Below are 461373 nucleotides of genomic sequence, written 5' to 3'. Positions count from 1 at the left end.
ACCGATGAAGAGGCAAGGATCACTTTTTGTTGACGATCGCTTCCCGTACGTAGTCCATGCGGTGGCGACCCCGACGGCGGACCCGGCGGCGAGGCGGGGCAGGTGCCACCGTTGCGCAGGTGGGCCGGGGCGTACCGCCCTGACCTGCAAGGTCAGGATGAAAAGGGCTCAACGGATGAGCATGGGGTCGCAGAGCAGGCAACCAGGCGCACGCGTGTCGACGGTCGCCCAAGCCCCCGGGCAGCGCAGCCTTGGGCCGAATCTTTAGCTGTCAGGCGGTTCAGGATGGTCCGGGCCAGCGCGGCGAGCCGGGTTTTGCAGGTCGTCGTCGGCCCGCCCGCCGAGGTCGTCGTCGTGATGTGCGGCCAGGGCGGCGACCGTCGGGAGCAGGTCGTCCAGCGGGCTGCCCTCGTGTCCCACCACCTAGCACTCAAGCAGGAGATCGCTCGGTGGTCTGGTGCAGGCGCCGTGGTCACGCGGGTTCAAGCGAGATTAGTGCGGGTCGCGGGGTTGGCCGGGTAGTGGCCAGAGGACGTGGTACGCGTCCTCGGCGCCTGGAGCGCATCGTCGACTGATGTCGATAAACACCGGGCCATACGGCGATTCGACACACCAATGCTCGAACTGGTCCAACTCCTGGGCCGCGTAGCGTGCGAGCAGCCTGGCGAGTTGGTGAATCTCCGCGTCGGTCATGCGATCTGGGGTGGCGTCCTCGGCGGCCATCTCGTCATCTTGCTGCATCAGATGATGATGGTGGGCCCGTCAGGGTTCGGCGACGGCATCGTCGGCGGCCGGCCGGGCCGGCAATGGGCCCGTGACCTCGCCGACCGGGTGCTGCTGACGGCCACCTACTGGCGCACGAACCTGACGATGCGCCAGATCGGCTCACTGTTCGGGGTGTCGCACTCCGCAGCCCACCGGGTCATCGAGGGTCGCCATCGACGCCAGCACCCGCCTGGTCATCGCCGTCGGGCACCCGCAGCCCGGCAGACCGACGCCGCTCCGGCATCGCTAACCTCCACCACATCATCCTCGCCGGCTGACCACCGGCCCGATGCCGGGCAACGCCTTCACCAGTTACGAGACGTCCCTCAGACCGGGACGAAGGTGGCGGCCAACACCCGCCAGTTGCCGTCCTCACGCACCCAGAGTCGGGTGTAGCGCAACCGCGCGGACATGGCGGCACCGCCCTGAACGGCATCCACCGCAGCGACCATGCGAGTCACCCCGGTCTGACCGTCTTCCTGGACGTCGAGCGACTCCTCCACCAGGCTGGTGATTCGCAGTGCACCGGAGCGGTAGCCCTCCAAGTCGTCTTCCTTCGTGAAGACCGTGCCGTCCGGTCCGGCACCCACGACCTGCGGGTGCAGTAGCGCGTCGAGGGACTCGACGTCGGCGGCGCGCTGGGCGGCTTGGAGTTGCCGTTCCGCGGTGAGGAGATCCATCCACCGATCCTCCGCAGCGCGCCCCAGCAAGACAAGCGGGTTCGCTCGCGGCAGAACGGCGTCGTCAGCCTACCGCCGCCGAGCAGAGGGCGGCACCCATAGGGTCACGGTCGTCCGCCGAACGCCCACGCGTGGACCTCGATCTCGGCGTACCGGTCCGGGGTCAGCACGGCACGCGCCCCGTCCGGGTGCTCCGCACGGACCAGCGCCGCCGTGCCCAGCCACCTGACGCCGTCGTCCGACAGCAGCGGCCCGTACGCGGTCAACCCGTCCCGGTCCGCGCTCACGTCCAGGTCGGCGGCCTCCCCCGCCCCGAGGCCGAGCACCAGGAACCGGTCACCACCCGTCCGGCCGCCCGGGAAGTCCCACATGGTGCGCCCCAGCGTGTTGCGCCACCGGCGCAGCAGCACGTCCCGGTACGCGCCGGCCTGGCAGTTGGGCTCGTCGAAGGCGAACGCCCGGGCGGCGGCGGGATCGGGCAGGTCGACGATGTGCACGCTGCCGGTCGGCGTCTTCCCGTCAGTGGCGAACGTCGGTCCACGGGCGATCATCCGCTCCGCGTACCGGTCCATGTAGGACCAGTGCTCCTCGCGCAGCTCCTTGCGCAGAGCCAGGGAGTCGCGCCGGTCGCGGTGGTAGCAGAAGTACTCCATACCGCAGATCCTGACGCCGGTGCCGAGGACCGGGGCGGGTGGGGCCGCTTCCCGCGTGTGGCGCCCGTTCTGTCACCCGTCGGTCGTACGCTCGCCGGCATGACGACGATGGAGACCCACACCCTCGCCGCGCCCGGCGTCGACCTGGTCTACGACGTGCGCAGTCCACTGTCGGCCTCCGGCGGGCACCGCACGCTGCTCATGATCGGTCAACCGATGACGGCGGAGGGCTTCAACGCGCTCGCGACCCACTTCACCGACCGGACGGTCGTCACCTACGACCCGCGCGGCCTGGGCCGCAGCGTGCGCAGCGACGGGCGGTCGGACCACACGCCGCAGCAGCAGGCGGCCGACCTGCACCTGCTGATCGAGGCGCTCGGCGCGGCTCCGGTCGACATGTTCGCCAGCAGCGGCGGGGCGGTGACCGCGCTGGAGCTGGTCGCGTCCCACCCCGGCGACGTGGCGACGCTGGTGGCGCACGAGCCGCCGATCAACACCGTGCTGCCCGACGCCGCGGCGGCCGAGCGCGCCCAGGCCGCCGTCCACGAGGCGTACCAGGCGAAGGGCATGGGCGCGGGCATGGCCGCCTTCATGGCGTTGGTCTCCTGGCGGGGCGAGTTCACCGACGCCTACTTCGCCCAGCCCACGCCCGACCCGGCGGCGTTCGGCCTGCCGCCCGAGGACGACGGCTCCCGCGACGACCCGCTGCTGTCGAGAGCCTCGGGGACGGTCACCGACTACCGGCCCGACGTGGCGGCGCTCACGGCGGCGCCGACCCGGGTCGTGATCGCGGTCGGCGAGGAGACGGAAGGGACCTACACGGCGCGTACGGCCGTAGCCACCGCGGCGCTGCTCGGCCAGGAGGCCGTGGTGTTCCCGAGCCACCACGGCGGCTTCCTCGACGGCGAGTTCGGCTACGCGGGCAAGCCCGCCGAGTTCGCGGCCCGGCTGCGCGAGGTGCTGGACGCCGACTGACCACCGCCGACGGCGCGGGCGGGCCGGTCGCCGCCGGCAGCCGCCACCGCGCTGCCGGCGGCGAAGCGACGTCGGGCGCCGCTCAGAGCGCCACGATCGCCGCAGTCTCGGCCGGCAGCTCGATGCGGTCGCGCATCACCGTGACCCCCTCCCCCGTCGCGAGCAGCACCCGGCGCGCCACCCCCGGCAGCGTGATCCGCTGCGGCTTGGCGGCCAGGTTCGCCGCCACGAGGGTCCCGCCCCGGCGCATCACCAGGAACTGGTCGCCGGGGCGTACGTCCACGGCGTGCAGCCTCGGGTCGGACAGGTCGGGGCGGCTCTTGCGCAGCGCGATGAGCCGCTTGTGGAACTCGTACATCTCGCGGTGTTCGGGTTTGTCCAGCTCGGCCCAGTCGAGCCGGGAGCGGACGAAGGTCTGCGGGTCCTGCGGGTCCGGCACGTCGCCCTCCGGCCAGCCGTGCGCGGCGAACTCCCGCTTGCGCCCGGTGGCGACGGCGGTCGCCAGCTCCGGCTCGGGGTGGCTGGTGAAGAACTGCCACGGGGTGCTGGCGGCCCACTCCTCCCCCATGAACAGCATCGGGGTGAACGGGGCGGTGAACAGCAGCGTCGCGCCGACGCGCAGCAGTCCCGGGGAGAGGGTGGCGGAGATCCGGTCGCCGGTGGCCCGGTTGCCGATCTGGTCGTGGTTCTGCAGGTACGCGACGAAGCGGTGGCCGGGGGTGCGCTGCCGGTCCACCGGCCGGCCGTGGTGGCGGTTGCGGAAGCTGGACCAGGTGCCGGCGTGGAAGAAGCCGCCGGTGAGCACCTCGGTGAGGCATTCCAGCGAGCCGAAGTCGCCGTAGTAGCCCTGCCGCTCGCCGGTGAGCAGGGTGTGCAGGGCGTGGTGGGCGTCGTCGTTCCACTGGGCGTGCAGGCCGAAGCCGCCGGCCTCCCGGGGCGTGATCAGCCGGGGGTCGTTGAGGTCGGACTCGGCGATCAGCGACAGCGGCCGGCCGAGGTGGGTGGCGAGTGCCTCGACCTCGATCGCGACCTCCTCCAGCCATCCGGTGGCGCGGGAGTCGGGCATGGCGTGCACGGCGTCGAGCCGCAGGCCGTCGACGTGGTAGTCGCGCAGCCACATGAGGATGCTGTCGACGATGTAGCGGCGCACGCCGTCGGAGTGCGGTCCGTCGAGGTTGACGGTGCGGCCCCAGGTGTTGCTCTGCTCGGTGAGGTACGGCGCGAACATCGGCGCGTAGGCCCCGGAGGGCCCGAAATGGTTGTAGACGACGTCGAGGATCACCCCCAGGCCCTTGGCGTGGGCGGCGTCGACCAGCCGTTTCAGGCCGTCCGGCCCGCCGTAGGGCTGGTGCGGGGCATACCAGCAGACCCCGTCGTAGCCCCAGTTGTGCTCGCCGTTGAAGGCGTTGACGGGCAGCAGCTCGATCATGTCGACGCCGAGGTCGACGAGGTGGTCGAGGCGGCCGATGGCGGCGTCGAAGGTGCCCTCGGGGGTGAAGGTGCCGACGTGCAGCTCGTAGAGGACGGCGCCGGGGAGCTGCCGGCCGGTCCAGGCCTGGTCGGTCCACTCGAACGCCGCGTGGTCGTAGCGCCGGCTCGGCCCGTGCACGCCCTCCGGCTGCCAGGGCGAGCGGGGGTCGGGCAGCGCCCGCTCGTCGTCGTCGAGCAGGAAGGCGTAGTCGGTGCCGGGGCCGGCGGCGGGCACCTCGACCCGCCACCAGCCGTCCGGGCCGGAGCGCATCTCGTGGTCGGCGACGCCCGGCAGGCGCAGCCGGACGCGGGCGGCCTGCGGCGCCCACACCGTGAACTCGGTCATGAAGCCTCCACGGACTCGGTGGTGGGAGCCAGCAGCGCGACGGGGTAGGTGGCCAGCAGGTCGGCCAGCGGGGTCTGCCCGCCACTGTAGGACCGGCCCGTGAACAGGTCGGTCACCTCGTGAACGGGAAGTGACAGGGTCGTGTCGCCCCAGCCGCCGGCGCGTGCCAGCCCGAGCGGCAGGCGGGTGGCGACGGCGACGGCGCCGCCCCGGTCGAAGGCGAGCGCGTGCCGCCCGGCGCGTCCGTGGGCCGGCACCGGCCGGTAGCCGGTGAACAGCTCCGGGCGGTCGCGGCGCAGCCGCAGGGTCCGCGACACCACGAGCAGCTTCGCCGCGCCGCCGGCGTCCACCGGCGGGGGCGGGCCGGCGTCGAGGCGGGCCAGCAGCTCCCGGCGTACGGCGAAGTCGACCGGGCGGCGGTTGTCGGGGTCGACAAGCGAGTTGTCCCACAGCTCGGTGCCCTGGTAGGTGTCGGGCACCCCGGGCATGGCGAGCTGCACGAGCTTCTGCCCGAGCGAGTTGGACCAGCCGACGGGGGCGATCTCGTCGGCGAAGGCGGTCAGCTCGGCGTGCAGCTGCGCGTCGTCGTACATCGCGTCGACCACGTCGTGCATGGCCCGCTCGAAAACGGGGTCGGGGTCGGCCCAGCTCGTCGACGCCGACGCCTCCCGGGCGGCCTTCTCGACGTACGCGTGCAGCCGCTCCCGTTCGATCGGCCAGGCGCCGACGGCGGTCTGCCATAGCAGGTGCGCGAAGGCCGGGTCGGGCAGCGGCGCGCGGGCCGTCCACCGGGCGACGAGGTCGGCCCAGCGCCCCGGCAGCTCGCTGAGCACGGCGAGGCGGGCCCGGACGTCCTCGGAGCGCTTGGTGTCGTGGGTGGAGAGCGTGGTCATGCTCGCCGGCCAGCGCTCCTGCCGGGCGGCGGCGAAGCGGTGGAACTCGGCCGGCGGCACGCCGAAGTGCGCGGGGCTGCCGCCGACCTCGTTGAGCGCGACGAAGCGGCTCCACCGGTAGAAGGCGGTGTCCTCCACGCCCTTGGCCATGACCGCGCCGGTGAGCTGCGGGAAGCGCTTCGCCAGCTCGTCGTCGGGGTCGCGCAGCCGGCGGGTGAGCGCGTCCAGCACGGCGGTCAGGTCGGGGCGGCGGCGGCCGGCCTCGGCGCGGGCGGCGGCCAGGTGCCGGGCGCCGTGCGGCGGGTAGCCCCGGTAGACCGGGAACGCGGCGGCCAGCTCGGCCAGCGCCGTGCGGGCGGCGGCGGGCTCGACGTCGTCGGCGAGCGCCGCGAGGCGGGTCAGCTCGGCCGACAGCAGGCGGGTGGCCGCGGCGAGCTTGGTGTCGTGGGTGAGGTCCTGCCAGGAGGTGTGCCGGCCGACGAGGTGGGTGTCCAGGGCGGTGAAGTCGCCCTCCGCGTCGGGGTCGACGAAGAGCCCGCAGACGGCGGCGAGGGCGTCGTAGCCGGTGGTGCCCTCCACGGGCCAGTCCGGCAGCTCCTCGCCGTACTCCAGGATCTTCTCCACCACCAGCCACGCGTCGGGCGCGGCGGCGCGCAGCCGGGCCAGGTAGGCCGAGGGGTCGCGCAGCCCGTCCGGGTGGTCGACGCGGATGCCGTCGACCTCGCCGGCCGCCGCCCACCGCAGCACCAGCTCGTGGGTGGCGGCGAAGACCTCCGGGTCCTCCACCCGCAGCCCGGCCAGGTCCGAGACGGCGAAGAACCGGCGGTACGTCAGCTCGGTGTCGCCGCGCCGCCAGGAGACCAGCTCGTAGTGCTGCCGGTCGTGCACCTCGCGGGGGCTGCCGTCTGCGGTGCCGTCGGCGACCGGGAAGCGGTGCTCGTGGTAGCGCAGCTCCCCGTCGGCGAGCTTGAGGTCGTCGAGGGCGTCCGGGGTGTCGGCGAGCACCGGCAGCAGCAGCCGCCCCCGGTCCCAGTCGACGTCGAACCAACCGGCGTACGCCGAGTCGCGGCCCCGGCGCAGCACGTCCCACCAGGCGGGGTTCGCGGCGGGCACGGCCACGCCGGCATGGTTGGGCACGATGTCGACGACCATCCCGAGGCCGGCGGCGCGCAGTGCCCGCAGCAGCCGCTGCCGGGCCGCCTCGCCGCCCAGCTCGGGGTTGACGGCGCGGTGGTCGACCACGTCGTAGCCGTGCGCGGAGCCGGGGGTGGCGGTGAGCAGGGGCGCGCTGTAGAGGTGCGTGACGCCGAGGCCGGCCAGGTAGTCGGCCAGCTCGGCGGTGGCGTCCAGGTCGAAGCCGGGGCGGACCTGCACCCGGTAGGTGGTGCCCACCCGGGGCGCGTCGGGTCGAGGGGTGCTCGACATGTCAGGCCTTCCTCTCCAGCACCACCACGCACCGGTCGGGCACGCAGAGGGTGCCGCCCGCCTCGACGACCGTGGTCTTCTCCGGTTCCGGTTCCGCGGTGCTGATCACCACCTCCCAGCGCGGCCCGAACTCGGGGCCGGGCACGGTGAAGTCCAGCGGGGCGTCGTGGGCGTTGAAGCAGAGCAGGAAGGAGGCGTCCACGTGGCGCTGGCCGTACTGGCCGCGTTCGCGGATGCCCTCGCCGTTGACGAAGAGCGCCACCGAGCGGCCGAAGTCGTTGCCCCAGTCCTCGCCGGTCATCTCCCGCCCGTCGGGGGTGTACCAGGCCAGGTCCGGCAGGGGCTCGTCGACCAGCCGGGAACGCACCGGCAGGCCGGTGAAGAAGCGCCGCCGGCGGAACACCTGGTGGCGGCGGCGGAAGTCGACCAGCTTGCGGGTGAACTCCAGCAGGTCGGTGTCGGCGTCGTCCCAGTCGACCCAGGCCAGCTCGCTGTCCTGGCAGTAGGCGTTGTTGTTGCCCCGCTGGGTGCGGCCCAGCTCGTCGCCGTGGCCGATCATCGGCACGCCCTGCGACAGCACGAGGGTGGCCAGGAAGTTGCGCCGCTGGCGGGCCCGCAGGGCGCGTACCGCCTCGTCGTCGGTGTCGCCCTCGACGCCGCAGTTCCAGGACCGGTTGTGGCTCTCGCCGTCGCGGTTCTCCTCGCCGTTGGCCTCGTTGTGCTTGTCGTTGTACGACACCAGGTCGCGCAGCGTGAACCCGTCGTGGCAGGTGACGAAGTTGATGCTGTGGAACGGGCGGCGCCCGTCGTCCTGGTAGAGGTCGGCGGAGCCGGAGATGCGGGAGGCGAACTCGGCGAGGGTGGCCGGTTCGCCGCGCCAGAAGTCGCGCACGGTGTCGCGGTACTTGCCGTTCCACTCGGTCCACACCGGCGGGAAGTTGCCCACCTGGTAGCCACCCGGCCCGACGTCCCACGGCTCGGCGATGAGCTTGACCTGGCTGACCACGGGGTCCTGCTGCACCACCTCGAAGAAGGTGGAGAGGCGGTCGACCTCGTAGAACTCGCGGGCGAGGGTGGCGGCGAGGTCGAAGCGGAACCCGTCGACGTGCATCTCGGTCACCCAGTACCGCAGCGAGTCCATGATCAGCTGGAGCGAGTGCGGGCTGCGTACGTTGAGGCTGTTGCCGGTGCCGGTGTAGTCGACGTAGTAGCGGCGGTCCTCCTCGCTCAGCCGGTAGTAGCTGGGGTTGTCGACGCCCTTGAAGCTCAGCGTCGGGCCGAGGTGGTTGCCCTCGGCGGTGTGGTTGTAGACCACGTCGAGGATGACCTCGATGCCGGCGGCGTGCAGCGCCTTGACCATGCCCCGGAACTCCTGCACCTGCTGGCCGAGGTGCCCGAGCGCCGAGTAGCCGTGGTGCGGGGCGAAGAAGCCGATGGTGTTGTAGCCCCAGTAGTTGCGCAGCCCCATGTCGACCAGCCGGTGGTCGTGCACGAACTGGTGCACCGGCATCAGCTCGACGGCGGTCACGCCGAGCTTCGTCAGGTGCTCGATCATCGGCGGGGAGGCGAGGCCGGCGTACGTGCCGCGCAGCTCGTCGGGGATGTCCGGGTGGCGCATCGTCAGGCCGCGCACGTGGGCCTCGTAGATCACCGAGTGGTGGTACGGGATGCGGGGCGGGGAGTCGTTGCCCCAGTCGAAGTACGGGTTCACCACCACCGACTTCGGCATGAACGGCGCCGAGTCGCATGTGTTCATCCGCTCCGGGTCGCCGTGCTCGTAGTCGTAGACGGCCGGGTCCCACCGCACGTCGCCGTCGATCGCCTTGGCGTACGGATCGAGCAGCAGCTTGGCCGGGTTGCAGCGCAGCCCGTTCGCCGGGTCGTACGGGCCGTGCACGCGGTAGCCGTAGCGCTGCCCCGGCTCGATGCCGGGGATGTACGCGTGCCAGACGTACGCGTCGACCTCGCGCAGCTCGACCCGCCGCTCGGCCCCGGTGTCCCACTCGTCGAACAGGCACAGCTCGACCCGCTCGGCCACCTCGGAGAAGATGGCGAAGTTGGTGCCCATCCCGTCGTAGGTGGCCCCCAGGGGGTACCGCTCACCCGGCCAGACCTGCATGTCGCTCCCTTTGCGCAAGATCATGAGCGCGCACCGCACCATGAGCGCACCACACGACGGGGCCGGGTGGCGCGCGTGCGGGTATTGCCCCACGCGCTCCGCCGCCAATCCACCCGATCGGAGGATGACCGTAATGCACCCGGCTGGTAGCGGGTGGACGTTTCGACGCCCCGGGTCACCGTGGCCCGCTGTCGGTCCGGAACGGATCATGCTTGCGGTCACCATCTTGTGTCCGCACTGGTCAAGTCGATGATCATCGGACAGACTCGCAGGATCCGGCGGGGGACGAGGTCCGGGGGGTGTGCGTGCGGGTGCTCCTGGTCGAAGACGACCTACGCGTGGCGTCTGCCCTCGCCAAGGCGCTGCGCCGTCGGGGACACGAGGTGGTGTCGGCGCTGACGGCCGCCGAGGCGATCCGGGCCGACGCCGTCGACCTGGTCCTGCTGGACCTCAACCTGCCCGACCGCGACGGCCTGGAGGTCTGCCGGCGGCTGCGGCAGGTCGACGAGGATGTCGCGATCATCGCGGTCAGCGCCCGCGCCGAGGAGTACGACCGGGTGGCCGGCCTGCGTGCCGGCGCCGACGACTACGTCGTCAAGCCGTTCTCGATGGTGGAGTTGCAGGCCCGCATCGAGGCGGTCATGCGGCGCACCGCCCGCAGCACCCGGGGCACCCGCAGCACCGGCGAGTTGCGGGCCGGCAGGCTGCGCATCGACGTGCACGCCCGGCAGGTCTGGGTGGGCGACCGGGAGGTCAACCTCGCCCGCAAGGAGTTCGACCTGCTGGTGGCGCTCGCCCGGCAGGCCGGCACGGTGGTGCCCAGGGACCGGTTGCAGCTGGACGTCTGGCAGACCACCTGGGGCACCCGGCACAACCTCGACGTGCACGTCGCGGCCCTGCGGGGCAAGCTCGACGACGCCGGCATGGTCGAGACGGTGCGCGGCGTCGGCTACCGGCTGCGCACCGGATGAGGACCCTCGGTGACCTGAACCGCGACCCACGTCCCGGTTACCGCGTCGGGAATCTCAGGTGATCCTCAAGAATCGCAGGCCGCCCGCCACCGGTGGGCCGAGTACGGGTGTGCTGGGCGCACCCAGCCATCCCTCCTGTTTGGAGATCCTTTTGAGATACAGACGGACAACGGCCGGTGTGTTCTCCGCGCTGCTCGCCGCCGCCCTCGTGGCGACGGCGGTGCCCGCGCAGGCGCAGGGGCAGCCGAGCGCGGCCCTGCAGCAGGCGGAGCCGAACCAGGTGCAGGGCCTCACGGTCGTGCAGGGTGACGGGTACGCCACGCTGGCGTGGACCCGGGTGGAAGGGGCCACCGACTACCAGATCGAGCGGACCCCGCTCGCCGCGGACGGCACGCCCGGCACGCCGGTCATCGCCGGCGTGTGGCGCCCGAACCGGCAGGTCAACAACGACGAGCCGACCTTCGCCGACGCCGGCTTCGCCCCTGGAAACGGCTTCCAGTGGCGGGTACGGGCCCGCTTCGGCACCGAGGTCCAGCCCTACTCGGCGCCGGTCAGCGGCACCACCCGCGGCCACTGGGGCGACCCGGGCACCCCGGGTGAGAACCTGCGCACCCAGTGGGAGGAGACGCTGGGCGCGCAGTACACGAGCGACGTCAACGAGTACGCGTACACCGCCGCGCTCGACGGGGCCAGCGAGCGGGTCCGCGTCGTCGAGATCGGCCGTACCGTCCTGAACCGGCCGATCAACATGCTGGTCATCGGCTACCCCCGGCCGGCGGCGACGCCGGAGGCGGTGGCCGCGACCAACCCGCTGATGGTCAACTGCAACGTGCACGGCAACGAGCCGGGTGACCGTGAGGCCTGCCTGATCATGGCCCGGCAGCTCGCCTTCACCAAGGACGCCAAGACCCTCGACCTGCTGTCGAAGACCACCATGCTCATCGTGCCGACGCTCAACGGCGACGGGCGGGCGGCCAACTCCCGGGGCAACTCCACCGGCCAGGACCTCAACCGGGACCACTCGCTGATCCGCCAGCCGGAGACCCGCGCCCTCGCCGAGATGGTGCGCGACTACCGGCCGATCGCCGGCTACGACGGCCACGAGTACGGCAACACCAACACCGGTGACCTGCCGATGCTGCCGCCGCGGCACCAGAACGTGGCGCAGGGCATCTTCGACGAGTCGCAGAAGATGATCGAGGGCCACATGTACACCGAGGGCGCCCGGGACGGCTGGTGGGCCTGTCCGTACGGGTGCACCACCGGGGCCAACGTGGGGCTGAGCGAGGAGACCATCCTGCGCAACACCCTCGGCTTGAAGAACGTGGTCAACTCCCTGCTGGAGCTGCGCAGCTCCGGTGGCCCGACGCGGCCCGACGAGTCCAACACCGCGAACAACCGCCGGCGCAAGACCTACTCCGCGCTGTGGACGTTCAACCAGTTCCTCACGTACCACGGCGCCAGCGTCCAGGGCATCACCAAGGCCCGTGCCGAGGGGATCCTGTCGCAGTCCGCCAACGAGGGACGCATCGTGTTCCGGGGCTCCCGCAAGATCGAGGCGTACCCCGCCCCGCACCCGGGTGAGGCCCCGCCGCCCGCGGACGCCCCCACCCCGGAGCGGATCCTCGAGCAGGCGCCGTGCGCGTACCGGCTGACCGAGGAGCAGTACCACGGCGAGCGCACCGACGGCCCGGCCGGCCAGCGCACCACCGTGGCCCAGCGGCTCGCCGCCCACGGCTGGAAGGTGATCAAGGTCGGCGACAGCTACCTGGTTCCGCTGTCCCAGCCGCAGCGGGGCCTGATCCCGCTGCTGCTCGACGAGCAGGCAGTGGAGGGCCTGGTCGCCGGCGAGCGGGTCGCCCCCACCCTGACCGGCACCCGCAACGGCCCGCTGGTCGTCTCCGGCGTCGCCTGCCTCGACGGGGCCACCGTCCGGGGTCCGATCCAGGTGCGTCCCGGCGCGGTGCTGATCGTCAACGGCAGCTCGATCAACGGTCCCGTCGACGCCACGGGCGCCGCCGGGTTCGTCGTGACCGACAGCAAGGTCAACGGTCCGGTGCGCGCCACCGGCACCCAGGGCCCGGTCGTGGTGGTCGGCAACACGCTGACCGGCCCGGTCGGCGTGATCAATGGCAAGGACGTGGCCCCGCTGGTGGCCGGCAACACCGTCAACGGCCCCCTGGACTGCACCGGCAACTCCCCGGCACCGACGAACCTGGAGGTCGCCAACTCCGTGAGTGGTCCGAAGTTCGGCCAGTGCGCCCAGCTCTGACCTGCTGAGTCCCCGCCCGAGGTGCCGGCAGGTCGGCCCACCGCCGACCTGCCGGCACCTGCCGTACCGGTACTGGAGTGGAGAGACCGTGTCCGAGACCCACATCCCCGGCCCCGCGCCCCGGGCCGCCCGCCGTCGGCGGGCGGCGGCCGGGGTGGCCCTGGCCCTCCTGGTCGCGGTGACCGGATGCACCGGCTCGCAGGAGTCCCCCGCCGCGGCGGAGCGCACCGGCGACAGCACGCCGGTCGCGGTCACCGGACCGCTGTGCGACGCGCTGCCCTCGGGGACCGAGCCGGGTAGTCCGGGCTCGCTGGTGGACCGGTCCCCCGCCCAGGCCCTGACCTGGATTCCCGTGCTCACCATGTTCGAGGCGGCGGTGCGGGCCACCGGGATGACCGGGGAGCTGTCCGCCGCGGGCGGGCTGACCATCCTCGCCCCCACCGACGACGCCTTCCGGGCCAGGTTCTCCACCGCCAACCTGGACCACCTGCTGCTCAAGGACACCGCGACGCTGCGCGGGCTGCTGAGGGAGCACCTGGTCGCCGGGGCTCGCCCGGTGGCCGACCTGGCGTCCGCCGGCACCGTCACCACCCTGGCGGGCACCACCCTCGCCGTCGCCCCGGCCGGGTCGGGCGTCCGGCTGGCCGACCGGGCCGAGACGATCTGCGCCGACTACCGGGCCGGCGGCGCCCGGATCCACGTCATCGACAAGGTGCTCGGCAACCTGCCGGAGACCGCCCACGAGGAGGACCACGCCCACTGAGCGGTGCCGCCCGACGGACGGCCGCCGACCCCCTTGTGCGGGGTCGGCGGCCGTCGCCGTCCCCTGGGCGGTCGCCGCAGGTACCGCCGTCTCCTCACCCGCTCGGCCGACGACCGGAATCCACCCGACTGACACGAACCGGCACTTTCAGGTGTCCTCCGTCACCTTGGCCCCTTTCGAGATGCGGGATCGGTCGGGATGCCCTTTGCTTGTTCCCGGGGGCGCGCCCGCGCGTCCCGGCCCGGCCATTCGGCCATCCCCCAGCACCGTTCCGCCGCCACCGTTGCCGGCGCGTCCCACCATGCACGGACGGAGATCGATTGTGACGACCCTGCGGGTCGACGAGCAGCCCACCAGCACCCCGGGCCGGGTCCACCGGCCCACCCTCACCTCCCGGCCCCAGGTCCCGACGCAGGCCGGAACCACGGGCACGCCCCCGCAGAGCCGCCGCATCCTCATGCTCTCCTGGGAGTACCCGCCGGTCCTCGTCGGCGGGCTCGGCCGGCACGTGCACGCCCTCTCCGTCGCCCTGGCCGCCGCCGGCCACGAGGTCACCGTCGTCACCCGACACAGCGAAGGCGCACCCCTCGAGGAGTACGCCGACGGCGTCCGCATCGTCCGCGCCGCCGAAGACCCCGTCACCTTCCCCCTGGCCACCTCCTCCCTGCTCGCCTGGACCATGGCCTTCAACCACACCCTCACCCGCGCCGCCCTACGCGCCACCGAAGCCGGCACCTACGACGTCATCCACGCCCACGACTGGCTCGTCGCCCACACCGCCATGACCCTGCGCGAACACCTCGACATCCCCCTCGTCAGCACCATCCACGCCACCGAGGCCGGCCGACACCAGGGCTGGCTGCCCGAGGAGATGAACCGCACCATCCACGGCGTCGAGCACTGGCTGGCCGGCGAGTCGGGCCGGGTAATCGTCTGCTCCGGCTACATGCGCGACGAGGTGACCGGGCTGTTCGGCGTGCCCGCCGGCCGGGTCGACGTGGTGCCCAACGGCGTGGAGCCGCACCGCTGGCGCGTCCCGGCCGCCGCGGTGGCGCAGGCCCGCGCCCGCTTCGCCGGGGACGGGCCGCTTGTCACCTTCGCCGGCCGGCTGGTCTACGAGAAGGGCGTGCAGCACCTGATCGCCGGGCTGCCCCGGCTGCGCGAGCGGCACCCCGGGCTGCGCGCCGTCATCGTCGGCGACGGGCCGTACCGCGGCGAGTTGGAGGCCGAGGTGCACCGCCTGGGTCTCGGCGGCACGGTCAGCCTGCCGGGCTTCCTCGGCGGCACCGACCTGCCCGCCGTGATGGCCGCGTCGGACTGCTTCGCCGTGCCGAGCATCTACGAGCCGTTCGGCATGGTGGCCCTGGAGGGCGCCGCCGCCGGCGCGCCCCTGGCCGTCGCCGCGACCGGCGGGCTCGCCGAGATCGTCGAGCCCGGGGTGACCGGGATGACCTTCCGGCCGCACGACCCGGACGGGCTGACCGACGCGATCGACGCGCTGCTGTCGGACCGGGAGCGGGCCCGTCAGCTCGCCCGCCGGGCCCGCGTCATGGTGCACGAGCGCTACGGCTGGTCGGCCATCGCGCAGCGTACGGCCACCGCCTACGCGACCGCGATCGCCACCGCCGCGTCGTTCGCCGCCGAGCGGGTGACCCGGGGCCGCGCCGTGCCGTCGATCGCCGAGGGCAACCTGCTCGCCGCCGCCGGCCTCCGCTGACGGGGTAAGGAAGGGCACCTTCCTATCGTTCGGTGCCCTTCCTTACACCCCGTCGGGGGCGACGGCGGGAGTACGACACGACGAAGGCCGCCGACCCACAGCGGGTCGGCGGCCTTCGTCGTCGGTACGGCCGGAACTCAGCGCTCCGAGAACGGGGTGTACGCCCGCTCGGGGGCACCGGTGTAGATCTGCCGCGGGCGGCCGATCTTGGTCTCCGGGTCGTTGATCATCTCGCGCCACTGCGCGATCCAGCCGGGGAGCCGGCCCAGCGCGAAGAGCACCGTGAACATCTTGGTCGGGAAGCCCATGGCCTTGTAGATGAGGCCCGTGTAGAAGTCCACGTTCGGGTAGAGCTTGCGGGAGACGAAGAACTCGTCGGCGAGGGCGATCTCCTCCAGCTGCATGGCGATGTCCAGCAGCGGGTCGGGCTTGGCCATCCGGCCGAGCACGTCCTGGGCCGCCTTCTTCACGATCGCCGCGCGCGGGTCGTAGTTCTTGTAGACCCGGTGGCCGAAGCCCATGAGCTTCACGCCGTCCTGCTTGTCCTTCACCTTGCGTACGAAGGACTGGACGTCGCCGCCGTCGGCCTGGATCTTCTCCAGCATCTCCAGCACGGCCTGGTTGGCGCCGCCGTGCAGCGGACCGAAGAGCGCGTTCACGCCCGCCGAGACCGAGGCGAAGAGGTTGGCGTTGCTGGAGCCGACCAGGCGCACGGTCGAGGTGGAGCAGTTCTGCTCGTGGTCGGCGTGCAGGATGAACAGCATGTCCAGCACCTTGGCCATCACCGGGTCGACCTCGTACGGCTCCGCCGGCACGCCGAAGGTCATCCGCAGGAAGTTCTCCACGTAGCCCAGCGAGTTGTCCGGGTACAGCAGCGGCTGGCCGATCGACTTCTTGTACGCGTACGAGGCGATGGTGGGCACCTTCGCCATCAGCCGCACCGTGGACATCTCGACGTGCGAGGAGTCGAACGGGTCCAGGCTGTCCTGGTAGAAGGTGGAGATGGCGCTGACGGCCGACGAGAGCACGGCCATCGGGTGCGCGTCGCGCGGGAAGCCGTCGAAGAAGCGGCGCATCTCCTCGTGCAGCAGCGAGTGCCGGCGGATCCGCTCGGTGAACTCGGTCAACTGCTGCTGGGTCGGCAGCTCACCGTAGATCAGCAGGTAGGAGACCTCCAGGAAGGAGGACTTCTCCGCGAGCTGCTCGATCGGGTACCCACGGTAACGCAGGATCCCCGCGTCGCCGTCGATGTAGGTGATGTCGGACGAGCAGGCCGCGGTGTTGACGAAACCAGGGTCGTACGTCGTCATCCCGGTTTCCTTCAGCAGCTTGCCCACCCCGATGCCGGCGGGGCCCTCGACCGCGGATTGCACCGGCATCGAAAGCTGCCCACCGGGGTGATCGAGCTTGACTTCCGTCATGGTTCCCTCGCTTCGCCGGCAGATCTGCGTTGAATTGCCTTCGCTTTTACCGTAATCACGGTCGAGGAGATACCGCCCGTCGTGGTTCGACGGTGAGGCATGCGTCACCCGTTTCCCGACCAGCGACCCGGGAAACCCGCGCAATCCGGACGCACAACCGCCAACCAACCCCACCCCGCCCCAGACCACCACCGCGCCGTGCCGCTTCCTCCCACCCCCATCCCGCCCCGCGCCGCTTCCTCCCCACCCCCATCCCGCCCCGCGCCGCCGCCCTGCGCCGCCCCGTTCCGCTACGCCGCCCCGTCCCGTCCCACGCCACGCCGCCGCGCAGCCCCGCGCAGGTTGATCATGAGGTTGGCACCATCGGAAAGCGCGTTCCAGGGCGGTAACCTCATGATCAACCCCGGAGACGACACGCCGCCGCCGACCACGCCCCCGCCGTCGAGCGGCACGTTGTGTGGGGAGCGCGGGCAGGACCGGGCCTGGGCGGTGCCGGACCAGGCCGGATCTGGGCGGAGTGGGACGGGCCGGTGCCGGGTCTGTCGGGGCGGGGCAGGCCCGGGGCGGGGCGGCCGGGGGCGGGGCGAGGGAGTCAGGTGAGGGTGAGGGTGAGGAGGGTGTTGTCGGGGGCCACGCGGTAGACGGTGAGGCGGTTGGCGCCGGCGTGGAAGAGGCGGTCGTCGGCGAGCAGGGCGGCGAAGCGGCGGCCGCCCGCGTCGCGGGGTACCACGGGAACGACCGCGCCGATCCGACCGTTGACGGCTATCGCGAGGGGTGTGCCGTCGGGTACGTCGTCCGGCACGTCGCCCCAGACGGCGGCCGGCAGCCGTCCGGTGTCCGGGTCCACCGCGTCGAACGCGGCCAGGTCGGCGACCCGGGCGGAGCCGCCCGTCGGGCGGTCGCCGACAGCGGTGCCCACCAGCGGGTGGGGCGCGGGCGGCACGATCGGGGCCGGCACGCCGCCCACGACGGGGGTCGGTTGGCCGGGGCGGTCGTAGAAGACCTTGCCCGCCTCGGCGCGCGCGGTCTGCCGGGCGGACCGGCCGTCGACGGGCCCCGGGAGCCGGATGGCTGCCTCGTCGGCGATGGTGGGCAGCAGGTCGACGTGCTGCCAGTTCCGGTCGTCGATCCGGCCGGCGCGCTGGCCGGGGGTCTTGACGAACGTCGGCACCCAGGCGACCTCGTCGGGGGCGGTCCGGATGGCGCCCATGCCCCGGCCCTGGGCGCCGGGGGTGAAGCTGACGCCGTGGTCGGCGGTGACCACCAGCAGGGCCTGGTCGTAGAGGCCGGTGGAGCGCAGGGTACGCAGGGTCTCCCCGATCAGCCGGTCGGTGTAGCCGAGCTGCGCGAGGTGCCGACGGCGGGCCAGCTCCGCCCAGCCGTCGCCGTCGTTCGGCAGGTCCGGCGGGGCGTCGTAGCGCGCCCCCGACGGCAGGTACGCCCACGGCGAGTGGGGCATCAGCAGGTGCAGGAAGTGCAGGGTGGGCCGGGGAGCCGGCCGGAGCCCGGCGAGGAAGCTGGTGAAGCGGGCCGGCTGGTTGTCGTCGAGGCTGTCCCAGCGGAACTTCGGGTCCGCCGGCACCGGCTCGGCGGCGTCGAGGCCCGCCTCCGCGCGGGTCTGCTCGCGGTACGAGTCCTCCGGGTCGACGCGGCTGTCGACCGGGGCGGTGACCTGCCGCAGCAGCCCGCCGGCCTGCCGGATCAGCACGCCCATCCCCTGCTCCGGGCTGATCGGCTGCTCGCAGCGGCTGGGCGGGCAGAGCCGGGTGATGCTCTCCTCGGCGCGGACGTCGTACAGGCCGCCGAGGGCGGTGAAGAGATTGTCCGGGTACTGCGAGTAGTGCGGCGCCACCGCCCGCTGTGGGTAGCGGCCGGTGAGCATGGCCGGCAGCGCGTAGGGCGTCCAGCCGCTGACGCCGGTGGCGTTGCGGTACCAGGTGGAGCCGCCGGCCAGCTCCGCGAAGTGCGGGAACCGGGCGGCGTCGATCCGCCCGTCCGCGCCGAGCAGGGAGACCAGGGGCAGCTCGTCGAGGACCAGCACGACCACCGGCGGGTGGTTGCCGGGCCCGGCAACCCCGGCGGCGCCGCCCTCGCCCCGGGGCAGCACCACCGTGGAGGTGGGCGAGGCGAACACGAACAGCCCCACGAACAGCAGCGGCCCGGCCGCGGCCAGCCGCAGCATCCGCCCGGGCGCGCACCAGCGCCGGTGGGCGGCGGCCCCGGTGGCCCCGGCCACCGCGGCGAGCAGCAGCAGCGGTACGCCCCGCAGCGGCGTACCGTGCCGGCCGACCTGCACGGCCAGCGCGGCGAGCAGCAGGCCGACCAGCAGGGTGTGCGTGGCCGAGCGGGCGGTGCGTCCGGCCAGGCGGGACAGCGCGGCGGGCAGCGCGACGGCGGCGGTGGGCACCAGCGCGACCAACGCCACCAGCAGCATGATCTCCCCACGGTCGGCCCGGTGGAACAGGAAGAAGTCGGGGCTGCGCCCGAGGACGTCCAGCAGCGGCTGGGTGACCACGAGCCCGACGAGCCCCGCCACCTCGGCCAGCCGGCCCAGCTCCGTACGCCAGCCGCCCGCCCAACCACCGGAAACCTGGTCGCCCGACGGCCGCTCGCCCGACACCCGGTCGCCCGACGGCCCGGCACCCGACGGCCGGTGGCCGCACGTGCGGTCCGGCGGGGGCGCCGGCTCAGCCACCCACGACCGCCGCGTAGAGCGTCCGGGTGCCCGAGGGCAGGTCGAGCCGCCGCGCGATCCGGCAGCGCGCGGCGAGCAGCCGCTCGAACTCGGCCGGCCGGTAGTCGGGGAAGAGCCCCTCGGGCTTGTTGGCCAGCAGCCGCCGGGCCATCGGGTCCTCGGGATGGACGAACTCCACCACCACCCGGGCGCCCGGGGCGGCGAGCCCGACGAGCCAGTCCAGCACCTCGGGCAGCGGCACGTTGCGCCCGATCGCCAGGTGGTGCACCACGGCCAGGGCGAGGACCGCGTCCGCCTCCACCCGGTCCGCGAACGAGGCCCGCTCGACGCCGCGCCAACCGCCGCCGGGCGACGGGTCGGCGAGATCCATCACCAGGGGGAGGATCCGCCGCTCCCCCGCCGCGCGCAGGTCCCGGTAGAACTCGTCGACGACGCCCGGGTCCTGCTCGACCGCGACGACGTAGTCGGCGTGCCGGGCGGCGAGGCGGGCGTACCGGCCGTCGTTGGCGCCGAGGTCCAGCGCCAGGCGGGGCCGTGGTCCGTCGGCCAGCGCCTCGGCGACGAAGCGTTCCTTCGCGGCCCGGTCGTCGGCGGTGTACGCGCAGGTGCGCTGGTAGTCGACCCAGTGGCTGGCCGTGCGGCGGGGCTCCAGCCGCCGGACGAGCTTCTCGATGCCGCGTACGGTGGCCAGCGCCAACTCCCGCGAGTAGCCGGCGGCCCGCAGCTGCGACCGCACGTCGGCGGTGCTGGCCCGGGCGTTGCGCCGCTGCATGGCGCCGTGCAGGTGCACGTGGGTGGGCACGCCGGGCAGCAGCCGCCGGACGCCGCCAAACAGCCGGCGCATCTGCTCGGGCTCGATGCCGTCGACCCGGGCGCGCAGCCAGGGCTGGAAGTCCAGCCCGAGGTGGGCGCCGAGCAGCAGCGGGTAGAGCAGCGTCTGGCAGAACTGCCGGTAGCCGGCCCAGGGCTCGCCGTCGCGGGCCGGGGTGAACGAGCCGACGTCGATGAACATCGGTTCGGCGCCCCGCCACTGGAGGTTGTAGGCCGACCCGTCCTTCGTGGTGAACCCGGCCGGCAGGGCCGCCCGCAGGATCTCCAGGTGCAGCAGTGCCGCGTCGCGCAGCATGGTGAAGGACCACTCGTACGGGTGGGAGACGAACGGGATGCGCTCGTGGCGCAGGACGGCGGCCCACCGGTCGGCCGACGGCACGGCCGGCGACTCGACCGCCTCGGTGCCGCACACCTTGCCGGCGGCGAGCAGCGGCGGGAAGAACTCGCTGGCGGTCAGCGCGCGCCACTCCCCGGCGGCCTGCTCGTCCAGCCCGCGCAGCACGTCGCCGTCGAGGTGGAAGACCCGGTTGGCGGGGTCGCGGAAGGAGCCTGGCTCGGCGCGCAGGCCGGTGCGGGAGTTCGCCATCGGCCGGGGTCAGCGCTGGTCGGTGGGCTGGCGGCGGAACCGGTCGACCAGTCGCCGCCAGTAGAGCTTGGCCGCCACCGCGGCGCCGGCCACCCCGCCGACCACCGCCTGCACGATCAGGCTGCCGGACCCCGCGTCCAGGTAGGCCAGGTGTTCCACCGACCGCTCCTTTCCTCGCGTCTCGATGTCGGCGTACGCGGGCAGGATCCTTGAGGGATTTGCCCGTAAAGCCGGACTTGTCTGACACGCTACGCCGATCGTCCCGGTCGTGAAGGGCACACCCGACACTCCGCCCGGTTGTCCGTTTCGTTCAAGACGGGCGCCGGGAGCCTCCCTACGGTGGGAGCCATGGCACCCAGACTCGATCTCATCGGCATCGTCAGCAGCGACCTGTCCCGCTCCCTCGCCTTCTACCGGCGGCTCGGCCTCGACATCCCCGCCGACGCCGACACCGCGCCGCACGTGGAGGTCACCCTGCCCGGCGGCATCCGGCTGGCCTGGGACACCGCCGACACCGTCCGCGCGTTCGACCCCGACTGGAAGCCCGGGGGCGGCGGCGGGGCCAGCCTCGCCTTCCTGTGCGCCGACCCGGCGGAGGTGGACCGGCTCTACGCGGAGCTGGTGGCCGAGGGCCACGAGGGTCACCTGCCCCCGTGGGACGCCTACTGGGGCCAGCGGTACGCGGTGGTGCTCGACCCCGACGGCAACGGCGTGGACCTGTTCGCCCCGCTCGCCGCGAGCTGAACGCGGACCGGCCCCGCCGGACACCGGAACTCGACCCGTCGGGCCTCGTGGGCGATCGGAAACGCGCGGAGCGTCAGCGGTAGCCCGGCCGGGAAGATCGCCGAGGGTTCAGCGCAGCAGGGCGGTCGGCGGGACGCCGGCCAGGTCGCGCACGTCGCGGGTCAGGTGGGCCTGGTCGGCGTAGCCGCAGCGGGCCGCCACCTCGGCCAGCGGGGTGCCGGCGCGGGCCAGCGCCAGCGCGCGCCCCATCCGCAGGATCCGGGCCAGGGTCTTCGGGCCGTACCCGAAAAGGTGCTGGCAGCGGCGGTGCAGGGCGCGCGGATCGAGGCCGGTCCCGGCGGCGGTCGCGGTAACGCTGGCGCCGGCGGCCAACGCGGCGACGACCCGGGCACCGATCGGGTCGGGGCCGCCGGCCGCCCGCAGCCGCCGGACGGCGACCTCCGTCAGGACGTCGGCCGGGGCCGCCTCCGCCCGTTCGGCCAGCCGCGCGACGTCCCGGTCGCCCCACAGCTCCGCCAGGGGAACCCGCCGGTCGCGCAGCTCGACGGCCGGTACGCCGAGCACCGCCGGTCCGATGCCCGGCGGCAGCCGCAGCCCCACCCAGCGCTCCGGCGGCCCGCCGCCGCTCAGGTGCGCGGTGCGGTCCGGCCCGGCCACCGTCAGCCCGCAGCGGCTCGACCAGAGCAGGTCGAGGCAGCCGTCGGGGAGCACCCTGGTCGGTGCGGCGCCCGCCGTCGTGGCGCTGGTCCAGAGCACCGCGCCGGCGAACCCGGCCGGACGTTCCCGGTACATGCCGCCCAGCCTGCCACGGCCGGGCTAGCCTCCGGGTGTGCGATGGTCGGTGCTGGACGCTCCCCTCGACTCCTCCGGACGCGGCCGGGGCGAGCACCGGGCGCCCGCCGCACTGCGGTCCGCCGGGCTGCTGGGCCGGCTGGGCGCGGCCGACGCCGGCGCGGTCGACGCCCTGATCACCGACCCGGTACGGGACCCGGAGACCGGGGTGATCGGCGTCGACCAGGTGCGCCGCGCCGGCCGGGCGATCGCCGCCAGCACGACGACGCTGATCGGCTCGGGACGGCATCCGCTGGTGCTCGGCGGCGACTGCGCGATCCTGCCCGGCATCCTGGCGGGGCTGCCCGCCGGCTTCGACCTGTGGTTCCTCGACGCCCACCTCGACTTCGAGGACGGCCGCACCTCACCCACCGGTGAGGCGGCGGACATGGACCTGTCGATCGTCACCGACCACGGCCCGGCGGGGGTCCTCGACCGGGAGGGGCCGCTGGTCGACCCCGACCAGGTGCACCTGCTCGGCCACCGGCCGCTCGACCGGGCCGCCACGGACGGGAAGGAGGCCTCCCGGATCGACTCCGCCGTCCACCTGGTGCCGGCCACCCGGCTGCGGGGCGCCGACGCGGCGGCGGTGGGCCGGGATCTCGCCGTCGGTACGACGCCGGCCTGGCTGCACCTCGACCTCGACGTGCTCGACCCGCTGGTGCTCCCGGCGGTCAGCTATCCCGAGCCGGACGGGCTGGACTGGGCCGACCTCATCGCGCTGGCCCGACCACTGGTCCGCTCGGGTCGGCTGATCGGGATGAGCGTCAGCGACTTCAACGCCGACGAGGACCCCGACGGGCGGCACGCGGAGCGCGTCGGGCAGGCGCTCGCCGAACTGCTGGCCGACTGACCGTCGCCCGTCCGGCCCGCCCGAACGGTCACCGCGGCGCCGGCCCGTCGCGCGGCCCGCCCGACGGTCACCGCGGCACTGGCCGGTGGCGCGGCCCGGCACGGGTCACCCGCCGGAGCTGGCTCCCGGCAGCCGGACGGTGAACACCGTCCGGCCGGGCCGACCGTCCAGCTCGACCGTGCCGTGGTGGGCCTCCACCACGGCGGCCACGATCGCCAGGCCCAGGCCGGTGCTGCCGTGTGCCCGGGACCGGGAGCTGTCGCCCCGGGAGAAGCGTTCGAACACCTCGGCCCGCAGCGCCGGCGGCACGCCCGGCCCGTCGTCGGCGACGCCGAGCACGGCGACGTCGCCGTCGACCCGCAGGGTGGTGGTGACCGTGGTGCCGGGCGGGGTGTGCACCCGGGCGTTGGCCAGCAGGTTCGCCAGCACCTGGTGCAGCCGGGCCGGGTCGCCGGGGACGCGGACCACGGTGTCCGGCAGGTCGAGCCGCCACCGGTGCTCCGGCCCCGCCACGTGCGCGTCGCCGACCGCGTCCACCACCAGCGCGGACAGGTCCACCGCCTCGACCACGAGCGGCCGGCCCGAGTCGAGCCGGGCGAGCAGCAGCAGGTCGTCGACGAGGCGGGTCATCCGGGTGCTCTCGGACTCGACCCGGCGCAACGCGTGGGCCACGTCGGGCGGCACCTCGTCCCGGCCGCGCCGGGCGACCTCGGCGTACCCCCGGATGGCCGCGAGCGGCGTACGCAGCTCGTGGCTGGCGTCGGCGACGAACTGGCGTACCCGGGTCTCGCTGGCCTGGCGGGCGGCGAGCGCGGCGCCGACGTGCCCCAGCATCCGGTTCAGCGCCGCGCCCACCTGCCCCACCTCGGTGCGCGGGTCGGTGTCGGCGGCCGGCACCCGCACCGACAGCGCCACCTCGCCGCGGTCCAGGGGCAGCTCGCTGACCCGGCCGGCGGTGGTGGCGACCCGGCGCAGCGGGCGCAGGGTCGCCCGCACGATCAGGGCACCCGCCCCGCCGGCGACGAGCAGCCCCGCCGTCGCCACGCCGGCCTGCGCGGCGACCAGCCACCAGACGGTCTCCGACACGCCCGACAGCGGCAGGCCGAGCACCCGCACGGTCCCGCCCGGAAGCTGGCGCGCCACCACCCGGTAGGCACCGCGCTCGCCCAGCTCACGGGTGCGGGGCCGGCCGTCGGTAGGCAGGTCCGCCAGGCCGGCCAGGTCCCCGGCGGGGACGGCGCGTTCCTCCCGGTCGGCGAGGGTCCAGGCCCGGACCACCCGGCCGTCGGTTACCTCGGCGGCGACGGTACCCGGCGGGAGGCCCCGGGGAATCCGGGCGTCCGGCCCGAAGGGTGGCGCCTCGAAGGGCGACGGCACGCCCCGACCGGGACCGGCCCGCATCGGCGTCAACTGGTCGTCGACGCGGTCGATCAGGAACTGCCGCAGCGCGACCGTGGTGATCCCGCCGATGGCCACGCTGACCAGGGCCAGCAGGGCGACCAGGATGACCACCAGGCGCGTCCGCAGCGACACCCCGGCCAGCCGGTGGCGCAGCCGGCCGGCGGCCCGCTCACTCCGCCGGCCGGAGGACATACCCCGCGCCGCGCAGCGTGTGGATCATCGGCTTCCGGCCCGCGTCGATCTTCTTCCGCAGGTACGAGATGTACAGCTCCACCACGTTGGCCTGGCCGCCGAAGTCGTAGTTCCAGACCCGGTCGAGGATCTGCGCCTTGCTGAGCACCCGGCGCGGGTTGCGCATGAGGTAGCGCAGCAGCTCGAACTCGGTGGCGGTGAGCGTGACGGGGCAGCCGTCGCGGCGTACCTCGTGGCTGTCCTCGTCGAGGCTGAGGTCGCCGACGGTCAGCACCGCGTCCGGGCGGGCGGCGACGGCGAAGCCCGAGCGGCGCAGCAGCGCCCGCAGCCGGGCGATCACCTCCTCCAGGCTGAACGGCTTGGTCACGTAGTCGTCGCCACCGACGGTCAGCCCGGCGATCCGTTCCTCCACCGCGTCCCGCGCCGTCAGGAAGAGCACCGGCACCGTCGGGGCCTGCTCACGCAGCCGGCGCAGCACCTGGAAGCCGTCCAGGTCGGGCAGCATCACGTCGAGCACCACGGCGTCCGGCCGGAACTGCCGCGCCGCGTTCAGCGCCGACGCGCCGTCGCCCGCCGTACGCACCTGCCAGCCCTCGTAGCGCAACGCCATCGACAGCAGGTCCGCCAGGGTCGGCTCGTCGTCGACCACCAGCACCCGCACCGGCTCCCCGTCGGGGCGGCGCAGCTCGATCCGGCCCGCCCCGACCTGCCCGTCCGTCACCATGGCCCCCATCGTGCTCCGGGCCGCTGTGCCCGGCTTGTGCGCCACCTGTGCCCCCGCTGTGTGCCGGCCGCGCCGTCCGCCGCCGGGCAACCGGGCGACCGGGACGTGGCGGTGGTCGTCGTCGCCGTGGTGGCCCGGCCACGACCGCTGGCCGCCCCGCCCGACGGGCGACGGGCCAGCTCACTCGGTCATGCCCACCGGGTAGGTGTGCACGAAGCGCATCGTCCAGGTGCCGCCGCCGGTGGGCTGCTCGCGCTGGTAGAGGTGGTCCGGTCCGCCGGCCGTGGCCGGCCCGGCGCCGTCGGGGTGACGCAGGATCCAGTGCGCGGGCGGGGAGCCGTCCGGCTCGGCGGGCACCGCCCGGACCAGGTCGTGGGCCGGGCCGCCGACGAAGCGTACGGTCACCTCGCTCATCCGCGCGCCCGCCTTCCCGCAGTCCCGCCCCGGCAGCGGCCCTGGCTCGCAAGCTACCGCAGCGGTGGGTGGCCCCGCCCGGATCCGGCAGCGGTTTGCCCTGATCGGAGGTCGGGTACCGCTGCCCTGGGGACCTGTCGAGGGACGGGCCAGGAGAAGCAGGGAGCGGTCGATGAGAACGCTGGACGGGCGATACCGGCTCGAACAGCGCATCGGCATCGGCGGCATGTCGGAGGTCTGGCGGGCCCACGACGCGGTGCTGGACCGGCCGGTCGCGGTGAAGGTGATGTCCCCCGGGCAGGAGGGCCAGGACACCTCTGTGGAGCGCATCCGCGCGGAGGCCCGCTCCGCCGCCCGGCTGGTGCACCCGAACGTGGCCTCCGTGCACGACTTCGGCACCTGCGGGCCGGGCCCCGAGGGCCAGCTGCCCTACATCGTCATGGAACTCGCCGAGGGCGAGACGCTGGCCGCGCACCTGCGGGCCGGGCCGCTGGACTGGCGCATCGCCGTACGGGTCTGCGCCGAGGTGAGCGCCGCGCTGGCCGCGGCGCACGCGCACGGCATCGTGCACCGCGACGTCAAGCCGGCGAACGTGATCCTGACCCCGGCCGGCGTGAAGGTGCTCGACTTCGGCATCGCCACCCCGTCCGGCACGCCGGACCGGTCGCCGGAGGGGATGGTGGTCGGCACGCCCGCCTACCTCGCGCCGGAGCAGCTGGAACGGGCGCCCGTCACACCGGCCGCCGACATGTACGCCCTCGGCGTCCTGCTCTACTACTGCCTGACCGGGCGGCTGCCGTACCAGGCGGGCACCACGACCCCGACCCAGCTGCTCGGCGCGCGCCGTCGGCAACCGCCGCTGCCGCTGCCGGAGATCGAGGGGCTGCCGCCGGAGGTGGCCGACCTGTGCGCGAGCTGCCTGGCCGACGACCCGGCCGACCGGCCGTCCAGCCTGATGGCGGCCCTGCTGCTGGCGGAGGCGGTGGACGCCCGCGTGTACGTGCCGCTGGGGCAGCCCATGGCGCCACGACAGCGCGGCGGGTCGATCTCGCCGTGGACCGAGCGGGCGGCGGCCGAGGCGACCGAGGCGGCCCCCGTTCCCGACTGGTCCACCCAGGCCCGCTGAGCCTCCTCCCACGCTCCGGTCAGGCCGGCTGAGCCTCCTTCCACGGCCCGGCCAGGCCGACGTCGTGGGGGCCGCTTCCGTCCGGCGTCCTTCGGGCCGCCCACCTCCTCGCCCGCGTTTCACCGTCCGGGGGCCGGGTAGCCGGGCGGGTGAGCGACGGGAGGAACGCGATGCCGGAATCGAGCTCCTGGCTGAACGAGACGGCCACCGCGACCGCCGAGGGCGGCCACGTACGCACCGACGACGGGAGCCTGTCCACGGCCCTGGCGTCCCCACTGGCGCCGCACTGCTCGGGGCTGACCCCGGAGCAGCTGCTCGCCGCCGCCTTCGCGTCCTGCCTGCACCACGCGGCGGTGGAGGCGGCGGGCGAGATCACCGACGAGGCGCACACCGTGCAGGTACGCGCGGAGGCGAAGCTCGGGCGCGACGACGACGGCCGGTACCGGGCCGACGTGCACGCCTCCATCTCGTCGGCGGGGCTGAGCCGGCAACAGCTGGCCGAGCTGGTCGAGCACGCGGACCGGTTGTGGCCCTTCTCCAGCGGCGACGGCAGCCGGCACCGGCTCACCGTCACCCCGGCGGAGAACGGCCGACACTGACCCGGCCTGCCGGCAGTCCCTGCGACGCGCGGCAGCTCCACCACCACCGCCGGCAGCTCCAGCACTCACCGCCGCCGGTACGACCCGCACCACCGCCGCCGGTACGACCCGCACCGTCGTCTCAGGGCCGACGTGCGGTCGGGCGGGTGGCCCACGGTGGCCTCCACCGTTCGGTGGAGGCGCGGCGGCGGCCCGGCGCCCGAGCCCGCGATCGGCTCTCCGCCCGCTTAGCTATCCTTAATCGGATATATGCGAAAGAGGCGACAAGGGCGGTTGGCGGCATTGATGGCCTGCCGGGGGTAATCGGTCCGCAGATCGGCGCAAAATGTGGCGCATGCCACCAACCAGGCCGATGGCAAGACGCGCCCGCCTTTCTAGCCTCGGCGGGTGCACCCCGACGATCCCCTCGACCAGAAGCTGACCCAGGATCGCCCGGCCGCCCGCCCGGGCGATCCCGCCTCAACCGAACGGACGACCGGCCGTCATCGCGCCGCGCAACGGCAGCGTGGCGGCGGCCGGGCCCTGCTCTCCTCGACCCCCGTCCGGGTCGCGCTCGCCACCGGCGTGACCTGCTGCCTCGGCGTGGCCGCGTTCGCCGGCACGCGCGAGGACGCCGACGCCGCGCGGGAACCCGTGGCCGAGGCACTGGCCGAGCGGGCCGTCGACGACGACCGCGCCTCGCGGTCCCTGGACCGGGCCGTCTCGCCCTCGCCCTCCCCCACGCTCAGCCCCAGCCCGACGCCGAAGCCGACCCCCTCGGCCACCCGCAAGGCCCCGCGCAAGCCGGCCCCGCCACCCCGCCCACGCCCGGTCGCCGGGCTCACCCAGGCGCAGATGGACAACGCCAAGATCATCGTCGACGTGGGCGCCGAACTGAAGATGCCCCGCCGCGCCATGGTGGTGGCCGTGGCGACCGCCATGCAGGAGAGCCGGCTCTACAACCTCGCCAGCGACGTGCTTCCGGAGTCCAGCCGGTACCCGCACCAGGGCAGCGGCTCCGACCACGACTCCGTGGGCCTGTTCCAGCAGCGCCCGAGCAGCGGCTGGGGCACCGTACGCGAGCTGATGCGCCCGTCGTACGCCGCGCGGGCCTTCTACGAGGCGCTGCGGGACGTCCCGGGCTGGCAGCAGATGAGCGTGGCCGGCGCCGCCCAGGCCGTGCAGGTCTCGGCCTTCCCCGACGCGTACGCCCAGCACGAGGGCCTGGCCACCACGGTCGTCGCCGCGCTGACCTGACGGCGGCCGGCTGACCGCGCCGGTCCCGGGCCGGAGAGGGTCAGCGGATCCCGGCGCGGCCGCCCGGCGGCTCGCTGGACGCGTCCGCGCCGCCCCGGGCGATCCGGGTCGCCGGCACCCCGGCCGCGGCGGTCGGAGTGTCCGCCGGGACCGGCTCGACGGTCAGCCCGTCGAGGATCCGGTCCACCCGGGCCTCGCGCCTGCGCCGGGCGTACAGCGCCTCCTCGAAGTCCCGGCGGGCCTGCACGGCCTCGGCGTAGACGCGCTCGCGCACCTGCCGGGCCTCCTCCCGGGCCGCGTCGAGCTCGACCCGCGCCCGGGCCAGCAGGTCGACCGCCTCGCGATCGGCGTCGTACGCGCCGCGCCGGGCCCGGTCCGCGTCGCCGAGGTCCAGCCGTTCGAGCAGGCCGCGCAGTGCCGTCGCCTCGTCCCGGATCTCGTCCCACTCGCGACCGGCCCTCGCGGCGCCCTCCGTCCGGGCGGCGAGCCGGGCCAGCCGGACGCCGATCTCGTCCAGGCAGGAATCGACCTGCCGCTGGTCGTAGCCGGTCTCCACGACGCAGAACCTCATACTGTCGCCCCCCAGGCAGCCGGTGGTTTCCTTCCCCACCCTGGATCCTCGGCGCTGGGGGCGGCAGCGGAGGGGCTTCGGGAAAAATGTTCACCATGCGGACGCCCGCAAGGCCGGGCGCGCGGGGCACCGGCGCGCGACCCGGCGGGGACGATCCGCCCGGGGGCGCCTCAGGAGCGCTTCGGGAGCACGACCACCCGGCCGAAGAACTCGTCGATCCGGCGCACCACGTCGTTGAAGTCGTCCAGGTCGATCGGCTTGGTGACGTAGGCGTTGGCCTGGAGCGTGTAGCTGCCCACGATGTCCGTGTCGGCGTTGGAGGTGGTCAGCACGACGATCGGGATCGTGCGCAGGTCCTCGTCGCTCTTGACCTCGCCGAGCACCTGGCGCCCGTCCATCCGGGGCATGTTCAGGTCGAGCAGGATGACGTCCGGCCGCCGGGCGTCGGCGTGCCGCCCCTCGCGGCGCAGGAACTCCATCGCCTCCTGGCCGTCGCTGACGACGTCGATGACCTTGTCGACGTCGGAGTCCGCGAGGGCCTCCTCGATCATCAACACGTCGCCCGGGTCGTCGTCCACCACCAGGATGCGAACCGGACTCGGGGTGTCTGCACCCATCACTACCTGCTTCGGGTCGGTGGAACGGAGAATCGCGAGGCGCTCTGTGCCGGCGGGGAAATCTAGCCCATCAGCCGGCGGACCGCGCCGTCGGGTCGGCCCTGCCGGACTCGTGCCGCAGCACCTCGGCCAGCCCTGTCACCTGGAGCACGCGGTCGACCCGGCCGGTGGCGCCGGTGATTCGCAGCCACCCGCCGTCGGCGGCGACCCGGTTGTCGCCCCTGACGAAGGCGGCGATGCCGGTGGAGTCGCAGAAGGTCAGCTCCGTCAGGTCCACCAGCAGGCGGCGCTCGCCGGCGTCGACCAGCCGGTCGATGGCGGCGTTGAGCTCGGGCGCGGTGCTCAGGTCGAGTTCGCCGGCCAGTCGCAGGCGCGTCGTCCCGCCGTCGCGGTCGGCGTACGTGACCGTGAACGTCACCCCTGGACCCCCTCGCTCCACCGCAGGCGGATGCTTGCAGTGTGGCAAGTATAAGCAGGGGCGCCCGACACGGCCGCACCGGCGCTCATCGCGCCCCGGAGTCACCCGCCCTGGCCAGGGACGACCGCGCCGCCCCGAGGAACCGCGCGGCGCGGGGAAAGTCGCGCAGGACCCGCCCGTAGTGTTCCAGAGTCGACCCCAGGGCGGGGGCCGGCACACCCCGACTGGTGAGGATCTCGACCAGCCAGTCGACGAACTCGGTGAACAGCGAGCCGTCGTCGACGTAGAGCGCGGCGGCCAGGAAGTCCACGATGTAGCCCAGGTCGCTGACGGTGGAGTCCAGCTGACTGGGCGTGTAGTCACGCGTCCCCGGGTCGTGTTCCCGCAGGTCCGCCAGCGCGCCGTCGATCAGCTCGCCGCGCCGCTTGAGCAGGCTGGTGTACTCGTCGTCGGCCAGGTGGCTCAGCTCCGCCGGCGGGACGCGGCGCAGCGCGCGCTCGTCGGCGATCAGGTTCGCGGCGGTCGGGGCGTCGGGCGCCCAGGCCACACCGAGCCGCCGGGCCCAGCGACCGTCCGCGCCGAACCCCCGGCCCCCCACCACCACGGGGACGTCCACGCGCCGGCACGCCTCGATCATGCGGTGCGCGTGCGGCAGGCGCATCGGCAGCGCACAGGCGAGCGCGACCGCGTGGGCGTCGTGCCGGTGCAGGTACGACACCAGGTGCGGGGCGGGGACGCTCGCGCCGAGGAAGGTGACCTGCCAGCCCCGCAGCCGCAGCACCTCGGCGACCAGCCGGGGCGGCAGGGCGTGCCACTCGCCGTCCATGCAGGCCACCACCACCCGGCCCCGCGTCGGGCGCGGGTTCGCGTACGCGGCCACCGCCGCCACCACGCGCTCGCTGATGTGCGTCGCGGCGTGCTCCTGGGCGACGCTCCACTCGTTACGTGCCCACCGCTCCCCCACCTCCGCCTGCGCCGGGGCGACCAGGTCGAGCAGGACGCGCTCGGCGGGCACGCCGGCCTCGAGCAGGCCGGTGGCCACCTCGATGGCGGCGTACTCGTCCGCCTCCTGGAGGCAGTCCAGGTATCCGGGCCAGGCGCCTGCCGGGGTGGCGTCGGCGGTCGGGGCGGCGGTCACGGCCGGGCCTCCCTCGCCTCGGCGGCGCCGCTCGCGTCGGGCACCGCGTGCAGGTGCCTGGCCGTACGCCCACCCGGACCGGTCGCGCGCAGCGCGAGCACGGCGATGTCGTCGTGGTCGCCGTGGGCCAGCCAGTCGCAGGTCACCTGCTCGACGCGCTCGGCGAGGGCGGGCGCGGGCATCCGCTGGCAGCCGGTGACCGCGTGCACCAGCCGCTCCGTGCCGAACTGCTCGTTGCCGCGGCGGCCCCCGCGGGCCTCGGTCACCCCGTCGCTGTAGAGCAGGCAGGTCTCGCCCGGCTCCAGCCGGACGGTCACCTCCCCGATCCGGGGATCGGGGACCACGCCGACCAGCATGCCCGACAGCGGGACCGGCTCGACCTCGCCGGAGGCGCGCAGCACCAGCGGCGGCAGGTGCCCACCGCCGGCCAGGGTCAGGGTCAGGCCGCCCTCGCGGTGCGCGCGGACCACGCCCAGCACCATTGTCGCGAAACGCCCCTGCCCCTGCGCCTGGCTGGTCTCCAGCAGCGCGTCGTTGAGCAGCTTCAGCAGGCGCCCCGGCTGCGACTCGACCCGGTGCAGCGCCTGGAGGCACTGACGCAGCTGGCCGGTGAAGACCGCCGCCTCGACGCCCTTGCCGGAGACGTCGCCCAGGAAGAACACGGAGCCGCCGTCGGCCAGCCGGTGCGAGCCGTAGAAGTCGCCGCCGATGCGCAACCCGGCCTGGGCCGGCCGGTAGGCGGTGCCCCACTGCACCCCGGTCGCCTCGGCCGGCTCCACCGGCACCAGGCTCGCCTGGAGCGTGTCGGCGACCTCGGCCTGGTCGCGGTAGAGCAGCGCCGTGGTCAGCGCCGCCCCCGCCCGGGCCGCGAAGGCACGGGCCAGGTCCACGTCGGCCTCGTCGTACCAGCGCTCCACGCGCCGCGCGACCAGCAGCACGCCGGCCGGGGCGTCGCGACCGGGCAGCGGCACCACCCGTACGCAGGCCTCCGTCGCGGTCAGCCCGGGCAGCCAGCCGGCCTCCGCGGCCTGCTCCGCCAACCAGTCGAGGGTGTGCGGTTCCCCGCCGTCCAGCCCCTCGGTGATCGCCGCGGGCAGGTCGACGGCGGGCAGGATGCCACTGTCGACCACCGGGGCGTCGTCGTCGCTGCGGGCGGCCCGCCACCAGCGCGCCCGACCGGAACGGGGTGCCAGCACCAGCACCGCCACCTCGGCCAGCGTCGGCACGGCGAGACGGACCACCGCCGCCGCGGCCCGGTCCGGGTGCAGGGGATTGCCGAGCTTCTCGCCGACGACCGCCAGGAACGCCGAGCGGGCCCGCTCGGCGAGCAGGGCGTCGGCGCGGGTGACGCTCTCGGTGACGTCCTCGACGTACCAGCAGCAGCGGGCGGCGGACAGCGGCACCCGGCGCACGCGCAGCCGGCGGTCGCGGTGGGTGAACTCGCCGTCGGCGGTCAGCCCGGCAAGGTTGGCCGCCACGAGCAGCTCGCCCGGGGTGACCTCGGGCAGCAGCCGCTCGGCCACCGGGCTGACGTGCCGGACGACGCCGTGCGCGTCGCAGACGACGAGACCCTCGCGGAAGTGCTCGACGACCTCGGACCAGTCGGGCGCCGCGTGCTCCCGGTCGGCCGCCAGTGCGGGGAGCGCGGAGGCCGGGCGTGCCGGGGCGCCGCCGGACCACGCCGGGGCCCGTGCGGCACTCGGCGTGGAGACCCGCCCGTCGCCGGGATCTGAGTCCCGGACGTCCGCAGCAGTCACCGGCTGAGCCCCACTCCTTGTCGAAACCCGTACCACCGGGAGGCAGCACAGGTGGTCGGATCTCTCGCACCCACCCTACGCCCGTGTGCCGCGAACGCCACCCGACGCCCGTCCTGCGGTCGGCTGTCGCGTGCCGGGCGGGACCTGCCGGGGATTGTTACGATCCCCTCACCCCGTCCCTCGGCGGCCTGCGGAAAGGCGTGATCGTGCTGTCTCACCGGAGCCAACCCGAGTCGACTCCGCTGAGCATGGAAGTCGACCGGTCGGATCCGGCCGCACCACTCATCCGGGTGGGCGGCGACCTCGCCTACACCACCGCCGGGCCGCTGCGCGCCGAGGTCGACCGGATCCTCGTCGACGCGCCGCCGGCCCTCGTCCTCGACTTCGCCGGCCTGCTCTTCGTCGACAGCACCGGCCTGGGAGTGATCGTGCACGCGTGGCGCGAGGGGCAGCAGCGCGGCACCGCCCTCCGGCTGTGCGCCGTGCCCCGGTTCCTGGCGACGATCCTCGACATGACCGGCGTCACGGGCCTGCTCGCCCGGCCGCTCGGCGAGGGCCTGGCGGCGACGGAGGGCGCCGCTGGCACGGCCTGACGCGCTCCGCCCGGCCCCCCGGCTTTGCACCCGGGCCCGCGGCTGGGAACATGGGCGCATGGCCGCGCAGCTGTTGACCATCGAGGTGACCCGGCTCGACGCCGGGCGCGCCCGGCTCCGGCTGGCCGGTGAGCTGGACTTCGACACCGCCCCGGAGCTCGTCGCCGCCGCCGCCGAGCTGCGCCGGGACGGCTACCAGGAGCTCCTGTTCGACCTGAGCGCGGTCAGCCTGTGCGACTCGTCCGGGCTCAGCGCGTTCCTCACCGCCCATCACGACGGCACGGGCGCGGTCCGACTCACCGGGGTAAATCCCCAGCTCCAGCAGTTGCTCGACCGCACCGGCCTGACCGAGCTGCTGGCGGTGGAACGCGGCAGCGACGGCGCCGCCCGCCGGGCGGGCTGAGGCCGGCCGGGCTCCGCGCGGGCGAGGGGTGGCCCCCGACCCTGGGACCAGGGGCCGGGGGCCGGAGTGAGGATCAGGGTGCGGTGAGCGGTTGCAGCCGGGGCCCGGTGGTCCGCCGCTGCCCCGTCGTCGGCGGCTCGGCGTCCTCCGGCGGCCCGGAATCGGGCGTCTGGAAGAGATAGCGGACGAACACCCCACCCGCCTCGTTGTCGTCCGCCCCGGGCCACTGCCCGATGCAGTCCACTCCGACCACCTCACGACCCGAGCCGTCGCCCTCCTCCAGCAGCGCCCACAGGCTCACCGGGTAGCAGCGGGTGTCCTCGGGCGAGAGGCGCCAGCGGGCGTACCAGCCGGGTCTGGCGGGAACGATCTCGACGATCCTCTTCATCACGACCTGTCCTTCCGCGTGCTCGGAAGTTCTCCGGTCCGCTGCGATCGTCGGCTCCCGCCGGGTGACCGCCCCTCACCCCCGCCGGATGAAGCTGTTCCGCCGCCCATCCGGGCGTCACCGGCCAGGCCGTCGGCGTCCGTTTCGGTGCCGGCGCCGACGGGAAGGCGACCGGCGGAAGTGAGGGAACACCAGCGGAAGCGAGGTGTCACCATGCGCAAGCAGATGGAGGGCGACAACCAACGTCGCCGCGCGCTGGCCCGCCAGGCCCGTGAGCGCGGCATGCAGGCCAGCGAGACGGGGGCCAGCCTGAGTGCCTCCAAGCAGCTCACCCACCTGGAGCAGGGCAAGCGCGCCGGTCCGCCGCCGGCCGGCAGCCGCCACAAGCCGGACAGCACGCGCGGTGGGCCCGCGCCGCCACCGGCGGGCGTCCCGGAGTCCCCCCGCCCCCTGCCCGACCGGGGCTCGGGTGCGCCGGAGGGGACCCCGCTGGGCTACCACGCGCTGGTCGACGACGTCGTACGCCGTACCGGCACCGACTTCCGGACCGCCAAGGTGGGCGTCGAGTCGACCGTGCTGGTCCTGGCCTTCGCCCTCGGCGAGGCGGAACGCCGGCGGCTGCTGGCGGCGGTGCCGACGAAGCTGCACGACGTCCTGCCCGTGGACGGCATCAGGCGAAGCCCGGACCTGCCCGGCTTCCTGGCCGAGGTGGGCCGCATCAGCGGCCGTACCCCGGAACAGGCCCGCTACCAGGCGGAGGCGACCGTGGCGGCGCTGGCCGACCACGACGGCGACCTGATCGAGTCGCTGCACGTGCCGGACGGCCTGCGTGACCTGCTGGAGCCGCCGTCCGTCGGCGGCGGGGTGGTCGGCGCGGCCAGCGCGACGCCCCCGCTGAGCGACACCGACCTGCGGGAGGCGCTCAGCGCGCTGCCCTACTGGTCCGGCGACGGTGAGGCGCTGTCCCGCACGCTGGAACTGCCGGCGGACAACCTGGACCGGGTGCTGGACCGGATCGACCGGCTGCGCCGGGAGACCGGTCGCGGCCCGCGCATCGGCCGCCCCGACCCGGGCACCGCCGTGCTGACCGTACGGTCCCGGCAGGCCGGCGCGGTGACCGCGATGGACGTGGACCTCGCCCACGCCGTCGACGACGCGATCGACGAGGCGGGCGCCGGGATGGCGACCGGCTGACCGGCGTACGGGCCGGCGGACGTCCACCCGCCGGCCCGCCCCGGCTCGGCTAGCCTGCCGGGGTGGACCCCTCCGACGCGCCCCGGCTGGAGCTGGTCGTCGACCCGGCCCGCCCCACCGGGCGTACGCTCCTCGCCGCCGGCGTGGAGCAGTCCTACGTGGACGTGGCCGACCCCCGGCACCTGCACTTCGAGTACGTGCGGCGGATGGCCGCCGTGGCCGACCTGGCGGCGCCACCCGGCCGGCCGCTGGCCGTGCTGCACCTGGGCGGCGGCGCGCTGACCCTGCCCCGCTACATGGCCGCCACCCGGCCCGGCTCGCCGCAACTGGTCGTGGAACGCGATCCGGCCGTGGTCGACCTGGTGGCGCGGGAACTGCCCGCGCCGCCCGCCGGCGTCGACGTACGGGTGGCCGACGCCCGGGACGCGGTGACCCGGGCGCCCGCGGCCGGCTACGACCTGGTGCTCGCCGACATCTACCGGGCGGCGCGGATGCCCGCCCACGTGCGCAGCGTCGAGTTCGTCACCGAGGTGGCCCGGACGCTGCGCCCCGACGGCTTACTCCTGGTCAACGTGACCGACCTGCCGCCGCTGGTCTTCGCCCGGGTCCAGGCCGCCACCCTGCGGGCGGTCTTCGCCGACGTCTGCCTGGTCGCCGACCGCCGGATGCTGCGCGGGCGGCGGTACGGCAACCTGGTGTTCGCCGCCGCGCTGCGCCCCGGGCGGCTGCCGGTGGCCCGGTTGACCGCGCGGGCCGCACGGGATCCGGTGCCCGGCGGGGTGCTGCACGGGCCGACCCTGGACGCTTTCGTCGCGGGCGCCCGTCCCGCCACGGACGCCGCCCTCGCCCCGCGCTGAGACGCCCAGTGCGGGTCAGCGGGCGCGGACGGCCACCTCCGGCGAGGAGCTCTCCAGCGGCACGGCGTTGGCCGGGACCAGGCCGAGTTGCACGGCCGGGCGCGGCAGCGCGGCGTCGAGCATCCAGTCGGCGCTCACCCGGGCCCGGTTGCCCGGCATCGCCAGCAGGTGGTAGCCGCGGGTGACCGCCTTGGCGGGCAGCCCGGACAGCGACACCTTCAACGGGTTCGCCGCCGCGTCCTTGCCGCCCAGGTCGACCACCCAACCCAGGTCGTGGTGCTTGTACGGCCTGCGTCGCCCCTGCCCGTAGGAGGCGGCGATGTTGTGCGCGGCCAGCTTGCCCTGCCGCTGCGCGTGCTGCGCCGTCATGGTGCAGATCTGCCCCGGGCGGGCCAGGTCCGGCACGGCGGCCGCGTCGCCGCAGGCGTACACCTCGGGGAAGCCGGGAACGGTGAGGTACTCGTCGACGACCAGGCGGCCCCGCTCGGTGCGCAGTCCCAGCTCGGCGACGAACGGGTCGGGACGCACGCCGACGCACCAGACCAGGGTGCAGGTGGGCACGTAGTCGCCGTCGGTGAGCGTCACCCCGTCGGCGGTCGCCACGGCCACCGAGGTGCCCATCCGCACGTCCACGCCCCGGCGGCGCAGCACGCGGTCGGCGGTCTCCGACATCCGCTGGTCCAGCTCCGGCAGCACCCGGGGCGCGACGTCGAGCAGCATCCACTTCGGGCGGATCTTGAGGCGGGGGCGCTGGGAGACCAGCTCGTCGGTGAAGAGCTGGCCGTGCGCGGCCACCTCGGTCCCGGTGTAGCCGGCGCCGACGACCACGAAGGTGGCGCGCGCCTGCTGCTCGGCCGGGTCGTCGGTCTGCTCGGCCAGCTCGATCTGCCGGATCACGTGGTCGTGCAGGTAGAGGGCCTCGGGAAGGCCACGGAAGCCGTGGGCGTACTCGGTCACACCGGGGATCGGCAGCAGCTTGTTGACGCTGCCGACGGCCAGCACCAGCCGGTCGTACGCGATCCGGTTGCGGTCCCCCTCCGGCTGGGTGAAGCCGACCCAGCGGTTCTGCAGGTCCACGTGGTCGGCCTCGCCGATGAGCACCCGCACCCCGTCGAGCGTCCCGGTCAGCGGCACGGAGATCCGTCGGGGCTCGACCACGCCGGCGGCCACCTCGGGCAGCAGCGGCAGGTAGAGGAAGTAGTCGGTCGAGTTCAGCACCACGATCTCGGCCCGGCCCCGGGCCAGCCTGCTCAACGTCTTCGCCGCGTGGTAACCGGCGAACCCGGCCCCCACGATCACCACACGAGGTTTCGTCATTGCCGCCCCGTTCCCACCCCGGAGCGGGGCAAACGTGGCGGGTCGGACGATTCAGCACTCGGCCAGCCGGACGTGCCCGGTCTGACCGACCGCCTCCACCTCCCAGCAGCGCCCGAACGCCCGCACCCGCTCGGCGGCGATCCGCCCGATCTCGTGCGGGATGTCGGGGTCGAGGACCAACCGGCCGTCCACCGGGTTCAGGTTGAGCATCGCCCGGACCAGGGCCAGCGGCGTGCCGGCCGCCCACGCCTGCGGGCTGCACGCGGTCGGGTACGGGATCGCGAAGAGCAGCCGCTCCCGGGGAAATCCGCTCATCGCCTCCGGCAGCCGGTGGCCGAACTGCTCGGCCGCCTCGAGCAGGGCGAGGCTCACCCGGTTCGCCTCCGCCCGGTAGCCGTAGCGGGCCATGCCGAGCGCCGCCAGCGAGTTGTCGTGCGGCCAGACGGTGCCCAGGTGGTAGCCGAGGGCGTTGTAGAGCCGTTCGTCCCAGGAGAGGGTGCGAATCCCCCAACCGGAGAACATGTCGTCGGCCATCAGCTGGCGCACCACCGTGCCGGCCCGCTCCGGCGGCACGATCCCGCTCCACAGCAGGTGCCCCATGTTGGAGGTCTTCGAGTCGATCGGGTTCTTGTCGCCGTCCAGCCCGACCGCGTAGAAGCCGCCCCGGTCGTCGATCCAGAAGTCGCGGTTGAACCGCTCGTACAGCGCCTCGGCGTCGGCGGGCCAGGTCGGGCTCGGCGAGCGGGCCGTCGGCCAGCTCGGCCAGGCGCAGCTTCGCGTCGTAGGTGTAGCCCTGCAGGTCGCTGGTGGCGATCGGCAGCACCGGGATGCGGCCGTCGGCGAAGCAGACGCCGTCCGGGGAGTCGCGCCAGCACTGGTTGCCCAGCCCTTCCGGGGAGCGCGTCGCGTACTCGACGTAGCCGTCGTCGTCGCGGTCGCCGTACCGGTCGATCCAGTGCAGCGCGGCGAGGGCGTTGTCGCGCAGGAGCCGGACGGTCTCGTCGTCCCCGGTCCACCGCCAGTACTCCGACAGCAGGACCAGCCAGAGCTGGGTGGCGTCGGCGGAGCCGTAGTACGGCCCGTACGGCTTCAGCCCCGTGCGGGTCAGCTCGCCGCTGCGCACCTCGTGCAGGATCTTGCCGGGTTCCTCGTCGGTGAAGTCGTCGCACGTCTCGCCCTGCAACCGGGCCAGCGCGAGCAGCGCGCCCTTGGCCAGGGCCGGGCCCGCGACCAGCGTCTGGTACGCGGTGATCAAGGTGTCGCGACCAAAGACGGAGAGGAACCAGGGCAGGCCGGCACCAGGCAGCATGATCCGCTGCCCCTTGACCTCCAGGTCGAGGCGCAGCGCCGTCAGGTCGTCGCGGGACTTTCGGATCGTCCGTTCCAGGGCCTGGTTGTCGCTGTGCAGCACCGCCCGCCCGATGGCCCAGCGGCGCACCGGGTCGTCGGCGCGGCGGTGGAACACGTCGGCGATGTCGCCCCGGACCGGCTCCACCACCCCCATTCCCGGTGGCAGCGGCACGTGCAGGTCGACGTGCCACTCCTCCCGTCTGTGCAAAGTGATGTCCCAGACGAGGTCGTCGCCCTCGACCCGGTCCGCCGGCCGGGAGCAGCAGACCCGGGTCTCGGCGGCGAAGTCGCCCCGGGCGTACGTGAAGCACAGTTCCGAGCCGTCCTGCGCGTGGCTACGGGTGATCTCGGCGGAGCGGTCCCGGACCCCCGACTTGACCTCGAACAGGTCGGCGAAGTCGGCGCCCACGGCCAGCCGCAGCTCCAACCGGACCGGCTCCGGCCGGAAGGACACCATCTCCACCCGCTCGTGGAAGCCGTCGCCGACGTACCGCAGCCGCCGCATGCCCAGGCTGTCCGGCGGCAGATCGGACTGGGCCGGGTTGGTCAGCACGTACTGGGCCGAGTAGTGGTCGATGGTCTCGGCGCGCAGCACCAGCAACTGCTCGCCGTTGACGGTGAGCACCCAGCCGCTGAGCAGCCGGGTGTCCAGGTGCACCAGGCCGCCGATGCTGCCCGGCGGCACGTCCCCGCAAGGGTCGGAGTACATGAAGGTGGGGCCGCTGAGCACGGCGATGGAGTCCGGGCCCAGCTCGGGCGGCATGGCCCGCTGGTCGCCGCTCTGCCCGGCGGCGGCCCGCAGGCCGGGTGTGGGGTCGGCGGGGGTCGGACGGACGACAGCCATGCCTCCACCGTAGGAAGACCGTCGCTGTCCGTCATCACCCGCTCCGGGTGAAGCAGCCGTCCAGGCGACCGCAGCGGATCGGGCCGGGCCGGGTCACCCGGGGCGGGTGGGTTCGCCTCACCCGCCCCGGCGGCACGGTGGTGCTCCACCGCCACCCGAGCGACGGGAGGACAGCGCCATGAGCACACCGATGTCGAACGACCGGCGGCAGCCGATCTACCTGCGGCAGAGCGGTCGCCCGCAGCTCACGGCCCGGCAGCGCCGGCGCGTCGAGCACAAGCAGGGGCGGTTCGTACGCCTCGACGGCCAGCGACCTGAGGCACGCCGGCCCGGGCGCTGACCCGGTGGCCGGTGGCGGCCGTGACGTGCCGCCACCGGCCTATCCGCCCGCGGGACACGGGGCGGTGATCGCCCACCGTTCGTGATCGCGCCACGCCCCGTCGATGAACAGGTAGTCCGGCGAGTAACCCTCCAGCCGGAAACCGAGCTTGCGGGCCACCCGTCGGGACGGCTCGTTGCCCGGCTGGATGTTTGCCTCCAGTCGGTGCAGACCGAGCGTGTCGAAGGCGTGCCGGACCACCAGGCCGATGCCGGCGAAGGCGTGTCCGGTTCCGCTGTAGGGCAGGAAGGCGGCGTAACCGAGGTAGCCGCCGCGCAACGCGCCCATGAGGATCCCGCTGATGTTCACGTAACCGGCGATCGCCCCGCTGTCCCGGTCGCAGATCAGGTACCCGGCGTGGTCCCGACGGCGGATCTTGCGCAGGTACGCGGCGTACCGCGCCGGGTCGTCGGGGGCGGCGAGCCAGGGATGGTGCAGGTCACGGCTGCGCCGGGCCGCCGCGACGAACTCGGCCTCGTCGGCCGGCCGGGGCCGACGGATGGCGGCCGGACCCGATGTACGCAGATACCTCACGGCAGACCACTGTCGCCGTGCGCGCCGCCCTTGTCCAGCGGGTCGCGGGCACCCCGGCCCTCACGGACCGGCCGGCTGGTCCGCCCCGTCGTCGACCCGCTCCAGCGTGTAGTGGATGGTCTGGGCGACGATCCAGCCCTCTTCGATGAGGAACGAGTCCGCCCCGTCGCAGACCCGTACGCCCTCGATGCGCGCCGTCCACTCCAGGAACGCCATCCGGCCCTCGACCATCCGGTTCGTGTACACGTAGCGGGCGCCGGGCAGCTCCTCCTCCAGCAGGCGCGCCAGCTCCCCGACGCCCGCGTGCCCGCGGAACACGCCGCGCCGTTCCAGGACCACGCACGACGGCGACACGTTGCGCGCCAGGTCCTCGGCGAACCGGTGCTCGGCGGCCAGCCGCAGGTGGTCGTCGAACACCTCCGACGCCGACCGCGCCCGCAGGTCCTCGCCCACCGCGCCGCCCCCGTCCGACCCGGCCGTCACAGCGGACCCGGGTACGGCTGCTCCGGCGGCATCGGCACCCGCAGGAAGGTGGCCCCGCGCAGGTCCAGCCAGGCGTGCCCGGGCGAGCGGACCAGCCGCAGCATCACCTCGGCGCAGTTCGGGCAGCGGCCGACGAGGCCGGGAGCGTGCGGGTAGACCCGCAGGCCGGCCAGCGGGCCCTGCGTGCGGCAGTGCTCGCACCGCCCGGCGGCGGTGCTCAGGTCGACGGCGAACAGCTCCCGCAGCGGGCCGTCGAGCATGTTGCCGTCCAGGTACGACGTGTCGGTCATCGGGCGCTCCTTCTCGACGCTCAGCCGGTCGGGCCGAACCGTTCGGTCTTCACCCGCCGGCTCTGGTGGCCGAGCCCGACGAGCAGGTCCGCCACCTTCTCCACGAAGCCGGTCGGCCCGCAGACGTAGCAGAGCGGCTCCAGCTCGGGCGGCCAGCCGTGGCTGTTCACGTCGGCCAGCCCGATCCGGTGCGGCTCGCCCCGCCAGTCCTGCGGCGCCTCGCGGGTGTACACGTACGCGACGTCCAGGCCCAGGTCGTCGCGGACACGGCGGCGCAGCTCGTCGGCGTAGAACACGTCGGCCGGGGTGCGCACCGAGTAGAGCAGCCGGAACGGCACCCGGCTGCCGGCGGCGCGGCGGGCGCGCACCATCGCCATCAGCGGCACGACGCCCGACCCGCCGGCCACCAGCAGCACCGGCGGGGTGTCCTCCGGCCGCCAGACGAACCAGCCGCCGACCGGGCCGCGCACCTCCACCGGGTCGCCCTCGGCGTAGACGTCGATCAGGTACGGCGACACCTCGCCGTCGGGCACCCGCTGCACGGTCAGCGTGATCCGGTCGCCCTCGGCCGGGCCGGCCAGCGAGTACGACCGCGCCGCCTGGTAGCCGTCGGGGGCGGTCAGCCGCACGTCGACGTGCTGCCCGGGCAGGTGCCCCGGCCAGCCGGGCGCCTCGAGCACCAGCGTGTGCGCGGTGGGCGTCTCCACCCGGCGCTCGCGCAACCGGGCCACCCGCCAGCGCAGCGGGGCGGTCAATCGCCCTGGTACCGCTGCTCACGCCACGGATCCCCGTAGTCGTGGTAGCCGGCGGTCTCCCAGAATCCGGGCTGGTCGTCCGTGGTGAGCCGGATGCCGCGCACCCACTTGGCGGACTTCCAGAAGTAGAGGTGCGGCACGAGCAGCCGGGCCGGGCCGCCGTGTTCGGCCGGCAGCGCTGCGCCGTCGTAGCGGTGCGCGACCCAGGCCCGCCCGCCGCGCAGGTCGGCCAGCGGCAGGTTCGTGGTGTAGCCGCCGTACGAGTGGGCCTGCGCGTGGTGGGCGCCGGTGTCGACGCCCGCCAGCAGGGTGTCCAGGGAGACCCCCTGCCAGTCGGTGCCCCGCTTCGACCAGCGGGTGACGCAGTGGATGTCGACCGACGGGGTCTCCTGGGGCAGCGCCATCAGCTCGTCCCAGCTCCACCGGAACTCGGCGCCGGACTCGGTGGAGATGACGAACTCCCAGGTCTCCAGCGGCACCCTCGGCGTCGGGCCGGCGGAGAGCACCGGGAAGTCCTGCGTCAGGTACTGCCCCGGCGGCAGGGCCGGCTCCGCGGAGCGGGGCCGGCCCTGGAAGCCCGGTGACACGATTCCCACCCGTCAGTCGTACCACCCGGGGCGGGTGGCGAGGCGCGGTCGGCGGATCCGCACCGCGACGGGTGACGCCTCAGTTCCGCTCGACCACGACTTCCTTCTCGCCCCGGCCGGCCTTGCTGGTGGCCCGCAGGCTGGTGAGGGTGACGATCACCAGGACGCCGATGATGACGCCAAGGGAGGCGAGGGTCGGGATCTCCGGCACGCCCGGCCAGATGCCGTGCGCCCAGTGCAGGCCGAGCTTGACGCCGATGAACGCCAGGATGATCGCCAGGCCGTAGCTGAGGTGCACCAGCCGGCTGAGCGCGGCGTGCAGCACGAAGTAGAGCGCCCGCAGCCCCAGCAGGGCGAACGCGTTGGTGGCGAAGACCAGGTACGGGTCCTCGGTGATGCCGTAGACGGCGGGCACCGAGTCGACGGCGAAGACGATGTCCGTGGCGAGCAGCGCCGTCACCACGAGGGCGAACGGGGTGAGCGTACGCCGGCCGGAGAGGCGCACGACCATCTTCGGGCCGTGGTATTCCTCGGTGACCGGCATGAACTTGCGCAGCAGCCGCACCGAACGCATCTTGCTGATGTCGACTTCCTGCTCGTGCCCGGTGACGGCGTCGCGCAGCAGCTTCGCCGCCGTGAGCAGCAGGATGATCGCGAAGAGCAGGAACGCGAAGTCCAGGGTCTGCAGGGCCGCCGCGCCGATGGCGATGAACACCGCGCGCAGCAGGAGCGCGCCGGTGATGCCGTAGAGCAGGGCCCGCTGGGCCAGCTCGGCCGGCACCGCGAACGCGGCCAGCAGCAGCATGAAGACGAACAGGTTGTCGACCGAGAGGGACTTCTCCACCAGGTAGCCGGTGAGGTACTCGACGCCCTGTTGGGAGCCGAAGCGGGACCAGATCCAGGCGCCGAAGGCCAGCGGCAGGGCGATGTAGAAGGCGGACCAGCCCAGCGCCTCCCGCATCGAGACCTCGTGCGGCTTGCGGGTGACCAGGAAGTCCAGCACCAGCAGTGCGATCACGGCGGCGATGGTGACGCCCCACAGCGTGGGGGTGCCCACCGACTGGAGACCGGTGGCAGCAAGATATGGCAAATCGGACATGGAGCCTCCTCGAACACCCTGTCATGTTCGAGGTCTCCTTCACCCACTTTTCGTGGGCAGCCACCCGAGGCGTGCTCCGGGCACGCCGTACTGACCGGGATGGCTCGTGGGAAGTACTCCCCTCGTCGCGACAAGGTTAGGGCAGGCCCGTGGGCTCGGCAAACGGGGCACGCCAGATCACGCGCGCAAGGCGTGATCTGGGGCGTCGAGGGGCTTTCGTCCCAGCTCAACGGGCGGTGACGGCGGCGAGCACGGCCGCCACGTCGAGGTCGGCCATGCACGCCGGGCCGGCCGGGTCGAGCGGGCAGCGCGCCTCCCACCAGCAGGGCTGTTCGGTGATGGCGGTGGGACGCCGGTACCCGCAGCCGGGCAGGCCCTGCAGGTCGGTGCCGCCCATCCCGTACCGCCGGGCGTCGGTGGGGCCGAACAGCGCCACCGTCGCGGCGCCCGTCGCGGCGGCGAGACGCAGCGGCCCGGTGTCCGGCCCGACCACCACCCCGCCGCGCCGGCCCACGGCCGCGAGCTGCCCGGCGAGGGTGGGCAGGTCGGCTCGGGGCAGCGGCACCCCGACCGGCGCGGCGGGGTCGACCGGGCCGACGGTGAGCACCGGGTGTCCGCGCCGGGTCAGGGCGCGGGCCAGCCCCCGCCAGTGCCTCTGCGGCCAGCGCTTGACCGCCATCCCGGCGTCGGTGACGAGCACCACCGGCGGCGCGAGGGGCTCCCCCACCAGCCGGGCCACCGCCCGCTCCCCCGCGCGCCGGGCCTCGTCGCCCAGGTGGACCCGGGGCCGGGCGGCCCGGTCGGCCGCGCCGAGCAGCCCCTCGGCGCAGAGGATCTCCAGGTAGCGGTCGCCGACCGGCTGCTCCGGCGGCGGATCGCGCCACAGGTTCGTCACGGCCCGCCCGGCGCCGGCCTCGAGCAGGTCGGGGATGCCGTCGTAGCGGGTGGTGGCGACCGCCAGGTCCGGCCGGCAGGCCGCGAGCGCCTCGACGACCGCCTCCCGCTCGGCGCCCGGCCGGCCGTGCCGGGGGGTGCGCACCTCCGCGACGGCCGGGTCGGCGCGCACCAGGTCCGCCCCGGGATCGTGGGTGAGCACCCGCAGCCGCGCGCCGGGGTTGCGGCGGGCCAGGCCGTGCACCGCCGGCAGCAGCATCAGCAGGTCGCCGATCCCGCCGAGCAAATCGACCACCAGGATGTCCGCGTACCGGTCAGGCATCCGCGCGCCCCAGGGTCCGCGCGTAGAGGTCACGGTGCGCGGCGGCCACCCTCGGCCAGGAGTACGCGGCGGCGAAGGCCCGCCCCCGCTCGGCGAGCCGGCGGCGCAGCACCGGATCGGCGAGCAGCCTGCCGACGGTACGCGCGATCGCGGCGCTGTCCCGGCAGGCGCCGATCACCGCCACCGCGCCGCTGCGGTGCGGTCCGTCGTCGCCGGCGTCGGACTGCGTCACCGCGGTCGGCACGCCGTGCGCGAGCGCGGCGAGCAGGGCGCCGCTCTTCGTGCTCACCCCCGTGGTGAACGGCAGCACCGCCACGTCGGCGGCGTGCAGCGCGGCGGAGACCCGCTCGGCGGGCAGGTGTCCGGTGAACGTCACCGCGTCGGCCACCCCGCACCGGTGGGCCAGCCCGGTCAGCTCGGCGCGGAACGCGCGCGCCTCCCGCTCGGGCAGCGCCTGCGAGGTGAACCCGCCGACCACCAGCAGCCGCAGGTCCGGATGGTCGCGACGCAGCTCCGGCAGTGCCTCGATCAGGTACCGCAGTCCCTTCACCGGGTGCACGAAACCGAAGAAGGCCAGCAGCGGCGCGCCCTCCGGCAGGCCCAGCTCCGCCCGCAGCCGCGCCCCCGCGGTGGACGCGCCGACGCGGTCGACGACGTTCGGCGCGATCGGGATGTGCGTGGCCCGCCGGCCGGTACGCGCGTGGACCACGTCGCCGTGGCCGGGATTCGTGACGATCACGGCCGCGCTGGCCGGCACCAGCCGGCCGGACTCCCGGTCCCAGCAGCGGGCCCGCTCCAGCGCCGACCAGAGCCGGGTCGGCAGCCAGCCGGGGCAGGCCCACCAGCCGTACTCGTGCAGGGTGGTGACCAGCGGCACCCGCCGGGGCAGCCGCCACGGCAGCAGCCCGGGCTGCCCCGAGAACCGGTACGCCGACGGGGCGAACTGCACGTGCACCACGTCGGGGGCCAGCTCGCGGACCCGGCGGGCGGCCCGGGCGGTGGCGGCCCGCCAGCGTCCCCGGCCGGCGTCGGGGCGCACCGGCACCGGGGTCACCTCGACACCGACGCCGTCGAGCGCCTCGACCAGGTGCGCCACGTAGTCGCTGACGCCGTCGGCGTCGGGCCGACCGGGACCGTGCAGCATGGCCACCCTGATCCGGTCGTCGACCACGCCACCTCCCGCTTCTCGGTGGGCGGGTTCCCGGCCCCTTACGACGCAAACGCGCCTCGCCTATGGTGTGCCGATGACCGAGGACGTCCCGGCCGGCCCGCTGGCCGGCGTACGGGTGATCGAGCTGGCCGGCATCGGTCCCGGCCCGTTCGCCGCGATGATGCTGGCCGACCTGGGCGCGGACGTGGTCCGGGTGGACCGGGCCACGGACGTCGACCCGGACGCCTTCGGCACCCCGCACCCGGACCTGCTCAACCGGGGACGCCGCTCGATCGGGGTCGACCTGAAGTCCCCCGGCGGGCGGGAGGTGGTGCTGGCCCTGGTCGCCGACGCCGACGCGCTCATCGAGGGGTTCCGCCCGGGGGTGACCGAGCGCCTCGGGGTCGGCCCGGCGGACTGCCTCGCGGCGAACCCCCGGCTGGTCTACGGCCGGATGACCGGCTGGGGCCAGGACGGCCCGGCGGCGCCGTACGCGGGGCACGACATCGACTACCTCGCGTTGACGGGCGCGCTGCACGGGATCGGCCGGGCCGGCGAGCGCCCGGTGCCGCCGATGAACCTGCTCGGCGACTTCGGCGGCGGCGGGATGATGCTCGCCCTCGGCCTGGTCTCCGCCCTGTACGCGGTGCGCGGCGGCGCACGCGGCCAGGTGGTCGACGCGGCCATCGTCGACGGCGTGGCGGTGCTCAGCACCCAGATCCACGCGCTGCGCCGGCTCGGCATGTGGCAGGACGCGCGCGGGGTGAACCTGCTCGACGGCGGCGCTCCCTTCTACGACACCTACGAGTGCGCCGACGGCCGGCATCTGGCGGTCGGCGCGCTGGAGCCACGGTTCTACGACGAGCTCGTCCGGCGCTCCGGCTTCCCGCTGGCCCCGGACGAGGCGCTGGACCGCACCGACCCGGGGAACTGGCCGGCGCTGCGCCGGTCGTGGGCGCGGCTGTTCCGCACCCGGACCAGGGACGAGTGGACGGCGCTGCTGGGCTCCTCGGACGCCTGCGTGGCGCCGGTGCTGGACTGGCGGGAGGCGCCGGAGCACCCGCACCTGGCCGCGCGGGGCACCTTCGTCCAGCGGGACGGGGTCACCCAGCCGGCGCCGGCGCCCCGTTTCTCGGGCACTCCCACCGCGCTGCGCCGCCCCCCGCCCCAGCCGGGCGAGCACACCGACGAGCTGCTGGCGGGGGCGGGCTTCGCCCCGGAGCGGGTCGCCGCCCTGCGCGCCGCCGGCGCCGTCGCCTGAGGCGGCGCACCACCGCCCCCTCGTCCCGGCCGGCACCACCCCGGGCGGTCGGTCCGGCCGTCGTCGCCGGGTGGGCGTCCGGCCGGCGTCGCCGGGTGGGCGGCAGGGTCAGGAGCGGCGCAGGGTGGCACCCGGCGCCATAGCGGGCTCGACCATGTCCCGGAAGTCGCGCGGGAGCTGCATCACCACGTCGTCGAACTCGCCGCCGCTGATCGCCTCGCGCAGGGTGACGAAGACCGCCCGGGCGGCGTCGCGCGCCGCCGGCTCGGTCACCCCGGCCCGCACGGCGACGCGGGCGACGAACTCGGCCGCGCCGAACCGCTCCGCCGACTCGGTACCCGGGCTCGGCTTCAGCACGAGCTGCAACGGCTTGGGCAGCTGGGCCGCCAGGTCCAGCACCTCCCCGCCGGTCAGCCGCTCGGCGAGAGTCTCGAGCGTCGCCCGGGTCAGCGTCACCGCCTGCTCCGAGGAGGTACGGGTGCGCTGGGCGACCTGGTCGACGAAGGTGTCGTAGTTCATCCGGGCTCCTTCAGGCTGCGTCGGGGTCTGCGCGTACCCGCCGGCACGGCCGGGAAACGACGGGGATTTCCGCGCGGGACGGCGCGTGACGGCCCGCCGGGCGGGTAACCGCCGCCGGTCGTGACCGGATCGATGCCCCGGAGGAGTCGACACCATGGCGAGTTACGCCGACGTGCTGCACCTGTCGAGCCTGGACTACCCGGCCGAAAAGGACGACGTGGTACGCCAGGCCGAACGGGAGGGCGCCCCGCCGGACGTGCTGCGCGCGTTGCGGGCCCTTCCACCGGTCGACTACGCCAACGGCAACGAGGTGGCCCGTTCCGCGGGCATCGAGGCGGCCCCGGAGGTCGGCGCCGCGCAGCGGGCGGCGCAGGCCCGGGACAAGCGGCACCAGCGCGTGTCGCAGCACCTGCGCGGCATCTGACCCTTGCTGTCGCGGGCCGACGACGCGCCCGGGCGGGGCACGCCGGGCACGTCCAGCCCGGACACGCCGGGCACGTCCAGGCCGGACACGCCGGGCACGTCCAGGCCGGACACGTTCGGGCCGGAGCGTGGCGCCCGCGCCGGTGACGGATGACGACGCGCGGGCCGGTCGGGCACACCCCGGCCGCGGTCCAGCTCACCGTGATGGGCGCGATCGGCCTGGTGGCCGGCGGGCTCACCGCGCTGGCCGTCACGCCGGCGCTGGCGCCGCTGGCCGGCTGGGACGCGGCGGCGCTGAGCTGGCTGGTGCTGGTCTGGCACCGGCTGTGGCCGATGGACGCGCGGGGGACGGCCCGACTGGCGGTGTACGAGGACCCGAACCGGGCGGTACGTGACGCGCTGCTGCTCGCCGCCTGCCTGGCCAGCCTGCTGGCCGTCGGCATCGTGGTGATCAGCGCGCACGGGGCACCCGCCGCGCCCGCCCGCAACCTCTACGGCGGGCTGGCCGTGCTGAGCGTGCTGCTGTCCTGGCTGGTGGTGCACACCGTGTTCGCCGCCCGGTACGCGCGGATCTACTACACGGGGCCCGACGGTGGGATCGACTTCAACCAGTCGGAGCCGCCACGCTACTCGGACTTCGCCTACCTGGCGTTCACCGTCGGAATGACCTTCCAGGTCTCCGACACGGCGCTGAACAGCAACGAGATGCGCCGTACGGTCCTGCGACACGCGATGGTGTCGTACCTGTTCGGGGCGTTCATCATCGCGGTCACGGTGAACCTGCTGGCCGGCTTGGCAAGATGAGCCGGCATCCGCGTGGAGTGGGCCGACGCCTGCGGAGAGCGGGAGTTGCCGGACAGGCGGGCGCCCCCGTCGCGAACCGCGACCGGGGCGCCACACAGAACCTGTCCGGTGGCCGGTCGGGCCCGAACCGGGCCGCGACCACCAGGCGGTAAATGCCCACCCGAACCGGGCGGGCATCAGTGCCGCGACCATCATACGATGAAACATCACCCGTTCGGACGATTACGAGGGGAAGTGTGGGCCAGCCCACCACCAGGTCAGGCGGCCAACTCCGCGTACCGCTTCTCCAGGTCCACCCGGGCCAATGCCCCGACCAGCCACGCCAGGCGCTCGGACTCCCCGCTGCCGGCCAGGCCCGCCAGGTCGTCGGCGGAGCGGCCCAGCCCCAGCCGGCGGGCCGCGACGAGCGCCCTCCGGTCGGCCACCGGTGCCACCTCACGCCACAGCGCCTGGGCCTCGCGCAGGAACAGGTCCACCACCGTGGCGTCCACCCCGGGCAGCTCGGTGAGCAGTTCCCGCTCCCGGGCCGGGTCGTGGTGGGCCACCGCGCGCAGGCGGCGCAGGTCGCCCCGGTAGCGCTCCACCACGGCGCGCGCCAGGTCGCCGAGCGTGTCGGCGAGGGCGTCGACGTCACCACGCTGGCCGCTGTCGCAAAGCACGCGTACCCGGTCACCGTGCAGGGACCGGGCCAGCCGGGCGGCGCTGTCCCAGCCTGCTGCGGGCAGGGCGTGCGCGCTGTCCACGGCCCGCCGGAAGTCACCCCGGCGGGCCAGCAGCACGGCGAGACAGAGCACCTGGAACAGGCTCGACGGGTTGTTGACGACCCGGAAACCGTACTGCTCGGCGAAGCCGCGCCCACTGCCGGCGAGCCGGCGTACCAGGCGTTTCCTGTCCTCGACACGGGAAGTGGATGTGGTCGGCATGCCGGCGACTACCCGCGCCGCGCCCGGCCACGCCTGCCTGCCTCAGCCGTGCAGCCCGCCGCTGCGGTCGCGCGCCTTGAGGCGGGTGGTCGGCAGCGCCGGGGCGGGCAACGGCGGGGCGGGATCGTCGGCGACGACGCCGAAACGCCGCCCGGCCATCCAGTCCTCCCGCGCGGCGGCCACCTCCTCGTGCGAGCGGCCGACGAAGTTCCACCACATCACCAGCGGTTCCTCGAACGGAGCCCCGCCGAGCAGCAGCAGCCGGCTCCCCGGCGCGCCAGTCAGAGTGAGTTGCTCCCGACCGGTGCCCAGGTAGAGCAGCGCCCCCGGGGTCAACGGCACCCCGTCGACCTCAGCGGAGCCGGACATGGCCAGCAGCCCGTACTCGAAGTCGGGCCGCAGCGGCAGCGTGGCCGGCGCGGGTCCGCGCAGCTCCACCTGCGCGCCGAGCAGCGGCGTGTACGTCAAAGCCGGGGACCGCTCGCCCGCGAGCTCGCCCACCAGCAGGGTGACGTCCAGTTCACCGTCGCGCCAGCGCGGCAGGTCGGCGTGGTGGGCGAAGTCGGCGGCCCCGGCGCGGGCCGGGTCCGGCAGCGCCACCCAGAGCTGCACGCCGTGCATCAGCGGCGGATGCCGCTCGGGCGACCGCTCCGAATGCGCGATGCCGTGCCCCGAGGTCATCACGTTGAGCTGGCCGGGGCGGATCGGCTGGACGTTGCCCAGGCTGTCGCGGTGCAGGATCTCCCCGTCGAGCAGCCAGGTCACGGTCTGCAAGCCGGTGTGCGGATGCGGTGGCACCTCCATGCCGGGCCGCTCGGCAACGTCGTCCGGGCCGAAGTGGTCCACGAAGCACCAGGCCCCGACCATCCGCCGCTGCCGCTGCGGAAGCAGCCGACGCACGGTCGTGTAGCGACCCAGCGGCACGTCGTGGCCTGGCAGCAGGACGCTGCCGGGATCGGCGGTCGCCACGCCAGGTGGTCGGGTCTGCGCGGGCATCTTCTCGGTACGCTCCACCGCCCGACTGTACGCCCGGACAGGCCACGAACCCGTCGGCCTCCCCACCGCTCAGCCCACTCCGACGTCGGCGCGAACGGGGCACCTCCGGTTCGCGCCGCCCGCAACTCCGAGTTCCGGACATGCGTCTGGCCGGCACCCCGGACAGGGTGCCGGCCAGCGGCGATTCGGCTACTGCTGTCAGCTGTTCCAGTGCTCGGCCACCAGGTCGGCGGCCTGCTGCTCCCACTGGGCGTAGTGGTCCGGGTACGCCGACACCTGCACCGTCTGCGCGGCCTTCGTCAGCGGCATGTCCTGCCACCCGTCGACCTGCTTCAGACCCTTCAGGAACGCCGTCGTCGAGTACTCGGGATCGGTGATCTGCTCCACCGTCCCCCAACCCGAGGACGGACGCTGCTGGAACAGGCCCTGCGAGTCGTGGTCGTTGCGGTCACCCAGGTGACCCAGGTTCTCCAGCTTCGACTCCTGCAGTGCGGTCGCGATCGACACGACGGCGGCGCGCTCGTCCATGCCGGCCTTCTTCGTCGCCGCGATGATGGCCTTGACGTTGGCGACCTGCTCGTCGGACAGGTCGATACGCGACTGCGCGCCCTGCACACCGTGCGGGATCAGCTTGGCCTTGTCGGCCGACGGCTTGTCGGCCTGCACCGTCACTGCGACCGGGGTCGACTGCACCGACGGGGCCGCGTGCGCGGTCGCGGGACCGGCGAACACGCCACCGGCGAACGCGAGACCAGCAACACCGAGAACGCTCTTACGCATGATCGTGTTCATCAGAAACGCTCCATTCGGGGGTCGGCACCCACACACCGAAGGGGGATCGGCTCACGCGGATGCAAGCACCGTCGGCGCTCATGCGAACTCACGGAGGATCTCCAGCGAACCTGGAGAGGATCTCCGACATTCAGCCGGAGGAAAGATCAGATCGGCCATGCCGGCCGGATGACCCGTGCGGGCCGGAGGGAGGCCGGGCTGTCGTGCGGGGCGGGGGACGCCCTCGCGTCGGCCGGACCATGTGTAACCACCGCCGGCCCGCCATCATTCCGGGCGCCCCGGGCCCGCCATCTGTCGGGGCGGCGTGCCCTCGGCGGCGTGGTCTTGCTCGGCCGTACGCAGGATGTAACGACCCCGCCCCCGCCACGATTCCGCCCCCACCATGCCCCCGGTCACACCCACAAACCGCACATTCGGCACGCCACGCCACCCCGCTGACGACCCACTCACCCCGGACAGCCACACGAAACCGGACACCGGGCCACCGGTGGAGATCTTGGTAGAAAACGGCCCTTGGAGGGGCCGTTTTCTACCAAGATCTCCGGTAGGAGCCGGGCGGGCGGACGCGACAGTGGGCCTCGACGGGGTGTGGCCCGCAGTGCCCGACGCAGGGGGCAAACCCGCGGGTGGACTTCCGCGGCCCGGGGTCGATCGAGGTCGGGGCGGGGTGCCCGCGCCGCCTGTGCAGAGCGCCTCGGCGGCGGCGCGGAGCCCGAGGGCCACCACGACGGGGCCCGGCGGGCGTGGTAGCGCCCGCCGTGGCCGCGCCACCGGCTCAGCGGGACAGGTCGCGGTCTGGTGCCTGCCCGTCCGAGTACGCGCTGCGGTAGATCGTGCCCCGCCCCGTCGGGTCCGGCGCGTGGGGCAGCGGGGCAGGGTCGACGGGCGGGACGGGGTCGACAGCCTCCGGCGCGCCGCGCCGCGCCCGGATGATCCGGGAGACCACGAACCAGCCGGCGGCCGCCACGCTGGCGACGATGACCACCTTCTGCAGCACGCCGGCGTACCCCTCGACGAGGTGCCAGTTGTCGCCGAGCAGGTAGCCGGCCATCACGAAGGTGGTGTTCCAGATCAGGCTGCCGAGCGTCGTGTAGACCGCGAAGGTCAGCACCGGCATCCGCTCCACGCCGGCCGGGATGGAGATCAGGCTCCGGAAGATCGGGATCATCCGCCCGAAGAAGACGGCCTTCACCCCGTGCCGCAGGAACCACTCCTCGGTGCGGTCCACGTCGCTGAGCTTGATCAGCGGCAGCCGCTGCGCGATCGCCCGGATCCGCTCGCGGCCCAGCGCGGCGCCGATCCAGTACAGGGCGAGGGCCCCGAGCAGCGAGCCGAGGGTGGTCCAGAAGATCGCGCTGACCACGCTCATCCGACCCTGCCCGGCGACGAAGCCGGCCAGCGGCAGGATCACCTCGCTGGGGATCGGTGGGAAGAGGTTCTCCAGGGCCACGGCCAGACCCGCGCCGGGGCCACCGAGCCGCTCGACCAGGCCGATGACGAAGCCGACCAGCCCGTCCTCGGGCGGCGCGGCCTTTTCGGGGGCGGTGCCGGAGGCGAGCAGGGCGTGCGCGGTACGAATCATGGCCCACACGCTACGAACCGATCCTGGGAGTCCGCCAACGGGCCGGCCCTTGCGTCCGGCGGACGGCCTACAGCAGGGGTTCGCACTAGGGTGGCCCCGTGACGACGCGCACCACGACCGTCGGCGGGGCCCCGGTCCGGATCGCGGCGACCCGCGCCGGGGCGGCGGCAGGATGACCGGCCGGCTGGCGCAGCTGTGGCGTTACCCGGTGAAGTCGATGCTGGGTGAGCGGCTGCCCCACGCCGACGTCGGCCCGGCGGGGGTGGCGGGCGACCGGCGGCTGGCCCTGCGGCACCGGGACACCGGGCGGGTGGCCAGCGCGAAGCATCCCCGGCGCTGGCGCGACCTGCTCACGCTCCGCGCGGCCGGCGCCGCACCCGATGAGGTACGGATCACGCTGCCCGACGGGCGGGTCCTGTCCAGCGTGGACCCCGGCGTCGACGACGTGCTGTCCCGGGTGCTGGGCGTCCCGGTGACGCTGATCGACCGGCCGCCCGCCGGGGCGCTCCTGGAGCGGGCCGACCCGGACGCGGTGCTGGCGGCCGGTCTGGCCGCCGAGGTGCCGGTCGACGCCAACCCGCTCGGGGCGGCGGCGCCGGGCACCTTCTTCGACTTCGCCCCGGTGCACCTGGTCACGACGGCCACCCTGGCCCGGGTGGCCGCCGAGCTTCCGGGCGGCACCGTCGAGGCGGTCCGCTACCGGCCCAACCTCGTGCTCGACGTCGGCGTGGACGGCTTCGCCGAGAACGACTGGGTCGGCCGCGAGCTGCGGGTCGGCCCCGAGCTGGTGCTGCGGGTACTCGCCCCGACCCCGCGGTGCGCGGTGCCGACCCTGGCGCACGGGTCGCTGCCCCGGCAGGCCGAGGCGTTGCGCGTCCCGGCCCGCCTCAACCGGGTCGCGCCGCTGCCGCAGCTCGGCGCGCAGCCGTGCGTGGGCGCGTACGCGCAGGTGGTGCGGGGCGGCCGGGTGGAGCAGGGGTTCGCGGTCGAGGTCGGCTGAGCCGGTTCAGTCGTCGTCCTCGTCGTCGTCCGGCGCCGGCGTGTGGATCCGGTCGAGCAGGGCGTCGAGTCGGGCCGCCGTGTCGGGCGGGAGCTGCCCTTCCTCGGCCGCCTCGGCGAGGCGCTCCCGCAGCTTCTCGACCCGCTTGGCCCGGTCCTTTTCCCTGCCCCGGCTCAGGTCCGCGAGCTTGTCCCGCAGCCCCTCGACCGTCTTGCGGTCGATGTCGCCGCGGGCCTGCGCCCAGGCGAGCACCGCGGCGAACTCGGCGACGAACTGCGGCAGGCCGACGGGGTCGGGCCGCGCGGACACCGGCGGCGGGGCGGAGGTCCTGGCTGGCGGCGGCGTCGGCCTGGCCGAGGTCGGCTTGCCGGCCGGTGTGCCGGTGACGGGGGCCGCCGCCGGTGGCGGACTTCCGCCGTCGCCGATGACGAGCGCACCGACGAGCCCGACGAGCAGCGCGACCCCGACGGCGACCAGCGCGGTGACGGGCCTGTTGCGCGTGGTCCCCGCGCCGCCGGCCGGGGCGGGACGGCCGGTGCGGGCGACCACGGGATGGCGCCTGCCCGGCGGGGCGGGGTACGGCACCCCCGCGCGGCCGGTGGGGTTCGGGGACGGCGGTGAGCGGTCGATCAGGGTCGGCGGGTGCTCGGCGCCTGCCGGCGAGGGGGAGGTCGCAGACGAGGCGCCGGCGGACGGGGTCGGCAGGACGGCCGTGGGCGGGTGGGCCGGCGCCTCCGAAGCGAAGCGGGTGGCGAGCTGGGTCGCGCCCGGCCGCTGTGCCGGCTCGGTGGCCAGGCAGGCCAGGGTCAGCTCGGCGATGTCGGGCGGCAGCCCGGGGACCCGCGGGGGCGGCACCGGCGGGTGCCCGGCGTGCACCTCCAGCGCGTCCTCCCAGGTCTGCACGGGCAGGGGGGCCCGGCCGGTGAGGGTGCGGTAGAGCAGCGCGCCGAGGGCGTAGACGTCGCTGGCCGGGTTCGGCGGCCCGGGCCGCATCCGCTCCGGGGCGAAGTACGCGGGCGTGCCCATCAGCAGTTCGCCGGTCTGCCCCGCCCTGGGGTGGTGCGGCCCGGCGAGCGCGGCGATGCCGAAGTCGAGCACCTTGGCGCCGGTCTCGGTGAGCATCACGTTGCCGGGCTTGACGTCGCGGTGCACCACGCCGATGCGGTGGGCGGCGGCGAGCGCCGCAGCGATCTGGCCGGCCATCCGCACCGCCTCCGGCCAGGGCAGTGGCCCGTCGGCGAGCCGGTCGGCGAGGTTGCGCCCCTGCACCAGCTCCATCACCAGATACGGGACGACGATGCCGCCGTCCAGGGCCGCCTCGCCGTAGTCGTACACCTGGGTGACGTGCGGGTGGGTCAGCCGCGCGGCGGCGCGGGCCTCGCGCTGGATGGTGGCCCGCAGTTGCGGGTCGGTGGCGAACTGCCGGGTGAGGGCCTTGACGGCGACGGGCCGGTGCAGCACCTCGTCGTCGGCGCGCCACACCTCGGACATCCCGCCGAGGCCGATGCGCTCGCGCAGGACGTAGCGGTCGTGCAACCGCAGGGTGGGCGAGAACGGCGACATAGCCGTTCAGTCTGCCCTGCCGGCGGGGTCTGCCACCAGCGCGGTGCCCGGTTGCGGGCCGGTCGTCGCGGTTCGGACGGCGACGACCGGCCCGCGCCGACGGTCGAGAGCAGTGGGCTACCGGCCCCGCACGGGCGGTCAGGAGCAGCGGGCTACCGGCCCGCGCCGACGGTCAGGAGCAGCGCGGCGCGGCGGCGACCGGCGGCGGCTGGATGCGGTCGGCGAGCCGGCGCAGGACGGCGGCGGCGACCAGCCGGGTGGGGGCGAGTCGCGCGACGCGGGGCCGCTCCGGGCGGACGGGGGCGTCCGGCCGGGCGGAGTTGACGTGTCGGGTCACCGCGTCGACGGCGAGGACGAAGCCGGTGGACTGTTCCATGGTCAGCTCCCTGGGACGGGTCCGGTGGAGGACCGGACGACGAGTGCGGTGGGTAGCAGGACGTGGCCGGCCGCCGGGTCGGCGGGCGGGTCGAGCAGGAGTCGGGCGGCGATGCGCCCCTTCTCCTCGGCTGGTTGCCGCACGGTGGTCAGGCCGGCGGTGGCGGCCTCGGCGATGTCGTCGAAGCCGGTGACCGACACGGGCGGCCGACCTGCCTCGGCGAGCGCGTCGAGGACGCCGAGGGCGAGCACGTCCGCGCAGGCCAGGACCGCCGTGGGCGGTTCGGGGGCGGCGAGGGCGGCGGCGACGGCCGTGGCGCCCGCCGCCCGGCTGTTGTCGGTGGCGGCGAGCACGGTCAGCTCGGACCAGGTGACGCCGACCTCGGCGAAGGCGTCGGCGAACCCGGCCAGCCGCGCCCGGGTCGTCGGGTGGGCGACGTCTGCCACCTCGGCGAGGCGCAGTTCGCCCGGGGCCGCGCCGGGGCGCACGGCGTCGCCGAGCAGTGCGACCCGCCGGTGCCCCAGCCCCGCCACGTGGGCGGCGACGGCCCGGGCGGCGGCCCGCTCGTCGATGCCGACGTAGCGGTCGTCGGGGCCGGCGTCGTCGCGGGGGGCGGTCGTGACGACGGGCAGGCCGCGCTCGCGGAGCACGTCGACGACCCAGCCCTCGTCGCCGACGCAGTAGACGCAGAAGCCGTCGACGGCGGCGTTCTCCACCGCCCGCCGCGCGGCGGGCTCGTCGGCTGGCAGCGGCACGAGCAGCAGGCTGGTGCCGTGCCGCTCGGCCGCCTCGGCGACGCCGGCCAGGAAGCGGACCGCGAAGGGGTCGGTGAAGGCGTACGACAGCCGCGACTCGAAGAGCACTCCGATGGCGCCCACGTACCCGCGCCGCAGCGACCGGGCGGTGGGGTTGGGGCCGGGGTAGCCGAGCTGCCGGGCGGCGTCCAGGATCCGTTGGCGCAGGGCGGCGGAGAGCTGGTCGGGTCGGCTGTAGGCGTTGGAGACGGTGCTGCGGGACACGCCGACGGCGTCCGCGACGGCTTGCAGGGTCGGCTTCACCGCGGCCTCTCTGTATCGATTCAGACTGGATCGATACAGAGACTAGGCGGAGCGGGCCGCCCTCGTCAACGCCACAGGCGGCGAGCCGGCTCGGGACCGCACGCGACAGGAACACCGACGCGGCCCACCACGCCGCCCCGGCCACGGTGACGCCCAGCGCGGGGCCACGTCGAGTGCGGGGGCGACGTCGAGTGCGGGGGCGACGTCGAGAGCGACTCCACGCGGTAGCGCCGGGCGACGTCGAGGGTGACCCCGCGCAGCAGCGCCGGCCCGGACCGTGGTGGTCCGGGCCGGCGGGCGCGCAGGTGCGCGGTCAGCCCTTGCGGGCCACCCCGCCGTACATGCTGACCTCGGCCGCCGCCGGGCGGGGCTGCGGCGCGTCCTCGGCACGCCACTCGGCGACCGACGTGACGCCGGGCTCCAACAGCTCCAGCCCGTCGAAGAACCGGATGAACTCGGCCCGGGTGCGCAGGTTGATCAGGCCGTGCGGGCTGCCGCCCCGGGCCGCCGCCTTCGCCTCCTGCGCCACGTGCGGGGGGAGGTAGTCGTGGGTGGCGTGCGAGGCCGCCAGGTAGCTGCCCGGCGGCAGCGCGTCGAGCAGCCGCGTGACCACGGCGTACGGGTCGTCGTCGTCGCCGACGAAGTGCAGGATCGCGACCAGCATCAGGGCGACCGGCCGGGACAGGTCGATGGTGCGCAGCAGGTCGGGGTGGTGCAGGATCCGCTCCGGGTCGCGCAGGTCGGCGTCGATGTAGGCGGTGGCGCCCTCGGGCGAGCTGGTCAGCAGCGCCCGGGCGTGCGCGAGCACGATCGGGTCGTTGTCGACGTAGACCACCCGCGACTCGGGGGCGATCGCCTGCGCGACCTCGTGGGTGTTGTCGGCGGTCGGAATGCCGGTGCCGATGTCGAGGAACTGGCGGATGCCCTCCTCCCGGGCGAGGTGCCGCACGGCCCGCTGGAGGAAACGGCGGTTCTCCAGCGCGGCGGTGCGGATGGTCGGGAAGGACGCCGCCACCATGTCGCCGGAGTCCCGGTCGGCCTGGAAGTTGTCCTTGCCACCGAGCCAGTAGTTGTACCGGCGCGCGGGGTGGGCCACCGAGGTGTCGATGCGGTCGCTCGGGTGCGCGGGGCCGGTCGTCGTGCCCGGGGCATCGGTGGTCAAGGCAGCCTCCACGACTCTGCGCCACCCGCGACCGGGGGCGTCCGTCCACTGTCGCCGGTCGGCGACCATGGTAGCCGCACCGCCGTCGAGGCGAGACCCCGCCGGGGTCACCCCGGGTAGAGGTCGTCCAGGATCGCGCCGAGGATCTCCGGCGTACGCTCCGGCGGCTCGGCCTCCACGCAGAGCCGCTCCATCGCGACCGCGTAGTAGTCGAGGTCGTCGCGTTTGTCGAGGTAGAGCGCGCTGGTGAGCTGTTCGATGTAGACGATGTCGGGCAGTTCCCGGTCACCGAAGCGCAGGATGGTGAAGGCCCCACCCGCGGCGGCGTGCCCACCGGCGGCGAACGGGATGACCTGGAGCCGGATGTTCGGCGACTTGGTGGCCTCGATCAACGCCGCCACCTGCTCACGCATCACCCGCGGGCCGCCGATCGGCCGGCGCAGCGCGGCCTCGTCCACCACCGCCCAGAGCTGCGGCGGGTTCTCGCGGTGCAGCAACCGCTGGCGCTGCATACGCAGTGCGACCCGACGCTCGATCTCCGCCGGTGCGGCCCGGCCGTGCCCGAGCAGCACCACCGCCCGGGCGTACTCCCGGGTCTGAAGCAGGCCGGGGACGAACTGGACCTCGTAGCTGCGGATGAGCGCGGCGGCCGCCTCCAGTCCGAGGTACGACTGGAACCAGTTCGGCAGCACGTCGCCGTAGCGGTGCCACCAGCCCGGGCTGTTGGCGTCGCGGGCGAGCTTGAGCAGCGCCTCCCGTTCCTCGGACGCGGTGACGCCGTAGAGGGTGAGCAGGTCCGCGACGTCGCGTTCCTTGAAGCCGACCCGGCCCAGCTCCATCCGGCTGATCTTCGACTCGGAGGCGCGGATCTCCCAGCCGGCGCCCTCCCGGGTCACCCCGCTGGACTCGCGCAGCCGGCGCAGTTGGGCGCCGAGCAGCATGCGCAGCACGGTCGGGCCGGTCCCCGGACCGCCCTCGGCGGGACCCATCGTCACAGCCGACCTCCACATGCCGGTTCGTGCCGACCGGGTGCCCTCGCGCGGCCGACGTGTAAGCATGCCATGAACCGTGAGTGAGGTGAACTTCCTCGGTGCGGACAATTCGTCCCGGTCGGCGGGACGCGCTCAGGCGATCAGGTTGTCGAAGTCCCCGTCGCGCGCGCCGCGCACGAAGGCGGCGATCTCGTCCACCGTGTAGATCAACGCCGGCCCCTCCGGGTGCCGGGAATTGCGCAGGGCGATGCCGGCGCCGCCGGGCAGCTCGGCCAGCTCGACGCAGTTGCCGCTGGGATTGCTCCGGCGGCTCTTCTGCCAGGCGAGCGGGGGCAGCTGGGTGGTGGGAACGCCGTTCGGAGGCTGCTGCATGGACGTCTTTCTCTCGCGAGCCCCGCGATGCCGGGCAGCGGTGCCTGATGAGGGGGCACGATATCGACGAAGGGCTTCCTGCACGTGCATCTGCTATTGCATCTGCACCGGACAGCGAGCATGATAACGCACGTGGACAGTGCCCATCTGTTCACTCTGAGTGACCCGACCTGGGGCTGCCACCAGGCCGGACGGGGCCCGACACGCGGGCGCGGACCGCCGCGCGCGGGGCCGGCGGCGACGTGCTGATGGGAGGTCTCGTGCCGGATCCGTTGACCATCGCGTCCGGCATCTGTGCCGCCGGGGCACTCGTCACCTCCTGGCAGCTGCGGCGCCGCGCCATCCAGGCCGAGGTCGAGATCCGGCACCTCCAGGCCGAGCTCGCCGCCGAGCGGCACGCCGCCAGCCACGACCCCCTGACGGGCCTGCCCAACCGCCGCGCGTTCTACCGCCTGGCCGCCACGCTGCTCACCGACGCGGCCGGGCAGCCGCTGATCGCCGTGGTGCTCGACCTCGACGACTTCAAGCAGATCAACGACCGTTACGGCCACGCCGCCGGCGACCAGGTGCTGGTCAGCGTCGCCCAACGGCTCGCCGCCTTCGCCGGGGACAACCTGGTCGCCCGGCTCGGCGGCGACGAGTTCGCCGGCCTGCTGGCCAGCCCCACGATCGACCGGCGGTGGATCGAGCACGCCACCCGGCGGCTCTGCGACAGCCTCGCCGCGCCGATCCCGCTGGGCGGGCTCAGCGTCCGGGTGACCGCCTCCGTCGGGCTCGCCCCCGTCACCGGGCCCGCGCAGCTCACCGAGGCGCTCGACCGGGCCGACGCCGCCATGTACCGGGCCAAGAGCCTCGGAGTGGCCCGCCCGCCCCGGCAACTCGTCGACAGCGCCCACCTGGCGGAGTGCTGAGCGCGCAGGCCCACGCCAGCGGACCGCCGGTCGGGACACGACGCGTTTCGACGTGTCTCGCGCCGGTTGCCGGGTATGCCGGCAGGGTCAGCGCCGCACCGGCCGAGGGAGGAACACCGTGGCGAGCATCCGGGCCCTGGTCCTGAACTGCACCCTCAAGCGGTCCCCCGCCCCGTCGAGCGCCGAGGTGCTCGGGCGCGAGGTGCTCGACGCCCTCGCCGACCAGGGCGTGCCGGGCGACCTGATCCGGGTCGTCGACCACGACGTGCGCTTCGGCGTCTCCACCGACGAGGGCGACGGCGACGGCTGGCCGGTCATCCGGTCCAGGCTGATGGCCGCGCAGATCCTCGTCATCGCCACGCCGATCTGGCTCGGTCAGCCGTCCGCCGTGTGCAAGATGGTCCTCGAACGGCTCGACGCCGAGCTCTCCGAGACCGACGCCGAGGGCCGGCTGCTCACCTACGGCAAGGTGGGCGGGGTCGCGGTCGTCGGCAACGAGGACGGCGCGCACCACACCATCGGCGAGGTCCAGCAGGCCCTCAACGAGGTCGGCTTCACCTGCCCCGCGGCGGGCGCCACCTACTGGGTCGGCGAGGCGCTGCACAAGGTCGACTACATCGACGCCCGGCCCAAGCCCGACACCACGGGACGCACCACAAAGGCGTTGGCGCTCAACAGCGCGCACCTGGCCCGGCTGCTGGCCGAGCAGCCGTACCCGCCGCCGGACACCCGCGACGCCGGGATCGGCCCGAGCCGCGAGCCGGCCTGACGGGTCAGCGCCAGCCGTAGCCGGCGCGCAGGGCCCGGGCGACCCGGTCGAAACGGGCCCGGTCCAGCACCGCGCCCTCCCGGCGGATGCCGTCCTCCCGCATGGTCAGCACCCGGTCCAGCCGCACCCAGCTCGGCCGGTTGTCCCGGTCCCACTCGCCCGGGCCGAGCGCCAGCCAGTGCCGCTGCCCGTCGCGCTCGCTCTGACTGGACAGCATCAGCCCGAACAGCGTCCGGCTGTGCCGGCCCACCACCAGCACGGGGCGGTCCTTGCCCTGGCGCGGGTCGTCCTCGTACTGCACCCAGGTCCAGACGATCTCGCCCGGATCGGCGTGCCCGTCGAGCTCCGGCGCGTACGCCAACTGCCGGCGCTGCAACGCCGCGACCTGGCGGGGGCGGGCGACCCGCGCCGGGCCCGGCCCGGGCCGGCGCGGCGACGGGATCACCCCGCCGATACGGGCCGCCACACTCCTGAGAAGACCTGCCACGACCGGCAGCCTATCCCCCACCGGGGCCGCCGGCCCGGGCGGGACAATCCGATGGACCGGGCCCGGACGATCGGTCAGGATCGGCGCCATGCAGGTCCCCGCCCACCAGGTCCGCGCCCGCTTCACCGCCGACACCGTGACCGTGTACCAGGCGTACCCGCCGGAGATCGCCCGCCCGGCGCTGGCCGCCGGCCGCTTCGTGCCGCCGTTCAAGCGGGAACGGATGACCTGGATCAAGCCGTCGTTCCGCTGGATGATGTACCGCTGCGGCTGGGGCACGAAGCCCGGGCAGGAGCGGGTGCTGGCCGTCGAGATCACCCGCGCCGGCTTCGAGTGGGCGCTCACCAACTCGTGCCTGAGCAGCTTCGAGCGCGACCGCCACCAGGACCGGGAGGACTGGTCGCGACGGCTGCGGGCCAGCCCGGTGCGGGTGCAGTGGGACCCGGAACGGTCGCTGCGCCTGGCCCCGCTGCCGCACCGGTCCCTACAGGTGGGGCTCTCCGGTGAGGCGGTGCGCCGGTACGTCGACGAGTGGCTGGTCGGTCTCACCGACGTGACCCCGACCGCCCACGCGGTGCGCGCGGCGCTCGACGCCGGCGACGACACCGCCGCCGGGGCGCTGCTGCCCCCGGAGCGCCCGTACCCGCTGCCGCCCGACGTGGCCGCCGTGATCGGCGCGTCCGCACCGTGACCGGACCCCGTGCCCCCGGCGGGCGCGCCGTCCGGTCCCGGTCCGCCTCCACCCGCCGTTCGCCACGGCTCCAGCCGGTGCTCGAGGTGGATCGCCTCGACGACTTCCCGCTCTGGCCGGTGGCCGACGTCGGCCCGTGGCTGGCTCTCTCCGGCGCGCTGACCGCCGCCGAGGTGGGTGCCGCCGTGGCCCGGATCGCGGCGTACAACCACCTCGACGATCGCACGGTGTGGCCCGGGGACGACGATCCGCTGACCGCCGTGCTGCCGGTGGTGGCGGCCGGCCCGGGGCCCGGCTCCCTGGTGGTGCCCGGCGGTCTGCGCCTCACCGACCCGGTGACGGGGGCGCGGGTCGATCCGGGCTGTTGCAGTGGCCTGGAGGACTGGCGCGAGTGGTACGAGATCCCGGCCGGCCGCTCACCGGACCTCGGCCACGACCCCGACCCCTGGGTGGAGCGGCGCCCCGGCGGCACGGTCCGGGTGTGGGCGGACGAGGAGGGCAGTTCCTGGGTGGACATCCACGTCGAGGAGCTGACGGGGCTCGTCGACGGCGTCCGGGCGGACCTGGCCGGGTTCCTGCGGGCGCTGCGGGGCTGGGCCGACGACGTCGTTCCCGCCTGCGCGGACGAGCTGGTCGCGAACCTGGACCGGCATCTGCGGGTGTCGGAGCCGGACGCCCCGACGAGGCCGTGAGCCGACCGGCGGCGCGGTGGTCGGGCGGCGCCGTATCCCATGGCACGTGCTTCACTGGGGGTGTCGGTGCCGGCACGGACGGAGGCGGTGGCGGGTGGTCTTCGAGACACGGACGCGAAGCCTGGCCGCGCCGCCGACGGCGGTCCGTCCGGGCCTCGTAGCGGTCGGGGTGCCGGGCGAGGTCGTCGGCCTGGGCCGCGCCCGCCCCCGGCGGCGGGTCGCGGGCGCCACGGCCGTCGCCCTGCTCCTGCTGGCCGGCGCGACCGGTTGCACCGGCAGCGGGCGTCCGCAGCCGCCGCCGGCCGGCGCGTCCGCCACCGCCTCGACGGGTCCTTCCCCCACGCCGAACGCGCCGGCGGTCGAGGTCCGCGACGACCTGGCCGGCCTGTTCCGGCAGGCCGGCCTCCGGGGCACCTTCGTCATGTACGACGTGACGGCCGGCCGCGTCGTCATGGTCGACCGGGCGCGGGCCGAGCGTCGGTTCGTCCCCGCCTCGACGTTCAAGATCGCGCACAGCCTGATCGCGCTGGAGACCGGCGTGGTGCGCGACGATCGGGAGAAGGTCCCCTACGGCGGTCGGCCGCAGCGCGTCGCCGCCTGGGAGCGGGACATGGGGCTGCGCGACGCGGTCCGGGTCTCCAACGTGCCGGTGTTCCAGGAGCTGGCCCGCCGCATCGGGCCGGACCGGGAGCGGGAGTGGCTGCACCGGCTCGGCTACGGCAACGGCGAGGTCGGGCCGGCCGTGGACCGGTTCTGGTTGGACGGGCCGCTGGAGATCTCGGCCGACGAGCAGGCGCGGTGGCTGGCCCGGCTGGCCCGGGGCGAGCTGCCAGCCGACCGGGGGCACCCGGCCACTGTCCGGGACATCCTGCGCCTGGAGCGCACCGCCGGGTACGCCCTGTACGGCAAGACCGGCTGGACGGAAGCCACCGACCCGGGCACGGGATGGTGGGTCGGCTGGGTCGAGCGCGACGACCGGCTGTACGGCTTCGCGTTGAACGTGGACCTCCGGACGGACGGCGACGCCGACAAGCGTCTGCCGCTGGGCCGGCAACTGCTGCACCGCCTCGGCGCCCTGCCCGCCCCCTGACAGCCGCCCACCGTCGCGACGACCCACGGCTTGGGGGCGGAACCCTGGCAGGGCGTCGAACAGGTCGCCGGCGCGGCGGAAAGTCGGTTGCCGCACCCGGTCGGCTCCGGAACAGTGTCGTCCATGACGTTCTGACGGGCAGTATCCCCATCGCCGAGGCGCGCGGCACCGACCGGTGTCGTGGTGCCGTCCGTCCATGCTGTTCCAGCGAGAAGCGAGCGTCCTTGTCTCCGCACCAGTCCCTGCCGCAGTCCACCCCGGCCACCGTCACCGTCTTCGCCTCCCCCACGAGCTGGATCGAGTCCGAGGCCCTGACGCAGTGCCAGCAGGTGGCCGCCCTCCCCGGCATGATCCACGTCGCCGCCATGCCGGACCTGCACCCGGGCAAGGGTGCCCCCATCGGCGCCGCCATGGCGTCGACCGTGCTGTACCCGTTCCTGGTGGGCTCCGACATCGGCTGCGGCATCGCCGTGTTCCCCATCAGGCTCAAGCGGGCCGTGCCGGAGCGGCTCGCCGCCAGGTTCCCCGACCTCGACCGCCCCCTCGACCCCAGGCGGGACGCCGACGACCCCGCCTGGGCCGCCGCGACGGGCGACATCCCCGCCGGTCACGTCGACGGGCTCGGGACGGTCGGTCGCGGCAACCACTTCGTCGAGCTGGCGCGCGTCGACACGGTCTTCGAGCCGGGCCACGCGGGCCGGCTCGGGCTCGACGCGGGCGACCTCTTGCTCATCGTCCACACCGGCTCCCGGGGCCTGGGCGAGCGGATCCTGCGGGCGCACACCGAGACCCACGGCGCGGGCCCCGCCCCCGATCCCGCCGCCTACCTGGCGGCGCACGACGACGCCGTACGGTGGGGCTCGCTCAACCGGCGGCTGCTGGCCGCCCGGGTCGCCCACGCCCTGGGGGCCGAGCCCACCGAGCCCGTCGTCGACCAGTGCCACAACCTGGTGGAGGTCCACGACGGGGTCTACCTGCACCGCAAGGGCGCGGCGCCGGGCGACGGCCGCGACGTGCTCGTCGCCGGCACCCGGGGCACCGCCTCCTACCTCGTGGCCGCCCACGCCGGCCCGGACGCCAACCACTCGGTGGCGCACGGCGCGGGCCGCAAGATGTCCCGCGCCGACGCCCTGCGGCGCAGCCGGGCCAAGCACACCGTCGAGGAACTGCGGCGCACGCCGGTGGGGTCGCTGGTGGTGTGCGGCGACCGCCAGCTGCTCTTCGAGGAGGCGCCCACGGCCTACAAGCGCATCGAGCGCGTGATCACGGATCTCGTCGACCACGACCTGGCCACGCCCGTGGCCACCACGGTCCCCCTGGTCACCTACAAGACGCCCGACGTGGGGTCCAGCACCCGGTCCGACCGCCGCGACGACCGCCGCAAGCGGGGCCGGCAATGAGCCTGCACCTGCTCGTGTCGGCCGGGCGTGGCCCGCAGGAGTGCGCCTGGGCGCTGGCCCGGCTGCTGCACCGCCTGGAGACCGAGGCCGCCCGGCGGGGCCTGACGACCCACCGGGTCCAAACCGTGCCCGGCGAACGGCCCGACACCTACCGGTCGGCAGTGGTCCGGATCTCCGGCGACGGCGCCGAGGCGTTCGCCGCCTCGTGGACCGGCACCCTGTGCTGGCAGGCCCCCAGCCCCTACCGGGCGGGCACCGGCCGGAAGAACTGGTACGTCGTCGCCCGCCCGTGCCAGCTCGACAGCCCGACCACGGCGTTCGCGGAGGCGGACGTCGACATCGTGGCCTGCCGTACCGGGGGCCCCGGCGGCCAGCACCGGAACAAGGCCAGCACGGCGGTGCGGGCGACCCACCGCCCGTCGGGCATCGTCGTGGTGGTCGACACCGAGCGGCAGTTCAGCCTCAACCGGCGCCTCGCCATCCAGCTGCTGCGACAGCGGATCGCCCGCGACGACGAGACCGCCGAGCGCGCCGCCGGCACGGCCCGGTGGCGCGTCCACGACGAACTCGTCCGCGGCGACCCCACCCGCGTCGAACGCCCGGAACCGTCGGGTCAGGGGGCCGGTCCCCCGCAGCGGACGCGCCGGGGGCGCTCACCCCGCCGCCGGGACGCGTCAGCGTCGTGAGCGGCGGGAGCCGGCCGCCTCGGCACCGTCACCCGCACCCGCTTTTCCTGCGGCGGCTCAGGCGGGCGTCGCGTCGGAGCGGCGGTCCACGCCTGTTCCGCACGCCCGCGCGGGTGGCCGGACCGCGCGGGGTGGCCGGACCGTGGCCGGTCCCCGCGCTAGCTGAGGCAGGCGAGGAGTTCGCGGTAGGCCTCGTCCTCCCTGCCGTGCTCGCTGCGCACCACGCTCGTCCCGGGCCGGGCGGCGACGACGGCGAGCAGCCGGTCGTACATCGCCGCCAGCTCGGTGGTCCCGCCATGCCGGTCGAGCAGGCGCTGGGCGTCGAGATGCGCCGGATCCGTGGAGGTACGGCTGCGTTCGGCGAATCGCCGCAGCGCGTTCTCCTTGTCGTCGAGTAGGACGACCTCGTGGAACCGGGCGCCGGTGTCGTGTGCCACGCGCTCGGCCTGCTCAATGAACTCGGAACGGCCGAGGAACTGCGGGATGATCACGTCGTGGCGGCCGGCCAGGTGCGCCCGGGCCGCCGCCAGCGTGACGGCGCGGGCGAGGAGACCGGCGGGACCGGCATGATCACGCCACCGCCCGATGAGGTCACGGATCCGGTCGATGTCGAGGTCGAGCGCGAGGGGGTGGTCCTCGACGTACCTGCGGGCCAGCGTCGACTTGCCGCAGCCGGGTGGCCCGTTGAGCACGATCAGGCGTGGCGCCCGCGCGGCAGCCGGCTGGGCCTGGGTCACGACACGCCTCCTCGCTCGGCCCGCCGCCGGGAGGCGCCGCCCGTACGGACGTCCACGATGGTACGTCCACGGGCCGGAGCCCACGTGCCGCGCGGGCCGTCCCCGGGTTCGAAGGGACGGCCCGCGCCGCACGCGCCGGGGTCAGGAGGACTCGGGCCTCCTGGCGGCCGGTGACGTGCCCGCGGACACGAGGGCCCGCAGTTCCGGGGCCATCGTGGCGCTGTCCGGCTCGCGCCGCAGCTCGCGGAGCAGGCCGACGACCATGCCGACCATGACGAACAGGAACGGCAGCGCGGCGAGGATGGTCAGCGACTGCAGGGCGGACAGTCCGCCGGCGAGCAGCAGCACCGCGGCCACCAGGCCGGTCAGCACGCCCCACATGGAGACGAGCCAGGCCTTCGGCTCCAGGCTGCCGCGCGAGGAGAGCGTGCCCATCACCACCGAGGCGGCGTCGGCGCCGCTGACGAAGAAGAGCGCCACCAGCACCATGACCAGGATCGCGGTGACGGTGAAGAACGGGAACTCCCGCAGGACCGCGAAGAGCGCCGCCTCCGGGCTCTCCTTCACCGCGGCCGACAGGTCGGTGCCGTTGAGTTGCAGGTCGATGGCGGTACCGCCGAACACCGAGAACCAGACGAAGCTGACGAGGCTCGGGATGGCCACCACACCGAGGACGAACTGGCGGATGGTGCGGCCCTTGGAGATGCGGGCGATGAAGGCGCCGACGAACGGGGTCCAGGAGATCCACCACGCCCAGTAGAAGATGGTCCAGCCCGCCATCCACTGCTCGCCGCCGAAGGCGCCGGTGCGGAAGCTCATCGGGATGAGGTCGTAGAGGTAACCGCCGGTGGACGCGGTGAGCGTGTTGAGGACGAAGACCGTCGGGCCCACCACGAGCAGGAAGAACATCAGCGCCACCGCGAGCACCATGTTGGTGTTCGACAGGAACTGGATGCCCCGCTTGACGCCCGTGACGGCGGAGACCACGAACGCCACGGTGAGCACCGCGATGATGCCGATCGCCAGTGGGGTGGACTTCGGCACGTCCCAGAGGTTCGTCAGGCCGCTGTTGATCTGCAGGGCACCCAGCCCGAGGGAGACGGCCGACCCGAACAGCGTCGCGAAGATCGCGAAGATGTCGATGGCCCGGCCGGGTCCCCGGTTGGCGCGCTCCCCGATGAGCGGGAAGAAGGCGCTGCTGATCAGGCCGCGCCGACCCTTGCGGAAGGTGAAGTAGGCCAGCGCGAGACCCACCACGGCGTAGATCGCCCACGGGTGCAGCGCCCAGTGGAAGAAGGAGTACTCCATGGCCACCCGCGCGGCCTGCGGGGAGTTCGGTTCGTTGAGGCCACGCGGCGGGGTCGCCAGGTGCGACAGCGGCTCGGCGGCGCCCCAGAACATCAGGCCGATGCCCATGCCGGCGCTGAACATCATCGCCACCCAGGAGACGGTGGAGAACTCGGGCTCGTCGTCGTCGCGGCCGAGCTTGATCCGGCCGTACCGGCTGAGCGCCAGCCAGATCGACAGCACCACGAAGCCGGTGCTGGCCAGCACGAAGACCCAGCCGAACGACCGGACCACCCAGTCGAGCGCGGTGTCGGTGACCGAGGCGAGGTTGTCGGTGGCGACGATGCCCCACGCGACGAAGAGAACGGTCACCGCTGCGGCGACGCCCAGCACCGTCCGGTCGATGCCCTGTGCGGGGCGGCCAGGCTCGGGTGGTGCGTCGCCCGGCGGGGTGCTGTCGTCGGTTGCCGGACCTGTCGCGGACACGGTCATGGTCTGTGGACCTCCGTGGGCTGCCCGGTCCGCGGGCCGTGTTCCCGGCTCCGCGCGCGCCGGCCGGCCCGCATGTCGGGGTGTCCCGCGCCCCGTCCGGGGCCCGGGAACTCGGAAAGTTGTCGCCGCCGGTGCCGACGTCGTTCCGGCGGGCGTACGGGTCGGCCGGGGCTCGGCCGCCACGGACGTCGGCGACGACCGGCGATCACTTTCGGCGTCGATGTTGGAGGTGACCCTGCGGTCTCATGACAGTCCGGTGACAAAACCGGCGGGAGCCGACTCCACGACCGCGCGCTGAGTAGTCGTACTCAGGCCGGCGCGTGACGGTTGCGGAAGTCTGACTCCATGATTTCGGTCGATGACGTGGAGTGCCACGGGTCAGGGGCATCGACGAGGCAACGGCTTCCTGGTCGACGGCGGGCGCCGGCCGGGCCACGGGTCAGGTCCGTCGTCGTCCGCCTGGCCCGGCGGGCGAACATCATGAGCGCGGCCCGGTCCGCCCGGCGCCTCGATCGCGTGTACGAGGTCGTCACGCTGACTCTCGCGGTGGTGCTCCTGCCGGTGGCGTTCGTCGTCGCGGGCGGCCGGGCGAAGCATGTGGCCTGCCAGTGGGCGCTGGCGACGCGTTTTCCGGCCGAGGACCTGACCGGCCTGACGCCCGCCACGCGCGCGGCCTTCGAGGCCGCCCGGGCGCAGGCCCTGTGGCGCGACGGTGAGCTGATCGGGCTCACGTCCGGGCACCGGACCGCCGAGGAGCAGGCACGCCTGTTCGCCGAGGCGGTCCGGTGCGCCGGGTCCCCGGAGGCGGCCCGGCTGCGGGTACTCCCGCCGCACGAGTCGCGGCACGTCGCGGGCACGGCCCTCGACGTACGACCCGCCGAGGGCGCGCGCTGGTTGGAGACGTACGGCGCGCACCACCATCTGCACCGGGTGTACGACAACGAGTGGTGGCACTTCGAGTACCGGCCCGGTCGTCGCCCCGAGCGGCTGCCCCACCCGGGTGCCGCGACGCCCCCGACCGTGGCCCCCGCCTGGCCGTCGAGGCTGGTGCGGCTGACCGACCGGTGGTGACGGCGGCCCGCCGAGCGGGCACAGTGAAGCGGTGACCACCGACATCCGTACCCCCCTGGCCCGCTACGCCGACCGCCTGCACGCCGTGATCGGCGCCGGGCACCACGTCGCCTCCCCGCTCGGCGCGTGGCTGCTGCTGGCGCTCGCCGCACCGGCCGCCACCGGCCCGACCCGCGCGGCGCTGGAGGAGGTGCTCGGCACCGACGTCGAGGCCGCCGCCACGGCCGCCGACGCCCTGCTGGCGGAGCCGCATCCGCTGGTGCCCTCGGCGACCGCGTTCTGGCACCGGCCCGGCGTCGGGACGCACGGGCTCGACGGGTGGCGGGGCGCCCTGCCCGCGTCGACCGCGACCGGGGCGCTGCCGGACCAGGCGGGGCTCGACGCGTGGGCCCGGGAGCACACGCTCGGCCTCGTCGAGGCGTTCCCGCTGAAGGTCTCGCCGCGGGTGCTGCTGGTGCTGGCCAGCGCCCTGGCCACCCGGGTCTCGTGGGCGGCCCCGTTCGAGGTGGCGCCGGCTGGCGCGCTCGGGCCCGGCAGCGCCTGGGCCGGCGGGCTGCGCCGGGTGCTGCGCAGCCCGGAGTACGGCCATCGCTGCTGGATCGCCGACACCGCGCGGGCCGGCACCGTCGCCGTGCACGCCGCCCCCGCCCAGTCTGCGGGAGCCGACGGCGGCGGGGCCGGGCTGCTGGTGGTCTCCGTCGTCGCGGCACCCGACGTGCCGGCCGGGGACGTCCTCGCGGCGGCCCAGGAGCTGGCGACGGCCGTCGCCGACACGCCGGAGCATGAGCTGCCCGCACCGCGGCTTTCCCTGTTCGACGTGCCACTGGGCGAGGGCCCGCTCTGGACGCTGCGCGAGGAGCCGACCCACACGTACGCGCCGCACGGCCGGGAGGAGCGGGTGACGGCGGTGCTGCCCTGCTGGTCGGCCCGCAGCCGGCACGAGCTGACCGCCCCCGGGCTGGGCTTCCCCGCCGTCGCCGGGGTGTTCGGCGAGTTGCTGGACTCGCCGGGGCTCGAGTTCGAGGCGGCCCAGGCGGCGACGGCCAGCTACGGCCGGTACGGCTTCGAGGCGGCGGCCGTCACCGGCTTCGCCTCGACGGTCAGCCTGCCGCCGGAGGGGGTGGCCCGGATCGCGGAGCTGCGCTTCGGCCACCCGTACGCCGTGGTGGCGGTCGCCACCGACGGGCGGGGCGACGGCGGCGCGGCCGGCCCGTGGCACGGGGTGCCGGTCTTCTCCGCCTGGGTCACCGACCCGGAGGAGCTGTCGGAGGCCGACGCTGCGGGCCGCCACGGGAACGGGTAGCCGCGACGCGGATCAGGGGGTGTGCGGCTCGGCCATCGCGACGGCGATCTTGCGAGGGCCGGTGAACGGCTCCCGGCCGTGCGCGGCGGTCATGTTGTCCACGACCAGCACGTCGTCGCGCCGGTAGTCGAAGCGGACGCTGGCCGCCCGGTAAGCGGCCCGCAGGTGGTCCATGACGTCGGCGGGTATCTCGCCGCCGTCGCCGTAGTACGTGTTGGCCGGCAGCCCGTCGGTGCCGAACATGGCCAGCAGCCCCTCCTGGAGATCCTTGGCGAGGGTGCTGACGTGGAAGAACGTGGCGTGGTTGAACCAGCGCGGGGTGTCCGAGCCGGGCCGGTGGTGCACGACGTCGCGCACCGCGCGGGTACGCAGCCCGTCGGTGCCCCGCCACTCCAGCTCGATCCGGTTCGCCGCCGCGTACGCCTCGACCTCGGCCCGGTCGTCGGTGCCGAAGACGTGCTGCCACGGGGTGCCGAAGTCGCCGTGGAAGTTGCGCACCAGCATCCAGCGGCGGCGGACGAACTCCTCGCGTACCGCCGGATCGATCTCGGCGTACACCCGGCGGACGTCGGCCAGCGGGGTGGCGCCCCGCGTCTGCGGCGCGGTGATGCAGTAGAAGAACAACGTCAACGGCCAGCGGGCCTGGTACGAGTTCTCGTTGTGCAGGAAGATCTCCTCGTCCGGCGGGTAGTCGGTCGAGGTGTAGACCCGGCCGGCGATGGCGTGCCGGGGCGACGAACGCTCGGTGTAGACCAGCGGCTCGCCGGACAGCGCCCGCACCGCCCGGTCGAAGCCCTCGACGCCGCCGACGTCGAACCCGCGGAACAGCAGCCCGCCGTGCTCGACCAGGCCCGTCCGCAGCTCCGCGCGGCGGGCGGCGATCAGCTCGGTCAGCTCGCGGCCGTCGTTCTCGACGACGATCGGCAGCGTGGCGGTCCGGTCACTCATGCTCTCGCTCCTGTCGTCGCCCGCCGTCGCCGCGGGTGGCCGCGGGACAGCGGGATGGCGGCCCGGACGGCGGCCGTGGTGGGCGGCTCACCCGTGCTGGCGGGTGGCCGCGTCGGTGCGGGCGGCGGTGAGGTCCGCCCGGATCACGGCGAGCAGGTCGGGCAGCCGCTCGTTGAGGAAGAAGTGCCCGCCGTCGATCTCGTGCAGGGTGAAGCCGGCGGCGGTGTGCTCCCGCCAGCCGGCGCTGTGCTCCCGGTAGACGGTGTCGTCGCCGCGCCCGCTGAACGCCACGATCGGCATCGGCAGCGGCTCCTCGGGGGTGTAGCGGTAGTCGTCCACCCGGGCGAGGTCGGCGCGCAGCAGGGGCAGCAGCAGCTCGACCAGCTCCGGGTAGTCCAGCAGCCCGGCCGGCAGTCCGCCGCCGGCCGCCAGGCGACGCAGCAGTTCGTCGTCGTCCACCCGGGACAGCCCGTCGAAGTGGCTGGGCGCGCTGACGTGCGGGGCGCGGGCGCCGCCGACGTAGAGCCGCAGCGGCAGCGGACGCCCGGCGCGGCGCAGCTCGCGGACGACCTCGAAGGCGACCCGGCCGCCCATCGAGTGGCCGTAGATCGCGTACGGGCCACGGATCCGCTCGGCGATGGCGTGCGCGACGTCGCCGATCGTGAACACCGGGTTCTCGCTGATCCGGTTCTCGCGGCCGGGCAGCTGCACCGGCAGCACCTCGACGTCGGGGCCGAGCTCGTCCTGCCAGCGCCGGAAGACGGTCGCGCCCCCGCCCGCGTAGGGCAGGCAGAAGAGTTGGACCGGCGCCGGGTGCCAGCCGCCGGCGGAGAGGAACCAGGTCACCGCGCGCCTTTCGTCGGGAGGGGCCGCTCCGGTGCCGCTGGCGCCGGAACGGGTGGTGGGGCGCTCCGGCGCGCCGGAGCGACCCGGGGTGCGGCGCCCTCCGAGGCATCGGCGGGCCGACCGCGATCGGGCCGACCGCCATGCTCCAGGAGGGGCCTCATGATCTGCCTATACCTTCGGGTCGGAAGCAGCATAAGGCGCGATGCCCGCCCGCGAGGATCCGCGTGGCGGGCCGGCGCGACGGGTGAGCGGGCAGCGGCGGGGTGGCCGGTCAGGCGTCGTCCGGTCGGGGGATCGGTTGGGTCATGCCGTCGAAGTCCCGGGGCAGTCGGGCCACCATGTCGCGGAACTCGTCGACGGTGACCGCCTCCCGCAGCGTGGCGAAGACGGCACCGGTTCCCGCCCGGGCGGTGGCCTCGTCCGTTCCGGCCCGCTCCCCCACCCGACGCACGAAGTCCGTCGGACCGGGCGCGCCGGGCGGGCCGTCGCCGGAACCGGCGCCCGCGAGATAGCCGTCGAGTTCGTCGGGGAGGCGACCGGCCGCACCGCCGCTCATCCGTTCCACCATGGTCTGCAACACGGCGCGGGCGATCGTGGCGGCCTGGGCGGTGGGTAGTCCGGCGCGGCGCGACACCGCGTCGACGAAGAGGGGGAACCGCACGGCAGCCTCCTGTCGTCAGCGGCCCCACGCTTACCCGCGCCCGGCACCGGCAAACGACCCGCCGTCCGGCCGGCCCCGGGCGCGGGGCCGTCGACGGACGTCGTACCCGCCGGCTGACCGGGACGCCCCGCCGGGATCAGCCGGCCGGGTCGTCGGCGAGGACGTCGAGCAGCAGCGCGGCCGTCCAGCCGAACGCCGGTGAGCCCAGCCCGGCCCCGGTGTCCGGGTGGAAGTACTCGTGGCAGCCGGAGCGGGCCACCAGCTCGATCATCGAGTCGCGCAGGCCGGCCGCCAGGTCCGGGCGGCCGTGGCGCAGCAGCCCCCGGCGCACCAGCCAGTTGACGTTCATCCAGCTCGGCCCGCGCCAGTAGCGCAGCGGCTCGAAGTCCGGCGCGGTGCGGTCGTGGCTGGGCAGCGGCCGGTCCATCCGGGCGGCCAGCCCGAAGCGCGGCGAGCATGCCTCGGCGACCAGCGCCGACACCTGCCGCGCCGGCAGGTCGGGCAGGACCAGCGGGGCCAGGCCGAGCACCGTCCGGGCCGGCACGAGGCGGTCGGCGCGCAGGTCCCGGGGGTGGAAGGCGCCCGTCGTCGGGTCGTACAGCCGGCGCACCAGGGCCTCGGTGATCCGCGCGGCGCGCTCCCGGTGCGGCCCGGGGTCGGCGCCGACCAGCGGCGCGATCCGGGCGAGGGCGTGCTCGGCGGCGCCCATGGCGGCGTTGACCAGCGGGCACTCCACCAGGAACGGGTGCCGGCCGGCGAGGTCGTCGTCGCGGTAGCGGCGCTCGCGGTAGGACGCCACGATCGCGACGTAGCGCGCGTAGTCGAGGTCCGTGGGCCGGTGCGCGGCGTCGGCGTGCGCGGTGTCGTGCCGGCGGTACGCGCGCATGACGGCCGCGTCGGCGGGCACCGCCGCCATCGGCGCGTCCCAGGCGGGGCTGTTGTCCAGCCCGGACTCCCACGGGTGGACGATGCAGGCCAGCCCGCCGCCGCCGACGTCCCGGCGGGTGGCGAGGTAGCGCTGCTGCGCCACCAGCCGGGGATAGAGCCGGCGCAGCGCCGCCCGCGCCTGCTCCGAGGGGCACCGGCGGTACGCGAGCCACGCGGCGGGCGCGTGCACGGGCGGCTGGATCAGCCCGGAGGTGGCGGCCGCCGGGGCGCCCTCGGCGAGCCCCGACGCCCAGAACTCCGGCCCCGGGAAGTACGAGCCGACGCGCAGGGCCGGGTTGAACACGATGTGCGGCACCCGCCCGTCGACCCACTGGGCGCGGAACAGGCTGGCCAGCTCGCACCAGGCGCGTTCGGGGCGGACGTGGGACCAGCCGATGGCGATGAACGCCGAGTCCCAGCTCCACTGGTGCGGGTAGAGGGTGCGCGAGGGCACCGTGTGGTCGTGTTCCCAGTTGGCGTCGAGGGTGGCGACGGCGAGGCGGCGCAGGGCCCCCCGGTCGTGGGCGCCGGCGTCGACGGCGGTGGGCGGGCCGCCGGCGGTCCCGGTGCTCACGCCGCCGCCTGCCGGGGCTGGGCGTGGCGCAGCACGGCGGCGGCCTGGTGCAGGGCGCGTACGGGGTCGCCGCGCAGCCGGCACTCCAGCGCCAGCCAGCCCCGGTAGTCGATCTCCAGCAGGGTGCGGAGCAGCGCCGGCCAGTCGAGGTGCCCGGCGCCGGGCTGGTGGCGGTTGGAGTCGCTGACCTGCACGTGCCCGAGGTACGGGGCGGCGGCGCGCAGCGCCCGGTGCACGTCGTCCTCCTCGATGTTCATGTGGAAGGTGTCCGCCACCACCCGCACCGTCGGCAGCCCGACGGCCGCGCAGAGGGCGACCGCGTCGGCGAGCCGGTTGACCATGTGGTCCTCGTACCGGTTGAGCGGTTCCAGGAAGAGGGTGACCCCCTCGGCGCGGGCGTGCTCGCCCAGCTCGCCCAGGGCGTCGACGAGCACCTGCCGGTCGGCGGCGGGTGGGCGGGGCGGCTCGAACGGCGGCAGCCGCCGGGAGAACATCCCCCACGCGGCCGGGGTCATCGCGCCGACGCCGCCCAGCTCGGCGATCACGGAGAGCTGGGAGCGCAGGTTGCGTACGGCGTCGCGGGAGCGCTCGGGGTCGAAGTCGCCGATGAAGTGGTCCATCTCCACGCAGACGGTGGGCATGACCACCCCTGCGGCGCGGGCCCGGCGCAGCTCGGGCAGCCGGCGGGCGAGGCCGAGGTCGCCGGCGCCGCGCAGCTCGATCGCGTCGTAGCCGAGCGCGGTGGCGAGCGCGTACTTCTGGATCAGGTCGGTGCCCGGCAGGAGCTGTTCCTGGCAGGCCAGCGGAATCGTCATGGGAACCTCAGCACGACTTGGAGGGCGTCCGCGTCACCGCGGTCGAGCAGCGCCAGCGCGTCGGCCACCGCGCTCGCGTCGACGACGTGGCTCACGAGCGGCAGCGGGTCGACGCTGCCCTCGGCCACCAGATCCATGAAGGTGTGTGCGACGCGGGCACCGGTCCACCGGCCGGCCATGCCGGGCGCCGGGGTCGGCCCGGAGACCTGGGCCGCCACCAGCTGGATCCGGTTGTGGTGGAACTCCTCACCCAGGCCGAGCCCGTCGGCCTGTCCCTGGTAGAAGCCGGCGGCCACGACGCGGCCGGCGTGGGCGGTGGAGCGGATCGCCTCGTGCAGCGCCGGGTACGCCCCGGACAGTTCCAGGCAGACGTCCGCGCCCCGGCCGCCGGTGGCCCGGCGCAGCACGGCCGCGGCGGACTCGGCGCCCGCGTCGACGACGATCCGGGCGCCGAGTCGGCCGGCGTGCGCCAGCCGGGCGGGCACCCGGTCGACGGCGACCACGCGCGCGCCGGAGAGGGCGGCGAGCCGGGTGGCGAGCAGCCCGATGACGCCCTGCCCGAAGACCGCGACCCAGTCGCCCAGGTGCAGGTCGCCGGTGAGCACGGCGGTGAGGGCGATCGCCCCCGGGCGGGCGAAGACCGCCGCGAGGGGATCCAGCCCGGCGGGCAGCGGGTGCACCGTGTCGGCGGGCACGACGGCCTCGGCGCGGTGCCCCCAGATGCCCCAGACGACCTGCCCGGCCCGCCGGTCGGCCACGTCGGACGCGATCTCGACGATCTCGCCGACCTCCTCGTAGCCGAAGCCCACCAGCGGGTACGGCACGGCGGTCTGCCGGGGCACGAACATCCGGCTGACGTCGTCCCAGTCCTTGCTCAGCCGGGGGTTGCTGCCCCGGTAGAGGGTGAGCTCCGTGCCGGCCGAGATGCCGGAGTAGCAGGTGCGGACGCGGACCTGGCCGGGGCCGAGCGGGTCCGGGGGGCAGGGCTCGAGGCTGATCCGTCGGGGCCCGGCGAGTGAGACAACCCAGTTGACCATGAGTCACATCCCGGTAGCACTGGGCTCCATCGTAGGCAATAAATCGGCATATGTCTTGTAATTGATCAATCGAAGGGGTTGAATCCCTTGTATACCCTTCGAGAGGAGTGCCACCGATGTCAGCACCTCCGATGCGGATACTCGCCGCCACCCTGATCATGGCAGTCACCGGGGCCACCCTGCTGGGTTGCGGCGACGAAGCATCCGACAGCGACAGCAGGAAGATCACCGTGTGGAGCCTGGAGGACGTGGCCGACCGGGTCACCGCCACCAAGGCGATCATCGCGGACTTCACCGCCAGCACCGGCATCACCGTCGACCTCGTCACCGTCAACGAGGACCAGTTCCCCGCCCTGATCGCCACCAGCGCCGCCGCCGGCGAACTGCCCGACGTGGTCGGTTCGGTGTCGCTCGCCGGCGTGCGCACCCTCGCCGGCAACGAACTGCTGCACTCCTCGGCGAACGCGGAGGTCGTCGAGAAGCTCGGCCGCCAGACCTTCTCGCCGCGGGCCCTGGAGCTGACCGCGGACGACGGCACGCAGCTCGCCGTGCCCAGCGACGGCTGGGGCCAGCTGCTCGTCTACCGCAAGGACCTGTTCGCCGCCGCCGGGCTGCCCGCCCCCGACACGTACGAGCGGATCGCCGCCGCCGCGACGAGGCTCAACGCCGGCGGCGTCGCGGGCGTCACGGCCGCCACCGCGCCCGGCGACGTGTTCACCCAGCAGACCTTCGAGCATCTCGCGCTGGCCAACAACTGCCAGCTCACCGACGACTCCGGGGCCGTGAAGCTGGACTCCCCGGAGTGTGTCGAGGCGTTCCGGTTCTACGGCGACCTGATGCGCACCAGCTCGGTCAGGGGGGCGCAGGACGTCGACACCACCCGGGCCACCTACTTCGCCGGCAAGGCGGCCATGCTGGTCTGGTCGCCGTTCATCCTCGACGAGCTGGCCGGCCTGCGCGACGACGCCAGGCCGACCTGCCCGCAGTGCCAGGCCGACCCGGCGTTCCTCGCCAAGAACAGCGGCTTCGTCACCGCGATCAAGGGCCCGAACGGCACCGAACCCGCCCAGTACGGCGAGATCAGCTCCTGGGCCGTGCTCGACGGCGCCGCCGCCGACCCGGCGAGGTCCTTCGTCGAGCACATGCTCGGCGACGGCTACCCGCGCTGGTTCGGCATGTCCCCCGAGGGGCGCTTCCCCGTCCGCAAGGGCACGCCGCAGGAGCCGGAGAAGTTCCTGACCGCCTGGAACACCAGCCAGGCCGGCGTCGACACCCGCAAGCCGCTCGCCGAGGTCTACGGCGAGGAGGTGCTCGCCAGCCTGCGCCGCAGCCCCGACACCTTCCAGCGGTGGGGCCTCACCCAAGGCCAGGGCAAGCTCGTCGGCGCGATCCTCGGCGAGCTGCCGGTGCCCAAGGCCCTGAACGACGTGGTCGCCGGCAGGACCGACGCCACCGCGGCCGCCGGACGGGCGAAGAAGGACGTGGAGGCGATCAAGGCGGGCGTCAATTGACCGCCGCCCCACCGGACACCGGCCGCTCCCCCGCCCGGGAGCGGCCGGCCCCGGCCCGCCGCCGCAGACCACTGACCCTGCGCCGCCGCGAGTCCCGCGCCGGGCTCGCGCTGGTCGCTCCGACCCTGCTCGTCGTGGTCGCCGTGATCGGCATCCCCATCGTCTGGACCGTCGTGCTGGCCTTCCAGCGGGTACGCCTGGCGACGCTGCGGCGTACGGGGCTGTTCGGCGAGTTCACGATGGACAACGTCGAGCGGGTGCTGAACACCCCCGGCTTCGCCGACACGCTGTGGACCACGCTGGTCTACGCCGTGGCCAGCACCGCCGGCTCGATCGCGCTCGGCCTGGTGGCGGCGCTGGTCGTACGCCGGCCGTTCCGGGGTCGCACCCTGGTGCGCGCGTCGATGCTGCTGCCGTACGTGGCGCCGGTGGTCGCGGTCACCTTCGTCTGGCAGGTGATGCTCGACCCGCAGCTCGGCATCGTCAACGACTGGGGGCGGCGGTTCCTCGGCTGGGACACCCCGGTGCCGTTCCTGTCCCAGGAGTCGACGGCCCTGGCCACGGTCGTCGCCTTCGAGGCGTGGCGCTACTTCCCCTTCGCGTTCCTGTTCCTGCTCGCCCGGCTCCAGGCGGTGCCGGGCGAACTGGAGGAGGCCGCCCGGGTCGACGGGGCCACGCCCACCCAGCGGTTCCGGCACATCCTGCTGCCGCAGCTGCTGCCGGTGATCGGCCTGCTGGGGGTGCTGCGCTTCATCATGACGTTCAACAAGTTCGACGACGTCTACCTGCTCACCGGCGGGGCCGCCGGCACCGAGGTGGTGAGCGTCCGGGTCTACGAGTTCCTGACCGCGCGTACGGACATCGGCGCGGCGGCGGCGCAGGCGGTCGTGCTCGCCGTGGTGCTCATCGTGTTCGTGGTGGTGTACCTGCGCTTCTTCGGCGGACGGAGGGACGGCTGATGGACCGGGACCGGATCGAGACGGTGGGCCTGCGCTGGCTGCGTCGGCTGGTGATCGCCGCGTTCCTGCTGGTCACCGTCTTTCCCTTCTACTACATGCTGGTGCTCTCGGTGCGCCCCATCGAGCGGCTGCTGCTCGACCCCGGCTCGCTGGTCGTGGGGCTGGGCGAGCTGACCTTCGACACGTACGCCGAGGTGGTGAAGGCCGTCGACGACGGCGGCCAGGGCTTCCTCACCTTCATGCGCAACAGCGGCCTGGTCGCCGTCGCGGCGACGCTGCTGACGCTGGCCGTGGCGATCCCCGGCGCGTACGCGGTCGCCCGGCTGCGGTTCTTCGGCCGGCGGCAGGTCGACTTCCTCTTCCTGGCGGTCTACCTGTTCCCGTCGATCGTCATCGCCATCCCGCTCTTCGTGGTCTTCACCCGGGCCGGGCTGCGCGGCTCGCTGCTCGGCCTGGTGCTGGTCTACATCTCGCAGACCCTGCCGGTCTCGGTCTACATGCTGCGCAACTACTTCGAGACGATCCCGGTCAGCCTGGAGGAGTCGGCCGCCATCGACGGCGCCGGGCGGCTCGGCATCATCCGCCGGGTCAGCCTCCCCCTGGCGGCGCCGTCCATCATGGCCGTCGCCCTGTACGACTTCATGATCGCCTGGAACGAGTTCCTGTTCGCCCTGCTGTTCCTGGTCGACAAGCCGCACCGGTGGACGGTGTCGCTGGGGCTGGCGCAGCTCGCGGACGGCGTCGAGGTGCCCAAGACGGTGCTGATGGCCGGCTCGGTGATCCTCACCCTGCCCATCGTGATCCTCTTCTTCGCCAGCGAGCGCCTGCTCACCGAGGGGCTCACCAGCGGGGCGGAGAAGGGCTGAGGCGGCGGGCGGGTTGCCGCGCGGTGGCCGCTGGTCGAGGATGTGCCGGGTGGATGCCTCCCCCGGCGCGGTCCCCGACGACGCGCCCACGGCTGCCCCGCCCACGGCCGGGATGCGGCTGCGCGACGTGGAGCCGGGCGACCTCGACGCGTACGTGCGGATGCGCTGCGATCCGACCGTGATGGCGGAGCTGGGCGGCCCGCAGCCGCGTGAGCGGATGCCCGCCCAGCTCCGGCGTGACCTCGAGACCGTCCGCGACGGTAGCGCCTGGATCAAGATGATCGTTACCGGCGGCTCCGCGCAGGTGGCGGGGACGGTGACGGTGTACTCCCACGGGGGCGTGTCCGAGATCGGCTGGATGGTCGTGCCGGAGTTCCAGGGCAGGGGCCTGGCGGGCAGAGCCGTCCGCGCCGTGCTCGCCCTGGCCCGGGCGGACGGCCGGTGGGGCCTCATCCACGCCTTTCCCGCCACGACCAACGCCGCGTCGAACGCGATCTGCCGGTCGGTCGGCTTCGCCCTCGTCGGCGAGGAGCAGACGGAGTTCGCCGGCCGCCTCTTCCGCACCAACCACTGGGTCGTCGATCCGTCGGCCGGCGCTGCCGGCTCGTCGGCGGAAGGCCCGGGCGGCGACGTCCCGCCGGCCTGAGCGGCCACGGTATCCCCGGCCCACGACACCGGCGGGGCATCGCCCCGTCCGCCCCACCCCCCGGGGAGCACCGGGGACCCGGCTACGGTGGCGGCATGGCAAACCCGACCCGTTGGGAGACCGAGACCGGTCCGGAGCACTCGCAGTGGTACATCGACCGGTTCCGCCGGCTGGCCGCCGAGGGGGCCGACCTGGCCGGCGAGGCCCGCCTGCTGGACGCGCTGGTCGCGCCCGGGTCCCGGATCCTCGACGCCGGCTGCGGCACCGGCCGGGTGGGCGCGGCGCTGGCCGCCCGGGGCCACACCGTGGTCGGCGTGGACGCCGATCCGGCGCTGGTGGAGGCCGCCCGCACCGACCACCCGGGCCCGCGCTGGCTGGTCGCCGACCTGAGCGAGCTGGACCTGGCGGCGGCCGGCGAGCCGGAGCCGTTCGACGCGGCGGTCGTGGCCGGGAACGTGCTGGCCTTCGTCGCCCCCGGCACCGAGCGGGAGGTGCTGCGCCGCGTCGCCGCCCACCTGCGCCCCGACGGCGTGCTGGCGGTCGGCTTCGGCACCGACCGGGGCTACCCGCTGACCGGGTTCGACGCCGACGCGGTGGCCGCCGGCCTGCGGCTGGAGCACCGCTTCGCCACCTGGGACCTGCGCCCGTGGCGCGACGACGCCGACTTCGCCGTCACCGTGCTGCGCCGCCCCGCCGACTGATCCCCGCCCGGCCGGGTCGCCCTCGCCGAGGCCACCCGAGGTCGCGGCACGGCTCCGGCACCGGCCCAGCCGGCGGCGCGCTCAGGCGGGACGCGCTCAGGCGGGGGCGGCGACGACCCGCGCGGCGGCCGGGTCGAGCGTGGCGCCGGCGGGCACCAGGGCGACCAGGCTGGCCGGCAGCCGCACCGGCCGCACGTCGCGGTAGCCGAGCGTGCCCAGCACCTCGCCGCCGGCGAGGACGTAGCGTCGGCCCAGGTCGGTGACCACGGAGACCGCGCCGCCGGTCGCACCGGGCGCCGCGACCGCCTCGACCACCGCGCCACGGCCCGGCTCCACCACGACGTGGTCGGCGCGCACCCCACCCCCGGCCGCCGGGACGGTGCGCGGCGCGGCGGCGAGGTCGGGCAGCCGTACGCCGAGCCGGACCTCCGTGACGCCGCCGTCGTCGCCCACCCGGGCGCAGAGCCCCGCCCCGTCGGAGGCGGCCAGCCGGGGCGGCGCGGTCGGCGGGGCGGTCGGCCCCGTCGGGGCCAGGTCGGGCAGCTTGGGCAGCGCCGCGAACCGCCCGAGGGTGATCGGCTCCGGCTCGCCCTGGCCGGTGCGGGCCAGCAGCAGGCCGGCCTGCAACTCGGTGATGCCGGCCAGGCCGTCCCGCAGCGCGACGGCGTACTGCCGGCCACCGCCGGAGTTGCGCACCAGGTAGACCTCGCCGATCCGCGCCCCGGACACCCGCGCGGAGCGCTCCCCCTCGGCCGGCAGGGCCAGCGGGGCGAGGTCGGCGCCGGCGGGCAGGCTGTTGAGCAGTGCCGGGGCCGCCGGGACCGCCCGGGCCCGGGTGGCCGCCAGCGCGGCCAGCACCCGGTTGGTGTCGCGCACCAGGTAGCGGCGCTGGTGCCAGACGAGGTGCAGCCCGCCGTCGGGGTGGCGCAGCAGCAGCGCGTCCTCGCCGAGGGCCCGGCCGCCGCCGGCGGTCACGCCGATCAGCAGCGCCGAGCGGGGCGTCGTCCGGTCGGCCTCGCCGGCGGCGGAGCAGACCGTCCACGGCGCGGTGGAGAGCCGGCCCTTGGCGGGCAGCGAGTCGGGGGCGTCGGCGATGCCCAGCGGCAGCCCGCGCGGCACCCCGTCGATGGCGCGCCGGGAGACGAGCACCGTCTTCGGCCGCTCGGCACCGATGATCAGCAGGGCCGAGGCGTAGTTCAGCACCGGGTGCAGCTTCTCCTCCCGGTAGACGAACCGGGCACCGGACTCCTTCTCCACGATCACCGCGCCCGGGTCGCGCCACGTGCTGCCGCCCCCGGTGAAGAGGCCGTAGAGGGCGAAACCGCCCAGGCCGATGGCCGCGACCAGCACGCTGGCCAGGCCGGCGCCGGCGAGCCGCCGGAACGGCGACTGCGCCGGGTCGGTCTCCCGCATCACCAGGGCGGCGACGGCCCGCTGGACGGTGAACTGGTACGAGTGCAGCTGGTCCTGCCGCGACGGCATCGCGTCCCCTCCGGTGGGCGGTCGGGGCACAGGATAAGCGTTGCGTCGATGCCCTGAGGACCCTGCGTGGCCGCGGCGCCGGGATTCCCGGTCGCGGCCCCCGCCGGAGCGACCAGGATCACCGCGCGGACGCGGACGCCTCTCCCTGAGGGGATAGCATGGGCACGTACGGGTACCCCCGGGGGTATGCCGGGAGAGAGCGAGGAGGCGCGCGGTGAAGCTGCGACCCGAGATGACGAGCGAGGCCCTGACCCGCCTGAAGCGGGCCCGGGGTCAGCTCAACGCGGTCATCGAGATGATGGAGACCGGTCAGGACTGCCGCGAGGCGCTGACCCAGCTCGCGGCGGTGTCGAAGGCGATCGACCGGGCCGGCTTCAAGATCATCGCTTCCGGCATGAGGCACTGCACCGCCGCCCGCGAGCGGGGCGACTCCCCGGAGATGACCGAGGAGGAGCTGGAGAAGCTCTTCCTCGCCCTCGCCTGACCGCCACCTGAAGAAACGCACCGCACACGTTGCGTGACAGCGACGTGTGCGGGTAGACAGATTGCACACGTCACCACCCCCGACGTGTGCCCGCCACATACCCCCCGGGGTATTTGATCCCACAAGGAGCACGGCAATGGCAGTTGAGGTGTCCGTCATCGCGACGTCCTCGCTCGGCGACCGCAGCTACCTGGCCTCCGACGGCACGGTGGCGATCGTGGTCGACCCGCAGCGCGACATCGACCGGATCCTGTACCTCGCGGGCGAGAAGGGCGTACGCGTCACCCACGTGGTGGAGACCCACATCCACAACGACTACGTCTCCGGCGGCCTGGAGCTGGCCCGGCTGACCGGCGCCCGCTACCTCGTCGCCGCGGACGACGAGGTCGACTTCGACCGGACGCCGGTCGCCGACGGCGACACCGTGCCCGTCTCCGGCGCGCTGCGGCTGCGGGTGCTCGCCACGCCGGGACACACGTTCCACCACCTGTCGTACGTGCTCGACGAGGCCGACGACTCCGGCTGGCGCCCGGTCGGCGTCTTCACCGGCGGCTCGCTGCTCTTCGGCACCACCGGGCGCACCGACCTGCTCGGCGGGGAGCACGCCCACGAACTCGCCCACCACCAGCACGCCTCGGCCCGGCGCCTGGCCGACCTGCTGCCCGACGGCGCCGAGGTGTGGCCCACCCACGGCTTCGGCAGCTTCTGCTCCGCCAGCCAGGCCGACGCGCCCGAGTCGACGATCGGCCGGGAGAAGCGGGCGAACCCCGTGCTGCGACTCGCCGCCGACGAGTTCGTCACCGAGACCCTCGCCGGGCTCGACGCCTACCCGGCGTACTACGCCCACATGGGGGTGGCGAACCTCGCCGGCCCGACGCCGGTGGACCTCACCCCGGTCGCCCGGGCCGACGCCGCCGAGCTGCGGGAGCGGATCGCCGCCGGCCAGTGGGTCGTCGACCTGCGCCACCGCAAGGCGTACGCCACGTCGCACCTGGCGGGCACGGTCGCCCTCGGACTCGACGGCCCGATGTCGACCTGGCTCGGCTGGCTCATCGACTGGGGCGCACCGCTCACCCTGCTGGCGGAGACCGAGGAGCAGGTCGCCGACGCCCAGCGCGAACTGGTCCGCATCGGCATCGACAGGCCGGCCGCCCAGGCCACCGGCGACCCCGACCGGTGGTCCACCGGGCCGGGACAGCTCCGCGAGCTGCGGATGGCCGACTTTCCCGCGCTGGCCGCCGCCCGGGCCGGCGACACCCCGGCGGGGCTGCCCGCCCCGGACGTGGTGCTCGACGTCCGGATGACCAACGAGTGGACCGCCGGTCACGTCGAGGGCGCCGTGCACATCCCCCTGCCCGACCTGCCCGGGCGCCTCGCCGAGGTGCCCGCCGGCACCGTCTGGGTGCACTGCGGCTCCGGCTACCGGGCCACGGTCGCCGCGTCCCTGCTGGCCAACGCGGGTCGTGAGGTCGTCGTGATCGACGACAAGTTCGGCCGGGCCGAAGCCTCGGGGGTTGCCATGAGCCCCGGCGACGCCTGACCGATCCCGTGACCTCCTCCGGCACCGCCTGACCGGTCCCGCACCGCCGACCCCGCCCCCTGCGTACGCGCGGGCCACCACCGGTCGTCCGCGCGGTGACGCGCGCCCGCCGCTGGACGACGCCGACCGACGGCGGTCCGGCTCACCCTGCCCCCTGACAAGCGATCGACCCCTGAACGAGGAGAGATGAGCACTTCACCCGACGCCCTGCCCGCCACCCTCGACGCCGCCACGCTGCGCGAGCTGATCGACTCCGGCCGCGCTCCGCGCATGCTGGACGTGCGCACCCCCGCGGAGTTCGAGACGGCCCACGTCCCCGGCGCCCACAACGTGCCGCTCGACATGCTCCGGGAGCACCGCGAGGAGCTGCGGCCGCACCTCGACGAGACGGTGGTGCTCATCTGCCGCTCCGGGGCCCGCGCCACCCGGGCCGGGCAGGCCCTCGCGGGCGTCGGGCTACCCGACATCAGGATCCTCGACGGCGGGATGACCGCGTGGCAGGCCGCCCAGGGCCCGGTCCGACGGGGCACCCCCCGCTGGGAGCTGGAGCGGCAGGTCCGCCTCGTCGCCGGCTCGATCGTCCTGCTCAGCGTCCTCGGTTCGGTGTTCGTACCCGGTTTGAAGTGGGTCGCCGGCCTCATCGGCGCCGGCCTCACCTTCGCCGCCGTCACCGACACCTGCGCGATGGGCATGCTGCTCGGCAGGCTCCCCTACAACCGCGGCGCGAGCTGCGACGTGCAGACCGTCGTCGGTCGGCTCGGAGACCACCCGACGCCCCGGCCCCTGCCGTGACCGGCAGCCTCGCGCTGACCGTCGCGCTGGCCGTCCTCATCGGGACGAGCCTCGGCCTGCTCGGCGGCGGCGGGTCCATCCTCGCCGTACCGCTGCTGGTCTACGTGGCCGGTCTGCCGGCCCGCGAGGCGATCGCCACCTCGCTGCTCGTCGTCGGGGTGACCAGTGCCGTCGGCGCGCTGCCGCACGCCCGGGCCGGCCGGGTCCGGTGGCGCACCGGCCTGCTCTTCGGAGCCGCGGGCATGGCCGGCGCGTACGGCGGCGGACGCCTCGCCGCGTTCGTCCCGCCCGCCGTCCTGCTCGCCGGCTTCGCCGTCATGATGCTCGCCACCGCGACGGCCATGCTGCGGGGCCGGCACGACGGCGTTGGGCGGCAGCGGCGTGAGCTGCCCGTGGCGCGGGTGCTCCTCGACGGCGTCGTGGTCGGACTGGTCACCGGGCTGGTCGGCGCGGGCGGCGGGTTCCTGGTGGTGCCGGCCCTCGCACTGCTCGGCGGCCTGCCGATGCCGGTCGCGGTCGGCACCTCGCTCGTGGTCATCGCCATGAAGTCGTTCGCCGGGCTGGCCGGCTACCTGTCCACCGTCGACGTCGACCCGGGCCTGGCCGCCGCCGTCACCGCCGCGGCCGTGCTCGGCAGCCTGGCCGGCGGCCGGCTGGCCGGACGCGTCCGCGAGGACGTGCTGCGCCGCGCGTTCGGCTGGTTCGTGGCGGCGATGGGCGTGTTCGTCCTGGCCGGGCAACTGCCCACACCCCTGCGGACGGATCCCCTGCTGTGGACCGTCGCCCTGCTGACCGCGGCTACGGCGGCTACGGCGGTCGTGCGGCACCGCCGCCGCTTCGGCCGGCCGGACCGGCAGGCCGGGCCCGACCATCGGGACCGGCCCGACCATCAGAGCCCAGCCGACCGGCGGGACCGGCCCGACCTGACGTAGCAATCGTCAGGGGCGCAGGATCAGCCGGATCGGGTCGCCCTGCTTGGTCTGCACCCGGCGCACCGCCTCCTCGGCGTCGGCCAGCGGCAGCACGTCGCTGATCGACGCCGACAGGTCGAGCCGACGCTGCCGGGCCAGGGACACCAACTGCTCGACGTGCTCGCCCTCCGAGCCGTAGTGGCCGAGCACCGCCTGCTGGAAGTAGGTGAACGGGCTGTCCGAGGCGATCGTCACCGGCTTGTTGGCGATGCCCGCCAGCACCAGCCGGCCCCGGCGGCCCAGCACGGTCAGCGCCTGCTCGCGTACGGCGGTCACCCCGGCGAAGTCGAACGCGACGTCCAGCCCCCGCCCGCCCGTCAACTCCAGCACGGCCTCGCGGAACCCGGTGTCGGCCGGGTCGAGCACCGCGTCGGCCCCCAGGACCGCCGCCCGGTCCCGCGCCGCCGCCAGCGGTTCCACCGCGATCACCGGGGCCGCACCCACCAGGCGCAGCAGTTGGACGGCGTGCGCGCCCAGCCCGCCCACGCCCCACACCCCGACCGCCTCGCCGGGGCGGGTCCGCGCGGTGTCCGTCACCGCCGCCCAAGGGGTGGAGACCGCGTCGGGGATGATGCAGGCCTGCTCGAAGGGCAGGTCGTCCGGGATCGGCACGACGGTGTCCTCGCTGGCGACGACGTACTCGGCCCAGCCGCCGTCGTAGTCCACGCCCCGGGTCAGCACGGTGCCGCGCCGGTCCCGCTCCCCCGCCTGGAGCAGCACCCGCTGGCCGGGCTGCCAGCCCTCGACGTCGTCGCCGAACGCGTCGACCACCCCGGCGACCTCGTGCCCCAGCGTCACCGAGTCGCCGGGCAGGTACAGCGGCGTGAGGGTGCCGTCGATCAGGTGCACGTCCGACAGGCAGACCCCCGCCGCCTCGACCCGGACGCGCACCTGCCCGTCCTGCGGCTCGGGCACCGGCACCGACTCCATCCGCAGCGCCCGTTCCGTCAGGTGCAGCCGTCCGGCCAGCATCTCCGCCACCGCGCGCCCCCCTGCCCGGCCCCCGCTCGGGTGGCCCTCGACGGGTGGGCATACCCGGCCGGGCGGGAGGAATGCGCGTGCCGGCCGCCGGGGTCCGGGGCGGCGGCGGGTAGCATCCGGGCCCGTGGGCGTGCGATTCGAGGAACTGGCCTGGCGGGAGACCCCGATCGGCCTCATCAGCCTGCGCCGGCGCCGCGACCCGTCGCTCGACGTCGAGGTGTACGAGGTCAAGCTCGACGACGAGTACCTGATGTCCAGCCTCTTCCCCGTCGCGGAGATCGAGCTGGCCCGGCTGGGCCTGGCTCCCCTGTCCGGGCAGGGGCTCGACGTGGTCGTCGGCGGCCTCGGCCTCGGCTACACCGCCCGCACCGCGCTCTCCGACGAGCGGGTCGGCTCGCTGCTGGTGGTGGAGGCGATCGAGGACGTCATCGACTGGCACCGCCGGGGGCTGCTGCCCTTCGCCGCCGGGCTGGCCGCCGACCCGCGTACCCGGTTCGTGCGGGCCGACTTCTTCGCCGCGGTGGCCGACGGCACCGGCTTCGACCCGCGGGAGCCGGCGCGGCGGTTCCACGCCGTGCTGCTCGACGTGGACCACTCGCCGCGCAACGTGCTGCACCCCGGCCACGCCCCCTTCTACACCCCCGACGGCCTGCGCCGGCTCGCCGCCCACCTGCACCCGGACGGGGTGTTCGCCCTCTGGTCGGACGATCCGCCCGATGCCGACTTCGAGGCCGTCCTCGCCGAGGTGTTCCGTACCGCGCGGGCGCACGTCGTCCCGTTCGCCAACCCGCTGACCGGTGGGCAGTCGGCCAACACGGTCTACGTCGCCCAGCGCTGACCCGGTCACCGGGCACTGGGCGCCGGGCGCCGGGGCGCCGACCGAAACGCTGCACCTCCGGAGCGGGAGCCGCGGAAACCGGACGCCCCGCTGCTCCACCTGGCGAGGGCCCGCCGAGCTGAACAGCGGACGCCGCGCCTGATCGGCACCGACGCCCGGAGCACGCACCGCCGCATCCACTCGCGATCTTGGACAGTTATCGTTACCCGAGAACGACAACTGTCCAAGATCCATCCTGTCGGTCGGCGGCAGGGCAGCCCGCGGCGCACGTCGAGCGGCGGCGGGGCGGCCGGCGGCAGGGGCGGCAGGGGCGGCAGGTCGGCCGGCAACACGTCGGCCGGCGCCGACGGGCAAGGTAGCCGGATGGTCGGCGGACCGTCGTAGCCCTGCGGGCGTGCGCGGCGTACTCCCGTACCGCCGGCTTCCGGGCGGTGCTGGACGCGGTGCTGGCCGACGCGGCGGCCCGGACCACGACGGTGATGTCAGCGGAAATGTGCGCCACCGGCGTGCCGCGCGAGGACTTCGCCGGTCGTGCCGGCATGGCCGGGTGCGGGCCGGGAAGGCAGACGGCCAGGCCGCGCCGCGCGGCCGGAGTCACGGGAGGTGGACATGCGAGCCATGCTCTGGGCCGTCGGCGTCGTCGCCGGCGCGCTCATCCTGCTCGGGCTGCTGCTGGAGGCGGTCCGCTGGCTGGTGATCATCGGCGTGGTGGCGCTGGTCGCGGTCGTCGTCATGGGGGTGGTCAAGGGCCGGCGGGCGGTGCGCCATTCCGCCGGGCGCCGCTGACGGCGAGCGCGGCGGCCAACTCCTCGTCGTAGGTCGCGATCGGGTGCCCGTCGGCCGCGTAGGCGACCAGCCGGCCGTGGGTCATGGTCGCCGAGCGGAACGAGAACGTCCGGGGGCCCGGGTAGGGCGCGAGCAGTGGAACGACCCGGGGCGCGCCACCGGGGGCGGAGTGGTATTCCAGCCGGGCGACGGCGGGCGACACCACCCCGTTGACGCGGACCTTGGTCTTCTCCCTGCGGGTGCCGAAGGTGACCGGCGCGTCCGTGCCGTACGCGGCGCACTCCGCCGGGCCCCGGCAGACGAAGAAGTAGCGCGGGTTGGCAACGTCGGAGAGTGCGTACGCCTTGAAGGTCGGATCGGCGCCGGCGGGCAGCGGCTGCACGGCGAAGAACGCCACGGCCAGCGCGGCGGTCGTGCCCACCCGCAGCCAGCCGCGGGTCGCCGGGGACCGTCGACCCGCGCCGGCCGCGGCCAGCGCCGCCCCGCCGAACCCGGCGAGGCAGAGCACACCGACGCCGAGGGCGCGGGCGTTCTCGAGGAGGAACTGCACCCCGGACGTGGTCGAGACCGGCCTGAGCGCCACCCCCAGCGAGACCACCATGGTCACCAGCAGGGCGCCGCCGGCGACCCGCCGGGCGACCCCGTCGGCCCCGATCAGCAGCATCGCCGCCAGCACCGGCCAGATCTGGTGGTGCGTCCAGGACACGGGGGACGCGGCGACGGTCGCGCAGCCGACGAGCACGGCGGCGTGGCCGGGGCGCCCGTGCGCGGCCAGGTGCCGGGCCCGCAGCAGGGCCACCGCGCAGACGACGGCCACCAGGGCCGCCCAGAGCAGCGGCAGCGACGCCTGGTCGAGGCCGAGGCGCAGCAGCATGCCGTGCACCGACTGGTTGCCCAGCGAGGCCAGGTTGCCGATCCGGGACGTGTTGCGCACCGCCTCGGTCCAGTACGTCCAGCTCTCCGTCGGGAGAACCACCGCGCCCAGCGCGGCGCAGGCCAGGAACGTGACGACGGCCCGCCCGGCGTCCCGGTAGCGGCCCGTGACGAGGAAGTAGACCACGAACAGCAGCGGGGTCAGTTTGATCGCGGCGGCCACCCCGACGAGGACGCCCCGCAGCCGGGCCGGGGGGACGCCCATGCCGTCGAGCAGCGCGAGCAGCACGATGAAGACGCTGACCTGGCCGAAGCGCAGATTGCTCTGCACCGGCGCGGAGAGCATCAGGGCGCAGGCGACGGCCGGCACGACCAGGTGCCGCCGTGGCCCGGCGGCCAGTACGCGGCCGACCGGCACCGCGATGGCGACCACCGCGAGGCAGATCAGCGCCAGCCAGACCCCCTGCACGACCCCCTCGGCGACGGCCGAGACCGGCCAGAGCACGAGCGCGGCGAACGGCGGGTAGGTGAAGGGGCCGCCGTTCTCGGCGGCGAACTCGTACAGCGGCCGGCCGGCCTGCAGGTGAAGCAGCGCGCCACGATAGATGTGCAGGTCGGAGAGGCGGTCGGGGCGGAGCGTGACGAGCGCCGACGACCCGGCGGAGAGCAGGGCGAACACGGACCAGAGCGCCACGATCCGTCGATCCCGCACCGTCGGAGTCTACGACCGGGGCCGGTCGGACGGGGGACCCCGACGCTACCTACGCAACCGTAGGTTACCGTTAAGTAAAAGATGGTCCGGCACGGGCGGAGGAGAGACATGGACCTGAGTGCCGAGCGGCCCTGGCTGCGCAGCTACGCCCCGGGCGTGCCGGCGACCGTCGCGCCGTCCGACGAGTCGCTGGTCGACCTCCTGTGCGACGCCGCCCGCCGCTTCGGTCCCCGGATCGCCCTGGACTTCTTCGGCGCCACCACCACGTACGCCGACCTGGACGACCAGGTGGGCCGGGGAGCCGAGGCGCTGCGCCGGCTCGGCGTCGGCCGGGGCGACCGGGTGGCGCTGGTGCTGCCGAACTGCCCGCAGCACGTGGTCGCCTTCTACGCCGTGCTGCGGCTCGGCGCGGTGGTGGTGGAGCACAACCCGCTCTACACCGCGCAGGAGCTCACCCGGCAACTCGCCGACCACGGCGCCCGGGTCGCGGTGGTCTGGGACAAGGTGGCCCCCCTCGTCCGTGACGGCGCGGGCGCGACGGCCGTCGAGACCGTGGTCGCGGTGGACCTCACCCGGGCCCTGCCCCGGCGCAAGCGCTGGGCGCTGCGGCTGCCGCTGGCCCGGGCGCGGGCCACCCGCGCGGCGATGACCGGGCCCGCGCCCGGAGCGCTGTCCTGGGAGCGGCTGGTGGCCGAGGCGGGCCCGCTAGCCGCCGCGCACCCCGCCCCCGGCCCGGACGACACGGCGCTGTTGCAGTACACGGGCGGCACCACCGGCACGCCCAAGGGCGCCATCCTGAGCCACCGCAACCTGCGGACCAACGCGGCGCAGGGCCGCGCCTGGGTGCCGGGCCTGCGCGACGGTGAGGAGACGGTGTACGCGGTGCTGCCGCTGTTCCACGCGTACGGGCTGACGCTCTGCCTCACCTTCTCGGTGGGCATCGGCGCCACGCTGGTGCTGTTCCCCCGCTTCGACCTGGACCAGACGCTGGCGGCGGTGCGTCGCCGGCCGCCCACCTTCCTGCCCGCAGTCCCGCCGATCTACGAGAAGCTCGCCACGGTCGCCCGGGAACGCGGGATCGACCTCTCCTCGGCCCGGTACGCCATCTCCGGCGCCATGGCGCTGCCCCCGGCGACGGTCGAGCTGTGGGAGTCGGTCACCGGCGGGCTGCCCGTCGAGGGCTACGGCATGACCGAGACCTCCCCCGTCGCGCTCGGCAACCCGGTCTCCCCCGCCCGCCGGCCGGGCACGGTCGGCGTGCCGTTCCCGTCCACCGACATCCGCATCGTCGACCCCGAGGACCCGTCGCGCGACCGCGCCCCGGGTGAGGCGGGCGAGCTGCTGATCCGGGGGCCGCAGGTGTTCGCCGGCTACTGGAACCGCCCGGCGGAGACGGCGGCGGCGCTGCTGCCCGACGGCTGGCTGCGCACCGGGGACGTCGTGGTGGCCGACGCCGACGGCTTCGTCAGCGTGGTCGACCGGATCAAGGAGCTGATCATCACCGGCGGGTTCAACGTCTACCCGTCGGAGGTGGAGGACGCGCTGCGCCGCGTTCCCGGCGTCCGCGACGCCGCGGTGGTCGGCCTGCCCGGCGAGCACGGCGGCGAGGAGGTGGTGGGGGCGGTCGTCCTGGACGAGGGCACCGAGCCACCTGACGAGGCGAGCCTGCGGGCGGCGTGCCGGCGGCATCTGGCCGGCTACAAGGTGCCCCGCCGCGTGGTCGTCGTCGAGGACCTGCCCCGCTCCCAGATCGGCAAGGTCCTGCGCCGCGAGGTCCGCGACCGGCTGCTCGCCGACGGCTGAGACCGCCGGGCCCGGCACCACGATGGCGCGTGAGGAGGTGTCGCGGGCCCGGCGGTGCGGCGGCGGGTGGTGCGGATCGGGGCGGGCGGCACCCGTCGAGCGGCCCGCGTCGGCCGGCCGCCCGTCGAGCGGCGAGATCGCCCCGGCCGCCGCGCGGTCAGGCGACGGGCGGGCCGGCCCGCAGGACGCGTCGGGCCCGGCGGCGGTCGAGCCACCGCGGCTCGGGCGGGTCCGTCGGATCGACGCCGGTGACCAGATCCAGCAGGATCAGCGCCCAGAAGCCGGCCGCGCTGAGCATGTTGCGGGCGCGGCCCGGCTCCGGCGCTCCCGGCGGCAGCACGACCTGCGCCCACCGCCAGGCCACCCAGGCGGTCTCCCGGTCCGGGTGGTGCCGTCCGGAGCGGCTGAGCAGCCGGACCTCGCGTCGCGCGGGAGCCGGCAGCCGCCACCAGCGCCGCAGGGTCTCCAGCCGCTCCTCGGCTCCGTCTGCGGGCGGCGGAACGGTCACGTCACCGGGGTTCATGGCTGGCAAGGATAGGCGGGCCGCGCACCAACGATCCCGGCGGGACAGCGCTCCCCGCGGGGCGGCGGGACCGGCGAGGGCAGCGGAACCGGCCGGGGGCAGCGGAACCGGCCGGGGGCGGGTCAGAACCAGTCGTCGCGCATCTCCAGCGTGGTTCGGTCGAGGCTGTCCAGCAGGTCGAACTGCGGGCCGGTGCGGGGCAGCTCGTGCCGGAAGAAGTACCGGGCGGCCTGCCGCTTGCCGGCGTGCAGGTCGGCGTCCGGGCCGTCGCCGGGGTCGCCGGCCGCCTCGACGACGAGAAGCTGCTCCAGCCACATCCACGCGATCACCACGTGGCCGACCGCCTCCAGGTAGACGCTGGCGTTGGCCAGCGCCACCTCCGGGTCGCCGGTGCTCCACAGTCGCCGGGTGACCAGGGCGACCCGGTCGAGGGCGGCGCCGAGCGGGGCGGCCAGCTCGGCGGCCTCGCCCCCGGCCTGCCACGCGCGGGTGGTCGTGGCCCGGACCGTCTCCACCAGCAGCGCCAGCCCGGCCCCGTCGCGCATGGTGACCTTGCGCCCCAGCAGGTCCAGCGCCTGGATGCCGTGGGTGCCCTCGTGGATCGGGTTGAGCCGGTTGTCGCGCCAGTGCTGCTCGACGTCGTAGTCGCGGGTGTAGCCGGAGCCGCCGTGCACCTGGATGGCCAGGTCGTTGGCGGCCAGGCACCACTGCGACGGCCAGCTCTTCGCGATCGGGGTGAGCACGTCCAGCAGCAGCCGCGCCCGCTCCCGGTCCGCCGCGTCCGGCGCGGTCTTCTCCTCGTCGAGCAGCCGACCGCAGTAGAGGACGAGCGCCAGGGCGCCCTCCACGTAGCTCTTCTGCGCCAGCAGCATCCGGCGTACGTCCGGGTGGGCGACGATGGGCACCTGCGGCGCGGCCGGATCCTTGTCGGCCAGCGGTCGGCCCTGCGGGCGCTGGCGGGCGTACGCGAGGGACTTGAGGTAGCCGGTGTAGCCGAGTGCGGTGGCGCCGGCACCCACCCCGACGCGCGCCTCGTTCATCATGTGGAACATCTGCGCCAGGCCCTGGTGCGGCTCGCCGACCAGGTAGCCGACCGCGCCGGGGCGCCCGCCGGGCCGGTGCACGCCCTCGCCGAAGTTGAGCAGCGTGTTGGTGGTGCCCCGGTAGCCCATCTTGTGGTTGAGGCCGACCAGCACGACGTCGTTGCGGGCGCCGAGCGCGCCGTCGTCGCCGAGCAGCACCTTCGGCACGATGAACAGCGAGATCCCCTTGACCCCGGGCGGGCCGCCGGGGATCCGGGCGAGCACCAGGTGGACGATGTTCTCCGACAGCTCGTGGTCGCCGCCGGAGATCCACATCTTGGTGCCGTGCAGCCGGTACGTCCCGTCGTCCTGCGGCTCGGCGCGGGTGGTGATGTCGGCCAGCGAGCTGCCCGCCTGCGGCTCGGACAGGCACATCGTGCCGAAGAAGCGCCCCTGCACCATCGGGCGGACCCAGGTGTCGATCTGCTCGGGGCTGCCGTGCGCCAGCAGCAGGTTGGCGTTGCCGAGGGTCAGCAGCGGGTACGCCGAGGTGCCGGCGTTGGCGGCCTGGAGCCAGGCGAAGCAGGCGGCCCGTACGACGTGCGGCAGCTGCATGCCGCCGACGGACGCGTCCATGCCGGCGCCCAGCAGCCCGGTCTCGGCGAAGACGTCGAGGGCCTGCTTGACCTGCGCGATGGTGTGCACCCGGCGGCCGTCGAAGGTGGGCTCGGCGAGGTCGGCGGCCCGGTTGTGCGGGGCGAACCGTTCGGTGGCGACCCGCTCGGCGAGCTCCAGCACGGCGTCGAAGGTCTCCCGGGAGTGCTCGGCGTAGCGGTGCCGCTCGGTCAGCCGGGTCACGTTCAGCCAGTCGTGCAGCAGGAAGCGCAGGTCGCGACGGGAGAGCAGGGTGGACGACACGGGTCTCCTTCCGTCGACGGGCGGGCCGTCGGCCGCGGCGCGGCCCGGCGACGCCCTCGCGCAGGTCATCCTGTCTGATCCGGCCGGCCACCGCACCACCCGACGCCGCGTCGCCGGGTGCCCCGGGGCCGTGGCGCGGCAACGCCGCCGGACCTCCGGCCGGGGACGGAGCACGCCACCGGCGCCCGCGGCCTCCGCGCTGGCGACCCACGTCCGTGCCCCCGCCACCGGCGCCCGCGGCCTCCGCGCTGGCGACCCACGTCCGTGCCCCCGCCACCGGCGCCCGCGGCCTCCGCGCTGGCGGCTCACGTCAGTGCCGCCGCTATCGACAGTGCCGGGATGACGACCGAGTACAGCGGCACCGGCGACCCCGCGCGCAGCGGCACGGACGTTGGCTGCCGGGGTGGGCGGAGCGGGGCATCACACCGCAATCCGGACAGGTTCTTGCCATATCGATAGACGGGTCCCTATCCTCGCTGGAAAGCGCTTTCCGGGCACGGGCGACGGCACCACCAGAGCGGATCTTGGCGGCCTGGCGGCCGACGACCTCGACGGTCGAGGCCGAGGCGAACCGCCGACCCCGCTCCACATCGAGAAGAACACCCCACAGCCGGGTCGACCAGCGACCCGTCCGGCGGCCGGCGACACGTCGGCAGCCTCGACGGCCCGACCACGGCACGTGACAGCGACACCCGAAATTTCATACGAAGGTGAGGCACAAGGATGAGACGACCAGTCGCACTGCGACTCCAGGTGGCACTGGCCACGACAGCCGTCGGGGCCGCGCTCGGCGTGGCGGCCCTGCCGATGCAGCAGGCGTCGGCAGCCGCCGGCGCCGCCACCGGCTACGCGACCCAGAACGGCGGCACGACCGGCGGCGCGGGCGGGCAGACGGTACGGGTCAGCACGGGCACCGGGATCCACACGGCCCTGTGCACCCGGGCCAGCAGCAGCACCCCGATCATCATCGAGGTGCAGGGGACCATCAACCACGGCAACACCGCCAAGGTGTCGGGCGACAGCTGCAACACCGCCGCCGGCGTGATCGAGCTCAAGCAGATCAGCAACGTCACGATCATCGGGGTCGGCACCGGAGCCGTCTTCGACCAGCTGGGCATCCACATCCGCGACTCCAGCAACATCATCATCCGGAACGTGACGGTCCGGAACGTCAAGAAGTCGGGCTCGCCCACGTCCAACGGCGGTGACGCCATCGGCATGGAGAGCACCGTCCGCAACGTCTGGGTCGACCACGCCACCCTGGAGGCCTCGGGCGGGGAGTCGGAGGGGTACGACGGCCTCTTCGACATGAAGGACAACGTCCAGTACGTGACGCTGTCGTACAGCATCCTGCGCAACTCCGGCCGTGGCGGCCTCATCGGGTCCAGCGAGAGCGACCGCTCGAACGGCTTCGTCACGTTCCACCACAACCTGTACGAGAACATCGACTCCCGTACGCCCCTGCTGCGCGGCGGCATCGCGCACATCTACAACAACCACTACGTGAGCCTGCACGAGTCCGGCATCAACTCGCGGGCCGGGGCCAGGGCCAAGGTGGAGAACAACTACTTCCGGAACTCCAAGGACGTCCTGGGCACCTTCTACACCAGCGAGGCCGGCTACTGGCAGGTCGCCGGCAACGTCTTCGACAACGTGACCTGGTCCAGCCGCAGCGGCGACAACAACCCGGCCGGCCCGAACCCGGTGTCCAACACCAGCGTCAGCATCCCGTACTCGTACAGCCTGGACGGGGCCGCCTGCGTGCCGGACGTCGTCCGCCAGACGGCGGGCGCCAACACCGGCCTGCGCGAGTCGAACGGCAGCTGCTCGCCGCAGACGCCGGCACCGACGCCGACCACCCCCACGCCGGGGCCGACCAGCAGCCCGACCCCCGGGCCGACCAGCAGCCCCACCCCTGGGCCGACGAACCCGCCCAGCGGGAGCAACCTCAGCATCGGCGCCGGCTCCGACGGCTCCAGCAAGGCCGACGGCACGAGCTACGGCAACGTGCGTGACGGCAGCCTGAGCACCCACTGGTCGCCGTCGGGCGCGACCGGCGACATCTCGATCAAGTGGGGTTCCGCCACCAGGGTGGCCCGGGTCGTCATCCGTGAGCCGTCGGGCACCCAGGGCAGCATCGGGTCCTGGCAGCTCGTCAACCACGGCACCGGCGCCGTTTTGGCCTCCGGCAGCGGGGCGGGCGTCATCACCTTCCCCTCGACGTCCCTGACCAAGATCACGTTCAGGATCACCGGTTCGAGCGGTGCGCCGAAGGTCGCCGAGTTCGAGACCTACGCCAGCTAGTTGCCAGCTCCCGCTGCCGTCCGGGACCGGCGACCCGGTCCCGGACGGCAGCGGCAGCCCGGTTCCGGACGGCAGCGACAGCCCGGCGTCCGCGCGGCGAGCGCCGCCGCCGCCGGTCCCTTGGGCGACGAGCGACGCGCGCCGCGCGCCGCGCGCCGGGCGAGGACGTCAGGCCACCTCGGCGAGCAGGCCGTCGACGAGGTCGCGCGGCAACCCGTGGGTGTCGTGCAGATCGCGGTAGTCCTCCTCGGTCAGCGGTCCCCGGGACCGGCGCCGGGAGACCACCGGCCGCCCGCGCCGCAGCAGCTCCCGGAACCGCCGTTCCTCGCCGGAGAACACGTCCCGCACCTCGTCCACGCCGACGGGCTGCCGGAACCCGTCGAGGGTGTGCCGTACCGGCCCGGTCGGCAGGTCGGACAGGGTCCTGGACGCGTCGTCGCGCCACAGCGTGGTGAACGTCCGGCGCAACAGCCGGCGCAGCACGTAGCCGCGGCCGGTGTTCGATGGCCGTACGCCGTCGCCGACCACCGCCACGCCCGTGCGCAGGTGGTCGCCGACGAGGCGCAGCGACGCGTCGCGCAGGCCCCACACGTCGGACACGTCGCGCACCCACGGCACGAGGCCCTCGCCCTCGTGGACCGAGCGGTGCCCGCGCAGCACCATCTCCAGCCGTTCGAGGCCCATCCCGGTGTCCACGTTGGGCTGGCGCAGCGGCGTCAGCCGGCCGTCGGGGTGCCGGTGGTAGCGCATCCCCACGTGGTTCCAGACCTCCATCCACCGCTCGTCGGTGCCGGGGGTGCCGTGGGGCGGGCCGTCGTCGGTCCAGAGGAAGATCTCGGTGTCGGGACCGCACGGCCCGGTCGGGCCGTTGGACCACCAGTTCTCCTCCCCCGTCAGTTCCACGGGCACACCCAGCTCGCCCCACGTGCGCAGCGAGGGCTCGTCGGGGCCGACCCGGTCGTCGCCGCCGAAGACCGTCGCGTGCATCCGGTCGTGCGGCACGCCGAAGCCGTCGCGCAGCAGTTCGTAGCCCCACCGCACGCTGCGGGGCAGGTCGTAGTCGCCGAGCGACCAGGAGCCCAGCATCCGGAACAGGGTCAGGTGGGTGGAGTCGCCCACCTCGTCCAGGTCGGTGGTGCGCAGGCAGCGCTGCACGTTCACCAGCCGCCGACCCAGCGGGTGGGGCCGACCCTCCAGGTAGGGGGTCAGGGGGTGCATCCCGGAGGTGGTGAAGAGCACCGGGTCGCCCGGCGGCGGGATCAGGGAGCCGTCGGGCACGAGTTCGTGGCCGCGCTCGCGGAAGAAGTCGAGGAACGTGCGGCTGATCGGGTCGTACGTCATGGCGGTGGCCTTTCCGGTTTTGACGACCGGAAAGGGTCCGCCGCCGGCGACCGGCGGGCCGACGGGAACGAAGAAGCCGGCGGACCGTTTCCGGTCGTCGGCGGGTGATGGTGAGGTCAGGCGGCGGCGACCGACGAGCGCGAAGCTCGCGCGGCCGCGGCGGCGAAGAGGTGCCTGATCTGCATGCCCCGACTGTACGGGGACACCGCGCCGCCGCCCAGCGCGTTTCGCGGCGGGCGGCGGCGTCGGGGTCGGGTCAGACGCCGGACGTGGCGAGCGCCGGCGCGGGGCGGTCGTCGACCCGGTGGGGCGCCTTGCGGTTCGGCAGCGACAGCCGGACGACCTTCCGCCACGCGGAGAAGACCTGCCGGGGCAGCGAGCCGGTGGTGTACTTCAGCCCGTAACGGTCGAACAGGGCCCGCACCTCGGGGGCGATCTCCTGGTAGCGGTTGCTGGGCAGGTCCGGGAAGAGGTGGTGCTCGATCTGGAACGACAGGTTGCCGGTCATGATGTGCATCAGTCGGCTGCCGCTGATGTTGGCCGAGCCGAGCATCTGGCGCAGGTACCACTCGCCGCGGGTCTCGCCCTCGATCGAGCGCCGGGAGAAGGTCTCCACGCCCTCCGGGAAGTGCCCGCACATGATCACCGAGTGGCTCCACAGGTTGCGCAGGAGGTTGGCGGTGAAGGTGGCGGCCAGCGTGTGCAGGAACGAGGGCCCCGACAGCAGCGGGTGCACCACGTAGTCCTTGAGCACCTGCCGGCGGATCTTGCGGCCCACCGCCCGGGCCCGGGCCCGGAACTCCGGCTTCTTGTGCCGGCCCTTGCGCAGGTTGCGCCCCAGCTCCAGGTCGTACGCGGCGATGCCGTACTCGAAGAAGCAGGCGTTGATGAAGTTCCACAGCGGCTGACCCAGGTGGAACGGGTGCCACCGCTGGTCCTCGTCGACGCGCATGATGCCGTAGCCGAGGTCGTTGTCCTTGCCGAGGACGTTCGTGTACGTGTGGTGCAGCTCGTTGTGCGAGTGCTTCCACTGGTCGGCGGGCGAGACGTGGTCCCACTCCCAGGTCGTGGAGTGGATCTTCGGGTCGCGCATCCAGTCCCACTGGCCGTGCAGGACGTTGTGGCCGACCTCCATGTTCTCCAGGATCTTGGCGACGGTCAGGCCGGCCGTGCCCACGATCCAGGCGGGCGGGAAGAGGGAGAACAGCAGCACGACCCGGCTGCCCAGTTCCAGCTTGCGCTGCGTCGAGATGACCCGGCGGATGTACGCGGCGTCCCGCTCGCCCCGGTCGGCGACCACCCGGGCGCGGATCGCGTCGAGTTCCCTGCCGATGGTCTCGATGTCCTCGGCGGTGAGGTGGGCGATCGGGTTGACGGGCTTGTTCTGGATCACGGTCACGTCAGGTACTCCGGTCAGTGGTCGATGTCGCAGGGGCCGGCCGCCGCCGACACGCAGGTCTGGATGCGGACGCCGTCGCCGGGTACCGCCGTGGTCAGTTCCCCGTTGCGCAGGTCCCGAACCGCGCCCTGGCGCAGCGGCAGGACGCAGCCGAAGCAGATGCCCATCCGGCAGCCCGAGGGCATCAGCACCCCGGCGTTCTCGCCGGCGTCGAGCAGCGGGGTGGCGCCGTCGGCGGCGACGGTGACGCCCGAGCGGGCGAAGGTGACGGTGCCGCCCTCGCCGGGCGAGATGACGGTCGGCCGGAACCGCTCGGTGTGCAGCCGGTCGCCGCGCCCGGCGGCCGTCCAGTGCTCCTCCAGGGCGTCGAGCAGGCCGAGCGGGCCGCAGGCCCAGGTCTCCCGGTCGAGGTGGTCGGGCACGAGGCGGTCGAGGTCGGCCACGGTGAGCAGCCCGTCGGTGTCGGTGTGCCGCTCCACCAGCCGGATCGCGCCCCGCGCGGCCAGGTCCCGCAGCTCGGCACCGAAGATCACGTCGTCCGGGTTGGGCGCCGAGTGCACCACGACCACGTCGGCGCCGCTCAGCCGGTCGGCGCGCAGCATCCCCATCACGGGGGTGACGCCGCTGCCCGCGGTCACGAAGAGCACCCGGGCCGGCGGCCGGCCCGGCAGCACGAAGTCGCCCTGGGCCTGGTCGAGCTGGACCAGCGTCCCGGGCCGGGTGCGCCGGACGAGGTGGTTGCTGACGACCCCGTCGGGGATGGCCTTCACGGTGACCGAGATCGGCCCGCCCCGGCGCGCGGGCGGCGAGGTGACCGAGTAGGCCCGCCACTGGCGTACCCCGTCGACGTCGACGCCGAGGCGGACGTACTGCCCGGGGGTGTGCCCGCGCCAGTCGCGGCCGGGCCGGATCACCAGCGTCGCCGCGTCGGCGGTCTCGGGGCGCACGGCGAGGATCCGGCCGCGCAGGTCGGCGCCGGAGCGCAGCGGGGCGACCATGTCGAGGTAGTCGTCGGGCAGCAGCGGGGTGGTGACCGACGCGGCCAGCCGAAGGATCCGGCCCCGCAGGGCCGCCTTCCCGGAGGGGTTCGGGACGGTGGTGGTCATGGTTCGATGGTCGCCGGCAGAATGGCATAAAATCTTGACCTGCGAAGGTGAACCGGACGAGGCTTTTTGTGCGGAGGGAACAAACGTGTCCGAACGCTCGGAGGCCACGCGGCGCGCGGCCCGCCTCGAGCTGGACGCCCGGGTGGCCGGCGCGCTGCACGACCGGCTGCCTCTGCTCGCCGAGCGCACCGTGACCGCCATCACCGCCGAGGTGCCCAGCTACTCCGGCGCCCTGACCGGTCAGATGCGCGAGAAGATCGAAACTGCGGTGCAGATCGCGCTCGGCACGTTCCTCCAGCTCATCGGCCGTTCCCAGGGCGGCGACCCGAGCACCCCGCTGGTCGGCGCGCTGGAGGCCGCGTACGCCCTCGGCAGCGGAGAGGCACGCTCCGGCCGGAGCATGGACGCCCTGCTCGCCGCGTACCGCGTCGGCGCCCGGGTCTCCTGGCGGGAGATGTCCACCACCACCGTGCAGGGCGGGTCGTCCGCCGCCACCGTCGCCGAGTTCGCCGAGCTGATGTTCGCGTACATCGACGAGCTCTCCGCCGCCAGCGTGGCCGGGCACGCCGACGAGCTGGCCAGCGCCGGCCGGGCCCGGCGACGCAACCTGGAGCGGCTCACCCAGCGGCTGCTCGCCGGGGAGCCCGAGGAGGCACTGCTGCGCAGCGCCGAGCGGGCCGACTGGCCGCCGCCGCAGACCCTCACCGTCGTCCTGCTGCCCCGGGCCAACCTCCGCGCGGCGCTCGCCCGGCTGCACCCGCACACCCTGGAGAGCGGCGACGACCTCCCGGCGGGCGGGGCGGGCGAGGACCTGGCGGTGCTGCTGGTGCCCGACACGCACGGTGAACGGCGGCGGCAGCTCGCCCGGGTGCTGCACGGCCGCCGCGCCCTGCTCGGCCCCGCCCGGCCCTGGGCCCTGGTCGCCTCCTCCTACCAGCGGGCGGTCCGGGCCCTGTCGCTCGGCCTGCGCCCGGCCGACGACGGGCCGGCGCTGGACACCGAGGAGCACCTGGCCGAGCTGGTGCTGAGCACCGACCCGGAAGGACTCGCCGACCTGCGCGCCCGGGTCCTGGCGCCGCTCGCGTCCCTGCCGCCCGGCACCGCCGACCGGCTCGCCGAGACCCTGCGCTCCTGGCTGCTGCACCAGGGCCGGCGCGACGACGTGGCCGCCGACCTCTTCGTGCACGCGCAGACCGTCCGCTACCGGATGGGCAAGCTCCGCGAGCTGTACGGCGAGCGCCTGACCGACCCGGCGACCGTCCTCGACCTCACCCTCGCCCTGGCCTTCCCACCCCGGACCGAGGCCGACGACCCCGCCCCCTGACCGGACCGGCCGCTCCCCTGCGTGGCCGACCGGTGACGCTCACGTCAGATACCGGACAAACACGTGCCACCCGTGCACCCGCGGTGCCACCCTGGTCCTCCCCCGCCCGCGATCACCCGCCCCGGCCGCCGGACTCGGCCGTAGGCCGCCCGGGTGACCGCCCGGCGGGGCGGACGGGGCTGCCTCCGGTACCGCGACGCCTCCGCCAGGAGGCCGCCGGAGGGCACCGGCGAGCGGGAGGACGGGCATGGCGTCGCACACGGGGGACGAGCCCGGGGCCGACCGGCCCGCCCCGGCCGGCGGGCCGACCCGCTCCGGCGGCACCGGCCGGCTCCGCGACGCGCTCCGGACGACCCCGGCGCTGATCGTGCTCAGCGGCGCCGTACTGGTCGCCGCGCTGGCCGCCACCGCCGCCGTCGCCGTGCAGTCCCGCACGTCGGCCACTACGCTGGGCGAGCGGTCCGCGGCGACCGCCGTGGGCACCAGCACGACCGCCCGGCAGATCTACCAGGGCCTCGCCGACGCGGACGTCGCGGCCAGCGCCGTCTTCCTGCTGCCGCCGGCCGAGGACCGGCGGGCCCCGCTGGTGGCCGCCTACGACGCGTCCGTCCACGAGGTGGAGCGCACGCTGACCGACTCGATGGGCAACGCCGTCGGCGACCCGGACCGCCTCACCCGGCTGGCGACCATCGCCGCGCGGTTGAAGGTCTACCGCGACGTGGTGTGCGCCGCCCTGCGGGTCGCGGGTCCGCTCTCCCCGGCGACTACGGGCAACCGGCGGCCCTGCCCGCCGGCCGGGGCGGCGGAGCAGGCCGGGACGGGCAGCCCGGCGGCCCGCGCGGTGCTCGCCTCGGCCTACGCGCGGGAGGCGTCGCACTACATGTCCACCGAGCTGCTCACCGCGGCCCAGGGCCTGTGGAACTACGACACCAGGTTGCTGCTCGACGCCCGCGCCGACGCCCGGCCATGGCTGGCCGCGTCCGTGCTGGTGCCGCTGGGCACCCTCGCCGCCCTGGTGGTGGTGCAGGTGTGGCTGCGCCGGCGCACCCGGCGCCGGCTGAACGCGGGCCTGCTGCTGGCCTCGGCGGCCACCACGGCCGTGCTGGCCATGCTGGTCTCCTCGTGGTGGCACTGGCCGGACGCCGACCGGGGGTTCCCGGAGCTGGAACGGGCGATCGACGCGCAGAGCGCCACCCAGCAGCGGCTCGGCGCCCTGCTGGCCGGCCGGGCCGACGTCTACCTGGGGCTCGGCGCGAGCGTCGACCCGGCCGGGCACAAGGCGGACTTCGACAGCCGGGACCTCTGCTCCGAGCCCGCCGGAGGACGGGAACCACCGAAGGACCGGATCGACTGCACCGCCCTGGCGCGGGACGTCTGGCCGGCCCGGCAGATCAAGACGCCCAACGCGTTCCGCGACGCGGTCGACACCGTGCTCGCCGAGGGATCGGCGGGCCGGGCGTTCGTCGCGGCGGAGGGCCACCTGCTGACCGAACTGACCACCCGCAACGAGGAGGTCACCCGGATGGTCGCCGAGCTGCCCGAGGCACGCCGCCACCTGGGCGGCGCCGCCGCCTGGGTCACCCTGCTCGCCGCCGCCGGCGTGGTGGCCGGCCTGCGCCAGCGCCACTTGGAGTACCAGTGAACACCCCCCGACGGATGTCGACGCGGCGCCGGGCCGCCTCGCTCGCGCTCCTGGCGGCGCTGGCCGGGTGCACCGCGCCGGCGGCACCCGCTCCCGCGCCCCCCGCGCGGCCGCCGGGGGTGGCCACGACGCCGACCACCGACGCGACCGGCGGGATCTGCCCGGTGCGTCGCAGCCTCCCGCCCGACCCGACGCCCCCGCGCCGGATCCTCGACAGGGGTGAACTGGTCGCCGGCGTGGACCCGTCCGATGCCACCATGAGCCACTGGGACGCCAGCACCCAGCGGTTCGAGGGCTTCAACATCGAGCTGATGCTGGCGGTGGCCCGCGCCCTATGGCCGGCCGACGACCCGCGCAACCGGCTCACCTTCAAGGCCGTGCCGCCCGGCCAGGGCGCCTTCGCCATGCTCGACAAGGGGGAGATCGACGTCGTCGCCACGTCGCTGACCGCGTCCTGCGAGCGGGCCCGGCGGGTGCTGTTCTCCAACGACTACCTCGACTCCGGGCAGACGGTGCTGGTCCGCAGGCGCGCCGACGGCACGCCCGAGTTCGCGGGCATCGAACAGCTCGGCGGCCGGCGGGTCTGCGCCGCCACCGACACCACCTCGCTGGCGATGATCGCCGGCTACCGCACCGCGGGCGGCCTGCGTCCGGTCCCGGTGCACGCCCCGCACCCGGTCGACTGCCTGGTCATGCTGCGTCAGGGACAGGTCGACGGGGTCAGCACCGACGACAACATCCTGCTGGGCTTCGCCCGGATGGCCCCGGACACGACGCTGGTGACCGAGGCGCCCCGGCCGGAGAGGCGGTCCTGCGACCACCACCGGGACGAGAACTGCACCTGGTTCACCGACGAGCCGCACGCCTTCGCGTTCCGCCTGACCGACGGCCGGGACCTCGTCGCGTTCGTCAACCACGTGCTGGCGCAGCCGCGTACGGCGGTGGTGTGGCAGCAGGCCCACGAGCGGTGGCTCGCCGGCCACCGGGACCGGGGCATGCCGTCGCCCGGGCCGGTCACCACCGGGTGGCCGCCCCCCGACCCCTCGCCGGCCACCCCCCGGCCGGCCGACTGATGGGCGGTGGGCGGATGGCCGTGCGGGAACGCCTCGACGCCACCCTGGCCGCGCACGCCTGGGTCTGCGAGCACCTGCTCGACGTGCAGCAGCTGGTCACGGACGCCTTCCGGCAGCCCGACGGCCCGGCCGCCGCGCCCGCGCAGGAGGCCCGGGACCTGCTGCACCGGCTCGGTTGCCTGTCGCTGGCCCTCGACCGGCTGGTCGACGACCTCGACGGGATCGACCGGTCGACGGACGCGGGCGAGGAGGCCCTGGCCCGGCTGCTGACCGGCCCGTGCGAGGTCCGGTTCACCGCCGCCACCGGCGAGCCGGTGCAGGTGCAGGCGATGGCTGTGCAGGAGATCCTGGTCGCGGCCCGCGAGCACGTGGCCCGGATCCGCCGGATCGTCGACGCGTACGGCCGGGACCGGCTGGCGGTCCGGGCGCAGCGGCTGCGCTCCTCCGTCGAGCGGCTCCGGCAGCTCGCCACGGAGGCCGCCGGCGAGGGGCTGGGCGACGGCACGGATCCCCTGGCGGCGCTCGCGCTCGACGGGCTGCTGGACCGGCTCACCACCGCCGAGGCGGCGGGCCGTGGCCAGTGGTGGCGGGGGGACGTCCAGCCGGAACGCGACGACGGCTCGCTGCGGGCCGCCGTCGACCGCGCGGTCGAGCGGACCGACACCGCACGGCGCCGGCTGCGCCGGGGCTGCCACGTGGAGCTGACCGGCCGGCTGGAGGCGTACCGGCAGAAGGCCGCCGACGAGGGCCGGGCCGAGCACCCGCAGGTCGAGCTGGCCTACCGGGAGGCGCTGGCCGCGCTGCGCCCCGACGCCTTCACCGTGACCGCCGCGAGCCGCGCGGTGCGGGCCTACCAGCAGGCCGTGAACGGGGGTACACGATGACGGCGAGCCGCGGCTGCGCGGAACGCAACTGCCCCGGCACCGTCGACCAGGACGGGTTCTGCCGGCTGTGGGGGCACGAGTGCGTCGGGGCCGGCGCCGGGTCCGCAGCCGTCGGCGGGCCGGTCCCGGTTGCGGAGGTCGGTCCACGGCCGCTCCGCACGACGTCCCGGCCCTGGGAGCGGCCGGCCGTGCTGCCGACCGCCCGGCCGCACGACCCCCTGACGGCGGTGGTGTCGCAGGCGGTGGTGCCCGAGCACTCCCGCTACTGCGGCAACACGAACTGCCCCCGCCACCGCGGTCCCCGGCTGCCCCGGGTCGCCGGCTTCTGCCCCGACTGCGGCACCCGGTACTCCTTCACCCCGCCCCTGGCCGACGGCGACCTGCGCGCCGGGCGGTACCGGATCGAGGGCTGCCTCGGCAACGGCGGCGTCGGCTGGGTGTTCCTCGCCCGGGACGAGGACATGGACGGCGCCTGGCGGGTGCTGAAGGGGCAACGCAACCCGGAGGACCGGGAGGCCATCGCGGCGTTCGTCGCCGAGCGGCAGGCGCTGATCGCGCTGAACCACCCGAGGATCGTCACCATCACCCACGCGCTGCGGCCCGAGTCCGACCGGGACGCCGGCTACCTGGTGATGGAGTACGTCAACGGCGGCACCCTGGAGGAGGCCCGCAGCGCGGCCGGCCCGGGCGGCGGGTCCACCGCCGTGGACGTGGCGCAGGCGCTGGGATACGCCGTGCAGATCCTCGACGCCTTCGAGTACCTGCACGACCAGGGCTGGCTCTACTGCGACCTGAAGCCCGAGAACGTGATGCGGGTCGGCGGCCAGGGCACCAACGACCCGATCAAGCTGGTCGACTTCGGCGCGGCCCGCCGCATCGACAACACGGTGAGCCCGGCGTGGGGCACCGCGGGCTACACCGCGCCGGAGGTGGAGCGGCTGGGGCCCGCCGGCCCGAGCGTGCGGTCGGACCTCTACACCGTCGGCCGGACCCTCGCCGCGCTGACCCTGGTGCCCCGGTCCACCGAGGTGACCCGGATCCCACCGGGGCAGGACGTGCTGCGGCTGCCCGTGCCCGCGCGGCTCGACCCGTTCCTGCGGCTGCTCGCCCGGGCCACCGCCGCCGCGCCGGAGGACCGGTTCGCCACCGCCGCCGAGATGCGCGAACAGGTCCGGGGCGTACGCCGGCAGGTCAGCTCGGCGACCGACGGCGTGCCCCGGCCGACCCGGTCCACCCTGTTCAGCCCGTCCGCGTGCGCCTTCGCCCTGCACACCGACCGCGACGCCCTGGACGTCGTGGAGATCATGCTCGGCCTGCCCGTGCCCCTGGTCGACGGCGCCGACCCGGCCGCCGGGTTCCTCGCCTCGCTCGGCGCCGCCGACCCGGCCGAGCTCATCGAGCTGTTGCGCACCGCCCCGGAGCACACCGCGCAGGTGACCTACCGCGCCGTCCGGGCCCACCTCGCCACCGGGCGGGTGGACGAGGCCGGCCCGCTGCTCGCCGACTTCCCCGAGGAGTCGCGGGACTGGGCGCTGTGGTGGCACCGCGCCCTGGTGGCCCTGGTGGGGCGGGACGCCGGCACCGCCCGGCGCTGGTTCGCGCAGGTCTACGGCTGGCTGCCCGGCGAGGTGTCCACGCGGCTCGCGTACGCGGTGGCCTGCGAACTCGACGGCGACCCGCGCACGGCGGCCGACCACTACCGGGGGGTGTGGGACGCCGACCCGGGCGTGGTGGGCGCGGCGTTCGGGCTGGCCCGCTGCCTGCTGGAGACGGCGGACGCGCGCAGCGCGGCGGACGCCCTGCTGCGGGTGCCGGAGTCCTCCCGCGCCTCGACGGCGGCGGTGACCTGTGCGGTGCGCATCCTGCTCGACGCGCCGGACGACGGGCACCGGCTCGACACGGCGCTCGACGCCGCCGCGATCGTCGACAAGCTGCCCCCGTTCGGCGAACGCGAGGAGGTGGAGGCGCACATCCTGCGGATCGCGCTGGACTGCGACCTGACCGAGGAGCGCCACGGCGGCCGGCGGCTGTTCGGTCACCGGCTCGACGAGGACGCCCTCCGCCGCGCCTTCGAGCGCCGCTGCCGCTCCCGCGCCCGGCGCACCGCCGACCGGCGCGAACGGATCGCGCTCGTCGAGCTGGCCAACGCGTACCGGCCGGTGACGTGGTGGTGATCCCGGCCGCCGGCCCCGACGGAAAGAGGTCACCCGTGTCCCCCGCCAACGATCTGCCGCTGCGGCTGCGCGCACACCACACCGAGTGCGTCTCCGCCGACGGGGCGGTCCTCGACGTGGTCGCCACCGTCCGGGGCGAGGAACCCGTCCACGCCGACGTCCGGCACGACGACCTCGCGGAGGTGATCCTGCTCGACTCCTCGGGCTCGATGGGCGCGCCCCAGGCCAAGATGCGCGCCGCCCGGCGGGCCACCGCCGCGGCCATCGACGCCCTGCCCGACGGGGTCGCGTTCGCGGTGGTGGCCGGCACCGCCCGCGCCACGATGGTCTACCCGGGCGACCGGCGGCTGGCGGTCGCCGACGAGACCACCCGGGCCGCCGCCCGCAACGCGCTGCGGCACGTGACGCCGCACGGCGGCACCGCCATCGGCACGTGGCTGCTGCTGGCCCGCCACCTGCTGGCCACGCGGCCGGACGCGATCGGGCACGTCATCCTGCTCACCGACGGGCGCAACGAGTCCCAGCTCCCCGCCGACCTGCGGGCGGCGGTGGACGACTGCGTGGGCCGGTTCACCGTCGACTGCCGCGCCATCGGCTCCGCGGACGGCGTGCACGACTGGGACGCGGCGGAACTGCTCGGCATCGCGGAGGCGCTGGGCGCCAACCCCGTCGTGCCGGTCGAGGACCTCACCGGACTCGCCGACGACTTCCGGGCGGTGCTGACCCGTGCGATGTCCCGGCGGGTCCCCGACGTCCGGCTCCGGGTGCGTACCACCGGGCTGGCCCGGGTCCGCTTCGTCAAGCAGGTGCACCCGGCGCTGGCCGACCTGAGCGGGCGCGGCGAGCCGGCCGGCGAGCTGGGCACCGACTACCCGGTCGGCGCGTGGAGCCCGCACGACCAGCGGGACTACCACGTCGCCCTGGAGGTCGACGCGATGGCGCCCGGGGCGCAGCGGCGCATCGGCTGGCTGAGCGTCCACGCGGGTGGGGCCACCACGCCGGTCGAGGTGCCGCTCGACGTGGAGTGGACCGAGGACGCCCTGCGGTACTCGGAGATCAACGAGAGCGTCGCGTACTACACCCGCCAGCAGGACTACGCGGCGGCGGTCCAGCGCGGGCTGACCGCCGCCCGGGCGGGCCGGGTCGCCGAGGCGGAGGAGCACCTCGGGCGCGCGGTGGCGCTCGCCCACGCCACGGGCCGCGACGACGACGTCGCCCTGCTCGCTCGCGTCGTGGACGTCCTGGACGCCGCCGACGGCCGGGTCCGCCTCAAGCCCGACGTCGACGCCCGCCTCACGCAGTCCTCCCTGGTCGTGGCCCACCACACATCCCGGTGGGGACCGCAGGAGCCGCCGGCGCAGCGGGCCGCGCCAGCCGGGCCGCCCGCGCCGTGGCGGCACTGCCGCGAGGAGCAGACCGGCGCGTACTGCCAGGGATGTGGCACCCACCACCTGTCGGCGGACCGGCCCGCCGGGCGGTCCTGACCGCCGATGGACCTGGACGTCTCGGACAAGGTCGCCAGCGTCGTCGGCGGCACGGTGGCGCTCACCACCGCGCTCGTCACCGCGGCCGTCGCCGTCCGCCGCCACTCCCGGAGCCGGCGCGCCTGGTGGGTCGCGCTGCGCCCGGTCTGGCGCGGCGAGGCCGACGCCGGCATCGTCCACCCGCACCGCTTCGGGGGCTACGTCAAGCCGCTGTCCGAGGTGTACGTGCCGCGCCGCGCGGTGCCACGGCTCGCCCCGGCCGGCGACGGCGTCGACGTGGCGGACCTGCTCACCGGCACCGGCAACGTGCTGCTGATCGGGGAGCCGGGCAGCGGGAAGACGGCGCTCGTGCGCTACGAGAGCGCCCGCTCGGCGCGACGGTGGCTCGCCGGGCGCGGGCGGCGACGGCGCTGCCCGCCGGGGCCGGTGCTGGTGAGCCTGCCGGCCGCCGCCCTGGTGCACCAGCCGCTCTCCGCGGCGCTCGCCGAGGCGTACCCGCGCGACGGCGCCCCGCTCGACGTCGAGCAGGCCCCCGCCCCCGGCCGGCGGTGGCTGGTCTGCGTCGACGCGCTCGACGCCGTGACCGACCCGGACGAGCGGGCCGTCGTGCTCAACCGCCTCGCGGAGCTGGCCCGCTCCCCCGGACCGGCCGGCCCGCCGAGGCCCTGGCGGGTCCTGGTGACCACGCGGCACCTGGCGGAGGACGAGCTGGCCGTGCTGGGCGACGGCTATCCGGCGTACCACCTGGCGCACTTCACCGACGCGGACGTGGCGCTGCTGGCGGCCCACTGGTTCCCCGACGGCGCCACGGCCCGCAGGTTCCTGGACTGGACCCACGCCCAGCGCATCACCGGGCCGGTGCACAACCCGCTCACCGCCACCGTCGCGGTGCTGGTCTGGGAGGGCGGGCAGGCGGAGGCGGCCACACCGACGGGCCCGGCCGCCCTGCTCGACGAGTTCGTCCGCGCCCTGCTGCGCGGCGGCCGGGCCAGCCTCGACGCCGCCTGCGCGGCGCTGCGGCGCCGCCCGCCCCACGGCGAGGCGGTCGCCGCCTGGCTGGACACCCGGCACACCGACCTCGTCGAGGTGGCGGCGACCGCCGCCGTCACCGGCGGCGACCCGGTGGCGGCCGTCGTCGACTGGTCGGCGGCCCACGCCCCGGCTCCCCCGGCGACGGTGCTGCCCGACTGGCCCGCGCACGTACGGCAGATCCTGCTCGCCACCGATCTGTTCCGGGCCGACCGCCACGCCCTGGCCTCGGTCTGGCCCAGCCTGGTGGAGTACCTGGCGGCCGGACCGCTCGCCCGCGACTGGCGGCCTGACGAGTGGGTGACACTGATGAACACCGGCTCGGCGCGGTTCGTCGCGTTGCAGGCGATCAGCCGGGCCGCCGTCACGCCGACCTTCCTGCGCGCCCGGCTGACCGAGCCGGTCGGGGCGATCGCCGCGGGTCACCTGCTCGCCGGCCGGGGCACGGCCGCCGCCGGCGCGCCGGCGTTCCGGGCGGACGTGCTGGCGGCGCTGCTCACCCACTGGTCCGACGGCGCGGACGGTGCCGGCGGCCGGGACGCCGCCCGGGAGTGCTTCTCGCTGTTGACGACGCTGGCGGCGGACTGCGCCGACCGGGACCTGCTGCACGAGATCGCCGCGGATCCCCGGCGGCCGGGTGACGTCCGCCGGGCGGCGGCGCTCTTCTTCGCCCTGCGCACCCGCAACGCCCACCGCTCCCGGGCGGAGCCTTGACCGACGGAGCGGTGGGCGTCGCGGGGGTTCGCCTACGCCGTCCGCTGCGGGCCGACGACGGTCCAGCACAGGCCGGCGGGATCGCGCAGCGTCACCTGGCGCGACGGATCCGCCGGCGTCTCGACGCGGGCACCGGCGGCCACCGCCCGCCGCAGCACCGACTCGGGGTCGGTCCGCTCGATGGTGAGCACGTCGTCGCGGCTCTCCACCGCCGACGGCGCGCCCGCCTCGTACCACTCGCTGACGGTCAGGCGGTGGCCGCCGACGGCCAGTTCCGCGTGCAGGACGTGCCCGTCGAGCAGGCACTCCCGTACGATCGCGACGGCGTCGAAGACATCCGTGTAGAAGGCGATGGCCTCGTTCGTGTCGCTGACCGTCAGGTGGGGACCCGGCCGGTGGTTCTGTGCCCTCATGTGACTGGTGCCGCCCTTCCCCTACTCGGCGATCCGGGTCCGACCGGTCCAGCGGAAGACCACCGGAAGGTCGACCGCCGGCGGGGTGGCGCCCCGTTCGAAGTGCTCGTACCCGCCGTAGTGCAGGACCTTGATCTTCTCCTCCGCCCGCGCCACCTGGCGGCTACGCAGGTCGGCCGGCAGATCGACCGGACCGCCCTCCAGGACGACGTCGATGACGCCGACCGCGTCCCGGGTGACCGGATCAGCTTGCGAAACGTCCTTCATGGCACGACCTCCGTCGCATTCCGCACACCTCGGACGAGCCGCCGCACGGCGGCGGACGCGTCCACACAGGCCTGACGACACCCGTTGCCGGGTGAACGGACGCTTCGCGGTCGAACGTCCTTGTCCGGTGACCGGGCGCCCGTTCTGCTCCGAACGTAATCCAGATCACATTCGGCGGACACCCTTAGGCCACCCCTAGGAACGGCCCTGGGCAGCCACGACGTCCTCCGCACCCGCCAGGCGGGTGCGGAGGATCACTCCCAGCGGAAGAACCGGGTGGCCGCCGCGGAGCCGACCACGGCCGTCACCGCCAGGGCGATCAGCTGCGGCAGCTCCGGGTTGGTGCCCGCCCACGCCGCGCCGAGGGTGTCCACCGTGGCCCCCAGCGGCGAGTAGTCGGCGATGGCGGCCAGCGCGCTCGGCATCCGGTCGCGGGGCAGCCAGGCGCCCGCCAGGAAGAGCAGCGGGAAGAACAGCGCGGGACCGATCGACTGGGCCGCCCGGGCGGAGGGCGCCAGCGCCGCGATCAGCAGACCGACGGCGAAGAGGCACGCCACCCCGAGCAGGAAGGCCAGCACGAAGCCGGGAACGTTGGCCGGCGCCGGCTGGTCCAGCAGGAACCGTACGGCGATCGCGGTGACCACCGCGCCGAGGACGCCCATCACCAGGTTGACCACCACCTGCGCCACCAGCAGGAGGCCGGGCTGCACCGGGGTGGTCGCCAGGCGGCGCAGCACCCGGCGTTCCCGGTAGATGCCGAGCGCCATCGGCAGGGTGAAGAGCGCGAGCATGCCGATGGTGAGGGCGAGCGCCAGCGACGGCAGGAAGGTCTGCTCGGCGTGCTGCCCGGTGTCGGCGGCCGTGCCGGCGCGCTGCGGCAACCCGAAGACGAGCATCAGGCCGATCGGCAGGGCGAAGACGAAGAACAACGACACCGGTTCCCGCAGGAACAGCTTCGTCTCGACGGCGATCAGCTTGGACAGGGCGCTCACGACGACCTCCCGTCGGTCGGGGACTGCGCGGCGGTCCGGCCCGAGCGGCCGGTGAGGGAGACGAACGCGTCGTCGAGGGTGGGCTGCTCGACCCGCAGCGCGTCGTAGCGGATCCCGCGCCCGTTGAGCACGGACAGGACCGACTGGAGCACGTCCTTCGTGCCGGTCACCGTCACCTCGTCGCGGTAGCGGGACACCCCCGTCACGTCGGGCGCCGCGAGCAGCAGGGCGTCCTCGACCGGCTCGGCGGGACGGAAGTGCACCCGGTGCTCGCTGCCGACCCGGGTGAGCAGGCCGGCGGGGCTGTCGATGGCCACCACCCGACCCTTGTCGATGATCGCGAGCCGGTCGCAGAGGCGTTGCGCCTCCTCCATGAAGTGGGTGACCAGCACGACGGTGACGCCCCGGTCGCGGATCCGCTCGACCAGGTCCCAGGTGTCCCGGCGGCCCTGCGGGTCGAGGCCGGTGGTCAGCTCGTCGAGGATGGCGACCTCGGGTCTGCCGACCAGTGCCAGGGCCACCGACAGCCGCTGCTTCTGCCCGCCGGAGAGCTTCTGGAAGTAGGTGTTGCGCTGCTCGGCCAGGCCGAGGTCGGTCAGCAGCTCGTCGATGTCGGCCCGGTTGCGGTAGAAGGACCGGTAGAGGTCCAGCGCCTCCCACACCCGTACCTTGTCCGGCAGCTGGCTCTCCTGGAGCTGGGCGCCGACGCGCTGCCGCACCTCGGTGCGGTCGCGGACCGGGTCCAGGCCGAGCACCCGGATGGTGCCGCCGTCGGGACGGCGCAACCCCTGCACGCACTCGACCGTGGTGGTCTTGCCGGCCCCGTTCGGGCCGAGCACGCCGAAGATCTCGCCCTGTTCCACGGTGAAGGAGACGTCGTCGACCGCGATCTTCTCGCCGTACCGTTTCTGCAGATGATCGACTTCGATGACCGGCATTGGGGGTGGTCCTCCTTCACGTGCGGGTTGCCGTCGAGAAGGGCGGGACCCCTCGGCTGATCGCGGCGTCGGCTTGCGGGAACGGGCCGGCCGGCCGGCGCCAGGCCGACCGACGCCCGACATCATCCGGCCAACCGATGTGCCGATCAACTGATCAGCTGACAAATCGGGGGTATCGAACCGGGAATCGGCCCGGGACAGGGGTGCCGACCGCGAACGCGGCGCGGGGCAGGGGTGCCGACCGGTCACCGCAGGTGTCCGCCCACGGGGCGCCACCTTCGCCCGCTTCCCGCTCGCGGGTCGGTCACCGGCGGGCCGGGCAGAACGGCAGCAGCTCGTCGAGTCGGGTCAGGACGACGTCCGGGCCGGCGGCGCGCAGGGTCTCCTCGTCGGACTCGCCCCACAGCGCGGCCACCGCCAGCACCCCGGCCGCCCGCGCGCTGGCCAGGTCGCTGGGGGCGTCGCCGACCATCAGCGCCTCCCCGGGGCGGGCCCCGAGCAGGCGCAGCGCCCGCCGCACGATGTCCGGCGCGGGCTTCGGCCGGGGCACCTCGTCCGAGCCCACCACGTGGTCGACCAGCGACAGCAGACCGAGCCGGCCGAGCAGGTCGCGGGCGCGGACCCCGCTGCGGCCGGTGGCCACGGCCAGCCCGATCCCCCGCCGGCGCAGGGTGCGGAGCAGCTCCGGCACACCGTCGACGGGGGTGACCCGGTGCGCGAGGCGGTTGCTCTCCCGCACGAACGGCCCGGCCAGCGTCGCCGGCAGGCCCATCAGCTCCAGCACCTCCGGCAGGTACCGGCCCGGGTGGCGGCAGTACTCCTCGACCGGGGCGACGCCGTCGCCGACCACCTCGGCGTACGCGAGGGCGAACGCCTCCCTGGCCACGGCGAGGCTGTCGACCAGCACCCCGTCGAGGTCGAGCACCACGGCCCGGACGCCGCCTGGTACCGCCGTCCACGCCGTCGCGTCCGCGACCACCGACGTCACCTCCCGCCCGTCCGACCCGGCGCGCCGCCCGGTAGGGGTGGCAGGCCGGGGTGCCCCCGACTACGGTCAGGACCGTCGTTCCGGGCCCGCCGGCGCGGCGCACCGCGCCCACCTGGATCCGCCGGCGCCCCACCGACCCTACCGGCGTCCCGGGGGCCCGTCGTCCGGCCACCGCGGCACGCCCGGCCGGACCGGCCCGGGCCCGAGCCGCTGGAGAGGGGTCGCACCATGCCGCTGCTGAGCTGGCTCGCGGGAGGCACCGACGAGCGTCCGGACGCCATCCGCGTCGACGACCGCGCGGTGTCCTGGGTGGAGCTGCGCCGCCTGGCCGCGGCGGTGGCCGACGAGCTGCGCGGTGTCGACCGGGTCGCCATCGAGGCCACGGCGACCCTGGAGACGGTGGTCGGTGTGGTCGGCGCCCTGACCGCCGGGGCGGCGGTCGTGCCGGTCCCGCCGGACGCCGGGCCGATGGAGCGCGACCACATCCTGCGCGACTCGCAAGCGACGGCGCTGCTGGTCCCGGCCGGCGCGGAGCGCACCGCCGAGGGCGCGGGCCGGGCCGTCGTGCCCGTCGACCTGAGCCGGCGCTCGGACACCGTCCACCCCGAGCCGGCCCCGGCCAGCACCGCGGTGATCCTCTACACCAGCGGCACCACCGGCGCCCCGAAGGGCGCCGTGATCTCCCGCCGAGCCGTCGCCGCCTGCCTGGACGGGCTGGCCGACGCCTGGGCGTGGACGCCGGACGACCTGCTGGTGCACGGCCTGCCGCTGTTCCACGTGCACGGGCTGGTGCTCGGCGTGCTCGGGCCGCTGCGGCTGGGTGGCCGGCTGCACCACGTGGGCCGGCCGCGGCCCGAACGGTACGCCGCCGCCAACGGCTCGATGTACTTCGGCGTGCCGACCGTGTGGTCCCGGATCGCCGCCGACCCGGACTCGGCACGGGCGCTGCGTTCGGCGCGACTGCTCGTCTCGGGCAGCGCGGCGCTGCCGGCGGCCGTCTTCGCGGACCTCGCCACCCTCACCGGGCACCGGCCCGTCGAGCGGTACGGGATGACCGAGACCCTGATCACGGTGAGCGCCCGGGCGGACGGCCCGCGCCGGCCGGGCACCGTCGGGCTGCCCCTGCCCGGGGTGCGTACGCGGCTGGTCGACGAGAACGGCGCCACGCTCCCCGCCGACGGGGCGGCGATGGGCGAGCTCCAGGTCGACGGCCCCACCCTGTTCGACGGCTACCTGAACCGCCCGGACGCCGACGCGGCGAGCCGCACCCCGGACGGCTGGTTCCGCACCGGGGACGTCGCCACCGTCGACCCGGACGGCTGGCACCGGATCGTCGGGCGGGCGTCCACCGACCTGATCAAGAGCGGTGGCTACCGGATCGGCGCCGGCGAGGTGGAGGACGCCCTGCTGGCGCACCCGGGGGTCCGCGAGGCCGCCGTGGTGGGCACCCCGCACCCCGACCTCGGCCAGCAGGTCACCGCGTACGTGGTGGGCGACGGGGTGGACGGGGCCGAGCTGATCGACTTCGTGGCCCGGCACCTGTCGGCGCACAAGCGGCCACGCGAGGTGCGCCTGGTCGACGCGCTGCCCCGCAACGCCCTCGGCAAGGTGCAGAAGACCAGGCTGACGGCGGACTAGGGCACGACGGCCGGGATGCTGATCGCGGTGGCGACCAGTCCCCGCTCGACCAGGAACCTGCCGGCGAAGGCCGTCACCGGGGTCCCGCCGAGGACCGGTCCGGGCACCAGCAGCCGGGCCTCGAACGTGCCGGCCGGATCGATCACGATGTCCGCCTCCGAGAAGTCCAGCCACCGGCCGGTGAGCGGGAACCACGCCTTGTACACCGCCTCCTTCGCGCTGAACAGCAGGCGGTCCCAGCAGACGGCGGGGCGGGCCGCGCCCAGCGTGGCGGTGCGCGCCCGCTCGGCCGGCAGGGCGATCGCGTCGAGCACCCCGTCGGGCAGCGGCGCGTGCGGCTCGGCGTCCACGCCGAGGGTGGCGAACGCGGTCGTACGGCCGAGGACCGCCGCCCGGTAGCCGTCGCAGTGCGTCATGCTGCCGACGACGCCGGCCGGCCATACCGGGGCGCCGCGGGCGCCGGAGACGATCGGCACCGGCGCGAGGCCCAGCTCGCCGAGGGCCGTGCGGGCGCAGTGCCGCACGGTGGTGAACTCCCGGCGACGCTTCTCCACCGACCGGGCCACCAGCGCCTCTTCCTCGGGGAACAGGGTCAGGCCGGCGGGGTCCGTGAAGGCCTCGGCCACCGCCACGGCGGGGGGCAGGATCTGCTCGATCACGTCCGCCGATGCTAGGCGCTGCGGCGAGCCGCGCCGCGCCGGCACCGACGGTACGGTGCACCATAGGGGTCGGGTACGGGTGCCGGGCCGCGCGGGCGGCTGCCAGTCTGGGGGCGGGCCCCGGTTCCATGGGCGGGGTACGCGGATTTTGGTCGGATGGATGCGGGAAAAGCGATGCTCACTGGCAAGGTGGTGCGGTTCGACGAGGTGCGGGGCTACGGGTTCATCGCCCCGGACGACGGCAGCGACGACGTGTTCGTGCACGCGAACATGCTGGACGGCGACAAGTGGGCGCTGACGCCCGGTGTCCCGGTGGAGTACGAGGCGGTGGGGACCGACCGCGGCCCCAAGGCCGTGCTGGTGCGGGTGGTGGGCGCTGCCGTGGGCGCGGAGCGCAAGGGGCCGGCCGGCACCGCGGCGCCCTCCCGGGCCGGCGCGGCGTTCACCGGCGGGCGTAGCAGGGACGGCGGTCCGGCCACGGGCGGTGCGGAGGACGACGAGGGCCTGTGCGACGTGCTCTCCGAGCGGGCCTTCTGCACGGAGACCACCGAGGCGCTGGTCACCTCCGTGTCGGACCTGACCGGGGCGCAGATCGTCGCGGTGCGTGCCCGGATGCTGGACCTGGCCCGACGGCACGGCTGGGTGGAGGGCTGACCGCTGGGCGGACGTCGGTGGACCGCCGCCCACTCCCCCGTTCGGCTCAACCGGCGGCGATCAGCAGGGACTTCCTGATCCGACCGAGCGCGCTGCGCGGCAGCTCGTCGACGAAGTGCACCCGCCGGGGCCGTTGACCCGCGGAGAGGTACCGGCCGACGTGGTCGATGAGCACCTGCGCGGTCAACCCCTCGGCGACGACGTACGCGGTGACCTGCTCGCCGAGCGCGTGGTGCGGGGTGCCGACGACGGCGGCCTCCCGGACGCCGGGGTGGCTCAGCAACGCCTCCTCGATCTGCCCGGCGTGCATCCGCCGGCCCCGGCAGTGCAGCACGTCGAGCCCGCGCCGACCGATGATCCGGTATGAGCCGTCGGCGGCCACGGTGGCCAGGTCGCCGGTGGCGTGCCAGTGACCGGCGGCATGGCCCCGCCCGCCCTCGACGTAGCCGCTGAACAGCGTCGGCCCGCAGATGCTCAACTCGCCGACCGACTCGCCGTCGGCCGGCACGGGTCGGGCCTCGCGGTCCAGCACCCGGGTCTCCACCCCGGGCAGGGGGGTGCCGACGGCACCGGCGACCGTAGGGTCGTCGGCCCGCCCGGTCAGCGCGATGAGCGTCTCGGTGGTGCCGTACGCCTGGACCGGCGTGTGCGAGGTGAGCAGCCGGAGGCGTTCGGCCACGGCGCAGGCCAGCGGGGCGTCCGCGGAGATCAGGATCCGCGCCGCCGACAACGACCGGGCCCAGTGGGCGTTCAGCGCGATCTTCGCCCACTGCTCGGGCAACCCCAGGTACATGGTGCCGACCGGTCCGGCGGCGGCGTTGCGGTCGAGGTGGACGAAGCGGCCGCCGACCCGCAAGGCGCCGAGCAGGCCGACGACCAGGCCGTACGCCCGGAACAGCGGCGCGCCCTGGACGACGACGTCCTCCTCGCTCCACCGCCACGCGTCGGCCAGCAGGTCGAGGTCGGCGGCGATGGCGCGTCGCGAGATGCGTACCCCGCGCGACGGCCCGCCGGCGCCCCCGGTGTAGAGGATGACCGCGTCGGTGCCCGGCGCCGGCTCGGGGTGCGGTGTCGAGGAGCGCTCCCGCAGGTCGACCGGGACGGTGGGCAGCCGGTGGGTGTCGGACCGGTTGCGGCCGAGAAGCACCGTCGCCCCGGACTGCCGCAGGATGCGGCCCCGTTCGCACTCGTCCGCGTCAGGAGGCAGCGGCACGAGCGGGACGCCCGCGTGGACGGCGCCGAGCATTCCCACCACCGTCTCCAGAGTCGGTGTGCCGTCGACGGCGACCGCGACCGCACCCCTGATCCGGTCGGCGACCGCGGTGACGCAGCCGAGCAGGGCCTCGCTGGAGAGCGTTCCGCCGGCCACCGTGACCGCATCGGCCCGGTCCGCGCCGAATCCCCGCAGCGCCGGCAGCAGTGTCATCTGCGCTATCCCCTGCGGAGGGCGGCAACGAGTCGCGGCGGCAGGTGGAACATCACGACGGCCACAGAACCCTTCAGGTCACGGGGGCACGGCCCCATATCCGACTATCCCGATGCTGGAAACGGGTGCCCCGAAATTAGGCCGGGCTATCGGCCCGGCACAACCCCTAGCTGCCCGGACCGGGTCCCCTGCAAGGCCGACAGGCCAGGTAGGACAGGATCTCGTCCGGTTTTCGACAGCGGCGGGCCGGACCGCCCTTTCCCGTGGCCGACACTATGGATGGACGACGACTCGCCGACAGCGACGGACATTGGAGTCGACTTTTGACGGAAAATTGTCGATCAGCAGTAATGGATCGTTAAGACATTGATGTCGGTTACACTTGTCCGACCGCGTTCCGTCGCCCCCGCAGCGACATCGGCGCCGCCGAGAGGCCACAGGGCACATAATTCTTTTTTAACAACATAATCGGTGAATTTCCCAAAGGTCCGAATCGGGCGGCGCATCGGCGACACGCGCCGAGTCCCGATCCCGGGCGACCCGCCTGCCCGCAGTCGCACTTCGGGCAGGCGATGTCGCACGCCGCAACAATCGGGAACCTTTAACAATTGTCGGGCCGCCCGCCCGCGCCCGGGAGCGACTCGTCGCCGGTTCGGCCCGGCGGGCCGGCAGGTGCCCCGAGCCCCTTCCGACCGTCAGCGCTCCCACGCCGGACCGCACCGCGCCCATGGCCACCGGGCCGCGCGCCAGCCATGTTGACACTGAGTTGAGCAGCGCTTACCCGGGATGACGTCGAGGGCGTCCGGCCCAACCGACGCGGGACGGCCGCCGGCGGGAGGCGGCTTCGCCGCCGACGGGCCGACGACGGGAGTTCCGTCGCGGTGACGACGTGGACACGCACCGGACGCCTAGCACGCAAGAACGCGTCCGCCAATCGCCGAGCGGGCCGAAAAGGGCACGACCAATGGGCCACGACGGCATACTGTCACGTTACGGGATCACCCGGCGACTTTCCGCTGTCGCCCGTACGCGCGAAGCCGGCTCGGGCCGATGCGAGACAGAACCGATGTTTGCCCATCCTTTACAAACCTCGGCTTGCCGCCCAATTGCCGAACTGCCATACTCCCACCATCACGGTGGTCGATAGGGGGAAGGCCGGCCCGGAGAGGCTGGGGAATTATCACCGACGCTGGTGGGGGCGCGATCCGGAGTCGCCAGCCGGTCAAGTCGGTCGATGGTTCGCCGGCCATGCTCGACGGTCGTCTATATTTGCTAATAATGGAATGGGTCAAGAATTGCCGGTCTCCGATTTCGTCGAGCTCCAGGGGCGCGCAGGGCGGGCGGCCCCTCCGGTGACCGCGGACCGCACGCTCCTCCGGGGGCCGCGTCGATGGAGCTGACCGAGCGGTCGTGCCTGCTCAGCATGCTGGAACGCCGGCTGACGGACCTGTTCAGCAGCGGGGCCTCCCCGACCAACCGGACCGTCGCCGTGCTGACCGGCCCGGTCGGCACCGGCAAGACCACGCTGTTGCAGACCTTCGCCCGGCAGGCCTGCGACTCCGGGGCACGGGTCCTCGGCGCGAGTGCCTCCCGCGCCGAACGCACCGTCCCGCTGGAGGTCATCCGGCAGCTCGTGCGGGCGGCGCCGTTGAGTGGAGCCGGCAACCCCGACCTCTGGGCCCGCCTCGGGCGGCTGCTGGACGCGGGTGCCCTCACCTGGACCGACGCCGACGACACGGACCACGAGGACACCGCCCTGGCCACCGCCGCGATCGGTGGGGCCCTGCTGGAGATGACCGCGCAGGGGCCGTTGGTCATCGCGGTCGACGACATCCACCACGCCGACGTGCCGTCGCTGCGTTGCCTCGACTACGTGGCCCGACGGATCTCCGGGCTACCCGTGCTGATCATCCTGACGGAGGCGCCGCGCACCCGGCCGTGGCGGCCCGACGTGCACGCCGAGCTGCTGCAACCCGCGCGGCTGCAGCGCCTCCGGCTGCCGCTGCTCACCGCCGACGGGACGTTCCAACTGCTCGCCCGGCGACTCGGCGTTCCGGTCGCCCGCACCATCGCCGAGGAGAGCCATCGGATCAGCGGCGGCAACCCGCTGCTGGTGCAGGCGCTCGCCGAGGACCAGGCGGCCGCGCCCCGGCCCGCCGACCGTCCCGTGGTCGGGGAGTCGTTCCGGGAGGCCGTGCTCAGCTGCCTGTACCGCTGCGACCAACTGGTGCTCAACGCCGCCCGGGTGCTGGCCGTGACCGGCGAGCCGCTGCACGGCAGCCTGCTGCCCCATCTCGTCGACGCACGGTCACGGGCCGCGCTCGGAGCGATCGACGACTCGACCAGCGCGGGACTGATCACCGAGCAGGGCCTGCGCCATCCGGCGGTGAGCCAGGCCGTCCTCGACGGCATGACCGCCGAGGAACGCGCACGGCTGCATCTGGAGGCGGCCTGCCTGTTGCACGACGACGGCGCGGCCCCGGCCCGGATCGCGCCGCATCTGGTCGGGATCGACGAGCTGACCGAGCCCTGGATGGCGCAGACCCTGCTGGACGCGGGCGAGCAGGCGTTGCGCGACGGCGAGATGGAGACCGCGCTGCGTTACCTGCGCCGCGCGCACCGGAGCTGCGCCGGCGAATGCCTGCGGGCGCGGATCCGTTCCGCGCTGGCCCGCGCCGAGTGGCGTCTCGACCCGCAGGCCGCGATCCCCCACCTGGCCGGCGTCGTCAGCGCCATCCGCGCCGGGCATCTCGGCAGCCAGCAGGCCGCCGGCGCCATCCACTACCTGCTCTGGCACGGCGAGATCGACAAGGCCGTCGATCTCGTCAACCACCTGAGCGAACGGGCGGACAGCGTCGACCCGAGGTCCGCCGCCGAACTGCTCGTCACCACGGGTTGGATGTCGACCCTCTACCCCGGCGTGATGGTCGACCGCCCCGCACCCGCCGTGGCCGCCCGGGACCCGCTCACGCTGGCCAAGGTCAAGCGCGGGATCGAGGGCGCCACCCTGCTGTCCGCCGTGCTCGACCGCGGCGACGCCAGCGCGGTCGAGCAGGCCGAGCGGGCGCTGTCCACCACCGGGCTGGACGACGAACCGAACATGTGGACCGCCGTCTGCGCACTCATCGCCATGATCTACGCCGACCGGCTGGACCTGGCCGACGACTGGTGCGACCGGCTGGGCCGCAACCCCGCCACCCCGCGCTACCCCACCCCGTCGGCGACGCTCGCGGCACTCCGGGCGGCCGTCGCCGGGCGGCTCGGCGACCTGCCCCGCGCCGAGAAGCTGGCCGACGAGGCGCTCAGTCAGCTCTCGCCGAAGGGCTGGGGAGTGGTCATCGGGATTCCGCTCGCCGTCCGGGTACGGGCCCTCACCTTCATGGACCAGCTCGACGCGGCCGCGGCCTCCCTCCAGGTGCCGGTGCCCCCGGCGATGTTCGAGACCCCGATCGGGCTGCACTACCTGCAGGCCCGCGGGATGCACGCCCTCGCCGCGGAAAGCCCGGAGGCGGCCCTGGCCGACTTCCAGCTCTGCGGGCAGCTGATGAACCGCTGGCGGCTGGACTTCTCGGGCCTCGTCCCGTGGCGGACCGAGTCCGCGCGGGCGCTGCTCCGGATGGGCCGCCGCCAGCAGGCCGGCCGGTTGGTACGCGAAGAGCTGGCCCGGCTGCGGCCCGTGCACGTGCGGCACCGCGCCGCCGCCCTGCGGGTGCTGGCCGCCACGGAGGACGGGCCGGACCGGATCCCGCACCTGCGCAGCGCCGTCCGGCTGCTGCGGCAGTGCGGTGACCGCATGGAGCTGGCGCACAACCTGGCCGACCTCGGTCAGGCCTACCAGCAGGTCGGCGACCGGCGGCAGGCCCGCGTCGCGGCGCGGTCGGCCCGGCTCCTCGCCGAGGAGTGCGGGATCCCGATGCTGCGGCCCGGCCTCTCCGCCAGGAGCGGCGGCGCCGAGGGTGCCGGCGCGACGGCCGTCGTCCGGGGACTGACCGACGCGGAGTGCAACGTGGCCACCCTGGCCGCCCAGGGCCACACCAACCGCGAGATCGCCGAGAAGCTCTTCCTGACCGTCAGCGCCATCGAGCAGCGGCTGACCCGGATCTACCGGAAGCTGGACGTCAACTCGCGCAGCGAGCTGGCCGCCCGGCTGCGCATGAACCGACCCGGCGCGACGGTCCTGGACCCACCGCCGCGAGGCAGGGACGACCCGGGCCACCGGCCCGGCGGGCCCCGGCCGCGCTGACCTTCGCCGGCAGACCACCGCTCCTGCCCCGTCGAGCGTCCCGGCCGCGGCTCACCGCCGGCCGTGCTCTCCTGGGCCTGTCTCCGGACCGGATCATCGAGCTGCGGTCGCACGAGGTCCGCACGACCACGTCGCCCGGCACCCGCGGCCAATCTCGGCGTGGGCCGCCGCCGGCCGTTCGCCGCCGTTCGCCCCGGCTTCCGCCGGTCTTCACGGTCGGATGTGGACGGTGGGCTCGGGCCGCCACCTGCGCCGACCGTCGCCGGGTGTCCACACCCCAGCACTGAGCGTGCAACCGGGCGTGCGTCGCGAAGCCCGATGTGACACCATCAAGCCGCACACCCGACACCAGCCCCTCACCGTGTCGCCATCTCCCCCGCCGGGTCGAGTCCGACACCCCTTCATCGCGCTTCGCGCAACCCCTAAATGCGTTTCAGGGCCGCAGGTTTGTGCGCGAAACGATGGGGTCTCGCGCCCGTTGTCGCACACCCACGCCGGTGCCAGACTCCCCTGAGCACCCGGACCGTACGGCGAAAACCCCGGTCCGGCGAAAGATTTCCAGGTCCACCCGGCACGGCGGCCCGGTGCGCTCCACCCCTACCCGGAAGACGCGGGTGGAGGGGCGGCTGTCCGGCAAGGGGGGAGGCGGCGTCGGCACCACCGGGGTTCCCGGTCCCGCGCCGCGTAGGAGAAGGGCTGACACGTTGGTGTTGGTGCAGCAAGAGGAGCAGACGACCCGTCTCCGGCATGCGTTCCGGGCTTGTGAGGACCAGCAGCGCGGACACGTCGCGCTGGTCACCGGCGCCGTGGGCAGCGGCAAGACGAGCCTGCTGGAGTCGTTCGGCGAGTGGGCGGCGGGCGCCGGCGGGCAGGTGATGAGCGCCGCCGGCTCCCGGGCCGAGCGCGGGCTCCACCTGGGAGTGGTCGGGCAGCTGTTCCACAGTGCACGGCTCACGCCGGAGGCCGTGGCCCGGGTCGAGCAGCTGATGCGCGACGCCACCTTCGCCGTACCGCTGCCCGAGCCCGGCGCCGAGGCGGCCGACGGCGACCGGGCCTGGGCCCCCCTGCTGCACGGTCTCTTCGCCACCCTGCTCGACCTGACCGCCGCCGGACCCCTGGTCCTCGTCGTCGACGACGTGCACCACGCGGACCCGGCCTCGCTGCACTGCCTTCTCTACGTGACCCGCCGGCTGCGCCACGCCCGGATCATGGTCGTGCTCGCGGAGGCCTCGACGCTGCGCCCGCCGCACCCGCTGTTCCGCGCCGAGCTGCTCAGCCAGCCGCACTTCTCCCGCATCGGCCTGCCGCCGCTGACCGTCGACGCCGTCGCCCGGCTGGTCGGCGGCGAGGCCGACAACGCCGACGCCCGGCGGACGGCGGAACGCTGCGTCCGCATGACCGGCGGCAATCCGCTGCTCACCCGGGCGCTGCTCGAGGAGCGGGCCGGCGCGGAGACGAACGACGAGTACGGCCCGCCGGTCGGCGACGCGTTCGACCAGGCGGTGCTCGGTTGCCTGTACCGGCACGAGCCGGGGGTGCGCCGGGTGGCGCAGGCGCTGGCGGTGCTCAACCGGCCCGCGACGAACGAACTGCTCGGCCACCTCCTCGACGTGGTGCCCGAGTCGACGGCCCCGGCGGTACGGGTGCTGCGCACCTCGGGCCTGATGGAGGGCGACCAGCTGCGCCACCCGCGCATCCTGCGGTCGATCCTGGGCGACATGTCGGCCGACGAACGGCGGAGCCTGCACCAGCGCGCCGCCGAGGTGCTGCACGACCACGGCGCCGAGCCGAGCGTGGTCGCCGAGCACCTGGTGGCCGCAGGCTCGGCGAGCGCGCCCTGGGTGGTGCCGGTGCTCCAGGACGCCGCCGGCCACGCGCTGGCGTCGGGCCGGCCCGACGTGGCCGCCGCGTGCCTGCGCCTGGTCTCCCGCGCCCCGGTGGACGCGCAGCAGCGGACCGCCACCACCGAGATGCTGGTGAACGCCCGTTGGCAGATCAACCCGCTGGCCGTGAACGGGCAGCTGACCGAGCTGGTGGAGACGGCGCGGGCCGCCGGGTGGTCCACCGACGCGGGCCTGTCCGCCGTGCCCTACCTGCTCTGGCAGGGCCGGGTGGACGAGGCCACCGAGGCGGTCAGCGCCTTCCCGACGGACGAGGAGCACGGCTCGGCCGGCACGGCCGGTCGCCTGCGGATGATGCAGCTGCTGGTCTCCCTCTCCCACCCGGAGCACCTGACCACCGTGCGGGAGACCCCGAGCGCCTGGAGCCGCGCGGCGAGCGCGCCGACCACGATCAGCCCGCTGCTGCAGGCGGTGACGGTGCTCGGCACCGCGCTGACGCCGGCCGCGGACAACGACACCGTGGCAACCGCCGAGCAGCTTCTCCAGCGCCACCACACGGACGACGGCGCGCTGGGTCTGCTGACCGCTCCCCTGCTGGCGCTGCTCTGGGCGGGTCGGTCCGACCGGGCCGCGGTCTGGGGAGACGTGCTGCTCGGCCGGCCGGCGGCCCAGCACGCCCCGGTGTGGCGGGCCGTCATCCGGGCGGTCCGGGCGGAGGCGGCGTTGCGCGTCGGCGACCTGCCCGGCGCGGAGCACCACGCGCGGGCGGCCCTGGAGGACATGCCCGCCCCGGCCTGGGGAGTGGCGGTCGCCGGCCCGCTGGCCACGTTGGTCGCCTGCGCGACCGAGTCGGGCCGGTTCTCCGAGGCCGAGCGGTGGCTCGCCCACCCCGTCCCGCCCGGCATGTTCCGCACCCCGCTGGGCCTGCACTACCTGGCCGCCCGGGCCCGGCACCACCTGGCCGTGCGCCGGCCGCACGCCGCCACCACCGACCTGCGCCGGTGCGGCGAGCTGATGCGCGCCTGGGGCATCGACGCGGCCGGGCTGGTGCCGTGGCGGCTGGAGCTGGCCCGGGTGCAGCTCAGCGTCGGCAACAAGACGCAGGCCACGCAGCTTCTCCAGGAGCAGCTGCGGGTGCCGCACGGGGTCGACGACCGCACCCGGGGCCGGACACTGCGGCTGCTCGCCACCACCGCCGCCCAGGACCACCGGCGCAAGCTGCTCTCCGAAGCGGTCAACCTGCTCCAGTCCAGCGGCGACCGGCTGGAACTCGTGCGGGCCCTCGGCGACACCGGCCAGACGCTCCAACGTGCCGGGGACTCCGCCCGCGCCCGACTGCTCGTCCGCCGGGCCTACCAGCTCGCCCAGGACTGCGGGGCGTCGGTGCTGGCCCAGCGGCTGATCCGCCGGGAGCCGGGCAGCGGACTGCCGGCGTACCCGGCCGCCGCCGAGTTGCAGGAGCCGGACGACGGGCTGAGCGACGCCGAACGCCGGGTCGCCGCGCTGGCCGCCCAGGGGCACACCAACCGGCAGATCTCCAGCAAGCTATTCATCACCGTGAGCACGGTGGAGCAGCACCTGACCCGGGTCTACCGCAAGCTCGACGTGAAGCGGCGCACGGACCTGCCGTCCCGGCTCGTCGCGTACGCGGAGGCGCTGGCCGACGAGACCCAGGGCGCCGCGTCCTGACCGACGTCGAGGGGGCGCGGTGGGTGTGGCCCACCGCGCCCCCTCGGCGCGTACGACGACCGGGAGATCAGCCGACGGCCAGCCCGACGGTACGACGGGCCGCCGCCTCGTCGCGGTGTTCCAGCACGAGGTCGGCGGCGGCGGTGACCCCGCCGGCCTGCCGCATCCGCCGGCTCCACAGCTGCGCCCGCGCCCGGAACGTCTCCTCGCCGAGCAGCCGCGCGAGCTTGGCGAGGATGTCCTCGACGTCCGGCGAGTCGGCGCGCTCGACGGACAGGGCCACCCCGCTGTCGACCGCGCGCACCGCCCCGTCGGGGCAGTCCAGCCAGAACGGCATCACCAGCTGCGGCACGGCGAAGTGGACCGCCTCGTGGATGGCATTGGCGGCGCCGTGGTTGAAGAAGACCCGCACGTGCGGGTGGGCCAGCACCCGGTGCTGCGACGGCACCCACGCCTCCACCCGCAGGTTGCCCGGCAGCCGCCGCGCCGGCGGGAGGAGATGCTGCTGGCGCGCGGGTACCTTCCACAGCACGGCGTGCTCGGGCCCGAGCCGGTCGGCGATCTCGACGATCGCGTCCACCTGGCCGCGCGACAGTCGCATGATGGTGCCGAAGCCGACGTAGACCACCGAGGGGTGCGCGTCGAGCCACCGGGTCAGCTCGTCGTCGCCGGCGGCCGGCGGAAGTTCCCGGGGCACGACGGAACCGAGCATCCGCAGCTTCTCCGGGGCGGTCGCGAAGGGGTACTCGAAGCCGAAGACCGTGTACGCCATGAGCGCCTCGGCGGCCTCGACGTAGCCCGCCGGACGCATCTCCGGGTTGTGGATGCCGGCCGCCTTCCGGGCGGCCACGGCGGCGAGGCTGCGCCGCAGCCGGTCCGGCTCCATCAGCGCCCGCACCAGCCGGTTGCGGAAGCCGACGTTGGCCGCCTGCTGCCGGGGCGTCATCCGCTCCGGCAGCCCGGAGAACGGGGCCGGGTAGCGCGCCGGCAGCTGCTCCTGGAAGAAGTTGGACGGCGGCAGCGAGATGCTGACCACGAAGGGCAGCTGCCGGGTCTGCGCCGCGTCCATCGCCCAGCTGGCGAGGCTGTCGACCACGGCCACCACCGGCCCGACCTCGTCGATGACCTGGAGGCAGCGCCGGTGGAGCTGACGTACGTGGCCGTAGTCGGTGCTGACGTCGAGGTACCGGGCGAAGCTGGTTGCCCGGTCGCCGGTGGTCAGCAGCCGGTACGTCGCGTCGTCCCAGCTGTCCGGTGACGACTGCGGCCGGGCCGGGCCGAGGGAGACGAACGAGACCTCGCCCGGCCCGCGCAGTCCCTCGACGTCCGCCCGGCGGTCCTCGGTCGATGCGAACCAGATGTTCCCGACGCCCCGGGCCTTCAACTCGCCCGCGATGTTGAGCAGCGGGTTGAACATCCCCGCGCTGTTGTAGGCGACGACGAGTACCGCCCGGTCACGGTCGTTTCCGGTCATGTCCACCGTCCGTCACTCCTTCCCGCCTGTGCGGCGACCCGCGCCGTCCGGCCCTGGAGTACGCCGCACCGACGGGCTGTTCGTGGAGCCGTTCGGTCTGCGGCCGGGCCGGCACCGACGTTCGTCGGTTCGGCAACGTTCGGCGGAGCCCTGAGGGGACGGTTGCCACTCCGAAGCAGCCGGAAGGATGAGCCACCGCCGTCCGTACAGCCTGCCACGGCTGACATGACGGTGCCCATCGAGCAGGTGAAATTTCTTCCTGATAAATCCGGAAGGAGTGACCCGATCTGCATTTGCACTGGTAAACGGCGGATGGCCCGAGCCGCGGGTGCGGCTCGGGCCATCGGCAGGTCGGATCCTGTCGGCTAGTCCATGGCGCGGCGCATGAAGCCACGCATGCCGATCATCGAGAACACCACGAAGACCCCGGCGAGGACGCACATGCACAGCCACAGCGGCAGCGACTCGACCCCCGGCGGGCCGACGAGCGACCGGGTCGCCTCGCTGATGTAGCTGAGTGGATTCAACGAGCAGATCACCTGGTACCAGCGCAGCGAGTCCAGGCCCAGCAGCGGGAACTGGGTCGCGCCGGTGAACATGATCGGGGTCATCACCACGGTGAACATGATCTGGATGTGCTGCGTCGGCACCAGCGTGCCGAAGGCGAGGCCCACCGCCGCGCCGACCAGCGCGCCGATCGCCAACACCCCGACCACCTTGAGCACGACCGCCCAGGGCCAGGTGACACCGAGCATGAGCATGCCGACCGGGATCAGCACCACGCCGGCGATCAGACCGCGGATGCCGCCGAAGACGATCTTCTCCAGGGCCACCAGCGGAATCGCCATGGGCGACAGGAGGCGGTCCTCGATCTCCCGGGTGAAGGAGAAGTCCATCATCATCGGCAGCGCGGTGTTCTCCAGCCCGATCAGGAAGGCGTTCAGCGCGATGACGCCGGGCAGCAGCACGTTGGAGAAGTCGTCGCTGGCGTAGCCCAGGTCGCTGAGCACCTTGCCGAAGATCAGCAGCATGAACAGCGGCTGGATGAAGACCTGGAGCAGGAAGCCGACCAGCTCCCTGCCCGTGACGAACAGGTCCCGCGACAGCACCGCGCGGAACGTGGCGAACTGGTCCAGCGCGCTCACCGGCGGCGGCGCCGCGGCCGACGAGGGCGCGGACGGGGGGGCGGGGGCGGCGACGCTCACCGAAGTTCCCTTCCGGTCAGGTGGATGAAGACATCTTCCAGGCTGGGCTGGCCGATGTTGAGGTCACGAACTTCGCAGCCCAGGTCGGCGAGGATCTTCATCGCCATCGGGATGGCGTTGGCCGGCTGACCACTGGTGTAGACCCGGAAGGAGAGCGGGGCGTCCGGATCGGCGGGCGCGTCGGGGGCCGGCGGCATCGGCATCGCCGGCATGCCGGGGAACGCCGGCGCGGCGACGGGCGCCGGGGCGCTCACCTTGAAGTGTTCCACCTGCTCCACGTCCGGGATCGCGTCGAGCGCGACCCGCACCTGCTCGGCGGGGGCGCCGGGGGTCACCACGAGGGTCAGGGTGCTGCTGCCCGGCAGCGTACGGGTCAGCGCGGACGGGGTGTCCATGGTGAGCAGCTTGCCGTGGTCGACGATGCCGACCCGGTCGCAGAGTTTCTCCGCCTCGTCCATGTCGTGCGTGGTGACCACCACGGTCACCCCGGACCGCTTCAGCTCGGCGATCCGGTCGTGCACGAAGAGCCGGGACTGCGGGTCGAGGCCCGCGGACGGCTCGTCGAGGAAGAGCACGCGGGGCGAGTGCATCAGCGCGCGGGCGATCATCGTGCGCTGGGCGAGGCCGCCGGACAGGAAGTCGGTACGGTGGTTCGCGAAGTCCTTGAGCCCCATCTGGTCCAGCAGCTCGTCCGCCCGCCGGATGCGCTCCGCCCGGGGCACGCGGTGGTACGCCGCGTGGAACAGCAGGTTCTGCCGGACGGTCAGCGCCCGGTCCAGGTTCACCCGCTGCGGTACGACCGCCAGCAACTGCCGCGCGACGGCGGGCGCGCCGATCACGTCCGCGCCGCACACCCGGGCCCGGCCCGAGGTGGCCCGCACCCGAGTGGTCAGCACCCCGATCGTCGTCGTCTTGCCCGCCCCGTTCGGCCCGAGCAGGCCGAAGACCTCACCGGCGGCGACGGAGAAACTCAGCCCGTCCACCGCCGGTGGCATGTTGGGCTGGTACCGCTTGACCAGCTCCGTGACCACCACTGCCTCGTCCACGTCGTCATGCTCCGTCCTGCAACGTCGGTTCGATAGATGTGTGTGCGCCGATAGGGGGCGCTAGGGGCACGCCAGGGGCGGGAACGGTCACAGGCCCCGCGCGGCCAGCCACCGCTGGAGCGTGCCGGCGAGTTCCGGCCCCCGGTCGGCGACCATGCTGAAGTGGTCACCGGCGGCGTCCGCCACCTCGTGCGGGTAGGGCCAGCGGGACCGCCAGCCGTCCTCCTCGCCGTTCCACTCCCCCAACGGCTCGCTGGCCCGGACCAGCAGGGTCGGCGCCGCCATCTCGGACGGCTGCCAGTCCAGGAACAGCGGCAGGTAGCCGGCCCACGCGGTCGTCCGCCAGTCGTCCATCGGCGTGTACGCGGTCTCCCGGTCGATCATCCCGTCGAGCAGCTGCGGCACCCACCCGCCGAGCACCTCGCTGTTCGCCGGATAGGTGTCCATCAGCACCACCGCGTCCGGCGAGCGGCCCTGGCGTTCCAGCTCGCCGGCGAGCAGGTTGGCCACCATCGCGCCACCCGAGTGACCGGCCAGCACGAACGGGCCGGCGCCGACGGCGCGCAGCACCGTGTCGGCGTGCACCCGCAGCAGGGCGTCGAGGTCGGCGGGCAGCTCCTCGCCCACGCCGAACCCGGGGTTGGGCAGGGCCCAGACGTTGCGCACCCCCCGGAAGCCGGCGGCGAGCCGGGCGTACTCGTGGGCGCCGGAGAGCAGGGACATGGTGCAGCAGCACACCAGCTGCGCCGCGGCGTCGCCCTCGGCCAGCCGCAGGATGCCGGCCGGGCGGGTGAGCTGCGCCGGCTCGCTGAAGCTGGGCCGGAACTGCGCGAGCTTGACCAGGAGTTCGGCGTACCCGGCGGGATCCTCGCGCGCCTTCGGCTGGTTGAACAGCCCGCCGAGCAGTCCGCCGCCGGAACTCTCCGCAGCGGGTCCCCCGGCGTCGTCCGCGCCGTCCCCGGCCGCGTCCGCGCCGCCGAGCTGACCGAGCAGGTGGCGGGCGAGCGCCGTAGGGGTGGGATGGTCGAAGAGCAGGGTGGCCGACAGCTCCGCCCCGGTCTCCTGGCACAGCGCGTCGCGCAACTCCAGGGCGGTCAGCGAGTCGAAGCCGAGCTCCAGGAAGTCCCGGTCGGCCTCGACCGCCCCGGGCGAGGCGTGCCCGAGCACCGTGGCCACGCGCGCGCGGACCAGATCCAGCAGGATCCCGAGCCGATCGCCGGCCGGCGTGCCGGCCAGCCGGTCCCGGAAGGCCCGGGCCGGGTCGGTCGCCTCGCCACCGGGGCCGGCGTCGGCGTCCGCGGCTGCCGCCGCCTCGGGCACGCCGCGCAGCAGCGGTGCGGGCCGCACCGCGGTGAAGGCCGGCACGAACGCCGGCCAGTCGAGGTCGGCGACCGCGAGCTGGTCGTCGCCGCGGCCCACGGCCTGCTGCAACGCGGACACGGCCAGTTCGGCGGGGAGCGGACGGACCCCCCGGCGGCGCAGCTGTGCCGGGTCGGTGACCTCGTCGGTCCAGGGCACCCACGCGACGACGGTGGCCGGGCGTCCGGCGGCGCGCCGGCCGGCGGCCAGCGCCTCCAGCCCGGCGCCGGCGGCGGCGGCGATCGCCGCTCCCCCGCTGCCCCAGACGGCGGCGGTGGAGGTGAAGACCACGAACTCGTCGATCGGCTGACCGGCGCAGGCCCGGTCGAGCAGCTCCACCCCGGCGGTACGGGCGGCCACGGCGTGGGCCAGGTCGCGCGGGTCCAGCGCCGCGACCGGTTCGCCGGCCCCGTCGGAGTCGGCGACGTGCAGGACGGTGCGGACCACCGTCCCGGCGTCGGCCAGCCGGTCCAGCGCCTCGGGCAGCCCGTCGAGGTCGTCGACGACGGTGACGGCGACGTCCGGGCCGACCGTGCCGGCGGGCACCCCGGGACCGGCGAGGACGAGATGGGTGGCGCCGCGGTCGGCGAGCCACCGCAGCAGGTGCGGGGTACGCACCGCCGCGGCCCCGTGCACCAGGACCCCGCCCCGGGGCCGCCAGTCCGCGTCGGCGGCGGTGCCGGCCGGGGCGCGCGACAGCCGCCGCGCGTACACCCCGCCGGAACGCACCGCGAGCTGGTCCTCGTCGCCGCCGGCCGCGACGAGCCGGGCGAGCGCGGCGAGCGCCGCGTCGTCCGGCTCCGCCGGCAGGTCGACCAGCCCGCCCCACAGGCGCGGCTGTTCCAACGCCAGCACCCGGCCCAGGCCCCACAGGTACGCGCCGGCGACGCCGGGCGCGGCATCGTCGGCGTCGACGGCCACCGCGCCCCGGGTCACGGTCCACACCGGCGCGTTGCCCCCGGCGAGGGCCCGGACGAGCGCGGCCGTCCCGGCCAGCGCGACCGTCCCCGTGGCCTCCGCCGCCAGCAGCGAGACCACGACCGACGGGGTGCCGCCGGAGTGCGCGACGGCCCGGGCGATCCCGTCCGGGTCGTCGCCCACGGTCACGAGCACCGGGTCCAGTCCCTCGGCGCGCAGGGCGGCCAGCACGCCCGTGGCGTCGGTCCGCGTCCCGGCCACCACCAGGCAACCGCCGGTCGTCGCGGTGCCGGAGGGCGCGGCGACGCGCACCCAGTCGGCGCGGTACCGCAGGCCGTCCAGGGCGGAGCCGCGGCGCCGCCGGTCCCGGTAGGACGCCAGGGCGGGCAGCAGTTCGGCGAGCGCCTCCTGCCGGTCGGCGTCCAAGCCGAGCGCGGCGGCCAGCGCGGCCGGCCGGTCCTGGGTCACGGCGGCCCAGAACTCCTCGTCGTCGCTCGGCGCGGCGGGCTGACGGAGGTCGACGGCGGGCGGATCCGGCCAGTACCGCTCGTGGTGGAAGGCGTAGGTGGGCAGCTCGACGCGCGCGGCGTCGCTGCCGGCGAAGAGGGCCGGCCAGTCCACCCCGGCGCCGCGCAGGTCGACGGCGGCGAACGCGGCGAGCAGGCTGGCCGGCTCGGGCTGGTCCCGGCGGCTGAGCGGCACGAAGGCCGCCGGCTCGACGTCGGGCAGGCACTCGCGGGCCAGCGCGGTCAGGGCGCCGTCGGGGCCCAGCTCCAGGAAGGTCCCCACGCCGGCGGCGGCCAGGGTGGCGACGCCCTCGTGGAAGCGGACGGTGTCCCGGACATGGTCGACCCAGTAGCCCGGGTCGGTGGCCTGGGCGGCGGTCAGCGGCTCGCCGGTGCGGTCGGAGACGACCGGCAGCGTCGGCGGATGCCAGGTGACCTTCTCCGCGACGACCCGGAAGTCGGCCAGCATGGCGTCCATCCGGGCCGAGTGGAAGGCGTGGCTGACCCGCAGCCGGCGGGACCGCCGGCCCTCGGCGGCGAGCCGCGCACCGGCCGCGAGCACGGCCTCCTCGTCGCCGGAGAGCACCACCGACCGGGGGCCGTTCACGGCGGCCAGCGACACCCGCTCGTCGAGCAGCGGGGTCACGTCGGCCTCCGACGCCCGCACCGCCAGCATCGCCCCGCCGGCCGGCAGCTGCTGCATCAGCCGGCCCCGGGCGGCCACCAGGGCCGCGGCGTCGGCCAGCGACAGCACGCCGGCGACGTGCGCCGCGGCCAGCTCGCCGACCGAGTGGCCGAGCAGGTGCTGCGGGCGCAGCCCCCATGCCGTGACCAGCCGGTAGGCGGCGACCTCGTAGGCGAACAGTGCCGGCTGGGTGAACTCGGTACGGTCCAGCAGCGCCGCCTCGGGCGAGTCGGGATCGGCGAAGACCACCTCCCGCAGCGGCCGGCTCAGGTGCCGGTCCAGTTCCCCGACCACCTCGTCGAAGGCGGCGGCGAACACCGGGAACCGGCGGCACAGCTCGGCGCCCATGCCGAGGCGCTGGGCGCCCTGGCCGGTGAAGAGGAAGGCGACCTTGCCGGCCGGGCGAGCCACGCCGCGTACCACGCCGGACGTGTTGCGCTCCTCGGCGACCGCGCGCAGGCCGGCCAGCAGCGCATCGCGGTCCTCGCCGATCACCGCTGCCCGGTGCGGCAGGGCCGCGCGGGTGGTGACCAGCGAGTACGCCACGTCGGCCGGGGCCAGGTCGGGGTGGTCGGACAGGTGGTCCAGCAGCCGCCGGGCCTGCCCGGCCAGAGCCGGCGCGGAGCGGGCGGAGACGATCCAGGGGGTCGGCGGGGCGGGCGTACCGGCCGGCCGGGCGTCGTCGGTGTCCGCTTCGGCGGCCTGCTCGATGATGACGTGCGCGTTGGTGCCGCTGATCCCGAACGCGGAGACCCCGGCCCGGCGCGGCTGCCCGGTCTCCGGCCAGGGCTCCGCCCCGGTCAGCAGGGACACCGCCCCGGCCGACCAGTCGACGTGCGGGGTGGGCTCGTCCACGTGCAGGGTGGGCGGCAGCACCCCGTGCCGCATCGCCAGGACCATCTTCATCACCCCGGCGACGCCCGCCGCCGCCTGGGTGTGCCCGATGTTCGACTTCACCGAGCCCAGCCACAACGGCCGGTCGGCGCGGCGGTCCTTCCCGTACGTGGCCAGCAACGCCTGCGCCTCGATGGGGTCGCCCAGCGTCGTGCCGGTGCCGTGCGCCTCGACGACGTCCACCTGGTCGGCGGTCAGCCCCGCGTTGGTCAGGGCCTGCCGGATCACCCGCCGCTGGGACGGGCCGTTCGGGGCGGTCAGCCCGCTGCTCGCCCCGTCCTGGTTGACCGCGCTGCCGCGCACCACGGCGAGCACCGGGTGGCCGTTACGGCGGGCGTCGGAGAGCCGCTCGACCAGCAGCATGCCGGCCCCCTCGGACCAGCCGGTGCCGTCGGCCGCGGCGGCGAACGACTTGCACCGGCCGTCGGTGGACAGGCCGCGCTGGCGGGAGAACTCGACGAAGACGGTCGGGGTGGCCATCACCGACACCCCGCCGACCAGCGCCATGGTGCACTCCCCCAGTCGCAGCGCCTGGCAGGCGAGGTGCAGCGCGACCAGGGACGAACTGCAGGCGGTGTCCACGGTGACCGCCGGCCCCTCCAGTCCCAGGGCGTACGAGATCCGGCCGCTGGCCACGGCGGCGGCGCTACCGGTGCCGAGGTAGCCCTCGACGCCGCCGCTGACCCCGGTGAGCAGCGCGGCGTAGTCGCCCTGGCTGCTGGTCGCCGCGTACACGCCGGTGGGCGCGCCGCGCAGCGTGGTCGGGTCGATGCCGGCCCGTTCGAACGCCTCCCAGGCGGTCTCCAACAGCAGCCGCTGCTGCGGGTCCATGGCGAGCGCCTCGCGGGGACTGATGCCGAAGAAGGCGGGGTCGAAGTCCCCGGCGGAGTAGAGGAACCCGCCCTCCCGCACGTACGACGTGCCCCGGCTGTCCGGGTCGGGATCGGGGTCGTAGAGCGCCCCCAGGTCCCAGCCCCGGTCGTCGGGGAACGCCGACATCGCGTCGGTGCCGGCGGCCACCAGGTCCCACAGCTGCTCCGGCGACCCGACGCCGCCGGGGAACCGGCAGCTCATGCCGATGATCGCCACCGGCTCGCTGAGCGCGGCGGTGAGCTGCTGGTTCTGCTGCTTGAGCTTCTGGTTGTCGAGCAGGGACGCGCGCAGCGCGCCGACGACCTCGTCCAGTGAAACACTCATCGGGGGCTCCTCAGGGCCGGCCGGGTCACGAGTCCGAGCCTTCCAGTGCCATCCGGACCAGGCCGGCGACGTCGAGTTCGTGGATCTGCGCCTCGGGCGCGGCCGGGGCGGCGGACGCCACGGCCGGCGGACCGGCGCTCGTGCGGGCCAGCTGGAGCAGCTGGTCGAGCAGACCCGTCCGCCGCAGCTCGTCGAGCGGGATCGCGGCGAGGGCCCGGCGGACCGACTCCTCGTCGCCGTCCTCGCCGAACTCCCCGTCGCCGTCGGCGAAGAGCTCCTCGTACAGGTGGTCGGCCAGGCCGGCCGGCGTCGGGTAGTCGAAGACGACGGTGGTGGGCAGGTCGTGCCCGGTGGCCGCGGTGAGCAGGTTGCGCAGCTCCACGGCGGTGAGCGAGTCGAAGCCGAGGTCCAGGAAGCCCCGGTCCGTCTCGATCACGTCGCCGGAGGAGTGGCCGAGCACCTTCGCCGCGTCGACGCGCACCATCTCCAGCAGCGCGGCCCGCCGCTCGTCGCCGGGCAGTGCCCGCAGCTCGGCGAGCAGGTCCCGGGCGACGGGCGCGGAGGCGTCCGGCGCGTCGACGGGGGTGACGGCCAGCTCGCGTACGGCCGGCAGGTCGGCCAGCAGCGGGCTGGGCCGCAGCGAGGTGAACAGCGGCGCGAAGGTGGCCCAGTCGACGTCGGCGACGGTGACGCAGGTGTCGCCGGCCGCCAGGGCGTGCCGCAGCCCGGCCATCGCCACGCCGGGCGGCATCACCCGCAGGCCACGACGGAGCAGCTGCTCCGCCGCCCCCTCGGTGTACATGCCGGACTCGGTCCACGGCCCCCAGGCGACGGAGGTGGCCGCCAGGCCCCGGCCGCGGCGCCGCTCGGCGAGCGCGTCCAGGTAGGCGTTGCCGGCCGCGTACGCGCCCTGCCCGCCGCTGCCCCACACCGCCGCGATGGACGAGAAGAGCACGAACGCGTCCAGGTCGACGCCGTCGAGCAGCTCGTCGAGGTGCTCGGCGCCGGACAGCTTCGGGGCGATGACGTACGCCAGGTCCTCCAGGGTGGTGTCGGCCAGCGGCACCACCTCGCTGACCCCCGCGGCGTGCACCACCGCGCGCAGCGGCGGTCCCTCCCGCCCGAGGTCGGCCAGGAGCTCGGCCACCGCGTTCCGGTCGGCGGCGTCGCAGCGGGCGACCCGGCAGTCCACCCCGAGGCCGGTCAGCTCGGCGAGCAGCTCGGCGGCGCCGGGGGTGTCGGTGCCCCGCCGGCTGGTCAGCACCACCCGTTCCGCGCCGGCGCCGGCCACCCAGCGGGCCACGTGCCCGCCGAGCGCGCCGGTGCCGCCGGTGATCAGCACCGTGCCCCGGGGCTGCCACGGCGCGGGCTCCCCGTCGGTGACGGCCGGGACGAGCCGCCGCACCAGCACTCCGGACTCGCGGACGGCGAGCTGGTCCTCCATGCCGCCGCCGGTGAGGATGCCGCCGAGCCGCATCGCGGTCCAGGGCTCGAGGTCGGTGGGCAGGTCGACCAGACCGGCCCAGCGGGTGGGCTGTTCCAGCGCGGCCACCCGGCCCAGGCCCCACAGCATCGCCTGCCGCGGGTTGGCCGGGACGTCGCCGTCGCCGGCCCCGACGGCGCCCTGGGTGACGGACCAGAGCCGGGCCGGGGCGTCGAGGTCGACGAGCTGCTGGAGCAGGTGCACAGTCGCGGCGAGGCCACGCGGCAGCGTCGGGTGCTCGGCGTGCGGGGCGTCGTCCAGGCCGAGGAAGGAGAGGATCGACAGCGGCCCCCCGTCCTCGCCGAGTGCCTCGGTGAGCACGTCGGCGAACCCGCCGCACAGCTCGTCGGGGTCGGCGCCGGTGTCCACGGGCACGATTGTCACGTCGGTGCCCAGGGCCCAGGTGCAGGAGTTGAGGTCGGGGTCGTCGGCCTTTTCGGCGGGCAGCAGCACCAGCCAGCGGCCGGGGTCCTGCTCCTGCGGGGTCTCCTCGATGGGCTCCCAGACGACCTGGTACCGGCTGCCGTCGACCAGGGACCGCTCCCGGCCGCGCCGCCGCCAGGCGGAGAGCGCGGGCAGCACCGTCCCGAACGGCTGGTCGCGGTCCACGTCCAGGTCGCGGGCCAGCGCCTCGAGGTCCTCGGCCTCGACGGCCGCCCAGAAGCGGCGCTCGACGTCGGTGCGGTCGTCCTCGGCCGCCAGGCTGGCCCACGGCGGCGGCTCCGGCCAGTAGCGCTGCCGGTCGAACGTGTAGGTGGGCAGGTCGACGCGCTGCGCGCCGGTGCCCGCGTAGACGGCGAACCAGTCCGGGGAGACGCCGTGGGTGTGCAGCGCGGCGACCGCCCGCAGCAGGGTGGTCGGCTCGGGGCGGTCCCGGCGCAGGGCGGGCACGACCAGCGGGGCCCGGGCGCCGGTCGGGGCGTCCCCGGCCAGGACGGCCTGGGCGAGGGCGGTGAGCACCCCGTCCGGGCCGATCTCGACGTAGCCGGTGACGTTGCGCTCCCGCAGCGCCGCGACGGCGTCGGCGAAGCGTACGGCGTCGCGGGCGTGCCGCACCCAGTACTCCGGCGTGCCGATCTCCGCCGCGTCGACGGGCGCGCCGGTGACGGTGGAGATCATCGGGATGGTCGGGTCCTGGTACCGAAGCCGTCCGGCGACGGCGGCGAGGTCGTCGAGCACGGGCTCCATCAGCGGGCTGTGGAACGCGTGGCTGACCGTCAGTCGCCGGATCCGGACGCCCCGCGCGCTCCACTCGGCGGCCAGTTCCTCGACGGCGTCGCCGGCCCCGGACACCACGACGGCGGCGGGACCGTTGACGGCGGCGACGGAGACCCGGTCGGCGCGGTCGCCGAGCCCGGCGGTCACCTCGGCCTCGGTGGCGGCGATGGCGAGCATCGCCCCGCCGGCCGGCAGCGCCTGCATCAGCCGGCCCCGGGCGGCGACCAGCTCGGCCGCGTCGGCCAGGGAGAGCACCCCGGCGGCGTGGGCGGCGGCGAACTCGCCGATGGAGTGCCCGGCGACGGCGTCGGGGCGCACCCCCCACGCCTCGAACAGCCGGAACAGCGCCACCTCGACGGCGAAGAGCGCCGGCTGGGTGAACTCGGTCCGGTCCAGCGCCTCGGCCTCGGAGGTGTCGGGCTCGGCGAAGAGCAGCGGCTTCAGCGCGCGGGGCAGGTGCGGGTCGAGTGCGGCGCAGGCCTCGTCGAGCGCGGCGGCGAAGACCGGGAACGCCTCGGCCAGCTCGCGGCCCATCCCGGCCCGCTGCGCCCCCTGCCCGGAGAACAGGTACGCCACCTTCGGGCGGGACGCGGCCACGCCGGTGACCACCAGCGGCGAGTCCTCGCCGGCGCCGAGGGCGCGCAGCCCGGCGCCCAGCGCGATCCGGTCGGTGGCCAGCACGACGGCCCGGTGCTCCAGGGTGGCCCGGGAGACCGCAGACGACCAGCCCACGTCGACCGTCCGGGGGGCCTCCAGGCCGGTGAGCTGCTCGGCCCAGCGGTCCGCCTGGGCGGCCAGCGCGACCGCCGTACGTCCCGACAGCAGCACCGGCACCACCGGCAGCCCGGCCAGCTCCCCGGTCGGCGGCTCGACGACGGCCGGCTCCGGGGCCTGCTCCAGGATGGTGTGCGCGTTGGTGCCGCTGATGCCGAACGAGGAGACGGCCGCGCGGCGCGGGTGGTCGGTGACCGGCCACGGGCGGCCCTCGCCGAGCAGCTCGACCGCGCCGACGGACCAGTCCACCTGGTCGGTCGGCTCGTCGACGTGCAGGGTCTGCGGCAGGTAGCCGTGCCGCAGCGCCAGCACCATCTTGATGATCCCGGCGACGCCGGCGGCGGCCTGCGTGTGCCCGATGTTGGACTTGATCGAGCCGAGCCAGAGCGGCTGGTCGGCGGGCCGCTGGCCGTACGTGGCGAGCAGGGCCTGCGCTTCGATCGGGTCGCCGAGCTTGGTGCCGGTGCCGTGCGCCTCGACGGCGTCCACGTCGGCCGGGGTGAGGCCGGCGTTGGCGAGCGCCTGCCGGATCACCCGCTGCTGCGACGGCCCGTTCGGGGCGGTCAGGCCGTTGGAGGCGCCGTCCTGGTTGACGGCGCTGCCCCGGATCACGGCGAGCACGGGGTGGCCGTTGCGGCGGGCGTCGGAGAGCCGCTCGACGAGCAGCAGGCCGAGGCCCTCGCCCCAGCTGGTGCCGTCGGCGGCGGAGGCGAACGCCTTGACCCGGCTGTCCGGGGCGAGCCCCCGCTGCCGGCTGAAGCCGACGAACACCCCGGGGGTGGACATGACGGTGACGCCGCCGACGAGGGCGAGGGAGCACTCCGAGCGGCGCAGCGCCTGGCAGGCCCAGTGCAGCGCGACCAGCGACGACGAGCAGGCGGTGTCCACCGAGACGGCGGGCCCCTCCAGCCCGAGGGTGTACGACACCCGGCCGGAGAGCACGCTGCCGGCGTTGCCGGTCATCAGGTGCCCCTCGGCGCCCTCGGCGCTGAACATCAGGTTCCGGTAGTCCTGGTAGTTGGTGCCGACGAAGACGCCGGTGGGGCTGCCGCGCAGCGCGTGCGGGTCGATCCCGGCCCGCTCGATCGCCTCCCAGGACGCCTCCAGCAGGAGCCGCTGCTGCGGGTCCATGGCCAGGGCCTCGCGGGGGCTGATGCCGAAGAAGCCGGCGTCGAAGTCGGCGGCCCCGGTGACGAATCCGCCCTCGCGGGCGTAGCTGGTGCCCTCCTTCTCCGGGTCGGAGTCGAAGAGCCGGTCGAGGTCCCAGCCCCGGTCGGTGGGGAACTCGCCGATCGCGTCGCCGCCGGCGGCGAGGAGCTGCCACAGCTGCTCCGGGGTGTCCGCCCCGCCGGGCAGGCGGCAGCTCATCGCCACGATGGCGATCGGCTCGTCGTCGTCGGCCGGTGCGGCCGGGGCGGGGGTGGCCACGTCCGGGGCGGCCCCGGTGAGCAGCTCGTCGAGGTGCGCGGCGAGCGCCGTCGGGTTCGGGTAGTCGAAGGCGAGCGTCGCGGGCAGCCGCAGGTCGGTGGCGGTGGCCAGGAAGTTGCGCATGTCCACGGCGGTCAGCGAGTCCAGGCCGAGGTCGCGGAAGGGCAGGGTGGCCGGGATGTCGTCGGCCGCGCCGTAGCCGAGCGCGGTCGCCGCGCACTGGCGGACCAGCTCCAGCAGCGTCGCGGCGCGCTCCGCCGCGGCGAGCCCGGCGAGCCGCCGCGCCAGGGCCGACGGCACGTCCGTCGCCTCCTCGGCGGCCTCCTGCGGGGCCGGGCGCGTCGCCTCGCGTACCTCTTCGAGGTCGCCGATCAGCGGGCTGGGCCGGACCAGGGTGAACGCGGGGGCGAAGCGGGCCCAGTCGATGTCGGCGATCAGGGTCGTGGTCTCGCCGCGCCGCAGCGCCCGGGCGAGGGCCTCGACGGCCAGGGCCGGGTCCATGCCGAGCATGCCGCCCCGGCGCAGTCGCTGCTGGGCGCGTTCGTTGTCGGCGGGCAGGCCGGCCCCGCTCCACGCGCCCCAGGCCACCGAGAGGGCGGGCAGGCCCTCGGCCCGGCGCCGCTCGGCGAGGGCGTCGAGGAACGCGTTCGCCGCCCCGTACGCGCCCTGCCCGGCGTTGCCGGTGGTGCCGGCGACCGAGGAGAAGAGCACGAAGGCGTCCAGGTCGAGGTCGCGGGTCAGCTCGTCCAGGTGGACGGCGGCGGCGCACTTGGGCGCGGCGACGGTGTGCAGGCGCTGCGCGGTGACGGTGTCGACGATCCCGTCGTCGAGGACGGCGGCGGTGTGCAGCACGGCGGTCACCGGTGCGTCGGCGGGTACGGCCGCCAGCAGGTCGGCCACCTGTGCCCGGTCGGCGACGTCGCAGCGCGCCACGGTGACCCGTACGCCGAGGTCGGTCAGCTCCGCCTCCAGCTCGGCGGCGCCCGGGGCGTCCGGGCCGCGCCGGCTGGCCAGCAGGACGTGTGCGGCGCCGGAGCGGGCCGCCCAGCGGGCCAGGTGCCCGCCCAGCCCGCCGGTGCCGCCGGTGATCAGCACGGTGCCGCGCATCCGCCAGGTGTCGTCGACGGCGTCGCCGGGCGCGGTCGGCTCGGGTTCGGTGAGCCGGGTGAGCCGGCGGACGAAGACCCCGGATTCGCGCACGGCGAGCTGGTCCTCGTCGCCGCCGAACTGCTCCGCGCCGTCGTCGTCGCCGAACTGGTCGGCGCCACCACCGAACGGGTCCTCGCCGCCGGCGCCGAGCGCCGCGCAGAGCAGGGCGCCGGCCTGCGCGTCCAGGGTGTGCGGCAGGTCGAGCAGGCCGCCCCAGCGGGCGGGGTGTTCGAGGGCGACCGCGCGGCCGAGGCCCCAGACGGCGGCGGCGGCGGGGCTCGGGGCCGGGTCGTCGGCGCTGACCGCGACGGCTCCCCGGGTCGCGCACCACAGCGGCGCCTCGACGCCGAGCGTCCCGAGCGCCTGCACCAGCAGGGCGGTGCCCGAGACGGCCAGCGAGGTCGCCGGGTGCTCCGGGTGCGCCCGCTCGTCCAGGCCGAGCAGGGAGAGCACGGCGACGGGTCCGTCCGGACCGGCGAGCGCGGCGCGCAGCGGTTCGGCCAGCGCCGCCGGGTCGTCGGTGGCGTCCAGTTCGACGGGTACGACGTCCGCGCCGAAGTTGCCGAGCGCCGACAGCACGTCGGCGACCAGGGGGTCCCCGGCCAGCGCCGCGGGCACCGGGACGAGCCAGGTGCCGGCGAGCCAGGTCAGCGGCAGGTCGGGCACGGCCTGCCAGGTGACCTGGTAGCGCCACCGGTCGAGGTCCGGCTCGCCGTCGGGCGCGGCGAGGAAGGCCGGCGGGGCGGGCCAGTACCGGTGGTGGTCGAAGGCGTACGTGGGCAGGTCGACGGTGGGCGCGGCGGGCAGGACCTTCGTCAGGTCGACGGGCAGGCCGATGGCGTGCGCCGCGGCGAGGTTGGTCAGCAGCCGCGTCGCGTCGTCGTCGTCGCGGCGCAGGCTGCCCAGGGTGGTACCGGAGACGCCGGTGTCGTCGAGGATCGCCGTGACCGGCATCGTCAGCACCGGATGCGGGCTGATCTCCACGAAGGTGGTGTGCCCGGCGGCGACGGCCACCCGCACCGCCGTGTCGAAGAGCACCGTCCGGCGCAGGTTGTCGTACCAGTAGTCCGCGCCCATGGCGATCGGGTCGGCCCAGTCCCCGGTGAGGGTGGAGACCAGGCGGGTGTGGCCGACCTGCGGCGTCACGTCGGCCAGGTCGGCGCGCAGCTGCTCGGCGACCTCCTGCACGGCGGGCGAGTGCGACGCGTAGTCCACGGGGATCAACCGGGCCCGGACCCCCTGGGCCTGGCACGCCTGCACCAGGTCGGCGACGTGCTGCGGCGGGCCGGAGACCACGACGGTGGACGGGCCGTTGACCGCCGCCACCCCGACGCCCGGGAAGGCCGGCAGCCGCTCGGCGACCGCGTCGGCCGACAGGTCCACCGACGCCATCGTGCCGGTGCCGCGCAGCACGGTCAGGGCGCGCGAGCGCAGCGCCACGGCCTTCGCGGCGTCCTCCAGGCTGAGGATGCCGGCGACGCAGGCCGCGCCGATCTCGCCCTGCGAGTGGCCGATCACCGCGGCCGGGGTCACCCCGGCGTGCTGCCACACGGCGGCGAGCGCCATGCCGACGGCCCACAGCACCGGCTGCACGACCTCGACCCGCTCCAGCCACGACTCGTCGTCACCGGTCAGCACCGACACGAGGTCCACGTCCAGGTACGGGGCGAGGGCCCGCTGGCACTCGGCCAGCTTCGCGTCGAACACCGGCGTACGACCGACCAGGCCGGCGGCCATCCGCGCCGACTGCGCGCCCTGACCGGGGAAGACGAACACCGGACCCGCGCCGGGGCCCGACGCCACACCGCTGACCACGTTCCCGGCGGGCAGGCCGGCCGCGACCGCGTCCAGCCCCGCCAGCAGCTCGTCGGCGGTCGAGCCGACCACGGCGGCGCGGTGGTCGAACGTCGACCGGGTGGCCGCCAGGGACCAGCCCACCGCGGCCGGGTCCAGCCCGTCGCGCTGCCGCAGGTGCGACGCGAGCCGGGCGGCCTGCCCGGCCAGGGCGGCCTTCGACCGGGCCGACACCGGCCAGAGGAGCGCGTCGGCCGCGACCAGCCCGGGGGCGGAGTCGGCGCGGCGCTCCTCGGCCGACTCGTCCGGCTGCTCGATGATCACGTGCGCGTTGGTGCCGGAGATGCCGAACGAGGAGACGGCACCCCGCCGCGCCCGGCCCGTCTCGGGCCACGGCCGGGCCTCGGTGGCCAGTTCCACCGCGCCGGCCGTCCAGTCGATGTGCGGGGACGGGGCGTCGACGTGCAGCGTCGCCGGGACGACGCCGTGCCGGATGGCGAGCACCAGCTTGATCACCCCGGCCACGCCGGCGGCGGCCTGCGCGTGGCCGATGTTCGACTTCACCGAGCCGAGCAGCAGCGGCGGGGCGTCCCCCCGGTCCTGCCCGTACGTGGCGATGAGCGCCTGCGCCTCGATCGGGTCGCCCAGCTTGGTGCCGGTGCCGTGCGCCTCCACGACGTCGACGTCGGCGGTGGAGAGCCGGGCGGAGGCGAGCGCCTGGCTGATCACCCGCTGCTGCGCCGGCCCGTTCGGGGCGGTCAGCCCGTTCGACGCGCCATCCTGGTTGACGGCGGTGCCGCGGACCACCGCGAGGACGTGGTGGCCGTTGCGGCGGGCGTCCGACAGCCGCTCGACCAGCAGCCACCCGACGCCCTCGGAGAACCCGGCGCCGTCGGCGCTGGCGGCGAACGAGCGGCACCGCCCGTCGGTGGAGAGGGCGCGTTGCCGGCTGGATCCGATGTAGAGGCCCGGGGTGGCCATCACGGTCACCCCGCCGGCCAGCGCCAGGTCGCACTCCCCCGCCCGCAGCGCCTGCACCGCGAGGTGCAGTGCCACCAGCGACGACGAGCAGGCCGTGTCGATGGAGACGGCCGGCCCTTCGAGCCCGAGGGTGTACGACACCCGGCCCGACGCGACGGCCGCCGCGCCCCCGGTCATCGAGTGCCCCTCGTCGCCGTCGGGCGACATCATCAGCAGGGTCCCGTAGTCCTGCCCGTTCGTGCCGACGAACACCCCCGTCCGGCTGCCGCGCAGCGAGGCCGGGTCGATCCCGGCGGCCTCGACCGCCTCCCAGGACGTCTCCAGCAGCAGCCGCTGCTGGGGGTCCATGGTCAGCGCCTCGCGGGGCGAGATGCCGAAGAAGGCGGAGTCGAAGTCCCCGGCCCCGTCGACGAACCCGCCCTCCCGGGCGTACGAGGTGCCCGGGTGGTCGGGGTCGGGGTGGTAGAGGCGCTCCAGGTCCCAGCCCCGGTCGTCGGGGAAGGGGGTGACCGCGTCCCGGCCGTCCCGCAACAGCTCCCACAGGTCGTCGGGGTTGCGCACCCCGCCCGGCAACCGGCAGCTCATCGCCACGATCGCCACCGGCTCCAGTTCCTGGGACTGTGCCTCACTGAGCCGGCGGCGGGTGTCGTGGAGATCAGCCATGACCCGCTTGAGGTAGTCGCGGAGCTTGTCTTCGTTGGCCATCGGAGTGCCGCTTCCTCGAAAGGGACGGGAGAGAGCTGGAGCTGGAAGGTCAGGAGATGCCGAGGTCCTTGTCGACCATCGCGAACAACTCGTCGTCGGTGGCGTCGTCGAGGTGCCGGCCGATGTCGGCGCCACCGCTGTCCTGGGCGAGCCGGGACAGCATCGCCTGCAGGCGTACGGTGGCCCGCACCCGGGCCGCCTCGTCCCGCGCCACCACGTCGAGGCTGTCGGCGATCCGGTCCAGATCGTCGAGGAGGGCGGTCGGGGTGACCACGTCGTCGTGGGCGACCTCGGCGAAGAGGTACTCCGCCAGGGTCGTCGGGGTCGGGTAGTCGAAGACCAGGGTGACCGGCAGGGCCACGCCGGTGGCCGAGCCGAGCCGGTTGCGCAGCTCGACGGCGGTGACGGAGTCGAAGCCCAGCTCCCGGAACGCCCGGTGCTCGTCCACCGACTCGGCGGACGGGTAGTTGAGCACGGCGGCGACCTGGCTGCGGACCAGGCCGAGCAGCACGGCGAGCCGCTCGGCGGCGGGCAGGCCGGCGAGCCGGTCCTGCAACGTCTCCGGGCCGTCGCCGGCCTCCACGCTGGCCACCTGCTCGGCCGTGACGAGGCGCCGCACGTCCGGCAGGTCGCTGATCAGCGGGCCGGGCCGGGTGGCGGTGAAGGCGACGGAGAACCGTTCCCAGGCGATGTCGGCGATGGTCAGGAACGCCTCGCCGTGGTCCACGGCCTGGTGCAGCGCGGCGATGGCCGCCTCGGGGGTCATCTCGGGTACGCCGTGGCGGTGCAGCAGCTCGCCGAGCGGCCCGTCGGCCATGCCGCCGCCGGCCCACGCCCCCCAGGCGATGGAGGTGGCGGTCAGGCCGAGGCCACGCCGGTGCTGGGCGAGGGCGTCGAGGAACGCGTTGCTCGGGGCGTAGTTGCCGACGCCGGAGCTGGCCACGCTGCCGGCGAAGGACGAGAACATGATGAACGCCGACAGCTCGTGGTCGAGGGTCAGCTCGTGCAGGTTGTACGCGACGTCGACCTTGGCCTGGAGCACCCGCTCGATCTGCTCCGGCCGGATGTCGTTGATCATGGCGTCGTCGAGCACGGCGGAGGCGTGCACGACCGTGGTGAGCGGATACTCGGCGGGGATCGCGTCGATCAGGTCGGCCAGGGCGTCCCGGTCGGAGGCGTCGCACTCGACGACGGTGGCCTGGGCGCCCAGCTCGGTGAGGTCGTCGACGAGCTGCTGCGCGCCCGGCGCGGCCATGCCCCGCCGGCTGACGACCACGATGTTCTCCACGCCGCTGCGGGCCAGCCAGCGGGCGGCGTGCCCACCGAGCGCGCCGGTGCCGCCGGTGACCAGCGCCGTGCCGTACGGCTGCCACGGGTTCGCGGGCTGGCTCTCGCCGAGCGGGACCCGGGTGAGCCGGCGGGCGAGCAGTCCGCCGGGGCGTACCGCGATCTGGTCCTCCTCACCGGCGGCGGTGAGGGCCGCGACCAGCAGGTCGGCGCAGCGCTCGTCGACGGCCTCCGGCAGGTCCACGAGACCGCCCCAGCGCTGCGGGTGCTCCAGCGCGGCGACCCGGCCGAAGCCCCAGACCAGCGACTGCACCGGGGAGCGCAGCAGGTCGGCCATGCCGACGGACGCGGCGCCGGAGGTGACGCTCCACATCGGGGCGCGCAGGCCGAGGTCGCCGAGGGCCTGGAAGAGCGCGACGGTGGCGGCGAAGCCGCCGGGCACCGACGGGTGCAGCGGGTGGGCCAGCTCGTCGAAGGCGAGCAGCGAGACCACGCCTGTCACCTCGGCGGCGGCGGCGTCGCCACCCGGCGCGGCGGCGAGCGCCTCCTGGAGCAGCTTGCCGAACTGGTCGCGGTCGACGTCGGGGGTGGAGACGGGCACCGGGACGAGCGTCGCGCCGGCCGCCGCGAACGCCTCGACGCAGGCGTCCTGCCAGGGCTCGATGATGTCGCCGGTGGGCAGGACGACGACCCAGGTGCCGCTCATCCCCCGGTTGGCGACGCCGGTCAGCGGCTTCCAGGTGTCCTGGTAACGCCAGCTGTCGATGTCGGACTGGCGGCGCCGCTGCCGGCGCCAGGAGGTGAGCAGCGGCAGGGCCGGCAGCAGCGCGTCGAGCACCTCGTGGGCCGGGGTGTCCTCGGTGGCGATGGTCTCGGCGAGGGCGGTGACGTCCCCGCGTTCCACGGCCGCCCAGAAGCTCGTGTCGCTGGGGTCGCCGCCGGCCGCGCCCTGGAGCAGGCTCTGCAGGTCGGGGCCGCCGCTGCCGTCCAGCCAGAACCGCTGGTGGTCGAAGGCGTACGTGGGCAGCGGCACCACCTCGGTCTCGGCGAGGACGTTCGCGAGGTCGACGGGCAGGCCGATGGCGTACGCGGTGGCGAGGTTGGTCAGCAGCCGGGTCGCGTCGTCGTCGCCGCGGCGCAGGCTGCCCAGGGTGTGCCCGGTGACGCCGGTGTCGTCGAGGATCGCCGTGACCGGCATCGTCAGCACCGGGTGCGGGCTGATCTCCACGAACGTGGTGTGCCCGGCGGCGATCGCCGTCCGGACGGCGGGGTCGAACCGCACGGTGCGGCGCAGGTTGTCGTACCAGTAGTCCGCGGTCATCGAGGCCGGGTCGCCCCAGTCCCCGGTGAGCGTGGAGACCAGGCGGGTGTGGCCGGCCTGCGGGGTGACGTCGGCCAGGTCGGCGCGCAGCTGCTCGGCGACCTGCTGCACGGCCTCGGAGTGGGAGGCGTAGTCCACGGGGATGAGCCGGGCGCGCAGGCCCTCGGCCTGGCACGCCGCGACGAGGTCGGCGACGGGCTGCGGCGGGCCGGAGACCACGACGGTGGACGGGCCGTTGACCGCCGCCACCCCGACGCCCGGGAACGCCGGCAGCCGCTCGGCGACCGCGTCGGCCGGCAGGTCGATCGACGCCATCGTGCCGGTGCCGCGCAGCACGGTCAGGGCACGCGAGCGCAGGGCCACGGCCTTCGCCGCGTCGTCGATGCTGAGGATGCCGGCCACGCACGCGGCGCCGATCTCGCCCTGCGAGTGGCCGACGACCGCGTCCGGGACGACGCCCGCCGCGCGCCACACGGCCGCGAGGGCGATGCCGACGGCCCACAGCACGGGCTGCACGACCTCGACCCGCTCCAGCCACGACTCGTCGTCGCCGGTCAACACCGACACGAGGTCCACGTTCAGGTACGGGGCGAGGGCCCGCTGGCACTCGGCCAGCTTCGCGTCGAACACCGGCGTACGACCGACCAGGCCGGCGGCCATCCGCGCCGACTGCGCGCCCTGGCCCGGGAAGACGAAGACGGGGCCGGCGCCGGCGCTGGTGACCGTACCGGTGACGAGGTTGCCGCCCGGGTGGCCGGCGGCGAGGGCGTCCAGCCCGGCGAGTAGCTCGTCGGTGCCGAGGCCGACCACGGCGGCGCGGTGGTCGAACGTCGAGCGGGTGGTGGCCAGCGACCAGCCGACCGCCGCCGGGGCGAGGTCGCCGTGCTCGCGCACGTGCCGCGCGAGCCGGGCGGCCTGCCCGGCGAGGGCGGAGCGCGACCGGGCCGACACCGGCCAGAGGGTCACGTCCGAGCCGACCAGGCCGGGGCGCCGCGCGGGCTCGACGGCGGTGGCCTCGTCGCCGTCGACGGACGCCGCTTCGGCGACGCGCGGCCGGTACTCCTCCAGGATCACGTGCGCGTTGGTGCCGCTCACGCCGAACGAGGAGACGCCGCCGCGGCGGGGGCGGTCCAGCTCCAGCCACGGCTTCGACTCGGTGAGCAGGGAGACCGCCCCGGCGGTCCAGTCCACGTGCGGGGAGGGCTCGTCGACGTGCAGGGTCTCCGGCATGACGCCGTTGCGCAGCGCCATCACCATCTTGACCAGCCCGGCGACGCCGGCGGCGCTCTGGGTGTGGCCGATGTTCGACTTCACCGAGCCCAGCCACAGCGGCCGGTCGGCGGGCCGGTCCTGCCCGTACGTGGCGATGAGCGCCTGCGCCTCGATGGGGTCGCCGAGGGTGGTGCCGGTGCCGTGCGCCTCGACCATGTCGACGTCGGCGGTGCCGAGCCGGGCGTTGGCGAGGGCCTGCCGGATGACCCGCTGCTGGGAGGGGCCGTTCGGGGCGGTGAGCCCGTTGGACGCGCCGTCCTGGTTGAGGGCGCTGCCCCGGATCACGGCGAGGATCGGGTGGCCGTTGCGCTCGGCGTCGGCCAGCCGCTCCACGACGAGCACGCCGCCGCCCTCGCCCCAGCCGGTGCCGTCCGCGCCGGCCGCGAAGGCCCTGCACCGGCCGTCGACGGACATGCCGCGCTGCCGGGAGAAGACGACGAACACGCCGGGGGTGACCATCACGGTGACGCCGCCGGCGATGGCCAGGTCGCACTCGCCGCGGCGCAGCGCGTTCACGGCGAGGTGCAGGGCCACCAGCGAGGAGGAGCAGGCGGTGTCGACGGTGACGGCGGGGCCGTTGAGGCCGAGGGTGAACGAGATCCGGCCGGACGCGACGCTCGTGGTGTTGCCGGTGCCGATGTACATGTCGACGCCCTCGGGCACGTGCGGCAGACCCATGCCGTAGTTCGAGGTGCTCAGCCCGACGAAGACACCAGTGGAGCTGCCGCGCAGCGACAGCGGGTCGATGCCGGCCCGCTCGATGGCCTCCCAGGACGTCTCCAGCAGCAGCCGCTGCTGCGGGTCCATGGCGAGGGCCTCACGCGGCGAGATGCCGAACAGGGACGGGTCGAAGTCACCGGCGGCGTCGAGGAACCCGCCGATGCGCGTGTAGCTCTTGCCCGGCTTGTTGGGGTCGGGGTCGTAGAGCGCCTCCAGGTCCCACCCCCGGTCGTCGGGGAACTCGGTGAGCGCGTCCCGGCCGTCGGCGACAAGCTCCCACAGGTCCTCCGGCGACCCGACGCCACCGGGGAAGCGGCAACTCATCGAGACGATGGCCAGGGGTTCCTGGTCGCGCGCCTCGACGGTCTGCAGCTTGCGCTTGGTCTCGTGCAGGTCGGCGGTGACCCGCTTGAGGAAGTACCGCAGCTTGTCGTCGCTCATCGGGTGGCCCCTGCCTCGGTCCGAAGGTTGGTCATCTCAGGAGATTCCAAACTCTTTGCTGATGAAGTCGAAGATCTCGTCGTCGCTGGCCGAGTCGAGGTCGGGCCGGTCCGCTTCGGCGGCGGGTCCGGCCGCCAGGTCGGACGCCTTGGCGAGCAGGTCCTGCATCCGGGCGGTGAACCGGGCCCGGGCCGCCGGGTCGAGCGGGATGGCGTTGAGCAGGCTCTCCACCGTGTCGATGCCCTGGAAGAGGGGCTGCGTGGAGGGCGCCGCGTCGGCGGCGATCTCGCTGGTCAGCTTCTCGGCGAGCGCGGTCGGCGTCGGGTAGTCGAAGACCAGCGTCGCCGGCAGCCGCAGCCCGGACAGGCCGTTGAGCCGGTTGCGCAGGTCGACGGCGGTGAGGGAGTCGAAGCCCAGGTCGGTGAAGAGCCGGTTCGGGTCGACGGCGTCGGCGCCGGCGTGGCCGAGGACGGCGGCGATGTTCGCCCGCACCACGTCGAGCACCACCTTGAGCCGCTCCGGGCCGGCCAGGCCGGCGAGCCGCTGGCTGAGCTGCACCCCGCCGGAGCGGGCGCCGGTGGCGTCGACGGAGCGCCGCAGCGGCACCCGGACCAGGGCCCGGAGCATCGGCGCGAGGGTGCCGGCCTCGGCCTGCCCGCGCAGCGTCCCGACGTCCAGGCGCATCGGCACGACGGCCGCCGCGTCGAGCCGCCAGGCGGCGTCGAAGAGGTTCAGCGCCTGCTCGGTGGCGAGACCGGCGGCGCCCTGCTCGGCCATCCGGCGCACGTCGTCGTCGCCGAGGTGGCCGGTCATGCCGCTGGCCTGCTCCCAGAGGCCCCACGCGAGCGAGATGCCGGCGAGCCCGCGGGCCCGGCGGTGCGCCGCGAGGGCGTCGAGGAAGGCGTTCGACGCCGCGTAGTTGGACTGGCCGGCGCTGCCCAGGGTGGCCGCCGCCGAGGAGAAGAGGACGAAGGCAGCGAGGTTCGCGTCGGCCGTGAGGCGGTGCAGGTGCCACGCCGCGTCGATCTTCGGCACGGCGACCGCGTCCACCCGTTCGGGCGTCATCGACTCCAGCACGCCGTCGTCGAGGACGCCGGCGGCGTGCACCACGGCGGTGAGCGGGTGCGCCGCGGGCACCCCGGCCAGCAGCGCCGACAGGGCGTCGGGGTCGGCGGCGTCGCAGGCCGCGACGGTCACCTCCGTACCGGCGCCGGCGAGCTCGGTGACTAGGTCGTCGATCCCCTCGGCCGCCGCGCCGCGCCGCCCGGCCAGCAGCAGGTGCCGCACGCCGTGGGTGGTGGCGAGGTGGCGGGCCAGGATGCGGCCCAGCACGCCCGTGCCGCCGGTGATCAGCACGGTGCCGTCCGGGTCGATCCCGCCGGGCAGCGGCTCGACGCCGGCCGGGACCCGCCCGAGCCGTGGCGTGCGCACCTGCCCGGCCCGCACGGCGAGCTGCGGCTCGCCGGAGGCGATCGCGGCGGCCAGCGCGGTGGCGCTGTCCGGGGTGTCGTCGAGGTCGACGAGCTGGCACCGGCCCGGGTGTTCGAGCTGGGCGGTGCGCAGCAGACCCCAGACCGGGGCCTGGCGCAGGTTGACCACCTGCTGCTCGCCCGCCGCGACCGCGTCGCGGGTGACCAGCACCAGCCGGGACTCGGCGAACCGGTCGTCGGCGAGCCAGGTCCGCAACGCGGCGAGGGTACGGTGCGTGGTGGCCCGCGCCTGCCCGGCCAGCGCCGGGTCCGTCGGGTCCCCGGCGTCGCCGATCGGCACGATCACCGCCTCGGGCGCCGGCTCACCCCCGGCGAGCAGGTCGCCCAGCGAGTCGAGGCCGACGTCGGTACGCACCCGGGCGCCGGCCGCCTCGCAGGCGGCGCTGAGCGCCAGGTCGTCGCCGAGCGCCACCCAGCGGGTGGCGGCCGGCACGGGTCCGGTGGGCACCGGCAGCGGCGGCCAGTCCACCTGGAACAGCGACTCGTGCCGGCCGGAGCGGGCCGCGCCGAGCGAGTCGCCGGAGACCCGGCGCATGATCAGCGAGTCGACGTGCAGCACCGGGGCGCCGGTGGCGTCGGCCACCTGGAAGGAGACGCCGACCTCGCCGGCGGCGGCGACGCGTACGCGCAGGGCGGTGGCCCCGGCGGCGAGCAGCGACACCCCGGTCCAGGCGAACGGAAGGCGGGGCACGGTGGCGTCGGCGCCGTCGCCCATCCGGCCGAGGAAGCCGCCGATCGACATGGCCTGCAACGCGCCGTCCAGCAGCGCCGGGTGCACCCCGAAGCGGCCGGCCTCGGCGTGGTGGTCGGCGGGCAGTTCGACCTCGGCGAAGACCTCGTCGTCGCGGGTCCACGCGGCGCGCAGGCCACGGAACGCCGGGCCGTACCCGAAGACGGTCGCCTCGATGCCGGAGTAGAAGTCGTCGGCCTCGACGCGCGTCGCGCCGGGCGGCGGCCACACCCCCAGGTCGAAGGCGGGCGCGGCGTCGGCCGGCTGCGGACCGAGCAGGCCGGTGGCGTGGCAGGTCCAGGCGACGTCGGCCAGGATCTCGTCGGAGCCGTCCCGGTAGGGCCGGGAGTAGAGCTGGACGGTACGCCGCCCGTCGTCGTCCCGGTCGCCGACCATCAGCTGCACCTGGAGCGCGCCGAGTTCGGGCAGGACGAGCGGGGCGAGCAGGGTCAGCTCCTCCACCGTCGGGCAGCCGGCCTGCTCACCGGCGTACGTGGCCAACTCGACGAAGGCGGTGCCGGGAAGCAGGATGTTGTCCATCACCCGGTGCTCGCCGAGCCACGGGTGGGTACGCACCGACAGCCGCCCGGTGAAGACCATCCGCTCGCTGTCGGGGAAGGTCAGCGTGGCGCTGAGCAGCGGGTGCCCGGCGTCCTGGAGGCCGGCGGAGCTGACGTCCTGCGCCCGGTGCAGCGGCGGCTCGACCCAGTACCGCTGGTGGTCGAATGCGTACGTGGGCAGCGCCACGACGTCGGTTTCGGCGAGGACCGTGCCCAGGTCGACGGGCAGGCCGATCGTGTGGGCGGTGGCGAGGTTCGTCAGCAGCCGCGTCGCGTCGTCGTCACCCCGCCGCAGGCTACCCAGGGTGTGCCCGCTCGCGCCGGCGTCGTCGAGGATCGCCGTCACCGGCATCGTCAGCACCGGATGCGGGGAGATCTCGACGAACGTTGTGTGCCCGGCGGCGACGGCGACGCGGACGGCGGCGTCGAACTGGACGGTCTGCCGCAGGTTGTCGTACCAGTAGGCGGCGGTCATCGAGGTCGGGTCGACCCAGTCCCCCGTCAGCGTCGAGACGAGCCGGGTGTGACCCTGCTGCGGGGTCACGTCGGCCAGGTCGGCGCGCAACTGCTCGGCGACCTCCTGCACGGCGGCCGAGTGGGAGGCGTAGTCCACGGGGATCAGTCGGGCGCGCACCCCGTCGGCCTGGCACGCCTCCACGAGGTCGGCGACCGGCTGCGGCGGACCCGACACCACGACGGTGGACGGGCCGTTGACGGCCGCCACCCCGACACCCGGGAACGCCGGCAGCCGCTCGGCGACCGCCTCGGCCGACAGGTCGACCGACGCCATCGTCCCCGTGCCCCGCAGGACCGTCAGCGCCCGCGAGCGCAGCGCCACGGCCTTAGCCGCGTCCTCCAGGGACAGGATGCCGGCCACGCACGCGGCACCGATCTCGCCCTGCGAGTGACCGACCACCGCCGCCGGGGTGACCCCGGCGTGCTGCCACACCGCTGCCAGGGCCATGCCGACGGCCCACAGCACCGGCTGCACGACCTCGACCCGCTCCAGCCACGACTCGTCGTCGCCGGTCAACACCGACACCAGGTCCACGTCCAGGTACGGAGCCAGGGCACGCTGGCACTCCGCCAACCTGGCGTCGAACACCGGCGTACGACCGACGAGGCCGGCGGCCATCCGCGCCGACTGCGCGCCCTGACCCGGGAACACGAACACCGGGCCCGCGCCGTGGGACGTGGCGGTGCCGGCGACGACGTTGCCGGCCGGCGTCCCGGACGCCAGGGCGTCCAGCCCCGCCAGCAGCTCCTCCAGGCTCGACCCGACCACGGCGGCCCGCTGGTCGAACGTCGACCGGGTGGCGGCGAGGGACCAGCCCACCGCCGCCGCGTCGATGTCGCCGCGCTCGCGCACGTACTGCGCCAGCCGGGCCGCCTGGCCGGTCAGGGCGCCCTTCGACCGTCCCGACAGCGACCAGAGCACCGCGTCGGCGGTCACGAGCCCGGGGCCGCGCTCGGCCGGGGCCACGGCCTGTGGCTCGTCGGCCTGCTCGATGATCACGTGGGCGTTGGTGCCGGAGATGCCGAACGAGGACACCGCCGCCCGGCGGGGCCGCTCCACCGCCGGCCACGGCCGCGACTCCGTCGCCAGCTCCACCGCGCCGGAGGTCCAGTCGATGTGCGGCGACGGCTCGTCCACGTGCAGCGTCGCCGGGACGAGGCCGTGCCGGATCGCCTGCACCATCTTGATCACGCCGGCGACACCGGCGGCGGCCTGGGCGTGGCCGATGTTCGACTTGATCGAGCCGAGCAGCAGCGGCCGGTCGGCGGGCCGCTCCCGCCCGTACGTGGCGAGCAGGGCCTGCGCCTCGATCGGGTCGCCGAGGGTGGTGCCCGTGCCGTGCGCCTCGACCACGTCCACGTCGGCGGTCGTCAGGCGTGCCGACGCGAGGGCCTGCCGGATCACCCGCTGCTGCGAGGGGCCGTTCGGGGCGGTCAGCCCGTTGGAGGCGCCGTCCTGGTTGATCGCGGAGCCGCGCACCACCGCGTACACGGTGCGGCCCTGCCGGCGGGCGTCGGAGAGCCGCTGCACGAGCAGCATGCCGACGCCCTCGGACCAGCCGGTGCCGTCGGCGGACGCGGCGAACGACTTGCACCGGCCGTCGGCGGCGAGGCCGCGCTGCCGGGAGAACTCGACGAACGCGGTCGGGGTGGCCATCACCATGACGCCGCCGGCGAGGGCCATGTCGCACTCGCCGCGCCGCAGCGCCTGACCGGCCCAGTGCAGCGCGACCAGCGACGAGGAGCAGGCGGTGTCCAGCGACACCGCCGGCCCCTCCAGCCCGAACGTGTACGCCACCCGTCCCGAGATGACGCTGCTGGTCATCCCGGTCAGCATGTAGCCCTCGGCGGCCTCCGGCGAGTACGCGAGCAGGGAGCCGTAGTCCTGGCCGCTGGTGCCGACGAAGACGCCGGTGCTGCTGCCCCGTACGTCGGCGGGGTCGATGCCGGCGGACTCGAAGGACTCCCAGGTGGTCTCCAGCAGCAGCCGCTGCTGCGGGTCCATGGCCAGGGCCTCGCGGGGCGAGATGCCGAAGAATCCGGGGTCGAAGCGGTCGACGCCGCTGAGGAAGCCGCCGCCGCGGGCGTAGAAGGTGCCGGGGGCGTCCGGGTCGGGGCTGTAGAGGCTGTCGAGGTCCCAGCCCCTGTCGGTCGGCAGGTCGCTGATCGCGTCGACGCCGTCAACCACCAGCCGCCACAGGTCGTCGGGCGACCACACGCCGCCGGGCAGCCGGCAGGCCATGCCGATGATCGCGAGGGGCTCGTCGTCGCCGACCGGCACGGCGGTCGTCGTGGGTCGCACGGGGACCGGGGTGCCGGCGATCTCCGTACCCAGGAAGCCCGCCAGGTCGTGCGGGGTCGGGTAGTCGAAGACGAGGGTGGCCGGCAGCCGCATCCCGAAGGCGTTGTTGAGCCGGTTGCGCATCTCGACGGCGGTGAGCGAGTCGAAGCCGAACTCGCTGAACGCCCGGCGCGGCTCGATGGCGGCCGGGTCGGGGTAGCCGAGCACGGCGGCGGCCTGCCCCCGGACGATCTCGACCAGCGCGGCGGCCCGCTCGGCGTCGCCGAGCCCGGCGAGCTGCTGCACGAGCGACGCGCCGGTGGTGGCCGCGGCGGCGCGGGCGGGCGTGCGGATCAGCGCCCGGTACAGCGGCGGGATGCTTCCACCGGCGAACTGCACCTTCATCGCGGCGAGGTCCAGCCGGGCCGGGACCAGCGCGGCGTCGCCTGTGCGGCAGGCCGCGTCGAAGAGGGCGAGCCCCTCCTCGGCCTCCATGGCGGCGACGCCGGAGCGGGAGATCCGGTTGAGGTGGACGTCGTCCAGCTCGGTGGTCATGCCGCTGCGGTCGGCCCAGAGGCCCCAGGCGAGGGTGAGGGCGGCGAGGCCGCGCGCCTTGCGGTGCTGGGCCAGCCCGTCGAGGAACGCGTTGGCGGCGGCGTAGTTGCCCTGGCCCGGGCCGCCGGCGGTGGCGGCGAGCGAGGAGTACGAGACGAACGCCTTCAGGTCGAGGTCGGCGGTCAGCTCGTGCAGGTGCCAGGCGGCGTCGACCTTGGGCCGCAGCACGCCGTCCATCCGCTCGGGGGTGAGCGAGGAGATGACGCCGTCGTCGCGGACGCCAGCGGCGTGGATGACGGCGGTGAGCGGGTGCTCCGCCGGGATGCCGGCCAGCAGCTCGGCCACGGCGGCGCGGTCGGCGACGTCGCAGGCGGCGACGGTGACGCTCACGCCGAGCGCCTCCAACTCGGCGCAGAGCTCCGCGACGCCCCCGGCGGCGCGGCCGCGCCGGCTGGTGAGGATCAGGTGCCGGACGCCGTACGTGTCCACCAGGTGCCGGCTCATGAGCTGGCCGAGGGTGCCGGTGGCGCCGGTGATCAGGACGGTGCCGTCGGAGTCGAACGGGGCGGCCGGCGGCTCGCTCGGGGCGGGGACCCGGGTGAGCCGGGCACCGGCGGCGACGCCCGCGCGGATCACGACCTGCGGCTCGTCGGTGGCGACGGCCGGGACGAGCGCGGCGGCGCAGCCGGCGATGTCGTCGACGTCCACCAGCACGAACCGGTCGGGGTTCTCCGACTGGGCGGAGCGGAGCAGGCCGATCACGGCGGCGCCGGCCAGGTCGGTCAGGTCGGTGTCCCATTCGGTGGCGACCGCGCCCGAGGTCAGCACCACCAGCCGGGAGTCCGTGCAGCGCTCCTCGGCGAGGAACTGCTGGAGCACGGCGAGCGCCCGGTGGGTCACCTCGGCGACGGCCCCGGGCACGTCCGCCGACACGGGCGGGTCGAGGAACGGCACGACCAGCACGCCGGGCGCGCCCGTCCCGTCGTCCATCGCCGTGGCCAGGGCGGACAGGTCGGCGTACGCCGTCACGGTCGTGCCGGTGGCGGCGACCGCGTCGGTGAGCGCCGCCGCGTCGCCGATGACCGCCCAGTCGACGGTGGACGGGCCGGCGGGCAGCGCGAGCGGGGCCCACTCGACCCGGAACAGCGACTCGGCGCCGCCGCCGGAGGCGGTGCGGAGCTGGTCGGCGGAGACCGGCCGCAGGACCAGGGAGCCGACGGAGATGACGGGCGCGCCGGTGACGTCGGTGAGCAGCAGCGAGATGCTGTCGGGACCGGTGTGCGAGACCCGGACGCGGGCCGCCGCGGCGCCGGCGCCGTGCAGGGCGACGTCGTTCCAGGAGAACGGCAGCCGGCCGTACCCCGGGGGCATGTCCGCCCCGGAGGGTTCCCCGGCCGGCGTGGTCAGGCCGAGGGTGTGCAGCGCCGCGTCGAGCAGGGCCGGGTGCAGGCCGTACCCGCCGGCCTCGGCGGCGGGGGCCTCGGGCAGCGCCAGCTCGGCGAAGAGGTCGTCGCCGCGCCGCCAGGCGGAGCGCAGGGCGATGAACGACGGGCCGTAGTCGTAGCCCTGGGCGGCGAGGTTCAGGTAGAGGTCGTCGGTGCCGACCTCGGTCGCGCCCGGCGGGGGCCAGGTGGTCAGGTCGGACCAGCCGACGGGGCCGCTCGGCACGGCCGGGCCGCTGGCCAGCACGCCGCTGGCGTTGCGGGTCCAGGCCCGCTCGCCCTCGGCCGGCTCGCCGTCCTGGGCGGAATGCAGCGACACGGACCGGCAGCCCGTCTCGTCCGCCGGGCCGATCCAGAGCTGGATGTCGACGCCCCCGGTCTCCGGCAGGATCAGCGGCGACTCCAGGGTGAGTTCGCGAACGTGGTCCGCGCCGACGTGCGCGCCCGCCTGGAGGGCGAGTTCGACGAAGCCCGTGCCGGGCAGCAGCACGGTGTCGAAGACGACGTGGTCGGAGATCCACGGGTGGGTACGCCGGGCCAGCCGCCCGGTGAACAGGAAGCCCTCGGCGTGCGCGACGCCGACGGCGGCCCCGAGCAGGGGGTGCTGCGCGGGCCGCAGGCCGAACGCGGTGACGTCGCCGGTCCACCCGGCGCCCGCCTCGGGCCAGTAGCGCTGGTGCTGGAACGCGTACGTGGGCAGGTCCACCCGCCGGGCGCCGGTGTCGGCGAACCACGGCTGCCAGTCGACGGCCACCCCGTGCGCGTACAGCTCGGCCAGCCCGGCCAGCAGCCCGTGCACGGCGGGCCGGTCCTTGCGCTGCACGGCGACGGCCAGCACGCCGTCGTCGCCGGGCAGGATGTCCGCCGCCATCGCGGTCAGTACGCTCTGCGGGCCGATCTCCAGGAACGTGTCCGCCCCGGCGGCGCGCAGCGCGGCGACCCCGTCGGCGAAACGCACCGCCTGCCGCACGTGGCGCACCCAGTAGTCGGCCGTGCGGATCTCGTCGGCGTCGGCGAGCGCGCCGGTCACGTTCGACACGATCGGCAGCGTCGGCGCGGCGAAGGTCAACCCGGCCAGGACGGCCCGGAACTCGTCGAGCATCGGCTCCATCAGCGGGCTGTGGAACGCGTGGCTGACCGTGAGCCGGCGGGTGCGCGCGCCCCGCTCGCGCCAGAGCCGCTCGACGTCGTCGAGAGTGTCGACGGCGCCGGAGACCACGACCGAGGTGGGCCCGTTGACGGCCGCGATCCCCACGTCGGCCAGGCCCTCCAGCGTGGCGAGGACGTCAGCCTCGGCGGCCGCGACGGCAAGCATCCCGCCGCCCGTGGGCAGCGCCTGCATCAGCCGACCCCGCGCCGCCACCAGCGCCGCCGCGTCCGCCAGGGACAGCACCCCGGCCACGTGCGCCGCCGTGACCTCGCCGATCGAGTGGCCGCCCACGAAGTCCGGTGTGATCCCGAAGGACTCCACCAGGCGGAACAGCGCCACCTCGACGGCGAACAGCCCGGCCTGGGTGAACGCGGTCTGGTCCAGCAGCTCGGCCTCGGCCGTACCCGGCTCGGCGAAGAGCACCTCGCGCAGCGGGCGCGGCAGCAGCGGGTCCAGGTGCCCGCACGCCTCGTCGAGCGCGGCGGCGAAGACCGGGAACTCGGCGTACAACTCCCGGCCCATGCCGGCGCGCTGCGCGCCCTGGCCGGAGAAGAGCACGGCCAGCGCAGCTCGGCCGCCGGCCTGGCCCGTGACGACCGCGCCGGACGGCTCCCCGGCGGCGAGGGCGCGCAGCCCCGCCAGCAGGTCGTCGCGGCCGGTCGCGGAGACCACGGCCCGGTGGTCCAGGGTGGAGCGGGAGGTGACCGACGAGAACGCCACGTCCAGGGGCCGCAGGGTCTCGTCGGCGGCGATCCGGGCCGCCCAGCGGCCCGCCTGCGCGGCGAGGCCGGCCGCGTCCCGGGCCGACACCGGCACCGGCACGACCGGCCGCTCGACCACCGGCGCGGCGGCGGCCGACGGCGGCTGCTGGGGCGCCGGGGCCTGCTCCAGGATGGTGTGCGCGTTGGTGCCGGACACCCCGAACGAGGAGACCGCCGAGCGGCGCGGGCGGCCCACCGCCGGCCACGGCGTCGCCTCGGTCACCAGCGACACCTCGCCGGCCGACCAGTCGACCTCGGGCGTCGGCTCGTCCACGTGCAGGGTGGGCGGCACGACGCCGTGCCGCATCGCCATCACCATCTTGATCACACCGGCGACACCGGCGGCGGCCTGGGCGTGACCGATGTTCGACTTGACCGACCCGAGCAGCAGCGGCGCCGAGTCCCCCCGGTCCTGCCCGTACGTGGCGAGCAGCGCCTGCGCCTCGATCGGGTCGCCGAGCCGGGTGCCGGTGCCGTGCGCCTCCACCACGTCCACGCCGCCGGCGGCGAGGCCGGCGTTGGCCAGGGCCTGCTGGATCACCCGCTGCTGCGAGGGCCCGTTCGGGGCGCTCAGGCCGTTGGAGGCGCCGTCCTGGTTGACGGCGCTGCCCCGCACCACGGCGAGGATCGGGTGGCCGTTGCGCTGCGCGTCCGACAGCCGCTCCAGCACGAGGACGCCGACGCCCTCGGACCAGCCGGTCCCGTCGGCGGCGGCGGCGAACGCCTTGCACCGGCCGTCGGCGGCGAGGCCGCGCTGCCGGGAGAACTCGACGAAGGCGGCCGGGGTGCACATGGCGGTGACCCCGGCGACGATGGCCAGGGTGCACTCCCGCTGCCGCAGCGCCTGCCCCGCGAGGTGCAGGGCGACCAGGGACGACGAGCAGGCGGTGTCGATGGTGACCGCCGGCCCCTCCAGCCCGAAGGTGTAGGCGATCCGGCCGGACACCACGCTGCCGGCGTTGCCGGTCATCAGGTGCCCTTCGAGGCCCTGCGCGGCGCCCATCAGCACGGTGCCGTAGTCCTGGCCGGTGCTGCCGGCGAAGACGCCGGTGCGGCTGCCCTTGAGCGAGTGCGGGTCGATGCCGGCCCGCTCCAGGGCCTCCCACGAGGTCTCCAGCAGCCAGCGCTGCTGCGGGTCCATCGCCAGCGCCTCCCGGGGGGAGATCGCGAAGAAGCCCGGGTCGAAGTCGGCCAGGTCGTGGACGAAGCCGCCCTGCCGCGTGTACGACGTGCCGCTCTGCTCCGGGTCGCTGTCGTAGAGCGACCCGAGGTCCCAGCCGCGGTCCTCCGGAAAGTCGGAGACCACGTCCCGGCCGGACGCGACGACCTCCCACAGGTCCTCGGGCGACCGCACGCCGCCGGGGAAGCGGCAGCTCATGGAGACGATGGCGACCGGTTCCTGTTCACCGGCCTCCACCTCGCGCAGGCGCTGGCGCACCTGGTGCAGGTCAGCGGTGACCCGCTTGAGGTAGTCGAGAAGCTTCGCCTCGTCAGCCATGGACCGCGCACTCCTTGTGTTGACCCGTCGTCGCAGCAGCGATCACGTCAGGACATCCCCAGCTCGCGGTCGATGAAGTCGAAGACCTCGTCCGGCGTCGCGTCCTGGAGCTTCTCGGCGACGGTGTCGCCGTCCGCCGGCGCGTCGGCCTCGTTGAGGGAGGCCAGCAGCGCCCGCAGCCGCTCGGTGATCCGAATTCGGGCGCTGCGGTCCGGCGCCGAGCCGGAGAGCGCCGCTTCCAACCTGTCCAGCTCACCGAAGACCGGTGCGACCCCGACCACCCCGCCGTCGACGATCGCGGCCCGCACGTACTCGGCCAGCCCTGCGGCGGTCGGGTAGTCGAAGACGACCGTGGCGGGCAGCCGGACGCCGGTCGCCGCGGTGAGCCGGTTGCGCAGCTCGACGGCGGTCAGCGAGTCGAAGCCGAGTTCGCGGAACGCCCGGTCCGGCTCGACGGCGTCCATCGAGGCGTGGCCGAGCACCGCGGCGGCCTGCCCGCGTACCAGTTCCAGCAGGGTCTTGCGTCGTTCGGCGTCGGTCTGCCCGGCGAGCAGGGCGGCCAGGGACTCCGCGGAGACGCCGGTGTCCTCGGCCCGCTCGGCGACGGCCCGGCGCGCCTCGGCCACGCCCGCGATGAGCGGGCTGGGCCGCACGGCGACGAACCCGGGCACGTAGCGGGCCCAGTCGATGCCGGCCACCATGGTCGCCGGCTCGCCCCGCGCGACGCACTGCGCGAGCGCCGTGAGCGCGGCTTCGGTGTCGAGGCGCGCGACGCCGGTGCGGCGGCGGCGCTCCTCCACGGCCTGGTCGGTGGCGGCCATCCCGCCGGCCGCCCAGGGGCCCCAGGCGACCGAGGTGGCCGGCAGGCCCTGCCGGTGCCGCTGCTCGGCGAGGGCGTCGAGGTAGGCGTTGGCGGCGGCGTAGCTGCCCTGACCGGCGGCGCCGAGCTGACCGGCCAGCGCGGAGAACAGCACGAACGCGCGCAGATCCCGCCCGACGGTCAGCTCGTGCAGGTGCAGGGCGCCGAGCACCTTGGGTCGCAGGACGGTGGCGAGGCGGTCGGCGGTGAGCCCGTCGAGCACCCCGTCCTCCAGGACGCCGGCCGCGTGCACCACGCTGGTCAGCGGCGCGTCGGCGGGTACCTCGTCGAGCAGCTTCGCCAGCGCCGCCCGGTCGGCCACGTCGCAGGCCGCGACGGTCACCCGGGTGCCCGCCCCGGTCAGCTCGCGGACGAGTTCGGCGACGCCTGGGGCGTCCGCGCCGCGGCGGCTCACCAGCATCAGGTGCTCGGCGCCCCGGGCGGCCAGCCAGCGGGCCACCTCCGCGCCGAGCGCGCCGGTGCCGCCGGTGACCAGGGTCGTGCCCGGGTAGCCGGCCTCGTCGGTGACCGCCTCACCGCCCGGCGCCCGCACCAGCCGGCGGACGAGGATGGTGGCGCCGTCGACCGCGAGCTGGTCCTCGCCGTCGAGGCCGGCGAGCGCGGCGCAGAGCAGGTCCCAGCCGTGGTCGTCCAGGGTGGCCGGCACGTCGACCAGGCCGCCCCACCGCTCGGGGTGTTCGAGGGCCACGACCCGGCCGAGGCCCCAGAGCAGCGACTGCTCCGGCCGGCCGGGCGCGCCGCTGCGGGTGGTGCCGGCTGCGCCCCGGGTGACGCACCACAGCGGCGCGGCGACGTCGAGGTCCCCGAGCGTCTGGATCAGCGCCAGCGAGCGGGCGAGGAAGGGCGGCACCGGCTGGGTGTCGTCGACCGCGCCGTCGGCGAGGGCGAGCAGCGACAGTACGCCGTCCACCGGAGCCGGTACGCCGTCGGGGGTGCGGACGGCATCGCTCAGGTGCGCGGTGAGGGCGGCCCGGTCGGTCAGGTTCTCCGGCACCAGCACCAGTCGGACGTCGGCGCCCCGGCGGGTCAGCTCGACCACCGCGGCCTCGCCCTCCTCGGGGTGCCGCTCGTCGCCGACGACCCACCAGGCGCCGGGCAGGAAGCTGACCGGTGTCCCGGTGTACGGCTGCCAGACGCTGCGGTACCGCAGGTCGTCGAGGCCGGACCGGTTGCGCTGCCTGCGCCGCCAGGAGGCGAGCACCGGCAGGGCGGCGCCCAGCCGTTCCAGGGAGTCCGCCGCCTCCTGCTCGGTGAGTTCCGCGAGCGCGGCCAGGTCCTCGCGTTCGACGGCCGCCCAGAACGCGGAGTCGACGCCGCTGGGGGTCTCCTCGGTGTCGCCCTGCCCGGTCACCGCGGTCGGCCAGAAGCGGCTGCGGTCGAATGCGTACGTGGGCAGCGCCACGACGTCGGTTTCGGCGAGGACCGTGCCCAGGTCGACGGGCAGGCCGATCGTGTGCGCGGTGGCGAGGTTCGTCAGCAGCCGCGTCGCGTCGTCGTCACCGCGACGCAGGCTACCCAGCGTGTGCCCGCTCGCGCCGGCGTCGTCCAGGATCGCCGTCACCGGCATCGTCAGCACCGGATGCGGGGAGATCTCCACGAACGTGGTGTGCCCGGCGGCGACGGCCACCCGGACGGCGGCGTCGAACTGGACGGTCTGCCGCAGGTTGTCGTACCAGTAGGCGGCGGTCATCGAGGTCGGGTCGACCCAGTCCCCCGTCAGCGTCGAGACGAGCCGGGTGTGACCCTGCTGCGGGGTCACGTCGGCCAGGTCGGCGCGCAACTGCTCGGCGACCTCCTGCACGGCGGCCGAGTGCGACGCGTAGTCCACGGGGATCAGTCGGGCGCGCACCCCGTCGGCCTGGCACGCCTCCACGAGGTCGGCGACCGGCTGCGGCGGACCCGACACCACGACGGTGGACGGGCCGTTGACGGCCGCCACCCCGACACCCGGGAACGCCGGCAGCCGCTCGGCGACCGCCTCGGCCGACAGGTCGACCGACGCCATCGTGCCCGTGCCCCGCAGCACCGTCAGCGCCCGCGAGCGCAGCGCCACCGCCTTCGCCGCGTCCTCCAGCGACAGAATCCCGGCCACGCACGCGGCACCGATCTCGCCCTGCGAGTGACCGACCACCGCCGCCGGGGTCACCCCGGCGTGCTGCCACACCGCTGCCAGGGCCATGCCGACGGCCCACAGCACCGGCTGCACGACCTCGACCCGCTCCAGCCACGACTCGTCCTCGCCCGTCAACACCGACACCAGGTCCACGTCCAGGTACGGAGCCAGGGCACGCTGGCACTCGGCCAGCCTGGCGTCGAACACCGGCGTACGACCGACGAGACCGGCGGCCATCCGCGCCGACTGCGCGCCCTGACCCGGGAACACGAACACCGCGCCGGTTCCGGAGGCCGTACCCGTGACGAGGTTCCCCGCCGGCGCGCCGGCGGACAGGGCGTCAAGCCCGGCCAGCAGCTCGGCCACGGTGGCCCCGACGACGGCGGCCCGCTGGTCGAACGTCGACCGGGTGGCGGCGAGGGACCAGCCCACCGCCGCCGCGTCGAGGTCGGCGTGCGCGCGGACGTGCTGGGCCAGGCGGGCGGCCTGACCGGCCAGCGCGCCCTTCGACCGCCCCGACACCGCCCAGACGACGACGTCGGAGGCCACGAGCCCCGGGCTGCGGCCCTCGGCGGCCTCGCCGTCGGGCTCCGCGCTCTCGGCGGGGAGGTCCTCGGGCAGTTCGATGATGACGTGGGCGTTCGTGCCGGAGATGCCGAACGAGGACACCGCCGACCGGCGCGCCCGGTCCACGGCCGGCCACGGCCGCGACTCGATCGCCAGCTCGACGGACCCGGCGGTCCAGTCGATGTGCGGGGACGGCTCGTCCACGTGCAGCGTCGCGGGGACCACGCCCTCGCGCATCGCCAGCACCATCTTGATCACGCCGGCGACGCCGGCGGCGGCCTGGGTGTGGCCGATGTTCGACTTGACCGATCCCAGCAGCAGCGGCGCGTCGCGCTCCTGCCCGTACGTGGCCAGCAGCGCCTGCGCCTCGATCGGGTCGCCCAGCGTCGTGCCGGTGCCGTGCGCCTCGACCACGTCCACGTCGGCCGTGGAGAGCCGCGCCGACGCGAGAGCCTGCCGGATCACCCGCTGCTGGGAGGGGCCGTTCGGGGCGGTCAGCCCGTTGGAGGCACCGTCCTGGTTGACGGCGCTGCCCCGCACGATCGCCAGCACCTCGTGGCCGTTGCGCCGGGCGTCCGACAGCCGCTCCACGAGCAGCATGCCGACGCCCTCGCCCCAACCGGTGCCGTCGGCGCCCGCGGCGAACGCCTTGCACCGGCCGTCGGCGGCCAGGCCACGCTGCCGGGAGAACTCCACGAACAGCCCGGGGGTCGACATCACGGTCACGCCGCCGGCGAGGGCGAGGTCGCACTCGCCGCGCCGCAGCGACTGCACCGCCAGGTGCAACGCCACCAACGACGACGAACACGCCGTGTCCACCGACACCGCCGGCCCCTCCAACCCCAACGCGTACGCCACCCGACCCGACACCACACTCGCGGCGTTGCCCGTGCCCGCGAAGCCCTCCACCTCGTCCCCCGCCACCATCAGCAGGGCCCCATAGTCCTGACCATTCGTGCCCACGAACACCCCTGTTCGCGAACCCCGAAGGACCCCAGGCTCAACCCCTGCCCGCTCGACCGCCTCCCACGAAACCTCCAGCAGCAACCGCTGCTGCGGATCCATGGCCAACGCCTCGCGGGGGGAAATCCCGAAGAAACCGGCATCAAACTCCGCCGCCTCGTAGAGGAAGGCGCCGCTGCGGACGTAGGAGGTGCCGGTGGAATAGGGGTCGGGGTCGTAGAGCTTCTCGACGTCCCAACCCCGATCGCCGGGTAGGTCGGACACGGCGTCACGGCCGGCGTGCAGCATCTGCCAGAACCGCTCGGGGTCGTTCGCCCCGCCGGGGAAGCGGCAGGACATGGCGACGATGGCCACCGGCTCGTCGTCGCCGAGCGTCACCGGGGCGGCCTCGACGGCCACGGCGGCCTCGCCACCCAGCTCCTCGTGCAGGTGCCGGGCGAGCGCGGTCGGCGACGGGTAGTCGAAGACCAGGGTCACCGGCAGCCGCAGCGAGGTGGCGGTGGCGAGCCGGTTGCGCAGCTCCACCGCCGTCACCGAGTCGAAGCCGAGGTCCCGGAACGCGTGGTGCGGGTCGACGGCCTGGCCGTCGGCGTACTTGAGGACCGCGGCCGCCTGGTCGCGGACCAGGTCGAGCAGCGCCTGCTGGCGCTCGGCGGCGCTCATCCGGGTGAACGCGCCGGCGGGGCCGGCCTCGTCGGTCTCCTTCGCCTCGGCGAGGCCCTTGGTGGCCTGCAACCGCTGCGCCTCGGGGATCTCCGAGATCAGCGGACCGGGCCGGGTGGCGGTGAACGCGACGAAGAACCGGTCCCAGGCGATGTTCGAGATGGTCAGGAAGGTCTCGTCGTGCTCGACGGCCTGGTGCAGGGCCGCGACGGCGAGGCGCGGGGGCATCTCGGGTGCGCCGTGGCGGTGCAGCATCCGGCCGAACTCGCCGTCGGCCATGCCGCCGCCGCCCCAGGCGCCCCAGCCGATGGAGGTGGCGGGCAGGCCGAGGGCGCGCCGGTGCTCGGCGAGGGCGTTGAGGAACGCGTTGCCGGGGGCGTAGTTGCCCACGCCGGAGCTGCCGACGGTGCCGGCCATCGAGGAGAACAGGATGAACGCGTCGAGGTCCAGCTCGCGGGTCAGCTCGTGCAGGTTCAGCGCGGTGGTGACCTTCGCGCTGAGCGCGTAGTCGACCTGCTCCAGGGTCAGCGAGTTGATCACCGAGTCGTCGAGCACGGCGGCGGTGTGCACGACGGTGGTCAGCGGGTGCTCGGGCGGCAGGTCGGCGAGGACGGCGGCGAGGGCCGAGCGGTCGGCGGCGTCGCAGGCGGCGACGGTGACCCGGGCGCCCAGTGCGACCAGCTCGGCCTCGAGGTCGGCGATACCCTCGGCCTGCCGTCCGCGCCGGCTGACCAGCACCAGGTGCGCGGCGCCGTTGGCGGCGAGCCAGCGGGCCATGTGTCCGCCGAGCGCGCCGGTGCCGCCGGTGACCAGGGCGGTGCCGGAGGGCCGCCAGGTGCGCGGGGCGGGGGCGTCGCCGAGCGGGGCGTGCAGCAGTCGCCGGCCGAAGGCGCCGGCCCACCGCAGCGCGACCTGGTCCTCCCCGTCGGCGCCGGCGAGGACGCGGACCAGCCGGCGGCCGGCCGCGTCGTCGAGGTCGTCGGGGAGGTCGACGAGGCCGCCCCAGCGGTCCGGGTGCTCGAGCGCGGCGACCCGGCCGAAGCCCCAGGTGAGCTGCTGGAGCGGGTGCGGCAGCGGGTCGGCCGGGCCGGTGGCCACGGCACCCCGGGTGAGGCACCACAGCGGTGCGCGGACGCCGGCGTCGCCGAGCGCCTGCACCAGGGTCACGGTGCCGGCGAAGCCGACCGGCACCGACGGGTGCGCCGGGGCGGGCGTCTCGTCGAGTGGCAGCAGCGACAGGATCCCGGCGGGCGTGCCGCCGTCGGTGAGGTCGCGCAGCCGGGCGGCGAGCGCCGCGCGGTCCGTGCGGTCGGCGCCCAGCTCCAGCGGTACGACGGTGCCGCCGTGCCGCCGCAACGCCTCGGCGCAGAAGGCGGCCTCGGCAGCGCCGGTGTCGTCGGGGCCGGTGAGCAGCCACCAGGTGCCGGTGACGGCGGGCTCGCCCGCGGCGTCGCCGGCGACCGGCGTCCAGCTGTCCCGGTACCGCCAGGAGTCCACGGTGGCCTGGTCGCGGTGCCGGCGACGCCAGGCGGCGAGGACCGGCAGCACGTCCGCGAACGCGGCGTCCGGCACGGGCTCCGACTCGGTCGCGGCGGCGAGTTCGGCGGTCAGCGCGGCCAGGTCCTCCGCCTCGACGGCCGCCCAGAACCGGGCGTCGACCTCGTCGTCCTGCACGGGGCCGGCGACGCCGGCGGCCGGGGCGGGCGCGGCGGACGGCTGCGGCCAGAAGAGCTGCCGCTGGAACGGGTACGTGGGCAGGTCGAGGCGGCGTCCGGCGAGGCCGGCGAAGGCGGGCCGCCAGTCCACCGCCGTACCCCCGGTCCAGACCTCGGCCACGGCGCGCAGGAAGCGGCCGAGGCCGCCCTCGCCGCGGCGCAGGCTGCCGGTGACGGTGACCGCGTCCGGGTCGGCGGCGGCCAGCTCGACGCTCTCCTGCACGGCCATGGTCAGCACCGGGTGGGCGCTGACCTCGACGAAGGTCTGGTAGCCGGCGGCGACGAGGCTGCGCACCGCGTCGTCGAAGCGGACGGTCTGCCGCAGGTTGCGGTACCAGTAGTCGGCGTCGAGGGCGGCGGTGTCGAGCCAGTCCCCCTCGACGGTGGAGCGGAACCGGACCTCGCCGGTGCGGGGACGCAGCCCGGCGAGCAGTTCCAGGAGCTGCTCGCGCAGCTGCTCGACGTGGGCGGAGTGGGAGGCGTAGTCCACGGGGACGCGGCGCACCCGCACCTCGCGGGACTCGTAGTGGGCGACCAGCTCGTCGAGGGCGGCGCTGTCGCCGGAGACCACGACGGAGGTGGGTCCGTTGACGGCGGCCAGGGCGACCCGGCCGGCCCAGCGGGTGATCGTCGCGGTGGCCTCGTCGGCGGTGGTGGCGACCGAGACCATGCCGCCGTCCCCGGCGATGCCGGCGATGATGCGGCTGCGCAGGGCCACCACGGCCGCCGCGTCGTCCAGGGTGAGGCCGCCGGCGACGTGCGCGGCGGCGATCTCGCCCTGTGAGTGGCCGACGACGGCGGAGGGGCGCACCCCGTACGACTCCCAGAGCGCGGCGAGCGAGACGCTGACCGCGAACAGGGTGGGCTGCACGACGTCGACGCGCTCCAGCGACGGGGCGTCGGGCGCGCCGCGCACCACGTCGGTCGGCGACCAGTCGACGTACGGGCGCAGCGCCTCGGCGCAGGCGGCGAACTTCTCCGCGAAGACCGGGGCGGTGTCGAGCAGTTCGGCGGCCATGCCGACCCACTGGGAGCCCTGGCCCGGGAAGACGAAGGCGACCTCGCCCGGCGTGCCGGGGGCGCGGGTGACGGTCTGCGGGGTGGGCCGGCCGGCGGCGAGCGCGTCGAGGGACACGGCCAGGTCGTCGCGGTCGGCGGCGAAGACGACGGCCCGGTGGTCGTGGGCGGCGCGGGTGGCGGCCAACGACCACCCGACGTCGGCGAGGACGTCGTCGTCGACGGTGTCGAGGTGGTCGAGCAGGTCCCGGGTGCGGGCGGTGAGGGCGTCGACGGTGCGCCCGGAGAGCACCCAGGGCAGCTCCCCGGTCGGCCCGTCGGCCGCCGGCTCGGGCTCCGGCTCGTCGGCGGGGGCCTGTTCGAGGATCGTGTGCACGTTGGTGCCGCTGATGCCGAACGAGGAGACGGCGGCGCGGCGTACGCCGTCGGCCGGCTCCCACGGGCGGGCGGAGGTGAGCAGCTCGACGCTGCCGGCGCTCCAGTCGACGTGCGGGGTGGGCTCGTCCACGTGCAGGGTGGGCGGCAGCACCCCGTGCCGCATGGCCAGGACCATCTTCATCACCCCGGCGACGCCGGCGGCGGCCTGGGTGTGCCCGATGTTCGACTTGATCGAGCCGAGCCAGAGCGGCCGGTCGGCGGGCCGGTCCTGGCCGTACGTGGCGATGAGCGCCTGCGCCTCGATCGGGTCGCCGAGGGTGGTGCCGGTGCCGTGCGCCTCGACGGCGTCCACCTGGTCGGCGGTGAGCCCGGCGTTGGCGAGGGCCTGGCGGATCACCCGCTGCTGGGCGGGGCCGTTGGGGGCGGTGAGGCCGTTGGAGGCGCCGTCCTGGTTGACGGCGCTGCCGCGCAGCACGGCCAGGACCGGGTTGCCGTCGCGGCGGGCGTCGGAGAGGCGCTGGAGCACCAGCAGGCCGACGCCCTCGCCCCAGCCGGTGCCGTCGGCGGCCCCGGCGAACGGCTTGCACCGGCCGTCGGCGGCGAGGCCGCGCTGGCGGGAGAAGCCGACGAAGATGCCGGGGGTGGCCATCACGGTGGCGCCGCCGGCCAGGGCGAGATCGCACTCGCCCGTGCGCAGGGCCTGCGCGGCCAGGTGCATCGCGACCAGCGACGACGAGCAGGCGGTGTCGACGGTGACCGCCGGGCCGTGCAGCCCGAAGGTGTACGCCAGCCGGCCGGAGATGACGCTGGCCGAGGTGCCGGTGGCGAGGTAGTTCTCGTCGACGTCCCCGGCGGCCATCAGCAGCGAGCCGTAGTCCTGGCCGTTGGTGCCGACGTACACGCCGGTGCGGCTGCCGCGCAGCGCGGTCGGGTCGATCCGGGCCCGCTCGAACGCCTCCCAGGTGGCCTCCAGCAGCAGCCGCTGCTGCGGGTCCATGGCGAGGGCCTCGCGGGGGCTGATGCCGAAGAACGCCGGGTCGAACTCGCCGGCCCCGGCGACGAAGCCGCCCTCGCGGACGTAGCTGGTGCCGAGGTGCTCGGGGTCGGGGTGGTACAGCTCGGCGAGGTTCCAGCCGCGCTCGCCGGGCATGAGGCTCAGCGCGTCGGTGCCGGTGGCCAGCAGGTCCCACAGCTGCTCCGGCGAGGTGACCCCGCCGGGGAAGCGGCAGCTCATCGCGACGATGGCGATCGGCTCGCGATCGCGGCCGGTGCCGTCGGCGACCACCTCGCCGGTGGTGTGCCCGGCGGTGAGGCCGTGCAGGTGCGCGGCGAGTTCGGCGACCGTGGGGTGGTCGAAGACCAGCGTGGCGGGCAGGGTCATGCCGGTCTCGGCGGTGAGCCGGTTGCGCAGCTCGACGGCGGTGAGCGAGTCGAAGCCGAGGTCGCGGAAGGTGCGCTCGGGCAGCGGCTGGCCGGCCGGGTAGCCGAGCACGACGGCGGCCTGGGTGCGTACGAGGTCGGCGAGCTGCGGCAGGGACCGGCCGACGACCACGGCGCGGGCGGGGCCCGTGGGTACGGCGGGCACGCCGGGCAGGGCGGCGATCAGTGGCGTCGGGCGGCCCCAGGAGGCGGCGAGGCGTCCCCAGTCGACGTCGGCGACGGTGACGGCCGGCTCGGCGGTGTTGACCAGCCGGCCGAGGGCGGTGACGGCCTCGGCGGCGGGGAGCGCGTCGACCCCGCCCCGGGCGAGTCGGGCGGTCAGGGCGGCGGCCATGCCGTCCTCGGCCCAGGCGCCCCAGGCGATGGCGGTGGCGGGCAGGCCCTGGTCGCGTCGCCAGGCCGCGAACGCGTCGAGGTAGGCGTTGGCCGCCGCGTAGTTGCCCTGTCCGGCGCTGCCGATGACCCCGGCGAGGGAGGAGAAGAGCACGAACGCGTCGAGGTTCCGGTCGGCGGTGGCCTCGTGCAGCACGCGGGCGGCGCGGACCTTGCCGTCGAGGACGGCCTGCATCCGGCCCAGGTCGAGCCCGTCGAGGACGCCGTCGTCGACCACGCCGGCGGTGTGCACGACGGCGGTCAGCCCCGGCAGGTCCGCCACGAGGGCGTCGACCGCGGCCCGGTCGGTGACGTCGCACGCCACGACCCGCACCGCGCCCAGCTCGTCGACCAGCTCCGCCGCGCCCGGGGTCGCCGGGCCCCGCCGCGAGGCGAGCACCACCTCACCGGCCCCGTTGGCCAGCAACCAGCGCGCCACGTGCCGGCCGAGGGCACCCGTACCGCCGGTGACCAGCACCGTCCCGGCGGGCCGCCAACCCGACCCGGCGGACGGCGCGGCCGGCACCAGGCGCCGGCCGAGGATGCCCTGCGGGCGGATCGCCACCTGGTCGTGCCCGGCGTCGGCGAGGACGGCGAGCAGCGCGTCGGCGGCGGTCCGGTCGGCGCGGGCGGGCAGGTCGACCAGGCCGCCCCAGCGGTCCGGCTGTTCGAGGGCGACGACCCGGCCCAGGCCCCACGCCAGGGCGGGCCACGGGTCGGCGGGGGTGTCGCCGCCGACGCGGACGGCGCCCCGGGTGAGGCACCAGAGCCGGCCGGGCAGGCCGGCGTCGGCGAGCGCCTGGGTGAGGGTGAGCAGCAGCGCGGCGCCGACGGAGACGGCCGGGGCGTCGGGCAGCGCCCGGTCGGTCGCGGGCAGCACGCAGAGCACGCCGGCCCAGCCCTGGTCGCCGTGGCCGCGCAGCAGCCCGGTCAGCTCGGCGCGGTCGACGCCGGGGGCGACGGTGAGGGTGTCGACGTGGGCGCCGGCGCCGGCCAGCGTCCCGGCCACCCCCGCGTCGTCGGCGTCGGCGGTGACGACCAGCCAGCGGCCGGTCAGCGCCGGCGCGGCGGCGGGGCGGACGGGCTCCCACTCGACCCGGTACGTCCAGCCGTCCACCACGGCGTCGCGCAGCCGGGCCCGTCGCCACGACGAGAGCACCGGTACGGCCGGGGCGAGGGCCTCGACCGCCGCGGGGTCGTCCTGCACGGCCAGGTGGGCGGCGACCCCGGTCAGGTCACCGCGCTCCACGGCCGCCCAGAAGTCCCCCTCGGCCGTGTCGGTCGGCGCGGTCGCTGCGGCGGTGCCGCCGATCTCGGGCCAGTAGCGCTGGTGCTGGAACGCGTACGTGGGCAGGTCCACCCGCCGCGCGCCGGTGTCGGCGAACCACGGCTGCCAGTCGACGGCCACCCCGCGCACGTGCAGCTCGGCCAGCCCGGCCAGCAGCCCGTGGGCCTCGGGCCGGTCCCCGCGCTGCGCCGGCACGGCGAGCACGCCGTCCCCGTCCGGCAGGGCGTCGCCGACCATCGCGGTCAGTACGCTGCGCGGCCCGATCTCCAGGAACGTGTCCACGCCGGCGGCGCGCAGCGCGGCGACCCCGTCGGCGAAGCGGACGGCCTCGCGGACGTGGCGCACCCAGTAGTCGGCCGTGCGGATCTCGTCGGCGTCGGCGAGCGCCCCGGTCACGTTCGACACCACCGGCAGCGCCGGCGCGGCGAAGGTGAGCTTGTCGAGCACCGCGCGGAACCTGGCGAGCATCGGCTCCATCAGCGGACTGTGGAACGCGTGACTGACCGTGAGCCGGCGCGTGCGCGCGCCCCGCTCCCGCCAGACGCGCTCCACCTCGTCCAGGGCCTCGACGGCGCCGGAGACGACCACCGAGGTCGGCCCGTTGACCGCCGCGATCCCCACGTCGGCCAGGCCGTCGAGCGTGGCGAGGACGTCGTCCTCGGTGGCCGCGACGGCAAGCATCCCGCCGCCCGTGGGCAGCGCCTGCATCAACCGGCCCCGCGCCGCCACCAGCGCGCACGCGTGCTCCAGCGACAGCACCCCGGCCACGTGCGCGGCCGTGACCTCGCCGATCGAGTGGCCGGCGACCAGGTCGGGGGCGATGCCGAACGACTCGACGAGGCGGAACAGCGCCACCTCGACGGCGAACAGGCCGGCCTGCGTGAACACCGTCCGGTCCAGCAGCTCGGCGTCGGCCGAGCCCTCGGCGGGGAAGAGCACCTCGCGCAGCGGGCGCGGCAGGGCCCGGTCCAGGTACCCGCACGCCTCGTCGAGGGCGGCGGCGAAGACGGGGAACTCGGCGTACAGCTCCCGGCCCATGCCGGCGCGCTGCGCGCCCTGGCCGGAGAAGAGCACCGCGAGCTGGCCGCGCGGCGTCCCGGCGCCGGTGACGACGGTGCCGGCCGGTTCCCCGGCGGCGAGGGCGCGCAGCCCCGCGAGCAGGTCGTCGCGGCCGGTCGCGGAGACCACGGCGCGCCGGTCCAGGGTGGAGCGGGAGGTGACCGACGAGAAGGCCACGTCGAGCGGGCGGAGGGTGTCGTCGGCGGCGAAGCGGGCGGCCCAGCGGCCGGCCTGCGCGGCGAGCGCGACGTCGGAGCGGGCGGAGAGCAGCACGGGGGCCACGGTGCGGGCCGCCGGTGCGGTCGGCTCGGCCTCGGTCTCGGTCTCGACCTCGGCGGGGGCCGGGGCCTGCTCGATGATGGTGTGCGCGTTGGTGCCGGAGACGCCGAACGACGACACGGCGGCGCGGCGCGGCCGGTCCAGGGCCGGCCACGGCGTGGCGGCGGTGGCGAGGGTGACCGCCCCTGCGGTCCAGTCGATGTGCGGGGACGGCTCGTCGACGTGCAGGGTCGGCGGCACGACGCCGTGCCGCATCGCCATCACCATCTTGATGACACCGGCGACGCCGGCGGCGGCCTGGGTGTGCCCGATGTTCGACTTGACCGACCCGAGCAGCAGCGGCGCGGCCTCGTCGCGGTCCTGCCCGTACGTGGTGAGCAGGGCCTGCGCCTCGATCGGGTCGCCGAGCCGGGTGCCGGTGCCGTGCGCCTCGACCACGTCCACCTGCTCGGGCGTGAGCCGGGCGTTGGCGAGGGCCTGGCGGATCACGCGGACCTGGGACGGGCCGTGCGGGGCGCTGAGCCCGTTGGACGCGCCGTCCTGGTTGACGGCGCTGCCCCGCACCACGGCCAGCACCGGGTAGCCGTGCCGCTGCGCGTCGGAGAGCCGGGTGAGCAGCAGCATGCCGATGCCCTCGGACCACGAGGTGCCGTCCGCGCCGGCGGCGAACGCCTTGCACCGGCCGTCGGCGGCGAGGCCACGCTGCCGGCTGAAGCCGACGAAGACCGCCGGGGTGGGCATCACCGTCACGCCGCCGGCCAGGGCCAGCTCGCAGTCGCCGTTGCGCAGTGCCTGGGCGGCCAGGTGGACGGCGACCAGCGAGGACGAGCAGGCGGTGTCGACGGTGACCGCCGGTCCTTCCAGCCCGAGGGTGTACGCGACGCGGCCGGAGATGACGCTCGTGGCGTTGCCGGTGAGCAGGTGCCCCTCACCGTTCTCGGCCTGCGCCATCATGCCGTCGTAGCCGTGCGAGGACGCCCCGACGAAGACGCCGGTACGGCTGCCCCGTACCGCCGGCAGCGGCAGCCCGGCCCGCTCGAACGCCTCCCAGGAGGTCTCCAGCAGCAGCCGCTGCTGCGGGTCCATGGCGACGGCCTCGCGCGGCGAGATGCCGAACAGGTCGGCGTCGAAGTCGGCGGCGGAGTAGACGAAGCCGCCCTCGCGCACGTAGCTGGTGCCCGGGTGGTCGGGGTCGGGGTGGAAGAGGTTCTCCAGGTCCCAGCCCCGGTCGGCGGGGAACGGCCCGATCCCGTCGCCGCCGTCGTGCACGAGCTGCCACAGCGCCTCGGGACTGTCGACCCCGCCCGGGTAGCGGCAGCTCATCGCGACGATGGCGATGGGCTCGGAGTCCCGGGTCTCCAGCTCGCGCAGCCGCCGCCGGGTACGCCGCAGCTCCGAGGTCGTACGCTTCAGGTACTCGACGTACTTCTCGTCCTCGTTGCTCACCGTGGACCTACCTCACTCGGCATGCCGATGTCGTTGCGGCTGATGTCGTTGCGGCTGGCGGTCACGACGTCTCCAGCTCGCGGTCGATCAGGTCGAAGATGTTCTCGGCGGTGGCCGACTCCAGGTCGTCGTCGTCGTCGCCGTCCGCGTCCGCCTGCCGCTCGGTCAGCCGGCCCAGCAGGCCGTGCAGCCGGTCGGTGATCCGGCGGAACTCGTCGTCGGTCGGGTCGAGCCCGACGAGCGCCGCCTCCAGCCGGTCCAGTTCCCGGCCGGCCGTCGACGCCTCGCCCGCCGGGGTCGCCGGGGCGAACTGACCGGCCAGGTGGGTGGCGAGCGCCTCGGGCGTCGGGTTGTCGAAGACCAGCGTCGCCGGCAGCCGCAGCCCGGTGGCCGCGCCGAGCCGGTTGCGCAGCTCGACGGCGGTGAGCGAGTCGAAGCCGAGTTCCCGGAACGCCCGGGTCGGCTCGATGCCGGCCGGGTCGCCGTGGCCGAGGACGACCGCCACGTGCGCCAGCACCAGGTCGCGCAGGGCGCGTACGCGCTTGTCGGAGGGCAGGGCGCGCAGCGTCTCGGCGTACGCCTGCCCGTCGGCGGCCTCGCCGGCCGCGGCCCGGCGGCCGGCGGCGCGGACCAGGTTCGCCAGCAGCGGGTGCACGGGCGCGCCGGGCGCGGCCACCCCAGTGATGATCTTGGCGGGCATCAGCGTCGCCCGCTCGGAGCGCCAGGCCGCGTCGAACAGGGCGAGGCCCTCCTCGTTGGACAGCGCGGCCATGCCGCCCCGGTCGAGCCGGCGGATGTCGGCCGAGTCGAGGTGCCCCGTCATGCCGCTGGCCTGCGCCCAGCGGCCCCAGGCCAGCGCGACCGCCGGCAGGCCGAGGGCCCGCCGGTGCTCGGCGAGGGCGTCGAGGAACGCGTTGCCGGCGGCGTAGTTGCCCTGGCCCGGGCCGCCGAACACGCCGGCGGCGGCCGAGAAGAGCACGAACGCGCTCAGCTCGTGGCCGAGGGTCGCCCGGTGCAGGTTCCAGGCCACGTCGACCTTGGGCCGCAGCACCGCGTCGAGGCGGTCCGGGGTGAGCGACTCGACGGTGGCGTCGTCGAGGACGCCGGCGGCGTGCACGACGGCGCGCAGCGGGTGCCGCCGGTCCACCATGGAGAGCACGTCCGCCACGGCGTCCGGGTCGGCCAGGTCGGCGGCGACGATCGACACGTCCGCGCCGAGCGCCTTGAGGTCGGCGAGCAGCTCGTCGGCGCCCTCGGCGTCCGGGCCGCGCCGGCTGACCAGGAGCAGCTGTCGGGCGTCGTGCGCGGTGACCAGGTGCCGGCAGAGCAGCGCGCCGAGGGTGCCGGTCGCCCCGGAGACCAGGACCGTGCCGTCGAGCCGGGGCGCCTGCGGGACGCTCAGGGCGAGCTTGCCGACGTGCCGGGCCTGGCTGAGGAAGCGGAACGCCTCGGGGGCGCGCCGGACGTCCCAGGTGCGCCGGGGCAGGGGCCGCAGCGCACCGGTGGCGAAGAGCGCCATCAGCTCGGCCAGCATCGCGCCGATCTTCGCCGGGCCGGCCTCGATGAGGTCGAAGACCTGGTAGCTGACCCCGGGGTGGTCGGCGGCGACCCGCTGCGGGTCCCGCTTGTCGGTCTTGCCCATCTCGACGAACCGGCCGCCGTCGGCGAGCAGCCGCAGCGACGCGTCGACGTACTCGCCGCGCAGCGCGTTGAGCACCACGTCGACGCCCCGCCCGCCGGTGCGGTGGGCGAACTCGTCGGCGAAGTCGAGGGTGCGGGAGGAGGCGAGGTGCGCGTCGTCGAAGCCGGTGGCCCGCAGCGCCGGCCACTTGCCGGGGCTGGCCGTGCCGTAGACCTCCGCGCCGAGGTGGCGGGCGATCTGCACGGCGGCCATGCCGACGCCGCCGGCCGCCGCGTGCACGAGCACGGACTCCCCGGCGCGCAGCCGGGCCAGTTCCACCAGGCCGTACCAGGCGGTCAGGAAGACCACGGGCACGGCGGCGGCGTCGGTGTAGGACCAGCCGTCGGGGATGTGGGTGAGCAGCCGGCGGTCGGTGACCGCCGCCGAGGAGAACGAGCCGGAGAAGATGCCCATCACCCGGTCGCCGGGGGCGAGGTCGGTGACCCCCGGCCCCACGCCGAGCACCACGCCGGCGCCCTCGTTGCCCAGCACCTCCTGGTCGGGGACCATGCCGAGGGCCAGCACCACGTCGCGGAAGTTCAGCCCGGAGGCGCGCATCCCCACCAGGACGTGGCCCGCCGGCAGTTCCCCGGTGACCTCGGGGGCGGGCAGCATGGCCAGGTTCTCCAGCGTGCCCTTCTCGGTGACGTCGAGGCGCCACGGCACCTCGTCGGCGGGCAACGGCAGCACCCCGGCGTCGCGGGCCCGGGCCAGCCGGGGCACCAGCGGCACGCCGTCGCGCAGGGCGAGCTGCGGCTCGCCGGAGGCGACGGCCGCCGGGACGGCCGCCAGGGAGGTGGTGGCGTCGTCGGTGTCGAGCAGCGTGAACCGGCCGGGGTGCTCGGACTGCGCGGAGCGCACCAGCCCCCACAGGCTCGCCCGGGCCAGGTCGCGCGGGGCCTCGCCCGGGGCCGCGCCGACCGCGCCCCGGGTGTGCAGCACCAGCCGGGACCGCTCCAGCCGGGGCTCGCCCAACCACTGCTGCACCAGCGCGAGCGCGTCGCGGGCCGCGTCGTGCGCGGCCGCGCCGGCCCGCTGCGGGTCCGTCTCCGCGCCGGAGCGCAGGTCCAGCACCACATCGGGTACGTCCCCGGACTCCTCGACCGCCGCGACCAGCGTTGCCAGGTCGGCGTGGGTCCGCACCGGGTGCCCGGCGGCGGCGAGCGCGTCGGCGAGGCCGAGGGTGTCGTCGCCGAGCAGCGCCCAGCGGGCCTCCCCTGCCGTCGCGTCGGTGCCCGGCAGCGGCGTCCAGTCCAGGTGGAACACCGACGTGCGGCGCAGGGCGGCGGCCTCGTCGGCCCGGCCCGCGGCGACCGGGCGGAACGTCAGCGACTCGACGGTGGCGACCGGCTGGCCGGCGGTGTCGGCGAGGGTGACCGCGACGGTGTCCGGGCCGAGCGACCGCAGCCGCGCCCGCAGCCGGGTGGCGCCGTGGGCGTGCAGGGCGACCGAGCGGAGGGCGAACGGCATCCAGCCCGCCCCGGAGGTGTCCGCCGCCTCGCCGAGCAGGGCGGTGACCCCGCTGGCCTGGAGGGCCGCGTCGAACAGGGCCGGGTGCAGGCCGAAGCGGGACGCGTCGGCGCTCGCCTCCTCGGGCAGGGCCACCTCGGCGTAGACCTCGCCGTCGCCGCGCCACACCCGGCGCAGGCCACGGAAGGCGGGGCCGTAGCCGAGGCCGCCCTCGGCCATCTGCGCGTACCAGGCGTCCAGGTCGGCGTCGACCTCGACGGCGTCGGCCGGCGGCCACTGCCCCGGTACGGCGGCCGGGGCGGGCAGGTGCGCCAGCAGCAGGCCCTCGGCGTGCCGGGTCCACTCGGCGTCGGTGTCCTCCTCGGAGCGGGAGTGCACGGTGACGCTCCGCTCGCCGGCGTCGCCGGGCGGGCCCACGCGTACCTGCACCTGCACCGCGCCGGCCGGCGGGAGCACCAGCGGGTTGATCAGCGTCAGGTCGCCCACCTGGCCGGCGTCGACCTCGTCGCCGGCCCGGACCACCATGTCGACCAGCCCGGTGCCGGGGACGATCACCGCCCCGCCGACGGCGTGGTCGGCGAGCCACGGGTGGGTACGCACCGACAGCCGCCCGGTCAGCACCACCGTCTGGTCGTCGGCGACGGGTACGGCCGCGCTGAGCAGCGGGTGGTCGGTGTCCTGGAGGCCGGCGGAGCCGACGTCGCGTACCCGGTGCGCGGGGGCGTCCAGCCAGAATCGTCCGTGCGCGAAGGCGTACGTGGGCAGCGCGACGGCGTCGGTGCGGGCCAGCACGGCCGTCAGGTCGACGGGCAGGCCGATCGTGTGGGCGGTGGCGAGGTTCGTCAGCAGCCGCGTCGCGTCGTCGTCACCGCGACGCAGGCTACCCAGCGTGTGCCCGCTCGCGCCGGCGTCGTCCAGGATCGCCGTCACCGGCATCGTCAGCACCGGATGCGGGGAGATCTCCACGAACGTGGTGTGCCCGGCGGCGACGGCGACGCGGACGGCGGCGTCGAACTGGACGGTCTGCCGCAGGTTGTCGTACCAGTAGGCGGCGGTCATCGAGGTCGGGTCGACCCAGTCCCCCGTCAGCGTCGACACCAGCCGGGTGTGACCCTGCTGCGGCGCCACGTCGGCCAGGTCGGCGCGCAACTGCTCGGCGACCTCCTGCACGGCGGCCGAGTGCGACGCGTAGTCCACGGGGATCAGTCGGGCGCGCACCCCGTCGGCCTGGCACGCCTCCACGAGGTCGGCGACCGGCTGCGGCGGACCCGACACCACGACCGTGGACGGGCCGTTCACCGCCGCGACACCCACGCCGGGGAACTCCCCGAGCCGCTCGGCGACCGCCTCGGCGGAGAGGTCGACCGACGCCATCGTGCCCGTGCCCCGCAGCACCGTCAGCGCCCGCGAGCGCAGCGCCACCGCCTTCGCCGCGTCCTCCAGCGACAGAATCCCGGCCACGCACGCGGCACCGATCTCGCCCTGCGAGTGACCGACCACCGCCGCCGGGGTGACCCCGGCGTGCTGCCACACCGCTGCCAGGGCCATGCCGACGGCCCACAGCACCGGCTGCACGACCTCGACCCGCTCCAGCCACGACTCGTCGTCACCGGTCAACACCGACACCAGGTCCACGTCCAGGTACGGAGCCAGGGCACGCTGGCACTCCGCCAACCTGGCGTCGAACACCGGCGTACGACCCACCAGGCCCGCCGCCATCCGCGCCGACTGCGCACCCTGACCCGGGAACACGAACACCGGGCCCGCGCCGTGAGGCGTGGCGGTGCCGGCGACGACGTTGCCGGCCGGCGTTCCGGACGCCAGGGCGTCGAGCCCCGCCAGCAGCTCCTCCGTGCTCGACCCGACCACGGCGGCCCGCTGGTCGAACGTCGACCGGGTGGCGGCGAGGGACCAGCCCACCGCCGCCGCGTCGATGTCGCCGCGCTCGCGCACGTACTGCGCCAGCCGGGCCGCCTGGCCCGCCAGGGCGGCCTTCGACCGCGCCGACACCGGCCACACCACGACGCCCGACGCCACCAGTCCGGGGCCGGCCACGGCCGGGGCGACGGCCTCCGGCTCGTCGGCCTGCTCGATGATCACGTGGGCGTTCGTGCCGGACATGCCGAACGACGACACCGCCGCCCGACGCGCCCGCTCCACCGCCGGCCACGGCCGCGACTCCGTCGCCAACTCGACGGCCCCGGCGGACCAGTCGATGTGCGGGGACGGCTCGTCCACGTGCAGCGTCGCGGGGACCACGCCCTCGCGCATCGCCAGCACCATCTTGATCACACCCGCCACGCCCGAGGCGGCCTGGGTGTGCCCGAGGTTCGACTTGATCGAGCCGAGCAGCAGCGGCTCGTGCCCCTCGCGGCCCTGCCCGTACGTGGCCAGCAGCGCCTGCGCCTCGATCGGGTCGCCCAGCGTCGTGCCCGTGCCGTGCGCCTCGACCACGTCCACGTCGGCGGTGCCCAGCCGGGCACCCGCGAGGGCCTGGCGGATCACCCGCTGCTGCGACGGGCCGTTCGGGGCGGTCAACCCGTTGGAGGCACCGTCCTGGTTGACGGCACTCCCCCGCACGATCGCCAGCACGCGGTGGCCGTTGCGCCGCGCGTCCGACAGCCGCTCCACGAGCAGCATGCCCACGCCCTCGCCCCAGCCCGTGCCGTCCGCAGCCGCCGCGAAAGCCTTGCACCGGCCGTCGGCGGCCAGGCCACGCTGCCGCGAGAACTCGAAGAAGGTGCCGGGGGTGGCCATGACCGTGACGCCACCGGCGAGGGCCATGTCGCACTCGCCGCGCCGCAGCGACTGCACCGCCAGGTGCAACGCCACCAACGACGACGAACACGCCGTGTCCACCGACACCGCCGGCCCCTCCAACCCCAACGCGTACGCCACCCGACCCGACACCACACTGGCGGCGTTGCCCGTGGCCCCGAACCCTTCGGCCTGCTCCCCCGCAGCCATGAGCAGGGCCCCATAGTCCTGACCATTCGTGCCCACGAACACCCCTGTTCGCGAACCCCGAAGGACCCCAGGCTCAACCCCTGCCCGCTCGACCGCCTCCCACGAGACCTCCAACAGCAACCGCTGCTGCGGGTCCATCGCCGCCGCCTCGCGCGGCGAGATCCCGAAGAAGCCCGGGTCGAACTCGGCCGCGCCGTCGAGGAAGCCGCCCTTGTCGGTATAGGTGGTGCCGGGGTTGGCCGGGTCGGGGTCGTAGAGCCGGTCGAGGTCCCAGCCCCGGTCGGTCGGGAAGTCGCCGATGGCGTCCACGCCGTCCGCGACGAGGCGCCACAGCCGCTCGGGGTCGTCGACGCCGCCGGGGTAGCGGCAGGCCATGGCGACGATGGCCACCGGCTCGTCGTCGTCGACGGCGGCCGGGGCGGCGACGGGGGCCGGCCCGGCTTCGGCGTCGGCGCCGAAGAGGCCGGTGAGCAGGAGCCGGGCCAGCACGACCGGGGTGGGGTGGTCGAAGACCAGGGTGGTGGGCAGCGCCTGCCCGGTGGCGGAGACGAGCCGGTTGCGCAGCTCCACCGCGGTCAGCGAGTCGAAGCCGAGGTCCCGGAACGCGGTGGTCGCCGGGATGGCCGCGGCCCCGCCGTCGTGGCCGAGCACGTCGGCGGCGAGTTCCCGGACCAGGTCGGCGACGGCCTCCTCGCGGCGGGTCGGGGCCAACCCGGCGAGCCGCCGGCGCAGGGTCGCCGCCGGGCCCTCGTCGCCGTCGTCGACCGCGACGCCGCCGTCGAGGGCGGCCCGCGCCTCCGGTACGCCCTCCAGCAGCGGCCGGCGGCGGGCGGAGGCGTACGCGGGGGCGAAGCGGGCCCAGTCCACGTCGGCCACCGTCACGGTGACGTCGTCGTGGTCGAGGGCCTGCTGCAACGCGCCCATGGCGACGGTCGGGTCCATGGCGGGCAGGCCCCGGCGGCGCAGGTTGCGCTCGGCGTCCGCCGCGTGCATGCCGCCGTCGGACCACGGTCCCCAGGCGATGGCGGTGCCGGCCCGGCCCTCGGCCCGCCGCCGCTGCACCAGCGCGTCGAGGTAGGCGTTGCCGGCCGCGTACCCGGCCTGCCCGCCGCTGCCCCAGGTGGCGGCGATGGACGAGTAGACGACGAAGGCGTCCAGTTCCCGGTCGGCGAGGAGGTCGGCGAGGTGGGCGGCGCCGGCGGTCTTGCCGACGGTCACCTCGGCCAGCTCGGCGGGGGTGACCTCCGCCAGCGGGGTGGCCTGCGCGATGCCGGCGGCGTGCAGGACGGTGCGCACGGGCGGGCCGTCGGCCTCGACCCGGTCGAGCAGGTCGGCGAGGGCGGCCCGGTCGGCGATGTCGCAGGCGGCGACGGTGACCCGGGCCCCGAGGCCGGTCAGCTCGGCATCCAGCTCGGCGGCGCCGGGGGCGTCGGGTCCGCGCCGGCTGACCAGCACGACGTGCTCGGCTCCGGCGGCGGCGAGCCAGCGGGCGGCGCGGGCGCCGAGTCCGCCGGTGCCGCCGGTGATCAGGGCGGTGCCGGTGGGCGTGAACCGGCGCGCCGGCGGGCGGTCGCCGAGGGCGGCGCGCACGAGGCGGCGGGCGAAGACGCCGGGGCCGCGTACCGCGAGCTGGTCCTCGCCGGTCGATCCGGTGAGGATCGCGGCGAGCCGGGTGGCGGCTCGGTCGTCGGGTTCCGGCGGCAGGTCGACCAGGCCGCCCCAGCGGTGCGGGGCCTCGACGCCGACCACCCGGCCGAGGCCCCAGACGGCGGCCTGCGCCGGGTCGGCGAGCCGGTCGTACGAGGCGGCGGCGACCGCGCCCCGGGTGACCAGCCACAGCGGCGCGGCCAGGCCGGCGTCGCCGAGCGCCTGCACGAGCGCGAGGGTGGCGGCCAGGCCGGGCAGGACGGTGCTGTCGGCGACGGGCGGCTCGGCGGCGAGCAGGGAGACGACGCCGGCGGGGTCGGTGCCGGCGAGTGACGCCGCGAGGCCGGCCCGGTCGGCGTCCGGCTCCACGGTCAGCGGCAGCACGTCGGCGCCCGCGCCGGTCAGCGCGGCCCGGACGGTCTGCACCGCCGGGTCGTCGGCGCCGCCGGCGGGCAGCGCCAGCAGCCAGGTGCCGGCCAGCCGGGCGGGGGCGGGTTCGCCGGCCACCTGCCAGTCGGCCCGGTACCGCCAGCCGTCGAGCACCGAGTGTGCCTGCCGCTGCCGCCGCCAGTCGGCGAGGACGGGCAGCAGGGTACGCAGCGACTCGGCGGCGGCGGTGTCGGTGACGGCGAGGGTGTCGCGCAGCGCGTCGAGGTCGGCGCGTTCGACGGCCGCCCAGAACCGCCGGTCGAGCGCGCCGGCCCCGCCCGTCGTGGTGTCGTCGGCGGGCGCCTCGGCCGGCACCCAGTAGTGCTGCCGCTCGAACGGGTAGGTGGGCAGGCCGACGAGCCGGCCGGGTCGGTCGGCGAGGAGGTCCGCCCAGCGCACCGGGGTGCCGGCGACGTGGAGCTGGGCGAGGGCGGCGAGCAGGGCGCGACGGTCCGGGCGGTCCCGGCGCAGCACCGGCACCACCACGGCGGGGGCGGCGTCGCCGGCCTCGGCCTCGGCGAGGGTCTCCTGGATGCCGGCGGTGAGGACGGCGTCGGGGCCGACCTCCACGAAGGTGCCGACGCCGTGGGCGCGCAGGGTGCGTACGCCGTCGGCGAAGCGGACCGCCTCCCGGACGTGACGCACCCAGTAGTTCGGGTCGGTGAGCTGCGCCGGGTCGGCCAGCTCGCCGGTCAGGTTGGACACCACCGGCAGGGTGGGGGCGCGCAGGTCGAGGCCGGCGGCGACGGTGGCGAACTCGGCGAGCATCGGCTCCATCAGCGGGCTGTGGAAGGCGTGGCTGACCCGCAGCCGCCGCACCTTCACCCCCCGGCCGGTCCAGAGGTCGGCCAGCTCGTCGATGGCCGCGCCGTCGCCGGAGACGACGACGGCGCCGGGGGCGTTGACGGCCGCGACGGCGACCCGGTCGGTCAGCGCGGCGATCGACTCGGCGACCCGGGCCTCGTCGGCGGCGACGGCGAGCATCGCGCCGCCGGCGGGCAGGGCCTGCATGAGCCGGCCCCGGGCGGCGACGAGGGCACAGGCGTCGTCGAGGGTGAGCACGCCGGCGACGTGGGCGGCGGTCAGCTCGCCGACGGAGTGCCCGGCGACCATGTCCGGGGCCAGCCCCCAGGAGCCGAGCAGCCGGTGCAGCGCCACCTCGACGGCGAACAGCGCGGCCTGGGTGAAGACGGTCTGGTCGAGCAGCGCCGCCTCGTCGGTGCCGGGCTCGGCGTGCAGCAGCGGCTTCAGCGGCCGGGGCAGCCGGTGGTCGAGGTGGGCGCAGACCTCGTCGAGCGCCTCGGCGAAGACGGGATACGTCCCGTACAGCTCCCGGCCGGCGCCGGCGCGCTGCGCGCCCTGGCCGGAGAAGAGGAACGCGACCCCGCCGCGTTCGGCGGCGGCACCGGTGACCAGGCCGGGGGCGGGCCGGTCGTCGGCGAGGGCGTGCAGGGCGGCGAGCAGGCCGTCGCGGTCGTCGGCGAGGACGACCGCCCGGTGTTCCAGGGGCGAGCGGGAGACCACCGAGGTCCAGGCGACGTCGGCCGGGCGCGCGTCCGGGTCGTCGGCGACGTACCGCGACCAGCGCTCGGCCTGGTGGCGCAGCGCGGCGCGGGTGCGGCCGGTGAGCAGCACCGGCGCGGGCGCGGGCGGCTGCGGCCGGTCGGCCTCGGCGCGGGCCGGCTCGGGCTGTTCGAGGATGAGGTGGGTGTTGGTGCCGCTCATGCCGAAGGAGGAGACGGCGGCGCGGCGCGGCCGGTCCACGGCCGGCCACGGCGTGGCCTCGGTGACCAGGGTGACCGCGCCGGTGGCCCAGTCCACGTGCGGGGTGGGCTCGTCGACGTGCAGGGTGGCCGGCACGACGCCGTGCCGCATCGCCTGCACCATCTTGATCACTCCGGCGATGCCGGCGGCGGCCTGGGTGTGGCCGATGTTGGACTTGATGGAGCCGAGCAGCAGCGGCGCGGCGTCGCCGCGCTCCCGGCCGTACGTGGCGAGCAGGGCCTGGGCCTCGATCGGGTCGCCGAGGGTGGTGCCGGTGCCGTGCGCCTCGACCACGTCGACCAGGTCGGGGGTGAGCTTCGCGCCGGCCAGGGCCTGCCGGATGACCCGCTGCTGGGACGGGCCGTTGGGGGCGGTCAGGCCGTTGGACGCGCCGTCGGAGTTGACTGCCGAGCTGCGGATGACGCCGAGCACGGGGTGGCCGTTGCGGCGGGCGTCGCTGAGCCGTTCCAGCAGCAGCATGCCGACGCCCTCGGACCAGCCGGTGCCGTCGGCGGACGCGGCGAAGGACTTGCACCGGCCGTCGGCGGCGAGGCCGCGCTGCCGGGAGAACTCGACGAACGGGCCGGGGGTGGCCAGCACGGTCGCGCCGCCGGCCAGGGCGAGGCCGCACTCGCGTTGGCGCAGCGCCTGGCAGGCGAGGTGGATGGCGACCGACGCCGACGAGCAGGCGGTGTCCACGGTGACCGACGGGCCTTCGAGGCCGAACGTGTACGCCAGCCGGCCGGAGACCACGCTGGCGGCGGTGCCGGTCAGCACGTACCCCTCGACGCCGGGGGCCCGGTGCAGCACGGCGGCGTAGTCCTGCCCGGAGGTGCCGACGAAGACGCCGGAGCGGCTGCCGCGCAGCGACAGCGGGGCGATGCCGGCCCGCTCGAACAGCTCCCAGGTGACCTCGAGCAGCAGCCGCTGCTGCGGGTCCATGGCGACCGCCTCGCGCGGCGAGATGCCGAACAGGGCGGCGTCGAAGCTCCCCGCGTCGTGCAGGAACCCACCGGAGGTGGTGTACGAGGTGCCGGCGTTGTCCGGGTCGGCGTGGTAGAGCCGCTCCAGGTCCCAGCCCCGGTCGGTGGGGAAGTCGCCGATGGCGTCCCCGCCGGACGAGACGAACTCCCACAGCTGTTCGGGCGAGCTGATGCCGCCCGGGTAGCGGCAGCTCATCGCCACGATCGCCACCGGCTCGGACTCCTCGGCGGTGACCTCGCGCAGCCGTTGGCGGGTCTGCTGAAGTTCGGCGACGACCCGCGTCAGGTATTCGCGCAGCCGCTCTTCGTCCGCCATGACATCTCGCTTTCTCGTGACACCACAGGTCCCCGGGCGGCTCAGGAGAGCCCGAGGTCCTGGTCGATGAGGTCGAACAGCTCCTGGTTGCTGGCCACCCGCAGCCGGTCGGCGACCTCGGCGGTCTCCTCCCGGCGTTCCTCGGCGGTGCCGAGCCGTTCGAGCAGGCTGTGCAGCCGCATCGTGATCCGCACCCGGCCGATGTCGTCCTGGTCGCGCAGCGCGAGGGCGCTCTCCAACTGGTCCAGCTCCGCCAGCGTCGGCAGGGCCTCCACCGAGGCCTCGCTGAGCAGTTCGGCCCGCAGGTGCTCGGCCAGGGCCTGCGGCGTCGGGTAGTCGAACACCACCGAGCTGGGCAGGCTCAGCCCCGTCGAGCGGGCCAGCCGGCCCCGCAGCTCCACGGCGGTGAGCGAGTCGAAGCCGAGGTCCCGGAAGGGCCGGCCGGCCTCGACGGCGTACGGGCTGTCGTGGCCGATGACCTCGCCGGCGGCGGTGCGGATGAGGTCCACCAGCAGCCGCGCCTGTTCGGCCTGCGACAGCTCGCCGAGCCGCTTGCGCAGCTCGCCGGCGACCTGGTCGCCGTCCTCGGCGTCGGCGCGTGCCGCCGCGGCCTGGGCGGCCACCTCGGCGATCTCGCTGATCAGCGGCCGGGGCCGGGCGGAGGCGAACACCGGCGCGAAGCGGTCCCAGTCGATGTCGGCGACGGTGAGGGCGGTGTCGTCGCCGTCGAGGCCGGCGCGCAGGGCGGCCATCGCCGGTTCCCGGTCGAGCAGGGACACCCCGCGCCGGCTCATGGCGGCCGCGTGCGCGTCGGTCACCATGCCGCCGCCGGCCCACGGTCCCCAGTTCACCGAGAGGTGCCGGGGACCCCCGGCCGGCCGGGACTGCGCCCAGGCGTCCAGGAAGGCGTTGCCGGCGGCGTACGCGCCGTGGTCGCCGACGCCCCAGACGGCGGCGATGGAGGAGAAGTGCACGACCAGGTCGAGCGGCTCCGGGTCGAGGAGCTCGTCGAGGTGCCGGGCGCCGGCGATCTTGCCGGAGACGACGTCGGCGAGTTCCGCCCCGGTGACCGCGGCGACCGGGTTGAGCCGACCCACCCCGGCGGCGTGCACCACCGCGTGCACGGTCTCGCCGTCGGCGCGCAGGCCACGGACCAGCTCGGCGACCGCGTCCCGGTCGGCCAGGTCGCAGGCCAGCACCCGGGCCTCGGCGCCCAGCGCGGCCAGTTCCGCCACCGCCTCGTCCGCGCCGGGGGCCGCCGTGCCGCGCCGGCTGACCAGCAGCAGTCGCCGCGCGCCGTGCCGGGCGAGCCAGGCGGCGGCGTACCGGCCGACGGCGCCGGTGCCGCCGGTGACCAGGACGGTGCCGGGCGCCTGCCAGTCGGCCGCCGCCTCGGCGCGGGGCGCGCGGGCCAGCCGGCGCAGGTACGTGCCGGAGTCGCGCACCGCGAGCTGGTCCTCGTGCCCGGCGGCGGTGAGCGCCGCCAGGACGTGCCCGGCCGCGGCCGGGGTCAGGGTCTCGGGCAGGTCCAGCAGGCCACCCCAGTGCCGGGGGTGTTCCAGCGCGGTCACCAGGCCGAGGCCCCACGTGGTGGCCTGGGCGGGGCGGGCGACGGGGTCGCCGTCGGCGGTGGCGACGGCCTGCCGGGTGAGCAGCCACAGCGGCACCGGGGGCAGGGCGTCCGTGACCGCCTGCACCAGGGCGAGGTTCGCGGTCAGGCCCAGCGGCACGGCGGGGTGGTCGGGCTGCGGTCGCTCGTCGAGGGCGAGCAGCGACACGATCCGGGTCGGCGCGGCGCCGGCCAGCTGCGCGGCGAGCGCCGTGCGGTCGGTCGTGGCCGGGTCGACGGCGAGCTGCCGCACGGTGCCGCCCCGGGCGGTGACCAGCTCGGCGAGCCGGTCGACGACCGGCTGGTCCGTGCCGCTGTGGACCAGGGTCCAGGTGCCGTCGACGGCACCCGGGGCGAGGACCTGCGGACGCCACGTGATCCGGTAGCGCCACCCGCCGGCGAGGGTGTCCTCCTGCTGCTGGCGCCGCCACCGGTCCAGGTCCGGCAGCAGCTCGCGCAGCGGCCGGTCCGCGTCGAGGCCGAGCCGGCCGGCGAGCGCGTCGCCGTCGCCCGACGCCACGGCCCGCCAGAACGCCGAGTCGACGTCGTCGGGCGCGGCCGCGGGAGTGTGCGCCGGCGCCGCGTCGAGGGTCGGCCAGAACCGCTGGTGGTCGAACGCGTACGTGGGCAGGTCCACGGGGCCGGCGCCGGGCAGCAGCCGCGACCAGCGGACGGCCACGCCGTGGCAGTGCAGCCGGGCCACCGCGCCGAGCAGGGTAATCACCTCGTCCTGGCCGGGCCGCTGCACGCCGGTCACCATGACCGGGGCGTCCGCCGGCAGCGCGTCGGCGGTCAGGGCGGTCAGCACGGTGTCCGGCCCGATCTCCAGGAACCGGGTCACCCCGTGGGCGTGCAGGTGGGTGACGGTGTCGGCGAAACGGACCGCCTCGCGGACGTGCCGGACCCAGTAGTCGGGGGTGCAGAGCTGCTCGGCGTCGATGACCGCGCCGGTCAGGTTCGACACCAGCGGCACCGTCGGCGGGGCGTACGACAGGGTCGCCGCCACGGCCGCGAAGTCGGCGAGCATCGGCTCCATCAGCGGGCTGTGGAAGGCGTGGCTGACCCGCAGCCGCTTCGTACGCACGCCGAGGCCGGCGAAGTGGTCGGCCAGGCCGGTCAGCGCGTCCTGCGCCCCGGCGACGACGACGGCGGCCGGCCCGTTCACGGCGGCGACGGCGACCTGTCCCGACGTGCCGTCCAGCGCCCGCAGCACGTCGACCTCGGGCGCGGCGACGGCGAGCATCCCGCCGCCGGCGGGCAGGGCCTGCATCAGCCGGCCCCGGTTGCCGACGAGCGCGCAGGCGTCGGGCAGGTCGAGCACCCCGGCCACGTGGGCCGCGCTGATCTCCCCGACGGAGTGCCCGGCCACGAAGTCGGGCCGGATCCCCCAGTGTTCGAGCAGCCGGAACAGCGCCACCTCGACGGCGAAGAGCCCGGCCTGGGTGAAGGCCGTCTGGTCGAGCAGGTCGGCCTCGGCGGTGCCGGCCTCGGCGAAGAGCACCGTGCGCAGCGGCCGCGGCAGGTACGCGTCCAGGTGCTGGCACGCCTCGTCGACCGTCGCGGCGAAGACCGGGAACGTCTCGTACAGGCGACGGCCCATCCCGGCGTGCTGGGCGCCCTGGCCGGAGAAGAGCGCCGCCAGCGCGCCGCCGGGCTCGGCGACGCCCCGGGTGAGTCCCGGGTGCTCCTCGCCGGCGGCGAGTGCCCGCAGGCCGGCGAAGGCCGCGTCGGCGTCCCCGGCGAGCAGCACCGCGCGGTGCCGCAGCGGCGAGCGTCCGGTGGCCAGTCCCCGGGCCACGTCGGCGGCGGGCGTCGCGGTGCCCGGCAGCCAGTCGGCCAGCCGGGCCGCCTGGGCCCGCAGGCTGCCGGCGGTGTCGGCCGAGACGACCCAGGGCAGCACCGGCGGTCCGTCGGCCGGCCGGGGCGTTCCGGTGTCGGCCGGCGCGGCGGCGGGCGCCTGTTCGAGGATGACGTGCACGTTGGTGCCGCTGACCCCGAACGACGACACGCCGGCCCGGCGCGGCCGGTCCGCCTGCGGCCACGGCTGCGCCTCGGTCAGCAGCGCGACCGCGCCCGCCGACCAGTCCACGTGCGGCGAGGGCTCGTCCACGTGCAGGGTGGGCGGCAGCAGGTCGTGCTGGAGCGCCATCACCATCTTGATCACGCCGGAGACGCCGGCGGCGGCCTGGGTGTGGCCGATGTTCGACTTGACCGAGCCGAGCAGCAGCGGCCGGTCGGCGGGCCGGTCCCGCCCGTACGTGGCGAGCAGCGCCTGCGCCTCGATGGGGTCGCCGAGGCGGGTGCCGGTGCCGTGCCCGTCGACGGCGTCCACGTCGGCGGCGGTCAGCCGCGCGTTGGCCAGCGCCTGGCTGATCACCCGCTCCTGCGCGGGTCCGTTGGGGGCGGTCAGCCCGTTGCTGGCGCCGTCCTGGTTCATCGCCGAGCCGCGCACGACGGCGAGGATCCGGCGGCCGTCGCGCTGGGCGTCGGAGAGCCGCTGCAACATCACCAGGCCGACGCCCTCGCCCCAGCCGGTGCCGTCGGCGGCCCCGGCGAACGACTTGCACCGGCCGTCGAGGGCCAGCCCCCGCTGCCGGGCGAACTCCAGGAACGGGCCGGGGGTGGCCATCACCGTCACGCCGCCGGCGACGGCGACGTCGCACTCGCCCTGCCGCAGGGACTGGCAGGCCAGGTGCAGCGCCACCAGCGACGACGAGCAGGCGGTGTCGACGCTGACGGCGGGGCCCTGCAACCCGAAGTGGTACGCCAGCCGACCGCTGATGACGGCGGCGACGTTGCCGGTGGCCTGGTAGCCCTCGGTCTCGACCCGGGCGGCCATCAGCAGCGTCGCGTAGTCCTGGCCGTTGGTGCCGACGAAGACGCCGGTGTTGGTCTCCCGCATGTCGGCCGGCGCGGTGCCGGACCTCTCGAACAGCTCCCAGGCGCTCTCCAGCAGCACCCGTTGCTGCGGGTCCATCACCATCGCCTCGCGCGGGGAGATGCCGAACAGGGCGGCGTCGAAGCCGGCGGCGTCGGTGAGGAAGCCGCCCTCCCGCACGTACGAGGTGCCGGGCCGGTCGGGATCGGGGTCGTAGATGGCCGCCAGGTCCCAGCCCCGGTCGGCCGGGAACTCCGCGATGCCGTCGCGCCCCTCGGCGACGAGTCGCCACAGGTCCTCGGGGCCGGCGACGCCGCCGGGGTAGCGGCAGCTCATCGAGACGATGGCGATCGGCTCGTCCAGCACGGTGGCGGCCCGCACGGGCTCGGCCGCCGGGGTGTCGTCGCCGGTGAGCCGGGTCGCCAGGTGCTCGGCGAGGGCGTCGGGCGTCGGGCGGTCGAAGACCAGGGTCGCCGGCAGGTTCAGCCCCACCGCCTCGGCGAGCCGGTTGCGCATCTCGACGGCGCTGAGCGAGTCGAAGCCGATCTCCCGGAACGACCGGTCCGCCGCCAACGCCTGCGGCGAGGACAGGCGCAGCACCGCCGCCGCGTGGACCCGTACGAGATCGAGCAGGACGCGGCGCCGCTCCGGTGCGGCGAGTCCGGCCAGCCGGCCGCGCAGCGGCGAGGCCGCGTCGGGCGCGTCGCTGTCGCGCTGCCCGGCGGCGAGCAGCCGGGCCACCTCGGGGACGTCGGCGATCAGCGGCCGGGGGCGGGCCAGCGTGTAGGTCTGCAGGAACCGGTCCCAGGCGATGTCCGCCACGGTGAGCGTGGTGTCGCCGTGGTCGAGCGCCTCGGCCAGGACGGAGACCGCCAGGTCGGGGCGCATGGCCCGCACGCCCGAGCGGAACATCTGGTCGGCGGCGCCCTCGGCGTCGACCATGCCGCCGCCGTCCCAGGCGCCCCAGGCGATGGCGGTGGCGGCCCGGCCGCGCCGGCGCCGGTCCTCGGCGAGCGCGTCGAGGAAGGCGTTGGCCGCGGCGTAGCCGCCCTGGTGCCCGCCGCCCCAGACGCCCGCGCCGGAGGAGAAGAGCACGAACGCCGACAGCTCGTCGCCGCACACCTCGTCGAGGTTGACCGCGCCGGCCACCTTGGCCCGCAGGGCGTCGGCGAGGTCGGCCACGTCGGTGGCCGCGACCGGTGCGGCGTGCGCGACGCCGGCGGTGTGGAACACGGCCCCGATGCGGGTGCCCTGCCCGGCGAGCCGCTCGACGAGGGCCCGCACGGCGGCGGGATCGGCGACGTCGCAGGCGGCCACGGTGACGGTGGCGCCGGCGGCGCGCAGTTCGTCCGCCAGCTCGTCGGCACCGGGCGTGGCGGGGCCCTGGCGGCCGGTCAGCACCAGCTCGCCGACGCCCTCGCGGGCCAGCCAGCGCGCCACCTGGGCCCCGATCGACCCGAGGCCGCCGGTGACCAGGACGGCGCCGCTGGCGGGACGCCAATCCTGCGTCGCGGTGCGCTCGACGCGGGCCCGGACCAGTCGCCGGGCGAACACCCCGGAGGGGCGCAGCGCGAGCTGGTCCTCGGCGTCGACGCCGGCCAGCACCGCCACGAGGCGGCCCCGGTCCCGGGCGTCCAGCTCGGTGGGCAGGTCGACGAGGCCGCCCCAGCGGTCCGGGTGTTCGAGGGCGACCACCCGGCCGAGGCCCCAGAGCATCGCCTGGCGGGGGCGGTGGAGCGGGTCGGCCCGGCCGGCGGAGACCGCGCCGGTGGTGGCGCACCACAGGGGGGCGGTGACACCGGCGTCGCCGAGGGCCTGGACCAGGGCGTACGTGCCGGCGAGGCCCGCCGGCACCACCGGGTGGGCCGGGTGCGCGACGTCGTCCAGGCCGAGCAGGGAGAGCACACCGGCGACGGTTCCGGTACGCGCCAGCCGCTCGGCCAGCGCCTGCCGGGCCGTCTCCGGCACGTCGATCCGGACGACCTCGGCCCCGCCCTCGGTGAGGGCCCGGGCGACGCCGTCGGCCAGGGGGTACGCGGCGCCGTCCGCCGGCACCAGCAGCAGCCAGGCGCCGGACAGGGTGGCCTCCGGCGCGACGGTCACCGGCTTCCAGGTCACCCGGTAGCGCCACGAGTCCACGGTGGACTCGTCGCGGCGGCGTCGGCGCCACGAGGAGAGCAGCGGCAGCGCGGGGTCGAGGGACCGGGCCGCCGTCTCGTCGATCCGCATGGCGGCGGCCAGGGCCTGCGGGTCGGCGCGTTCCACGGCCTCCCAGAAGTGCCGGTCCGCCTCGTCCTGGCCGGCGGGGGCGGGGCCGGTCGTGACCTGCGGCTGCGGCCAGTACCGCTGGCGCTGGAAGGCGTACGTCGGCAGTTCCACCGGCGGGCCGGTGCGGGCGCCCAGGACGGCCGTCCAGTCCACGGGCACGCCGTGCACGTGCAGCCCGGCGAGGACGGTCAGCATCCGGGGCCAACCGCCGGCGTCGGTGTCGGCGGCGGCCACCACGACGGCGTCGGCGGCCTGCGCGGTCTCCCGCATCCGGGCGGCGAGCACGGGTCCGGTGGCGGCCTCGACGAGGACCTGGTGGCCCTCGTCGAGCAGGGCGCGCACGACGGGGTCGATGTCGACGCCGTCGGCCAGCCCCCGGTACCAGCGGGCGGCGTCGAGGCCGTCGGTGTCGACCCGTCCGCCGGTCGCGGCCGAGTACAGCGGCACCTCGGCCGCCCCGAGGGTGGTCCCGGCCAGCGCGTCCGGGTCGGCGTCGGCCCGGCTGCCGAGGGCGATAGTCCTCGCCGCGTCCTCCAGCGACAGCGCGCCGGCCACGCAGGCGGCCGCGACCTCGCCGTGGGCGTGCCCGACCACGGCGGCGGGCCGGACGCCGAGCGCACGCCACCAGCGGGCCAGCGAGACCGCCACGGCCCACCGGACGGGGTGCGTCAGCCGGGGGTCCGTCGCGGGCGGGGCGCCGTCCGCGCCGCGCAGCACGGCGGTGAGCGACCAGTCCACGTGGGGTGCGAGGGCCGCCTCGCAGGCGGCGATCGCGGCGGCGAACTCCGGCGACCGGTCCAGCAGTTCGACGGCCGTGGCGGGCCACGGGTCGCCGTGGCCGGGGAAGACGAGGACCGGATCGCCGCCGCGCAGCGCGGTGCCGGTGACCGTGTCGGGGGTGGCCTCGCCGAGGCGGAGCGACTCCAGGGCCCGCGTCAGGCCGACGGTGTCGCGGCCGAGGACGACGGCGCGGTGCCCGAACGCGGCCCGGGTGGTCGCCAGGGCGTGCGCGACGTCGGCCGGTTCCAGCTCCGGGTGCGCCGCGAGGTGCGCGCCCAGCCGGGCCGCCTGTTCGCGCAGCGCCGGGGCGTCCACGGCGGAGAGCACCAGGGGTACGACGCCGGCGCGCGGCCGGTCGGCGGCGCGTGCGTCGACCGGCTCGGCGGGCGGCTGCTCGATGATCACGTGCGCGTTCGTGCCGGAGATGCCGAAGGACGACACCGCCGCCCGACGCGGCCGGTCCACCGCCGGCCACGGCGTCGCCTCCGTAGCCAGGGCAACCGCCCCCGCCGACCAGTCCACGTGCGGCGACGCCTCGTCCACGTGCAGCGTCGCCGGCACCAGACCATGGCGCATCGCCATGACCATCTTGATCACACCAGCCACACCAGCAGCCGCCTGCGTGTGCCCGATGTTCGACTTCACCGACCCCAACAACAACGGCCGATCCTGCGGACGCTCCTGCCCGTACGTCGCCAACAACGCCTGCGCCTCGATCGGGTCACCGAGGGTCGTGCCCGTACCGTGCGCCTCCACGGCGTCCACGTCCGCCGGAGTCAGGCGCGCGTTCGCGAGGGCCTGCCGGATCACCCGCTGCTGCGACGGGCCGTTCGGGGCCGTCAGCCCGTTCGACGCGCCGTCCTGGTTCACGGCCGTGCCCCGGACCACGGCGTAGATCTTCCGGCCCTCGCGCTGGGCGTCGGAGAGGCGCTGCACGAGCAGGACACCCACGCCCTCGGACCAGCCGGTGCCGTCGGCCGACGCCGCGAACGACTTGCAGCGACCGTCCTGCGACAGGCCCCGCTGCCGCGAGAACTCGATGAACGTGCCCGGCGTCGCCATCACCGTCACGCCACCGGCCAGCGCCAGATCGCACTCGCCGGAGCGCAACGCCTGCGCCGCGAGGTGCAGCGCCACGAGGCTGGAGGAACAGGCGGTGTCGACGGTGACGGCCGGGCCTTCGAGCCCGAACGTGTACGCCACCCGACCGGACAGCACGCTGCCCGAGTTGCCGGTGCCGACGTAGCCCTCGACCTCGCCGGCCAGCTCCATGAGCTGCGACGCGTAGTCGTGGTACATGACGCCGGCGAAGACACCCGTCCGGCTGCCCCGCAACCGCTGCGGATCGAGACCCGCCGACTCGAACGACTCCCACGACGCCTCCAGCAGCAACCGCTGCTGCGGGTCCATCGCCAGGGCCTCACGCGGCGAGATCCCGAAGAAGCCCGGGTCGAACTCGCCGGCGCCGTACAGGAAGCCGCCGTGACGCGTGTACGACGTGCCGGGGTGGTCGGGGTCCGGGTCGAACAGGCTCTCCAGGTCCCAGCCCCGGTCGGTGGGGAACTCCCCGATGCCCTCGCCGCCGGCGGCCAGCAGCGCCCACAACTGGTCGGGCGTCTCGACGCCGCCCGGGTAGCGGCAGGCCATCCCGACGATGGCGAGTGGCTCGTCGACCCGGGTGGTGGTCCGCGCGCCCGGAGCGGCGGTGCCGGCGGCGGCGCCGGCCAGTTCGGCGTGCACGTGGGCGGCGAGCGCCTGGGGCGTCGGGTAGTCGAACACCAGCGTCGAGGGCAGCCGGAGGCCGGTGGCCGCGTTGACGCGGTTGCGCAGGTCGACGGCGGTCAGCGAGTCGAAGCCCAGCTCGCGGAACGCCCGGTCGGCCGGCACGGCCTCCGCGCCGCCGTGCCCGAGCACCTGCGCGACGAGGCCGCGTACCAGCACGTCGATCTGGGCCCGCGCCTCGTCGGCGGCGAGGCCGCTGACGCGGGTCGCCCAGGTGGTGCCCTGTCCCGCCTGGCGGCGCGTCGGGGTCGTACCGACCAGGGTGCGGAGCATCGGCGGCACCAGGCCGGCACCGGCCGCGGCCCGGAGGGCGGCCAGGTCGATCACGGCGGGTACCAGGGCCGGCCGGCCGGTGGTGAGGGCGGCGTCGAACAGCCGCAGCCCGGTCTCGGCGTTCATCGCGGTGACGCCGCCCCGGGTCGATCGCGCCCGGTCCGCCTCGTCGAGGGACGCGGCCATGCCGGGGGTGTCCCACATGCCCCACGCCAGGCTGACCGCCGGCAACCCGAGCTGCCGCCGGTACACCGCAAGTCCGTCGAGGAACGCGTTGCCCGCCGCGTACGCCGACTGACCCGGCGAGCCCAACACACCCGCCACCGACGAGAACACCACGAACAGGTCCAGATCCAGACCCGCCGTCGCCTCGTGCAGGAACCAACCCGCCGACACCTTCGGCGCCAACACCCCGGCGAGGCGCTCCGCCGTCAGCCCCTCCACGACACCGTCGTCCAGGACACCGGCGGTGTGCACCACACCCGCCAGGCGTTCCCCGGCGGCGACCTCGGCCACCAGGGCGAACACCTGGTCCCGGTCGGTCACGTCACACGCGACCACCCGCACCGACGCGCCCAGCGCCGCCAGCCGCTCCGACAACTCGCCCGCACCCGCAGCCTCCGGACCACGCCGCGACACCAGCACCAGCGACCGCACCCCGTGCACCGACACCAGATGCTCCGCCACCAAAGCCCCGAGCGCACCCGTACCACCGGTCACCAGCACCGCACCGTCACCCACAACCGGCGCCTCCACCGACGCCGGGGCGACCGCGCGCACCAGACGCGGCACGAACACCCCACCCGCACGCACCGCAACCTGACCACCGAACGCCACCGGCTCGTCGGCCACCGCCGCCAGCACACCCAACAGCCCCGCGTCCACGTCACCGTCGACATCCGCCAACACGATGCGACCCGGATGCTCCGACTGCGCCGACCGCAGCAGACCCCACACCGCCGCACCGCCCAGGTCGGTCACCCGGTCATCGGTACCCACCGACACCGCGCCCCGCGTCACCACCACCAGCCGCGACTCCCCCAGCACGTCCGCCGCCAGCCAGGACCGCACCGTCGCCAGCACCTGCGACGTCGCCGCGCGTACCGCGTCGGGGTCGTTGTCGGCGGCGTCCTCGTCGTGCGCCTCGTCGTGGACCGGGAGGATCTCCGTCCCGGCGTGGTCGGATCGGCGCAGGCTGCCCGCCGGCACCAGCAGCAGGCGCGGCGTCACGCCCGACGGCCCGGCCGCCGCGGTCACCGCCTCGACGTCGGCGAACGCCGGCAGGTCGGCGGCGGGCGAGCCCACCAGCGCCCACCCGGAGACCTCGCCGGCCGGGGTGACCTCCTGGGCCTGCCAGGCGACCTCGAACAGCGACCGGGCCGACGCGTCCGGAGACGACGACACCCCGGTCAGCTCCCGCAGCGCCAGGGAGTCCACCGACACCACGGCCGCGCCCGACTCGTCGCACGCGACAAGCCGCACCGCCGAGCCCGCGCGCGACAGCCGCACCCGCAGCACCCGCGCGCCCGAGGCGTGCACCTGCACACCCTCGAACGCGAACGGCACCCGCGCCCCGCCCGAACCCTCGCCACCCGGCAGCAGCCCGATCGGGTGCAGGGCGGCGTCCAGCAGCGCCGGGTGCACCCCGAAGCCGGCCGCGTCGCCCGCCACCTCGTCCGGCAACGCCACCTCGGCGAACACCTCGTCGCCGCCCGTCGTCCACACCCGGCGCAGCCCCCGGAACACCGGCCCGTACGCCAGGCCGCGCTCGGCCAGCGCCGGATACCAGCCCGTGACGTCCACCTCGGACGCGCCGGCCGGCGGCCACTCCCTGAGGCCCGGCTCGTCGACCGACGCCGGCTCCAGCACACCGTCGGCGTGCCGGACCCACTCCGGGTCGACGGCCTCCTCCGGCTGGGAGTGCACGGTCACCGAACGGGTACCCGCCTCGTCGGCCGCGCCGACGCGCACCTGCACCCGCACCGCGCCGGCCTCCGGCAGCACCAGCGGCGCCGCCACGGTCAGCTCCCGCACCCGCGACGCGCCCACCTCGTCGCCCGCCCGCACCGCCAGCTCCACCAGGGCGGCGCCCGGCACGATGACCGCGCCGGAGACGGAGTGGTCGGCGAGCCACGCGTGCGTCGACGTGGACAGGCGGCCGGTCAGCACCACCATGTCCTCGCCGGCCACGGAGACGGCCGCGCCGAGCAACGGGTGCCCGGCCGCGCCGAGGCCCGCCCCGGAGACGTCCGTCCACCGGCCCGCCGGCTCCAGCCAGTAACGCTGGTGCTGGAAGGCGTACGTCGGCAGGTCCAGGTGCCGGCCGCCGGCCCGGTCGAGCAGGTCGGCCCAGCCGACGGTCACGCCGTGCACGTGCAGCAGCGCGAGGGCCTCCAGGAGGGCCTGCGGCTCGGGCCGGTCGTGGCGTGACACCGGGGCCAGCAGGGGCGCCGTGTCGTCCTCCGCCCGCTCGGCGAGGCAGTTCTGCGCCATGGCGGTCAGGACGCCGTTCGGCCCCACCTCCAGGTAGGTGTCGACCTCCTCGGCGCGCAGGCAGTCGACGGCGTCGGCGAAGCGCACGGTGCCGCGCACGTGGCGCACCCAGTAGCCCGGGTCGCAGAGCTGGTCGGCGTCGGCGACGCGGCCGGTCAGGTTCGACACCACCGGGATCGTCGGCGGCCGGAACGTCAGTCCCTCGGCGACGGCCGCGAACTCGGCCAGCATCGGGTCCATCCGGGCGCTGTGGAAGGCGTGGCTGACCCGCAGCCGGCGGGTCTGCACGCCCCGCTCGGACCACACCCGCTGCACCTCGTCGAGGGCCTCGACGTCGCCCGCCACCACCACGGCGGCGGGGCCGTTCACGGCGGCCACGTCCAGCCGGCCGGTCAGCCCGGCGAGGGAGGCGGCCACGGCGGCCTCGTCGGCCGCCACGGCGAGCATGCCGCCGCCCGCCGGCAGGGCCTGCATGAGCCTGCCCCGCGCGGCGACCAGCGCGCACGCGTCGGCCAGGGAGAGCACGCCCGCCACGTGCGCCGCCGCGATCTCGCCGATGGAGTGCCCGGCCACCAGGTCCGGCGCGACACCGAGCGACTCGACGAGCCGGAACAGCGCCACCTCGACGGCGAACAGGCCCGCCTGGGTGAAGACCGTCTGGTCCAGCAGCTCCGCCTCGGGCGTGCCCGCCCCGGCGAACAGGACCTCGCGCAGCGGGCGCGGCAGCAGCGGATCGAGGTGCCCGCACGCCTCGTCCAGGGCGGCGGCGAAGACCGGGAAGGCCGCGTACAGCTCGCGACCCATGCCGGCGCGCTGCGCGCCCTGGCCGGAGAAGAGGAAGGCCACCCGGCCGCGCGGGGCCGACGCGCCGGTGGTGACGGTGCCGGCCGGCTCGCCGGCGGCGAGGGCCCGCAGCCCGGCGAGCAGGTCGTCCGCGTCGCCGGCCAGGACCACCGCGCGGTGTTCGAGCCCCGCGCGGTTGACCGAGGAGGCCGCGACGTCCACCGGACGCGGGGAGTCGACGCGGGCGAGGTGGTCGGCCCAGCGGCCGGCCTGCCCGGCGAGTGCCTCGGGCGTACGGGCGGAGAGGAACACCGGGGCGAGCGGGAGCGCCACCGGCGCGTCGGCGGCGGACGGGGCCTCGTCCGTGGACGGGGCGTCGTCGACGGGCGCCTCCTCCAGGATGACGTGCGCGTTCGTACCGCTGATGCCGAACGACGACACGGCGGCCCGGCGCGGCCGGTCGGTGGCCGACCACGGGCGTGCCTCGGTCAGCAGCGACACCTGCCCGGCGGACCAGTCGATGTGCGGGGACGGCTCGTCGACGTGCAGGGTGGCGGGCATGGTCCGGTGCCGGATCGCCTCGATCATCTTGATCAGTCCGGCGGCGCCCGCGGCGGCCTGGGTGTGGCCCAGGTTCGACTTGACCGAGCCCAGCCAGAGCGGCCCGCCCTCGCCCCGGTCCTGCCCGTACGTGGCCAGCAGCGCCTGCGCCTCGATCGGGTCGCCGAGGGTGGTGCCGGTGCCGTGCGCCTCGACCACGTCGACGTCGGCCGGGGACAGCCGGGCGTTCGCGAGGGCCTGCCGGATCACCCGCTCCTGCGACGGGCCGTTCGGGGCGGTGAGCCCGCTGCTGGCGCCGTCCTGGTTGACGGCGCTGCCCCGGACCACGGCGAGGATGCGCCGGCCGTCGCGGCGGGCGTCGGAGAGCCGCTGCAACAGCAGCACGCCGACGCCCTCGGACCAGCCGGTGCCGTCGGCGGCGGCGGCGAACGACTTGCACCGGCCGTCCGAGGCCAGGCCCCGCTGGCGGGAGAAGTCGGCGAAGGTGCCCGGGGTGGACATGACCGTCACACCGCCGGCGAGCGCGAAGTCGCAGTCGCGCTGGCGCAGCGCCTGCGTCGCAAGGTGCACGGCGACCAGCGACGACGAGCACGCCGTGTCCACCGTGACCGCCGGGCCCTCGAGCCCGAAGGTGTACGCCACCCGCCCGGACACCACGCTGCCGGAGTTGCCGGTGCCGATGTAGCCCTCGACGCCGTCGGGCAGGTCCAGCACCCGCGACGCGTAGTCGTGGTACATCACCCCGGCGAAGACGCCGGTCCGGCTGCCGCGCAGCCGCTGCGGGTCGATGCCGGCGTGCTCGAACGCCTCCCAGGAGGTCTCCAGCAGCAGCCGCTGGTGGGGGTCCATCGCCAGGGCCTCGCGGGGGCTGATGCCGAAGAAGCCCGGGTCGAACTGCGGCGCGTCGTAGAGGAAGCCACCCTGGCTGCTGGTCGACGTGCCCGGGTTGTCCGGGTCGACGTGGAAGAGCCGCTCCAGGTCCCAGCCCCGGTCGGCCGGAAAGTCGCCCACCCCGTCGCCGCCCCGGTCGACGAGGTCCCACAGCTCGGCCGGGCTGGACACGCCGCCCGGGAAACGGCACGCCATCCCGATGACTGCCATCGGCTCGCGGTCCTTGGCCTCCACCTCGCGCACCCGCCGACGCGCGTCGCGCAGGTCGGCAGTCGCACGCCGGAGGTAGTCGAGGAACTCTGCCTCAGTGGGCATCGGGCCACTCCGTATCGGGGTTCGAGGTGTGCGACATGCCGGATCAGGCCGAGCCGAACTCTTCGTCCAGCAGGCTGAAGATCTCCTCGGCGGAGGCCGACTCGAGGCTGGTGCCCTCGTCGGCGGCGGAGTCCGCACCGGACTCGGTGTAGGTCCACAGGGAGAGCAGTTCACGCAGCCGGGCGCCGACGGCGGCCCGGTCGGTGTCGGCGGAGGCCACCGCCCGCATGGCGTGCTCCAGCTTGTTCAGCTCGCCGAGCACCGTCAGCGCGGAGGTGCTCCGCTCCGCGAGCAGCGCGCCCCGCAGGTACTCGACCAGCGCGGCCGTGGTCGGCCGGTCGTAGATCAGCGTGGACGGCAGCCGCAGGCCGGTGGCCGCGTTGAGCCGGTTGCGGAACTCGACGGCGGTCAGCGAGTCGAAGCCCAGCTCGACGAAGCCGCGCTCGACGTCGATCGAGCGGATCGACGCGTAGCCGAGGACCGCGGCGGCGTGGGTGCGGACCAGGTCGGAGAGCACCTGGTCGCGGTCGGCCTCCGCCGTGGCGGCGAGGGTCTCCCGCAGCGCCTCGGCCGGATCGCGTTCGGCCGCCCGTACCGCGCCGGTCGTCGCCGGCCGGACCAGCGACCGCAGCACCGGCGGCACCGCCGCCGGCCCGTGCCGGCCGATCAGGGCCAGGTCCAGGTTGACCGGTACGACCACCGGCTCGGCGAAGCGCAGCGCCTCGCTGAACAGGTCCATGCCCTCGTCGGCGCCGAGCGGGACGAAGCCGCCCCGGTTCATCCGGGCCTCGTCGACGTGCCCGGTCTGGCCGTCGCCGGTGTCGTTGACCCACGGTCCCCAGGCCAGCGAGAGCGCCGGGAGTCCCCGGTCGCGCCGGTGCTGGGCGAGGGCGTCGAGGAAGCAGTTCGCCGCCGCGTGGTTGGCCTGCCCGGGGCCGCCGAAGAGGCCGGCCGCCGAGGAGAAGAGCACGAACGCGGCCAGGTCCAGCTTCTCGGTCAGCTCGTGCAGGTGCCAGGCCGCGTCGACCTTGGGGCGCAGCACGGTGTCGAAGCGGTCCGGGGTGAGCGCGGGCAGGACGCCGTCGTCGAGCACCCCGGCCGCGTGCACCACGCCGGTCAGCGGCAGGTCGGCGGGGATCTGGTCGACCAGCAGGGCGAGCGCGTCGCGGTCGGTGACGTCGCAGCCGACCACCCGGGCGGTGGCGCCCAGTCCGGCCAGCTCGTCGACCAGCGCGGTGACGCCCGGGGCGTCCGCCCCGCTGCGGCTGACCAGCAGCAGGTGCCGTACGTCGTGCCGGGTCACGAGCCGCCGCGCCACGAGCCGCCCGAGCAGGCCGGTCGCCCCTGTCACCAGGACGGTGCCGGCGGCCAGGTCGGGGCCGGACGCCTCGGCCGGGGGCGGGCCGAGCCGGGTCAGCCGGGGCACCCGGAGCTGGCCGGCGCGTACCGCGAGCTGGGGTTCGCCGGTGGCCAGGGCCGCCGGCAGCAGCGCGGCGGCCGGGGCGTCGTCGTCGACGTCGAGGAGCACGATCCGGTCGGGGTTCTCCGACTGCGCGGAACGCAGCAGGCCCCAGGCGGTGGCGGCCGGCACGTCGGCGATCCGCTCGTCCGGGTCGACGCGGACCGCGCCGCGGGTGACCACCACCAGCCGGGAAGCGGTGAGTGCCTCCTCGGCGAGCCACTGCTGGGCCAGCGCGAGCATGCGGTGGGCGACGCGGTGCGCCTGGGCGGCCGGGTGCGGCTCGTCGACGGCCGGTCCGGCGCAGGTCACCAGCACCGCGTCGGGCACCGGTCCGCCCGCGCGCACCTCGGCGACCAGCGCGGAGAGGTCCTGGTGCCGGTCGGCGCCGGGCCAGTCGTCGCCGAGGGCGACGAGCCGGGACGTGCCGTCGGCGCGGCCGGTGGCGGGGGCGACCCAGTCGAGGCGGTGCAGGGACCGACTGGCCGACCGGCGGGCGGCGCTGAGCTGCTCGCCGGAGATGGGTCGCAGGACCAGACCGTCGACGGAGGCGACCGGGGTGGCGCCGGTGTCGGTGATGGTCAGGGCCACGGATGAGGCGTCGGTGGCGCGCAGCCGGATCCGCAGCTCGCGGGCGCGGGTGGGCCGGATGGTCACGCCCGACCAGGTGAACGGCAGGCCCGGGCGGATGTCGGGGCCGCCCTCGGTGCCCGACGCGCCACCGGCGGGGTCGCCGGCCGTGGCGTCGGTGGCGCCTGCCGTGGCGCTGGCGCCGATGGCGTGCAGCGCCGCGTCCATCAGGGCCGGGTGCACCGAGAAGGCCGTGGTGTCGGTGGACGCGTCGGCGTCCAGGGCGACCTCGGCGAGGATGTCCGGGCCCGACCGCCAGGCGGCGCGCAGCGCCCGGAAGACCGGGCCGTAGTGGTAGCCCTGGGCGGCGAGCCGGGCGTAGAGCCCGTCGAGGGCGATCGGCTCGGCGTCGGCGGGCGGCCACACGGCGGCCGGAGCGGGCTCCGGGTCGACGGTGTCGGCGAGCTGGCCGGAGGCGTGCCGCTGCCAGGCGCGGGAACCGTCGGGTCCGGTGTCGTCGTCGCGCCGGGTGTGGATGGCGACGGGCCGGTGCCCGGTCTCGTCCGGCGGGCCGACACGGACCCGCAGGTCGATCCCGCCCTCGGTGGGGATCGCCAGCGGCGCCTCCAGGTTCAGCTCGGCGACGGTCGCCGTGCCGGCCTGCCGGCCGGTCCAGGACGCCAGCTCCACCAGCGCCGTGCCGGGCAGCAGCACCGTGCCCAGCACGGCGTGGTCGGCCAGCCAGGGGTGGGTGGCGAGGGTGATCCGGCCGGTGAACAGCAGGCCCTCGTCGCCGGGCAGGTCGGCCACCGCGCTGAGCAGCGGGTGGTCGACCACGTCGAGGCCCACGGCGGGCAGCACCGAGCGGTGGGCGCCGGTGCGCTCCAGCCAGTAGCGGTTCCGGTCGAAGGCGTACGTGGGCAGGTCGACGGGCTCGGCCTCGGGCAGCAGCCGGCGGTGTTCCACCGCCAGACCGAGGGTGTGCGCGGTGGCGAGGCCGGTCAGCAGCCGGGTGGCGGCGTCGGCCGACCCGGCGAGGGTGCCCAGGACGTGGCCGGTGACGCCGGTCGCGTCGAGGACGGCGGCGACCCGGTCGGTCAGCGCCGGCTCCGGCGAGACCTCCACGAAGGTCACGTGTCCGGCGTCGACGGCGGCGCGCAGGGCGGCGTCGAGCCGCTCCGGCCCCCCGGCGACATCGGCCGGGCGGTCGGCGCCGGAGGCGGTCGGCGCCGCTCCGAGCCCGGCCGGGTCGGCACCGGGGCCGGCCACGCCGGCCCAGTGGTCGGCGCCGAGGCGGGCCGAATCGGCCCAGTCGCCCGTGAGCGTGGAGGCCAGCCGGGCGGTCCCGGGCTGCGGCGCGATCCCCGCCAGGCCGGCGCGGAGGCCGTCGGGGTCCAGCTCGCCGGCGGCGGCCCGGGCCCGCAGCGCCACCGTCCGGGCGGCGTCGGACAGGGACAGCAGGTCCGCCACGTGGGCGGCCACGACCTCGCCGTCGCCGTCACCGACGACCGCGGCCGGGGTGAGCCCGGCGTGCCGCCAGACGGCGGCGAGCGCCACCCCGACGGCGAATCGCACGGGCCGGGCCAGCTCCGGCCGCTCGCCCCAGGAGGCGTCCGTGCCGGTCAGCAGGGCGGCCGGGTCGACGTCGACCCAGGGGGCGAGGGCCTGCCGGCACTCGGCGAGGGCGTCGTCGAAGACCGGGCAGCGGCCCACGAGTCCGGCCGCCGCGCCCGCCGGGGCGGTGCCCGGGAAGACGAACACCGGGCCGGCGCCGTGGTTGGCGACGGTGCCGGTCAGCACGTTGCCGGCCGGGGTGCCGGCGGCGAGCGCGTCCAGGCCGGCCAGCAGCTCGCCGGGGGTCGCGCCGAGCACCGCGGCACGCCTGTCGAACGCCGAGCGGGTCGCGGCGAGGGACCAGCCGACCGCCGCCGGGGCGAGGCCGGGGTGGGCCCGCAGGTGCCGGCCCAGCCGGGACGCCTGCGCGGCCAGCGCCGAGGTCGAGCGGGCCGAGACCGGCCACACCACCACGTCGGCGGCGACCAGCCCGGCGGCGCGTTCCCGCACCTCCGCACCGGCGGCCGGCGGCGTCGGGGCGTCGGCCGCCCCGGCATCGGCGGGCGCGTCGGTGGGCAGCTCGACGACCACGTGGGCGTTGGTGCCGGAGATGCCGAACGAGGAGACCGCCGCGCGGCGGGGCCGGTCGACCGCCGGCCACGGCCGGGACCGGGTCACCAGCTCCACGTCGCCGGCCGACCAGTCGATGTGCGGCGACGGCTCGTCCACGTGCAGCGTCGCCGGTACGGTGCCCTCCCGCATGGCCAGCACCATCTTGATCACGCCGGCCACGCCGGCGGCGGCCTGCGCGTGGCCCATGTTCGACTTGACCGAGCCCAGCAGCAGCGGGCCCGCGTCGCCCCGGTCCTGCCCGTACGTCGCCAGCAGGGCCTGCGCCTCGATCGGGTCGCCGAGGACGGTGCCGGTGCCGTGCGCCTCGACGACGTCCACGTCGGTGACCGCCAGCCGGGCGCTGGCGAGCGCCTGCCGGATCACCCGCTGCTGGGAGGGGCCGTTGGGGGCGGTCAGGCCGTTCGACGCGCCGTCGGAGTTCACGGCGGAGCCGCGTACGACGGCGAGGATACGCCGGCCCTGCCGCCGGGCGTCGGAGAGCCGCTGCACGAGCAGCATGCCGACGCCCTCGGACCAGCCGGTGCCGTCCGCCGTGGCGGCGAAGGACTTGCACCGCCCGTCGGAGGCGAGGCCGCCCTGGCGGGAGAACTCCTGGAACGCCGTGGGGGTGGCCATCACGGCCACGCCGCCGGCCAGCGCCAGGTCGCACTCGCCGCGCCGCAGCGCCGCCCCGGCGAGGTGCAGCGCCACCAGCGACGAGGAGCAGGCGGTGTCGACGGTGACGGCGGGTCCCTCCAGCCCGAGGGCGTACGCGACCCGGCCGGAGATCACGCTGTGCGCGGCGCCGGTCATCAGGTAGCCCTCGACGCCCTCGGGGACCTCGGTCAGCCCGGTGCCGTAGCCGGAGGTGGAGGCGCCCACGAAGACGCCCGTACGGGTGCCGCGCAGTGTCGCCGGGTCCACCCCGGCCCGCTCCAGCGCCTCCCAGGACGTCTCGAGGGCGAGCCGCTGCTGCGGGTCCATGGCGAGGGCCTCGCGCGGCGAGATCTCGAAGAAGGCAGGGTCGAAGTCCGCCACGTCGTAGAGGAAGCCGCCCGCCGGGGGGTGCGTCCCCTCCGCCGGCTCGGGGATCTCCCAGCCCCGGTCGGTGGGGAACGGCGAGATGGCGTCCACCCCGTCGGCGACCAGCCGCCAGAACGCCTCCGGCCCGTCGACGCCGCCCGGGTAGCGGCAGGCCATCCCGACGATCGCGACGGGCTCGTCGGCGTCGACGACGACGGTCTGCGGGGCGGCCGCCGGGGCGGCGCCGGAGACCAGCTCGCGCAGGTGCGCGGCCAGCTCGGCGGGGGTGGGGTAGTCGAAGACCAGCGTGGTGGGCAGCCGCAGGCCGGTGGCCGCGTTCAGCCGTCCCCGGAAGTCCACGGCGGTCAGCGAGTCGAAGCCGAGGTCCTTGAACGGGCGTCCGCGCAGCTCGTCGGGCGTGGCGTGCCCGAGCACCGCCGCGGTCTGCTCGTTGACCAGCCGCAGCAGCTCCCGCTCCTGCTCCGCCGCCGGCAGCGCCGCGAGGTGGCGCAGCGGCGCGGCGACCCCGCCCGTGGGCGCGGCGGCCTCCTCCTCCTGCGCGACGAGCGCCCGCACCTGCGGCACGCCGCCCAGGAACGGGCTGGGCCGGGCCACGGTGAACGCGGGGTGGAACCGGCTCCAGTCGACGTCGGCGACGGTCACGCAGGGCGTGGGGCGGCGCAGCGCCCGGTCGAGGGCGACGAGCGCCTTCTCCGGGTCGATCGGCGGCAGGCCCATCCGGTTGAGCTGCTCGGTGGCCACGTTCTCGGCGGCCATGCCGTGTTCGCCGCCCCAGGCCGTCCAGGAGACGGCGGTGGCCGGCAGGCCCCGGTCGCGCCGGTTGACGGCCAGGGCGTCCAGCAGGGAGTTGCCGGCGCCGTAGGCGCACTGCCCGGCGCTGCCCCACACGCCGGAGATGGAGGAGAACATGACGAACGCGCCGAGGTCGCGCTCGGCGAGGCAGGCGTCGAGGTGCAGGGCGCCGAGCACCTTGCCCGCGACGACGTGGGAGAACTCGTCGAGGGTGGTGTCGGTCAGCGGGGTGAGCTGGTCGGTGCCGGCGGCGTGCACGACCGCGGTCAGGTCGGGCAGCGCGTCCACCAGCTCCGCCACGGAGCTCCGGTCGGTGACGTCGCAGGTGGCGACGGTGACCCGCCCGTCGGCACCGTACCGGTCGAGCAGGTCCGCCACGCCCGGGGCGGCGGTGCCCCGGCGGCTGGCCAGGACCACCCGCCCGGCGCCGCGGCCGAGCAGCCAGCGGGTGACGTGGCCGCCGAGGGCGCCGGTGCCGCCGGTGACCAGGACGGTGCCGGAGCACCAGTCGCCGGCGGGGGGCTCGTCCGCCGCGGGCGGGGCCGGGGTGAGCCGGCGGGCCCAGGTCCCGCCGGGCCGCACGGCCACCTGGTCCTCGCCGACGTGACCGGCCAGCACGGCGGCGAGCCGCCGGGCGGTGGCGTCGTCGACGCTGGCCGGCAGGTCGACCAGGCCGCCCCAGCGGTGCGGCTGCTCGACGGCCGCCGCGCGGCCGAGGCCCCAGACCTCGGTCTGCAACGGGTGCGCGACCCGGTCGCCCGGGGCCGCCGCGACCGCGCCGCTGGTGACGCACCACAGCGGCGCCACCAGGTCCAGGTCGGTCATCGCCTGGACCAGGGCGAGGGTGCTGGCCGCGGCGAGGGTCACGCCGGGGTGCTCGGCCAGCAGCCGGTCCTGGCCGGCGACCACGGCGAGCACGCCGTCGACCGGCCGGCCGTCGAGGAGGTCCCGCAGCCGGGCGGCGAGCGCCGCGCGGTCGAGGTCCGCCGCGCCGACGCGCAGCACCAGCGGCTCGTCGTCGCCGAAGAGCCCGGCCAGGCCGTCGGCCCACGCCGGCGCGTCGTCGGCCGGCAGCACGACCAGCCAGCGGCCCGCCGGGCCGTCGCGCTCCTCGACCGGCACGGGCTGCCAGGTCACCTGGTACGACCAGCCGTCCACCAGCGAGCGTTCCCGCCGGGAGCGACGCCAGGAGGTGAGTACGGGCAGGGCCGGCAGCAGCGCCCGGACCTGCTCGTCGTCGTCGCCCAGCTCGCCGCGCAGGGTGTCGGCGTCCGCCTGCTCCAGGGCGGTCCAGAACTCGTCGTCGCCGTCCGCCGCCACGGCGTCGGGGGCGGCGGGCGGCGGCTCGGGCCAGAAGCGCTGCCGGCGGAAGGCGTACGCGGGCAGGGGCACCCGCGTGGTGTCGGCGCCGGCGAACAGCTCCGCCCAGCCGACCTCGACCCCGCCGACGTGCAGCTCGGCGAGGGCGGTGAAAGCGGAGGCGGGCTCGGGGCGGTCACGGCGCAGCAGCGCCACGGCGGCGGCGGTGTCGTCGTCGGCGCCGGCGGCGGTCAGGACGTCGCGGGCCAGCGCGGTGAGCACGCCGCTGGGGCCGACCTCCAGGAACGTACGCACGCCCAGGGCGCGCAGCTGGTCGACGCCGTCGGCGAACCGGACGGCCTCCCGCACGTGCCGCACCCAGTACTCGGCGGTGCGGATCTCGTCGGGGTCGGCGACCGTGCCGGTCAGGTTCGACACGATCGGCAGCGTCGGCGGGTGCAGTTCCAGCCCGCGCACCACGGCGGCGAACTCGGCGAGCATGGGTTCCATCAGCGGGCTGTGGAAGGCGTGGCTGACGCGCAGCGGCCTGGTGCGTACGCCCTGGTCGGCCCAGCGGCGTTCGAGTTCCTCGACGGCGTCGGCCGCGCCGGAGACGACCACGGCGGTGGGCCCGTTGACGGCGGCCACGGCGACCCGGTCCTCGACGCCGGTCAGGGCGGCCCGGACGGCGTCGGCGGGGAGCTGGACGGCCAGCATCGCGCCGCCGGCCGGCAGGGCCTGCATCAGCCGGCCCCGGGCGGCGACGAGGGTGGCGGCGTCGGGCAGCGACAGCACGCCGGCCGCGTGCGCGGCGGAGAGCTCGCCGATCGAGTGGCCGAGCAGGACGTCCGGGACGATTCCCCAGCTCTGCAGGAGCCGGAACAGCGCGACCTCGACGGCGAACAGGCCGGCCTGGGTGTAGAGGGTCTGGTTGAGCAGCCCGGCGGCCTCGTCGCCCTCGGGCGCGAAGAGCACCGGGGTGAGCGGGCGGGGCAGGTGCCGGTCCAGCTCGGCGCAGACCTCGGCGAGCGCCCGGCCGAAGACGGGGAACGCGGCGGCCAGCTCGCGGCCCATGCCGCTGCGCTGCGCGCCCTGGCCGGAGAAGAGGAACGCGAGCTTGCCGCCGCGCGGGCCGGCGCCGGTGACCAGGCCCGGGGCGTCGCCGCCGGTGGCGAGCGCGCGCAGGCCGTCGGCCAGGGCGGCGCGGTCGGCGGCGAGCAGCACGGCCCGGTGCTCGAGGCTGGCCCGGGTACGCGCCGACGACCAGCCGACGTCGGTCAGCCGCAGCTCGGGGCGGCCGTCGAGCCAGTCGGCCCAGCGGGTCGCCTGCGCGGCCAGGGACTCGGCGTCGCGTGCGGAGACCAGCACCGGCACGAGGCCGGCCCCGTCGACGCAGGCGGTGTCGGCGGCGGCCGGCACGGCGACCGCGTCGGTCGCGGCTGCGGCGCCGTCCGGGGCGTCCACCGCGGCCGGGTCGGCGGCGGGCGCCTCCTCGATGATCACGTGGGCGTTGGTGCCGCTCATGCCGAAGGAGGAGATGCCCGCGCGGCGGGGCTGCTCCCCGGCGGGCCACGGCTGCGGCTCGGTCGCCAGCGACACCGCGCCGGCCGTCCAGTCCACGTTGGGGGTGGGCGCGTCGACGTGCAGCGTCGCCGGCACGGTCTCGTGCCGCAGCGCCATCACCATCTTGATCACCCCGGCCACGCCGGCGGCAGCCTGGGTGTGCCCGATGTTCGACTTGACCGAGCCGAGCCAGAGCGGCCGGTCCGGCTGCCGGCCCTGCCCGTACGTCGACAGCAGCGCCTGCGCCTCGATGGGGTCGCCGAGGGTGGTGCCGGTGCCGTGCGCCTCCACGACGTCGACCTGCTCGGGCGCGAGCCGGGCGCTGGCCAGCGCCTGGAGCACGACCCGCTGCTGGGACGGTCCGTTGGGGGCGGTCAGCCCGTTGCTCGCGCCGTCCTGGTTGACCGCGCTGCCGCGTACGACCGCGAGGACGGGGTGGCCGTTGCGCCGCGCGTCGGAGAGCCGCTCGACGAGCAGCAGGCCGACCCCCTCGCCCCAGGCGGTGCCGTCGGCGGCGGCGGCGAACGACTTGACCCGGCCGTCCATGGCCAGGCCCCGCTGGCGGCTGAAGCCGATGAAGGCGGACGGGGTGGACATGACGGTGGCCCCGCCGGCGAGCGCCAGGGTGCACTCCCCCTGCCGCAGCGCCTGACAGGCCAGGTGCAGGGCGACAAGCGACGACGAGCAGGCGGTGTCGACGGTGACGGCGGGGCCCTCGATGCCGAGCGCGTACGAGATCCGGCCGGACACGACGCTGGCGGCGGTGCCGGTGAGGATGTAGCCCTCGGTGCCGGGCGGCGGCTGCTGGAGCAGGCCGACGTAGTCCTGGCCGGTGGTGCTGGCGAACACCCCCACCTGGTGGCCGCGCAGCGCCGAGGGGTCGAGCCCGGCGTGCTCGAACGCCTCCCAGGCGGCCTCCAGCAGCAGCCGCTGCTGCGGGTCCATGGCGAGCGCCTCGCGCGGCGAGATGCCGAAGAACGCGGCGTCGAACTCGGTGGCGGAGTCGATGAAGCCGCCCTCGGCGACGTACGACGTGCCGGGGTGGTCGGGGTCCGGGTGGAACAGCCGCGCCAGGTCCCAGCCGCGGTCGGCGGGGAACGCGGAGAAGGCGTCGCGGCGGGAGTCGACGAGTTCCCACAGCTCCTCGGGCGAGCCCACCCCGCCCGGGAACCGGCAGGCCATGCCGACGATGGCGATCGGCTCCCGGTTGGCCGCCTCAAGCTCGCCGAGCTTCCTCCTGGTCTGGTGAAGGTCCGCCGTCACCCATTTCAGGTACTCCCGGAGCGTATCTTCAGTCGCCATTGACGCCACCTCTTCGGGCCGGAAAGAAACAGGCGACCCAATACCGTCCACAGACGCCACAAGCCGCGAAGATCTTAGCCCATTCAGCCGACCACGAATTGCCAGACAAAAAGCGTTTCAGCCCCCACCAGGTCTTACGCGCCGGACGAAAGGTAATTGTCGCCGGACGGCGGTCACAACCCCTAGCGTGCCCCTACGGGTGCCCCTAGCCCGTGTTTCGTTAGGGACCGCCGGGCGGGGAGGTTGGCCCAGCGTGGCGGTGATCGATAAGAGCGGCGCTCCGGCAGATCGGTTAGCCACCAAGCGAATCGACGGCCGACCGGGAGACCTGGCGCCAGGGTAGCGGCTGCGGGGCGGCACGGGGTGCACGACGCCCGGTGGGCGAGGCTGCGGTCGTCCGGCCTGCGGGTGTCGGGCCGAGGACGTCCGCCAGGTAGGACGAAACGGCAGATCGTCGGCGGGGTCCGGTGGGCCGCCTCGCCGGCCTCCGGCCCGCCGACCACCTCGATGCCGGCCAGGCGAGGTCCGGACCTGGCCGGGGCGGGATGCACCCGAGGTGTACGCGCCGTGGCGGACCTCGTACCGCTGGTTCGGCGCCGGTGTGGCGTCGCCACCGGGTCACGGGCTGGCCCGCAGCCCGGCACGGTCGACCGCCGGGACACGCCTCGCCTGCGCGCCGGGCCGCGAGCACCCGGGCAGGTCGCCAGGACGCCCACCGGAATGCCGAGAAATCCAGCGGTGGGTGGCCGCCCGGCTGGAACCGCCGTCGACGATCGCCTGCGACGTGCCGCGGAATGGGCCGTCACGTGTGCTGCGAAGCCACCGGCACTGTCGTCGTCACCGGACCAATGGCTCGAAGCGTCGGCAGCGGAATCGTCACGGAAATCCGCTAGTACTGCATCACGCAATAGACGACGGTCGGGTGCGTGAACCGGTACCAGCGGTTCCACCGGTAGTCCCGCGTGCAGTTTCTGCCGTTGGCCGCCCCCGGAACGATGTCGATGATGTGCACCGTGCCCTTCGCCTTGCACTTCGACGCGCCGACGATCCAGCCATTGCCCTTCGGGAATTTGTAGCAGTAGTTGCGCACCAGGTGGCGCTCGAGACACAGGCGGTAGCCGCCTTCCCCGATGTACGCGGACTTGGGATCCGCGCACGCGCCTTGGTCACGGTCCACCGACACCACCCGATAGGTGCCCCGCGTGCCGTTGCAGTTGCCGACACCCAGGAAGTCGCCGTACTCGCTGACGACGATGCACTGCCCGATCTTCGCGGGCGGCGGGGGTGGGGCCGCCTCGGTCGTGGGCGGCGCCTCAGGCGGAGCGGACGTCTCCCACGTGGTCGGTGGTGGGGGTGTCGTCGGCGACGGCACGGGCGCGGGTCCGTCGGCGACGGCCACCGGCCGGCCGTCGTCGCCCCTGTTGGCGACGACCAGCGCACCGGCCGCGACCACGCAGGTCCCGAGCAGGCACAGCGCCAGCACCCCGGCGATGACACCGATGATGAGAGGCCCATTGTTCTTCGGCGGCGGCGGCGCCGGTGGCAGCGGTGGCGGTGGCGCCGCGTTGCCGGGTCCCGGTGGAGCAACACCCTGGTCGTCAGGACCATCGGACGTCGGAGGCAGCGTCACCCGGGCAGTGTGGCACAGCTCCACTAGGGACGGCCAGGCTCCCTGCCCGGGCCGGAGTCAACGCTGGCTGGCGGCCGGCGGGTCCGGAGGGATTCCGTCCTGAGATCGCGAATCCGCCGCCGCAGCGCGTCTTCGGTCCCCGGCGGTTGTGGGTCGCCCCGGTGGCGGCGCCATCTGGCGAATGCCAGGTCCAGTTGCGCGGAGTGCAGGCGCTTCATCCGCGTGTAGGCCGGACGGTCACCACGCAGGAGCGCCTGTAGCCGCATCCGGAGACGCAGCGACGGATTCACCAGTACGGGCACCTCGGCCCGGGTGATCGCGCCGCGCGGGTCGCACGCCTCACCCCGGAGCTGCCGATGCAGCGACCTGGTTTCCTGACGCAGGGCGATGACGATGAGAAACAGCAGGATGGCGAACGCCGGCCCCTTGAGGACGATGAGGTTCAGCGGCTGCACAACGAACAACTGGAGCGTGGAATTGTCGGACTCCCAGTACAGGCGGCCCATTGCAAAGACGTCCCAGATCAGGTGGGCCGCGATGGCGACGGCGAAGCCGCTGCCGACGCAGACTGCCCGCCGTCGCCAGTCGCGGAACTGCATGGCGAGTCCGATGCCGGCGCCGATGATCCCCGTGTAGGTGGCATGGCTGACCAGGAGCCCGGTGACCTGCCGGTACCAGTGCTGGTAGAGCACGGCGCCGAAGTCCCCGGTCATGTAGGACATCGACTCGGCGAACTGGAAGCCGATTCCTACGCAGGCGCCGATGACGATGCCACCGAGCATTCCGTCGACGCGCCGCCAGGCGAGCAGGACGACCACGAGGACCCCGGCGCCCTTGCCCAGTTCCTCGGGGACCGCGGCGGCGGCCGCGTGACTGACGATCGACGCGGTGCCCGGCATGAGCTCTGCCGCGATGACGACGTGCAGGATGCCCTCGACCATCTGGGCGAAGTAGGCGGCGACGAACAGGCCCCAGGCGAAGGCGGCCACGACGAGTCGCCACGGTGGCTTGCGGTTGCGCTGCATCCGGCGGAACGTCCACAGCGCGAAGAGGGTCGTCGGAATGCTCAGCAGCGCGCCCCGCCAGGCGACTCCCACCTGTAGGAGGGTGAGAAGCAGGATCAGGAGGGCCGGCGCGGCGAAGGCCAGCGCACCGCCGACGGCCCACGCCTTGTAGCGGCCACGCGGCGAGGCACCCGTGGCGGAGGTCATGGCGACGACGACGGCGGCGATGCAGGCGACGAAGAGCGAGACGCCGGCGGCCCCGAGGCTGACCATGCCGAGGACGCGTACCCCCGTGCCGTCGTCCCGGATGACGGCGACCAGCGACGCCACGGCGATCATCACCAGCAGCGCCTCACCGGTGGTGAGCGCGGCGCCGAGCCGGTCGAGCCGGTACGCAGCCGGGTCCGGTGCCACCGGCCGGTCCACCGACCGGGGCGGCGGGGTGCCGCTCGGCTGCGTGGTCGTCTCCGTCATCGCTCGATCTCCACGTGCACCCAGACGAGCACCTCCTCCGCCCGGTTCCCGGAGACGGTGGTCAACACGAACTGGTAGGTCCCCGCGGGTACGGCGGAGGTGGCGCTCAACGGCACCGGCCTGGCCCGCAGGTCGTCGAGATCCGGCAGGTCCACGCTGTTGGTCCGGTGGCCGAAGCCGTCGTACCAGCTCGCCCGCGCGGGTCGCGTGGCTGCTGCCCCGGCCACACCCTCGTCGATGGTGGCGGCCGGAATCTGCCCCTGTCGGAACCTCTTCTGCGGTCGATCGACGATGCGCGCGGTCGCCAGGTCGTACGCGTGCAGCCGGATCGCCAAGGCGGGAGAACGCTGTGGGATGCTCGGCCAGGACACGGCCAGGACGCCGGCCGAGGCGAGGATGACGATCACCGCGATCAGGCCGAGGACCGTCATCACGCGCACCGGAAGGTCGCCTTCCGTGGGCTCGGCCCCGTCTCCCGTGGGCTCGGCCCCGTCCGACACGGCTTCCTCCGTCCACGGTGGTGGGTTAACCTAGCCTAACCCGAAGCGACGGTCCCCCAGGTGCACGCGCTCGCGCCGTCACGTGGCTCACTTCCGACGCTCGGATGGGGAGGCCATGTCTGCGGCGGTGTCGTTCGAGGTGCTGGCCGAGGGCGTACCCATCGACTGTGGCGGGATGGCCGACAGCCTCGCCGGCTGCTACGGAGCGGTCCCCGCCGTCGGCATCGCCGCGGCTGCGGTGCTCGGTGCTGCCGCCCTCGCCGGTTACACGGCGTTCGCCGTGTTCTTCCCACAGGTGCTCAACGCCCTCATGGGAATACCGGCGACGACGGATCCGATGGGCCGCAGGTCGGACTGGGCCGACGCCCGCGCGCACCCGCAGTCGCCGACCCGGCCGCCGGACTCGCACCTCGCCGGCGGCGACCCCGTCTACCACCGCCCCGGCGCCACGGCGATCGGCTACGACGAGTCGACCCTACGGAACTTCGACGCCGTCGCACCCGAGCCCGGCCACCACGACGTCGTGGTGCATGGTGAGCGCAACGGCCTCTTCCGCCCGGGCGTCGTCGGGGCGGACGGTGCCGCCCATCCCTCGAACTACACCCACCCCGCGCAGATCGCCGAGGCGATCCGCGGCAATCCGCACTACCGCGGCGGCCCGGTGCGCCTGGTGTCCTGCCACTCGGGCACCGTGGCGCCCGACGCGGGGGTCGCGCCGCCGGCCCAGCAGGTCGCGGACGCGCTGGGGGTGACCGTCCTGGCACCCACCGACGCGGTCGGTGTGAACCGGTATGGTCCAGCGGGGCAGGTTCCTCGGATCAGGAACGGCGGCCAGTGGGTGACCTTCTATCCCGGCGGGGGGACCGATGGGTAAGCCGGCGTTGCGCTTCGCCGGGATGTTCCGCGAGCTGGGACCCGTCGGCCTGGGCCTGGTCCAGGAGAGCATCTTCGACAACGTCTCCGCCGAGGAGCTGCCGGACGTCGACGAGGTCGTCCGCTACCTCAGGGCGGGCTACGTACTCATCGACATGATGGACCTGGCCGACGACCCGTTCGACCCGACGCGACAGGTCATGAACGGGTCGACGATCCGCACCGACGGTGACTGGCTGTGGCGCGACGACCTGGCCTACCACGTCCACCGGCACCGGGTGGCCCTGCCCGACGAGTTCCTGGCGCTGATCCGCGAACGCCGCTACGCCGTGCCGCACCGGGACGAGGAACTGCTCCGCGAGAGCTCGCTGGTGGCCGAGGAACTCGTGTTCTGACCGCAACGCCCTGGTCGAGGTCCGCAGCGTCAGCGCCGGCGGGCCTGCGGGACGCTCCGGCGCACCGTCGTCCCCGCAGGCTGTGGCCGGGCGGGCGCGGCACCCCCGCCCGACCACAGGCGGCGCGACCGCCGACGACGGTCGCGCCGACCCGTTCCTACAGCCCCGGCAGGCTGCCTCCGGGGCCACCCAGCTCGCGGTGGATGAAATCGAAGATCTCGGCGTCGGTGGCGTCGTCGAGGGTGTGCGTGGCCGGCTTCTCCTCGACGGGACCACGCTCGTCGCCCCACCGGGCGACGAACGCCTGCAACTGCACCAGCAGCTTCTGCCGGGTCAGCCGGTCCGGCGCGTCCGCCGCGAAGACGCCGTCGAGCCGCTCCAGCTCGGCGAGCAGCGGGGCCGCCGCGGCGGCGCCGTCCTCGACCAGCTGGTCGCGCAGGTGCCGGGCGAGCGCCGCGGGGGTCGGGTAGTCGAACACCACGCCGGCGGGCAGCTGGACGCCGGTGGCGGCGCGGAGCCGGTTGCGCAGCTCCACGGCCGTCATCGAGTCGAAGCCGACCTCGCGGAACGCCCGGTCGGGCTCCAGCCCCCCGCCCTCGGGGTGGCCGAGCACGGCCGCCGCCAGGTTGCCCACGAGTTCGACGAGGACGCCCTCCCGTTCGCCGGGGCTCAGCGGGCGCAGCCGCTCCCGCAGCGCGGTCGCCGCCTCGTCGTCCGCCGGCTGGCGGTCGTCGTCGGCGGGCATCGCCGCGCCCGCCTCGGGGACCCCGGTCAGCAGCGGGCACGGCCGCATCGACGCGAACGTCGGCACGAACCGGTCCCAGCGCACGTCGGCGACCACGAGTTCCGCCTCCGCGCGCAGCGCCTGCCCGAACGCCTCGACGGCCAGCTCCGGGGGCAGGCCCGGCAGGCCCCGCCGGCGCAGCTGCGCCAGCTCGGGCGACTCGGGGTCGTCGCTCCACGGGCCCCACGCCACGGCGGTCGCCGCCAGTCCGCCGTGCCGCCGGTTCGCCGCCAGCGCGTGCAGCAGCGCGTCGCCGGCGGACTGGCCGGCCCGGCCGCCCGCGCCCCACACCCCCGTGGTGGAGGTGCACAGCACGAACGCGTCGAGCGGCCGGTGCGCCAGCTCGTCGGCGTACCTCGGGACGTCGCCGACGGTCGCGGCCAGGTCGGCGGCGAGGCCGGCGAGGGTCAGCTCGGCCAACGGCACCGACCCGGTCTCCGCCGGCACGTGCACGAGCGCCGTCACCGGCCGGCTCTCGGTGGCGAGCTGCTCGATCAGGTCACCGAGCTTGCCCGTCGCCGGCTCCGCCAGCGGGAGCACCTCCGCGCCCTGGCGGCCCAGCCAGTCCGTGGTGTGCCGGGCGAGGGCGCCGGCCCCGCCGGTGAGCAGGACGGTGCCGTTCGGCCGGTACCCGCCGCCCGTCGCCGGTCGCCCGGTGTCGCGGACCAGGCGTCGGGCGTGCACGCCGGCCTCCCGGACGGCGAGCTGGTCCTCCCCGTCGACGTTGACCAGGGCTGCGGCCAGGGCCGCGTACGCCGCCTCGGCCGGGCCCGCCGGCAGGTCGACGACTCCGCCGACGTGCCGGGGGTGCTCCAGCGCGGCGACGAGGCCGAGGCCCCACGTGGTGGCCTGCGTCGGGTGCGCGACCGGTTCGTCGTCCACGGCGACGGCGCCGGTGGTAGCCAGCCACAGCGGCACGGGCGGGCCGGAACGGCGGGTGTGCGCCTGCACGAGCAGCAGGTTCGCCGCCAGGCCGGTCGGCAGCGCGTTCTGCTCCGGGTGCGGCGCCTCGTCCAGCGCCAGCAGGGAGAGCAGCGCCGTCGGCTGGTGCGCGGCGGCGAGCCGGTCGAGGTCGGCGGCCAGGCCGTCGCGGGTGGCCGTGGCCGGGTCGACGGTCAGCAGGTGCACCGTGGCGGCGTTGGCCGTGAGGGCGGCGAGCACCCGGTCGGTGACCTGGTGCGGCGGGGCCACCACCAGCCACGTGCCGGGGTCGGCGCCGGTCAGCGCCCGGCGCTCCCAGGTGACCCGGTACCGCCAGCCGGCCAGGGTGCCGTCGAGGTGCTGGCGGCGCCGCCACGACTCCAGTTCCGGCAGCAGCTCGCGCATCGGCTGGTCCGGGTCGAGGCCGAGGCGGCCCAGGTCGCCGTCGGTGACGGCCCGCCAGAACGCGTCGTCGACCGGGTCGGCGGCCGGCGTCGGCGCCGCGTCGAGGGTCGGCCAGTAGCGCTGCGGCCGGAACGCGTACGTGGGCAGCTCGGGCAGCCGGCGGGAATCCGGACGGGGGCCGGCCAGCACGGCGAGCACCGCCGCCCAGTCGACGTCCCGCCCGGTGCCGTCCACGACGGCCAGCGCGGCGAGCAGGGCGGCCGGCTCGTCGACGCCGGCGCGCAGCGCCGCCACGGCCGTCCCGTCGTCGTCGCCGGGCAGCAGGCCGGCGGTCAGCGCGGTCAGCACCGCCTGCGGGCCGAGCTCCAGGAAGGTGTCGACGCCCGCGTCGCGCAGCGCGGCGATCCCGTCGGCGTACCGGACGGCCTCCCGGACGTGGCGCACCCAGTAGTCGGGCGTACGGATCTCGTCGGGCCCGGCGAGCCGCCCGGTCAGGTTCGACACGATCGGCAGCAGCGGCGCGGCGAACGTCAGCCCGTCGAGGACGGCGCGGAACTCGGCCAGCATCGGCTCCATCAGCGGGCTGTGGAACGCGTGGCTGACCCGCAGCCGCCGGGTGCGCACCCCGCGCTCCCGCCAGGTCCGCTCCAGCCCGTCGAGGGCGTCGAGGGCCCCGGCGAGCACCACGGCGGTGGGGCCGTTGACGGCGGCGACGCCGACCCGGTCGGTCGACCCGGCGAGGGACTCGACCACGGCCGCCTCGTCGGCGGCGACGGCGAGCATCCCGCCCCCGGCGGGCAGGGCCTGCATGAGCCGGCCCCGGGCGGCCACCAGCGTGGCGGCGTCCGCGAGGGACAGCACCCCGGCGACGTGCGCGGCGGTGATCTCGCCGATGGAGTGCCCGGCGACGTGCCCGGGCACCACCCCGAACGACTCGACCAGCCGGAACAGGGCCACCTCCAGCGCGAAGAGCCCCGCCTGGGTGAACACCGTCTCGTCGAGCAGCGCGGCCTCGGCGCTGCCCTCGGCCGCGAACAGCACCGGCTTCAGCGGCTGCGGCAGCTGGTGGTCCAGCGCCGCGCAGACCTCGTCGAGGGCCGCCGCGAAGACTCCGAACGTGTCGTACAGCTGCCGGCCGGCGCCGGGGCGCTGGGCGCCCTGGCCGGAGAACTGGACGGCGAGGCCGCCTCCGTGCCGCCGGGCGGTGACCAGCGCGGGGTGGTCCTCGCCGCCGGCCAGCGCCCGCAGCGCGGCCAGCCGGGTCTCCCGGTCGGCGGCGACCACGGTGGCCCGCCGGCCGAGGTGGGCCCGGCCGTCGGCGAGTGCCCAGGCGACCAGGTCGGCGGGGTCGTCGTCCGTCGCGACCCGGTCGGCCAGCCGGCCGGCCTGCTCGCGCAGCGCGGGCAGGTCGGCGGCGGAGACCGGCCACGGCAGGGCGCGGTCGTCGCGTCGCGCGTCGCCGTGCCCGTCGGTCGCCTCGGGCCCTTCCCCGTCGGCGGCGACCGGTTCCGGCCGCTGCGGGGCCTCTTCGATGATCACGTGCGCGTTGGTGCCGCTGATGCCGAACGAGGAGACGCCGGCCCGGCGCGGCCCGTCCGTGGTGGTCCACGGTCGTGCCTCGGTGAGCAGCGCCAGCGTGCCGGAGGACCAGTCGACGTGCGGGGTCGGCGCGTCGACGTGCAGGGTCGCCGGCAGCACCTCGTGTTGCAGTGCCAGCACCATCTTGATCAGGCTGGCGGCGCCCGCCGCGGCCTGGGTGTGGCCGATGTTCGACTTCACCGACCCGAGCCACAGCGGCCGCTCGGCGGAGCGGTCCCTGCCGTACGTCGCCAGCAGCGCCTGCGCCTCGATCGGGTCGCCGAGCGTGGTGCCGGTGCCGTGCGCCTCGACGACGTCCACGTCGCCCGGGGTCAGGCCGGCGTTGTCCAGCGCGTGCCGGATGACCCGCTGCTGCGCGGGCCCGTTCGGCGCGGTGAGGCCGTTGCTCGCGCCGTCCTGGTTGACGGCGCTGCCCCGTACGACGGCGAGGATCCGGTTGCCGTCGCGCTGGGCGTCGGAGAGCCGCTGGAGCAGCAGGACGCCGACGCCCTCGCCCCAGCCGGTGCCGTCGGCGGCCTCGGCGAACGCCTTGACCCGCCCGTCGGCGGCCAGGCCGCGCTGCCGGGAGAACTCCAGGAACGCGCCCGGGGTCGACATCACCGTCACGCCGCCGGCGAGGGCGAGGTCGCACTCGCCGCTGCGCAGGGCCTGCGCGGCCAGGTGCAGCGCCACCAGCGACGACGAGCAGGCCGTGTCGACGGTGACCGCCGGGCCGTGCAGCCCGAACGAGTACGCCAGGCGGCCGGAGACCACCGACGCGCCGTTGCCGGTCGCCTGGTAGCCCTCCACCTGGGAGCGGGCGCCCAGCAGCAGCGTGGCGTAGTCCTGCCCGTTGGTGCCCATGAAGACACCCGTGGCGGAGCCACGCACCCGGTGCGGGTCGATGCCGGCGCGTTCGAAGACCTCCCAGGTGGTGTGCAGCAGCAGCCGCTGCTGCGGGTCCATGGCGAGGGCCTCGCGCGGGTTGATCCCGAAGAACGCGGCGTCGAAGCCGGCCACGTCCCGCAGGAAGCCGCCGCTGCGCGTGTAGCTGGTGCCGACCCGCTCCGGGTCGCTGTCGAACAGGGCGTCGAGGTCCCAGCCCCGGTCGGTGGGCATCGGCGTCACCGCGTCCACGCCGTCGGCCAGCAGCCGCCACAGTTCCTGCGGCGAGGACACCCCGCCCGGGAAGCGGCAGGCCATGGAGACGATCGCGATCGGCTCGTCCGCCGGCGGCCGGGCCGAGGTCGTGCCGCCGGTGACCGGTCCGCCGTCCGCGCCGATGACGATTTCGGTACGCAGGAAGCGGGCCAGTTCCGCCGCCGACGGGTGGTCGAAGACCACTGTCGACGGCAGCGTCAGGCCGGTGACCCGGCCCAGCCGGTCGCGCAGCTGCACGGCGGCGAGGGAGTCGAAGCCCAGCTCCCGGAACGCCCGGCCGGCCGGCACCTGGTCGGTGGTGGGGTGGCCGAGGACGGCCGCCGCCTCCGCGCGGACGAGGTCGACCAGCAGCGCCTCCTGGCCGGTCGCCGGCAGCGTGGCGAGCCTGGCCCGCAGCCCGTCGGTGGCGGCGGCGCTCTCCGGCCGCTCCGGCTCCTCGGCGACGGCGGGGGCGACCCGGTCGAAGAGGTGGCTCGGCCGCGCGGCGGTGAACGCCGTGACGAACCGGGACCAGTCGACGTCCACGATCACCGGGGCCGCCTCGGGGGCGTTCACCCAGCGGCCGAGCGCCGCGACGGCGGCGTCGGGCGCGAGCGGGCTGAACCCGCGGCGGCGCAGGCCGTCGGCCGTCTCGCCGGAGGCCATGCCGTCCTCCGCCCACGGGCCGTAGGCCAGGGCGGTGGCGGGCAGGCCGGCCGCCCGGCGGGCGGCGACGAGCGCGTCGAGCAGGGCGTTGCCGGCCGCGTAGCCGGCCTGCCCGCCGCCGCCCCAGACGCCGGCGACGGAGGAGAAGACCACGAACGCGTCGAGGTTCCGGCCCCGGCAGGCGGCGTCGAGGTGCACGGCGCCGAGCACCTTGCCGGCCAGGGTCTCCGACAGCTCGCCGTCGGTCACCTCGTACGCCGCGGTGGTGCCGCCGGACGCCCCGGCGGTGTGCACGACGGCGGTCAGCCCCGGCAGGTCCGTCACGAGGGCGTCGACCGCGGCCCGGTCGGTGACGTCGCACGCCACCACCCGCACCGCGCCCAGCTCGGCCACCAGCTCCGCCGCGCCCGGCGCTGCCGGGCCCCGCCGCGAGGCGAGCACCACCTCACCGGCCCCGTTGGCCAGCAACCAACGGGCCACGTGCCGACCCAGCGCACCCGTACCGCCGGTCACCAGCACCGTCCCGGCGGGCCGCCAACCCGACCCCGCGGGCGGCGCGGCCGGCACCAGCCGCCGGCCGAAGAGGCCGTTGCGGCGGACGGCCACCTGGTCCAGGGTGCCGTCGGCGAGGACGGCGACGAGCCCGGCGCGGGCGCCGCGGTCGGCGCGGTCGGGCAGGTCGATCAGGCCGCCCCAGCGGTCGGGCTGTTCGAGGGCGACGACCCGGCCCAGGCCCCAGGCCAGGGCCGCCCAGACGTCGCCGGCCCGTTCCCCGGCCGTGACCGGCATCGCGGTCCGGCTGAGCGCCCACACCCGTCCCGGCAGGCCGGTGTCGGTGAGGGCCCGGGTGAGGGTGAGCAGTGCGGCCGCGCCGGCGGGCACCGCCGGGGTGTGCGCCAGGGGCCGGTCCTGCCGGGGCAGCACGCAGAGCACCCCGGCCCAGCCGTCCCCGCTGATCCGGCCCAGTCGCTCGCCCAGTTCGGCGCGGGCGAGGGTGGACGACACGGTGAGCGTGTCGACCCGGGCGCCGGCCTGGGTGAGGGTCTTCGCGACGCCCGCGTCGGCGCCGCTGTCGACGGTGACGACCAGCCACCGCCCGGACAGCCGGGTCGCCGGGGCCGGCCGTACCGGCTCCCACCCGACCCGGTACGACCACCCGTCGAGGGCGGTGTCCCGCGACCGGTGCTGACGCCAGCGCGCCAGGAGCGGCAGGGCCGGGCCGAGCGCGTCCAGGTCCTCGGTGTCGTCGCCGAGTTCGGCGGCGAGGGCGGCCAGGTCGCCACGCTCGACGGCGGCCCAGAACTCGGCGTCGCCGCCCTCCGGGTCGGCCTGCTTCGTCGGCGTGCCCTCCGGCCAGTAGCGCTGGTGCTGGAAGGCGTACGTGGGCAGGTCCACGCGACGCGCGCCGGTGTCGGCGAACCACTGCTGCCAGGTCACGGGAACGCCGTGCACGTGCAGCTCGGCGAGGGCGTGCAGCAGCGCGTGCGCCTCCGGCCGGTCCCGGCGCTGCACGGCCACGGCCAGCACGGCGTCGTCGGCGGGCAGCACGTCGGCGGCCATCGCCGTCAGCACGCTCTGCGGACCGACCTCCAGGAACGTGTCCACCCCGGCCTCGCGCAGGGCGGTGATGCCGTCGGCGAAGCGCACCGCCTCCCGCACGTGCCGCACCCAGTACTCCGGGGTGCGGATCTCGTCGCCGGCCAGGGCACCGGTCACGTTCGACACGACCGGCAGCAACGGTGCGGAGAACGCCAGCCCGTCCAGGACCGTGCGGAACTCGGCCAGCATCGGCTCCATCAGCGGGCTGTGGAACGCGTGGCTCACCGTGAGTCGACGCGTGCGCACGCCCCGCTCCCGCCAGCTCCGCTCCACCTCGTCGAGCGCGTCGACCGCGCCCGACACCACCACGGCGGCGGGGCCGTTGACCGCGGCGATGCCGACGCGGTCGGTCAGCCCGGCGATCGACTCCGCCACGGCGGTCTCGTCGGCGGCCACGGCCAGCATCCCGCCGCCGGTGGGCAGCGCCTGCATCAACCGGCCCCGCGCAGCGACGAGGGCGCACGCGTCGGCCAGGGACAGCACCCCGGCGACGTGCGCGGCGGTCACCTCGCCGATCGAGTGACCGGCCAGCACGTCCGGCACGATGCCGAAAGACTCCACGAGGCGGAACAGCGCCACCTCGACCGCGAACAGACCGGCCTGGGTGAAGACGGTCTGGTCCAGCAGCTCCGCCTCGGCGGAACCCGACGACGCGAACAGCACCTCCCGCAGCGGGCGCGGCAGCAGCGGGTCGAGGTGCGCACACACCTCGTCCAGCGCGGAGGCGAACACCGGGAACAGGGCGGACAGCTCACGGCCCATCCCGGCGCGCTGCGCGCCCTGACCGGAGAACAGCAGCGCGAGCTGGCCGCGTACGGCGGTGGTGCCGGTCACGACGGCCCCGGAGGGCTCGCCCGCGTCGAGGGCCCGCAGCGCGGCGAGCAGGTCGTCCCGGTCGGCCACCACGACGACGGCGCGCTGCTCCAGCGCGGGCCGGGTGGTGACGGAGGACCAGGCCACGTCCAGCGGAGGCGGGGCCTCCTCGGCGGCGAGCCAGCGCGCCCACCGGCCCGCCTGGCCGGCGAGGGCCGCGTCGGAGCGCGCGGAGAGCAGCACCGGTACGACCGGCGGCACGTCGCGGGCGACGATCTCGCCCTCGATCGTCTCGGCCGGCGGCTGCTCGATGATCACGTGCGCGTTCGTGCCGGAGATGCCGAACGACGACACCGCCGCCCGACGCGGCCGGTCCACCGCCGGCCACGGCGTCGCCTCGGTGGTGAGGGCGACCGCCCCGGCCGTCCAGTCGACGTGCGGCGACGGCTCGTCCACGTGCAACGTCGACGGGACGACGCCGTGGCGCATAGCCATGACCATCTTGATCACACCGGCCACACCGGCAGCCGCCTGCGTGTGCCCGATGTTCGACTTCACCGACCCCAACAACAGCGGCCGATCCTGCGGACGCTCCTGCCCGTACGTCGCCAACAACGCCTGCGCCTCGATCGGGTCACCGAGGGTCGTGCCCGTACCGTGCGCCTCCACGGCGTCCACGTCGGCCGGGGTCAGGCGGGCGTTCGCGAGGGCCTGCCGGATCACCCGCTGCTGCGACGGACCGTTCGGAGCCGTCAGCCCGTTCGACGCGCCGTCCTGGTTGACGGCGGTGCCCCGGACCACGGCGTAGATCTTCCGGCCCTCGCGCTGGGCGTCGGAGAGGCGCTGCACCAGCAGGACACCCACGCCCTCGGACCAGCCCGTGCCGTCGGCCGAGGCGGCGAACGACTTGCACCGGCCGTCCTGCGACAGACCACGCTGCCGCGAGAACTCGATGAACGTGCCCGGCGTCGCCATCACCGTCACACCACCGGCCAGCGCCAGATCACACTCACCGGAGCGCAACGCCTGCGCGGCGAGGTGCAGCGCCACCAGCGACGAGGAGCACGCCGTGTCGACGGTGACCGCCGGGCCCTCCAGGCCGAACGTGTAGGCGACCCGACCGGACAGCACGCTGCCCGAGGTACCGGTCCCGACGTAGCCCTCCACCTCGGTCGGCAGGTCCATGAGCCGGGAGGCGTAGTCGTGGTACATGACACCGGCGAAGACACCCGTCCGGCTGCCCCGCAACCGCTGCGGATCCAGACCGGCGGACTCGAACGTCTCCCACGAGGCCTCCAGCAGCAACCGCTGCTGCGGGTCCATGGCGAGGGCCTCGCGCGGCGAGATCCCGAAGAAGCCCGGGTCGAACTCGCCTGCGCCGTACAGGAAGCCACCGTGGCGCGTGTACGACGTACCGCTGCGGTTCGGGTCCGGGTCGAAGAGCGACTCCAGGTCCCAGCCGCGGTCCGCCGGGAACTCGGAGATCCCGTCGCCGCCGCCGGCCAGCAGCTCCCACAGTTCGTCGGGGGATTCCACCCCGCCCGGGTAGCGGCAGGCCATGCCCACGATCGCGATCGGTTCGTCGGTGCCGACGACCGTGCCGGCGACCGGGCCGGCGGTCGACTGACGTACCCCGGCCAACTCCGACCACAGGTGGTCGGCGAGCACGGCCGGGGTCGGGTAGTCGAAGACCAGCGTCGAGGCCAGCCGCAGCCCCGTGGCCGCGTTCAACCGGTTACGCAGGTCCACCGCGGTCAGCGAGTCGAAGCCCAGCTCCCGGAACGCCCGGTCCGCCGGCACCGAGTCCGCACCGCCGTGCCCCAACACCTGCGCGACCAGGCCCCGCACCAGCACGTCGACCTGGGCGCGGCCCTCGTCCTCGGTGAGCCCGGCGAGCCGGTCGGCCCAGCCGCCACCGCCCTGCCCCGCCTGGCGGCGGGTGCTGGTCACGCCGATCAGGGTGCGCAGCACGGCCGGCACGGGGCCGCCGGAGGTCGCCGCCCGCAGCGCGGGCACGTCGATCACGGCCGGTACGAGGGCCGCCCGGTCGGCGCCCAGCGCGGCGTCGAACAGCTCCAGCCCGGTCTCGGCGCTCATCGGGGTCAGGCCAGCCCGCGCGGACCGCGCCCGGTCCGCCTCGTCGAGGGACGCGCCCATGCCGGGGGTGTCCCACATGCCCCACGCCAGGCTGACGGCCGGCAACCCGAGCTGCCGCCGGTACGCCGCAAGGGCGTCGAGGAAGGCGTTGCCCGCCGCGTACGCCGACTGACCCGGCGAGCCGAGCACCCCCGCCACCGACGAGAACACCACGAACAGGTCCAGATCCAGACCCGCGGTCGCCTCGTGCAGGAACCAACCCGCCGACACCTTCGGCGCCAACACTCCGGCCAGCCGCTCCGCCGTCAGCCCCTCCACGACACCGTCGTCCAGGACACCGGCCGTGTGCACCACCCCCGCCAGGCGACCCTCGGCGCCGATCTCGGCGACCAGGCCGAACACCTGGTCCCGGTCCGTCACGTCACAGGCGACGACCCGCACCGACGCGCCCAGCGCGGACAACCGCTCCGACAACTCGCCCGCACCCGCGGCCTCCGGACCGCGCCGCGACACCAGCACCAGCGACCGCACGCCGTGCACCGACACCAGGTGCTCCGCGACCAGCGCACCGAGCGCGCCCGTACCGCCGGTCACCAGCACCGCGCCGTCGCCCAGGCTGGCCGTCTGCGCGGCCGTGATGCCGGCCCGGACCAGACGCGGCGAGTACACCGCGCCCACGCGGACGGCAAGCTGGCCGCCGGTCGCGGCCGGCTCCCGCAGGACGCCGTCCAGCTGGGCCACCAGCGCGGCGTCCGGGTCGTCGTCGACGTCCGCGAGGACGATGCGGCCCGGGTGCTCCGACTGCGCCGAACGGAGCAGACCCCACACCGCCGCACCGGCCAGGTCGGTCACCCGGTCGTCGTCGCCGACGGAGACCGCGCCCCGGGTCACCACCACGAGCCGCGAGTCCGCCAGGGCGTCCGCCGCGAGCCAGGACCGCACCGTCGCCAGCACGTCCGAGGTCACCGCCCGGACCGACTCCGGCGTCTGCGCCGCCGACCCGGGCGCGGGGAACACCGGCAGCAGCAGCGTCCGGGGGACGGACTCCTCCCCCGCGACCGTCGCCACGTCGGGGTACGTGGGCACTCCGACGGGTGCCAGCAGCTCCCGGCCGCCGGTCACCAGCGCCCATCCGGAAAGCTCCCCGGCGGGCGCGGCCTCCACGGCCGGCCACCGCAGCTCGAACAGCGACCGCGAGGCCACGCCCGACGCGGCCACGCCGGTCAGCTCCCGCAGGACGAGGGAGTCCACCGACACGACCGGCGCGCCCACCTCGTCGTACGCGGCCAGGCGCAGCCCGGAGCCGTCGCGGGTCAGGCGTACCCGCAGCGCCCCCGCACCCGAGGCGTGCACCTGCACGCCCTCGAACGCGAACGGCACCCGTGGACCGCCCGATTCCTCGCCACCGAGCAGCAGCCCGATCGGGTGCAGGGCGGCGTCCAGCAGCGCCGGGTGCACGCCGAATGCGGCGGCCTCCGTCGCGGCGTCGTCCGGCAGGACCACCTCGGCGTACACCTCGGCGCCGCTGGTCCAGGCACGCCGGAGCCCCTGGAAGGCCGGCCCGTACGTCAGGCCGTGTTCCGCCAGCGTCGGGTACCAGCTCGCCAGGTCCACCTCCGCCGCGCCGGCGGGGGGCCAGGTGACCGGGTCCGGCTCGTCGGCGGTGGAGGGCTCCAGCACACCCTCCGCGTGCCGGGTCCAGCCCCCCTCGGGGTCGTCGTCGGGGCGGGAGTAGACGGCGACGGGACGCTGCGGCGACTCCGACGTGGACACCCGCACCTGGATCCGCACGCCTCCCGTTGCGGGGAGGGCCAGCGGGGCGGCCATGGTCAGCTCCCGCAGCCGGGAGAGGCCCACCTCGTCGCCGGCCCGCACGGCCAGCTCGACCAGGGCGGTGCCCGGCACCAGCGTCAGCCCGGAGACCGTGTGGTCGGCCAGCCACGGGTGCGTGGCCAGGGAGAGCCGGCCCGTCAGCACCATCTCGTCGTCGCCGGCCAGGTCCACGGTCGCGCCGAGCAGCGGGTGCTCCGTGCGGCCGAGCCCGGCCCCGGACACGTCGCCCGTACGTGTCCGGTGGGCGGCGGGCCAGTAGCGCTGGTGCTGGAAGGCGTACGTGGGCAGGTCCACGCGGCGCGCGCCGGTGTCGGCGAACCACTGCTGCCAGGTCACGGGAACGCCGTGCACGTGCAGCTCGGCGAGGGCGTGCAGCAGCGCGTGCGCCTCCGGCCGGTCCCGGCGCTGCACGGCGACGACGGCCAGCACGGCGTCGTCGGCGGGCAGCACGTCGGCGGCCATCGCCGTCAGCACGCTCTGCGGACCGACCTCCAGGAACGTGTCCACCCCGGCCTCGCGCAGGGCGGTGATGCCGTCGGCGAAGCGCACCGCCTCGCGCACGTGCCGCACCCAGTACTCCGGGGTGCGGATCTCGTCGCCGGCCAGGGCACCGGTCACGTTCGACACGACCGGCAGCAACGGTGCGGAGAACGCCAGCCCGTCCAGGACCGTGCGGAACTCGGCGAGCATCGGCTCCATCAGCGGGCTGTGGAACGCGTGGCTCACCGTGAGTCGACGCGTGCGCGCGCCCCGGTCGCGCCAGCTCCGCTCCACCTCGTCGAGCGCGTCGACGGCACCCGACACCACCACAGCGGTGGGCCCGTTGACGGCAGCGATGCCGACGCGGTCGGCGAGCCCGGCGATCGACTCGACCACCGCGGCCTCGTCGGCGGCCACGGCCAGCATCCCGCCACCGGTGGGCAGCACCTGCATCAACCGGCCCCGCGCGGCCACGAGCTGACACGCGTCGGCCAGCGAAAACACCCCGGCCACGTGCGCGGCGGTCACCTCGCCGATCGAGTGACCGGCCAGCACGTCCGGCACGATGCCGAAAGACTCCACCAGGCGGAACAGCGCCACCTCGACCGCGAACAGGCCCGCCTGGGTGAAGACGGTCTGATCCAGCAACTCCGCCTCGGCGGAACCCGACGACGCGAACAGCACCTCCCGCAGCGGGCGCGGCAGCAGCGGGTCGAGGTGCGCACACACCTCGTCCAGCGCGGAGGCGAACACCGGGAACAGGGCGGACAGCTCACGGCCCATTCCGGCGCGCTGCGCGCCCTGACCGGAGAAGAGCAGGGCGAGTTGGCCGCGCTGGCCGGCGGCGCCGGAGACGACCGTACCGGTGGGCTCGCCGTCGGCGAGGGCGGTCAACGCCGCGACCAGGTCGTCCCGGTCGGCGGCGGTGACGACCGCCCGGTGCTCCAGCGCGGGTCGGGTGGTGACGGAGGACCAGGCCACGTCCAGCGGACGCGGGGCCTCCTCGGCGGTCAGCCAGCGCGCCCAGCGGCCAGCCTGCGCCGACAGCGCGGCGGCGTCGCGGGCCGACAGCAGCACCGGCACGACCGGCGGGACGTCGCGGGCGACGATCTCGCCCTCGATCGTCTCGGCGGGCGGCTGCTCGATGATCACGTGCGCGTTCGTGCCGGAGATGCCGAACGACGACACCGCCGCCCGACGCGGCCGGTCCACCGCCGGCCACGGCGTCGCCTCGGTGGTGAGGGCGACCGCCCCGGCCGTCCAGTCGACGTGCGGCGACGGCTCGTCCACGTGCAACGTCGACGGGACGACGCCGTGGCGCATCGCCATGACCATCTTGATCACACCAGCCACACCGGCAGCCGCCTGCGTGTGCCCGATGTTCGACTTCACCGACCCCAACAACAACGGCCGATCCTGCGGACGCTCCTGCCCATACGTCGCCAACAACGCCTGCGCCTCGATCGGGTCACCAAGGGTCGTGCCCGTACCGTGCGCCTCCACGGCGTCCACGTCGGCCGGAGTCAGGCGGGCGTTCGCGAGGGCCTGCCGGATCACCCGCTGCTGCGACGGACCGTTCGGAGCCGTCAGCCCGTTCGACGCGCCGTCCTGGTTCACGGCCGTGCCGCGTACCACCGCCAGCACGCGGTGCCCGTTGCGCCGCGCGTCCGACAGCCGCTCCACGAGCAGCACGCCGACGCCCTCGGACCAGCCGGTGCCGTCGGCCGACGCCGCGAACGACTTGCACCGGCCGTCCTGCGACAGGCCCCGCTGACGCGAGAACTCGATGAACGTCCCCGGCGTCGCCATCACCGTCACACCACCGGCCAGCGCCAGATCGCACTCACCGGAGCGCAACGCCTGCGCCGCGAGGTGCAGCGCCACGAGGCTGGAGGAACAGGCGGTGTCCACGGTGACGGCCGGGCCCTCAAGGCCGAACGTGTACGCCACCCGACCGGACAGCACGCTGCCCGACGTGCCCGTGCCGACGAAGCCTTCGGCGTCCGGCGGCAGGTCCATCAGGCGGGAGGCGTAGTCGTGGTACATGACGCCGGCGAAGACACCCGTCCGGCTGCCCCGCAGCCGCTGCGGATCGAGACCGGCGGACTCGAACGACTCCCACGACGCCTCCAGCAGCAACCGCTGCTGCGGGTCCATCGCCAGGGCCTCACGCGGCGAGATCCCGAAGAAGCCCGGGTCGAAGTCGGCCGCCCCGTAGAGGAAACCGCCGTGGCGCGTGTACGACGTACCGCTGTGCTCCGGGTCCGGGTCGAACAGGCTCTCCAGGTCCCAGCCGCGATCGGCGGGGAACTCCGAGATCCCGTCGCCGCCGCCGGCCAGCAACGCCCACAACTGGTCCGGGCTCTCGACGCCACCGGGGTAGCGGCAGGCCATGCCCACGATCGCGATCGGCTCGTCGGTGCTGGCGGTGAGCACCGCCGTCTGGCGGGCGGTGATCTGCCCGGAGACCTGCTCGTGCAGGTGGTCGACGAGCACGGCCGGGGTCGGGTAGTCGAAGACCAGCGTCGAGGCCAGCCGCAGCCCCGTGGCCGCGTTCAACCGGTTACGAAGGTCCACCGCCGTCAGCGAGTCGAAGCCCAGCTCCCGGAACGCCCGGTCCGCCGGCACCGAGTCCGCACCGCCGTGCCCGAGCACCTGCGCGACCAGGCCCCGCACCAGCACGTCGACCTGGGCGCGCGCCTCGTCGGGCGCCAGGCCCGCGAGCTGGTTGGCCCAGTCGCCGCCCCGCGCGGCCCGTCGCCGGGCCGCCGTCGATCCGATCAGGGTACGCAGCACGGCCGGCACCGGGCCGGCACCGAGCGCTGCGCGCATCGCCGGTACGTCGATCACGGCCGGCACCAGCGCCGGCCGCTCCGCCGCCAGGGCGGCGTCGAACAGCTCCAGCCCGACCTCGGCGCTCATCGGCGTCAGGCCAGCCCGCGCGGAACGCGCCCGGTCCGCCTCGTCGATCGAGGCGGCCATGCCGGCGGTGTCCCACATGCCCCACGCCAGGCTGACGGCCGGCAACCCGAGCTGCCGCCGGTACGCCGCAAGGGCGTCGAGGAACGCGTTGCCCGCCGCGTACGCCGACTGACCCGGCGAACCCAACACACCCGCCACCGACGAGAACACCACGAACAAGTCGAGATCCAGCGACGCCGTCGCGTCGTGCAGGAACCACCCGGCCGACACCTTGGGCGCCAACACGCCCGCCAGACGCTCCTCGGTGACCCGCTCGATCACCCCGTCGTCCAGGACACCGGCGGTGTGCACCACGCCCGCCAGGCGTTCCCCGGCGGCGACCTCGGCCACCAGCGCGCCGACCTGATCCCGGTCCGTCACGTCACAGGCGACAACCCGCACCGACGCCCCCAGCGCCGACAACCGCTCCGACAGCTCGCCCGCACCGGCGGCCTCCGGACCGCGCCGCGACACCAGCACCAGCGACCGCACGCCGTGCGCCGACACCAGGTGCTCCGCGACCAGCGCACCGAGCGCACCCGTACCACCGGTGACCAGCACCGCACCGTCACCCACGACCGGCGCCTGCGCCGCCGGGGCGACCGCGCGCACCAGACGCGGCACGAACACCCCACCCGCACGCACCGCGACCTGACCGCCGTGCGTCGACGGCTCGTCGGCCAGTGCCGTCAGGACGGCCAACGTCCCGGCATCCACGTCACGATCGACGTCCGCCAGGACGATGCGGCCCGGGTGCTCCGACTGCGCCGAACGCAGCAGACCCCACACCGCCGCACCACCCAGGTCCGACACCCGGTCGTCCGCCGCCACCGACACCGCGCCCCGCGTCACCACCACCAGCCGCGACTCCCCCAGCACGTCCGCCGCCAGCCAGGACCGCACCGTCGCCAGCACCTGCGACGTCGCCGCGCGAACAGCGTCGGGGACGGCGCTCTCCGGCGCGTCGAGCGGCAGCAGCAGCGCCTTCGGTGCGGTCGTCCGGCCGGCGTCGACCGCCGCGACGAGCGCCTCGACGTCGCCGTACGCCGGCAGGTCGGCGGTGGCCGGCGAGCCGACCAGCGCCCAGCCGGAGAGGTCCCCGGCGGCGGCGATCTCCTCGGCCTGCCAGGTGAGTTCGAACATCGCGCGGGCCGCCGCGCCCGCCGCGGTCACGCCGGTCAGCTCGCGCAGGGCGAGGGAGTCGACCGAGACCACGGCCGCGCCCGACTCGTCGCACGCGACAAGCCGCACCGCCGAGCCCGTACGCGACAGCCGCACCCGCAGCACCCGCGCACCCGAGGCGTGCACCTGCACACCCTCGAACGCGAACGGCACCCGCGCCCCGCCCGAACCCTCGCCACCCGGCAGCAGCCCGATCGGGTGCAGGGCGGCGTCCAGCAACGCCGGGTGCACCCCGAAGCGCGCCGCCTCCGTCGCCGCCTCGTCCGGCAGCACCACCTCGGCGTACACGTCGTCGCCGGCGGTCCACACCCGGCGCAGCCCCTGGAACACCGGCCCGTACGTCAGGCCGTGCTCCGCAAGCGTCGGGTACCAGCCCGTGACGTCCTGCTCGGACGCGCCGGTCGGGGGCCACTCCCCCAGGCTCGGCTCGTCGGCCGTCGCCGGCTCCAGCACGCCCTCCGCGTGGTGGACCCAGTCGGCCTCCGGGTCGCCCTCGGCCTGCGAGTGCACCGCCACGACCCGGGTGCCGGCCTCGTCGGCCGCGCCGACGCGCACCTGCACCCGCACCGCGCCGGCCTCCGGCAGCACCAGCGGCGCGGCCACGGTCAGCTCCCGCACCCGGGACGCGCCCACCTCGTCGCCGGCCCGGACGGCCAACTCCACCAGGGCGGTGCCCGGCACGATGACCGCGCCGGAGACGACGTGGTCGGCGAGCCACGCGTGGGTGGCGAGGGACAGCCGGCCGGTCAGCACCACCATGTCCGCGCCGGCGACGGTGACCGCCGCGCCGAGCAGCGGGTGCCCGGCCACGCCGAGGCCGGCGCCGGACACGTCGGCGGTACGCGCCTGGCCCGCGCCGAGCCAGTACCGCTGGTGCTGGAAGGCGTACGTCGGCAGGTCGACCCGGGCGGCGCCGGCGTCGGTGAACCACTGCGTCCAGGTCACCGGGACGCCGTGGACGTGCAGGTCGGCGAGGGCGTGCAGCAGTGCCTGCGGGGCGGGCCGGTCCCGGCGCTGGACTGCCACCGCGAGCGCGTCCTCGGCGAGCAGGTCGGCGTTCATCGCGGTCAGGACGCTCTGCGGGCCGATCTCCAGGAAGGTGTCGACCCCGGTGGCCCGCAGGGCGGCGATGCCGTCGGCGTAGCGGACTGCCTCCCGCACGTGCCGCACCCAGTACTCGGCGCGGGTGATCTCCTGCGGGTCGGCGAGCGCGCCGGTCAGGTTCGACACCACCGGCAGCAGCGGCGCCCGGAACGTCAGCCCCGCCAGGACGGCGCGGAACTCGTCGAGCATCGGCGCCATCAGCGGGCTGTGGAACGCGTGGCTGACGGTGAGCCGGCGGGTACGCACGCCCCGGTCCCGCCAGGCCTGCTCCACCTCGGCCAGGGCCTCGACGGCACCGGAGACGACCACGGCGGTGGGCCCGTTGACGGCCGCGATGCCGACGCGGTCGGTCAGCCCGGCGATCGACTCCGCCACGGCCGCCTCGTCGGCGGCCACGGCCAGCATGCCGCCGCCCGTGGGCAGCGCCTGCATCAACCGGCCCCGCGCGGCGACGAGGACGCACGCGTCGGCCAGGGACAGCACCCCTGCCACGTACGCGGCCGTCACCTCGCCGATCGAGTGACCGGCCAGCACGTCGGGCACGATCCCGAACGACTCCACCAGGCGGAACAGCGCCACCTCGACCGCGAACAACCCGGCCTGCGTGAACACCGTCTGGTCCAGCAACTCCGCCTCGGCGGAACCCGCTGACGCGAACAGCACCTCCCGCAGCGGGCGCGGCAGCAGCGGGTCGAGCTGCCCGCACACCTCGTCCAGCGCGGTCGCGAACACCGGGAACGCCTCGGACAGCTCCCGGCCCATCCCGGCGCGCTGCGCGCCCTGGCCGGAGAAGAGCACAGCCAACTGCGTACGCGTCGCGCCCGTGCCGGCGACCACGGTGGCGGCCGACTCGCCGGCGGCGAGGGCGCGCAGTCCGGCCAGCAGTTCGTCCCGGTCCGTCGCGGTGACCACCGCGCGGTGCTCCAGCACGGCCCGGCTGACGGTCGACGACCAGCCGACGTCGACGGGGCGCAGTTCCTCGTCGCCGGCGATCCAGCGGGCCCAGCGCTCCGCCTGGGCGGCGACGGCGGCCTCGGACCGGGCCGACAGCAGCACCGGGGCGGGCAGCGATCCGGCGGCGGGCGTCGGCGCGCCCTCGTCCCGGGTGGGCTCCGCCTCGGCGGAGGGCTGCTCGATGATGACGTGCGCGTTGGTGCCGCTGACTCCGAACGACGAGACCGCCGCGCGGCGCGGCCGGCCCGCCACGGGCCAGTCGCGTGCCTCGGTGAGCAGGGAGACCGCCCCGGCGCTCCACTCGATGTGCGGGGAGGGCTCGTCGACGTGCAGCGTGGACGGCAGCAGCCCGTGGCGCATCGCCATGATCATCTTGATGATGCCGGCCACCCCGGCGGCGGCCTGGGTGTGGCCGATGTTCGACTTGATCGAGCCCAGCCACAGCGGCCGGTCCTCCGGACGGTCCTGCCCGTAGGTGGCCAGCAGGGCCTGCGCCTCGATCGGGTCACCGAGGGTCGTGCCGGTGCCGTGTGCCTCGACGGCGTCCACGTCGGCGGTGGTGAGCCGCGCGTTCGCCAGCGCCTGCCGGATCACCCGCTGCTGCGACGGGCCGTTCGGGGCGGTCAGCCCGTTCGACGCGCCGTCCTGGTTGATCGCCGATCCGCGTACCACCGCCAGGACCCGCCGGCCCTCGCGCCGGGCGTCGGAGAGGCGCTGCACGAGCAGCACGCCGACGCCCTCGGACCAGCCGGTGCCGTCGGCCGCCGCCGCGAACGACTTGCAGCGGCCGTCGGCCGACAGGCCCCGCTGCCGGGAGAACTCGATGAACGTGCCGGGCGTGGCCATCACCGTCACGCCACCGGCCAGCGCCAGATCACACTCGCCGCTGCGCAGCGCCTGCACCGCGAGGTGCAGCGCCACCAGCGACGAGGAGCACGCCGTGTCGACGGTGACCGCCGGGCCCTCCAGCCCGAAGGTGTACGCCACCCGGCCGGACAGCACGCTGCCGGAGGTGCCGGTGCCGAGGTAGCCGCCCACGCCCTCGGGCAGGTCCTGCACGCCGGAGGCGTAGTCGTGGTACATCAGGCCGGCGAACACGCCGGTCCGGCTGCCGCGCAACCGCTGCGGGTCGAGACCGGCCGACTCGAACGTCTCCCACGAGGTCTCCAGCAGCAGCCGCTGCTGCGGGTCCATCGCGATCGCCTCGCGCGGCGAGATGCCGAAGAAGTCCGGGTCGAACTCGGCGGCCCCGTACAGGAAACCACCGTGCCGGGTGTACGACGTGCCGGGGTTGTCCGGGTCGGGGTGGAAGAGCCGGTCGAGTTCCCAGCCCCGGTCGGTGGGGAACTCGCCGATGCCGTCGGCCCCGGCGGCGACCAGGTCCCACAACTGCTGCGGGTTCGTCACGCCACCCGGGTAGCGGCAGGCCATGCCCACGATCGCGATCGGCTCGTCGACGGTGGTCGCCCGCACGGCCTGCTGCTGGTCGGCGACCTGGCCGGACAGCTGCTCGTACAGGTGCTCCGACAGGGCGCCGGGGGTCGGGTAGTCGAAGACGAGCGTCGACGTGAGCCGCAGCCCGGTCGCGCCGTTGATCCGGTTGCGCAGCTCGACGGCGGTCAGCGAGTCGAAGCCCAGTTCCCGGAACGCCCGGTCCGCCGGCACCGCCTCGGCGCCGGCGTGACCGAGGACCTGCGCGATCATCCCCCGGACCAGCAGGGCCACCTGCGTGCGCGCCTCCTGCGGGTCGAGCCCGGCCAGCCGGTCGACCCAGGCTCCGGAGCCGGAGCGGCGGCGCTTCGTGCCCGGTCCCACCAGGGCCCGCAGCATCACCGGCACCCGGCCGGCGGCGGTCTGCGCCCGCATGGCGGGCAGGTCGACCACCGCCGGTACCAGCGCCGCGCCGCCGTGGGCCAGGGCGGCGTCCCACAGCCCGAGCCCGACCGGTGCGGTCATCGGGACCAGACCGGCCCGGGTCACCCGCGCCCGGTCGGTGTCGTTGATCGACGCGGCCATGCCGTCCGTGTCCCACATGCCCCACGCGAGGCTGACCGCGGGCAGCCCGCGCTGCGCCCGCAGCACGGCGAGGGCGTCCAGGAAGGCGTTGCCGGCCGCGTAGGCGGCCTGGCCGGGAGAGCCGAGCACCCCGGCGACGGAGGAGAAGAGCACGAACAGGTCGAGGTCCAGCTCGGCGGTCGCCTCGTGCAGCCACCAGCCGGCCGTGACCTTCGGGGCCAGCACGTCCGCCAGCCGCTCGGCGGTGATCCCGCTGACGACGCCGTCGTCGAGAACGCCGGCGGTGTGCACCACCCCGGCCAGGCGGTCCTCGGCGGTGATCGCCCGGACCAGCTCGCCGACGCGCTCGCGGTCGGTCACGTCCGTGGCGACCACCCGGGCGCTCGCGCCGAGCGCGGCCAGCCGCTGCACCAGGTCGTCGGCGCCGGGGGCCGCCGGGCCCTGGCGGGACGCCAGCACCAGCGAGCGCACGCCGTACGCGGTGACGAGGTGTTCGGACACCAGGGCGCCGAGCGAGCCGGTGCCGCCGGTGACGAGGACGGTCCCCCGGCCGAGGGTCGCCGGGGTGCGCGCGTCATCGGTGGCGCGGACCAGCCGCGGCAGGTACGCCGTGCCCGCCCGCACCGCGAGCTGCCCGCCGAGGGCGGGGTCGTCGGCGGCGGCGGCGAGCAGGGCCAGCAGGTCGGCGTCCAGGTCGGCGTCCGGTTCGAGGTCGGCCAGCACGATCCGGCCGGGGTGCTCCGACTGGGCCGAGCGCAGCAGGCCCCAGACCGCGGCGCCCGCCAGGTCGGTGACGCGGTCGGTCGTGCCGGTGGCCACCGCGCCACGGGTCACCACGACCAGCCGCGAGTCCGCCAGGGCATCGGCGGCCAGCCAGGCCTGCACCGCGCCGAGGACGTCCGCCGTGACCGACCGCGCCGCGTCGGGCAGGTCCGCCCCGGGCGCCGCCGGGGAGACGGGCAGCAGCAACGCCGCGGGAGCGGGGGCCGTTGCGTCCGTCACCGCCGTGGCCACGGCCGCGACCTCGGCGTACGCCGGAAGCTGCGGCGCGCCGTCGAGCGGCCGGTCACCGAGCACGGCCCAGCCGTACGCGCCGTCGGGCGCGGTGATCTGCTCGGGCTGCCAGGACACCTCGAACAGGGAGCGGTGTGCCTCGTCGGACGGCGTCGCCATGCCGGTCAGCTCGCGCAGCGTCAGCGAGTCCACCGACACCACCGGCACACCGGTCTCGTCGACGGCGACCAGCCGCACCGAGTTGCCGGTGGCGGTGAGGCGGACCCGGAGCGTCCGGGCCCCGACCGCGTGGACCTGCACGCCTTCGAACGCGAACGGCACCCGGGCCCCGCCGCCGGCCCCGTCGGCGGGCAGCAGCCCGACGGGGTGCAGGGCGGCGTCCAGCAGTGCCGGGTGCACCCCGAATCCCGCCGGGTCCCCGAGCACCTCGTCGGGGAGGGCGACCTCGGCGAACACCTCGCCCTCGGCGGTCCACGCCCGCCGCAGGCCCCGGAAGACCGGCCCGTAGGAGAGCCCGTGCTCGGCCACCGCCGGGTACCAGCCGGTGACGTCCACCTCGGACGCGCCGGGCGGCGGCCACGCGCCCACCGTGGGCTCGTCGGCCGTGGGGGCGTTGACGAGGCCGTCGGCGTGCCGGGTCCAGCCCGACTCGGGGTCGTCCTCGGGCTGGGAGTGCACGGTCACCGAGCGGTTGCCGGTCCCGTCGACGGGACCGACCCGGACCTGTACCCGTACCCCACCGCCGGTGGCGGGCAGCACGAGCGGGGCGAGCACGGTCAGCTCGCGGACGCGGGAGGCACCGACCTCGTCGCCCGCGCGGACGACGAGGTCCACCAGGGCGGTGCCGGGCACGATCACGGCGCCGGAGATGACGTGGTCGGCGAGCCACGGGTGGGTCGACACCGACAGCCGGCCGGTCAGCACGACCATGTCCTCGCCGGCGACCGAGACCGCCGCGCCGAGCAGCGGGTGGCGCGCCACGCCGAGGCCGGCCCCGGAGACGTCGGCCGACTGGCCGGCCGGCGGCAGCCAGTACCGCTCGCGGTGGAAGGCGTACGTGGGCAGGTCGACGCGGCGCGCGCCGGTGTCGGCGAACCACTGCTGCCAGGTCATGGGAACGCCGTGCACGTGCAGCTCGGCGAGGGCGTGCAGCAGCGCGTGCGCCTCCGGACGGTCCCGGCGCTGCACGGCCACGGCCAGCACGGCGTCATCGGCGGGCAGCACGTCGGCGGCCATCGCCGTCAGCACGCTCTGCGGGCCGACCTCCAGGAAGGTGTCGACCCCGGTGGCCCGCAGGGCGGCGATGCCGTCGGCGAAGCGCACGGCCTCCCGCACGTGCCGCACCCAGTAGTCGGCCGTGCGGATCTCGTCGCCGGCCAGGGCACCGGTCACGTTCGACACGACCGGCAGCAACGGCGCGGAGAACGTCAGCCCCTCCAGGACCGTGCGGAACTCGGCCAGCATCGGCTCCATCAGCGGGCTGTGGAACGCGTGGCTCACCGTGAGACGGCGCGTGCGCGCGCCCCGGTCGCGCCAGACCCGCTCCACCTCGTCGAGGGCCTCGACGGCACCGGAAACCACCACGGCGGTGGGCCCGTTGACCGCCGCGATGCCCACCCGGTCTCCCAGGCCCGCGATCGACTCCACCACCGCAGCCTCGTCGGCGGCCACGGCCAGCATCCCGCCGCCCGTGGGCAGCGCCTGCATCAACCGACCCCGCGCGGCCACGAGCTGACACGCGTCGGACAGGGACAGCACGCCCGCGACATGCGCGGCGGTCACCTCGCCGATCGAATGCCCGGCCAACATGTCCGGCACGATCCCGAACGTCTCCACGAGGCGGAACAGCGCCACCTCGACCGCGAACAGACCGGCCTGCGTGAACACGGTCTGGTCCAGCAACTCCGTCTCGGCGGAACCCGCCGACGCGAACAGCACCTCCCGCAACGGACGCGGCAGCAGCGGGTCGAGATGTCCACACACCTCGTCCAGCGCGGCGGCGAACACCGGGAACTCCGCCGACAACTCCCGGCCCATGCCGGCGCGCTGCGCGCCCTGGCCGGAGAAGAGCAGGGCGAGCTGGCCGCGCTGACCGCCAGGGCCGGTGAGTACGCCGGCCGAGGGCTCGCCCGTCGCCACGGCTTCGAGGCCCGCCAGCAGCTCGTCGCGGGTCGCACCGGACACGACCGCCCGGTGCTCCAGCACGGACCGCGACGCCACCGACGACCAGGCCACGTCGAGCGGGCGCGAGGTCCGGGTGCCGCTGAGCCACTGCGCCCAGCGGTCGGCCTGCGCCGACAGTCCGGCCGCGTCCCGCGCCGAGAGCAGCACCGGCAGCACGGACGGCGTCCGCGACGGCTCGCCCTCGACCTCCGGCTCGTCCCCGGCGGTCGGCGCGGGCGGCTGCTCCAGGATCAGGTGGACGTTCGTACCGCTGATGCCGAACGACGACACGGCGGCCCGGCGCGGCCGGTCCACCGCCGGCCAGGGACGCGCCTCGGCCAGCAGGGACACCGCGCCGGCGGTCCAGTCCACGTGGGGGGTCGGCTCGTCGAGGTGCAGGGTCTGCGGGAGCAGCCCGTACCGCATCGCCTGCACCATCTTGATCATGCCGGCGACACCGGCGGCGGCCTGGCTGTGGCCGATGTTCGACTTGATCGAACCGAGCAGCAGCGGCCGGTCGGCGGGCCGGCCCTGGCCGTAGGTGGCCAGCAGGGCCTGCGCCTCGATGGGGTCGCCCAGGGTCGTGCCCGTGCCGTGCGCCTCGACGGCGTCCACGTCGGCCGTGGTCAGCCGGGCGTTCGCCAGTGCCTGCCGGATCACCCGCTGCTGGGCGGGCCCGTTCGGGGCGGTGAGGCCGTTGGACGCGCCGTCCTGGTTGACGGCGCTGCCGGCGATCACGGCGAGCACCTGGCGGCCCTGCCGCCGGGCGTCGGAGAGCCGCTGGACCAGCAGCACGCCGACGCCCTCCGACCAGCCGGTGCCGTCGGCGTCGGCGGCGAAGGACTTGCAGCGCCCGTCCGGGGCGAGGCCGCCCTGGCGGGAGAACTCGACGAAGGCGCCCGGGGTCACCATGACGGTGACGCCGCCGGCCAGCGCCATGTCGCACTCGCCGCCGCGCAGCGCCTGGGCGGCCAGGTGCACCGCCACCAGCGACGACGAGCAGGCGGTGTCGACCGTCACCGCCGGGCCCTCCAGCCCGAAGGTGTACGACACCCGGCCGGAGATGACGCTGTGCGCGCCGCCCGTGAGCTGGTATCCGGCCAGCTCCGCCGGGGTGTCGGTGGTGCCGTAGCCCGACGGGGAGGCGCCGACGAAGACGCCGGTACGGCTGCCGCGCAGCTCGTCCGGGTCGATGCCGGCCTGCTCGACGGCCTCCCAGGACGCCTCCAGCAGCAGGCGCTGCTGCGGGTCCATGGCGACCGCCTCGCGCGGCGAGATGCCGAAGAAGCCGGGGTCGAACGTGGTGGCGCCGTCGACGAAGCCGCCCTCGCGGGTGTGCGACACGGGTCGCCCGTCGGCGTCGACGGCCAGCAGCCGGCCCATGTCCCAGTTCCGGTCGTCGGGGAAGCCGCTGATGCCGTCGCGTCCGGTGGCGACCAGGTTCCACAGGTCGTCCGGGTTGGCCACGCCGCCCGGGTACCGGCAGCTCATGCCGACGATGACGATCGGGTCGTCGTCCACCGGCCCGGCGGGGCCCCAGGTGGTGACGGTGTCGACCTCGTGCAGGCGCAGCGTCGCCGACAGGTGGTCGGCGAGGGCGGCCGGGTTCGGGTAGTCGAAGACCAGGGTGGTGGGCAGGGTGAGCCCGGTGGCGGCGCCGAGCCGGTTGCGCAGCTCGACGGCGGTCAGCGAGTCGAAGCCCAGCTCCTTGAACGCCCGGTTCGCCTTGACCAGGTCGGTGCCGGAGTGGCCGAGCACCGCGGCGGTGTGCGTGCGTACGAGGTCGGTCAGGTGGCGGTCCTGCTCGGCGCGGGGCAGCGTCAGCAGGTGCTGCCGCAGCCCGCCGCCGGCGGTGTCCTCCGGTTCGGCGTCGACCACGCGCAGGGCGTCGCGCGCCTCGGCGATGTCGTCGAGCAGGGGGCGGGCGCGGGCGGCGGCGAACGCCGGGGTGAACAGGGACCAGTCGACGTCCGCCACGGTCACCGACGGCACGGCCCGGCCGACGGCGCTGCGCAGCGCGTACACGGCCTGGGCCGGCGACATGGGGCTGAGGCCGCGCCGGGCCAGCAGTTCCTGGCCCTCGCCGCTGGCCATGCCGCCCTCGGCCCAGGGTCCCCAGGCCACGGCGGTGGCGGCCAGGCCGCGGGCGCGGCGCCGCTCGGCGAGCGCGTCGAGGAAGGCGTTGCCGGCGGCGTACGCGGCCTGTCCGCCGCTGCCCCAGATGCCGGCGATGGAGGAGAAGAGCACGAACGCGTCGAGCGGCCGGTCGCCCAGCAGCTCGTCCAGGTGCACCGCACCGGCGATCTTGCCGTCCAGCACCCCGGCGAGCCCGGCGAGGTCGGTGTCGGCGAGCATGTTCAGCTGGCCCACCCCAGCGGCGTGCACCACCGCCGTCAGCGGCGCCGGGTCGGCGTCGACGTCGCGCAGCAGCGCCTCGACCCGGGCGCGGTCGGCCATGTCGGCGGCGACCAGGGTCACCCGGGCGCCGAGCCCGGTCAGCTCGTCGCGCAGCTCCGCCGCTCCCGGGGCGCGCTCGCCCCGGCGGCTGGTCAGCACGACGTGCGCCGCGCCGTTGGCCGCCGCCCAGCGGGCCACGTGGGCGCCGAGCGCCCCGGTGCCGCCGGTGATCAGCACGGTGCCCGACGGCTGCCAGCGTTCGACCGTGCCCACGGCCGCCGGCGTGGCGCGCACCAGTCGGCGCACGAAGACGCCCGAGGTCCGTACGGCGACCTGGTCCTCGGGGCCGCCGCCGGTCAGGACGCCCACCAGGTGGTCCCAGTCGCTGCGGTCGGGCCCGTCCGGCAGGTCGACGAGGCCGCCCCAGAGCTGCGGGTGTTCCAGCCCGGCGACCCGGGCCAGGCCCCACAGGCCGCCCTGGGCGACGCTGCGGACCGGGTCGGCGTCCCCGGTGCCGACCGCGCCCCGGGTCACCGTCCACAGTGGCGCGGCGACGTCGGCGGCGTGCAGGGCCTGCACCAGCGTCATCGTGGCGGCCGTGCCGAGCGGCACCGCCGGCTGGCCGGGGTGCGGTCGGTCCAGCAGGCCCAGCAGGGAGACGATCCCGGTGAACGGGGTGTCCCCCACGGCCTCGGCCACCCGCGCCGTCACCTGGTCGCGTTCCGCCGTCGGGTCCACCGCCAGCCGGGACACCTCGCCGCCGGCGGCGGTCAGCGCCCCCGCGAGCGCCTCGGCCCACTCCGTCGTGGGGGCGTCGCCGGCCGCTTCGACGAGCAGCCAGCGGCCGGACGGGGTGACCGGAGCGGGGGCGGCGGTCCGCTTCCACACCACCCGGTACGACCAGCCGTCGACGACCGCGTCCCGCAGCCGCGCCTTGCGCCAGGACGACAGGACCGGCAGGGCCGGGGCGAGAACGTCCGCCCCGTCGTCGCCGAACTGCGCGGCGAGGGCCGCCACGTCGGAGCGTTCCACCGCCGACCAGAACTCGACGTCCACCACGTCCGGGCTGACCGGGCCGGTGACCGAGACCGGCATCTGCTCGGGCCAGTAGCGCTGCCGCTGGAACGCGTACGTGGGCAGGGCGACCGGGGTCGCGCCGGCGCCGGCGTAGAGGGCCGGCCAGTCGACGGGCGCCCCGTTGACGTGCAGCTCGGAGAGGGCGGCGAGCAGGGCCCGCGCCTCGGGGCGGTCGGCGCGCAGGACGGGCACGGCGATGACCGGGGTGTCGTCGTCGGCGTCCGCCGGCTCCTGCCCGCTCAGCACGTCCCGGGTCATCGCGGTCAGTACGCTGCGCGGGCCGATCTCCAGGAACGTGTCCACGCCGGCGGCGCGCAGCGCGGCGACCCCGTCGGCGAAGCGGACGGCCTGCCGGACGTGGCGCACCCAGTAGTCGGCCGTGCGGATCTCGTCGGCGTCGGCGAGCGCCCCGGTCACGTTCGACACCACCGGCAGCACCGGCGCGGCGAACGTCAACCCGTCGAGGACGGCCCGGAACTCGGCGAGCATCGGCTCCATCAGCGGACTGTGGAACGCGTGGCTCACCGTGAGCCGGCGCGTACGCGCGCCCCGCTCCCGCCAGAGCCGCTCCACCTCGTCCAGCGCGTCGACGGCGCCGGAGACCACCACCGACGTCGGCCCGTTGACCGCCGCGATCCCCACGTCGGCCAGGCCCTCCAGCGTGGCGAGGACGTCGTCCTCGGTGGCCGCGACGGCCAGCATCCCGCCGCCCGTGGGCAGCGCCTGCATCAACCGACCCCGCGCCGCGACCAGCGCCGCCGCGTCCGCCAGGGACAGCACCCCGGCCACGTGCGCGGCGGCGATCTCGCCGATGGAGTGGCCGCCCACGAAGTCCGGCACCACGCCGTACGACCCGACGAGCCGGAACAGCGCCACCTCGACGGCGAACAGCCCGGCCTGGGTGAACGCGGTCTGGTCCAGCAGCTCCGCCTCGGCGGAACCCTCGGGCGCGAACAGCACCTCCTTCAGCGGACGCGGCAGCAGCGGGTCGAGCTGCGCGCACACCTCGTCGAGGGCGGTCGCGAAGACGGGGAACTCGGCGTACAACTCCCGGCCCATGCCGGCGCGCTGCGCGCCCTGGCCGGAGAAGAGCACCGCGAGCGGGCCCCGGTCGGCGGCCTGAGCGGCGACCACCGCGCCGGACGGCTGGCCGGCGGCGAGGGCGCGCAGCCCCGCCAGCAGGTCCCCACGGTCGGTGGCGGTGAGGACCGCGCGGTGCTCCAGCGCGGAGCGCGACACCACCGACGACCAGCCGACGTCCACGGGCCGGAGGGTCTCGTCGTCGTCCAGCCACCGGGCCCAGCGGCCCGCCTGCGCCCTCAGCGCGGCCTCCGACCGGGCGGACAGCAGCACGGGCACCGCCGGCAGGGCGGGGGCCGGGCCGGCGTCGGCGGGGGCCGCGGCGTCGGCGGCGGGCGGCTCCTCCAGGATGGTGTGCGCGTTGGTGCCGGAGATGCCGAACGACGAGACGGCCGCCCGGCGGGGACGGTCGGTCACCGGCCACGGCGTCGCCTCGGTCACCAGCGACACCTCGCCGGCCGACCAGTCCACCTTCGGCGTCGGCTCGTCGACGTGCAGGGTGGACGGCACGACGCCGTGCCGCATCGCCATCACCATCTTGATCACGCCGGCCACGCCCGCGGCGGACTGGCTGTGACCGATGTTCGACTTGATCGAGCCGAGCAGCAGCGGCCGGTCGGCGGGCCGGTCCCGCCCGTACGTGGCCAGCAGCGCCTGCGCCTCGATCGGGTCGCCGAGGACGGTGCCGGTGCCGTGCGCCTCGACGGCGTCCACGTCGGCCGTGGTCAGCCGGGCGTTCGCGAGGGCCTGCCGGATCACCCGCTGCTGGGCGGGCCCGTTGGGGGCGGTCAGGCCGTTGGACGCGCCGTCCTGGTTGACGGCGCTGCCGGCGATCACGGCGAGGACGGGGTGCCCCTTGCGCTGGGCGTCCGACAGCCGCTCCACCAGCAGGATGCCGACGCCCTCGGACCAGCCGGTGCCGTCGGCGGCGGCGGCGAACGACTTGCACCGGCCGTCGGGGGCGAGCCCCCGCTGCCGGGAGAAGCCCACGAACGGGGCGGGGGTGGCCATCACGCAGACACCGCCGGCCAGGGCCAGGTCGAAGTCGCCCTGCCGCAGCGCCTGGCAGGCCAGGTGCAGTGCGACAAGCGACGACGAGCAGGCGGTGTCGACCGTGACGGCGGGGCCCTCCAGGCCGAGGGCGTACGCGATCCGTCCCGAGACGATGCTGGTGGCGGTGCCGGTCAGCAGGTAGCCCTCGTCGGTGCCCTCGACCTCGGTCTGCGGGCCCACGCCGTAGCCGTTGGCGGCGGTCCCGACGAAGACGCCGACCTTCTGCCCCCGCATGGACGCGGGCGCGATCCGGGCCTGCTCGAACGCCTCCCACGACGTCTCCAGCAGCAGCCGCTGCTGCGGGTCCATCGCCACGGCCTCGCGCGGCGAGATGCCGAAGAACTCGGCGTCGAAGTCGGCCGCGTCGTAGAGGAAGCCGCCCTCCCGGGTGGTGGAGTGGCCGGCCCGGTCGGCGTCCGGGTCGTACAGGTTGGCCAGGTCCCAGCCCCGGTCGGTCGGGAAACCGCCGATGGCGTCGCTGCCGGAGGCCACCAGGTCCCAGAGCTGCTCGGGGCTGGCCACGCCGCCCGGGTAGCGGCAGGACATCGCGACGATCGCGATGGGCTCCCGGGCGGCAGCGGTCAGCTGCTGGTTGAGCTGACGGAGGCGGCCCGTCTCCTTGAGCGAGGCGCGAAGCGCCTCGACGACCTTGTCTGCGGACGTAGACATCATGAGCTCCGTACTGGGGACAACGGTCAGGAATCGGTTCCGTCAAGCGCCAGCCTGACGAGGGCGTCGGTGTCGAGGTCGTCGAGGTCCAGGTCCTCGTCGGTGGACTCGTCACCGTCGCCGCCGTCGGCGTCGGCGAGGTTGAGCAGCAGGTCCAGCAGCCCGGCCTCCCGCAGGCGGGTCAGCGGGATCGCCGCGAGCGCCTGCCGGACGGCCGCCTCCGCCGGGTCGCCGCCGTCCGCCTGTGCCCCCTCGGGCAGCAGGCCGTCGAGCAGGTTCTCGGCGAGCACGGCCGGGTTCGGGTAGTCGAAGACGAGGGTCGCGGGCAGCGACAGGCCGGTGGCCCCGGTCAGCCGGTTGCGCAGCTCGACCGCCGTCAGCGAGTCGAACCCGAGCTCCTTGAAGGCGCGCTGCGGCTTGACCCGGTCCGTGCCCGAGTGGCCGAGCACGGCGGAGGCGTGGGTGCGGACGAGGTCGACCAGGTGCCGGACCCGCTCGGGCCGGGGCAGCGTGAGCAGGTGCTCCCGCAGGGCGTCGACGGCCCCGCCGGGCTGCTGCTGCCCGGCCTGGGCGTGCAGCGCCTCGCGGGCCTCGGCGATGTCGTCGAGCAGCGGCCGGGGGCGGGCCAGGGCGTACGCCGGGGCGAAGACCGCCCAGTCGACGTCCACCACGGTCAGCGCCGCCCGGGGCAGGCCGACGGCGTACCGCATGGCGTGCACGGCGTCGGCCGGTGCCATGGCGGTCAGGCCGCGCCGGGCCAGCGCCTGCTGGGCCTCGCCGGTGGCCATGCCGCCGTCGGCCCACGGCCCCCAGGCCACGGAGGTCGCCGGCAGGCCCCGTCCGCGACGCTGCTCCGCGAGCGCGTCCAGGAAGGCGTTGCCGGCGGCGTACGCGGACTGCCCGCCGCTGCCCCACACCCCGGCGATGGAGGCGAAGAGCACGAAGGCGTCCAACGGCCGGTCGGCGAGCAGCGCGTCCAGGTGCACGGCGCCGGCGACCTTGCCGTCGAGCACGCCGGCGAACGCGGCCAGGTCGGTGTCGGCGATCAGGCCGGGCTCGCCGGCGCCCGCCGCGTGGACCACGGCCGTCAACGGCGCGGGGTCCTCGTCGAGCCGGGCCAGCAGTGCCGCCACCTGGTCGCGGTCGGCCACGTCGCAGGCCACGACCGACGCCCGTACGCCCTGCGCGGTCAGCTCGTCGCGCAGCTCCGTCGCCCCCGGGGCGCGCTCGCCCCGGCGGCTGGTCAGCACGACGTGCGCGGCGCCGTTGGCCGCCGCCCACCTGGCGACGTGGGCGCCCAGGGCGCCGGTGCCGCCGGTGACCAGCACCGTGCCGGACGGCCGCCACCGCTGGGCCGTGTCGGGGGCGGCGGGTGCCGCCCGGACCAGGCGGCGGACGAACACCCCGGAGGGGCGTACGGCCAACTGGTCCTCGTCGCCGGCGCCGGTCACCACCCGCGCCACCCGGTCCCACGCCGTCGCGTCGACCTGCTCGGGCAGGTCCACCAGCCCACCCCACAGCTGGGGGTGTTCCAGGCCCGCCACGAGCCCCAGGCCCCACAGCCCGCTCTGGGCGACGCCGTGCACCGCGTCCCCGTCGCCGGTGCTGACCGCGCCCTGGGTCAGGCACCACAGCCGGGTCGTCGCCCCGGCGTCGTGCAGGGCCTGGAGCAGCAGCAGCGTGGCGGCCGTCCCGACCGGTACGGCCGGGTGGGCGGGGTGCGGCTGGTCGCGGAGGCCGAGCAGGGACAGCACGCCGGTGACGGGCCCGTCGGCCAGCGCGTCGGCCAGCCGGCGGGCGAGTTCCGCCCGGTCGGTGCCGACCGGGTCGACGGTCAGCCGGACCACGTCGGCGCCGACCTCGGCGAGGGCCTTGGTGACCGCCTCCGCGCGGGTGCCGTCCGTCAGGTCGTCCTCCGCCGTCACGAGCAGCCACACGCCGGGCCGCGCCGGCTCGGCGGTGATGTCGGTCCGCTTCCACCCGACCCGGTACGACCACGCGTCCACGACCGCCCGCCGCGTACGCGCCCGGTGCCAGGTCGACAGGACCGGCAGGGCCGGGGTGAGGGCGTCCAGGGCGGCGCCGTCGTCGCCGAACTGCGTGGCGAGGGCGCTCAGGTCGCCCTGCTCGACGGCGGCCCAGAAGTCGGCGTCGACGCTGTCGGTCGTCCTCGTACGCGGCCGGTTCGCCGGCTCCGGCCAGTAGCGCTGGTGTTGGAAGGTGTACGTCGGCAGGTCGACCCGTCGCGGCCCGCTGTCGGTGAACCACTCCTGCCAGGTCACCGGCACGCCGTGCACGTGCAGTTCCGCCAGCGCGCCGAGCAGCGCCTGGGCCTGCGACCGGTCCCGACGCTGGGTGGCGACCGACAGGACGTCGTCGTCGTCCGGCAGGATGTCCGCCGCCATCGCGGTCAGCACGCTCTGCGGGCCGATCTCCAGGAACGTGTCGACCCCGGCGGCCCGCAGGGCGGTAATGCCGTCGGCGTAGCGGACGGCCTCGCGGACGTGGCGCACCCAGTAGTCGGCCGTGCGGATCTCGTCGGCGTCGGCGAGCGCCCCGGTCACGTTCGACACGACCGGCAGCACCGGCGCGGAGAACGTCAACCCATCGAGGACCGTCCGGAACTCGGCGAGCATCGGCTCCATCAGCGGGCTGTGGAAGGCGTGGCTGACCGCGAGCCGGCGCGTGCGTACGCCCCGGTCCCGCCAGTCGCGCTCGATCTCGTCGAGGGCCTCCACCGCGCCGGACACGACGATCGACGTCGGCCCGTTCACCGCCGCGACACCGACCTTGTCGGCCAGGCCGGCGATCGACTCCACCACCGCAGCCTCGTCGGCGGCCACGGCCAGCATCCCGCCGCCCGTGGGCAGCGCCTGCATCAACCGGCCCCGCGCGGCCACGAGGGCGCACGCGTCGGCCAGGGACAACACCCCTGCCACGTACGCCGCCGTCACCTCGCCGATCGAGTGGCCGGCCACCATGTCGGGCACGATGCCGAACGACTCCACCAGCCGGAACAGCGCCACCTCGACGGCGAAGAGCCCGGCCTGCGTGAAGACGGTCTGGTCCAGCAGCTCCGCCTCTTCCGTACCCGCCTCGGCGAACAGCACCTCCCGCAGCGCACCCGGCAGCAGGGGGTCGAGGTGTCCGCACACCTCGTCCAGGGCGGCCGCGAACACCGGGAACGCCTCGGCCAGCTCCCGGCCCATCCCGGCGCGCTGCGCGCCCTGGCCGGAGAACACCAGCGCCAGCTGGCCCCGGGGCCCACCCGGGCCCGCGAAGACCCCGCCGGAGGGCTCGCCCGCCGCCAACGCCGCCAGGCCCGCCAGCAGCTCGTCGCGGCCCGTCCCGGCCACCACCGCGCGGTGCTCCAGCACCGACCGGGACACCACGCTCGACCACGCCACGTCCAGCGGACGTACGCCGCCGTCGGCGGCCAGCCAGCTCGCCCAGCGACCCGCCTGCGCGGCCAGCGACGCGCCGTCGTGGGCCGACAGCAGCACCGGCACCAGCGGCGGTACGTTTCCGGCGACGATCTCGCCCTCGACCAGCTCGGCCGGCGGCTGCTCGATGATCACGTGCGCGTTCGTGCCGGAGATGCCGAACGACGACACCGCCGCCCGACGCGGCCGGTCCACCGCCGGCCACGGCGTCGCCTCGGTGGTGAGGGCGACCGCCCCGGCCGACCAGTCGACGTGCGGCGACGGCTCGTCCACGTGCAACGTCGACGGGACGACGCCGTGGCGCATCGCCATGACCATCTTGATCACACCAGCTACACCGGCGGCGGCCTGCGTGTGCCCGATGTTCGACTTCACCGACCCCAACAACAGCGGCCGATCCTGCGGACGCTCCTGCCCGTACGTCGCCAACAACGCCTGCGCCTCGATCGGGTCACCCAGCGTCGTGCCCGTACCGTGCGCCTCCACGGCGTCCACGTCCGCCGGAGACAGGCGCGCGTTCGCGAGCGCCTGCCGGATCACCCGCTGCTGCGACGGACCGTTCGGAGCCGTCAGCCCGTTCGACGCGCCGTCCTGGTTCACCGCCGAGCCCCGCACGACCGCGTAGATGCGCCGACCCTCCCGCTGGGCGTCGGAGAGACGCTGCACCAGCAGCACGCCGACGCCCTCGGACCAGCCCGTGCCGTCGGCCGACGCCGCGAACGACCTGCAGCGGCCGTCCTGCGACAACCCGCGCTGCCGCGAGAACTCGATGAACGTCCCCGGCGTCGCCATCACCGTCACACCACCGGCCAACGCCAGATCACACTCACCCGAGCGCAACGCCTGCACCGCCAGGTGCAGCGCCACCAGCGACGACGAGCACGCCGTGTCGACGCTGACCGCCGGGCCCTCCAGGCCGAACGTGTACGCCACGCGACCGGACAGCACGCTGCCCGAGTTGCCGGTGCCGACGTAGCCCTCGACCTCGCCGGCCAGCTCCATGAGCCGGTTCGCGTAGTCGTGGTACATGACGCCGGCGAAGACACCCGTGCGGCTGCCCCGCAGCCGCGACGGGTCCAGCCCGGCCGACTCGAACGTCTCCCACGACGCCTCCAGCAGCAACCGCTGCTGCGGGTCCATGGCGAGGGCCTCGCGCGGCGAGATGCCGAAGAACGCGGGGTCGAACGCGCCGGCGTCGTACAGGAAACCGCCGTGCCGGGTGTACGACGTCCCGGGGTGGTCCGGATCGGGGTGGAAGAGCGTGTCGAGGTCCCAGCCGCGGTCGGCCGGGAACTCGCCGACGCCCTCCCCGCCGGTGCTGACCAGCTTCCACAGCTGGTCGGGTGACTGGACGCCGCCGGGGTAGCGGCAGGCCATGCCCACGATCGCGATCGGCTCGTCGGCGTCGCCGCCGGCCGGCTCGTCGGAGGCGACGGCGGCGAGCCGTTCGCCGACCAGTTCCGCGTACACGTGGGCGGTCAGGGCCTGCGGGGTCGGGTAGTCGAACACCAGGGTCGAGGCCAGCCGCAGGCCGGTCGCGCCGTTGACCCGGTTGCGCAGCTCGACGGCGGTCAGCGAGTCGAAGCCCAGCTCGCGGAACGCCCGGTCCGCCGGCACCGCCTCGGCGCCGCCGTGCCCCAGCACCTGCGCGACGAGACCCCGCACCAGCTGGTCCACCTCGGTGAGGCCGTTCTCCTCGCTGAGCCTGGCGAGCCGGTCGGCCCAGCCGTCACCGCCCTTGCCCGCCTGGCGGCGGGTGTTCGCCGTGCCGATGAGGACCCGCAGCATCGGCGGCACCATCCCGCCGGCGGCCGCCGCGCGCAGCGCGGGCACGTCGATCACGGCCGGCACCAGCGCCGGCCGGCCGGCGCCCAGGGCGGCGTCGAACAGCTCCAGACCGGTCCGGGCGTTCATGCCCCGCAGGCCGGCGCGTGCCGACCGGGCCCGCTCGACGCCACCGATCGACGCGGCCATGCCGGCGGTGTCCCACATGCCCCACGCCAGGCTGACCGCGGGCAGGCCGGACTTGCGCCGCCACACCGCCAGCCCGTCGAGGAAGGCGTTGGCCGCCGCGTACGCCGACTGGCCCGGCGAGCCGAGCACCCCCGCCACCGACGAGAACACCACGAACACGTCCAGATCCGGCGCGAGGGACGCCGTCGCCTCGTGCAGGAACCAACCCGCCGACACCTTCGGCGCCAACACCCCGGCCAGCCGCTCCGCCGTCAGCCCCTCCACGACACCGTCGTCCAGGACACCGGCCGTGTGCACCACACCCGCCAGGCGACCCTCGGCGCCGATCTCGGCGACCAGGCCGAACACCTGGTCCCGGTCCGTCACGTCACACGCGACCACCCGCACCGACGCGCCCAGCGCGGACAACCGCTCCGACAACTCGCCCGCACCGGCGGCCTCCGGACCGCGCCGCGACACCAGCACCAGCGACCGCACGCCGTGCACCGACACCAGGTGCTCCGCGACCAGCGCACCGAGCGCACCCGTACCACCGGTCACCAGCACCACGCCGTCACCCACGGCCGGCGCCTGCGCCGACGCCGGGACCACGGCACGGACCAGACGCGGCACGAAGACCTCGCCGCCACGGACGGCCACCTGGCCGCCGGTCGGGTCCGCCGCGTAGCGGGTCAGGGTGCCCAGCACGCCGGGGTTCACGCCACGGTCCACGTCGGCCAGGACGATGCGGCCCGGGTGCTCGGACTGCGCCGAGCGCAGCAGACCCCACACCGCCGCGGCGGCCGGATCCGTCACCTGGTCCTCGTCGCCGACGGACACGGCGCGTCGGGTGGCCACCACCAGTTTCGAGTCCGCCAGGACGTCGGCGGCCAGCCACGCCTGCACGAGGCCCAGCACGTCCGCCGTCATGGCCCGGGCCCGCTGCGCCGCGTCGGCGTCGCCGGCGTCCGGCCCGGTCGGCGTGAACAGCAGCCGGCGCGGCGGGGTGGTGCCGGTGTCGATCGCGGCCAGCAGCTGCCTGATCGTCTCGGCGGAGGGGCCGCCAGGAACGCCCGGCAGGGCCGGCCCGCCCAGCACCGCCCAACCCGAGACGTCGTCGACCGGTTCGGTCTCCTCCGCCTGCCAGACCACCTCGAACATCGACCGGGACGCCACACCCGCCGTGGCCGTGCCAGCCAGCTCACGCAGGACGAGGGAGTCCACCGACACCACCGGCGCGCCCACCTCGTCGCACGCCACCAGCCGCACGCCGGCGGCGCTGCGGGACAACCGGACCCGCAGCACGCTGGCACCGGAGGCGTGCACCTGCACGCCCTCGAACGCGAACGGCACCCGTGGCCCGCCCGGCTCCTCGCCCAGCAGCAGGGCGACCGGGTGCAGGGCCGCGTCCAGCAGCGCCGGGTGCACCCCGAACCGGTCGATGCCCGCCACCGCGTCGTCCGGCAGGACCACCTCGGCGAACACCTCGCCGTCGCCCACCCACGCGCGTCGCAGACCCTGGAACACCGGCCCGTACGCCAGGCCGCGCGCGACGAGCGCCGGATACCAGCCCGCCAGGTCGACCTCGGTCGCGCCGACCGGCGGCCAGGTGCCCGTCCTCGGCTCGTCCGCCGTCGCCGGCTCCAGCACACCCTCGGCGTGCTGGAGCCAGCCCGCCTCGGGGTCGTCGTCGGGGCGCGAGTAGACGGCGACGGGACGCTGCGACGCCTCGCCCGCCGACACCCGGACCTGGATCCGCACGGCGCCCGCGTCGGGCAGCACCAGCGGCGTCAGCACCGCCAGGTCACGCAGCCGGGACACGCCCGCCTCGTCGCCCGCGCGCACGGCCAGTTCCACAAGCGCCGTGCCGGGGACCAGCGGCACGCCCGAGACCACGTGGTCGGCCAGCCAGGGGTGGGTGGCCAGCGACAGCCGGCCGGTCAGCACCACCTCGTCGTCGCCGGCGAGGTCGACCGCCGCGCCGAGCAGGCCGTGCCCCGCAACGCCAAGGCCCGCGCCGCTGACGTCGCCGGCCCGCAGCCGCCCCACCGCCGGCCAGAACCGCTGCCGCTGGAACGGGTACGTCGGCAGGTCCACCGGGCGGCTCGCGGCGCCCGGCAGGAGGTCGGTCCAGGTGACCGGCACGCCGTGCACGTGCAGCTCCGCCAGCGCGTTCATCAGCGACACCGGTTCCGGGCGGCCCGGGCGCAGGCTCGCCACGACGGCCGCCGGAAGGGTCTCGCCGTCGTCGGGCAGGCAGCCGCGCACCATGCCGGCGAGCACCGCGTCGGGGCCCAGTTCGAGGAAGACCCGGACGTTGCGCGTACGCAGGCTGGCGACCCCGTCGGCGAACCGGACGGTCTCGCGCACGTGCCGGACCCAGTAGTCGGGGGTGCCGATCTCGTCGGGGTCGGCGATCTCGCCCGTCAGGTTCGACACGATCGGCAGGGTCGGCCAGCCGAACGTCAGGGTGTCGAGCACCTGCCGGAACTCGCGCAGCATCGGCTCCATCAGCGGGCTGTGGAAGGCGTGGCTGACGTTCAGCCGGCGGGTGCGTACGCCCCGGTCCTGCCAGGTCCGCTCCACCTCGTCGAGGGCCCCGACCTCGCCGGAGACCACCACGGCGGTCGGGGCGTTCACCGCCGCGACGCCGAGCCGGTCGGTGAGCCCGGCCAGCGACTCCACGACGGCCTGCTCGTCGGTGCCGACCGCGAGCATCCCGCCGCCGGCCGGCAGGGCCTGCATGAGCCGGCCGCGGGCCCCCACCAGCGCGCAGGCGTCGGCGAGGCTGAACAGCCCGGCGACGTGGGCGGCGGCCACCTCGCCGATCGAGTGCCCGGCCACCAGGTCCGCCCGGACGCCGAACGACTCGACCAGCCGGAACAGGGCCACCTCGACGGCGAACAGCCCGGCCTGGGTGAAGACGGTCTGGTCCAGCAGCTCCGCCTCCGGCGTGCCCGCCTCGGCGAACAGCACCTCGCGCAGCGGACGGGGCAGGTGCTGGTCCAGGTGCCCGCACACCTCGTCGAGGGCGGCGGCGAAGGCCGGGTGGGCGTCGTACAGCTCGCGCCCCATGCCGGGACGCTGGGCGCCCTGGCCGGAGAAGAGGATCGCGGTGCGTCCGCCACGGGCCACGCCGTGGACGACGGCGGCCGAGGGCTGGTCGTCGGCCACCGCGTCGAGGGCGGTGAGCAGGTCCCCGCGCTCCCGGGCCAGCAGCACCACGCGGTGTTCGAAGGCCGTGCGGCGGGTGGCGAGCGCGTGGGCGACGTCGGCGAGCGTCAGGTCCGGTTCGTCGTCCAGCAGGCCCCGCAGCCGGCGTGCCTGCTCGCGCAGGGCGGCGTCGTCGCGGGCCGAGAGGACGCACGCCACGAGGTCGACGGGGGACGTCGCGGGCGGCCCGGCGGGCGGCGCGACGAACTCCGGCGCCTGCTCGATGATCGTGTGCGCGTTGGTGCCGCTGATGCCGAACGACGACACCGCGGCCCGGCGCGGCCGGTCGACGGCCGGCCACGACCGGGCGCCGGTGAGCAGGGCCACCGAGCCGGCGGTCCAGTCGATGTGCGGCGACGGCTCGTCCGCGTGCAGGGTCGGCGGCAGCACCCCGTGCCGCATCGCCAGCACCATCTTGATCACCCCGGCGACGCCCGCCGCCGCCTGGGCGTGACCGATGTTCGACTTGATCGAACCGAGCCACAGCGGCCGGTCCCGCGGCCGGTCCTGCCCGTACGTGGCCAGGAGGGCCTGCGCCTCGATCGGGTCGCCCAGCGCGGTGCCCGTGCCGTGCGCCTCGACGGCGTCGACGTCGCCCGGGGTCAGCCGGGCGTTCGCGAGCGCCTGCCGGATGACCCGCTGCTGCGCGGGACCGTTCGGCGCGGTCAGGCCGCTGCTGGCCCCGTCCTGGTTCACCGCGCTGCCCCGCACGACGGCGAGGACGCGGTGGCCGTTGCGCTGCGCGTCGGAGAGGCGCTCCAGCAGGAGCATCCCGACGCCCTCGGCGAAGCCGGTGCCGTCGGCGCCCGCGCCGAAGGCCTTGCACCGACCGTCGGGCGACAGGCCGCGCTGCCGGGAGAACTCGGTGAGCATGCCGGGGGTGGACATCACGCTCACCCCGCCGGCGAGCGCGAGCCGGCACTCGTCCTGCCGCAGCGCCTGGGTGGCCAGGTGCAGCGCGACAAGCGACGACGAGCAGGCGGTGTCGACGGTGACCGCGGGACCTTCGAGGCCGAACAGGTACGAGATGCGTCCCGAGGCGACGCTTCCCGCGCTGCCGTTGCCGACGTAGCCGTCCACCTCGTCGGTCGTTCCGGCGGCCTGGGAGGCGTAGTCGTGGTAGATCAGCCCGACGTAGACGCCGGTGCTGCTGCCCCGCGCCGAGTGCGGGTCGATCCCCGCCCGTTCGAAGGCCTCCCAGGACGTCTCCAGCAGCAACCGCTGCTGCGGGTCCATGGCCAGCGCCTCCCGGGGCGAGATCCCGAAGAAGGCGGCGTCGAACTGGGCGGCGTCGTGCAGGAAGCCGCCCTGGCGGGGCACGGACGTGTCGTCCCCGCCGCTGGCCCTCAGGTCGTCCAGGTCCCAGCCCCGGTCGGTGGGGAACGGCGAGATGACGTCGGCGCCGGCGGTGACCACCTGCCAGAGCTGCTCGGGGGTCTGCACCTCTCCGGGGAAGCGGCAGGCCATGCCGATGATGGCGATCGGCTCGTCGAGCGCGGCGGCCGTACCGACCGCGGCCGGGCGGGCGGCGTCCGAACCGCCGCCCAGTTCCCGGTCGAGGAAGTCGGCGAGCACCGCGGGGGCCGGGTGGTCGAACGCCACGGTCGCGGGCAGCCGCAGCCCGGTCGCGGCGGAGAGCCGGTTGCGCAGCTCGACGGAGGTGAGCGAGTCGAAGCCCAACTCCTTGAAGGCGCGGTGGGGGTCGACGTTCTCCGCGGAGCGGTGCCCGAGCACGCTGGCGACGTTCGTGGCCACCAGGTCGAGCAGGTGGTTGCGCCGCTCGGCCGGGCTGAGCATCGCCAGGCGGTCCCGCACCGACGCGGTGTCGGCCGTGCCCCGACCCACCGCGCGGCGGGCCGGAGCGGAGGTGCGGACCAGGTCACGCAGCAGGCTGGGCACGGTGCCGCCGGCCGGGCGCGCGGTCGCCGGCGGCAGGTTCATGAGTACGAGGTGGGCGCTGCCGCGCTGCCGCGCCGCCTCGAAGAGCGCGACGCCCTGCTGGTCGGTCAGCGGGGCGCTGGTGGCGCGGATCGCCTTGCGGTGGTCGTTGCCGTGCAGGTGCGCGGTCATCGCGCTGCTGGTGGCCCACAGTCCCCAGGCGAGGCTGGTGGCGGGCAGGCCCTGCTGGCGGCGGTGCTGGGCGAGGGCGTCGAGGAACGCGTTCGCCGCCGCGTAGTTGCCCTGCCCCGGGGAACCGAGGGTGGCCGCCACCGAGGAGAACAGCACGAACGCCGACAGGTCCAGGTGCGCGGTCGCCTCGTGCAGCGCCCACCCGGCGTCCACCTTCGGCGCCAGCACCGTACGCAGGGCGGACTCGTCCAACGAACCGATGGTCGCGTCGGCGATCACGCCGGCGGTGTGCACCACCGCCGTCAGCGGGTGCGCCGGGTCCACCAGTTCCAGCAGGCGCGTCACCTGCCGGGGGTCGGTCACGTCGGCGGTGCCGACGGTGACCCGGGCACCGGCCCGGGTGAGCTCCTCGATGAGGTCCTGGTACTGCTCGGGGCCGCGGCGCGAGGCCAGCAGCAGGTGCCGCGCCTGACCGGTGGCGACGAGGTGCCGGGCGAACACCCGGGCGAGGGCGCCTCCCGCGCCGGTGAGCAGCACGGTGCCGTCGGGGTCGGCGGGCGCGGGCACCCGCAGGACGACCTTGCCGATGTGGCGGGCCTGGCTGATGTGCCGCAGCGCCTGCCGGGCCTGGCGCACGTCCCAGGCCCGTACGGGCAGCGGGCGCAGCGCATCCTGCGCGAAGAGGTCGAGGATCTCGGTCAGCATCTCGCCGATCCGCGGGTGTCCGGCCTCGTTGAGGTCGAACGCGCGGTAGCTGACGCCGGGGTGGTCGGCGGCGACCGTCTCCGGGTCGCGTACGTCGGCCTTGCCCATCTCCACGAACCGGCCACCGCGCGGCAGCAGCCGCAACGACGCGTCGACGAACTCACCGGCCAACGCGTCGAGCACCACGTCCACCCCGGCACCGCCCGTGGCCGCGCCGAAGACCTGCTCGAACTCCGTGGTCCGCGACGACGCGATCCGCTCCCCGGCCACCCCGAGGCCCCGCAGCACGCCCCACTTGCCGGGGCTGGCGGTGGCGTAGACCGTCGCGCCCCAGTGCCGGGCGAGCTGGATGGCCGCCATGCCGACGCCACCGGCGCCGTTGTGGATCAGCACCGACTCGCCGGACCGCAGCCCGGCCAGGTCGCGCAGCGCGTAGTACGCGGTCAGGAACACCACCGGCACCGACGCGGCCTGCGTGAAGGACCAGCCGGCGGGGATCTTCGCGACGAGGTCGCGGGCGGCGACCACCTCGGGGGCGAAGGCCGGCTCGAACATGCCGAGCACCCGGTCGCCGGGCGCCAGGTCGGTCACGCCGGGGCCGACCTCGACCACGACACCCGCACCCTCGCTGCCCATCACGGCCGCCGGATCCGGATACATGCCCAGGCCGATCAGCACGTCCCGGAAGTTCACGCCGGCCGCGCGCACGGCGACGCGCACCTGACCCGCGTCCAGGGCGACGGACGTGGCGGGCACCATGCCGATCCCGTCGAGGGTGCCGGGGCTGACCGCGCCGACCTGCCACAGCCCGGCCGGCGCGACGAGTTCCTCGGCGGCCGGGCCCGTGGGCCGGCCCAGGCGCGGGGTGCGCACCTCGTCGCCGCGTACGGCCACCTGGCCGCCGGTGGCCGACGGGTCCTCGGCCACCGCGGCCAGCACCGCGAGGGTCGCCGGGGTGAGCGCGCCGTCGACGTCGGCGAGGACGATCCGGCCCGGGTGCTCCGACTGCGCCGAGCGCAGCAGGCCCCAGACCGTCGCGCCGGCCAGGTCCCGCAGCGCGTCGGCCGGTGCGGCGAGCACCGCGCCGCGGGTCAGGACCACCAGCTTCGTGTCGGCCAGGGCCTCGGCGGCCAGCCAGGAGCGCAGCACGTCCAGCACCTGGGCGGTGACCGTGCCCACCAGGTCGGGCAGTCCGGCGTCCGGCGTGTCCGCCCGGACCGGGAGCAGCAGCGCGCGGGGCGCCTCGACCGCGCCGCCGGAGATCGCCGTGACCAGGTCGCCGACGGTCGGGAACGCCGGCGTGGACAGCTCCGCCGGCACCTCGGTGTCGCCGAGCAGCATCCAGCCGGTGACGTCGCGCGCCGGCGTGACCCGCTCGGTCTGCCACGTCACCTCGAACAGCGCCCGCTCGGCGGGGTCCTGACCCGTGGACGCGGTCATCTCCCGCAACGCGAGCGCGTCCACCGACACCACGGGCGCGCCCGATTCGTCGCCGGCCACCAGCCGCACCCGGGAACCCGTCCGGGTCAGCCGCACCCGCAGCACCCGGGCCCCGGAGGCGTGCACCTGCACGCCCTCGAAGGCGAAGGGCACCCGCGGCCCGCCGGAGCGGTCCGCCAGCAGCAGCCCCACGGGGTGCAGCGCGGCGTCCAGGAGCGCCGGGTGCACGGCGAACCGGTCGGTGTCGGCGGTCGCCTCGTCCGGCAACGCCACCTCGGCGTACGCGTGGTCGCCGGCGGCCCACAGCCGGCGCAGCCCCTGGAACGACGGGCCGTAGGTCAGGCCCCGCTCCGCCAGCGCCGGATACCAGCCGGCGAGGTCCACCTCGGGCACCCCGGCGGGCGGCCAGGCGCCCACCTCCGGCTCGTCGGCGGCGGGCTCCAGCACACCGTCGGCGTGCCGCGTCCAGTCGGCCTCCGGGTCGCCGTCGGGCTGCGAGTGGACCGCCACCGACCGGACGCCGGAGCTGTCGGCCGCGCCGACGCGCACCTGCACGCGGACGGCACCGGCGGCGGGCAGCACCAGCGGCGCCGCCACCGTCAACTCGCGTACCCGCGACGCGCCCATCTCGTCGCCGGCGCGCACCACCAGCTCCACCAGCGCGGTGCCCGGCGCCAGCACCGCACCGCCGACCACGTGGTCGGCCAGCCACGGGTGCGTCGACACCGACAGCCGGCCGGTCAGCACGACCTCGTCGTCACCGGCGAGGCGCACCGCCGCGCCGAGCAGCGGATGTCCCGCCGCCCCGAGGCCCGCGCCCGACACGTCGCCGCCCGTGGAGTGGTCGACCGCCGGCCAGAACCGCTCCCGCTGGAAGGCGTACGTCGGCAGGTCGACGCCGGTGGCGCCGGAGCCGGCGAACACCGCCGCCCAGTCGACGGGCACCCCGGCGACGTGCAGGTCGCCGAGGCCGGTCAGCAGCTGGTGCGGCCCGTTCTCGTCGCGGCGCAGCGAACCGACCACGACGCCCGCGTCGACCGCGCCGGTGGCCTTCTCCAGCGCGTCCTGCACCACCACCTTCAGCACGGGGTGCGGGCTGACCTCGACGAAGACCCGGAAGCCCTGGTCGATCAGCTGGTCCAGCACCGGCGCGAGGCGGACCGGTTCCCGCAGGTTGCGGTACCAGTAGCCCGCGTCGAGCTCGGCGGTGTCGATGGGCTCGCCGGTGACCGTGGAGTGGAAGGCCACCCCGGTCGAGCGGGAGTCGACCGTGCCGAGCGCGGCCACCAGGTCGTCGCGTACGGCGTCGACGTGGTCGCAGTGTGAGGCGTAGTCGACGGCGATCGCGCGGGCCCGGATGTCCCGCTCGGCGCAGTGCGCGAGCAGTTCGGCGACCGACGCCGCGTCACCGGAGACCACGGTCGCGGCGGCGCCGTTGAGGGCGGCCACGGAGAGGGTGCCGCGCCACTGCGCGATGAGCTGCTCGGTGTCGGCGGCCGGCAGCGGGACGGAGACCATGCCGCCCCGGCCCGAGATGGCCAGCAGGCCACGGCTGCGCGCCACGACGAGCCGTACCGCGTCGGCGAGGGTCAGCGCGCCGGCCGCGCAGGCCGCGGCGATCTCACCCTGGGAGTGCCCGACGACGGCGGCCGGCACGACGCCGCACGAGCGCCAGAGCTGGGCGAGGGACACCATGACGGAGAAGAGCACCGGCTGGACCACGTCCACCCGGTCCAGGGGCGGGGCGCCGGGCGCCTCGCGGAGCACGTCGGTGAGGGACCAGTCCACCAGCCGGGACAGCTCCTCGGCGCACTCCCCCATCCGCTGCCGGAAGACCGGCGAGGTCTCCAGCAGGTCGAGGGCCATTCCCTTCCACTGGGAGCCCTGACCGGGGAAGACGAAGACGACCTTCGACGCCGTGTCCGCGCCGGCCGGCGTGCCGTCGGCGGAGGCGAGGGCGGCCAGTCGGGCGGCCGCGTCGTCCCGGTCGGCGGCCACGACGACCGCCCGGTACGGGTGGTGGGCCCGCTGGGCGGCCAGGGAGAACCCGAGGTGCCGCAGGTCCGTCTCGGCGTCGCCGGCCAGCCGTTCGCCGATCCGGGCAGCCTGCGCCCCGAGCGCGCGGGGGCTGCGGCCGGAGACCAGCAGGGGTACGGCGGCGGGGCCGACCAGGCCGGGGAGGTCCCCCGCCGGCGGGGTCGTCGCCGGGGCCGGCTCGTCGGGCGCCTGCTCGATGATGGTGTGCGCGTTGGTGCCGCTGATGCCGAACGACGACACGGCGGCCCGGCGCGGGCGCTGCACCGCCGGCCACGGCCGGGCCTCGGTGAGCAGGGCGACCGCCCCGGCGCTCCAGTCGACGTGGGGCGACGGCTCGTCCACGTGCAGGGTGGGCGGCAGCACGCCGTGCCGCATCGCCAGCACCATCTTGATCACGCCGGCCACCCCGGCCGCGGCCTGGGAGTGGCCGATGTTCGACTTGATCGAGCCGAGCCAGAGCGGCTCGGCGTCGGCGCGGTCCTGCCCGTAGGTGGCCAGCACCGCCTGCGCCTCGATGGGGTCGCCGAGGACGGTGCCGGTGCCGTGCGCCTCGACGGCGTCCACGTCGGCCGGGTTGAGCCGCGCGTTCTCCAGGGCCTGCCGGATCACCCGCTGCTGTGACGGGCCGTTCGGGGCGGTCAGCCCGTTGGACGCGCCGTCCTGGTTGATCGCGGAGCCGCGCAGTACGGCGAGCACCCGGTGCCCGTTGCGCCGGGCGTCGGAGAGGCGCTCCACGAGCAGCATGCCCACGCCCTCGGACCAGCCGGTGCCGTCGGCGCCGGCGGCGAACGCCTTGCACCGCCCGTCCGGGGCGAGGCCGCCCTGCCGGGAGAACTCGGAGAACATGCCGGGCTGCGCCATCAGCGCCACCCCGCCGGCCAGGGCCATGTCGCATTCGCCGCCGCGCAGCGCCTGGGCGGCGAGGTGCAGCGCCACCAGCGACGAGGAGCAGGCGGTGTCGACGGTGACCGCCGGGCCTTCGAGGCCGAACATGTAGGCGACCCGCCCGGAGGCGACGCTGCCCGCCGTCCCGGTGAGCAGGTGTCCCTCGAGGCCGTCCAGGTCGTCGCGGCCGCTGGTGGCGTAGCCGGAGGAGGCGGCGCCGATGAAGACACCGGTGGCGGTGCCGCCGAGGGCGGTGGGGTCGATGCGGGCGTACTCGAAGCTCTCCCAGGCGGTCTCCAGCAGCAGCCGCTGCTGCGGGTCCATGGCGAGGGCCTCGCGGGGGCTGATGTTGAAGAAGCCGGCGTCGAAGTCGGCCGCGTCGTAGAGGAAGCCGCCCTGGTCGGTGACGGTGCCGCCGGCCTGGTCGCCGTCGGTGCCGTACAGCCGGTCGAGGTCCCAGCCGCGGTCGGTGGGGAAGCCGCCGATGGCGTCGGACCCGGAGGTGACGAGCTGCCACAGCTGCTCGGGGGTGGCGACGCCGCCCGGGTAGCGGCAGGCCATGCCGATGATGGCGATGGGCTCGTCGGCGTCGGCGGTGACGACCGTACGGACGGTGGTGCCGGCGCCGGTGGCCCGGCCGAGCTGCGCGAACAGGTGCTCGGCGAGCCGGGCCGGGGTGGGGTGGTCGAAGGCCAGCGTGGCGGTCAGCAGCAGCCCGGTGGCGGCGCCCAGCCGGTTGCGCAGCTCCACTGAGGTCAGCGAGTCGAAGCCCAGGTCCTTGAAGGCGCGGGCGGCGGGGACAGCCTGCGCCGAGGAGTGCCCCAGCACCGTGGCGGCCTGGCCGCAGACGAGGTCGACGAGCGCCTGGCGGGCGTCCGCCTCGGACAGGCCGTCGAGCCGCTCCCGCCAGGACGCCCCGGTGCCCGGCCGGTCGGTGGCGGTGCGGCGTCGGCCGCCGCCGCGCAGCAGGTGCCGCATCAGCGGCGGTACGCCGCTCGCCTCGCCGGTGACGTGCAGGCGGGCCGCGACGACGACCGGCTGCACCGCAGGCAGGGCGGCGTCGAAGAGTTCGGCGCCCTCGGCCGGGGAGAGCCGGCTCATCCCGACCCGCCGCAGCCGCTGCTGGTCGTCGCCGTCGAGGTGCGCGGTCATCGCGCTGTCGGTGGCCCACATGCCCCAGGCGAGGCTGGTGGCGGGCAGCCCCTGCTGGCGGCGGTGCTGCGCGAGGGCGTCGAGGAACGCGTTCGCCGCCGCGTAGTTGCCCTGCCCCGGCGAGCCGAGGGTGGCCGCCACCGAGGAGAACAGCACGAACGCCGACAGGTCCAGGTGCGCGGTCGCCTCGTGCAACGCCCAGCCGGCGTCCACCTTCGGCGCCAGCACCGTACGCAGGGCGGACTCGTCCAACGAACCGATGGTCGCGTCGGCGATCACGCCGGCGGTGTGCACCACCGCCGTCAGCGGGTGCGCCGGGTCGATTCCGGCGATCAGCTCGGTGACCTGCGCGGGGTCGCTGACGTCGACGGCCACGGCGGTGACGTCGGCGCCCGCGTCGGTCAGTTCCCGGACCAGGGTGGCGTACGCGTCGTCCCGGCCGGGTGCGCGGCGGGAGGCCAGCAGCAGGCGGCGGGCCTGGCCGGTGGCGACGAGGTGCCGCGCGAGTACGCCGGCCAGGGTCCCGGCCGCGCCGGTGAGCAGCACGGTGCCGTCGGGGTCGGCGGGCGCGGGGATGCGCAGCACCACCTTGCCGACGTGGCGGGCCTGGCTGACGTGCCGCAGCGCCTGCCGGGCCTGACGCACGTCCCACGCCCGTACGGGCAGCGGACGCAGCGCGCCCCGCGCGAACAGGTCGAGGATCTCGGTGAGCATCTCGCCGATGCGGGTGCTGCCCGCCTCGTTGAGGTCGAACGCGCGGTACGTCACGCCCGGGTGGTCGGCGGCGACCGTCTCCGGGTCGCGCACGTCGGCCTTGCCCATCTCCACGAACCGGCCGCCGCGCGGCAGCAGCCGCAACGACGCGTCGACGAACTCACCGGCCAACGCGTCGAGCACCACGTCCACCCCGGCACCACCGGTGGCCGCGCCGAAGACCTGCTCGAACTCCGTGGTCCGCGACGACGCGATCCGCTCCCCCGCCACCCCGAGGCCGCGGAGCACGCCCCACTTGCCGGGGCTGGCCGTGGCGTGGACGGTGGCGCCGAGGTGGTGGGCGAGCTGGATGGCGGCCATGCCGACGCCACCGGCGCCGTTGTGGATCAGCACCGACTCGCCGGCCCGCAGCCCGGCCAGGTCGCGCAGCGCGTAGTACGCGGTCAGGAAGACCAGGGGGACGGACGCCGCCTGGGTGAAGGACCAGCCGGCGGGCATCCTGGCGATGCGCTGGCGGTGGGCGACCGCCTGCGGGCTGAACCCGAGCTCGAACATGCCCATCACCCGGTCGCCGGGCGCCAGGTCGGTCACGCCGGGGCCGACCTCGACCACCACACCCGCACCCTCGCTGCCCATCACGGCCGCCGGATCCGGATACATGCCCAGGCCGATCAGCACGTCCCGGAAGTTCACGCCGGCCGCGCGCACCGCGACGCGCACCTGACCCGCCTCCAGAGCGACGGGCGTGGCCGGAACCGGCCCGATCCCGTCCAGGGTGCCGGGAGTGACGGGGGCGAGGTGCCACGGCCCGGACGGCGGGGTCAGCTCGTCGCCCACCGGCCGCGCCAGCCTCGGCACGAGGGTGCGCTCGCCGCGCACCGCGAGCTGGCCGCCGGAGACCGACGGGTCGACGGCGGCCCCGGCCAGCACGGCGAGGGTCGCGGGGGTCAACTCGCCCTCGACGTCGGCGAGGACGATCCGCCCCGGGTGCTCGGACTGCGCCGAGCGCAGCAGGCCCCAGACGGCGGCGGCGGCCAGGTCGGTGACCTGGTCGTCGTCCCCGGCGGCCACCGCGCCCCGGGTCACCACCACGAGCCTCGTGTCGGCCAGCGGCTCGGCGGCGAGCCAGGACCGCAGCGCGTCCAGCACACCGCCGGTGACCGTCCGCACGGCCTCCGGCACGGCGACACCGGGTTCGCCGGCGGGCACCGTCAGCAGCACCTGCCGGGCCGTGGTCCCGCCCGCCGCCAGGGCCGCCACGTCCGCGAAGACCGGCACCTGCGGCAGCGCGTCCGATGCCGGCCGGCCCAGCGCCGCCCACCCCGGAAGGTCGTCGACGCCGTCGATCTGCTCGGCCTGCCAGGCCACCTCGTACAGCGACCGGGCGGCGCCGCTCCGGGTGGCCGTCGCGGTCATCTCCCGCAGCACCAGGGAGTCCACCGACACCACCGGCGCGCCCGAGCCGTCGCAGGCGACCAGCCGCACCCCGGAGCCGTCCCGGGTCAGCCGCACCCGCAGCGTCCTGGCGCCCGAGGCATGCACCTGCACGCCCTCGAACGCGAACGGCACGCGGGGCCCGCCGCCCGCCGGCTCCGCCGCCAGCAGCAAGGCCACCGGGTGCAGGGCGGCGTCCAGCAGCGCCGGGTGCACCCCGAACGCGGCCGCGTCGCTGGCCGCGTCGTCCGGCAGCGCCACCTCGGCGTACGCCGCACCGTCGGCCGTCCAGGCCCGACGCACGCCCTGGAACACCGGCCCGTACGACAGGCCGTGCTCCGCCAGCGCCGGATACCACCCGGTCAGGTCCACTTCGGTCGCGCCCGCCGGCGGCCACGCGCCGACGCCCGGCTCGTCGGCCGACACCGGTTCGAGCGCACCGTCGGCGTGCCGCGTCCACTCGGAGTCGTCGTCCTCGGGCTGGGAGTACACGGAGACCGACCGGGCGGCGGAGTCGTCGGCCGCGCCGACGCGCACCTGCACGCGTACCGCGCCGGACTCCGGCAGCACCAGCGGCGCCGCCACGGTCAGCTCCCGTACGCGCGACGTGCCCACCTCGTCGCCGGCGCGCACCGCCAGCTCGACCAGCGCGGTGCCCGGCACCACCACGGCACCGCCGACCACGTGGTCGGCCAGCCACGGGTGCGTCGACACCGACAGCCGGCCGGTCAGCACGACCTCGTCGTCACCGGCGAGGCGCACCGCGGCGCCGAGCAGCGGGTGCCCCGCCACGCCCAGGCCGGCACCCGACACGTCGCCGACGCGCCACGGCACCACCTCGGGCCAGAACCGCTCCCGCTGGAAGGCGTACGTGGGCAGCTCCACCCGCCGCGCCCCGGTGTCGGCGAACCACTCCTGCCAGGAGACCGGCACGCCGTGCACGTGCAGCTCGGCCAGCGCCGCCAGCAGCGCCTGCGCCTGCGGCCGGTCCCGGCGCTGGACGGCGACGGTCAGCACGTCGTCGTCGGGCAGGGCGTCCGCCGTCATCGCGGTCAGCACGCTCTGCGGGCCGACCTCCAGGAACGTGTCGACCCCCGCGGCCCGCAGGGCCGCGATCCCGTCGGCGTAGCGCACCGCCTCACGCACGTGCCGCACCCAGTAGTCGGCGGTGCGGATCTCGTCGGCGTCGGCGAGCGCCCCGGTCAGGTTCGACACGATCGGCAGCGCGGGGGCGGCGAAGTCCAGCCGCGCGACGATGCCGCGGAAGCGCTCCAGCACCGGCTCCATCAGCGGGCTGTGGAACGCGTGGCTGACGGTCAACCGGCGGGTACGCACACCCCGGTCCCGCCAGGCCCGCTCCACCTCGTCGAGCGCGTCGACGGCACCGGAGACCACGACCGAGGTCGGGCCGTTCACCGCCGCGACGCCGACCCGGTCGGTCAGCCCGGCGATCGACTCGACCACCGCCGCCTCGTCGGCGGCCACGGCGAGCATGCCGCCGCCGTCGGGCAGCGCCTGCATCAACCGGCCCCGCGCCGCCACCAGCAGGCAGGCGTCCTGGAGGGACAGCACCCCGGCCACGTGCGCGGCGGCGATCTCGCCGATCGAGTGGCCGCCCACGAAGTCCGGCACCACGCCGAACGACTCCACCAGGCGGAACAGCGCCACCTCGACCGCGAACAGCCCGGCCTGGGTGAACGCGGTCTGGTCCAGCAGCTCCGCCTCGGCGGAACCCTCGGGCGCGAACAGCACCTCCTTCAGCGGGCGCGGCAGCACCCGGTCCAGGTGCCCGCACGCCTCGTCGAGGGCGGCGGCGAAGACCGGGAACTCGGCGTACAGCTCCCGGCCCATGCCGGCGCGCTGCGCGCCCTGGCCGGAGAAGAGCACCGCCAGCGGACCCCGGTCCCCGGCCTGGCCCGTGACCACCGTGCCCGACGGCGCTCCCGCCGCCAGGGACTCCAGGCCCGCCAGCAGGCCCGCGCGGTCCTCGGCGAGCACCACCGCACGCCGGTCGAGCGTCGAGCGGGACATCACCGACGACCAGGCCACGTCGAGCGGGCGCGGCTCCTCCTCGTCGCCCAGCCAACGGGCCAGCCGGTCGGCCTGCGCGGACAGCGCGGCGGGCTGCGCGGCGGAGAGCAGCACCGGCGCGACGACGGGACGGCGCGACGGCGCGGCCTCGTCGGCAGCCGGGTCGGGGGCCGGGGCCTGCTCCAGGATCAGGTGGGCGTTCGTGCCGCTCATGCCGAAGGACGACACGGCGGCCCGGCGGACGTGGTCGCCGCCCGTCCACGGGCGCGCCTCGTCCAGCAGGGACACGGCCCCCGTCGACCAGTCGACGTGCGGGGACGGCCGGTCCACGTGCAGGGTGGGCGGCAGCACGCCGTGCCGCATCGCCATCACCATCTTGATGACGCCGCCGGCGCCGGCCGCGGCCTGCGGGTGACCGATGTTCGACTTCAGCGACCCCAGCCACAGCGGCCGGTCGGCGGAGCGTCCCTGCCCGTACGTGGCGAGCAGCGCCTGCGCCTCGATCGGGTCGCCCAGCCGGGTGCCCGTGCCGTGCGCCTCGACCACGTCCACGTCGGACGGGCTGAGCCGGGCGTTCTCCAGCGCCTGCCGGATGACCCGCTGCTGCGAGGGGCCGTTGGGGGCGGTCAGGCCGCTGCTGGCGCCGTCCTGGTTCACGGCGCTGCCCCGGATCACCGCCAGGACGGGGTGACCGTTGCGTCGGGCATCGGAGAGCTTCTCGACGAGCAGCATGGCGACGCCCTCGGACCAGCCGGTCCCGTCGGCGTCGGCGGAGAAGGCCTTGCACCGGCCGTCGGAGGCGAGCCCCCGCTGGCGGGAGAACTCGACGAAGGCGCCGGGCGTGGCGAGCACGGTGACGCCGCCGGCCACGGCGAGGGAGCACTCGCCGTCGCGCAGAGCCTGACCGGCGAGGTGCAGGGCGACCAGCGACGAGGAGCAGGCGGTGTCGATGGTGACGGCCGGGCCCTCCAGCCCGAAGGAGTACGCCAGCCGGCCGGACATGACGCTGGCGGCCGTGCCGGTGAGGACGTAGCCCTCCGTGCCCTCGGGCAGTTGCCGCAGCACGGACGTGTAGTCCTGCCCGGCGGTGCCGACGAACACCCCGGTACGGCTGCCCCGCACCGACGCGACGTCGATGCCGGCCCGCTCGAAGACCTCCCAGGTCACCTCGAGCAGGAGCCGCTGCTGCGGGTCCATGGCCAGCGCCTCGCGCGGCGAGATGCCGAACAGGGTCGGATCGAACAGGCCGGCGTCGCGCAGGAAGCCGCCCCGGTTGCTGTAGGTGGTGCCGGGGTGGTCCGGATCGGGGTCGTAGAGCCCGTCGAGGTCCCAGCCCCGGTCGTCGGGGAAGGTGCCGGTGGCGTCCACCCCGCCCGCGACCAGCTCCCAGAGGTCCTCCGGCGAGGCGACCCCGCCGGGGAACCGGCAGGCCATCCCGACGATCGCGATCGGCTCGGCGTCCTCGTTCTCCAGCTCGGTCAGGCGCTGGCGCGCCAGGCGGAGCTCGGAGGTCACCCACTTCAGGTGTTCGAGGAGCTTGTCTTCGTCCGCCATGACCCACCCGCCCAGAGCTTGCTATCGATCGGAATCTGCCGATTCGTTGACCACACCACCGCCGACGGACCGGCTTCGTGCACAGGTGGGTGGAGACATGGCCGTCCGGCCAACGATCCCGACACCCGCTCCTGATTCCGGTTGTCGTGCCTGCTCAGGCGCCCGCCACGCCGGGCCGTCCCGCCGACACATGCCCGCCACCGTGACTGGACGGTACTGAGCGCCCATCACGCGCCCAACCCCTAGAGAACCCCTGATCGACCGGCCCGTGAGGGCCGTCGCGGCGGGTCCCGGACAAAGCGGTGACCAGCATCGCGACGGCGCTCAGACGGGCTGTCCGGCGACCGCCGGCAGGATGCGGCGCAGCCGCCCCGGAGGCGTCGAGCGGCGACGCCACTCCCGCGGGTAGCCCACCGAGACCTCTTCGAAGCGGACCCCGTCGTACCAGGTGGTGCGCGGGATGTGCAGGTGGCCGTAGACGGCGACGCGGGCGTCGAACCGGACGTGCCAGTCGGCGGTGGCCTCGGTGCCGCACCACTGCGCGAACTCCGGGTACCGCAGGATCCGGGTGGGTTCGCGGACGAGCGGGAAGTGGTTGACCAGGACGGTGGGCAGCCCGTTGCGTTCGGCGGTGAGCCGGCGCTCGGTCAGGGCCAGCCGCGCCCGGCACCAGGCGTCGCGCGTCGGGTACGGGTCCGGATGCAGCAGGATCTCGTCGGTGCAGACCACGCCGACCTCGTGGGCCCGCGCCAGGGCCTGCTCCTTCGTGTACGTCCCGGCCGGCCGGAAGCTGTAGTCGTAGAGCAGGAACAGCGGCGCGATCAGGACCGGGTCGTCGCCCTGCGGGTCCCAGACGGGGTACGGGTCCTCCGGAGTCACCACCCCGAGCCGGCGGCACAGCTCCACCAGGTGCTGGTAGCGCGCGTCTCCCCGCAGCTGGATCGGGTCCTCGCGGGGGGTCCAGAGCTCGTGGTTGCCGGGGGCCCAGATCACCTTGGCGAACCGGCTGCTGAGCAGTCCCAGCGCCCACTCGATGTCGGCGACGAACTCCCCGACGTCGCCGGCGACGATGAGCCAGTCGCCGTCGCGCTCCGGCCGCAGCCGCTCGACGATGGCCTTGTTCTCCGCGTGGACCACGTGCAGGTCACTGATGGCGAGCAACTGAGGCAGGCCGGATCCGGCCATGCGGACCTCCCGTCCATCCGGGGTACCGCACGCACCCACATCCGTACCGCTCGGCTGCCGGTGGGCAGGGCGAGACGGCCTGACGGGCTCCGACCCTACGGAGCCGGGCCCGCACCGGCACACCCCTAGACGGGCTCCGTGCACCCCTAGGCAGCCGCGCCTGCCCGACGGTGCCGGTCAGGCGGCCGGCGCCGTCGGGTGTCCCTTCCCCCGGCCCGTCCTGCCCTGGGCCGGGGCAGTGTCCGTTCAGGACTTGCCGAACTCCCGCTGGATGATGTCGAAGAGCTCGTCCCGGCTCGCCGACTCCAACTCCTGCCTGGCGGCCGGCGCCGGTGCGGTGGCGGCGGGTCGGCCCCGCCACCGGGCCAGCAGGTCCTCCAGCCGACCGACGACCGCGTCGTCGACCTGGTCTCCCGGCAGCCCGCCGAGAAGCTTGTCGAGGCGTTCGATCTCGGCCACGATCGGCAACGCCGGCTGCTCGGGCGCCAACTCGGCCCGCAGGTGACCGGCGAGCGCGTGCGGGGTGGGATGGTCGAAGACGAGGGTGGCGGGCAGTCCGATGCCCGTTGCGGCGGTCAGCCGGTTGCGCAGCTCGACTGCGGTGAGCGAGTCGAAGCCCAGTTCGAGGAAGCCGCGGGCGGGCCTGATCCCGCTCGGCGTGGCGTGTCCCAGCACCGCCGCGGCGGTGCCGCGGACCAGGTCGAGCAGGATGCGGTCGCGCTCCGGCCCGGAGGCGGCGGCGAGCCGCTCGCGCAGCGCCGACGCCGCGCCGCGGTCCTCGCCCTTCGGCGTCTCCTCCGCCTGTGCGGGCTGTGCTTCGGGGATGTCGGTGAACAGGCGCGACGGACGCAACGCCGTGAACGACGGCACAAACCGATCCCACCGCACATCCGCCACCACCACGTGCGACTCACCACCATCCAACACCCGCTGCAACGCCGCCACCGCCAACTCCGGAGCCATCCCCGGCAAACCACGCCGACTCAACTGCTCCCCCGCCACCCCCACCGCCATACCCGCCTCAGCCCACGGACCCCACGCCACCGACGTCCCCACCAACCCACGCCCACGCCGCGACACCACCAACCCATCCACAAACGCATTCGCCGCCGCATAACCCACCTGACCCGCCGAACCCCACACCCCCGCAATCGACGAAAACACCACAAACGCATCCAAATCCAAACCAGCAGTCAACTCATCCAACACCACCGCACCACCAACCTTCGCCCGCAACACCTCCTCCACCTCACCCACACCCACCTCACCCAACGGCGTCAACTGCGCCGCACCCGCCGCATGCACCACCGCCCGCAACCGCTCACCACGACCCACCAAATCCCCCAACAACCCCGCCACCGCACCACGATCCGCCACATCACAACCCACCACCGACACCCGCACACCCAAACCCTCCAACCGCCCCACCAACTCACCCACACCCGGCGCACCACCACCCCGCCGACTCACCAACACCACATGCTCCGCACCCACACCCACCGCCCACAACGCCACCCGCGCACCCAACGCCCCCGTACCACCCGTCACCAACACCGTCCCCGACAACCGAAAACCACCCACACCCGCCGGAGAAACAGCACCCGCCGCAGAACCCGCACGCACCAACCGCCGCACAAACACACCCGACGACCGCAACGCCACCTGATCCTCACCACCAGACGACGACAACACCCCACACAACCGACCCCACACACCCCCATCCAACAACCCCGGCAAATCCACCAAACCACCCCACCGCAACGGCACCTCCAAACCCACCACCCGACCCAAACCCCACACCGCAGCACCCGCGACATCCGCCAGCTCGTCCGAGCCGCCGACCGACACCGCCCCGCGCGTCAGCCACCACAACCGGCCCGACCCACCGACGTCGGTCAGCGCCTGCACCACGGCCAGCGCCGTCGACACCTCGGCGGCGGCCGGAACCGGGGACGCCTCCCGCGGCTCGGCCAGCGACAGCAGGGACACCATGTGGGCGTCCCGGTCGTCGGAGCCCATCGCCTCCCGCAGCAGCCGCGCCACCCGGTCGCGGTCGGCGCCGGCCGGGACCAGCACCGGGACCGCCCGGTCGGCCCGGGCGGCAAGCGCCGCGGCCACCGGATGCTCCTCCTGCCCGGGCGCCATCAGCAGCAGCCAGGTCCCCGCCAACGTCGCGGAGTCCGGCACGGCGGCCGTACGCCACGTCGCCCGGTACCGCCAGGAGTCGACGACGGCCCGCTGCTGCGTCGCCCGCCGCCACTGGGCGAGCTTGGGCAGCAGCGCCGTGGACGGCTCGTCCGCGCCCACCGCCAGCTCCTCGCCCAGCACGCCGAGGTCCCCGGACTCGACCGCCGCCCAGAACTGCTCGTCGGAGGGGGCGTCGGCCCGCTCCGGAGCCGCGCCGGGCTGGGGGTCCTCCAGCCAGTAGCGCTGCCGGTCGAAGGCGTAGGTGGGCAGTTCCACCGCGCGCGGCCGGGCGCCGGTCTGGCCGAGGTACGCCGCCCAGTCGACGGCCACGCCGGCGGCCCAGAGCTGCCCGACGGCGTTGGTGAGGGTGGGGACGTCGGGCTGGCTGCGGCGCAGCGTGGCGACGTACCGCACGTCGTCGGCCGGGTCCGCCTCGGCGGCCATGGCGGTGAGGACCGCGTCGGGGCCGACCTCCAGGAAGGTGTCCACCCCCTGCGCCCGCAACGCCGCCACACCATCGGCGAAGCGCACCGGCTGCCGCACGTGCCGCACCCAGTAGCCGGGCTCGGTGACCTCCCCGGCGTCCGCCACCGCGCCGGTCACGTTCGACACGATCGGGATCCTCGGCGGCTGCCAGTCCAGCCCCGCCACCACCGACGCGAACTCCTCCAGCATCGGCTCCATCAACCGCGAATGGAACGCGTGACTGACCGACAACTCCTTCACCCGCCAACCCCGCTCACGGCAGGCCGCCACCACCGAGGCCACCTCGCCGGCCGCACCCGACACCACCGTCGACGCCGGACCGTTCACCGCCGCGACGTCCACCGCAGCACCCGACGCGCCGATCAGCTCGGCGACAGCCTCCTCCGACGCGCCGACGGCCGCCATCACGCCACCGGCCGGCAGCGCCTGCATCAACCGGCCCCGCGCCGCCACCAGCGTGCACGCGTCCGCCAGCGACAACATCCCCGACACGTACGCGGCCGTCACCTCACCGATCGAGTGACCCGCCAGGTAGTCCGCCCGCACACCCCACGACGACAGCAGCTCCCACAACGCCACCTCGACCGCAAACAGGCCCGCCTGCGCGAACACGGTCTGGTCCAACAGAGCCCCATCGGCGGTGCCCGGCTCGGCGAACACCACCTCGCGCAGCGCACGCGGCAACAAGCCGTCGAAACGGGCGCACACCTCGTCGAACGACGCCGCGAAGACGGGGGACGCGTCGTACAGCTCCCGGCCCATGCCCACGCGCTGCGAACCCTGACCAGTGAAGAGCATCGCCCGGCGACCCGCCGACACCACACCTGAGACCCGGCCCTCGGCCACCGCCGACAGGCCCGCGACCAGGTCATCCGCTTCCGAACCCCACACGACCGCCCGGTGCTCCAGCGCCGCCCGGGTGGTCGCCAACGACCACGACACGTCCGCCACCGCAAGGCCGGACCGGTCCCGCACGAACGACGCCAACCGCGCCGCCTGACCCGCCAGGCCCCGCTCCGAACGGCCCGACACCACCCACGGCACCGGCATCCCGACAGGCGCGACGGGCGCGACGGGCGCGACCGGTGCCGGAGCGGACTCCGGCTCCGGCTGCTCGATGATCACGTGCGCGTTCGTGCCGGAGATGCCGAACGACGACACACCCGCCCGCCGAGGACGCCCCACACCCGGCCACTCACGCGAGGCCGTCACCAACTCCACCGCACCCGACGCCCAGTCCACATGCGACGACGGCGCATCCACATGCAAGGTCGCCGGCACCACCCCGTGCCGCATCGCCAAGACCATCTTGATGATCCCCGCCACCCCCGCAGCCGCCTGCGTGTGACCGATGTTCGACTTCACCGACCCCAACAACAACGGCACATCCCGACCCTGCCCATACGTCGCCAACAACGCCTGCGCCTCGATCGGATCACCCAACGACGTACCCGTACCGTGCGCCTCCACCACATCCACGTCGGCCGCCGACAAACCCGCACTCGCGAGGGCCTGCCGGATCACCCGCTGCTGGGAGGGGCCGTTCGGCGCCGTCAACCCGTTCGACGCACCGTCCTGGTTCACCGCCGTACCCCGTACCACCGCCAGGATCCGGCGGCCGTCGCGTTGCGCGTCCGACAGCCGCTGCACCAGCAGCACGCCGACGCCCTCGGACCAGCCCGTGCCGTCCGCGGCGTCCGAGAACGACTTGCAGCGGCCGTCGGCGGACAGGCCGCCCTGGATGGAGAACTCGGCGAACGTGCCCGGTGAGGCCATCACGGTGACGCCGCCGGCCAGGGCGAGGTCGCACTCGCCCGACCGCAGCGCCTGCGCGGCGAGGTGCAACGCGACCAGCGAGGACGAACACGCCGTGTCCACCGTCACCGCCGGGCCCTCGAACCCGAACGAGTACGCCACCCGACCCGACAACACGCTTGTCGCGTTGCCGGTGAGCAGGTGGCCGCCGACCTCCTGGGCCCGACCGACCGACCCGCTGGCGTACCCCTGGAAGCTGGCCCCGGCGAAGACGCCGACCGCGCCGCCCCGCAGGCTGGTCGGGTCGATGCCGGCCGACTCGACGGCCTCCCACGACGTCTCCAGCAGCAGCCGCTGCTGCGGGTCCATGGCGAGGGCCTCGCGCGGCGAGATGCCGAAGAACTCGGCGTCGAACTCGCCGGCGTCGTAGACGAAGCCGCCCCTGCGGGCGAAGGACGTGTCGGACAGGCCGCTGCTGAGGAAGCTGTCCCAGCCCCGGTCGAGGGGGAACTCGGAGATGCCGTCGCGTCCCGTGGCGAGCAGTTGCCACAGTTCTTCCGGGGATGCGACGTCACCCGGGAGGCGGCAGCCCATGCCGACGATCACGATCGGGTCGTCGTCCACGGTGGCGACCCTCCGGTCAGCCGGCGCGTCACCCGACGCTCCGAGCACGGTCTCCCGGATGAAGGCGACCAGGGCGGCCGGCGTCGGGTGGTCGAAGACCAGGGTGGAGGGCAGCGCGAGGCCCGTTTCGGCGGTCAGCCGGTTGCGCAGCTCGACTGCGGTGAGCGAGTCGAAGCCGAGACGCTGGAACGCCCGGTCCGGCCGCACCGCCTCCACGGTGGCGTGGCCGAGCACCGTGGCGACCTGGGAGCGTACGAGGTCCAGGAGGGACGCCTCGACCTCCGGCGGCGTCAGGGCCGCGAGTCGCTCGCGCAGCGCGGAGGCCCGGTCGGTGGGGCCGGTCTCGGCTCGGGCCGCCGCCTCGATCGCCGCCTGTGCTTCGGGGATGTCGGTGAACAGACGCGACGGACGCAACGCCGTGAACGACGGCACAAACCGATCCCACCGCACATCCGCCACCACCACGTGCGACTCACCACCATCCAACACCCGCTGCAACGCCGCCACCGCCAACTCCGGAGCCATCCCCGGCAAACCACGCCGACTCAACTGCTCCCCCGCCACCCCCACCGCCATACCCGCCTCAGCCCACGGACCCCACGCCACCGACGTCCCCACCAACCCACGCCCACGCCGCGACACCACCAACCCATCCACAAACGCATTCGCCGCCGCATAACCCACCTGACCCGCCGAACCCCACACCCCCGCAATCGACGAAAACACCACAAACGCATCCAAATCCAAACCAGCAGTCAACTCATCCAACACCACCGCACCACCAACCTTCGCCCGCAACACCTCCTCCACCTCACCCACACCCACCTCACCCAACGGCGTCAACTGCGCCGCACCCGCCGCATGCACCACCGCCCGCAACCGCTCACCACGACCCACCAAATCCCCCAACAACCCCGCCACCGCACCACGATCCGCCACATCACAACCCACCACCGACACCCGCACACCCAAACCCTCCAACCGCCCCACCAACTCACCCACACCCGGCGCACCACCACCCCGCCGACTCACCAACACCACATGCTCCGCACCCACACCCACCGCCCACAACGCCACCCGCGCACCCAACGCCCCCGTACCACCCGTCACCAACACCGTCCCCGACAACCGAAAACCACCCACACCCGCCGGAGAAACAGCACCCGCCGCAGAACCCGCACGCACCAACCGCCGCACAAACACACCCGACGACCGCAACGCCACCTGATCCTCACCACCAGACGACGACAACACCCCACACAACCGACCCCACACACCCCCATCCAACAACCCCGGCAAATCCACCAAACCACCCCACCGCAACGGCACCTCCAAACCCACCACCCGACCCAAACCCCACACCGCAGCACCCACCACGTCGGTCAGGGGCTCCGCGTCGTCCACGGAGACCGCCCCACGGGTGAGCCACCAGAGCCGCCCCTGGACCTCCGTGGTGGCCAGCGCCTGCGCCACCGCCAGCGCCTCGACCACGCCCGCTCCGGCCAGTGACAGCAGCGAGATCAGCCCGGCGACCGGCTGCCCGGCCTCCACCGCTCCGGCCAGTCGGCGTGCGACCTCGTCCCGGTCCAGCGCGTCCAGCACGACCGGCACCACCTCGGCGCCCCGCTCCGCCAGCCCGGCCAGCAGCGGATGGTCCTCCTGGCCGGGGGCCATCAGCACCAGCCAGGAGCCGGTCAGGTTCTCGTTCCCGGTCGCGTCCTGGCGCCGCCACACCACGTGGTAGCGCCAGGAGTCCACAGTCGACCGCTGCTGTGCGGCCCGCCGCCACTGCGCGAGCTTCGGCAGGACCGCACTGAACGGTTCGTCCGCGCCGACGCCCAGCTCGCCGCCGACCAGGTCGGGGTCGCCGGACTCCACGGCCGCCCAGAACCGCCCGTCGAGAGCTTCGCCGTGCTCGTCCCGGCGGGCCACGGGCGCCGCCTCGGGCCAGTACCAGGTGTGGTCGAAGGCGTACGTGGGCAGGTCCACCACACCCGGCCGGGCGCCGACCTGACCGTGGTAGGCAGCCCAGTCGACCGGCACACCCGCCACCCACAACTGCCCCAACGCCGCCGTCACCGCGGCCACCTCCGACTGGTCCCGCCGCGACGCCGGAACCCGCCGCACCCCCGCATCCGCGACGATCTCCGCCACCATCGCCGTCAACGTCGCATCCGGACCCACCTCCAGGAAGGTGTCCACCCCCTGCGCCCGCAACGCCACCACCCCGTCGGCGAACCGCACCGGCTGCCGCACGTGCCGCACCCAGTACTCCGGATCCACCAGCTCCAGCGGATCCGCCACGGCACCCGTCACGTTCGACACCACCGCGACGCGCGGCACCCGCCAGTCGAGCCCCGCCACCACCGACCGGAACTCGTCCAGCATCGGCTCCATCAACCGCGAGTGGAACGCGTGACTGACCGCCAGCTCCTTCGTCCGCCAACCCCGCTCACGGCAGCCCGCCACCGCCGAGGCCACCTCGTCGGCGGCACCCGACACCACCACCGACGCCGGACCGTTGACCGCCGCGACGTCCACCGCAGCACCCGACGCGCCGATCAGCTCGGCGACAGCCTCCTCCGACGCGCCGACGGCCGCCATGACGCCGCCGGCCGGCAGCGCCTGCATCAACCGACCCCGCGCCGCCACCAGCGCGCACGCATCCGACAGGGACAACATCCCCGACACGTACGCCGCGGTCACCTCGCCGATCGAGTGACCCGCCAGGTAGTCCGCCCGCACACCCCACGACGCGAGCAGCTCCCACAACGCCACCTCGACCGCGAACAACCCCGCCTGCGCGAAGACGGTCTGGTCCAACAGAGCCCCATCGGCGGTGCCCGGCTCGGCGAACACCACCTCGCGCAGCGCACGCGGCAACAAGCCGTCGAAACGGGCGCACACCTCGTCGAACGACGCCGCGAAGACGGGGAACGCGTCGTACAACTCGCGACCCATGCCGGCGCGCTGCGAGCCCTGGCCCGTGAAGAGCACCGCCCGACGACCCGCCGACACCACACCCGAGACCCGGCCCTCGGCAACAGCCGACAGACCGGCGACCAGCTCGCCCGCGTCCGAGCCCCACACCACCGCCCGGTGCTCCAACGCCGCCCGGGTCGTCGCCAACGACCACGACACGTCCACCGGCGACAGGCCACGATCGCGCACGAACGACGCCAACCGCCCCGCCTGACCCGCCAGGCCCCGCTCCGAACGGCCCGACACCACCCACGGCACCGGCAGTCCGACGGACGCGGGAACCGGCAGCCCGTCCGCCGATCCGCCCCGGTCGGTCTCGCCGCCCTGCTCCGCGCCCGAGGGGTGCACGGACTCCGCCGTAGTCGACGCGGCCGCAGGCCCCGGCACCGGCTGGGAGGCGGCGGGCTCCGCCGCCAACTCCGGCTGCTCGATGATCACGTGCGCGTTCGTGCCGGAGATACCGAACGACGACACACCCGCCCGCCGAGGACGCCCCACACCCGGCCACTCACGCGACGCCGTCACCAACTCCACCGCACCCGACGCCCAGTCCACATGCGACGACGGCGCATCCACATGCAGAGTCGCCGGCACCACCCCGTGCCGCATCGCCAAGACCATCTTGATGATCCCCGCCACCCCCGCAGCCGCCTGCGTGTGACCGATGTTCGACTTCACCGACCCCAACAACAACGGCACATCCCGACCCTGCCCATACGTCGCCAACAACGCCTGCGCCTCGATCGGGTCGCCCAGCGTCGTGCCGGTGCCGTGCGCCTCCACCACGTCCACGTCGGCCGCCGACAGACCCGCACTCGCGAGCGCCTGCCGGATCACCCGCTGCTGCGACGGACCGTTCGGCGCCGTCAACCCGTTCGACGCACCATCCTGGTTCACCGCCGTACCCCGTACCACCGCGAGGACCCGGCGCCCGTCGCGTTGCGCGTCCGACAGCCGCTGCACCACGAGCACGCCGACGCCCTCGCCCCACGCGGTGCCGTCCGCCGACTCGGCGAAGGCCTTGCAGCGGCCGTCCGCCGACAGCCCGCCCTGGCGGGAGAACTCGATGAAGGCACCCGGGGTGGCCATCACCGTAACGCCGCCGGCCAGGGCCAGGTCGCACTCGCCCGACCGCAGCGCCTGCGCCGCGAGGTGCAACGCCACCAGCGACGACGAACACGCCGTGTCCACCGTCACCGCCGGACCCTCGAAGCCGAACGAGTACGCCACCCGACCCGACAACACGCTCGCGGAGGCGCCGGTCGCGGCAAATCCGGCGAGTGCCTCCCCGGCCTGGCGTACGACGGTCTCGTAGTCCTGCCCGTTCGTGCCGGCGAACACCCCGACCCGGTCGCCGCGCAGCGCGAGGGGCTCGATCCGGGCGTCCTCGAACGCCTCCCAGGCGACCTCCAGCAGCAGCCGCTGCTGCGGGTCCATCGCGAGGGCCTCGCGCGGCGAGATGCCGAAGAACTCCGCGTCGAAACCGCCCGCGTCGGCCAGGAAGGCCCCGCGCGAGACGTAGGAGTCGGTCCCGGCCAGGGACTCCAGGTCCCAGTGCCGGTTGGTCGGGAAGTCCGACATCGCGTCGGCGCCGGCCGTCAGCAGGTCCCAGAGCCCCTCCGGGGACTCGGCTCCGGCGGGGAAACGGCAGCCCATGCCGACGATGACGATCGGGTCGTCGCCCACGACGGGACCGGTGGCGGCGGGGACGGGCAGCGCCTGCCCGCCGAGCAGCTCGGCGTGGATGTGGCCGGCCAGGGCCGCCGAGTTCGGGTAGTCGAAGGCGAGCGTGGTCGGCAGCGCGAGGCCAGTCGCCGCGTCGAGCCGGTTGCGCAGCTCGACCGCCGCCAGCGACGTGAAGCCGAGGTCCTGGAAGGCCCGGTCCGGTGCCACCCGCTCGGCGGACTCGTGGCCCAGAACGGCCGCGACCTCGGCACGCACGAGCTCGCCGAGGGCGCGCAGCTGCTCCGCACCGGACATTCCCGCCAGGCGGAGGCGCAGGTCGGCCGCCGGCACGGGAGCGTCGGCCGCCCCCGCCGCGCCGGCCTCGGCCAGCAGGTCGCGGACCAGCGGGTGCGGGCGCCGACCGCCGGCGGCGGCCACCCGGGCCCAGTCGATGTCGGCCACCACGAGGTACGTCTCGTCGCGGCCCAGCGCCCGGGTGAGGGCGCGTACGGCCGTCTCCGGTGCCATCGCGCCGAAGCCGGTGCGGCTCAGCCGCTGCTCGAACTCACCGGCGCTGACCCCGCCGTCGGCCCACAGGCCCCAGGCGAGCGAGGTCGCCGGCAGCCCCTCCGCGCGACGCCGCTGCGCCAGCGCGTCGAGGAAGGCGTTGCCCGGCGCGTAGGTGGTCTGCCCGGCGGCGCCCATGAGGCCGGCGAGGGAGGAGAAGAGGACGAAGGCGGAGAGGTCGCTGCCCCGGGTCAGCTCGTCCAGGTTGCGCGCGGCGTCGACCTTCGCCCGCAGGGCGGTGTTCAGCTGGTCGACGCTCACGGCGTCGACGACGTTGTCGTCGAGGGCGGCGGCGGTGTGCACGACCGCGCCCAGCGGAAGCTCGGCGGGGATCGAGTCGAGCAGCGCCGCGAGCGCGGCCCGGTCGGCCACGTCGCAGGACGCGAGGGTGACCCGGGCGCCGAGCCCGGCGAGTTCCTCGGCGAGGGCGGTCGCGCCGGGCGCATCGCCGCCCCGCCGGCTGACCAGCAGGAGGTGTTCGGCTCCTTCGGCGGCCAGCGCGCGGGCGACGTGTCCCCCGAGCGCCCCGGTGCCGCCGGTGATCAGCACCGTGCCGCGCGGCGTCCAGGAACGGCGCGCACCGGTGTCGCCGTACGTCGCGCGAACGAGCCGGCGGGCGTGGCCGCCGGTGCCGCGCAGGGCGACCTCGTCCTCCTGACCGGTGCCGGCGATCAGCGTCCGGAGCATGCGCACGACGCCCTGGTCGGGCTGCTCGGGGACGTCGACGAGCCCGCCCCACCGGTGCGGGTGCTCGGCGCGCAGCACGCTGCCGAAGCCCCACGCCATGGCCTGTACGGGGTCGACGTGCCGGTCCCGGGACCCGACGGAGACCGCGCCGCGGGTGACGATCCAGAGCCGGGCGGTGATCCCGGCGTCCCCGAGGGCCTGCGCGAGCGCGACCGTGCCGGCGAGGCCCGTCGGCACGGAGGCGGCCCCGGCGTGCGGCCGGGTGTCGAGGGCCAGCAGGGAGAGTACGGGCAGCACGTCCCCGTCGCGGCCGGTCGACGCCTCGGCGAGGTCGTGGGCGAGGCGCTTGCGGTCGCACGCGGCGTCGACCTCGACGATCCGCCCGCCGGCGGCACCGAGGGCGGCGGCCCAGTCCGTCACGGCCGCGTCGGCGTCGGCCGGTACGACGAGCAGGAAGTCGGTCGCCTCGGCGCGGGCGGCGTCGTCCGTGAGCGGTTGCCAGGCCACCCGGTAGCGCCAGGAGTCGAGGGCCGCCTCGGCGTCCCGGCGGCGTCGCCAGGTGGACAGCGCCGGCAGCACCTCCGCGAGCGGGGCGTCGGCGTCGACGGCCAGGCTCTCGGCGAGGGTCGTCAGGTCCTCCGCCTCGATGGCCCGCCAGAAGTCCTCGTCGGCGGCGGTACGCCGGGCAGCGGGGGGACGGTAGGACCGCGTCGCGGCATTGATCCAGTAACGTCGATGGTCGAAGGCGTACGTGGGCAGGTCCACCACGCCCGGCCGGGCACCGACCTGACCGTGGTAGGCAGCCCAGTCGACCGGCACACCCGCCACCCACAACTGCCCCAACGCCGCCGTCACCGCGGCCACCTCCGACTGGTCCCGCCGCGACGCCGGAACCCGCCGCACCCCCGCATCCGCGACGATCTCCGCCACCATCGCCGTCAACGTCGCATCCGGACCCACCTCCAGGAAGGTGTCCACCCCCAGCGCCCGCAACGCCACCACACCATCGGCGAACCGCACCGGCTGCCGCACGTGCCGCACCCAGTAGCCGGGCTCGGTGACCTCCCCGGCGTCCGCCACCGCACCCGTCACGTTCGACACGATCGGGATCCTCGGCGGCTGCCAGTCCAGCCCCGCCACCACCGACGCGAACTCCTCCAGCATCGGCTCCATCAACCGCGAATGGAACGCGTGACTGACCGACAACTCCTTCACCCGCCAACCCCGCTCACGGCAGGCCGCCACCACCGAGGCCACCTCGCCGGCCGCACCCGACACCACCGTCGACGCCGGACCGTTCACCGCCGCGACGTCCACCGCAGCACCCGACGCGCCGATCAGCTCGGCGACAGCCTCCTCCGACGCGCCGACGGCCGCCATCACGCCGCCGACCGGCAACGCCTGCATCAACCGACCCCGCGCCGCCACCAGCACACACGCATCCGACAGGGACAACATCCCCGACACGTACGCCGCGGTCACCTCACCGATCGAGTGACCCGCCAGGTAGTCGACCCGCACACCCCACGACGACAACAGCTCCCACAACGCCACCTCAACCGCGAACAGGCCCGCCTGCGCGAAGACGGTCTGATCCAACAGAGCCGCAGCTTCCGAACCCGCCTCCGCGAACACCACCTCGCGCAACCCACGCGGCAGGTGCGGATCGATCTCCGCACACACCACGTCGAAGGACGCCGCGAAGACGGGGAACGCGTCGTACAGCTCCCGGCCCATGCCGACGCGCTGCGAGCCCTGGCCCGTGAAGAGCACCGCCCGACGACCCGCCGACACCACACCCGAGACCCGGCCCTCGGCGACCGCCGACAGACCGGCGACCAGCTCGTCCGCGTCCGAGCCCCACACGACCGCCCGGTGCTCCAGCGCGGCCCGGGTCGTCGCCAACGACCACGACACGTCCACCGGCGACAGGCCACGATCGCGCACGAACGACGCCAACCGCCCCGCCTGACCCGCCAGGCCCCGCTCGGAGCGCCCCGACAGCATCCACGGCACCGGCAACCCGACGGGCGCGGCAGAGGCTGCGGCGGACTCCGGCTCCGCCTGTTCGATGATCACGTGGGCGTTCGTGCCGGAGATGCCGAACGACGACACGGCCGCCCTGCGCGCGCGGCCCACACCCGGCCACTCGCGCGCCTGCGTCACCAGCTCCACGGCGCCCGACGACCAGTCCACGTGCGACGAGGGCTCGTCCACGTGCAGCGTCGCCGGCACGGTCCCGTACCGCATAGCCATGATCATCTTGATGACGCCCGCCACCCCGGCGGCGGCCTGCGTGTGGCCGATGTTCGACTTCACCGACCCCAGCAGCAGCGCGTCCCGGTCGTCGCGGTCCTGCCCGTACGTGGCGAGCAGCGCCTGGGCCTCGATGGGGTCGCCCAGCGTCGTGCCCGTGCCGTGCGCCTCCACGACGTCGACGTCGGCGACGCCCAGCCGGGCGTTCGCGAGAGCCTGCCGGATCACCCGCTGCTGCGACGGGCCGTTCGGCGCCGTCAACCCGTTCGACGCGCCGTCCTGGTTCACCGCCGTGCCCCGCACGACCGCGAGGACCGGGCGCCCGTCGCGCCGCGCGTCCGACAGCCGCTGCACCAGCAGCACGCCGACGCCCTCGGACCAGCCCGTGCCGTCCGCCGCGTCGGAGAACGACTTGCACCGGCCGTCGGGGGCCATGCCCCGCTGCCGGGAGAAGTCGATGAACGTCTCGGGCGTCGCCATCACGGTGACGCCGCCGGCCAGCGCGAGGTCGCACTCGCCCGACCGCAGCGCCTGCACCGCCAGGTGCAACGCCACCAGCGACGACGAACACGCCGTGTCCACCGTCACCGCCGGCCCCTCGAAACCGAACGAGTACGCCACCCGGCCCGACAACACGCTGCTGGCGGTGCCGACGCCGAGGTAGCCGTCGAGGGCCTCCGGAACGTCGGCCAGCCCGGCCGCGTGGTTGTGGTACATCATGCCGGCGAACACGCCGACGGGGCGGCCCCGCAGCGCGAGCGGGTCGATCCGGGCGTCCTCGATGGCCTCCCACGCGGCCTCCAGCAGCAGCCGCTGCTGCGGGTCCATGGCGAGCGCCTCGTGCGGCGAGATCTTGAACAGGGTGGCGTCGAAGTCGCCGGCGTCGGCCAGGAAGCCGCCCTCGCGGGCGTAGCTGCTGCCCCGGCGCGCGCCGGACGGGTCGTACAGGTCGTCGACGTCCCAGCCCCGGTCGGCGGGGAAGCCGGTGATGCCGTCTCCACCGGCCACGAGGAGGTCCCACAGCTGCTCGGGGCTGCGTACACCGCCGGGGTAACGGCAGCTCATGCCGACGATCGCGATCGGCTCGTCGAGCGCCGCGACGGCGGCGACCGGGGCCGGCGGCGCACCGGCGGCGGTCCCGGTCTCGGCGTCCAGGTGCTCGGCCAGGGCGAGCGGGGTCGGGTGGTCGAAGACCAGGGTCGCCGGCAGGCGCAGGCCGGTCACCGCGCCCAGCCGGTTGCGCAGCTCGACGGCGGTCAGCGAGTCGAAGCCCAGCTCGGTGAACGGGCGTCCGGCCTCGACGGCGGCGGCGTCGGCGTACCCCAGCACCGCCGCGACCTGGTCGAGGACGAGCCGCAGCAGGGCCGCGGCGCGCTCCTCGCGGTCGAGCCCGGCCAGCCGTTCGGCCAGGGCGGCGGTCTCCGCCGGGCCCGACCGCGCGGCGCGACGCCGGGGCGCGCGGACCAGGCCGCGCAGGACCGACGGCAGGGTGCCCGCCTCGGCCTGGGCGCGCAGCGCCGGGCCGTCCAGCGCCATCGGCACCGTCGCGGGCAGGCCGGTCAGCAGCGCGGCGTCGAAGAGCGCGAGGCCGTCCGCCTCGGGAAGCGGCCGTACGCCGGCGCGGGCCAGCCGGTCGGTGTCGGCCCGGTCGAGGCCGGCGGTCATGCCGCCGCCCGACTCGACCCACGGCCCCCAGGCCAGGGAGTGTGCGGGGAGGCCCGCGGCCCGCCGCCGGTGCGCGAGCGCGTCCAGGAAGGCGTTGGCCGCCGCGTAGTTGGCCTGGCCGGGGCTGCCGGTCACGCCCGCCGCCGACGAGTAGGTGACGAAGAGCGCGAGGCCGTGGGCGGCGGTCAGCTCGTGCAGGTGCGCGGCGGCGTCCACCTTCGGCCGGAGCACCTCGTCGAGGGACTCGGCGGTGAGCGAGGTCAGGGTGCGGTCGGCCAGTACGCCGGCGGTGTGCACCACGCCGGTCAGCGGGTGCGCCGGGTCGATCCGGTCGAGCAGCGCGGCGAGGGCGTCGGGGTCGGCGGCGTCGCACGCCTCGACCGTCGCGGTGGCGCCCAGGTCGGCGAGGTCGGCGAGCAGGTCGGCGGCGCCGGCCGCGCCGGGCCCGCGCCTGTTGGTCAGCACCAGGTGACGGACCCCGTGCCGGGTGACGAGGTGGCGGGCGACGAGCGCGCCCAGGGCACCGGTGCCGCCGGTGACCAGCACCGTGCCGTCCGGGTCCAGCGCCGGCGCCGGCGCGTCGGGTTCCGGGGCGGCGACGAGCCGGGGCACCCGGACCACGCCGTCGCGCACCGCCGCCTGCGGCTCGTCGGCCGACAGCAGGCCGGCGAGGGCGGACGCGGAGCTCTCCTCGTCGTCGAGGTCGACGACGAGGAACCGGCCGGGGTGCTCGGCCTGGGCGGACCGGAGCAGGCCCCACACGGCGGCGCCGGCCAGGTCGGCGACGTCCGCGTCGTCGTCCACGGCGACGGCGCCGCTGGTGAGGACCACCAGCCGGGACCCGCCGGTGTGGCGCTCGGCGGCGAGCCAGCCCTGGAGCACGGCGAGGACCTCGGCGAGCAGGTCGTGGACCGGGCCAGGGCCGGTCGCGGCGGCGCCGGCCACCCGGTACAGCACGACGTCGGGCACCCCCGCGTCGCAGAGCGCGTCGAGGTCGGCGTGCCGGTCGGCGGTCACGCCGGACGGCAGCGGCGCGGGACGGTCGCCGAGCACCGCCCAGGTCGTGCCGTCGGGTGCGCCCACGCCGCCGGCATGCCGGGGCCAGTCGAGGCGGAACAGCGAGCGACGCCACGGGGACCCGCCGGAGGTGAGTTCCCCGACCGGCAGGGGCCGCAGCACCAGGGAACCGACCCGGGCGACGGGCTCGCCGGCGGCGTCCGCGACCAGCATGGCCACCGTGTCCGCGCCGGTGGGGCTCAGCCGTACCCGCAGCGTGTCCGCGCCGTGGGCGGACAGCGTCACGTCCGACCAGGCGAACGGCAGCCGGGCCTCGCCGGGGTCGACGATGCCGAGCCCGACCGCCTGCACGGCGGCGTCGAGCAGCGCCGGGTGCAGCCCGTACGCGCCGGCGTCGTCGGCCGCCGGCTCGGGCAGCGTCACCTCGGCGTACACGTCGGTGCCGGCCCGCCAGGCGGCGCGCAGCCCCTGGAAGGCGGGGCCGTACGCGAACCCGGCCCGCGCCGCCCGCCCGGTCAGCTCCGACACGTCGAGGGCGGTGGCGCCGGTCGGCGGCCAGTCCGCCAGCGTGGCCCCGCCGTCCCCGGGCGCCGGGGCGAGCAGGCCGGTGGCGTGCCGGACCCACAGGTCGTCGGTGCTGGAGCGGCGGGCGTGGACCGTCACCTGCCACGCCTCGCCGCCGGTGCGCTCGGCGGCGACCTGCACGTCGACGCCGCTGGTCTCCGGCAGCACCAGCGGCGCCTGGAGGGTCAGCTCGGCGAGCCGGTCGGCGCCGACCTCCGCGCCGACGCGCAGCGCCAGCTCCACGAATCCGGTTCCGGGGAAGAGCACCACGTCGCGTACGGCGTGCTCGGCCAGCCAGGGCTGGCTCTCCACGGACAGCCGGCCGGTGAGCGTCACCTCGTCGCCGTCGGCCGAGCGGAACACCGCGCCGAGCAGCGGGTGGCCGGTCGGGGTCAGCCCGGCGGCGGTCACGTCGGCGGCCTGCGGCAGGGGCAGCAGCCAGTAGCGTTCGCGCTGGAACGCGTACGTGGGCAGGTCGACCGGCGCGGGCGGGCCGTCGAACAGGGCCGCCCAGTCCACCGGCACGCCCCGGGCCCACACGGTGGCCGCGGCGGCCAGCGCGGTCGCCGCCTCGTCGTGGTCGGCGCGCAGCATCGGGGCGCACACCGCCTGGTCCGCGCCGACGATCTCCTGGGTCAGCGCGGAGAGCACCCCGCCCGGCCCCACCTCGACGTACGCGCCGACGCCCAGCTCGCGCAGGGTGGCCACGGCGGCGCCGAAGCGGACCGTGTCGCGGACGTTGCGCAGCCAGTACGCCGGGGAGCGCACCTCGTCGGGGTCGAGCAGCGCGCCCGTCACGGTGGAGACCACGGGGATCCGGGGCGCGGCGAAGGTCAACTGCCCGAGCACGTCGCCGAACGCGTCGAGCATCGGGTCCATGCGGGCGGAGTGGAACGCGTGGCTGACCCGCAGCCGCTTCGTGCTGCGGCCGAGGGCTTCGAAGTGTGCGGCGACCGCCAGCACCGCGTCCTCGTCGCCGGAGACGACGACGGACTCCGGGCCGTTGACGGCGGCCAGCCCGGCGCCGGTCGCCTCGCCGGCGGTGTCCAGGTGCTGGCGTACCTCCGCCTCGGTGGCGCGGATCGACACCATCGCCCCGCCGGTGGGCAGGGCCTGCATCAGGGTGCCCCGGGCGGCGACCAGCCGGGCGGCGTCGGGCAGCGACAGCACGCCGGCGACGTGCGCGGCGGCCACCTCGCCGACCGAGTGGCCGGCCACGAAGTCCGGCACGACGCCCCAGGACTCGACGAGCCGGTAGGCCGCCACCTCGACGGCGAACAGCGCCGCCTGGGCGTAGCCGGTGCGGTCGAGCACCTCGGCGGGACCGTCGAGCACGGCGCGCAGCGGCCGGTCGAGGTGCCTGTCCAGTTCGGCGCAGGCGGCGTCGAAGGCCGCGGCGAAGACAGGGAACGCCGCGTACAACTGGCGGCCCATGCCGACGCGCTGGGCGCCCTGCCCGGTGCAGAGCACGGCGACGCGGGTGGGGCTGGCGACCCCGCGCCGCACGGACGCCGCCGGGACGCCGTCGGCGAGCGCGCCGAGCTCGGCGACCAGCTCGTCCCGGTCGGCCCCGAGCACCACCGCCCGGTGCTCCAGGACGGACCGGCCGGTGGCCAGGGCCCGGCCCACGGCGGCCGGCGCGGCGTCGGGGTGCGCGGCGAGCCAGGAGCGCAGCCGGTCGGCCTGGGCGCCGAGCGCGGCGGCGCTGCGCGCGGAGACGACCCACGGCAGCGGGTCGGGCCCGGCGACGGCGTCGGTGCCGTCGGCCGGCTGCGGCGCGGGCGGGGCGGCCTCGACGATGACGTGGGCGTTGGTGCCGCTGACGCCGAAGGAGGAGACGCCGGCCCGCAGGGGCCGGGAGCCGCGCGGCCACGGGCGCGGCTCGCGGAGCAGGCTCACCGCGCCGGCCGACCAGTCGACGTGCGGGGACGGCTCGTCGACGTGCAGGGTCCGCGGCAGGACGCCGTGGCGCATCGCCATGACCATCTTGATCACGCCGGCGACGCCGGCCGCGGCCTGGGTGTGCCCGAGGTTGGACTTGATCGAGCCGAGCCAGAGGGGCTGGTCCTCGGCCCGGTCCCGGCCGTACGTGGCGAGCAGCGCCTGCGCCTCGATGGGGTCGCCGAGGCGGGTGCCGGTGCCGTGGGCCTCCACCGCGTCCACGTCGGCCGGGGAGAGCCGGGCGTTCGCGAGGGCCTGGCGGATCACCCGCTGCTGCGACGGCCCGTGCGGCGCGGTGAGGCCGTTGGAGGCGCCGTCGGAGTTGACGGCCGTGCCACGGACGACGGCGAGCACCGGGTGGCCGTTGCGCTGGGCGTCGGAGAGGCGCTCCAGCAGCAGCAGGCCGGCGCCCTCGCTCCAGCCGGTGCCGTCGGCAGCGGCGGCGAAGGACTTGCAGCGCCCGTCCGGGGACAGGCCGCGCTGGCGGCTGAAGCCGACGAACGTGTCGGGGCTGGACATGACGGTGACGCCGCCGGCCAGCGCGAGCGTGCACTCGCCGGAGCGCAGGGCCTGCACGGCGAGGTGCATCGCCACCAGCGAGGACGAGCAGGCGGTGTCGACGGTCACCGCCGGGCCCTCGAAACCGAAGGTGTACGCGATCCGGCCGGAGACGACGCTGCCGTGGTTGCCGGTGCCGACGAACGCCTCGACCTCCTCCGGCACGCCGTTGAGGCGGGAAACGTAGTCGTGGTACATGACGCCGGTGAAGACGCCGGTGCGGCTGCCCTTGAGCGAGTCGGCGGCGATGCCGGCCCGCTCGACCGCCTCCCAGGCGACCTCGAGCAGCAGCCGCTGCTGCGGGTCCATGGCCAGCGCCTCGCGGGGGGAGATGCCGAAGAACCCGCCGTCGAACTCGCCGGCGTCGTGCAGGAAGCCGCCCTCGCGGGTGTACGACTTGCCGTGCGCGTCCGGGTCCGGGTCGTAGAGGTTCTCCACGTCCCAGCCCCGGTCAGCGGGGAACGGCGTGACGGCGTCGACGCCGGACTCGACCAGCCGCCACAGGGCCTCGGGGGTCCGCACCCCGCCCGGGTAGCGGCAGGCCATCCCCACGATCGCGATCGGCTCGTGGTTCTGCTCGTCGACGGCCCGCAGGCGTTCGCTGGTCTCGTGCAGGTCAGCGGTGACGCGCTTGAGGTACTCGCGGAGCTTGGCTTCGTTCGCCATCGGGTTGATCACCTGTCGCTAAGGGGCAAGCGGCGGACTCGTGGTCAGGATCGGCCGAACTTCTGGTCGATGAAGTCGAACAGCTCGTCGTCCGAGGCCTCGTCGAGGGCCTGGCTGACGTCGGCCGGCCGATCGGTGGCGTCGCTCCACCTGGTGACCAGCGCCCGGAGGCGGACCGCCACGGCGGTCCGGGTCTCGTCGTCGCCGGCCAGTCGTTCCAGCTCCTCCGGCCCGGTCGCGGCGAACGCGGCCTCCAGCCGGTCCAGCTCGGCCAGCAGGCCCGCCTCGGGCGCCGGCGGGGCGGCGTCGACAAGCAGGAAGTCGGCGAGGGCGGCGGGCGTGGGGCAGTCGAAGATCAGGCTCGCCGGCAGCCGGATCCCGGTGAGGGCGGTCAGCCGGTTGCGCAGCTCCACCGCCGTCAGCGAGTCGAAGCCGAGGCCGGTGAACGTCTGCCCGGAGGGCACGACGGTGGCCGGCGGGTAGCCGAGCACCTCGATGACCTGCGCCTTGACCAGGTCCTCCACCAGCCGGCCTCGCTCCGCCTCGGGCGTGCCGGCCAGGCGCTGCGCGAAGGACGGCCCGCCGCCGTCGCCGCCACCGGCGACGGCGCGCCGCCGGGCCCGGACCAGGCCGCGCAGCGGCGCCGGGAGCTGGCCGGCGTCGGCCTGGCGGCGCAGCGCGGCGGGGTCGAGCAGCGCCGGCACCAGGTGGGGGCGGCCGCCGCGCAGACTGGCGTCGAAGAGGCGCAACGCCAGGTCGGTGTCGAGCGGGCTGAGGCCGTTGCGACTCATCCGCTGCCGCTGGGCGGCGTCGAGGGCGCCGGTCATGCCGCTGTCGGCGGCCCAGAGCCCCCAGGCCAGGGAGGTGGCGGCGAGGCCCGCGGCGCGCCGGTGCTGGGCGAGGCCGTCCAGGAACGCGTTCGCGGCGGCGTAGTTGCCCTGCCCGGGGCCGCCGAGGACGCCGGCGACCGACGAGAAGAGGACGAACATCGCCAGGTTACGCCCCCGGGTCACCTCGTGCAGGTGCCAGGCGGCGTCGGCCTTGGCGGAGAGCACGGCGGACATCCGCTCCGGGGTCAGCGCCGAGATCACCGCGTCGTCGAGGACGCCGGCGGCGTGGACGACGCCGGTGAGCGGGTGCTCGGCGGGGACGTCGGCCAGCAGGGCGGCGAGGGAGTCCCGGTCCGCCACGTCGCCGGCCGCCAACCGGACCTGCGCGCCCAGCGCGGTCAGCTCGGTCAACAGCTCCGTCGCGCCGGGTGCGTCCGATCCGCGCCGGCTGACGAGCAGCAGCCGACGCACCTTGTGCGCGCTGACCAGGTGCCGGGCCAGCAGGCCGCCGAGGGCGCCGGTGGCCCCGGTGACCAGGACCGTCCCGTCGGGGTCGAGGTCGGCGCCCAGCGCCGGGTCGAGGACGGCGGGCGTGAGCCGGGGTGCCAGCACCCGCTCGTCCCGGACCGCCAGCTGGGGTTCGCCGGTGGCGACCGCGCGGGCCACCAGGTCCACCGTGCCGGGCTCCGGTCGCCGCGCCTCGTCGAGGTCCACCAGCACGAAGCGGCCGGGGTGTTCCGCCTGGGCCGAGCGCAGCAGGCCCCAGACCGCCGCGCCGGGCAGGTCGGTCGTGCGGCCGGTGTCGCCGGCGGGGACGGCCCCCCGGGTCAGCACGACCAGTTGCCGCTCCGCCAGCCGGTCGTCGGCGAGCCAGCCCTGCACGGCGGTCAGCACGGCGGCGAGCCGGGTCCGGGTGGCGGCGGGGACCGGGGCGCGCTCGTCGTCGGCGTACGCGGCGAGCAGCACCAGCTCCGTGTCGAGCAGGCCGACGTCGACCGCCTCGGCCAGCTCGGCGAGCCCGTACCGGGCGAGTGCCGCCAGGTCGGACGGGGCGTCGCCGAGGAGCACCGCGTCGGCGGTCGCCGGGGGGCCCGCCGGGACGCTCTGCCAGGCGACGTCGTACAGGGAGTCGACGCCCGCGTCGGCGCCGCGTACCTGCTCGGCGGTCACGGGGCGGGAGACCAGGGAGCCGATCCGAGCGACGGGGGCGCCGGCCGGGTCGGTCAGGGTCAGGGTGACCCCGCCGCCGCTGCGCCGGGCGCGTACCCGCAGCGCGGTCGCGCCGACCGCCGAGAGGGTGACGCCGGTCCAGGCGAAGGGCAGGCGTACGCCGGACGCCTCCTGGTCGGCGTCGAGCAGGCCGACGACGTGCAGGGCCGCGTCCAGCAGGGCGGGGTGGATGCCGTAGCCGGTGACCTCGGTGCCGTCGGGCACCGCCACCTCGGCGCACACCTCGTCGTCGGTACGCCAGACGGCGCGCAGGCCACGGAAGAGCGGGCCGTACTCGACGCCCAGGCGGGACAGCTCGGTGTAGACCTCGTCGACCGCGACGGCGGTGCCGGACGCGGGCGGCCAGGGCGCCGGCTCGGCCCCGTCGGGCTGCGGTGCGGCGGGTGCGAGGACGCCCGCCGCGTGCCGGTCCCACTCCCCGTCCGGGTCGGCGGCGGCCCGCGAGTGGATGGTGACCGGCCGGCGTCCCTCCTCGTCCGCCGTGCCCAGCTTCACCTGCACCGACCGGGCGTCCTGCCCGGTGAGCGCCAACGGCGCCTGGAGGGTCAGCTCGTCGAGGGTGTCGCAGCCGACCTGCGCGCCCGCGTGCAGGACCATCTCGACCAGGGCGGCGCCGGGCACCACGACCGAGTCCCAGACGACGTGCTCGGCGAGCCACGGGTGGGTACGCGCGGAGAGTTCGGTGCCGAAGAGCCGCACGTCGTCGTCGGCCACGCGTACGGCGGCGCCGAGCAGCGCGTGGTCGACGGGGCGGACGCCGAGCCCGGGCGCGCCCGCGCCGCCGGCGGTGGTGTTGAGCCAGTAGCGCTGGTGGTCGAAGGCGTAAGTGGGCAGGGCGACCGTGCGGGGGCGTGCCCCGGCAGCGGTGAGGTATCCGGTCCAGTCGACGTGGCCGCCGGTGACGTACCGCTCGGCGAGGGCGGTGCGCAGCGTGTCGGGCTCGGGGTGGCCGGCCCGCAGCGTGGCGGTGAACCGGACGTCGCCGGTCGCCTCGACGCAGTCCTGGGCCATCGCGGTGAGCACGGCGTCGGGGCCGACCTCCAGGAAGTGCGTCACGTCCTGCCCGTGCAGGGTCCGTACGGCGTCGGCGAAGCGCACGGGCTGCCGCACGTGCCGCACCCAGTAGCCGGGATCGGTGACCTCCCCGGCGTCCGCCACCGCGCCGGTCACGTTCGACACGATCGGGATCCTCGGCGGCTGCCAGTCCAGCCCCGCCACCACCGACGCGAACTCCTCCAGCATCGGCTCCATCAGGCGCGAGTGGAACGCGTGACTGACCGACAACTCCTTCACCCGCCAACCACGCTCACGGGCGGCCGCCACCACCGGGGCCACCTCGCCGGCGGCACCCGACACCACCACCGACGCCGGACCGTTGACCGCCGCGACGTCCACGGCCCCACCCGACGCGCCGATCAGCTCGGCGACAGCCTCCTCCGACGCACCGACGGCCGCCATCACGCCACCGGCCGGCAACGCCTGCATCAACCGACCCCGCGCCGCCACCAGCGTGCACGCGTCCGCCAACGACAACATCCCCGACACGTACGCCGCGGTCACCTCACCGATCGAGTGACCCGCCAGGAAATCCGCCCGCACACCCCACGACGACAACAGCTCCCACAACGCCACCTCGACCGCAAACAGGCCCGCCTGCGCGAACACCGTCTGGTCCAGCAACGCGGCGCCGGCCGAACCGGCGTCGGCGAACACCACCTCGCGCAACCCACGCGGCAGACGCGGATCGATCTCCGCGCACACCGCGTCGAAGGACGCCGCGAAGATCGGGAACGCGTCGTACAGCTCACGACCCATGCCGGCGCGCTGCGAGCCCTGACCCGTGAACAACACCGCCCGACGACCCGCCGACACCACACCCGACACCGCCGGCCCGCCCTCGGCCACCGCCGACAGGCCGGCGACCAGCTCGTCCACCGACGAGCCCCACACCACCGCCCGGTGCTCCAGCGCCGCCCGGGTCGTCGCCAACGACCACGACACGTCCGCCACCGCAAGATCGGACCGGTCCCGCACGAACGACGCCAACCGCGCCGCCTGACCCGCCAGACCCCGCTCGGAGCGACCCGACAGCACCCACGGCACCGGCAGCCCCGGGGGGCCCGCCGCCGGTTCCGCCTCGATCCCGGGATCGGTCTCGGGTTCCGGCTGTTCCAGGATCACGTGCGCGTTCGTGCCGGAGATGCCGAACGACGACACGCCCGCGCGCCGGGGACGCTCCACCGCCGGCCACTCACGCGTCCGCGTCACCAGTTCCACGGCACCCGAGGTCCAGTCCACGTGCGACGACGGCGCGTCCACGTGCAGCGTCGCCGGCACCACACCCGCCCGCATCGCCGAGATCATCTTGATGATCCCGGCCACCCCGGCAGCCGCCTGCGTGTGACCGAGGTTCGACTTCACCGAACCCAGCAACAACGGCACATCCCGGCCCTGCCCGTACGTCGCCAGCAGAGCCTGCGCCTCGATGGGGTCGCCCAGCGTCGTGCCGGTGCCGTGCGCCTCCACCACGTCCACGTCGGCCGTCGACAGGCCCGCGTTCGCGAGGGCCTGCCGGATCACCCGCTGCTGCGAGGGGCCGTTCGGCGCCGTCAGCCCGTTCGAGGCGCCGTCCTGGTTCACGGCCGTGCCCCGTACCACCGCCAGGATCTGGCGGCCGTCGCGTTGCGCGTCCGACAGGCGCTGCACGAGCAGCATCCCGACGCCCTCGGCGAGGGCCGTGCCGTCCGCCGCGTCGGCGAACGCCCGGCACCGGGCCACCGGGGAGAGGTTGCCCTGCCGGGTGAAGTCGACGAACACCGCCGGGGTGGGCATCACCGTCACGCCGCCGGCCAGGGCGAGGTCGCACTCGCCCGACCGCAGCGCCTGCACGGCCAGGTGCAACGCCACGAGCGACGACGAACACGCCGTGTCCACCGTCACCGCAGGGCCCTCGAACCCGAAGGAGTACGCCACCCGGCCCGAGGCGATGCTGCCCGCGTTGCCGAGACCCAGGTAGTCCTCGACGCCCGCCGGCGGGGTCTCCGGCGGGTGGGCGTACCCGCTGTGGGTCATGCCGGCGAAGACCCCGACGCGGGCGCCCTTCAGGCTGGTGGGGTCGATGCCGGCCGCCTCCACGGCCTCCCACGACGTCTCCAGCAGCAGCCGCTGCTGCGGGTCCATGGCGAGGGCCTCGCGCGGCGAGACCCCGAACAGCCGGGGGTCGAACTCGGCGGCGTCGGGCACGAAGCCGCCCTCGCGGACCGACGAGGTGCCCGGCCGGGACCGCTCGGGGTCGTAGAGCGCGTCCAGGTCCCAGCCCCGGTCGGTGGGGAAGGAGGCGATGGCGTCGCCGCCGGCCGCGACGAGGTCCCACAGCTCCTCGGCCGTGCGCACCCCGCCCGGGAACCGGCAGCCGGTGCCGACGATCGCGATGGGCTGCTGCGCATCGGCCTCGACGTCACGGAGCCGTTGCCGGGTCCGCCGCAGGTCGGCGGTGACTCTCTTCAGGTACTCCCGGAGCTTGTCTTCGGTGTCCATCAACCCAGCCCATCGCGATTCACGGCGGAGACTCGACGTAAGCGACGGTACGAATGCGCAGAAGTCTCAGGCGACACCTGTATCTGTCGTTCGGCTCGCTCGGCCGAGAGCCACGCAGATCCCCATCTGCGGGGAGAAGTTATTGGGTGTGCGCGAGCGCGGACAACCCCTAACCAGGCAACGGGCCAGCTAGGGGTGTCCGGTCCCCACCCGTCGCACTAGCGTCGCCTCGACCGGTTCCGTGCAGATCCGGTCGGGAAACGCAGCCGCCGGAAGGACCGCCAAGGATGACCACGCCAAATACCGACAACGGCTTGTGGGTGCGACGCTTCCACCCGGCTCCGGGTGGCGCCAGGCGGTTGGTGTGCCTGCCCCACGCCGGCGGGTCGGCCAGCTTCTACTTCCCCGTCTCCCGCAGCCTCTCCCCCGCCGTCGAGGTGCTGTCGATCCAGTACCCGGGCCGGCAGGACCGCCGCCACGAGAAGTGCATCGGTGACATCCACCAGCTCGCGCGGGAGGTCTTCACCGTGCTGGGGCCGTGGCTGGACGAGCCGGTGGCCATCTTCGGGCACAGCATGGGCGCCAGCGTCGGCTTCGAACTCGCCCGGCTGATCGAGCAGGACGGCGGTACGGCGGCGCACCTGTTCGCGTCCGGACGCCGTGCGCCGTCGCAGGCGCGGCACGAGACGGTGCACCTGCTCGACGACGAGGGCCTGCTGGCCGACGTCCGGAAGCTCAGCGGCACCAACTCCGCCGTCCTCGGGGACCCGGAGATGCTGCGGGCCGCGCTGCCGGCGATCCGCAGTGACTACCGGGCCGCGGAGACCTACACCTACCGGCCGGGTCCGCCGCTGAGCTGCCCGATCACCGTCTTCACCGGCGACGACGACCCGAAGACGACGGTCGAGGAGGCCCGGGCCTGGTCGACCCACACCACCGGGCCGTTCGACCTGAAGGTCTACCCGGGCGGGCACTTCTTCCTGGCTGAGCACCAGCCGGCGGTCCTGCGGGCCATCTCGACGGCCCTGACCGCGGCGCCCGCCGTCTGATCCCACGGACGAGGGGCCCGTCCACCGGTGTCACGACCGGTCGGCGGGCCCCTCGTCCGTGCGGGGCGTCACCGCTTGTGGCCGACCGCGATCACGTAGTCGAGCTGCGCCATCTCGCGCTTCATGAGGTCCTGGTTCTTCCAGTGCGCGGCCATGCTCTTGCGCACGGCGGGCTTGACGACGGCGCGGAACTCGGGGTCGTTGGTCCGTCCCGCCATGTACGCGCGCCAGCCCTCCCAGGTGCGCTCCTTGATCGAGTGCACCTCCGGGTTGGCGAAGCCGGCCTCGACCAGCTCCTGCCGGTACGTGTCCCGGTCGTGCCAGTTCTCCTTCGGGATGCTGAACTTGACGAAGCTCAGCGGGCCGGACTGGATGGCCGCACGGACGACGTCCCCGCTGACCGGGATGATGTCGGCCGTGGCCAGCACGCCACCCGGGCGCAGCACCCGCAGCGCCTCGGCGAAGAACGCGCTGCGCGGGTAGAAGTGGAAGGCCGACTCCAGGGCGACGACCCGGTCGAAGGTGTTGTCCTCGAAGGGCAGTTCGGTGGCGCTGCCCAGCCGGAAGTCGGTGCGGTCCGCGAGGCCCTCCTCCTGCGCCCGGCGCTGCGCCGCCTCGACGTGGTGCGGGGTGATGTTGAGCCCGTACACCTTGGCGACCCGGCGCTCGCGCAGCCACTTGAAGTCCTGGTCGGCGTAGCCGAAGCCCACGTCGAGGACGGTGTCGTCCGGCTTGAGCCCGGCGGCGTCGGCCAGCTTGTCGGCCAGCGCCTCGGCGGCCACGTCGAGGTCGGTGACGCCATCCTCCCAGTAGCCCACGTTCATGTAGTGCGTGCGGCGGGCCGCGAACTCGACGTCGGGCGACTGGATCTCGTAGAAGCGCCGGACCCGGGTGATGGGGTCGGCGGTGAAGACCGTGCGGATCGCCCGGCCGGCGATCTTCAGGTTCTCGAACATGTGGGTTCCTTCCGAGGGGTGGATGCCGATCAGCCGCGCCGGACCTGCTGGCGCAGGTCCTCGACGAGCGCGGGCACACCGGCCGGGTCGGCTGCCGTGCCGAATACGTAGAAGTCGGGCCGGACGAGCACCGCGACGGCGTCGTACCGCTTGAGGTGGGACAGGTACACGTCGTCGAGGTCGAAGGCGGTCGGCGCGGCGCCGGGCCCGGGGGCGGGCGCGCCGGCGGGGACGACCCGGACGACGCGGGCGTCGAGCGAGTCCAGGAAGGCCCGGGCGTCCGCGTCGAGCAGGTCGTCGGGGTCCTCGGCGCAGACCAGGACGAAGCCGGTGCCGACGACCTCGTCGAAGAGGCCGGCGCGCCCGTCGACCTCGACGCGGCCCTGCGGCATGGGCACGCCCGCGCCGGCCGCCGGTGCCTCGGCCGTACGGGCGTGCAGGACCCCGCCGGCCAGGGGTTCCAGCAGGGAACGGGTACGCGGCCGGGAGGTGCGCCGGCGCAGTTCGGCGAGCATGACGGAGTCCCGGCCGGCGGCGGCGGTGCGGTCGGTCTCGCAGATCACCGTGCCCGAGTCCATGGACATCCGGATGGCGTGCTGCACGTGCGCGCAGCGCTCCTCCTGGTAGGTGTCCAGCAGCGCCTCGTCGGCCAGGCCGCGGTGCACCAGGTCGAGCTTCCAGGCGAGGTTGAGGGCGTCGCGGAAACCCGAGCTCATGCCCTGCCCCATGAACGGCGGCATCACGTGCGCCGCGTCGCCGGCGATCAGGATCCGGCCGGAGCGCCAGCGGTCGGCCGAGCACGCCTGGGTGGTGTAGACGCCGTAGCGTTCCAGGGTCGCGTTGTCGGGCGTGATGTCGAAGAGGCCGAGCAGCCGCCACACGCTCTCGACGGTCTCGAACTCCTCCCGGCTCTCCCCCGGCACCCGCATGAACTCCCACCGCCGGTGCCCCGGGCCGGCCGACACGGCCGTGCGGGGGCGCGCCGGGTCGCAGACCTGGAGGTTGTTCGGCTTGAACTCGCGGGCCTCGTGCGGCACGACGTCGCAGACCAGCCAGTCGTACGTGAAGCCGAGGTCGGTAACGCCGCTGCCCAGGTGTTCCCGGACGAAGCTGTTGGCGCCGTCGCAGCCGACGACCCAGCGGGCCGCGCGGACCTCCTCGCCCTCCGGGCCGGCGACGGTGACCTCGACCCGGTCGTCGTGCTCGACGAGGCCGGTCACCTGGTGCGGGCGCAGCACCGTCACGCCCGGCAGCTCCGCGCCCCGCTCGGCGAGCAGCGCCTCCAGCCCGGGCTGGTAGAAGGAGACCGAGTCGGGCCAGCCCATCGGGCCGTCGCCGGTCACCTTGACGTGCAGCAGGGTCCGGCCGAAGCCGTTCTTGAAGGTGTACTCGCCCGACGACTCCACCACCGGCCCGAGCCGGTCGGCGACGCCGGCGGCGGCCAGGATGCGGCTCGCCTCCCCGTCGTACGAGACCGCGCGCGGGAAGTTGTACGGGGTGGCCCAGCGCTCGACCGCCGTGACGGTGAGCCCGCGCTGCGCCAGCAGGATCGTGAGCATCTCACCGACGGGGCCGTAGCCCACGATCAGGACGTCGGTCATCAGCATCGGTATCGGTTCCTCGGGGGTCGGTCGGACACGGTGTCGGAAGGGACGGCTCGCGCCGTGCGGGGCGGCCGGACGGCCATCAGAGACCGAGTTCGGAGTCGATGAGGTCGAAGAGGTCGTCGTCGCTGGCCAGTTCGAGGTCGAGGTCGGGGTCGCCGCCCGAGCCGGCGCGCATCGTCCGCCACTTGGCGATGAGCACCTCCAGCCGGGAGCCGATCTGGGCGTGCAGCTCCGCCTCGACGCTGGCCTCGGTCAGCGACCGTTCCAGGTTCTCCAGGTCCGTGAGGACCGGCGGAACCTCCGGGCCGGTGTCCGGCGCCAGCTGCGACACCAGGAACGTGGCCAGCTCGTTCGGATCCGGGTAGTCGAAGATCAGCGTGGCCGGCAGGCGCAGACCGGTCGCCGTGGTCAGCCGGTTGCGCAGCTCGACGGCGGTCAACGAGTCGAAGCCGATCTGGCTGAACGCCCGGCCCGGGGCGACCGCCGCGCGGCTGCCGTGCCCGAGCACGCTCGCCGCCTGCTCGCGTACCAGGTCGACCACCAGGGTGTGGCGGTCGGGCCCGGTCAGGGCCGCCAGTTCGTCGGCGAGGGTGCGCCCGCCGCCGGTCGGGGCGCTCGACCGGGCGCTCGGCCGCTCCCGCCGCATGAGCCCGCGCAGCAGGGCCGGGGGCCGCTCGACCCGCTCGCCGAGCGCGGCGACGTCGATCCTGGTCGGCACGAGCACCGGCTCGGCCAGCCGCAGGCCCGCGTCGAACAGGGCCATCCCCAGGTCGGACGGGATCGCGAGCTGCCCGTCGCGGGCGGTGATCCGGGGGTCGGTCCGGTCCAGCTTGGCGGTCATCTCGCTGGCCTGCTCCCAGAGCCCCCAGGCGAACGACCGGCCCGGCAGGCCCTCGGCCCGGCGCGCCAGGGCGAGCGCGTCGAGGAACGCGTTGGCCGCCGCGTAGTTGGCCTGACCGGGTACGCCGAAGACGCCCGCGCCGGAGGAGAACAGCACGAACCCGGCGAGGTCGAGGTGGCGGGTGAGCTCGTGCAGGTGCCACGCGGCGTCGAGCTTCGGCGCGAACACCGTGTCGACGCGCTGCGGGGTGAGGGCGGTGACGATCCCGTCGTCGAGCACCCCGGCGAGGTGCACGACCGCGGTCAGCGGGTGCCGTGCCGGCACCGCGTCCAGGACCCGGGCCAGGCTGTCCCGGTCGGCCACGTCGGCCGCCACCACCGTGGCCTCGGCGCCCAGGGAGCGCAGTTCGGCGACCGTCTCGGCCGCGCCGGGGGCCTGCTCGCCGCGGCGGCTGACCAGCAGCAGCCGCCGTACGCCGTGCGTCTCGACCAGTCGCCGGGCGACCAGCCCGCCGAGGGTTCCGGTCCCTCCGGTGAGCAGCACGGTGCCGTCGGGGTCCCACGCCCGGGGCATGGTGAGCACCACCTTGCCGACGTGCCGGGCCTGGCTGACGTGCCGGAACGCCTCCGGCGCCTGGCGGACGTCCCACACCTGGGTGGGCAGCGGGGTGAGCGTCCCCCGCTCGAAGAGCCCCAGCAGCACGACGAGCATGCGCTGCACCTCGTCGGGGTCCTCCAGGGTCAGGTCGAAGGCGGTGTAGGCCACCCCCGGGTGGTCGGCGGCGACCTGGGCGGCGTCGCGGATGTCGGTCTTGCCCATCTCGATGAACCGCCCGCCGCGCGGCAGCAGCCGCAGCGAGGCGTCGACGAACTCGCGGGCCAGCGAGTCCAGCACCACGTCGACGCCCCGACCGCCGGTGGCCTCGGCGAAGCGGGTCTCGAAGTCGAGGGTCCGGGACGAGGCGATCCGGTCCTCGGCGAGGCCCATCGCGCGCAGGGCGTCCCACTTGGCGGGGCTGGCGGTGGCGTAGACGTCGGCGCCGAGGTGCCGGGCGAGCTGCACGGCGGCCATGCCGACGCCGCCGGCCGCCGCGTGCACCAGCACCGACTCGCCCCGGCCGAGCCCGGCCAGGTTGACCAGGCCGTGGTACGCGGTCAGGAAGACCACCGGCACGGAGGCGGCCTCCACGTACGACCAGCCGGCCGGCATGGGGGCCAGCAGGCGGTTGTCGGTGACCGCGACGGGCCCGAAGCAGCCCACGAAGACCCCGAACACCCGGTCGCCGGGGCGCAGGTCGGTCACCTCGGCGCCCACCTCGACGACCTCGCCGGCGCCCTCGCCGCCGAGCGGCCCCGCGTCGCCCGGGTAGAGGCCGAGCGCGTTGAGCACGTCGCGGAAGTTCAGGCCGGCGGCGCGGACGCGTACCCGGACCTCGCGGGGGCCGAGAACGGCGTCGGCGGCGTCCGTCGGGACCAGGGTGAGGTTCTCCAGGCTGCCCCGCACCGGCGCGTCCAGCCGCCACGCGGCGGCGGGCGGCGCGGCGAGTTCGCCCGCCGAGCCGGCCCGCGCCAGCCGGGGCACGTACGCCGTGCCGCCCCGGATCGCGGCCTGCGGCTCGTCCGCCGCCAGCACGGCGGCGACCTGGTCGGGGCCGATCCCGTCGCCGTCGACGTCGACGATGACGACCTGGCCCGGGTTCTCCGACTGGGCGGAGCGCACCAGGCCCCACGCCGCCGCGGCGGCCGGGTCGGTCACCTCGCCGGCGTGGTGCACGGCCACCGCGCCCCGGGTCACCAGCAGCAGCCGCGACGCCGCCCAGCGGGGCTCGGTGAGCCAGCGCCGGACGAGGTCGAGGGCGCGGACGGCGGCGTGCCGCGCCGCGCGGGGGGTGGGCTGCGCGGGTTCCGCGTCGAGCGGCACGAGCACGGCCCCGGGCAGGGCCAGTCCCGCGTCGACGGCGTCGGCGAGCCCGTCCAGCCCGGGGTGCAGCCCGAAGCCGTCCAGGCCGGGGGCGACGGCCACGGCGTCGACCGGGGTGGCCGCGTCGGTCGGCGGCAGCGGCGTCCAGTCGAGCCGGAACAGGGCGTCGCGGGTGGCGCGGTCGTCGGTGACGGCCAGCTCGGCGGCGGAGATCGGCCGCATCGTCAGGGCGGTCACCTCGGCGACCGGGGCGCCGGTCGGGTCGGCGACGGTCAGCGCGATGGCGTGCGGTCCCACCTGGGTGAGCCGTACCCGCAGGGCGGTCGCCCCGGTGGCGTGCAGGCTGACGCCGTTCCAGGCGAACGGCAGCAGCAGCCGGCCGGCCCCGGCCCCGGCGAGGCCGCCGAAGTGCGCCGCGTGCAGGGCGGCGTCGAACAGGGCCGGGTGCAGGCCGTACCGGTCGGCGTCGACCCGTGCGGCCGGCGGCAGCTCCACCTCGGCGTAGACCTCGTCTCCGCTGGTCCACACCGCGCGCAGCCCCTGGAACGCCGGCCCGTACGCGTAGCCGTCGGCTGCCAGGCCGGCGTAGAAGCCGGTCAGGTCGACGGGGCGGGCGTCGCGCGGCGGCCACGTGGTGGGCTGCGGCGACGCGGCGGGCTGGTCGGCGGAGAGGGTGGCGCTGGCGTGCCGGGTCCACGGCCCCGCGGCCGGGCCGTCGGCGGGCCGGGAGTGCACGGTCACCGGGCGGCGTCCGTCGTCGCCGCCCGCGCCGACCGTCACCTGCACCTGGGTCGCGCCGTCGGCGGGCAGGGTCAGCGGGGCCTCGATGACCAGTTCGTCGAGGACCGGGTGGCCGATCTCGTCGCCGACGCGGAGGCAGAGTTCCACCAGGCCGGTGCCGGGCACCAGCACGCTGTCGGAGACCCGGTGGTCGGCCAGCCACGGCTGCGCGTCGGTCGACAGCCGCCCGGTGAACAGGTGGCCCCGCGTCTCGGCGAGCGCGACCGACGCCCCGAGCAGCGGATGCCCGGCGGCGTCCAGGCCGGCGGCGCCGACGTCGCCGGGGCCGGAGACGGGCCGGGGCCAGTAGCGGCGGTGGGCGAACGCGTACGTGGGCAGGTCGACCCGCCGGCCGCCGGCCAGCGCGGGCCGCCAGTCCACCGCGACCCCGCACACGTGCAGCTGGGCCAGGGAGAGCAGGAACCGCGCGCGGTCGCCCTGGTCGCGCTGCACCGAGCCGACGACCACGCTCCCGCCGTCGTGGTCGGCGAGGGTCGCCTCGATGCCCACGGTGAGCACGGGGTGCGGGCTGCACTCGACGTACGTGTCGTGGCCCTGCCCGGCCAGCGAGCGGATCGCCTGTTCCAGCTCGACCGGCTGCCGCAGGTTGCGGTACCAGTAGTCCGGCCCCATCTCCTCGCCGTCGAGCCAGCGCAGGTCGGTGGTGGAGAAGAGCGGCACGGCCGCCGGGCCGGGGGCGATGCCCGCCAGCACCTCGGCCAGCTCGTCGCGCAGGCCCTCCACCTGGGCGGAGTGCGAGGCGTAGTCGACCGCGATGCGCCGGACCCGGGCCTGCTCGCCGGCCAGTTCGGCGAGGAGTTCCTCCACCGCCTGCGGCTCGCCGGACACCACGACGGCGGCCGGGCCGTTCACGGCGGCGACCGAGATCCGGTCGCCGAAGCGGGCGATCCGGTCGCGGACCGTGTCGGCGGGGAGCGCGACGGAGGCCATCGCCCCGTGCCCGGCCAGGGCCCGCAGCGCCCGGCTGCGCAGCGCCACCACCCGGGCGGCGTCGGGCAGCGAGAGCACCCCGGCGACGCAGGCGGCGGCGATCTCGCCCTGCGAGTGGCCGACCACGGCGGCCGGCTGCACGCCGTAGGAGCGCCACAGCTCGGCCAGCGACACCATCATCGCGAACAGCGCGGGCTGCACCACGTCGACCTCGTCGAGGCCGGGCGCGCCGGGCACCTGCCGCAGCACGTCCAGCAGCGACCAGTCCAGGTACGGCCGCAGCGCCGCGTCGCAGGCCGCCATCCGCTCCGCGAACACGGGGGCCTGGTCGAGCAGGTCCAGTCCCATGCCGAGCCACTGGGAGCCCTGTCCGGGGAAGACGAAGACGCACCGGCCGACGGGCCGGGCCTCGCCCCGCGTCACCGCCGGGTCGGGTCGGCCCTCGGCGAGCGCGTCGAGGGCGGCGGCGACCTGGTCCGGCGACGCGCCGACCAGCACCGCCCGCGAGTCGAAGGTGCTGCGGCTGGTGGCCAGCGACCAGGCCACGTCGAGGGGCCGCTGGTCGGGCCGCCCGGCGAGGTGTTCCCGCAGCCGGCGGGCCTGCCCGGCGAGCGCCTCCGGGGTACGCGCGGAGAGCAGCCACGGCAGCGCGTACGCCTCCGGCGGCGTGGCTGCGGCGTCGGCGTCCGGGGCCGGCCCGGCGACCGCCTCGACGATCACGTGGGCGTTGGTGCCGCTGATGCCGAACGACGAGACACCGGCCCGCGCCGGCCGGTCCGCCGCGGGCCACGGGCGGGCCTCGGTGAGCAGCTCCAGCGAGCCCGACTCCCAGTCGACCCGCGAGCTGCGGCGCTCGGCGTGCAGGGTGCGGGGCAGCCGGCCGTGCCGCATGGCGAGGACCATCTTGAGCACCCCGGCGACGCCGGCGGCGGCCTGGGTGTGCCCGAGGTTGGACTTGACCGAGCCGAGCAGCACCGGCGGGGCGCCGGCCGGGCGCTGCCCGTAGGTGGCGAGGATCGCCTCCGCCTCGATGGGGTCGCCGAGCGACGTGCCGGTGCCGTGCGCCTCGACGACGTCCACCTCGGCGGCGCTCAGCCCGGCGGCGCCGAGCGCGGCCATGATGACCCGCTCCTGCGACGGCCCGTTCGGGGCGGTCAGCCCGTTGGACGCGCCGTCCTGGTTGACCGCCGAGCCGCGGACCACGGCCAGCACGGGGTGGCCCCGGCGGCGGGCGTCGGAGAGGCGCTCCACCACCAGCATCCCGACGCCCTCGGACATGCCGAAGCCATCGGCGTCCTCGGCGAACGCCTTGCACCGCCCGTCGGCGGCGAGGCCGCGCTGGCGGCTGAAGCCGGTCAGCCCGGCCGGGGTGGACATCACCGACACGCCGCCGGCCAGGGCCAGGTCGCAGTCGCCCTGGCGCAGGGCCTGCACGGCCAGGTGCAGCGCCACCAGGGAGGCCGAGCAGGCGGTGTCGACGGTGACGGCCGGCCCCTCCAGCCCGAGCGCGTACGCGACCCGGCCGGAGAGGACGCTGCCGGCCGTACCGGTGAGCAGGTGCCCCTCGTCGGCGGTGACCTCGCCGTCGTCGGAGACCACGCCGGGGGCGATCCGGTCGCCGTAGTCCTGGCCGTGGGTGCCGGCGAAGACGCCGGTGCGGCTGTTCCGCAGGGCGACCGGGTCGATGCCGCCGCGTTCCAACGCCTCCCAGGAGGTCTCCAGCAGCAGCCGGTGCTGCGGGTCCATGGCGAGGGCCTCGCGGGGGCTGATGCCGAAGAACGCGGCGTCGAAGTCGGCGATCCCGGTGAGGAACCCGCCGGCCCGCACGTAGGTGCGGCCGGCCGTGCCGGGCACCGGGTCGTAGAGGTCGGCCAGCGGCCAGCCCCGGTCGTCGGGCAGGTCGCCGATGACGTCGGCGCCCGCGTCGAGCAGCCGCCACAGCTCCTCCGGGGAGCCGATGCCGCCGGGGAAGCGGCAGGCCATCGCGACGATGGCGACCGGCTCGTCCAGGGCGACCGTGCTCGCGTCGGTGACCTCGGCGGCGGCGGTGCCGAGCAGCCGGGCGTGCAGGTGCGCGGCGAGCAGTTCCGGGGTGGGGTGGTTGAACACGGCGTGCGGGGCGAGCCGGACGCCGGTGACGGCGGTGAGCCGGTTGCTCAGCTCCACGGCCATCAGCGAGTCGAAGCCGAGTTCCTTGAACGGGCGGCGCGGCTCGACGTCGTCGGGGCCGGTGTGCCCGACCACGGTGGCGCACCGGGTGCGGACGAGGTCCAGCAGCAGGGCGGCGCGGTCGGGTTCGGCCAGCTCGGCCAGCCGGTCCGCGAAGCCCGTGGCGGAGGCGGGCGCCGAGTCGGCGTTGACGGCCCGCCGGGGCGGCGGGGGCAGCAGCGCCCGCAGCAGGGCGGGCACCTCGCCGGAGGTCCGCACGGCGGCCAGGTCGAGCCCGATCGGCACCAGCGTCGCCCGGTCGACGCGCAGGGCGGCGTCGAACAGCGCCAGCCCGGCGGCCGTGTCGAGGGGACGGGTGCCGCCCCGGGCGAGCCGGGCCAGGTCCGCCGGGGTGAGCCGGCCGGCCATCCCGTCCTGCGCGGCCCACAGCCCCCAGGCCAGGGCGGTCGCCGGCAGGCCCTGGGCGCGGCGGTGCGCGGCGAGCGCGTCGAGGAACGCGTTGCCGGCCGCGTAGTTGCCCTGCCCGGGGCTGCCGAAGGTGGCGGCGGCCGAGGAGAAGAGCACGAACGCGGCCAGGTCGAGACCGACGGTGAGCTCGTGCAGGTGCCACGCGCCGTGCACCTTGGAGCGCAGTGCCCGCTCCCAGCGGCCCGGGTCGAGGTCGGTGAGCAGCGCGTCGTCGGTGGCCCCGGCGGCGTGCACGACGGCGACCAGCCGGTCGGCCAGCGGGGCGACGACCTCGGCGAGCGCCGCCCGGTCGGCGACGTCGGCCGCGACCACCCGGACGGTGACACCGGCGCCGGTCAACGCGTCCGTCCAGTCGCCGGCCCGGCCGGTGCGGCTGACGAGGACCAGCTCGGCGACGCCGTGCACGGTGGCGAGGTGGGTGGCGACGTGCCGGCCGACGCCGCCCGTACCGCCGGTCACCAGCACGGTGCCGCCGGCCAGCGCCGGGACCGGCGTACCGGCCGGGGGCGGTTCGACGGCGTGGAGCCGGGGCAGCAGGACCCGGCCGTCGCGGACGGCGATCTCGGGCTCGTCCCCGGCGACGGCCAGCGCCGCCCGGACGGTCGCGTCGTCGGTGGCGTCGAGGCTGAGCAGCAGGAACCGGTCGGGCTGCTCGGCCTGGGCGACCCGGACGAGTCCCGCCACCGGGGCGTGCACCGGGTCACCGTCGCGGACGGCGAGGGCCAGGCGGGTGGTCTCCGCGCGGGGGTCGACCAGCCAGCTCTGGAGCACGCCGAGCACCGCGAGGCCGACGGCGTGGGCACGGTCGGGCACCGACCGGCCCGGCTCGCCGTCGCCGACGCGCAGCACCAGCAGCGGCGGCAGCGGCCCGTCCGGGGGTGTGCCGTCGGCGAGCGTCCAGGAGGGCGCGGGCGTCGCCGGGAACGCCGCGGGCGACCAGTCGACGGCGTACAGCCCGGCGGGGGCGGGCGGGGGCGCCGGCGTCTCGGCGGGCGGCAGGTCGAGGGTCCGCAGCACCACCCGGTCCACGTCGAGCACGGGCACGCCCGCGGCGTCGACGGCGCTCAGGGTCACCGCGTCCGCCCCGGCGGGGGCCAGGCAGACGCGCAGCGCGTGCGCCCCGGTGGCGTGCAGGCGCACGCCCGCCCACTCGGTGGGCAGCAGCCGGCCGGTGGGCGCGGCGTCGTCGCCGGGCGCGAAGTCGGCGAGCGGGAGCAGGCGCAGGGCCGCCTCCAGCACCAGCGGGTGCACGCCGTACCGCTCGGCGTCCGGGTCCCGGGCGTCCTCGGGCAGGCGTACGTCGACGAAGAGCCGGTCGGCGGCGACCCACGCGGCCCGGACCAGTTCCCCGGCCATGGCCTGGTGCTGCGGGGTGGCCAGGTCCACCGGTCGGGCGCCGGTGGGCGGCCAGGCCGTGGCGAGGGCACCCCGGCCGCTCTCCGGGTCGACCGGGCCGAGCACGGCCTCGGCGACCTCCCGCCAGGGCTGCCCGTCGCCGGACCGGACGTGGCAGTGCGCCACCCGGCGCCGGTGCTCGTCCGGCGCGGAGACGCCGACCTGCACCTCGAGGGTCGCCTCGGCGGGCAGCGGCACCGGCTCGGGGACGCGCAGCCGCCGCACCGTCGGGGTGCCGAGCTGTTCGCCGAGGTGGGTGAGCATGTCCAGCAGGGCGCTGGCGGGCAGCAGCGCCGGAGTGCCGTCACCGGGCGCGGCCAGCCACGGCTGGGTGGCCGCGGAGACCTGCCCGGTGCAGACGACCTGCCCGGTGCCGGCGACCGCCAGCACGCCGCCGAGCAGCGGGTGCCCGGCGTCGGCCAGCCCGACGCCGACCGGGCCGCCGGCCGCCGCCGACGCGGGCAGCCAGTAGTGCCGGCGCTGGAAGGCGTACGTGGGCAGGTCGACGCGGCGGTGCGGCCCGGGGCCGGCGAGGGCGGCGCGGTCGACGGGGACGCCCCGCACGTGCAGCCGCGCCACGGCGGCGAGCAACGCCTCCGCTTCGTCGGCGACGCCCCGCACGGCGGGCACGAAGGCCAGCTCGTCGGCCTCGGCGAGGAGGCAGTCCTGGGCCATCGCGGTGAGCACGCCCGCCGGACCGACCTCCAGGAAGGTGGTGACGCCCTGCCCGTGCAGGGCCCGCACGCCGTCGTGGAAGCGGACGGTGCCCCGCACGTGCGCCACCCAGTAGTCGGGCGAGCAGAGCCGGGCCGGGTCGACGGGGTGGCCGGTCAGGTTGGACACCACCGGCAGGTGCGGGGTGCGGTACGTGAGGCCGGTCGCCACCGCGCGGAACTCGTCGAGCATCGGCTCCATGCGCGGCGAGTGGAACGCGTGCGACACCCGCAGCCGGCTGGTACGACGCCCGGCGGCGCGCAGGGTGGCCGCGACGGCCAGCACCGCGTCGGTGTCGCCGGAGACGACGACGCTCGTCGGGCCGTTGACGGCGGCGAGGCCCACCCGGTCGGTGAGGTGCGCGGCGACCTCGGCCTCGTCGGCCTCGACGGCGACCATCGCGCCCCCGGCGGGCAGCTGCTGCATCAGCCGGGCGCGGGCGGCGACGAGAGCCGCCGCGTCGGCGAGGGGGAACACCCCGGCCACGTGCGCGGCGGCCAGCTCGCCGACGGAGTGGCCGAGCACCGCGTCGGGACGCACCCCCCAGGACTCCAGGAGGCGGTACAGCGCCACCTCGAAGGCGAACAGCCCCGGCTGGGTGTACAGGGTCTGGTCGAGCAGGTCGGCCAGTTCGTCGCCCTCGGCGGCGAAGACGACGTCCGCGACGGGGTGCGGGGCGTGGCCGGCGAGGCAGCGGTCGAGTTCGGCGCAGGCCGCGTCGAAGGCGTCGGCGAAGACCGGGTACGCCGCGTGCAGCTCGCGGCCCATGCCGGCGCGCTGGCCGCCCTGCCCGCCGAAGAGCATGCCGAGCTGGCCGTCGACGACCCGGCCGGTCAGCACGGTCGGCAGGTCCGGGTCCGCCTCGCCGCGGCTCAGCGCGGTCAGGCCCGTCCGGGCGGTGGCCGGGTCGCCGGCCAGCACCACGGCCCGGTGTTCGAGGGCGGCGCGGGTGGTGGCGAGCGCGTGCCCGACGTCGGCCGGGTCGGCGTCCGCCCCCGGCCCGTCGAGCCAGGTCAGCAGGCGGGCCGCCTGGTCCCGCAGCGCCTCGCCGGAGGCCGCGGCGAGCAGCCACGGCACGGGCGGTCGCCCGGTGCCGGAGGCCGCCCCGGACGACGGCTGCTGGTCCGCGATCCCGGACGACGGCTCCCGGGCCGCGACCCCGGACGACGGCTCCCGGTCCGCGGCCTCGGGCCCGGGGGGAGGGTCGGCGGCGGGCGCCTCGACGATGACGTGCGCGTTGGTGCCGCTGATGCCGAACGACGAGACGCCGGCCCGCCGGGGCCGTCGCACCTCGGGCCACGGGCGGGCCTCGGTGAGCACCTCGACCGCGCCGGCGGACCAGTCCACCTCGGACGTCGGGGCGTCCACGTGCAGGGTGCGGGGCAGCGTGCCGTGCCGCATCGCGAGCACCATCTTGATCACCCCGGCGGCCCCGGCGGCGGCCTGGGTGTGGCCGAGGTTGGACTTCAGCGAGCCCAGCCGCAGCGGTTCGGCGTCGCCGCGGCCCACCCCGTACGTGGCGAGCAGCGCCTGCGCCTCGATCGGGTCGCCCAGCCGGGTGCCGGTGCCGTGCGCCTCGACGACGTCCACGTCGGCGGCGGAGAGCCCGGCCGCGTCCAGCGCCCGGCGGATGACCCGCTCCTGGGCGGGCCCGTTGGGGGCGGTGAGCCCGTTGGACGCGCCGTCGGAGTTGACGGCGGAGCCGCGCAGTACGGCGAGGACGGGGTGCCCGCGCCGGCGGGCGTCGGAGAGCCGTTCCAGCAGCAGCACGGCGACGCCCTCGGACCAGCCGGTGCCGTCGGCGCCCTCGCCGAACGCCTTGCACCGGCCGTCGGGGGCGAGCCCGCGCTGCCGGCTGAACTCCACGAACGCCTGCGGGGTGCCCATCACCGCCACGCCGCCGGCCACGGCGAGGGAGCAGTCGCCGGCGCGCAGCGCCTGGGCGGCCAGGTGCAGCGCCACCAGCGACGACGAGCACGCCGTGTCGACGGTGACCGCCGGCCCCTCCAGCCCCAGCGCGTAGGCGACCCGGCCGGAGACGACGCTGCCGGCGGTGCCGACGCCGAGGTAGCCCTCGGTGCCGGGCGGCGCCTGGCGCAGGTTCGCGGCGTAGTCGTGGTGCATGACGCCGGTGAAGACGCCGGTGGCGCTGCCGCGCAGCGAGGTGGGGTCGATGCCGGCCCGCTCGAACAGCTCCCAGGACGTCTCCAGCAGCAGCCGCTGCTGCGGGTCCATGGCGAGCGCCTCGCGCGGGCTGATCGCGAACAGGGTGGCGTCGAAGTCTGCCGCGTCGGTCAGGAAGCCGCCGACCCGGACGTACGAGGTGCCGGGACGGTCGGGGTCGTCGGAGAACAGGTGCGCCAGGTCCCAGCCCCGGTCGGTGGGGAACTCCGTGAGCCCCTCCCGGCCCTGGTCGACCAGGTCCCACAGCTGCTCGGGGGAGGCGACATCGCCGGGCAGCCGGCAGGCCATGGCGACGACGACCACCGGGTCGTCCACCGTGGACGGTGCGGACGGCCGGTCCGTCGCGGGGCCGGCCTGCCCGGTGGTGCCGCGCAGCCGGGCGGCGAGGTGCCGGGCGAGGGCGTCCGGGCTGGGCCGGTCGAAGGCGGCCGTGGCGGAGAGCCGTACGCCGGTGGCCCGGGCCAGCCGGTCGCGCAGGGCGACCGCGCTGACCGAGGTGAAGCCGAGTTCCTTGAAGGCCCGGCCGGGGCGCACCGCGGCCGGGCCGGACAGGCCGGCCACCTCGGCGGTGGCGGTGCGGACCAGATCCAGCAGGAGCCGGTCCCCCTCGGCGGTGCTCAGCCCGGCCAGCCGGCGGCGCAACTCGGCGGCGTCCCGGTCGTCGGCGTCGTCGTCGGGCGTCGCGACGGGTCCGCGCCAGGCGGGGTGCGCGGCGTCGGCGTGGCCCGCCGGGCGGGCGAGCACGACCAGGTCGTCGCCGTCGTGGGCCACGTCGAACGCGGCGAGATCGGCGCGTACGGCCGTCGGGACGACGCTTCCCGCCCGGGTTCCGGTGGCCGTGAGGGTGGCGGGCGACGGCTCCCGGTCGGCGTGCGCGGTCGTGCCGACGACCCGGGCCGGCAGGCCAGCGGCCCGGCGGCGGGCGGTCAGGGCGTGCAGGGCGCCGACGGCCGAGGCGGCCCGCTCCCGGCCGGCGGCGCCCAGCAGCAGGGCGGACGGCGCGAGGACGGTGAACGAGGCGGCCGGGAGCCGGGTCGCGGCGTCCAGCCTTTCGGCGAGGCGCAGTAGGCGTGCGGTGTCCTCGTCGTCGGTCAGGTCGTCGTCGGACGGGCAGAGGAAGACCCCGCCGGGCGGCTCGTCGCCCGCCCGGTCGGCGGGCAGCGCGGCGACGTCGGCGCCGGTGGCGACGAGCTCGGTGACCAGGTCCGCCAGGGCGGCCCCGGGCGTGGCGCCGACGTGGAGCAGCCGCAGCCGGCGGACGCGGTGCGCGGCGACGAGGTGTCGGGCCAGCGCCGCGCCGGTCGGCCCGTCCGCGCCGGTGACCAGGACCGGGCGGTCCGGGTCGGCCACGCTGACCGGCCGCGCCGGCACGGCCGCCGGGGCGGGCACGAGGACGGCGTGCAGGGCGGCTCCGGCCCGCAGCGCGACCTGCGCGGCGCCGGCGTCCACCACGGCGGGGAGCAGCGCGGTCGAGCGGTCTCCTGCGTCGCGGTCGACCAGCACGATCCGGTCCGGGTAGGCGGCCTGCAGACTGCGGCCGACCGCCTGGACCGCACCGGCCGCCGGATCGGCCTGGTGCCATCCCCCGGGCACGGCGGCGGCGTCGATCCCGGTGTCCAGGTCGCCGGGCGCGCCGCTCACGGCGGGTGTGGCGGGTGCGGCGGCCGGGCCGGTCAGCAGCACCAGGCGGGTGCCGGCGAACCGGTCGTCGTCGAGCCAGCCGCGCAGCCGGTCGGCGAGGTCCGCCGCGACGGCGTCGGCCGGCTCGACCAGCAGCACCGTCACGTCGGGCAGGTCCGGGGCGTCGCGCAGGGCGGCCAGGTCCGGGTGGGACCGGACCCGGTCCCCCGGCGACGCCGCGCGCAGCGGTTCCACCAGCGCATCGCTCCCGCGACCGACGAGCGCCCAGCGGCGGGCCGGGGCGGCGGCGGCCTGCGCGGCCGTCGGGACGGGCGCCTCGGCCGGCGGTACGGCGGCCAGGTCGAGCGGCTGCCAGGCGAGCAGGCTCAGTGCCTCGTGGTGGCTGCCGTTGACCGCCCGCAGCCGCGCCGGCCGGTCGAGCAGGAGCCGGCGGGTGACCTTGCCGGAGGCGGTGCGGGGCACCTGCCCGATCTCGTACAGCTCCTCGGGAACCTTGTGGTAGGAGAGCTTCTCCCGGCAGGCCGCGTACCCGGCCCGGGGGTCGAAGCCCTCCGGCCCGGGCACCACGAACGCCACCGGCACCTCGCCGAGCACGTCGTGCGGGCGGCCGGTCACCGCCACGTCGGCGACGCCGGGCACCCCGCGCAGGGCCTCCTCCACCTCGGCCGGGTGGATCTTCTCGCCACCCCGGATGATCAGTTCCTGGTGCCGCCCGGTGACGAAGATGTTGCCGTCGGCGTCGCGGCGGGCCAGGTCGCCGGTGCGGTACCAGCCGTCGCGCAGGGCGGCGGCGGTGACCTCCGGCAGGCCGTGGTAGCCGAGCATGACGCTCGGCCCGTTGACCCAGACCTCGCCCTCGGCGTCGGTCGGCACGTCCAGGCCGGTCTGGGGGCTGACCAGGCGCACCTCGACGCCGGGCACCGCGCGCCCGCAGGAACCCTCGACCCGGGGCTGGTCCGGCCGGGTGACGGCGATCGAGCCGCAGGTCTCCGTGCTGCCGTACGCGTCGAGCAGCGGCGCGTCGAAGACCTCGTCGAACGCCCGACGCAACGCGCCGGTGGTGATCGCCCCGCCGACCAGGCAGACGCGCAGGGCCGGGGCGTGGAAGCCGCTCTCCCGGGCGGCGGTGACCAGGTGGTGGTACATGGCCGGCACACCGGCCAGCACGGTGGCCTCGTCCTCGTCGACCGCGCGCAGCACGTCGTCGGCGGAGAAGCCGTCGATGAGCCGGGCCGTGGCGCCGACGGCGGTCACGCTGAGCACGCACCCGATGTGGGAGAGGCTGTGGAACAACGGCAGCGGCCAGACCACCCGGTCGGCGTCGGTGAGCCCGGGGATCGGCACGTAGCAGGCGGCGACGGACCAGAGGCAGGTGCGCTGGGTGGAGAGCACGCCCTTGGGCCGGCCGGTGGTGCCGGAGGTGTAGAGCATCCAGGCCACCTCGTCGAGGCCCAGGTCGTCACGGGCGTCCACACCCGGCTCGGTGTCGACCAGGTCACGCCACGCGGTGACCCCGGCGGGCACCGGGCCGTCCCCGGTGACCACGACCCGCAGGGCCGGGCGGCCGGCGCGCAGGCGCAGCAGCTGGTCGAGGTGCCGCGGGTCGGTGACCACCAGCACCGCACCGGAGTCGTCCAGCAGGTGGGCCAGTTCCGCGTCGGTGCTGTGCGGGTTCACCGGTACGCCGACCGCGGCCGCCCGCGTCACGGCCAGCCAGGTCTCCACCGTCTCCACCCGGTTGCCGAGGCAGAAGGCCACCCGGTCGCCCCGCCCGACCCCCGACGCCGCCAGGTGACCGGCCAGCCGGCGGGTCCGCGCCGCCAGGTCGGCGTATCCGACCGCCCGGCGGTCGTCGCGGAACGCGACCTTGTTCCCCAACCTGGCGGCGTGCGCCTCGATCAGATCGGACAACGGCTGGATCAGGTCGCTCCGAAGCATGTCACCACATCCGTCCGTCGGCGAGCCTTCTCATCCGCGGCGTAGACCCCGCTCGCCGTAGCGGCCCAAGTCTTCCGAGCACCCTGCCGGCGTCCTACCCCTGTCACCCCCTAAGTCGTCCCCAGTTCGGACCGCTGATCAGGTGGTGGAACGGGCCGCAGGCCGATGATGGGGCCACCCCCCGCAGACCGTCGAGTCCTGTGCTCCACCCGCCCGTCAGCCGAGGTGCCGTCGTTGGAACGCTGCTGGTTGTTCGCCCGCTCGGCCGTGCCGGCCGACGGGTCCCCGGACACGCGGGTGACCGAACTGGTCGGCACGGTCCTCGCCGGTCTGGTCGCCGCCGCCCGCCGGGCCGATCCGGGCATGGACTGGTTCTTCGACCCGGAGGGCTCCCCCGCCGGGCCGCACGTGAGCCTCGGCTTCCACGCCGCCCCGGCCGCGCTCGACGCGGTACGTACGGGGCTGCTCGCGTACGACCCGGGGGTCTCCTTCGCCGCCGACCGCTACGTGGTGCGCGACGCCGCTCGGGGCGGCCCGCTCGCGTCGGCGGGCAGCGACCTGGCCCTGACCCTGCTCGGCGGGGACACTCCCTGGCTGGCCGGCGTCGAGCTGCCGCTGGCCGTGGCGCACCTGCGGTACCTGACGGGGCTGGTGCCGGCGGCCGACCGGCTGGCGTTCCTCTTCCTGCACTGGCAGGAACGCAGCCAGCGGCTCACCGCCGCGCAGCGGCGGGACCTGGCCGCGCAGGCGGACGCCGGGGCGGAGAAGATCGTCCTGGCGGCCGGCGACCTGCCGCTGTGCGGGGAGGTCGCCGTGGCCTGGCAGCGTTACCTGGACCGGGTGACCGACGTGGTCGGCCGGCACCACCCGGCGGCGCCGTCGGGCTTCCTGCTGGCGCACCACGCCCAGCTCACCCACGACCGTTGGGGCATCGGGCCGGACGTCGACTCGCTGGCCGCGCTGGCGCTGCGCCTGTCGATGGTCCGGGAGCGCCCGGTCGCCGCCGCGCCGGTCCCCGTCGTCAAGAGGAGGCAGCAGCCACATGCACCCGTCCGCGCCTGACCCGCACGCCCCCGCCGAGCCGGCCCGGATCGAGGTGGCGCTCGGCGAGCGCGCGTACCCGGTGCTGATCGGCCCCGGCGTGCGCCACCGGCTGCCGGCGGAGGTGGCGCGGATCGGTGCGCGCCGGGTCGTGGTGGTCTCGGCCCGGCCGCCGGAGTGGACGCCCGACCCGGGTGTGCCGCACCGGGTGGTGCCGGCCCGCGACGGCGAGCACGACAAGAACCTGGCCACGGTCGAGCAGCTCTGCCGGGCGTTCGCCGAGTTCGGGCTGACCCGCGCCGACGCCGTCGTCTCCTGCGGCGGCGGCACCACCACGGACGTGGTCGGGTTGGCCGCCGGCCTCTACCACCGGGGCGTCGCGGTGATCCACCTGCCGACCTCGCTGCTCGCCCAGGTGGACGCCAGCGTCGGCGGGAAGACGGCGGTCAACCTGCCGGAGGGCAAGAACCTCGTCGGGGTGTACTGGCAGCCCCGGGCGGTGCTCTGCGACACCGAGCACCTGGGCACGCTGCCGCAGCGGGAGTGGCGCAACGGCTACGGGGAGATCGCCCGGGCGCACTTCATCGGCGCAGGCGAGCTGCGCGACCGGCCGGTGGCGGAGCAGATCGCCGCCTGCGTGGCGCTGAAGGCGCGGGTGGTGGCCGCCGACGAGCGTGACTCCGGTCTGCGGCACATCCTCAACTACGGTCACACGCTGGGGCACGCGTTGGAGCGGGCCACCGACTTCGGCCTGCGGCACGGCGAGGCGGTCGGCGTCGGCACGGTCTTCGCGGGCCGGCTGGCCGGCGTCCTCGGCCGCGTCCCGGCCGACCGGGTGGCCGAGCACCACGAGGTGGTGGCGGGCTACGGCCTCGACACCGCGCTGCCCGGCAATGTCGACCACGACGAGTTGGTCGCGCTGATGCGGCGGGACAAGAAGGCCACCTCGGGCCTGTCCTTCGTCCTGGACGGCCCGGCCGGGCCCGAGCTGGTCGCCGACGTCCCCGAGTCCGCCGTGCGCACCGCGCTGGCCGGCATGTAACGGCCGGCACCCCGACCACCGCGTGGGCGCTCGGGCGTCCCCTCCGGACCGTCGCCACGGCCCGGAGGGGACGACGCGTCAACCGCTAAGTGCCCGCTGGATCTGCGCGACCAGCACCCCGCAGGCGTACCGGTCCGCGGCGCCGACCATGCCGACGATGGTCGCCGGAAGCGGGCCGTTGTCCGTCTCCGCCGGGTCGTGGTGCATGAACGCGACGAACTGCCCCCGGTCGATGAACGGGGCGAGGATCGGCTCGGCGTCGACGCCGGGGGCCAGCGAGAAGAACGTGGTCATGGCGCACGGGTGCTGGCCCAGCAGCTCGTGGCGGTGCAGCAACGAGGTGGTGGCCCCACTGACCCGGAAGTTCGGGTCGATGACCCGCAGGGCGCCGTCCCGACCGATTCCGGCGTCGAAGGAGCAGTACCCGCGGTACCCGAGGGCACTGGCCTTTCGGACCCCTACGGTCAGCGCTTCGATCAGCTCCGCCGGCGGCTGGTCGTCGTCCATCACACACCCGACCCACGTCGAAGTGGGCTGCGGCAGGTGTACGGACGCACCGAAGTACTGCACCGCTCCGCTCTCCGTCACGCCGAACTGGACGCCCCAGATGGTCCGGAAGGGCACCTCCTCCTCGACGATCCACCGATCGCTCACCTGTTCCAGCTGGTTGAACAGCGCCCGGTGCCGCCGGTCCTGCAACCGCCTGGTGAAGATCGCGATTCCGCTGTACACCTCGACGCCTGCCGGTTTGACCACCGCCGGCCGCCGGTCCTGCTGCACGATGCGGCGTACCTCGGCGGGGGTGGCGACCTGGCGACGGGGCAGATATTCCGGCGCGATCAGTGTGTCCAGGGTGGTCTTGTTGTTGAGGCGGGCCAACAGGTCCGGGGCGACCCGGGCCCGCGCGGCCCGCAGCTGCGGATCGTGCGGGGGGAACTGGAACTCCAGCGTCTCGCCCCGCTCGGCGGCGTCCCGGGCGAACTGCACCGCCTGCGCGCCGGAGCGGAACTCGCGCAGGTCGCTCGGCGTCTTGAGACCGCACCGACTGAGCAGGCGCAGCGACTTGTCCGCGCTGGAGCCCGTGCTGCAAATGGCCGACGCCTGGTGCGGCAGGGTCAGGTGGAGACCGGTGATCATGTCCAGCCCGTTGTACAGGGCGGCGCCCGCACCGGCGAGATAGCGGCTGCCTGCGGTCGTCACCGGATCGGGTGGCCGGGCCAGGACCACCCCGTCGTGAGCGAACACCTGCACCTGGATAGGTCCGTCCATTGGATCTCCTGACATGCCGGCCCACAAAGGGCCTCGGGGTGGCACGGAGTCGGGTGCGCAACGACCACGAACTGCGCAGAACGTGGACGGTCGCGGGCGCTCCCGGTCCTGATGAGGCCGCTCGGCCACGAGAGTCGGGCGTACCGCGTGCACCGACCGGACGGTCCCTGGCGAGACCGGTCAGGTAGCGGGCTGGCTTGTGGTCAGCGCTGCGTTGGCGGGGTGCACACCAACAGGCGATGACTGAATGTGCCAGTCACCGACTGGGTCATGATCGGCAAAGCATAGTCAATCCTCATTTCCGCGGGATGGGCCGGTCAGCCGACCGCGGGCGGCCCTTTCCGCCCCCGGGATCGCCAATTCTCCGACTCGAACCCTGGACCCGGGCTGACCGAATAGCCTTTTTCGACTTAGCCCCCGGGATCGTTCACCGTCGAAACCCGGACATTCGTGCACCGACCCTCTCGGAGGGCGCCAACCATCCACTATAGAAAAGATATAGCCGCGCGTGTTAATGCCGAAAAATTCGCGGCAGCTGACCGTGATCCTGATCAGCAGCCACGAGAAAACACCACACTGACCAGCGCAAATTGCCGATCCGGCGGCGCAGACACCGGACGCGGACCGGTGGCCGGTCATTACTGCGGGCGCATCCTCGGCGGCCTCGGTCGGAATCTCCGGCCGCCGCCCTAGGGGTCGACGTGCGCATCTCTAGGGGTGTACGCCACTCCACCGTGCTTCGTAGGGTCGGGCCCCATCGGTTCGTCGTTCCCTTTTCATTGCACCGGGCGGGGGACGAATGTGGGTGCGCGGCGCCCCGGACGGACGGGAGGCGCCGGTGATCGGATCGGGCACCGACCTGCTCCTTTCGATCGACGACGTGGTGGCGACCCGGAATCCGGACGGTGACCCCGTCCCGGTCGCACCGCATGTCCGCGTCCGGCCACCCGAGTCGGCCGCGGTGCCCGCAGACCGCCCCTGCCGCGCGGATCGGAATGCGCCCGGTGGTGCGGTACCGAGGCCCCGCGCCTTCCGGTCACCCCCTCTCGATCGGAGGTTGAGCTGATGTCTGTCGGGTTCGATGGTGCGCGGACCGTGGACGGCGCGGTCGACGCCGAGACGCTGGACATGGTGGGGGACCTGCGCCGGCCGACGCTCTGGCCGGCCCGGGCCGCCTCGGTGCACCGGGTGCTGCCCTCCTGGCTGCCGGACGACGCGCCGGGCGGCGACGTCGTGGTGGCGGGGGTCGTGGCGGTGCTGGCCCGTTGGACGGCCCAGGAGCAGGTGGTGGTGAGCCTGGCGTCCGGTGGCGGCGGTTCGGCGCTACGGGTGGACGTGGCGGGTGATCCGGGTTTCGCCGAGCTGGTGACGCGGGTGCGCGCGGCGCTGGCGGCGCCGGTGGCCGTGGGCCGGGAGCCGGTGGGCCCGGTGGTGCTCGGGCTGGTGGACGCTCCGGTGGCGGACGCGGGACCGGCCGTGGTGGACGTCGACCTGGTGATCGGTGTGGCCGCGGACGGGTCGGCGCTGCGGGTGGACTACGCGGCGGAGGGTTACTCGGCACAGTGGGTGCGGGGCCTGGTGGACCAGGTCGTGGTGCTGGTCTCCGCAGGGCTGGCGGGGCCGGAGGTCGGGTTGTCGGCGTTGCCGTTGGTGGGCGATGCGGAGCGGGAGCGGTTGCTGGAGTGGGGTCGGGGCCCGGTGCGTGAGGTGCCGGGTGAGCCGATCCACGAGCTGGTGCTCAAGTGGGCGCGGCGCACGCCGGAGGCGGTGGCGGGTGTCGCGGGCGGTGAGGTGCTGACGTACGGGGAACTGGACCGCCGGTCGGCCGCGCTGGCGGCGTACCTGCGGTCGGTGGGCGTGGGTGCCGGTGACGTGGTGTCGCTGGCGCTGGAACGCGGGCTGTGGTCGCTGGTGGCGACGACGGGTGTGTTGCGGGCGGGCGCGGCGTACACGCCGATGGACGTGTCGTGGCCGGTGGAGCGGATGCGGGTGTTGCTGGCCGACCACGGCGCGCGGGTGGTGTTGACCGTCGGTGCCGTGGCGCCCCGGATTCCCGGTGGCGACGGGGTGTCGGTGGTGGCGTTGGATGACGACTGGCCGGTGGTGCAGGCGGGTGAGCCGGTGGACCTGCCGGTGGTGCCGGCGTCCGCGCCGGCGTTCGTGATCTACACGTCGGGGTCGACGGGCACGCCGAAGGGTGTCGTGCTGACGCACGAGAGGCTGACGAACTTCCTGGCGTGGATGACCGACGAGTGCGCCATCGGCCCCGACAGCCGGATGCTGCATTCGGCGGCACCGGTCTTCGACGCCGCCTTCGGGGAGATCTTCGCGACGCTCACCGGTGGTGGCCGCGTCGTCGTCTGCTCCCGCGACGACCTGCTCGACGCGCGCCGGCTCACCGACCTCATCAACACCCACGACGTCACGCACACGTTCGGACCGGCCACCAACATCGCCCCGCTCGATCCGGCCGCCTGCCCGGGTCTGCGCTGCATCATCTTCGGCGGCGAGGCCGTCCCGCCGCAGCTGGCCCAGCGGTGGTTGACGGCGGGCGCGCGGGTGGTGAACGCGTACGGGCCGGCGGAGATCGCCGTGGCGTGCACGTGGTTCGACGCGTCGGCGGGTTGGGGCGGCGCGTACGTGCCGATCGGCTGGCCCATGCCCAACCGGCAGATCCGCGTCGTCGACGCCAACCTCGGCCTCGTCCCCGCGGGCGTACCCGGCGAAATCCTCATCACCGGCTTCGGGGTCGCCGACGGCTACCTCAACCGCCCCGAACTCACCGCCGAACGCTTCGTCACCGACCCGTACGGCGGCGGGACCGCCTACCGCAGCGGCGACCTCGGACGGTGGAACGCCACCGGCGCGCTGGAGATCCTCGGCCGGATGGACCACCAGGTCAAGGTCAACGGCATCCGCATCGAACTCGGCGAGATCGAGACCATCCTCGCCCAGCACCCCGACGTCGGCGCCGCCGTGGTCGTGCGCCGCGAGGACGACGGCACCGCCCGACTCGTCGCCTACGTCACCGGACGCAACGGCCGTACCCCCGCCGTCGGCGACCTACGCGCGCACGCCGCCAGCGTGCTCCCGCCCTACATGGTCCCCGCCGTGATCATGGTCCTCGACCACTTCCCCGTCGGCGGCACCGGCAAGGTCGACCGGCGGGCCCTGCCCGCACCCGACACCCGACGCCCCGACCTCGGGGTGGAGTTCGTCGAGCCGGCGACGAACGAGGAGCGCCTCGTCGCCGCGGTGTTCGCGACCGTCCTCGGCATCGACCGGGTCGGCACGCGCGACAGCTTCTTCGACCTGGGTGGCACGTCGTTGCAGTCGGCGGCGGTGGCGACGCGCATCGACGAGGCCGCCGACGTCGTCGTGCCCGTCTCGCAGATCCACCGCACCCCCACCCCGCAGGCGCTGGCCCACTGGCTGACCACCGCGCCCCGCCGTCCGGACGCCGGCTCGACCGCCGGGCAGGCCCGTCAGCGTCCCGGCCCGGTTCCGCTGGCGCAGCAGGTCGCGAAGTGCCTGATGTCGCCGCTGGAGGTCGTCGTCCCGGTCACCTGGTGGATCGAGGGTGAGCTGGACCTACGGGCGCTGATGGCGGCGCTGGGCGACGTGCACCGCCGGCACGAGGCCCTGCACGCCCGCTACCGGCGGACGGCTCCCCCGGTGGCGCTCGTCCCGCCGAACCCGGCGATGCCGCAGCTGCGGCTGCTCACCGACGCCGCCAGCGAGCAGGAGGCCCTGGACCAGCTCGCCGAGGCGGTGCAGCAGCCGCTCGACTACACCCAGGGCCGGGTCTGGCGGGCCGCCCTGATCCGGGAGAAGTCGACCGGGCGGGTCCTGTTCGGCGTGGGCATCCACCACATCGCCTTCGACGGCTGGTCGTACGCGCTGCTGGTGCGGGACCTGAGCCACGCCTACGCGGCGCGGTTGTCGGGCGCGGCCCCCGAGTGGGCGCGGCCGGCGCCGACGCTGCGCCAGTCGTACGAGGAGTACGCCCGGCTGCGCGACGCCGCCGACCTCGACGCGCAGCGGGCCTACTGGCGCGAACACCTGCGCGGCCTGCCCCGCCAGGGCCGAGGCGACGCCACCGCACCGCTGGAGCAGGCGCTGGCGTGGGGTCCGAAGGCCGGGCACATCGTCACCGTCACGCCGGAGGTCATGCGGCGCTGGGACCGGGCCGCCCGGGAGCAGCGGTTCAGCCGGTCCAGCTACTTCGTCGCGGCGTTCGCCTCCGCGCTGCGCGCCGTCCACCAGCAGGACGACATCGGCCTGCTGATGGTGGTGGCCATGCGGGGCAGCCGCGTCCTCGACTCCGCCTTCACCACCCGGCTGAACCTCAACTGCGTCCGGGTGCGCTTCGACGGGCCGGAGGACGACAAACTCGTCCTGCGGGTCAACGAGACGATCAGCGACCTCATGCGGGCCCAGGACGTCCCCTTCGCGGAGACCGCCGACGACCCCGCCGCCGGGCTCTCCGGCGAGGTGGTCGCCAGCCTGCCGACCTTCGTGTTCCAGGACAACGTGGTGCTGCCGCTGGAGTTGCCCGGCTGCCGGGCCGAGGAGGTCGTCGACCCGTACGCGCGGGAGGTGCCCAACGGGCTCACGGTCGAGGTGCTCCCCCGCGCCGACCACGCCCTCCTGCGCGTCACGATCCGCACCGACTACCTGCCGTACAGCTTCGCCGAGGAGCTGAACGGACACATGCTGCGCTTCCTGGAGGCCGGGCCGGCGGGCTCACCCACCGCCGGCTGACCGTCCACCCCGTACACATCGGACTGCTTGTCATGGCCGTGGACGCGCGGGCCGCGTCCCCGGAGTTCGTGGTTCCTCCCCGGCGGACGCCCGCAGGCGACGCCGGGCCTGATCGGAGGTTGGCTCATGTCTGTCGGGTTCGTTGGTGGTCGTGCCCCGGCCACGGAGGTCGTCGGGCCCGGTACCGACTTCGAGGCTCTCGACCTCATGGGCGACCTGCGTCGGCCACTGGGGTGGCCGGCCCGGGCGGCGTCGCAGGTGCGGTCCTTGCAGCTGCCCGTCCCGGCCGGCGCGGAGCCGGCCGGGACGGTGGTCCTGGCGGGGCTCGTCGGGGTGCTGGCCCGGTACACCGGTCAGGAGGAGGTGGTGCTGGGCCGGTCCTCGGGCGGATCGGCGGTCCGGGTAGGTGTGGCGGACGATCCGGCGTTCGGTGAGCTGGTGAGCCGGGTAAGTGCGGCGTGGGCCGCGCCGGTGGTGACCGCCGGTGTGCCGGGTCCGGTGGCGGTGAGCCTGGTCGACGGCCCGGTGGCCGAGGTGGGTCCGGAGGTGGTGGACGTCGACCTGGTGGTGACCGTCGCCTCGGACGGCTCCGGGCTGCGGGTCGATTACGCGGCGGAGGGTTTCTCCACCGACTGGGCACGGGGCCTGCTGGACCAGACCGGGACGCTGCTGGCGGCCGGGTTGCGGGAACCCGACGTCCCGCTGTCCGGGTTGCCGTTGTTGGGCACGGCCGAGCGGGACCAGCTGCTCGCATGGGGCCGGGGTCCGAGCTGCCCGGTGCCGGGCGAGCCCCTCCACGAACTGGTGCTGCAGTGGGCACGCCGGACGCCGGACGCGGTCGCGGGTGTCGCCGACGGCGAGGTCGTCACGTACGGGGAACTGGCCCGCCGTTCGGAACTACTGGCCCGTTACCTGCGCGCAGTCGGGGTCGGGGTCGGGGACGTGGTGTCGCTGGCGTTGGACCGCAGCATGTGGACCCTCGTCGCCACCCTGGCGGTGCTGCGGGCGGGAGCGGCTTACACGCCGATGGACGTGTCGTGGCCGGCGGAGCGGATGAAGATGCTCCTGGCCGACCACGGTGCCCAGGTCGTGCTCACCGTGGGCGAGGTCGCCCACCGCATCCCCCGCCCCGACGGCGTGCGGGTGGTCGCCCTGGACCAGGACTGGCCCGCTGTGGAGGCGGTCGAAGCGATCGACCTGCCGGTGGTGGACGCCTCCCAGCCGGCGTTCGTGATCTACACGTCCGGATCGACCGGGATGCCGAAGGGCGTCGTGCTGTCCCACGACAAGCTGACGAACTTCGTCACCTGGATGCGCGACGAGTGCGCGGTCGGCCCGGACAGCCGGATGCTGCACTGCTGCGCCCCGGTCTTCGACGTGGCCCTGGGCGAGATCTACACCGCGCTGACCTCCGGCGCCCGCGTCGTGGTCTGCTCGCGTGACGACCTGCTCGACGCCCGCCGGCTGACGGAGCTGATCGCCAAGGAGCAGACCACCCACGCGTTCTGCCCACCCACCAACCTCGCCGCCGTCGACCCGGCCGACTGCCCGAGCATGTCCTGCGTGACCCTCGCCGGGGAACCCATCCCGCCCCGCATGGCCCAACGGTGGATGGCCGCCGGCACCCGCCTGATCAACGCCTACGGCCCCGCCGAGGCATCCGTCGCCTGCACGTGGTTCGACGCCAAGGCCGGCTGGGGTGGCGCGTACGTGCCGATCGGCTGGCCCATGCCCAACCGTCAGATCCGTGTCGTCGACGCCGCACTCGACCTCGTCCCCATGGGAGTCCCCGGCGAGATCCTCATCACCGGCGCAGGGGTCGCCGACAGCTACCTCAACCGCCCCGAACTGACCGCGCAACGGTTCGTCACCGACCCGTACGGCGGCGGGGTCGCCTACCGCACCGGTGACCTGGGCCGGTGGAACGCCTCCGGGGCGCTGGAGATCCTCGCGCGGATGGACCACCAGGTCAAGGTCAACGGCATCCGCATCGAACTCGGCGAGATCGAAGCCGTCCTCGAACAGCACCCGGGCGTCGGCACGGCCGTGGTCGTCCGCCGCGAGGACCGGGGCGTCGCCCGGCTGGTCGGCTACGTGACCGGGCACAATGGCCGGGCCCCGACCGTGAGCGAACTGCGGGAGCACGCCGCTACGGTGCTGCCCTCGTACATGGTCCCCGCCGTGATCATGGTGCTCGACCGGTTCCCCGTCGGCGGCACGGGGAAGATCGACCGGCGGGCCCTTCCGGAACCGGGCTCGCAGCGCCCGGACCTCGGCGTGGCCTACGTCGAAGCCGCGACCGCCGAGGAACGGCTGGTCACAGGCGTTTTCGCTACCGTACTCGATATCGATCCCATCGGCACCGAGGACAGCTTCTTCGCCCTCGGCGGCACCTCCCTGCAATCCGCCGCCGTCGCCGCCGCCATCGACGAGGCCGCCGACGTCGTCGTACCCGTCTCGCAGATCCACCGCACACCCACCCCACGCGAACTGGCCCGCTGGCTCGCCACCGCACCCCGCCGACCCAGAGCCGAACCGGAACCGCCCGTCACCGGACGCCCCGCCCCGACCGGGCCCGTCCCGCTGACCCCGTCGGTCGCCAAGTGTCTCGTGCTCCCGTTCGAGCTGGTCTGTCCGACCACCTGGTGGATCGAGGGCGAGTTGGACCTGCGCGCGCTGATGGCAGCGCTCGGCGACGTGCACCGGCGGCACGAGGCGTTGTACGCCCGCTACCGGCGGGTGGACCCGCCCGTGGCGATCATCCCGCCGAACCCGGGGATGCCCCAGCTCCGGCTGCTCACCGACGCCGCGAGCGAACAGGAAGCACTCGACCAACTCGCCGAGGCGGTGCAGCAGCCGCTGGACTACACCCAGGGCCGCAACTGGCGCGCCGCCCTGATTCGCAACAAGACCACGAACCGGGTCCTGTTCGGCATCGGCATCCACCACATCGCCTTCGACGGCTGGTCACACGCCCTCCTCGTTCGCGACCTCAACCACGCCTACGCCGCACGGCTGTCCGGCACGGCCCCGGTGTGGGCGCGACCCGCGCCCACCCTCCGCCAGTCGTACGACGAGTACACCCGGCTCCGCGAGGCCGCCGACCTCGACGCGCAGCGGGCCTACTGGCGCGAACAGTTGCGCGGGCTCGCCCGCCAGGGCGAGGGCCGCCCCCAGGAACTCCTGGAGCAGACCCCGACCTGGGGCCCCAGGACCGGGCACATCGTCGCCGTCTCTGCCGACGTGTTGGACCGCTGGGACCGGGCCGGCCGCGAACAGCGGTTCAGCCGCTCCACCTACTTCGCCGCCGCCTATGCCTCCGCGCTGCGCACCATCCACCAGCAGGACGACATCGCCCTGCTGATGATCGTCGCGCAGCGCGGCAGCCGGATCCTCGACTCCGCCTTCACCAGCAGGATCGGTTCCAACTGCCTCCGGGTCCGGTTCGACAGCCCCGAGAAGAACCTCGTCCGGGCCCTCCAGCAGACCGTGGACCAGCTGATGGCAGCCCAGGACGTCACCTTCCTGGAGATGACCACCGACCCGGTCCTCGGGATGCCCCGCGAGGTGACCAACAGCCTGCCCTCCTTTGCCTACCAGGACAACCTCGTCCTCCCGCTGGAGCTGCCCGGCTGCCGAACCGAGGAGGTCGTCGACCCGTACGCCCGGGAGTGGTCGGGTGGCTGTGTCGCCGAGGTCCTGCCCGGTGACGGGGGCGCCCTGCTTCGCGTCACCATCCGCACCGATCTGGTCCCGGCCCCGGTCGCCGAGATGTTGGCCACCAACATGCTGCGCTTCCTGGAGGCCGGACCGGAGGCCGCCGACCAGACGGACTGAGCGGACCCTCGCCGGCGGCAGCCGCCACCGCCCGTGCCGCTCAGCGCGTGGCGGCGTCAGCGAGGACCGCCTGAAGCCGGGCTCGGCATTCGGCGACGAAGGCCGGATAGGTGTGCCAGTAGTAGGAGATTCCGCTGGCAGCCACCGCGACGGCCCACGCCCTGGCGCGGATCCACGTCAGATCGTCGAGGTCCACGGCGTTCCAGTACGCCTGTCGCGCGGGGGGCGGCAGGTCCCAGACGGTGGAGTGCTCGGCGTCGGGTAGGCCGACCGACAGACCACCGAAGTCGATGACGGCGTGCAGCTTGCCTTCCCGCACCAGCAGGTTGGTGGGCTTGAGGTCGCCGTGCAGCCACACGTGTGGCCCGGAGGGCTCAGGCAGGGCGAGCGCGGCGCGCCAGAGCTGTGCCAGGGTCTCGACGTCCAGCTCCGCGCCCACGGTGCTCCGACAGTCCTCGAAGCACGTGCTGATCCACGGGTCGCAGTCCCGCAGACGGCCTCCGCGGTACCAGCTGAGGTCACCCGTGCGGGTCGCTCCCATCAGGTCGATGCGGTGCAGTTCCCGCACGAACGCCGCCAGGTCGGTCCCGAACGCGGCCCAGTCCCGGACGGTGTCCGGCTGTGCCTCGCTGCCACCGATCCAGCGGTAGACCGACCAGGGAAGCGGAAAGGCCGAGGTGGGCGTGCCGGCGTGGACAGGCTCCGGGACGGGACGCGGGAGCCGCGGCGCCAGACGGGGAAGCCAGGTCTGCTCCTTCCGCAGGGACCGCGCCTTGTCGGCCGTGCGCGGCAGTCGCACGAGCAGGTCGTCACCCAGCCGGAACATGGTGTTGTCCGTGCCGGCGCCCGCCGGTGACACCGGCAGGCCGGCCCACTCGGGGCGCTGCGCCGCCAGCAGCGACCTGACGACCGCCCCGTCGACCGGAACCTCGTCCTCGTGCAACGTCACCCCACGGATCCTCCCGCCCGACGGCACGGCGAGCCAGTGATTTCCGGCCTTTCGGCCTCCCCCTCACCGGGTTCGCCCAGCCAGGCCCGCCGGATCGTGTGATGCCCCGGTTGTGCGGTGCCGAGTCGTGGGCGCTGTCGAGCTGCCCCTACAGACGGGGCATGGTGCGCGGCTCCGGTTGGTCGCACACATGGGGCAGCTCGACAGCGTCATACCAACACACGGCCGCCGGTCCCGCGATCGGCGCGCGACCCGGCAGCCGTGCCAGCCGTGTAGTACGCCGCGTACCGCGACGATCCCACGTGCGCGACGGCTTGCGACCGGTCCCGGTGTTCAAGGTGCCCGGCGGGGCGAGGGCTGCCCGTGCGGGATGCCGGACGAGCGTTCGCCGGTCATGCCCCGGGTGCGCCTGCGCCCCGGGAGGGCTCCGGCTCTGGCGGCGGAACGCTTGGCAGGCCGCCGCCGGCGTGCGGATGTCGTTCGGGCGTGGTGGGCGACCGGCCGCCCGGCCAGCATGCAGAACACGGCGGTGACGACGAGGACAGCGGGCCCGACGATCCACATTCCACCGGCGTCGGTGAGCTCCTCGGGCAGGCGCGGGTCGACCAGGCCCTGGGGGTCCCGCACCACCGTGACGCGGTGCCCCACCGTGCCTTCCGGGTTGTCCGAGGCGCCGATGCTGCTCCCGGGCCACTGCCCCAGCTCCCCGGCAATGCGCCGACCGTCCGGATCGGCGAGGGTGTAATAGAGGTGACGACCGTCTTCCTGGCCCTCGCGCAGGGCGGTGACGGTGGCCTCGACCCGTTCGCCGCGATGCGTGAGCACTGCCGACCACAGGCCCTCGGCAGCCACGAACATGAGGATGGCACCGACCACCCAGGCCGCGCACAGCAGACCCATGCGGGGCGGTTCCGCGGGCCAGGTCACCAGCACCGCCAGCGCCAGGGCGGCACTCCACAGCAGGGTGCCGGGGATGACCGCGCTGTCGGCCCGGATCCAGGTTGTCCCCGCCAGGGCGCCGACCGCCCCGGCGACGGTGAACACCGCCAGGTACGCCGCCCCGAGCGGGTTCATCCACCAACGATCACCGGTATGCCGCACGGCCGCAGCGTAGACCCGGTGTACAACGGCCCAGGACCGCGCCACGGGCGTACGCGACGGAGTGTGTCGTGGTCACCACGGACAGCGGACCGGCCGGCCCGAGCGGCGAGGTCCGCGTCAGCCTGGCATCGAACGCCCGGTGCGGGTCAGTGGACGAGGGCGGCAGGGCAGTGCGCGAGCAGCTCCGTCGGGGCGTGCACGACCAGGTCGGGGCCGGCGGCGAGCAGCGCGGCGACGTCCCCGCCGTGCCAGGTGGTGGCCACGGCGGTCGCCCCGGCGTCCCGGCCGCTGAGCAGGTCGATGACCGCGTCCCCGACCATCATCGCCTGGCCGGGCGGCACGTCGAGGTGGCCGAGCGCCTGGAGGACGATGTCCGGCGCGGGCTTCGGACGGGCCACCTCGTCGGAGCCGATCACCTGGCCGAAGAGGCCCAGCACGCCGAGCTGGTCGAGCAGGGAGCGGGCCCGGGGGCCGGCCTTGCCGGTGGCGATCGCCATCCGGATCCCCCGGGAGTGCAGCGTCTCCAGGGTCTCCCGGACGCCGGGGAAGAGCGGCACCAGGTGGGCCATCCGGTAGCTCTCCCGGACGAACGGCTCCTCCATCTCCAGGGGCAGTCCCATCAGCCGCATGATGTCCGGGAAGTACCGGCCCATGTGCCGGTTGTACTCCTCGAACGGCGCCGGCCCGTCGCCCACCACCTCGGCGTACGCGATGCTGAACGCCTCACGCATGACGGCCGAGCTGTCGACGATGACGCCGTCGAGGTCGAACACGACCGCGCGGATCGGGCCGCGGCCCGGCGGCGGCGGGGTCATCTCGACGGTGGACGATGGATGGCTCATGGCTGCTCCCGGAAGCGAGTGTGGCCGACGGTGGTTCTCACCTGTCGCGATGACCCGCCAGCGCGTGCTGCCGCTCCGGCGCGGTGGGCCGGGCGGACTGGTAGATCCGTTCGATGATGTCGATGGTCCGGCGGGCCTCGGCGACGGCCGCGCCCCGCGACGCCGGGTCGGCGAGCAGCGCGGGCAGCTCGTCGAGCTGGCGGTCGTACTCGGCGCCGATCGGCACCTCGGGCAGCGACAGCCGGACGGTCTCGCCGTCCCGGGTGCGGGACAGCACCGGCGCCGGCTCCCGGTTGGGGCTGAAGCCGAACGTGCAGCGCAGCGTCGCCGACCCGGCGGCGCCGTGCACGGTGACGGTGGTGCGGTCCAGCGACTCGTGCGAGGCCCAGCAGGCGTGCAGGGCGACCGAGGCCCCCTCGGCGGTGAGCAGGAAGCCCCGGGCGGTGTCCTCGACGTCCCCGGGGGCGCGACCACCGGCGGCGGTGTCGCTGCGCCAGGCGGCGTGGGCGGCGCTGTCGTTGACGAAGTCGTCGGAGACGCTGCCGATGGCGTGGGTGACCCGGGTCGGGCCGAGCATCGGCAGCACCGTGTCGAGCAGGTGCCAGCCGAGGTCCACCAGCGCTCCCCCACCCGAGAGGTCGCGCCGGGTGAACCAGCCGCCCGCGTCGGGCACCCCCCGGGCGCGGACCCAGGCCACGTCGACGTGCCGGATCGGGCCCAACTCGGCGGCCACCCCGGTCAGGGCCCGGATGTCGGCCCGGTAGCGGGCGGCGCTGCCCGCCAGCAGCACCGCGCCGCCGTCGCGTTCCGCGTCGGCCAGCAGGGTCGCCTCGGCGGAGGTCAGGCAGACCGGCTTCTCCAGGAACACCGGTACGCCCCGGCGCAGCAGCCGGACGGCGACGCTGGCGTGCAGGTGGTTCGGTACGGCGACCACCACCAGGTCGACCGCCCCGGCGGGAAGGTCGTCGACGTCGGCGTACGCGGACGGGACGTCGTGGGTGGCACGGGCCCGGTCGCGTACGCCGGGCTCCGGGTCGACCACGGCGGTCACCTCGAAGCCCGGATGCGCGGCGAGCCGGGGCAGCCAGATCTCCCGCCCGGCCCACCCGAGGCCGGCCACCGCGACCCGCACCGGTCGGTCGGGCGCGGCGGCCGGGGGCAGGGCCGTCATCCGGCGAGGACGTCGGCGAGCACGGCGGCGATCTCGTGCATCTGCTGCTCCGTGCCGAGCAGGGTGCGGTGGTGCAGCCAGATGCAGTCGGAGTGGATCTGCTCGACGTTGGGGCAGCGGGCCGCGATCGCCTCGACCGACTCGTCGGGGGCGCCGGCCTTCCAGAAGCCCTCGCACCGGTAGATCGCCCGGAACGCCACGAACGCCGGGACGCCCCGGGCGATGAGCGCGTCGACCACGGCGCGGCGGCGCTCGATGGTGATCCCGGGGACGCGGAACATCGCCATGTAGTGCGGGTTGCGGTCGGTACGCGGGTCGGTGGTCTGCGGCACCACGCCGGGAATCTCGGCGAGCAGGCTCGACAGCAGCGGCCAGCGCTGCTCGCGCAGCGCGATCTGGTCGTCCAGGCGGGACAGCTGGGCGCGCAGCACGGCGGCGGTGAACTCGCCCATCCGGTAGTTCGAGCCGGTGGTGCCGTGCAGGTAGTCCCGGTCGGTGCGGGGCCGGCCGCAGCTGTGCACGAGGAACGCCCGCTCGCGCAGCTCCTCGTCGGGGAAGAGCACCGCCCCGCCCTCGCCGGCGGTCATCAGCTTGCCGTTCTGGAAGCTGAACGCGGCCACCGAGCCGAGCGCCCCGGACCGCTTGCCCTGCCACTGCGCGCCGTGGGCGTGCGCCGCGTCCTGGAGCACCGCCACCCCCGCGTCGGCGGCGAGCTTGTCCAGCGCGTCCATGTCGGCGAACTGGCCGGCCATGTGCACCGGCATGACGACCTTGGTACGGGGGGTGATCGCGGCCTCGACGGCGGCCGGGTCGATGCAGTAGGTGTCGAGGTCGACGTCGACCGGCACGGCGACCGCGCCGAGGCGCTGCGCGGCCAGCGAGGACGAGATGAAGGTGAAGGCCGGGACGATCACCTCGGTGCCCGGCCCGACGCCGAGCACCTCCAGGGCGACCTCGAGGGCGTGGGTGCCGTTGGTGACGGCGAGCGCGTGCGGCGTGCCGTGGTAGTCACCGAACTCCTTCTCGAAGGAGTCGACCTCGCTGCCGCCCATCCGCCACCACTGCCCCTGTTCGAGGGCGCGGATCAGTCCGGCGCGCTCCTCGTCGCCGAACTGCGGCCACTCGGGGAACTCGGACACCGTCGAGGGCTGACCACTCATGACTTCCCACTTCCCAACTCGGGCAGACCAGGGGCTTCGCCGGACCATCGGGCGGGACGACCGGGTACCGCCGGCACGCGGTCCGGGCGCACCGGGGCGCCGATGGCCGGTTCGAGGTAGGTGACGCATCCGTTGGAGCCGGCGGCGTCGCTTCGGCAGGGAGGACGGTAACCGAAGCGGACGCGCGGTCACCGCCCCTAACAGCCCCTAGCCACCCCTTAGTCCGCCGCGCCACGGCCACCGCCGGTTCGCCCGACGTCGCGGGCGTAGTAAGACTGCGGTGGACCAGTCATCGGGCCTTGTCGGGACAGGGCCGCGCCCCGCGAGGTGAAGCGTGTCGGACGTGTTGCTGCTGAACGGCCCGAACCTGGGCATCCTCGGCCGCCGGGAGCCGGAGATCTACGGCACGGACACCCTGGACGACATCGAACGGGCCGTCGGCGAGGAGATCGCGGGGCGGGGCTGGCGGGTGGTGGCCGAGCAGCACGACTGCGAGGGCGCCCTGATCCGCGCCATCCAGGACAACTACGACACCGTGGGCGCCATCGTCAACCCGGGCGCCCTGATGATCGCGGGCTGGAGCCTGCGCGACGCGCTGGCCAACTATCCCCGGCCCTTCGTCGAGGTGCACCTGTCCAACGTCTGGGCCCGGGAGAGCTTCCGGCACGACTCGGTGATCGCCCCGCTGGCCAGCGGCGTCATCGTCGGGCTCGGGTCGTTGGGCTACCGCCTGGCCGCCCGCGCCCTCGTCGCGACCGTCCGATGACGATCCGGCGGCGCACCGTCCGGCCTCATCGGCGTCGATGCGCCAGCGGTACGGTCGTCCGCACGTTCCGACTCTTCCCGAAGGACATCACGTGCACATTCCCATCCTCGTCCTGACCCTCATCCTCGCCGCGGTGTTCCTGGGCACCGCCGTGCCGAAGCTCACCGGGCAGGCGCAGATGCGCGAGCGGATGGACCACCTCGGTGTCTCGCCCGGGCTGACGCGCCTGCTCGGGGTGCTGGAACTCGCCGCGGTCGCCGGGCTGCTGCTCGGCCTGCTCTGGGCGCCGCTGGGCATCGCGGCGGCGATCGGCCTCGCCCTGCAGATGGTGGGCGCGGTGGTCTACCACGCCCGCGCGAAGGACCCGGCCCCGATGACCCTGACGCCGGTGATCTTCGCTCTCGCCGCGGTGGCGCTGGTGGTCCTGCACGTGCTCGAGGGCTGAGGCGCGGGCGTGACCGGTCCGCGGCGGGGCGACGGCGTGCTCGGTGTCGACGTCGGTGGCACCAAGGTGGCGCTGCGCGCGGAGGCGCCCGGACGGCCGGCGTACGACCGGACCTTCCGCTGGCCACGCGGCGCCGACCCGGCCGCGGACCTGGCCGCGCTGGCCGCCGAGGCGGACCGGCTGCGCGAGGTGTGGGGACCGGTGGGTGCGGTCGGGGTGGCGATGCCGGCGACCACGGACCCGGCGGGCACCGTCACCACCTGGCCCGGCCGGCCCGGCTGGGCGGGGCTGGACCTCGCCGGTGCGCTGCGCCGCATCTTCCCCGACGCGGCGACGGCCGTCGCCGACGACGGTGACCTCGCCGCGCTGGCCGAGGCCCGGCACGCCGGCCGGGACGACGTGGTCTACCTGGGCGTCGGCACCGGGATCGGCGGCGGTGTGGTGCTGGCGGGGCGGTCGGTGCCCGGCCGCTCCTCCGCCGAGATCGGTCACATGGTCGTCGCCCTCGACGGCGAGCGCTGCGACTGCGGCCGGCGCGGCTGTCTCCAGTCGATCGCGTCCGGCCCGGCCACCCTGCGCCGGGCGGGCGCCGGCCGCGGGGCCGAGGTGAGCTTCGACGACCTGCGGGCGGGGCTCGACGAGCGCCGGCCGTGGGCGGTGGCGGCGGTCGACGCGAGCTGCCGGGCGCTGGCGGCGGCGGTCGTCAGCCTCGGCGAGCTGCTGGACCCGGCGCTGGCGATCGTGGGCGGCGGGTTCGCCGCCGGCCTGCCCGACCTCGTGCCGCTCGTCGCCGAGCGGGCCCGCGCCGCCGGCCGGCCCGGGCGGCCGTCCCCACCCGTGCGGGCCGCCGCCCTGGGCGGGTTGTCGTCCCTGCACGGCGCGGTGGAGCTGGCCCGTGGCCTGACCGGCCCGCCGGCCCCCGTGCGTTCCGTACCCACCCGATAGAGGAGTTCAGCCATGGTCAGGATCGGTGTCATCGTCGGCAGCACGCGGCCCGGCCGCAAGGCCGACGCCGTGGGCCGCTGGGTGGCCGACGTCGCCGCCAAGCGGGGCGACGCCACGGTCGAGCTGGTCGACATCGCCGACCACGACCTGCCGCACTTCGACGAGGTGCTGCCGCCGTCGATGGCGCCGTCGAGGCGCCCCGCCGTACGCCGGTGGGCGTCGACGGTCGCCGGGTTCGACGGCTTCGTCTTCGTCACCCCGGAGTACAACCACTCGATCCCGGGCGCGCTGAAGGACGCCGTCGACTTCCTGTTCAAGGAGTGGCAGCACGCCTCCGCCGGCCTGGTCAGCTACGGCGTGCACGGCGGCACGCGGGCGGCGGAGCACCTGCGGCTGGTGCTCGGGCAGCTCGGCGTGGCCGACGTCCGGTCCCAGGTCGCGCTCTCCCTGACGACGGACTTCGTCAACTTCCGCGACTTCCGGCCGGCGGCGCACCAGGAGCAGGCCCTCAACACCATGCTCGACGAGGTGGTCGCCTGGGCCGGCGCGCTGCGGACGCTCCGCCGGCCCTGACGCCGGCACCGTCCGGCCCGGACGCCGGCACCGTCCGGACCGGACGCCGACGCGGTCGACCCTGACGTCGACACGGTCGGGTCGGACGCCGACGCCGCGGCTGGCGGCGTCGGCCCGCCGGAGCGGAACAGGCCGGGTCGGGTCGGCGCTCAGCCGGCCCGCTCGGCGCGGCGCAGCAGCGCGGCGGCCACGCAGCCGCCCGCGAAGACGGCCACGGCGCCGACCGTCTGCCCGGTCTCCAGGGCGGAGCGGAACGCGTCGGAGACGAGCGCGCGCTCCGGCTCGCTCCGCGCGGCGGCCAGCGCGGCGGGGAACGAGCCGGCGCCGGCCACGGCGGCGGGCAGCAGCGCGGCGAAGCGGGCGTTGAGGATCGCGCCCAGCACGGCGACGCCGAGGCTGCTGCCGACCTCCGTCATGGTGCCGTCCACGCCCGCGCCCGCCCCGGCCTTCTCCGGCGGGATGGCGCTCATCACGGCCTCGACGATGGCCGGGTTGGCCACGGCGCAGCCGGCGCCCATCACCAGCAGACCCGGCAGCAGCACCCCGTAGCCGTCCGACGGGGCGTGGGTGATCAGGGCGAGACCGGCGGCGAGCAGTGTCATGCCGAGGGCGATCGAGTACGCCAGCCCGAGCCGGTGGATCACCCGCGCGGCGACGCCGCCCACGTTCAGCAGGACGATGGAGAGCGCGAACGGCATCATCCGCAGCCCTGCCTCCCAGGCCGGGTAGCCGCGGACGAACTGAAGGTGCTGGGTGAGCAGGAACAGCGCGCCGGTGGCGCCGAAGGTGATCAGGACGACGCCGGAGACCGCGCCCACGAAGCGCGGGTTGCGGAAGAAGTGCATGTCCAGCATGGGGTCGGCGACCCGCCGTTCCCAGGCCACGAAGGCGGCGAGCAGGAGCACCCCGGCGACCGCCGCGCCGAGCACGGGGGCGGCGGTCCAGCCGTGTTCCGGCCCGGCGATGATCGCGTAGACGACCGCGGTCAGGCCGGCCGTGGAGAGCAGCACCCCGCCCAGGTCGAGCCGGCCGCCGGCCGGCTGGCGCGACTCGGGCACCAGCGCCCACGCCGCCACCAGGCAGACCAGCACGATCGGGACGTTGACCAGGAAGATCGCCCCCCACGGCAGGTGGGCGAGGACGAGCCCGCCGAAGGGCGGCCCGGCCGCGAAGCCCAGCGCGCTCGCCGCCGCCCAGAGGCCGATCGCCCGGGACCGCTCGGCGTCGTCGAAGACCTGCATCGCCACCGCGAGGGTGGCGGTGACCAGCAGCGCGCCGCCGATCCCCATGCCGGCCCGGGCCGCGATGAGCTGGCCGCTGGACTGGGCGAGCCCGGCGGCCAGCGACCCGAGCCCGAACAGCACGAGGCCGGCCAGCAGCATCCGGCGGCGGCCGTACCGGTCGGCGGCGCTGCCCGCGGTGAGCAGCAGTCCGCACTGGACCAGCGCGTACGCGTTGATCATCCACTGCACGTCGGCGGTGCTGGCGGCCAGCTCGGTCGTGAGCACGGGGATCGCCACGGTCAGCACCGTGTTGTCGAGCACCACGGTGACCTGGGCGAGGCAGAGCACCGCGAGGATCAGCCACCGGCCCCGCACCCGAGCGTCCGCGCCGCCGGCCGGCGCCCCGGCGGGAGGCGCGAGCGTCGTGCTCGTCATCGGGCGGCCGGGGCGAAGCGGGCGATGGGGTTGGTCAGGGTGCCGACGAGTTGCAGCGCGGCCGACGGGTCGGCGAGGTCGACCATCTGCTGGTTGTTGCGCAGCTGGAGCCGGTTCAGGCAGGACAGCGCGAACTCCGGGGCGAACAGGTCGTAGCGCCGCAGCCGCTCGGCCAGGTGCGGGACGCTGTCGGCGTAGTCGGCGGCGCACCCGGCGACCGTCCGCCAGAAGGTCTCCTCGTCGAGGACGCCCTCGGTGACGAGGATGGCGCTGAGGTAGCGCAGGAAGCCGTCGAAGACGTCGGTGAAGATGGACAGCAGCTTCATGTCCTCCGGCACGTCGGCCCTGACCCGTTCGACCAGCGGGGGCAGGTCGGCGTCCGGGTCCATCACCACGATCTCCTCGGCGATGTCCTTGAAGATCGACCGCTCGACCGTCGCGCCGTCCAGGACGAGGATGACGTTCTCGCCGTGCGGCATGAACGCCAGGTCGTGGGCGTAGAAGCTGTGCAGCAGCGGGGTGAGGTAGGCGTCGAGGTAGCGGCGCAGCCACGCCTGCGGCGCCAGCCCCGAGCGGGCGATGAGCGCGGCGGCGAACGAGCGGCCCTCGCGGTCGGTGTGCAGCAGGGACGCCATCGTGGCCAGTCGCCGGCCCGGCTCCAGCGCGGGCACCGGGCTCTCCCGCCACAGGGCCGCCAGCATCTTGCGGTACGGGGAGTACCTGTCGGTGGCCGCCTCGTACTCCAGGTGCCGGTACCCGACGGCGGCCCGCTCGCGGATGATCGTCAGCCCGGTGCGCTTGAGGACCTCGTCGCCGTCGATCAGGTCGGCGAGCCAGTCGTTGATGGCCGGGGTGGCCGCCATGTAGGCGGCCGACAGCCCCCGCATGAAGCCCATGTTCAGCACGGACAGCGCGGTCTTGACGTAGTGCCGGGACGGGTCGGTGACGTTGAAGAAGGTGCGGATGGACTGCTGGGCCAGGTATTCGTCGGGGCCGGGGCCGAGGCACACGAGCCGGCGCTGCGCCACCTCGGCGGCGAACGTGACGGAGATCCGGTTCCACCACTGCCACGGGTGCACCGGGATGAGCAGGTAGTCGGCCGGGTCGAGGCCGAGCCCGGTCAGGGTGTCGGCGAACCCGGCGCGGGTGTCCTCGTCGAGTTCGGCGCGGATCAGGGTGTCGTAGTCGAGGTCGGCGGCGCAGCTGAAGCTCGTCCGGTCCCGGTGCCCGGCCACCCAGAGCAGCCGCAGCGGCTGGCCCGCCTCCGGGGCGTACGCCCGGTATTCGTCGATGCCGAAGCCGATGCGGCCGTTGTTGGCGACGAAGCCCGGGTGGCCCTCGGTCATCTGGGTCTCGATGGCCTGGAAGTCCGCGTCGGCGAGCTCGGCGGCGCTGACCGCCGGCCTGTCGAGCTTGTACGCGGTGCTGGCCAGCGTGGAGCTGATCTCCTCCAGGTAGACGGGGAGGATCGCATCGCTCAGCCCGAGCGCCCCGCGCAGGTCGAGGCAGAACTCCAGGGCGTCGAGCGGCAGCTCGGCGTCGCCACGGTGGCGGGTGATGCTGTCGGCGTCGATGCGCCAGTGGTCCAGGGCCAGCAGGCTCGCGGTGAACCGGTAGACGACCTCGCCGTCGTCGCCGCGCACCTGGTACCGCCGTTCCCCCGTCACGGGTGCCGACTGGTCCGCGTCGAGCGGCTCGGGCGCGAGCAGGCGCTCGTGGGCGAACTCGGCCAGCGCCTTGCGGACCAGCAGCCGGTTGGCGTGCGCCCAGTTGGCGGGCGTCAGGTGGGCCACGGATGCGAGCGGGTTCACGCGGGCACGTCTCCTCGGGTTGCGGCGTGGAACTGGTCACGGGTGCAGACGCTGAGCAGCGCGTCCTTCTCGGGCTTGCGGATCGGGCCGACCACGGTGAAGCCGACTGCCGCGTTGAGCGCGTGCACCGCCGTGTTGCGCACGTCGGGCTCCACGACGACCCGCCGGGTGGCCGGGTCGGCGAAGAGCCACGCCATCACCGTGGTGATCACCGCCCGGGTGAAGCCGTGTACGGGGGCGTCGGCGGGCGCACAGAGGAAGTGCATGCCGACGTCGCCGTCGGCCGCGTCGTACAGGCCGACGAGTTCGACGTGGGCGGGGTCGTACCGCTCGGCGAGGAAGGCCGGCCGGCCCTCGTGCAGGCCGAGGAACGCGTCGTGGTGCGGGTGCGCGGCGATCCGCCAGTACTCCTCGGCGACCCGGGCCACGTCGGCGTCCTGCATGAGCCAGAACGCCGCCTTCGGGTGGGTCACCCAGCGGTGCAGCAGCGGCGCGTCGGCGTCCGGGTCGAGCGTACGCAGGGCGAACTCGCCGAGCCGGCCGTCGACGCGGCGGTGGACGACCTCGGTCACGACGCGGCCCCGGCCGGCACGCCGAACTCCTGGAAGGCGATGCCCTTCTCGATCGGGTAGTGCTCGCGGCCCAGCAGCTCGCGGATGATCCACGAGTTGCGGTACGGGCCCATGCCCAGGTCGGGCGAGGTGACGCTGTGCGTGTGGGTGCCGGCGTTCTGCAGGAAGATGCCCCGGCCGGTGTGGTCGATGCTGTAGTTGCGGGCCACGTCGAAGCGGCCGTGCGCGTCCCAGCGGATCCGGTCGCGCACCGGCTCCAGGAACTCCGGGACCCGGTAGTGGTAGCCGGTCGCCAGCACCAGCCCCTCGGTGTCCAGCGTGAAGTCGCGCTCCTGCTCGACGTTGCGCAGCCCCAGCGTGTACGTCCCGCTCGACACGTCGTGGGTGGCGGTGGTCAGCGCGGTGTTGGTCAGCAGCCGGGTGCGGACCGGGCCGGGGATGCTCTTGGCGTAGAGCAGGTCGTAGATCTCGTTGATCAGGTCGGCGTTGATGCCCTTGAACAGCCCCTTCTGCTCGGACTCCAGCCGGTAGCGGGTGGGCTCCGGCAGGGCGTGGAAGTAGTCCACGTAGTCCGGCGAGGTCATCTCGAGGGTGAGCTTGGTGTATTCGAGGGGGAAGAACCGGGGCGAGCGGGTCACCCAGTTGAGCTGGTAGCCGCAGGTGTCGATGTCGCCGAGCAGGTCGTGGTAGATCTCGGCCGCGCTCTGCCCGCTGCCGACGACGGTGATGCTCCGCTTCGCGCGCAGCGCCGCCCGGTGCTCCAGGTACTGCGAGTTGTGGATCGCGTCGCCGCCGAGGCCCACGCAGGCCTCCGGCACGTACGGCGGGGTGCCGGTGCCGAGCACCAGGTGCCGGGCCCGGTAGGTGACCGGCTCCCCCGTGGCCGCCACCGTGGCCGTGACGGTGTAGTGCTCGTCGGCCGGGTCGAACTCGACCGCCGTGACCTGCTGCCCGAACCGGACGTTGTCGAGCTTGCCGGCGGCCCATCGGCAGTAGTCGTCGTACTCGCTGCGCAGGGGGAAGAAGCTCTCCCGGATGTAGAACGGGTAGAGCCGCCCGGACTCCTTCAGGTAGCTCAGGAACGAGTACGGCGAGGTCGGGTCGGCGAGCGTGACCAGGTCGGCGATGAACGGCGTCTGGAGCCGGGTCGACTCCAGCAGCATCCCGGGATGCCAGCTGAAGGCGTCCCGCGCCTCGAGGAAGATGCCGTCGAGCCCGTCGATGGGCTCGGTCAGGCAGGCCAGGCCCAGGTTGTAGGGGCCCAGTCCGACGGCGATGAAGTCGTGCGTCGACATGCGGTTCTCCAGAGCGGGGGGGCGGATCGTCAGCCGACGGGGCAGGACAGCTCGGCGGTGGCCCTGGTCTGGGCGTACCAGCCGGCGTGTTCGGCGAGGAGGTCGAGGACGTGGGCGATGTCGTCCATCGTGGTCTCGGGGTTGAGCAGGGTGAGCTTGAGGTAGTGCGCGCCGTCGACCTTGGTGCCGGCGACGAGCCCGGCGCCGGAGGCGGCCAGCGCCTCGCGGGCGTACAGGTTGGCGTCGTCGACGATCTCCCGGCCGGCGGCGGCCGGCAGGTAGCGGAAGACCACGGTGCTCAACTGCGAGCGGGTCACCACCTCGAAGCGGGGGTCCCCGCTGAGCAGCTGCCACGCGGCGGCGGCCCGGTCGACCACCTCGTCGAAGAGCTCGCCGATCGCGTCCGGTCCCATGATCCGCAGGGTCAGCCAGAGCTTGAGGGCGTCGAAGCGGCGGGTGGTCTGGATGCTCTTGTCGACCTGGTTGGGGATGCGCTGCTCGACCATCCGCGCCGGGTTGAGGTAGTCGGCGTGCCAGGTGGCGTGCCGCAGCACGCGCCGGTCGCGGACCAGCAGCGCGCTGGAGCTGACCGGCTGGAAGAACGACTTGTGGTAGTCGACGGTGACCGAGTCGGCCCGCTCGATGCCGTCGAGCAGGTGCCGCCGGGTCGGCGACACCAGCAGCCCGCAGCCGTACGCGGCGTCGACGTGCAGCCAGACGCCGGCGGCGGCGCAGATGTCGGCGATCTGCGGCAGCGGGTCGATGGTGCCGAAGTCGGTGGTGCCGGCGGTGGCGACGACGGCCATCACCGCCAGCCCCTCCTCCCGGCACCGGGCGATCTCCCGGGCCAGGTCGGCGGTGCGCATCCCCCGGTCGGCGTCGGTGGGCACGGTGACCACCGCGTCGGCGCCGAGGCCGAGCAGCTTGGCCGCCTTCTGCACGCTGAAGTGGCCGGCCGCCGAGGTGATGATGCGCAGTCGCGACAGCAGCTCCGGGCGGGACTGCCGCTCGGTCGTCCGGCCGACGAGGTTCGCGCAGGTCTCCTCGCGGGCCAGCAGCATCGCCTGGAGGTTGGACTGGGTGCCGCCGCTGGTGAAGATGCCGTCGGCCGCCGGCCCCAGGCCGATCCGGTCGGCCGTCCAGTCGATGAGCCGGCGCTCGATCAGGGTGCCGCCGGCGCTCTGGTCCCAGGTGTCCAGCGAGGAGTTGACGGCGGTGAGCACCGCCTCGCCGAGCAGCGCGGGGATCACCACCGGGCAGTTGAGGTGCGCGAGGTAGCGGGGGTGGTGGAAGTAGACGGCGTCGCGCAGGTAGACGTCGTGCAGCTCGTCGAGCGCGGCGCCGCTGTCGCCCAGCGGCAGGTCCAGGTCGATGCCGGCGATCCGCGGCGCCAGCTCGTCCGGTGTCACGCCGGTGAACGGCCGGTCCACCTCGGCCATCCGGGCCGCGACCCGGCCGATCCCCTCGGCCAGCACGCGCCGGTAGTCCTCCACCGTGCCGGCGGTGAAGAGGTGGGCGCGGGCGCCGTGGGAGGCGGGGGTCACCCCGGTCGTAGGCACCTGGACGGTGGGGCCGGGCAGGCTCATGCGGGTCCTCAACGGTCGGGAATGGACGGTACGGCGAGATGGCGGGACGTCACCATCCGCCCGCAGTCGGTGATCGAGCGAGCTTAGGTTACCCTAACCTAAGGATGTGTCAACATCGTTGCCCACATTGAGCGATATCACTCAGCCGGGCACCTTCGACAACTCGCGCTCCCCCGGCGCCGCAACGGATCGGGGCGGGAACCGCCGCTGGTGCCCGAGGCCCAGCGCGACGCCGAGCGCCACCAGGACGACGGAGGCCACCGCGACCGCGGGATAGCCGAACACCTCGGCCGCGGCCAGCGCGACGGAGGCCGCCACGAACGAGCAGACCAGCCCGAACGACGACAGCACCGTGAAGTCCGTACCGCCGGTGCCGGGCCGGGAGTAGTCCATGTTGACCGTGTAGAGCACGACGTTGGCGATCGTGTAGGCGGCCATGAAGCAGCAGAGCGCGGCGACCGTCCCGGCGAGCGGGGCCCGGCCGTTCAGCAACGGCAGCAGCATCGCCGTGGACAGCGCGAGCGCCACTCCCCCGGCGACGAGCACGCGACCCCGCCCGAACCGGCCGATCGCGGCCCCGGAGACCAGACCGGCCACGATGGCCGGCAGGCTGGTCACCACGCCGGTCACCACGCCGATGCGCGCCAGCGACCAGTCCGCGTCCACCAGGGCCGGCGTCACCAGGGCGTACGTCGCGCCCGCGCCGATGTAGACCAGCGGCACCACGCCGAAGGTCCACCGGCGGCAGCCGGGCTGACCCAGCACCGACAGCAGCGCCCGGTACGCCGCACCGGCGCTGGCGACGCGGTCGGTGCGGTCCGGCTCGCGGAACCGCCACACCACCAGCAGGCCGACGGCGGTCAGGGCGGCGAGCAGCAGGATCGCGGGCGCCCAGCCGAACCGGTCGTAGACGACCACGCAGGCCCCGCCGCCGAGCAGGTTACCGACGTAGCTCGCGGCGACCTGGATGCCGTTGCCGGTGCCCCGCGAGCGCTCGGAGAGCAGCCGGACGGCGACGGCGTCGACGGCGATGTCCTGCGTCGCGGAGAGGAACACGTAGGCGACGCAGATCGCGACGACCGGGCCGAGCTGCGCGGCCGGGCGGTCGAACGGCAGCAGGGCCAGCAGGGCCAGCACCAGGCCGCCCTGGAGCACCAGCAGCCAGGACCGGTAGTGCCCACGGTGGCGGGAGCCGTACCGGTCGAGGACGGGCGCCCAGAGGAACTTGATCGGCCAGACCAGGCCGACGAACTGCAACAGCGCCAGCGTGTCGAGGGAGGTGCCGCCGTCGCGCAGGATGGCGGTCAGCCCGACGGTGATGAAGCCGATGCCGAGGTACTGCGTGACGTAGAGCGCGGTCAGCGTGCCGAGCCGACCTCTCACCGGGCGCTCCAGTAGGCCAGCGAGGTGAGCTGGTGCTTGCCGACGCCCAGCGTCCGCCGCACGTGCTTGGTGATGCCGCGCGTGCTGGCCGCCTCGCAGGCCACCCAGTAGTGGGCGTCCTCGGCGGCGGGCAGGGCCGCGCAGACCGTCTCGACCAGGTGCTGGCCCTCGTCGCGGCGCGGCACCCAGGTGACCTGGTGCTTGGCGTGGGCGCGCGGCGCCAGCTCCTTCTCGCCCTCGTGGGCGTACTCGAGCCAGACCGTCGCCGGGGTGTCGGGGGCCGCGGCGAGCAGGCTGTTCACCGCCGGGAGCGAGGCGGCGTCGCCCACCAGGTAGAGGTGCCGCGGGGCGGGGTCCGGCAGGCTGAACCCGGTGCCCTGCACGGTCGCGTCGATGGTGTCGCCGGCCTGGGCGGCGGCGGCCCAGCGGGCGGCGCATCCGTCGTGGATGGCGAACTCCAGGTCGAAGCGGCCGGTCGCCGGGTCGGGGTCGACGAGGGTGTACGCGCGCTGGTGCGGCTTGCCGTCGTTGTCGAACCACAGCCGCACCCACATGGTGGGGTGCACGCCGCACGCCTCCAGCAGCCCGCCGCCGTCCATGCGCAGTCGGCGGTAGTGCTCGCCGACGGACTCGGTGCCGAGCACGGTCAGCCGGAATTCGCGACCGCCCATCGCCTTGAGCACCAGGGCTTCCCAGTTTCGCTTCACGCACCCCTCCAGGTAAGGTCTGCCTCAGTTAGGGGAGGGTAGCCTAAGTTGACATTCCTGTGGCAGGCGGGACGACCGCCCATCCGCCCGGCGCGACGATGACCGGCGTCCATCGCGACCGGTGGGGTGTCCCGCACCTGAGCGCCGACAGCGTCGACGGCCTCGCCCGGTTGCAGGGGCGGGTCGCCGCCGTCGACCGGGCCTGGCAGATCGAAGTGGAACGGTGGCGCTCCGAGGGCCGGCTCGCCGAGCACGTCGGCCCCGCCGAGCTGGGCTGGGACCGCTTCGCCCGCCGGGCCCGCCTCGACGACACCGCCCGGCGCTGCTTCGAGCGGCTCGCCCCCGCCACCCGGCGGTGGGTCGGCGCCTACGTCGACGGGGTCAACGAGGGACTCGCCGAGGGCGCCGCCGCGGCACCCGAGTTCGCGGCGGCCGGCTGCGCCCCGGGCCGGTGGCGGCCGTGGTCGCCGCTGGGGGTCTTCCTCGTCCAGCACGTGCTCTTCTCCACCTTCCCCAACAAGCTGTGGCACGCCCACGTCGCCGCCACCCTCGGCCCGTCCGCGGCCGGCCTGTTCGCCGTCGAGGGCCCCGACGGGTCGGGCAGCAACGCGTGGGCCGTGCCCGGCGACCCCGGCACCGGACGGGCGCCCGTCATCGCCGGCGACCCGCACCGCATCCTCGAACTGCCCGGCATCTACCACCAGGTGCGCCTCGCCTGCCCCGAGTTCGACGTGTTCGGTTTCGCGTTCCCCGGCGTGCCCGGCCTCCCCCACTTCGGACACGCCGGCGAGGTCGCCTGGGCCGTCACCAACGCGATGGCCGACTACCAGGACCTCTACCGCGAACAGCTGCGCCGCGACGGCGACCGGGTGCTGGTCCGCGAGGCGGACGGCTGGGTGCCGGCGCACCGGCACGTCGAGCGGATCGAGGTCCGGGGCGGCGAAGCGGAGTCCGTCGAGGTGATCGAGACGTCGCGCGGGCCGGTCGTCGACCACGACCGGAACACCGGCGAGGCGATCAGCCTGCGTACCCCCAGCCGGGTCGAGCAGCGCCTGGGCTTCGACGCCCTGCTGCCGCTGCTGCGCGCCCGCAGCGCCGACGACGTCGCCGACGCGCTGCGCGACTGGGTCGAGCCGGTCAACAGCGTCCTGGTCGCCGACCGGCGCGGAACGGTCCACCAGTTGGTCGCCGGCCTCGTCCCGCTGCGCGACGACCGGTGCCGCCGGGAGCCGGTGCCCGGCGACGATCCCCGGTACCGGTGGCACGGCGGCTACGCCGAGCCGCGCCGCACCGCCGTCGACGGGTTCGCGGTCTGCGCCAACGACCGCCGGCCCGACGTGGCGGACCTCGGCACCGGCTTCGCCCCGCCGCACCGGGCCCGCCGCATCCGCGCCCTGCTCGCCGACGGCGCCCGGCCGGAGGCCGTACACATGGACACCCGGCTCGATGCCGGGGCGCTGCGCGGCCTGCTCGACCGGGTCGACCCCGACGGGCTCAGCGGGCCGGCCCGGCGGCTGCGGGACCGGCTGACCACGTGGGACGGCCGGATGGAGGCCGAGAGCGCCGACGCCGGCGCCTGGGCCGCCTGGCGCGCGGCCCTGGCCCGCCGGCTGTACGACCACCCGTGCCTGCGCCCGCTGCGCGACGCCCCGAGCGCGTTCGACGGCCTGTTCGCGCCGTGGACCGACCCGCTGTCCCGCATCGGCCACGCCCTCGACGGGGTGGCCACCGGGCTGCACCGCCTCGGCGGCGACATCGGTCCCGTGGCGGCCGGGGCGCTCGAGGACGTCGCGGCGGGCGACCCGCCGGGGCCGTGGGGCCGACGGCACGTGCTGCACCCCGTCCACCTGGGCGTGGCGGCGGCCACCGACGAGGCGGTACGGGGCATGCGGGAGTGGGTCGCGCTGGCCGGCGACGCCGACTGCGTGCTGGCCACGTCGAGCGTGCCCGGCGTGTCCGACGCGTGCTGGCGGGGCCCGGTGGCCCGCTACGTGTGGGACCTGACCGACCGCGCCGAGAGCCGCTGGATCGTCCCCTTCGGCGCGTCCGGGCGCCCCGGCGACCCGCACTTCGACGACCAACTGCCACTGTGGGCCGGCGGCGAGCTGGTTCCGGTGGTCACCGACTGGCGAGAACTCACCCCAGAACCAGGAGACGCGACACCGTGACATATCAGGAGAACATCCCCGGCTTCGGCGAGCTGTCGCTCGTCGCGCTGGACCCGAAGGCCCACGCGGAACTGGTGCACGGCTGGGTGACCGAGCCCCGGGCGGCGTTCTGGGGCATGGGTGCGCACTCGGTAGACGAGGTGCGGGAGATCTACGAGTTCGTCGACGGCCTCGACACCCACCACGCGTACCTGATCATGCTCGACGACGCGCCGATCGGCCTGTTCCAGACCTACCAGCCGGAGGCGGACCCGGTCGGCGAGCGCTACACCGTGCGGCCCGGCGACGTCGGCATGCACCTGCTGCTCGCCCCCGGGAGGCGCCCGCCGAAGGGCCTCACCACCGCCATCGGCCCCGCCCTCGCCCGCTATCTGTTCGCCGACCCCACCCGGCTCCGGATCGTCGTCGAGCCCGACGTCCGCAACGAGCGCGCGCTCGACCGGCTGCGGCGGGAGGGCTTCACCTTCGCCGACGAGATCGACATGCCCGACAAGCGGGCCCAGCTGGCGTTCCTCACCCGGGAGCGGTTCGAGGCGGACCACGCCGTACCCGCCTGAGCGCAACGGCCCTGCCCCGCCTGGCGACGCGGCGAGGCCCCGCCGGGTGCGGCGGGGCCTCGCGCGAAACGGGATCAGGCGGTCGGGAAGTTGTCCGGCGTACGGATGCGGTCCCGGATCAGGGCGCCCGACTGGGTGAGCACGTTCGGGCCGGTGTAGACGCCGCCGGCGCAGGTGCCCGGCCGCAACGCGGCGCTGCCCTCGGCCTTGTCCGAGTAGGTCCAGTTCGCGTAGCTGATCTTCAGGCGGTCCAGCAGGTCGATCCAGGCGGTGCTGCTGGCGACGTCGACCCCGCCGTCACCGGTGTAGTCCACCGTGCCGAACTCGGTGACGAACAGCGGCAGCCGGGCGGCGGCCCGCTCCACCTCGGCCCGGTAGTTGTCCCGGTGGGACGCGGCGTAGAAGTGGAACGTGTACATGACGTTTGTGGCGTTCACCGGGTTGTTGATGATCTCGTTGGCACCTGAGCCGTCGGAGACGCCCAGCGACGACCAGCCACGGGTGCCGACCACGACCACCGCGTCCGGGTCGTTGGCGCGGATGACCGGGATGACCTGCTCGGCGTAGCTCTTGATGGTCGCCCAGCTGACGCCGTTGGGCTCGTTGGCGATCTCGTAGATGACGTTCTTCTTGGCGGCGTTGCGGGCGGAGACGGCGGCGAAGAAGGTCTTGGCCCGCTCCAGGTTGTACATCGGGTCGCCGGGCGTCAGCGTGTGGAAGTCGATAAGCGCGTACATGCCCCGCTGCTCGGCCTCGTCGACGAGGTTGTTGACCCGGTTGGTGAACCCGGCCGGGTCGGTCTCGTAGCCGTCCTCCTGTACGTACATGGCGATGCGCAGCAGGTCGGCCCGCCAGTCGGTGGCGAGCGCGTCGAGCGAGGCGTCGTTGAGGCAGTTGGCGAACCACTGGATGCCGTGGCTGCTCATGCCACGCAGCTGGATCGGCTTTCCGTACTGGTTGCACAGGTTGGCCCCGCACACCCGCAGCTGCCCGTTGATCGCGACCGGCGTCTGACCGCCCGGCGGCGGGGTCGTGGGCGGCGGGGTGGTCGGTGGCGGGGTCGTGGGCGGCGGCGTGGTGGGGGCCGGCGGGGTGGTCGGCGTGGTCGCGCCCGTGCAGGCGGTGCCGTTGAGGGTGAACGACGTCGGCGCGGGGTTGGCGGCGCTCCAGGTGCCGTTGAACCCGATGCTGGTCGACGCGCCGGTCGCCAGCGCGCCGTTCCAGCTCACGTTGCGCGCGGTGACGGCGGCGCCGGCCTGGCTCCAGGTCGCCGACCAGCCCTGGCCGACCCGTTGGCCGGCGTCGGGGAAGGCGAAGCCGAGCGTCCAGCCGTCCACCGCGTCGCCCAGGTTCTTGATCGTGATGTTCGCGGTGAAGCCACCGGACCAGCTGCTGGTGGTGTAGGTGACGGCGCAGCCGGTGGCGGCCTGGGCGCTGGCGACCGGGACGGCGGCCGACGCCGCGACGGTCAGCGCGCCGACCGCGCCGGCGATGACCAGGGTGCGCCGGGACGGGCGCGGTAGGAACTTCATGCGGGTGCCTTCGCTTCCGATCGGTGGTGAGGGTGCCGGCAGCGCAGGGCGGCGGGACGCCACGTCCGCCCGACGGGTACGGCAGTTCGTAGGCCGACGGCCCGCAGGCGGGTCGTCCGGCCGGGAGCCTCGCGACAGATCCCCGCCCACGGGCCCGGGAGCGCTCCCACTGCTGGCAGCTTAGGCGCGCCCCGACCTCCCCGCAACATGGACACCCGTCGACCTCTTCCGCACGCGCGCCGGCCCCGGGGCGCGGACGCCCCGGGGCCGGTGTGCCGACGGTGTCGGTCAGAAGGTGGGAGCCAGGTAGAGCAGGCGGTTCGGCGAACCGGTGCCGGGGCTGGTGATCACGTTCGGGGTGGCCTGGCTGACGATGTACGAGTGGACCTGGGCGGGCGTCCAGCTCGGGTAGACGCTGAGCACCCGGGCAGCCGCGCCCGCGACGTGCGGCGAGGCCATCGAGGTGCCGCTGATGGTGTTGGTGGCGGTGTTGCTGTTGTACCAGGCCGACAGCACGCCCACGCCCGGGGCGAACAGGTCGGTGCAGGTGCCCCAGTTGGAGAACGAGGCGCGGGCGTCGTTGCTCTGCGAGGCGTTGACGGTCAGCGCCGTCGGCACGGAGGCCGGCGAGAAGTTGCAGGCGTTGGCGTTCGAGTTGCCGGAGGCCACCGCGTAGGTGATGCCGTCGGCGATCGAGTTCGCCACCGCGGTGTTCAGGGAGGCGTTGGTGGCGCCGCCGAGGCTCATGTTCGCCACGGCCGGCTGGCCCGCCTGATGGTTCGAGGTCACCCAGTTGATGCCGGCGATGACCTGCGCCCAGGTGCCGCTGCCCTGACAGTTCAGCACCCGGACGCCGACGAGCCGGACGTCCTTCGCCACGCCGTAGGTGTTGCCGCCGACGGTGCCCGCGACATGCGTGCCGTGGCCGTTGCAGTCGGCTGCCGGCAGCGCGTTGTCGATCGCGTCGTAGCCGTCGACGGCCTGACCGGCGAAGTCGTTGTGGGTGGTCCGGATGCCGGTGTCGATGATGTACGCCGTCACGCCGGTGCCGCTGCTGTTCCAGGTGTAGGTGCGGCTCAGCGGGAGGGGCCGCTGGTCGATGCGGTCCAGGCCCCACGGCGGGTTGTTCTGGGTGGCCGCGAGCGACACGGTGTGGTTCTGCTCGACGTAGGCGACGTCGGGGTGCGCGGCGAGGCGCTTGGCGGCCCGCTCGGAGAGCTTCGCCTCGAAGCCGTTGAGCGCGTCACCGTAGACGTGCCCGACACTGCCGCCGAAGCGGGCGGCGAGCGAGCCCGCGGTGCTCTTCACCGCGCCCTGCCGGGTGCCGGCGCGGCCGCCGACGCTGGTGTCCTTGAGTACCACGATGTAGCTGTCGGCCACGGCGGTCGCGCCACCGGCGCTGAGGATCTCGCCGGTGGCCGAGGCCGCCGCCGGTGCGCCGAGCATGGTGGTGACCATGGCGGCGCTGGCGAACACGCTGGCCGCAGCGGCGAGGGTACGCCGATGAGTGCGAGGGAGTGACATCTCCCGGTCCTCCTACTGTGGTGGCCGCCGGGTGGCTCGTGGCGCACCCGACAGGCGGTCTGGACGATGAGCAAACCTTAGCCGCCACATTCATGATCGTGAATTTTGTTGATGTTCACGATATGAGGAAGATGTTGAAAGGCATTCGTCGTGAATGCCTTGCGTGAAACGGGATTCCATTGAGATACGTCGACTTTGCTGGTTGACTGTCGGGGGAGCACCGGGCCGTCACACATTGACCTCGACCTGTGACAGGAGTTCCTCCACCATGCTCCGAAGGCCCCTGCTCCACGCCCTGCTCGCCGCGCTGGCGGCGATCCCCCTCACCCTCGCCGCCGGGCTCACCGCCCCCTCCCCCGCGCTGCCGGCGGTCGCCGCGCCCGTACGGGTGATGCCGCTGGGCGACTCGATCACCGGGTCCCCCGGCTGCTGGCGCTCCGTGCTCTGGAACCGCCTCCAGGCCACCGGCCACACCGACGTCGACTTCGTCGGGACACTCGGCCCGCAGGGCTGCGGCCAGCCCCACGACGGCGACAACGAGGGGCACGGCGGCTACCTGGTGACCAACGTGGCCAACCAGAACCTGCTGCCGGGCTGGCTCGCCGCCACCCGGCCCGACATCGTGCTGATGCACTTCGGCACCAACGACGTGTGGAGCAACATCCCGCCCGCCACGATCCTCGCCGCGTACGGCAGGCTGGTGGACCAGATGCGGGCCAGCAACCCCGCGATGCGGGTCCTCGTCGCGAAGATCATCCCCATGGCGCCGCCCACGTGCCCGGAGTGCGGCCAGCGGGTGACGGCCCTCAACGGCGCGATCGACGGCTGGGCGGCGGCGACCGGCACTCCCGCATCGCCGGTGGTGGTGGTCGACCAGTGGACCGGGTTCAGCACGGCCACCGACACCTACGACGGCGTGCACCCGAACGCGGCCGGCGACCAGAAGATGGCCGACCGCTGGTACCCGGCCCTGACCGCGGCGCTGGGCGGCGTCACTCCGACACCCACCGCCAGCCCGACACCCACCGCCAGCCCGACACCGACGCCCACCGGTCCGGCCGGCGGCTGCGCCGCGAGCTATCGCGTGGTGGGCCAGTGGCAGGGCGGCTTCCAGGGTGAGGTGACGGTACGCAACTCCGGCACCGCGCCGATCTCCGGATGGACCGTCCGCTTCGCGTTCACCGACGGCCAGCGGATCAGCCAGTCCTGGAACGCCCGGCTGACGCAGGACGGGGCCGAGGTGACCGCCCGCCACGTCGACTGGAACGGCGCCCTCGCACCCGGCGCGCAGGCCACCTTCGGCTTCCTCGGCAGCACCACCGGGGGCGCCGCGACGGGAACGGTGACCTGCGCGCCCGCCTGACAACCGCCACACCCACACGCCGGATCCACACGCCGCGCCGGCGCGGTCGGCCCGGAAGCCTGAACAGGCTTCCGGGCCGGCAACCGCGGCTTTCCTAGCCGAATGTCGGCTAGATCTCGGTGCACAAACGAGTGATCCTGATCACAGCACCGCCTCGGGCCCGCCCACCGGTCCGCACCCGGGGCGGCACAACGGAATTCCCTTCCGGCGGCCCGGATCAACGCCGCCCGCAATCCCCGGATGCACGGACATCCCGCCACGTACTGAGCCGTAACTCGTACGCAGAGTCACGCGTGACGCCGTCGGTACCGAACTGTGCCTCTATCGAATTCAGCCGCCCATCGTCACGGTTTGCGGCGCTCACTACCCTGATCCCTGATCCCGTGCCTGGGCACACGTCGACAGCGATAAGGGCTTCACATGAGCGACAGTTACCCTCCGTACGGAGGGCAGCAGCCGGACCCGAACGTCACCCCTTGGAGCGGGCCGCCGGCCCCGCAGCAGGGCGGGTACCCGGGTTACGGGCAGCCAGCGCAGGCGCCGCAGTTCGGTGCTCCCTTCCCGCCGCCGAAGAAGTCGAACAAGGGCCTGGTCATCGGGTTGGTCGCCGGCGCGGTGGTCCTCGTGCTCGCCATCTGCGGCGCCGGCATCGGCCTCGTCCTCGTCAACGGTGACGACGACGAGCCCACCATCGTCGCGACCGGCGGCCCCAGCCCCGACGCCGGCACCAGCAGCACGCCGGGCACGGACGCCTCCCCCACCCCCGGGCAGCAGGAGACGCAGGAGCCGAGCAACAACGCGGTCACCGCCCGCTACTCCAGCGACCTGTCCAACGTCTGCGACGGCGGCCAGATCCTGAACGCGGCCACCTACAACGGCCCGTCCGGCGCCAAGGCGTACACGTTCTCGAACAACCCCGACCGGCCGAACTTCTGGTCGTCGAAGTCGGTCGCCTCGAACAAGCCGTACTACGCCAAGAGCGCCGACTTCCAGACGGTCTCCGTGGTCGGCTGCCTCAAGTTCGTCGAGGGCAGCGAGGGCGCGCCGAAGAAGTGCCAGTACAAGGACAGCGCCGGCAAGCAGGTCACCATCGACTACATCTCGTCGCGCTACACCCTGACCTTCTACGCCGCGAAGACCGGCGAGAAGATCGGCGACGGCGGCACCATCAGCGCCCCGGCGGCGCGCTGCCCGAGCTTCATCTCGTACAACAAGACCACCATGAAGTCGCACGCGGCGCCGGACTCCGGCAGCATCGAGGCCGCCCTGGACAAGTTCCTGTCCTGAGCGGCACGGTCGACGGTGGGGAGGGACGGATCACCGTCCCTCCCCACCGTCGTCTTTGCGCAGGCGAGTTGTCGTCAGTCCGCGCCGGCGACGCCGAGGGGTCGCTTGGACGTCGCGGTGGACCTCGAGCACCGGCACGATGGGCGTCGCCGGTCAGTGCTGGCCGAAGTACTCGACGTACTGCGGCTCCTGATAGCCCGGCAGCGACCTGAACAGGGCCCGGGCGTCGGAGTCCAGCTTCGCTGCGGCGCCGGCGTCACCCGCGGCCCCGGCGATCCGGCTCAGGGCCTGGCGCGCGACGGCCAGCAGGTAGCGGTCACCGATCCGGACGGCCGTCGAGCCCGCCTCGTCGGCGTCGTGGGCGGCAGCGGCGTGACGCCCGAGGCGGAGGTGGGCCGCCGCGCGCGACAGCAGCGCCTCGCAGCGCGACGGCAGGTCGCCTGAGCGGTCGGTGGCGGCCAGCGCCTCGTCGAGGCACTCACGGGCCTCGGACCACCGGTCGGTGCGGCACAGCAGTTGCCCCCGCATGGTGAGGGCCGCACCGATCAGGCCCACGGCGTCGATGTCGCGGGCGATCCGCAGCGCCTCCTCGACGTCCGCGAAGGCCTGTTCCCCGGCCCCGGCGGAGAGGCGCACCTGGGCGGAGTTGCTGAGGGTCGCGCCGATCATGAGCAGCCGGCCCGACTCGCGGCGGAGCGCGAGCGCCTCGTCGTGGTGGGCGAGGGCGCGCGACACGTCGCCCATCCGGTGGCGCAGGTTGCCGAGGGCCTCCAGGCAGGTGGCGATCCGGTCGCGGTCGCCGAGCGACTGGAGGAGTTCGAGGCAGCGCCGCAGGTCCGCCTCGACCACCGACGGGTCGGCGGTGCCCTTGTTGAACGCCGCCCGGTAGAACAGCGCGGCACAGTGTTCGAGCGTGAGGCCGAGCCGCTCGGTGGTGGCGGCGGCGCCGTCGACGAGGGTGAGGGCCTCCAGGAGGTAGCCGTGCCTGCGCAACGAGGCGACGCTTCCCCAGGCCAGCTCGGCCGCGAGCTTCGCGGTGCCGGTGGAGGCGGTCGACGCCTGCCGGAAGGCGGCCAGGATGTTGAGGTGCTCCTCGGCCAGCCACCGGACGGCCTCCGCGGGGGTCTGCGGCGGCTCCTGCCAGGCGGGTCGGTCCTGGCCGTCGGCGCCGGTCGGCGACCAGCCGGCGTTGGCCATCCGCTCCAGCTCCCGGGCCCCCTGCACGTACGCCTCCAGCAGCCGCCGCAGCGCGGCCTCCCGGTCGCCCGGCATCTCGTCCTCGGCCCGTTCGACGGCGTACAGGCGGACCAGGTCGTGGACGCCGTAGACGCCCGGCTCCCGGGGCTCCGCCAACCGCTCGTCGACGAGGCGTTCGAGGACGGTCTCGGCCCGGGCGGGCGACTCGCCGAGCAGGGCGGCGACGGCGCGGGTGGTGACGGCGGGCAGCCGGCTGTCGCCGATCAGCCGGAAGGCGCGGGCGCACAGCTGCTCCCCCGGGCCCCCGTCGCGCAGCGCGGCGTAGGTGAGCGCGATGGACGGCCGGACGCTGAGGTCGTCGAACTCCAGCTCGTTGAGGCGGAGCCCGGGGTCGGCGAGCCGCTCGACCAGGCGGGCGATCGGCCAGCCCGGCCGGCTGACCAGGCGGGCGCCGACGATGCGGATGGCCAGCGGCAGCAGGCCGCAGAGATCCACCAGGCGGACGGCCGCGTCCGGCTCGGCCGTCACCCGGTCGGCGCCGCACTCGCCAGCGAGCAGCCCGACCGCCTCCGCGCGGGACAGCAGCCCCACGGCGAGATGCCGGCCGTTGGGCAGGGTCGCGAGCATCCGCCTGCTGGTGACCACGACACCGCACGAGGCGTCCGCCGGCAGCAGGCTCCTGACCTGGGCGGCGTCGCGGGCGTTGTCGAGGACGACGAGCACGCCCCGCCCCGCGAGCTCGGACCGGTACGCGACGGTGGCTTCGCCGACGTCGCCCGGCACGGCGTTGCCCGGCACCCCGAGCGCGCGGAGGAAGCGGCCGAGGACGTCGATGGGTCGCAGCGGCGGCAGGTCGACGTCCGATCCCTGCAGGTCCACGTAGAGGGCGCCGCCGGGGTACCGGTCGGCGAGGTGGTGGGCGAGCCGGACGGCCAGCGCCGACTTGCCGGCCCCTCCCGGACCGTGCAACGCGACCACCGGGCACGTCGCGGTTTCGTCGAGCCAGCCGCGTACGGTGTCCATCTCGGCCTGTCGGCCGACGAAGGTGTCGACGGCCGGCGGCAGCCCGCGCACCACGATCCGCTCGGGCTGTGACCGCTGCGGCTCGCCGGTCAGGGCGGGACTGTGGTCGAGGATGTCGCGGTAGAGCGCCTCCAGCCAAGGGCTGGGATCGATGCCGAGCTGATCGGCCAGCACCCGTCGGGCCCGCAGGTACGCGTCGACCGCGCCCGCGATGTCGCCGGTGCGGTAGAGCGCGGTCATCAGCTGACCCCAGCCACGCTGCCGCAGGGGATGGTTGTCGACGTGCTCGCGCAGCCGCCCGACCAGCTCGGCGGACGCGCCCAGGTCGAGTTTGGCCTGGACGTGCTCCTCCTCGACCATCAGCCGTTGCTCGTGCAGGCGGTTCAGGCGTACGGCGACCGGGTGGGGCAGGGGCAGCCCGGCGAGCGGTGAGTCGCGCCAGAGGGTGAGCGCGTGGGCCAGGCTCGCCTCCGCCTGCCGCAGCTCGCCCCGGGCACGGGCGTCGCGGCCGTGCTGGGCCGCCTCCTCGAACTCGTCGAGGTCCCGCTCGCCGGGGCGCACCTCGAGCAGGTAGCCGCCGGTGCCGGTGTGCAGCCGGCTCGCCCCGTCCGACCGGTCGCGCAGGGCTTGGCGCAGCCCGTGGGCGTACGTCCTCAGGTTGGCCGCCGCGGACGCCGGCCGGGGCTCGTCCCACAGCATCTCGGCGAGGTGTTCGGTGTGCAGCACCTCGTTCGGGTCCAGCAGCAGGGCGGCGCAGAGCAGCCGTTGCTTCACCGTGCCGAGCGGCACCGGCCGACCGTCGATCCGCACCTCGAGCGGTCCCAGAAGTTGGAAACGCATGGCGGCCACCCGGGCTTTCTACCACAGGGACGAGGGGCACACCGGCCGCGTGTCGCCTCTTCCCGGCAGGCGGCGGGGACACCGCCCACACGACCATGAGTGACGACCCCGTCACGAGGGCGGCGCTGCCCGAAACGCCCCGGAAAGCCAGCTGAACCTGCCCCGCGGCACACATTGACGGATCCCGTCGCAGGTGGAGGCGTGTGACCGGGTCGTGACCGGGACGGGCTTGACCGCGTCCCCCGACTCGATCACGCTCGCATCCGACGGACAACTCCAGGGAGGTCACATGCGGACGGTAGTCGACGGTCGCCTCGGTGTACGGCTCCTCGTACCGGGCGCGCTCCTGCTCATCGCCCTCGGCGCGCCGGCGGTCGGCGGGACCTCCGCCGACGGCGCCGCCAATGACACGGTCGCCGGATCGTCGATCCCCGACCTGACGGTCGTCAGGCCGGGCACCCCGCTTCCGCTGCCGACGACGACGATCTGCGGAGACCAGAACGGCGTGCCGGAGCTGTGGGACAACCTCTTCCCCACCTGCAACCGGGACGACGACCCGGTGACCGCGGGCGCCGGCGTCAACTGAGCCCGGCCGCCGGTCGGTGCCGTCACGCTCGTGACACGCCCCTGCCAGGCACCTGCTCGGATGCAGGGAAGGGGCCCTTCCTGTACACCAGGCGTGAGGAAGGGCCCCTTCCTCACACCCCCAGCAGAGCGGGGTCGCCACCGTCCGAGACGGTGGCGACCCCGCTTCCGTTGGTCGGGCCTCAGCGGCGCGCCGGTGCCTCCGTCGCCGCGGCCGGCACGCTCACCTGGTCGAAGGCGGGGGCGCCGTCGACCGCGTCGGCGGCCACGGCCGTCGACCTGGCGGGATCGGGCAGGTCCAGGCTGCTGCGCAGGCCGACCGGCTTCAACAGGACCGCGGCGATGATGCCGACGACGGCGATCGCGGCGGAGATGAGGAAGATGTGGCCGGTGGCGTCCCCGTACGCCGCGCGGACGATCTGCTGGACCGCGCCGGGCATGGCGTCGAGGTTCAGGCTGCCCGCTCCCGCGCTGCCGGAGGCGGGGATGCCGGCGGCGGAGAGGTCGGCGGTGATCTGGTCGGTCACCCGGCGGGCGAGGACCGCGCCGAGCACCGACACGCCGATCGTGCCGCCGAGCGAGCGGAAGAACGCGACGGTCGAGCTGGCCGCGCCGATGTCCCGGAGCGAGACGGTGTTCTGCACGGCGAGGACGAGGTTCTGCATCGTCATGCCGACCCCGACGCCGACGATGAACATGGCCGCACCGACCAGCACCAGCGAGGTCTCGTGGTCGATGGTGCCGAGCAGGGCGAACCCGATGACGAGCACGATCGCGCCGAACACGATGTACGGCTTGATCTTCCCGGTCTTCGTGATCAGCCGGCCTGCGATGATCGACGATCCGAGGACGCCGGCCATCATCGGGATGGTGAGCAGCCCGGCCTCGGTCGGGCTGTAGCCGCGGCCGATCTGGAAGTACTGGCCGAGGAAGACGGCGCCGCCGAACATCGCCATGCCGACCGCCAGGCTGCCCAGGATGGCCAGGGCGGTGGTCCGCTGGCGGACGAGATCGAGCGGGACGACCGGCTCGTCGGCCCGCGACTCCACCCAGACGGCCAGGGCGAGCAGCGCGACCGCACCACCCACCATGGCGGCCGTCTGCCAGGAGGCCCAGGCGAACGAGTCGTCGACGAAGGAGATCCAGATGAGCAGCACGCTGACGCCGGCGGCGATCAGGGCCGCGCCCAGGTAGTCGATCTTGACGTTCTCGCGGCGGACCGTCGGCAGGCGCAGGGTGAACTGGAGGAGGACCAGCGCGATGGCGGCGACGGGGACGCCGACGAAGAAGCACCAGCGCCAGCCGAGCCAGGACGTGTCGACGATCAGCCCGCCCAGCAGCGGGCCACCGACGGTCGCCACCGCCATGACGCCACCGAGGTAGCCGTTGTACCGGCCGCGCTCCCGGGGCGGGATCATCGCGGCGATGGCGACCTGGACGAGGGCCTGGAGGCCGCCGACGCCGATGCCCTGGAACGCGCGGGCGGCGATGAGCTGGCCGGCCGTCTGGGCGAAGCCGGCGATCACCGAGCCGACCAGGAAGACGACGATGGCGATCTGGACCAGGAGCTTCTTGTTGAACAGGTCGGCGAGCTTGCCCCAGATCGGGGTGGTCGCGGTCGCGGTGAGCAGGGTGGCGGTGACCACCCAGGTGTACTGGGTCTGCGACCCGTTCAACGCGCCAATGATGTTCGGCAGCGCCGTCGAGACGACGGTGCCGCTGAGCATGGCGACGAACAGCACCAGCAGCAGGCCGCTGAGGGCCTCCAGCGTCTGCCGGTGTGTCATCGGCGCGTCGCCGGCCGTGGTGGTGGGTGCGCTCATCGCGCGGCCTCCAGGTTGTCGTGGTGTCCGAGGACGGTCTCGATGTCGCGGGTGAACCGGCCGAGCGCGGTGGCGAACGCCGCCACCTCTGCGGGGGTCCAGTCGGCGAGCGCGGTGTCGAGGATCCGGCCGTACCAGTCGTAGGTGTCGGTCAGGGCGGCCCGCCCGGCCGGGGTGACGGTCAGCAGGCTGGCCCGCTTGTCGGCGGGGTCGGCGCGCCGCTCGACCAGTCCGTGGCTGACGAGCGAGGCGACGGCGCGGCTGACGGTCGACGGGTCGAGCCCGCTGCGGGCCGCCAGCTCCCGGGCGTGGCAGTCGGCGGGCAGCTTCTCGATCTGCATGAGGAGGCCGGCGAGGCCGACCGGCACCGTCGGCCGGACGTCGGCCCGGTGCCGTTTGATCAGCCGTACGCTGCGGATCAGCTCGGAGAGCCTCGCACCGAGCTCGCGGCCAGCAGTTTCCACGCCGCCCCCCCCTGTCGCAGATGGTTGCCGCACACAAGCATCTGCCGATCTTGCTCACAGTGCAAGTTTGCGCGATGAGAACTGAGTCACGGCCCCGTAGGCTGTCGCCCATGGAGGAGACCACCGGGCTGCGCGAGCGCAAGAAGGCGGCCACCCGCCTGGCCCTGCACGAGGCTGCCCTGCGCCTCGCCACGGAACACGGGCTCGACCGGGTCACCGTGGAGGCCATCGCCGACGCCGCGAACGTCTCCCGCAGGACGTTCTCCAACTACTTCTCCAGCAAGGAGGAGGCGGTCTTCCACGGCGACGCCGTACGGCTGCGCCGGCTGCTGGAACTGGTCCGCCGGCAGCCGGCCGACGCGCCGCCGTGGGCCGTGCTGAGCGCGGCCGCCGAACGCCTCGCCGTCGAGGCGTACGGCAACGCCCCGCCCTCCTGGCTGCTGCACCGCCGTCAGCTACGCGGGCACCCGGGCCTCGTCGCGCAGCAGATCGCGGCCTACACCGCCATCGAGCGCGATCTCGCCGACGACGTCGCCCAGCGGCTGACCGGCCCCGACCGGGCGCTGCGGTCCCGGGTCGTGGCGGCGACCTTCCTGGCCTCCCTGCGCGTCGCCATCCAGCACTGGATCGACCACCCCGACGGGCCACTGCACGACGTCCTGCGCACCGCGCTCGCCGAGACCGCCACCACCCCGGCCGGCACCGCCGCCGCGCAGACGGCCGACTGACGCCGGGCGACGCCGGGGGACGACGCGGCACGGCCGCGCACCGTCTGCACCGGTACGCGGCCGTCGTTCGGGCGGGGCCGCCGGTGATCGGCGGCCCCGCCATCGGGGTTCAGCAGGGACCGTTGTCGGTCCAGACGCCCTGGGCGCCGGCTCCCGGCACGTCACCCTGGGTCCACCACCGGGCGGTCCACCGGCGCCCCTCGTGGGACACCACCGCGCCGCCGGAGTAGGCGGTGCCCGCCGACCAGGCCGGCGCGGTGCAGGCTCCGCCGGTCGGGGTCGGCGAAACCGTCGGCGAGACCGTCGGCGAGACCGTCGGCGAGGTCGTCGGGGAGGCGCAGGCCCCCTCGTCGGCCCACACGGCGGCGCTGCCCGGGGTGTCGCCCTGCGTCCACCACTTCGCACTCCAGGTACGCCCGGCGTGCGACACCCTCGCGCCGCCGGAGTACGCGGTGCCCGCCGACCAGGCCGGCGCGGCGCAGGTCCCGCCGCCCGGCGGGGTGCTCGGGCTGGGCGTCGGGTCGACCGGCACGGCCCCACGGGCGTGGTCGCTGGCCAGCGAGTACGTCTGCCCGCCGAAGGAGAGGGTGAAGTTGGCCGGCCCGGCGATCGGCAGCTGGTAGTTGAGGGTCACCTCCGCGTACGCGCCCGGGGCGATGGCGGCCGGCACGGTGAGCCGCACCCGGTTGTAGTCGCCCCTGAGCCCGCCCACGTTGCTGCCGGTGTGCCCGGTGGACACGGTGGTCAGGGCCCAGCCGGACTGCTGGGTGAGGGTCGGTGTGGTGGTCGGGTAGTCGAACTCCAGCTGCGCCCCGGCCGGGATCGGACCGCCGGTGTTGTTGGTGAGCCGCAGTTCGGGGTTGATCGGGTAGTTGTTGTCGCCGAGAGCGAACCCCCCGACCGTGGCGGTCACGTCGATGGTCCGGGCCGGCAGGGTGACGGCGGCCCGCCGGGCACCGTACGCGGGTGCCGTGCGGAACTTGTCGTAGAGCAGGGTGGTGAGCGTCTCGCCCATGCCGTACTGGCCCTTGGCCTGGTCGTACGCGTAGTCACCGGCGAGTTCCCAGATCATCACGCCGCCGATGCCCTTGTCCACCACGTAGTCCGCCTTGGCGCCGAGGGACTGCTCGTCCTCGGTGGAGAGGAAGACGCCCTTCTGCGCGTTCCACAGCCAGGGCGCGACCAGCGCGGCGGAGTAGTGGCGGGCGTAGCTGCCGCTGATCCGGTCGGTCGGGTCGGTGGCCGGCGTGAGGCCGTACGCGGACAGGTAGTCCGGGGTGATGCCGCGTTCCAGGTTCTTGGCGTGCCACATCGGGTTCGCCCCGGCGGGCACCTCCCCGCCGGCACCGTCCAGGTCGTGCCAGAGGTTGTCGATGCCGATCGCGCCGTTCCCACAGGGGGTGGTGGAGCCGATCGAGGAGCCGGTGCCCGGCGGGCACTTGGTCTGGTCCGGCAGTGCGGCGCGGCCCCACAGCCCGTTGGTGCCGCCGGTGACACCCTGCCAGCCGCGGGTGTAGTAGGGGACGCCGATGTTGACCCGCCCGCTGGGCAGCGCGCCCCGGAAGTAGTGGTAGGCCCAGTCGGTGTTGAGGTACCCGATGTTGCCGTACGCGCCGTAGACGCCGCCGGCGGCGAGTTCGGCGTCGTCGCCGTTGTCGAAGAGGGCGGCGTTCGGGCCGACATGATGGTTCCAGGACCCGTGCAGGTCGTACGACATGATGTTGACGTAGTCCAGGTACTGGAGCGCCTGCGAGGACTCCATCCCCCGCAGCAGCCATCCGGAGGCGGGTGCGGCCACCGTGAGCAGGTAGTGCTTGCCGTCCGTGGCGGCGGCCGCGTCGAGCTTCTCCCGCAGCGTCTTCATCAGCACCTGGTAGGAGGCGTTGAGCCCCGCCCGTTTGGCGTCCGCCTGGGCGAAGTCGAGCGGGTTGCCGGCCTTGTTGTTGGAGGTCGGGTACTCGTAGTCGATGTCCACGCCGTCGAAGCCGTAGGTGCGCAGGAAGGCGACCACGGAGTCGGCGAAGGTGGCGATGCCGGCGGTGTTGATCGTGTTGCTGCCGGTGGTGGTCATCCGGTAGAAGCCGCCGGCGTCGACCCGGTCGCCGTTGTCGTCGAAGTAGCCGCCGGTCTCGGCCCAGCCGCCGACGCTGATCAGCGTACGGACGTTCGGGTTCTGCTTCTTGTACTTGTTGAGCAGGTTGAAGTGCCCGGTGTAGGCGTACTGCGGATCCATCTCGGCGCCGGCGACGCCCGGCCAGGTCATGTTGGTGGCCGGATTGTCCGCCGCCTTCGGGTTGCCGACCGAGATCTTGTTGGCGGCGTCGACGTGGGCGAAGGCGTAGTTGATGTGGGTGACCTTGTCCCAGGGGATCTGGTTGGCCAGGTACGCCGGGGCGCCGTTGCGTCCGGTGCGCCAGCTGGTGAAGTAGCCGATGATGCGCCGGTTGTGGTCGGCGCCCAGCTTCTCCCGGCCGTCGGTGTCGTAGACGGTGCAGTACGGCACCGCCACGCCTGGCGTCGGGTACAGCCCGTCCGGCCGGCACGCCTCGTCCTGTCCGACGGAGGAATGTGCGGCGGGGGTCACCATCAGCGCCGTCGCCACGGCCAGCAGACCGACCGCACCGCCGACGAGGAGCTTGCTGAACCGTCTTCGCAACGCGCCCACCTCCAACTCTAAAGAAACTTAACTATTTACGGTCCTGAATATATACCTGTCTAGCGGGCCTCTGCGCAAGAGCGCGGTGCGGCCGGACGGTCTCCCGGGTCCGTGGGCAGGGGCGCGAATGGCCGGATGTGCGGTGCGGCCGTCCTTGTGGTCCCCGGAGGAGGGTGGCCAGACTTCCGATGTGGACATCCCCGGAAGCCGCGAGGTGGTCGTGGTGGTGCACGACGGCGTCGTGCTGCTCGACGTGGCGGGGCCCGTCCAGGTGTTGCACGGCAGCGGCGGCTACCGGATCCGGCTGGCCTCCGTGGACGGCCGCCCGGTACGCACGGACGTGGGCGTGCCCCTCGACGTCGAGCTGGCCCTGCACCAGGTGCGGCACCGGTTCGACACGCTGCTGGTGCCCGGCCTCTCCCTCGCCACGGCGCAGCCCCCGCCGGCGCTCGTCGCCGAACTCCCCCGCGTCAGCGGGCTCGCCCGCCGTACGGCGGCCATCTGCACCGGCGCGTTCCTGCTCGCGGCGGCGCGCCTGCTCGACGGCCGCCGGGCCACCACGCACTGGGCGGCCTGCGCCGACCTCGCGGCGCGGTTCCCCGCGGTCCGCGTCCGGCCCGACGCCCTCTACGTGCGCGACGGGCCGCTGTTCACCTCGGCCGGCGTTACCGCGGGCATCGACATGACGTTGACGCTGGTCGAGGACGACCACGGGCCGGAGCGCGCCCGCACCACCGCCAAGTACCTCGTGGTCTTCCTGCACCGCCCCGGCGGTCAGTCCCAGTTCACCGTGCGCGGCAACACCACGGCCGCCCCCGGCAGCGCGCTGCGCCGGGTCCTGGACGCCGTCGCCGCCGACCCGGCCGCCCCGCACACGCTCGCCACGATGGCGGCGCACGCGTCGGTCAGCGAACGGCACCTCACCCGCCTGTTCCGCCGGACGGTCGGGACGACCCCCATGCGGTACGTCGAGCAGGTCCGGGTCGAGGCCGCGAAGACCCTGCTCGAGGCCACCCACGACGGGGTGGCTCGCATCGCCCGCGCCTGCGGCTTCGGCTCGGACGACAGCATGCGCCGCGCGTTCCTGCGCGGCACCGGCATCACCCCGGCCGAGTACCGCCAACGCTTCCGGTCCACGCACCCGACACCCGAAAGATGAGGTACCCCGTGACGCCTTCCTTCTCGCGGCGAGCCGCCCTCGGCACCGGCCTGGCCGCCGGCGCCGGCATGCTCACCGGGCTGGTGCCCACTGCCCCGGCCGCCTCCCACGCCGCGCCGGACGCCGACCTGTCCTTCCCGTCGACCCGGCTGGCCCAGGCGGCGGCCCGACTGATCGGCGAGACGCAGGAGGCCTACCTGCGCAACCACAGCCTGCGTAGTTTCCTGTTCGCCCGCGAGGCCGCCGCGCAGGCCGGTCGGCGGCCCGGCCGCGACTACGACGAGGAGGTCGTGTTCCTGATCTGCGCCCTGCACGACATGGGCCTGACCGCACGCGCCAACTCCGACCAGCGGTTCGAGATGGACGGCGCCGACTTCGCCGCCCGGTTCCTCGAGGAGCGGGGCGTCACCGACCGCCGGGTCGACACCGTGTGGGACGCGATCGCCATGCACACCACGCGCAGCTTCCGCGACTCACCCGTCTTCCAGCGTCGCCGGCCGCCGGAGATCGGCATCGCCCAGACGGGAATCAGCATCGACCTCATGGGCATCAACAGCCCGGTGCCACCCGAGTACGCCGACCGCGTCCACCGACGTCATCCCCGTCTCGGCGGCGCCCGGGCCGTCACCGACGCGATCGTGGCGCAGGCACTCGCCAATCCCCGCAAGGCCCCGGCCGCCACCCTTCCCGGCGAGATCCTGCACCAGCGCCATCCCGAACTGCCCTACCTGACCTGGGACATGCTCCTGGACTCCAACGCCTGGGGCGACTGACCCGGCCCAGCGCCAGGGCCTTCCTACCTCCGCCGTGCCGATCCCGGCAGCACAGGCCGCGGGCTGGTTACCCTCCTCCTCGTGACCCACGAGAACGAGATCACCGAGCCGGTCGACCTGTGCCTCGCGGGTGGGCGGCTCAATCCCGCCGCCGTGGGCTGGAGCCGCCGCCCGCTGCACCGGGCGAACCTGCGCGGTTGGGGCCGCAACAAGCGCTGGGAGTACTGGGGGGTCGTCACGCCGACCCACATCGTCGGCCTGGTCGCCTCGTCGCTGGACTACGCGGGGGTGCACAGCCTCTACGTGCTCGACCGCGCGACGAAGGCCGAGATCGACAGGAACGCGGTGGTCCCCTTCGCCCGGGGCGCCCTCTTCCCGCCGGTCAGCGGGGCGGGCGCCGTTCGGGCGCGCGGCGGCGGGCTCTCGATCGACATCGACCAGGCGCCGTCGGGCACCACCATCCGCGCCGCCGCCCCCGGTCTGGAGGTCGACCTCGTGGTGCCGCTGCCGGCGGGCCACGAGTCGCTCGGCGTGGTGGTGCCCTGGAGCACCCGCCGGTTCCAGTACACCGTCAAGGACCTCGGCCGCCCGGTGCGCGGCACCCTGCGGGTCGACGGGGTGGCCCATCCGATCGCCGAGGCGGACTCCTTCGCCGTGCTCGACCACGGTCGCGGCAGATGGCCGTACGCGATCCGCTGGAACTGGGCCGCCGGCAGCGGCCCGGGTCGGGCGATCCAGCTCGGCGGTCGGTGGACCGACGGCACCGGCTCGACCGAGAACGGCCTCTTCCTCGACGGCCGGCTGCACAAGATCGGCGACGAGCTGCGCTGGGAGTACGACCGCGCCGACTGGTCGCGACCGTGGCGGATCAGCGGTGCACGGGTGGGCGTGGAGTTCCACCCCTTCCACGAGAAGATCGCCAGGACGAACTTCGGTGTGCTCGCCAACGAGACGCACCAGTGCTTCGGGCACTTCACCGGCTGGGCGGCGGCCGACGACGGCGAGCGCGTCGACCTGGACGGGCTGGTCGGCTGGGCCGAGGAGGCACGCAACCGCTGGTAGCGGCGCCGGGGGCCGGACGTGGGCGCCGGGCGGGACCGGGGCGGCACCTGGCCCTAGGGTGGGCGGTATGGCAAGCCCTGGCCCCTCCGCCGACGGCTCGGCGGCCCGGAATCCGCTCACCCTGCTCACGCTCGACGCGCTCCGGCAGCGCACCAGCGTGAAGTGGCGCATGTTCCCGCCCGACGTGCTCCCGCTCTGGGTCGCGGAGATGGACGTGCCCCTCGCTCCCCCCGTGGCCGACGCGCTCCGCCGCGCGGTCGACCTCGGCGACACCGGCTACCCGCACGGCACGGCGTACGCGGAGGCGGTCGGCGACTTCGCCGCACGGCGCTGGGGCTGGCACGACTTCCGTGTCGCGCATACCTCGGTCGTGCCCGACGTGATGATGGGCGCCGTCGAGGTGCTCCGGCTCGTCACCGATCCCGGCGACGCGGTCGTGGTCTGCTCCCCCGTCTACCCGCCCTTCTACGCCTTCGTCACCCACGCCGACCGGCGGGTGGTCGAGGCCCCGCTCGGGCCCGACCGGCGCATGGACCCCGCCGCCGTCGACGAGGCCTTCCGCCGCGCGCGGGCCCACGGCCGCCGGCCGGCGTTCCTGCTGTGCAATCCGCACAACCCGACAGGCGTCGTCCACCGGCGCGACGAGCTCGAGACCGTCGCGGAGCTGGCCGACCGGCACGGTGTACGCGTGGTCTCCGACGAGATCCACGCTCCCCTGGTGCTGCCGGGGGCACAGTTCACCCCGTACCTCACGGTGGCCGGCGCCGAGAACGCGTTCGCCCTGCTCTCCGCCTCGAAGGCGTGGAACCTGGCCGGTCTCAAGGCGGCGCTCGCGGTCGCCGGACCGCAGGCCGCGGCCGACCTCCGCCGCATGCCGGAAGAGGTCAGCCACGGGCCCAGCCACCTCGGTGTCGTCGCGCACACCGTCGCGTTCCGCGAGGGCGGGCCGTGGCTCGACCTCCTCCTCGACGGTCTCGACGGCAACCGCGCGCTGCTCGCGACGCTGCTGGCGAAGCACCTCCCGTCCGTGCCGTACCATCGCCCCGAGGGCACCTACCTCGCCTGGCTGGACTGCACGGGGCTGGGCGTCGACACGGAGCAGCCGGCCGACGACGCCGGCGTGGTCAGCGACGTCGCCGGACCGGCGAAGATGTTCCTCGACCACGCGCGGGTCGCCCTCAGCTCCGGGCACGTCTTCGGCACCGGCGGGACGGGCTTCGTACGGCTCAACTTCGCCACCTCGCCGGCGATCCTCACCGAGGCCGTCACCCGCATGGGCGACGCGGTCCGCTGAGGACGCCCGCCGTCGGCGCGAACCCGGGCGGCATCACGTCCGGCGCGGTGTTCGCGCACGGGTCGTGGGCTGGCCCGGCGACCCGAGGCGTTCACTCACCGTCAGCGCCGCCGGAGCGCTCGGCGTCGGCCGGCTGGTCGAACAGCCGCTGGTAGCGCTGCACCGCGAGCAGGACCGCCAACTGACCGAGCGCGCTGACGGCGGCGGCGAACTGGTCGAGGTAGAACACCAGCAGGTTCACCACGCTCAGTGAGGTGACCAGGCCGGCCCGGGCGAGCTCCACGGCGCGGCGAGCCATCCCGCGCAGCAGCAGCCCGGCGGCCACGATGAGCGCGGTGCCCACGCCGGCGTCCAGCAGCGCCCGGACGAGCAGGAGCAGCACCCCGCGGCGGTCCTGGATGTCGACGCGGGCGAACTCGTTGGCGGTGGCGAGCACCCCCTCTGTGGTTCCGTCGCGCAGGTCGAGAGCGACGGCGACGATCGTGACGAGGTCGCTGAGCGTGACGAAGCCGAGCAGCCCCAGCGCCAGGACCAGCCCGACGCGCAGCCGACCCCGGGTCAACGACCGCGCCACCCAGGCCCGCACGGCGACCGCGATCCGGGCGATCCGTCCGGACCGGTGCTCGTACGGCGGCAGCACACCGGGCCCCGCCAGCTCCAGCAGCGCCGCGGCCAGCGGCTGCAACCGGTCGTCGTCCGGACTCGCGGCGGCGGCGCCGAGTCGTCGCCGCAGCTGCGCCCGGTCCCGTTCGCTGAGCCTCCCGTCGACGGCCTCGCCGAGCAGTTCCAGCGCGGCGTGCAGTTGCGCCCGCGTGCCCTCGACCCGCCTGCTGCGGGCGCGCACGTACAGCCACACGCCGATGAGGAAGGCCGCGTAGGCGATGGGCGCGGCGGCCGGGAAGAAGTAGTCGTTGTCGGCGGTGATGAACTTGCCGACCTCGTCGATGAAGAGCCCCGTGCCGATCCCGGCCAGCAGCGCCGCCCCGAGCAACGCGGCCCGGTTGACGACAAGCAGCGGGACGAGCGCGGCGACGAACAACGACAGGCCACCCCACAGGGCGTGCGAGATGTGCAACGTGCCGCCGCCGACCTGCGGATAGCCGGTCAGTGCCAGGAATGCGCGGGTGCCGAGGACCGCGCCGCCGAACCCGATCAGCATCAGCAGCAGGTAGTGCTCCGCGTCCAGTCGCGCCACCAGGCGCCGGCGAGAGGAGCGACGGTGGGACGGGAAGCTCACGTGGACAGCAAACACCTGACGGCAGGGCGCCGGTGGCAGCTCCGCCAAACGCGGGCCCGGCCTCGGCCCGTCGACCGGCGGGTGGTGCCGGGCGTCAACCGCCGGCGCCGGCGGTCAGGTCGAAGTCGGCGACGACCGGCGCCCGCCCCACCCACACGAGGTTGCCGTCGGTGAACCTGTCGCCGGCCGGGTACCAGCGGCCGGGCCCGTAGGAGCAGTCGCACCGCAGCTTGACCAGTTGCCCGGGGAGCATCGGCAGTCCGTACGACGTGCCGACGTCCACCGCGCCGACGACGTCGCCGGTGAGGGCGTCGAAGGCGACGACCGTGCTGTAGGTCGCCAGCTCGTCGGCGCGGATCGACCCGCCCACGGTGGTCGGAGACCGCAGGGCCTGGTGAAGCGTGGCGGTGCCGCCGGGGCGCACCCGGACCGTCCGGGCCAGCAGGGCGGCGCCGACACCACCGGACCACTGGGTCGCGATCCCCGTGCCGGAGAACCGCAGGGCCCAGTCGTACGGCCCGAGCCCGGTGATGCTGTAGCGGCCGGTGTCGTCGGTGATCGGCGTGTCGGGGCTGTACTTCGGGTGCGGCACGAACGGCACCACGGCGACGTGGACACCCGGGACCGGACGCCCGCTCGCCGCGTCGGTGACTACGCCCGAGATCCGGCCGGGCGGGTCGAGCCGGACCGGTGGGGCGGCGGTCGTGGCACCGGCGCCGACAGTGACCACCCACGCCCGGTGGCGCTCGCCGGTGCCGCCCTGCCCGCCGACCCATTGGCGCCCGTACCGTGCCGCCTCGTAGGGCTGGGCGAAGAGCCGGTAGCGTCCCGGCTCCACCCCGGTCACCTCGATCCCGCCCCGCTCGTCGGTGCAGCCACCGACGCCGCCGAGTTGACTCTCGCCGATGGACACCCGGGTGAGTCGTTCGCGGTCCAGCGGTACGAGGCTCACGCAGGCGCGGGCCGGCGCACCGGTGCCGGCGTCCTGCACCGTCGTCGTCACGCTGCCGGTGGCCGCCGCGGCGCTGGCGGGAGCAGGCGCGACCGGCAGCAGGAGGAGCGCGGTGGCCACGCCGACGGCTGCCCGGATGCGTCGCCAGAGCTGAGGATCGGTCATCGAGGGCTCCAGTGGGCTGCGGTGACGGCCGACATCCGCCACCGTAGCGGCCACCCGTGGACCGGGCTGTCGGGTCGGTGACCGCCACGCTGTCAACCCGCGGGATGACACTGACTATGATCGATCGGCCGACGACCCCGGGTCGCGCGGTCCACGAGGATCTGCCCGGCTCGACCGGGACCTGCCGATCGTCCGGCGCGGGCAGCGACCCGGCCGGCCGGCACCGTCACGACGCACCGTCGGACCGCCGCGGCCGTGGCGGCGGGCACCCGTGATCACAGAAGGAGTTCCATGAACCAGCACGACGGATCCGGTTGCTGCGGGGGCGGCGACGACGGCGTACCAGGCATCAGCCGCCGTGGCGTGTTGCGAGCCGCGGCGTGGGGCGCGGGCGCCATGACCGTGGGCGGGGTGCTGATTCCCGGAACCGCGCACGCCGCACCCACGATCTACAACCCGTTCACCGCGTACCCGGTCACCGACACCTGGGAGGGCCACCTCCGCCGGGGCTCGCTCGGCGGCATCGACTACGGCATGGGCGTGGGCACGGCACTGCCGGCCTGCGGCGCCGGCACCATCCAGAACATCCCCTACAACGGTACGGGTGGACACACCGTCACGATCCACCACGGCGACGGCTACCGCAGCCAGTACATGCACCTGTCGCAGTTCTCGCTCGCCGACGGCGCCAGCGTCGGCGCGGGCACGGTGGTGGGCCGCTCCGGCGGTGCCGCCGGGGCCCCCGGGTCGGGCAGCTCGACCGGCCCGCACCTGCACTGGCACATGATCGATCCGTCGGGCACCAGGATCAGCCCGCTGGTCTACATCGCGCAGAATCCGGGCCAACAGTCGCGTCAGGTGTTCGAGGCGCCCAGCTTCAACGGCTGGCAGGCCCTACCGATCTCCGGCAGCGCGGGCGCGGTCACCGGCTCGGCGGTGGCGACGATCGGGGTGAGCACCACGAAGATCGTCTACACCCTCGACGGCGGCCGGATCTTCGAGGCGGCCAGCAACGCGGGCTGGCGCAACCTGTGGACCGGCGTCTCCGGCGCGCAGGGCACCGCGCTGGCCGCGTTGAGCTGGAAGGGGGTGAAGCTCGTCTACAGCGTGGTCGGTGGCTCGGTGCACGAGGCGAGCAGCGGCAACGGCTGGCGCAACATCAGCACCGGCATCACCGGCGTGAGTTCATCCTCGATCGCGGCGATCGAGATCGACGGGATCAAGTACGTCTACAGCATCGTCGGCGGCCTGGTGCACGAGGCGAGCAGCGCGAACGGCTGGCGCAACATCAGCACCGGCATCCCGGGCTCGGCGGTGGCGGCGATCGCGGCCGGCAGCACGAAGATCGTCTACACCCTCAACGGCGGCCGGATCTTCGAGGCGGCCAGCAACGCCGGCTGGCGCAACCTGTGGACCGGCGTCTCCGGCGCGCAGGGCACGGCCCTGGCCGCGCTGCACTTCAACGGGACGAAGCTGGTCTACAGCGTCACCGGCGGCTACGTGCACGAGACTGCCAGCAACACCGGCTGGCGCAATCTGAACAGCGGGGTCCGCGGCTCCACGGCGGCCGTGCTGGCGGTGGGGAACAACAAGTACATCTACGCCGCCTGAGCCACCGGTGGGGGCCTCCCGGGCGGGAGGTCCCCACCGGTGACCGCTGTGATCCAATCAACCATGGTTCGACAGCGGGTCCTTGCCGTCCTTCTGTTCCTGATCGCGCTTGGGGCGCTGGCCGCCTCGCACACGTTCCCGTTCCTTGACGACCTTCCCGAGCTGGCCGAGTCGGCGATCGCGTTCCTGGGCGCGGCGTGCCTCCTGACCGGGGTGTGGCTGTGGTTGCGCAAGCCGCCGAACCGGTCGTCGCACTCGGCCGGCGACGGCGGCTGACTCTGACGGACCCGGGCGGCCAGGGAGGGCGGATCCGCAGGGCTGCCTCGCCTACGCAGCCACCCGGAACGCCCGGTCTCGCTTCGGAAGTCCTCACGGCGCACGGGCGGGCGCGGGTAGCGTCGCCGGTGTGAGGGTGTTGCTGCGGCACGGCCCTGGCGACGGGCAGGTGGTCGACGGCCGAGGCGAGACGGTGGTGTGGGGTGCCTGCCTGTACGAGCGGACCGGCGACCGCGAGGAGCGCCACGGTCACACCTTGATCGTGTTCCGGCACCGGCCGGACTGCTGCGAGCCGTACGGGCGGGGCAGCGAGGACCGCTGCGAATGACGGCGCTCCGCCCGCCTCAGCGGCGGGCGCCGCCGGGCCGACCCCGGCCGGCTCCGGATGCCCGGTGGCCGATGCGCGGAGCCCGTACCACCGCGGTGTTGCCGGCCCCCGGGCGGAAGTCCCGCGCCGCGGCGGCGACCATCTCGTCGGGATCGCCGGCGAGCGCCTGCCGGATGTGCGGCGGCACCACCTCCGACGTCGCCAACGCCATCCGGACCTGCACCGAGCGGTCGTCGACCAGGCGTCGCAGGTCCGCGTCGTCCAGCTCGACCGCGAGCACGAGCGCGACGCGGACGTCCACCACGGGATCCTGGGCGAGCGCGCTGCGCTGGGCGGCGGTGGTCCGCGGGTTGCGGGCGAGCCCCTTGCGTACGCGCGCGGTGCGGTCGGCCATCAGGGCGGTGATCACGTCGGGGTCGTGGGTGTGGGTGGCGAGCCGTTCCCGCACCTCGGGAGAGACGTCGTCGAGCAGCCGCGCGGCCAGCTCGGGCTCCAGTTCGCGCGTCTCCGCCAGGAGGCCGCGAAGCTCCTTGTCGGGAGCCTCCGCCATCACCCGGCGGACCGACTCGTTGCAGGCCGGGTTACCGGCGACCGCCCAGCGGACCCACCGGTCGGCGTCCTTGACGAGCACCAGGAGATTGCCGATCGAGGTCGAGGGGTTTCTCGCCACGGCTTCCCGGACGTCGCGATCACGGTCCCGGGTCAGCGGGCGCAGTGCCTGCGCGGGCGCGTCGGTACGGGTCGCGACGGCCTTACGGACCACGGCCGACGGGTCGGACGCCAGGTCGATGAGGGTCATCTGTGACGTGGTGGGGTCCTGCGCGACGGCGAGCCGCGCGTCGACGCTGCCACCCGTCACGCCGGCGGAACCCGACCCACTGTGACGGTCGGGTCCGCCGACGTCCTGCTGTTTCCCCATGGGCGCCATCATGTCACGGGCCGTCATCGGCACCTCGAGCCCCGCCCATGGCTTTGGCGGTGCCTGCGGCGCCGCTTCTGCGGATGCCGTGGGCAGGTCGACACCGGCGCGCTGGCGCGGCCGACCCGGCCCACGCGGGTCAGTTCTTGACCTTCGCCAGGTCGAAGAGGTCGGCGACGTCCTCGTCGAAGTACGGGCCGTACATGTTTCCGGAGAACTTGTAGGAGGCCACCGAGTTCACGTGCCCGAAGCCCTGCGAGTTGTTCCACGCCCGCAGGAAGGGCCCGCCGCTGGTGCCCTCGTTGAGCGGGCAGTCCATGAGCTTGACCCGCTGGGTTCCGGCGGCCTTCGTCGTGCTCTGGCAGTAGTGCTGCCACTTGCCGTCGAAGGGTGCGACGCCGGGATAGCCGAGCAGGGTGGTGGCGACGCTGTGGGGGTAGTTGAAGCTGATGCCCTCCCCGCCGGTGACATCCACCAGCCGCTTACCGTTGCGCGGCCACACGGTGACGAAACCGTAGTCCCACCACAGGATGTCGTGGTCGACCCAGCCCTTGGTGGAGGTCATGCTCCGGGCGCTCCACAGCCCCCAACTGGACGGGCCGTCGGCGTAGTTCGGGGCGAAGACCCAGTTGGTGTACCAGTTGTCGGACCCGTCGCCGGGGTGCAGGCAGTGCCCGGCGGTGGAGAGCAGGTTCGCCTTGGGGGTGTTGATCGCGCTGGCGGAGCAGAAGTAGTCCTCACCGTCGACGTCGGTGAAGAAGACCCGCCCGACACCGGGCGAGGGATTGACGGACTGGGTTCCTGCCCCGGCCGCGGCGTTCCGGGCCGAGACCGAGGGGCCGGGGACCGCCGTGCCCGTGCCACGCGGGCCGATCGGCTCCGCGCCTGAGCGGGGTTCACCGACCCGGCCCGGCCGGTCGGCGGCCTCCCCGGCCAGTTCCTCCTCGCCGACCAGCGGTTCCAGCGGCGCCGCGGATCGCATCCGCTCCGGCGTCCAGTACGCCTCGGCCAGGGTCTGCGCGGCGGCCGCGTCCCGGATCGGTCGGCCGTGGAACGTCGCCTCCGCCCCGACGGGGATCCCGTTTGGCGTGGTCGCGCTCGCCTGTGCCGGCGTGCCGAGCAGAGCGAGCCCGCAGAACATGGCGGTGGCCGCCGAGATGATGCCGTGACGCCTTCGCACCCGATCCTCCTCAGGAGCCGGCCCGGTGGCCATCTGCCACGGGTCCGGCAGAGGTGACGCTAGGGCGCTGACCCACCGCCGGGCAGCGGTCTGTCGGCATCGGTCCAGAGACATGTATCTGCTTGCGGCCGGGCGACTCGGGACGGCGTGGGATCGCCCTGACGGGTCAGCGCGTCACTCGCAGGGCTTCCGCCCGCAGACGTCGATCACCTTGCCGGTGAGCAGGAACACCGCCTTCTGTCTCTGCGCCGCGGCCTGGGCGCGGGGGAACTCGTGCGAGTCCTCGCCGTACTCCGGCCCGGCCGGGGCGAGGTTCGTCGGCGGTGGCGCGTACGCCGCGCCGCTGTTCCAGACCACCATCGCCGACCCGGTGTACGGGTACCTGCGGATCGGCGCGATGCCCCAGTAGGGCCGCACGTCCGGCGACCAGCCGTCGGCCAGCGCGGGGGTGTGCAGGCGGGCGCCGATGGTGCGCGCCTGGACCTCCGCCGCGGCGGGGGAAACCTGCTGGTCGCCGAAGGCCACGTGCATCAGCACCTGGTGTGCCGGGGTGCCCGGCAGCGGCCGGTCGGTCATGTGCTGGGCGTACCCGTTGGCCTCGGAGCGGTCCCACAACATCTGCAGCAGCGCGAGGATCAGCTGCTGGTCGACCTTGTCCGGGTAGTAGCCGTCCATGATCGTCTGGAACGGGGTGAAGGACACGCTGCGTTGCAGCAGTGTGGAGTAGTTCATCGCCGGCACGCCGAGCACCGACCGGGTCCAGTCCTGGGCGATGGCGGTGAGCGCGCCGCCGTTGATGCCGCCCTGGCTGTTGCCGTCGTAGTGCAGCCCACCGGCCACGTCGATCAGCGGCCGTGCGGTGGCGTCCCGGAACGCCGGGTGGGCGGCGAACCCGCCTGGGTGGATCATCGCCCGGCCGAGGAAGAGGAAGTTCAGGTAGCTCTGCTGCAACCGGTCGGCCACCGCGGGGAAGCCGCTGAGGTCGGTGAAGGCGCCGGCCACGTAGGGGACGTCGGCGGCGGCCATGCCGATCCAACTGGTCGCGCAGAAGGTGAAGTCGTACGTGTGCGACATCGTCTTGACGTTGCCGGCGTTGATCTCGGTCGGCTTGCCGAGCAGTCCGTGCCCGTAGAGCGAGAGGTGTGCCGGCTTCGCGGCGGAGGCACTGCGCGGGATGTTGCAGACGAAGTCGGCCGCCACCGTCGCGCCGGATGGCGTGGGCAGGGCGTCCGGCGTCGGTGGCGTTCCGCCGCCGCCGGCCGGCCCGTAGTACAGCCGGGAGCCGGGCCCGCCATCACCGGTCAGATACGACGGTACGCCGATGGTGCCGGTCACCTGCCGGGCGATCAGCGGCTCCTGCTCCGGCGGGTAGTCGGTCACCTGGGTCACGGTGAACGACGGTGCGGCCCGGCGGAGGGCGGCGAACGCGCCGTCGCGGATCGCCAGCATCCGCCCGGTCAGACCGTGCCGGCTGGCCACGGTGAAGTCCCAGGCCAGGTGGAGGCTGTGCCGCTTGACGCCGGCCCTGGTCAGGTCGGCGAGGATCCGCTTCATCTGCGGGACGCGACGGTCCCGGTGGCCGAGTCCTGCGCCGGTCACGTACGCCGTGAACGCCTTCGGCGCCGGGATCAGCGCCCCGTCGCCGTCGCGCATGCCGCGCAGGCCGACGACGTACCGGGTGCCCTCGGTCAGCGCCACCGCCGGCCGGATGATCAGCACCTGCCGCTCCGGCTGGCCGGCCGCGTGCGCGTCCAGCTCGGCCCAGTACGGCGTGCGCCTGCCCGTCCGGGCGTCGAGCAGCACGATCGGTGCGTCCGGCGCCAACGAGCGGCCGATGTCGGTGACCGGCGCGATCCCGGTCGCCGCCGCGTCGAGGCCGGGCACTCGCACCAGGATCGGCGAGCCGGGACTGAACCCGTCCTGCCGGTTCCATTCCGTCGGGTCGATCGGGGTGCCCTGCACGTTGGCGGGCATCGCGGAGGCCGGGAACCGCACCCGCTTGCCGGTCGGGCTGCTGCGGTCCGGCACGGTGAAGTAGTCGTTCGGGAACGGCAGCAGGCAGGCCGTCGGGTCGATCGGGTCGCAGCCCTGGTGCGCGGACGGCGCGGGAGTCGCGGGCGGCGCCGCGGCGGCGGCCGCGCCGAGCAGGACGGCCCCTGCGGTCACCAGCACGGACACGGCGAGACGGAGCCGTCTGGGTGTGGTCACGCGCATCTCCTTCGACACCGGACCGTGGTCCGAGGCAGGGGCCGACGATGGTGGGTGGAGCGTCGTGTACTTCCTACGCTCGTGAATGGATCTCGGCAAGAGGGCCGCCACCCGCCGGACCTGGCGGCGAAGCCGGACAGGTGGGCGTGCACCCCGTCGACGAGGAATTGCCGGCCGTCGTCGGCACCACCGTTCACGCGGCCACCAGAACAGCCCTCGGTCATGCCCTTCTCCAGAAGAAGAAGACCATCGACCAAGGGCTGTTTCCGTGCCCGGTCGCGATCCCCGCGGGGCGCCGGGAGTCAGGAATCACGTTGGTGGCTGGAGAGACGACGACCGCGCGTCGGGCATCCTCACACTCGCCGCAGATAGCCGCCAGGGAACCAGGTGAACATCAGTTCCTCCTTCGACCTGTCGACCTCGAAGCGCTCATCGGGCAGGAATTCCTCGAGCGCCTCCCAGGGCCCGTCGCCCGGTTCCCACGGCCCCGCCTGGACCGGGTGCCCGCTGAGGTTGGTGTCCTGCACGATCAGGTAGCAGCCCGGCGTGACCAGGCCGGCGTACGCGGCGAGTTCCGCGAGGACGTGCTGCTTGCTGTGGTCGCTGTCGAGGATCACCATGACCCGCTCGACGGCCTGCGCCTTTTCCCGCATCTGGGCGACGACGGCAGGGTCGACGGACGACCCGGTCATGGTGTCGACCCGGTCGAAGTACGGCGAGTCGACCGCCATTCCTTCGCCGTCGATCCAGCCGCTCGGTCCGGCGAGATGTTCGGGCTTGACGTCGACCGTGGCGACCCGGCCGTTACCGACGAGTCCGAGCATGGTCGCGTAGTAGAGTGCGGACCCACCGTGTCGGGTGCCGGTCTCGATGATCAGATCAGGTCGCGTTTCGTGAATGATCTCCTGGATCATCCACATGTCCATCGGATTCTGGTGACACGCCACGCCGAGCCATGTCCGACGACGCCACACCTTGCTCTTGTAAAAGGCCCGCTGGAACGTGTCCACGGCACCGGAAACATCAGCATCCATGGGGGGAAACTATCACGACAAATGCTGCTCGTGATCATGCCTCTGACCAAAAAATCGCCGGTACGGGGTGACCCCCTTTTCTCCAACAAAACGCCCAGGAGGCACGCCTGAGAAAGGGGCGGACACTGCGGCTCGTTCCATAACCGTAACCATCGGTCACGGCCGGTTCCGGACCGTGACCGGCTGATTCCCGCCAATGCCGGCGGGTGCGACACGGGACCCGCCGCCCACGTCACCGGCAAGGCGGACGGAGGCGCCTGAGCGAGGTGCCCAAGCGCCTCCTGCCGCCTTACTGGCAGGCCATCGGGCCGCCGACGACATCGTCCAGCTCGTCGTCGGCCATCTCACGGATGTCGACAGCCTCGAAAGTCACCTCGGTCATGTTGATTCACCCCCTCCCCGTATCATCGGTCACTGCACCCGACCAGTTGGTCGGACGAATCACGGCTGGCAGGCGAACGGGCCGCCGACGACATCGTCCAGCTCGTCGTCGGCCATCTCACGAATGTCGACAGCCTCGAAAGTCACCTCGGTCATGTTGGTTCACCCCTTTCCGCTCATCGGTCCTTCTCCACCCCGACGGGTTCGATCCGCAAGCCGTGGCGGCGGACTCGAGTCCACAGGTTCCACACGGATCGACAGCCCTTCCATAGCGGGCCGGGGGCCACAGGATACCTCCGTCATGTCCGCGGGTGATGTCGCGTTGGTCGCGTTCAACTGACAACTGCCGGAGGGCTGTCAACCCGCCTCCAGATCGGCCTTGACCGCGCGCAGGAACGCCACCGCGGACCGACCGTTGACAAAGCGGTGGTCGTATGCCAAACCCAGATGGAAATAGTCACTGGTGGTGACCGAACCATCATTCTGAAGCACCAACTCGCGCTGCATCGAGGCGAGAGAGAGCGCGCATGTGTGTTCCGGGAAGATGAGCGGCTGCGCATGCACGACGTCCGCGTCCGTATGTATCGTGAGCGCGATGTTCGACCCGGCCAGATCCGCCTCGGCGAATTCCCCGCGCACGGCGGCGCGACGGAACCGCAGCAGGTCGGCGGCGATCTCCCGCAGCGGCCGGGTGTCGGCGTCGGCGACGACCGGCAGGTAGAGGCCCCTCCCGACGTCGATGGTGACACCGACGTGCGCTCCCGGCCGAACCGTCGCCGCGGAATCGTCCTCCGCTCGCGCGAAGCACAGCGGGAACTCCGCCCGCCGCGCCGCGATCGCCTCGACCACCAGCTCCGGGATGCCGACGAATCCGATGGTCGCCGCCTCGGCACGCAGGCGTTGTCTCAGTCGGTCGGCGACCACCTTGACGACCGTGTACGCGGCGGGGATCTCGCGGTGCGAGGTGGACACCGTACGGGCGACCCGTCGCTGGGCCGCGGACACGGTCACCCGCTCGGCCGTGCCCGGCGGCGCCTGCCCGGCGACCAGCTGTTCGATGTCCGACCGCGCGACGACCGGCTTGCCGATCGACCGTACGGACGCCTCCGTCACACCGTGTTCGGCCATCAGCCGCCGGGCCGGCTCGGTGATGGTGATGGTGGTCGGATCCGGATCGGCGGTCTGCTGTGCCGGCGGCGGGCGGTCGTCCCCGCCGACGGTCGCCACCACCTCCCCCGGGCGGCAGGTCGACGGTGCGGACGTCCGCTGCCACAGGATGCCGGCGTCGTCCGTCACGAGTTCGTGCGCCGCCTTGGACGTCTCCACGAGAGCTACCGCGGTGCCCGCCTCGACCGGCGCCCCGTCGCCGACCAGCCACTCGATCAGCGTGTACTCCTCGTCGGTCGCGTTGAGCCGCGGCAGCCGGATGTCACCCACCGGCGACCGCCGTCACCACGGCACGGACGTCGTCCGCCTGGACCAGCACCGCACGCTCGAGGTGGGGTGCGGCGGGGATGGTGCGCGACGGCGCGTGGAGCAGCCGGACGGGCTGGGACAGCAGGTTCCACATCTGCTGGTGGATGGTGTGCGCCACCTCGGCCCCCCACGTCCCGCCGGCCGTCGCGTCCTCGACGACCACCACCCGGCCGGCCCCGGCGACCAGAGCAGCCAGCGGCGCGGGGTCGAACGGGTAGAGCCGCGACGGCACCACCGCACGCACCGCGATCTCGTCACCCAGATAGGCGCCCCGCATCCCGCCGAGCACCCGATCGGTGAGGCCGCCCGGTGCGATGACCACGACGTCGGCCCGGTCGACCCCGCGTACGCCCAGCACGGCGAAGTCGCAGGCGCCACCGATCCGCTCGCAGTGGAACAGCTCGTCTCCGGCCGCCGCGCCGAACCGTCGACGGCCGTAGAGCACCTTGTCCTCGAAGTACATCGCGGGGGCCCCCGAGTCGAGGATCCGGGCCAGTGTGGCGTGCGCGTCGTGCACCGGGCTCAGCTCGTGCACGGCGAGGTTGGGCACGCCCACGAAGTGCTTCTGCAGGCTCTGGCTGTGGGTGGGTCCGTATCCGCGGTTGCCCCCCGTCGGGCACCGGAGGACCAGCGGCATCCGCACCGGTTCGCCGTACATCGTGACGGCCTTGCTGGCGAGGTTGACGACCTGGTCGAAGCACAGGGTGGCGAAGTCGGAGAACATCACCTCGACCACCGCCTCCCGGCCCCGCAGGGCCAGGCCGACCGCGAAGCCCACGATCGCCTGCTCGCTGATCGGAGTGCTGAGGACGCGTTCGGGATACCCGGTGGACAGCCCGCGGGTGACGCCGAAGGCGCCGCCGTACGGGTCGGCCATGTCCTCGCCGATCAGATGGAGATCCGGCCTCTCCGCGAGCAGGGTCGCCAGGGCACGGTTGAGGCCCTCCCCGACCCGCTCGGCCCCCGGCTCAGCCATGACCGGCACCGATCAGCGGTCGGGCGAGGACCGACTCGACCACGGCGCGGATCCTCCCGGTCGCCGCCGCGTCGAGGCGGTCGACCTGCTCCGGGTACGCCGCGCGGTAGTGCGGGTACCAGTCGCGCCCGGCGAGGGCCTCGAGCTCCGCCGACGTGCGGGTGTCGTCGCCCTTGCTGTGCGGGCCGAGCCGCACCGTGTCGAACTCGACCACCAACGGAGACCCGTCGTGACGTACGGCGGCGACGAGCGGCGCCAGGCTGGCCCGGATGGCGTCGACGTCGATGCCGGTCACCCTGACGTGGCGGATGCCGAAGGCGGCGCAGCGGTCCGCGACGCTACCGGCCATCTGTGCCGGGGTCGGGGTGGACTGGGCGATCCCGTTGTGTTCGACGACGACGACCATCGGCACCCGCCACAGCGCGGCGAGGTTGAGCGCCTCGTACACCACCCCCTCGCCCCAGGTGCCGTCCCCGACGTACGCCACGGAGATCGAGTCCGTTCCGGTGCGCCGCATGTCGAAGGCGGTGCCCACCGCGACCGGCACCAGTTGCCCCTGGATGCCGGTGGACATGAAGCCCGGGCGGCGGATGTGCTGCGAACCGCCCATCCCGCCGCACAACGCGCCCGCACGGCCGGCGAGCTCGGCGAGCAGGCCCGCCGGATCGTCGTACCGCGCCAGGTAGTGGCCGTGTCCCCGGTGGTTGCTGAACACCTCGTCGTCGTGGCGCAGCAGGGACTCGACCACGACCGGGACGTACTCCTGGCCGAGGCAGGTGTGGCTGGTGCCCGGAATCAGTCCCCGGCCGAGCAGGTCGAGGACCGCGTACTCGAAGCGCCGGATGGACAGCATCGCCCCGAGGGTGGCGTCGGCCAGCGGGCGCAACCGGCTCTCACGCATGGGTGACCTGTCCGCCGGCCACCAGGTCCCGGGCCCGTGCGGCGAGCACCCCCCGGTCGATCTTGCCGTTCGCCGTGTGCGGGAAGGCGTCGATGTCGCGGCACAGCAGCGGCACCATGTATCCCGGCAGGATCGAGGACATCGGACGACGGATGTCCACGCCCGGGGTGCCGACGTAGAACACGGCCAGCTCCGTCCGCCCGGCCGCCTCGAACGCCACCGCGACGGCCCGTTCCACCCCCGGCAACTGCCCGACGTGCCACTCCAGCTCGTCCAGCTCGACCCGGTAGCCGCGGACCTTCACCTGCCGGTCGACCCGACCGAGATAGACGAGTTCACCGCCGGCGCACTCCCGGACCCGGTCCCCGGTGCGGTACCAGCGCACCGGGTCGCCGTCGAGGAAGCGACCCTCGTCGTCGGCCGGATCGAGATACCCGGGGAACATCTGCTGCCCGGTCACGCACAGCTCGCCCTCGGTGCCGTCCACGCCGTCCTCGACGATGCGGTACCGGAGATGCGGGTACGGCGCGCCGATGGGGACGACGCCGTGCACGGCGAGGTCGGCGGAGTCCTCGGACAGCCGGTGCGCGGAGCAGGCGATGGTCAGCTCGGTCGGGCCGTACAGGTTCTCCACCACCGATCCGGCCGCCGCCCGCTGCCAGTCCTGCGCATCCGTCATGCGCAGCGCCTCACCGCAGAAGAGGCTCCACCGCAGCGTCGGCATCGAGCCGGGAGTCAGCCCGCCCCGGCGCCGCACCAGAGCGATGGCGCTGGGCACGGAGAACCAGAACGTCACCCGCTCGGCGGCCAGGAACTCCGGCAGCGCGGTGAACACCTGCGGCGGTGTGGACACCACGGTGGCACCCGCGCCCCAGGCCACGAAGAGGTCGAACATCGCCAGGTCGAAGGTCTGGTCGAAGGTCTGCGAGCACACGTCGCCCGGGCCGAGGTCGTAGCGGTCGAGGTTGTACCGCAGGAAGCTGTCCATGTTGGCGTGCGTGATCGCCGCGCCCTTGGGCCGGCCGGTGGAGCCCGAGGTGAACAGCACGTACGCCACGTCGTCATAGCCCGCCCGGGGCAGGGCGTCCAGCGGCGTCGCGGCCTGCGTCGCCACGGTGAGGCCGGGCAGGGCCGCCGTGAGGTGTGCGAGCGCCGCCGCCCCCGACCGGTCGACGATCAGCGTGTCGACACCGGCCTGCGCCGCCATCCGGCAGGTGCGCGCGGCGGGGAAGCCCGGGCTGAGCGGCACCGCCGTCGCGCCGGCGTAGAGCGTGGCGAGCAGCCCGGCGTACGACTCGATGCTGCGCACCGCGAGGATGCCGACGGATCGCGCCCCGCACGCGACCAGCCCGCCGGCCCAGCGCCGGGCCACCTGGTCCAGCTCCGTGTACGTCCACTCCTGGCGACCGATCCGCAGCGCGACCCGGTCCGGCGCCGTCGCCAGGCCGGCGATGAACCACTCGTGCAGCAGACGTGGTGGCAGCTGACCGGTCACCAGGCCACCGTGTCTTCCGTGAAGAGCCCCAACCGGTCGAAGAATCGGGTGGTCTTGTGCATCACGGTCCGGTGGAACTCCTGACGGTGCTGGTCGCCGAGCACCTCCGCGCGGATCCGCCGGGCCCCGGGAAGGGCGGCGTCCGCGTACACCTCGGGGTGGTAGAACGCCCGCAGGCACGAGCTGACGTAGCGGGCCAGGTACGTCCCGGCGCCCGCCAGCTCCTCCGGCGTCGCGCTCTGCTTCGCCTCCTCGTACAGCGCCCGCATCATCTGCCGGCCGAACGCGATGTGCCGCGACTCGTCCTGGTGGTGGACGGCGTTGATCTGCTGCGCGATCTGCGGCAGCCGGCCGTCGGTCGCCATCTTCGCGTTGTAGTAGTCGCACAGCTCCTCCGCGATGAGGATGCGACCGAAGATGACGAGGTCACGGATGGCGGGACCACCGTCGATCGCGGTGCCGGCGACGCGCTTGGTCTTGTAGACCTTCCCCCCGTACCGCTGGCAGAACTGGGCGAAGAACCACATGTGTTCGTTCTCTTCGTGGATGAAGTCGTGGAAGAACTCCGACAGGCCCGGGTACCGCGTGTCGTAGATCCGCCCGGCCACCTCGCCGATCAGCTCGCGGATGAGGTGGACGTTGAGACTGAAGAAGTTCACCGCCTCGGCCTGGGTCAGGCGCACCCGTTCGGCGTCCGACAGGCGCTCCCACACCGCGGTGCCGTGACACGTGGTCAGCTCCGGGCTCATCCAGAACTGGTCCGTGGGCAGTTCCGCCGGCCAGTCGAAGATGTCGAAGACGTGGTAGCGCTGGTCCCGCGCCTGGTCGCTCAACCTGGCGGCGACCGTGGTGAGCCGCTCCCACGACTGGTGCATGTCCGCGTGTCTCTCCTCGACGGGGCCGGTCACATCAGGCTCCTGACCGCGTTCCAGATGGTGCCCGGAGTCGCGAAGACCTCCGGCTGCAACAGCTCGGGTGGGATCTCGATGTCGAACTCGGTCTCCAGGTTGACGATCAACTCGACCACTTCCAGCGAGTCGACACCGAGCTCGGTCAGGCTCTGGTCAGGCTCCAGGGGCGCGTCGGCACTGAGCAGCCGGCTGCGCTCCCGAATGAGCGGTTCAAAGGCGGGTGGCCAATCCACCATGTCACCCTCCCGTGTCGCGGTAGGTTGGGAATCTCGCGAAAACCGGCTGACCGGCGTGCGTCACCAGGTCGCGCCAGCTGGGTCCGACGCGGCCGAGAATGGCACCGAGCGAGCGGTCGCGGCGCCACTCCGGCCCGGCCATGCCCCACTGCCCCAGGGCGTCCAGGAGCACCGGGTCGACCGGGACCCAGACCCCGTCGACCTGGAACTCCGCCCACGAGTGCGATGCGGAGATCGGTGGGGTCAGCGACCTGCCGAAGGAGAACCGGGCGGTCAGTCCTCGCCTGCGGGCCTCCTCGACCAGCAGGTGGGCCACGCCGACGCAGTCGCCGATCCCGGTGTCACGGACGAAGGCGCTGTCGGCGCGCAACGTCTCCGGCAGCCAGAGGAACCGGATGTGCCGGGTCTCCGCCAGCAGGTCGAGCACCGCCGGCGGCAGTTCCGGCCAGGTCCGCGGCCGGTCGAACGTCACCGAGTGCAGCACGCCGCCCCGGTCCGGTGCCGACGTCGTCTCGTGCCAGGCGTCGTCCGGCACCGCGAGGCGCCACCGGCACGGCTCGTCGTGCCCGGGCTCCGGGCACTGCGCCACGTAGTCCATCCGGTAGCGGGCGTGCGCGGTGGGGCGCCCCAGCTCGCGGATCCACCAGGAGAGGACCTTGCGCCCACGCGAGCGCGGGTCCAGGTGCACCGAGACGTTGCGCAGGTCGGTGGCGTCGAACAGGCGGCCGTCCGCGCCGGCCGCCGAGGGCAGACCGGCGGCGACGAGGACGTCGAGGCCCGGCCCGTCGATCTGGTACTCGGCGGCGACAGTGGCGGCGTCCATCTCGAAGCGCCGATGCGAGTGCGGCACCTGCAGGACCAGCGGCAGCAGGGCGTCGAGCGCCTGCCGGTCGAGCCAACCCTCGGCTGTCACGAGGCACCTCCCACGAGGCGCCGGTACAGACCGTCCTCGGCCATCAGGTCCTCGTGGCGGCCACGCTGGACGAGCCTGCCGTCGCTCATGACGAGGATCTGGTCGGCGGCCTCGGGATGGGAGAGCCGGTGGGCGACGACCACCAGGGAGCGCCCGGTCCGGCGCAGGTTGGCCATGATGCGGTCCTCCGTGAGCCGGTCGAGGGCGCTGGTCGCCTCGTCGAGGATCAGCAGCTCGGAGTTCCGCAGCAGGGCCCGCGCCAGGGAGATGCGTTGGATCTGCCCACCGGACAGGCCCGCCCCGGAGCTGCCGAGCAGCGTCTCGTACCGCATCGGCATCGCGTCGATGTCGTCGTGGACCTCGGCCAGCCGGGCGGCGGCGATGACGTCCTCCAGGGAGCACTCCGGCCGGCCGAGCGCGATGTTCTCCCGGATGGTCCCGCCGAACAGCCGGGCGTCCTGCCGGACGTACGCCATCGACCGCCGCGCGGCCGGCCGGTCCAGCTGGTCCGTCGGCGTGCCGTCGAGGGACACCGTGCCGGCGCTGGGCAGGTAGAGCCCCGCCAGCAGCATGGCGAGCGTCGACTTGCCGGAGCCGGACTCACCGAGGATGAGAGTGAACTGCCCGGGCTCGATCTGTGCGTTGACGTCCACGAGCGCCGGCGTCCGCGCGCCCGGATAGGCGAACCGCACGCCGTCGAGCGTGATGGCGCCGGTGACGCGGGACGGCGCCACCGCGTCTGGGCCGGCCTCCGGTCGCGCGTCCAGGATGTCGGCGAGCCGGGTCAACGTGGCCCTCAGGCCGGCGACCTCCAGCCCGGTCTGCACCAGACTCGCCAGCGGTACGAACATTCCCATGGCCAGGGCGGAGAAGCCCACCACCCGGGACAGGGAGATCTCGCCGCGACCGAGCAGGACCAGACCGGCGGCGAGCACGGCGAGCGGAGCGAGGAACTGGATCGCGGTGCTGGCGGCCTCGCACACGCCGAGGAACCGCCGGCTGCGGGTCCTGGCGTTCACCTCGGCGACGAACGTGTGGCTCCAGGTCTCCGCCGCGGCGCCCTCCAGCCCGGAGGCCTTCAGCGTCGGCACGCTGTCCAGCAACTGGAACAGCTCGGTGTGGCTCTTCGCCTGCGCCTCCAACAGCGCCGCGGTCAGGTATTCCTGCTTGCGCCAGCTGAACGCGAGCAGGGCGAGCTGGGCGACGGCGAGGGTGAGCACCAGCGCGCCGAGGCGCCGGTCCGCGACGACGATGAGCCCGCCGTACACGAGCACCAGCACCCCGTCGAGCACGGCCGACAGCGCGGACCCCGTCAGGATCTGACGGACCGCGTTGCTGGTGCGGACCCGCATGGAGAGGTCACCGGTGTGGCGCTGGGCGAAGTAGTCGAACGGCAGGGCGACGAGGTGGTGGACCGCTCCGAGGGTCACCGACTTGTCGGCGAGGGTCTGCACGGACAGCAGGGCCAGCCGACGGACGGTCTGCATCCAGAAGTACATCCCGAACAGCACGACCGCCGCCCCGAACAGCAGCCAGGCGCTGACCGGTTCGCCGGGCTGGCTCGCCCGGTGCACGACGTAGGTGGAGGCGGCCGGCACCGCCAGGCCGCACAGGGTCAGCGCGACCGAGGTCAGCGCGAGGGGAACCCAGGCGGCTGTACGCGGGAAGAACTTCGACAGGTACGGCAGGCGGCTCGCGCCGAGGTTCCGGGCGTCGGCCCCTCGCCGCGACGTCGTGGCGCCGACCGGTGGATGGAACTCCAGCGCCACACCGGTGAACGCCTTGCCGGCCTCGGCCAGGCTGACCTTACGCCGGCCGAAGGCCGGATCGACGATGTACAGGTGGGTGTCGGTCACCCGCTCCAACACGACGAAGTGGATGAAGTTCCAGAAGAGGATGGTCGCCGGGGGGAGGTTGCGCAGCCCTTCGATGGAGACCCGGACCCCGCGCGCGACCAGACCGCGCCGCCGCGCGGCACCGAGCATCGCGCGGGCCGCGACCCCGTCCCGGCCCGTGTTGGTCTCGGTGCGCAGCTCGTCGAGGGGGACCGGTTGACCGAAGTAGGCGAGGACCATCGCCAGTGCGGCGGCCCCACACTCGCTCATCTGCGACTGGAGCACGACCGGAACCCGGGTGCGCGAGATCCGCAGCGCGGCCCGCACGTTGCGCCACCGCAGGCCGCGCAACGCGGCCAGGCCGGGCAGCGCCCGCCAGCCGAGCTCCACCGCGTCGCCGGCATCCCGGTTGACGCCGTGGTGACGCAACGCCTCGCGCCGGAAGCGCTGCCGTCGGTCGGTGAACTCCGTCGGTAGGCTCGTCGCCTCCGGCGGCCGGGGGGCCTGTTCCGCCTGCCCGGTCTTGTCCAGCGTGCTCATCCGCCGCTGCCCGAGTCGACCCGGAGCACCTGCGCGGTGATGGCCTCCGCGGTGGGCGAGAGCAGGAACTCCACCGACCGCGCCACGTCGGCGACGGTGGCGGCCCGGTTGAGCATGTTCCGTCGGTTGATGGCGGCGCGGAGGCCGTCCTCGATCGATGCGGTCATGGCGGTGTCGATGAAGCCCGGTGCGACGCAGTTGACCGTGATGCCCCGGCTGCCGACCTCGGCGGCGAGCACCCTCGAGAACCCTTCCAGAGCGCACTTGGTCGCGGTGTACGCGCCGAGCCCGCGGAAGGTCCGATGGGCCGCGATCGAGGTGACGTTGACGATGCGCCCGCCACGGCGGTACATCGCCTTGACCGCCGCCTGGGACAGGGACATCGGGACCTCGACGTTGAGCTGCCACATCCGGGTCATGTCCGACCGGGCGGCGGCCACGTGCAGCGCCGCGCTCGCCACCCCCGCGTTGTTGACCAGACCGTGGAGGTCGGCGCACTCCCGTAGCCGGTTGGCCACCGCGAGCCGATCGTCGCCGCTGGTGAGGTCGGCGGCGACGAACGTCAGCGGGTCGCCGACGGACTCCCGCAGGGCCGCGAACTCGCCGGGGGCGGTCCGTGCCACGGCGACCACCCGGTAACCGACGGTCAGCAGCTGCCGGGTGACGGCCAGCCCGATGCCACGGGTACCGCCGGTGACGAACACCGTCCCGAGCGCCTCACTCACCGCGGGCCGCCTTTCCGGACGGTGCCATCGGAAGCTGGTCGACGACGGTGACGCGGCGCGGTTGTTCCGCCGGGGCCAGCACTCGGCGGGCGTGGGCCTTGACCCGCTGCACGACCACCTCACGGTCGGAGCCCGGCGGCGTGACGACGTCGGCGCCGACGACGGCGCCGAGCACGCTGCTGCGCACCGGGTAGACGCGGACCGCGACGACGTCCGGATGTTCCCGCAGCAGTCGGGCCACGTGGCCGGGCACGACCTTCACGCCACCCACGTTGATGACCTCGCCGCGTCGCCCGAGGATGTGCAGGCGCCCACCGTGGATCGCCGCCTCGTCCCCGGTCGGCAGGTACGGTGCGCCGGGCGCCGGGGACAGGAGCAGCTCGCCGTCACGTACCGCCAGCGCCTTCCCGGTGGGCCCGTACCCGTCGAGGACGGAGAGCGGCAGGCCCGGCAGCCCGTCGGAGACGGTGGCGATCCGGCCCAGCTCCGTGCTGGCGTAGAACTGCAGGACGCGTTGCGGCGCGAACGCCGACTCGATCAGGCGGAGCAGCGGGGCGTCCACCGGCTCGCCGCCCATCGACACGGTGTGCACCCGCGGTCGGGCCTCGTCGGTCCCCCGGTGCAGCGCCGCCATCCGCCAGAACGACGGGGTGCCGGCGACGACGTCGTAACGCGCGCCCGTCCCGGCGGCGAGGTCGGTCGGCGTGAGGAAGTCGATGCTGGCAGCCCTGCCCAACGCCTGGCTCACGGCCTCCACCCCGGCGTAGGTGAAGGGTGCGTAGCCGATCCCCCACCTCTCGTCACCGTGCGCGGTCTCCCAGTCGGCGCCGCGGGCCAGCTCCGGCCAGGGCCAGTAGGTGGGGGTCGGGGTACCCGTGGTGCCCGAGGAGAAGATCCACAGCCCGCCCGGCCCTGCGCCGGTGGGCCGGCCGCCTTCCCCGGTGGGCCGGATCAGCCCGCTCGCGACGTTCAGCACCGCCTGCGGGCGCAGCTCCGCCAGCGCCGACGCGGTGACGGTCGGACCCACCACGGCCACGGACGCGTCGAGCGGGCGGAGCGCACGCAGTGCGACCACGAGGTCCGGCCCGGAGGCGACCTCGACCGCGAGGTGGCGCAGGCCGGTCGCCGCGACCGCCTCTCGCAGCCGGACGATCCGCTGCGCCAGCGGATCGGCATGGGTAGTCACGGGCATGACTCAGCCTGCTGCCGGCTGCAGCGCCCGGCAGAGGTCCGCGAGCGTCTCCATCCGGTCGACGGCGACGACGTCCAGCAGTACGCCCAGCTCCTGCTCGAACTCGACGATGAGTTCCGCGACGACGAGGCTGTCGATCTCCAGCTCGGCCAGCCGCATCGCGCCGGTGTAGCGCGGCGCGTCGCCGACCGGCGGCACGGTGAGCACCCGCTTCGCCACCGCGTCAAGGGTTTCCTCGTCGATCACCGTGTCGACGTGGACACTCTCCACGCTCAACCAACTCCATCCATGAATAGCTCCTCGGACCGTTCCTCGGCGGCGGTGCCGGACACCACCGCGATGCGCGCCGGGACCGCCAGGAACGGCCGGCCGGCGACGTGGGAACGGACGTGGCTGGCGAGATCGTCCGCCGTGACTGCGGCGTCGGCGGTCGTCACCTCGGCGGCGAGCCGCGATCCGCCGTCCTCGGCGACCTCCACCGAGACCCTGGCGGAGGCGACCGCGGGGTGCGAGTCGAGGACCGAGGTCACCTCGGCCAGGTCGACGACCAGCACGACCGCACCGTCGGGCGCGCGAAGCGGCGTGAGCACGGGACCGCTCTGCGTCGCCGGCGCGGTGCTGGCCGCGTCGTCTCCGGCCAGCCGTGCGCGGAAGGCGGCGACGAACCTGGTGAAGGTGGCCTGCGACATGGTCTCGCTGTCGACGGTCAGCCGGACGCCAAGTCCGTTGGGCCGCTCGTTCGCGGCGATCCGCAGGCCGTCGACGGTCCTGACCAGAGTCGGGGGGTACGCGCCGCGCTCGATGGCGACCGCGCCGCCGTCGGCGTCGTCGCGGTCGGCGGTGTCCTCCAGGTACGTCATCGACAGGGTGTCGTGGACCGGACGGCCCAGGCGTCGTACCGCTGTCGCCCACATGTCGTCCAACGCCTGCCGCGTGACGGTGCGGCGCGAGGTCGCCGACAACAGCTCCCGCCGCACCTGCACCAGCAGGTCGTCGTGCCGCTCCGGCCGGTCCAGCACGACCGGCACGACGACGTCGAACATGCCGACGACGCCCTGGTCGACGTGACGCCGGCCGTTCAGTTTCATCGAGACGACGATGCGGTCCTGCGGCGTCAGCTGGAACACGGCGGCCGCGAACAACGTGAGGAGCCACTGGACGGTGCTGAAGCCGGCGGTCTGCCAGCGCTCGCGCACGGCCTTCCACTCGTCCTCGACCAGGGTCAGCAGCTCGGTGTGGGCGACGGTCGCGGGCGGCCCGCCGAGCCCCGGAAGGAACTGGCACCGGGGCGGCAGCCACGGGCCACGCCGCCGCCAGTACGCGGCCACCGCCTGGGCGCGCGCCGAGTCGGCGGCGGCGGCCTGACCGGTCACCGCGGCGAGGTAGTCGGCGTCCACCGGTTCGGCGTCGGTCCCGCCGCCGAAGTAGGCGCCCCACAGGTCGCGTACGACGATCATCCGCGCGGTGGCGTCGACGGCGTAGTCGGAGAACACCCCGAGCACGGCGTGCAGGGTCGGAGTGAACCGCAGCAACCGCAGCACGAACGGGTACTCGACCGCGAGGTCGAAGTGGCGCCGGAGGTCCGCCGCCAGGACGGAGCGTACGTACCGGGCGAACTGCTCGGTGTCGTTCGCCGTGACCTGGGTCATCGCCACGAGCCGGCGGTCGTCGGGCATCGGCCGGATCCACTGGACAGGTTCACCGTCGAGCGTCGTGACACCGATCCGCAGCGCCGCGTGCCGGGCGACCGTCGAGCGCACCGCGCCGACGAACGCGACGACGTCCAGCGGGCCGGTGACCTGGTAGGACATCCAGACCGCCGCGCCCCGTTCCGGCGTCTCCAGCAGGGCGCGGTGGTGTGCGAGCTGGCCCGGCAGCAGGGGATGGACGACAGCGGTGTCGGGATCGGCCGCCTCAGGGCGGGTGGGTCGCGACGACATACGGTCCTCATCCCAGCAGCGGTGGTCACCTACCGGAGGCCAGATTCAAGATCGGCAGATTAGCAACTCCCCGGACACCGTCAAGGAATCCGCACTTGAACGGGGGTCGGCGGTGGGTGCGCACGCGCGATCGCCCGGATCTGTCGACGGTCCACCTTCCCGTGCGGGGTGAGCGGCAGCGCGGGAACCGCGACGCAACGCTCCGGCGTCTTGGCCGGTTCGAGGCGGTGCGCCAGCTCCGCCAGCACGTCGTTCTCCGGCAGGACGGTGGCCACCACGACGGTGAGCGGGTTCGCCCCGTCCGGCGCGAGGGCGGCAGCCCCGTCGACGCCGTCGATGTCCATGGCCGCCGCTTCGATCTCGGCGGTGCTCGACCGCACGCCCCGGTGCTTGAAGACGTCGTCGCCGCGACCGTGCAGATACAGGTGGCCGTCGACGTCCAGGTGGCCGCGGTCGCCCGTGTGCAGCCGCCGGCCAGCCGCGGTCGCCCGGAAGGTGGCGGCGCTCAGCTGCCGGTCACGCCAGTATCCGGCCATGACGTTCGCGCCCTCGACGACGACCTCGCCGACCTCGCCGGCGGGTAGCGGCCGGCCCTGACGGTCGACGACGCGTACGACGGTGCCGGGGATCGCGCGCCCGACGGACCCTGGGCGTTCCAGATCGCCGTCCGGCTCCAGGATCGTGGCCCGCTTGCATTCGGTCAGTCCGTACATCTGCACCACGGCCGCGCCCGGGAACGCGTCGCGCAGCCCGTCTGCGAGCCGTGGCGACATCCGGGCGCCGGTGTTCGTGAACATCCGGACCGACTGCGGCACCGGGAGCGCCGTCCTGGCCGCCAGCCGGAGCAGCGCGGTGGCGATCTCCGGCACGACGGGCACGACGGTGGCCCCCGCGCTGTTGATCCGTTCGAGGAGGGCGATCCCCTCCCCTGCCTCGAGCGCCTCCCACCGTGAGCCCGCAGCCGTGGCGAGCAGGAGCTGGTAGAGCCCGTAGTCGAACGAGGGCGGCACGCAGGAGAGGACGACGTCGTCCGGCCGGTAGCCGAGGACCTGTCCGATCGCCCGGGTCGCGAAGAGGACGCTGTCGTGCGGACAGACCACCCCCTTGGGTCGCGCGCTGCTGCCCGACGTGTACATCAGGAGGGCGGGCGCCTCCAGGTCACCGTCGGCACGGCTCGCATCGGGCTGGCCCGCGTCCCCGGCCGGCGCGTCGAGCGTCTCCAGGATCTCCCCGAACCGGGCCGACGACCAGGCGCGGGCAGGCACCTCGACCGCTGCGGGGTCGATCCCCACCACGAGGGCTGGTTCGATGTCGGCGAGTACCGCCCGAAGCTGGAACGGACGCATCGTGGCCGACAGGGGCGCCAGCGTCAGGTCCGCGTACGACGCCGCGAAGAGGATCGCGGCGAAGCCGGCGCCGCCGCACCGCACGGCGATCCGGTCCCCCGGCAGCAGGCCCAGGGCGCGGAACCGACCGGCCAGGTTGACGCTTCGCTGCCGGAGTTCCTGGTAGCTCCACCGGTGACTCCGGTCGACGACCGCGATGCGCCGGGGATGCCGACGCGCGGCGGTGTCCAGCAGGGTGTGGATCCGCATGTCAGGACCGGGCTGAGCTGCCCCTGGCGGCGAGGCTCAACGCCCGACCGTCCGGTGCCGTCTGCGCTCCTCGGGAAGCATCTGGCTGAACTGGTACCAGCCCCCCGCGCAGGCCTGGGCGACGACCCGAAGCGACTCGTGGCAGTGGGCGGGAACGTTGCCAGCGGTGTTCGACGACTGCGAGATGAAGGCGAGCGTCCCGGTGAGCAGCCGGAGCAGGGCCTTGCCGTGGTCCGTGTAGCGCAGCGCGGGATCCTGGCGGAGCCGCTCCAGCTGCAGCCGGATGCTGGCGGCGAGATCCTGATCCGTCACCGGCAGCCCGTCGGGGGACGAGACGGCTGCCAACTCGGCGAGCGGCGGCGCCGGGGCCTTCTGCCCGGCCGGGACACAGACGCCGCCGCCGAGCGCCTTGCGGCGGACGTCGAAAGCCGTCCCGACCGAGATGCCTGACCGGCGCGCCACCTCGCGCAGGCTGGCATCAGGCTCGCGACGCACGATCGCCTCGGCCACCCGCCGGCCCTCTTCCGTCGAGACCGGGTGCCGGCGCCCGTCCCGGCCGATCCGGACGTCCTGATGGTGGCCCGTGTCCAGGGATCGCCGCCGCAGGCCGGCGACGGTCTTGGCGGCGACGCCACACACCGCCGCTATCCGGCGGTCGGACCACTGGGGATGCGAGGCGAGGATCCGCTTGGCGGCGGCCAGCCGGTCCCGGGCGCTCAGCGGCAGGCCGTCCTCGAGGTTCAACTGCACCGCGGCCACGAAGGCGTCCGCGTCGGAGCCGTCGAAGTAGACGACCGGCACGTGGCGGTCACCCCGCACACGCGCGGCCCGTAGCCGGTGCATGCCGTCCACCACCCGCAACGACGAACGTTGGACGACGATCGGTGGCAGCTCGACGGTCAGCTCGACGAGGGTCGTGACGTGTCTCGTGCTGATCCCGTCCAGTCTCGGGGAGAAGCCGACCCGCAACGAGCGCACGTCGGCCACGTCGACCTCCGGAACCGCTGCCTCCCCCGCCTGGGCGGGCTGCGCGGTGGAGTCGCTATCCGGTCGTCTCTTCATTCGTCCCTCGCGCCAAGTCGCCACAGTGGAAATGGCTGCGCTGACGCTGATCGCCCGTGCGCCTGCGACAACACACGGTCGCACTTACCCGACGATTTAGCCGCCGCCACCATTACCCGTCCGTCACGAAATACCCGTGACGGTCATGCTACAACCGCAGGCAGACGCCTTCCAGACACCGCAGACAGCAATTCGAACGGTAACGGCGAACGTACCGACAGTTCGACCTCAAGCAGGACCGGGACACCTCGGCGACATCAGTGCGTAAACGCCCTGCGGACGGTCGGTAATTGTCTGGCGCAGAAACCGCCGCAGGCCATGTCGAATTGCGACCGGGCAACACGGAGGGTGGCGAGGCTCTGACGCAAATGGGATACGGACATGCTTGTGGATCACCATCACGGTCGGTACTATGCAGGCCCCGAGACCGTTGGCCAGTGTCCGGTCGAAGGCGGGCGCGACGTTCGAGAAATGCCGTCCGTCCTTGCTCGACAAAACACTTCAGAGACACCAGCAAACCAATTAGTACGGGCGGGGCAATGCCACGGAAATTGAAGCTGCCGGCCACTGTCGCCGCGCACCGCCACCCCGCCCGGTCGACGGCAGGGTCACCGGGATGCGGGGCACCGGCCGCCGGAGGAGGCGTCCTGCCAGGACCCCGGTTCCCGGAGCGGGCTCCCGCCGGCCCCGCGATACGGGCTGCGTGGTGAGCCGTACGAGGCGGGCACGGTCGCGCCTGAGCCGGCCCGGCGGTCGATGTGCCGACCGCCGCACGGGGACGGGCACCCGCGCCGGGTCCGCGACGACGGTTCGCCCGGCACCGGGCACCAGGCCGGGGCGGCGGTCGTGACCGAGCGGGAGACCAACCGGGTGCTGGCACTGCGCCCCCTCGCCGTGCTCAAGCTCTACACCGCTGCCTGGCGCCGCGACACCGAGGTGACGGCACTCGAGTCGCTGCGCGGACGCGCGCCGGTCCCCGCGGTCATCGGCAGCGCGACGTTCGGGCGGCACAGCGCGGCCCTCATCCGGTACGTGCGGGGCAGCGCACCGGACCCCGCCAGCGCCCTCGACGTGCGGGCATCGGTCGCCGCGTTGCGGGCCGCGCACACGATCACCGGACCAGCCTTCGGTCGGCTGCACGCGCCCGACCAACCGAGCTGGGCCGGGTTCCTGGCGGGCCGGCTCGACTCGTACGCCGAGACACTGACGACGTTGGGTCTCACCGCGCAGGCGCGGCAGTGCCGGACCCTGCACCACGCGCTCGACGTGCTCGGAGACACCCGCCCCCACCTGCTGCACAGCGACCCGAACCCCGGCAACGTCATCCTGACCGCACACGGTCCGGTCCTTCTCGACTGGGAGCTGGCGACGTTCGGCGACCCCGAACTGGATCTGGTGAGGCTGGCCTGGGAGTGGCGCCTGCCGCCGGCGCGGTGGCCGGAGTGGGTCGGCCTCGACCCCCGGTCGCCCACCGTCGGCCTCTACCTGCGGCTGCACCTGTTCAGCCGCCTGATGAGCGCGAGCAGCAGGCCGGGGGCCGCCTCGGCGGCGCTGGCGCACCGCTGCCTGACCGAGCTGACCGACCTGTACGACGGCGTCCACTCCCCCGGAGGCTCCGATGCAAGCTGACGCGGCCATCGACATCCTGACCTCGGTGGTACCGCAGGCAGCCCCGCTGGGGGCGACACCGGTCACCAAGGGCATCTTCAGCACCGGATGGCGGGTACACACCACCGACGGCGACTACCTGATCAAGATCAACGAAGACGCCCGGGCCGCTGACGACTTCCTGGGAGCCCGCAGGGCCACCGAGATCGCGCTGGTACACGGCGTGCCGGTGCCGCGCCTGCTGGGCTCGGGATCGGACGGTGACGGGCACGCCTTTCTCGTTCAGGAATGGATCGACGGCACGGACGCCGAGGACCACTTCGCCGCCCGGGACGGGCGGGAGCGGCGGCGGGTACTCGAACGGCTGGGCGCGGTGCTGGCCCGGCTGCACGACATCCCCTACACCGCGCAGGGGCCGACCAGCATCCACGACACGGTCGCAGTCAAGATCCGCCGCTACGCCGCCCGGGCAGCCAGGATGGAGATATTCACCCCCAGCGATCTTGATCGGCTCGTCGCCAAACTGCTGGAACTGGTCACCGAGGCACTGCCGTCGATGTCTCCGCGGCTGACCCACCTCGATGTGCACCTACCCAACGTGCTTGTCGACGCAGCCGGCGACGTATGGCTGCTGGACATGGACTTCGCCCGGCCCGGTGACCCGGTGGAGGACTTCGTGAAGCTCGACTGGTGGTGCTTCGCGGACGACACCGAACGGGCGGCGTTCCACACCGCCTATGCGGCGCACCGGACCCACCCGGACCCGCCACGTGACGTCGAAGCCGGGCTGCACCTGCACAAAATCATCACGGCTCTTTCCTACGTCGCCCTATTCGCCGAGAAGGAGCCGCAGGCAGTGGCCGAATGGAAGCAGCGCCTCAGCGACGAGCGCCGGTCGGCGGCCGGGCTACTCGGAGAGGCAGTGACATGACATTCGAAGGCTACGACCTGGTGGTCGTCGGATCCGGCCTGTTCGGATTGACGATCGCCGAGCGGACCGCCGCCGAGTTGGACAAGCGGGTGCTGGTCCTGGAACGGCGCGACCATCACGGTGGCAACGCCTACTCGGAGGTCGATCCGGACACCGGAATCGAGGTGCACAGATATGGCCCCCATATCTTCCACACCTCCAACGAACGAATCTGGGCCTACGTCAACCGTTTCACCGCGTTCACCGGATACCGGCACAAGGCTTTCACCCTCTATCAGGGGCAGGTGTATCCCCTGCCGGTCAACCTCGCCACGATCTGTCAATTCTTCGGCCGCTACCTCACCCCGGACGAGGCGCGGGCACTGATTGCCGAACAGGCGGCCGAGATCGGCCAGCTCCCCCCTGATCCGAGCCACGAGGAAAAAGGCATCTCACTGGTGGGACGGCCCCTCTACGACGCGTTCTTCCGGGGATACACGGCCAAGCAGTGGCAGACGGACCCGAAGGAACTTCCCGGGTCGGTCATCGCCCGGCTACCGGTCCGGTTCGACTTCAACAACCGGTACTTCAACGACACGTACGAAGGCCTCCCGGTCGACGGGTACACCGCCTGGCTGTCGCGGATGGCGGCCGACCCGCGCATCGACCTGCGCCTGAACACGGACTTCTTCGAGCTGGCCGACGCCGTTGCGGACGGGACGCCGGTCGTCTACACCGGACCGCTGGACCGCTACTTCCGCTACAGCGGGGGTCGGCTCGGCTGGCGCACGCTCGACTTCGAGCGGGAGGTGGCGCCGGTGCGCGACTACCAGGGCACCACGACGATCAACTACGCCGAGGAGTCGGTGCCGTTCACCCGGAACGTCGAGTACCGCCACATGCACCCGGAACGGTCGTACCGCAGCGACCGTACGGTGCTGGTCCGGGAGTACTCGCGCTCCGCCGGCGACCAGGACGAGCCGTACTACCCGATCAACACGGCCGGCGACCGGGACGCGCTGCGGACGTACCGGATGTTGGCCCGGCAGGAGACCGCCGAGCGCAACGTGCTCTTCGGCGGACGGCTCGGCACCTACCAGTACCTGGACATGCACATGGCGATCGGTTCCGCGCTGGCGATGTTCGAGAACCGGATCGTGCCCTACTTCCGCGATCGGCGCCCGCTCGGGTCCACCGGTCCGACCACCGACGACAAAGAGTAGGCACCATCTTGCAGACGCTCACCGTGCTGGGCCGCGTCGTGGCGATCCTGTTCGCCGCGCACGCGGTCTGGGTACTCGTTTGGATCATCGTGGCGGCCCGGGCGGTCCGCGACCGCCCTGCGGCGCCGGCCGCGGCCCCCGCGGACCTTCCCGTCATCGTGGTCATGCTGCCGGCCCTGCGCGAGCAGCGACTGGTACGCGAGACGCTGGAATCGTTCGCCACCGCGCGATATCCCGGGACGCTGATATCGGTCGCCATCACGAGCGAACGCGAGACGGCCGAACGTGCCGCCCAGGAGGCGGCCCTGCCCGCCGTGGTCACCGAACTACACGGTCTGGCCAGGCGTGGCAGCCGGGAGCGGGCACTGGAGAAGGTGCTCGCGCCGTCGGTGATCGCCGCGACCCTCGACGAGCTGGAGCGGACGTCACCGGACGACTGGCCCGGCGTGCTGCGCCGCGCCTTCGACGCGACGCCCACCACCGAGGAGCTGTGCCGGCAGATCACCGCCGAGTTGAACGGCAGGCCCGGTACGCACCGCTCGTGCCACGTCCACTTCCCCCACACCGACGGGCGCAAGGGTTCCCAGCTCAACTACGCGGTGGAGCTGATACCCGAGCTGTTGCCGGGCGTCGACCCGGACAGCGTCTACCTGGCCGTCTACGACTTCGACGCGGTGGCCCACGGGGAGACCTTCGTGGCGGTGGGAGATTTGGTGCGCACGGCGGTCGCCGCGGGCCGCCGCCCGCCGGCGCTGCTGCACCAGGTGCAGCTGCCGCTGCGGTTCCGGGCTCCCTTCGCCCCCGGTGCCGACGGTGCCCTGATGCGCGGACAGGTGCTGTACTGGCTGCGGCGTGGCCTGGGCGTCGAGGTCGGGCGGATACTCCAGAACGACCTGTTGCGCCGCAGCCCGCGCCTGGTGCGACTGCTCGCCGCGCCGTTCCGCCCGATGATCTACGCGATCGGCTCGGGGACGTTCGTCCATCTCGGCGCGTGGCGCGAGCTCGGCCCGTTCCCGGAGATGCAGGAGCCGGTCGGGCACCGCGCCTCGCTGCTCGGCGTCGAGCAGGCGTTGGTGCCGAGCTTCAACCTGACCGAGCCCTACTACCAGACCAGGTCGATGATGAACGGCTGGGCCAACGTCTGCTACGGCAGCCTGGGGGTCGCCCGGGAACTGGACCACGTGCGCCCCTATCCGTCACCGGTCAGCCGGCCGGGCAAATGGCTGCTGGTGGCGAAGGAGCTGTTCGACATCGCCATCTGGTTCGCCGGAGTGCTGCTCATCCCCGCCGGGCTGGTGATCACGGCGATGGGGGGCGGCTGGTGGACCGTGCTCGCCGTCGGCGCCGGTGTGCTGGCGTATCCCGTCACGGCCGTCCTGCTGCTGGCGCTGCTGCCGCGACTGGGCGGGATCGACCGCCAGGACCGCTCCGTCAGTTGGTTGACCGGGAGACGTCCGCGGCTGACGCTCGTGGCGACGTTCGTCGCCGCGCCCTTCGTCAGCGCCACCGGCCCGTGGCTGATGTTCCTGCGCATGCTCCGCTCCTGGCGGGTGGGCACGCCGGTGCTGTCCGGGAAGACCGAACGGTAGGCCGGTCCTCGCGTCGCCTCGCGCGGCAGGAGGCGCTTGGGCGATGCCGCCCAAGCGCCTCCTGCCGTCACACGAGTGACTTCGAGGCAGGCAGGTCGCGGTCGGCGTCCGGGTCGAAGAACCGGGTGAGAAAGTCCTGCTGCCAGGCGCGCGGCTCCGGCAGGTCCCACTGGCCGTACTCGGTGAGCAGGCGCTCCGGCTCCGGGCACCGTTGCCGCAGCGCGGCCAGGGCGTCCGCGGGGACGGCGTCCGGGTAGAGCATCCGCAGGTGCGCGAGCCCGTAGAAGACGGGCCCGGCCACCGCGTACTCGTCCACCCGTTCGAGCAACAGGTCCCACGAGAGGTCTCCGCCGGCACGGCGTACGACCTCGGCGATGTCGACGTACTTGAGCAACTGCCGGTGCTTGCCGCGGTTCATAAACCTGAGGGTCGTCGAGGTCTTGTAGATGTGGGCGGAGAGGTCGATGACCGCGTCCTCGGCGGACGGCACGAGGAACGAGGCGTCCCCGTACCGGTGCCGGCCGGCGTGCGCCAGCACGGCACCGACCGGAACGTCGTAGCCCTTGCCGGGCAGCGCCAACGAGACGTTGATGTCGACGCTGACGATCGGCCGGTGGAACTCGCCGAACTTGTTCATCTTGGGCAGGTCACTGCCGTACAGACGCCAGAAGGCCCGCTCCCGCTTGCTCAGCGGGACGATGTCGACGCGCGTCGGGTTGCCTTCCACGTAACCGAGTCCCTCGAGCGCCTTGACCAGGGTGGTCGCCTCCTCCCTGGTGACGAGGACGTCCAGGTCACCCATCGGTCGCGTCCCCGGCTCCTGGTAGACCGCGAAGGCCAGATGGCCGCCCTTGCGCATGAGCACCGTGATGCCCTGGTCCGCCGCGGCGTCGCTGATCGCCCGGACCTCAGCCAGCATGAGCTCGTTGGCACGTTGCGTGTCCCGGTAGGCGGAGTACAGGAGCAGCACGACGGGAGAATCGATGCCCGCGACCCTCTCGGTGGTGAGCAGGCGCCAGAGGTGCCAGCCCACGAGGGGGGCGACGCGGTGCCTGGCGGCCTGCACGGCGAAATGCCCCCAGTCCAGGCGCGGCGCGTCCCGACTGATGATCGTGCGCACCCGAGCCATCTGCGTATCCGTCACCTGCTGCCTGCTGAGCAGGAGCAACAACTCCGATTCGGCTGACAACTCGGCCATCCGGCCTCCTTCTCGACGGTGCCCCGGCATTGCTCGGCGCTGACTCGACATCCGTCCGCGGTGGCCACGAGATCACTCTGCGTGAAGCTCGCTCCTGGGCGGGCTGCACAGCTTAACGGTCTGCCGGAAGCGTTTCACCTGCCTGCCTGCCGGACGCGCGCACGGGCGTCGCCGCCGACGGGACGCGTTCCGCCGCTGGGTGGGACGCTGGCGCGGGACCCGGGCCGGCAGGGACGTTGACCAGCGCTCAACTGCTGCCCGGCGATCGTTCAGCTGATTAGTGGACTCTCGCTCCGATCTTGATCACTATAACCGTCAGCGGCACAATGGCCGCTGGGTTCGGTGGAGACAGCAGGGGGCGTGGATGGAGTTCCATCAACTGGGCCGCAGCGGCTTGCGTGTGTCCACGGTCACTCTGGGTACCTTCAACTTCGGCGGCCCGACCGACGAGGCCGCGGCGGAGGAGATCATCCACACGGCTCTCGACGCCGGCGTCAACCTCGTCGACACCGCCAACGCCTACCAGGACGGCCGCAGCGAACAGATCCTCGGCAAGGCCATCCGGCACCGCCGCGACGACGTCCTGATCGCCACCAAGTGCTACAACGAGGTCGGGCCGGGGCCCAACGACTGGGGCAACTCCGCGTACGCCGTCAAGCGCGAGTGCGAGCGGTCCCTGCGCCGCCTGGGCGTCGACCACATCGACATCTTCCACCTGCACCGGCACGACCTACGGACGCCCGTCGAGGAGACCCTCGGCGCCCTGACGGACCTCGTACGGGAGGGGAAGGTCCGCTACATCGGCACGTCCACGATGCCGAGCCCGGAGGAGATGGCCGAGCAGCCCGGCCTCGGCGTGGTGCCGACCTGGCGTCTGGTCGAGATGGCCGTGCTGGCACGCGGCTCGCTCGGCACGCCCGGCCCCATCGCCGAGCAGTCGCCCTACAACCTGCTCGAACGCGAGGTGGAGCGGGACATCCTCCCCATCTGCCGCGAGTACGGCGTCGGCTTCGTCGCCTACAGCCCGCTGGCGATGGGGTACCTCAGCGAGCGGTTCCTCGGGGAGCCGCCCGCCGACGCCCGCTTCACCGAATGGTGGTCACCGCGTGGCGCGGTCTGGGAGCCGGTGCAGCGGGCCCTGGCCGCGCTGCTGGAGCTCGCCGCCGCGCACGGGCAGTCGCTGCCCGAGTTCGCCCACTCGTGGCTGTCCGCCAGCAGTGACGTGACCAGCACCATCATCGGTCCCCGGACCCTCGACCAACTCACGCTCGCGCTCAAGGCGACTGAGACCACCGTCGACGCACAGGCCCGTCAGGCGGTCGACGCGATCGTCGCCCCCGGCAGCAGCCTGTGGTTCCGGACCATCGAGCAGGGCCATCGCGGCGCACGTGACAGCGAGGAATCTTGAGCCAGGGCATGAACGACCTCACCTCCCGCCGACCCGTCGTGCTGCTGACCGACGACGGTCTGCTCTCGGAATTCTGGGCGTTCCTGCGCGAGCGGCTGGAGGAGCGCCTGTCCCCGACCTGCGACATCCACTACCTCGACGTACGCGAAGGCGATCTGGCCGCCGTCGACTGGGCCGACGTCGACGCGGTCGCCCTGTTCGGGGGCGAGCTCACCCACGACATGATCGCCGCCGCGACCCGGCTGAAGGTGGTGGCCAGCGAAACCGACACCTGCGGGATCGAGGCCATGGACGCGTTGTGGGACGCGGGCATCCCGTTCGTCGAGGGGACTCCCGGCTGGGGTCAGTCGGTCGCCGAGTGCGGGCTGAGCCTGATCCTGTGCGGGTTGCGTCGCATCCCGCAGTGGCACCACGAGGTCATCACCGGCTTCCGGCCCTGGGACTACCCGTACGTGCAGTTCTGCGACGATCCGCGCTTCGCCAACGGCACCGTGGCGGGCAAGACCGTCGGGATCATCGGGGTCGGCGAGATCGGCGGGCGCATCGCCAGCTGGTGCGCCATGCTCGGCGCGACCGTGCTGGCGTACGACCCGTTCCGCTCCCCGGAGCGCTTCGCCGAGGTCTCGGCGGAGTCGGTGGACCTCGACCGGCTGGTACGGGACTCCGAGATCCTCGTCGTCGCGGCACCGGACACCCCCAGCGTCACCGGCGTGGTCGACCGCGACCACGTCTTCGCCCTGCGCAAGGGCGCCCTCGTCGTGACCGTCACCCGAGCCGCCGCGATCGATGCCGCGGCACTGCGGGAGCGGGTGCTCGCCGACGAACTGGCCTGGGCCGCCGACGTGTACGACGTCGAACCCCTGCCGGAGGGCGATCCCCTGATCGGCAGGCACAACGTGGTCCACCTGCCGCACATCGCGGGACGCACCAGGGACGCCAACATCGCGGTCGCCGACATCGTCGCCGACGACATCCTGCGCGTGCTGGCGGGAGAACAGCCGCGGCACCCGCTGACACCCCAGCGACTGCAGGTCCGGCTCGGCCGCACGCCGGCCGCCCGGCACGGCAAGGACGGTACCGGTGGGTGACCTGGAGAACGGCTGGACGGTCAGCGATGCGTTCCCGGCGGCCGGGCTGAGCCCGAGCGAGCTGACCGCCGGCCTCGACCGCGCGTACGCGGAGACGACCGGTTGGGACGATCCCACGGTGACCCGGCTCGGCTTCGCCATGTCGGCCCCGCACGAGGTGGCCCTCTCCGCCTGGACCCGGTTCCTGGCCCTCAACAGCAACAACGTCGGAGTGCACACCCCCTTCGGCGCCGGGCGCGCCGGCACCCGGCGGCTCGAACGCGAAGCGCTGCTGGGCCTCGCCGGCCTGCTGCACGCCGACTCGGCCGACGGCTACATCACCTCGGGCGCGACCGAGGCGGTGCTCCAGGGACTGCGGATCGGACGCAACGCCGTCCGGGCCGACGCGTCGTCGCGGGTCACCCTCATCACCAGCGAGTTCGCCCACCACTCCGTCACCAAGGCCGCCGAGGTCCTCGGCCTCGACCTGCGCACGATCGCACCCGGCCCGAGCTGGGTCATCGAGCCGGAGCAGCTGGCGCAGGCCGTCGAGGCGGCGATCGCCGCCGGCGCGACCGGCATCATCGTGGCGCTGACGGCCGGCTACTACAACAGCGGCCTGTGCGACCCGGTCGATCAGCTGGCCGCGCTGCTGCGGCGCCGCGCGGTGCAGCTCGCCGACCAGGTGCGGTTCTTCTGCTACGTCGACGCGGCCCACGGCGGCTTCATCTTCCCGTTCAGCGATCCCGCGCTGGCCTTCGACTTCCGCAACGTCGGCGTGCACGCGATGGCCCTGGACCCGCACAAGTCGGGGCTGCTGCCGTACTCGTGCGGGGTGCTGCTCGTCCGCAAGGGCCTGCTGGGACACGTCACCGAGGCGAGCCCGGTCACCGGGATCGTCGACTCGACCCTGACCGGGTCCCGCCCCGGCGCCGCAGCCGCCGCCCTGTGGGCCACCGTCTTCGGCCTCGGCCACTCCGGTTTCACCGCGGCGATCCAGGAGTGCCTGCGTCGCCGGGACCTGATCGCCGACGCGATCCGTGCCGCCGACCCGGAGGCGGAGATCCGGCCGGCACCCGCCTCACCCGTCGTCGTGGCCGGCTTCTCCACACCGGACGGGCTGCTGCCGAAGGAATTCACCGAGCGCTACCGGCTCCTCGCGGTCAGCGCGCCCGCGCCGCAGGGCGGACGCCGCAGCTACCACCACTTCTACGCCGGCCACAGCCTCACCGACGAGCAGATCGCCCGATTCGCCACCGGCTTGTCCCAGGCGGTCGCGCAGGCCAGGGCCGCACGTGCCAGGCCCGGGCGCGGGAAGGCCGACGCCGGTGTGCCGGAGCAGTTGCGTGACATCGCCGCCGACACCGACTGCTTCCGGCACTACATCGTGCACCCGCCGGGCCGCCGCGATCCGGACGAGCCCGGGTATTCCTTCCACACCTTCCTGCACCGCTCCGCCACCGGCGAACCCCTCCAGGTGCGCGAATGGGGCGAGACCGCGACGGGTCGCCAGGCGCACGTCTACGCCCCGGATCTCGCCGACCCGTTCGGCAACGAGCTGTTCGGCGTACGGACCGCCGACTACTACGTCGAAGTGCTCGACCGGTCGCAGCAGAAGCTGTCCCTGGTCGGGGGCGTGCACTTCTGCGTCGGCACCGGTGACCCCGGCGAGCGGGTGCTGATGAACCTGGAGAGCACGGGCGAGTTCCGGTCGCTGGAGTACAAGTTCGGCGAGGGCGAGTTCACCGACGAGATCCAGTGTTTCCGGGACCGCGTCGTGGTGAAGCTCGGCAAGAGTGCCCGTGGCTTCCGGCGGCGCGCCCACAGCGACGAGTACTCGTTCTCCATCGACACGTCGTTCGAGTGCACCGTCGAACTCGCCGACGACGACCGCCCGGCCCGGTTGGACATGCTCCGGGTCAGCGGCGATCCGCTGCTGCCCCGGCGGACACACCTGCTGCGGCAGGAGTACCAGCGGTTCCCGAACCGCTTCTTCGACATCGAGTGCACGGTCGTGGTGGGCGCCCGGTCGCAGGACGCCTGGCGGTTGTCCGACCTGGTCGCCGCGTCGGCGGCGGACGCGCTGGTCGCCCGGTCGGGCCTGGTCGGCCGCTGCGTACCCGACGTGTCCGGGAGCGCCGGCGAGCTGGTCGTGACCACCGCGTCGCTGCCTGCCGGACGGCGTACCCGGATGGCGGTCGACACGGGCGTGGGCCGGCGCATGGCCCGCCTCCTGCCCGTCTTCGACGTCTCCGAACCGGAACGGCTGCGTGTCGACGATGTCGTCGCCGTCGCCGATCACGGCGCCGACCTGATCCGGGCGCACGCGGCGGTACGGAGCACGAACGGCGGCACCGGCACGGTCCTGGCCACCGCGGTCGGGGTCGCGGCATGACCACTTCCTTCATCGGCGCCGACCAGAACGCCGACGACCTCGCCGTGGCCGCGATGGACCCGCTGCGCGCCGACGACGTCCTCGCCGAGTTGCCCGCCGCCAACGAGCGCGCCGACACGGCGTGGATGGTCAAGGCGCTGGCCGACCTCAGCGCCGACTTCGACACGGCTGACGTCCACACGGCCCGAGCCGCCCTGCGGGACCTGGGCTTCCTCGCCGCCTCACTCGTCCGGCACGATCCGGACGCCGACCTGCACGGCATCGAGCCGACACTCCTGCGCCTGGCCGCCGTCGCCGACGAGGTCCCCCGCGACACCGTGTACAGCTACACCACGCGCAACCCGGTCGGCCCCCGCCGCCGTGGCTTCCTGCTCAGCGACGAAGAGCACGTGTTCATCGACTCGGTCGTCGCCGCGACCCAGGCACTGAACCTGGCCGTCGACGACCTGGCCGCCTGCCGCGACCGCGCCGACCTCGACGAGGACGTGCTCCTCGCCGCACTCGGCCAGGTGCACGACGGGGTCGAGGTCCTGCGCAAGAACCTGCGTACGGTCCAGCGGACGATCACCCCCGACTACTTCTCGAACCGGCTCCGGCCCTACTTCCCGTCGATGGACATCGGCGGGAAGGCCTACATGGGTCCCGGCGGCGCCCAGATGCCACTGCTCGTCCTCGACGTGCTCCTGCTCGCGCCGAGCGAACCGGGGCAGCTCGGCGCGTGGCACGACGACTATCTCGTGGAGAACGTGCTCTACCTGCCGCCCACCCACCGGGCGGTGTGCGACGACACGCTCCTGGCGTACCGCAGCGGCAACTCGCCGCTGCTGCGCTGCCTGCTCGAGTCGCCCCGGGTGCGCGCGGAGTACGCCGCGCTGCTCAAGCGCATCCTGCGCTTCCGCTACCCCCACCGCCAGGTGGCCCGGGCCAACATGGCGATCCGGGCCGAAGGCTCGCTGGGCAGCGGCGGTTACACCGTCGAGGCCCTCGACCACCTCATCGAGATCACCACGTCCAAGGCCGCGGTGACGCTGCCGTTGCCCCGACAGCGGAGAGGAAGCGCCGATGACCGCGACCGGTAGTGTGGCGGGCTTCGCCCCCGTACGGGTGGGTTCGGTGCGCGGCGCAGTCCCGTCTGTGCCACCCGTCGCCGGAATCGAGGGCCGGATGCGCCTGCGCTACCCGAACCGGCTCAACGCGATGGCACTGGACCCGAGCAAGGTGCTACCAGGTGCCGGCTCCTACCCCGCCGGTGAGCTGGTCTTCGTCACCGACCTCTTCACGAGCGTCGAGGTCCAGGGCACGGCGTCCGGCGACGGCGTCGAGATCACCGCCGACAGCGCCCGGCCGGTCCTGGGGCGCCACGCCGCGCTGCTGATGCGCCAGGTCCTGGGCATCACCGGCGGAATGCGGATCACGATCCGCTCGCACCCGCTGCCCCCGCACGTAGGTCTCGGCAGCAGCAGCGCCGTCCTCTCGGCCGTGGCCGCGGCGATCAACGAACTGTGCGGTCGGCCGCTGGACCACCGGACGCTGATGCGGCTGCTGGTCGACAACCACGGCGAGGAGATCGACGGCAACGACGACGAGATCATGCCGGTCCAGTGCATCGGCGGCTCGGCCGCCGCCGGTCTGGTACCCGGCGCGATCCAGGTGGTCTCCGGAAACGCCGTCGCGCTGCTGGCCGCCCCCGCGCCGGCCGGACACACGATCGTGCTCGCCGTACCGCCGGACCTGCGCAGCTGGGACGCCTCGGAGAGCCTCCGCGCCGAGGCGGAGAACTTCGACGGGTTCCTGGAGACCGGCCGTCGGTACGCGCCGCAGATCGCCTACCGGTTGCTGCACGAGTGCTGGCCCGACCTGGTCACCGGCACTCCGCGCACCCTCGGGCAGCTCGTCTTCGACTACCGGTTCGAGATGGGCAGCATCCGGAACTGCGCCTTCTCTCACCCCCGCCTGCTGGAGTACGCGGAGCGGGTGCGGCAGCTGTTCGAGTCGGGACAGGCCGCCGTGCTCAGCCTGTCCTCGGTCGGGCCGCTCTTCTTCGCTCTCACCGAGCAGCCCGACGCCGTCGCGGCCGGCTTCGAAGCCGCGGGCCTCACCACGTTCCGCGCGATGCCGTGGGACCAGGGCTACCTGATCGACGAGTGCACGGTGAAGCGCCATGCGCGCGACGGGTGACTACTGGAACCGGCCGGAGGTGGTGACGGCGTTCGCCACGGCGTCGCCGCCGGGATACCTGGCCGACATCGTGCCGCAGGGCGACCCCGGCGCGGTGGCGCTCGACGTCGGCTGCGGTGGTGGGCGGAACCTGCCGCTGCTGGCCGAACGGGGCTACCGGGTCGTCGGACTCGACCTGCACGCCGAGATGGTGCTGCGCGCGCGGGGCGTCGCCCCCGGTGCCGCCTTCTGCCAGGCGGACGTCGCCGCGCTGCCGGTGGCCACCGCGCGGGCCGCGGTCGTGGTGTGTCACGGGGTCCTGCACAACCTGCCCCGGCCGGAACAGGTCTCCGCGGCCATCGGCGAGCTGGGCCGGGTCGTCGCCACCGCCGGCGTGGTGTCGCTGAACATGTTCAGCGCGGCGCATCTGGACCACCGGCTCACCCCGCTCGCCGACGACCGGCACCGGCTCCCCAACGGACAGGTGATGACGCTGCTGCCGCCGGAGCGGATCGCCGCGCTCTGCCGTGCCGCCGGATTCCAGTTCGTCGACGGCCCGTTCGAATACCTCCACGATGCCGACCCCGGCCAGCGCTCAGTCTGGCGGGCCGTCCTGCGACCGACGGGGACCCGATGATCCAGAGCGAAGCAACCCTCCTCGACACCGATCCGGCCGAGCTGGCCGATCCGCACGCGCTGGCGGCACGGCTCGGCGTACGCGCCGGGACCGTCCGGCTGGGCCAGACCAGGATCACGGTGAGCAGCGCCGACCCGCGAGCCATCACGTACCTGCACGACCTGTTCACCCCGGCGAACGACATCTGGGAGCACCTGCCCGACGACTTCTCCCCCTGTTCGCTGGCCGCCGTGAACCTCGCCGTATCCGACGCGTGCTTCGCCCGGCTGGTCGAGCACTACGCGGCGCAGGCAGTCCGGCGACGAGCCGTACACCTGCACGTGGCCGCGCCCGGGATCCGCTACGAGCTGGCCGACGGGACCTGCGCCGTGGTCTCGGAGCCCGACGAGATCGACGGCACCAACCTCGTCGTGCAGTCCCCGCGCGGCCTGGTGTTCGTCACGACCGCGCGCCCCTACGCCCACCTGGCGCTGGCCCGGCACCTGCGCGAGTTCGGCTACCGGCGGGGCGAGAGCGACGGTTGGGCCGGGCTGCACGCGTCCTGCGCGGCCACCCCCGAGGGCAACGTGGTGGTCGTCGGCCGCTCCGGTGCCGGCAAGTCCACCACCGCCCTGGCCCTGGCCGCTGCCTCCGGCTGCGCCTTCGTCGCCAACGACCGGGTCATGGTCCGCGCGGACGGAGAGCAGGTGACGGCCTGCGGCATGCCGGTGCCGATCCGCATCAACGGCGGCACCATGCACGCGCTGGGCCTGAAGGACGCGACCAGCTGGCAGCTGGCCCGCCGGCAGCCGGACTTCGTCACCAGCGACTGGCAGAGCTTCTGCGGAGACTCCAAGCTGAATCTGCTGCCCGTCGAGTGGCGTGCGCGCACCGGCACCCCCCTGGTCCCCTCGGTGCGGCTGGCCGCCATCGTGCTGCCCCGCGTGACGAAGGACTCCGCAGTGCTCAGCGTGCGTCGGGTCGATCCGGACCAGGCGCGCGAGGTGCTCACCGAGCAGCTGATGACTCCAACCGACGACGTGTTCGTCGAGGACTGGCTGCATGCCCGCACCCGCGACCGCGACGAGATCGGCGCCATGGCGGGGCGGACGTTCGAGGCACTCATGCGGTTGCCGATCCTGGTCGCCGAGCTCGGCACCCGCAACACGCTGGTGAACCTGTCCAGCGCCATCCGCGAGGCGCTCGGAACGCTGCGTGCCTGACCTCGCCTTCGCCGCGTTCGACCTGGACGGCACGCTTGTCGACGAACGCGGTGTGCCGATGCCCGGCACGATCGAGGGGCTCGCCCGGCTGCGCGAGCGCGGTCTGGCACTCCTGCTGGTGACGGGACGATCGACGGTGCTGTTCGAGGCGCTCGGCCTACCCGAGCGCCTCCTCGAACTGTTCGGGCCTCGCCTGCTGCTCGACAACGGCAACGTCGAGTACGACCGCGCCGCCGCCCGGGCGACATACCGCCGCGCGCTGCCCCGCGAGGTGCTGCCGACGCTGCTCGCCGCGGGTTTCACCGAGCTGGTCGCGGAGCTGGATCACCGCTATGTCGCGACGTCCCGGCGGGCGTCCACGTGGTTCGCGATGGCGCACCGGCTCCCCCGATCGTCCATCGTCGTCGACCCGCAGCTCGGCGGGAGTGGGCAGGTCGGCTCGGTGCTGGTGCTGGACCGTGTGCCGCTGCCCGAGGGGCTGTTGGGCGGTGCGGTCGAGGCGATCCCGTTTGCCGGCACCGCGGCGAAGCTGCTGCGGCCTGCGGGGACCTGCAAGACTGCCGCGGTGACGGCGTTGCTGGCCGAGCAGGCCGGTGAGGCCGACCTGAAGCGGGTCATCGCGTTCGGCGACGGGCGCAACGACCGGTGCCTGCTGGCTTCATCGGCGGTCGGGGTCGCGGTGGCCGGCAGCCACGCCGACGCCGCTGCACGCGCGACGATGCGGCTGTCGGGCCCGATCGGAGACTTCCTGGCCGCCTTCCACCCGGACACGCTCGTCCGGCGTGACCGGCCCGACGTCGTGGAGGATTGCGCGCACTGACGGTCACCAGCGCCCGAGCAGGACCTCCCGGTCGTCCCGGTTGCGCCAGATCCAGGTGGTGCCGGCCGGCACCTCACCGGTCAGGTAACCGAGGATCGGCTCCCGCTGGTTGTCGCTTTCGAGCTGCCCGATCAGCTTGAGGGCCTCCGGCAGCGGGAAGAACGCCGCCTCGGCGATCTCGTCGTCCTCCGGCAGGGTCTCGCCCTCCCAGTCGTTGATCTCGAACGCGATCGCCAGTGCCGACGGGTACCGCTCGGAGTCGATGTGCATCACGAACGCGGTGGCGACCGGATCGCCGACCACCAGGCCGGTCTCCTCCTGCATCTCCCGCCGCAGCGCCTCGTGGAAGACCTCGCCGTCCTGGACGCCGCCGCCGGGGAGCGACCAGAGCATCTCGCCGTTCGCGCCGAGCTTCTCCCGTACCAGCAGGATCTCGTCGCCTCGCCGGACGATGCCGATGACAAGCTGCACGCGAGAAACAGGCGCCCGGGTCGGCGCTTCAGATTCAACAGAGGTCATAAGCAGAGAATCCTACTGGTCCGCCCGGCGGTGACACTCCCCGGGCGTGCACGTCACCGGCGCCGCGTCGGGCGATGACCGGGGGTGATGCCGCCTCGGGGAAGCACTCCACTCCGGCTCGGCGACAGCTCGTGTACGGTCGACCCTGCCGTGCATGGTTGCCGACCGGGGAGGTGAGTCCGATCAACGCTGTGACAGGTCGGGACTCCCTGCCCCGCATGGTCCAGGGAGCGCCCGCACAAGGCACCCCGAAAGGCCCGCGTTCCCGATGCACATCCGCGAAGAGTTCTTCACCGTCGGTGGCGTTCCCGCTGTCAGGTGGACCCAGGACGACGACACCACCGCCCCTCGCCCGCTGATCCTCCTCGGCCACGGCGGCGGACAGCACAAGACCGCCCCCGGCATCCTGCACCGCGCCCACCGCTTCGTGACCAGCGGATTCACGGCCGTCTGCGTGGACGCTCCGAACCACGGCGACCGGCCGACCGACGACCGTTACCAGGACATCGCCACCGAGATCCAGACCCGCGTCGACTCCGGCGACGAGCTGGCCCCGCTGCTCGCCGAATTCCAGGCCCTCGTCGCCGAGCAGACCGTACCGGAGTGGCAGGCCGTCCTGGATCACCTCGGGTCGGAACCCGTCGGCTACTGGGGAGTGTCGCTGGGATGCGGGCTGGGCGTGCCGTTCGTGGCCGCTGAGCCCCGGGTCCACGCGGCGGTGCTGGGCCTGGGCGGCGCCGCGGCCCCGGCTTGCGCCGCAGCCGCCGCACAGATCACCGTGCCGATCGAGTTCCTGGTCCAGTGGGACGACGAGCGGGTGCCCCGCGAGCAGAGCCTGGCCCTGTTCGCGGCGTTCGGCTCGGCCGAGAAGACGTTGCACGCCAACCCGGGCCGCCACGGCGACCGGCTCCCGGAGCATGAGCTGGACAGCGCGGTCCGGTTCTTCACCCGCCACCTCATGCCGCGCTGACGGCATCGCATCCGCCGAGGTCCCGCTCGACCGACGCTGCCCTGGTGTCGGTCGAGCGGGGCCTGGTGGATGACGTCGACGCTGCACCGACCGGCCGACGACGACCTGAGCGGGCACCTCGACGGGTTCGACCGGTCAGAACGGGGCGTCCACCGGAAGTCGACGCACCTGCGTCAGGTAGGGGTCCAGCTCGCCCACCTCGAACCGGCAGGTGCCGACGACGTGCCAGAACTGACCGCCCGGATCACCGTCCAGCTTGTAGCGCCCGTCCGGGCTGACCTGCCACAGATCCTCGTCCTCCACCCGGCGGCGGACCCTGCCCGGCTCGACTGGATCCAGTCCACCCTGCGACTGATGGCGGTCGAGGCCGACGGCCTGCGCCCCGGCGGCGAGACGGTGATCACCCGCCTCCCCGACGTGCTCGTCGTGCAGGCGCTACGCGCGTGGCTGGAGAACGACCCGGCCGCCCGGTCCGGCTGGCTCGGGGCCCTGCGGGACCCACTGATCGGCCGGGCGATCTCGCTGATCCACCGCGAGCCCGGCCGGAACTGGACCGTCGCCTCGCTCGCCGAGAAGATCCCGATGTCGCGCTCAGCCTTCGCCGCACGCTTCACCGAACTGGTCGGCGAACCCGCGATGAGCTACGTGACCCGCTGGCGGATGCACCTGGCCGCGACGGCGCTACGCGACGAGGGCGCCACCGTGGCTGAACTCGCCAACCGCTTCGGCTACCGCTCCGAGGCCGCGTTCGCCCGGGCGTTCAAGCGGGTGGTGGGCTCTCCACCCGGAGCCGCCCGACGGACACTCCCCGCCCCCAGCCAGCAGACGGGAAGTATCTCGACCACCTACTCGTCGACGAGTGCGGCGACTGGTTGACCTCAGCAGTTTCGAAGAAAACTACGCCATCCTGGGAATCGACGCTGCCGAGCACGGAACCGAGGCCTGAATAAGTCGAGGCGTACGCCGCAATCGTCGAGGTTCAACTTCCGTTCACACTCACTTGACGGCATTGTCAACAACCGACGTTCGGAAGCTTAAAACTCCCGCCGCCCTCGCCGAGCCGCCGTTACACGAGCTGCGACACGAGCGGTTGGCGTGATCGAATTGCGGTCGCGGCAGATTCAGCTTCGCGCGGCCATGCCGCCTTGCCGCCGACAGTCGCCAGGGACCAGTCCCTACCGCCGACTGGAGGCGCGATCGAAACGCCACCGGGTCGCGGTCATCCCGTCCGAGCCATAGCCGAAGGCCTGGACCGGGCAGATCTGGTAGAAGGCGTACTCGGGCGAGCCGGGCAGGCTCCTGTCGTAGGCTCGGCCGTCCCGGACGTCGAACGACCAGCGGCACTTCGCCTCGAAGGCGGCGGCCACCCGGCGCAGCATGGTGTCGCCGGAAACCCGGTGAGCTTCGCCCTTCACCACCAGGTCGAGGTCCTCGTCGCCGACCATGATGACACTGTGCGGGTTCCGGGCCAGGTTCCGGCCCTTGCGGGTGTTCGGACGGCTCGCAACGCACGGCACCTCGTCCACCAGTACCAACATCACTGGCGCGGCGTGCGGATGGCCGTCGGGTCGCACCGTCGACAGCCAGCATTTGGGGGCCGACCGCAGGCACGCCAGTGCCTGACTCCAGGGCTTCACGGTCGCCGCGTCGGTGCTGAACGGTGTCGCATCCTCCGGCTGGAAGAGCAGCTCAGCGATCGGCGCGTCGACCGTGACGACGGATCCTCGGGTATGTCGTGCTCGTCGTGCAGGCGCCACCATTGGCAGGGCTGGGCCTGCGGCCAGCCCTCTGGCGAGTTCTTCCAGGTCTCCTGCCACGCGCAAGGTTTTCAGCGCGGCATGCCAGTCCTCGGTCGGCACGATCAGCGGATGGTTCACGCGGTCCTCCTTTTCGGCTGTGCGGCTGGAGCGGGGAGGGAACAACAGCCCTGTTGCTAATGACGTTGGCCAATTCGAAGCTAACACGCGTACCCGTCTCGCGCATGGCGACCGGAACCTTCAACCGCGTCTTGACCATGAATACGGGGCCGAGATTCGTAGGCGTTGCAGAACGGGTTCGCGCTACTGCTGGACATAATTCAACAGCGTGTCGAGTTGCTCGACGAGTGCAGCCAGGAGATCGACTACTCTGCGCGGTTTCTGCTCTTGGAGCCCGCCGGAGATGGGCCGCCCGCTCCCAGTGCGCGCCCACCGCGCCGGGCAGCACGCGCCCCGGCCCTGATCACCGCCCCGACTGCGCCGGCCCAGCTCTGACACGTGGCCGGGCACCGACGCCGCACTCCGCCCATGCCTACTGCGATCCATATGCACTTGCATAGGATTGGCGACTATGGAGAGGCCGGCACCGACACGTCGTGTTCCAACCGAACTCGTCGTACGCCGCTCCAGCGAGCACCGTCGGAACTGACCGGCGCCACGGCAGCCCGCCCCCCGGTCCACGCCGCCACCTTCCGCCCTGGTCCGCCGAGCTGACGGGCCGAACACCACCTGTGAGAAGGTGCACGACAAGCGGACGGAGCATCACATGACAGAGATCGACCTGCCTCTGCCTCCCGTTGTGGATGCCGAAGCGTGGGCGGAAGCGCGGCGCGTGCTTCTCCTGCAGGAGAAGGCGCTCACGCGGATGAAGGACTCCGTCGCGGCCATGCGGCGGCGGCTGCCCGTCGTGGAGGTCACCACCCCCTACGTCTTCGAAGGGGCCGAAGGCCCGGTGAGTCTCCTCGACCTCTTCGGAGACCGGCCGCAGCTCATCGTGCAGCACTTCATGTTCGCCGGAGACTGGGAGGAAGGATGTGACGGCTGTTCGATGATGGCCGATCACATCGGCCCGCTCAGCCACCTGCAGGCGCGACGCACATCGTTCGCGCTCGTGTCCCGTGCACCGGTCGAGAAGCTCACGGGCTTCCGAACGCGGATGGGATGGAAACTGCCGTGGGTGTCTTCCGGAGGGACGACCTTCAACGACGACTTCGGTGCCACCCAGGACGGTGAGGAACGGCAGGCGATCAGCGTCTTCATCCGACGCCGCGACCGCATATTCCATTCATGGTCGACGTTCGCCCGGGGCGAGGAGCCGTTCATGCTCGTCTTCGACCTCCTCGACCTCACCCCCTACGGGCGACAGGAGTCCTGGGAGGATTCCCCCGGAGGATGGCCGCAGGAGCCGACCTACTCCTGGATGCGGCTGCACGACCGTTACGGCGCCGAGGCCGACCCGTGCGCACACCACGCAGCACCCTCGCACCCCTGACGCGTCAGGTCTCCGGCCTCGACATCGGCCAGTGGTCCCAGCGCCTGGCACAGGATGTCCAGCCGCGCGCCGAGGTGGTCAGTTCTGGAGTGCTCGTTGCAGGACGGCGCGAAGGTGCTCCGGGTCGGCGGGTCCGTTGTCGAGGAGTATCGCGGTGCAGAGCCCGTCGGAGGCAGCCACCACTCCGGCGATGGCGACGGGGTCGTCGGTGAGGGCGGCGCACAGTTCGGCGACGTTCTCCCGCCACCGGCGCGCCACGGGCCGCAGCACGGGCCTGCGGGCTGCGAGGGTGGCGAGTTCCCGTTCGGCCAGCGCACGCTCGCGGCCCGCGCCGGCGGTCTCGGCGATGAGTTCGGCCAGGCCGGCGAGCTTGTCGCCGGGGCTGTCGATGATCTGGCGGATACGGGTGGTGTAGTCGTCGGCGACGCTGGTCAGGGCGGCGACGAGCAGGTCGTCGAGGGTGGTGAAGTAGTAGGTGCTCAAGGACGTCGTGATGCCGGCCTGCTTGGCGACGGTGCGGTGGGTGACGCCTGCGGCGCCGTCACGGGTGACAACCGCCAGGGTGGCCTCGATGATCTCGGCCCGGCGTCTCGCGCCGCGGGCGAAGCGTCCGTCGGCGGGTTCAGGATCGTCCCTGTCGGTCATCTCCACCTCCTCACGACTTCCAAACCGAGGATAGTCGGACCATCGTTCAAACGTCGGCGTCGGTGTGCTGCGCCCGTCCGAGTTGGGGCACGTGGCGCAGCATGCGCAGGCACAGCACCGTGGCGGCGGCGATCGAGAACCCGGCGACCACGGTGGCGACGTTCAGCCCCGTGGTGAAGGCGAGCTGGGCATCGACCAGCGCGGCGGGTGGGAGGTCGTCGGCGATCGCGACGGCGCTGCTGAGGCTGTCGATCAGCGCCGTCGCTTCCCCGTCGGACAAGCCGGCTGGCACGGTCAGGTGGGTGCGGTAGATGGCGGTGGTCAGGCTTCCCAGGATGGCCACGCCGATGGCGATGCCGAGTTCCTGGACGGTTTCGGACAGCGACGCTGCCGAACCGGACTTCGCCGCCGGTGCGGCGCCGACGACGATGTCGGTGCCCAGGGCGGCGATCGCGCCCAGGCCGAGGTAGACGAAGGCGAACCCCACGGCCACCGGCAGCTCGTCGTCCAGGCCGGCGGTAGCCAACAGGGCGTAGCCGACCAGCGAAACGCCGAGTGTGCCGCCCATGACGTAGCCCGGCCGGATGCGTCGGGCGAGTACGGGCGCGCCGATGCCGGCGGCGAACATGGCCAGCGCGGGCGGCCCCATCCACAGGCCCGCCACGAACGGGCTCAGCCCTTCCACCAGTTGCAGGTACTGCGTGACGAGGTACATGGTGCCGCCCATTCCTAAAAGTCCGACCAGCAGCACGGTCAGCGCGACGCTGAATGCCCGGTTCCTGAAAAGGGAGACATCCAGCAGCGGGTCGGCCAGGCGGGATTGCCGGCGCCAGAACGCCGTGCCGGCGATCACCCCCACCACCACGGCGATGACGACGCTGGCATCGAAGCCCTCGCCGGCAGCGTGTTTGATGGCATAGACGATCGGAAGGATCGCCGTCAGCGACAATGCCACGCTGGTCAGGTCGAGCCGACCGGCATGCGGGTCCGCGTACTCCGGCAGCAGCGCCCGCCCCAACAGCACGATCACCGCGACCGGCACCGCGAACAGGAACGCGGCACCCCACCAGAAGCGGTCGACAAGCACACCGCCGACGATCGGCCCGGCCGCCATCCCGGCGGCGAACATCGTGGCCCACACCCCGATCGCCACCGCGCGCTGCTGCGGGTCAGGGAACATGTTCGAGATCAGCGACAGCGTGGACGGCATCAGCGTCGCACCAGCGATCCCCAGCAGGGCGCGTGCGGCGATCAGCAGCTCGGCGCTCGGCGCGAACGCCGCGAGCACCGAGACCGCCGCGAACGCAGCGATCCCGATCATCAGCAACCGGCGCCGCCCGACACGGTCCCCCAGGGTGCCCATCGTGACGAGGAACCCGGCCAGCAGGAAGCCGTAGGCATCCATGATCCACAGCGTCTGCGTCGCCGACGGCGCGAGGTCGGCCGCCATGGCCGGCAGCACCAGATACAGCACCGTCACGTCCAGTCCCAGCAGAAACGTGGGAAGCGCCAACAGGGCCATCCCCGCCCACGCCCGCGTGCCCGCGGGTGCGGTGGCTCGTCCGCTCATCAGCTCCTCCTCGTTCGACCTGCAAGCAGTTGTACGCTAGTTCAATTAGTACTACCGTACAACTAGCTAGGTGAGGCGGAGGGCTGCGCCAGCGCCGAGGAACGTCGAGGTGCGGCCGTGGGTCACGTCGGTCGGGTTGCGGCCGGCGCCGGAGGCCCAGGCCAGCCGGTCAGGAAATTCTGCGTGGCCGGGCTGTGCTGGCGGGCGTCGTTGAACTCGCCGTTGGCCGCGTTGCAGTGCGTGAACAGGTTGCAGGCGCCGTTCCAGTCGATGAACCGGTCGCCGTTGTTCGGGCCGTTCGCCGTCACGTCACCCGGCAGCACGTCCCGGTCCCGGCCGCCGCAGATCCAGTCGGCGCCGTAATGGTGCTGGTTGTCGGCCACGGCGTCGTCGGTCAGGTTCGTCATCTCGAACCACAGGCACGGGTCGACCGCGCCCGACGCCAGGTCCGCCGGCCAGCGTCAGACCGAACGGTCGGCACGGTCGGACCGGGTGGGCCGAGGGAGTTGTGCGGTGGGCCGCACCGCGCCCTCCCCGCCGTTCCGGGCGGGCCGCCGGACCGACGGCCCGCCCGGGTGAGCCCGGACGGTGGCGGCTGCCGGCGGCGCTGGCCGCCACGCCTCCGGGCCGGCCCCTCCCCGACCGCCGAGTGGCGCCCGTGGGGGCGTGACGGCGGACGGCAACGCCGCTAGCCTCGGTCTGTGGACCGGTGCGACGAGTGCGGCTTCGACCATGCCGGCGTCTCCGCCGACGCACTGCCGCCGTTCCTGCGCACGCTCGGCGGGCGATACTCAGCCGCCCTCGCCGAGGTGCGGCAGGTGCGCCGGCGACCGGCCGAGGGGGTGTGGTCGCCGCTGGAGTACGCCTGCCACGTCCGCGACGTGCTCGGCGTACAGGCCGAACGCCTCGCGCTGGCGCTGCGCGTCGAGGAGCCGGAGTTCGCCCCGATGGGACGCGACGAGCGCGCCGTGGCGGAGGCGTACAACGAGCAGGATCCCGCGACCGTGCTGGCGGCACTGGGCGCGGCCGCCGACGACCTGGCCGCCCGGTTCGGCGCGCTCGGTCCTGCGGAACTCGCCCGCACCGGGGTCTACCCGTGGCCGCGACCGCAGGCCCGCACGCTGCTGTGGCTCGGCCGACACACCGCCCACGAGGGCGAACACCACCTGCTCGACATCCGCCGCGCCGCGCGGTCGGAGGCACCCCGCTAGGTCATCGGGACCGCGTCGTTGACGCACTGGTCCGGAGGTCGGCCTGGCGGGCGCCGCCGAACGCCGAGCAGACGTGGGACGACCTGCTCCCGCCAGCCTGGCCGGCTCGCGGTTGCCGACCCGACGTCAGGCAGCCAGGGGAACCGATGATCCGCTCGCCCGGCTCCGGCACCTCGGCCGCCACCCCACCAGGGCACCGGGCCACCAGGAAGCGGCCGGTCGGCAGAGGCCCGAGCACGCAGGACTGACGTATATCAATGTAGGGTTTCATCGATGTGATGGGTCGCTGGCGACCTGTCGGGGCAACGCCGCCTCCACCGTACGAAACCGACGATGTCCAGGGAGAGCAGATCATGAACGAGAATCGGGTGGGGCGGCTACGGACGCGATGGCGGCGGGCAGCCCGAGCCGCCGTCGCGACAGCGGCCGCTGTCGGGATCACCGTGCTGGCAATCGGAGTCACGGCGGGCGCGGCCACGGCGGGCGTCAGTTCTGCCGACCGGGGCACGCCGAACGCCTCGGTCGCCGCCGGGCCGGTGTCCCGGGTCGCCGCGGGCAACCTGCACACCTGCGTGATCCGCACCGACGGCGCACTCTGGTGCTGGGGCAACAACTTCTACGGCCAGCTCGGCGACGGGACCTCCACGGACCGGACCGCTCCGGTCCGGATCGGCGACGCCACCACCTGGGCGCGCATCGACGCCAGCATCAGCACCACCTGTGCGGTACGCACGGAGGGAACGCTGTGGTGCTGGGGCAGCAACAACAACGGGCAGCTCGGCGACGGGACGACCACGAAACGCAGCAGCCCCGTACGGATCGGCAACGCCACCACCTGGGCCAGCGTCAGCACCGCCACCAACCACACCTGCGCCGTCCAGACCACCGGCACCCTGTGGTGCTGGGGCCAGAACCGCCACGGGCAGCTCGGCACCGGCGCGAGCCCCTATCAGGCGACCGCCCCGGTGCAGGTCGGCACGGCGACCACCTGGGCGAGCGTCACGACCGGGTACGCGCACACCTGCGCCACCCGCACCGACGGGACCCTGTGGTGCTGGGGCAGCAGCTCGGACGGGCAGCTCGGGCTCGGCATCCGCGACTACCGGGCGACGCCGACGCAGGTGGGCACCGCGACCACGTGGACCGGCGTGACGGCCGGGTACGTGCACACCTGCGCGGTCCGCGCCGACGGGACGCTGTGGTGCTGGGGCGAGAACGGGTACGGCCAGGTGGGTGGGGGCGTCGGCTTCCAGACCACCCCACTCCAGGTCGGCACCGGCACCACCTGGGCGAGGGTCGAGACGAGCATCGACTCGTCGTGCGCGACGCGTACCGACGGCAGCCTGTGGTGCTGGGGCAACAACGCGTCCGGGCAGCTCGGCGACGGCACCACCACCCACCGGTCGACCCCGACCCGGGTCGGTAGCGCCACCACCTGGACGGACAGCCTCGCCGCGTCCTACCACGCCTGCACGCTGCGCGCCGACGGCAGCCTGTGGTGCTGGGGCGACAACTCGTTCGGGCAGCTCGGCGACGGCACCACCACCCACCGGTCGACTCCGGCACAGGTGGCCTTCTCCAGCTGACCGCCGCCGGTGGACGAGCGGTGCCGTCGGTCCGCGCCGCCGCGGACCGACGGCACCGCACCATCGGCCGGTCCCCGAGTCGGTCGCGGCGACCTCGTCACCGTGCTTCAGACCCTCGATCGGCTTGCTACTCAGCCGGTGACCGGAGCCGCGACCGACCGGGGTCGGATCTCGTTGCATCAATACTTAAGTATCTTTATAGTTCGATGGCACCAGATTCCCTCCCCGACCACCGGAGGTGCCCCGTGCGACTTCGCGGCAGAACGATCCTGGCCGCCGGCCTGCTGGCGGCGATGGCGCTGGCACCGCTGACCCTGACCGGCACCGCCGGCGCGGCAGCGGCACCGACCGCGAGCTTCACCAAGGTGAACGACTGGGGCTCCGGCTGGGAGGGCAGCTACCGGATCACGAACTCCGGAAGCAGCACGATCACCTCATGGCGGCTGGAGTTCGACCTGCCCGCCGGCACCACCCTTGGAACGTACTGGGACGCGCTGCTCACCAGCAGCGGCCAGCGCCACACCTTCACCAACCGGTCCTGGAACGGCACGGTCGCCCCGGGCGCCTCCGTCACCTTCGGCTTCGTCGCCACCGGCACCGGCACCCCGACCGGCTGCACGCTCAACGGCCAGCCCTGCGCCGGCGGCACGACGCCGCCCACCACCCTGCCGCCGACCACCGCGCCGCCGACCACTCCCCCGCCGCCGACCACTCCCCCGCCGCCGACCGCACCGCCCACGACGCCGCCGCCGACCGGCGTCTCGCCGGTCGCGGCCAACGGCCAGCTCCGGGTCTGCGGTCGCCAACTCTGCAACCGCGACGGCCGGGCGATCCAGTTGCGCGGCATGAGCACGCACGGCATCCAGTGGTACGCGAACTGCGCCACCCCGGCCTCCCTGGACGTGCTCGCCAGGGAGTGGAACGCCGACGTGCTGCGCATCTCGATGTACATCCAGGAGGGCGGGTACGAGACCGACCCGCGCCGCTTCACCGACCTCGTGCACCAGTACATCGAGCTGGCCACCGCCCGGGGCATGTACGCCGTCGTCGACTGGCACATGCTCAGCCCCGGCGACCCGAACCACAACCTGGCCCGGGCGCGCACCTTCTTCGCCGAGATCGCCGACCGGCACAAGGACAAGGTCAACGTGCTCTACGAGATCGCCAACGAGCCCAACGGCGTGGCGTGGAGCGCCATCAAGAGCTACGCCGACCAGGTCATTCCGGTCATCCGCAGCCGAGACCCGGAGGCCGTGGTGCTGGTGGGCACCCCCGACTGGTCCTCCCTCGGCGTCTCCGGCAGCGGCGGCGGGGTGGACACGATCGCGGCGAACCCGGTCGCCGGCGGCAACCTGATGTACGTATTCCACTTCTACGCCGCCTCGCACGGCAACGCGTACTACGACACCTTCGCCCGGGCCGCCGACCGGCTGCCGCTGTTCGTCACCGAGTTCGGCACCCAGGACTACTCCGGTGACGGCCCGAACGACTTCGTCATGGCCCAGCGCTACCTCGACCTGATGGCCAGCAAGAAGATCAGCTGGACCAACTGGAACTTCTCCGACGACTTCCGTTCCGGCGCGGTCTTCACCACCGGCACCTGCGGCAGCGGCCAGTTCGGCGGCACCAGCCGCCTCAAGCCGGCCGGCGCCTGGATCCGCGACCGCATCCGCACCCCCGACACCTTCCAGTAGTGCCTGGTCCAGGCTTCTTGCGTGTCGCTCGCACGGACGCCATGGCGGTGTCGGCTGCGGTGATTGGATGAGCGGGAAGTCGCCGTGTGCGGGCGCGGTCGAAGGACTCCGCGGCAGGGGTTTCTGCGGGGTTGCGCCGGTCGGGCCAGCGGACGACCGGCCTGCGGTCTCCGGGTGGGCTGAGCGTTCCGCTTCGTCGGTTCGGCTCGGCGCGCACGTGCACGAGGATGTGGTTCGGCGTCACCGGTGTGTGACGCCACCACCGCACCGAGCCGGGCGCGTCGACCGGGAGCGCCTCGATCGTCGCGTCCGCGCGTGCCCAGGCCGGTGCCACAGGCCGATCCGGCGGTCACCAAGGCCCCGTGCCTGACCAGCCAGAGCAGCTTCGTGCCGGTCGGCACGAGCGGGCGTCGAACGGCGCACTCCGACGGCCCGTCGAGCTTCCCGAGCAGCGCCTCCCGCGGCTACCGATGGGATTCGCCTTGGCGTCGAGGTCTGTCATGTCGCCCAGGCTCTCGCGGTGGGTGATCGCGCCAAGTCCTGCGCAACGCCAAGCAGAGGGCTGGCGCAAACAGGTTTGCTGTGGAAACCTATTGCTATGACCACTGACTCGTTGTCCGCCGGCGATGACCCTCATCGCCTCCTCTCCGACGTGCGCGACCTGGCCGGCCGCGTGCGCCGCGACCAGCGCCTGACCTGGGTCGCGCTGCTGGTGCTGGCCGCAGTGACCCTCGTGGCCGTCCCGTTCGACTGGCTCTTCATGAAGGTGCAGTGCGACGGCGATGGCTGCTCGTTCGCGCGCCGGGGCATGCTCTACTACTGGCCGCTGGCGCTACTGCTCGCCTACACGGCGATCGCCGTCAGCTACGTGCGGGCCGCCCGGGCGCGAGGGCTGGGTGCCCGCGTGCTGCCGTACGCGATCACCGGCGCCGCGACAGCCATCGTGTTCACGGCCGCGTACACGGCGGCGGCCGCCTACCTCCCGAGCCACCCGCCTTTCGGGGGCGGCCCGATGCCGTTCTGGTGGATCGTGCTGGACCGGCTGATCGCACCGTGGGGTCTGATCGGGCTTGCGCTGCTGGTGCTGGCCCGCCTGGAACGCAACGTCGCGCTGCTGCTGTTCACCCTGGGCTACCTGGCGCTGGTGCTGCTGGTATTGCCGACGACCGAGGGCGTGGGACTGCCCGATTGGGTGATCCCGTCGTTCGTGTCGGGGGCGGACAGCCAGCTCCGGCTGTCGATGACGTCACCCCAGCTGGTCACCGGCGCCGTGCTCCTGGCGGGCGGGATCGGCTTTTCACAGGCGCGCCGGAGGCAGCGGTGACTGCCGAGGCCGACACCCCGGACCCCTCCGACCACCCGGTCACCGGCCTCAACGAGGTCGTGCACCAGCGGGTGCGGCTGGGCATCCTCGCCATCGCGCACGAGGCACGGCGCGTCGAGTTCGGCTACCTGCGCACCCAGCTCGACCTGACCGCCGGCAACCTCTCCAAGCACCTGACCGTGTTGGAGACGGCCGGCCTGATCGACATCGAGAAGGGCTACGAGGGCAGGCGTGGCCGCACCTGGATCACCCTCACCCCCGAAGGCAGGACCGCCCTCGCCGAGGAGATCGGCCGCCTCAAGGTGCTGATCGCCCGTGTCGAAACCACCACAGAGGGCAGACGAGCCTGAGCTGCGGGGCGCTCAGGGCCGTCGGGAGTCGAGCAGCGCGATCCTGCGCGCCCCGGCCGTACGTCGGTAGCTGGCGTCGAGCAGCTCGCCGACCTCATCCCAGCCGGTGTCATCGGTCAGGTCCACCCCGACCCACCCGTAGGCACCCAGGTAGGCCGGCACGAAGCAACGGTCCTCCGCCAGCAGCGCCGCGCGCTCGTCGGGGTCGACCAGCACGATCAGCGACTGTTCGTGCTGTTGATGGACGCCGTCGACCTTCACCGCTCCCCCGTAGTAGGCGAAGACCTTGGTGGTGTAGAAGGCGGGACGCCCGTGGGAGATCTTCTCGGCCGCGTCGGGAAAGGCCAGGGCGAGCGTCCGCAGTCGGTCCAGAAGCGGATCTGACTCGTCGAACATGATGGGATGCGGCATGTCAGAAGGTAAGCACATCCTGGGGGGCCACGGAGTCCTGCACCACGCGCCTCGCGGCAGGAGGCTACTGAAGGAGCGCTTTCCGTACGTCGAGGACGGGGCCGGTGGGCCACTACCATGCGCGCATGGCTCACGTTGCTCGGGCCCGCAGGCCGTGGCCGCTGCTCGTCGCCGTGGCGGTCCTGTTGGCGCTCGGCGCGGCCACGGCCTGGGGCGTCGGCGACGCGTTGGGGCTGAGCCACTCCCCCGCCGCCGTGCCGCGCGAGGACGCCGTCGCCGCCCCGGCGCGGACGCCTGCACCGGTCCCGCCGTTGGCGTCCCTCGTCGTGCCCGACGAGCCGCGCGTCAGGAAGGCCGCGACCGCCGTCGCCGACGCGGTCGTCTCCCGTGGCCTGCCCCGGCCGGTGCTCGCTCCGACCGCGCCGCGCCCGGCCAGGTCCGCGGCGGCCGCGCCGGGCATCGGCGCGGTCCCGGACCTGTCGGCGGTGACGACGCTGCGGGCGGGCGTGCTGGCCGCCCTCGGCGGGGCGCCCGAGTCGTACCGGCTCGACGTGCACGGCACCGAGCTGGCCGTCCAGGGCGGCGACGTCGCGGGCGTGGCAGCCGGGATGTACCGGCTGGCCGACCGGATCCGCTCCGGTGCCGAGGCGCTCCCCGCGGCGGACGCGGGTCGGGTGGTCGTCCCCCGGCTCGGCCTGCGGCTGACCGACGCGGGCTCGGTGGGGCGCGAGCCCGACCCGGCCGCCTTCGCCGCGGGCGACGACTACGGCCTGAACACCGACGTGGTCACCTCGGCGGTGCTGCCTGGCGCACCGTGGGTGGACGCCGGCGCGGTGGCTCGCATCGACGCGCAGTTCCGGCAGTTCGTCGACCACTCGGTGGCGCAGGGATTCAACGGGATCGTCGTGCCCGGCTTCCTGGAGTACGTCACGTTCGCGAAGGTCGGCGACGGGCGCGCGGTCTACCCGCCCGGCGACCCGCACGTCGACCGCGCGCGGGCGATGGTCGCGGCGTTCGGCCCCGTCTTCCGGTACGCCGAGGAGATGGGCGTGCGGGTCTTCCTGCTGACCGACATGCTCGCGGTGTCGCCCCCGCTGGAGGCGTACCTCACGCGGACCGTCGGCGGCCTCGACGTGGCCGACCCTCGACTGTGGGCGGTCTACCAGGCCGGGCTGGCCGAGCTGTTCGAGAGCATGCCGTTCCTCGACGGCCTGATGGTCCGCGTCGGCGAGGGCGGCGAGGTGTACGCCGGGACCGGCTGGGACTACTCGTCGAGGCTCGCGGTCACCACGGAGACGTCCGTGCGCGCGATGCTGCGGGCGCTGCTGGACACCGCGGGCGCGGCCGGCAAGGAGATCATCTTCCGCACCTGGACGGTGGGCGTCGGCGCCGTCGGCGACCTGCACACCAACCCGGAGTCGTACGCGCGGGTGCTCGGCGGGCTCGACGACCCGCACCTGATCGTGTCCACCAAGTACACCCTTGGCGACTTCTACAGCCACCTGCCGCTGAACACCACCCTGCTGGGCGGCAAGCATCGCCGCATCGTGGAGTTCCAGGCCCGGCGCGAGTTCGAGGCGTTCGGCTCGCTGCCCAACGACCTCGGCCCACTGCACCGCCAGGCGCTGCGCGCGTTCCTCGCCGCCAACCCGCACGTCGAGGGCGTCTGGAACTGGACCCAGGACGGCGGGCCGCTGCGCGCCGGGCCCATGTCGCTGCACCTGCGCGCCGGCTTCTGGCAGCTCTACGACCTCAACACGTACGCCGTCGGCCGCCTGGCCTGGGACCCGCACGCCGACCCGGCGCAGATCACGGCGGACTGGGCGTACCGCACGTTCTCCGGCGACCCGGCCACCGTCGCCGCGATCGGGCAGGCCATGGCGCTGTCCCGGCAGGCGGTCACCAGGGGCCTCTACATCGGCCCGTACGCCGACCGGTCGGTGCGGGCGCTCGGGCTGGAACCGCCGCCCATGATGTGGATCTTCGAGTGGGACATCCCGACCGGCGACTCCGCCGCGCTGGGCAGCATCTACGCGGTGACCGGCGACCGCGTCGACGAGGCGATCGAGGAGGGCACGCAGGCCGTCGCGTTGGCCCGGCGCATGCGCGACCTGGTCGCCGCGACCGACCCGGCGACCTGGCGCGACGCCGAACTGCGCGGGCGCTTCACCGCGACGCTCGACTACCAGGTCGACCTGTTCGGGACGCTGGGCGCGTACCGGGCCATGGTGTTACGGCACGCGCAGTGGCTGGACACCGGCTCCCCGGCCGCCCGCCACGACTGGCGGCTGGCCGCGGCGGCGTACCACGACGCACGCGACGCGCACCGGCAGCGCTACGGCGCCGACCTGGACCTGCCCGCGTACAACTTCACCGCCGCCGACCTCGGGGCGCGGCGTGCCGACCGGGATCCGGCGATGGCCTGGGCGGCCCGGGCGTTGCTCGGGTCGATCCTGCTCGTGGTGCTGCTCGGCCTGCGCGGGCGCGGGTTCGGCGCGGCCGCCGCGCGCGGGTTGCTGCTCGGCGCGCTCCGGCCGTGGCGGGTCGCCGCGCTGCCGGCGCCCGGGGCGCGGGCGGACCGGGTGTCGGTGTGGCTGGTCCCGGCCGTGGTGATCATCGCGAGCCGGCTCGTGCTGACCTGGTTCGCCGCGCCGGCGCACCTGCTGGTCACGCTTGCTGGGTGGGCGCTGTTCGCCCTCGTCGTACGCCTCGTCGTCGGCCGCCGGAACCCGTTCCACCTGTGGGCCGTGGTCGGCGGCGTCGCGCTGCTGCGCAGCGTGCTGCTGCTGGCCGCGCTCGCCGGGCGCGGACCGGGCGGCTACTGGTTCGCCTTCTGGACCGCGCCGGGTCTGCGCGCGGCGTACGTCACCGTCGCGTTCGCGGCGTTCGGCTGGCTGTTCGTGGCCGCCGCCGTGGTCCTGCGGGACCGGTACGGCCTGCGCCGCCGAAGCGCCGTCGGGCTTACCCTCACCGCCGCGGGCGTGCCCCTCGGCGTGTTGTCCGCCCTGGTCTCGGTGGTGGGCCTGGAACGCGCGCTGACGGTGTGGAACGACCAGCTCGCGCTGCTGCCCTGGGGCCTGTCCCGCATCCTCGGCATCACCGTGCACCTGGGCATCCCCACCCAGCTCCCCGCGTACACCGCCGCCGCCGGGGCCGCCCTCGCCGTCGCCGGTCTGCTCCTGTCGCTCGGCCGGCCGGCGGGAGGGCTCCCGCCGGCCGGCCGTCGGCGTCACCGGCCGTAGACCTCGAACTCGTGCAGCGAGAACCCGTACGAGGTGGCCCGCTTGAGCCCGTACACCCGTACGTAGCGGGCGGCGACCGGGGCGAAGGTGGCGTTGTCGACGCCGCCGTTGCCGGTGGTGGTGGCGAACACCGGCGTCCAGGAGCTGCCGTCGCCGGAGACCTCGATCCGGTACGACGTGCCGTACGCGGACTCCCAGCGCAGCACCGCCCGGCTGACGGTGCGGGCCGCCCCGAGGTCGACCCGGAGCCACTGGTTGTCGTTGTAGCTGCTGGCCCAGCGGCTGCTCAGGCTGCCGTCGACCGCCTTGTCCGGCGTGTGGCCGGTCAGGAACTGGGTGCTCGACGCGGTGGCCGGGCGACCCTGGGCCAGGTTGGTGACGTCGTCGCCCCGGCGGGCCGGGAACGAGACGACCTGCTGGTAGGTGGGGCGGTTCTGCCAGGCGATCACCGGGTGGGTGATGCCGCCGAGGCCGGAGTGGGCGATCGAGTCGGCGCACCACTGGTCGCCGGCGGAGCAGGACTTGTCGCCCGGGTAGACGGTGGTGGCCGGCACGGCCGCCGCCTGCCCGAGCGCGCCGAGCAGCGCCGTCCGGCACGCGGCCAGGTTGCCGCCGCCGCAGTACGCCCGCCCGAGGCCGCCGGCCACCGGGTCGCCGAGCACGGTGCGCACGTCCTTGTCGACGTAGCCCCACCAGCCGTACTGGAACGCCGAGCCCTTGTGCGCCTGGCCCTGCAACGCCCAGCTCGCGGCGCCGTCGCGCCCGCCGTTCTGGCCGCCCGACGGCGCCTCGTTGACCTCGATGGCGTCCACCAGCGCGGCGTAGAGGTCCGGCCCGAGACCGGGGCGGAACTGCGCCGAGGCGAGCAGCGGCCACCACGCGTCGAAGATCCGGATGGCGTCGGCGTGCTGATAGACCTTGGAGCCTGGCGTGGTCTCCACCCGCCGGGCGCCGGCCTGCTGCCAGGCCCGCAGCTTGCCGATCGCGTCGGCCAGCGCCGGGTCGGCGACCGGCGCGCTGTCCAGCACCCGCAGCAGGTCGCCGAGGACCTGCTGGCCGCGCAGGTCGGTCACCGCCGCGTCCGCCATGATCTTCACGACGTCGGCGCGGCCGAGCTTGCGCTGGGCGATCGCCGCGCGCACCGGGCCGTCGAGCAGCTGACCCCGGTGTACGGAGCCGAAACTGAAGTTGCCGTCCGCCGCCCCGAAGTCCCGCGCCTGCTTGTTGTTCCAGCTCACGTAGTAGTCCTGGTTGACCGACTGGGGGTGGGCCGAGAGCGGAAGGTAGGTGGCGTCGTTGGTGTCCGGGTTCCAGCCGACCCACTCGTACGCCGGTTCGGCCTTCGCCGGCAGGTTCGGGTCGACGGTGGCCGGGCGGACCGGGTTCGAGCCGGAGTTGAAGTACGCCGCCTCGGTGGAGTTGACGTAGAACCAGTTGAACGCGTACCCGACGCTCGCGGCGGACGTCTGGAACGTCGCCGCGTTGCCCATCGCCGACGGGTCGTTGAATGCCTGGAAGCCGATCGCCGAGTCGGCCTCGTGCCGGTAGGTGGAGCGCAGCTTGGTGAACGCGGTCGGCTGCCCGTTCACCAGCCCCCGGTAGGCGACCAGCCCGTACCTGGTGCGCAGCGCGCGCAGCGTGTACGAGCCCGCCGGGGTGGAGTCGGCCAGCGTCGGTGACCAGGAGTTGCGCTGCTCCAGCGTCTCCATGGCCAGGCACTGGCCGTGGTAGAGGTAGCGGTTGCTGCGCAGCGTCGGCGCGCTGCCGTCGGTGGTGCACAGCGGCACCGCGTACGTGTCGGTGAGGTCCTGCGAGGCGGAGGTGGCGCTCCACGCGTAGTCCTGGCCGCGGCCGAGCAGCACGTAGAGGTTCAGCCCGGCGAACGCGGCGCCGCGCGCGCTGATGCCCGGCCCCTGCAACTCCTGGAGCATCAGCAGTTGCGGGGCGAAGTAGCCGGTCTGCGGGCCGAACACGGCGACCGGGTTGCCGGTGGTGGTGTGCCGTCCGGAGACCACGACCGCGTTGGACATGCCGTGCGCGCGCAGGTTGGCCAGGCCGCCGACCAGTTCCTGGGTGGCGGTGCTGGCGCCGGTGCGCGCGGCGGCCCCGCCGGTCTGGTCGTAGGCGAGCGGCTCGGCGACCACCGTGCCGGCGTCGGGGAGCACCGCGCTGGTCGCGCCGGGCGGCGTCGCGCCGTACGGGAAGCTCTGCCCGTCGTGGAGGGTGAGCACGGTCTCCGGGTCGTTCTGCGACCGGAACGCCGCCCACACCCGGTCGCCCTCGGTGGCGCCGTACTTGGCCCGGGCGGCCACCCGGACCAGCGCGGACTGGATCTCGCTGCCGCCGCCCCCGCCGAAGAGGCCGCCGATCACGCCGGCGGTGGCGATCAGGTCGGTCATGGTGAAGTGCTTCGGTTTGCCGGCGCCGGCGAGCACGTACTCGCCGGGGTAGTTGTCGTCGGCGATCGACTTGTCGATGTAGGCGTTGATGCCGGCGATGTAGTCGACCACGTCGGTGTAGAGCTGCTGGCCCCGGGCGCCCTTGGTACGCAGCGCGTTCACCTGGGCCTGGAGGTCCGCCTCGGTGTAGGGCGAGTTGGCCCAGACGCTCTGCTCCAGCTCCCGGTTGCCGGGGGCGCCGCCGGCGAACGAGGTAACCTTGCCGCGGCCGACGTGCCGCAGCAGGTCCATCACCCAGAGCCGGTCCTGGGCCCCGGCGTAGCCTGCGCCGAACATGGTGCCGGCGCGGGTGGTGCCGGTGATGTGCGGGACGCCGGTGGCCTTGTCCCGCACGATGGTGACGTCGGCGCGCGGCGAGACGGTGCTCTCGACCTGCGCGGCGGGGACGCCGAAGGAGGCGTCGTTGAAGAAGTGGGCGATCTGCTCGTCGGTCAGCCCGGCGTAGTTGTAGACCAGGTTCGCGTACTCGTCGAGCTGGTCGCTGGAGTGCGCGGGGCGGGTGCCGAGCGCCTGGTGGGCCAGGATGGCGGCCAACGTGGCGTTGCCGTTCTGCCCGGGGGGCAGGATGTCGGCGCACTGGCCGAGGCAGTAGTCGTTGGCGGCGAACGTGCTGGCGGCCACCGCCGGTGACGGCGGGGTGACGGTCAGGACGCTCGCGGTCAGGGCGGCGGCGGTGAACGCCGCGAGCCTGGCGCGGAGTGGGGGACGGGGCATGAGAGTTCCTCCGGGGGACGCGGAGTGGGCCTTCGGTACGCCCGGCTGCCGTGCCGACGTCTCGCCCTCCGCGCCCGGGCGTTCCACCCGGAGGTGAGATTGGCTCATATCTATCTCCGGGCAATGATCGCGGCCGACCGCCGCCCGGGATAGCAGTCGTTCACCAACCGCCAATGCCGACGTTTCGCCCCGCCAGCGCCGCTCCCCGGAGGTTCCGGTCACGTAGCCGCTGCTGATGCTCACGCGTCACGGCTTCTCGTCCCGTGAGGTCAGTCTTCGTCTACCGCCAGCACGGCTACGAGAATCCCGCCGCCGGCGCCGACGACAAGGGCGTCCATGGTGTGCCTGGTGACCGGGCTCCACGAGCCCCGATCGGTGTTCGTCCACCATCGGGTCCCCTGCCCGAGCAACGTGATCAGCTTCTCGAACACGTCCCGGGCCTTGTCGACGGGGTAGCGGCCCCGCAGGCCGTAGGCGAGCGTCCGCGACGTCATCCCCACCAGCATGGCGACCGCCGCTTCCCGATCCACCTCCGCCAGGCACGCTGCCAGCTCGTCAGCATCCTGAGGCGCCTGGGGCGGACCACCGAACGCACTGGCCGAGTCGATGACACCCCAGTCGGCCATGGTGGCGAACACGCCCGAGAGAGGGTCCCCGCCACCGACGAACCTGATCAAGGTCCACAAATGCTCGTTGCCGTAGGGTCCCGGTAGTCCGGCCAGGAGATGCTGGACCCTCGCGAGCCGCTCAGACGCGTCCAACGCCGGTCACCCTGTCGGCCCATTCTCCGGCCGGAACTCGTGGACGACCTCGATCAGCCCGACGATGTGCTGGTTGAACTCGTCGAGCTCCTCAGCGGGCACCCACAGCTCAAGGATGTCGCGCCCGCCGGCCTGCCGGACCGGGTAACGGGAGGCGAACACGCGGTCGACCTCGAAGCGGGTGACGTAACCGACGCCGGAGGCGGGAACGTTCCAGTCCCGGGCGATCATGATCGCGTACTGCTCGTTCAGGACCGGATAGAAGATCGGCTGGTCGGGCAGTCGCGGCGGCCATGCCTTCCAGCCGGAAGCGCGCACAAGTTCGAGCTCCTCGGGGCCGGTCGGCCGCCACAGGGTCATCGTCTCGGCCACCGCGGCACTCCTTCCTGGCCGGCGCAGAGTACCGGCTGGTCGACGTCGTGGACCAGTCGGTTTCCGTCTTCAGCGTCGCCGGACGGCCGAGTCAAAAGCCTGTGACCAGGGCCGCAGGCAGTTCCGCTTTGATCCACTACGGTGGTGGAGCCGCCACACGTGACCGGAGGACGCACATGGCCCGCCTTTACAAACCCGGACCGAAGCAGTTCGTCTTCTCGGTGGGTGATGGCAACGATCAACAAGTCTCGGTGGGTGACCCTCAGGAGGCCTACGTGGCGTTCTCTGCGTTCTTCCGGGGTCGCGAGTCTGACACCTACATCATCAAGGACGAACCGGCGGGGCAGAGTCTGGTACTCATGCCCCGGCTGGGGGTGATCTCCCGGACCAGGGACGCGGACCAACCTCGGTCGGAACATCTCCAGGTCGACAGGCCCAACCGCTACCTCCCGAGCGCGATGCTGTTCTTCGAGAACGGATACGCCGGCCTCGACCGATTCGGCCAGTGGTTCTCCGACCTCTCCGACCTCGACGCGTCACCGGAGATCCGCGGGGCCGCCCGCGCCGCCACGATCACGACGGAAGCAGCGGCGATCGAAGAAGTCGCCCGGATCTGGGCGGACTCGGGCATCGTCGACCCGAGCGACAAGTACTACGTCTTCTTCGACTCGCACGGTGTCGACGACGACCGGGCCGAACGAGCCGAACTGCTCCAGTTGATCGAGTTCCTCGGTCTCGAACGAGTCGACGCCCCGCCCGGGGCCGCCGGGGGCGAGGTGTGGGTACGCACCGACGCACGCCTCGACGTCGAAGCTGCACGGTGGTCGTGAACAGGCGGTGCGGGGAGGCCTGAACGGTGAGAGACATCGTTTTCACGCGTAGCAGCGGCTGGATCCCGAACGTGATCCGCGAGGACGGCGAGCTGAAGTTGATGCTCGCCGCCGGGGCCGACGCCAACCATGAGCCCCGCACCTTCACGTTCCCGATCGAGGAGGCCCACCTCGCGGTGATCCGGGAGGACCTGGCCAGACACCTGCTGCTGTGGAGTGCGGTCCTTCCGCTGTGCGACGCCGCCGGCACCCGGGGCCGGCTCGACGAGGACGCTGCCGTCGCGCTCCTGGACCCGGTCCTGCTCTCCTCGCCCGCGGACGTCGACGCGATCTTCCGGCGCGTCCGGTGGGACAGGGGCCGGCTCGTCGCCCACGGCGCCGACATCGAACTACTTGAGCGCGGCCAGGTCTGCGAGGCGATGCGCGCGGCGACGGAGGGGGCGAACGAGAAACGTGCCCAGGAGCATCACGCCGACCGCCGTCGCGCCGAGCGCGGAGTAGTCCTCGGGCCACTCGACGCCGCGATTCTGCGGTACACGGGCCAGTATCTGCATGGCGCGACGATTCCCAGGCGGATACCCGATGCCGTCGACCCCGCGCTGCTCCCCCAGGTCATGCGTGTGATCGCCACCGCGGAGCAGGCATGCGCCGGGATGCGGATCGGCCTCGATCCGCGGCGGGGAAGGCGGGCCACGGACAAGCGCGCCTGGGACCGGATGGCGGCGACGGTCGACGCGGCCGTGCGCCGCGCGTACCCCGAACTCGTCGATGACGCGGTACGGACGGTGAGCTTCCTGATGTGCTCGGAGGCTGCGGACCGCTCCAGGAGCACCCCGGCGGAAGACGACGAGGAGGCTGCCGACGACCACGCCGACGTCGGTGGGAGTGCGAGAAAGACGGCCCTGTCGTTCACCGACGACAAGGGCGGCGAGAAGAAGTGGCTGCGGGACGGTCCTCGTACTGCCTCCGCCGAGTTCTGGGAGTTCGTCGCCGATCGCTCTGCCGCGGACAACGAAGTGTTCACCATCGAGGACGAGGAGATGGGCGAGGGGATCCAGCTGCACTTCTACGCGGACTCCATCGCCCGGATCACGACGGTGCGACACGGGGAAGCCGGGTCGGATCCGCAGTACCAGGTCGAGTACAGCCTGGTCGACGGGATCGGCGGGTACCGCAACCTGGTGAGCGCCTTCGTCCGCGGCGGCTGCGCCGCGCTCGAACAGCACGGTCCCTGGATGTCGGATGTCGCCGAGTTCGAGCGCGCGCGTCGTCGGCGCGACGCCGGTAGTCACCGAGGGAAGCCGTGACGACCGCAGCGTCAAGGCCCAGCGGTTCGGCCTGAACCGCCAAGAGCGGATCGCCTCGATCGTGCGTGCCGTGGCGAAGTACCTACGCGACCACCAGGCCACGCTGGCTCAGCTTCGCGCAGAATTTCGGCAACGGTGCCCGAACTGAGGGCAGCAGAAGCAAGCGACGAACCCCAAACCCGCAAGCGTTCCTGACGAACCACCGAGATACCGGCGATAGCTCGGATCACTTCGATTCGGCAGTCCCGGGCGCTGCCGGCGTGCCGACCCTGCTCACTTGACGAGACGCGCGGATTGCGGCATGAGCGAGCACCTGATCGGCCCGGCACCCCACCGCCGTACGCGCTCCGGTCGACTGACCGCCGGCCACCGTCTGCGACCGTGCGGACAGCCGGAAACGCGTTTCTCCGACTGGTGTTCGCTGCGTAGGATCTCCGGCGATCAAGGGGGATGAGACGGTGGGCGATTTCCAGCAGTTCGTGACGGATGTGAGTTCGCGCCTGTCCACGATGTCCAGGGGTGAGTTGTACGCCGTCGGCGACGGTCTCGACCGGGACTCACTCTGGCTCACCTTTCTCGATTCCTTCCCCGCCGGCACCAATCTGCGGTTTCGTGAGCGATCCGAGTACGACTGCTCGACCTGCCGCGGTTTCATCAAGCACTTCGGCAACGTCGTCGAGATCCACGACGGGCGGGTCCGTACCGTCTGGTCCGGCGTGTCGGCATCCGACCCGGTCTTCTCCGTCGTCGCCGCCGCTCTGGACGAGTTCGTTCTTTCGCTGCCGTTGTCCACCATCTTCCGGTCCGCTCAGGCGCAGTACGGGACGAAGACCACCCGGACGCTGCGCGACGGCCAGGTCGAGGTGTGGCACCACCTGCACGGCCGGGTGGAGAAGCGGCATCGCATCGAGGACGTCGGCGCGGCGCAGGGCGACTTTGACGCCGCGGTGCAGGTCTTCCAGCGTGGCCTGGCCGAGCTGACCCGGCACGCTCTGGACACCGTCGTCGACCTCGTCGACGACAACGCCCTCTACCGCGGGGCGGAGCATCGCCGAGCGGTGACCGAGTTCCGCTCGCTGCAGAACCGGTGGACGCAGGCGACCGACCGACGTGCCTTCGTCTTCGCCAACGCCATGAACCCGGCGGCCCGGTTCCGCAACACGGTGATCGGCACCCTCGTCCAGGATCTCTCCGCGGGCGTCGACCTGGAGCAGGCCGTCCGGTCGTTCGAGGCGAAGGTGGCGCCGCAGAATTACCAGCGCCCCACGGCGTTGATCACTCCGGGCATGGTCAAGGCCGCCATGAGGACCATTGCCGAGTTGGGCATCGAGGAGTCGTTGCAGCGACGGTTCGCCCGGCTGTCCGACGTGTCGGTCACCAACGTGCTGTGGGTCGACAACGACGCCCAGGCACGGATGAAGGACGGCATCGAAGGGCTGCTCATGCAGGCGGCCACCACCCGGTCGTCAGGTGCGCTCCTACGCGACGCCAAGCCGGAGGAGATTCCCGTGGTCTCCTTCATGAAGGACATCCTGCCCGGCGCCGCCACCATCGACCTGTGGGTCGCCAGCACCTACGAGCCGCACCTCGTCAGCCTCACCACCGGCCGTCACCCGACTGCTCCGCGGTTGTTCAAGTGGGACAACGATTTCGGCTGGTCGTACGGCGGCAATCTCACCGACTCGATCAGGGAGAGGGTCAAGCGGGCCGGCGGCAACGTCACCGGCAAGCTGCGGGTGAGCCTGTCCTGGTTCAACCACGACGACCTGGACCTGCACGTGTACGAACCCAACGGCGACCACATCTGGTACCAGGAGAAGCGCGACAAGCTGGACGTCGACATGAACGCCAGCGGGCCGCTCTCCCGCGAGCCGGTGGAGAACGTCACCTGGACCGACCGTGTCCCGGACGGTGAGTACCGGATCGAGGTGAACCAGTACCGCAAGCGGGACAGCGCCCAGGTCGGCTTCGTGGTCGAGACCGAGAGCAACGGGAAGATCGAGCATTACCGCCACGAGCGCGCGGTCGGCCACAAGGACACCGTCGAGGTGGGCCGGATGACGGTTGCCGGCGGGGTGATCACCGCTTTCCGGCCGGGTAAGGACGTGCAACCGGGCAGTGCGGGCAAGGAGTTGTGGGGCATCACCACCGAACAGTTCGTACCGGTGTCCACCATCATGTACTCGCCGAACTACTTCGACGACAACGAGGTCGGCAACCGGCACTACTTCTTCATCCTAAAGGGGTGCGTGAACGACAAGCCTGCGCGGGGGATCTACAACGAGTTCCTCCGCAGCGACCTGCAACCGCACCGCAAGGTGTTCGAGGTTCTCGGCGATCGCACCAAGTGCGAGCCGTCTCCGGATCAGCTTTCCGGCCTCGGCTTCAGCTCCACGGTCCGCAGCTCCGTGGTCGCCAAGGTGACCACGACCGGCGGCCGGCGCCGCCTCATCAGCATCCAGTTCTGATCCCCTACCCAGCTATTCCAGAGAGGCTGCCGTGACCATTTTCGAGAAGGCCACACGGGAGAAGTTCCGCTATCCGTCGGCCAAGGGTCTGCTGACCACGGAACAGCTGTGGGAGCTTCCGCTGACCGCCAAGTCCGGCTTCAGCCTCGATGATGTGGCCAAGGCGGTCAACGCCGAGCTGAAGGCCGTCGACACCGAGTCGTTCGTGGCCACCGAGGCCAATCCGGCCAAGGCAACCTGGGAGGCCAAGTTGGAGGTCGTCAAGCACGTCATCGCCGTCCGCCTCACGGAGGACCAGGCGGCGAAGGCGGCGGCGGCCAAGAAGCTGGAGAAGGAGAAGCTGCTGGCGGTCCTGGCCCGCAAGCAGGACGCGGTCCTGGAAGACCTGACCGAGGCAGAGCTGCTGGCCCGGATCAACAACCTGTAGCCCGCCGACAATCAGCGTCTGCCCGCGGACCCACACATCGCCGAGAAGCACGGTCGCCATGCAAGACCTGTGCGGCCAGGCCGGCGCTCACCGCCACTTCTCGGCGAACTCACATCGGTACCAACAGCGACCGCGACGCCCTCTCATCCGCAGATCCGGTCCCGTCAGCTGGCGGTGCACAAGCTCTCCGAGCATCTGACTGGGAGGGCACTCGGCGTCGTTGTGATCCTCGCCCGGCCCGGGCGCCAGGGTCGGGCCTGGACCGGTTGCGATGTCCCAGCGCGGCTGTGTGCCGGGACCGATGTCGCGACGCGGAGGCAGCGCTGCGGCGGCGACAACTCGTCGTCCGGACTGACCGGGCCGTGTGGGGCGGCTATGCCGATCGGCTCGGGGCTGGCGAGCTGTCGAGCAGGGCGCCCAGTGCGGCGGCGGACTCGTCGGTCAGGCGGTAGACGCCCTGGAGGCTGACGGAGCGTTCGAGACGGCCGTCGACGACGTACTTCAGGGTGCGCTGGTCACCGCGCCGGTTACGCCAGGTCAGCGTGCCGAGCAGGTCACCGGGAACGGTGACGTCGAAGCGGATCGGGGTGGCCTCGACATGCACCGGGACCGCTCCGCACCCGTCCGCACCGAGCATCGCCCAGGCGTCGTGGCCCGGATGGGCCGGATCCCGCCAGGTCACCGGGGCGCTGCCGCAGCAGTCGCGCCGCTGCTTGTCGACGACGCGGAGCCGGCTCACCACGTGCAGCACGCAACGGTTGACGTGCAGCGCGAAGACGTCGTCGCCAACCCCGACGCTGGTCCAACTGGGCAGGGACTGGTGCACCCCGCTGAACGCCACCGGAGGTCGCTCGCCGACCCGGTGACGACGCAGCTCCCGGCAGACATCCTGGGTCCACAGCGCGGTGAAGGCAGCCGACATGGCCGTGATCGTAGGAGCCCCGACCGACAGTTACGGCCGTGACGCCACCGGCCGCGAGCGGACCTCGGCACCCGTCCCCGCACTGTGGACGGAAGGGTCACGGTCGCCTGTTACCTTCGCAGCCCCCGACGTGGAAAGGGCTGCCGCAGTGGAACGCACCACGGCCTACACCGACTCCTGGTACCGGCAGCCCGACCCGGTCGAGCGGGAGGACGGCCGTCGGCTGACGAACCAGCACTGGGTACGCGTGGCGGCGGTGTGGCTGCTGGCGATGTGGTCGCCGGAGCAGGCTGCCGGCTGGTCGTGGACGGTGGTGTCCGGCCGGACCAGGTCCCGCCGGGATCAGCAGTGGCCGGAGCCGCCGCCGTTGACGGAGATCGCGGACGCCGCCGACCTTCCGGAGGTCACCGGCGCGACGGTGCTGACCAGTCGGGTGTCGGTCGGGCCGGGACGGCCGTACGAGCCGGTGCGCACCGACGAGGAGGTGGCGACCGAACTCGTCAGCCTGATCTCGGCCGTGGTGGGGACACCCGACCGGCGCGCGGAAGTGCTGGTGCGGTTCCTCGCCGACGAGCTGGCCGGCCCGTACGCCGATCTGCTCCGGCTGACCACCGACAGCGAGCGGCCGGACGAACCGGACCGGCCGGCGCCGCTGCACCTGCTGCACCGCGACTTCGACGGCAGCACCCTGCGGGTCTCGCTGCATCCGGCTCCGGAAGTTCGACAGCCCCCGGTCACCGACTCCGATGGTGCCGACGCCGCCCTGCGGACCAGGCTGGCCTGCATCATGACGTTGCTGAGCGACCTGCTCTGGGTCAACAACAACAGCCCGGTCACCTTCCGGTTCCGGATCGGCCGGCTCGACCCCGGGAACGGCGATCCGCTGGCCGCCGCAGCCCGCTGGTGGGTCGAGAACCGCGAGGACGCGGACGAACACGACGAGGAGGCGTTCCGGCCCGTACCGGCCGCCGACCTGCGTGCCGGTCTCCGCAATCTGGTACGCCTGCACCTGAACGAGCTGTTCGACGGGAGCTGGGACGGCATCGACGAGTTCCCGGAGCTGCCGGCCGACCACCTCGCGACGTTCCTGGGCGACGACCTGATCGATCTCGTCCTGTCCCGGATGGGTGCCGATGTCCACCTCGGATACGCCGGCCTGCTGCCGGCGACCTGGCCACCCGACGACGAGGACTTCGAGGAGGATCCACAGACCACCGTGCTGCTGGTCGGCCGGCACGAGGTCGCGGTCCTGGAGATCGACATGACCTGCTGAACCGGTCACGCGGGCGAGCCGGACGCCGAGCGGGTCGACGGGGCGGCCGCCCGGGAGCCGCGACCGGAGTACGGGGTCCGGTCGCGGCTGCCGGGCGACAGCGTCAGCGCTGCGGCAGTGGCCTGACCAGTGTCGGTGCGCCCGGCGCCGGGACGACCGCCGGCACCCGGGCGACGGTGGCGGTCCGCGCCGCGACGGCGCTCTCACCGACAAGTGCCGTGTTCAGGAACCCGCCGACCGCCTCGCCGATCGGGTCCGGCGTGCCGGGCAGCGCGTAGTGCGTCACGTTCTGGGCGAGGCTCACCTGCCGCCGACCGTCCGGAGTGTGCAGCGAGATGGCGCTGTGCCCGAAGACCAGGCCGTCGTGCCCCCAGACGTCGCCGGTGGGCCAGGTCATCCGGTAGAGGCCGAGCCCGTAGCCGCCGACCTCCGGCTGAGCCGGGTCGAACGGCACGGTGGTCTTCATCGCGGCCAGTTGGGCCGGGCGGAGCAGCCGGCCACCGAGCAGCGCCCGGAAGAAGGTGTTCAGGTCGGCCATGGTCGACACGAGCGCCCCGGCCGTCCAGGCCCAGGACATGTTGCTGACGCTGAAATCGCGCAGCTCGCCCTCGTACCACGGGACGTAGCCCCTGCTGTGCGGGCCGGCGATCCGGGGACGCACCCCGGGGAAGTACGTGTGCCGCAGCCCGAGCGGCCGGAGGATCCGCCGGTGCACCTCGTCGGTGGCGGACCGACGGGTGACCCGCTCGATGATCAGCCCGGCCAGGATGTAGTTGGTGTTCGAGTAGGAGAAGGCCGCGCCCGGTGCCCCGGTCGACGGCTGACCGAGGCCGGCCTGCACGAGTTGGCGCGGCGTGAACGTGGTGGACCGGTGCCGATCGATGTCCTCCGGGGTGGCGAAGATGACGTGGTCGTAGTCGCTGATCCCGCTGGTGTGGTCGAGCAGCATCCGGACGGTCACCCCGGCGACCGCGAACTCCGGAAGGTACCGGCCGATCGGGGCGTCCAGCGCGAGCCGGCGCTCACCGACGAGTTGCAGCAGCGTCGCGGCCACGAAGGTCTTGGTGATGCTGCCGACCCGGTGCTGGAACCCGGGCAGCACCGGTCGACCGGTCGTCACGTCGGCCACCCCGCTGGCGCCCCGCCACCGGTCCCGTCCGTCGCGCGCCTCGGCGAACACACCGGGCATGCCGGCCTCGGTGATCGCGCGCAGGTCGGCGGTGAGCGCCGCGTCCGGCAACGACCCGGCGGGCGGACGGCCGGCCGCGAGCGCCGGGCCGGCACCTGCCAGCAGGGGCGTCGCGAGTGCCGTACCGGTGGTGGCCAGCAGGAAACTGCGGCGTGACAGGTGCATGTCGCCTCCCGTGTGACGTGACTGCTGCCCATCGTGCCCTGGGCCGACAACCGGAAACGTCAGTCTGCGGACCCACATCGGCCTCCCCATCGGGGATGACCCGGGCTCCGACCCGCGCGGGAGAATCCGTCCGACCCGCGACGGAATGCACCGACGCCGATGCCCGACACGGCGCCGGTTCATGCGACCGCCGAAGCTGTCCGTCGACAGAGTGTCCTGCTGAAGGCACAGCCGAAGTACATTCGTCCACAACCATCGATATGATGACGCGATGACCGTTCGACGACTGCTACTGCACACGACGGCAGCCTGCCTCGCGGCGACCGCGCTGACGGCCCTCGTGCCGGCCGGGCCGGCGCAGGCGGCCTGCACGACGAGCAGCTTCACCGTCGTCTGGGACTACGCGGGCATGTACATCGCCCCCGACGAGTCGACCCTGTACGGCACCCGCCGCTACGGACAGGTCGTCACCGGCCCCACCGGCAACACCGCCAACGGCTGGACACTCACCTACGACTACTGGAACGGCCTGGCACTCTGGGCCTACATGAAGGACGCCGCGCTGCAGTACCGCGGCTGCGCCTGAAGCGGAACCGACGGGCCGGTCAGCACAGGCACACAGAAGGCTCACTCACCCTCGCCGCCAGCGACGGGCGTGCCGTGGTGACCGGTGCCAACGTCACGGTCGGCTACGTCACCCCCGTCAACCCGAGCACGCATCTGCGGGCCCAGTCCGGCCTGATCGCAGAGCGGCTCGGACTCGGTAGCGCGCTGGACCGTGGACCCGCGTCGGCCATGAGCGTCGCCCGGCGTACGCCTGGAAGGGCGACGGACGCCCCCGGGGTCGGCGCTCCCGGAGGTCGAAGAGCGCAGGCGCCGGTGGTCTCAGACGACCCGGATGGCCCCGGCCGGGCAGAGATCGGCGGCGCGACGGACCCGCTCGCCGCTTCCCGCCGGCGGCGCGGCGGCCCGCAGCAGCACCAGCCCGTCGGAGTCGTCCTGCGCGAAGACCTCCGGCGCGGCGAGCACGCAGTTGCCCGACCCGCAGCAGGCGTCCCGGTCGACCTCCACCCGCACCGTCGCCTCCTCGCCGACGGGCCGGCCGCCGGCGGTCACCAGGCCACCGGCAGAGCGTCGAGTCCGAAGACGACCGAGCTGTCCCGGGTGCTCAACTCCTCGGGCGCGGCCATCACCTGAAGGCCGGGAAAGCGGCGAGCCAGCGCCACCAGCGCGATACGTAGCTCGGCCCGGGCGAGAGGCTGCCCGATGCACTGGTGCACCCCGAACCCGAAGGCCACCTGCTGGTGCGCCTGCCGGTACGGATCGAACCGGTCGGGCTCGTCGAAGACGTCGGCGTCCCGGTTGGCCAGGGAGATCACCACGACCGCGCCCTCACCGGCCCGGATCAGCCGACCACCGATCGTGACGTCCTCGGTGGCCACCCGGAGCAGGCCGGTCCGCACGATGCTCAGGTAGCGCAGCAACTCCTCCACCAGCTCCGCCGCCCGGTCGGGCTCGTCACGCAGGATCGCGTACTGCCCCGGGTCCCGGGTCAGCCGCAGGACGCTCAGCCCGATCATGTTGGCGGTGGTCTCGTGTCCGGCGATGAGCAGCAGCAGCGCCATCCCGACCAGTTCGTCCACATCGAGCTCCCCCGGCTCGACCCGTTCCCGGATCAGGCGGCTGAGCAGGTCGTCCGCCCCTTCGGGCCGGGCCCGCTTGGCGTCGACGAGCGCCCGGATGTAGTCACGCAGCTCCTCGAAGTCGCGCTGGACCCGCGCCGGCGGCATCTCGCGGTCGAGCAGGGTGCGGCTGCGGCTCTGGAAGAAGTCGTGGTCGGCATAGGGGACGCCGAGCAGGTGACAGATCACCATGGACGGCAGCGGCAGGGCGAAGGACGACACCAGGTCGGCCGGAGGCCCGGCGGCAGCCAGGACGTCGAGCGCCTCGTCGACGGTGCGTTGGATCAGCGGCTCGATCCGGCGGACGTTTTTGATCATGAATTCGGCGGTGAGCATCCTGCGCAGGCGGGAGTGCTCGCCACCGTCCATCTGGATGAACGAGCCCCTGCCGTCCTCGGCCGCCTGCGGCGGCAGCGGGCGCAGCAACGGGAAGCCGGGGCGGCGGAAGTCGGAGCTGAAGGCGGGGTGGCGCAGCAGTTGGCGGACGTCGGCGTGCCGGGTGACCAGCCAGGCCGGAGCCCCGGTGGGGAGCCGCACCCGCCGCACCGGGCCGACGTAGCGGTCTCGTTCGGTTTCGTCCAACGGGGTGAACGGGCCTCGGGTCGGATTGACCGGCGGCCAGAGGGGCAGTTCCGCCTCCACGGCACGTGTCACATGGACCACCTCCGACGACAGCAGCGGGTAGCCGTATCGATGCGCTACGTTACCCACCAGCGAAGGTCGACACAATCGTCACCCCGACTTGTGCGGCGCCCGAGACGCCCCCGGTCGAAGGCCGATCATTGGCCCAGTGTCCTGGCCCGTTCGCTCATTGGCGGGCTGGTGGTGGTCAGCGGACGCCGGCGGGGGCTCGGAGCAGCCGTTCGATCACGTCGGTCAGGGTGGCCACCGCTGGGCCGTTCGGGGTGGTGACCACCACGAGGTGGTGGCGGGTGGTCCGCATGGTGGCCAGGGCCTCGTAGGCGAGCGTCGAGCCGTCGAGCACGAGGACGTCGCGCATCACGTCGCCGGCGGTGCGATCGTCCGGCTGGTCCATGGTGTCGCGGACGTGGACCACGCCGACGGCCACGCCGTCGCGCAGGACGACCACCCGCAGGTGGCCGGTGTCGCGGGCCACCGCGCGGACGGTCAGGACGGTGTCGGCCGTCCCCACCGCGGTCAGCTCACGCTCCGGGTCGGTGAGGTCGGCCAGGGTGAGCTGGTCGAGGTCGAGGGCATCGGTGAGTTGCGCGGAGTACGACGCGTCGAGCGCGCCGACGTTGGCCGAGTGCTCGACCAGGTGGCGCAGGTCGGCGGCGTTCTGGCCGGTGGCGATGGTGTCCCGGGGTTCTACGCCTACCCGGCGCAGGCACCAGTTTGCGCTGGCGTTGAGGGCACGCAGCACCGGGCGGGTGAACCACATGAAGGCGCGCATCGGCATCGCGAGGGCGATGGCGGTCTTCTCCGGGTGGGCGATGGCGTACGACTTGGGGGCCATCTCCCCGATGACCAGGTGCAGGAAGGTCACGATCAGCAACGCCAGCGCGAAACCGGCCGCGTCGGCCGTCCAGCCGGGTGCGCCCCAGGACAGGAACACCGGAGTCAGCGCGTAGTTTACGGCCGGTTTGGTGACCGCGCCGAGCCCGAGCGCGCTGGCGGTGATACCGAGCTGGCAGCCGGCCAGCAGCACGGTCAGCTCGTCGAAGCTGCGCACCGCCGCACGGGCCGACCGGCTGTGCTCGGAACGCGCGTCGAGGCGGTGCCGACGGGCCGCCAGCAACGCGAACTCGGCCGCCACGAAGAAGGCGCTGAGCACGATCAGCACAACGGTGACAGCGGCCACCACCCACGGGTTGCCCATCAGCGGTTCTCCTCCGTCCGCAGCAGGACCAGCGACGGGACGTGCCGCTCCAACTCCACCACCTCGAGTGTCAGGGCGACCTCGCCGAGGCTCAGCCGGGCCACGGCGCCGGGGGCGGGCAGCTCGCCGAGCAGTTCGATGACCAGGCCGGCCAGGGTCTCGCTGTCCGATTCGGGCAGGTCATGCCCGATTGTGCGCTCGACCTCGTCCAGCGGCAGCGTGCCGACCAGTTCCCAGGTACCGTCCGCCGCGGCCAGCCCGGCTGGCGACGTGGGTGCCGTGGCGTCGTCGTGCTCGTCTTCGATCTCCCCCACCAGTTCCTCGGCAAGATCCTCCACGGTCACCACGCCGGCCAGCCCGCCGTGCTCGTCGAGCACACAGGCGAGCTGGGCTTTCCGCTCGGCGAGGGTCTGCACGACCCGGGGCAGCGGCATCGAGGTCGGGACCAGCACCGGCGGCCGCATGATGTCGGCCACCGTGCCGGCACCGTCGCGGTCGACGGCGAGCAGGTCGGCGAGGTGGACCACCCCGATCACGCCGTCGCGGTCGTCGAGCACCGGGTAGCGCGAGTGGCCGCCGGCGATCTCGGTCCAGAGTTCCCTGGTGGTCAGGCCGGGCTCCACGACGTCCACCCGGGCCCGCGGGACCATCGCGTGGGCGGCGTCACGGTCAGGGAAGTCGAGCACCCGGTCGAGCAGCATCCACAGCTCGGCGGGCAGGTCCCCGGAGTCGCGGGAATCGCTGACGATGTGTTCGAGGTCGCGGCGGCTGGCGGCGTGTTCCACGTCGTGCACCGGTTCCATGCCGAACAGGCGCAGCAGGGCATTGGAGGACCTGTCGAAGAAGGCGATCAGCCACCCGAACACCCGTAGGTAGATCTGGGTGGATCTGGCCAGCCAGAGGGCCACCGGCTCGGGCCGCGAAATGGCGAGGTTCTTGGCGAACAGCTCGCCGAACAGCATCTGCACGAAGGTCGAGAGCAGCAGCGCGGCCACCGTGCCGACGGCGACGCCGACGCCGGTGGGGACGCCGACCCCGCCGAGGGCGGCGCCGACCGACTCGCCGATCAACGGTTCGGCGACGTAGCCGACCAACAGGGCGGTCACGGTGATCCCGAGCTGGGCGCCGGACAGCATGAAGGAGGTCCGACGGGTCACGTCCAGCGCTCGCCTGGCGGCGGTGTCACCCGCCGCGGCGCGGGCCTTGAGCCGCGACCGGTCAACGGCCATGTACGCGAATTCCTGCGCCACGAAGTAGCCGGTGGCTGCGGTGATCGCCAATACCACCAACAGCCCCAGGAGGAGACTCAGCACCCACACGGGGCAACGCTCCTGATGCGGGTGGCGCCGGGTGAATCAGGCCCGCAGCAGCGGACCGGTGGTCTCGGACGTTGGCCGTCGCCCATCGGGTCGTGCTCCTCCTTGTGTCAGCAGTGAGCGAAGTCTGGCATGGCTGCCTGTCAGAAACCTGACAATTCTGCTGCTGACGATCCCTGGCCCTTCTTCTGATCCTCTTCGGGATGGGGCGGGGTGCAGATGCGTGTGGGCGGGCGAGTGATGTTCACCAGCGCTGTCACCACGGCCTTGGTGCTGCCCTCCGCCGCCACCAGTTGTTCCCTCCCGTCGTACGTCATGGGTGTGGGTGGTCCTTGTGCCAGCGGTGCGGCGGGGTGGTGCCGCAGGTGCCGGCAGCACGCCGCCGGCCCGCTTCGAGGGTGCGGCCGGCGGTACGGGCGGTGTGACGGTCAGTGGACGCGGCGGCGGCCGTAGGCGCCGGCTGCGACGGCCACGCCGATCGCGGCGAAGAAGCCCGCACCGGTACCGGACGCGGACGCCGGCCGAACGGCCCGGCACGACGATGAACATCGTCGATGTTGCCGGAGCGGTCCGGGTCGTGTTGCAATGGCTCACATCGCCGCAGCGCGGGGGCAACCGCGCTGGGAACGGCAGCATGGGAGCAGCAACGCCGGTAGCGCGCCGGTCTCACCGGCCCGCGCGCGCCGCCTCGCCGGGCCGTCTCCACGTACGACGGGCACACCCCTGGGCAACCGTCGCCGCCGTACGTGTCCCAGCACAGCCGACGCCCGAGATCCGACCCGCCGGAGGCATCCGGGCCGTCTGTCAACGCACCGGAAACGGCGACCAGACAAGAGGTGAGCATGTTCTCCCGGCAGAGCTTCGCGGGATGGTACAGAAATCGATTCGTGTGGGTGGCGGCGATCCTGACCTTGACGGCCGGCGCGGTCGTACTGACCAACTCCGCCGGCTCGGAAGCCGAACCGACGGATCTGCGGACACGGATCATGGCCCGGATGCGGAGCACGCTCGAACAGGTGGACCCGGGGCGACACCACCACGCTGGACATGACGCACCGCACGCCGCCACCGGGGGCACGGCGAAACCGGCGGTGATCTGCGGAGTCCGCGTCTACGGTCACGAGCCGGCGGAAGCCACCGCCCTCGCCGACGTGCGAACGGTCTACGGCTTCCGCCTCTGCGGGATCGCCGAGCAGAAGCGTCCGTGGGACTGGGCCGTCAAGCTCGTCGGTCCAGTGATCATGGACATGTCCGTCGAGCCCCCCGGCATTCGGGCGGTCGAGCCGAGCGCCGACGTCGCGTTCGTCGACCGGCTGCGCGAGATGTTCCCGCAGAAGTACGTGGAGCAGGCACGCGAGGAGGCGCTGACCGGGCCGGAAATGGCAGACCTGCGTCGCCGGTACGACGCCGCGGCCGGGCTCTGACCGCGACGCGTCAGCCGTCGCCCAGCGACACCAGCAGCTCCTGCGGACGGTGGTCGGAGACGCCGCCCGCGTCGCCGAAGCGGTAGGAGTGCACCCGCACCGCCGGCGAGGCGAGCGCCCAGTCGAGCCGCCACCACCGCGGCCAGCCGGCGGACTCCGCCCAGCTCGCCGGGTAGAGCGACGGCATCGCGTGACCGGCGTCGCGCAGGCCGTCGGGCAGCTTGCGCAGGTCACCCATTGCCGGGCTGGTGTTCAGGTCCCCGGCGAGCAGCACCGGATGGGGGTTGGACCCCACGTCACGGGCCAGCGCCCGCCACTGCGGTTCCCGCTGGGCGTGCTGCTCGCGCAGCACCCGGTAGAAGTCGCCGTCGAACGGGCCGTGCTCGGGCGAGAGCTGCACGGGCAGATGCAGGTTGTACGCCGACAGCACGCGGCCACCGCCGAGGTCCAGGTCGGTACGGAGGGTCTTGTAGCGCCACTGGTCGCCGGCTGCGGCCACCGCCGGCGGCAGGCCGGTCGGCTCCAGCGGCACCTGCCGCAGCACCGGCAGCCGGGAGACGGTGACCAGCTCGCCGGCGACCACGACCTGGAAGCCGGGGAACTCGGCGCGCAGCCGGTCGAGCGTGGCCGGCGCCGGTCCGGCGCTCTTCTCGTACCAGTATTCCTGCAACAGGTAGATGTCGGCGTCCGCGTCGCGCAGCGACCGGTACAGCGCCTCGGTCTCGCCCCCCTCGTCCCAGTAGCCGGTGTTCCAGACGAACACGCGCAGGGCATCGGGCGGGGCCGGGCCGTCCCCGCCCTGCCATCGGTGGAAGTTGACGCCGCTCTGCCCCGCGCCGAGCAACAACGCGGCGGCGGCGAGCAGCGCCACCGTGCGGCGCCGCCGCCGGACCGCCGCCGCGCCGGCCCCCAGCACCAGGGGCGCCAGGAGAAAGAAGAGCGGCGGCACGGCGTCCACCGCGAGCCAGAGCCACCAGCGCCCGCTGAACGCCAGGTGCGCGACGGTGAACGCGAGCCAGAGCGCGCCGGCGCCGGCCAGGACCGCCGCCGGCCAGCGCCGCGGCCGCGCGGTGGCGGGCGGCGTCGGCTCGGTGCCGGCGGCGGTCACCGGCGCGGCCGTCGTCACGCCGATTCCCACCGGGGGGTGCCCTCGACCGGGAACGAGGCGTCGTAGAGCTGCCGGAACGTGCGCGACAGCAGCCACTGCACCGCGCCGGTCGCCACCCCGGCGGTGATCGTGACGTTGACCAGGAAGTGCAGGCCGGCGAAGCCGAGCAGGGACGGCAGGCCGCGCCGGCGCAGCACGAAGCCGTACATCCCGGCGTCGCAGGCCAGGGAGGCGGCGAGCAGCGCGGCGGGAACCACCGCCCCCCACGACCCCAGCAGCAGCGGTACGGCCAGCGCCGGCGGGGCGGCGAACGCGGCGAGACTGCCCCAGGCGCGCGAGGCGGTCTCGAAGCCCTTGCCGAAGCGGCGGGCGCGTGCGTAGAGCGGGATGCGCAGCCGTCCCCTGTGGAACAGCTTGCGCAGCAGCCCGGAGAGCTCGTGGTCGTGGTCGTGCCGTCCGCGTACCTCGGAGGTGAGCAGCATCCGGTGTCGGCGGGTCAGCCGGTAGCCGTAGTCGACCTCCTCGGTCTGCCGCAGCGCCGGGTTGAACGGCCCGACCTCGTCGTAGACGGCCCGCCGGATGACGCACACGGCCGGGAAGAGGAACGACACGTCGCCTTCGGAGCTGATCGACCAGTAGTGGTACTGCAGGCCGCGGTATCGGGAGACCGCGGTGTCGTGGAGCAACGGCTCGGCGTCCTGGATGCCGCAGACCGCCCCGACGGCGGGGTCCTCGACGAGCAGCCGGACCGCGGTGGCCACCGCGTCGGGCGCCAGCGCCAGGTCGGAGTCGACGTAGCAGATCAGGTCGCCGCGGGTCGCCGCGGCGCCGACGTTGCGGGCGGTGCCGCAGCCGCCGTTGACCCCCGTGCTGACCACGGGGACGCCGAGGGCGCTGGCCACCGCGACGGACTGGTCCGTGCTGCAGTCGTCGACCATCAGCAGCTCGATGTTCGGGTAGGTCTGGTCGAGGATGGAGCGCAGGCACAGGTCCAGCGACTCGGCGTAGTTGTAGTTCGGCACGATCACCGAGACGAGCGGGAGTTCGTTCATCGGGTGGCGACCTCCGGTCGGTCGTAGAGCCGCCGGAACCGGCCCGAGGTCAGCCAGGCGACCACGCCGCAGGCCGCGGCGACGGCGATGACCAGGTTCAGGAAGAAGTGCATCGCGACGAAGTAGACCAGGAAGAGCTGCCCGCGTTCGACCCGTACGAACCGGTGCATCGGCAGGTCCCCGGCGAGGAAGGCGACGAACGCGGCCAGCGGCACCAGCAGGTAGGCCGGGCCGAGCAGCAGGGGCAGGGCGGCGGTGAGCAGTGCCAGCGGGGCGGCGATGCTGACCCAGGCCCGGGGGCCGCTGCTCAGCCCGCCGGGGAACTCCGGTTTGCGGGCGTACATCGGGATGTGCAGCGCCGTGCGGGTGAACACCTTGCGCACCAGCACCCCCAGCTCGTGGTCGTGGTCGTGCACACCGCGCACCCGCGGGGAGAGCAGGATCCGGTAGCGCTGCGCGAGCCGCATCCCGTAGTCGGCGTTCTCAGTCTCCCGCAGCCGGGGGTTGAACGGCCCGATCTCGGTGAACACCCGCGCCGGCACGGCCAGCAGCGCGGTGTAGAGCGTCATGATCGGGCCCTCGTCCGCGATGAGCCAGTAGGACTGCTGGAGGCAGCGGTACTCCTCCAGGAGGCTGTCGCGGATCAGCGGCACCGGGTCGTAGTTGCCGCAGACCGCCCCGATCGTCGGGTCGGCGGCCAGCAGCTCGACCGCGTTGGCCACCGCGTCGGGCTTGGCCGCCACGTCGGAGTCGATGAAGAACAGGATCTCGCCCGCCGCGGTCGCCGCGCCGAGGTTGCGGGCCGCGGCCGGCCCGCCGTTGCGTGGCGTACGCACGACCCGCGCGCCGTGGGCCTCGGCGACCGCGACCGAGTCGTCGGTGCTGCAGTCGTCGACCACGATGATCTCCAGATGCGGGTACGTCTGTGCCCGCAGGGAGTCGAGGCAGAGGTGCAGCGCGCGGGCGTAGTTGTAGTTCGGCACGATGACCGACACGAGGGGATGGTTCATCTGTCCGTCCAGGTCAGCAGGTGGGGATAGCGGGCGGTGATCTGTGCCAGGGCCAGCGTGGTGCCAGCGAGTACGGCGCAACCGACGATCATCCGGTCGCCCAGCAGCATCCGGATCGGGTCGCCGCCGGTGCGCAGCACGAGCACCGCCTGCAGGTAGCGGAACGCGGCGAGCAGTCCCAGCGGTACGACGACCGCCAGCGCGACGGGCGGGTAGGCGTCGATCGGCGCGTCGACGTGCAGGTAGAGCAGGAAGGTGGTGCCGGCCAGGGAGGTGGTGAGACCGAGCAGGTGGTCGGCGAGCAGCAGGTTGTAGCCGACGAGCGCGGGCCGGTGCGGCGTGCCGAGGGCGGCCAGCTCGTGCCGGCGCTTGCCGAGGACGAGCACCAGGCAGCCGCTGAACACCGCGGTGAGCAGGAGACTGGAGGCGGTCGCTCCGGTCGCGGCGTAGCCCTGCATGACGCGCAGCACGAAGCCGGCCGAGACCACGCAGACGTCCAGCAGCGGCACGTGCTTGAGCCACCTGCTGTACGCGGTGCTCAGCGCGAGGTACGCGACCAGCGGCCACCACGTCATCGCCGGCCCGTTGACGGTCAGCGTGGCCAGCAGCACGGCGAGGACGACCGCGTACGCCCCGGCCACCGGTACCGGGACGTGGCCGGCGGCGATCGGCCGACGCCGCTTTGCGGGGTGCGCCCGGTCCAGGCGGTGGTCGGCGATGTCGTTGACGACGTAGATCACCGATGAGGCGAGCGTGAACGCGGCCACCGCCCAGACGCACCGCCACAGCGCGGTCGCCGTCCAGACCGGTGTGTCGGTCAGGGCCAGCGGGACGGCGAGCAGGTTCTTGACGGCGTGGCCCGGCCGGGCCAGCACCACGAGGTGTCGCAGCAGCGTGGGCACGCGCGCGACGGGTCCGGTGGCGACCGGGGCGACCGGCTCCACCACGCTTTCGACGGCGGTCATCAGGGCCCCTGTCAGAAGAGGATCTTCGCGGCGGCGAGGGCGCCCTGCCGCCAGGGATCACGGCTGGTCCGCCCGTCCCGCGCCGGGCGCTCACGGTGCCGCTCGGTGCGCCACCACTCGTAGGTGCGCAGGATGGCGTCCTGGTTGGACAGCTTCGGCTGGAAGCCCAGCCGCTGTCGGGCCTTGTCGATGCTGACGTACGAGTCGGCCATCAGCTTGTGCAGCAGTCGGCCGTAGACCGGCGAGAGCCGGCTGCGTTCCAGCAGGCTGAGCGCGGCGAGCGCCGGCCGGGCCGGCAGCGAGACCACCCGCCGGCCGTGGCCGGCGGCGTCCAGGACCGCCTGGAAGTCCTCCCGGAGGGTGCCGAAGCGCTCGGCGGCCAGGTTGTACGTGTCGTTGGCGACCTCGTCGGGGGCGTGCAGGACGGTCACCACCGCGTCGACGAGGTCGTCGACGGCGAACATCTGGATCCGCACGTCGCCGCGGCCGAGGACCGGGAAGTTGCGGCCCTCCTCCGCCCACTCGAAGAGCATCGAGAACAGTCCCATCCGGCCGGGGCCGAGGAAGGTCTTGGGTCGCAGCACCGCCACCGGCAGGCCGGCGCGGTGCCGGACGGCGATCTCCTCGGCCGCCGCCTTGGCCGCGCTGTAGGTGTCCACCGGCGCGTGCGGGTGTTCCTCCCCGGTGGGCACCCGCGTCGGCAGCCCGTAGACGGCGGTCGACGAGACGTGCACGACCCGGGCCACCGCGGCCCGCTCCGCGGCGGCGAACACGGCGCGCGTGCCCTCGACGGTGACGGAGCGGATCTGGTCGGCCGGGTAGCTGGGCAGCGCCGCCGCGCAGTGGATGACGACGGTGGCGTCGGCGAAGGCGCGGTCCAGCAGGCGGGAGTCGCGGACGTCCCCGACGTGGGTGACCCCGTTCTCCGGCCGCAGGTCGACACCGCGTACGTGGTGGCCGTCGGCGCCGAGGCGGTCGACCAGCCGGGAGCCGAGCATGCCCGCCGCGCCGGTGATCGCGATCACCACAGCGATCCCACCTTCTGCGCGACGAACCGGGTGACCAGGCGGTTCAGTCCCTGGGCCAGCACCTCGCCGAGGGCGTCGACGGCGCGCTGCGCGTCGGCCGGGTCGGTGACCAGCGACGGGCCGATGACCAGCGGGTTCAGGCCGTTGAGCGTGTAGTAGGTGAAGATGTCGTGGTCCCGGTAGAGCGCGTTGACGACGGCGCAGGTCACCAGCTTCGCCTTGAACCTGGGGTCCCGGGCCACGCCGCCGGGCGCGAGCCGGGCGACCAGGTCGAGGATCTTCGGCCCGCCGTCGATCTGCACGCCCCAGAGCGCCCCGGCGCCCGCCACCCGGCCGACCGCCTCCGGGTGTTCCTTGCCCAGCCGGGTCAGGGCCGGTTCCAGGACGCGTTCCAGCTCGCGGGCCCGCGCCGGGTAGTCGTCCTCCACCGCCACGTTGATCGCCTCGATGGCGGTGACGCACTCCTCCCCCATGCCGTAGTAGGTCGTGCTGGTGCTCTGCAGCAGCGCGTCGGTGAGGTTGTCGTACGCCTTGCGGAACACCGGCTCGCGGGCGACGAAGGCCGAAATGGACGACTTGCCGCCGCCGAAGGACTTGCTCGTGGTGAGCACGTCCGGCACCAGGTCCGGGTAGCGCATGAAGTAGAAGAGGCTGCCCGTCTTGCCCCAGCCGGTGTAGATCTCGTCGAAGATCAGCACGATGTCGTGCCGGTCGCACAGTTCCCGCACCCCGCGAAGGAAACCTTCGTCGCACCACTGAATGGTGGAGGCACTGAACGGTTCGACGATGAGGGCATAGACGTCGCCGGGGTGCGCCGCGATAGCCGACCGGACGGAATCCAGGTCGCCGTAAGTAAATGGGACGATTCCGGGGATTGTCGGAAAATCGAAGTGGGGCTGACCGGTCAGTCCGCCGGAGCCGAGCAACTTTCCGTGGAAACCGCAGTCCGCCCGCAGGATGGTTCCCCGCCGGCCGCCGTGGTATTTGAAGGCGAGCTTCACCGCACCCTCCACCGCCTCCGCGCCGGAGTTGGGGAGAAACGACATCGAGAGGTCGCCGGGAAGCAACTGCGCCAGGTTGTGGCCGAGCGCCGCGAGGTACGGCGAGAAGTACGTTTTGTGCACCTCCATCCGCTGGCGCTCAGCGAACCGTTGCCGGGCCGCCACGATGCGTGGATGGTTGTGGCCGTGGTTGAGCACCCCCACGCCGCCGGTCAGGTCGAGGACCCGCCGGCCGTCGCGTAATGTCAGGTAGGCGCCCTCGGCGTGCTCGACCAATTCCCGGCCGAACCCGAACGAGGTCATGAGATTGACCTGGCTTGCGTTCACGTACCGCCGATAGAGGTCGTGCACCTCGCGAACGGTGAGCCGCTCGCATTCCTCGACGCTGACCAGATTGGGCATGCCGCGACGCTATCCATGGCCCCGAAATCTTTCCTGGACCGAGGCTGGATGGAACCTTGACTACGCAAGGCAACCCTTGCGGGAGGGGGTTGCCGGTCGATAACTTGGTCGCGTCCCGACGGAATTCCCAGCGTCAATATTACTTACGAATTACCCTACTTCCCGGTGAGGTGCTGATCATGCCGCCGACGGTGTCGGTCATCATCCCCGCCCACAACAGCGCGAAGACCCTGGGCGCCTGTCTCGAGGCGGTCTACCGGCAGCGACAACCGGTGACCGAGGTCGTCGTCGTCGACGACGCCAGCACCGACGAGACCCGGGAGATCGCCCGGCGGTTCCCCTGTCGGCTGCTGGTCACCGACCGCAACGCCGGGCCAGCCGCCGCCCGCAACCGCGGCATCCAGGCCAGCACAGGCGAGCTGCTCCTCTTCCTCGACTCCGACTGCGCCCCGGAACCGGACGCGCTGGAGAACGCCCTCGCGATCCTGCGCGACGAGCCGGACGTCGCCTGCGTACACGGCATCTACGCGCTCGAACCCCTGATCGACGACGGGCCCGTCGAGGCGTACCGGCTGCTGCACGGGCACTACTGGCGACTGCGCAACGTCGGGCGGGTGCGCACCACCCTCTTCGCGGTCTGCCTCATCCGCCGCGAGGTCTTCACCACGGTCGGGCTGTTCGACGAGAACCTGCGCGCCTCCGAGGACGTCGAACTCGGCGACCGGATGGGCGACAGGTACGGCATCGTCCTCACCGACACCGTCGTCTGCCGACACGACGACGACAGCCGGCTCGGGGCGCTGCTGCGCAAGCAGTTCCACCGCTCGCAGCTGCTGATCCCGGTGGCCCTGGCCGAACGCGGACCGGCGGGCATCCGCGCCAACAGCCCCGTGGCCCTGGCCGCCGCGACGTCGGTGCCGGCGACCCTGCCGCTGGCCCCGCTCGGCGGCGGCTGGCCGGCTGCGTCGCTGCTCCTCCTCGCCCTGTTCGTGGTGGCCGAGCCCGGCCTGCTGCGGTTCGTGCTGCGCCGGCGCGGACCCGCGTACGCGGTCTTCTTCTTCGCCGTGCACCTGCTGGTCCAACTGGCCGTCGTCACGGGCGCCGTCGTGGGCGGGCTGCGCCACCTCGCCGACCGCGACTTCGGGCCGACCCGCGTGACCACCGCGAGAACGCCCCGATGAGCGGCGCCCGGAAACCGGTGGCCCGGCTGGGCTCCCAGCTCTGCGCGCACGCCCTGCACTACCTGCTCTTCGCCTACCGCGGCCGGCAGCTCCTGCGCCGCCGCCCCTCGCTCGGCGGTCCCCGGCGACCGACCTTCGGCGTGCCGGGCGACGACGTGGCGCTCACCATCGACGACGGCCCGCACCCGCGGTGGACCGCGTCGATGCTCGACCTGCTCGACCGGCACGGCGTGCGGGCCACGTTCTTCCTCGTCGGCGACCGGGTGCGGGAACACCCGGAGCTGGCCCGGGACGTGCTGGCCGCCGGCCACCTGATCGGCAACCACTCCATGACGCACCCGCAGCCGTTCGCCGCGCTGACCCGGCACGAGATCACCGCCGAGATCGACCGGACCCAGCGCGAGATCGAGGACGCGACCGGGCACACGCCACGGTTGTTCCGCGCCCCCGGCGGCAACTGGTCGCCCGGGGTGCTGCGGACCACCGCCGAGCTCGGGCTCGTCCCGGTCGACTGGACGGTCAACCCCAGCGACTGGCGCAGCCCCGGCGTCGCCCGGATCGTCCGGACGCTGTCGCGCACCCGGCCCGGGCAGATCATGCTCTGTCACGACGGCGGCGGCGACCGGTCGCAGACCGTCGCGGCCCTGGCCGAGGTCCTCCCGAGGCTGACCGATCGCGGGCTGCGCTTCGTCACCGTCCCGGACGACCGGTAGGTGGCGCGGATGCCCCGAGGGCCCTCCCGCTGCGGGGAGCCGCCGAACGCGCGTCGAACCGTCGACTCGCCTGCCGTCCCGGACCCGCCCCGACGCCGTGGTTGTCCGGTGCCCGGACAGTGCCGTCGACAAGTGCCGAGCCGGGTCCTGGCACCCGGTTCCTCTGGTGGGGGAGACACCTGATGTCGCACGATGAACTGTCCATACTGCTCCTGGGGCCGATCCGGACCCAACGCGGGGACACGCACCTGTACCTGGGCACACCACGGCAACGGGAGGTCCTGGCGGTGCTGGCGCTGCGCAGCGGCATGGTGATGTCCGTCGCGCAGATCGTCGACGGGATCTGGGCCGGCCGCCGGCCCGACTCGGTGGAGAACATGGTGCACACCTACATCGGCCGGCTGCGCCGGGTCCTGGAGCCGCCCGGCCGGCGGCCGGCCCTGGCCCGGGTGCTCCGGTCCACCCGGCCCGGCTACACCCTCGACATCCCGTCGGACGCCGTGGACATCATCCGCTTCGAACAGGACGTCCGGGCAGCCCGCGCCGCCCGGTCCCAGGCGGACCTGTCCCGATCGCTCTACCTCTTCCAGCGGGGCCTGGCCCACTGGACCGGCCGGGCCCTGCACGAGGCGACCGGCCCGCTCGCCGAGGCCGAACGCATCCGGCTGACCGAGCTGCGCCAGGACGTCCTGGAGGAGGCGACCGGCGTACGGCTCCTGCTCGGCGACGTCGAGAACGTGGTCGCCGAGCTGCGCTGGATGCTGGCCGAGCACCCGATGCGGGAGCGGCTCTGGGAGCTGCTGCTCGTCGCGCTCGGGCAGAGTTCCCGGCGGGCGGAGGCGCTCACCGCCTTCCAGGACGCCCGCAGCACCCTCTCCGACCGGCTCGGGGTCGAACCCGGGCACCGGCTCCAGGACCTGCATCGCCGGCTGCTGCGCAGCGAACCGGTGACGGTGTGGCCGTGGTGGGAGCGCCGGGTCTCCGTCTGAGCGGGGGGCGGGGGCCCGGGGCGCGCGGGACGCCCGGCGGGCCCCTCCCCCGCCCCGGCAGCGGCCGGGCGCCAGCGAGGTTCAGCCCGGCGGGGCGGCCACGGGGGTCAGGACGAAGAAGGCGCCGGTCGCGCCGTCGGCGCAGTCCGTCGGCAACCGCGTCGTGACGTCCAGCCCGCAGCCGCGGATCACCTCGACGAACTGCTGGGACCGGTCGATGTCGTAGATCTGCACCATGATCCGGCCCCGCGCGGTGAGCATGTCCGGCAGCCGGCGCAGCAGGTGCTCCGCCTCCGCCACCGAGAGGTAGTAGATGACCTCGCGCAGCAGGATGGCGTCGTACCGCTGCGGGCTCCGGTAGGCCCGGATGTCAGCCACCTCGTACGACGCGTCCGGCCGGTCGAGCGACCGGGCCACCTCGATCGCCCGGCGGCTGATGTCCACGCCGTGGTAGTGCCGATACCGGCCCTGGGTCAGGGGAAGGTTGGCGCTGGTGCCGCAGCCGAGGTCGAGGATCGTCGGGCGCGGGGCCCACGTCTCGATCAGCGACAGCGGCATGGCCCCGTCGCCCGCGCCGTCCAGGTAGCCCCAGAAGCCCAGCGCGTACTGGGTGTCCCAGAGCGCCGCGTTCAGCCTCGTGCTGCGGCGCACCAGCGCCCGGACCGGAACTCCGACCAGCCGTGCCATCGTCCGCAGTGGCGCGATCGACATGCTGTCACCAACTCTCTGACCGACTCAGCTTCGGACTCAGGTGACGGGCCGGTCAGCCGACCGGCGCCGCCCGCTCGACCGGGCCGGCACGGCGCCGGTGCATGTACTGGGCCACCAGCAGTCCGCCGCCGCCGACCGCCACCTCGCTCAGTGCGCAGACCAGTCGGCTGACCAGCACCACCGGCGTCGCCACGGTCACCGGCAGCACGGTGGCCAGCCCGACCATGAGCACCGCCTCACGTACGCCCAGGCCGTCCGGGGCGACCATCACCACCAGGCCGGCGACGGTGGCCGCCGCGAAGCCGGCGACGCAGATCAGGTACGACCGCAGGGGCGGCGCGCCGGCGGCCACCGCGAGCAGCCACAGGTGGTGCCCGGAGACGAGCCAGGACAGCGACTGCGCGGTGATGGCCCGACGGAGGCCGGCCGGGGACGCGGCGACCTGCGGGGGCGGCCGCCGCAGCAGCCGGGCCGACGCACCGAGCCCTCGGTTGAGCAGGTCCGGACGGACGAAGAGCACGACCAGCGGGACCGCGGCGAGCAGCAGCCACCCGGCGGCGCCCGCCAGCAGCGCCGGCCCGGCCGCGAGCGCGACCGTCGTCCCGGTCATCGCGACCACCGCCCAGCTGAGCAGGAACACCCCGGCCAATCGGACCGGACCCACCTCGATCTCCCTGCCCATCCGCAGCAGCAGCGGCAGGGCGACGAAGCGGCCCGGGACGAACTTGGCCAGGAACCCGACGAAGAAGATCCGGTACGCCGTCCACCGGTCGACCGCCGCCCCGAGGTCGACGAAGAGCGCCCGCCACGAGGCCAGCCCGAGCAGCAGCCCCGTCGAGTTGATCAGCATGGCGGCGGCCAGCGCGGCGGTCACCCGGACGGGGTCGAGGCGGGCGGCGAGCGTCGCCACGGGCGTCCAGTCCTGGGCGCGCACGAACAGCACCAGACCGACGGTCAGGGCTATCACGAAGGCCGCGGTGAGGACATGGTTGGCGAGCCGCCACCAGCGGGCCCTCACCGCTGCGACACCGGGGTCACCCGACGGAAGCGGCCGGCACGGACCCGCCGCAGCAGCGCGCCGCACACCCCCAGCCCCATCCCGACGAACTCCGTCAGGTGCGTCAGCCACCGTAGCCCCGCGGCGTAGAGCAGGAACCGCGGACCGCGGTGGCGCAGGGCGAACGCCAGCAGCTCCCGGTCGGCCACGACGAAGGCGGCGAGCGGGCCCAGCGCCAGCAGCGCCAGCCGGGGCGTCACCAGGGCCAGCGACGCGGTACCGACGGCCAGCGCGCTTGCCGCCATGCCCACCACCGCGGCGAGGTCGACCCGGTGCGGCGTCCGGCCCGCGCCGTCCGCGCCGGCCACCGGCCGCTCCCAGCGGGCCACGACCACGGCGTCGGCGTACGTCACCGCACGGCGGAACAGCTCCGACAGGTACAGCCACAACCGGTCCACGTCGTCGTGGCGGCCGACGATCTCGTCGCTGACCCGGATCTCGTAGCGGCTCGGCAGGCGGGTGCCGAACTCCACGTCCTCGGCGTCGCGCAGCCGCTCGTCGAAGCCGCCGACCAGCTCGAAGACGGCCCTGGGCACGGCGGTCAGCGCAAACATGGTGGTCGCCGTCACCCCGGTGGCCCGGCGCCGCCAGAAGTGCTCGAACAGCGTCTTGTACGCCTCGACCGGCCCGTCGTCGTGCAGCGGGCGCAGGTCGTAGATGCCCTGCACCACGCCGCAGTCGGGGTGCGCCTCGAGAGTGCGTACCGCGGCTGCCAGCGCGCCGGGCGCCAGCGCGATGTCGGAGTCGACGAAGAACAACACGTCGCCGGTGGCGCGGGCGGCGCCGGCGTTGCGGGCCGCCGAGACGCCCCGGTTGACCGGGAACGCCACCACCGTGCAGGGGAACCCGGCCGCGATCCGCCGGGACCGGTCCGTGCTCGCGTCGTCGACGACGATCACCTCGGCCGGCGGCGGGCGCTGGGCGTACACCGCCGACAGGCACTCGTGCAGCGTCCGCTCCTTGTTGAAGTTGGGGACGACCACGGAGATCCTCACCGGATCCGGTCCTCGATGGCGTCGGCGCGGGTCACGGTCTCACCGTCCCTCTCCTGCGGTTGGTCGTGCCGGGGCGCGGCGGGCGCCGGCCCGGTCGGGTCGGCGCCCGCCCGCGGTCCACCGGGACGCCGGGCCAGCACGCCCAGCGCCACGAGCCCGGCCAGCACGTACGTGTTGCTGTGCAGCAGCTCCCAGTCCCGGAAGTGCAGGTCCTCGCCGCGCAGGCCGACGAGGATCCAGGCGGCGCTGGCCACGCAGAGCGTCCAGAGCAGCGCGCCAGCCAACGCGGCGGCCCGGTCGGCCCGCGTCCGGGCCCGCACCGCCAGCAGCACCAGCGCCGGTACGCACCAGACCCAGTGGTGGTGCCAGGAGACCGGCGAGACGAGCACGCCCGTCGTCGCGCAGGCGAGCACCCCGCGCAGCTCGTCTCCGGCGCGGGCGCAGCGGGCCGCGACGACGATCCCGGCCACCGCCGTCAGCGCCGCCACCGGCAGCCAGACGGCACGCACGTCGGCGACGTCGCCGAGGCGCGCCAGCGCGCCGTGCAGCGACTGGTTCAGGACGGTGCGGGGATCGTCGGTGACCCGCGCGGTGTCGAGCAGGCCACCGCCCCAGAACCGCGCCGAGTCGCCCGGCCGCCAGGCGAACCCGAGCCCGGCGGTGGCGGCGAACGCGGCCAGTGCCACCCCCGCCGCGCGCCACCGGCCGGTGCACAGCAGGTACGCCACGAAGATCAGCGGGGTGAGCTTGATCCCTGCGGCAATCCCGACGCCCAGGCCCCGCCAACGGTTCGCGGGGCCGGAGGTGAGGTCCAGCAGCACGATGAGCATGAGGAACAGGCCCACCTGGCCGACCTGGAGGTGACCGGCCACCGGGAACATCGGCAGCGCCGCGACGGTGCCCGCCAGCACCGCGCCGGGGCGTACCGGCGGGCCCGCATTGGCGGCGCGCAGCGCCACGCGCACCACCGCGGACAACGCGACGACCGAGGCCATCGTCCAGAGCCCGACGCCGACGGCGGTGTCGACGTACGCCAACGGTTGCAGCAGCAGCGCGGCGAAGGGCGGGTACGTGAAGCCCAGCGCGATGCCGTCCGCGCCCCGGTGGGCGACGTCGTAGAGCTGCCCGTCGCCGCCGGCGGCGGCCAGCGCGCCCGTCCGGTAGGCCGCGAGGTCGCCCCAGAACCGGCCGCTGACCCGGTACACGACGATCGCGGCGGCGGCCACCAGCACCGGGAGCAGCAGCAGGGCGGTGGCCGGGAGCGCCGGGCCGGGGTGACGTCGCAGCCGAGGGCCGGGGTCTGGTGCCGGCGAAAGGGTCATCACCGATCTCCCCCTTCAGGCGTCGGCGGGAGAACGGTAACAATCGATCACTGAACGCATCCTGTAACTGGTCTGGATTACCCACCGTCCACAGCGGCCTGATCGACACCGGCCGTCGCGCCGGACAGAACTGTCGCGACAGGTCCGTGCGCGTGTGTGTGGCGGGGAGGTTTGGTCGAAGTCCGGCGCTGGCCCGCAACGGTAGGCCGTCGAGGCGTCCCGCCGTCCGGGACGACGCGCCTCCGGCCCGGCGGTGGTCCCCACCGGGCCGGAGAAGCCGTCAGCGCACCGAGAACCACAGTTCCTGCGGGCGGTGGTCGGAGAGCCGCTCGGCGGAGATCAACCGGTAGCGGTGCACGTCGACCGCTCCCCGGGTGAACGTCCAGTCGATGCGCCAGAACGGCAGCGGCAGACCGGCGAGCGGGCTGTCCCAACTGAAGTTCATCGGCGCGTCGAAGCGCCAGCTCAGGGGCAGCACCTGGGTCCCCTCGTCGGACGCGTCGCGGGTGACGGCGCGCAGCCCGTCGAGGGTGCCCATCGCCGAGGTGGCGTTGAAGTCGCCGGAGACGATCGACGGGTACGGGTTGCGCCGCACGTCCTCGGTGACCGCCGCGACCTCCTCCTGCCGCCAGGTGAACTTGCGCCGGTAGTACTCGTCCAGGTCGACCTGCGGGTCCAGGAAGTCGAGGTCGATCGCGGTCGGCACGGTGACGTGCACGTTGTAGACCGAGATCGTCCGCTCGCCGATGCGCAGGTCGGTCCGCAGCACCTTGTCCCGCGCGAAGACCTCGGCGAAGGGGGTGCCGGCGGGTTGCCGGGCCGCCGGACCGAACAGCGGCTGCGCCACGATCGGGAACCGCGAGATCGTGACCAGCTCGCTGCGGCGCGCGATGTGGTAGCCGGGGAACTCGGCGCGGAGCTTGTCGTCGTCGCCCACCGGGAAGTAGCCGGCCTCGGCGCTGCCGGGCAGCCAGATGACGTGTTCCTGCAACAGGTAGATGTCGGCGTTCTGTCGGCGGAGAAACGCGAACTGCGCCTCGGGGTCCTTGTTGCTCATCCCCCAGTAGTTCGTGTTCCAGGTGAACAAATGGACCGCGCCGGCCGGCACCGGTCGCGTGTCGCGCAGCAGCGCGGCCGGGTAGACGCCGAGCTGGTCGACGCCGGGGAGCAGGCCCGCCACGGCGAGCGCCACGGCCCAGTGCCGGCGACGACCGCAGGCGGCGGTCGCCGCGCCGGCCAGCAGCAGCGGCGTCAGCACCAGGAGCACCGGCGGGGCCGAGTCCAGCAGGATCGACCAGTGCCAGCGCCCGGTCGCCGCCCGGCGGGTCACGGTGAAGGCCAGGAAGAGCGCGGCGGCGGCGACGACCACCCAGCCGTAGCCGAGGCGTAGCGCGCGGGCGACCCGCCGGCCGCGCGACACCGGCACCGGCGGCGTCGAGGTCGCCGCGACGGCCTCCGGATCCTGTGTGGTGGTCATGGGGCGACCTCCTGGTAGAGGCTGCGGAAGCGGGGGCGCAGGAGCCATTCGAGCAACCCGGTGGCGAGGCCGGCGACGACCGCGGTGTTCATCAGTAGATGCGCGGCCGTGAAGAAGACGACGAAGCCCCAGCCGCGCTCGCGCCGCACGAAGACGTACTGGCCGAGATCGCTCGCCACGAAGCCGCCGAGGAGGACGGCGGTAAGCAGGGCGAACGGGGGGAACAGGACCACGGCCGGCACGCTCAGCAGCGTCGCTGCCGCCAGGACGGCGGCGGCGGCCCGGCCGCCGGTCTCCATGCCCTGCATGGCCCGGCCGCGCCGCAGGTAGAACGGCACCCGCAGCCGGCTGCGCCGGAACGCCTTGCGCAGGATGGGGAGCATCCGGCTCTCGTCGGACAACCGGCCGCGGATCTGCGAGGTCAACAGCATCGGGTACGACCGCGACAGCCGTTCCGCGTGGTCGATCTCCTCGGTCTGCCGCAGCGTGGGATTGAACCAGCCGGCCCGGTCGAACGCCTCGCGGGTCACCGCGCCGAGGGCGTAGAACCCGCCGCTGACCAGTCCTTCCGCGCTCTTGCGCCAGTAGTGGTACTGCAGGATGCGGTACTGCCCGACGAGCCCCTCGGCGAACAGTGGCTCCTTGTCGGGTACGCCGAAGACCGCGCCGTAGCCCTCGTCGCCGCGCAGCAGCCGGACCGCGTTGCGGATCGCGTCGGGATGCATGGTCACGTCCGCGTCGAGGAAAAAGATGATCTCACCCGTCGCGTGGCGTACGCCCAGGTTGCGGGACGCCCCGGGGCCGCCGTTGGCGTCCGCGCGGACCAGTCGGCACGGGTGCCGGGCGGCGAGGGTGGCGCTGGTGTCGGTGCTGGCATCGTCGACCACGATGACCTCGTGCGCCGGCATCGACTGGGCGTGCACCGAGGCGAGGCAGAGGTCGATGGTGCGGCTGTCGTTGTACATCGGCACGACGACCGACACCGTGACGCGGTCGCCGGAAGGCGTCTCAGCCATACAGAACTCCCCCTTCGAGGACGAGCAGCCAGAGCCCGGC

The 461373-nt window shown here is 74.4% G+C and carries 263 protein-coding genes and 5 pseudogenes (1 of these 268 only partly in view); 108 read left to right on the top strand and 160 right to left on the bottom strand.

Annotated elements, in window-relative coordinates; all coding sequences use genetic code 11:
• Window positions 1-264: 264 nt before the first annotated feature.
• Both ACN27A_RS01850 and ACN27A_RS01845 read right to left on the bottom strand, forming a co-directional pair.
• Window positions 265-423 (bottom strand): hypothetical protein, encoded by a 159-nt coding sequence (locus ACN27A_RS01850; RefSeq protein WP_421449305.1) that lies wholly within the window; start codon window positions 421-423, stop codon window positions 265-267.
• Between the two features lie 69 nt (window positions 424-492).
• A complete protein-coding gene (locus ACN27A_RS01845; protein ID WP_421458743.1) occupies window positions 493-741 on the bottom strand; it encodes a hypothetical protein in 249 nt (82 codons plus the stop codon).
• Window positions 742-774: 33 nt separating this feature from the next.
• Here ACN27A_RS01845 and ACN27A_RS01840 point away from each other — a divergent pair.
• Window positions 775-930: pseudogene (locus tag ACN27A_RS01840) on the top strand (helix-turn-helix domain-containing protein); the annotation flags it as partial.
• A gap of 161 nt (window positions 931-1091) precedes the next feature.
• On the opposite strand, the gene ACN27A_RS01835 reads toward ACN27A_RS01840, so the two are convergent.
• Both ACN27A_RS01835 and ACN27A_RS01830 read right to left on the bottom strand, forming a co-directional pair.
• Window positions 1092-1445: a nuclear transport factor 2 family protein gene (locus tag ACN27A_RS01835; RefSeq protein WP_357577433.1), complete on the bottom strand. Its 354-nt coding sequence runs from the start codon at window positions 1443-1445 to the stop codon at window positions 1092-1094.
• Window positions 1446-1549: 104 nt separating this feature from the next.
• On the bottom strand, window positions 1550-2098 hold the full coding sequence (locus tag ACN27A_RS01830) for a YciI family protein (protein ID WP_421449302.1): 549 nt from the start codon (window positions 2096-2098) through the stop codon (window positions 1550-1552).
• Between the two features lie 99 nt (window positions 2099-2197).
• Here ACN27A_RS01830 and ACN27A_RS01825 point away from each other — a divergent pair, with 99 nt between their 5' ends.
• Window positions 2198-3073, top strand: a complete 876-nt coding sequence (locus ACN27A_RS01825) for an alpha/beta hydrolase (protein ID WP_421449300.1) — start codon at window positions 2198-2200, stop codon at window positions 3071-3073.
• 82 nt (window positions 3074-3155) lie between these two features.
• Here the strand turns inward: ACN27A_RS01825 and treZ are convergent, their stop codons facing one another.
• The 3 genes from treZ to glgX are packed head-to-tail and all read right to left on the bottom strand — an operon-like array spanning window position 3156 to window position 9326.
• Window positions 3156-4889 (bottom strand): malto-oligosyltrehalose trehalohydrolase, encoded by a 1734-nt coding sequence (treZ, locus tag ACN27A_RS01820; protein WP_421449297.1) that lies wholly within the window; start codon window positions 4887-4889, stop codon window positions 3156-3158.
• Entirely contained in the window at window positions 4886-7207 is a 2322-nt protein-coding gene (gene treY / locus ACN27A_RS01815) for a malto-oligosyltrehalose synthase (protein WP_421449294.1), read from the bottom strand. The genes treZ and treY overlap by 4 nt, the downstream gene beginning before the upstream one ends.
• 1 nt (window position 7208) lies before the next feature.
• Window positions 7209-9326 carry a glycogen debranching protein GlgX gene (glgX, locus tag ACN27A_RS01810; RefSeq protein WP_421458347.1) on the bottom strand — a complete coding sequence of 706 codons (2118 nt, stop codon included), beginning with the start codon at window positions 9324-9326 and terminating at the stop codon, window positions 7209-7211.
• A gap of 305 nt (window positions 9327-9631) precedes the next feature.
• Here glgX and ACN27A_RS01805 point away from each other — a divergent pair, with 305 nt between their 5' ends.
• The 4 genes from ACN27A_RS01805 to ACN27A_RS01790 all read left to right on the top strand — a co-directional run bounded on the left by ACN27A_RS01805 (window position 9632) and on the right by ACN27A_RS01790 (window position 15049).
• On the top strand, window positions 9632-10297 hold the full coding sequence (locus tag ACN27A_RS01805) for a response regulator transcription factor (RefSeq protein ID WP_421449292.1): 666 nt from the start codon (window positions 9632-9634) through the stop codon (window positions 10295-10297).
• A gap of 151 nt (window positions 10298-10448) precedes the next feature.
• Window positions 10449-12569 carry a M14 family zinc carboxypeptidase gene (locus ACN27A_RS01800; RefSeq protein WP_421449290.1) on the top strand — a complete coding sequence of 707 codons (2121 nt, stop codon included), beginning with the start codon at window positions 10449-10451 and terminating at the stop codon, window positions 12567-12569.
• 88 nt (window positions 12570-12657) lie between these two features.
• Entirely contained in the window at window positions 12658-13332 is a 675-nt protein-coding gene (locus ACN27A_RS01795; protein WP_421449288.1) for a fasciclin domain-containing protein, read from the top strand.
• Between the two features lie 322 nt (window positions 13333-13654).
• Window positions 13655-15049 (top strand): glycosyltransferase family 4 protein, encoded by a 1395-nt coding sequence (locus ACN27A_RS01790; protein WP_421449286.1) that lies wholly within the window; start codon window positions 13655-13657, stop codon window positions 15047-15049.
• A 137-nt stretch (window positions 15050-15186) separates the two neighbouring features.
• On the opposite strand, the gene ACN27A_RS01785 is transcribed toward ACN27A_RS01790, so the two are convergent.
• From ACN27A_RS01785 to ACN27A_RS01770, 4 genes are all read right to left on the bottom strand, one after another.
• Complete coding sequence (locus tag ACN27A_RS01785) at window positions 15187-16470, bottom strand: citrate synthase (protein ID WP_357580978.1); 1284 nt, start codon at window positions 16468-16470, stop codon at window positions 15187-15189.
• A 592-nt stretch (window positions 16471-17062) separates the two neighbouring features.
• Entirely contained in the window at window positions 17063-19090 is a 2028-nt protein-coding gene (locus ACN27A_RS01780; RefSeq protein ID WP_421458346.1) for a sulfatase-like hydrolase/transferase, read from the bottom strand.
• A 67-nt stretch (window positions 19091-19157) separates the two neighbouring features.
• Window positions 19158-20582 carry a class I SAM-dependent methyltransferase gene (locus ACN27A_RS01775; protein ID WP_421449283.1) on the bottom strand — a complete coding sequence of 475 codons (1425 nt, stop codon included), beginning with the start codon at window positions 20580-20582 and terminating at the stop codon, window positions 19158-19160.
• Between the two features lie 9 nt (window positions 20583-20591).
• Complete coding sequence (locus ACN27A_RS01770; RefSeq protein ID WP_165947858.1) at window positions 20592-20741, bottom strand: hypothetical protein; 150 nt, start codon at window positions 20739-20741, stop codon at window positions 20592-20594.
• 138 nt (window positions 20742-20879) lie between these two features.
• Here ACN27A_RS01770 and ACN27A_RS01765 point away from each other — a divergent pair, with 138 nt between their 5' ends.
• Complete coding sequence (locus ACN27A_RS01765; RefSeq protein WP_421449279.1) at window positions 20880-21326, top strand: VOC family protein; 447 nt, start codon at window positions 20880-20882, stop codon at window positions 21324-21326.
• Between the two features lie 108 nt (window positions 21327-21434).
• On the opposite strand, the gene ACN27A_RS01760 is transcribed toward ACN27A_RS01765, so the two are convergent.
• Window positions 21435-22118, bottom strand: coding sequence for a helix-turn-helix domain-containing protein (locus tag ACN27A_RS01760; RefSeq protein ID WP_421449277.1), 684 nt, complete (start codon window positions 22116-22118; stop codon window positions 21435-21437).
• A 37-nt stretch (window positions 22119-22155) separates the two neighbouring features.
• Between ACN27A_RS01760 and ACN27A_RS01755 the strand changes: the two genes are divergently transcribed.
• On the top strand, window positions 22156-23010 hold the full coding sequence (locus tag ACN27A_RS01755; protein WP_421449274.1) for an arginase family protein: 855 nt from the start codon (window positions 22156-22158) through the stop codon (window positions 23008-23010).
• 105 nt (window positions 23011-23115) lie between these two features.
• Here the strand turns inward: ACN27A_RS01755 and ACN27A_RS01750 are convergent, their stop codons facing one another.
• The 3 genes from ACN27A_RS01750 to ACN27A_RS01740 all read right to left on the bottom strand — a co-directional run bounded on the left by ACN27A_RS01750 (window position 23116) and on the right by ACN27A_RS01740 (window position 25741).
• A complete protein-coding gene (locus ACN27A_RS01750) occupies window positions 23116-24552 on the bottom strand; it encodes a sensor histidine kinase (protein WP_421458345.1) in 1437 nt (478 codons plus the stop codon).
• Between the two features lie 28 nt (window positions 24553-24580).
• Complete coding sequence (locus tag ACN27A_RS01745; RefSeq protein ID WP_421449272.1) at window positions 24581-25327, bottom strand: response regulator transcription factor; 747 nt, start codon at window positions 25325-25327, stop codon at window positions 24581-24583.
• Window positions 25328-25507: 180 nt separating this feature from the next.
• Entirely contained in the window at window positions 25508-25741 is a 234-nt protein-coding gene (locus tag ACN27A_RS01740; RefSeq protein ID WP_327028105.1) for a hypothetical protein, read from the bottom strand.
• Window positions 25742-25913: 172 nt separating this feature from the next.
• Here ACN27A_RS01740 and ACN27A_RS01735 point away from each other — a divergent pair, with 172 nt between their 5' ends.
• The 3 genes from ACN27A_RS01735 to ACN27A_RS01725 all read left to right on the top strand — a co-directional run bounded on the left by ACN27A_RS01735 (window position 25914) and on the right by ACN27A_RS01725 (window position 28702).
• A complete protein-coding gene (locus ACN27A_RS01735) occupies window positions 25914-26867 on the top strand; it encodes a serine/threonine-protein kinase (RefSeq protein WP_421449270.1) in 954 nt (317 codons plus the stop codon).
• A 170-nt stretch (window positions 26868-27037) separates the two neighbouring features.
• On the top strand, window positions 27038-27466 hold the full coding sequence (locus tag ACN27A_RS01730) for an OsmC family protein (protein WP_089000686.1): 429 nt from the start codon (window positions 27038-27040) through the stop codon (window positions 27464-27466).
• A 387-nt stretch (window positions 27467-27853) separates the two neighbouring features.
• Window positions 27854-28702 (top strand): hypothetical protein, encoded by an 849-nt coding sequence (locus ACN27A_RS01725; protein WP_421449267.1) that lies wholly within the window; start codon window positions 27854-27856, stop codon window positions 28700-28702.
• A gap of 40 nt (window positions 28703-28742) precedes the next feature.
• Here ACN27A_RS01725 and ACN27A_RS01720 read toward each other — a convergent pair whose 3' ends face one another.
• The 5 genes from ACN27A_RS01720 to ACN27A_RS01700 all read right to left on the bottom strand — a co-directional run bounded on the left by ACN27A_RS01720 (window position 28743) and on the right by ACN27A_RS01700 (window position 33203).
• Window positions 28743-29273, bottom strand: coding sequence for an ATPase (locus ACN27A_RS01720; RefSeq protein ID WP_421449264.1), 531 nt, complete (start codon window positions 29271-29273; stop codon window positions 28743-28745).
• Window positions 29274-29443: 170 nt separating this feature from the next.
• Window positions 29444-29890 carry a response regulator gene (locus ACN27A_RS01715; protein ID WP_421449262.1) on the bottom strand — a complete coding sequence of 149 codons (447 nt, stop codon included), beginning with the start codon at window positions 29888-29890 and terminating at the stop codon, window positions 29444-29446.
• 70 nt (window positions 29891-29960) lie between these two features.
• A complete protein-coding gene (locus ACN27A_RS01710; RefSeq protein WP_421449261.1) occupies window positions 29961-30308 on the bottom strand; it encodes an STAS domain-containing protein in 348 nt (115 codons plus the stop codon).
• A gap of 85 nt (window positions 30309-30393) precedes the next feature.
• The gene (locus tag ACN27A_RS01705) at window positions 30394-31446 is read right to left on the bottom strand and encodes a cobalamin B12-binding domain-containing protein (RefSeq protein ID WP_421449260.1); all 1053 of its coding nucleotides are present in this window, start codon (window positions 31444-31446) and stop codon (window positions 30394-30396) included.
• Entirely contained in the window at window positions 31443-33203 is a 1761-nt protein-coding gene (locus ACN27A_RS01700; RefSeq protein WP_421449258.1) for a PP2C family protein-serine/threonine phosphatase, read from the bottom strand. Before ACN27A_RS01700 ends, ACN27A_RS01705 begins: the two co-directional genes overlap by 4 nt.
• A gap of 206 nt (window positions 33204-33409) precedes the next feature.
• On the opposite strand from ACN27A_RS01700, the gene ACN27A_RS01695 reads away from it, so the two are divergent.
• Both ACN27A_RS01695 and ACN27A_RS01690 read left to right on the top strand, forming a co-directional pair.
• Window positions 33410-33796: an STAS domain-containing protein gene (locus ACN27A_RS01695; protein ID WP_421449255.1), complete on the top strand. Its 387-nt coding sequence runs from the start codon at window positions 33410-33412 to the stop codon at window positions 33794-33796.
• Window positions 33797-33854: 58 nt separating this feature from the next.
• Window positions 33855-34199 carry an STAS domain-containing protein gene (locus ACN27A_RS01690; RefSeq protein ID WP_421449253.1) on the top strand — a complete coding sequence of 115 codons (345 nt, stop codon included), beginning with the start codon at window positions 33855-33857 and terminating at the stop codon, window positions 34197-34199.
• A 73-nt stretch (window positions 34200-34272) separates the two neighbouring features.
• Here the strand turns inward: ACN27A_RS01690 and ACN27A_RS01685 are convergent, their stop codons facing one another.
• Window positions 34273-34587: a hypothetical protein gene (locus ACN27A_RS01685; protein ID WP_151454803.1), complete on the bottom strand. Its 315-nt coding sequence runs from the start codon at window positions 34585-34587 to the stop codon at window positions 34273-34275.
• Between the two features lie 213 nt (window positions 34588-34800).
• Here ACN27A_RS01685 and ACN27A_RS01680 point away from each other — a divergent pair, with 213 nt between their 5' ends.
• Both ACN27A_RS01680 and ACN27A_RS01675 read left to right on the top strand, forming a co-directional pair.
• Window positions 34801-35781, top strand: a complete 981-nt coding sequence (locus tag ACN27A_RS01680; protein WP_421449251.1) for a DUF2267 domain-containing protein — start codon at window positions 34801-34803, stop codon at window positions 35779-35781.
• Between the two features lie 62 nt (window positions 35782-35843).
• Entirely contained in the window at window positions 35844-36638 is a 795-nt protein-coding gene (locus ACN27A_RS01675) for a spermidine synthase (RefSeq protein ID WP_421449249.1), read from the top strand.
• 15 nt (window positions 36639-36653) lie between these two features.
• On the opposite strand, the gene ACN27A_RS01670 is transcribed toward ACN27A_RS01675, so the two are convergent.
• The 3 genes and pseudogenes from ACN27A_RS01670 to ACN27A_RS01660 form a co-directional block, all read right to left on the bottom strand.
• Window positions 36654-37955 (bottom strand): NAD(P)/FAD-dependent oxidoreductase, encoded by a 1302-nt coding sequence (locus tag ACN27A_RS01670; RefSeq protein ID WP_421449247.1) that lies wholly within the window; start codon window positions 37953-37955, stop codon window positions 36654-36656.
• Window positions 37956-38006: 51 nt separating this feature from the next.
• On the bottom strand, window positions 38007-38630 hold the full coding sequence (locus ACN27A_RS01665; protein ID WP_421458344.1) for an amylo-alpha-1,6-glucosidase: 624 nt from the start codon (window positions 38628-38630) through the stop codon (window positions 38007-38009).
• 910 nt (window positions 38631-39540) lie between these two features.
• A pseudogene (locus ACN27A_RS01660) lies at window positions 39541-40014 on the bottom strand (glycogen debranching N-terminal domain-containing protein); the annotation flags it as partial.
• 313 nt (window positions 40015-40327) lie between these two features.
• Between ACN27A_RS01660 and ACN27A_RS01655 the strand changes: the two are divergent.
• The gene (locus ACN27A_RS01655) at window positions 40328-40489 is read left to right on the top strand and encodes a hypothetical protein (protein ID WP_165947859.1); all 162 of its coding nucleotides are present in this window, start codon (window positions 40328-40330) and stop codon (window positions 40487-40489) included.
• 39 nt (window positions 40490-40528) lie between these two features.
• Here ACN27A_RS01655 and ACN27A_RS01650 read toward each other — a convergent pair whose 3' ends face one another.
• From ACN27A_RS01650 to ACN27A_RS01615, 8 genes are all read right to left on the bottom strand, one after another.
• Complete coding sequence (locus ACN27A_RS01650; protein ID WP_421449244.1) at window positions 40529-41062, bottom strand: GNAT family N-acetyltransferase; 534 nt, start codon at window positions 41060-41062, stop codon at window positions 40529-40531.
• 60 nt (window positions 41063-41122) lie between these two features.
• Window positions 41123-41545, bottom strand: coding sequence for a hypothetical protein (locus tag ACN27A_RS01645; RefSeq protein WP_421449243.1), 423 nt, complete (start codon window positions 41543-41545; stop codon window positions 41123-41125).
• Window positions 41542-41835 (bottom strand): DUF6510 family protein, encoded by a 294-nt coding sequence (locus tag ACN27A_RS01640; protein ID WP_393169383.1) that lies wholly within the window; start codon window positions 41833-41835, stop codon window positions 41542-41544. The genes ACN27A_RS01645 and ACN27A_RS01640 overlap by 4 nt, the downstream gene beginning before the upstream one ends.
• 20 nt (window positions 41836-41855) lie before the next feature.
• A complete protein-coding gene (locus tag ACN27A_RS01635; RefSeq protein ID WP_421449241.1) occupies window positions 41856-42590 on the bottom strand; it encodes a ferredoxin reductase in 735 nt (244 codons plus the stop codon).
• Entirely contained in the window at window positions 42587-43177 is a 591-nt protein-coding gene (locus tag ACN27A_RS01630; RefSeq protein ID WP_421458343.1) for a sulfite oxidase-like oxidoreductase, read from the bottom strand. The genes ACN27A_RS01635 and ACN27A_RS01630 overlap by 4 nt, the downstream gene beginning before the upstream one ends.
• Before the next feature lie 79 nt (window positions 43178-43256).
• Complete coding sequence (locus tag ACN27A_RS01625) at window positions 43257-44276, bottom strand: TerC/Alx family metal homeostasis membrane protein (protein ID WP_421449240.1); 1020 nt, start codon at window positions 44274-44276, stop codon at window positions 43257-43259.
• A 226-nt stretch (window positions 44277-44502) separates the two neighbouring features.
• Window positions 44503-45492, bottom strand: coding sequence for a glycosyltransferase family 9 protein (locus ACN27A_RS01620; RefSeq protein ID WP_421449237.1), 990 nt, complete (start codon window positions 45490-45492; stop codon window positions 44503-44505).
• Window positions 45485-46663, bottom strand: a complete 1179-nt coding sequence (locus tag ACN27A_RS01615) for a glycosyltransferase (protein ID WP_421449235.1) — start codon at window positions 46661-46663, stop codon at window positions 45485-45487. Before ACN27A_RS01615 ends, ACN27A_RS01620 begins: the two co-directional genes overlap by 8 nt.
• Before the next feature lie 73 nt (window positions 46664-46736).
• On the opposite strand from ACN27A_RS01615, the gene ACN27A_RS01610 reads away from it, so the two are divergent.
• On the top strand, window positions 46737-47903 hold the full coding sequence (locus ACN27A_RS01610) for a CaiB/BaiF CoA transferase family protein (protein WP_421449232.1): 1167 nt from the start codon (window positions 46737-46739) through the stop codon (window positions 47901-47903).
• Between the two features lie 108 nt (window positions 47904-48011).
• Here ACN27A_RS01610 and ACN27A_RS01605 read toward each other — a convergent pair whose 3' ends face one another.
• Entirely contained in the window at window positions 48012-48422 is a 411-nt protein-coding gene (locus tag ACN27A_RS01605) for a DUF2267 domain-containing protein (RefSeq protein WP_421449231.1), read from the bottom strand.
• Between the two features lie 154 nt (window positions 48423-48576).
• On the opposite strand from ACN27A_RS01605, the gene ACN27A_RS01600 reads away from it, so the two are divergent.
• Together ACN27A_RS01600 and ACN27A_RS01595 are read left to right on the top strand one after the other, a co-directional pair.
• Window positions 48577-48846, top strand: a complete 270-nt coding sequence (locus ACN27A_RS01600; RefSeq protein ID WP_421449230.1) for a DUF2795 domain-containing protein — start codon at window positions 48577-48579, stop codon at window positions 48844-48846.
• A gap of 149 nt (window positions 48847-48995) precedes the next feature.
• Window positions 48996-49649, top strand: coding sequence for a DUF1345 domain-containing protein (locus tag ACN27A_RS01595; RefSeq protein WP_421449229.1), 654 nt, complete (start codon window positions 48996-48998; stop codon window positions 49647-49649).
• Between the two features lie 257 nt (window positions 49650-49906).
• Here ACN27A_RS01595 and ACN27A_RS01590 read toward each other — a convergent pair whose 3' ends face one another.
• From ACN27A_RS01590 to ACN27A_RS01575, 4 genes are all read right to left on the bottom strand, one after another.
• Window positions 49907-50572: a hypothetical protein gene (locus ACN27A_RS01590; protein WP_421449227.1), complete on the bottom strand. Its 666-nt coding sequence runs from the start codon at window positions 50570-50572 to the stop codon at window positions 49907-49909.
• A 42-nt stretch (window positions 50573-50614) separates the two neighbouring features.
• Complete coding sequence (locus tag ACN27A_RS01585) at window positions 50615-51586, bottom strand: pirin family protein (RefSeq protein ID WP_421449225.1); 972 nt, start codon at window positions 51584-51586, stop codon at window positions 50615-50617.
• A gap of 180 nt (window positions 51587-51766) precedes the next feature.
• Window positions 51767-52360, bottom strand: a complete 594-nt coding sequence (locus ACN27A_RS01580; RefSeq protein WP_421449223.1) for a hypothetical protein — start codon at window positions 52358-52360, stop codon at window positions 51767-51769.
• A gap of 775 nt (window positions 52361-53135) precedes the next feature.
• Window positions 53136-53942 (bottom strand): DedA family protein, encoded by an 807-nt coding sequence (locus tag ACN27A_RS01575; protein ID WP_421449221.1) that lies wholly within the window; start codon window positions 53940-53942, stop codon window positions 53136-53138.
• Between the two features lie 172 nt (window positions 53943-54114).
• Here ACN27A_RS01575 and ACN27A_RS01570 point away from each other — a divergent pair, with 172 nt between their 5' ends.
• On the top strand, window positions 54115-54942 hold the full coding sequence (locus ACN27A_RS01570; RefSeq protein ID WP_421449219.1) for an MOSC domain-containing protein: 828 nt from the start codon (window positions 54115-54117) through the stop codon (window positions 54940-54942).
• Window positions 54943-54948: 6 nt separating this feature from the next.
• Here the strand turns inward: ACN27A_RS01570 and ACN27A_RS01565 are convergent, their stop codons facing one another.
• From ACN27A_RS01565 to ACN27A_RS01540, 6 genes are all read right to left on the bottom strand, one after another.
• Window positions 54949-56505, bottom strand: a complete 1557-nt coding sequence (locus ACN27A_RS01565) for a protein kinase domain-containing protein (protein WP_421449218.1) — start codon at window positions 56503-56505, stop codon at window positions 54949-54951.
• Between the two features lie 172 nt (window positions 56506-56677).
• A complete protein-coding gene (locus ACN27A_RS01560) occupies window positions 56678-56881 on the bottom strand; it encodes a hypothetical protein (protein ID WP_421449215.1) in 204 nt (67 codons plus the stop codon).
• A gap of 2 nt (window positions 56882-56883) precedes the next feature.
• On the bottom strand, window positions 56884-57939 hold the full coding sequence (locus ACN27A_RS01555) for a LacI family DNA-binding transcriptional regulator (protein ID WP_421449214.1): 1056 nt from the start codon (window positions 57937-57939) through the stop codon (window positions 56884-56886).
• A 313-nt stretch (window positions 57940-58252) separates the two neighbouring features.
• Window positions 58253-59101, bottom strand: coding sequence for an SAM-dependent methyltransferase (locus ACN27A_RS01550; protein WP_421449212.1), 849 nt, complete (start codon window positions 59099-59101; stop codon window positions 58253-58255).
• Window positions 59102-59208: 107 nt separating this feature from the next.
• The gene (locus ACN27A_RS01545; protein WP_151456401.1) at window positions 59209-60090 is read right to left on the bottom strand and encodes a helix-turn-helix domain-containing protein; all 882 of its coding nucleotides are present in this window, start codon (window positions 60088-60090) and stop codon (window positions 59209-59211) included.
• 135 nt (window positions 60091-60225) lie between these two features.
• On the bottom strand, window positions 60226-60465 hold the full coding sequence (locus ACN27A_RS01540) for a DUF397 domain-containing protein (RefSeq protein ID WP_421449211.1): 240 nt from the start codon (window positions 60463-60465) through the stop codon (window positions 60226-60228).
• A gap of 260 nt (window positions 60466-60725) precedes the next feature.
• Between ACN27A_RS01540 and ACN27A_RS01535 the strand changes: the two genes are divergently transcribed.
• Complete coding sequence (locus tag ACN27A_RS01535; RefSeq protein WP_132240227.1) at window positions 60726-61376, top strand: GGDEF domain-containing protein; 651 nt, start codon at window positions 60726-60728, stop codon at window positions 61374-61376.
• A gap of 118 nt (window positions 61377-61494) precedes the next feature.
• On the top strand, window positions 61495-62145 hold the full coding sequence (locus ACN27A_RS01530; RefSeq protein ID WP_421449210.1) for a flavodoxin family protein: 651 nt from the start codon (window positions 61495-61497) through the stop codon (window positions 62143-62145).
• A 4-nt stretch (window positions 62146-62149) separates the two neighbouring features.
• Here the strand turns inward: ACN27A_RS01530 and ACN27A_RS01525 are convergent, their stop codons facing one another.
• On the bottom strand, window positions 62150-62632 hold the full coding sequence (locus tag ACN27A_RS01525) for a type II toxin-antitoxin system PemK/MazF family toxin (RefSeq protein WP_421449209.1): 483 nt from the start codon (window positions 62630-62632) through the stop codon (window positions 62150-62152).
• Window positions 62633-62720: 88 nt separating this feature from the next.
• Between ACN27A_RS01525 and ACN27A_RS01520 the strand changes: the two genes are divergently transcribed.
• The 5 genes and pseudogenes from ACN27A_RS01520 to prfH all read left to right on the top strand — a co-directional run bounded on the left by ACN27A_RS01520 (window position 62721) and on the right by prfH (window position 67191).
• Window positions 62721-63323, top strand: a complete 603-nt coding sequence (locus ACN27A_RS01520; protein ID WP_421449207.1) for a DUF4291 domain-containing protein — start codon at window positions 62721-62723, stop codon at window positions 63321-63323.
• A 77-nt stretch (window positions 63324-63400) separates the two neighbouring features.
• Window positions 63401-64015: a hypothetical protein gene (locus ACN27A_RS01515; protein ID WP_421449205.1), complete on the top strand. Its 615-nt coding sequence runs from the start codon at window positions 63401-63403 to the stop codon at window positions 64013-64015.
• Between the two features lie 346 nt (window positions 64016-64361).
• A pseudogene (gene blaOXA, locus ACN27A_RS01510) lies at window positions 64362-65105 on the top strand (class D beta-lactamase); the annotation flags it as partial.
• Between the two features lie 224 nt (window positions 65106-65329).
• Entirely contained in the window at window positions 65330-66505 is a 1176-nt protein-coding gene (locus ACN27A_RS01505) for an RNA ligase RtcB family protein (protein WP_421449204.1), read from the top strand.
• A complete protein-coding gene (gene prfH, locus ACN27A_RS01500) occupies window positions 66502-67191 on the top strand; it encodes a peptide chain release factor H (RefSeq protein ID WP_421449202.1) in 690 nt (229 codons plus the stop codon). Before ACN27A_RS01505 ends, prfH begins: the two co-directional genes overlap by 4 nt.
• Before the next feature lie 158 nt (window positions 67192-67349).
• On the opposite strand, the gene ACN27A_RS01495 is transcribed toward prfH, so the two are convergent.
• Window positions 67350-67928, bottom strand: a complete 579-nt coding sequence (locus ACN27A_RS01495; protein ID WP_421449200.1) for an AAA family ATPase — start codon at window positions 67926-67928, stop codon at window positions 67350-67352.
• Window positions 67929-68069: 141 nt separating this feature from the next.
• Complete coding sequence (locus ACN27A_RS01490; RefSeq protein WP_421449198.1) at window positions 68070-69707, bottom strand: BCCT family transporter; 1638 nt, start codon at window positions 69705-69707, stop codon at window positions 68070-68072.
• Window positions 69708-70187: 480 nt separating this feature from the next.
• Between ACN27A_RS01490 and ACN27A_RS01485 the strand changes: the two genes are divergently transcribed.
• Entirely contained in the window at window positions 70188-70778 is a 591-nt protein-coding gene (locus tag ACN27A_RS01485; RefSeq protein WP_421449196.1) for a D-alanyl-D-alanine carboxypeptidase family protein, read from the top strand.
• Between the two features lie 31 nt (window positions 70779-70809).
• Entirely contained in the window at window positions 70810-72081 is a 1272-nt protein-coding gene (locus ACN27A_RS01480; protein WP_421449194.1) for a hypothetical protein, read from the top strand.
• A 12-nt stretch (window positions 72082-72093) separates the two neighbouring features.
• Here the strand turns inward: ACN27A_RS01480 and ACN27A_RS01475 are convergent, their stop codons facing one another.
• The 6 genes from ACN27A_RS01475 to ACN27A_RS01450 all read right to left on the bottom strand — a co-directional run bounded on the left by ACN27A_RS01475 (window position 72094) and on the right by ACN27A_RS01450 (window position 77889).
• Window positions 72094-73029 (bottom strand): TauD/TfdA family dioxygenase, encoded by a 936-nt coding sequence (locus tag ACN27A_RS01475; RefSeq protein WP_421449192.1) that lies wholly within the window; start codon window positions 73027-73029, stop codon window positions 72094-72096.
• An 87-nt stretch (window positions 73030-73116) separates the two neighbouring features.
• Window positions 73117-73875: a thioesterase II family protein gene (locus tag ACN27A_RS01470; protein ID WP_421449190.1), complete on the bottom strand. Its 759-nt coding sequence runs from the start codon at window positions 73873-73875 to the stop codon at window positions 73117-73119.
• Window positions 73876-74146: 271 nt separating this feature from the next.
• On the bottom strand, window positions 74147-74536 hold the full coding sequence (locus tag ACN27A_RS01465; protein WP_421449189.1) for a DUF2267 domain-containing protein: 390 nt from the start codon (window positions 74534-74536) through the stop codon (window positions 74147-74149).
• Window positions 74537-74672: 136 nt separating this feature from the next.
• Window positions 74673-76037 (bottom strand): MGH1-like glycoside hydrolase domain-containing protein, encoded by a 1365-nt coding sequence (locus ACN27A_RS01460; RefSeq protein WP_421449187.1) that lies wholly within the window; start codon window positions 76035-76037, stop codon window positions 74673-74675.
• On the bottom strand, window positions 76034-76852 hold the full coding sequence (locus ACN27A_RS01455; RefSeq protein WP_421449185.1) for a TIM barrel protein: 819 nt from the start codon (window positions 76850-76852) through the stop codon (window positions 76034-76036). Before ACN27A_RS01455 ends, ACN27A_RS01460 begins: the two co-directional genes overlap by 4 nt.
• Entirely contained in the window at window positions 76849-77889 is a 1041-nt protein-coding gene (locus tag ACN27A_RS01450; protein WP_421449182.1) for a zinc-binding dehydrogenase, read from the bottom strand. Before ACN27A_RS01450 ends, ACN27A_RS01455 begins: the two co-directional genes overlap by 4 nt.
• 116 nt (window positions 77890-78005) lie before the next feature.
• Here ACN27A_RS01450 and ACN27A_RS01445 point away from each other — a divergent pair, with 116 nt between their 5' ends.
• The 5 genes from ACN27A_RS01445 to ACN27A_RS01425 all read left to right on the top strand — a co-directional run bounded on the left by ACN27A_RS01445 (window position 78006) and on the right by ACN27A_RS01425 (window position 82572).
• Entirely contained in the window at window positions 78006-79400 is a 1395-nt protein-coding gene (locus ACN27A_RS01445; protein ID WP_421449180.1) for an ABC transporter substrate-binding protein, read from the top strand.
• The gene (locus tag ACN27A_RS01440) at window positions 79397-80359 is read left to right on the top strand and encodes a carbohydrate ABC transporter permease (protein ID WP_421449177.1); all 963 of its coding nucleotides are present in this window, start codon (window positions 79397-79399) and stop codon (window positions 80357-80359) included. Before ACN27A_RS01445 ends, ACN27A_RS01440 begins: the two co-directional genes overlap by 4 nt.
• A complete protein-coding gene (locus tag ACN27A_RS01435; protein WP_132240245.1) occupies window positions 80359-81225 on the top strand; it encodes a carbohydrate ABC transporter permease in 867 nt (288 codons plus the stop codon). Before ACN27A_RS01440 ends, ACN27A_RS01435 begins: the two co-directional genes overlap by 1 nt.
• Window positions 81226-81274: 49 nt before the next feature.
• A complete protein-coding gene (locus ACN27A_RS01430; RefSeq protein ID WP_421449175.1) occupies window positions 81275-81871 on the top strand; it encodes a GNAT family N-acetyltransferase in 597 nt (198 codons plus the stop codon).
• 95 nt (window positions 81872-81966) lie between these two features.
• Window positions 81967-82572, top strand: coding sequence for a class I SAM-dependent methyltransferase (locus tag ACN27A_RS01425; RefSeq protein WP_421449174.1), 606 nt, complete (start codon window positions 81967-81969; stop codon window positions 82570-82572).
• A 96-nt stretch (window positions 82573-82668) separates the two neighbouring features.
• Here ACN27A_RS01425 and eccB read toward each other — a convergent pair whose 3' ends face one another.
• Entirely contained in the window at window positions 82669-84054 is a 1386-nt protein-coding gene (gene eccB / locus ACN27A_RS01420) for a type VII secretion protein EccB (protein WP_421449171.1), read from the bottom strand.
• A gap of 214 nt (window positions 84055-84268) precedes the next feature.
• Between eccB and ACN27A_RS01415 the strand changes: the two genes are divergently transcribed.
• From ACN27A_RS01415 to ACN27A_RS01400, 4 genes are all read left to right on the top strand, one after another.
• Window positions 84269-84538 (top strand): metal-sensitive transcriptional regulator, encoded by a 270-nt coding sequence (locus ACN27A_RS01415; RefSeq protein ID WP_089000744.1) that lies wholly within the window; start codon window positions 84269-84271, stop codon window positions 84536-84538.
• Window positions 84539-84674: 136 nt separating this feature from the next.
• Window positions 84675-86078: an MBL fold metallo-hydrolase gene (locus ACN27A_RS01410; protein WP_421449170.1), complete on the top strand. Its 1404-nt coding sequence runs from the start codon at window positions 84675-84677 to the stop codon at window positions 86076-86078.
• Window positions 86079-86264: 186 nt separating this feature from the next.
• Window positions 86265-86870 (top strand): rhodanese-like domain-containing protein, encoded by a 606-nt coding sequence (locus ACN27A_RS01405; protein WP_421449168.1) that lies wholly within the window; start codon window positions 86265-86267, stop codon window positions 86868-86870.
• A complete protein-coding gene (locus ACN27A_RS01400; protein WP_421449167.1) occupies window positions 86867-87802 on the top strand; it encodes a sulfite exporter TauE/SafE family protein in 936 nt (311 codons plus the stop codon). The genes ACN27A_RS01405 and ACN27A_RS01400 overlap by 4 nt, the downstream gene beginning before the upstream one ends.
• Window positions 87803-87808: 6 nt before the next feature.
• Here ACN27A_RS01400 and ACN27A_RS01395 read toward each other — a convergent pair whose 3' ends face one another.
• Window positions 87809-88813, bottom strand: a complete 1005-nt coding sequence (locus ACN27A_RS01395; RefSeq protein WP_421458342.1) for an alcohol dehydrogenase catalytic domain-containing protein — start codon at window positions 88811-88813, stop codon at window positions 87809-87811.
• A 133-nt stretch (window positions 88814-88946) separates the two neighbouring features.
• On the opposite strand from ACN27A_RS01395, the gene ACN27A_RS01390 reads away from it, so the two are divergent.
• Window positions 88947-89660, top strand: a complete 714-nt coding sequence (locus tag ACN27A_RS01390) for a spermidine synthase (protein WP_421449166.1) — start codon at window positions 88947-88949, stop codon at window positions 89658-89660.
• A gap of 609 nt (window positions 89661-90269) precedes the next feature.
• Window positions 90270-90446 carry a hypothetical protein gene (locus ACN27A_RS01385; protein ID WP_421449165.1) on the top strand — a complete coding sequence of 59 codons (177 nt, stop codon included), beginning with the start codon at window positions 90270-90272 and terminating at the stop codon, window positions 90444-90446.
• Here the strand turns inward: ACN27A_RS01385 and ACN27A_RS01380 are convergent.
• The gene (locus ACN27A_RS01380; protein WP_421449163.1) at window positions 90403-92031 is read right to left on the bottom strand and encodes a glycosyltransferase 87 family protein; all 1629 of its coding nucleotides are present in this window, start codon (window positions 92029-92031) and stop codon (window positions 90403-90405) included. The two genes, ACN27A_RS01385 and ACN27A_RS01380, sit on opposite strands and share 44 nt — an antisense overlap.
• A gap of 108 nt (window positions 92032-92139) precedes the next feature.
• Between ACN27A_RS01380 and ACN27A_RS01375 the strand changes: the two genes are divergently transcribed.
• Window positions 92140-93834, top strand: a complete 1695-nt coding sequence (locus ACN27A_RS01375; protein ID WP_421449160.1) for a long-chain-fatty-acid--CoA ligase — start codon at window positions 92140-92142, stop codon at window positions 93832-93834.
• Between the two features lie 157 nt (window positions 93835-93991).
• Here the strand turns inward: ACN27A_RS01375 and ACN27A_RS01370 are convergent, their stop codons facing one another.
• Together ACN27A_RS01370 and ACN27A_RS01365 are read right to left on the bottom strand one after the other, a co-directional pair.
• Window positions 93992-94357, bottom strand: coding sequence for a hypothetical protein (locus ACN27A_RS01370; protein ID WP_358122024.1), 366 nt, complete (start codon window positions 94355-94357; stop codon window positions 93992-93994).
• 122 nt (window positions 94358-94479) lie between these two features.
• On the bottom strand, window positions 94480-96297 hold the full coding sequence (locus ACN27A_RS01365; RefSeq protein ID WP_421449157.1) for an acyl-CoA dehydrogenase: 1818 nt from the start codon (window positions 96295-96297) through the stop codon (window positions 94480-94482).
• A 723-nt stretch (window positions 96298-97020) separates the two neighbouring features.
• On the opposite strand from ACN27A_RS01365, the gene ACN27A_RS01360 reads away from it, so the two are divergent.
• Window positions 97021-98601, top strand: a complete 1581-nt coding sequence (locus tag ACN27A_RS01360) for a pectate lyase family protein (protein ID WP_421449156.1) — start codon at window positions 97021-97023, stop codon at window positions 98599-98601.
• A 168-nt stretch (window positions 98602-98769) separates the two neighbouring features.
• On the opposite strand, the gene ACN27A_RS01355 is transcribed toward ACN27A_RS01360, so the two are convergent.
• The 3 genes from ACN27A_RS01355 to ACN27A_RS01345 all read right to left on the bottom strand — a co-directional run bounded on the left by ACN27A_RS01355 (window position 98770) and on the right by ACN27A_RS01345 (window position 102447).
• Window positions 98770-99942, bottom strand: a complete 1173-nt coding sequence (locus tag ACN27A_RS01355; protein ID WP_421449155.1) for an alanine--tRNA ligase-related protein — start codon at window positions 99940-99942, stop codon at window positions 98770-98772.
• A 256-nt stretch (window positions 99943-100198) separates the two neighbouring features.
• Window positions 100199-101341 (bottom strand): fatty acid desaturase family protein, encoded by a 1143-nt coding sequence (locus ACN27A_RS01350; RefSeq protein WP_421449153.1) that lies wholly within the window; start codon window positions 101339-101341, stop codon window positions 100199-100201.
• Window positions 101342-101355: 14 nt separating this feature from the next.
• Window positions 101356-102447, bottom strand: a complete 1092-nt coding sequence (locus tag ACN27A_RS01345; protein ID WP_421449151.1) for a ferredoxin reductase — start codon at window positions 102445-102447, stop codon at window positions 101356-101358.
• A gap of 85 nt (window positions 102448-102532) precedes the next feature.
• Between ACN27A_RS01345 and ACN27A_RS01340 the strand changes: the two genes are divergently transcribed.
• The 7 genes from ACN27A_RS01340 (at window position 102533) to ACN27A_RS01310 (ending at window position 112771) form a co-directional block, all read left to right on the top strand.
• The gene (locus ACN27A_RS01340; RefSeq protein ID WP_421449149.1) at window positions 102533-103771 is read left to right on the top strand and encodes a PucR family transcriptional regulator; all 1239 of its coding nucleotides are present in this window, start codon (window positions 102533-102535) and stop codon (window positions 103769-103771) included.
• Between the two features lie 247 nt (window positions 103772-104018).
• Window positions 104019-105413, top strand: a complete 1395-nt coding sequence (locus ACN27A_RS01335; protein WP_421449148.1) for a hypothetical protein — start codon at window positions 104019-104021, stop codon at window positions 105411-105413.
• A complete protein-coding gene (locus tag ACN27A_RS01330) occupies window positions 105410-106486 on the top strand; it encodes a transporter substrate-binding domain-containing protein (protein ID WP_421449146.1) in 1077 nt (358 codons plus the stop codon). The genes ACN27A_RS01335 and ACN27A_RS01330 overlap by 4 nt, the downstream gene beginning before the upstream one ends.
• A gap of 14 nt (window positions 106487-106500) precedes the next feature.
• The gene (locus tag ACN27A_RS01325) at window positions 106501-107370 is read left to right on the top strand and encodes a hypothetical protein (protein ID WP_421449144.1); all 870 of its coding nucleotides are present in this window, start codon (window positions 106501-106503) and stop codon (window positions 107368-107370) included.
• Window positions 107367-109544, top strand: a complete 2178-nt coding sequence (locus tag ACN27A_RS01320; RefSeq protein WP_421449142.1) for a tetratricopeptide repeat protein — start codon at window positions 107367-107369, stop codon at window positions 109542-109544. Before ACN27A_RS01325 ends, ACN27A_RS01320 begins: the two co-directional genes overlap by 4 nt.
• Window positions 109545-109579: 35 nt before the next feature.
• Window positions 109580-111028, top strand: a complete 1449-nt coding sequence (locus ACN27A_RS01315) for a VWA domain-containing protein (protein ID WP_421449140.1) — start codon at window positions 109580-109582, stop codon at window positions 111026-111028.
• Between the two features lie 6 nt (window positions 111029-111034).
• Window positions 111035-112771: a hypothetical protein gene (locus ACN27A_RS01310; RefSeq protein WP_421449138.1), complete on the top strand. Its 1737-nt coding sequence runs from the start codon at window positions 111035-111037 to the stop codon at window positions 112769-112771.
• Between the two features lie 32 nt (window positions 112772-112803).
• Here ACN27A_RS01310 and ACN27A_RS01305 read toward each other — a convergent pair whose 3' ends face one another.
• The 5 genes from ACN27A_RS01305 to ACN27A_RS01285 form a co-directional block, all read right to left on the bottom strand.
• A complete protein-coding gene (locus ACN27A_RS01305; protein WP_421449135.1) occupies window positions 112804-113184 on the bottom strand; it encodes a VOC family protein in 381 nt (126 codons plus the stop codon).
• A gap of 21 nt (window positions 113185-113205) precedes the next feature.
• Window positions 113206-113451: a DUF5988 family protein gene (locus ACN27A_RS01300; protein WP_421449133.1), complete on the bottom strand. Its 246-nt coding sequence runs from the start codon at window positions 113449-113451 to the stop codon at window positions 113206-113208.
• 254 nt (window positions 113452-113705) lie between these two features.
• Window positions 113706-114443, bottom strand: a complete 738-nt coding sequence (locus ACN27A_RS01295; RefSeq protein ID WP_421449131.1) for an ABC transporter permease — start codon at window positions 114441-114443, stop codon at window positions 113706-113708.
• Window positions 114440-115381, bottom strand: coding sequence for an ABC transporter ATP-binding protein (locus ACN27A_RS01290; protein WP_311410136.1), 942 nt, complete (start codon window positions 115379-115381; stop codon window positions 114440-114442). The genes ACN27A_RS01295 and ACN27A_RS01290 overlap by 4 nt, the downstream gene beginning before the upstream one ends.
• A gap of 304 nt (window positions 115382-115685) precedes the next feature.
• Window positions 115686-116360: an HAD-IA family hydrolase gene (locus ACN27A_RS01285; RefSeq protein WP_421449128.1), complete on the bottom strand. Its 675-nt coding sequence runs from the start codon at window positions 116358-116360 to the stop codon at window positions 115686-115688.
• A 237-nt stretch (window positions 116361-116597) separates the two neighbouring features.
• Between ACN27A_RS01285 and ACN27A_RS01280 the strand changes: the two genes are divergently transcribed.
• On the top strand, window positions 116598-118007 hold the full coding sequence (locus ACN27A_RS01280) for an acyl-CoA synthetase (protein ID WP_421449127.1): 1410 nt from the start codon (window positions 116598-116600) through the stop codon (window positions 118005-118007).
• Here the strand turns inward: ACN27A_RS01280 and ACN27A_RS01275 are convergent.
• Entirely contained in the window at window positions 118004-118666 is a 663-nt protein-coding gene (locus ACN27A_RS01275; RefSeq protein ID WP_421449125.1) for a 4'-phosphopantetheinyl transferase family protein, read from the bottom strand. The genes ACN27A_RS01280 and ACN27A_RS01275 overlap by 4 nt on opposite strands.
• Before the next feature lie 174 nt (window positions 118667-118840).
• Here ACN27A_RS01275 and ACN27A_RS01270 point away from each other — a divergent pair, with 174 nt between their 5' ends.
• Window positions 118841-119320 carry a cold-shock protein gene (locus ACN27A_RS01270; RefSeq protein WP_421449123.1) on the top strand — a complete coding sequence of 160 codons (480 nt, stop codon included), beginning with the start codon at window positions 118841-118843 and terminating at the stop codon, window positions 119318-119320.
• 46 nt (window positions 119321-119366) lie between these two features.
• Here the strand turns inward: ACN27A_RS01270 and ACN27A_RS01265 are convergent, their stop codons facing one another.
• Complete coding sequence (locus ACN27A_RS01265) at window positions 119367-120746, bottom strand: AMP-binding protein (protein ID WP_421449121.1); 1380 nt, start codon at window positions 120744-120746, stop codon at window positions 119367-119369.
• Between the two features lie 1390 nt (window positions 120747-122136).
• On the opposite strand from ACN27A_RS01265, the gene ACN27A_RS01260 reads away from it, so the two are divergent.
• Together ACN27A_RS01260 and ACN27A_RS01255 are read left to right on the top strand one after the other, a co-directional pair.
• Window positions 122137-124989 carry an AAA family ATPase gene (locus ACN27A_RS01260; protein WP_421449118.1) on the top strand — a complete coding sequence of 951 codons (2853 nt, stop codon included), beginning with the start codon at window positions 122137-122139 and terminating at the stop codon, window positions 124987-124989.
• Between the two features lie 713 nt (window positions 124990-125702).
• Complete coding sequence (locus ACN27A_RS01255) at window positions 125703-128519, top strand: AAA family ATPase (protein WP_421449117.1); 2817 nt, start codon at window positions 125703-125705, stop codon at window positions 128517-128519.
• A gap of 67 nt (window positions 128520-128586) precedes the next feature.
• Here ACN27A_RS01255 and ACN27A_RS01250 read toward each other — a convergent pair whose 3' ends face one another.
• The 14 genes and pseudogenes from ACN27A_RS01250 to ACN27A_RS01185 all read right to left on the bottom strand — a co-directional run bounded on the left by ACN27A_RS01250 (window position 128587) and on the right by ACN27A_RS01185 (window position 217172).
• On the bottom strand, window positions 128587-129993 hold the full coding sequence (locus ACN27A_RS01250) for a glycosyltransferase (protein ID WP_421449115.1): 1407 nt from the start codon (window positions 129991-129993) through the stop codon (window positions 128587-128589).
• A 365-nt stretch (window positions 129994-130358) separates the two neighbouring features.
• On the bottom strand, window positions 130359-131198 hold the full coding sequence (locus tag ACN27A_RS01245; protein ID WP_421449113.1) for an ABC transporter permease: 840 nt from the start codon (window positions 131196-131198) through the stop codon (window positions 130359-130361).
• The gene (locus ACN27A_RS01240) at window positions 131195-132244 is read right to left on the bottom strand and encodes an ABC transporter ATP-binding protein (protein ID WP_421449110.1); all 1050 of its coding nucleotides are present in this window, start codon (window positions 132242-132244) and stop codon (window positions 131195-131197) included. Before ACN27A_RS01240 ends, ACN27A_RS01245 begins: the two co-directional genes overlap by 4 nt.
• Window positions 132245-132331: 87 nt before the next feature.
• Window positions 132332-137803 (bottom strand): annotated as a pseudogene (locus tag ACN27A_RS01235) (type I polyketide synthase); the annotation flags it as partial.
• 25 nt (window positions 137804-137828) lie between these two features.
• Complete coding sequence (locus tag ACN27A_RS01230) at window positions 137829-147335, bottom strand: type I polyketide synthase (protein ID WP_421449109.1); 9507 nt, start codon at window positions 147333-147335, stop codon at window positions 137829-137831.
• A 49-nt stretch (window positions 147336-147384) separates the two neighbouring features.
• Window positions 147385-152376, bottom strand: coding sequence for a type I polyketide synthase (locus tag ACN27A_RS01225; RefSeq protein ID WP_421449108.1), 4992 nt, complete (start codon window positions 152374-152376; stop codon window positions 147385-147387).
• A 36-nt stretch (window positions 152377-152412) separates the two neighbouring features.
• Window positions 152413-163359, bottom strand: coding sequence for an SDR family NAD(P)-dependent oxidoreductase (locus ACN27A_RS01220; protein ID WP_421449105.1), 10947 nt, complete (start codon window positions 163357-163359; stop codon window positions 152413-152415).
• A gap of 47 nt (window positions 163360-163406) precedes the next feature.
• Window positions 163407-177539: a type I polyketide synthase gene (locus tag ACN27A_RS01215; RefSeq protein ID WP_421449103.1), complete on the bottom strand. Its 14133-nt coding sequence runs from the start codon at window positions 177537-177539 to the stop codon at window positions 163407-163409.
• Between the two features lie 61 nt (window positions 177540-177600).
• On the bottom strand, window positions 177601-188796 hold the full coding sequence (locus ACN27A_RS01210) for a type I polyketide synthase (protein ID WP_421449101.1): 11196 nt from the start codon (window positions 188794-188796) through the stop codon (window positions 177601-177603).
• A 41-nt stretch (window positions 188797-188837) separates the two neighbouring features.
• Window positions 188838-203429, bottom strand: a complete 14592-nt coding sequence (locus ACN27A_RS01205) for a type I polyketide synthase (protein WP_421449099.1) — start codon at window positions 203427-203429, stop codon at window positions 188838-188840.
• Window positions 203430-203472: 43 nt separating this feature from the next.
• Window positions 203473-213624: a type I polyketide synthase gene (locus ACN27A_RS01200; RefSeq protein WP_421449096.1), complete on the bottom strand. Its 10152-nt coding sequence runs from the start codon at window positions 213622-213624 to the stop codon at window positions 203473-203475.
• Window positions 213625-214513: 889 nt separating this feature from the next.
• Entirely contained in the window at window positions 214514-215254 is a 741-nt protein-coding gene (locus tag ACN27A_RS01195) for a hypothetical protein (protein ID WP_421449094.1), read from the bottom strand.
• A gap of 23 nt (window positions 215255-215277) precedes the next feature.
• A complete protein-coding gene (locus ACN27A_RS01190) occupies window positions 215278-216732 on the bottom strand; it encodes a PrsW family intramembrane metalloprotease (RefSeq protein WP_421449091.1) in 1455 nt (484 codons plus the stop codon).
• Window positions 216729-217172 (bottom strand): hypothetical protein, encoded by a 444-nt coding sequence (locus ACN27A_RS01185; RefSeq protein ID WP_421449088.1) that lies wholly within the window; start codon window positions 217170-217172, stop codon window positions 216729-216731. Before ACN27A_RS01185 ends, ACN27A_RS01190 begins: the two co-directional genes overlap by 4 nt.
• Window positions 217173-217347: 175 nt before the next feature.
• On the opposite strand from ACN27A_RS01185, the gene ACN27A_RS01180 reads away from it, so the two are divergent.
• A complete protein-coding gene (locus ACN27A_RS01180) occupies window positions 217348-218106 on the top strand; it encodes a hypothetical protein (RefSeq protein WP_421449086.1) in 759 nt (252 codons plus the stop codon).
• Window positions 218099-218500: a hypothetical protein gene (locus tag ACN27A_RS01175; RefSeq protein WP_421449084.1), complete on the top strand. Its 402-nt coding sequence runs from the start codon at window positions 218099-218101 to the stop codon at window positions 218498-218500. Before ACN27A_RS01180 ends, ACN27A_RS01175 begins: the two co-directional genes overlap by 8 nt.
• A gap of 157 nt (window positions 218501-218657) precedes the next feature.
• Here the strand turns inward: ACN27A_RS01175 and ACN27A_RS01170 are convergent, their stop codons facing one another.
• The 5 genes from ACN27A_RS01170 to ACN27A_RS01150 form a co-directional block, all read right to left on the bottom strand.
• A complete protein-coding gene (locus ACN27A_RS01170) occupies window positions 218658-248486 on the bottom strand; it encodes a type I polyketide synthase (RefSeq protein ID WP_421449082.1) in 29829 nt (9942 codons plus the stop codon).
• 26 nt (window positions 248487-248512) lie between these two features.
• Entirely contained in the window at window positions 248513-271117 is a 22605-nt protein-coding gene (locus ACN27A_RS01165) for a type I polyketide synthase (RefSeq protein WP_421449080.1), read from the bottom strand.
• 324 nt (window positions 271118-271441) lie between these two features.
• Complete coding sequence (locus tag ACN27A_RS01160; protein ID WP_421449078.1) at window positions 271442-272302, bottom strand: metallophosphoesterase family protein; 861 nt, start codon at window positions 272300-272302, stop codon at window positions 271442-271444.
• A gap of 246 nt (window positions 272303-272548) precedes the next feature.
• Window positions 272549-291922, bottom strand: coding sequence for a type I polyketide synthase (locus ACN27A_RS01155; protein WP_421449077.1), 19374 nt, complete (start codon window positions 291920-291922; stop codon window positions 272549-272551).
• Between the two features lie 44 nt (window positions 291923-291966).
• Entirely contained in the window at window positions 291967-297522 is a 5556-nt protein-coding gene (locus tag ACN27A_RS01150) for a type I polyketide synthase (protein WP_421449075.1), read from the bottom strand.
• Window positions 297523-297806: 284 nt separating this feature from the next.
• On the opposite strand from ACN27A_RS01150, the gene ACN27A_RS01145 reads away from it, so the two are divergent.
• Complete coding sequence (locus tag ACN27A_RS01145; RefSeq protein WP_421449074.1) at window positions 297807-298568, top strand: thioesterase II family protein; 762 nt, start codon at window positions 297807-297809, stop codon at window positions 298566-298568.
• Window positions 298569-298636: 68 nt separating this feature from the next.
• On the opposite strand, the gene ACN27A_RS01140 is transcribed toward ACN27A_RS01145, so the two are convergent.
• From ACN27A_RS01140 to ACN27A_RS01130, 3 genes are all read right to left on the bottom strand, one after another.
• The gene (locus ACN27A_RS01140; protein ID WP_421449072.1) at window positions 298637-299524 is read right to left on the bottom strand and encodes an SAM-dependent methyltransferase; all 888 of its coding nucleotides are present in this window, start codon (window positions 299522-299524) and stop codon (window positions 298637-298639) included.
• A gap of 29 nt (window positions 299525-299553) precedes the next feature.
• A complete protein-coding gene (locus ACN27A_RS01135) occupies window positions 299554-301131 on the bottom strand; it encodes a bifunctional 3-(3-hydroxy-phenyl)propionate/3-hydroxycinnamic acid hydroxylase (protein ID WP_421449070.1) in 1578 nt (525 codons plus the stop codon).
• A 79-nt stretch (window positions 301132-301210) separates the two neighbouring features.
• On the bottom strand, window positions 301211-316132 hold the full coding sequence (locus ACN27A_RS01130) for an SDR family NAD(P)-dependent oxidoreductase (RefSeq protein ID WP_421449069.1): 14922 nt from the start codon (window positions 316130-316132) through the stop codon (window positions 301211-301213).
• A gap of 225 nt (window positions 316133-316357) precedes the next feature.
• Here ACN27A_RS01130 and ACN27A_RS01125 point away from each other — a divergent pair, with 225 nt between their 5' ends.
• Entirely contained in the window at window positions 316358-317194 is an 837-nt protein-coding gene (locus ACN27A_RS01125) for a hypothetical protein (protein WP_421449067.1), read from the top strand.
• Window positions 317175-318215, top strand: coding sequence for a 3-dehydroquinate synthase family protein (locus ACN27A_RS01120; RefSeq protein ID WP_421449065.1), 1041 nt, complete (start codon window positions 317175-317177; stop codon window positions 318213-318215). Before ACN27A_RS01125 ends, ACN27A_RS01120 begins: the two co-directional genes overlap by 20 nt.
• 78 nt (window positions 318216-318293) lie before the next feature.
• Here the strand turns inward: ACN27A_RS01120 and ACN27A_RS01115 are convergent, their stop codons facing one another.
• Entirely contained in the window at window positions 318294-319484 is a 1191-nt protein-coding gene (locus ACN27A_RS01115) for an ATP-grasp domain-containing protein (protein ID WP_421449063.1), read from the bottom strand.
• Window positions 319485-320549: 1065 nt separating this feature from the next.
• On the opposite strand from ACN27A_RS01115, the gene ACN27A_RS01110 reads away from it, so the two are divergent.
• Both ACN27A_RS01110 and ACN27A_RS01105 read left to right on the top strand, forming a co-directional pair.
• Window positions 320550-324248, top strand: coding sequence for a non-ribosomal peptide synthetase (locus ACN27A_RS01110; protein WP_421449061.1), 3699 nt, complete (start codon window positions 320550-320552; stop codon window positions 324246-324248).
• Window positions 324249-324374: 126 nt separating this feature from the next.
• Entirely contained in the window at window positions 324375-328085 is a 3711-nt protein-coding gene (locus tag ACN27A_RS01105) for a non-ribosomal peptide synthetase (protein ID WP_421449058.1), read from the top strand.
• A 40-nt stretch (window positions 328086-328125) separates the two neighbouring features.
• Here ACN27A_RS01105 and ACN27A_RS01100 read toward each other — a convergent pair whose 3' ends face one another.
• The 5 genes from ACN27A_RS01100 to ACN27A_RS01080 form a co-directional block, all read right to left on the bottom strand.
• The gene (locus tag ACN27A_RS01100; protein WP_421449057.1) at window positions 328126-329034 is read right to left on the bottom strand and encodes an aminoglycoside phosphotransferase family protein; all 909 of its coding nucleotides are present in this window, start codon (window positions 329032-329034) and stop codon (window positions 328126-328128) included.
• Window positions 329035-329367: 333 nt separating this feature from the next.
• Window positions 329368-330108 (bottom strand): hypothetical protein, encoded by a 741-nt coding sequence (locus ACN27A_RS01095; RefSeq protein ID WP_421449055.1) that lies wholly within the window; start codon window positions 330106-330108, stop codon window positions 329368-329370.
• Window positions 330109-330281: 173 nt separating this feature from the next.
• On the bottom strand, window positions 330282-330950 hold the full coding sequence (locus tag ACN27A_RS01090; protein WP_421458341.1) for an HAD-IA family hydrolase: 669 nt from the start codon (window positions 330948-330950) through the stop codon (window positions 330282-330284).
• Between the two features lie 64 nt (window positions 330951-331014).
• Window positions 331015-332148, bottom strand: a complete 1134-nt coding sequence (locus ACN27A_RS01085) for a Gfo/Idh/MocA family protein (RefSeq protein WP_421449053.1) — start codon at window positions 332146-332148, stop codon at window positions 331015-331017.
• Window positions 332145-333308: a DegT/DnrJ/EryC1/StrS family aminotransferase gene (locus tag ACN27A_RS01080; RefSeq protein WP_311413973.1), complete on the bottom strand. Its 1164-nt coding sequence runs from the start codon at window positions 333306-333308 to the stop codon at window positions 332145-332147. The genes ACN27A_RS01085 and ACN27A_RS01080 overlap by 4 nt, the downstream gene beginning before the upstream one ends.
• Window positions 333309-333642: 334 nt before the next feature.
• On the opposite strand from ACN27A_RS01080, the gene ACN27A_RS01075 reads away from it, so the two are divergent.
• From ACN27A_RS01075 to ACN27A_RS01060, 4 genes are all read left to right on the top strand, one after another.
• The gene (locus ACN27A_RS01075) at window positions 333643-334074 is read left to right on the top strand and encodes a type II 3-dehydroquinate dehydratase (RefSeq protein WP_311413974.1); all 432 of its coding nucleotides are present in this window, start codon (window positions 333643-333645) and stop codon (window positions 334072-334074) included.
• 91 nt (window positions 334075-334165) lie between these two features.
• The gene (locus ACN27A_RS01070) at window positions 334166-334519 is read left to right on the top strand and encodes a DoxX family protein (RefSeq protein ID WP_132240772.1); all 354 of its coding nucleotides are present in this window, start codon (window positions 334166-334168) and stop codon (window positions 334517-334519) included.
• A gap of 9 nt (window positions 334520-334528) precedes the next feature.
• On the top strand, window positions 334529-335464 hold the full coding sequence (locus ACN27A_RS01065) for an ROK family protein (RefSeq protein WP_421449049.1): 936 nt from the start codon (window positions 334529-334531) through the stop codon (window positions 335462-335464).
• A 12-nt stretch (window positions 335465-335476) separates the two neighbouring features.
• Complete coding sequence (locus ACN27A_RS01060) at window positions 335477-336037, top strand: NADPH-dependent FMN reductase (protein ID WP_421449048.1); 561 nt, start codon at window positions 335477-335479, stop codon at window positions 336035-336037.
• 149 nt (window positions 336038-336186) lie between these two features.
• Here the strand turns inward: ACN27A_RS01060 and ACN27A_RS01055 are convergent, their stop codons facing one another.
• The 7 genes from ACN27A_RS01055 to ACN27A_RS01025 all read right to left on the bottom strand — a co-directional run bounded on the left by ACN27A_RS01055 (window position 336187) and on the right by ACN27A_RS01025 (window position 345049).
• Complete coding sequence (locus ACN27A_RS01055) at window positions 336187-337695, bottom strand: MFS transporter (RefSeq protein ID WP_421449046.1); 1509 nt, start codon at window positions 337693-337695, stop codon at window positions 336187-336189.
• Window positions 337692-339506: an IucA/IucC family protein gene (locus ACN27A_RS01050; RefSeq protein WP_421449044.1), complete on the bottom strand. Its 1815-nt coding sequence runs from the start codon at window positions 339504-339506 to the stop codon at window positions 337692-337694. The genes ACN27A_RS01055 and ACN27A_RS01050 overlap by 4 nt, the downstream gene beginning before the upstream one ends.
• Window positions 339503-340078 (bottom strand): GNAT family N-acetyltransferase, encoded by a 576-nt coding sequence (locus tag ACN27A_RS01045; protein WP_421449042.1) that lies wholly within the window; start codon window positions 340076-340078, stop codon window positions 339503-339505. Before ACN27A_RS01045 ends, ACN27A_RS01050 begins: the two co-directional genes overlap by 4 nt.
• Entirely contained in the window at window positions 340075-341373 is a 1299-nt protein-coding gene (locus ACN27A_RS01040) for a lysine N(6)-hydroxylase/L-ornithine N(5)-oxygenase family protein (protein WP_421449040.1), read from the bottom strand. The genes ACN27A_RS01045 and ACN27A_RS01040 overlap by 4 nt, the downstream gene beginning before the upstream one ends.
• 29 nt (window positions 341374-341402) lie before the next feature.
• Window positions 341403-342959: a pyridoxal phosphate-dependent decarboxylase family protein gene (locus ACN27A_RS01035; RefSeq protein ID WP_421449039.1), complete on the bottom strand. Its 1557-nt coding sequence runs from the start codon at window positions 342957-342959 to the stop codon at window positions 341403-341405.
• A 141-nt stretch (window positions 342960-343100) separates the two neighbouring features.
• Entirely contained in the window at window positions 343101-344342 is a 1242-nt protein-coding gene (locus ACN27A_RS01030) for an MFS transporter (RefSeq protein ID WP_421449037.1), read from the bottom strand.
• The gene (locus tag ACN27A_RS01025; protein WP_121397772.1) at window positions 344339-345049 is read right to left on the bottom strand and encodes a siderophore-interacting protein; all 711 of its coding nucleotides are present in this window, start codon (window positions 345047-345049) and stop codon (window positions 344339-344341) included. Before ACN27A_RS01025 ends, ACN27A_RS01030 begins: the two co-directional genes overlap by 4 nt.
• Window positions 345050-345147: 98 nt before the next feature.
• On the opposite strand from ACN27A_RS01025, the gene ACN27A_RS01020 reads away from it, so the two are divergent.
• Window positions 345148-347217, top strand: coding sequence for a penicillin acylase family protein (locus ACN27A_RS01020; RefSeq protein ID WP_421449034.1), 2070 nt, complete (start codon window positions 345148-345150; stop codon window positions 347215-347217).
• A complete protein-coding gene (locus ACN27A_RS01015; protein WP_421449032.1) occupies window positions 347214-347774 on the top strand; it encodes a GNAT family N-acetyltransferase in 561 nt (186 codons plus the stop codon). Before ACN27A_RS01020 ends, ACN27A_RS01015 begins: the two co-directional genes overlap by 4 nt.
• Before the next feature lie 74 nt (window positions 347775-347848).
• On the opposite strand, the gene ACN27A_RS01010 is transcribed toward ACN27A_RS01015, so the two are convergent.
• Together ACN27A_RS01010 and ACN27A_RS01005 are read right to left on the bottom strand one after the other, a co-directional pair.
• Window positions 347849-349306 carry a cellulase family glycosylhydrolase gene (locus ACN27A_RS01010; RefSeq protein WP_421449030.1) on the bottom strand — a complete coding sequence of 486 codons (1458 nt, stop codon included), beginning with the start codon at window positions 349304-349306 and terminating at the stop codon, window positions 347849-347851.
• Window positions 349307-349594: 288 nt separating this feature from the next.
• Complete coding sequence (locus ACN27A_RS01005) at window positions 349595-350830, bottom strand: S8 family peptidase (protein WP_421449028.1); 1236 nt, start codon at window positions 350828-350830, stop codon at window positions 349595-349597.
• Window positions 350831-351098: 268 nt separating this feature from the next.
• Here ACN27A_RS01005 and ACN27A_RS01000 point away from each other — a divergent pair, with 268 nt between their 5' ends.
• A complete protein-coding gene (locus ACN27A_RS01000; RefSeq protein WP_421449025.1) occupies window positions 351099-352193 on the top strand; it encodes a cellulose binding domain-containing protein in 1095 nt (364 codons plus the stop codon).
• Window positions 352194-352613: 420 nt separating this feature from the next.
• Window positions 352614-353480: a hypothetical protein gene (locus ACN27A_RS00995; RefSeq protein ID WP_132234047.1), complete on the top strand. Its 867-nt coding sequence runs from the start codon at window positions 352614-352616 to the stop codon at window positions 353478-353480.
• Window positions 353481-353633: 153 nt separating this feature from the next.
• Here the strand turns inward: ACN27A_RS00995 and ACN27A_RS00990 are convergent, their stop codons facing one another.
• Window positions 353634-356540 carry a BTAD domain-containing putative transcriptional regulator gene (locus tag ACN27A_RS00990; RefSeq protein ID WP_421458340.1) on the bottom strand — a complete coding sequence of 969 codons (2907 nt, stop codon included), beginning with the start codon at window positions 356538-356540 and terminating at the stop codon, window positions 353634-353636.
• 289 nt (window positions 356541-356829) lie between these two features.
• Between ACN27A_RS00990 and ACN27A_RS00985 the strand changes: the two genes are divergently transcribed.
• Window positions 356830-357126, top strand: coding sequence for a hypothetical protein (locus ACN27A_RS00985; RefSeq protein ID WP_421449023.1), 297 nt, complete (start codon window positions 356830-356832; stop codon window positions 357124-357126).
• Window positions 357127-357307: 181 nt separating this feature from the next.
• On the opposite strand, the gene ACN27A_RS00980 is transcribed toward ACN27A_RS00985, so the two are convergent.
• The gene (locus tag ACN27A_RS00980) at window positions 357308-358948 is read right to left on the bottom strand and encodes an MDR family MFS transporter (protein ID WP_421449021.1); all 1641 of its coding nucleotides are present in this window, start codon (window positions 358946-358948) and stop codon (window positions 357308-357310) included.
• Complete coding sequence (locus ACN27A_RS00975; protein ID WP_357580931.1) at window positions 358945-359412, bottom strand: MarR family winged helix-turn-helix transcriptional regulator; 468 nt, start codon at window positions 359410-359412, stop codon at window positions 358945-358947. Before ACN27A_RS00975 ends, ACN27A_RS00980 begins: the two co-directional genes overlap by 4 nt.
• Window positions 359413-359522: 110 nt before the next feature.
• On the opposite strand from ACN27A_RS00975, the gene ACN27A_RS00970 reads away from it, so the two are divergent.
• Window positions 359523-360140: a TetR/AcrR family transcriptional regulator gene (locus ACN27A_RS00970; protein WP_421449019.1), complete on the top strand. Its 618-nt coding sequence runs from the start codon at window positions 359523-359525 to the stop codon at window positions 360138-360140.
• 109 nt (window positions 360141-360249) lie between these two features.
• On the opposite strand, the gene ACN27A_RS00965 is transcribed toward ACN27A_RS00970, so the two are convergent.
• Complete coding sequence (locus ACN27A_RS00965) at window positions 360250-362805, bottom strand: glycosyl hydrolase family 18 protein (RefSeq protein WP_421449017.1); 2556 nt, start codon at window positions 362803-362805, stop codon at window positions 360250-360252.
• 181 nt (window positions 362806-362986) lie between these two features.
• Here ACN27A_RS00965 and ACN27A_RS00960 point away from each other — a divergent pair, with 181 nt between their 5' ends.
• From ACN27A_RS00960 to ACN27A_RS00945, 4 genes are all read left to right on the top strand, one after another.
• Entirely contained in the window at window positions 362987-363955 is a 969-nt protein-coding gene (locus ACN27A_RS00960; protein ID WP_421449015.1) for a GlxA family transcriptional regulator, read from the top strand.
• An 8-nt stretch (window positions 363956-363963) separates the two neighbouring features.
• Window positions 363964-364728, top strand: a complete 765-nt coding sequence (locus ACN27A_RS00955) for an HD domain-containing protein (protein ID WP_421449012.1) — start codon at window positions 363964-363966, stop codon at window positions 364726-364728.
• 81 nt (window positions 364729-364809) lie between these two features.
• Window positions 364810-365790: a DUF2804 domain-containing protein gene (locus ACN27A_RS00950; RefSeq protein ID WP_421449011.1), complete on the top strand. Its 981-nt coding sequence runs from the start codon at window positions 364810-364812 to the stop codon at window positions 365788-365790.
• A gap of 67 nt (window positions 365791-365857) precedes the next feature.
• A complete protein-coding gene (locus ACN27A_RS00945) occupies window positions 365858-367084 on the top strand; it encodes a MalY/PatB family protein (protein WP_421449010.1) in 1227 nt (408 codons plus the stop codon).
• 91 nt (window positions 367085-367175) lie between these two features.
• Here the strand turns inward: ACN27A_RS00945 and ACN27A_RS00940 are convergent, their stop codons facing one another.
• Window positions 367176-368321 (bottom strand): hypothetical protein, encoded by a 1146-nt coding sequence (locus ACN27A_RS00940; RefSeq protein WP_421449008.1) that lies wholly within the window; start codon window positions 368319-368321, stop codon window positions 367176-367178.
• 94 nt (window positions 368322-368415) lie between these two features.
• Window positions 368416-369438: a carboxypeptidase regulatory-like domain-containing protein gene (locus ACN27A_RS00935; RefSeq protein WP_421449005.1), complete on the bottom strand. Its 1023-nt coding sequence runs from the start codon at window positions 369436-369438 to the stop codon at window positions 368416-368418.
• 291 nt (window positions 369439-369729) lie between these two features.
• On the opposite strand from ACN27A_RS00935, the gene ACN27A_RS00930 reads away from it, so the two are divergent.
• From ACN27A_RS00930 to ACN27A_RS00920, 3 genes are all read left to right on the top strand, one after another.
• Window positions 369730-371049: a M23 family metallopeptidase gene (locus tag ACN27A_RS00930; protein ID WP_421449003.1), complete on the top strand. Its 1320-nt coding sequence runs from the start codon at window positions 369730-369732 to the stop codon at window positions 371047-371049.
• Between the two features lie 39 nt (window positions 371050-371088).
• Window positions 371089-371325 carry a hypothetical protein gene (locus tag ACN27A_RS00925; RefSeq protein WP_421449001.1) on the top strand — a complete coding sequence of 79 codons (237 nt, stop codon included), beginning with the start codon at window positions 371089-371091 and terminating at the stop codon, window positions 371323-371325.
• A 130-nt stretch (window positions 371326-371455) separates the two neighbouring features.
• A complete protein-coding gene (locus ACN27A_RS00920; RefSeq protein WP_421448999.1) occupies window positions 371456-371653 on the top strand; it encodes a hypothetical protein in 198 nt (65 codons plus the stop codon).
• Between the two features lie 16 nt (window positions 371654-371669).
• Here ACN27A_RS00920 and ACN27A_RS00915 read toward each other — a convergent pair whose 3' ends face one another.
• The 19 genes and pseudogenes from ACN27A_RS00915 to ACN27A_RS00825 form a co-directional block, all read right to left on the bottom strand.
• Window positions 371670-372572 (bottom strand): hypothetical protein, encoded by a 903-nt coding sequence (locus ACN27A_RS00915; protein ID WP_421448996.1) that lies wholly within the window; start codon window positions 372570-372572, stop codon window positions 371670-371672.
• Between the two features lie 139 nt (window positions 372573-372711).
• A complete protein-coding gene (locus ACN27A_RS00910) occupies window positions 372712-373752 on the bottom strand; it encodes a trypsin-like serine peptidase (protein ID WP_421448993.1) in 1041 nt (346 codons plus the stop codon).
• 174 nt (window positions 373753-373926) lie between these two features.
• Window positions 373927-375966 carry a hypothetical protein gene (locus ACN27A_RS00905; RefSeq protein ID WP_421448991.1) on the bottom strand — a complete coding sequence of 680 codons (2040 nt, stop codon included), beginning with the start codon at window positions 375964-375966 and terminating at the stop codon, window positions 373927-373929.
• Window positions 375967-376313: 347 nt separating this feature from the next.
• Window positions 376314-376994, bottom strand: coding sequence for a CmcI family methyltransferase (locus tag ACN27A_RS00900; protein ID WP_421448989.1), 681 nt, complete (start codon window positions 376992-376994; stop codon window positions 376314-376316).
• Window positions 376995-377732: 738 nt separating this feature from the next.
• Window positions 377733-378602 carry a 2-oxo acid dehydrogenase subunit E2 gene (locus ACN27A_RS00895; protein ID WP_421458339.1) on the bottom strand — a complete coding sequence of 290 codons (870 nt, stop codon included), beginning with the start codon at window positions 378600-378602 and terminating at the stop codon, window positions 377733-377735.
• 57 nt (window positions 378603-378659) lie between these two features.
• Window positions 378660-378812: pseudogene (locus ACN27A_RS00890) on the bottom strand (lipoyl domain-containing protein); the annotation flags it as partial.
• A complete protein-coding gene (locus ACN27A_RS00885) occupies window positions 378805-379827 on the bottom strand; it encodes a transketolase C-terminal domain-containing protein (RefSeq protein ID WP_421448988.1) in 1023 nt (340 codons plus the stop codon). The gene ACN27A_RS00885 and the pseudogene ACN27A_RS00890, both read right to left, overlap by 8 nt.
• The gene (locus ACN27A_RS00880) at window positions 379820-380728 is read right to left on the bottom strand and encodes a thiamine pyrophosphate-dependent dehydrogenase E1 component subunit alpha (RefSeq protein WP_421448986.1); all 909 of its coding nucleotides are present in this window, start codon (window positions 380726-380728) and stop codon (window positions 379820-379822) included. The genes ACN27A_RS00885 and ACN27A_RS00880 overlap by 8 nt, the downstream gene beginning before the upstream one ends.
• Window positions 380721-382223 (bottom strand): AMP-binding protein, encoded by a 1503-nt coding sequence (locus ACN27A_RS00875; RefSeq protein WP_421448984.1) that lies wholly within the window; start codon window positions 382221-382223, stop codon window positions 380721-380723. The genes ACN27A_RS00880 and ACN27A_RS00875 overlap by 8 nt, the downstream gene beginning before the upstream one ends.
• On the bottom strand, window positions 382220-383131 hold the full coding sequence (locus tag ACN27A_RS00870) for a diiron oxygenase (protein WP_421448982.1): 912 nt from the start codon (window positions 383129-383131) through the stop codon (window positions 382220-382222). The genes ACN27A_RS00875 and ACN27A_RS00870 overlap by 4 nt, the downstream gene beginning before the upstream one ends.
• Window positions 383128-383370: a phosphopantetheine-binding protein gene (locus ACN27A_RS00865; RefSeq protein ID WP_363901406.1), complete on the bottom strand. Its 243-nt coding sequence runs from the start codon at window positions 383368-383370 to the stop codon at window positions 383128-383130. The genes ACN27A_RS00870 and ACN27A_RS00865 overlap by 4 nt, the downstream gene beginning before the upstream one ends.
• 1 nt (window position 383371) lies before the next feature.
• On the bottom strand, window positions 383372-384283 hold the full coding sequence (locus ACN27A_RS00860; RefSeq protein WP_421448979.1) for a transglutaminase domain-containing protein: 912 nt from the start codon (window positions 384281-384283) through the stop codon (window positions 383372-383374).
• Entirely contained in the window at window positions 384280-386658 is a 2379-nt protein-coding gene (locus tag ACN27A_RS00855; RefSeq protein WP_421448978.1) for a peptidase domain-containing ABC transporter, read from the bottom strand. Before ACN27A_RS00855 ends, ACN27A_RS00860 begins: the two co-directional genes overlap by 4 nt.
• The gene (locus ACN27A_RS00850; protein WP_421448977.1) at window positions 386655-387383 is read right to left on the bottom strand and encodes an SDR family NAD(P)-dependent oxidoreductase; all 729 of its coding nucleotides are present in this window, start codon (window positions 387381-387383) and stop codon (window positions 386655-386657) included. Before ACN27A_RS00850 ends, ACN27A_RS00855 begins: the two co-directional genes overlap by 4 nt.
• Complete coding sequence (locus tag ACN27A_RS00845) at window positions 387376-388569, bottom strand: AMP-binding enzyme (RefSeq protein WP_421448976.1); 1194 nt, start codon at window positions 388567-388569, stop codon at window positions 387376-387378. Before ACN27A_RS00845 ends, ACN27A_RS00850 begins: the two co-directional genes overlap by 8 nt.
• A 9-nt stretch (window positions 388570-388578) precedes the next feature.
• Complete coding sequence (locus ACN27A_RS00840; protein ID WP_421458338.1) at window positions 388579-388845, bottom strand: acyl carrier protein; 267 nt, start codon at window positions 388843-388845, stop codon at window positions 388579-388581.
• A 2-nt stretch (window positions 388846-388847) separates the two neighbouring features.
• Window positions 388848-390515 (bottom strand): condensation domain-containing protein, encoded by a 1668-nt coding sequence (locus tag ACN27A_RS00835; RefSeq protein ID WP_421448973.1) that lies wholly within the window; start codon window positions 390513-390515, stop codon window positions 388848-388850.
• Window positions 390516-390595: 80 nt separating this feature from the next.
• The gene (locus ACN27A_RS00830; RefSeq protein ID WP_421448972.1) at window positions 390596-392110 is read right to left on the bottom strand and encodes a class I adenylate-forming enzyme family protein; all 1515 of its coding nucleotides are present in this window, start codon (window positions 392108-392110) and stop codon (window positions 390596-390598) included.
• Between the two features lie 36 nt (window positions 392111-392146).
• Window positions 392147-393172, bottom strand: a complete 1026-nt coding sequence (locus tag ACN27A_RS00825) for a ParB/RepB/Spo0J family partition protein (RefSeq protein WP_421448970.1) — start codon at window positions 393170-393172, stop codon at window positions 392147-392149.
• 846 nt (window positions 393173-394018) lie between these two features.
• On the opposite strand from ACN27A_RS00825, the gene ACN27A_RS00820 reads away from it, so the two are divergent.
• Genes ACN27A_RS00820 through ACN27A_RS00805 form a run of 4 tightly spaced genes read left to right on the top strand, consistent with a single transcriptional unit; the run spans window position 394019 to window position 398502 of the window.
• Window positions 394019-394801 carry a phosphotransferase family protein gene (locus ACN27A_RS00820; RefSeq protein WP_421448969.1) on the top strand — a complete coding sequence of 261 codons (783 nt, stop codon included), beginning with the start codon at window positions 394019-394021 and terminating at the stop codon, window positions 394799-394801.
• Entirely contained in the window at window positions 394791-395711 is a 921-nt protein-coding gene (locus tag ACN27A_RS00815; protein ID WP_421448968.1) for a phosphotransferase family protein, read from the top strand. The genes ACN27A_RS00820 and ACN27A_RS00815 overlap by 11 nt, the downstream gene beginning before the upstream one ends.
• Complete coding sequence (gene glf / locus ACN27A_RS00810; protein WP_421448966.1) at window positions 395708-396913, top strand: UDP-galactopyranose mutase; 1206 nt, start codon at window positions 395708-395710, stop codon at window positions 396911-396913. The genes ACN27A_RS00815 and glf overlap by 4 nt, the downstream gene beginning before the upstream one ends.
• Before the next feature lie 8 nt (window positions 396914-396921).
• Window positions 396922-398502: a hypothetical protein gene (locus ACN27A_RS00805; protein WP_421448964.1), complete on the top strand. Its 1581-nt coding sequence runs from the start codon at window positions 396922-396924 to the stop codon at window positions 398500-398502.
• Window positions 398503-398569: 67 nt separating this feature from the next.
• Here ACN27A_RS00805 and ACN27A_RS00800 read toward each other — a convergent pair whose 3' ends face one another.
• Window positions 398570-399700 (bottom strand): nucleotidyltransferase family protein, encoded by a 1131-nt coding sequence (locus ACN27A_RS00800; protein ID WP_421448963.1) that lies wholly within the window; start codon window positions 399698-399700, stop codon window positions 398570-398572.
• A gap of 400 nt (window positions 399701-400100) precedes the next feature.
• Between ACN27A_RS00800 and ACN27A_RS00795 the strand changes: the two genes are divergently transcribed.
• From ACN27A_RS00795 to ACN27A_RS00760, 8 genes are read left to right on the top strand one after another with little or no spacing between them, the layout of a single operon-like run.
• A complete protein-coding gene (locus ACN27A_RS00795) occupies window positions 400101-401108 on the top strand; it encodes an aldo/keto reductase (RefSeq protein WP_421448960.1) in 1008 nt (335 codons plus the stop codon).
• Entirely contained in the window at window positions 401105-402196 is a 1092-nt protein-coding gene (locus tag ACN27A_RS00790; RefSeq protein WP_421448959.1) for an NAD(P)-dependent oxidoreductase, read from the top strand. Before ACN27A_RS00795 ends, ACN27A_RS00790 begins: the two co-directional genes overlap by 4 nt.
• The gene (locus tag ACN27A_RS00785) at window positions 402189-404570 is read left to right on the top strand and encodes a pyridoxal phosphate-dependent decarboxylase family protein (protein WP_421448957.1); all 2382 of its coding nucleotides are present in this window, start codon (window positions 402189-402191) and stop codon (window positions 404568-404570) included. Before ACN27A_RS00790 ends, ACN27A_RS00785 begins: the two co-directional genes overlap by 8 nt.
• The gene (locus tag ACN27A_RS00780) at window positions 404567-405649 is read left to right on the top strand and encodes a monodechloroaminopyrrolnitrin synthase PrnB family protein (RefSeq protein WP_421448954.1); all 1083 of its coding nucleotides are present in this window, start codon (window positions 404567-404569) and stop codon (window positions 405647-405649) included. Before ACN27A_RS00785 ends, ACN27A_RS00780 begins: the two co-directional genes overlap by 4 nt.
• Window positions 405633-406748 carry a hypothetical protein gene (locus ACN27A_RS00775; RefSeq protein WP_421448953.1) on the top strand — a complete coding sequence of 372 codons (1116 nt, stop codon included), beginning with the start codon at window positions 405633-405635 and terminating at the stop codon, window positions 406746-406748. Before ACN27A_RS00780 ends, ACN27A_RS00775 begins: the two co-directional genes overlap by 17 nt.
• Window positions 406732-407364, top strand: a complete 633-nt coding sequence (locus ACN27A_RS00770) for a class I SAM-dependent methyltransferase (protein ID WP_421448951.1) — start codon at window positions 406732-406734, stop codon at window positions 407362-407364. Before ACN27A_RS00775 ends, ACN27A_RS00770 begins: the two co-directional genes overlap by 17 nt.
• On the top strand, window positions 407361-408566 hold the full coding sequence (locus ACN27A_RS00765) for a hypothetical protein (protein WP_421448950.1): 1206 nt from the start codon (window positions 407361-407363) through the stop codon (window positions 408564-408566). The genes ACN27A_RS00770 and ACN27A_RS00765 overlap by 4 nt, the downstream gene beginning before the upstream one ends.
• A complete protein-coding gene (locus ACN27A_RS00760; RefSeq protein WP_421448949.1) occupies window positions 408559-409386 on the top strand; it encodes an HAD family hydrolase in 828 nt (275 codons plus the stop codon). Before ACN27A_RS00765 ends, ACN27A_RS00760 begins: the two co-directional genes overlap by 8 nt.
• 3 nt (window positions 409387-409389) lie before the next feature.
• On the opposite strand, the gene ACN27A_RS00755 is transcribed toward ACN27A_RS00760, so the two are convergent.
• Entirely contained in the window at window positions 409390-409857 is a 468-nt protein-coding gene (locus tag ACN27A_RS00755; protein WP_421448948.1) for an NUDIX hydrolase, read from the bottom strand.
• A 316-nt stretch (window positions 409858-410173) separates the two neighbouring features.
• On the opposite strand from ACN27A_RS00755, the gene ACN27A_RS00750 reads away from it, so the two are divergent.
• Window positions 410174-410875 carry an alpha/beta hydrolase family protein gene (locus tag ACN27A_RS00750; protein WP_421448947.1) on the top strand — a complete coding sequence of 234 codons (702 nt, stop codon included), beginning with the start codon at window positions 410174-410176 and terminating at the stop codon, window positions 410873-410875.
• Between the two features lie 135 nt (window positions 410876-411010).
• Here ACN27A_RS00750 and ACN27A_RS00745 read toward each other — a convergent pair whose 3' ends face one another.
• Window positions 411011-411178 (bottom strand): hypothetical protein, encoded by a 168-nt coding sequence (locus ACN27A_RS00745; RefSeq protein ID WP_421458741.1) that lies wholly within the window; start codon window positions 411176-411178, stop codon window positions 411011-411013.
• Here ACN27A_RS00745 and ACN27A_RS00740 point away from each other — a divergent pair.
• The gene (locus ACN27A_RS00740) at window positions 411098-411751 is read left to right on the top strand and encodes an AraC family transcriptional regulator (protein ID WP_421458337.1); all 654 of its coding nucleotides are present in this window, start codon (window positions 411098-411100) and stop codon (window positions 411749-411751) included. The two genes, ACN27A_RS00745 and ACN27A_RS00740, sit on opposite strands and share 81 nt — an antisense overlap.
• A 299-nt stretch (window positions 411752-412050) precedes the next feature.
• On the opposite strand, the gene ACN27A_RS00735 is transcribed toward ACN27A_RS00740, so the two are convergent.
• Window positions 412051-412752, bottom strand: a complete 702-nt coding sequence (locus ACN27A_RS00735) for a pyridoxamine 5'-phosphate oxidase family protein (protein ID WP_421448946.1) — start codon at window positions 412750-412752, stop codon at window positions 412051-412053.
• 646 nt (window positions 412753-413398) lie between these two features.
• Here ACN27A_RS00735 and ACN27A_RS00730 point away from each other — a divergent pair.
• Window positions 413399-414124, top strand: coding sequence for a DUF899 domain-containing protein (locus ACN27A_RS00730; RefSeq protein ID WP_421448944.1), 726 nt, complete (start codon window positions 413399-413401; stop codon window positions 414122-414124).
• Between the two features lie 78 nt (window positions 414125-414202).
• Here the strand turns inward: ACN27A_RS00730 and ACN27A_RS00725 are convergent, their stop codons facing one another.
• The 3 genes from ACN27A_RS00725 to ACN27A_RS00715 form a co-directional block, all read right to left on the bottom strand.
• Window positions 414203-414769: a TetR/AcrR family transcriptional regulator gene (locus tag ACN27A_RS00725; RefSeq protein WP_421448942.1), complete on the bottom strand. Its 567-nt coding sequence runs from the start codon at window positions 414767-414769 to the stop codon at window positions 414203-414205.
• A 46-nt stretch (window positions 414770-414815) separates the two neighbouring features.
• Window positions 414816-416339: an MFS transporter gene (locus ACN27A_RS00720; protein ID WP_421448940.1), complete on the bottom strand. Its 1524-nt coding sequence runs from the start codon at window positions 416337-416339 to the stop codon at window positions 414816-414818.
• A 122-nt stretch (window positions 416340-416461) separates the two neighbouring features.
• Window positions 416462-416746 carry a hypothetical protein gene (locus tag ACN27A_RS00715; protein ID WP_421448938.1) on the bottom strand — a complete coding sequence of 95 codons (285 nt, stop codon included), beginning with the start codon at window positions 416744-416746 and terminating at the stop codon, window positions 416462-416464.
• A gap of 294 nt (window positions 416747-417040) precedes the next feature.
• On the opposite strand from ACN27A_RS00715, the gene ACN27A_RS00710 reads away from it, so the two are divergent.
• From ACN27A_RS00710 to ACN27A_RS00690, 5 genes are all read left to right on the top strand, one after another.
• Complete coding sequence (locus tag ACN27A_RS00710) at window positions 417041-417550, top strand: DinB family protein (protein ID WP_421448936.1); 510 nt, start codon at window positions 417041-417043, stop codon at window positions 417548-417550.
• A gap of 353 nt (window positions 417551-417903) precedes the next feature.
• Window positions 417904-419136, top strand: coding sequence for an RCC1 domain-containing protein (locus ACN27A_RS00705; protein ID WP_421448934.1), 1233 nt, complete (start codon window positions 417904-417906; stop codon window positions 419134-419136).
• Window positions 419137-419429: 293 nt separating this feature from the next.
• On the top strand, window positions 419430-420830 hold the full coding sequence (locus ACN27A_RS00700; RefSeq protein WP_421458335.1) for a cellulase family glycosylhydrolase: 1401 nt from the start codon (window positions 419430-419432) through the stop codon (window positions 420828-420830).
• 598 nt (window positions 420831-421428) lie between these two features.
• The gene (locus ACN27A_RS00695) at window positions 421429-422154 is read left to right on the top strand and encodes a hypothetical protein (protein WP_421448932.1); all 726 of its coding nucleotides are present in this window, start codon (window positions 421429-421431) and stop codon (window positions 422152-422154) included.
• Window positions 422151-422504 (top strand): transcriptional regulator, encoded by a 354-nt coding sequence (locus ACN27A_RS00690; RefSeq protein ID WP_421448929.1) that lies wholly within the window; start codon window positions 422151-422153, stop codon window positions 422502-422504. The genes ACN27A_RS00695 and ACN27A_RS00690 overlap by 4 nt, the downstream gene beginning before the upstream one ends.
• Window positions 422505-422516: 12 nt before the next feature.
• Here ACN27A_RS00690 and ACN27A_RS00685 read toward each other — a convergent pair whose 3' ends face one another.
• Window positions 422517-422915, bottom strand: a complete 399-nt coding sequence (locus ACN27A_RS00685; protein WP_421448927.1) for an MmcQ/YjbR family DNA-binding protein — start codon at window positions 422913-422915, stop codon at window positions 422517-422519.
• A 125-nt stretch (window positions 422916-423040) separates the two neighbouring features.
• Here ACN27A_RS00685 and ACN27A_RS00680 point away from each other — a divergent pair, with 125 nt between their 5' ends.
• Complete coding sequence (locus ACN27A_RS00680; RefSeq protein ID WP_421448925.1) at window positions 423041-426157, top strand: hypothetical protein; 3117 nt, start codon at window positions 423041-423043, stop codon at window positions 426155-426157.
• Here the strand turns inward: ACN27A_RS00680 and ACN27A_RS00675 are convergent.
• The 3 genes from ACN27A_RS00675 to ACN27A_RS00665 form a co-directional block, all read right to left on the bottom strand.
• Window positions 426145-429330: a penicillin acylase family protein gene (locus ACN27A_RS00675; protein WP_421448923.1), complete on the bottom strand. Its 3186-nt coding sequence runs from the start codon at window positions 429328-429330 to the stop codon at window positions 426145-426147. The two genes, ACN27A_RS00680 and ACN27A_RS00675, sit on opposite strands and share 13 nt — an antisense overlap.
• A 269-nt stretch (window positions 429331-429599) precedes the next feature.
• Window positions 429600-429968: a hypothetical protein gene (locus ACN27A_RS00670; protein WP_421448921.1), complete on the bottom strand. Its 369-nt coding sequence runs from the start codon at window positions 429966-429968 to the stop codon at window positions 429600-429602.
• Window positions 429969-430097: 129 nt separating this feature from the next.
• Entirely contained in the window at window positions 430098-430463 is a 366-nt protein-coding gene (locus ACN27A_RS00665) for an ADP-ribosylation/crystallin J1 (RefSeq protein WP_421448918.1), read from the bottom strand.
• A 275-nt stretch (window positions 430464-430738) separates the two neighbouring features.
• Between ACN27A_RS00665 and ACN27A_RS00660 the strand changes: the two genes are divergently transcribed.
• The 4 genes from ACN27A_RS00660 to ACN27A_RS00645 all read left to right on the top strand — a co-directional run bounded on the left by ACN27A_RS00660 (window position 430739) and on the right by ACN27A_RS00645 (window position 435495).
• Entirely contained in the window at window positions 430739-431293 is a 555-nt protein-coding gene (locus ACN27A_RS00660) for a hypothetical protein (RefSeq protein WP_421448916.1), read from the top strand.
• A 26-nt stretch (window positions 431294-431319) separates the two neighbouring features.
• A complete protein-coding gene (locus ACN27A_RS00655) occupies window positions 431320-432600 on the top strand; it encodes a DUF6357 family protein (RefSeq protein WP_421448913.1) in 1281 nt (426 codons plus the stop codon).
• 458 nt (window positions 432601-433058) lie between these two features.
• Window positions 433059-435068 carry a hypothetical protein gene (locus ACN27A_RS00650; RefSeq protein ID WP_421448910.1) on the top strand — a complete coding sequence of 670 codons (2010 nt, stop codon included), beginning with the start codon at window positions 433059-433061 and terminating at the stop codon, window positions 435066-435068.
• 31 nt (window positions 435069-435099) lie between these two features.
• Window positions 435100-435495 (top strand): hypothetical protein, encoded by a 396-nt coding sequence (locus tag ACN27A_RS00645; RefSeq protein WP_421448908.1) that lies wholly within the window; start codon window positions 435100-435102, stop codon window positions 435493-435495.
• A 373-nt stretch (window positions 435496-435868) separates the two neighbouring features.
• Here the strand turns inward: ACN27A_RS00645 and ACN27A_RS00640 are convergent, their stop codons facing one another.
• A complete protein-coding gene (locus ACN27A_RS00640; protein ID WP_421448905.1) occupies window positions 435869-436417 on the bottom strand; it encodes a hypothetical protein in 549 nt (182 codons plus the stop codon).
• Window positions 436418-436565: 148 nt separating this feature from the next.
• On the opposite strand from ACN27A_RS00640, the gene ACN27A_RS00635 reads away from it, so the two are divergent.
• Complete coding sequence (locus ACN27A_RS00635) at window positions 436566-437690, top strand: hypothetical protein (protein WP_421448902.1); 1125 nt, start codon at window positions 436566-436568, stop codon at window positions 437688-437690.
• Window positions 437691-437793: 103 nt separating this feature from the next.
• On the opposite strand, the gene ACN27A_RS00630 is transcribed toward ACN27A_RS00635, so the two are convergent.
• The gene (locus ACN27A_RS00630) at window positions 437794-439044 is read right to left on the bottom strand and encodes a serine hydrolase domain-containing protein (protein WP_421448900.1); all 1251 of its coding nucleotides are present in this window, start codon (window positions 439042-439044) and stop codon (window positions 437794-437796) included.
• A 271-nt stretch (window positions 439045-439315) separates the two neighbouring features.
• Here ACN27A_RS00630 and ACN27A_RS00625 point away from each other — a divergent pair, with 271 nt between their 5' ends.
• Window positions 439316-439630 carry a hypothetical protein gene (locus ACN27A_RS00625; protein ID WP_421448898.1) on the top strand — a complete coding sequence of 105 codons (315 nt, stop codon included), beginning with the start codon at window positions 439316-439318 and terminating at the stop codon, window positions 439628-439630.
• 299 nt (window positions 439631-439929) lie between these two features.
• On the opposite strand, the gene ACN27A_RS00620 is transcribed toward ACN27A_RS00625, so the two are convergent.
• From ACN27A_RS00620 to ACN27A_RS00600, 5 genes are all read right to left on the bottom strand, one after another.
• A complete protein-coding gene (locus ACN27A_RS00620; RefSeq protein ID WP_421448897.1) occupies window positions 439930-440160 on the bottom strand; it encodes a ferredoxin in 231 nt (76 codons plus the stop codon).
• Window positions 440157-441380: a cytochrome P450 gene (locus ACN27A_RS00615; protein WP_421448895.1), complete on the bottom strand. Its 1224-nt coding sequence runs from the start codon at window positions 441378-441380 to the stop codon at window positions 440157-440159. Before ACN27A_RS00615 ends, ACN27A_RS00620 begins: the two co-directional genes overlap by 4 nt.
• Window positions 441381-441555: 175 nt before the next feature.
• The gene (locus ACN27A_RS00610) at window positions 441556-442566 is read right to left on the bottom strand and encodes a hemolysin family protein (protein ID WP_421448892.1); all 1011 of its coding nucleotides are present in this window, start codon (window positions 442564-442566) and stop codon (window positions 441556-441558) included.
• Entirely contained in the window at window positions 442566-443879 is a 1314-nt protein-coding gene (locus tag ACN27A_RS00605) for a hemolysin family protein (RefSeq protein ID WP_421448890.1), read from the bottom strand. The genes ACN27A_RS00610 and ACN27A_RS00605 overlap by 1 nt, the downstream gene beginning before the upstream one ends.
• A 146-nt stretch (window positions 443880-444025) precedes the next feature.
• Window positions 444026-444199, bottom strand: a complete 174-nt coding sequence (locus tag ACN27A_RS00600) for a hypothetical protein (RefSeq protein WP_421448888.1) — start codon at window positions 444197-444199, stop codon at window positions 444026-444028.
• 678 nt (window positions 444200-444877) lie between these two features.
• Here ACN27A_RS00600 and ACN27A_RS00595 point away from each other — a divergent pair.
• Window positions 444878-445306 (top strand): hypothetical protein, encoded by a 429-nt coding sequence (locus ACN27A_RS00595; protein WP_421448886.1) that lies wholly within the window; start codon window positions 444878-444880, stop codon window positions 445304-445306.
• Window positions 445307-445316: 10 nt separating this feature from the next.
• Here the strand turns inward: ACN27A_RS00595 and ACN27A_RS00590 are convergent, their stop codons facing one another.
• From ACN27A_RS00590 to ACN27A_RS00565, 6 genes are read right to left on the bottom strand one after another with little or no spacing between them, the layout of a single operon-like run.
• Entirely contained in the window at window positions 445317-446432 is a 1116-nt protein-coding gene (locus ACN27A_RS00590; protein WP_421448884.1) for an endonuclease/exonuclease/phosphatase family protein, read from the bottom strand.
• Window positions 446429-447466: a glycosyltransferase family 2 protein gene (locus ACN27A_RS00585; protein WP_421448882.1), complete on the bottom strand. Its 1038-nt coding sequence runs from the start codon at window positions 447464-447466 to the stop codon at window positions 446429-446431. Before ACN27A_RS00585 ends, ACN27A_RS00590 begins: the two co-directional genes overlap by 4 nt.
• Complete coding sequence (locus ACN27A_RS00580) at window positions 447463-448476, bottom strand: glycosyltransferase family 2 protein (RefSeq protein WP_421448880.1); 1014 nt, start codon at window positions 448474-448476, stop codon at window positions 447463-447465. Before ACN27A_RS00580 ends, ACN27A_RS00585 begins: the two co-directional genes overlap by 4 nt.
• A complete protein-coding gene (locus ACN27A_RS00575) occupies window positions 448473-449441 on the bottom strand; it encodes a UbiA prenyltransferase family protein (RefSeq protein ID WP_421448877.1) in 969 nt (322 codons plus the stop codon). The genes ACN27A_RS00580 and ACN27A_RS00575 overlap by 4 nt, the downstream gene beginning before the upstream one ends.
• 11 nt (window positions 449442-449452) lie before the next feature.
• Window positions 449453-450469, bottom strand: coding sequence for an NAD-dependent epimerase/dehydratase family protein (locus tag ACN27A_RS00570; protein WP_421448875.1), 1017 nt, complete (start codon window positions 450467-450469; stop codon window positions 449453-449455).
• Window positions 450463-451773 carry an aspartate aminotransferase family protein gene (locus tag ACN27A_RS00565; RefSeq protein WP_421458333.1) on the bottom strand — a complete coding sequence of 437 codons (1311 nt, stop codon included), beginning with the start codon at window positions 451771-451773 and terminating at the stop codon, window positions 450463-450465. The genes ACN27A_RS00570 and ACN27A_RS00565 overlap by 7 nt, the downstream gene beginning before the upstream one ends.
• A gap of 269 nt (window positions 451774-452042) precedes the next feature.
• Here ACN27A_RS00565 and ACN27A_RS00560 point away from each other — a divergent pair, with 269 nt between their 5' ends.
• The 3 genes from ACN27A_RS00560 (at window position 452043) to ACN27A_RS00550 (ending at window position 454755) form a co-directional block, all read left to right on the top strand.
• Window positions 452043-453053 carry a glycosyltransferase family 2 protein gene (locus tag ACN27A_RS00560; protein ID WP_421448872.1) on the top strand — a complete coding sequence of 337 codons (1011 nt, stop codon included), beginning with the start codon at window positions 452043-452045 and terminating at the stop codon, window positions 453051-453053.
• Complete coding sequence (locus tag ACN27A_RS00555; RefSeq protein WP_421448870.1) at window positions 453050-453766, top strand: polysaccharide deacetylase family protein; 717 nt, start codon at window positions 453050-453052, stop codon at window positions 453764-453766. The genes ACN27A_RS00560 and ACN27A_RS00555 overlap by 4 nt, the downstream gene beginning before the upstream one ends.
• A gap of 182 nt (window positions 453767-453948) precedes the next feature.
• Window positions 453949-454755, top strand: a complete 807-nt coding sequence (locus tag ACN27A_RS00550; RefSeq protein WP_132234238.1) for an AfsR/SARP family transcriptional regulator — start codon at window positions 453949-453951, stop codon at window positions 454753-454755.
• 81 nt (window positions 454756-454836) lie between these two features.
• On the opposite strand, the gene ACN27A_RS00545 is transcribed toward ACN27A_RS00550, so the two are convergent.
• The 7 genes from ACN27A_RS00545 to ACN27A_RS00515 all read right to left on the bottom strand — a co-directional run.
• Entirely contained in the window at window positions 454837-455466 is a 630-nt protein-coding gene (locus ACN27A_RS00545; RefSeq protein ID WP_421448867.1) for a class I SAM-dependent methyltransferase, read from the bottom strand.
• Between the two features lie 52 nt (window positions 455467-455518).
• Entirely contained in the window at window positions 455519-456484 is a 966-nt protein-coding gene (locus ACN27A_RS00540) for a lysylphosphatidylglycerol synthase domain-containing protein (RefSeq protein ID WP_421448864.1), read from the bottom strand.
• On the bottom strand, window positions 456481-457518 hold the full coding sequence (locus ACN27A_RS00535) for a glycosyltransferase family 2 protein (RefSeq protein WP_421448863.1): 1038 nt from the start codon (window positions 457516-457518) through the stop codon (window positions 456481-456483). Before ACN27A_RS00535 ends, ACN27A_RS00540 begins: the two co-directional genes overlap by 4 nt.
• Window positions 457515-458840, bottom strand: coding sequence for a glycosyltransferase 87 family protein (locus ACN27A_RS00530; RefSeq protein WP_421448861.1), 1326 nt, complete (start codon window positions 458838-458840; stop codon window positions 457515-457517). Before ACN27A_RS00530 ends, ACN27A_RS00535 begins: the two co-directional genes overlap by 4 nt.
• A gap of 280 nt (window positions 458841-459120) precedes the next feature.
• On the bottom strand, window positions 459121-460317 hold the full coding sequence (locus ACN27A_RS00525) for an endonuclease/exonuclease/phosphatase family protein (RefSeq protein ID WP_421448859.1): 1197 nt from the start codon (window positions 460315-460317) through the stop codon (window positions 459121-459123).
• The gene (locus ACN27A_RS00520; protein WP_421448858.1) at window positions 460314-461333 is read right to left on the bottom strand and encodes a glycosyltransferase family 2 protein; all 1020 of its coding nucleotides are present in this window, start codon (window positions 461331-461333) and stop codon (window positions 460314-460316) included. The genes ACN27A_RS00525 and ACN27A_RS00520 overlap by 4 nt, the downstream gene beginning before the upstream one ends.
• Window positions 461326-461373, bottom strand: partial view of a UbiA prenyltransferase family protein gene (locus ACN27A_RS00515; RefSeq protein WP_421448856.1) — the 3' end only. The gene runs 729 nt beyond the window's last position; the window shows 48 of its 777 coding nt (coding positions 730-777); the start codon falls outside the window, past its right edge; it ends in the stop codon at window positions 461326-461328. The genes ACN27A_RS00520 and ACN27A_RS00515 overlap by 8 nt, the downstream gene beginning before the upstream one ends.

The organism is Micromonospora sp. WMMD737 (assembly GCF_049179055.1).
Taxonomy (GTDB): domain Bacteria; phylum Actinomycetota; class Actinomycetes; order Mycobacteriales; family Micromonosporaceae; genus Micromonospora; species Micromonospora reichwaldensis.
The sequence above is the reverse complement of the archived record's forward strand: the minus strand, read 5'-3'. Positions and strand labels throughout refer to the sequence as shown.

Excerpts from the sequence above, each read along its gene's own strand:
- ACN27A_RS01845 (WP_421458743.1), bottom strand. The coding sequence starts at position 741 with ATGCAGCAAGATGACGAGATGGCCGCCGAGGACGCCACCCCAGATCGC.
- ACN27A_RS01835 (WP_357577433.1), bottom strand. The coding sequence starts at position 1,445 with ATGGATCTCCTCACCGCGGAACGGCAACTCCAAGCCGCCCAGCGCGCC.
- ACN27A_RS01830 (WP_421449302.1), bottom strand. The coding sequence starts at position 2,098 with ATGGAGTACTTCTGCTACCACCGCGACCGGCGCGACTCCCTGGCTCTG.
- ACN27A_RS01825 (WP_421449300.1), top strand. The coding sequence starts at position 2,198 with ATGACGACGATGGAGACCCACACCCTCGCCGCGCCCGGCGTCGACCTG.
- treZ (WP_421449297.1), bottom strand. The coding sequence starts at position 4,889 with ATGACCGAGTTCACGGTGTGGGCGCCGCAGGCCGCCCGCGTCCGGCTG.
- treY (WP_421449294.1), bottom strand. The coding sequence starts at position 7,207 with ATGTCGAGCACCCCTCGACCCGACGCGCCCCGGGTGGGCACCACCTAC.
- glgX (WP_421458347.1), bottom strand. The coding sequence starts at position 9,326 with ATGCAGGTCTGGCCGGGTGAGCGGTACCCCCTGGGGGCCACCTACGAC.
- ACN27A_RS01785 (WP_357580978.1), bottom strand. The coding sequence starts at position 16,470 with ATGACGGAAGTCAAGCTCGATCACCCCGGTGGGCAGCTTTCGATGCCG.
- ACN27A_RS01775 (WP_421449283.1), bottom strand. The coding sequence starts at position 20,582 with ATGGCGAACTCCCGCACCGGCCTGCGCGCCGAGCCAGGCTCCTTCCGC.
- ACN27A_RS01760 (WP_421449277.1), bottom strand. The coding sequence starts at position 22,118 with ATGTACCGGGAACGTCCGGCCGGGTTCGCCGGCGCGGTGCTCTGGACC.
- ACN27A_RS01745 (WP_421449272.1), bottom strand. The coding sequence starts at position 25,327 with ATGGTGACGGACGGGCAGGTCGGGGCGGGCCGGATCGAGCTGCGCCGC.
- ACN27A_RS01740 (WP_327028105.1), bottom strand. The coding sequence starts at position 25,741 with ATGAGCGAGGTGACCGTACGCTTCGTCGGCGGCCCGGCCCACGACCTG.
- ACN27A_RS01735 (WP_421449270.1), top strand. The coding sequence starts at position 25,914 with ATGAGAACGCTGGACGGGCGATACCGGCTCGAACAGCGCATCGGCATC.
- ACN27A_RS01730 (WP_089000686.1), top strand. The coding sequence starts at position 27,038 with ATGCCGGAATCGAGCTCCTGGCTGAACGAGACGGCCACCGCGACCGCC.
- ACN27A_RS01720 (WP_421449264.1), bottom strand. The coding sequence starts at position 29,273 with ATGAGGTTCTGCGTCGTGGAGACCGGCTACGACCAGCGGCAGGTCGAT.
- ACN27A_RS01715 (WP_421449262.1), bottom strand. The coding sequence starts at position 29,890 with ATGGGTGCAGACACCCCGAGTCCGGTTCGCATCCTGGTGGTGGACGAC.
- ACN27A_RS01690 (WP_421449253.1), top strand. The coding sequence starts at position 33,855 with ATGGCCGCGCAGCTGTTGACCATCGAGGTGACCCGGCTCGACGCCGGG.
- ACN27A_RS01685 (WP_151454803.1), bottom strand. The coding sequence starts at position 34,587 with ATGAAGAGGATCGTCGAGATCGTTCCCGCCAGACCCGGCTGGTACGCC.
- ACN27A_RS01680 (WP_421449251.1), top strand. The coding sequence starts at position 34,801 with ATGCGCAAGCAGATGGAGGGCGACAACCAACGTCGCCGCGCGCTGGCC.
- ACN27A_RS01670 (WP_421449247.1), bottom strand. The coding sequence starts at position 37,955 with ATGACGAAACCTCGTGTGGTGATCGTGGGGGCCGGGTTCGCCGGTTAC.
- ACN27A_RS01655 (WP_165947859.1), top strand. The coding sequence starts at position 40,328 with ATGAGCACACCGATGTCGAACGACCGGCGGCAGCCGATCTACCTGCGG.
- ACN27A_RS01640 (WP_393169383.1), bottom strand. The coding sequence starts at position 41,835 with ATGACCGACACGTCGTACCTGGACGGCAACATGCTCGACGGCCCGCTG.
- ACN27A_RS01625 (WP_421449240.1), bottom strand. The coding sequence starts at position 44,276 with ATGTCCGATTTGCCATATCTTGCTGCCACCGGTCTCCAGTCGGTGGGC.
- ACN27A_RS01620 (WP_421449237.1), bottom strand. The coding sequence starts at position 45,492 with ATGCCTGACCGGTACGCGGACATCCTGGTGGTCGATTTGCTCGGCGGG.
- ACN27A_RS01610 (WP_421449232.1), top strand. The coding sequence starts at position 46,737 with ATGACCGAGGACGTCCCGGCCGGCCCGCTGGCCGGCGTACGGGTGATC.
- ACN27A_RS01605 (WP_421449231.1), bottom strand. The coding sequence starts at position 48,422 with ATGAACTACGACACCTTCGTCGACCAGGTCGCCCAGCGCACCCGTACC.
- ACN27A_RS01600 (WP_421449230.1), top strand. The coding sequence starts at position 48,577 with ATGGCGAGTTACGCCGACGTGCTGCACCTGTCGAGCCTGGACTACCCG.
- ACN27A_RS01595 (WP_421449229.1), top strand. The coding sequence starts at position 48,996 with ATGACGACGCGCGGGCCGGTCGGGCACACCCCGGCCGCGGTCCAGCTC.
- ACN27A_RS01590 (WP_421449227.1), bottom strand. The coding sequence starts at position 50,572 with ATGCCGACCACATCCACTTCCCGTGTCGAGGACAGGAAACGCCTGGTA.
- ACN27A_RS01580 (WP_421449223.1), bottom strand. The coding sequence starts at position 52,360 with ATGAACACGATCATGCGTAAGAGCGTTCTCGGTGTTGCTGGTCTCGCG.
- ACN27A_RS01575 (WP_421449221.1), bottom strand. The coding sequence starts at position 53,942 with ATGATTCGTACCGCGCACGCCCTGCTCGCCTCCGGCACCGCCCCCGAA.
- ACN27A_RS01570 (WP_421449219.1), top strand. The coding sequence starts at position 54,115 with ATGACCGGCCGGCTGGCGCAGCTGTGGCGTTACCCGGTGAAGTCGATG.
- ACN27A_RS01565 (WP_421449218.1), bottom strand. The coding sequence starts at position 56,505 with ATGTCGCCGTTCTCGCCCACCCTGCGGTTGCACGACCGCTACGTCCTG.
- ACN27A_RS01560 (WP_421449215.1), bottom strand. The coding sequence starts at position 56,881 with ATGGAACAGTCCACCGGCTTCGTCCTCGCCGTCGACGCGGTGACCCGA.
- ACN27A_RS01545 (WP_151456401.1), bottom strand. The coding sequence starts at position 60,090 with ATGGGTCCCGCCGAGGGCGGTCCGGGGACCGGCCCGACCGTGCTGCGC.
- ACN27A_RS01540 (WP_421449211.1), bottom strand. The coding sequence starts at position 60,465 with ATGCAGCAGCCTCCGAACGGCGTTCCCACCACCCAGCTGCCCCCGCTC.
- ACN27A_RS01520 (WP_421449207.1), top strand. The coding sequence starts at position 62,721 with ATGCAGGTCCCCGCCCACCAGGTCCGCGCCCGCTTCACCGCCGACACC.
- prfH (WP_421449202.1), top strand. The coding sequence starts at position 66,502 with ATGAGCCTGCACCTGCTCGTGTCGGCCGGGCGTGGCCCGCAGGAGTGC.
- ACN27A_RS01490 (WP_421449198.1), bottom strand. The coding sequence starts at position 69,707 with ATGACCGTGTCCGCGACAGGTCCGGCAACCGACGACAGCACCCCGCCG.
- ACN27A_RS01485 (WP_421449196.1), top strand. The coding sequence starts at position 70,188 with ATGAGCGCGGCCCGGTCCGCCCGGCGCCTCGATCGCGTGTACGAGGTC.
- ACN27A_RS01475 (WP_421449192.1), bottom strand. The coding sequence starts at position 73,029 with ATGAGTGACCGGACCGCCACGCTGCCGATCGTCGTCGAGAACGACGGC.
- ACN27A_RS01455 (WP_421449185.1), bottom strand. The coding sequence starts at position 76,852 with ATGACGATTCCGCTGGCCTGCCAGGAACAGCTCCTGCCGGGCACCGAC.
- ACN27A_RS01450 (WP_421449182.1), bottom strand. The coding sequence starts at position 77,889 with ATGGTCAACTGGGTTGTCTCACTCGCCGGGCCCCGACGGATCAGCCTC.
- ACN27A_RS01445 (WP_421449180.1), top strand. The coding sequence starts at position 78,006 with ATGTCAGCACCTCCGATGCGGATACTCGCCGCCACCCTGATCATGGCA.
- ACN27A_RS01435 (WP_132240245.1), top strand. The coding sequence starts at position 80,359 with ATGGACCGGGACCGGATCGAGACGGTGGGCCTGCGCTGGCTGCGTCGG.
- ACN27A_RS01425 (WP_421449174.1), top strand. The coding sequence starts at position 81,967 with ATGGCAAACCCGACCCGTTGGGAGACCGAGACCGGTCCGGAGCACTCG.
- eccB (WP_421449171.1), bottom strand. The coding sequence starts at position 84,054 with ATGCCGTCGCGGCAGGACCAGCTGCACTCGTACCAGTTCACCGTCCAG.
- ACN27A_RS01410 (WP_421449170.1), top strand. The coding sequence starts at position 84,675 with ATGGCAGTTGAGGTGTCCGTCATCGCGACGTCCTCGCTCGGCGACCGC.
- ACN27A_RS01405 (WP_421449168.1), top strand. The coding sequence starts at position 86,265 with ATGAGCACTTCACCCGACGCCCTGCCCGCCACCCTCGACGCCGCCACG.
- ACN27A_RS01395 (WP_421458342.1), bottom strand. The coding sequence starts at position 88,813 with ATGCTGGCCGGACGGCTGCACCTGACGGAACGGGCGCTGCGGATGGAG.
- ACN27A_RS01385 (WP_421449165.1), top strand. The coding sequence starts at position 90,270 with ATGCGAGCCATGCTCTGGGCCGTCGGCGTCGTCGCCGGCGCGCTCATC.
- ACN27A_RS01375 (WP_421449160.1), top strand. The coding sequence starts at position 92,140 with ATGGACCTGAGTGCCGAGCGGCCCTGGCTGCGCAGCTACGCCCCGGGC.
- ACN27A_RS01370 (WP_358122024.1), bottom strand. The coding sequence starts at position 94,357 with ATGAACCCCGGTGACGTGACCGTTCCGCCGCCCGCAGACGGAGCCGAG.
- ACN27A_RS01360 (WP_421449156.1), top strand. The coding sequence starts at position 97,021 with ATGAGACGACCAGTCGCACTGCGACTCCAGGTGGCACTGGCCACGACA.
- ACN27A_RS01355 (WP_421449155.1), bottom strand. The coding sequence starts at position 99,942 with ATGACGTACGACCCGATCAGCCGCACGTTCCTCGACTTCTTCCGCGAG.
- ACN27A_RS01345 (WP_421449151.1), bottom strand. The coding sequence starts at position 102,447 with ATGACCACCACCGTCCCGAACCCCTCCGGGAAGGCGGCCCTGCGGGGC.
- ACN27A_RS01335 (WP_421449148.1), top strand. The coding sequence starts at position 104,019 with ATGGCGTCGCACACGGGGGACGAGCCCGGGGCCGACCGGCCCGCCCCG.
- ACN27A_RS01325 (WP_421449144.1), top strand. The coding sequence starts at position 106,501 with ATGGCCGTGCGGGAACGCCTCGACGCCACCCTGGCCGCGCACGCCTGG.
- ACN27A_RS01320 (WP_421449142.1), top strand. The coding sequence starts at position 107,367 with ATGACGGCGAGCCGCGGCTGCGCGGAACGCAACTGCCCCGGCACCGTC.
- ACN27A_RS01310 (WP_421449138.1), top strand. The coding sequence starts at position 111,035 with ATGGACCTGGACGTCTCGGACAAGGTCGCCAGCGTCGTCGGCGGCACG.
- ACN27A_RS01305 (WP_421449135.1), bottom strand. The coding sequence starts at position 113,184 with ATGAGGGCACAGAACCACCGGCCGGGTCCCCACCTGACGGTCAGCGAC.
- ACN27A_RS01300 (WP_421449133.1), bottom strand. The coding sequence starts at position 113,451 with ATGAAGGACGTTTCGCAAGCTGATCCGGTCACCCGGGACGCGGTCGGC.
- ACN27A_RS01290 (WP_311410136.1), bottom strand. The coding sequence starts at position 115,381 with ATGCCGGTCATCGAAGTCGATCATCTGCAGAAACGGTACGGCGAGAAG.
- ACN27A_RS01280 (WP_421449127.1), top strand. The coding sequence starts at position 116,598 with ATGCCGCTGCTGAGCTGGCTCGCGGGAGGCACCGACGAGCGTCCGGAC.
- ACN27A_RS01270 (WP_421449123.1), top strand. The coding sequence starts at position 118,841 with ATGCTCACTGGCAAGGTGGTGCGGTTCGACGAGGTGCGGGGCTACGGG.
- ACN27A_RS01265 (WP_421449121.1), bottom strand. The coding sequence starts at position 120,746 with ATGACACTGCTGCCGGCGCTGCGGGGATTCGGCGCGGACCGGGCCGAT.
- ACN27A_RS01260 (WP_421449118.1), top strand. The coding sequence starts at position 122,137 with ATGGAGCTGACCGAGCGGTCGTGCCTGCTCAGCATGCTGGAACGCCGG.
- ACN27A_RS01250 (WP_421449115.1), bottom strand. The coding sequence starts at position 129,993 with ATGACCGGAAACGACCGTGACCGGGCGGTACTCGTCGTCGCCTACAAC.
- ACN27A_RS01230 (WP_421449109.1), bottom strand. The coding sequence starts at position 147,335 with ATGGCCAACGAAGACAAGCTCCGCGACTACCTCAAGCGGGTCATGGCT.
- ACN27A_RS01225 (WP_421449108.1), bottom strand. The coding sequence starts at position 152,376 with ATGAGCGACGACAAGCTGCGGTACTTCCTCAAGCGGGTCACCGCCGAC.
- ACN27A_RS01220 (WP_421449105.1), bottom strand. The coding sequence starts at position 163,359 with ATGGCTGACGAGGCGAAGCTTCTCGACTACCTCAAGCGGGTCACCGCT.
- ACN27A_RS01210 (WP_421449101.1), bottom strand. The coding sequence starts at position 188,796 with ATGGCGGACGAAGAGCGGCTGCGCGAATACCTGACGCGGGTCGTCGCC.
- ACN27A_RS01205 (WP_421449099.1), bottom strand. The coding sequence starts at position 203,429 with ATGCCCACTGAGGCAGAGTTCCTCGACTACCTCCGGCGTGCGACTGCC.
- ACN27A_RS01200 (WP_421449096.1), bottom strand. The coding sequence starts at position 213,624 with ATGGCGACTGAAGATACGCTCCGGGAGTACCTGAAATGGGTGACGGCG.
- ACN27A_RS01190 (WP_421449091.1), bottom strand. The coding sequence starts at position 216,732 with ATGACGGAGACGACCACGCAGCCGAGCGGCACCCCGCCGCCCCGGTCG.
- ACN27A_RS01180 (WP_421449086.1), top strand. The coding sequence starts at position 217,348 with ATGTCTGCGGCGGTGTCGTTCGAGGTGCTGGCCGAGGGCGTACCCATC.
- ACN27A_RS01175 (WP_421449084.1), top strand. The coding sequence starts at position 218,099 with ATGGGTAAGCCGGCGTTGCGCTTCGCCGGGATGTTCCGCGAGCTGGGA.
- ACN27A_RS01170 (WP_421449082.1), bottom strand. The coding sequence starts at position 248,486 with ATGTCTACGTCCGCAGACAAGGTCGTCGAGGCGCTTCGCGCCTCGCTC.
- ACN27A_RS01165 (WP_421449080.1), bottom strand. The coding sequence starts at position 271,117 with ATGGCGGACGAAGACAAGCTCCTCGAACACCTGAAGTGGGTGACCTCC.
- ACN27A_RS01160 (WP_421449078.1), bottom strand. The coding sequence starts at position 272,302 with ATGGCCGGATCCGGCCTGCCTCAGTTGCTCGCCATCAGTGACCTGCAC.
- ACN27A_RS01155 (WP_421449077.1), bottom strand. The coding sequence starts at position 291,922 with ATGGCGAACGAAGCCAAGCTCCGCGAGTACCTCAAGCGCGTCACCGCT.
- ACN27A_RS01145 (WP_421449074.1), top strand. The coding sequence starts at position 297,807 with ATGACCACGCCAAATACCGACAACGGCTTGTGGGTGCGACGCTTCCAC.
- ACN27A_RS01140 (WP_421449072.1), bottom strand. The coding sequence starts at position 299,524 with ATGTTCGAGAACCTGAAGATCGCCGGCCGGGCGATCCGCACGGTCTTC.
- ACN27A_RS01135 (WP_421449070.1), bottom strand. The coding sequence starts at position 301,131 with ATGCTGATGACCGACGTCCTGATCGTGGGCTACGGCCCCGTCGGTGAG.
- ACN27A_RS01130 (WP_421449069.1), bottom strand. The coding sequence starts at position 316,132 with ATGCTTCGGAGCGACCTGATCCAGCCGTTGTCCGATCTGATCGAGGCG.
- ACN27A_RS01120 (WP_421449065.1), top strand. The coding sequence starts at position 317,175 with ATGCACCCGTCCGCGCCTGACCCGCACGCCCCCGCCGAGCCGGCCCGG.
- ACN27A_RS01115 (WP_421449063.1), bottom strand. The coding sequence starts at position 319,484 with ATGGACGGACCTATCCAGGTGCAGGTGTTCGCTCACGACGGGGTGGTC.
- ACN27A_RS01110 (WP_421449061.1), top strand. The coding sequence starts at position 320,550 with ATGTCTGTCGGGTTCGATGGTGCGCGGACCGTGGACGGCGCGGTCGAC.
- ACN27A_RS01105 (WP_421449058.1), top strand. The coding sequence starts at position 324,375 with ATGTCTGTCGGGTTCGTTGGTGGTCGTGCCCCGGCCACGGAGGTCGTC.
- ACN27A_RS01095 (WP_421449055.1), bottom strand. The coding sequence starts at position 330,108 with ATGAACCCGCTCGGGGCGGCGTACCTGGCGGTGTTCACCGTCGCCGGG.
- ACN27A_RS01090 (WP_421458341.1), bottom strand. The coding sequence starts at position 330,950 with ATGACCCCGCCGCCGCCGGGCCGCGGCCCGATCCGCGCGGTCGTGTTC.
- ACN27A_RS01085 (WP_421449053.1), bottom strand. The coding sequence starts at position 332,148 with ATGACGGCCCTGCCCCCGGCCGCCGCGCCCGACCGACCGGTGCGGGTC.
- ACN27A_RS01080 (WP_311413973.1), bottom strand. The coding sequence starts at position 333,308 with ATGAGTGGTCAGCCCTCGACGGTGTCCGAGTTCCCCGAGTGGCCGCAG.
- ACN27A_RS01060 (WP_421449048.1), top strand. The coding sequence starts at position 335,477 with ATGGTCAGGATCGGTGTCATCGTCGGCAGCACGCGGCCCGGCCGCAAG.
- ACN27A_RS01055 (WP_421449046.1), bottom strand. The coding sequence starts at position 337,695 with ATGACGAGCACGACGCTCGCGCCTCCCGCCGGGGCGCCGGCCGGCGGC.
- ACN27A_RS01040 (WP_421449040.1), bottom strand. The coding sequence starts at position 341,373 with ATGTCGACGCACGACTTCATCGCCGTCGGACTGGGCCCCTACAACCTG.
- ACN27A_RS01035 (WP_421449039.1), bottom strand. The coding sequence starts at position 342,959 with ATGAGCCTGCCCGGCCCCACCGTCCAGGTGCCTACGACCGGGGTGACC.
- ACN27A_RS01020 (WP_421449034.1), top strand. The coding sequence starts at position 345,148 with ATGACCGGCGTCCATCGCGACCGGTGGGGTGTCCCGCACCTGAGCGCC.
- ACN27A_RS01010 (WP_421449030.1), bottom strand. The coding sequence starts at position 349,306 with ATGAAGTTCCTACCGCGCCCGTCCCGGCGCACCCTGGTCATCGCCGGC.
- ACN27A_RS01005 (WP_421449028.1), bottom strand. The coding sequence starts at position 350,830 with ATGTCACTCCCTCGCACTCATCGGCGTACCCTCGCCGCTGCGGCCAGC.
- ACN27A_RS01000 (WP_421449025.1), top strand. The coding sequence starts at position 351,099 with ATGCTCCGAAGGCCCCTGCTCCACGCCCTGCTCGCCGCGCTGGCGGCG.
- ACN27A_RS00995 (WP_132234047.1), top strand. The coding sequence starts at position 352,614 with ATGAGCGACAGTTACCCTCCGTACGGAGGGCAGCAGCCGGACCCGAAC.
- ACN27A_RS00990 (WP_421458340.1), bottom strand. The coding sequence starts at position 356,540 with ATGCGTTTCCAACTTCTGGGACCGCTCGAGGTGCGGATCGACGGTCGG.
- ACN27A_RS00985 (WP_421449023.1), top strand. The coding sequence starts at position 356,830 with ATGCGGACGGTAGTCGACGGTCGCCTCGGTGTACGGCTCCTCGTACCG.
- ACN27A_RS00980 (WP_421449021.1), bottom strand. The coding sequence starts at position 358,948 with ATGAGCGCACCCACCACCACGGCCGGCGACGCGCCGATGACACACCGG.
- ACN27A_RS00970 (WP_421449019.1), top strand. The coding sequence starts at position 359,523 with ATGGAGGAGACCACCGGGCTGCGCGAGCGCAAGAAGGCGGCCACCCGC.
- ACN27A_RS00945 (WP_421449010.1), top strand. The coding sequence starts at position 365,858 with ATGGCAAGCCCTGGCCCCTCCGCCGACGGCTCGGCGGCCCGGAATCCG.
- ACN27A_RS00935 (WP_421449005.1), bottom strand. The coding sequence starts at position 369,438 with ATGACCGATCCTCAGCTCTGGCGACGCATCCGGGCAGCCGTCGGCGTG.
- ACN27A_RS00930 (WP_421449003.1), top strand. The coding sequence starts at position 369,730 with ATGAACCAGCACGACGGATCCGGTTGCTGCGGGGGCGGCGACGACGGC.
- ACN27A_RS00915 (WP_421448996.1), bottom strand. The coding sequence starts at position 372,572 with ATGGGGAAACAGCAGGACGTCGGCGGACCCGACCGTCACAGTGGGTCG.
- ACN27A_RS00905 (WP_421448991.1), bottom strand. The coding sequence starts at position 375,966 with ATGCGCGTGACCACACCCAGACGGCTCCGTCTCGCCGTGTCCGTGCTG.
- ACN27A_RS00900 (WP_421448989.1), bottom strand. The coding sequence starts at position 376,994 with ATGGATGCTGATGTTTCCGGTGCCGTGGACACGTTCCAGCGGGCCTTT.
- ACN27A_RS00885 (WP_421448988.1), bottom strand. The coding sequence starts at position 379,827 with ATGGCTGAGCCGGGGGCCGAGCGGGTCGGGGAGGGCCTCAACCGTGCC.
- ACN27A_RS00880 (WP_421448986.1), bottom strand. The coding sequence starts at position 380,728 with ATGCGTGAGAGCCGGTTGCGCCCGCTGGCCGACGCCACCCTCGGGGCG.
- ACN27A_RS00865 (WP_363901406.1), bottom strand. The coding sequence starts at position 383,370 with ATGGTGGATTGGCCACCCGCCTTTGAACCGCTCATTCGGGAGCGCAGC.
- ACN27A_RS00855 (WP_421448978.1), bottom strand. The coding sequence starts at position 386,658 with ATGAGCACGCTGGACAAGACCGGGCAGGCGGAACAGGCCCCCCGGCCG.
- ACN27A_RS00835 (WP_421448973.1), bottom strand. The coding sequence starts at position 390,515 with ATGTCGTCGCGACCCACCCGCCCTGAGGCGGCCGATCCCGACACCGCT.
- ACN27A_RS00830 (WP_421448972.1), bottom strand. The coding sequence starts at position 392,110 with ATGCGGATCCACACCCTGCTGGACACCGCCGCGCGTCGGCATCCCCGG.
- ACN27A_RS00825 (WP_421448970.1), bottom strand. The coding sequence starts at position 393,172 with ATGAAGAGACGACCGGATAGCGACTCCACCGCGCAGCCCGCCCAGGCG.
- ACN27A_RS00815 (WP_421448968.1), top strand. The coding sequence starts at position 394,791 with ATGCAAGCTGACGCGGCCATCGACATCCTGACCTCGGTGGTACCGCAG.
- glf (WP_421448966.1), top strand. The coding sequence starts at position 395,708 with ATGACATTCGAAGGCTACGACCTGGTGGTCGTCGGATCCGGCCTGTTC.
- ACN27A_RS00800 (WP_421448963.1), bottom strand. The coding sequence starts at position 399,700 with ATGGCCGAGTTGTCAGCCGAATCGGAGTTGTTGCTCCTGCTCAGCAGG.
- ACN27A_RS00780 (WP_421448954.1), top strand. The coding sequence starts at position 404,567 with ATGACCACTTCCTTCATCGGCGCCGACCAGAACGCCGACGACCTCGCC.
- ACN27A_RS00775 (WP_421448953.1), top strand. The coding sequence starts at position 405,633 with ATGACCGCGACCGGTAGTGTGGCGGGCTTCGCCCCCGTACGGGTGGGT.
- ACN27A_RS00770 (WP_421448951.1), top strand. The coding sequence starts at position 406,732 with ATGCGCGCGACGGGTGACTACTGGAACCGGCCGGAGGTGGTGACGGCG.
- ACN27A_RS00765 (WP_421448950.1), top strand. The coding sequence starts at position 407,361 with ATGATCCAGAGCGAAGCAACCCTCCTCGACACCGATCCGGCCGAGCTG.
- ACN27A_RS00750 (WP_421448947.1), top strand. The coding sequence starts at position 410,174 with ATGCACATCCGCGAAGAGTTCTTCACCGTCGGTGGCGTTCCCGCTGTC.
- ACN27A_RS00730 (WP_421448944.1), top strand. The coding sequence starts at position 413,399 with ATGACAGAGATCGACCTGCCTCTGCCTCCCGTTGTGGATGCCGAAGCG.
- ACN27A_RS00725 (WP_421448942.1), bottom strand. The coding sequence starts at position 414,769 with ATGACCGACAGGGACGATCCTGAACCCGCCGACGGACGCTTCGCCCGC.
- ACN27A_RS00720 (WP_421448940.1), bottom strand. The coding sequence starts at position 416,339 with ATGAGCGGACGAGCCACCGCACCCGCGGGCACGCGGGCGTGGGCGGGG.
- ACN27A_RS00715 (WP_421448938.1), bottom strand. The coding sequence starts at position 416,746 with ATGACGAACCTGACCGACGACGCCGTGGCCGACAACCAGCACCATTAC.
- ACN27A_RS00705 (WP_421448934.1), top strand. The coding sequence starts at position 417,904 with ATGAACGAGAATCGGGTGGGGCGGCTACGGACGCGATGGCGGCGGGCA.
- ACN27A_RS00700 (WP_421458335.1), top strand. The coding sequence starts at position 419,430 with ATGGCGCTGGCACCGCTGACCCTGACCGGCACCGCCGGCGCGGCAGCG.
- ACN27A_RS00695 (WP_421448932.1), top strand. The coding sequence starts at position 421,429 with ATGACCACTGACTCGTTGTCCGCCGGCGATGACCCTCATCGCCTCCTC.
- ACN27A_RS00685 (WP_421448927.1), bottom strand. The coding sequence starts at position 422,915 with ATGCCGCATCCCATCATGTTCGACGAGTCAGATCCGCTTCTGGACCGA.
- ACN27A_RS00680 (WP_421448925.1), top strand. The coding sequence starts at position 423,041 with ATGGCTCACGTTGCTCGGGCCCGCAGGCCGTGGCCGCTGCTCGTCGCC.
- ACN27A_RS00675 (WP_421448923.1), bottom strand. The coding sequence starts at position 429,330 with ATGCCCCGTCCCCCACTCCGCGCCAGGCTCGCGGCGTTCACCGCCGCC.
- ACN27A_RS00640 (WP_421448905.1), bottom strand. The coding sequence starts at position 436,417 with ATGTCGGCTGCCTTCACCGCGCTGTGGACCCAGGATGTCTGCCGGGAG.
- ACN27A_RS00630 (WP_421448900.1), bottom strand. The coding sequence starts at position 439,044 with ATGCACCTGTCACGCCGCAGTTTCCTGCTGGCCACCACCGGTACGGCA.
- ACN27A_RS00625 (WP_421448898.1), top strand. The coding sequence starts at position 439,316 with ATGACCGTTCGACGACTGCTACTGCACACGACGGCAGCCTGCCTCGCG.
- ACN27A_RS00610 (WP_421448892.1), bottom strand. The coding sequence starts at position 442,566 with ATGGGCAACCCGTGGGTGGTGGCCGCTGTCACCGTTGTGCTGATCGTG.
- ACN27A_RS00600 (WP_421448888.1), bottom strand. The coding sequence starts at position 444,199 with ATGACGTACGACGGGAGGGAACAACTGGTGGCGGCGGAGGGCAGCACC.
- ACN27A_RS00595 (WP_421448886.1), top strand. The coding sequence starts at position 444,878 with ATGCGGAGCACGCTCGAACAGGTGGACCCGGGGCGACACCACCACGCT.
- ACN27A_RS00585 (WP_421448882.1), bottom strand. The coding sequence starts at position 447,466 with ATGAACGAACTCCCGCTCGTCTCGGTGATCGTGCCGAACTACAACTAC.
- ACN27A_RS00580 (WP_421448880.1), bottom strand. The coding sequence starts at position 448,476 with ATGAACCATCCCCTCGTGTCGGTCATCGTGCCGAACTACAACTACGCC.
- ACN27A_RS00575 (WP_421448877.1), bottom strand. The coding sequence starts at position 449,441 with ATGACCGCCGTCGAAAGCGTGGTGGAGCCGGTCGCCCCGGTCGCCACC.
- ACN27A_RS00565 (WP_421458333.1), bottom strand. The coding sequence starts at position 451,773 with ATGACCTCGTTCGGGTTCGGCCGGGAATTGGTCGAGCACGCCGAGGGC.
- ACN27A_RS00555 (WP_421448870.1), top strand. The coding sequence starts at position 453,050 with ATGAGCGGCGCCCGGAAACCGGTGGCCCGGCTGGGCTCCCAGCTCTGC.
- ACN27A_RS00550 (WP_132234238.1), top strand. The coding sequence starts at position 453,949 with ATGTCGCACGATGAACTGTCCATACTGCTCCTGGGGCCGATCCGGACC.
- ACN27A_RS00545 (WP_421448867.1), bottom strand. The coding sequence starts at position 455,466 with ATGTCGATCGCGCCACTGCGGACGATGGCACGGCTGGTCGGAGTTCCG.
- ACN27A_RS00530 (WP_421448861.1), bottom strand. The coding sequence starts at position 458,840 with ATGACCCTTTCGCCGGCACCAGACCCCGGCCCTCGGCTGCGACGTCAC.
- ACN27A_RS00525 (WP_421448859.1), bottom strand. The coding sequence starts at position 460,317 with ATGACCACCACACAGGATCCGGAGGCCGTCGCGGCGACCTCGACGCCG.
- ACN27A_RS00520 (WP_421448858.1), bottom strand. The coding sequence starts at position 461,333 with ATGGCTGAGACGCCTTCCGGCGACCGCGTCACGGTGTCGGTCGTCGTG.